436 protein-coding genes, 2 tRNA genes, 2 pseudogenes and 1 riboswitch (2 of these 441 only partly in view) are annotated in these 444448 nt (G+C 65.8%); of the genes and pseudogenes, 232 read left to right on the forward strand and 208 right to left on the reverse strand.

Translation table 11 applies throughout. The features are described 5' to 3' along the window. From C8C99_RS01255 to C8C99_RS01265, 3 genes are all read left to right on the forward strand, one after another. Nucleotides 1-460: the 3' portion of a response regulator transcription factor gene (locus C8C99_RS01255; RefSeq protein ID WP_015015552.1), read on the forward strand. The gene continues 200 nt to the left of window position 1, outside the view; 460 of the gene's 660 nt are visible here — the last part of the coding sequence; its start codon lies beyond the left edge, outside the window; it ends in the stop codon at nt 458-460. Beyond that, nucleotides 460-1809: an ATP-binding protein gene (locus C8C99_RS01260; protein ID WP_108626999.1), complete on the forward strand. Its 1350-nt coding sequence runs from the start codon at nt 460-462 to the stop codon at nt 1807-1809. The genes C8C99_RS01255 and C8C99_RS01260 overlap by 1 nt, the downstream gene beginning before the upstream one ends. A gap of 227 nt (nt 1810-2036) precedes the next feature. Beyond that, nucleotides 2037-3029 (forward strand): 2-dehydropantoate 2-reductase, encoded by a 993-nt coding sequence (locus C8C99_RS01265; RefSeq protein ID WP_108624677.1) that lies wholly within the window; start codon nt 2037-2039, stop codon nt 3027-3029. A 20-nt stretch (nt 3030-3049) separates the two neighbouring features. Here the strand turns inward: C8C99_RS01265 and C8C99_RS01270 are convergent, their stop codons facing one another. Then, nucleotides 3050-3541 carry an Lrp/AsnC family transcriptional regulator gene (locus tag C8C99_RS01270; protein ID WP_108624678.1) on the reverse strand — a complete coding sequence of 164 codons (492 nt, stop codon included), beginning with the start codon at nt 3539-3541 and terminating at the stop codon, nt 3050-3052. Between the two features lie 99 nt (nt 3542-3640). Between C8C99_RS01270 and C8C99_RS01275 the strand changes: the two genes are divergently transcribed. Further along, nucleotides 3641-4543: an EamA family transporter gene (locus C8C99_RS01275; RefSeq protein ID WP_108624679.1), complete on the forward strand. Its 903-nt coding sequence runs from the start codon at nt 3641-3643 to the stop codon at nt 4541-4543. 169 nt (nt 4544-4712) lie between these two features. Then, nucleotides 4713-5069 carry a hypothetical protein gene (locus C8C99_RS01280; protein ID WP_108624680.1) on the forward strand — a complete coding sequence of 119 codons (357 nt, stop codon included), beginning with the start codon at nt 4713-4715 and terminating at the stop codon, nt 5067-5069. Between the two features lie 190 nt (nt 5070-5259). Here C8C99_RS01280 and C8C99_RS01285 read toward each other — a convergent pair whose 3' ends face one another. From C8C99_RS01285 to C8C99_RS01375, 23 genes are all read right to left on the reverse strand, one after another. Further along, the gene (locus tag C8C99_RS01285; RefSeq protein WP_146185999.1) at nt 5260-5469 is read right to left on the reverse strand and encodes a hypothetical protein; all 210 of its coding nucleotides are present in this window, start codon (nt 5467-5469) and stop codon (nt 5260-5262) included. Nucleotides 5470-5512: 43 nt separating this feature from the next. Then, nucleotides 5513-5698, reverse strand: a complete 186-nt coding sequence (locus tag C8C99_RS23790) for a hypothetical protein (protein ID WP_146186000.1) — start codon at nt 5696-5698, stop codon at nt 5513-5515. A gap of 35 nt (nt 5699-5733) precedes the next feature. Next, nucleotides 5734-5880, reverse strand: a complete 147-nt coding sequence (locus C8C99_RS23890) for a hypothetical protein (protein ID WP_158274146.1) — start codon at nt 5878-5880, stop codon at nt 5734-5736. 216 nt (nt 5881-6096) lie between these two features. Next, on the reverse strand, nt 6097-6408 hold the full coding sequence (locus tag C8C99_RS01290) for a hypothetical protein (protein ID WP_108624682.1): 312 nt from the start codon (nt 6406-6408) through the stop codon (nt 6097-6099). Then, nucleotides 6405-6614 (reverse strand): hypothetical protein, encoded by a 210-nt coding sequence (locus C8C99_RS01295; RefSeq protein ID WP_146186001.1) that lies wholly within the window; start codon nt 6612-6614, stop codon nt 6405-6407. Before C8C99_RS01295 ends, C8C99_RS01290 begins: the two co-directional genes overlap by 4 nt. Nucleotides 6615-6756: 142 nt before the next feature. Then, nucleotides 6757-6951: a hypothetical protein gene (locus tag C8C99_RS01300; protein ID WP_108624684.1), complete on the reverse strand. Its 195-nt coding sequence runs from the start codon at nt 6949-6951 to the stop codon at nt 6757-6759. Further along, the gene (locus tag C8C99_RS01305) at nt 6945-7214 is read right to left on the reverse strand and encodes a hypothetical protein (protein WP_108624685.1); all 270 of its coding nucleotides are present in this window, start codon (nt 7212-7214) and stop codon (nt 6945-6947) included. The genes C8C99_RS01300 and C8C99_RS01305 overlap by 7 nt, the downstream gene beginning before the upstream one ends. Before the next feature lie 152 nt (nt 7215-7366). Further along, on the reverse strand, nt 7367-7834 hold the full coding sequence (locus C8C99_RS01310) for a hypothetical protein (protein WP_108624686.1): 468 nt from the start codon (nt 7832-7834) through the stop codon (nt 7367-7369). After that, complete coding sequence (locus C8C99_RS01315) at nt 7831-8790, reverse strand: hypothetical protein (RefSeq protein WP_108624687.1); 960 nt, start codon at nt 8788-8790, stop codon at nt 7831-7833. Before C8C99_RS01315 ends, C8C99_RS01310 begins: the two co-directional genes overlap by 4 nt. Next, the gene (locus tag C8C99_RS01320) at nt 8787-9152 is read right to left on the reverse strand and encodes a hypothetical protein (protein ID WP_108624688.1); all 366 of its coding nucleotides are present in this window, start codon (nt 9150-9152) and stop codon (nt 8787-8789) included. The genes C8C99_RS01315 and C8C99_RS01320 overlap by 4 nt, the downstream gene beginning before the upstream one ends. Next, nucleotides 9145-9723 carry a hypothetical protein gene (locus C8C99_RS23795; protein WP_146186002.1) on the reverse strand — a complete coding sequence of 193 codons (579 nt, stop codon included), beginning with the start codon at nt 9721-9723 and terminating at the stop codon, nt 9145-9147. Before C8C99_RS23795 ends, C8C99_RS01320 begins: the two co-directional genes overlap by 8 nt. 17 nt (nt 9724-9740) lie before the next feature. Next, a complete protein-coding gene (locus tag C8C99_RS01325) occupies nt 9741-9941 on the reverse strand; it encodes a hypothetical protein (RefSeq protein WP_108624689.1) in 201 nt (66 codons plus the stop codon). Beyond that, nucleotides 9938-10429, reverse strand: a complete 492-nt coding sequence (locus tag C8C99_RS01330) for a hypothetical protein (RefSeq protein ID WP_108624690.1) — start codon at nt 10427-10429, stop codon at nt 9938-9940. The genes C8C99_RS01325 and C8C99_RS01330 overlap by 4 nt, the downstream gene beginning before the upstream one ends. Continuing rightward, the gene (locus C8C99_RS01335; RefSeq protein ID WP_108624691.1) at nt 10426-10608 is read right to left on the reverse strand and encodes a hypothetical protein; all 183 of its coding nucleotides are present in this window, start codon (nt 10606-10608) and stop codon (nt 10426-10428) included. The genes C8C99_RS01330 and C8C99_RS01335 overlap by 4 nt, the downstream gene beginning before the upstream one ends. Before the next feature lie 53 nt (nt 10609-10661). After that, nucleotides 10662-12377 (reverse strand): YqaJ viral recombinase family protein, encoded by a 1716-nt coding sequence (locus C8C99_RS01340; RefSeq protein ID WP_108624692.1) that lies wholly within the window; start codon nt 12375-12377, stop codon nt 10662-10664. 10 nt (nt 12378-12387) lie between these two features. Continuing rightward, a complete protein-coding gene (locus tag C8C99_RS01345) occupies nt 12388-13350 on the reverse strand; it encodes a hypothetical protein (protein ID WP_108624693.1) in 963 nt (320 codons plus the stop codon). Then, complete coding sequence (locus C8C99_RS01350; protein WP_108624694.1) at nt 13347-13544, reverse strand: hypothetical protein; 198 nt, start codon at nt 13542-13544, stop codon at nt 13347-13349. The genes C8C99_RS01345 and C8C99_RS01350 overlap by 4 nt, the downstream gene beginning before the upstream one ends. 102 nt (nt 13545-13646) lie before the next feature. Continuing rightward, nucleotides 13647-13871: a hypothetical protein gene (locus C8C99_RS01355; RefSeq protein ID WP_108624695.1), complete on the reverse strand. Its 225-nt coding sequence runs from the start codon at nt 13869-13871 to the stop codon at nt 13647-13649. Continuing rightward, on the reverse strand, nt 13868-14059 hold the full coding sequence (locus C8C99_RS01360) for a hypothetical protein (protein WP_108624696.1): 192 nt from the start codon (nt 14057-14059) through the stop codon (nt 13868-13870). Before C8C99_RS01360 ends, C8C99_RS01355 begins: the two co-directional genes overlap by 4 nt. Next, entirely contained in the window at nt 14056-14289 is a 234-nt protein-coding gene (locus C8C99_RS23800; protein ID WP_146186003.1) for a hypothetical protein, read from the reverse strand. Before C8C99_RS23800 ends, C8C99_RS01360 begins: the two co-directional genes overlap by 4 nt. Continuing rightward, on the reverse strand, nt 14289-14483 hold the full coding sequence (locus tag C8C99_RS01365) for a hypothetical protein (RefSeq protein WP_108624697.1): 195 nt from the start codon (nt 14481-14483) through the stop codon (nt 14289-14291). Before C8C99_RS01365 ends, C8C99_RS23800 begins: the two co-directional genes overlap by 1 nt. A 44-nt stretch (nt 14484-14527) precedes the next feature. After that, nucleotides 14528-15175, reverse strand: a complete 648-nt coding sequence (locus tag C8C99_RS01370; RefSeq protein WP_108624698.1) for a hypothetical protein — start codon at nt 15173-15175, stop codon at nt 14528-14530. Nucleotides 15176-16698: 1523 nt separating this feature from the next. Continuing rightward, nucleotides 16699-16998 (reverse strand): hypothetical protein, encoded by a 300-nt coding sequence (locus C8C99_RS01375; protein WP_108624699.1) that lies wholly within the window; start codon nt 16996-16998, stop codon nt 16699-16701. A 158-nt stretch (nt 16999-17156) separates the two neighbouring features. Here C8C99_RS01375 and C8C99_RS24380 point away from each other — a divergent pair, with 158 nt between their 5' ends. Continuing rightward, nucleotides 17157-17624 (forward strand): HNH endonuclease, encoded by a 468-nt coding sequence (locus tag C8C99_RS24380; protein WP_369866904.1) that lies wholly within the window; start codon nt 17157-17159, stop codon nt 17622-17624. 76 nt (nt 17625-17700) lie between these two features. Here the strand turns inward: C8C99_RS24380 and C8C99_RS01385 are convergent, their stop codons facing one another. The 6 genes from C8C99_RS01385 to C8C99_RS01410 form a co-directional block, all read right to left on the reverse strand. Further along, entirely contained in the window at nt 17701-18438 is a 738-nt protein-coding gene (locus tag C8C99_RS01385) for a hypothetical protein (RefSeq protein ID WP_146186004.1), read from the reverse strand. Nucleotides 18439-18635: 197 nt separating this feature from the next. Further along, nucleotides 18636-19106: a thermonuclease family protein gene (locus C8C99_RS01390; protein WP_108624701.1), complete on the reverse strand. Its 471-nt coding sequence runs from the start codon at nt 19104-19106 to the stop codon at nt 18636-18638. Further along, nucleotides 19103-19507 (reverse strand): hypothetical protein, encoded by a 405-nt coding sequence (locus tag C8C99_RS01395; RefSeq protein ID WP_233247141.1) that lies wholly within the window; start codon nt 19505-19507, stop codon nt 19103-19105. The genes C8C99_RS01390 and C8C99_RS01395 overlap by 4 nt, the downstream gene beginning before the upstream one ends. Continuing rightward, a complete protein-coding gene (locus C8C99_RS01400; protein ID WP_108624703.1) occupies nt 19504-19773 on the reverse strand; it encodes a hypothetical protein in 270 nt (89 codons plus the stop codon). Before C8C99_RS01400 ends, C8C99_RS01395 begins: the two co-directional genes overlap by 4 nt. A gap of 92 nt (nt 19774-19865) precedes the next feature. Beyond that, nucleotides 19866-20675 (reverse strand): hypothetical protein, encoded by an 810-nt coding sequence (locus C8C99_RS01405; protein ID WP_108624704.1) that lies wholly within the window; start codon nt 20673-20675, stop codon nt 19866-19868. A 30-nt stretch (nt 20676-20705) separates the two neighbouring features. Further along, nucleotides 20706-21449, reverse strand: coding sequence for a S24 family peptidase (locus C8C99_RS01410; protein WP_108624705.1), 744 nt, complete (start codon nt 21447-21449; stop codon nt 20706-20708). A 74-nt stretch (nt 21450-21523) separates the two neighbouring features. Between C8C99_RS01410 and C8C99_RS01415 the strand changes: the two genes are divergently transcribed. The 47 genes and pseudogenes from C8C99_RS01415 to C8C99_RS01640 all read left to right on the forward strand — a co-directional run bounded on the left by C8C99_RS01415 (nt 21524) and on the right by C8C99_RS01640 (nt 52957). Further along, nucleotides 21524-21745, forward strand: coding sequence for a hypothetical protein (locus C8C99_RS01415; protein WP_108624706.1), 222 nt, complete (start codon nt 21524-21526; stop codon nt 21743-21745). A 90-nt stretch (nt 21746-21835) separates the two neighbouring features. Beyond that, on the forward strand, nt 21836-22252 hold the full coding sequence (locus C8C99_RS01420) for a transcriptional regulator (protein WP_108624707.1): 417 nt from the start codon (nt 21836-21838) through the stop codon (nt 22250-22252). Then, the gene (locus tag C8C99_RS01425; RefSeq protein WP_108624708.1) at nt 22249-22512 is read left to right on the forward strand and encodes a hypothetical protein; all 264 of its coding nucleotides are present in this window, start codon (nt 22249-22251) and stop codon (nt 22510-22512) included. Before C8C99_RS01420 ends, C8C99_RS01425 begins: the two co-directional genes overlap by 4 nt. Then, a complete protein-coding gene (locus C8C99_RS01430; RefSeq protein ID WP_108624709.1) occupies nt 22512-22793 on the forward strand; it encodes a hypothetical protein in 282 nt (93 codons plus the stop codon). Before C8C99_RS01425 ends, C8C99_RS01430 begins: the two co-directional genes overlap by 1 nt. Then, nucleotides 22790-22990 carry a neutral zinc metalloprotease gene (locus tag C8C99_RS01435; RefSeq protein WP_108624710.1) on the forward strand — a complete coding sequence of 67 codons (201 nt, stop codon included), beginning with the start codon at nt 22790-22792 and terminating at the stop codon, nt 22988-22990. Before C8C99_RS01430 ends, C8C99_RS01435 begins: the two co-directional genes overlap by 4 nt. Nucleotides 22991-23109: 119 nt before the next feature. Further along, nucleotides 23110-23787 carry a hypothetical protein gene (locus C8C99_RS01440; RefSeq protein WP_146186005.1) on the forward strand — a complete coding sequence of 226 codons (678 nt, stop codon included), beginning with the start codon at nt 23110-23112 and terminating at the stop codon, nt 23785-23787. Continuing rightward, nucleotides 23787-24128, forward strand: a complete 342-nt coding sequence (locus C8C99_RS01445) for a hypothetical protein (protein ID WP_108624712.1) — start codon at nt 23787-23789, stop codon at nt 24126-24128. The genes C8C99_RS01440 and C8C99_RS01445 overlap by 1 nt, the downstream gene beginning before the upstream one ends. Next, the gene (locus tag C8C99_RS01450; protein WP_108624713.1) at nt 24112-25083 is read left to right on the forward strand and encodes a DnaB-like helicase C-terminal domain-containing protein; all 972 of its coding nucleotides are present in this window, start codon (nt 24112-24114) and stop codon (nt 25081-25083) included. Before C8C99_RS01445 ends, C8C99_RS01450 begins: the two co-directional genes overlap by 17 nt. 1 nt (nt 25084) lies before the next feature. Next, nucleotides 25085-25276: a hypothetical protein gene (locus tag C8C99_RS01455; protein ID WP_108624714.1), complete on the forward strand. Its 192-nt coding sequence runs from the start codon at nt 25085-25087 to the stop codon at nt 25274-25276. 273 nt (nt 25277-25549) lie between these two features. Continuing rightward, entirely contained in the window at nt 25550-25888 is a 339-nt protein-coding gene (locus C8C99_RS01460; RefSeq protein ID WP_108624715.1) for a hypothetical protein, read from the forward strand. Next, on the forward strand, nt 25885-26157 hold the full coding sequence (locus C8C99_RS01465) for a hypothetical protein (RefSeq protein ID WP_108624716.1): 273 nt from the start codon (nt 25885-25887) through the stop codon (nt 26155-26157). Before C8C99_RS01460 ends, C8C99_RS01465 begins: the two co-directional genes overlap by 4 nt. Continuing rightward, complete coding sequence (locus C8C99_RS01470; protein WP_108624717.1) at nt 26154-26510, forward strand: RusA family crossover junction endodeoxyribonuclease; 357 nt, start codon at nt 26154-26156, stop codon at nt 26508-26510. Before C8C99_RS01465 ends, C8C99_RS01470 begins: the two co-directional genes overlap by 4 nt. Continuing rightward, nucleotides 26503-27024: a hypothetical protein gene (locus C8C99_RS01475; RefSeq protein ID WP_108624718.1), complete on the forward strand. Its 522-nt coding sequence runs from the start codon at nt 26503-26505 to the stop codon at nt 27022-27024. Before C8C99_RS01470 ends, C8C99_RS01475 begins: the two co-directional genes overlap by 8 nt. Next, nucleotides 27021-27155, forward strand: coding sequence for a hypothetical protein (locus C8C99_RS24310; protein WP_255411680.1), 135 nt, complete (start codon nt 27021-27023; stop codon nt 27153-27155). The genes C8C99_RS01475 and C8C99_RS24310 overlap by 4 nt, the downstream gene beginning before the upstream one ends. After that, nucleotides 27152-27688 carry a nuclease domain-containing protein gene (locus C8C99_RS01480; RefSeq protein WP_108624719.1) on the forward strand — a complete coding sequence of 179 codons (537 nt, stop codon included), beginning with the start codon at nt 27152-27154 and terminating at the stop codon, nt 27686-27688. The genes C8C99_RS24310 and C8C99_RS01480 overlap by 4 nt, the downstream gene beginning before the upstream one ends. 10 nt (nt 27689-27698) lie before the next feature. Further along, nucleotides 27699-28364, forward strand: a complete 666-nt coding sequence (locus tag C8C99_RS01485) for a hypothetical protein (RefSeq protein WP_108624720.1) — start codon at nt 27699-27701, stop codon at nt 28362-28364. 188 nt (nt 28365-28552) lie between these two features. Beyond that, nucleotides 28553-28744: a hypothetical protein gene (locus tag C8C99_RS01490; protein WP_108624721.1), complete on the forward strand. Its 192-nt coding sequence runs from the start codon at nt 28553-28555 to the stop codon at nt 28742-28744. Nucleotides 28745-28968: 224 nt separating this feature from the next. Next, entirely contained in the window at nt 28969-29169 is a 201-nt protein-coding gene (locus C8C99_RS01495; RefSeq protein WP_108624722.1) for a hypothetical protein, read from the forward strand. A 7-nt stretch (nt 29170-29176) separates the two neighbouring features. Continuing rightward, nucleotides 29177-29419, forward strand: a complete 243-nt coding sequence (locus tag C8C99_RS01500; protein ID WP_108624723.1) for a hypothetical protein — start codon at nt 29177-29179, stop codon at nt 29417-29419. Between the two features lie 16 nt (nt 29420-29435). Beyond that, nucleotides 29436-30026, forward strand: a complete 591-nt coding sequence (locus tag C8C99_RS01505) for a putative metallopeptidase (RefSeq protein WP_108627000.1) — start codon at nt 29436-29438, stop codon at nt 30024-30026. A 28-nt stretch (nt 30027-30054) separates the two neighbouring features. Beyond that, complete coding sequence (locus C8C99_RS01510; RefSeq protein WP_108624724.1) at nt 30055-30519, forward strand: DUF2280 domain-containing protein; 465 nt, start codon at nt 30055-30057, stop codon at nt 30517-30519. Then, nucleotides 30503-31789 carry a terminase large subunit domain-containing protein gene (locus tag C8C99_RS01515; RefSeq protein ID WP_108624725.1) on the forward strand — a complete coding sequence of 429 codons (1287 nt, stop codon included), beginning with the start codon at nt 30503-30505 and terminating at the stop codon, nt 31787-31789. The genes C8C99_RS01510 and C8C99_RS01515 overlap by 17 nt, the downstream gene beginning before the upstream one ends. 8 nt (nt 31790-31797) lie before the next feature. Continuing rightward, nucleotides 31798-33192, forward strand: coding sequence for a DUF4055 domain-containing protein (locus C8C99_RS01520; RefSeq protein WP_108627001.1), 1395 nt, complete (start codon nt 31798-31800; stop codon nt 33190-33192). Beyond that, nucleotides 33192-34298: a phage minor head protein gene (locus C8C99_RS01525; RefSeq protein ID WP_108624726.1), complete on the forward strand. Its 1107-nt coding sequence runs from the start codon at nt 33192-33194 to the stop codon at nt 34296-34298. Before C8C99_RS01520 ends, C8C99_RS01525 begins: the two co-directional genes overlap by 1 nt. A gap of 321 nt (nt 34299-34619) precedes the next feature. Next, nucleotides 34620-34928: a hypothetical protein gene (locus C8C99_RS01535; protein ID WP_233247142.1), complete on the forward strand. Its 309-nt coding sequence runs from the start codon at nt 34620-34622 to the stop codon at nt 34926-34928. A 406-nt stretch (nt 34929-35334) separates the two neighbouring features. After that, nucleotides 35335-36114, forward strand: coding sequence for a DUF6651 domain-containing protein (locus tag C8C99_RS01540; protein ID WP_108624728.1), 780 nt, complete (start codon nt 35335-35337; stop codon nt 36112-36114). A gap of 64 nt (nt 36115-36178) precedes the next feature. After that, nucleotides 36179-37483 (forward strand): P22 phage major capsid protein family protein, encoded by a 1305-nt coding sequence (locus C8C99_RS01545; protein WP_108627003.1) that lies wholly within the window; start codon nt 36179-36181, stop codon nt 37481-37483. A 54-nt stretch (nt 37484-37537) separates the two neighbouring features. Beyond that, the gene (locus C8C99_RS01550) at nt 37538-37861 is read left to right on the forward strand and encodes a HeH/LEM domain-containing protein (protein ID WP_108624729.1); all 324 of its coding nucleotides are present in this window, start codon (nt 37538-37540) and stop codon (nt 37859-37861) included. Between the two features lie 3 nt (nt 37862-37864). Then, on the forward strand, nt 37865-38350 hold the full coding sequence (locus C8C99_RS01555; RefSeq protein WP_108624730.1) for a DnaT-like ssDNA-binding protein: 486 nt from the start codon (nt 37865-37867) through the stop codon (nt 38348-38350). Continuing rightward, entirely contained in the window at nt 38347-38769 is a 423-nt protein-coding gene (locus tag C8C99_RS01560; RefSeq protein WP_108624731.1) for a hypothetical protein, read from the forward strand. The genes C8C99_RS01555 and C8C99_RS01560 overlap by 4 nt, the downstream gene beginning before the upstream one ends. After that, complete coding sequence (locus C8C99_RS01565) at nt 38766-39125, forward strand: hypothetical protein (protein WP_108624732.1); 360 nt, start codon at nt 38766-38768, stop codon at nt 39123-39125. The genes C8C99_RS01560 and C8C99_RS01565 overlap by 4 nt, the downstream gene beginning before the upstream one ends. A gap of 1 nt (nt 39126) precedes the next feature. After that, entirely contained in the window at nt 39127-39522 is a 396-nt protein-coding gene (locus C8C99_RS01570; RefSeq protein ID WP_108624733.1) for an HK97 gp10 family phage protein, read from the forward strand. After that, on the forward strand, nt 39519-39920 hold the full coding sequence (locus C8C99_RS01575; protein WP_158274147.1) for a phage tail terminator-like protein: 402 nt from the start codon (nt 39519-39521) through the stop codon (nt 39918-39920). The genes C8C99_RS01570 and C8C99_RS01575 overlap by 4 nt, the downstream gene beginning before the upstream one ends. Before the next feature lie 137 nt (nt 39921-40057). After that, entirely contained in the window at nt 40058-40699 is a 642-nt protein-coding gene (locus tag C8C99_RS01580) for a phage tail protein (protein ID WP_108624735.1), read from the forward strand. A 119-nt stretch (nt 40700-40818) separates the two neighbouring features. Continuing rightward, entirely contained in the window at nt 40819-41313 is a 495-nt protein-coding gene (locus C8C99_RS01585; protein WP_108624736.1) for a phage tail assembly chaperone, read from the forward strand. Continuing rightward, a complete protein-coding gene (locus C8C99_RS24115) occupies nt 41232-41633 on the forward strand; it encodes a DUF1799 domain-containing protein (RefSeq protein WP_108624737.1) in 402 nt (133 codons plus the stop codon). The genes C8C99_RS01585 and C8C99_RS24115 overlap by 82 nt, the downstream gene beginning before the upstream one ends. A gap of 34 nt (nt 41634-41667) precedes the next feature. After that, on the forward strand, nt 41668-41958 hold the full coding sequence (locus C8C99_RS01595; RefSeq protein ID WP_108624738.1) for a zinc ribbon domain-containing protein: 291 nt from the start codon (nt 41668-41670) through the stop codon (nt 41956-41958). 734 nt (nt 41959-42692) lie between these two features. After that, a pseudogene (locus C8C99_RS24385) lies at nt 42693-43241 on the forward strand (tape measure protein); the annotation flags it as partial. Nucleotides 43242-43616: 375 nt separating this feature from the next. Continuing rightward, nucleotides 43617-47516 (forward strand): hypothetical protein, encoded by a 3900-nt coding sequence (locus C8C99_RS01600; RefSeq protein WP_233247143.1) that lies wholly within the window; start codon nt 43617-43619, stop codon nt 47514-47516. Then, entirely contained in the window at nt 47513-48448 is a 936-nt protein-coding gene (locus tag C8C99_RS01605; protein WP_108624740.1) for a hypothetical protein, read from the forward strand. The genes C8C99_RS01600 and C8C99_RS01605 overlap by 4 nt, the downstream gene beginning before the upstream one ends. Beyond that, complete coding sequence (locus C8C99_RS01610) at nt 48448-49107, forward strand: hypothetical protein (RefSeq protein ID WP_108624741.1); 660 nt, start codon at nt 48448-48450, stop codon at nt 49105-49107. Before C8C99_RS01605 ends, C8C99_RS01610 begins: the two co-directional genes overlap by 1 nt. 1182 nt (nt 49108-50289) lie before the next feature. Continuing rightward, nucleotides 50290-50577: a hypothetical protein gene (locus C8C99_RS01615; RefSeq protein ID WP_108624742.1), complete on the forward strand. Its 288-nt coding sequence runs from the start codon at nt 50290-50292 to the stop codon at nt 50575-50577. Beyond that, the gene (locus tag C8C99_RS01620) at nt 50577-51044 is read left to right on the forward strand and encodes a hypothetical protein (RefSeq protein WP_108624743.1); all 468 of its coding nucleotides are present in this window, start codon (nt 50577-50579) and stop codon (nt 51042-51044) included. Before C8C99_RS01615 ends, C8C99_RS01620 begins: the two co-directional genes overlap by 1 nt. Then, a complete protein-coding gene (locus tag C8C99_RS01625; RefSeq protein ID WP_108624744.1) occupies nt 51041-51718 on the forward strand; it encodes a hypothetical protein in 678 nt (225 codons plus the stop codon). Before C8C99_RS01620 ends, C8C99_RS01625 begins: the two co-directional genes overlap by 4 nt. Continuing rightward, the gene (locus C8C99_RS01630; protein WP_108624745.1) at nt 51718-52038 is read left to right on the forward strand and encodes a hypothetical protein; all 321 of its coding nucleotides are present in this window, start codon (nt 51718-51720) and stop codon (nt 52036-52038) included. Before C8C99_RS01625 ends, C8C99_RS01630 begins: the two co-directional genes overlap by 1 nt. Then, nucleotides 52035-52502 carry a lysozyme gene (locus C8C99_RS01635; RefSeq protein WP_108624746.1) on the forward strand — a complete coding sequence of 156 codons (468 nt, stop codon included), beginning with the start codon at nt 52035-52037 and terminating at the stop codon, nt 52500-52502. Before C8C99_RS01630 ends, C8C99_RS01635 begins: the two co-directional genes overlap by 4 nt. Beyond that, nucleotides 52499-52957 (forward strand): hypothetical protein, encoded by a 459-nt coding sequence (locus tag C8C99_RS01640; protein ID WP_108624747.1) that lies wholly within the window; start codon nt 52499-52501, stop codon nt 52955-52957. The genes C8C99_RS01635 and C8C99_RS01640 overlap by 4 nt, the downstream gene beginning before the upstream one ends. A 15-nt stretch (nt 52958-52972) precedes the next feature. On the opposite strand, the gene C8C99_RS01645 is transcribed toward C8C99_RS01640, so the two are convergent. The 9 genes from C8C99_RS01645 to C8C99_RS01685 form a co-directional block, all read right to left on the reverse strand. Continuing rightward, nucleotides 52973-53239: a hypothetical protein gene (locus C8C99_RS01645; RefSeq protein ID WP_108624748.1), complete on the reverse strand. Its 267-nt coding sequence runs from the start codon at nt 53237-53239 to the stop codon at nt 52973-52975. Between the two features lie 26 nt (nt 53240-53265). Further along, nucleotides 53266-54189, reverse strand: coding sequence for a tyrosine-type recombinase/integrase (locus C8C99_RS01650; protein ID WP_108624749.1), 924 nt, complete (start codon nt 54187-54189; stop codon nt 53266-53268). Between the two features lie 111 nt (nt 54190-54300). Beyond that, nucleotides 54301-54375: transfer RNA gene (locus tag C8C99_RS01655), tRNA-Arg, on the reverse strand. Between the two features lie 55 nt (nt 54376-54430). After that, on the reverse strand, nt 54431-58852 hold the full coding sequence (locus C8C99_RS01660) for a translocation/assembly module TamB domain-containing protein (RefSeq protein WP_108624750.1): 4422 nt from the start codon (nt 58850-58852) through the stop codon (nt 54431-54433). Then, nucleotides 58852-60789 carry an autotransporter assembly complex family protein gene (locus C8C99_RS01665; RefSeq protein ID WP_233247144.1) on the reverse strand — a complete coding sequence of 646 codons (1938 nt, stop codon included), beginning with the start codon at nt 60787-60789 and terminating at the stop codon, nt 58852-58854. Before C8C99_RS01665 ends, C8C99_RS01660 begins: the two co-directional genes overlap by 1 nt. Nucleotides 60790-60929: 140 nt before the next feature. Further along, complete coding sequence (locus C8C99_RS01670) at nt 60930-62117, reverse strand: VWA domain-containing protein (protein WP_056637203.1); 1188 nt, start codon at nt 62115-62117, stop codon at nt 60930-60932. 24 nt (nt 62118-62141) lie between these two features. Beyond that, nucleotides 62142-62738, reverse strand: a complete 597-nt coding sequence (locus C8C99_RS01675; RefSeq protein WP_056637200.1) for a GNAT family N-acetyltransferase — start codon at nt 62736-62738, stop codon at nt 62142-62144. A gap of 20 nt (nt 62739-62758) precedes the next feature. After that, complete coding sequence (locus C8C99_RS01680; protein ID WP_056637197.1) at nt 62759-63022, reverse strand: hypothetical protein; 264 nt, start codon at nt 63020-63022, stop codon at nt 62759-62761. After that, nucleotides 63023-63877, reverse strand: coding sequence for a MoxR family ATPase (locus C8C99_RS01685; protein WP_055401588.1), 855 nt, complete (start codon nt 63875-63877; stop codon nt 63023-63025). A 106-nt stretch (nt 63878-63983) separates the two neighbouring features. Between C8C99_RS01685 and C8C99_RS01690 the strand changes: the two genes are divergently transcribed. Then, nucleotides 63984-64646 carry a cytochrome c gene (locus C8C99_RS01690; protein ID WP_108624752.1) on the forward strand — a complete coding sequence of 221 codons (663 nt, stop codon included), beginning with the start codon at nt 63984-63986 and terminating at the stop codon, nt 64644-64646. A gap of 68 nt (nt 64647-64714) precedes the next feature. Here C8C99_RS01690 and C8C99_RS01695 read toward each other — a convergent pair whose 3' ends face one another. Further along, nucleotides 64715-65203, reverse strand: coding sequence for a DUF3429 domain-containing protein (locus C8C99_RS01695; protein WP_199226277.1), 489 nt, complete (start codon nt 65201-65203; stop codon nt 64715-64717). Between the two features lie 220 nt (nt 65204-65423). On the opposite strand from C8C99_RS01695, the gene C8C99_RS01700 reads away from it, so the two are divergent. Beyond that, on the forward strand, nt 65424-66686 hold the full coding sequence (locus C8C99_RS01700) for a putative Na+/H+ antiporter (protein WP_233247145.1): 1263 nt from the start codon (nt 65424-65426) through the stop codon (nt 66684-66686). Between the two features lie 11 nt (nt 66687-66697). Here the strand turns inward: C8C99_RS01700 and C8C99_RS01705 are convergent, their stop codons facing one another. Next, complete coding sequence (locus tag C8C99_RS01705) at nt 66698-67531, reverse strand: IclR family transcriptional regulator (protein WP_108624755.1); 834 nt, start codon at nt 67529-67531, stop codon at nt 66698-66700. A gap of 147 nt (nt 67532-67678) precedes the next feature. Here C8C99_RS01705 and C8C99_RS01710 point away from each other — a divergent pair, with 147 nt between their 5' ends. From C8C99_RS01710 to C8C99_RS01745, 8 genes are all read left to right on the forward strand, one after another. Beyond that, complete coding sequence (locus tag C8C99_RS01710; RefSeq protein ID WP_233247146.1) at nt 67679-68947, forward strand: aconitase family protein; 1269 nt, start codon at nt 67679-67681, stop codon at nt 68945-68947. Beyond that, nucleotides 68944-69483 (forward strand): 3-isopropylmalate dehydratase, encoded by a 540-nt coding sequence (locus tag C8C99_RS01715; protein ID WP_108624757.1) that lies wholly within the window; start codon nt 68944-68946, stop codon nt 69481-69483. Before C8C99_RS01710 ends, C8C99_RS01715 begins: the two co-directional genes overlap by 4 nt. A 16-nt stretch (nt 69484-69499) precedes the next feature. Further along, nucleotides 69500-70363, forward strand: coding sequence for a branched-chain amino acid ABC transporter permease (locus C8C99_RS01720; protein WP_043566893.1), 864 nt, complete (start codon nt 69500-69502; stop codon nt 70361-70363). Between the two features lie 9 nt (nt 70364-70372). Further along, nucleotides 70373-71344, forward strand: a complete 972-nt coding sequence (locus C8C99_RS01725; protein WP_108624758.1) for a branched-chain amino acid ABC transporter permease — start codon at nt 70373-70375, stop codon at nt 71342-71344. Nucleotides 71345-71349: 5 nt separating this feature from the next. Further along, nucleotides 71350-72198: an ABC transporter ATP-binding protein gene (locus C8C99_RS01730; RefSeq protein WP_108624759.1), complete on the forward strand. Its 849-nt coding sequence runs from the start codon at nt 71350-71352 to the stop codon at nt 72196-72198. Beyond that, the gene (locus C8C99_RS01735; RefSeq protein ID WP_056637174.1) at nt 72182-72922 is read left to right on the forward strand and encodes an ABC transporter ATP-binding protein; all 741 of its coding nucleotides are present in this window, start codon (nt 72182-72184) and stop codon (nt 72920-72922) included. The genes C8C99_RS01730 and C8C99_RS01735 overlap by 17 nt, the downstream gene beginning before the upstream one ends. A 68-nt stretch (nt 72923-72990) precedes the next feature. Next, a complete protein-coding gene (locus tag C8C99_RS01740) occupies nt 72991-74202 on the forward strand; it encodes an ABC transporter substrate-binding protein (RefSeq protein ID WP_108624760.1) in 1212 nt (403 codons plus the stop codon). Nucleotides 74203-74212: 10 nt separating this feature from the next. Beyond that, a complete protein-coding gene (locus C8C99_RS01745; protein ID WP_056637168.1) occupies nt 74213-75088 on the forward strand; it encodes an oxaloacetate decarboxylase in 876 nt (291 codons plus the stop codon). Between the two features lie 114 nt (nt 75089-75202). Here C8C99_RS01745 and C8C99_RS01750 read toward each other — a convergent pair whose 3' ends face one another. Further along, complete coding sequence (locus tag C8C99_RS01750) at nt 75203-75637, reverse strand: DUF1841 family protein (RefSeq protein ID WP_010459392.1); 435 nt, start codon at nt 75635-75637, stop codon at nt 75203-75205. A gap of 212 nt (nt 75638-75849) precedes the next feature. Here C8C99_RS01750 and C8C99_RS01755 point away from each other — a divergent pair, with 212 nt between their 5' ends. Further along, the gene (locus C8C99_RS01755) at nt 75850-76071 is read left to right on the forward strand and encodes a hypothetical protein (RefSeq protein ID WP_015015527.1); all 222 of its coding nucleotides are present in this window, start codon (nt 75850-75852) and stop codon (nt 76069-76071) included. Between the two features lie 149 nt (nt 76072-76220). Here the strand turns inward: C8C99_RS01755 and C8C99_RS01760 are convergent, their stop codons facing one another. Continuing rightward, the gene (locus tag C8C99_RS01760; RefSeq protein ID WP_056637165.1) at nt 76221-77021 is read right to left on the reverse strand and encodes an IclR family transcriptional regulator C-terminal domain-containing protein; all 801 of its coding nucleotides are present in this window, start codon (nt 77019-77021) and stop codon (nt 76221-76223) included. A 100-nt stretch (nt 77022-77121) separates the two neighbouring features. Here C8C99_RS01760 and C8C99_RS01765 point away from each other — a divergent pair, with 100 nt between their 5' ends. The 5 genes from C8C99_RS01765 to C8C99_RS01785 all read left to right on the forward strand — a co-directional run bounded on the left by C8C99_RS01765 (nt 77122) and on the right by C8C99_RS01785 (nt 81648). Next, the gene (locus tag C8C99_RS01765; RefSeq protein ID WP_108624761.1) at nt 77122-77823 is read left to right on the forward strand and encodes a 3-oxoacid CoA-transferase subunit A; all 702 of its coding nucleotides are present in this window, start codon (nt 77122-77124) and stop codon (nt 77821-77823) included. 29 nt (nt 77824-77852) lie between these two features. Beyond that, nucleotides 77853-78503 carry a 3-oxoacid CoA-transferase subunit B gene (locus C8C99_RS01770; RefSeq protein ID WP_108624762.1) on the forward strand — a complete coding sequence of 217 codons (651 nt, stop codon included), beginning with the start codon at nt 77853-77855 and terminating at the stop codon, nt 78501-78503. Nucleotides 78504-78533: 30 nt separating this feature from the next. Continuing rightward, the gene (gene pcaF / locus C8C99_RS01775) at nt 78534-79748 is read left to right on the forward strand and encodes a 3-oxoadipyl-CoA thiolase (RefSeq protein WP_108624763.1); all 1215 of its coding nucleotides are present in this window, start codon (nt 78534-78536) and stop codon (nt 79746-79748) included. Beyond that, the gene (locus C8C99_RS01780; protein ID WP_108624764.1) at nt 79745-80488 is read left to right on the forward strand and encodes an SDR family NAD(P)-dependent oxidoreductase; all 744 of its coding nucleotides are present in this window, start codon (nt 79745-79747) and stop codon (nt 80486-80488) included. Before pcaF ends, C8C99_RS01780 begins: the two co-directional genes overlap by 4 nt. A 146-nt stretch (nt 80489-80634) precedes the next feature. Further along, nucleotides 80635-81648, forward strand: coding sequence for a tripartite tricarboxylate transporter substrate binding protein (locus C8C99_RS01785; RefSeq protein ID WP_108624765.1), 1014 nt, complete (start codon nt 80635-80637; stop codon nt 81646-81648). 98 nt (nt 81649-81746) lie between these two features. On the opposite strand, the gene C8C99_RS01790 is transcribed toward C8C99_RS01785, so the two are convergent. After that, on the reverse strand, nt 81747-82349 hold the full coding sequence (locus tag C8C99_RS01790; protein ID WP_108624766.1) for a short chain dehydrogenase: 603 nt from the start codon (nt 82347-82349) through the stop codon (nt 81747-81749). Between the two features lie 132 nt (nt 82350-82481). On the opposite strand from C8C99_RS01790, the gene C8C99_RS01795 reads away from it, so the two are divergent. After that, on the forward strand, nt 82482-83369 hold the full coding sequence (locus C8C99_RS01795) for a LysR family transcriptional regulator (RefSeq protein ID WP_108624767.1): 888 nt from the start codon (nt 82482-82484) through the stop codon (nt 83367-83369). Between the two features lie 48 nt (nt 83370-83417). Here C8C99_RS01795 and C8C99_RS01800 read toward each other — a convergent pair whose 3' ends face one another. From C8C99_RS01800 to kefC, 4 genes are all read right to left on the reverse strand, one after another. Next, nucleotides 83418-83879 (reverse strand): PaaI family thioesterase, encoded by a 462-nt coding sequence (locus C8C99_RS01800; protein ID WP_108624768.1) that lies wholly within the window; start codon nt 83877-83879, stop codon nt 83418-83420. Then, nucleotides 83879-84565 (reverse strand): transglutaminase family protein, encoded by a 687-nt coding sequence (locus C8C99_RS01805; protein WP_108624769.1) that lies wholly within the window; start codon nt 84563-84565, stop codon nt 83879-83881. The genes C8C99_RS01800 and C8C99_RS01805 overlap by 1 nt, the downstream gene beginning before the upstream one ends. A 375-nt stretch (nt 84566-84940) precedes the next feature. Continuing rightward, a complete protein-coding gene (locus tag C8C99_RS01815) occupies nt 84941-85585 on the reverse strand; it encodes a trimeric intracellular cation channel family protein (protein WP_108624770.1) in 645 nt (214 codons plus the stop codon). A 99-nt stretch (nt 85586-85684) separates the two neighbouring features. After that, nucleotides 85685-87595, reverse strand: a complete 1911-nt coding sequence (gene kefC, locus C8C99_RS01820; protein ID WP_108624771.1) for a glutathione-regulated potassium-efflux system protein KefC — start codon at nt 87593-87595, stop codon at nt 85685-85687. 262 nt (nt 87596-87857) lie between these two features. Here kefC and C8C99_RS01825 point away from each other — a divergent pair, with 262 nt between their 5' ends. The 4 genes from C8C99_RS01825 to C8C99_RS01840 all read left to right on the forward strand — a co-directional run bounded on the left by C8C99_RS01825 (nt 87858) and on the right by C8C99_RS01840 (nt 90778). Beyond that, complete coding sequence (locus C8C99_RS01825) at nt 87858-88496, forward strand: LysE family translocator (RefSeq protein ID WP_108624772.1); 639 nt, start codon at nt 87858-87860, stop codon at nt 88494-88496. A 129-nt stretch (nt 88497-88625) separates the two neighbouring features. Then, nucleotides 88626-89243 (forward strand): ParA family protein, encoded by a 618-nt coding sequence (locus C8C99_RS01830; RefSeq protein ID WP_015015513.1) that lies wholly within the window; start codon nt 88626-88628, stop codon nt 89241-89243. A 96-nt stretch (nt 89244-89339) separates the two neighbouring features. Next, nucleotides 89340-89804: a MaoC family dehydratase gene (locus C8C99_RS01835; protein ID WP_108624773.1), complete on the forward strand. Its 465-nt coding sequence runs from the start codon at nt 89340-89342 to the stop codon at nt 89802-89804. Between the two features lie 32 nt (nt 89805-89836). Continuing rightward, nucleotides 89837-90778, forward strand: a complete 942-nt coding sequence (locus C8C99_RS01840) for a LysR family transcriptional regulator (RefSeq protein ID WP_056637127.1) — start codon at nt 89837-89839, stop codon at nt 90776-90778. Here C8C99_RS01840 and trmL read toward each other — a convergent pair. Beyond that, entirely contained in the window at nt 90771-91298 is a 528-nt protein-coding gene (gene trmL, locus C8C99_RS01845) for a tRNA (uridine(34)/cytosine(34)/5-carboxymethylaminomethyluridine(34)-2'-O)-methyltransferase TrmL (protein WP_056637124.1), read from the reverse strand. The genes C8C99_RS01840 and trmL overlap by 8 nt on opposite strands. 82 nt (nt 91299-91380) lie before the next feature. Next, nucleotides 91381-92103, reverse strand: coding sequence for a ComF family protein (locus C8C99_RS01850; RefSeq protein ID WP_108624774.1), 723 nt, complete (start codon nt 92101-92103; stop codon nt 91381-91383). A 35-nt stretch (nt 92104-92138) separates the two neighbouring features. On the opposite strand from C8C99_RS01850, the gene C8C99_RS01855 reads away from it, so the two are divergent. The 8 genes from C8C99_RS01855 to C8C99_RS01885 all read left to right on the forward strand — a co-directional run bounded on the left by C8C99_RS01855 (nt 92139) and on the right by C8C99_RS01885 (nt 98509). Further along, nucleotides 92139-93041 (forward strand): biotin synthase, encoded by a 903-nt coding sequence (locus C8C99_RS01855; protein WP_108624775.1) that lies wholly within the window; start codon nt 92139-92141, stop codon nt 93039-93041. 152 nt (nt 93042-93193) lie between these two features. Next, nucleotides 93194-93670 carry a DUF2244 domain-containing protein gene (locus C8C99_RS01860; RefSeq protein ID WP_108624776.1) on the forward strand — a complete coding sequence of 159 codons (477 nt, stop codon included), beginning with the start codon at nt 93194-93196 and terminating at the stop codon, nt 93668-93670. Nucleotides 93671-93729: 59 nt separating this feature from the next. After that, the gene (gene coxB / locus C8C99_RS01865; protein ID WP_108624777.1) at nt 93730-94899 is read left to right on the forward strand and encodes a cytochrome c oxidase subunit II; all 1170 of its coding nucleotides are present in this window, start codon (nt 93730-93732) and stop codon (nt 94897-94899) included. Between the two features lie 30 nt (nt 94900-94929). Then, complete coding sequence (gene ctaD, locus C8C99_RS01870; RefSeq protein WP_056637110.1) at nt 94930-96561, forward strand: cytochrome c oxidase subunit I; 1632 nt, start codon at nt 94930-94932, stop codon at nt 96559-96561. Between the two features lie 11 nt (nt 96562-96572). After that, the gene (locus C8C99_RS24120; protein WP_225581085.1) at nt 96573-96683 is read left to right on the forward strand and encodes a cytochrome oxidase small assembly protein; all 111 of its coding nucleotides are present in this window, start codon (nt 96573-96575) and stop codon (nt 96681-96683) included. A 16-nt stretch (nt 96684-96699) separates the two neighbouring features. Beyond that, nucleotides 96700-97338, forward strand: coding sequence for a cytochrome c oxidase assembly protein (locus C8C99_RS01875; RefSeq protein WP_108624778.1), 639 nt, complete (start codon nt 96700-96702; stop codon nt 97336-97338). Next, on the forward strand, nt 97335-97562 hold the full coding sequence (locus C8C99_RS01880) for a DUF2970 domain-containing protein (protein WP_108624779.1): 228 nt from the start codon (nt 97335-97337) through the stop codon (nt 97560-97562). Before C8C99_RS01875 ends, C8C99_RS01880 begins: the two co-directional genes overlap by 4 nt. Nucleotides 97563-97627: 65 nt before the next feature. After that, nucleotides 97628-98509 carry a cytochrome c oxidase subunit 3 gene (locus C8C99_RS01885; RefSeq protein ID WP_108624780.1) on the forward strand — a complete coding sequence of 294 codons (882 nt, stop codon included), beginning with the start codon at nt 97628-97630 and terminating at the stop codon, nt 98507-98509. A gap of 126 nt (nt 98510-98635) precedes the next feature. Here C8C99_RS01885 and C8C99_RS01890 read toward each other — a convergent pair whose 3' ends face one another. Further along, entirely contained in the window at nt 98636-98857 is a 222-nt protein-coding gene (locus C8C99_RS01890; protein WP_108624781.1) for a twin transmembrane helix small protein, read from the reverse strand. A 15-nt stretch (nt 98858-98872) separates the two neighbouring features. Between C8C99_RS01890 and C8C99_RS01895 the strand changes: the two genes are divergently transcribed. The 7 genes from C8C99_RS01895 (at nt 98873) to C8C99_RS01925 (ending at nt 106704) form a co-directional block, all read left to right on the forward strand. Beyond that, nucleotides 98873-99661 carry an SURF1 family protein gene (locus tag C8C99_RS01895; protein ID WP_108624782.1) on the forward strand — a complete coding sequence of 263 codons (789 nt, stop codon included), beginning with the start codon at nt 98873-98875 and terminating at the stop codon, nt 99659-99661. Continuing rightward, a complete protein-coding gene (locus tag C8C99_RS01900; RefSeq protein WP_108624783.1) occupies nt 99603-100358 on the forward strand; it encodes a hypothetical protein in 756 nt (251 codons plus the stop codon). Before C8C99_RS01895 ends, C8C99_RS01900 begins: the two co-directional genes overlap by 59 nt. Further along, complete coding sequence (locus tag C8C99_RS01905; RefSeq protein ID WP_108624784.1) at nt 100355-101536, forward strand: heme A synthase; 1182 nt, start codon at nt 100355-100357, stop codon at nt 101534-101536. The genes C8C99_RS01900 and C8C99_RS01905 overlap by 4 nt, the downstream gene beginning before the upstream one ends. Beyond that, nucleotides 101533-102435 carry a heme o synthase gene (gene cyoE, locus C8C99_RS01910; protein WP_108624785.1) on the forward strand — a complete coding sequence of 301 codons (903 nt, stop codon included), beginning with the start codon at nt 101533-101535 and terminating at the stop codon, nt 102433-102435. The genes C8C99_RS01905 and cyoE overlap by 4 nt, the downstream gene beginning before the upstream one ends. Nucleotides 102436-102440: 5 nt before the next feature. Next, complete coding sequence (locus tag C8C99_RS01915) at nt 102441-103052, forward strand: SCO family protein (protein WP_199226279.1); 612 nt, start codon at nt 102441-102443, stop codon at nt 103050-103052. Between the two features lie 251 nt (nt 103053-103303). Continuing rightward, nucleotides 103304-104908, forward strand: coding sequence for a PAS domain-containing methyl-accepting chemotaxis protein (locus C8C99_RS01920; RefSeq protein WP_108624786.1), 1605 nt, complete (start codon nt 103304-103306; stop codon nt 104906-104908). Beyond that, nucleotides 104905-106704, forward strand: coding sequence for a bifunctional diguanylate cyclase/phosphodiesterase (locus C8C99_RS01925; protein WP_108624787.1), 1800 nt, complete (start codon nt 104905-104907; stop codon nt 106702-106704). The genes C8C99_RS01920 and C8C99_RS01925 overlap by 4 nt, the downstream gene beginning before the upstream one ends. Before the next feature lie 22 nt (nt 106705-106726). Here the strand turns inward: C8C99_RS01925 and C8C99_RS01930 are convergent, their stop codons facing one another. From C8C99_RS01930 to ftsY, 6 genes are all read right to left on the reverse strand, one after another. Beyond that, nucleotides 106727-107434: a Crp/Fnr family transcriptional regulator gene (locus C8C99_RS01930; RefSeq protein WP_108624788.1), complete on the reverse strand. Its 708-nt coding sequence runs from the start codon at nt 107432-107434 to the stop codon at nt 106727-106729. A gap of 138 nt (nt 107435-107572) precedes the next feature. Next, nucleotides 107573-108610 (reverse strand): tripartite tricarboxylate transporter substrate binding protein, encoded by a 1038-nt coding sequence (locus C8C99_RS01935; protein WP_108624789.1) that lies wholly within the window; start codon nt 108608-108610, stop codon nt 107573-107575. Between the two features lie 114 nt (nt 108611-108724). Beyond that, nucleotides 108725-109666, reverse strand: a complete 942-nt coding sequence (gene rpoH, locus C8C99_RS01940) for an RNA polymerase sigma factor RpoH (RefSeq protein ID WP_056637076.1) — start codon at nt 109664-109666, stop codon at nt 108725-108727. A 187-nt stretch (nt 109667-109853) separates the two neighbouring features. Next, complete coding sequence (locus tag C8C99_RS01945) at nt 109854-110927, reverse strand: hypothetical protein (protein ID WP_108624790.1); 1074 nt, start codon at nt 110925-110927, stop codon at nt 109854-109856. A 115-nt stretch (nt 110928-111042) separates the two neighbouring features. Beyond that, on the reverse strand, nt 111043-113691 hold the full coding sequence (locus C8C99_RS01950) for an EAL domain-containing protein (RefSeq protein WP_108624791.1): 2649 nt from the start codon (nt 113689-113691) through the stop codon (nt 111043-111045). A gap of 115 nt (nt 113692-113806) precedes the next feature. Continuing rightward, nucleotides 113807-115231, reverse strand: a complete 1425-nt coding sequence (gene ftsY, locus C8C99_RS01955; protein ID WP_108624792.1) for a signal recognition particle-docking protein FtsY — start codon at nt 115229-115231, stop codon at nt 113807-113809. Nucleotides 115232-115259: 28 nt separating this feature from the next. Here ftsY and C8C99_RS01960 point away from each other — a divergent pair, with 28 nt between their 5' ends. The 4 genes from C8C99_RS01960 to coaD all read left to right on the forward strand — a co-directional run bounded on the left by C8C99_RS01960 (nt 115260) and on the right by coaD (nt 119417). Then, nucleotides 115260-116693 (forward strand): pitrilysin family protein, encoded by a 1434-nt coding sequence (locus C8C99_RS01960; RefSeq protein WP_108624793.1) that lies wholly within the window; start codon nt 115260-115262, stop codon nt 116691-116693. 22 nt (nt 116694-116715) lie between these two features. Continuing rightward, nucleotides 116716-118074: a pitrilysin family protein gene (locus tag C8C99_RS01965; RefSeq protein WP_108624794.1), complete on the forward strand. Its 1359-nt coding sequence runs from the start codon at nt 116716-116718 to the stop codon at nt 118072-118074. Beyond that, nucleotides 118071-118778, forward strand: coding sequence for a 16S rRNA (guanine(966)-N(2))-methyltransferase RsmD (gene rsmD, locus C8C99_RS01970; protein WP_108624795.1), 708 nt, complete (start codon nt 118071-118073; stop codon nt 118776-118778). The genes C8C99_RS01965 and rsmD overlap by 4 nt, the downstream gene beginning before the upstream one ends. Before the next feature lie 132 nt (nt 118779-118910). Beyond that, nucleotides 118911-119417, forward strand: a complete 507-nt coding sequence (gene coaD / locus C8C99_RS01975) for a pantetheine-phosphate adenylyltransferase (protein ID WP_056637056.1) — start codon at nt 118911-118913, stop codon at nt 119415-119417. Nucleotides 119418-119528: 111 nt separating this feature from the next. On the opposite strand, the gene C8C99_RS01980 is transcribed toward coaD, so the two are convergent. Next, nucleotides 119529-120500 (reverse strand): LysR family transcriptional regulator, encoded by a 972-nt coding sequence (locus C8C99_RS01980; RefSeq protein ID WP_108624796.1) that lies wholly within the window; start codon nt 120498-120500, stop codon nt 119529-119531. A gap of 113 nt (nt 120501-120613) precedes the next feature. On the opposite strand from C8C99_RS01980, the gene lysA reads away from it, so the two are divergent. After that, entirely contained in the window at nt 120614-121858 is a 1245-nt protein-coding gene (lysA, locus tag C8C99_RS01985; RefSeq protein ID WP_056637049.1) for a diaminopimelate decarboxylase, read from the forward strand. 331 nt (nt 121859-122189) lie between these two features. Here lysA and C8C99_RS01990 read toward each other — a convergent pair whose 3' ends face one another. From C8C99_RS01990 to C8C99_RS02005, 4 genes are all read right to left on the reverse strand, one after another. Beyond that, nucleotides 122190-123203: an NAD(P)H-dependent glycerol-3-phosphate dehydrogenase gene (locus C8C99_RS01990; protein WP_108624797.1), complete on the reverse strand. Its 1014-nt coding sequence runs from the start codon at nt 123201-123203 to the stop codon at nt 122190-122192. A gap of 52 nt (nt 123204-123255) precedes the next feature. Further along, nucleotides 123256-123714 (reverse strand): protein-export chaperone SecB, encoded by a 459-nt coding sequence (gene secB / locus C8C99_RS01995; protein ID WP_108624798.1) that lies wholly within the window; start codon nt 123712-123714, stop codon nt 123256-123258. A 108-nt stretch (nt 123715-123822) separates the two neighbouring features. Then, on the reverse strand, nt 123823-124080 hold the full coding sequence (gene grxC, locus C8C99_RS02000) for a glutaredoxin 3 (RefSeq protein WP_015015481.1): 258 nt from the start codon (nt 124078-124080) through the stop codon (nt 123823-123825). Between the two features lie 78 nt (nt 124081-124158). Next, nucleotides 124159-124566, reverse strand: a complete 408-nt coding sequence (locus C8C99_RS02005) for a rhodanese-like domain-containing protein (protein ID WP_056637041.1) — start codon at nt 124564-124566, stop codon at nt 124159-124161. 86 nt (nt 124567-124652) lie between these two features. Here C8C99_RS02005 and gpmA point away from each other — a divergent pair, with 86 nt between their 5' ends. From gpmA to C8C99_RS02025, 4 genes are all read left to right on the forward strand, one after another. Then, nucleotides 124653-125396, forward strand: coding sequence for a 2,3-diphosphoglycerate-dependent phosphoglycerate mutase (gpmA, locus tag C8C99_RS02010; RefSeq protein ID WP_015015479.1), 744 nt, complete (start codon nt 124653-124655; stop codon nt 125394-125396). A gap of 122 nt (nt 125397-125518) precedes the next feature. Then, the gene (locus C8C99_RS02015; RefSeq protein WP_056637038.1) at nt 125519-126955 is read left to right on the forward strand and encodes a S41 family peptidase; all 1437 of its coding nucleotides are present in this window, start codon (nt 125519-125521) and stop codon (nt 126953-126955) included. A gap of 105 nt (nt 126956-127060) precedes the next feature. Then, complete coding sequence (locus tag C8C99_RS02020; RefSeq protein WP_108624799.1) at nt 127061-127810, forward strand: HesA/MoeB/ThiF family protein; 750 nt, start codon at nt 127061-127063, stop codon at nt 127808-127810. A gap of 111 nt (nt 127811-127921) precedes the next feature. Next, the gene (locus C8C99_RS02025) at nt 127922-128359 is read left to right on the forward strand and encodes a response regulator (protein WP_108624800.1); all 438 of its coding nucleotides are present in this window, start codon (nt 127922-127924) and stop codon (nt 128357-128359) included. A 128-nt stretch (nt 128360-128487) separates the two neighbouring features. Here C8C99_RS02025 and C8C99_RS02030 read toward each other — a convergent pair whose 3' ends face one another. Next, the gene (locus tag C8C99_RS02030) at nt 128488-129120 is read right to left on the reverse strand and encodes a response regulator transcription factor (RefSeq protein ID WP_015015475.1); all 633 of its coding nucleotides are present in this window, start codon (nt 129118-129120) and stop codon (nt 128488-128490) included. Between the two features lie 124 nt (nt 129121-129244). Between C8C99_RS02030 and C8C99_RS02035 the strand changes: the two genes are divergently transcribed. From C8C99_RS02035 to C8C99_RS02055, 5 genes are all read left to right on the forward strand, one after another. Further along, the gene (locus C8C99_RS02035) at nt 129245-130651 is read left to right on the forward strand and encodes a CHASE3 domain-containing protein (protein ID WP_056637030.1); all 1407 of its coding nucleotides are present in this window, start codon (nt 129245-129247) and stop codon (nt 130649-130651) included. A 324-nt stretch (nt 130652-130975) separates the two neighbouring features. After that, a complete protein-coding gene (locus C8C99_RS02040; protein WP_010463174.1) occupies nt 130976-131140 on the forward strand; it encodes a DUF1328 domain-containing protein in 165 nt (54 codons plus the stop codon). Nucleotides 131141-131213: 73 nt separating this feature from the next. Beyond that, on the forward strand, nt 131214-131606 hold the full coding sequence (locus tag C8C99_RS02045; RefSeq protein WP_108624801.1) for a hypothetical protein: 393 nt from the start codon (nt 131214-131216) through the stop codon (nt 131604-131606). Nucleotides 131607-131781: 175 nt separating this feature from the next. Beyond that, nucleotides 131782-132099, forward strand: a complete 318-nt coding sequence (locus C8C99_RS02050; RefSeq protein WP_056637624.1) for a BON domain-containing protein — start codon at nt 131782-131784, stop codon at nt 132097-132099. A gap of 189 nt (nt 132100-132288) precedes the next feature. Then, the gene (locus C8C99_RS02055) at nt 132289-133449 is read left to right on the forward strand and encodes a putative zinc-binding metallopeptidase (protein WP_056637024.1); all 1161 of its coding nucleotides are present in this window, start codon (nt 132289-132291) and stop codon (nt 133447-133449) included. A 110-nt stretch (nt 133450-133559) separates the two neighbouring features. Here C8C99_RS02055 and C8C99_RS02060 read toward each other — a convergent pair whose 3' ends face one another. From C8C99_RS02060 to C8C99_RS02070, 3 genes are all read right to left on the reverse strand, one after another. After that, nucleotides 133560-134498 (reverse strand): transglutaminase family protein, encoded by a 939-nt coding sequence (locus C8C99_RS02060; RefSeq protein WP_056637021.1) that lies wholly within the window; start codon nt 134496-134498, stop codon nt 133560-133562. 2 nt (nt 134499-134500) lie between these two features. After that, nucleotides 134501-137155 (reverse strand): circularly permuted type 2 ATP-grasp protein, encoded by a 2655-nt coding sequence (locus tag C8C99_RS02065; RefSeq protein ID WP_108624802.1) that lies wholly within the window; start codon nt 137153-137155, stop codon nt 134501-134503. Nucleotides 137156-137392: 237 nt separating this feature from the next. Continuing rightward, a complete protein-coding gene (locus C8C99_RS02070; protein WP_108624803.1) occupies nt 137393-140890 on the reverse strand; it encodes a DUF2126 domain-containing protein in 3498 nt (1165 codons plus the stop codon). Nucleotides 140891-141054: 164 nt separating this feature from the next. On the opposite strand from C8C99_RS02070, the gene C8C99_RS02075 reads away from it, so the two are divergent. Further along, nucleotides 141055-141777, forward strand: coding sequence for an alpha/beta fold hydrolase (locus C8C99_RS02075; protein WP_108624804.1), 723 nt, complete (start codon nt 141055-141057; stop codon nt 141775-141777). 70 nt (nt 141778-141847) lie between these two features. Here the strand turns inward: C8C99_RS02075 and panC are convergent, their stop codons facing one another. Beyond that, a complete protein-coding gene (panC, locus tag C8C99_RS02080) occupies nt 141848-142687 on the reverse strand; it encodes a pantoate--beta-alanine ligase (RefSeq protein WP_108624805.1) in 840 nt (279 codons plus the stop codon). Nucleotides 142688-142721: 34 nt separating this feature from the next. Beyond that, nucleotides 142722-143603, reverse strand: coding sequence for a 3-methyl-2-oxobutanoate hydroxymethyltransferase (gene panB, locus C8C99_RS02085; protein ID WP_108624806.1), 882 nt, complete (start codon nt 143601-143603; stop codon nt 142722-142724). A gap of 166 nt (nt 143604-143769) precedes the next feature. On the opposite strand from panB, the gene nadC reads away from it, so the two are divergent. The 7 genes from nadC to C8C99_RS02120 all read left to right on the forward strand — a co-directional run bounded on the left by nadC (nt 143770) and on the right by C8C99_RS02120 (nt 150938). After that, nucleotides 143770-144618: a carboxylating nicotinate-nucleotide diphosphorylase gene (nadC, locus tag C8C99_RS02090; RefSeq protein ID WP_199226282.1), complete on the forward strand. Its 849-nt coding sequence runs from the start codon at nt 143770-143772 to the stop codon at nt 144616-144618. Then, complete coding sequence (nadA, locus tag C8C99_RS02095) at nt 144615-145745, forward strand: quinolinate synthase NadA (protein WP_108624808.1); 1131 nt, start codon at nt 144615-144617, stop codon at nt 145743-145745. Before nadC ends, nadA begins: the two co-directional genes overlap by 4 nt. Nucleotides 145746-145820: 75 nt before the next feature. Next, nucleotides 145821-147626, forward strand: a complete 1806-nt coding sequence (gene pabB, locus C8C99_RS02100) for an aminodeoxychorismate synthase component I (protein ID WP_108624809.1) — start codon at nt 145821-145823, stop codon at nt 147624-147626. A 425-nt stretch (nt 147627-148051) separates the two neighbouring features. After that, entirely contained in the window at nt 148052-148252 is a 201-nt protein-coding gene (locus tag C8C99_RS02105; RefSeq protein ID WP_108624810.1) for a hypothetical protein, read from the forward strand. Between the two features lie 136 nt (nt 148253-148388). After that, nucleotides 148389-149144, forward strand: a complete 756-nt coding sequence (locus tag C8C99_RS02110) for a hypothetical protein (RefSeq protein ID WP_108624811.1) — start codon at nt 148389-148391, stop codon at nt 149142-149144. A 168-nt stretch (nt 149145-149312) separates the two neighbouring features. Next, nucleotides 149313-149789 carry a CBS domain-containing protein gene (locus tag C8C99_RS02115; RefSeq protein ID WP_108624812.1) on the forward strand — a complete coding sequence of 159 codons (477 nt, stop codon included), beginning with the start codon at nt 149313-149315 and terminating at the stop codon, nt 149787-149789. 75 nt (nt 149790-149864) lie between these two features. Continuing rightward, nucleotides 149865-150938, forward strand: coding sequence for an SDR family oxidoreductase (locus C8C99_RS02120; RefSeq protein WP_108624813.1), 1074 nt, complete (start codon nt 149865-149867; stop codon nt 150936-150938). Nucleotides 150939-150959: 21 nt separating this feature from the next. Here the strand turns inward: C8C99_RS02120 and C8C99_RS02125 are convergent, their stop codons facing one another. The 10 genes from C8C99_RS02125 to C8C99_RS02170 all read right to left on the reverse strand — a co-directional run bounded on the left by C8C99_RS02125 (nt 150960) and on the right by C8C99_RS02170 (nt 159016). Further along, the gene (locus C8C99_RS02125; RefSeq protein WP_015015454.1) at nt 150960-151319 is read right to left on the reverse strand and encodes a 5-carboxymethyl-2-hydroxymuconate Delta-isomerase; all 360 of its coding nucleotides are present in this window, start codon (nt 151317-151319) and stop codon (nt 150960-150962) included. Between the two features lie 76 nt (nt 151320-151395). After that, nucleotides 151396-152616 (reverse strand): 8-amino-7-oxononanoate synthase, encoded by a 1221-nt coding sequence (gene bioF / locus C8C99_RS02130; RefSeq protein WP_108624814.1) that lies wholly within the window; start codon nt 152614-152616, stop codon nt 151396-151398. Next, nucleotides 152613-153284 carry a dethiobiotin synthase gene (gene bioD / locus C8C99_RS02135; protein ID WP_108624815.1) on the reverse strand — a complete coding sequence of 224 codons (672 nt, stop codon included), beginning with the start codon at nt 153282-153284 and terminating at the stop codon, nt 152613-152615. Before bioD ends, bioF begins: the two co-directional genes overlap by 4 nt. Continuing rightward, nucleotides 153284-154609, reverse strand: a complete 1326-nt coding sequence (gene bioA / locus C8C99_RS02140; RefSeq protein ID WP_108624816.1) for an adenosylmethionine--8-amino-7-oxononanoate transaminase — start codon at nt 154607-154609, stop codon at nt 153284-153286. The genes bioD and bioA overlap by 1 nt, the downstream gene beginning before the upstream one ends. Before the next feature lie 2 nt (nt 154610-154611). After that, complete coding sequence (gene panD / locus C8C99_RS02145; RefSeq protein ID WP_108624817.1) at nt 154612-154992, reverse strand: aspartate 1-decarboxylase; 381 nt, start codon at nt 154990-154992, stop codon at nt 154612-154614. 62 nt (nt 154993-155054) lie between these two features. Then, complete coding sequence (locus C8C99_RS02150) at nt 155055-155429, reverse strand: 6-carboxytetrahydropterin synthase (protein WP_056636973.1); 375 nt, start codon at nt 155427-155429, stop codon at nt 155055-155057. A 25-nt stretch (nt 155430-155454) separates the two neighbouring features. Then, nucleotides 155455-156090, reverse strand: a complete 636-nt coding sequence (gene queE, locus C8C99_RS02155; RefSeq protein WP_056746775.1) for a 7-carboxy-7-deazaguanine synthase — start codon at nt 156088-156090, stop codon at nt 155455-155457. A 142-nt stretch (nt 156091-156232) separates the two neighbouring features. After that, nucleotides 156233-157819 (reverse strand): L-aspartate oxidase, encoded by a 1587-nt coding sequence (gene nadB, locus C8C99_RS02160; protein ID WP_108624818.1) that lies wholly within the window; start codon nt 157817-157819, stop codon nt 156233-156235. A gap of 62 nt (nt 157820-157881) precedes the next feature. Next, nucleotides 157882-158745: a ScpA family protein gene (locus C8C99_RS02165; protein WP_199226284.1), complete on the reverse strand. Its 864-nt coding sequence runs from the start codon at nt 158743-158745 to the stop codon at nt 157882-157884. Between the two features lie 64 nt (nt 158746-158809). Further along, a complete protein-coding gene (locus tag C8C99_RS02170; protein WP_056636960.1) occupies nt 158810-159016 on the reverse strand; it encodes a DUF3460 family protein in 207 nt (68 codons plus the stop codon). 76 nt (nt 159017-159092) lie between these two features. On the opposite strand from C8C99_RS02170, the gene C8C99_RS02175 reads away from it, so the two are divergent. Together C8C99_RS02175 and C8C99_RS02180 are read left to right on the forward strand one after the other, a co-directional pair. Beyond that, a complete protein-coding gene (locus C8C99_RS02175; RefSeq protein ID WP_108624819.1) occupies nt 159093-159605 on the forward strand; it encodes an outer membrane protein assembly factor BamE in 513 nt (170 codons plus the stop codon). A gap of 146 nt (nt 159606-159751) precedes the next feature. Then, nucleotides 159752-160393, forward strand: coding sequence for a YitT family protein (locus C8C99_RS02180; protein WP_056636955.1), 642 nt, complete (start codon nt 159752-159754; stop codon nt 160391-160393). Between the two features lie 84 nt (nt 160394-160477). Here C8C99_RS02180 and metG read toward each other — a convergent pair whose 3' ends face one another. Further along, nucleotides 160478-162568, reverse strand: a complete 2091-nt coding sequence (gene metG, locus C8C99_RS02185; protein ID WP_108624820.1) for a methionine--tRNA ligase — start codon at nt 162566-162568, stop codon at nt 160478-160480. Nucleotides 162569-162742: 174 nt separating this feature from the next. Here metG and C8C99_RS02190 point away from each other — a divergent pair, with 174 nt between their 5' ends. Then, entirely contained in the window at nt 162743-163861 is a 1119-nt protein-coding gene (locus tag C8C99_RS02190) for an SMP-30/gluconolactonase/LRE family protein (RefSeq protein ID WP_199226286.1), read from the forward strand. A gap of 20 nt (nt 163862-163881) precedes the next feature. On the opposite strand, the gene C8C99_RS02195 is transcribed toward C8C99_RS02190, so the two are convergent. After that, the gene (locus tag C8C99_RS02195; protein WP_108624821.1) at nt 163882-165153 is read right to left on the reverse strand and encodes a patatin-like phospholipase family protein; all 1272 of its coding nucleotides are present in this window, start codon (nt 165151-165153) and stop codon (nt 163882-163884) included. Between the two features lie 105 nt (nt 165154-165258). Continuing rightward, nucleotides 165259-165831: a restriction endonuclease gene (locus C8C99_RS02200; RefSeq protein WP_108627007.1), complete on the reverse strand. Its 573-nt coding sequence runs from the start codon at nt 165829-165831 to the stop codon at nt 165259-165261. Nucleotides 165832-165952: 121 nt separating this feature from the next. Here C8C99_RS02200 and apbC point away from each other — a divergent pair, with 121 nt between their 5' ends. The 15 genes from apbC (at nt 165953) to C8C99_RS02275 (ending at nt 184204) form a co-directional block, all read left to right on the forward strand. Next, a complete protein-coding gene (apbC, locus tag C8C99_RS02205; RefSeq protein WP_108624822.1) occupies nt 165953-167044 on the forward strand; it encodes an iron-sulfur cluster carrier protein ApbC in 1092 nt (363 codons plus the stop codon). Nucleotides 167045-167069: 25 nt separating this feature from the next. Beyond that, nucleotides 167070-168026, forward strand: coding sequence for a LysR substrate-binding domain-containing protein (locus C8C99_RS02210; RefSeq protein WP_108624823.1), 957 nt, complete (start codon nt 167070-167072; stop codon nt 168024-168026). Between the two features lie 193 nt (nt 168027-168219). Beyond that, entirely contained in the window at nt 168220-170118 is a 1899-nt protein-coding gene (locus tag C8C99_RS02215) for an NADH-ubiquinone oxidoreductase-F iron-sulfur binding region domain-containing protein (RefSeq protein ID WP_108624824.1), read from the forward strand. Beyond that, entirely contained in the window at nt 170115-173012 is a 2898-nt protein-coding gene (fdhF, locus tag C8C99_RS02220) for a formate dehydrogenase subunit alpha (protein WP_108624825.1), read from the forward strand. Before C8C99_RS02215 ends, fdhF begins: the two co-directional genes overlap by 4 nt. A 227-nt stretch (nt 173013-173239) precedes the next feature. Continuing rightward, entirely contained in the window at nt 173240-173800 is a 561-nt protein-coding gene (locus C8C99_RS02225) for a DUF3305 domain-containing protein (RefSeq protein ID WP_108624826.1), read from the forward strand. Then, nucleotides 173793-174551, forward strand: a complete 759-nt coding sequence (locus C8C99_RS02230; RefSeq protein ID WP_108624827.1) for a DUF3306 domain-containing protein — start codon at nt 173793-173795, stop codon at nt 174549-174551. Before C8C99_RS02225 ends, C8C99_RS02230 begins: the two co-directional genes overlap by 8 nt. After that, the gene (locus tag C8C99_RS02235) at nt 174511-176580 is read left to right on the forward strand and encodes a 4Fe-4S binding protein (RefSeq protein WP_108624828.1); all 2070 of its coding nucleotides are present in this window, start codon (nt 174511-174513) and stop codon (nt 176578-176580) included. Before C8C99_RS02230 ends, C8C99_RS02235 begins: the two co-directional genes overlap by 41 nt. Further along, the gene (locus C8C99_RS02240) at nt 176577-177209 is read left to right on the forward strand and encodes a molecular chaperone (protein ID WP_056636923.1); all 633 of its coding nucleotides are present in this window, start codon (nt 176577-176579) and stop codon (nt 177207-177209) included. The genes C8C99_RS02235 and C8C99_RS02240 overlap by 4 nt, the downstream gene beginning before the upstream one ends. Nucleotides 177210-177357: 148 nt before the next feature. After that, nucleotides 177358-177567, forward strand: coding sequence for a hypothetical protein (locus tag C8C99_RS02245; protein ID WP_056636921.1), 210 nt, complete (start codon nt 177358-177360; stop codon nt 177565-177567). A 14-nt stretch (nt 177568-177581) separates the two neighbouring features. After that, entirely contained in the window at nt 177582-180548 is a 2967-nt protein-coding gene (locus C8C99_RS02250; protein ID WP_108624829.1) for a formate dehydrogenase subunit alpha, read from the forward strand. A 23-nt stretch (nt 180549-180571) separates the two neighbouring features. Then, nucleotides 180572-181189 (forward strand): formate dehydrogenase FDH3 subunit beta, encoded by a 618-nt coding sequence (fdh3B, locus tag C8C99_RS02255; protein ID WP_108624830.1) that lies wholly within the window; start codon nt 180572-180574, stop codon nt 181187-181189. After that, nucleotides 181186-181428, forward strand: coding sequence for a hypothetical protein (locus C8C99_RS02260; RefSeq protein WP_056636915.1), 243 nt, complete (start codon nt 181186-181188; stop codon nt 181426-181428). The genes fdh3B and C8C99_RS02260 overlap by 4 nt, the downstream gene beginning before the upstream one ends. 8 nt (nt 181429-181436) lie before the next feature. After that, on the forward strand, nt 181437-182651 hold the full coding sequence (locus tag C8C99_RS02265) for a formate dehydrogenase subunit gamma (protein ID WP_056636912.1): 1215 nt from the start codon (nt 181437-181439) through the stop codon (nt 182649-182651). 11 nt (nt 182652-182662) lie between these two features. Next, on the forward strand, nt 182663-183052 hold the full coding sequence (locus C8C99_RS02270; protein WP_108624831.1) for a hypothetical protein: 390 nt from the start codon (nt 182663-182665) through the stop codon (nt 183050-183052). Between the two features lie 204 nt (nt 183053-183256). Continuing rightward, nucleotides 183257-184204: a formate dehydrogenase accessory sulfurtransferase FdhD gene (locus C8C99_RS02275; RefSeq protein WP_233247147.1), complete on the forward strand. Its 948-nt coding sequence runs from the start codon at nt 183257-183259 to the stop codon at nt 184202-184204. Nucleotides 184205-184304: 100 nt separating this feature from the next. Here C8C99_RS02275 and C8C99_RS02280 read toward each other — a convergent pair whose 3' ends face one another. Next, nucleotides 184305-184655 carry an RNA-binding protein gene (locus tag C8C99_RS02280; RefSeq protein ID WP_056636902.1) on the reverse strand — a complete coding sequence of 117 codons (351 nt, stop codon included), beginning with the start codon at nt 184653-184655 and terminating at the stop codon, nt 184305-184307. Between the two features lie 136 nt (nt 184656-184791). Next, a complete protein-coding gene (locus C8C99_RS24125; RefSeq protein ID WP_233247148.1) occupies nt 184792-185031 on the reverse strand; it encodes a hypothetical protein in 240 nt (79 codons plus the stop codon). A gap of 419 nt (nt 185032-185450) precedes the next feature. Between C8C99_RS24125 and C8C99_RS02290 the strand changes: the two genes are divergently transcribed. From C8C99_RS02290 to C8C99_RS02300, 3 genes are all read left to right on the forward strand, one after another. Next, entirely contained in the window at nt 185451-187103 is a 1653-nt protein-coding gene (locus C8C99_RS02290; RefSeq protein WP_108624833.1) for a C13 family peptidase, read from the forward strand. Between the two features lie 62 nt (nt 187104-187165). After that, nucleotides 187166-189685, forward strand: coding sequence for an ABC transporter permease (locus C8C99_RS02295; RefSeq protein WP_108624834.1), 2520 nt, complete (start codon nt 187166-187168; stop codon nt 189683-189685). Between the two features lie 345 nt (nt 189686-190030). Next, a complete protein-coding gene (locus C8C99_RS02300) occupies nt 190031-191512 on the forward strand; it encodes a DEAD/DEAH box helicase (protein ID WP_108624835.1) in 1482 nt (493 codons plus the stop codon). Nucleotides 191513-191592: 80 nt separating this feature from the next. On the opposite strand, the gene C8C99_RS02305 is transcribed toward C8C99_RS02300, so the two are convergent. The 8 genes from C8C99_RS02305 to C8C99_RS02340 all read right to left on the reverse strand — a co-directional run bounded on the left by C8C99_RS02305 (nt 191593) and on the right by C8C99_RS02340 (nt 201051). Continuing rightward, nucleotides 191593-192246: a nitrous oxide reductase accessory protein NosL gene (locus C8C99_RS02305; RefSeq protein ID WP_108624836.1), complete on the reverse strand. Its 654-nt coding sequence runs from the start codon at nt 192244-192246 to the stop codon at nt 191593-191595. A 7-nt stretch (nt 192247-192253) separates the two neighbouring features. After that, nucleotides 192254-192826, reverse strand: a complete 573-nt coding sequence (locus C8C99_RS02310) for a nitrous oxide reductase accessory protein NosL (RefSeq protein ID WP_056636890.1) — start codon at nt 192824-192826, stop codon at nt 192254-192256. Continuing rightward, on the reverse strand, nt 192823-193638 hold the full coding sequence (locus C8C99_RS02315; RefSeq protein WP_108624837.1) for an ABC transporter permease: 816 nt from the start codon (nt 193636-193638) through the stop codon (nt 192823-192825). The genes C8C99_RS02310 and C8C99_RS02315 overlap by 4 nt, the downstream gene beginning before the upstream one ends. Before the next feature lie 2 nt (nt 193639-193640). Then, nucleotides 193641-194585 (reverse strand): ABC transporter ATP-binding protein, encoded by a 945-nt coding sequence (locus C8C99_RS02320; RefSeq protein ID WP_108624838.1) that lies wholly within the window; start codon nt 194583-194585, stop codon nt 193641-193643. After that, nucleotides 194560-195837 carry a nitrous oxide reductase family maturation protein NosD gene (locus C8C99_RS02325; RefSeq protein ID WP_108624839.1) on the reverse strand — a complete coding sequence of 426 codons (1278 nt, stop codon included), beginning with the start codon at nt 195835-195837 and terminating at the stop codon, nt 194560-194562. Before C8C99_RS02325 ends, C8C99_RS02320 begins: the two co-directional genes overlap by 26 nt. Further along, nucleotides 195837-198458, reverse strand: a complete 2622-nt coding sequence (locus C8C99_RS02330; protein WP_108624840.1) for a NosR/NirI family protein — start codon at nt 198456-198458, stop codon at nt 195837-195839. Before C8C99_RS02330 ends, C8C99_RS02325 begins: the two co-directional genes overlap by 1 nt. 289 nt (nt 198459-198747) lie before the next feature. Next, entirely contained in the window at nt 198748-200673 is a 1926-nt protein-coding gene (gene nosZ, locus C8C99_RS02335) for a TAT-dependent nitrous-oxide reductase (RefSeq protein ID WP_108624841.1), read from the reverse strand. A gap of 21 nt (nt 200674-200694) precedes the next feature. Next, on the reverse strand, nt 200695-201051 hold the full coding sequence (locus C8C99_RS02340) for a hypothetical protein (RefSeq protein ID WP_056636879.1): 357 nt from the start codon (nt 201049-201051) through the stop codon (nt 200695-200697). A 192-nt stretch (nt 201052-201243) separates the two neighbouring features. On the opposite strand from C8C99_RS02340, the gene C8C99_RS02345 reads away from it, so the two are divergent. Next, on the forward strand, nt 201244-201657 hold the full coding sequence (locus tag C8C99_RS02345; RefSeq protein ID WP_056637610.1) for a cytochrome c5 family protein: 414 nt from the start codon (nt 201244-201246) through the stop codon (nt 201655-201657). 12 nt (nt 201658-201669) lie between these two features. Next, nucleotides 201670-202716 (forward strand): FAD:protein FMN transferase, encoded by a 1047-nt coding sequence (locus C8C99_RS02350; RefSeq protein WP_108624842.1) that lies wholly within the window; start codon nt 201670-201672, stop codon nt 202714-202716. A gap of 54 nt (nt 202717-202770) precedes the next feature. On the opposite strand, the gene C8C99_RS02355 is transcribed toward C8C99_RS02350, so the two are convergent. Further along, nucleotides 202771-203613 (reverse strand): symmetrical bis(5'-nucleosyl)-tetraphosphatase, encoded by an 843-nt coding sequence (locus C8C99_RS02355; protein WP_108624843.1) that lies wholly within the window; start codon nt 203611-203613, stop codon nt 202771-202773. A 459-nt stretch (nt 203614-204072) separates the two neighbouring features. On the opposite strand from C8C99_RS02355, the gene C8C99_RS02360 reads away from it, so the two are divergent. Beyond that, nucleotides 204073-204375 (forward strand): H-NS histone family protein, encoded by a 303-nt coding sequence (locus C8C99_RS02360; RefSeq protein ID WP_056636872.1) that lies wholly within the window; start codon nt 204073-204075, stop codon nt 204373-204375. A 259-nt stretch (nt 204376-204634) separates the two neighbouring features. On the opposite strand, the gene C8C99_RS02365 is transcribed toward C8C99_RS02360, so the two are convergent. Then, nucleotides 204635-205519, reverse strand: coding sequence for a helix-turn-helix domain-containing protein (locus C8C99_RS02365; protein ID WP_108624844.1), 885 nt, complete (start codon nt 205517-205519; stop codon nt 204635-204637). A 111-nt stretch (nt 205520-205630) separates the two neighbouring features. On the opposite strand from C8C99_RS02365, the gene C8C99_RS02370 reads away from it, so the two are divergent. From C8C99_RS02370 to C8C99_RS02405, 8 genes are all read left to right on the forward strand, one after another. Further along, nucleotides 205631-206038: a hypothetical protein gene (locus C8C99_RS02370; RefSeq protein WP_108624845.1), complete on the forward strand. Its 408-nt coding sequence runs from the start codon at nt 205631-205633 to the stop codon at nt 206036-206038. 217 nt (nt 206039-206255) lie between these two features. Beyond that, nucleotides 206256-209171, forward strand: coding sequence for an aconitate hydratase (locus tag C8C99_RS02375; RefSeq protein WP_108624846.1), 2916 nt, complete (start codon nt 206256-206258; stop codon nt 209169-209171). Nucleotides 209172-209380: 209 nt separating this feature from the next. After that, nucleotides 209381-212710, forward strand: coding sequence for an EAL domain-containing protein (locus tag C8C99_RS02380; RefSeq protein WP_108624847.1), 3330 nt, complete (start codon nt 209381-209383; stop codon nt 212708-212710). Continuing rightward, complete coding sequence (locus tag C8C99_RS02385) at nt 212707-215220, forward strand: bifunctional diguanylate cyclase/phosphodiesterase (protein WP_108624848.1); 2514 nt, start codon at nt 212707-212709, stop codon at nt 215218-215220. The genes C8C99_RS02380 and C8C99_RS02385 overlap by 4 nt, the downstream gene beginning before the upstream one ends. Nucleotides 215221-215269: 49 nt before the next feature. After that, complete coding sequence (locus C8C99_RS02390) at nt 215270-216481, forward strand: FAD-dependent monooxygenase (protein ID WP_108624849.1); 1212 nt, start codon at nt 215270-215272, stop codon at nt 216479-216481. Between the two features lie 316 nt (nt 216482-216797). After that, nucleotides 216798-218720, forward strand: a complete 1923-nt coding sequence (locus tag C8C99_RS02395; RefSeq protein ID WP_108624850.1) for a PrkA family serine protein kinase — start codon at nt 216798-216800, stop codon at nt 218718-218720. A 47-nt stretch (nt 218721-218767) separates the two neighbouring features. Beyond that, the gene (locus tag C8C99_RS02400; RefSeq protein WP_108624851.1) at nt 218768-220036 is read left to right on the forward strand and encodes a YeaH/YhbH family protein; all 1269 of its coding nucleotides are present in this window, start codon (nt 218768-218770) and stop codon (nt 220034-220036) included. After that, the gene (locus C8C99_RS02405; RefSeq protein ID WP_108624852.1) at nt 220033-221664 is read left to right on the forward strand and encodes a SpoVR family protein; all 1632 of its coding nucleotides are present in this window, start codon (nt 220033-220035) and stop codon (nt 221662-221664) included. The genes C8C99_RS02400 and C8C99_RS02405 overlap by 4 nt, the downstream gene beginning before the upstream one ends. A gap of 119 nt (nt 221665-221783) precedes the next feature. Here C8C99_RS02405 and C8C99_RS02410 read toward each other — a convergent pair whose 3' ends face one another. Then, a complete protein-coding gene (locus C8C99_RS02410; protein WP_108624853.1) occupies nt 221784-222170 on the reverse strand; it encodes a MerR family transcriptional regulator in 387 nt (128 codons plus the stop codon). Nucleotides 222171-222271: 101 nt separating this feature from the next. On the opposite strand from C8C99_RS02410, the gene C8C99_RS02415 reads away from it, so the two are divergent. Next, nucleotides 222272-222742: a hypothetical protein gene (locus tag C8C99_RS02415; protein ID WP_108624854.1), complete on the forward strand. Its 471-nt coding sequence runs from the start codon at nt 222272-222274 to the stop codon at nt 222740-222742. Here the strand turns inward: C8C99_RS02415 and C8C99_RS02420 are convergent. Next, nucleotides 222714-223892, reverse strand: coding sequence for an MFS transporter (locus tag C8C99_RS02420; RefSeq protein WP_108624855.1), 1179 nt, complete (start codon nt 223890-223892; stop codon nt 222714-222716). The two genes, C8C99_RS02415 and C8C99_RS02420, sit on opposite strands and share 29 nt — an antisense overlap. 679 nt (nt 223893-224571) lie before the next feature. Between C8C99_RS02420 and C8C99_RS02425 the strand changes: the two genes are divergently transcribed. After that, complete coding sequence (locus C8C99_RS02425; protein ID WP_056639650.1) at nt 224572-224934, forward strand: MliC family protein; 363 nt, start codon at nt 224572-224574, stop codon at nt 224932-224934. A 93-nt stretch (nt 224935-225027) separates the two neighbouring features. On the opposite strand, the gene C8C99_RS02430 is transcribed toward C8C99_RS02425, so the two are convergent. Further along, nucleotides 225028-225549, reverse strand: coding sequence for a hypothetical protein (locus C8C99_RS02430; RefSeq protein ID WP_108624856.1), 522 nt, complete (start codon nt 225547-225549; stop codon nt 225028-225030). Next, nucleotides 225533-226360 (reverse strand): DUF6502 family protein, encoded by an 828-nt coding sequence (locus C8C99_RS23900; protein WP_158274150.1) that lies wholly within the window; start codon nt 226358-226360, stop codon nt 225533-225535. Before C8C99_RS23900 ends, C8C99_RS02430 begins: the two co-directional genes overlap by 17 nt. A gap of 165 nt (nt 226361-226525) precedes the next feature. On the opposite strand from C8C99_RS23900, the gene C8C99_RS02440 reads away from it, so the two are divergent. Beyond that, nucleotides 226526-228559 carry a beta-propeller domain-containing protein gene (locus C8C99_RS02440; protein ID WP_158274151.1) on the forward strand — a complete coding sequence of 678 codons (2034 nt, stop codon included), beginning with the start codon at nt 226526-226528 and terminating at the stop codon, nt 228557-228559. 139 nt (nt 228560-228698) lie between these two features. Here the strand turns inward: C8C99_RS02440 and kynA are convergent, their stop codons facing one another. The 5 genes from kynA to C8C99_RS02465 all read right to left on the reverse strand — a co-directional run bounded on the left by kynA (nt 228699) and on the right by C8C99_RS02465 (nt 233953). Further along, nucleotides 228699-229589: a tryptophan 2,3-dioxygenase gene (gene kynA / locus C8C99_RS02445; RefSeq protein ID WP_108624859.1), complete on the reverse strand. Its 891-nt coding sequence runs from the start codon at nt 229587-229589 to the stop codon at nt 228699-228701. Between the two features lie 18 nt (nt 229590-229607). Continuing rightward, nucleotides 229608-230918, reverse strand: a complete 1311-nt coding sequence (kynU, locus tag C8C99_RS02450; RefSeq protein ID WP_108624860.1) for a kynureninase — start codon at nt 230916-230918, stop codon at nt 229608-229610. 97 nt (nt 230919-231015) lie between these two features. Then, nucleotides 231016-231672, reverse strand: a complete 657-nt coding sequence (gene kynB, locus C8C99_RS02455; RefSeq protein ID WP_108624861.1) for an arylformamidase — start codon at nt 231670-231672, stop codon at nt 231016-231018. Nucleotides 231673-231884: 212 nt separating this feature from the next. Continuing rightward, a complete protein-coding gene (locus C8C99_RS02460; protein ID WP_108624862.1) occupies nt 231885-233291 on the reverse strand; it encodes a HAMP domain-containing sensor histidine kinase in 1407 nt (468 codons plus the stop codon). Continuing rightward, complete coding sequence (locus C8C99_RS02465; RefSeq protein ID WP_108624863.1) at nt 233288-233953, reverse strand: response regulator transcription factor; 666 nt, start codon at nt 233951-233953, stop codon at nt 233288-233290. The genes C8C99_RS02460 and C8C99_RS02465 overlap by 4 nt, the downstream gene beginning before the upstream one ends. 122 nt (nt 233954-234075) lie before the next feature. Here C8C99_RS02465 and C8C99_RS02470 point away from each other — a divergent pair, with 122 nt between their 5' ends. From C8C99_RS02470 to C8C99_RS02485, 4 genes are all read left to right on the forward strand, one after another. Next, entirely contained in the window at nt 234076-236061 is a 1986-nt protein-coding gene (locus C8C99_RS02470; RefSeq protein ID WP_158274152.1) for a S9 family peptidase, read from the forward strand. Beyond that, the gene (locus tag C8C99_RS02475) at nt 236049-236480 is read left to right on the forward strand and encodes a copper-binding protein (RefSeq protein WP_233247149.1); all 432 of its coding nucleotides are present in this window, start codon (nt 236049-236051) and stop codon (nt 236478-236480) included. The genes C8C99_RS02470 and C8C99_RS02475 overlap by 13 nt, the downstream gene beginning before the upstream one ends. A gap of 134 nt (nt 236481-236614) precedes the next feature. Next, nucleotides 236615-236944, forward strand: coding sequence for a FeoA family protein (locus C8C99_RS02480; protein WP_056639734.1), 330 nt, complete (start codon nt 236615-236617; stop codon nt 236942-236944). Further along, the gene (locus C8C99_RS02485) at nt 236941-238866 is read left to right on the forward strand and encodes a ferrous iron transporter B (RefSeq protein WP_108624865.1); all 1926 of its coding nucleotides are present in this window, start codon (nt 236941-236943) and stop codon (nt 238864-238866) included. The genes C8C99_RS02480 and C8C99_RS02485 overlap by 4 nt, the downstream gene beginning before the upstream one ends. Before the next feature lie 325 nt (nt 238867-239191). Here the strand turns inward: C8C99_RS02485 and C8C99_RS02495 are convergent, their stop codons facing one another. From C8C99_RS02495 to C8C99_RS02505, 3 genes are read right to left on the reverse strand one after another with little or no spacing between them, the layout of a single operon-like run. After that, nucleotides 239192-239872, reverse strand: coding sequence for a hypothetical protein (locus C8C99_RS02495; RefSeq protein ID WP_108624867.1), 681 nt, complete (start codon nt 239870-239872; stop codon nt 239192-239194). Nucleotides 239873-239880: 8 nt separating this feature from the next. Continuing rightward, nucleotides 239881-240810, reverse strand: coding sequence for an ornithine carbamoyltransferase (argF, locus tag C8C99_RS02500; RefSeq protein WP_108624868.1), 930 nt, complete (start codon nt 240808-240810; stop codon nt 239881-239883). Nucleotides 240811-240827: 17 nt separating this feature from the next. Then, nucleotides 240828-242024 (reverse strand): aspartate aminotransferase family protein, encoded by a 1197-nt coding sequence (locus C8C99_RS02505; RefSeq protein WP_108624869.1) that lies wholly within the window; start codon nt 242022-242024, stop codon nt 240828-240830. Between the two features lie 241 nt (nt 242025-242265). On the opposite strand from C8C99_RS02505, the gene C8C99_RS02510 reads away from it, so the two are divergent. Beyond that, nucleotides 242266-242592: a DUF3579 domain-containing protein gene (locus C8C99_RS02510; protein ID WP_056639606.1), complete on the forward strand. Its 327-nt coding sequence runs from the start codon at nt 242266-242268 to the stop codon at nt 242590-242592. Between the two features lie 51 nt (nt 242593-242643). On the opposite strand, the gene C8C99_RS02515 is transcribed toward C8C99_RS02510, so the two are convergent. Both C8C99_RS02515 and rpsT read right to left on the reverse strand, forming a co-directional pair. After that, entirely contained in the window at nt 242644-243180 is a 537-nt protein-coding gene (locus C8C99_RS02515) for a hypothetical protein (protein WP_108624870.1), read from the reverse strand. A 180-nt stretch (nt 243181-243360) separates the two neighbouring features. Beyond that, on the reverse strand, nt 243361-243663 hold the full coding sequence (rpsT, locus tag C8C99_RS02520) for a 30S ribosomal protein S20 (protein WP_015015385.1): 303 nt from the start codon (nt 243661-243663) through the stop codon (nt 243361-243363). A 244-nt stretch (nt 243664-243907) separates the two neighbouring features. On the opposite strand from rpsT, the gene murJ reads away from it, so the two are divergent. Next, the gene (gene murJ, locus C8C99_RS02525; protein WP_056639601.1) at nt 243908-245473 is read left to right on the forward strand and encodes a murein biosynthesis integral membrane protein MurJ; all 1566 of its coding nucleotides are present in this window, start codon (nt 243908-243910) and stop codon (nt 245471-245473) included. A gap of 91 nt (nt 245474-245564) precedes the next feature. Beyond that, nucleotides 245565-246416, forward strand: coding sequence for a SirB1 family protein (locus tag C8C99_RS02530; protein ID WP_056639731.1), 852 nt, complete (start codon nt 245565-245567; stop codon nt 246414-246416). Between the two features lie 28 nt (nt 246417-246444). On the opposite strand, the gene C8C99_RS02535 is transcribed toward C8C99_RS02530, so the two are convergent. Both C8C99_RS02535 and C8C99_RS02540 read right to left on the reverse strand, forming a co-directional pair. Then, a complete protein-coding gene (locus C8C99_RS02535; RefSeq protein WP_108624871.1) occupies nt 246445-247293 on the reverse strand; it encodes a plasmid replication/partition related protein in 849 nt (282 codons plus the stop codon). Between the two features lie 60 nt (nt 247294-247353). Next, nucleotides 247354-248394: a transporter gene (locus C8C99_RS02540; protein WP_108624872.1), complete on the reverse strand. Its 1041-nt coding sequence runs from the start codon at nt 248392-248394 to the stop codon at nt 247354-247356. Between the two features lie 149 nt (nt 248395-248543). Here C8C99_RS02540 and ppk2 point away from each other — a divergent pair, with 149 nt between their 5' ends. After that, nucleotides 248544-249458, forward strand: a complete 915-nt coding sequence (gene ppk2, locus C8C99_RS02545; RefSeq protein WP_056067080.1) for a polyphosphate kinase 2 — start codon at nt 248544-248546, stop codon at nt 249456-249458. A gap of 21 nt (nt 249459-249479) precedes the next feature. On the opposite strand, the gene C8C99_RS02550 is transcribed toward ppk2, so the two are convergent. From C8C99_RS02550 to C8C99_RS02570, 5 genes are all read right to left on the reverse strand, one after another. After that, complete coding sequence (locus tag C8C99_RS02550; RefSeq protein WP_056639593.1) at nt 249480-249869, reverse strand: histidine kinase; 390 nt, start codon at nt 249867-249869, stop codon at nt 249480-249482. Then, entirely contained in the window at nt 249866-250372 is a 507-nt protein-coding gene (locus tag C8C99_RS02555; protein WP_108627008.1) for a GAF domain-containing protein, read from the reverse strand. Before C8C99_RS02555 ends, C8C99_RS02550 begins: the two co-directional genes overlap by 4 nt. Nucleotides 250373-250479: 107 nt before the next feature. Beyond that, nucleotides 250480-251475: a GlxA family transcriptional regulator gene (locus C8C99_RS02560; RefSeq protein WP_108624873.1), complete on the reverse strand. Its 996-nt coding sequence runs from the start codon at nt 251473-251475 to the stop codon at nt 250480-250482. Nucleotides 251476-251502: 27 nt separating this feature from the next. Then, nucleotides 251503-252117 carry a DJ-1/PfpI family protein gene (locus tag C8C99_RS02565; RefSeq protein WP_108627009.1) on the reverse strand — a complete coding sequence of 205 codons (615 nt, stop codon included), beginning with the start codon at nt 252115-252117 and terminating at the stop codon, nt 251503-251505. Between the two features lie 59 nt (nt 252118-252176). After that, a complete protein-coding gene (locus C8C99_RS02570) occupies nt 252177-252737 on the reverse strand; it encodes a cysteine hydrolase family protein (RefSeq protein WP_108624874.1) in 561 nt (186 codons plus the stop codon). 321 nt (nt 252738-253058) lie between these two features. On the opposite strand from C8C99_RS02570, the gene C8C99_RS02575 reads away from it, so the two are divergent. After that, on the forward strand, nt 253059-254168 hold the full coding sequence (locus C8C99_RS02575; RefSeq protein ID WP_108624875.1) for a PHB depolymerase family esterase: 1110 nt from the start codon (nt 253059-253061) through the stop codon (nt 254166-254168). 105 nt (nt 254169-254273) lie between these two features. On the opposite strand, the gene C8C99_RS02580 is transcribed toward C8C99_RS02575, so the two are convergent. From C8C99_RS02580 to C8C99_RS02595, 3 genes are all read right to left on the reverse strand, one after another. Next, nucleotides 254274-255380, reverse strand: coding sequence for an AI-2E family transporter (locus C8C99_RS02580; protein ID WP_199226295.1), 1107 nt, complete (start codon nt 255378-255380; stop codon nt 254274-254276). A 33-nt stretch (nt 255381-255413) separates the two neighbouring features. After that, the gene (purM, locus tag C8C99_RS02585) at nt 255414-256463 is read right to left on the reverse strand and encodes a phosphoribosylformylglycinamidine cyclo-ligase (protein ID WP_108624876.1); all 1050 of its coding nucleotides are present in this window, start codon (nt 256461-256463) and stop codon (nt 255414-255416) included. A gap of 349 nt (nt 256464-256812) precedes the next feature. Continuing rightward, a complete protein-coding gene (locus tag C8C99_RS02595; protein ID WP_108624877.1) occupies nt 256813-258030 on the reverse strand; it encodes an MFS transporter in 1218 nt (405 codons plus the stop codon). Nucleotides 258031-258289: 259 nt separating this feature from the next. Between C8C99_RS02595 and hda the strand changes: the two genes are divergently transcribed. The 6 genes from hda to C8C99_RS02625 all read left to right on the forward strand — a co-directional run bounded on the left by hda (nt 258290) and on the right by C8C99_RS02625 (nt 264897). Continuing rightward, nucleotides 258290-258988 carry a DnaA regulatory inactivator Hda gene (gene hda, locus C8C99_RS02600; protein WP_108627011.1) on the forward strand — a complete coding sequence of 233 codons (699 nt, stop codon included), beginning with the start codon at nt 258290-258292 and terminating at the stop codon, nt 258986-258988. Nucleotides 258989-259023: 35 nt separating this feature from the next. Beyond that, nucleotides 259024-259734: an HAD family phosphatase gene (locus C8C99_RS02605; RefSeq protein ID WP_108624878.1), complete on the forward strand. Its 711-nt coding sequence runs from the start codon at nt 259024-259026 to the stop codon at nt 259732-259734. Between the two features lie 41 nt (nt 259735-259775). After that, a complete protein-coding gene (gene pcnB / locus C8C99_RS02610) occupies nt 259776-261386 on the forward strand; it encodes a polynucleotide adenylyltransferase PcnB (RefSeq protein WP_108624879.1) in 1611 nt (536 codons plus the stop codon). A gap of 47 nt (nt 261387-261433) precedes the next feature. Further along, nucleotides 261434-261958, forward strand: a complete 525-nt coding sequence (folK, locus tag C8C99_RS02615) for a 2-amino-4-hydroxy-6-hydroxymethyldihydropteridine diphosphokinase (RefSeq protein ID WP_056639571.1) — start codon at nt 261434-261436, stop codon at nt 261956-261958. Between the two features lie 415 nt (nt 261959-262373). After that, complete coding sequence (locus C8C99_RS02620) at nt 262374-263327, forward strand: glycosyltransferase family 2 protein (RefSeq protein WP_108627012.1); 954 nt, start codon at nt 262374-262376, stop codon at nt 263325-263327. Beyond that, on the forward strand, nt 263320-264897 hold the full coding sequence (locus tag C8C99_RS02625; protein WP_108624880.1) for a glycosyltransferase family 39 protein: 1578 nt from the start codon (nt 263320-263322) through the stop codon (nt 264895-264897). Before C8C99_RS02620 ends, C8C99_RS02625 begins: the two co-directional genes overlap by 8 nt. Here C8C99_RS02625 and C8C99_RS02630 read toward each other — a convergent pair. After that, nucleotides 264857-265288 carry a GtrA family protein gene (locus C8C99_RS02630; protein ID WP_108624881.1) on the reverse strand — a complete coding sequence of 144 codons (432 nt, stop codon included), beginning with the start codon at nt 265286-265288 and terminating at the stop codon, nt 264857-264859. The two genes, C8C99_RS02625 and C8C99_RS02630, sit on opposite strands and share 41 nt — an antisense overlap. On the opposite strand from C8C99_RS02630, the gene C8C99_RS02635 reads away from it, so the two are divergent. Continuing rightward, nucleotides 265265-266140, forward strand: a complete 876-nt coding sequence (locus C8C99_RS02635) for a ChbG/HpnK family deacetylase (protein WP_108627013.1) — start codon at nt 265265-265267, stop codon at nt 266138-266140. The genes C8C99_RS02630 and C8C99_RS02635 overlap by 24 nt on opposite strands. 93 nt (nt 266141-266233) lie before the next feature. On the opposite strand, the gene C8C99_RS02640 is transcribed toward C8C99_RS02635, so the two are convergent. The 4 genes from C8C99_RS02640 to C8C99_RS02655 all read right to left on the reverse strand — a co-directional run bounded on the left by C8C99_RS02640 (nt 266234) and on the right by C8C99_RS02655 (nt 271260). Further along, a complete protein-coding gene (locus C8C99_RS02640; protein WP_056639564.1) occupies nt 266234-267214 on the reverse strand; it encodes a tripartite tricarboxylate transporter substrate binding protein in 981 nt (326 codons plus the stop codon). Between the two features lie 72 nt (nt 267215-267286). Next, a complete protein-coding gene (locus tag C8C99_RS02645; protein WP_108624882.1) occupies nt 267287-267973 on the reverse strand; it encodes a response regulator transcription factor in 687 nt (228 codons plus the stop codon). Continuing rightward, entirely contained in the window at nt 267970-270171 is a 2202-nt protein-coding gene (locus C8C99_RS02650; RefSeq protein ID WP_108624883.1) for an ATP-binding protein, read from the reverse strand. The genes C8C99_RS02645 and C8C99_RS02650 overlap by 4 nt, the downstream gene beginning before the upstream one ends. Nucleotides 270172-270207: 36 nt before the next feature. After that, complete coding sequence (locus C8C99_RS02655; RefSeq protein WP_108624884.1) at nt 270208-271260, reverse strand: CDP-6-deoxy-delta-3,4-glucoseen reductase; 1053 nt, start codon at nt 271258-271260, stop codon at nt 270208-270210. 48 nt (nt 271261-271308) lie between these two features. On the opposite strand from C8C99_RS02655, the gene C8C99_RS02660 reads away from it, so the two are divergent. Then, on the forward strand, nt 271309-272253 hold the full coding sequence (locus tag C8C99_RS02660; RefSeq protein ID WP_108624885.1) for an NAD-dependent epimerase/dehydratase family protein: 945 nt from the start codon (nt 271309-271311) through the stop codon (nt 272251-272253). A 54-nt stretch (nt 272254-272307) separates the two neighbouring features. Here C8C99_RS02660 and C8C99_RS02665 read toward each other — a convergent pair whose 3' ends face one another. From C8C99_RS02665 to C8C99_RS02680, 4 genes are all read right to left on the reverse strand, one after another. Further along, the gene (locus tag C8C99_RS02665; RefSeq protein ID WP_056639556.1) at nt 272308-272970 is read right to left on the reverse strand and encodes a DUF4124 domain-containing protein; all 663 of its coding nucleotides are present in this window, start codon (nt 272968-272970) and stop codon (nt 272308-272310) included. A 45-nt stretch (nt 272971-273015) separates the two neighbouring features. Next, nucleotides 273016-273561, reverse strand: coding sequence for a hypothetical protein (locus tag C8C99_RS02670; RefSeq protein ID WP_108624886.1), 546 nt, complete (start codon nt 273559-273561; stop codon nt 273016-273018). Between the two features lie 339 nt (nt 273562-273900). Further along, on the reverse strand, nt 273901-274860 hold the full coding sequence (locus tag C8C99_RS02675; RefSeq protein WP_056639552.1) for a chemotaxis protein: 960 nt from the start codon (nt 274858-274860) through the stop codon (nt 273901-273903). Between the two features lie 212 nt (nt 274861-275072). Further along, complete coding sequence (locus C8C99_RS02680) at nt 275073-275975, reverse strand: LysR family transcriptional regulator (protein ID WP_056639550.1); 903 nt, start codon at nt 275973-275975, stop codon at nt 275073-275075. A 134-nt stretch (nt 275976-276109) separates the two neighbouring features. Here C8C99_RS02680 and C8C99_RS02685 point away from each other — a divergent pair, with 134 nt between their 5' ends. Continuing rightward, entirely contained in the window at nt 276110-276751 is a 642-nt protein-coding gene (locus tag C8C99_RS02685) for an NAD(P)-dependent oxidoreductase (protein ID WP_056639548.1), read from the forward strand. A 92-nt stretch (nt 276752-276843) separates the two neighbouring features. Here C8C99_RS02685 and C8C99_RS02690 read toward each other — a convergent pair whose 3' ends face one another. The 5 genes from C8C99_RS02690 to C8C99_RS02710 all read right to left on the reverse strand — a co-directional run bounded on the left by C8C99_RS02690 (nt 276844) and on the right by C8C99_RS02710 (nt 282909). After that, nucleotides 276844-278124 carry a TRAP transporter large permease subunit gene (locus tag C8C99_RS02690; RefSeq protein WP_056639546.1) on the reverse strand — a complete coding sequence of 427 codons (1281 nt, stop codon included), beginning with the start codon at nt 278122-278124 and terminating at the stop codon, nt 276844-276846. A gap of 33 nt (nt 278125-278157) precedes the next feature. After that, nucleotides 278158-278727 carry a TRAP transporter small permease gene (locus C8C99_RS02695; RefSeq protein ID WP_056639544.1) on the reverse strand — a complete coding sequence of 190 codons (570 nt, stop codon included), beginning with the start codon at nt 278725-278727 and terminating at the stop codon, nt 278158-278160. 27 nt (nt 278728-278754) lie between these two features. Next, nucleotides 278755-279984 carry a fumarylacetoacetate hydrolase family protein gene (locus tag C8C99_RS02700; RefSeq protein WP_199226298.1) on the reverse strand — a complete coding sequence of 410 codons (1230 nt, stop codon included), beginning with the start codon at nt 279982-279984 and terminating at the stop codon, nt 278755-278757. A 53-nt stretch (nt 279985-280037) separates the two neighbouring features. Then, complete coding sequence (locus tag C8C99_RS02705) at nt 280038-281819, reverse strand: IlvD/Edd family dehydratase (RefSeq protein ID WP_108624887.1); 1782 nt, start codon at nt 281817-281819, stop codon at nt 280038-280040. Between the two features lie 70 nt (nt 281820-281889). Then, nucleotides 281890-282909, reverse strand: a complete 1020-nt coding sequence (locus C8C99_RS02710; protein WP_108624888.1) for a TRAP transporter substrate-binding protein — start codon at nt 282907-282909, stop codon at nt 281890-281892. A gap of 155 nt (nt 282910-283064) precedes the next feature. On the opposite strand from C8C99_RS02710, the gene C8C99_RS02715 reads away from it, so the two are divergent. The 3 genes from C8C99_RS02715 to C8C99_RS02725 all read left to right on the forward strand — a co-directional run bounded on the left by C8C99_RS02715 (nt 283065) and on the right by C8C99_RS02725 (nt 285649). Then, a complete protein-coding gene (locus C8C99_RS02715) occupies nt 283065-284039 on the forward strand; it encodes a LysR family transcriptional regulator (protein WP_056639538.1) in 975 nt (324 codons plus the stop codon). Between the two features lie 114 nt (nt 284040-284153). Next, entirely contained in the window at nt 284154-284639 is a 486-nt protein-coding gene (locus C8C99_RS02720) for a hypothetical protein (protein WP_056639535.1), read from the forward strand. Between the two features lie 136 nt (nt 284640-284775). Then, a riboswitch (FMN riboswitch) is annotated at nt 284776-284946 on the forward strand. A gap of 151 nt (nt 284947-285097) precedes the next feature. Continuing rightward, complete coding sequence (locus tag C8C99_RS02725; protein ID WP_043565627.1) at nt 285098-285649, forward strand: 6,7-dimethyl-8-ribityllumazine synthase; 552 nt, start codon at nt 285098-285100, stop codon at nt 285647-285649. An 89-nt stretch (nt 285650-285738) separates the two neighbouring features. Here C8C99_RS02725 and C8C99_RS02730 read toward each other — a convergent pair whose 3' ends face one another. From C8C99_RS02730 to C8C99_RS02740, 3 genes are all read right to left on the reverse strand, one after another. Continuing rightward, nucleotides 285739-287340, reverse strand: a complete 1602-nt coding sequence (locus C8C99_RS02730; RefSeq protein WP_108624889.1) for a methyl-accepting chemotaxis protein — start codon at nt 287338-287340, stop codon at nt 285739-285741. Nucleotides 287341-287620: 280 nt separating this feature from the next. Further along, nucleotides 287621-288895 (reverse strand): CaiB/BaiF CoA-transferase family protein, encoded by a 1275-nt coding sequence (locus C8C99_RS02735; protein WP_108624890.1) that lies wholly within the window; start codon nt 288893-288895, stop codon nt 287621-287623. Nucleotides 288896-289003: 108 nt separating this feature from the next. Beyond that, nucleotides 289004-290200 (reverse strand): acyl-CoA dehydrogenase, encoded by a 1197-nt coding sequence (locus C8C99_RS02740; protein WP_015015345.1) that lies wholly within the window; start codon nt 290198-290200, stop codon nt 289004-289006. 180 nt (nt 290201-290380) lie between these two features. Here C8C99_RS02740 and C8C99_RS02745 point away from each other — a divergent pair, with 180 nt between their 5' ends. The 3 genes from C8C99_RS02745 (at nt 290381) to C8C99_RS02755 (ending at nt 292680) form a co-directional block, all read left to right on the forward strand. Then, nucleotides 290381-291325, forward strand: a complete 945-nt coding sequence (locus C8C99_RS02745; RefSeq protein WP_108627015.1) for a LysR family transcriptional regulator — start codon at nt 290381-290383, stop codon at nt 291323-291325. Nucleotides 291326-291412: 87 nt separating this feature from the next. Beyond that, nucleotides 291413-291628: a hypothetical protein gene (locus C8C99_RS02750; RefSeq protein WP_056639527.1), complete on the forward strand. Its 216-nt coding sequence runs from the start codon at nt 291413-291415 to the stop codon at nt 291626-291628. Nucleotides 291629-291801: 173 nt separating this feature from the next. Continuing rightward, complete coding sequence (locus tag C8C99_RS02755; protein ID WP_108624891.1) at nt 291802-292680, forward strand: DUF6279 family lipoprotein; 879 nt, start codon at nt 291802-291804, stop codon at nt 292678-292680. A 278-nt stretch (nt 292681-292958) separates the two neighbouring features. Here C8C99_RS02755 and C8C99_RS02760 read toward each other — a convergent pair. After that, a tRNA-Leu gene (locus C8C99_RS02760) sits at nt 292959-293043 on the reverse strand. Nucleotides 293044-293082: 39 nt separating this feature from the next. On the opposite strand from C8C99_RS02760, the gene cysM reads away from it, so the two are divergent. From cysM to C8C99_RS02775, 3 genes are all read left to right on the forward strand, one after another. Beyond that, nucleotides 293083-293985, forward strand: coding sequence for a cysteine synthase CysM (gene cysM / locus C8C99_RS02765; protein ID WP_056639524.1), 903 nt, complete (start codon nt 293083-293085; stop codon nt 293983-293985). Between the two features lie 124 nt (nt 293986-294109). Next, nucleotides 294110-294694, forward strand: coding sequence for an NUDIX domain-containing protein (locus C8C99_RS02770; RefSeq protein WP_056639522.1), 585 nt, complete (start codon nt 294110-294112; stop codon nt 294692-294694). 5 nt (nt 294695-294699) lie between these two features. Continuing rightward, nucleotides 294700-294927, forward strand: a complete 228-nt coding sequence (locus tag C8C99_RS02775; protein ID WP_056639714.1) for a sulfurtransferase TusA family protein — start codon at nt 294700-294702, stop codon at nt 294925-294927. Between the two features lie 85 nt (nt 294928-295012). On the opposite strand, the gene galU is transcribed toward C8C99_RS02775, so the two are convergent. Beyond that, nucleotides 295013-295900: a UTP--glucose-1-phosphate uridylyltransferase GalU gene (gene galU, locus C8C99_RS02780; protein ID WP_056639520.1), complete on the reverse strand. Its 888-nt coding sequence runs from the start codon at nt 295898-295900 to the stop codon at nt 295013-295015. A gap of 133 nt (nt 295901-296033) precedes the next feature. Then, entirely contained in the window at nt 296034-298931 is a 2898-nt protein-coding gene (locus C8C99_RS02785; RefSeq protein WP_108624892.1) for a valine--tRNA ligase, read from the reverse strand. Between the two features lie 356 nt (nt 298932-299287). Between C8C99_RS02785 and C8C99_RS02790 the strand changes: the two genes are divergently transcribed. Further along, nucleotides 299288-301147: a M48 family metallopeptidase gene (locus C8C99_RS02790; protein ID WP_108624893.1), complete on the forward strand. Its 1860-nt coding sequence runs from the start codon at nt 299288-299290 to the stop codon at nt 301145-301147. Between the two features lie 222 nt (nt 301148-301369). Here the strand turns inward: C8C99_RS02790 and C8C99_RS02795 are convergent, their stop codons facing one another. From C8C99_RS02795 to hemC, 8 genes are all read right to left on the reverse strand, one after another. Further along, entirely contained in the window at nt 301370-301993 is a 624-nt protein-coding gene (locus C8C99_RS02795; RefSeq protein WP_108624894.1) for a VOC family protein, read from the reverse strand. A 199-nt stretch (nt 301994-302192) separates the two neighbouring features. Further along, nucleotides 302193-302768: a YceI family protein gene (locus C8C99_RS02800; RefSeq protein ID WP_108624895.1), complete on the reverse strand. Its 576-nt coding sequence runs from the start codon at nt 302766-302768 to the stop codon at nt 302193-302195. Nucleotides 302769-302890: 122 nt separating this feature from the next. Then, entirely contained in the window at nt 302891-303466 is a 576-nt protein-coding gene (locus C8C99_RS02805) for a YceI family protein (protein WP_056639512.1), read from the reverse strand. Nucleotides 303467-303547: 81 nt separating this feature from the next. Next, entirely contained in the window at nt 303548-304120 is a 573-nt protein-coding gene (locus C8C99_RS02810) for a cytochrome b (RefSeq protein WP_056639508.1), read from the reverse strand. 360 nt (nt 304121-304480) lie between these two features. Then, nucleotides 304481-305758: a heme biosynthesis protein HemY gene (locus C8C99_RS02815; protein WP_056639506.1), complete on the reverse strand. Its 1278-nt coding sequence runs from the start codon at nt 305756-305758 to the stop codon at nt 304481-304483. A 4-nt stretch (nt 305759-305762) separates the two neighbouring features. Further along, nucleotides 305763-306896 (reverse strand): uroporphyrinogen-III C-methyltransferase, encoded by a 1134-nt coding sequence (locus C8C99_RS02820; protein WP_199226300.1) that lies wholly within the window; start codon nt 306894-306896, stop codon nt 305763-305765. Beyond that, nucleotides 306893-307720, reverse strand: coding sequence for a uroporphyrinogen-III synthase (locus C8C99_RS02825; RefSeq protein ID WP_108624896.1), 828 nt, complete (start codon nt 307718-307720; stop codon nt 306893-306895). The genes C8C99_RS02820 and C8C99_RS02825 overlap by 4 nt, the downstream gene beginning before the upstream one ends. A gap of 1 nt (nt 307721) precedes the next feature. Continuing rightward, nucleotides 307722-308654, reverse strand: coding sequence for a hydroxymethylbilane synthase (gene hemC / locus C8C99_RS02830; protein ID WP_108624897.1), 933 nt, complete (start codon nt 308652-308654; stop codon nt 307722-307724). A gap of 128 nt (nt 308655-308782) precedes the next feature. On the opposite strand from hemC, the gene ppc reads away from it, so the two are divergent. Beyond that, nucleotides 308783-311572, forward strand: coding sequence for a phosphoenolpyruvate carboxylase (gene ppc, locus C8C99_RS02835; protein WP_108624898.1), 2790 nt, complete (start codon nt 308783-308785; stop codon nt 311570-311572). Between the two features lie 193 nt (nt 311573-311765). On the opposite strand, the gene C8C99_RS02840 is transcribed toward ppc, so the two are convergent. Both C8C99_RS02840 and C8C99_RS02845 read right to left on the reverse strand, forming a co-directional pair. Then, nucleotides 311766-312059, reverse strand: coding sequence for a DUF4148 domain-containing protein (locus tag C8C99_RS02840; RefSeq protein WP_108624899.1), 294 nt, complete (start codon nt 312057-312059; stop codon nt 311766-311768). Nucleotides 312060-312376: 317 nt separating this feature from the next. After that, the gene (locus C8C99_RS02845; RefSeq protein ID WP_233247296.1) at nt 312377-313486 is read right to left on the reverse strand and encodes an AI-2E family transporter; all 1110 of its coding nucleotides are present in this window, start codon (nt 313484-313486) and stop codon (nt 312377-312379) included. A gap of 383 nt (nt 313487-313869) precedes the next feature. On the opposite strand from C8C99_RS02845, the gene C8C99_RS02850 reads away from it, so the two are divergent. Together C8C99_RS02850 and C8C99_RS02855 are read left to right on the forward strand one after the other, a co-directional pair. Then, on the forward strand, nt 313870-314604 hold the full coding sequence (locus C8C99_RS02850; RefSeq protein ID WP_199226302.1) for a hypothetical protein: 735 nt from the start codon (nt 313870-313872) through the stop codon (nt 314602-314604). Next, nucleotides 314601-315182: a FlgO family outer membrane protein gene (locus C8C99_RS02855; protein WP_108624901.1), complete on the forward strand. Its 582-nt coding sequence runs from the start codon at nt 314601-314603 to the stop codon at nt 315180-315182. The genes C8C99_RS02850 and C8C99_RS02855 overlap by 4 nt, the downstream gene beginning before the upstream one ends. Nucleotides 315183-315349: 167 nt before the next feature. Here the strand turns inward: C8C99_RS02855 and flhC are convergent, their stop codons facing one another. The 5 genes from flhC to C8C99_RS02880 all read right to left on the reverse strand — a co-directional run bounded on the left by flhC (nt 315350) and on the right by C8C99_RS02880 (nt 319823). Then, nucleotides 315350-315910, reverse strand: coding sequence for a flagellar transcriptional regulator FlhC (flhC, locus tag C8C99_RS02860; RefSeq protein WP_056639495.1), 561 nt, complete (start codon nt 315908-315910; stop codon nt 315350-315352). Nucleotides 315911-315955: 45 nt separating this feature from the next. After that, on the reverse strand, nt 315956-316282 hold the full coding sequence (flhD, locus tag C8C99_RS02865; protein WP_015015270.1) for a flagellar transcriptional regulator FlhD: 327 nt from the start codon (nt 316280-316282) through the stop codon (nt 315956-315958). Between the two features lie 327 nt (nt 316283-316609). Beyond that, nucleotides 316610-317515 carry a sulfurtransferase gene (locus C8C99_RS02870; protein WP_108624902.1) on the reverse strand — a complete coding sequence of 302 codons (906 nt, stop codon included), beginning with the start codon at nt 317513-317515 and terminating at the stop codon, nt 316610-316612. A gap of 101 nt (nt 317516-317616) precedes the next feature. Continuing rightward, a complete protein-coding gene (locus tag C8C99_RS02875) occupies nt 317617-318528 on the reverse strand; it encodes a DMT family transporter (RefSeq protein WP_056639492.1) in 912 nt (303 codons plus the stop codon). A gap of 140 nt (nt 318529-318668) precedes the next feature. After that, nucleotides 318669-319823: an aromatic ring-hydroxylating dioxygenase subunit alpha gene (locus tag C8C99_RS02880; protein ID WP_056639488.1), complete on the reverse strand. Its 1155-nt coding sequence runs from the start codon at nt 319821-319823 to the stop codon at nt 318669-318671. Between the two features lie 275 nt (nt 319824-320098). Between C8C99_RS02880 and xseB the strand changes: the two genes are divergently transcribed. From xseB to C8C99_RS02900, 4 genes are all read left to right on the forward strand, one after another. Next, nucleotides 320099-320341, forward strand: coding sequence for an exodeoxyribonuclease VII small subunit (gene xseB / locus C8C99_RS02885; RefSeq protein WP_056639486.1), 243 nt, complete (start codon nt 320099-320101; stop codon nt 320339-320341). Continuing rightward, nucleotides 320338-321312 carry a polyprenyl synthetase family protein gene (locus tag C8C99_RS02890; RefSeq protein ID WP_108624903.1) on the forward strand — a complete coding sequence of 325 codons (975 nt, stop codon included), beginning with the start codon at nt 320338-320340 and terminating at the stop codon, nt 321310-321312. The genes xseB and C8C99_RS02890 overlap by 4 nt, the downstream gene beginning before the upstream one ends. Nucleotides 321313-321403: 91 nt before the next feature. After that, nucleotides 321404-323299 (forward strand): 1-deoxy-D-xylulose-5-phosphate synthase, encoded by a 1896-nt coding sequence (gene dxs, locus C8C99_RS02895; protein WP_108624904.1) that lies wholly within the window; start codon nt 321404-321406, stop codon nt 323297-323299. 247 nt (nt 323300-323546) lie between these two features. Further along, nucleotides 323547-324629 carry a TRAP transporter substrate-binding protein gene (locus C8C99_RS02900; protein ID WP_108624905.1) on the forward strand — a complete coding sequence of 361 codons (1083 nt, stop codon included), beginning with the start codon at nt 323547-323549 and terminating at the stop codon, nt 324627-324629. Nucleotides 324630-325184: 555 nt separating this feature from the next. On the opposite strand, the gene C8C99_RS02905 is transcribed toward C8C99_RS02900, so the two are convergent. The 3 genes from C8C99_RS02905 to C8C99_RS02915 form a co-directional block, all read right to left on the reverse strand. Then, nucleotides 325185-326975 carry a TRAP transporter large permease subunit gene (locus tag C8C99_RS02905; protein WP_108624906.1) on the reverse strand — a complete coding sequence of 597 codons (1791 nt, stop codon included), beginning with the start codon at nt 326973-326975 and terminating at the stop codon, nt 325185-325187. A gap of 14 nt (nt 326976-326989) precedes the next feature. Beyond that, nucleotides 326990-327610 carry a TRAP transporter small permease subunit gene (locus C8C99_RS02910; protein ID WP_056639475.1) on the reverse strand — a complete coding sequence of 207 codons (621 nt, stop codon included), beginning with the start codon at nt 327608-327610 and terminating at the stop codon, nt 326990-326992. 182 nt (nt 327611-327792) lie between these two features. After that, nucleotides 327793-328920, reverse strand: coding sequence for a substrate-binding domain-containing protein (locus C8C99_RS02915; protein WP_056639473.1), 1128 nt, complete (start codon nt 328918-328920; stop codon nt 327793-327795). 63 nt (nt 328921-328983) lie between these two features. Here C8C99_RS02915 and C8C99_RS02920 point away from each other — a divergent pair, with 63 nt between their 5' ends. From C8C99_RS02920 to C8C99_RS02935, 4 genes are read left to right on the forward strand one after another with little or no spacing between them, the layout of a single operon-like run. After that, nucleotides 328984-329721 (forward strand): ABC transporter permease, encoded by a 738-nt coding sequence (locus C8C99_RS02920; RefSeq protein WP_056639471.1) that lies wholly within the window; start codon nt 328984-328986, stop codon nt 329719-329721. Continuing rightward, on the forward strand, nt 329718-330446 hold the full coding sequence (locus tag C8C99_RS02925; RefSeq protein ID WP_056639469.1) for a phosphate ABC transporter ATP-binding protein: 729 nt from the start codon (nt 329718-329720) through the stop codon (nt 330444-330446). The genes C8C99_RS02920 and C8C99_RS02925 overlap by 4 nt, the downstream gene beginning before the upstream one ends. Next, complete coding sequence (locus tag C8C99_RS02930; protein WP_056639467.1) at nt 330443-331270, forward strand: substrate-binding domain-containing protein; 828 nt, start codon at nt 330443-330445, stop codon at nt 331268-331270. The genes C8C99_RS02925 and C8C99_RS02930 overlap by 4 nt, the downstream gene beginning before the upstream one ends. A 9-nt stretch (nt 331271-331279) precedes the next feature. Then, on the forward strand, nt 331280-332113 hold the full coding sequence (locus C8C99_RS02935; RefSeq protein WP_056639464.1) for a molybdate ABC transporter substrate-binding protein: 834 nt from the start codon (nt 331280-331282) through the stop codon (nt 332111-332113). Between the two features lie 93 nt (nt 332114-332206). Here the strand turns inward: C8C99_RS02935 and C8C99_RS02940 are convergent, their stop codons facing one another. The 6 genes from C8C99_RS02940 to C8C99_RS02965 are packed head-to-tail and all read right to left on the reverse strand — an operon-like array spanning nt 332207 to nt 338162. Continuing rightward, nucleotides 332207-333904, reverse strand: coding sequence for an AarF/ABC1/UbiB kinase family protein (locus C8C99_RS02940; protein WP_056639461.1), 1698 nt, complete (start codon nt 333902-333904; stop codon nt 332207-332209). 15 nt (nt 333905-333919) lie between these two features. After that, nucleotides 333920-334414 (reverse strand): DUF2269 domain-containing protein, encoded by a 495-nt coding sequence (locus tag C8C99_RS02945; RefSeq protein ID WP_056639459.1) that lies wholly within the window; start codon nt 334412-334414, stop codon nt 333920-333922. A gap of 20 nt (nt 334415-334434) precedes the next feature. Then, a complete protein-coding gene (locus C8C99_RS02950) occupies nt 334435-334809 on the reverse strand; it encodes a DoxX-like family protein (RefSeq protein WP_056639456.1) in 375 nt (124 codons plus the stop codon). Further along, complete coding sequence (locus C8C99_RS02955) at nt 334806-335330, reverse strand: SRPBCC family protein (protein WP_108624907.1); 525 nt, start codon at nt 335328-335330, stop codon at nt 334806-334808. Before C8C99_RS02955 ends, C8C99_RS02950 begins: the two co-directional genes overlap by 4 nt. Nucleotides 335331-335334: 4 nt before the next feature. Beyond that, on the reverse strand, nt 335335-336459 hold the full coding sequence (locus C8C99_RS02960; RefSeq protein WP_082576770.1) for a saccharopine dehydrogenase family protein: 1125 nt from the start codon (nt 336457-336459) through the stop codon (nt 335335-335337). Nucleotides 336460-336464: 5 nt separating this feature from the next. Further along, on the reverse strand, nt 336465-338162 hold the full coding sequence (locus C8C99_RS02965; RefSeq protein WP_056639450.1) for an EAL domain-containing protein: 1698 nt from the start codon (nt 338160-338162) through the stop codon (nt 336465-336467). A gap of 190 nt (nt 338163-338352) precedes the next feature. Here C8C99_RS02965 and C8C99_RS02970 point away from each other — a divergent pair, with 190 nt between their 5' ends. From C8C99_RS02970 to arsB, 4 genes are read left to right on the forward strand one after another with little or no spacing between them, the layout of a single operon-like run. Beyond that, on the forward strand, nt 338353-338679 hold the full coding sequence (locus C8C99_RS02970) for a helix-turn-helix transcriptional regulator (RefSeq protein ID WP_015015249.1): 327 nt from the start codon (nt 338353-338355) through the stop codon (nt 338677-338679). A 42-nt stretch (nt 338680-338721) separates the two neighbouring features. Then, the gene (locus C8C99_RS02975) at nt 338722-339222 is read left to right on the forward strand and encodes an ArsI/CadI family heavy metal resistance metalloenzyme (RefSeq protein ID WP_056639448.1); all 501 of its coding nucleotides are present in this window, start codon (nt 338722-338724) and stop codon (nt 339220-339222) included. A gap of 9 nt (nt 339223-339231) precedes the next feature. Beyond that, the gene (locus tag C8C99_RS02980; RefSeq protein ID WP_056639446.1) at nt 339232-339738 is read left to right on the forward strand and encodes an arsenate reductase ArsC; all 507 of its coding nucleotides are present in this window, start codon (nt 339232-339234) and stop codon (nt 339736-339738) included. Beyond that, a complete protein-coding gene (arsB, locus tag C8C99_RS02985; RefSeq protein ID WP_056639444.1) occupies nt 339735-340799 on the forward strand; it encodes an ACR3 family arsenite efflux transporter in 1065 nt (354 codons plus the stop codon). The genes C8C99_RS02980 and arsB overlap by 4 nt, the downstream gene beginning before the upstream one ends. A 27-nt stretch (nt 340800-340826) precedes the next feature. Here the strand turns inward: arsB and C8C99_RS02990 are convergent, their stop codons facing one another. From C8C99_RS02990 to C8C99_RS03000, 3 genes and pseudogenes are all read right to left on the reverse strand, one after another. Then, nucleotides 340827-341054 (reverse strand): DUF2798 domain-containing protein, encoded by a 228-nt coding sequence (locus tag C8C99_RS02990; RefSeq protein WP_056639442.1) that lies wholly within the window; start codon nt 341052-341054, stop codon nt 340827-340829. Beyond that, nucleotides 341051-341659: a flavodoxin family protein gene (locus C8C99_RS02995; RefSeq protein ID WP_108624908.1), complete on the reverse strand. Its 609-nt coding sequence runs from the start codon at nt 341657-341659 to the stop codon at nt 341051-341053. Before C8C99_RS02995 ends, C8C99_RS02990 begins: the two co-directional genes overlap by 4 nt. A gap of 48 nt (nt 341660-341707) precedes the next feature. After that, nucleotides 341708-342205, reverse strand: a pseudogene (locus tag C8C99_RS03000) (DUF2938 domain-containing protein). A gap of 83 nt (nt 342206-342288) precedes the next feature. On the opposite strand from C8C99_RS03000, the gene C8C99_RS03005 reads away from it, so the two are divergent. Beyond that, nucleotides 342289-342735 (forward strand): helix-turn-helix domain-containing protein, encoded by a 447-nt coding sequence (locus C8C99_RS03005; protein ID WP_108624909.1) that lies wholly within the window; start codon nt 342289-342291, stop codon nt 342733-342735. A gap of 150 nt (nt 342736-342885) precedes the next feature. Here C8C99_RS03005 and C8C99_RS03010 read toward each other — a convergent pair whose 3' ends face one another. After that, the gene (locus C8C99_RS03010; RefSeq protein ID WP_108624910.1) at nt 342886-344034 is read right to left on the reverse strand and encodes a helix-turn-helix domain-containing protein; all 1149 of its coding nucleotides are present in this window, start codon (nt 344032-344034) and stop codon (nt 342886-342888) included. Between the two features lie 489 nt (nt 344035-344523). Here C8C99_RS03010 and C8C99_RS03015 point away from each other — a divergent pair, with 489 nt between their 5' ends. The 7 genes from C8C99_RS03015 to C8C99_RS03045 all read left to right on the forward strand — a co-directional run bounded on the left by C8C99_RS03015 (nt 344524) and on the right by C8C99_RS03045 (nt 352311). Continuing rightward, nucleotides 344524-344994, forward strand: a complete 471-nt coding sequence (locus C8C99_RS03015) for a (2Fe-2S)-binding protein (RefSeq protein ID WP_108624911.1) — start codon at nt 344524-344526, stop codon at nt 344992-344994. A gap of 45 nt (nt 344995-345039) precedes the next feature. Beyond that, nucleotides 345040-347427: a xanthine dehydrogenase family protein molybdopterin-binding subunit gene (locus C8C99_RS03020; RefSeq protein WP_108624912.1), complete on the forward strand. Its 2388-nt coding sequence runs from the start codon at nt 345040-345042 to the stop codon at nt 347425-347427. A gap of 11 nt (nt 347428-347438) precedes the next feature. After that, nucleotides 347439-348230, forward strand: a complete 792-nt coding sequence (locus tag C8C99_RS03025) for a xanthine dehydrogenase family protein subunit M (protein WP_108624913.1) — start codon at nt 347439-347441, stop codon at nt 348228-348230. Between the two features lie 109 nt (nt 348231-348339). Then, nucleotides 348340-349266 (forward strand): MoxR family ATPase, encoded by a 927-nt coding sequence (locus C8C99_RS03030; protein ID WP_108624914.1) that lies wholly within the window; start codon nt 348340-348342, stop codon nt 349264-349266. 10 nt (nt 349267-349276) lie between these two features. Next, complete coding sequence (locus C8C99_RS03035) at nt 349277-350491, forward strand: VWA domain-containing protein (protein ID WP_108624915.1); 1215 nt, start codon at nt 349277-349279, stop codon at nt 350489-350491. A gap of 84 nt (nt 350492-350575) precedes the next feature. Further along, on the forward strand, nt 350576-351208 hold the full coding sequence (locus C8C99_RS03040) for a CoxG family protein (protein WP_108624916.1): 633 nt from the start codon (nt 350576-350578) through the stop codon (nt 351206-351208). Nucleotides 351209-351237: 29 nt separating this feature from the next. After that, nucleotides 351238-352311, forward strand: a complete 1074-nt coding sequence (locus tag C8C99_RS03045) for an XdhC family protein (protein WP_056639423.1) — start codon at nt 351238-351240, stop codon at nt 352309-352311. An 18-nt stretch (nt 352312-352329) separates the two neighbouring features. On the opposite strand, the gene C8C99_RS03050 is transcribed toward C8C99_RS03045, so the two are convergent. The 4 genes from C8C99_RS03050 to C8C99_RS03065 all read right to left on the reverse strand — a co-directional run bounded on the left by C8C99_RS03050 (nt 352330) and on the right by C8C99_RS03065 (nt 355089). Beyond that, on the reverse strand, nt 352330-352833 hold the full coding sequence (locus tag C8C99_RS03050; protein ID WP_108624917.1) for a low molecular weight protein-tyrosine-phosphatase: 504 nt from the start codon (nt 352831-352833) through the stop codon (nt 352330-352332). 15 nt (nt 352834-352848) lie between these two features. Further along, complete coding sequence (locus C8C99_RS03055; protein WP_199226304.1) at nt 352849-353538, reverse strand: glutathione S-transferase family protein; 690 nt, start codon at nt 353536-353538, stop codon at nt 352849-352851. Between the two features lie 148 nt (nt 353539-353686). Then, nucleotides 353687-354421 carry a response regulator gene (locus tag C8C99_RS03060; protein ID WP_108624919.1) on the reverse strand — a complete coding sequence of 245 codons (735 nt, stop codon included), beginning with the start codon at nt 354419-354421 and terminating at the stop codon, nt 353687-353689. Next, nucleotides 354418-355089: a response regulator gene (locus C8C99_RS03065; protein ID WP_199226306.1), complete on the reverse strand. Its 672-nt coding sequence runs from the start codon at nt 355087-355089 to the stop codon at nt 354418-354420. The genes C8C99_RS03060 and C8C99_RS03065 overlap by 4 nt, the downstream gene beginning before the upstream one ends. Nucleotides 355090-355237: 148 nt before the next feature. Between C8C99_RS03065 and C8C99_RS03070 the strand changes: the two genes are divergently transcribed. The 4 genes from C8C99_RS03070 (at nt 355238) to C8C99_RS03085 (ending at nt 359800) form a co-directional block, all read left to right on the forward strand. Continuing rightward, complete coding sequence (locus tag C8C99_RS03070; protein WP_056639415.1) at nt 355238-355609, forward strand: response regulator transcription factor; 372 nt, start codon at nt 355238-355240, stop codon at nt 355607-355609. A 77-nt stretch (nt 355610-355686) separates the two neighbouring features. Further along, nucleotides 355687-356382: an HD-GYP domain-containing protein gene (locus tag C8C99_RS03075; RefSeq protein WP_233247298.1), complete on the forward strand. Its 696-nt coding sequence runs from the start codon at nt 355687-355689 to the stop codon at nt 356380-356382. Between the two features lie 81 nt (nt 356383-356463). Then, nucleotides 356464-357261: an ABC transporter substrate-binding protein gene (locus C8C99_RS03080; RefSeq protein ID WP_233247150.1), complete on the forward strand. Its 798-nt coding sequence runs from the start codon at nt 356464-356466 to the stop codon at nt 357259-357261. 1 nt (nt 357262) lies between these two features. Next, entirely contained in the window at nt 357263-359800 is a 2538-nt protein-coding gene (locus tag C8C99_RS03085; protein WP_108624921.1) for a PAS domain S-box protein, read from the forward strand. A gap of 85 nt (nt 359801-359885) precedes the next feature. Here C8C99_RS03085 and C8C99_RS24010 read toward each other — a convergent pair whose 3' ends face one another. From C8C99_RS24010 to C8C99_RS03105, 5 genes are all read right to left on the reverse strand, one after another. Further along, entirely contained in the window at nt 359886-360056 is a 171-nt protein-coding gene (locus tag C8C99_RS24010; protein WP_015015224.1) for a hypothetical protein, read from the reverse strand. A 105-nt stretch (nt 360057-360161) separates the two neighbouring features. Next, nucleotides 360162-360824 carry a histidine phosphatase family protein gene (locus C8C99_RS03090; protein ID WP_108624922.1) on the reverse strand — a complete coding sequence of 221 codons (663 nt, stop codon included), beginning with the start codon at nt 360822-360824 and terminating at the stop codon, nt 360162-360164. Then, on the reverse strand, nt 360802-361770 hold the full coding sequence (locus C8C99_RS03095) for an MBL fold metallo-hydrolase (protein ID WP_108624923.1): 969 nt from the start codon (nt 361768-361770) through the stop codon (nt 360802-360804). Before C8C99_RS03095 ends, C8C99_RS03090 begins: the two co-directional genes overlap by 23 nt. 330 nt (nt 361771-362100) lie before the next feature. Further along, entirely contained in the window at nt 362101-362469 is a 369-nt protein-coding gene (locus tag C8C99_RS03100; RefSeq protein ID WP_108624924.1) for a hypothetical protein, read from the reverse strand. Between the two features lie 45 nt (nt 362470-362514). Then, on the reverse strand, nt 362515-363267 hold the full coding sequence (locus tag C8C99_RS03105; RefSeq protein ID WP_108624925.1) for an IclR family transcriptional regulator: 753 nt from the start codon (nt 363265-363267) through the stop codon (nt 362515-362517). Between the two features lie 89 nt (nt 363268-363356). On the opposite strand from C8C99_RS03105, the gene C8C99_RS03110 reads away from it, so the two are divergent. The 11 genes from C8C99_RS03110 (at nt 363357) to C8C99_RS03165 (ending at nt 380449) form a co-directional block, all read left to right on the forward strand. Then, the gene (locus tag C8C99_RS03110) at nt 363357-364187 is read left to right on the forward strand and encodes an SDR family oxidoreductase (protein WP_108627019.1); all 831 of its coding nucleotides are present in this window, start codon (nt 363357-363359) and stop codon (nt 364185-364187) included. A gap of 35 nt (nt 364188-364222) precedes the next feature. Next, the gene (locus C8C99_RS03115; RefSeq protein ID WP_108624926.1) at nt 364223-365572 is read left to right on the forward strand and encodes an NAD(P)/FAD-dependent oxidoreductase; all 1350 of its coding nucleotides are present in this window, start codon (nt 364223-364225) and stop codon (nt 365570-365572) included. Nucleotides 365573-365576: 4 nt separating this feature from the next. After that, complete coding sequence (locus C8C99_RS03120) at nt 365577-366512, forward strand: bile acid:sodium symporter family protein (protein WP_108624927.1); 936 nt, start codon at nt 365577-365579, stop codon at nt 366510-366512. Beyond that, entirely contained in the window at nt 366509-367519 is a 1011-nt protein-coding gene (locus C8C99_RS03125; RefSeq protein ID WP_108624928.1) for an SDR family oxidoreductase, read from the forward strand. Before C8C99_RS03120 ends, C8C99_RS03125 begins: the two co-directional genes overlap by 4 nt. Beyond that, nucleotides 367516-368433, forward strand: a complete 918-nt coding sequence (locus C8C99_RS03130; RefSeq protein ID WP_108624929.1) for an EamA family transporter — start codon at nt 367516-367518, stop codon at nt 368431-368433. The genes C8C99_RS03125 and C8C99_RS03130 overlap by 4 nt, the downstream gene beginning before the upstream one ends. A gap of 30 nt (nt 368434-368463) precedes the next feature. Then, complete coding sequence (locus C8C99_RS03135) at nt 368464-369093, forward strand: ATP-binding cassette domain-containing protein (protein WP_108624930.1); 630 nt, start codon at nt 368464-368466, stop codon at nt 369091-369093. Nucleotides 369094-369223: 130 nt separating this feature from the next. Beyond that, on the forward strand, nt 369224-369865 hold the full coding sequence (locus tag C8C99_RS03140; protein ID WP_108624931.1) for a LysE family translocator: 642 nt from the start codon (nt 369224-369226) through the stop codon (nt 369863-369865). 150 nt (nt 369866-370015) lie between these two features. Further along, nucleotides 370016-371800, forward strand: coding sequence for an MdtA/MuxA family multidrug efflux RND transporter periplasmic adaptor subunit (locus C8C99_RS03145; RefSeq protein WP_108624932.1), 1785 nt, complete (start codon nt 370016-370018; stop codon nt 371798-371800). 54 nt (nt 371801-371854) lie between these two features. Continuing rightward, nucleotides 371855-374965 (forward strand): MdtB/MuxB family multidrug efflux RND transporter permease subunit, encoded by a 3111-nt coding sequence (locus C8C99_RS03150; protein ID WP_108624933.1) that lies wholly within the window; start codon nt 371855-371857, stop codon nt 374963-374965. Between the two features lie 844 nt (nt 374966-375809). Then, nucleotides 375810-378983, forward strand: coding sequence for an efflux RND transporter permease subunit (locus C8C99_RS03160; protein ID WP_108624934.1), 3174 nt, complete (start codon nt 375810-375812; stop codon nt 378981-378983). After that, nucleotides 378980-380449, forward strand: coding sequence for an efflux transporter outer membrane subunit (locus C8C99_RS03165; RefSeq protein WP_056639391.1), 1470 nt, complete (start codon nt 378980-378982; stop codon nt 380447-380449). Before C8C99_RS03160 ends, C8C99_RS03165 begins: the two co-directional genes overlap by 4 nt. Nucleotides 380450-380793: 344 nt before the next feature. On the opposite strand, the gene C8C99_RS03170 is transcribed toward C8C99_RS03165, so the two are convergent. The 8 genes from C8C99_RS03170 to C8C99_RS03205 form a co-directional block, all read right to left on the reverse strand. Next, nucleotides 380794-381123: a c-type cytochrome gene (locus tag C8C99_RS03170; RefSeq protein ID WP_056639389.1), complete on the reverse strand. Its 330-nt coding sequence runs from the start codon at nt 381121-381123 to the stop codon at nt 380794-380796. Nucleotides 381124-381454: 331 nt separating this feature from the next. Continuing rightward, on the reverse strand, nt 381455-382330 hold the full coding sequence (locus C8C99_RS03175) for a LytTR family DNA-binding domain-containing protein (protein WP_108624935.1): 876 nt from the start codon (nt 382328-382330) through the stop codon (nt 381455-381457). Next, on the reverse strand, nt 382327-383415 hold the full coding sequence (locus C8C99_RS03180) for a sensor histidine kinase (RefSeq protein WP_108624936.1): 1089 nt from the start codon (nt 383413-383415) through the stop codon (nt 382327-382329). The genes C8C99_RS03175 and C8C99_RS03180 overlap by 4 nt, the downstream gene beginning before the upstream one ends. Then, entirely contained in the window at nt 383412-383702 is a 291-nt protein-coding gene (locus C8C99_RS03185; RefSeq protein WP_108627021.1) for a 2TM domain-containing protein, read from the reverse strand. Before C8C99_RS03185 ends, C8C99_RS03180 begins: the two co-directional genes overlap by 4 nt. Nucleotides 383703-383759: 57 nt before the next feature. After that, nucleotides 383760-384836, reverse strand: coding sequence for an alpha/beta hydrolase family protein (locus C8C99_RS03190; RefSeq protein WP_369866997.1), 1077 nt, complete (start codon nt 384834-384836; stop codon nt 383760-383762). A 37-nt stretch (nt 384837-384873) separates the two neighbouring features. Then, the gene (locus C8C99_RS03195; RefSeq protein ID WP_108624938.1) at nt 384874-385167 is read right to left on the reverse strand and encodes a 2TM domain-containing protein; all 294 of its coding nucleotides are present in this window, start codon (nt 385165-385167) and stop codon (nt 384874-384876) included. A 35-nt stretch (nt 385168-385202) separates the two neighbouring features. After that, nucleotides 385203-385772 carry a DUF6622 family protein gene (locus tag C8C99_RS03200; protein WP_108624939.1) on the reverse strand — a complete coding sequence of 190 codons (570 nt, stop codon included), beginning with the start codon at nt 385770-385772 and terminating at the stop codon, nt 385203-385205. A gap of 46 nt (nt 385773-385818) precedes the next feature. Beyond that, nucleotides 385819-386229, reverse strand: coding sequence for a DUF2306 domain-containing protein (locus C8C99_RS03205; RefSeq protein ID WP_108624940.1), 411 nt, complete (start codon nt 386227-386229; stop codon nt 385819-385821). Nucleotides 386230-386445: 216 nt separating this feature from the next. Here C8C99_RS03205 and C8C99_RS03210 point away from each other — a divergent pair, with 216 nt between their 5' ends. From C8C99_RS03210 to C8C99_RS03220, 3 genes are all read left to right on the forward strand, one after another. Next, nucleotides 386446-387270: an undecaprenyl-diphosphate phosphatase gene (locus C8C99_RS03210; protein ID WP_056639687.1), complete on the forward strand. Its 825-nt coding sequence runs from the start codon at nt 386446-386448 to the stop codon at nt 387268-387270. Between the two features lie 10 nt (nt 387271-387280). Next, nucleotides 387281-388174 carry a MipA/OmpV family protein gene (locus tag C8C99_RS03215; RefSeq protein WP_108624941.1) on the forward strand — a complete coding sequence of 298 codons (894 nt, stop codon included), beginning with the start codon at nt 387281-387283 and terminating at the stop codon, nt 388172-388174. A 169-nt stretch (nt 388175-388343) separates the two neighbouring features. Then, entirely contained in the window at nt 388344-389669 is a 1326-nt protein-coding gene (locus C8C99_RS03220) for a diguanylate cyclase domain-containing protein (RefSeq protein WP_108624942.1), read from the forward strand. A gap of 53 nt (nt 389670-389722) precedes the next feature. Here C8C99_RS03220 and C8C99_RS03225 read toward each other — a convergent pair whose 3' ends face one another. The 9 genes from C8C99_RS03225 to mutS all read right to left on the reverse strand — a co-directional run bounded on the left by C8C99_RS03225 (nt 389723) and on the right by mutS (nt 403940). Further along, on the reverse strand, nt 389723-391210 hold the full coding sequence (locus C8C99_RS03225) for an FAD-binding oxidoreductase (protein ID WP_108624943.1): 1488 nt from the start codon (nt 391208-391210) through the stop codon (nt 389723-389725). A gap of 130 nt (nt 391211-391340) precedes the next feature. Further along, nucleotides 391341-393140 (reverse strand): diguanylate cyclase, encoded by a 1800-nt coding sequence (locus C8C99_RS03230; RefSeq protein ID WP_108624944.1) that lies wholly within the window; start codon nt 393138-393140, stop codon nt 391341-391343. Beyond that, nucleotides 393137-394852: a diguanylate cyclase gene (locus tag C8C99_RS03235; RefSeq protein WP_108627022.1), complete on the reverse strand. Its 1716-nt coding sequence runs from the start codon at nt 394850-394852 to the stop codon at nt 393137-393139. The genes C8C99_RS03230 and C8C99_RS03235 overlap by 4 nt, the downstream gene beginning before the upstream one ends. A gap of 185 nt (nt 394853-395037) precedes the next feature. Further along, nucleotides 395038-396822: a diguanylate cyclase gene (locus C8C99_RS24345; RefSeq protein WP_304529392.1), complete on the reverse strand. Its 1785-nt coding sequence runs from the start codon at nt 396820-396822 to the stop codon at nt 395038-395040. Nucleotides 396823-396839: 17 nt separating this feature from the next. Further along, nucleotides 396840-398366 (reverse strand): oxygenase MpaB family protein, encoded by a 1527-nt coding sequence (locus C8C99_RS03245; protein ID WP_108624946.1) that lies wholly within the window; start codon nt 398364-398366, stop codon nt 396840-396842. Next, nucleotides 398363-399184 carry a carotenoid biosynthesis protein gene (locus tag C8C99_RS03250; protein WP_108624947.1) on the reverse strand — a complete coding sequence of 274 codons (822 nt, stop codon included), beginning with the start codon at nt 399182-399184 and terminating at the stop codon, nt 398363-398365. The genes C8C99_RS03245 and C8C99_RS03250 overlap by 4 nt, the downstream gene beginning before the upstream one ends. Before the next feature lie 174 nt (nt 399185-399358). Beyond that, complete coding sequence (locus C8C99_RS03255) at nt 399359-400180, reverse strand: alpha/beta fold hydrolase (protein ID WP_108627023.1); 822 nt, start codon at nt 400178-400180, stop codon at nt 399359-399361. An 81-nt stretch (nt 400181-400261) separates the two neighbouring features. Next, nucleotides 400262-401089 carry a proteasome-type protease gene (locus C8C99_RS03260; RefSeq protein ID WP_056639359.1) on the reverse strand — a complete coding sequence of 276 codons (828 nt, stop codon included), beginning with the start codon at nt 401087-401089 and terminating at the stop codon, nt 400262-400264. A gap of 232 nt (nt 401090-401321) precedes the next feature. Then, nucleotides 401322-403940, reverse strand: coding sequence for a DNA mismatch repair protein MutS (gene mutS / locus C8C99_RS03265; RefSeq protein WP_108624948.1), 2619 nt, complete (start codon nt 403938-403940; stop codon nt 401322-401324). Nucleotides 403941-404139: 199 nt separating this feature from the next. On the opposite strand from mutS, the gene C8C99_RS03270 reads away from it, so the two are divergent. From C8C99_RS03270 to C8C99_RS03280, 3 genes are read left to right on the forward strand one after another with little or no spacing between them, the layout of a single operon-like run. After that, a complete protein-coding gene (locus C8C99_RS03270) occupies nt 404140-406686 on the forward strand; it encodes a bifunctional diguanylate cyclase/phosphodiesterase (RefSeq protein ID WP_233247151.1) in 2547 nt (848 codons plus the stop codon). Between the two features lie 45 nt (nt 406687-406731). Continuing rightward, nucleotides 406732-411603 (forward strand): PAS domain S-box protein, encoded by a 4872-nt coding sequence (locus tag C8C99_RS03275; RefSeq protein WP_108627025.1) that lies wholly within the window; start codon nt 406732-406734, stop codon nt 411601-411603. Nucleotides 411604-411627: 24 nt separating this feature from the next. After that, nucleotides 411628-412758 (forward strand): two-component system response regulator, encoded by a 1131-nt coding sequence (locus C8C99_RS03280; RefSeq protein WP_056640846.1) that lies wholly within the window; start codon nt 411628-411630, stop codon nt 412756-412758. A gap of 206 nt (nt 412759-412964) precedes the next feature. Here C8C99_RS03280 and C8C99_RS03285 read toward each other — a convergent pair whose 3' ends face one another. Further along, nucleotides 412965-413921 (reverse strand): inositol monophosphatase family protein, encoded by a 957-nt coding sequence (locus tag C8C99_RS03285; RefSeq protein WP_108624949.1) that lies wholly within the window; start codon nt 413919-413921, stop codon nt 412965-412967. A gap of 175 nt (nt 413922-414096) precedes the next feature. Here C8C99_RS03285 and C8C99_RS03290 point away from each other — a divergent pair, with 175 nt between their 5' ends. After that, on the forward strand, nt 414097-414909 hold the full coding sequence (locus C8C99_RS03290) for an RNA methyltransferase (protein WP_108624950.1): 813 nt from the start codon (nt 414097-414099) through the stop codon (nt 414907-414909). A 36-nt stretch (nt 414910-414945) separates the two neighbouring features. Next, nucleotides 414946-415728, forward strand: a complete 783-nt coding sequence (gene cysE, locus C8C99_RS03295; protein ID WP_056640837.1) for a serine O-acetyltransferase — start codon at nt 414946-414948, stop codon at nt 415726-415728. A 91-nt stretch (nt 415729-415819) separates the two neighbouring features. Here cysE and mog read toward each other — a convergent pair whose 3' ends face one another. After that, nucleotides 415820-416422 (reverse strand): molybdopterin adenylyltransferase, encoded by a 603-nt coding sequence (gene mog / locus C8C99_RS03300; RefSeq protein WP_108624951.1) that lies wholly within the window; start codon nt 416420-416422, stop codon nt 415820-415822. Further along, entirely contained in the window at nt 416415-417086 is a 672-nt protein-coding gene (gene yjgA / locus C8C99_RS03305; protein ID WP_108624952.1) for a ribosome biogenesis factor YjgA, read from the reverse strand. Before yjgA ends, mog begins: the two co-directional genes overlap by 8 nt. A 66-nt stretch (nt 417087-417152) precedes the next feature. Here yjgA and pmbA point away from each other — a divergent pair, with 66 nt between their 5' ends. The 5 genes from pmbA to C8C99_RS03330 all read left to right on the forward strand — a co-directional run bounded on the left by pmbA (nt 417153) and on the right by C8C99_RS03330 (nt 420701). Further along, the gene (gene pmbA, locus C8C99_RS03310; protein ID WP_108624953.1) at nt 417153-418595 is read left to right on the forward strand and encodes a metalloprotease PmbA; all 1443 of its coding nucleotides are present in this window, start codon (nt 417153-417155) and stop codon (nt 418593-418595) included. Nucleotides 418596-418795: 200 nt separating this feature from the next. Further along, nucleotides 418796-419395 carry an NAD(P)H:quinone oxidoreductase gene (gene wrbA, locus C8C99_RS03315; RefSeq protein WP_108624954.1) on the forward strand — a complete coding sequence of 200 codons (600 nt, stop codon included), beginning with the start codon at nt 418796-418798 and terminating at the stop codon, nt 419393-419395. 198 nt (nt 419396-419593) lie between these two features. Then, nucleotides 419594-420022, forward strand: a complete 429-nt coding sequence (locus C8C99_RS03320; protein ID WP_233247303.1) for a helix-turn-helix transcriptional regulator — start codon at nt 419594-419596, stop codon at nt 420020-420022. 5 nt (nt 420023-420027) lie between these two features. Continuing rightward, complete coding sequence (locus C8C99_RS03325) at nt 420028-420447, forward strand: VOC family protein (RefSeq protein WP_056640856.1); 420 nt, start codon at nt 420028-420030, stop codon at nt 420445-420447. After that, nucleotides 420444-420701 (forward strand): hypothetical protein, encoded by a 258-nt coding sequence (locus C8C99_RS03330; protein ID WP_056640821.1) that lies wholly within the window; start codon nt 420444-420446, stop codon nt 420699-420701. The genes C8C99_RS03325 and C8C99_RS03330 overlap by 4 nt, the downstream gene beginning before the upstream one ends. Before the next feature lie 22 nt (nt 420702-420723). On the opposite strand, the gene C8C99_RS03335 is transcribed toward C8C99_RS03330, so the two are convergent. Next, a complete protein-coding gene (locus C8C99_RS03335) occupies nt 420724-421620 on the reverse strand; it encodes a LysR family transcriptional regulator (RefSeq protein ID WP_056640817.1) in 897 nt (298 codons plus the stop codon). Between the two features lie 71 nt (nt 421621-421691). Here C8C99_RS03335 and C8C99_RS03340 point away from each other — a divergent pair, with 71 nt between their 5' ends. Both C8C99_RS03340 and C8C99_RS03345 read left to right on the forward strand, forming a co-directional pair. Then, nucleotides 421692-421910 (forward strand): hypothetical protein, encoded by a 219-nt coding sequence (locus tag C8C99_RS03340; protein WP_056640813.1) that lies wholly within the window; start codon nt 421692-421694, stop codon nt 421908-421910. Between the two features lie 166 nt (nt 421911-422076). After that, nucleotides 422077-422460 carry a VOC family protein gene (locus C8C99_RS03345; protein ID WP_056640809.1) on the forward strand — a complete coding sequence of 128 codons (384 nt, stop codon included), beginning with the start codon at nt 422077-422079 and terminating at the stop codon, nt 422458-422460. A 90-nt stretch (nt 422461-422550) separates the two neighbouring features. Here the strand turns inward: C8C99_RS03345 and C8C99_RS03350 are convergent, their stop codons facing one another. Continuing rightward, complete coding sequence (locus C8C99_RS03350) at nt 422551-423654, reverse strand: tartrate dehydrogenase (protein WP_056640806.1); 1104 nt, start codon at nt 423652-423654, stop codon at nt 422551-422553. Between the two features lie 123 nt (nt 423655-423777). On the opposite strand from C8C99_RS03350, the gene C8C99_RS03355 reads away from it, so the two are divergent. Next, on the forward strand, nt 423778-424716 hold the full coding sequence (locus tag C8C99_RS03355; protein ID WP_199226308.1) for a LysR substrate-binding domain-containing protein: 939 nt from the start codon (nt 423778-423780) through the stop codon (nt 424714-424716). Between the two features lie 81 nt (nt 424717-424797). Here the strand turns inward: C8C99_RS03355 and C8C99_RS03360 are convergent, their stop codons facing one another. Together C8C99_RS03360 and rpsU are read right to left on the reverse strand one after the other, a co-directional pair. Next, a complete protein-coding gene (locus C8C99_RS03360) occupies nt 424798-425244 on the reverse strand; it encodes a GatB/YqeY domain-containing protein (RefSeq protein ID WP_056640800.1) in 447 nt (148 codons plus the stop codon). 121 nt (nt 425245-425365) lie between these two features. Further along, nucleotides 425366-425578: a 30S ribosomal protein S21 gene (gene rpsU, locus C8C99_RS03365; RefSeq protein ID WP_007833691.1), complete on the reverse strand. Its 213-nt coding sequence runs from the start codon at nt 425576-425578 to the stop codon at nt 425366-425368. A 310-nt stretch (nt 425579-425888) separates the two neighbouring features. Between rpsU and C8C99_RS03370 the strand changes: the two genes are divergently transcribed. Continuing rightward, complete coding sequence (locus C8C99_RS03370) at nt 425889-429149, forward strand: EAL domain-containing protein (RefSeq protein ID WP_108624955.1); 3261 nt, start codon at nt 425889-425891, stop codon at nt 429147-429149. 15 nt (nt 429150-429164) lie between these two features. Here C8C99_RS03370 and C8C99_RS03375 read toward each other — a convergent pair whose 3' ends face one another. Together C8C99_RS03375 and C8C99_RS03380 are read right to left on the reverse strand one after the other, a co-directional pair. After that, nucleotides 429165-430439: an NAD(P)/FAD-dependent oxidoreductase gene (locus tag C8C99_RS03375; protein ID WP_108627026.1), complete on the reverse strand. Its 1275-nt coding sequence runs from the start codon at nt 430437-430439 to the stop codon at nt 429165-429167. Between the two features lie 93 nt (nt 430440-430532). After that, nucleotides 430533-431714: an ABC transporter substrate-binding protein gene (locus C8C99_RS03380; protein WP_108624956.1), complete on the reverse strand. Its 1182-nt coding sequence runs from the start codon at nt 431712-431714 to the stop codon at nt 430533-430535. 253 nt (nt 431715-431967) lie between these two features. On the opposite strand from C8C99_RS03380, the gene C8C99_RS03385 reads away from it, so the two are divergent. After that, a complete protein-coding gene (locus C8C99_RS03385) occupies nt 431968-432447 on the forward strand; it encodes a DUF4124 domain-containing protein (protein WP_056640791.1) in 480 nt (159 codons plus the stop codon). Between the two features lie 37 nt (nt 432448-432484). Here the strand turns inward: C8C99_RS03385 and C8C99_RS03390 are convergent, their stop codons facing one another. Continuing rightward, nucleotides 432485-433618, reverse strand: coding sequence for a sterol desaturase family protein (locus C8C99_RS03390; RefSeq protein WP_108624957.1), 1134 nt, complete (start codon nt 433616-433618; stop codon nt 432485-432487). Between the two features lie 118 nt (nt 433619-433736). Here C8C99_RS03390 and C8C99_RS03395 point away from each other — a divergent pair, with 118 nt between their 5' ends. Continuing rightward, nucleotides 433737-434225, forward strand: coding sequence for an acyl-CoA thioesterase (locus tag C8C99_RS03395; protein ID WP_108624958.1), 489 nt, complete (start codon nt 433737-433739; stop codon nt 434223-434225). A gap of 53 nt (nt 434226-434278) precedes the next feature. Here C8C99_RS03395 and C8C99_RS03400 read toward each other — a convergent pair whose 3' ends face one another. From C8C99_RS03400 to nirB, 7 genes are all read right to left on the reverse strand, one after another. After that, nucleotides 434279-434986 (reverse strand): type IV pili methyl-accepting chemotaxis transducer N-terminal domain-containing protein, encoded by a 708-nt coding sequence (locus C8C99_RS03400; protein ID WP_056640782.1) that lies wholly within the window; start codon nt 434984-434986, stop codon nt 434279-434281. Nucleotides 434987-435138: 152 nt separating this feature from the next. Beyond that, nucleotides 435139-435972 carry a uroporphyrinogen-III C-methyltransferase gene (cobA, locus tag C8C99_RS03405; protein ID WP_108624959.1) on the reverse strand — a complete coding sequence of 278 codons (834 nt, stop codon included), beginning with the start codon at nt 435970-435972 and terminating at the stop codon, nt 435139-435141. Then, entirely contained in the window at nt 435969-436904 is a 936-nt protein-coding gene (gene ybiB / locus C8C99_RS03410) for a DNA-binding protein YbiB (protein ID WP_108624960.1), read from the reverse strand. The genes cobA and ybiB overlap by 4 nt, the downstream gene beginning before the upstream one ends. Before the next feature lie 166 nt (nt 436905-437070). Beyond that, the gene (locus tag C8C99_RS03415; protein ID WP_108624961.1) at nt 437071-439932 is read right to left on the reverse strand and encodes a nitrate reductase; all 2862 of its coding nucleotides are present in this window, start codon (nt 439930-439932) and stop codon (nt 437071-437073) included. A 126-nt stretch (nt 439933-440058) separates the two neighbouring features. Then, a complete protein-coding gene (nirD, locus tag C8C99_RS03420; protein WP_108624962.1) occupies nt 440059-440460 on the reverse strand; it encodes a nitrite reductase small subunit NirD in 402 nt (133 codons plus the stop codon). Between the two features lie 67 nt (nt 440461-440527). Beyond that, nucleotides 440528-441340: a type IV pili methyl-accepting chemotaxis transducer N-terminal domain-containing protein gene (locus C8C99_RS03425; protein WP_108624963.1), complete on the reverse strand. Its 813-nt coding sequence runs from the start codon at nt 441338-441340 to the stop codon at nt 440528-440530. Nucleotides 441341-441360: 20 nt separating this feature from the next. Continuing rightward, a complete protein-coding gene (gene nirB, locus C8C99_RS03430; RefSeq protein ID WP_056640764.1) occupies nt 441361-443808 on the reverse strand; it encodes a nitrite reductase large subunit NirB in 2448 nt (815 codons plus the stop codon). 287 nt (nt 443809-444095) lie between these two features. Here nirB and C8C99_RS03435 point away from each other — a divergent pair, with 287 nt between their 5' ends. Continuing rightward, nucleotides 444096-444448, forward strand: the 5' end (the start) of a protein-coding gene (locus C8C99_RS03435) for a bifunctional protein-serine/threonine kinase/phosphatase (RefSeq protein WP_056640760.1). It continues 1405 nt past the right edge of the window; 353 of the gene's 1758 nt are visible here — the first part of the coding sequence; the start codon lies at nt 444096-444098; its stop codon lies beyond the right edge, outside the window.

Consider the following 444448-nt stretch of genomic DNA (forward strand, 5'->3'; position numbering starts at 1 on the left):
CGCCCGCAAGAACCGCACCCCTGTGCTGGTGGCCACCGCGCGCGATGCCGTGGCGCAACGCATCGAGGGGCTGGATGCCGGGGCCGACGACTATGTGCTCAAGCCCTATGACCTGGATGAGCTGCTGGCCCGTATCCGTGCCCTGCTGCGCCGCGCAGCGGGCCGTGCCGAGCCGGTGTACGAGCACCAGGGCGTCAGCATCAACCCCGCCACGCGCGAGGTGACCGTGCGCGGCACGCCCGTGGTGCTGTCGGGGCGCGAATGGGCGGTGCTGGAGCCACTCATTGCGCGGCCCGGCATGGTGCTGTCGCGCCAGCAGCTGGAGGACAAGCTCTATGGCTGGGGTGATGAGGTGAGCAGCAACGCGGTGGAGGTCTACATCCACGGCCTGCGCAAGAAGCTGGGGCCCGAGCTGGTGCTGAACGTGCGCGGTGTCGGGTATCTGGTACCGAAGATGTGATGGAAAAAATCTCACACACCTTTCAGGCCCTGCTCCCGCGCTCCTTGCGCATGCGGCTGCTCATGTTCCTGCTCGCCGCCATCGTGCTGGCCGGGGCGGTGCAGGGCGCACTGGCCTACCGGGGGGCGCTGGAAGAGGCCGATGCGCTGTTCGACTACCACATGCAGCAAACCGCGCTGGCCCTGCGCTCGGGCCTGCCGGTGGATGCGCAGGGTCTGGGCCCGGGGCTGGACCCCGAGGACGAAAACCACGAATTCATCGTGCAGGTGTGGACCAACGAGGGCCTGCGCATTTTTGAATCCGCCGTGGGCGCCGCCCTGCCGCAGATTGCCGTGCTGGGCTTCACCAACGTGCAGGCGCGCGGCGGCACCTACCGGGTGTTCTCGATGCAGACCCGCTCGCAGGTCATCCAGGTGGCGCAGAACATGGCCGCGCGGCGCGACATGGCCCGTAGCCTGGCACTGCGCACGCTGGCGCCGCTGGCCATCATGGCGCCGCTGCTGGTGCTGGCCGTGTGGTGGGGCGTGAGCCGGTCGCTGGCCCCGGTGGAGCGCGTGCGCCGCCAGCTGGCAAAGCGCCAGGCCGACGACCTCTCCCCCGTGAGCGATGCGCAGCTGCCCGATGAGGTGCAGCCGCTGGTGAGCGAACTCAACCTGCTGTTCGAGCGTGTGCAGCACGCGTTCGAGGCCCAGCAGCATTTTGTGGCCGACGCCGCGCACGAGCTGCGCTCCCCCCTGGCCGCACTGCGCCTGCAACTGCAAGGCCTGCAGCGTGCGGGCGACGATGCCGCGCGGGCGGCCGCCGTCGAACGCCTGTCGGCCGGCATCGAGCGCGCCACGCGGCTGGTCGAGCAGCTGCTCACCCTAGCGCGGCAAGAGGCCAGCACGGCCGTGAATGACCCTGTGGACCTGCGCGCCACGGCGCAGCTGGCGCTGGCCGATGTGGCCCCCGCCGCCCAGGCGCGCAGCATGGATGTGGGCCTGCTGGACTCTGACGCTGCCACCGTCACCGGCAACGCCGAGGCCCTGCGCATGCTGGCCCGCAATCTGCTGGACAACGCCATCAAATACAGCCCTCCCGGCGGCCAGGTGGACCTGCAGGTGCGCCGCGAGGGCGACCACGCCGTGCTCACCGTGGAAGACAGCGGCCCCGGCATCGCCTCCGAGCACCGTGAGCGGGCCATGCAGCGGTTTGTGCGCGTCACCGCCGACGGTGCCCCCGGCAGCGGCCTGGGCCTGGCCATCGTGCAGGCCATTGCACAGGGCCATGGCGCCACCGTGGCGCTGGACAGCTCGCCGCGCCTGGGCGGCTTGCGGGTGACTGTTCGGTTTGCGGCCGCCAAGCCTTGAGCTGTGTGATGACTGATTGCTATTAATTGGATAGCTGGTCAGGCATATTGCACTAGCGCTACCAGCCAAAAATCCCTCAAAAGCACCCGCAGAGTGCTTCAAAACGCCTCGTCACGTGTGCGCCACGCCGCCAGAGGCCTGCCCCGCACAATGCGGGGGTAGCGCGCAGGCTGTGTCAGTTCCCGATCTGCCTGCACCCACTTCCACCTCAGCACACACGCATCGGCATGAACTTCATCGTTTTGGGCGCAGGCGCCATTGGTTGTTATGTGGGTGGGCGCCTGGCCGCGCACGGCCAGCCCGTGTGCCTGGTGGGCCGCCCGCATGCGCTGGAGCCCATCGCGCTGCACGGCCTGAAGGTCACCGACCTGGACGGCTTTGACCGCACCGTGCCCGCGTCCTCATTGCAACTGGCCCCCACGCTGGCCGATGCTGCGCCCAGTGCCGACAGCGTCATCCTGCTGTGCGTCAAAAGCGGCGCCACCGAGTCGGCCGCGCGCGAGCTGGCGGCGGCCTGTGCGCCCGGCACGCCGGTGATCTCGCTGCAAAACGGCGTGGACAATGTGGCCCGCATCGCAGCCCTGGCGCCCGGCCTGAACGTGCTGGCGGGCATGGTGCCCTACAACGTGGTGCTGCGTGGCGCGCACGTACACCGCGCCACCGCAGGCCATTTGAAGCTGCAGCGTGACTCGGTCACCGAGCGCATCGCTCCGCTGTTCAACGCCGCCGGCCTGGCCACCACGCTGCCGCCAGACATCCGCGCCGTGCAGTGGGGCAAGCTGCTGCTCAACCTCAACAACCCGGTCAACGCGCTGTCCGACCTGCCCCTGCGGCAAGAGCTGTTGGACCGCGACTGCCGCCGCGTCTTTGCCGCGCTGCAGACCGAGGCGCTGCGCGTGATGGCGCGGGCGGGCATCACCCCCGCCCAGGTCACTGCCGTGTCGCCCACGCTGCTGCCCCATGTGCTGCGCCTGCCCAACTGGCTGTTCACCCGGCTGGCCAAGCGCATGCTGCAGATCGACGCCACGGCCCGCTCGTCGATGTGGGACGACCTGGAAGCCGGGCGCGTGACGGAGATTGACGCGCTGTGCGGCGCCGTGGTGCGGCTGGCGGCGGCACTGGGCATGGCAGCGCCGCTCAATGCGCGCATGTGCGAGCTGCTGGGCGGGCCGCGCCAGCGCCTCACGGGCAAACAGTTGCGCCAGGTTCTGGGGCTGTGATTGCGGCTGTGGCTTCGTGATCAGGCCACGGTTGCCGCGCTGTCCAGCGGCACGCGCAGCCCCGTCTTCAGGCTGGCCAGCGCCACCGAGGTCCGAAAGCGCTTGATGTTGTCGTCCCCCTCAAACAGCCGCCGCGTCAGCGCCTCGTAGTCCGCCATCGACGCCACGTTCACCACCAGCAGGTAGTCCGCCTCGCCCGTCACGCTGTAGCACTGCTGCACTGCGTCTTCGGCCGCAATGCGCGCGCGCAGCGGGGCGGTGCGGTCGGGGCGCTCGTTGTCCAGGTGCACCTCCAGCACGATGGTCAGCGGCTTGCCCACCTTCACCGGGTCCAGCACGGCCACGTTGGCGCGGATCACGCCGCTGTCCTTGAGCCGCTGGATGCGCCGCTGCACCGCAGGCGCCGACAGATTCACTGCCTGCGCAATCGCGCGCTGGGGCGTGGTGTTGTCGGCCTGCAGGATGTCGAGGATGGCGAGGTCAAAGCGGTCAAGTGCTGCCGGAGTGGTCATGGGGCTCCTCGGAACAGGTTCTCAGGGTGAGCGAAAGTTGCGCGCAAGCCCCGAAATTCGAGCCAAAAACGCGTCGGGGTCGCACTATATTTTCAGCCCATGAGCGCTTCCCCCCTCCGTTCTCTTTTGCACCGTTTCTTCCCCTTCCTGGCCGTGCTGGGCTCCGTCACCGCACTGGGCATCGGCACCTCATGGGCCAAGCACTGGCTGTTCCCGGTGGTGGGAGCGCAGGGCACCACCGCCGTGCGCGTGGGCTTTTCTGCACTGCTGGTGTTGCTGCTGTGGCGGCCCTGGCGCTGGCACCTGTCGCGCGCGGACGCGCGGGCCGTCATGCTCTACGGCGCGGCGCTGGGCGGCATGAACCTCATGTTTTACATGTCGCTGCGTACCTTGCCGTTTGGCCTTGCGGTGGCCATCGAGTTTGCGGGACCACTGGCGGTGGCGATCTGGTCATCGCGCCGCGCGGTGGATTTTGTGTGGGTGGCGCTGGCCATCGCCGGCCTGGGCATGCTACTGCCGCTGGGGCTCAACGGCAGCACGCTGGACCCGGTGGGCGTCTTCTACGCCCTGGGCGCGGCCGTGTTCTGGGGGCTGTACATCGTGTTCGGCAAGCGCGCCGGGCACTTGCACGCGGGGCATTCGGTATCGCTGGGCCTGCTGGTGGCCGCGTTGGTGGTGGTGCCCGTGGGCGTGGTGCATGCGGGCGCGGCGCTGCTGTCGCCCACCGTGCTGCTCATTGGCGTGGCCGTGGCGGCGGTGTCCAGCGCCATCCCGATCTCGCTGGAGATGATGGCCCTGAAGCGCCTGCCCAAGGAGGCCTTCGGCATCATGATCAGCATGGAGCCCGCCGTGGCCGCGCTGGTGGCCATGGCGCTGCTGGGCGAGCACCTGAGCGCGGCGCAGTGGCTCGCCATCGGCTGCATCATGGCCGCGTCGATGGGCAGTGCCATGACGGCTGCGCGCCCCGCTGCTGCCGACCACACGGCGCCGCAAGCGGCCTGAAGGTGCGTGCTGGCGGAGCGGTGCTGCCAAGCGGGTGGTGCCATGGCACGGCGCATTGCCTGACAGGCGTGCGGTCTGCCGGCTGGCTTGATTGGTTGGGTTGCAGGGCTAAAAAAGGACTGTGACGGCACCCCCTTGGCGCCGTCGTCCCCTGTCCAAGGAGCCCATCATGATTCCCTCCACCACCCCTTCCACTACGGTCACCGCACCCGTGGACGAAGACCTGGCCGAGCAAGCACGCCCCGGCTACGGCATCCCGTCGCAAGATCCCCGAACCGGCGCCCAGACCGCGCTGGAGCCCGAAGACGCAGAGCGCGAAGCCCACTCCGCCCTGATGGGCGGCGGCATGATGGCCGGCGCCGCAGCCGGCGCTGCCGTGGGCGTGGCCGTCGCGGGCCCGGTGGGTGTTGTGGTCGGTAGCACCTTGGGCGGCATTGCCGGTGCGCTGGGAGGTGCCGCTGCGGGCACCATGGTCAGCCCGGATGATCCTTCGGCCGAGGCTGTGGAAGGCGATCACCCTGCGTAGTCTGCGTGAGGGCCAGAAGGCAAGACAGACTCGAAGTAAGGCCGCCAAGGCGGCTGCGCGCTGATTGGGGCAGTGCGCGTATTGCGTGCGGATGCTTCAAATTTGATAGCTGCCAGCGCATATTTCACTAGCGCTTGTGGCCATTTTGGCTATGAATCTGGTCCCCTCGACAGGAATCGAAAGCAAGCATTCATGCGGCTTTCAGGCGTATGTGCGTGATTTGCGCGGGTTTTCTGTGAATGAAGGCCCGCACCTCACTGCGCAACCACAGCCGGTTACGCGGGGTTGAAGTGGGCGCCTCACCTGGGAAACCGGGCAGTTTCACCAGCACATCCCGCGCGTGTCGCTCACTGCACTTGTTCATGATGGCGATGTCCGCCAAAGTCATCAGGTCGTTCATCTCTCTCCCCTATGAAAGACGCCCCTTGGGAGGGGCGGATATATCACTGCTTTGCGCAAACATATTCGATTCGCTTGACAGTGCCTCCGGCCATTGCCTTGGCCGCTTTGCCAGCGGCTTCACAGGCTTGCTGGCTTGAAAACTCGGCAGTAGTCAGGGCGTTCGAATTACCGTCACCCATCGGGCCGACATGCGCAAACAAGATCAAAATCCAAGCTGTTGAGTTCATCTCATTTCCCCAATAAAAAAACCGCTCATCGGCGGCTAGTGGTTTGTGTGGATCGGCTCTGGCTCGTAGTCCGGAGCCGGAAACTCAAGGTCGTCTAGTTCTTCATCGCGCTCAAGCTCCCATGGCTTTGGGTTGCGCTTGGCTTCAATGGCCTTCTGGCGTTCGCGGGATTGGCAGCTCATTGAATCCACTCCTTTACGTTGGGCGGGTCAACTGAGGCATATACCACCGCCCACTGCACCAGTCCGTCTGGGTTGCACGCGCAGTTCTGGGCCGGTGCACCGCACATACAGCCCCCAAGGCTGGAGACTTCGGATGGTCTGTCAGGATGCGCCTCGCAGACCCAGCCTGAGTCGGAGCAGATGGGGCAGGCGTCTTGGCGCTCTCGGGCTCGGCGGCTAGCCATCGGTGCCACCTTTTGCGGACGCTATGGCTTTATCTGCTGCAAGGGCAATGGGCATGATGACGTCTCGATAGTCCTGCTCGGTCACGCACCGCATGATGAGCTTTGCCATGTCGCATGGAGACTGAGCGGCTTCACGCACCCAGAAGCGGAAGCAAGCCGCGTCCTGGCTCAATGCATCAACCTCCGCGCGCAACTCCGCGTTCCCTTGCTGCAATGCCTCTATGGCATCGGCTGCCAAGTCGAAAAGCGGCAGATTTGCGCCATCCATGCGAAGCCGCTTGGTCAGTTCTGTGTAGTTGCTCATTGTTCGTCCTTGTACGATGCAAAAAGAGCAGTATCAATCCGGCGCATGTCATCAGCCGTTTTCTTGATCTGCGCTTCATCAGTCATGCCGATCTCGCGCAAGAAGTCTTCGGTAGACAAAGGCCCTTTGCATGGCTTTTCAGCTTCTTGATTGATGGCTGCATATTGAGTTTTGAAATGCTCCCAGTAGCTCATTGGTTTGCTCATTAGGGCTTCTCCTTGTGCCAAGCGGGTAATCCCGGCCTTCCTTTTGGCGGCTTAAATTTGCGCTCAAACTTGTCAATCTGGTAGAGCACGACAAAGATGAAAATCAGAAATGGCGAAGACCATGCCAATATCAAAAAGATGCTCATTGGATAGTCTCCTTGAGGGCGCGGATACGCTCTGCTGCGTGATAGGAGTAGGCTTCTTCACCTTCTCCGTCAAACAGCTTCGCCGCTTCTTCCAGCGCATCCCGCCGTGCTTCGGCCTCGACAAAGCGGCCAAGCATCAAAGGGCTTTGGTATTTATTCCAGTGCGCAACGATCTGTTCGTTTGTCAGCATGGCGCTTTCTCCTGTAGGCGGGCGCGGGCTGCTTTGACAACCGCCACTCGCTCACGCAATAGCGCATGTTCACCACCCGGGCTTACCAGCGCTTCCAGCAATCTCCGTATCAGCGCTTCGTCGTCCTTGCGGACCTCGGCCAGCAGGCTTTCTAACCCCGCCACTGAAAACCCGAAGGCCGGGTTCTGTGTGTCCGCGCGGTTGCGGTAGCTCAGTGCGCCATGGCGCTTGGCCAGCGCTTCCAGTTCGTCACTCAGCGCCATGCTGGCCTCCAATCTTGATGTACACATCGGGCCGCGCTACAGCCACAACCCGATCATTACCTTCCCTACGCATTGGCACACGTTCGCACATCCTCAATGCAAGCCAGCGAACAACAAAGAGTGGCAGCAGTTCAGTCCACTTTGCCAACATGCTAGCCTCCTTTGATGCGACGGCGCGCAGGCCGAAGCACATGGCCGCCGTAAATGTTGCCCGAGAAAATGCCGTTCGGGTCGATGGCCCATGTCGTGGTGTCGTCCGAGAGGAACTCATCGTCATCCTCAATACGGTCCACGCCAGAATGCAAAAGCCTGTACTGCGGCACCGCCCCGGCCTGCGCCTGGGTGGGCTGCGGGGTGGTGTAGAGTGCGTACATGCCTTCTTGAAGCTGAAAGGCCGCTGGCTCGGCTATGTGAGTGAGCGAAACGCCACCTTTTGTTTTCCCAATTTCCAGTCGCGCCACCGGCTCTCCCGCCTGAACTGGCTGACCCCACTTTGCGAGGACTGCGCGGGCGAAGCCATACAGTGCTACGGGACTGTCATCTATATCGAAGCCTGTTTCATCTTCGTAGAGCTTTGCTATCTCCGCATCGCTCGGGCTCGGTGTTTTGATGTCGGTCATTTGTGAGTTCCTTGGTGGGTGGCATGCTGGGCGGCGTCTATGAATTCGTCAAGCTCTCCCCGCAAGCTGCCGACTGGAACCAAGCATTCACGCATGTCGTTGGGGGCAAAGACGCAGCAGGTTTCTTCTGCATCGTCACCCTCATGCTGTTCACGCAGCCACCGATACCGTGCTGCATCCAGTGCATCTGCCGTTGCTGGCTGTGGTGCGGCACGGGCTGCGAGTTGCGATTTAAGGTTGCGAATTTCAATGCCAAAAGCCTGAGCTTCGCAAAATCTCGCGCACGGGGCAGGGTGCTTTCCTTTGGCCTGCAGCGCATGACGGAACCCAATCGCGGATTCAATATGCCGCTGTGCGATGCGTTCGAACGCTAGGCTGTCAAAGTTGCACTTCCTCACCAACTCGGCGCCCATGCGCTCGTGCATTTCATTGAGCATGGCGACCGCGATTTGATGCGCTCCAGACTCCCCCTCCTGCCCCGGCTGGGCTGTCATGTTCAATTCCCGCCCGTTTTTCGACACGTCATCTGCGACATGTTCGATTACCGGCGAGTTTTGAACATGAACCGGCTGGGCTGGCGCAGGGGATGGGCTGGGCTGGGGTTCGGCAAGCAGTCGCGCTGCAAGCTGTTCAGCGTGGGCGTGCAAGCGGTCGAAAGCGGCGGCAGGAACATACCCGGCTGGCACCCCTGCCTGCGCTGCGCTGAGTGCCTCGACCTGGGCCCGCAGTTCAATGATGGTGTTGTTGTCATCTATGATTTGGGCGTGCAGGCGGCGCAGTTCGGCTTCGAGCTTTGCTCGGGTTGCGTGGCGATCTGCCAGAAGTTCGGCTGTGTAGGATTTGCTGGTGCCGTAGAGGTCTTCCATCACGTACATCGCGTGCGCCTTGGCATATGAATCAGCCAGTCGCAGCGCTTCCGGCAGTTCTGCCGATACGGTGGGGGTGGGGGTTGTCATGTTGTTTCCTCGGGATCGTTCATCACGTACTGGTGGCGATAGCCGCGTGCCATGCGCTTGAATGCGCTGGACGCCATGACGCGCACCTTTTCTTTGCCGAACTGGCGGCCATCTGGGTCGATAAATTGGCGCAGGTAGAAAGTGCGCTCTGGGTATTTCCCAGGCTTGAAGGAGCCCAGCACCTCCAGCACCATGAAGCCTTCTCCATCCGCCACCCATTGCTCATCCGAATACTCGTAGTCCCCGTACTCGCAGCGGGTTCCAGGCTTCCAGGTCTTCACGCCATCAACAAACTCACCGTCCATTGGCCCGCTGTATTCATGGCGGACAAATGGAAACTTGATCTTGCGGATGTCACCCATTTCCCTCTCCCTCAGTAGATGGAGCAGGGGGGAGGGCGGCGAGCATCGCCCGATATGCCGCCCACGGCGCGTTGCACGCTCCGAGTGACTGCGCGGCTTGTTGGTAAGCGCGGGTCGCATCTGTGATCATTTCGAGCGTCGGCTCAATCGGCACCATCACCCACCCCGCTGCTACTGCAGGCTGTGGGGCGGCGGCCAGATACAGCATGTGGCCGCCATAAGGTCTCACATCATTGGCAGCGGGTAGCACCTTCGCGTCCGTTTCGAAGCGACTCACCCAGAGTTGCGCCACCGGCTCTTGTCCCGCAGCAGGCAGTGACAGGGATGCGCGGGCTTTCCGGTCTGCATCGACGTAAGCGCGCATATGGGCTGTGCTGAATGCTGCTTCCTCGCTGCACCAGCCCTTGCCGTCGCAATCTGGGCAGCGTTCGCGTTCTGGTGGTTGGAAATAGCCCATGCTGATTGGGTCGCCTACCTCGCCATTCCCATCGCAGGAATCGCATCTGAACCGTGCGGGCCAGCCTTCAGGAAACTCTGGATAGTCGCGCTCAGTATTCGTGTTCTCAGCCATACGGCCTCCTTGTGGTGTCAGGACTGCTGCTGCAGTGCCCAGTCGATGATTTCTCGCGCCTCAGTGAGCGCAACGCGCAGTGCAGCCAACTCGCGGAACTTCCGTAGCTCGTTGTTGCTTTCCATGGCTCGCACTTCCTGCAGGAATTCCACCTGCTGCTCGGCCTGCAGGGCGCGGCGCTTCCACTGTTTGATGGTGGGTTCGCGGGGTTCGGTCATGCCTGCATCCCAAGCGCCCGCCGAACATCGGCAGTACCCATGCCCGCCGTGCTGGCGAGTAGCTGATCGAGTTGCAAGGCCCCAGCAGCCAGGCTGAACGTGTGCAGCTTGGGCATCAGCCTGTCTATGGCCTGCAGGCCTGCGATCACTGTGCCGCGCTGGCGGTCCAACTCTGCAGGTGTCTCTGCAATGTCTGCCAGGGCGTTTGCCGTGCCAGCCAGAATGCGGGCCTCTGGTGTCTCACCCAGGCCATGCAGACCGGCCGCGTGGCAGACGATATACACCAGCCGCCTGGCCATGGTTGCCACCCGCGCCGCGTCGTCACCCATGTACGCCTGCAGTCCGGTGTCGGTGCGCAGGCGCTGAATGTCAGCCTCGATACGGCTGCGAATCACGGCCTCGGTCACCGGGTTGATGACTTCGTGCCGGTTCTTGTCAAAAGCGCACTGGCGGGCGCGCTTCCTGGCGTAGGCGCTGGTCTTTCTCACTGTCGCCCCCTGTACTGCAGCTCCTTGCCCTCATACCGCCCGCGCATCGTGCTGTTGAGGTGGGGGATGGTCTGGTGGTCGGACAAGTCGATCCGTTCCTTTTCGCGCTGGGCCTCCCACTTGGTCTGTGGGACTGGGTTGGCCAGGGCAAAGCCTGCGGGTTTCTTGGGTTTAGTCATGGCGTAAAAAAACCCGCACTTGGCGGGCTTGGGGGTTGGGGTTGCTGGGTGGGTCAGGCTGCGGCCTTGGCTTGGACCAGCTCTATGTGCCGAACCAGCGCGGCCAGGATCAGCGCGAAGTCCGCTTCGTGGTAGAGCTTGCTGGCCCTGTCTGTGGCTGCGGGCTCAAAGCCCAAGCCCTTGAGAAAGTCGGCGGTGAGGGTGAACCCCAGGCGCTCCCCGATCTGGCCCAGCTTGAGCGTCGGCGTGCCGCGCTCGGCGGGTAATGGCGCCGGGTGCATGGGCACCACGTTGGCGGGCGCTGGTGCTGCTACCGGAGCTGGCGCAACTACTACAGGAGCTGGTACGGGAGTATCGGCGGCTTGTTCTGCCCGCGCCTTCGCTTCGGCCCGGGCCTTCGCTTCGGCTTCGCGCTGCAGCTTGGCCGCTTCCTCCTGCCGGATGCGCTCGCGCTCGGCTTCCAGGCGCTGGGCCTCGGCCGCCTGGTGCTCGGCAATCCGCGCCTTCACCAGCATGGTCAAGTCCTCGGGCTGCTTGAGCACGATGGTCGCCGCGTCCGCAAACAGGAAGGCATGTGCACCGGCCAACTCGCGCAGCGTGCCTAGGTTGATCTGGATACGGTCAGCGATGGCGCTGGCCTCGATCTTGGCGCGGGCCAGTTCATCATTCACGGCGCTGCGCAGGCTGTCCACCGTGCGCTTGCCTTTGATGACCCCGGCAAAGTCGGCTGGCACCTGCGGCATGAAGGGCTTGCCCAGGCGGGTATTCAGGCTTGCGATGTGCTCGCGCAGCGCGGCAATGCCACCGGCCACGATCTCACCACGGATTTCCTCCTTGCGCAGTGCAACCAGCTTCTCCCGCTGCAGCCGGGTCGTGCGCGCCAGCGCGCGGTAGTCGGCGACAAAGCGGCGCATGGTGTCCACGTCGGCCAGCTGGGCCAGCGCGTTGCTCTCTGCCGCTTCCAGGGCGTCCTCAGTCTGCTTGAGTGCCTTGCAGGCGGCCTCGGTGTCGGCGAATTCCTGATCGGTGCTGGGCGCCGTGGGGATGCGGTCGATGAAGTTGCGCAGCGCGGCGCCGAAGGCGGGCAGGTTGGAAACGATGGCGAGTTGGCCATCCACGCGCACCGAGACGGCTGGCAGCGTTTCCACTGGCGTGGCCACCACGGGCGCGGGATTGGCCTCGGGCGGCACCCAGGCGGCCAGGTCGGCGGCGAACTGCTTCCACCCGGCGATCAGCTGGGCGCGGCGCTCGGGCTTGGACTCGTACCACAGCGGGTGCGTGCCTTCCTGCGTTCCGTCGCTGGTGGTGAACAGGGCGCGCTGCGCACCGCTGACCAGAAGTTGGTGCTCCAGCTGCAGGTAGTAGTGTGGCTCCAGGTCGCCGGCCTGCACCTGCTGCACCAGCGACTGGTTGAGCAGCTTGTTTTCCCAGATCACCTCGTCCAGCAGGTCGATACCGTCGAAGCTGGCCAGCAGCGCCATGCCTTCCACTTCGCGCGTGGCCACAACGGGATAGAACTCGGTGCCCGCGATTTCCTCGGCGATGGGCCGGGCCAGCGCCTCGGCTTCGTGCCCGGCGTTAAAGATGCGCTGTTTGGCCGGGCTGACTTCTTCTGTCAGGCCCGTGGCCTTCTGGTGCAGCAACTCGTCGCGGGTCGTGTACTTGGACAGGCCCAGTGCTGCGGCTGCTTCCGATGCGCAGAAATGTTTGGCGCGCGCGGCGTGCCACGCAGCTGAACCTTGGGGGGCGTTTTCAAGTGGTTGGTACATGGTGTTCCTTTCAGGCGCTTTCCAGCGCGAACTGGCGTCCTTCAAAGTAGGCGGTCAGGCGCGCCCGCGCCTCGGCGTCTGCCACCTCGCCGATCAAATCCGCCGCCTCATACAGCGCGTCCAGCGTTGCGGCGGCCTGCATCTGGTCGCCCACGGTCTTTTCGAGCATCACCTGCGGCTCGCCCTTGGGCTGCACATCGGTGACGGGTTCGGCTTGCTGCGTGGGCGGGGGTGCTGGCGGCTCGGCTGGCGCGCGAATGGCGGCCTCCTCCTCTGGCGAAATGGTCCCCTTGGTCTTTATCTTCCCGATCACGCTGTCGGCCGTGGCCTTGCCTGCGACGATGGCAGCGCGCCAACTGGGCAGCAGCTGGGCGAACTGCTCGGGGGTGTAAGCGGGCTGGGGGGCTGCAGGCTCCACGCGCTCCACCTGGCCCATGTGCCGCTCGGTGGGCGTATCCATCACTTCCTCAGCCACGGGCAAGCCCTTGAGCACATCGGGGAACACGTCGCGCACAGCGAAGGCGCGTGCGCGCATCTGGCGCATGCGCTTGGGGTACTGCGTCCATGGGCCTTGCTTGCCCAGTAGGCCGGCCGCCTTCGCGTCATCCATGCTGAACGAGCGGGACTGCTCGGGTTCTCCCCGACGTTTAACCCTGCAGGTGGCCGTGCGGCCATCGTCTTCCTCAATGATGGATTCGCAGAGAGGGCTGGACCGCACAAGGGCGATGACGGCATCACCCCACAGCGATGGACGGCCGTTGATCACGGCGATGTTCTGCATGGCCTGCAGTGGTTTGAGGCCGATTTCCATACCCCATTGAATCGCCACAAGACAGTTGCCGGGCTTGCCCTTGAAATCCTTGGGCACCATGTCGCTGTCGGCAAGGTAGTTGCTGAACGTCAGGGCCTGCTCAAAAGTTTGGGGGCTCAGGTCAAATTGCTGGCGTGTTGCGATGGCAGTTGAATCACTCATGAAAACCTCAATTGGTGGTTGTCGTAAATCGTTTTGATGGGCCGCTTGAGCCCGCTGGCCTGGCCCACATGCCACTGGCCGCAGACGGTGCAGCGGTATGGAGCAAGGGCCTTGTCGGTGCGGCGCCGGGCGCGCTTGCTGGCGGCCTTGGCGGTTTTGAGGGTGTGCACCACTTTCCCGGTGGGGCAGTCCATGGCATCAGTCCCGCGCCACCAGCCACGCCATGCGCAGTGCGCGGATCGGCCCGTTGCACTGGCGGTAGATGCGGTACAGCATTGCGAAGTCGCGCAGGCGGTTCATGGCCGCACCTCACGCAGGCAATCAGCCTCTTTGTCAGCAACCCACACGGCTGTCTCGCCAGGGCGGCAGGCACGGCGCTGGAACTGCTGGAGCGCCCAGTCCCGCGAGTGCTGTGCGGCCCGCAGTTCCTCGTTTTCAGGTATCGGGTCGGGCTCATGGGCAGCCACGGCGCCCAGGCCAAGGGCGGCTACTACTGCGATCAGGGCGATGGAGTAGTTCATGGAAGGCTCTCCTGTTCCAAAGATTCCGGGTCCAGCTCCGCGCCAATGGCCGCAGCCTCAGCCCGGAGTGCTGCCGCGCGTGCGGCTTCTTCGTTGCGGCGCTTGGTTTCAGCCTGTGCCGCCATGGATGCGGCAAGGGCATCGCGGTGGGCGGTGGTGAAGTGCGGGGCGTTGATGGGGTCGATCACGCTGCACCGCCCTTCCGGGCCTTGAGCATTGCGTCGGCCATCTCGTAGGCATACCTTCCAAGGCGATCAAGCGCCAAGTCCCGATCTGCGTCATCTGGAATTTCGACCCATACAACCGGCATTGCCTTGGCAGCAAAGTAGTCCCGCAGAGTCATTCCTGTTTCGAGAACCTGCTCATGAGTGCCAACAATTGGGAAAGCTGGTCCGCCGTCATTGATCGTTTTGGCCATCACTGCACCCCCATGTGCGCGCTGTGTTGCACCTGATCCACCAGGGCGCGGTGATAGCGGGGATCGCTGGCCTCCAGAGCCGCCACATCGGCCCAGGCCTGATTACGCTGGCGCTGCAGCTCCTGCTCGGAAATAGGCGGCGGTGCGCCAGGGATGCGCAGCAGCGGCTGCACAGTGGTGTGTACGTTTTGCATTGCGCCTCCTGGGCGTAAAAAAGCCCGCGTGGTGCGGGCTGGGTTCAGTCTTCGTAGTCGGCCGGGTCGGTGCCCTTGACCTTGTGAGCAAACGCTTTCCACTTCGCTCGCATTTCTTCGGTCTGGTTTCGCCATGCGGGCGCAATGTCTGAGGTGATCGCAACGCCGTTTTTCAAGGTGAAGCTGCCGCAGTTGCTGCCGATGTCTTCGTCGGCAAATTCGATGGCGATAGATTCATCGGGGAAGCGCTTCGACAACTCCACGAGAACGCCTTCTGGGCAAGACCACGCTGTGTCGAAAGTGGCCGTTCCCTGGTCCACGTCGTGGGACTGATCGCATGCATTCCACTTTGTGCCCCACACCTTGCGGGCAAAGTCCATGCTGTGCAGGTAGCCGCATTTGCGATGGTTGCGCAGCATGCCCACGAACTGCTCGAAACATTCTTCGGACAGTTTCTTGATATCGAAGTTGCTGCGGTTGCTGGCTTCAAGGCTGGCCAGCAAAGGGTGATCGCTAAGTGGCGCCCCGATGACAATTTGGGCCGCTTCCTCGGCGGCCATTGAAATGCCGTTCCATTTGTCATCGCCAGGGAAGGGCGCCATTGTGTTGAAGTCGATGCGGCCATCGCTGTTCAACATGGCGGTAATGACTGCGGGCGAGGCGCTGATTTTGTTGGTGACCCAGTTCGGCATGATTGCTCCAAAGAAAAAGCCCACGCGGTGGTGGGCTGGTGGGGAATAAAAAAGCCCACGCGAGGTGGGCGAACCCCTGCGCAAGGCAGGAGGGGAGGGTGAGGGTGGGGCGGCGCGGCTTTCTCAGCCCGGCGTGCGGTGGTTCCTGTATGCCGGTATCCCGTACTCGCGGCTCTGTCGGCGTTCCACCTTCACAGCAGCCACAGGGTCAATCCGCTCGGCGTTGCCGCCCCGAAAAAGGTGCAGGGCTTCCACCTGCTGCTACCAATGGCATCTGCTGACGAACACCGGCTATCAGCTCCGGTGGGGCAATTCACGGCTTGGCACCCCGAGGCGCAGCACATGGGCAACGCCGTGAATCACACTGCGCAAGTTGATGGTCGAACACAGGCCCGCAGGGATACAAACCCGAGGTAGCGTCTTGCAAACCTGTTCACTGCCGTACTTCCGGCCCGCGCCACTCCAAGGCAACGGGCGCCTGCGCTGACCATCACATCAGTGCCAGCTCGTGACGCTGATGTGATGGCCCTCGTTTGAAGGCCGTGCCGGTTACTCAATCCGGCTCCACTGCGGGAAGGGTCGGGCCCAAGCTATTACGCTCTGAGGCTGTGTGCAGTAGGGTGGCGTCTCCTGGCTATCACGGGGTGGGCGCTCCCGCAGCCATCGGCCAACTTGAATCCCATGCCGTCTGTCGCGCGGCTTTCGCGTGCTGTTGCTGTGTGGCCGGGTCATCCGGCTCAGGTGGGTTGCATGTGTTCTCCTTCGCAGCGCTGGGCTGCCTGGTGGTTGAGGTGCTATCGCCCGCACCGGTAGGGGCAGCTCGTTGGTCTCACGCGGAGTGCTCTGCCGCGTCGTCGGCACCTCGCGGCGCCTTCGCTTACTCCGTGTACCCACTTCGGGGGCTGGAGACGGTTTCCCGCGCCACGCGCTGTTGATCACTGCGGGCGGCTATTGCTCGGTCTCTATGGGTGAGGGTGATGTGAAGGGCGGGCTGGGCTTGATTCCAGCTTGACAGCCCACTAGCCGCTGCCGCCGGTTGGTTGGGCGTCCCCAGAGCCAACTCCAATTTCCTATCAGCACCTTCGCAGCTATGTCACTCGGTTCCTTGCGTTTGATCGGAGCAACCAGAACGCTTGGAGGGTTTGCACGCATTGACCCATGCCGCCCATAGTTGAATGTTTCTGCACCGTGCCTAGCGTGTCCTTCCACGCCGCCGCCCATCACATCACCCTCAGTTGTTAAAGACCCTGCCGGTGATCGTTCGATGCCGCTTCACCCGACCGCTGCGGTTTGCTGCGATGGGTGAATTATTAGCCTGGGCTAAGTATTTGTCAATAGCCTGAGCTAAGTATTTGAGTGAATTTTTAGCCTGAAGCGGACAAACGAAAAAAAGCTCACCTCAGTGGGTGGGCTTGAACCCCGCTCTTGCAGCGAGGGGAGGGGATGCCGCAAGCGACTAGCGGCATGGAAATAGTAGGACTGCTGCCGGCCGGTGTTTGTCAGACTATGCCGCGTCGTGCGGCTCAGTCTCCGAATCGCAACCGCCAGGCCTGGGCGACCCAACTGCCATCGGTCAGTCGCTCCATGCCATGGATCTCCAGCTCGCCTGCCACCATGTCCACGATGCGTGGCTCGAACAGGCGGTGGGGGTGGAAGCTGGCCAGGTGTAGGGCAGGGACTGTGCCGAATCGGCCCTCAAGGCGCACCACAGTGAGCTCGCCCGTGTCCTGGTGCATCTTGCTGGCGAACGGACGCCTGCTGCCGCCTGCGTACAGGGTCAGGATGGTGGCCTTGACGGGGGATGAGATGGTTATGGGCGACATGATGTCTGTATGAATATACAGTTCATCGCGGCCGCCAGGGGTAACGCCCGAGTTGGGCGAGTGGGCAGGAAAAGGGCCCCACATCGGAGGGGTACGGTAAACTTGCGCTGTCCGGGCACGCGCACCCGGCCGCGATTGGGCGCTCCCATCGCTCAGCCATGTGGCCTTCGCCCTGGCGCCCGCCTTGTCCAGCGTCTGGCAGCGGGAATAGCTTCAAACCTATTCCGTTGACCGTGACCCGCCTGGCAAAACTCCGTACCCGTGCATTCTTCGCGCAGCAGTGCCGCTGCATCTACTGTCACCTTCCGATTTGGGAAGGCCCCTACAAAGACCGCTTGGTATCAGCGCTCGGAATTCCCGAATCGCTGGTTCCGTACCTCCAGAGCACCGCTGAGCATCTGGTCGCCCAGCAGGACGGCGGGCCAGATGCGCCCGTGAACATCGCTACAGCATGCCAGTGGTGCAACTGGAAAAGGCATGCCCATCGGCACAACTGCGCGCCTGACCCAGTGACGTTTCAGGCTGAGGTGCGTAGGCTCATGGCAGCGAAGCGCTGGCATCCTGCAGCCAGGTGGGCGAGTAGGACGCTGCCTGGCCGCGCGGGGCAAAGAAGTGACCGGGCATGAAAAAGCCACCCGGAGGTGGCTTGTGGTGCAAAAATAAACCGCCCAGTGGGGCGGTTTATGGATCGGCTAGGTTGGCCTACTTGCTCCAACCAAAAACGTCAGCTAAAGCAGACTTAAGTTCGACCTTTTGATCTTCGGTCCACTCGGTGTACATGCCGTCGCAAGGGGCTGTAGGTGCAACTTCGCCGCTAGCGATCATCGCCTGAATTTTGGCTACTTCAGCATCATTGGCCGCCAGCTTAGACAGCTGAAACGGCGCTCCAGAGTTCTGTGCAAGATTCATAACCATTCCCCTTTGTAAGACCGCATCGCGCACATCATCAATCCTCCACTGATTGATGGGCCCGGGAGCGCTCAAGTTGTTGCTCATATCATTCAAATTTACGAACTTCACCAAACCGCCTGAGTAGCCGTCCGCCTGAATCGCGGATTCAACTGCTCGTTTCGCATCTCCGTTAACCGACCAGCAAAGGTAGGCGTGCATGGACCCAGAGCCTGCAAAGTAACCGCCGTCCTTTGTGATGTCCTGCGGCTGCTTAAAACGAACTTGCTTGGTAGCAGAGCTAACGATGCATACACAAATCCCATCGTAGTCAGGCATCGATGAGAAGTCTGTAGGCCCAGACCTAATCCAATCTTTCCACTGTTGAATTTTTACCCCGTCACCAGCGAACATGATTGCCCATGCGCCAAAGATCTCAATCTTTGAAAAATGAGCATCGTCTACATAAACGATACGAGATCCAAACTGGTGAGACCAGCGGGAGTCGGTCGCCATAACTCCTGCTTTGCTGTCATATACGTTAGTCGTCATTGCCCATCCTGATATTCTATTTTTTGGGCAAAGCCCTCAATTATATCAGCAACTTTCTTGTTACCAGATATGTCCGTTTCCCTGGTTGAGGGTACAAGCTATTGCCGGTCAGGTCAACAAAATGTTGTAGCAGATGCTGCAATTGCAACACCTTAGAGGCACCGTTCTACAAAGTGTCGCAGCTATCAAAGATATAGCTACGGAGGGGCAGTATGTAAACCTTGTTGTTGGGGGGTGTCTCTGATGGGACGTTTGCGCCACTCCCAAGGCGCCACCGCCACCTGAGCCCAAAGCCCCCGTCGCGCTTCCCGGGCCTCAGTCTCCAGCCCCCGCAGTTGCTCATACCCCTTCCCGTACTTCACATAGAACCAGGCCATCCCTGAGCGCACCTGCTCGGTGGCCACGTCCTGGCCCTGGCACCCCACATCGCCAACGGTGCGGCCGTACCTGTCGTGGGTTCGAGGGGTGATGGTGGCGACTTGCTCGAAGCAGAGCTGGGCCAGGTTCTGGCGCGACACTTGGCCGAAGGCTTGACGCTTCTCGGGCGCATCGATGGCGCTGATGCGGACGGTGACTTGCTCGTAGGCCCCGGGCTCGCCGCAGCGGGCGGTCAGGGTGTCACCGTCTGTGATAGCGATGACGAGGCAGAGGAGGGCGGCAGCCGTCAAGGCTTGGCAGGTGGCGTCTGTTTCCCGTTGCCGAGTTCGTAGCCCTGGGGAACATTGATGATGATGGGTTGCTGCGCGGGCGCAGGTGGTGCCGCGTCCTTTGCGACCTGGGCTGCGCCTTGGAACGATGCGACGGTCATTTGCTGAATAGCAATGCCAGTTCCGAGCACGGCCAACAGGCCAGCCACTATTTGGGCGACAACCCACCACTTGAAGTTGGAGACTTCCTTGTCGATGTGATCCAACTTAGTTTCCACGCGTGCAAGCCGTTCGCGGGTTTCAACCGCGAAGTCTTCCAGCTTGCTAACTCGTGATTCCATAACTTCATTATGGGGCGGCTGACCTGACGAGTCGCCGCCGCCGCGATTGCCCTTGTGTGGAAAGTCGAATACTTGGCTCACTTTGACACCTTCATGAGCGCAATAGTTGCATCTGGAGTCAGATCCACCATCTCCATGTATCCGCATGTGGCGCAGAGGTGCCATTGAAAAGGACCGACATATCTGGGGCGATCGAGTGCTACGTTCTCCAGCCCGTAGCTCATCACGATGAAAAGTTTGTTGCCCTCTACCGATTCAATCTTGGTCAGGGGACCATGGCCGTAGCGGCATGTCCGCTCCTGAGCTACCACGGTCGGCTTGGGGTCAACGCGAATCTCAAATGCCATCCCTCTCTCCTTGTTCTAATTGCGCTTCTTAATACTCATTGGCTGCATATTGCGTAGCCCAATGAGCAATCAGAGCTTTTGGACGTCGCGCTTCAGTTGAGCCGCTTGCACGATCCGTCCACGCATTCGAAGCTCATGGTCTGCCTGTTCGAGCAGTAGACCGAGAAGAGCCGCGATGGTCCAATCACGCCGGTTTGGCTTGCGGCTGGGTCGTTGCTGCAATTGGCCTGCCTTGCTGCGTCTTCCACAGCCACGATATTCGCGTCTTTCGCTGGCTCTGGCTTCGCTGGCGCCCCTGGCTTTGCCCCGTACGCTTTTGCTCCGGCCTCCGCTTTCTCCTTTGCAAAACGCCAGATCTCAGTACGCGCCGGTTGCACAGGTAGCCCGCGCTCCAGGCCCCAAATGTCAGACTTCCCAGTTGCCAAGCTGTACTTTGTGACGAGCCAATCCAGGCCGTTCATGGAAACTGGCAACCCACCGGCATAGGCAATGTCGTTGCCTCGGCGGGCGTAGAACGAGATTGAACGCTCCCAGAGCACACCGGCGTCGCTGTATGCCTCCACGGCCGACTCGAACAGGGGCGCGGAAGCAGCCCCAGCCTCGCCGGAGTCCTGCTTGAACGCAGCTACAGCCTTCGCCAAATCCAGCACAGCGAGTTGGTAGTTGTTGTACGAGATGCCAGCGTTCAGGCTGGCCTCCATCCCGACGAATGCGCGGGTCACTGCGCTCAATGGTTGCGCCGTCGCCGAAGCGCCGCCCACGTTCATGGCCGCCTTCAAGCATTCCAGGCGCTTGTCTGCGTCAGCAATCGAATTGCATGCTTCGATCAAGACTGCAGGGGCCTGCGCCTGCGCGCCGGCCGTCATCAAGGCCAGGCCGACAGAGCAAAAGAGCTTTTTCATGAATTTCTCCTGGTGCTACGCGCTACGAAATCAAAACTGCTCGCTGCGCCAGACGGTCAGAATCTTCCCAAACACCTCAAAATCCATCTTGTTCGTGATGTCGAAGGGGTCGTAGTCAGGGTTGAATGACTTGGCCCGAAGGATCAGGCCATTCTCGGTTGGGATGCGCTGCAGCTGCTTGATGAAGCCGTGGCCGTCCACTCGGAAGAAATACACGCCATCTGAATCAACCTTGTTGAACCCTCTGTCACAGAGCAGTGGATCTCCTGGGTTGTATCGGGGCTTCATCGACGGGCCGAAGCCGGTAACGATGCAGAGGTTTGCCAAGCTGCTGTAAACCGGAACGTTCATTCGCAGCCACTCCGGCGTAACTCTCCAGGCCTTTATGTGTCCCGGAGGGTTTTCTTCCAGCGCGTAGCCGTGGCCCATGGCGCCGCCGGTGTCGTACTCAGTAATCACCAGGTCTGCAGGCGCCCCGGGGCTAGCGGATGGAGCTTCGTGGGGAGCTGGTGCAATTGATGGCAGATGCCCAGCATCTCCATTGGAAAACTTTGGCAATTTCCCCTCTGCGAGCCATGCAGGCGTGACGGCAAGGCCATACCGAGCGATCAGCTTCTCGGCGTTCTCTCTGCTGATAGTGGCTACTTTTTCCGGGTTGCCAAACCAGTTTGAGACGCTAGCTGCCGCAACGCCGCAAAGACGCGCGATCTCAGTGCGCAACCCGCGCTCCTGTGGTTCAGGGAAGACTTCTGCCAGGCGGCTTTGTAATGTCATGGTTAGCCTAGCCTAACTTTTGTTTTGTTAGCCTGGGCTTGCTTTTATTCTTAGCCTTGGCTAATATGTGGGGCATGAACGTAGCCGCCACAGAAATCATTGACCGACTCGGAGGCACTGCAAAGGTGTCACGCATGTTCGGTATTTCCATGCCGAGCGTCAGCGATTGGAAGCATGACGGCATCCCTCATGCCCGAGTGATGTTCCTGCGGGCCGCCCATCGCAAGACCCTCGCTGGCTGCGATCTGGATGCAGCCACCGCACCGCGCAAGGCTGAAGCCACCCAAACAGCCTGAGCCATGAATTTCCATCTGTGTTTCGTTTTGCATGGCCCAGATGGTTGCTTTTTTTTGCCCTGACAGGGTACTCAACCCGGTTCAAACATCATGACCTCGATTGAAGACCAGCACGAACTGGCCCTGGCGCGTGCCCCGCAGCGGGCCTCTGTGCCCCTCGAAATGATCCGCGCCCAGAAGACCGCAGCCGCAGCTTTCACGCTGGCCTGCAGCGTCTCTGGGCTGGAAGACAAGGAGATCTATCTGGCCATCGGTATCGATGCCGGGTACTTCTCCAACATCAAGAAGGGCAAGGCCACCCTGCAGGCCGACTTGGTGGCGCAGTTTTGCGAGGTGGTGGGCAACACCATCTATCCCGAGTGGGCCGCGTTTCAAGTCGGCTGCACTCTGGTGATGATCAAGACCGAGGCGGAGCGCCGCGCCGAGCTGGCCGAGCAGCGCGCCCAGGCTGCAGAGGCTGAAAACCGCCTGATGCGCCAACTGCTCGCCGGGAGGGTTGCGGCATGAACCATGGCCTCCCACTCAACGCTTTCCAGTCGGTGCGCCCACGCGGCCCCGACCTCGATATCCCAGCAGTCCCACCCCGCAAGACCAACCGCAGCGCAGCACCCATTGAGGGCAATGTGCAGCAGGCGCTGGACCGCAACGGCCGGCGCACGGTGAGTCTCGCTCCCAGGACTGCTGGCGCGATCACCATCGAAACCCGCGAGCAGAGCGCCGCCAGCTTGGCAAAGCGCCAGCGCATCAGCAAAGGGGGCGCCAAGTGATGGAAGCCCAGCACCTGGTCCGCGCAAGCGACCCACTCTCCAGCGTTCTCGCAGCCGAGCGCGCAATCAAGTTTGCAGGCAACCACTGCGAGCGCATCCTGAAAGCTCTCAAGGCAGCAGGCCAAGCCACTCCCCACGAACTGGAAGCTACCACCGGATTGACCGTGGTGCAGATCGACCGCCGTTTGCCCGACCTTCAGAAGGCCGGCAAAGCTCAGGTCGTGCAGCGTGGCGGGATGGACCTCATGCGCGGCAAAGCGCGGGTTTGGGAGGCTGTATGAGCGGAGACGCAGAACTCGCCCGCCTGATCGACCAGCGCCGCGAGCTGGCCGCCAAGGTCGCTGGCCTCGATCTTGAGATCGCCATGTCCGTTGGTGACCGCGAAGCGGCGAAGCGCGCCCTCAAGGAAATGACGGCCCAGGTAGAGGCACGCAAGGCTGCACGCTTTGCAATGTGCCGGGCTATGGGGGCGCACTGATGCGGGATTACGGGGTGGTATCGCCCAAATTCTGGATTGGAGAGACAGGCAAGGCACTGCGCGGGAACGCCCCTGCGCAGGTCTTGGCCCTGTACCTGATGACCTGCCCACACGCCAACATGATCGGCGTTTTTCACTGCCCTGTTCTGTACATGGCACACGAAACCGGGCTGGGCATGGAAGGGGCTTCGAAGGCCCTTCAAAGCCTCATTGAAGCCGGGTATTGCACCTACGACGAGGCTTCGGAGACCGTTTTTGTGCACCGTATGGCCGCGTACCAAGTTGCGGAGTCCCTCAAGCCAGGTGACAACCGCGTGAAGGGCGTGGAACGTGAGTGGCAAAACATCGGGCCAGCGCTTTTGAAACAAGCGTTCTTTGCTATGTATTCAGTAGCGTTCCACATGCCTATGGATGGCAATAACACAAGCCCCTCGAAAGCCCCTCCGAAGGCCCTTGCAAGCCAAGAACAGGAACAGGATCAAGAACAGGACCAAGAGAAGAGCGCGGGCAAGCCCGCTGACCCTCCTGGCTTCGCCGAATTCTGGAAAACCTGGCCATCCAACGACCGGAAACAAGCCAAGGGCAAATGCCTGGACGCTTGGAAAAAGGCACACGCCGAGCGTGATGCTGCGTTGGTCCTGGCCCATGTCGAATCTCTGAAAAGCTCTGCGTCGTGGATGAAAAACGGCGGCGAGTTCATCCCCGCTCCGCTGGTCTACCTGAACCAGCGTCGGTGGGAGGGAGCGGAATCTGTGGCGCCAGCAACCGCTGACATCTGGGCAGGAGCGGTGAACTGATGACCGCAGAACTCGCCCGCCTGCGCCGCACCGGCTACTCCCCGGTTTCGGTGTTCGTGTTCGTCGGCACTCCGCCGAAGTCGGTTGAGACCGGCCCAGATGTGATCGTGGTCGAACGCAACCCACGCGCCATCGACTGGCGCCCCCTGATCGGCCTGCATGTCGATGTGGTCGAAGTGGGGGACCAGGGCGATCTGTACCGCGAGACGGTGCAGTGCGCAGAAACCGGAAAGCCTCGCTCCATCGGCCTGCTGTGCCGCGCTGGCATCGCCGGCCTGAACGCAGAGCACGAACAAATCCTGGCCCGCCTTCAAAGGACCATCAATGCAATTCCTCACTGACGACATCGACTTTGCCGCCTACGAGCGGGAAACCGACGCACGCGCGAACGTCAAGCCCGCATCCGTCTGGATGGACGAGCTGATCTTCAAGCTGCAGAACCCTGACCAGACCAAGAAGGTGCGGCTGCCGTGGGAGCAGGCGCGCGATGCTTTCGCATTCCGCCCAGGTGAAGTGACGCTGTGGGCCGGCCAGAACGGCCACGGCAAAACCCAGATCGTCTCGCAGGTGGTGCTGTCCCTGATGGGCCAGGAGGAAAAGGTGGTGGTGGGCTCTTTCGAGATGAAGCCCGGCACCACGCTGGCGATGATGTGCCGCATGTATGCGGGCACCAACCCGTTCAGCCCGGAGTACCAGGGGGAGCAGGGCGTTCAGATCCTGACCGACTTGTACAAGGAGTTCGGCGAGTGGACCGATAACCGCCTTTGGGTGTACGACCGCCAGGGCACGGTGAGCGCAAATCAGGTGCTGGGCATGGCCCGCTACTGCGCCAAGGAGCTGGGCGTCACCCACATCGTGATCGACAGCCTGATGAAGTGCGTGATGGGCGAGGACGACTACAACGGCCAGAAGGCCTTTGTGGACGAGCTGACGGCCCTTGCGCGCGACAACATGGTGCACGTCCACCTGATCCACCACTTGCGCAAGCCCAGCAAGGAAACGGACATCCCGGACAAGCACGACACCAAGGGCTCCGGCGCTATCACCGACCTTGTGGACAACCTGATGCTGGTGTGGCGCAACAAGGGCAAGGAGGATGACGTGAAGGCCAAGGGTCGCGCCTCAACCAAGAAGGACGAGCACGACGCCGCCATTCTGTGCCGTAAGCAGCGCAACGGCGAGGACGAACCCACGATTCGGCTGTGGTTCGACCGGGACTCCAAGCAGTTCAAGGGCGACCCGAATGACCCGCTGATGTTTTTCCGCAACTGGCCGCACCGCGAGACGGGGTACTGACATGCCGCAGAAGCTCCACTGCGCCCGCTGCGGTCGCGTCACCCTGCGCCCCGCCGTGGTCATCGGCGCCCAGCCGTTTGGCCGCGTGTGCGCGCGCAAGGCCGGACTGATCGAGCCCAAGCGCCGGGGCCGGGCGTCTGAGGCATGCCGGGATACACGCACCCTGGATCTGTTCGGGAGTGCCCATGCATGACATGCCACTGCTGCAACGACGCGCGGCCCGACCCGGCCAACTACCGCCTTTTCGCAGACGGCTGCTTGCACTGTGCCGCGAGGCGTATTCAGTACATCCAGCGCCGGTTGCCCCTGGACCAGCAAACCAAGGCAGCGCGCTGTCGTTCAGCTTTGGCCCAGGCATTGGAGCTTGGATTGCCCGAGGCGGAAATCAGATCAATGGCGAAGCGTGCCGAGTGGCAGCTAGCGCCTGTCAAGTAGTCAGCCTCACGGCCAAGGAATGGGGGATGAAATGAACTGCAAGCCCGGTGATTTGGCGCAACTCAAAGGCCTGGTTGTGAATACCGAACTGAATGGGCGGTTCTTGGAGGTGCTGTCTTTTGCTTGCAACGGCAAAGGGATTTCCGCCATTTCTCCTGACGGGAAAACCCGTTGGACATCCGTGAAAGAGGGCGTGCATTGGTTCTGCAAGAGCAATGTGCCAATTTTCCATTCCAAGAAGGGCACCGCGCTGGAGATTGGGCTGGTTGCGGATAGCAATCTCCGTCCCATCCGCGACCCCGGCGACGACGCCCATGATGAAACCCTGTCCTGGCTCCCGGTGCCCAGCCGTGAGGGAGTGGAGGCATGACCGACGTTGAAAAGCGCTTCACATTGCGCCAGCGGAAGGTCATGGACCTGCTTAGCTCCGGCCAGCCGGTCAGCCCCACAGCATTGCGCCGCGAATCTGGCCTAGGCGTCAACGCACTGCACCGCGTGCTGATCCAACTCATGGAAGCCGAGCGGGTGCATGTGGTGCTGGTGAATGGTGAGCAGTGGTACGCCAAATCAGCGGGGCCGGTTCCGACGCTGGCGACAGCGTGGGCCAAGACGCCAGCGCCGCAGGGAGTGCACGCATGACAGTCTTGCACCTCACCCTCCCATGGCCGCCCACGGTCAATACCTACTACCGCAACGTGAACGGCAAGACCCTGATCAGCGAGAAGGGCCGCCAGTACCGCGCAGCGGTTGCCGATCAGGTGCTGATCCAGCGCGGCGCCAAGCTGTTCGCCGGCCGCCTGGCCGTGGCCATCACCGCCCACGTCCCCGACCAGCGCCGCCGCGATCTGGACAACCTGCTCAAGAGCACGCTGGACGCCATGACGCATGCCGGGGTTTGGCTGGATGACCAGCAGATCGACAGCCTGAGCATTGAGCGCGGGCCCATCGGCGGGATGCTGCGCGTGTCGGTGAAGGAGGTGGTCCATGGCTGAAATCACCCTCGTTCGCCAGGAGCCCGTGCATATCACCGAGGCCGACAAGGCCGTGGCCCGCCGCGTCATCTTTGGCATCGTGGACGGCCTGGGCGAGCGCGGCAAGAAGCAGTGGCGCCGCCTCTGGAACAACATCCTGCGCCTGGAGCCGGGCGAGATGGTGGAGCTCAAGACCCACCAGGCCCGGCTGGGCTGGTATCACCGCAAGCACATGGCCATGGAGCAGGCGGTGTTCGAAAGCCAGGAGCGCTTCGACAACTTTGCGGGCTTCCGTGACTGGCTCAAGGTCGGCGCCGGGCACTGCCAGTGGTATCCCGGCCCGAAGGGTGGAGTGTTCCCCGTGCCCGACTCCACCAGCTACGCGAAGCTGGAGCAGGGCGCCATGGAGCAGTTCCACAACGACGCAGTGGAGTTCCTGCGCACCGAGCACGCGGGCAAGACGCTGTGGCGGCATCTGTCGCCGGTGGACCGCATCACGATGATCGAAACCATCCTGCAGGGGTTCAACGAATGAAAGACTGGCAATTCTTCGTCCTGCTGGGGACGATCTATGCCGCCCCGTTTCTCAACAAGCGGTATGCGCAAGTGTGCAGCGTGGTGTTTGTGGCCATTGGGGCGGCCTATTACTACTTGGGAAACGCATGAACCGGGGCGCCCCACTCAAGCGCACCGGCTTCCGCCCCCGCGCACCCCGCCGCGAGCAGCGCGACCCTGACCGAGTGCGCTCCATGCCAGCCGTCACGCCTGGAGCATTCCGCGCGCCTCAGCCGGTGGTGGCCGCGACAGCCGCCGCGCCGAAGTCGACTGCCCAGCGAAATGCCCACCTGCGCGACATGGCCCGGGGCATGCCCTGCCTGCTGCGCGTGCCCGGCGTGTGCACCCAAGACCGCGCCACCGTGGTGTGCTGCCACAGCAACCTGAGCATCCACGGCAAGGCCGGAGCCCGCAAGGCAGACGACCACTACAGCGTCTGGGGCTGCGCTGCGTGCCATCAGTGGCTGGACCAGGGGCCTGCGCCGCGCGCGCAGAAGGCCGCCGCATTCATGGCCGCCCACCTGGCCCAGGTGCTGGAGTGGCGGGCCATCGCATTCGACAGCCGCAGCCAGCCGCGTGACCGGGCCGCCGCTGAGTGGGCGCTGGAGCGCCTGAATGCGACGGCAACGATTTCGATGAACTGAAAGGGAGACCATGTACCAAGACGACCGCCGCACCATTGAGGAAAGCTACGCATCGGCCACGGCCAGCTCCGACCTGCGCTGCGACACCCGCGAGGGCGCGCCGCGCTCCGACACGGACCTGCTGATCGCCGCTGGCTGGTCGCCAAGCCGCATCGGGGCCGCTCTGCTGCGCCTGCACACCGAGTGGGATGGAGCTGAACACCTGCGGCCGGCAGCCGGCGCCGACTTCGCCCAGGCGGCCCGCGCGCGCCAGCCTGTGGCGCTCTCGCAAACGCCGCCCATGGCCCGTGCTGTTGCCGACAAGCTGGCCGCAGAATTCAATCATCAGCAGGCCAAGCTACTGATGTCGCGTCTGAAGACCATGCCCGTGGTCCGCGAGCAGTTGACCCTGCAGCTTCTGAAGTGGAAGGTGGAAGACGCCGAGCAGGTGGCCGGCGCGCTGCTGCGCTGGTGGCTGGCACCCAACTGCCACGCTTGCCATGGCCGCAAGTTCGAGGTGATCCCGGACACCGGGCGCCTCTCCAGCAAGCACTGCAAGCCCTGCGGCGCGACGGGAAAGTTACGGATTCCGCACGGGGAGGCAGGGCGCAAGCTGGCAAATTTTATGGACGATTGTGTCCACCGCGCGCGCCAGTCGATCAAGAAACGCTTGCACCCCGCCGCCGGGCGTGTATGATTGCGGTAGAGGGCCGCAGAGAATGCTGATTCTCTCGCGCCTCGAAGTTCTGCCGGATGCCCGCAGCCACAGCCTGGCCATCGCCTGTAGCGACTGCGGTAGATGCTGATGGCACAACTCGCCCTGAATTTTTGAAGCCCGCACGGTTTGCCCTGCGGGCTTTTTCGTTTCCGAACAGAAAGCGCTCCATGACTCTCAAAGTACGCATCCAAGTTCCAAAGAACTCCGGCCCCTACGAGGCCAAGGTCGAGCAGACCGGCGGCGCCGCGCCTGCGGTGCTGGAGCCCGGTGACGAAATGGAGATGTACGTGCACAGCGGCAACGAAATCAAAGTCACCGAAGTGCCTTTGGGCACCAAGGCCAATGCCTCAGCATCCTGACCGATTGCTGGCAGGGCCCGCCCCGACGCCATAGGTGATCGGTCGCGGCCAAGTGGTTCGCCCAGCCTGGCCTGCATTCGCAACACACAACCACCCCGGAAGCTGGACGGGAGCGCCCTGACCAGGCGCTGAACTCCTGCGGCTGCCCAGCCGTTACCAGCAGAGGTGCAACGGCAAGCCCTGCCCATGTGGGTTGTCCGAAGGGCTCTTAACTGGAGAGACGGATGATCTTCATCGTAGGCATCGTGATCCTGGCCATCACCCAGCTGTGCGGCATGGTGTTCCTGTACCGACGCGGCTGGACGCTGCCCAAGCATGGATCGCCCGAGGCTGTGCCGATGTATTGGCTGGCGCTGGGCTACCTGTCGGGATCTGCCTGTGTCGTCGTGAGCGTTGGCATGCTGATCTGGCGCTACTTGCCTTGAGGCCACCATGGAACTGGAATACACCCGCGTCGAGTCCTTCGAGGTGAAGGGCATCCGCTTCACCTGCGTTTCAAAGTGGAACGGCATGGAGGAGTGGAAGGACGATAAGGGCCGCAAGATGATCGTGGCGCGTGGATACGAAGGCGGCTTCGCTGCGACGTTCCAGCAGCTATTCGGCGATTCGATAGCTCCCGGCACGCTGCGCGTGATCTCCGCCGCTCCTGACTTGGTGGCCCTGTTGAAGGCTTGATGTGTTCCAAAGGCCCATGCCACCCGCCGACCTAGACAGGTTCCGGCCTGCGGATGGGGTAGCCGAGTGGGTGCAGACAACCATCCTGGCCGAAGACGGCCGCATCCACAACCCGGAGCACGCGCACCTGATCGACTCCGACCTGGTGTTCCTGTGGGCGCCGATGGGCTTCACCAAGCAGATGCGCACCGTCATTGGTCAGGCCGAAGAAGTAATGATCCGCGCCGGGGGATGGCAGAAGGCCCGCCAGGAGCAGCAGCTATGTGAGTGGTTCGGGCGGGTGCCGGCCTTCATCATCACCCTGGACGCCAGCTACTGTGCGACCTGCAGCGACGCCGACTGGTGCGCCCTGGTGGAGCATGAGCTGTACCACGTTGCCCACGCGCTGGACGAATTTGGGGCGCCCAAGTTCACCAAGGATGGAGCGCCTAAGCTGACCATCCGGGGCCATGACGTTGAAGAGTTCGTGGGTGTTGTCAGGCGCTACGGGGTAGGCGACCCTGGCGGCGCGATTGGAAAGCTGGCCCGGGCTGCGGGCGCACAACCAGAGGTCAGCAAGGCAAACATCGCAGGAGCATGTGGGACGTGTCTGTTGCGCGCAGCCTGATTGACTGGCGGTTTACAGGTGGTTTCGCATGGCAGCACTCTCCGACGACGTGAAGCGCTTCGTCGTACAGGCGCTGGCGTGCTACGACACCCCTTCGCAGGTAGCTGAGGCGGTAAAAGAGGAATTCGGGATCGTGGTGGTGCGCCAGCAGGTGGCCACCTACGACCCAACAAAGCACACCGGGCGGAACCTGTCCAAGAAATGGCGGGCAGTTTTCGAGGCGACCCGGGCGAAGTTCAAGGACGAGGTCAGCGACATCCCGATTGCGCAGCGTGCCTTTCGACTCCGGGCTCTGCAGCGGATCGCCACCAAGGCCGAGAACATGCGAAACATGGCTCTGACGCTGCAGGTGCTGGAGCAGGCGGCCAAAGAAGTAGGCGACGCCTACGTGAACCGCCAGAAGACGGACGGCAAGGAGGGCGGAGACACCCCCCAACCGACGCAGGTAGTCATCACAGTGAAGGACGCGCGCAAGCATGTCAGCGACGGTTAACCCTTCGCTGAACGTCCCGCAGTCGCAATTTCTCACGCTGCCGCACAAGTTCCGGGCCTTCGTGGCTGGCTTCGGCAGCGGGAAGACGTGGGTTGGCGCCGCCAGCCAGTGCAAGCACTTTTGGGAGCATCCGAAGGCCCATCTGGGCTACTTCGCGCCGACCTACGCGCAGATCCGGGACATCTACTACCCGACCTTTGAAGAGGTCGCCTTCGACTGGGGGCAGCGGGCAGAGATCAACCAGAGCAACCACGAGATCCACGTCTACAGCGGACGGGTGTATCGCGGGACGATCATCTGCCGGTCCTTGGAGAAGCCGGAAACCATCATCGGCTTCAAGATCGCGCGCGGCTTGATGGACGAGCTGGATGTGATGAAGTTGCCCAAGGCCGAATTGGCCTGGCGCAAGGCCATCGCGCGGTTGCGGTTGAGGTTCGACGGGCTCAACGGCCTGGATGTGACGACGACGCCCGAAGGCTTCAAGTTCGTCTACCAGCAGTGGGTCAAGGCGATTCGGGACAAGCCAGAGCTTGCCTCGATGTACGGCATGGTGCAGGCCAGCACGTACGACAACGAAGACAACCTGCCAGAGGATTACATCAGTAGTCTGCTGGCGAGCTACCCGCCGCAGCTGATCAGCGCGTACCTGCGCGGCCAGTTCGTGAACCTTGCCAGCGGCAACGTGTACCCCAACTTCGACCGGAAGTTGAACCACACGCCGGAGAAGATCAAGGACAAAGAGGCGCTGCACATCGGCCTGGACTTCAACGTGCTGAACATGACGGCGGTGGTCAGCGTGATCCGTGCCGACCTGCCGCTGTCACTGGAAGAGCTGACCAAGGTGCGGGACACCCCGACCATGGCGCGCATGCTGAAAGAGCGGTACGTGGACAAGGGCCACCCGGTGGTGGTCTACCCTGACGCCAGCGGCGGCAACACCAGCAGCAAGAACGCCAGCGAGTCGGACCTGACGATCCTCAAGCAGGCGGGGCTGCAGATCAGCGTGAACGCCTCGAATCCTGCTGTGAAGGACCGGGTAAACGCAGTGGACGCGATGACGCTGAACGCCGACGGCGCGCGACGCTGGAAGATCAACACGGATGCCTGCCCCGCGCTCACTGAGGCGCTGGAACAGCAGGCATGGGGCGCGAATGGCGAGCCCGACAAGACAACGGGGCATGACCACCCGAATGATGCGGTCGGCTACTTCCTGGTGAAGCGCTGGCCGATTGTGAAACGGACGGTTTCGGTGGCGCCTCTGCGCGTGTGAAAGAAGACATGGCCCAAAAAGTACAGAACCAATCCAGCGAAGTGCAGGCGCTCTCGGCCAATTGGCCCATCGCCGAAGCCCTGCTGGGCGGAACTGCGGCCATGCGCAAGGCGGGAACCACGTTCCTGCCCAAGTGGCCCGGCGAGGAAAAGGAGAGCTACGAAGCCCGCCTGGCCACGGCCACGCTGTTCCCAGCCTTCGGCCGCACGCTGGGCGTGATGTCCGGCAAGCCTTTCAGCAAGCAGATCACACTGGGCGAAGACACCCCGGACAAGATCAAGGCCTGGTGCGAAGACGTGGACCTGCAGGGCAACAGCCTGCACACCTTCGCCGCGATGATGATGGATGAGGCCCTGGGCTTCGGCCTGGCTGGCATCCTGGTGGACTACCCTCGCGTGTCGGGTGCCCGGACCCTGGCCGACGAGCGAGCCATTGGTGCCCGCCCGTACATGGTGGCCGTCCGGCACAGCCAGATCCTGGGCTGGAAGGCTCAGCGCAGCAACGGCGCCACGGTGCTGACCCAGCTGCGGTTGGCCGAGACCAAAGAAGAGGACGACGGAGAATTCGGCATCAAGCATGAGCCGCGTGTGCGCGTGCTGACGCCGGGCGCGTGGGCGGTCTACATGCCCGGGGCGAAGGCTGAGGATGACTGGGTGCTGGAAGAAGAGGGCACCACAACGCTGCAGGCCATCCCGTTCGCGCCGGTTTACGGCCGCAAGCGCGGGTTCATGGATGGCGTCTCCCCGCTGCTGGATCTGGCCTACCTGAACGTCAAGCACTGGCAGAGCCAGAGCGACCAGGACACCATCCTGCATGTCGCCCGGGTGCCCATCCTGGCGCTGATCGGCGGGGATGATCCAGCACCAGACGGTTCGGGTGGAACCCAGCTCACGGTCGGCGCATCCGCTGCAGTTCGGCTGCCGAAGGACGGCGACCTGAAGTTCGTGGAGCACACGGGCGCAGCCATTGAGGCCGGGGCAAAGTCCCTGGAGGCGCTGGAAGACCAGATGATCCAGACCGGCGCCGAGCTGCTGGTGCAGAAGCCCGGTCAGCGTAGCGCCACTGAAGCGAGCAACGACGCCGAGGCGAACAAGTCAGAGCTGCAGCGCATCACCGAGGGGTTCGAGGACTCGCTCGACCAGGCCCTGCAGTTCATGGCGGCTTGGGTCAAGGAGCAGCAGGGCGGTCATGCCAGCCTGTTCAAGGACTTCGGCGCGGCCACCTTGACCGAGTCGGGCGCCCAGCTGGTGATCTCCATGCAGCAGGCCGGATACATCACGAAGGCCACGGCCATCAAGGAACTGCAGCGGCGCGGCATGCTGGCTGCTGACATCGACGCCCTGGTGGAGCTTGACGCCGTGCAGGAGGAAGGCCCAGCCTTGGGCACTGTCGGGGCGGTCTGATGGATTCGGTCAACGACCTGCTGCAGTCCGAAGCGATCCGCCATCAGGTGGCGCTGCAGGGGCTGAGCAACAACGTGGTGGCGCGGATCATTGCCGTGCTCAACCGCAGCGACAAGCGCATCTTCGCGGAGCTGGCCGACCGGCTGGAGCGCATGGACGCCACCAGCTTCTCCATCGAGCGTCTGGAGTCCATGCTGACCAGCGTGCGCAGCATGAACACCCAGGCATTCGCCGAGGTGGAGCGGGAACTGACGCAGGAGCTGCGGGACTTCGTAGCCTATGAGGCTGCGTACCAGAACCAGGTGCTGGTGGCCCATGTGCCCGTGGTGGTGCAGGTGGCCAGTGTGGCGCCCGAGGCTGTGTATGCGGCGGCCATGGCCCGGCCGTTTCAGGGCGTGATGCTGCGTGAGGTGTGGCAAGAGCTGGACGCCAAGAAGATGCGCCAGGTGCGCCAGGCCATCGCCAGCGGGTTTGTGGAAGGCAAGACCACGGACCAGATCATCCGTGAGCTGCGAGGCACCCGGGCGAAGGGATTCGCTGACGGGCTGATAGAGGTCACGCGGCGCGACGCCGAAGCGGTGACCCGCACGGCGCTGGGCCACATGGCACGGTTCGCCCAGGACATGACGGTGGAGGCGAACACCGACCTGATCAAGGCGCTGGTGTGGTCATCGACCATTGATCTGCGGACCTCGCCACCGTGCCGGGCCCGTGACGGCAAGCAGTACACGACGGCGCACAAGCCCATCGGGCACGCGCTGCCGTGGCTGGGTGGCCCAGGGGCGCTGCATTGGCGCTGCCGCAGCCATGCGACCTACGTGCTGAAGTCGCACCAGGAACTGGGTATTGATGTTCCCGAGGTTGTGGTGGTGGGCAAGACCCGGGCGAGCATGGACGGCCAAGTGCCGGCAGAGACAACCTACGCGGAGTGGCTGAAAAAGCAGTCGTCGGCGCGGCAGATCGAGGTGCTGGGCCCTACGCGGGCGCGGCTGATGAGCGAAGGCAACCTGCCGCTGGAGCGGATGTACTCGCAGAACGGGCGGTATCTGACGCTGGACCAGCTCAGGGAGAAGGACGCGGAGGCTTTCAAGCGGGCGGGGTTGTAGGCAAAATGGCGGGATGTTCACAGTAACAATCAAGAGCTATGACCGAGTAGTCACGGCTGGGCGCATCAACTCTGGAAAAGAGACGATGCACGGATTGAGCCAAGACCAGATTTTTGACATTGAATCTGGCCTGTCGGTACATATCCCAGGGCGACCGCTTACGGCGCTTGTAGAAGCCAGGCTCCCGTTGGAAGTCTGGGAGTTCGAGGGGCCTCGCGCGTCATTGCCGAAGCTAGATGAGATCAAAGGAGACCAGGACAAGCTGGTTGCTTTGCAGAAATGGGCTGAACAGGCGCGGTGTGTACAGGCGAGATCCTGCTAGTGCCAGAACTCCGCATAGTCCCTCCCGCCGAACCCGACGCCAAGCAGGCCGCCATCGAGCGCGTCAAGGCCATGAAGCGCGCGCCGGGCATGCTGCAATGCTCGAAGTGCGGCGGCCGCGACACCATGACGGTGGTCACTGGCTCCTACATCGGCCAGGACGGCAAGATCAAGCGCGGGACGGTAACGGCTGACAAGGTCTGCTACCACTGCGACAAGAAGGGAATCCTCAGCTTCATGGTCCAAGACCCTCCGAAGCTGGTGCAGGAGCCGAAGCCCAGGCGGACGAAACCGAAGGCCGTGAAATGAAGGGTGACATTTTCACGTCATTTAAGCTCTGGCTGACATTCGGATCTGGGAAAGGCCGCGTCTATGAGGTGTATCCCAATTCGGTGAAGGTGATTTACCTACCGGAAACCACGGAAGAATTCGTTGATGTTTTGCAGCGCCTTCAAGTAGGTGACACGTTTGACGGCTGTTGGAGTAGCGCTCCTACTACAAAGACGATGACTGTTCTGTCTGCCCCATGCCGATGGTCCCAGGGTGAGATATATCTACACCTCAAGTTTTAATGCGCATTGCGCACCCCAACAACCCGCCCTGGCGCAAGTCTCGGCGGGTTTTTTCATGCCCAGACGCCGGATGGCTGAGGGCGCATCGGGCCGGATGGCTCACCCGTCCACAGGTGGATGCCTGTGAAGAAAGCACTCAAACCATGCCATTCAAATTCGACGCCAACGGCGCAATCGTTCTCCAAGAAGTCAACGGCCAAAAGCTCCCCGTGTTCGTCCACGCCGACGGCAAGGAAACGGCCTTCGATGGTGACAGCACCATCGCCACCATTTCCCGACTCAACGGCGAGGCCAAGAGCCACCGCGAGCGCGCAGAAGCAGCTGAAGGTGCGCTGAAGCCATTCAAGGACGCAGGGATCGAAGACCCCGTGGCAGCCGCGAAGGCCCTGAGCACCATCAAGAACCTGGACGACAAAAGGCTGGTGGATGCCGGCGAAGTCGAAAAGGTGAAGGCCGAAGCCATCAAGGCCGTAGAGGACAAATACGCTCCAGTGGTGAAGAAGGCGACCGAGCTGGAGCAAGCCCTGTACGGCGAAAAGATCGGCGGTGCGTTCGCGCGCTCCAAGGTCATCGCTGACAAATTCGCCATCCCGGCGGATCTGGTGCAAGCCCGTTTCGGCAACGCCTTCAAGATCGAAGAAGGCAAGACAGTCGCTTACGACGCCCAAGGCAACAAGATTTTCAGCCGCGCTCGCCCCGGTGAGCTGGCCGACTTCGAAGAGGCCCTGGAAACTCTGGTGGACCAGTACCCCTACAAGGACCAGATCCTGAAGGGCACTGGCGCATCTGGTGGCGGCGCCCATGGCGGCAATCAAGGTGCTGGCGGGAAGAAGACCATGACCCGCGCGCAGTTCGATGCTCTGGACCCGACAGCCAAGGCCGCAGCGGTCACCGGCAAGGATGCCGTGCAGATCACCGACTGACCACGTTTCAACCATCCCCAATCGGGCCGCCATGTGCGGCCTTTTTCATTTCCGAAAGGCCATCATGAAAGCCACTCTCTCCAAACTGCGCTTTGTCGCTCTCGCCCTGGTCGCGGTTGTCGCGGCCATCTTGCCCATGGCCACCGTCGCTGCTGCTGCGGCCCGCGTGTTCGAGTTCACGCACTCCTGGGTGACCCAGAAAAAGCAGGACTTCGCCTTGGGCGCCAACACGCTCACCGGTCTGATTCCGACGCTGTACGAGGCGCTGAATGTGGTGTCCCGCGAAATGGTGGGTTTCATCCCTGCCGTTCGTCGTGACAGCAACGCAGAGCGCGCGGCCGTTGGCCAGACGGTTCGCATCCCCCTGGGTGAATCCGGCGCGCTGGAAGACATCACGCCTGGCGCGACCCCTGCCAACAGCGGTGACACCACCGTGGGCTTTGCCGACATCACGATCAGCAAGTCCAAGGCTGCGCCCATCCGCTGGAACGGCGAAGAGCAGAAGGCTGTGGGCTCCACTGGTACTTACAACCAGATCCTGGCCGATCAGTTTGCCGACGGCATGCGCAAGATTGTGAACGCCATGGAAATCGACTTGGCTGCGTCCGCGAAGACCGGCGCATCCCGCGCCTACGGCACCGCTGGCACCACGCCCCTGGGCACTGCTGGCGACCTGTCCGACCTGGCCGGTGTGGCGAAGATCCTGGACGACAACGGCGCCCCGGTGGTCAACCGCCAGCTGGTGCTGAATTCGGCATCCATCGCCAACCTGCGCGGCAAGCAGTCGGTTCTGTTCAAGGTCAACGAAGCTGGCTCCAGCGACATGCTGCGCACCGGCATGACCGACCTGCTGCAGAACATGGCCGTGCGCTACTCGGCCGGCATCCAGCAGCATGTCAAGGGCACTGGCGCCAGCTATGTGACCTCGGGCAGCACGGCCGCTGGCGTGCGCGACATCGCACTGGTGACTGGCACGGGCACGGTGCTGGCTGGTGACGTGGTGACCTTCGCCGCTGACTCTGCCAACAAGTATGTGATCGGCACTGGCGTGGCTGCTCCCGGCACGATCAGCCTGAACCGCCCAGGCGCGCTGATGACCATTCCAACGGCCAACGCGCTGACCGTGGGCAACAGCTACACCGGCAACTTCGCGTTCAGCCGCAACGCCCTGGTGCTGGCCTGCCGCGCTCCTGCCGTGCCTGATGGCGGCGACTCGGCTGACGACTCCATGATGATCACGGACCCTGTGACCGGCCTCACCTTCGAGGTGCGCGTGTACCGCCAGTACCGCCAGGTCAAGTTCGAGATCTGCATGGCCTGGGGCACTGGCGTGACCAAGCCTGAGCACATCGCCACTCTGCTGGGCTGATTAGCTGCTGGGGGCTTCGGCCCCCGGCCTCTTTCCTGCGAACCGGAGAACACCATGACCGACAACGAACTGATCCCTGTGACCAAGCACGGCGAGTACCTCGAAGTGCACCCCGTGGCCCTCTCGCAGCATGAAGCCCTTGGCTGGGTGAAATGTGCTCGTCAGGAGCCTGCCGACAACGAGCCCGACGGCGCCAAGAAGGCCCCCACGGTGCCCGAGATCAAGGCCACCCTGGAAGCCGCTGGCGTTACGGTGCCCGACGGCGCCAAGAAGGCCGACCTAGTTGCTTTGCTGACCGCCTTTGAGCGCTCAGGCCTGACCGGCGCAGAGTGGAACAACTTGGCCGAAGAAGACCGCGCCAACCGCGTCTCCTACTGATCCATGGCCCTGATCGTCGCCCCCACCGCTGGCGCGGAGTCGTACGTGTCTGTTGCAAATGCGGATGCGTGGCACGCCGCAAGAGGCAATGCCGCCTGGGCTCTCCTGTCCACCGAGGCCAAGGAGCAAGCCCTGCGCAAGGCCACCGACTACATGGGCCGGTACTCTGGCCGCTGGAAAGGCGAGCGCTTGAACGCCGGCCAGGTGCTGGACTGGCCCCGCGCTGGCGTGGTGGTGGACGGCTACGAGATCAACTGGGAGACGGTCCCGGCTGCCATCGCAAACGCCTGCGCGCTGCTGGCGCTGAAGGCATCGGCCGGTGACATCGAACCCGACCTGGGCCCGAAGAAGCAGAGCGTGAAGGTGGGGCCGATTGAGACCACCTACGCGGCCGGCACGCGGCAGGCTACGCGGTATCAATCCGCCGAAACCCTGCTGGCTCCGTATCTGCTGGGCAGCGCCGGGCAGGTGAGGGTGGTGCGGGCATGAAGGCATTCCGCGCCTACGCCGACGAATGGCGCGGTGTGCGTCATGCGTACGTTCAGGTGCGGGTGTTCGATACGCGCGCCGAGATGTGCAAAGACATCGATGATTGCCAATTCGGCCCTAGCCTGAACGCTCACGGCCAATGCTCTGGCCTGCGGCACTACAACCGCGCGGGCCGCCTCACCGGGCGGTTTGCCTGCATGTGGCTGAACCGCGATGACCTCCGGGCCCGAGGGGCGGAAATCGTTACCCATGAATGCGTGCATGCGGCCATGCGTCACATGGCAAACCATGGCCTAAACGTCCAAGAGAAGGGTGATGGCGCTTCGGTGCACGCCAATGAAGAGGCGCTCGCCTACACCGTAGGCTGCCTGGCGCAGCAGATCAACGACCGGCTCCACCGAATGGGAGCGTTTGCATGACCTTCTACGCCGAGATGGCCCAGGTTGCCGACGAGATCCTGCGCGAGTTCGGCGCCGCGGGCACGCTCACCTACAAGACCCGCAGCGGTCAATACGACCCAGACCTGGGCGATTACCCAGAAGTCGAGGTGACGCAGGATTGCACCGCCGCGGTGTTCCCAGTTGACCAAAAGCTGGTGGACGGCACCACGGTGCTGGCCACCGACGAGCAGGCGTACCTGTCAGCCGTGGGTCTGGGCATCCCTGAACCGACCCACGTCCTAACGCTGGGCGGCGTTGCCCGCACGGTGGTCAGCGTGAAGAACCTTGCCCCGGCCGGCACTTCGGTGCTGGTCGAGCTGATCGTGAGGCGCTGACATGGGATTCGCTGCCGACCTGAACAAGCTTTGCGAGCGCGCTGTCGATAAGGCTGCCCTGGTGGTGCGCCGCGCCGCGCTGGAGCTGCAGAGCGGGATGATCGAGCGCAGCCCTGTCGATACCGGCAGGTTCAAGGGCAACTGGCAGTGCGGCATCGGCACGATCAACACTGACACCAGCCAGGACGAAGACAAGAGCGGGCAGGGCGCGCTCGGCCGCACGGCCACCACGCTGCAGGGCTGGAAGCCCGGCCAGACCATCGTGCTGTCCAACAGCCTGCCCTATGCCAAGCGCCTGGAAAACGGCTGGTCCGACCAGGCGCCCTCCGGCATGGTCCGCCTCACCGTGCAGGCCTACAGCGACGCCGTGAAGAAGGCCGTGGAGAGCATCAAGTGACCATCGCCCTGATCGAAGCCGCGCTGGAAGAGCGCCTGCTGGCCATAACGCCCGCCATCGCCACCGCGTTCGAGAACAAGACCTACACACCCGTGGCTGGCACGGAATACCAGCGCATCAACCACCTGACCAACACCCCTGTGGATCACGCCGTCACGCTGGACGTGACCGAGGACCGGGGAATCCTGCAGGTGTCGCTGTTCTACCCACTGGACAAGGGCCGGGTGCCAGCCAAGACGCGGGCCCAGTTGATCCGCGACCAGTTCAAGCCTCCGCTGACGCTCACCAAGGGCGCGGTGAAGGTCGAAATCACCAAGACGCCAAGCATCGGCAGCGGCTACCCGGATGGGGACCGCTACATGGTGCCGGTGTCCATTTACTGGCGCGCCTTCGGTTAGGCCGCCCCACCAGCAACAAGGCCCGCCGCGTGCGGGCTTTTTTGTGCCCGCAAGGGCTTCACAGCACCCCGCACGGCGAAGGCCCTGCGGGTTTTTTTATGCCCCTTGCGGGCGACTGAACCCAAGAAAGGCCCACCATGTCGGCATTCCTCCCTGACGGCGCAACCGTCGCCCTCGCAACTGCTTACGGCTCTGCCAAGGCGGTTTCCGCCATCACCAATGCCAATCCTGGCGTGATCACTGCAGCCGCCCACGGCATGGCCAACGGCGCGTTTTACGAACTCACCTCCGGTTGGCAAAAGGTCAATGGCCGCGTGTTCAAGGCTGCCAACGTGGCCACCAACGCGACGGACCTGACCGGCATCGACACCACGGACACGACGCGCTTCCCTGCAGGCTCTGGCACCGGTAGCCTGCGCGAGATCACTGCGTTCACGCAGATCGCGCAAATCCTGGAGTTCACCACCAACGGCGGCGACCAGCAGTTCTCGAACTTCTCCTTCCTGGAAGAAGATTTCGAACGCCAGCTGCCTACCGTGACCAGCGCCCAGTCGATCCAGATTGGCATTGCCGACGACCCGACGCTGGCTGGGTACATCGCCCTGAAGGCCGCTGGTGAAGCCCGCGCCATCCGTGCGCTGAAGGTAACGCTGCCGAATGGCTCCGTGCTGCTCTACAACGGCTACGTGTCGTTCAACGAGACGCCAACCCTGACCAAGGGCAGCGTGATGCAAGTCCGCGCGACGGTCTCGCTCCAAGGTCGCCCCACCCGCTACTAAGCGGCACCCATCCACGGCCATACGGCCAACCCAGCACCGACGCATCCCGGTTCGTTCCTTCGCAGGGACGGCCGGGGTGCGCACGGGCCTGTTCAACCCTGCGAAGAAAGTAATTCACCATGGCTACCAAACTCGTCATCGGCAAGTCTGCCCCCAAGTCTTTCCCCATGAAGGTCGAAGTGCCGACGCCCCACGGACCTTGTGAGATCAACTTCGAAGCCAAGTACATGTCCTCCACGGAGTGGGCGAAGCTGCGCGAAGAACACGCGGAGGCGACCAGCAAGGCAGTCCAGGAGCTGTTCGACGCCGCAAAGCTAGAAGCAACCCGGGACCACACGCTGGCCGCCCAAAACAGTCCAAAGGTGGCGACCACCGAAGAAGAGCGAGAGAAGGAAATCCTGGCGCTGATGAAACCGGTGAAGAGCAGCGAACTGGAGTCGCTGAAGGCCAAGTTCACCGGTGAACTGATCTTCAAGATCGTGATGGGCTGGGATCTGGACGACCCCCTCTCCGTTGCCAGTCTCACCGAAATGTGCGACCAATACGCTGGATCGGCCGAAGCGGTGTTCAGGACTTACAACGAGACGCGCGAGGGAACCCGCACAAAAAACTAAAGGACATCGGGCGGGCCATCTACGAGAAACCGCCCGATGCCAAGAAGCTGGCGGTCTGGGGATTGAAGCCCTCGGACTACCCAGACAAGATCGTAGAAATTTGGCCGGAACATTTTGATGCCTACCGGTCCTTCGTGGCTGTGTCCACGCAATGGCGGGTAGGCGGAATGGGCGGTGCTCCTGGGCTGGACTACCAGGCCGTCTTTGCCACGCTGGCCAGCATGCATCGCGGCAAGTCGGATGCAGAGCGGGACGCCATCTTTGCTGACCTGCAGCTGATTGAGCGCGCGGCACTGGAAGAGATGAACCGGACGGACTGATTCGCTACCATGTGGGCTTCTACATGGAGGGGATATGGAAATCTTCTTGGGTTGGCTGGTCTGCTCAATCGTCATCGGCGTTATCGCTAGCTCGCGCGGTCGCAGTGGATTCGCCTGGTTCTTGATCGCCGCGCTGCTGTCGCCGCTGATTGGGTTGATTCTGGTACTCGTGTTTCCGAAACTGGGCCAAGCTGCTGCTGCAGTGGATGAGACGGGGCAGAAGATCACAGCCGATTCGCATGTCCGGTGCCCGGACTGCCGGGAACTTGTGCGCAAGGACGCACGAAAGGGAAAGCACTGCGGGACCGCCCTGATCCCTCAGTGAGCAAGTAGACACATCACAAACCCGCTTCGGCGGGTTTTTCAATTGAAGGCCTCGCGGCTCATGTCGCGAGGCCTTTTTCTTTGGGCGCTCGCATGACGCAAGAAATCGAATCCATCGGTCTAGGGATGGACACCAGTGGCGTGGAAAGGGGCATCAAGGCCCTCGATGTGCTCGCTGGGAAGGGTGCGCCTGTTGAAAAAGCGATGGCTGGTATCGAAGGCGCCGCTGATCGCACTGGCAAAAGCCTCAAATCTCTGGGCGAGGGGGCTGCCAAGGGCATCGATGATTTGGCGAAGCGCGCGCCGGCGGCGGCATCAGGCCTGAAGAAAGTTGACGAGAGCGCAGACTCCGCCGCCAAAAGTGTGAAGAGCCTAGGCGGCGCAGGCTCCTCCGGTCTGGATGCGCTGAACAAGTCCGCATCTGTGGCCGCTACAGGCATGCGGAGCCTCTCTTCGGCCGCCAATGAAGTGACTGCTGCCATCCGGGCAGAAGCTGCTGCGCTCACAGGGTTGCAATCTGGGGTGGCGGCATTGAACGCTGCCAATGCAGCCGCCGCTAAAAGCGCCCAAGAACTGGCAATTTCGCTCCAGGCCGCATCGGAGCAAGGTGCAAAGGTAAAGAAGGCGACTGGCGCAAGTGCGGAAGCCTTTGTTGGGCTCGGTGGGGCAGCGAAGTACGCGGGTGCAGCGCTGGCAGCAATCGGCATCGGCACGACGGTAAGCGACTTGGTAAAGATGGCCGACGCGAGCACAAACGTCGCCTCACGGCTTTCTCTGGTCACCACGTCAGCATCAGAGCTCGCGCAGGTGCAGCGCCGGTTGTTCGACATCGCGCAATCTTCCCGCGTGTCGTTCGTTGACCTGGCTGGGACTTACGCGCAGATTGCACGGTCTACCAAGGAGTTGGGTGTCTCCCAGTCCTCTCTATTGGGCATCATCAAGACAGTCAGCCAGGCTGTAACCATCAGCGGAGGATCTGCGCAGTCTGCACAGGCGGCGCTGGTGCAGTTGTCTCAAGGCTTCGCCGCAGGGGCTTTGCGTGGCGAAGAGCTGAACTCTGTCATGGAGCAAACGCCAAGGCTGGCTCAGGCTATCGCAGATGGCCTCGGAGTAGGTATTGGGAAGCTCCGTGAAATGGGGCAAGCGGGCGAACTGACGGCCGAAAAGGTACTCGGCGCTCTGGAAAAGTCGGCCGCCAAGGTGGAAGCTGAATTCGGCAAGATGGCTGTCACCGTTGAGCAGGCCTCTACTCAAGCCGCGAACAGCGTGTTGCGGTTGGTAGGAGCGTTCGACAAGCTGTCGGGGGCGACCTCGTTCATTTCTGGGTTCATCACCAAGCTTTCGCAGGGGATCGATTTCCTGTCTAAGGATGTAGAAAAGCTTGGAAGCCAGGGGCCTCTGCGAAGCGCTGCTCGCGAGGTGATCAACTTGGACGCGGCTGCGCAAAGGCTGCGCACGGGCATGCAAAGCGGCGTGCTTGGCCCAAATGCTCAGGCTGAGCTCGACAGGATCAATGTCAGGCTGGAGGAAGCGAAGCGGCGATTCAACGAGTTGAACGCGGCTACGGGCGGCACCAATCCCCGTGACCAGACTGGATTCCCAACGCGCACACAGTCCTATGCCGCTGAAGCAAATCGGCTTGCTGCCGTTCAGGCGGCCATGGGCAAGGTCGTCAACGGCCTCTCTGGCGTCAAGGACGATTTCTACAAGGACTTGAACTCTCTGTACGCGGGGTACAAGAACGGCTTGATCGGGCTGACCGACTACCAGAAGCAGGTTGCCAAGCTGATCAAAGACAGCGGCACTGCCAAGCCGGACGCTGGAGCAAACGCTGCCCTGAACGACTCTTTGGCGGCCCAGCTCCAAGCCTACAAGAACAACGACAAGGCCATCCTTGACAGCCGCAAGGCGTTCTACGACGCGCAGGCCCTACTGGTGAAGCTGGGCGGCAAGTCGGAGCTGGACGCCATCGACGAGAGCATGGCCAAGGAAGAAGAGGTCTGGGCCCAACGCAAGGCCAACTTCGAAGCAGAGCTGGCCCAGGCCGCCAAGAAGAAGACTTCGCAAGCTGAAGTTGCGCGCATCACCGGCCAGATGCAGGACGCCGAACGCGACTACGAGCAGAACATCGCAAAGCTGCGTGCTGAATCTGCGCTTGCTGACGCCAAGTCCCTGGATGCACTGGAAGCCCGCGTGGCGGGCCAAGAGAAGGCTTCGCGCGCCGCCATGGAGCAGGTGCGCATGGCAGAGCTGGAAGGCAAGGCCATCGGTCTCACCGGGGACGCTCTGCGCGTTTTCAACCAGCAGCAGCTGGAAAGCAGCATCCCTCTGGCGCTCAAGATGCAAGCCGCGTGGGCAGATCAAGCCGGCGCGCTGGGCGACCTGGGCCGCGCCGCGCGCGATCAGATCCAGGCCATGCGCGACTTGGCCAAAGCGCAGGGCGAGAACCGTGCCGCCCAAATGGTGTACGAGTACGCCAAAGGCATCGACGATAGCAACAAGCTGCTGCAGGCCGAAATCGGCCTCATGGGCATGTCGGAGCAGGCCCGTACGACCGCACTGGAGCAACTGCGTATCCAGCTCGACCTGGAGCAGAAGATTGCCTTCGTGAAGGCCAACGTGGCCGACACCGACAAGCAGGCGGCCGACATCGCAAAGCTGCAGGCCAGCGCATCCATCGCCAAGGCCAACGCAGCGAACAAAGCTTTCCTGGACGAGTGGAAGACCTCCGTCGGCAAGTACGACGACATCTTCCGCCAAGGCTTCGCCGACATGCTGAACAACGGCAAAGACGGCTGGAAGTCTTTCACCCGTTCGCTGGTGACTACCTTCAAGACCACGGTCGCAGACCAGATTTACAAGATGTTCGCCCAGCCCTTCGTGGTGAACATCGTCGGTAACCTGCTGGGCCTTGTCGGCGGTGGCGCCGCCCAAGCTGTCGCTGGCGCGGCTTCTGGCGGCTCTGCCCTGGGCACCATCGGCAATGCTGCCAGCGGCCTGTCTGCCCTTACCGGCACTTTCGGCATGGGCCTGCGCGCTGGCCTGTCTGGCTTGTTTGGCGAGGCTGGTCTGGCGGGCACGATCAGTGCTGGCACAACCGCTATCGGCGCGGGCAACATCGCTGGCGGCCTGGGTACGCTGGCTGGCCCCCTTGCCCTGGTGGGCGGCGGATTGCTGGTCCTGAACTCCCTGCTCAAAAGCACCAAGGGCGAAACCCGCACCGGCGGCCAATTCGGCGTGTCGTTCGATGGCACCGTGACCAACCAGCGCCGCGACCAGGTTTACACCTACCAGGGCCAGCAGTTCGACCGCGACTTCTCCAACGGCCAGCGCAACGCGCTGATCGCGGGCCAGGCCTACCGCCTGGAAGGCGACCCGGTGCAGAACGAGCAGGCTATCCGCGATGCGGTCTCGGGCACGGCCAGCGGCATCAATGCCTTCCTGAAGGCGCTGGGCAGCAAGGCCACGCTGACCGGTTTCTCTGCGGGCCTGGAAACGTCCAGCAAGGGCCGGGGCGGTGTGTTCGCTGGCGGCATCTTGTCGGATGGCACCACCTTCGGCGAAAGCGGCAAGGGTGACAACTACGCGGGCACGCTGTACGAGAAATTCAGCACCAACAGCCCGGACTTCAAGACCGCGCTGGAGAACTTCACGCTCGACCTGAAGCAGTCCACCATCCAGGCGCTGCAGTCGGTTACCGATATCCCGCAGACCGTGCAGAAGATGCTCAAGGGTGTGGATGCCGAGGCCCTGAGCGAAGAGGCTGCCAACGCGCTGCTGGAGTCCATCAACGCCCAAATCGTTGGGGTGCAGAACCTGACCACCTCGTTTGAGGCCATGGGCCTGGACAAGCTGGCAAAGATGGGATTCGACGCTGCTGCGGGCCTGGCTGCCGCTGCGGGTGGGTTCGACAAGCTGCAGGGCAACCTCAACACGTTCTACGACAACTTCTACAGCGAAGAAGAGCGCAAGGCCAACCTGCAAAAGCAGGTGGACAAGCAGTTCGCCGAGCTGGGCATCGACGTGCCCAAGAACCGCGAAGAGTTCCGCAAGCTGGTCGAAGACACCCTCTCGCAAGTGGAGGTGCAGGACAAGGCCAAGGCCTCTCTGTCCAAGCAGATCAACGATGCCTTGGCCGCCGGTAACGGCAAGCTCAGCCTGTCCGACATGGGCGGGCGCAGCATCATCGCTGGCATCGACCCTGCGCTGCTGGGCAACGGGGCGGCAGACCCTGCCGTGGCAGGCAAGCTCAACGGCTTCCTGTCGGGCATCACCGACCTCTCGAAGCAGGGCCTGGACCCCGACGCGTTCAATAAGGGGGTCGAGGGGCTGATCAACATGAACGCCGAGGTGCTTGGCATCGGAAAAGATGCCTCCAAGACCGCCGCCACGCTGCTGGGCCTGTCGGGTGTATTTGCTGGCCTGAACGAGAGCGCAGAAGAAGCCGCAGCCCGCATCGCCAAGGATCAGGCCGACGCCCGCGACAAGGCCCTGCGCGGCCTGGAGCGCGCCATCGCCAAGGAGAAGGAGGCGCTGCAGTCGCAGATCGACGTGGCGCAGGAAGTGGCCAGCACCATGAGCGGCCTGTTCGACCTGCTCAAGTCCAACGTGCGCGAGCTGTACGGCGAAGTGGATTCCACCCGCTCGATGCTGGCGGCCCAGGGCAACGACTTCATCACCCAGGCGCTGGCAAACGCCCGCACCACCGGCTACCTGCCCGACGAAACCCAGCTGGCCGACGCCATCAGCGCCGCGCGCAACGGGCTGGACGCCAGTGGGTACGCCAGCCAGTTCGAGTTTGATCGTGACCGCTTGGTGCTGGCCGGCAAGCTGTCCGAGCTGGAAGGCCTGACAGGCAAGCAACTCACCAGCGCAGAACGCACGGTGAAGGAGCTGGAGGCCCAAAGCGAGCAGCTGGACAAGACGCTCGACTACTGGAAACAGCAGATCGACATCGCCAACGGCACGTATGAGGCGACGGTGAGCGTGGCTGATGCGGTCAAGCATCTGGAATCGCTGATGTTTCCGGAGGTCGGGAAGCTCAAGCCGGAGCAGGTGGGCGGCCAGGCCAGCTCGGGCGGTGACATTTTCGTAGTCGGCGGCGGTGCTGCTCGCCCTGCGACCACCGGGCCCAGTGCGTATCTGGACTACGAAAAAGGCGTGCGGGTCTATGCGGACGGGTCCAAAGAGACGATCTCGCCAGAAATGCTCGCGTTCTACAAGGAGCAGGACCCGGAGTGGTGGCGAAAGCTGGCGGCAGGCACTGGCAACGTTCCTTCTTATGACGTTGGCACCAACTACGTACCCCGCGACATGCTGGCCCAGATCCATGAGGGCGAGGCCATCGTCCCCAAGGCCTACAACCCGGCCGCCAATCCTGGCATGGGCGGTGGCAACGGACAGATGGAAGCGCTCTTGGCTGCACTGTTGGAGCAAAACGCGCGCCTGGAAACCCGGCTGGCCGCAATTGAGGGGCACACCCAGGACACCAGCCGCGCCACCAATGGAAACCCGGTTTCCCCGGTGCCCATGGCGCTTGTTGAGGACGAAACCGTATGAACATCCTCGTCCCCATCACCATCACCGACGCCATGATCGGCGCGGGCACCACCATCGCAGAGCCTGCGGCTAGTGAAACGGCTTGGGTATCTGCTGGCAACTACGTGCTGGGCGACCGCCGAATTCGCGCTACCACTCACCGCGTGTACGAATGCGTCCAGGCGCACACCGGGCGCACGGCGCTGCCAGAGGTTGACACGGCCTACTGGCTCGACGCAGGGCCAACCCAGCGCTATGCCCCATTCGACACCTACACGAACACGGCGGCCACGACCACCACCAGCATCACCTACGTGCTGAGCCCTGGCTACTTTAACGCCATCAGTCTGTACGGCCTCACCGGCACGCAGATCGTGGTGAGCGTGAAAGACGCGCCCGGCGGAACAGAAATCTACCGCTATCCCACCACAGGTGCTGCCAGCCTTACCGAGCCGCCCACCGGCTGGTACGACTACATGTTCGGCAAGCGCCGACCGATCCAGAAGCTGGTGCTCAGCAATCTCCCTATCCGCCCCACCGCCGAATTGACCATCACAGTCACCGCCGCCACGGGTGCTGCTGTCGGCATCGGAATGATCAACGTGGGCGACCTCACGCCATTACTCGGCGATGCTGAGTGGGGTGGGGTCACGGGTGGCGCATCGGCAGAGCCCACCAGCTACAGCTACATCAAAACCAACGACGACGGCACCACCACCATCAAGCGACGCGGCAAGTCCACCAACCTGCGCGCAACGGTGGTCCTCCCCCGCCAGAAGGCAGACGCAGCCCTGGCGACGGTGCAGCAAGTGCTCGATGTGCCGGTGTCGTGGATCGCCACTACCTCCCAAGGCTTCGACGGCCTCAACGTCTTTGGCATCGGCAGCTGTTCCATGAGTTACGACAGCTTCGGCATCGCCACCCTGCAGGTCAATGTGAAAGGACTCATCTGATGGCAATCGTTGCCCCAACCCCGGTTGATGCGCTGCCTACGGCGCCAGACCCTAATGACCGCGCCACGTTTGACCCGCTGGCTTACCCGTATCAGCAGGCGCTCAGCGGCACCTATCGCACGCAGATGAATGCGCTGGCCGAGAACGTCAACAACAACGCCATCGAGGCAAGCCTTGCAAGCACTGGAGCTGTCAGTGCCGCAGCCTCCGCATCCACTGCCGCAAGCCAAGCTGTTGCCGCCGCCAACTTCAAGGGGTTGTGGCCGACCCTGACAGGGCCATTGAGCACGCCAGCCTGCGTCAAGCACAACGGCCGGTTCTGGATGCTTCTCAACAACCTGGCCGATGTCACCACCAGCCAGCCCGGCGTATCGGCGGACTGGACATCTCTCAACGTGGGGCAGGTGTCGGCACGCATCAACTCCAACACGAATGCAGTAGCGGGTGTCTTTTACATCGCTGCCACCCCAGGAATCACCTTAACGATCCCCGCTGGCTGGGCTGCGGACGATCAAGTGGGTGGACGCAATGCTTCGGGTAGCAATTGCTCGATCAATTGGGGTTCTTACACGCTAGTAGGTGATACGCCCGAGTCCCCCATGGTGTGGCCGAACCAGGGGCGGTTTCAGGCGGTTTTTGATGGGAGCACGTTCGCATGATCACTTTTTCTCAAGCGTTTTCTGCAGCCGCCGGCGGCGGATACATGGTCCGTGCAGTCCGGCCTCTGCCGCTCTCTTCGGTGGTGGTGTCACCCGTAGCTGGACTTATGGTGTACATGATGATCGCTCCCGGCGCGTCCGGGGGATTCATCGATAGCGCAGCCAGCGCGCAGAGATTGGCCACAGGTGGTGGCGCTGGTGAAATCGTCTTTGATGTCGTTTCGGTGGGTGTAAACGACAGCTTCACTTTTACCCATGGCGCTCCCGGCGTTGGTGTCGGCTCGGTGAATGCAACCGTCAACGGCAATGACGCAACGAACAGCAGTGTGACCGGCCCAAATTCCTACTCGTGCACAGCTGTGGGCGGGAAGAAGGGGCTTGCGGCTAGCTCAGTAGCCTCGCTTGCAGGTGGAGCTGGTGGCACTGGTGGTACTGGTGGAAGCGCCAAGGTGCTTCGATTCCCTGGAGCCCGTGGCGGGAACATTTCGGCTGCAGCTGGGGCGGCACGGATAGCCACGGGTGGGGGTGCCGCAAATCCCCAGGGGTTCGCAAACAGCACGACAACCCGTGGTGGGGATTGCTCAAGTGCCACCAGCGCAACAAACAGCGCAACTGGTGGCGGCGGTGTGGGCGGCAATGGCGGAGACGTAACCACGGGTTCCGTGTTGACTGGCGGGGGTGGTTCTGGTGCGGCTGCGCCGAACAATGCAACAACAGGCGGCGGAAATATCAAGGGGACTGCGACAACGGCAAGCCCCGCCGATATTTTGTCTTTGCTCGCCGTTTACGGAATTGACTATTTCGGTGGCGGTAGTGCTTCCGGGTCAAGCCCTCAGGCTTCCGGCCCTGGCGGCGGTGTCGGTGCCGGATCCACGATGGGTAACTCTGTTTTGGCTGGAAATTTTGGTGGCACTGGGGGAACCCTTGGAGGTTCTAGTGGCGCTGCATTGCCAGGCTTTGGTGCAGGTTCTGGCGGTAACTCAGCGCCGGGAACTACAGGGGGGGCTACCGCTTCTGGAGGGCTGCCATACGCCGTGGTGATATTTCTTGAAAAGGTGGCATGACATGCGGATTGAAATCCTTGATGAAACTGGCGCTGTCCTACGCTGCATTTTTGCGGATGGTGAGTTTGCTGAGCAGCAATATCCGGGTTCTTGGCGAATCGCAGGTGAGCAGGCAGATGTGATCTCAATCGAAGACCAGCGCATCACCCGCCTGGCGTTCCTCGACCGCTTCACCGATGCCGAGGCTGTGGCCATCGATCTGGCGAGCCTCGGCGCCACGGTGCAAGCGGCAGGCCTACGGCGCTACCTGCACAAGGTCAACTCCGCCCAGCACATCGACCTGGCCCGCGCCGATCTGCAGGCCGGTGTGCAGGCGCTGGAGGCGGCTGGCCTGCTGGCTGCGGGTCGGGCTGAGCAGATCCTGACCGCGCCGATCACGGACGTGGAACGCTACCGGGGGCAGTGATGCGCGCCGCCTTCTACAAAGGCACGCGCCCCGGCGTGCAGTCCGTGTACAGCCACGCCGTGCGCTGGGTGGACCGTGGCCCCTACAGCCATTGCGAGCTGGTGTTCTCCGATGGGATGAGCGCCAGTGCCAGCTGGATGGATGGTGGTGTGCGCTTCAAGCGCATCGACTACGACCCGGATCACTGGGACTTCATCGAACTGCCCGACCACCTGGAGGCCGCCGCCCGCGCCTGGTTTGAGGCGCACGAGGGCGAGCCCTACGACCTGCCCGGCAACCTGCGCTTTGTGTGCTGGCTGGTGCGCGAGGCGCCCGAGGGCTGGTTTTGCAGCGAGGCCGAGGGCGCAGCGCTCGGCATCTTGGAGCCCTGGCGATTGGGCCCCAACGGGCTGGCGGCGCTGCTGCTCAGCATGTACCCACAGCAACCCGCCTCGGCGGGTTTTCTTTTGCCTGAAGGAACCCCATGAACTACCTCAAGCACCTGCGGGCGGCCGGTGTGCCGGATCACTACCATTCGGCCGCCATTGCCGCCCTGGAGGGCGCCCGCGAGCGCGCGCAGGGCCTCACCTGGGCCAAGTGGCGCGTGCGCCTGTTCAAGGCGGGCAAGATCGCCCAGCTGTTGCCCTGGACGGCCGAGCGCCTGGTGGACGTGCGCCCCGATCTTGCCGACTGGGACATAGCCCCCATGGTCAACATCACCGCGCATGGCGACAACGTGCCATGGGTGATGACACCCGAGGGCGGGCGCCCCGCGCCGGGTCAGTGGCTGGATCCTGCAGACGCGCAGGCCGTGGCGGCTAACTACTGGCTGCCAGGCACACACCCGCGAAGCCCGGAGAGCCGCAAGGCCTGGTACAGGCGCAACGCGGGCGAGTACCGCGCCTGGCGCCTGGGCGTTCCGGTGGATCTGTCCAAAGGCGTGCAGGTCTGGCGCGGTGGTTGCGTCACCGTCTACCGCTGCGGCGATGCGTGGCAGCTGATCGCGCAGGACAAGCTCCTCTTCATCCCCATCGTGGTACGCATCGGCTACGAAATCAGCAACCTCTGGCGCGAGTCGGACGGTGCGCAACTGTGGTTCCCGATTTCAGGCGCAGACCTGCGGGCGCCGGTTACGTGGTCTGTTTTGCCTGGGAGGGCCTGATGAACGATGAAAACCTGCAACAGATTCACGACGAACTGGCAGAAGGAGACAAGCGCATGGACTCCCTCACAGATGAAGTGACAGCGATCAAGCTGGAACAGGCCCAGTTCCGGGTAGAGCTGGCAGAGAACACCAACGCCACAAAACGCATTGAGGCCAACACGGCGGAAATGCTGGATGTGTTCGAGAGCTGGAAGGGCGCAATGAAAGTGCTGACGTGGATTGGCAAAGCGGCGAAACCGCTGGGCTATCTTGTCGGGCTCGGCGCGTCCATGGCTGCGTTCTGGACGGCCATGAAGTCCGGGGTGCATCCGAAATGACGCCGCGCCAAAGGCTGGCCGCCAAGATCGGCGGCGGTGCGCTTGCGCTCGCGCTTCCTCTGGTGGCGCATTTTGAGGGCACGGTGTACCGCACCTACCGCGACCCGATCAACGTAATCACGAGTTGCACCGGCCACACTGGGCCAGAGCTACGCATGGGGCAGACCTTCACCAAGGAGGAATGCGATGCGCAACTGTTGGGCGACCTGCTCAAGCACGCCGAGGCCATCGACTGCATCAAACGCCCGCTGACCGATGGTCAAAAGGCCGCGTTCCTGTCGTTCGCCTTCAACGTGGGCAACGGCGCATTCTGCAGCTCGACTCTGGTGCGCAAGGCAAACGCTGGCGACATGGCCGGAGCCTGTGCGGAGCTGTCCCGCTGGACATTGGCCGGAGGCAAGGAGCTTCCCGGCTTGGTTCGTCGTCGCGCCGCTGAGCGTGCAGTCTGCGAGGGGAAATCATGATTCCTGGCCTGTACACCTATGTCGCTACAGCTTTGGTAGCGGGTGCCGTTGCGGCTACTGGAGCTTGGCAGGTGCAGGGCTGGAGACTGGGCAACGAAATCAACGGCATCAAAGCCCAACAAGCCGCCGACTCCGCCAAGGCCCAAGTCGACACCCGGGCCAAAGAACTCGCCTTCAACCAGAAACTGCAGGACGCCCAAAATGAAGCCACGAAACGCGAAACCAAGCTGCGCGCTGATGCTGCTACTGCCCGCCGTACTGCTGACGGCCTGCGCGGCACCCTCTACGAATTCCGTGCAAGTCTCCCCAGCGCTTCCACAAGTGCCCTCATTGCGCGAGCCGATACCGCAGCAGAGCTACTCGGAGCGTGCGTCGGTGAATATCGAGCAGTGGCAGAAGCGGCTGACCGACACGCTGGGGACGCGCTGATGCTGCAGCAGGCGTGGCCTAAGTAGGCCAGAACACATTGCTCAGGCTTCGTCCTTAAATGGCGCGCCCAAATTAGGCCCAAGAACAGGCGCCTCGCCATCCCTATCCCAAGCTGCAGGAGACTTGCCAATTTCCCACGGCTTAACGCCAGGGAAAATTTGCTCGAATTCCTGCGACGAAATCTTGTCAATCGTCAGGACGAACCCGCGAGTGCCAGCCGGAACGATGCTGAATTTCTCCAGCAGCCAATCATCGTCTGCGGTTTCAAAAATACTGCGTAGGCCGTCTAGCTGCTCGTGGTTGATCATGCTCAATCCTTTGTGATGCGTGGCCCTCAAAGCCGCGCTGAAATCTGTTCTGCTGTCTCGCGGTAGTACACATTCAACAGCATCGACAAGTCCTTGTGCCTGCTAATCCGCGCCAGGGTCATCACATCCACTCTCCGCGCTAACAGCGTCAATGCCGTAGCGCGGGTGTCGTGGAAGGTCAAGTCGTCCAACAGCAGTTGGCGACGTAGCTTGGCGAACAGGACGCTTGCCTCATTGGGGCCAACAGTGAACGTCACCGGGAAGAGCTTCAATGCTCGTCGCGGGATCGGCACCTCGACATAGCCGCCTGTCTTGGTTCTCGCCAGCACGTACACCCGACGCTTAGGGTCGTAGGTTCCTGTAAGCACCTCGGCCAAGCGCATGCCGGTGTGCAAGGCAATGTGAAACGCCTTCACCACCTCGCCCATCTTCTTCTCGCGGCCAGAGCGCAGCACGCGCTTGATCTGCCGCCACCCCCACACCTGCCTGCGTGCCTCGATCTGCTCGGGCATCCGAACGCCTCGGAATGGGTGTGAGTCAATCCAGCGCCATTCGTCCATCGCCACCGTGAACAGGTTGCGCAACAGATTGGCTTCGCGCTGCACCGTCGCACCTGTCACCGTCTGCAAACGGAAATCACGCCACCGGCCTATGTCCGCGCTAGTGATGCTGGAGAGCGGCGCTTTCTCCCCGATGTAGTCGATGAAGGCCTGGAAGCGCTTTTCCTCCCACTCAGGCTTGCTCTTGGTCTGACTGACGGTTTTCACGTAGTCGGCCACAGCATCACCCAGAGTTTTCCCACCAGAGCCTTTCAGCCGGTCTAGCTCGGCCTCCTTGGCAAGCGCCCAGGTCTGCGCCTCGCGCTTGGTGTCGGCTACATGAGAGGCCCGGATGCCGTGACGCTGAACCTCTGCCCGCCACTTGTCGCGGTACTTGCGGATGGATGCCATGTTGTGCGGACCTGTGTGCGGGATGCGTGCGGGGAGGTATTGATTTCTTGCCCGAAACTCTAGCACTCTCCCTCTGTGAGGGCGTCGCTATTTCCCCGCATTTCCGCCAGTTGGTCCCCTCGACAGGAATCGAACCTGTATCTAGCGCTTAGGAGGCACTCGTTCTATCCATTGAACTACGAGGAGGCAAGGCAGCCGCGCATTGTAGTGGCGCGCGGGAGCGTCCCTGGCCGCCTGGCCCTCAGTCGTACTTCACGGTGTAGATGATGTCCACCGCGCTTTTCTCGCCAGTTTGCCCGCGCAGGGTGAGGCGGCGGGAGAGGTCGTAAAAGATGTAGAGAGTGCCCAGCGTGCCCGACAGGCTGCGCTCATAGGTCACGTACAGGTCTTTGGACAGGCGCTTGCCGAAGGTGAGGGCGGCGGCGCTGGCGTCTTCGCCGGTGGTGGCACCGCGAAAGCCGATTTCGTCCAGGCCCAGGCGGCTGGCGGCGTTGGCCGTGGGGCTTTGGCCGCCGTTGCGGCCCAGCAGCGCCAACGCCGCTTGTTGCAGCACGGCCGCTTCGGCGCCTCCGGCGGAGGCATTGCGGCCCAGCACCACCCACGACAGCTTTTCGGCATCGGGCAGTTCAGGGTCCGAGTAAAGCGTGACGCGCGGCGCCTGCGCGCTGCCAGTGACCTGCACGCCCGCGCGCACGCTGATGTTGGGGCGCAGCGCCAGGATATCGAGCGAGGGGTTGTTGTACGGGCCGTTGAAGCGGATGAGACCCGTCTCCACGTCCAGCATCTGGCCCCAGGCGCGGTAGCGGCCCTGGTCGGTGCGGACCTCGCCGGTCACGCGGGGCGGGGCGCCGGGCACGGCGCTGCTGCGGATGTCCACCTCGCCCGTCAGCCGGGTGGTGATGCCCTGGCCTTGCAGCGCAAAGTCGCGCCCCAGGTTGAGGGTGATGGCGATGTCGGGCGGCTTGGCGGTCTCTGCCTGCGCGGCCACCTGGTTGGCCTTGGCGGCGGCCTGGGCCTTGGCCTGGTCTTCGCGGTCCTTGGCGGCAGAGCGCACGACCACGTCCGAGCCCAGTCGCGGTGCGGATTCATCGGGCAGGATGATGGTGGCGCGGTCGGTGGTGAGCTTGCCGCGCAGGCTGATCTGGCCCTGCTGCAGCTGGGCCTGCAACTGGCCCGACACGCTGACCTGGCGGTCGGCCCGTACGAGCACTTGCAGGGCCTTGGCCTCGGCCTGCAGGGACATGGTGATGCCTGACAGGCCGGTGGCTGCCGTGGCGCTGTCGCCCCAGGCCACGCGGCCCGTAGCAGTCAGCGTGCCGCCGTCTTGCGCTGCGGCCGTGCGGTTGCCGCTAAAGCCTGCGATGCGCGCGCTGCTGCCCCGACCACCTTGCAGGCGGAACTCCGTGATGTTGAGCTGGTTGCCCTGTAGCGTGGCGCGCAGGCGGCCACCTTGCAGGTCCACGCCGTCCACCACCGATCTCACTGCCATGTCGTCGGCCCCCAGGGTGCCCGCCCAGCGCGGCGCATCGCGCGTGCCCGACAAGGTCGCACTGGCGTCCAGCGTGCCGCGCACGCGCCAGCCGGGCGGCGCCAGCGCAGACCACACGCCCACGTCGGGCAGGCGGGCGCGCAAGGTGCCGGCCAGTGGTGCGTCGGCAGGCCAGGTGATCGGGGCACCGGCGTTGGCCGCGGACAGGCGTGTGCTGGCGGTGGCGTCGATCTCGCCCGCGCGGTCGCTGGCCCAGAGCAGGCGCGCGCGCAGCGTGTCGCCTTCGGCGGTGACCGTGATTTCTGCCTGGCGCACACCGGCGGGCGTGCCCGGGGCGCTCGATGCGCTTGCTGCACCTGATGCACCTGCAGGCGGTGTGGCTGCAGTGGCCAGCACGGTGGTGGCACCTGCACCGGTGCCCTGGCCGCTGCTTTGCACTGCTGTGACGGCTGTGGCATCGCCCGCCAGGATGCGCAGGTCGCCACTGGCACGGCGCAGGCTGGCGCTGGCGCGCAGGGCGTCGCCCGTGGTGTCCACACTCCATTGCCCGTCAAGCACGATGCTGCTGGCCAGGCCCATGCGCGCAAGCAGCGGCTGCGCGGGCCGGCCTGCGGCGGCGGGCGTCTCGCCCAGGCCCAGCGCATCCACCCAGGCCATGGGCAGGCCCTGCAGCGTGCCCTGCGTTTGCAATCGCGCGAGGGCGTTGGGTGCCATAGCGGCAGACCATTGCGCCGGCGACCAGCGCAGGGTGACGGTGCCTGGCAAGGGACCGGTTATTCGGGCCTGACCGGCCGATGCCTGCAGGCTGAGGGATGTGGTGGTTGATGGTGCCGCACGCCCGCTGGCCAGTGACGGGGGGGGGCTGGGGGTAGGGGCGCCGGTGCGCACAGTCAGGCCCAGGGGCTCTGCCAGTTGCATCGTCCACGGCCCGGGGCGCTGAGCGGCCTGGGCTTGCAGACGCAGTTCGCTGACTTGCAGCTGCCATTGCCCGGCACCCACCATCGTGCTGGCAAGGCGGGTCTGCACCATCGCCTGCGTGGCCTGGGGAGCTGGTGTGCGGACCTCGCCGGCTAGCGCCAGAGAGGCCTGTGCCAGGTTGCCACCCAGTTCGGCTTTGAAGGCGCGCAGTTGCAGGGCTTGCCCGGCGGAGGTGCCGCCGCTGGCGTTGGTGCTGGCCGGGAGTGTCAGGTCCAGCTGGGGGGTGTTCAGCGTGGCCTGCAGATCAAAGCGGTCGGGGTTGCGGGCGGGTGCGCTGTGGGCGGTGGCAGTCTGAAGTTGCTCCGTCAGCGTCTGCCAGCCACCCTTCCAGCGCGCGGTGATCTGTGCCGTGCCCTGGGCGCTGGCCCCTTGCAGCGCCCGCTGCACGGCGGTGCCCACCACCGGCAGCCCAGCCAGCCAGCGCTGCGTGAGCGAGGCGTCTGCCCACTGCACCTGCAGGTCGCCCGCGCCGCTGCGCGGGGCCAGCGTGCCTTGTGCCTGTGCGGTGGCGCCGGGCACTACCAGGGTGACCTTGCCTTGCGCAGACTGCGTGCCCAGTGCGACCTGCAGTCCGGTGGCTTCCACGCGGGCTTGCAGTGCGTCCAGCAGTAGGCGGTCCAGCCGCACCGTGCCGCCGTCGGTGGCCTGCCAGGTGCCTCGTGTGCTGAAGGTATTGATGCGCAGCGGTGCGCCCGCTGCACCCGGGGTCTTTGCGGTTGCCGTTCGCGCGGCAGTGCCGGTGTCTGCCCGCACATCGGCACTGAAGCGCACGGCCTCTCCCTGGGTTTGCGCGGTGACGCGGCCGGAGAGCGGGGCGGCGGCCAGCAGCGTGTGCAGGGCGTCGGGGCGCAGCGCGCGCAGGGTCGCCTGGCCCTCCAGCGCGTGGGTGGCAGGGGTGTAGTGGCCCTGCGCGGTGATGCTGCCCGTGCCCGCCTGCAGGGTGGCGCTGGGCACGGTCCAGCGGGTGCCGTCGTAGCTTGCGCTGGCGTCCAGCGCGGTCAGGGGCAGGCGGTTGGTGTCCCAGGGGCCGGGCAGGTCGTTGCGCAGCGCGGCCTGCAGGCTCCAGCCTGCTGTGCCTGCTGTGCCTGCTGTGCCTGCGCCGCCGGATGTGGGCCCGGCTTGCAGCGTGCCGTGCAACTGCGTGACCGGTGCCTGCGGCCACAGGGCCGCCAGATTGACGGCGCGCAACGTGGCGTTGGCGGACTGCAGGGGTTGCTGCGTCCAGGGTGCCAGCGTGGCGGCCAGATCGGCCTGCATGGGGTCTGCAGCGGGTGCAGGGGTTGTGCGTGGGGTAGGAGGTTTTGATGCGCCCGGTTTGCTGGCGGGCGCGGCTGCGGGTGGTGTGGCGGCTTCGCTGGTCGGCTCGGGCTTCAGGCGTGCCTGCAGTTGCAGCTGGGGGGCTGCGTTGGCCAGCGTGCCCTGCAGCGTGGCGTGGGCGCCCACCTGCAGCGCAGCGCCGCCCCCGGGCACGGCGGTGCGCACAGTGCCGTCCACGGTGGCATCCAGCGCCATGGGGGCTTGTGCGTCCAGCGTGGCGCGGGCGCTGTACTTGCCCTGGGCCAACTCCACTGCGCCTATGTTCAGGCGGTGCTGGTGGCCATCAAACCGGTAGTCGCCCACCAAGCCCTGGGCTTCCACGGCGGGTGACCCGGCCCACACAAGCTGGTCGACCCGGAACGGCACGCCCAGCTGCAGCGGCAGCACCAGGCTGGTAGGGGGCGTGGGTGGTGGCTCGGGTGTGTCAATGGGTTTGGGCTGGGGTGTGATCGCCACGCGGGCGGCATGCACCTCGCCCAGCTCCAGGCGGCGCTGCAGCAAGGGGGCCAGCTGCCAGCCCAGGCGGATGTCGGTCACTTCCACCGCCAGGGTGGGGCTGCTCCAGCGTAGCCAGCCAATGCGCCCGCCGCTGCGCAGCGAGCCGCTGACATCGCGGCTTTCCAATGTCTGGTTGGTAGGCAGGTATTGCGCCGCGCGGGCCAGCGTGGTTGCCAGCGACGTACTACTGCCCGCCCACCACCACAGCAGCGCACTGGTCGCCAGCAGCAAGGCCACCAGGGCCGCCACAAGCCAGCCCAAGGCCCGCAGCCAGCGCGGCGTGCGAGGGGGTTGAGGGCGGGGTGCCGACGAGGACCCGGCGCTGAAGTCCGACGCGCGGGCGCGGGGCTTGGGGGTGTGGGGGGCGTCGCTCATCGCCATCAGAAGCTGAACCCCAGGCGCAGGTGCAGCCGCACCTCTTTGGTCTTGACGCCATAGGCCAGGTCGGCCTGCAGCGGGCCCACGGGGCTGCGCCAGCGCACACCGGCGCCCACGCCCACGCGCGGGCTCAGGTCACCCACCTTGTCGGCCACGGCACCGGCATCCACAAACAGCGTGCTTTCCCAGTCGGTCATGGCCCCCTTGTAGACGATGGGGCGTTGCCACTCCACGCTGCCCACGGCCAGGTAGCGGCCCCCGTACAGCTGGCCGTTGTCGGTGCGCGCGCCGATGCTGCGGTAGCCGTAGCCGCGCACGGTGGTGTCGCCGCCCGTCACAAACAGCTGCGTGACGGGGATCTGCGCGCCCTCGCGCGCCAGCACCGCGCCTGCCTCGGCCCGCAGGGCCACACGGGCATTACGGCCGATGCCTGCGTCGTCCTGCACGCGCCCTGCGGGGATGAAGGACTGCCACCGCACCAGGGCGCGCACAAACGGGTCGCGCTCGGGCCGCAGCGTGGTGCCCAGGCCCAGCTCCACCGCCAGGCCGTGGCCCCGCGTGGGGGCGGTCAGGCTGTTGAAGTAGCGGCCCGTCCAGCCGTAGTTGATGCTCAGGGCGGTGCTGGTGTCGGAGGGCGACCGCGTATTGTCGGTCAGGCCTTGGCTGTTGGCGTAGTCGTACTGCAGAAAGTAATTGCGGTCGATGGATTTGGTGCTTTTGCTGCGGCCCGCGCGCACGCGGCCACTGTTCACGTCGTAGTCGCCCGTGGCCTCGCGCAGCAACTGGCCGCCCGCAAACCAGCGCCAGCCGTTGTCGTTGGGCAGGTCCGTCCATTCGGTGTTGGCGAGCTTGGTTTCGCGGTCGAGCGCGAGTTTGGTCACCGCGCGCCAGCCCAGCACGGGCATCTGGTTGTGGATGTGTTCCAGGGACAGGCGTGCGCCGCTGTCGGTCGAAAAGCCCGGGCCAAAGACCAGCTTTTGCATCGGGGCCTCGCGCACCTGGGCCACGACGGGGGCGGCCTGCGGGTCGGTGCCTTCGGTGTCGAGCGTGAGGAACACGGCGTCGTAGTAGCCGCTGCTGGCCAGGCGCAGCTGGGCGTCCAGCATGTCGGCCTCGTCATACACGGCGCCCGTGGGCAGTCGTGCCAGGCGTCGCGCACCGTCGCTGTCGTAGCGCTGGCTGCCTTGCACGCGCAAGGGGCCGAAGCGGTAGGCGGGGCCGGGGTCATAGCTCACGCCCAGCTGGGCTTCGTGCCGGTCGGCATCGATCTCGGCCCGGCTGTTGGCGATGCGGGCCGTGGGGTAGCGCCGGGCCTGCAGCTGGCGCAGCCCGTCGGTCTTGGCGCTGTCCCAGGCCGACTGGGTAAAGGGCTGCCCGGGGGCGAGGGACCAGTTGCGCTGCAGGCGTTGCTGCCGTCGCGCCAGGGTGTCCTTGTCGGCCTCGTCGGTGCCCGCCACGGTGATGTCGGCACGGGCAATGCGGGTTGGGGGGCCGGGCTCCACGGTGACCGTGACGGTGCGGGGTGCGCCCTTGCGGGTGCCCGCAGTCTCTTGCGCCTCTGTCAGCTCCACGGTGATGGTGGGCGCAAAGTAGCCCAGGGTGCCCAGCAGTTCGCGCGCATTGGCGTCGGTGGCGCCCAGCAGGCGCTGCAGCTCGTTGGCCTGCAGGTCGGGCAGCTGGCGAAAGCGCTGCAGCTCCAGGTGGCGCTCCAGTGTCTCGCGCACCGCGTCGGGGGCACGCACCACCACGTCAAACGATGGTGCGCCATTGCCAGCTTCTGGACTGGCCAGGTCGCTGCGCGTGTCGCCGGTCGTGGGCTCGTCGGCACGCGGCAGCAGGCTGCAGCCGCTCAGGCACAGTGCGCCGGAAAGCAGCAACGCCGACCACAGGGCCGGCGTTGGGGTACTAACAGTGGCGGGGCGCAAAACGCGGAGGGGCACGGTGCGGGAGGATGTGTCAGGGGATCGTGTGGGGGAGGGCAAGCCTGCCAGCCCGCCCGATGCATCCCCGACTATGCCCTGAAACGGGAGCGCCCCCTGTCGGACAGATGCTCACAAGGCACCTGGCCCCGCCGCAGGGGCTACTTGGACAGCAGCCGCATGGTTTCTTCCAGGCCCTTGAGCGACAGCGGGTACATGCGGTTGCCGATGAGCTGCTGGATGATGCTGATGCTTTGGCGGTACTGCCACACGCCCTGTGGCTCAGGGTTGATCCACGCAAACTTGGGGAAGGCGTGGGTCAGGCGCTGGATCCACTCGGCACCCGGCTCTTCGTTGTTGTATTCCACGCTGCCGCCGGGCTGCAGGATCTCGTACGGGCTCATGGTCGCGTCGCCCACAAAGATCAGCTTGTAGTCCTTGTTGTACTTGCGGATGATGTCCCACGTCGGGAACTTCTCGGCAAAGCGGCGGCGGTTGTTCTTCCACATGAAGTCATAGACGCAGTTGTGGAAGTAATAGAACTCCAGGTGCTTGAACTCGCTCTTCACGGCGCTGAACAGTTCTTCCACCCGCTGGATGTGTTCGTCCATGGTGCCGCCCACGTCCATGAGCAGCAGCACCTTCACGTTGTTGTGCCGCTCGGGCACCATCTTGATGTCCAGGTAGCCTGCGTTGGCTGCCGTGCTGCGGATGGTGTCGGGCAGGTCCAGCTCCAGCTCATGCCCTTCGCGCGCAAACTTGCGCAGGCGGCGCAGCGCGACCTTGATGTTGCGCGTGCCCAGCTCCTGTTGGTCGTCGTAGTCTTTGTAGGCGCGCTGCTCCCACACCTTCACCGCGCTCTTGTTCTTGCCTGCACCGCCAATGCGCACGCCCTGCGGGTTGTAGCCGCCGTGGCCGAACGGGCTGGTGCCGCCGGTGCCGATCCACTTGTTGCCACCCTCGTGGCGCTCCTTCTGTTCTTCGAGGCGCTTCTTCAGCGTCTCCATGAGTTCGTCCCAGCCCATCTTCTCGATGGCGGCTTTCTGCTCGGGCGTGAGTTCGTTCTCCAGGATCTTGCGCAGCCAGTCGGCCGGGATCTGCTTGGTGAAGTCGGCCACCATTTCGACGCCCTTGAAGTAGGCGCCGAAGGCCCGGTCGAACTTGTCGTAGTGCTTCTCGTCCTTGACCAGCGTGAGGCGCGAGAGGTTGTAGAAGTCGTCCAGGCTCCAGGCGTCATCCGACTTGGGGCCCACCACACCGGCCTGCAGGGCTTCGAGCAGGGTGAGGTATTCCTTGACCGACACGGGCAGCTTGGCCGAGCGCAGGGTGTAGAAGAAGTCGATGAGCATGATTTGGGCCTCCAGCGCTAGTAGTTATTGCGCGTGACGCTCTAAAAGATATAGCAACTGTGCCTTGGCCTCCGGCCATTCGCCAGCACGCATGCTGTACATCACCGTATCGCGGATGGTGCCGTCGCGGCGCAGCGCGTGGCCGCGCAGCACGCCGTCCTTCTTGGCGCCCAGGCGCTCGATGGCGCGTTGCGACGCAAAGTTGTAGTTGTCGGTGCGCCAGCCCACCACATGGCAGTCCAGCGTGTCGAACGCGTGGCCCATCATCAGCAGCTTGGCCGTGGTGTTGACGTGGGTGCGCTGCACGCTGTGGCGGTACCAGGTCCACCCGATTTCCACACGCTTCACGGCGGGCACTATGTCGTGGTAGCTCGTGGTGCCCAGCACCGTGCCGGTGGCGTCTTCCACCACGGCAAAAGCAAAGCGGTTGCCGTCTTCGCGCATCTTGAGCGCGGCTTCGATGTACGCACGCGTGTCCTGCGGCTCGGGCACCGAGGTGATGCGCAGCTTCCACAGCTCGCCATCGGAGGCAGCGGCGCGCAAGCCTTCTTCGTGGGTCAGAGCCAGGGGCTCCAGGCGGACGCCGCGATCCCGCAGCGTGACAGGTTCTACAAAAGCCATGGGTCTCTACCCTTTGATCATCAATCCTGGGACGGCTGGCTGCGGCGGCTGTTCTGCCAGCGCCGGGCCCCGTGCAGTCCCAGGCCACCACCGAGGCCCACCAGGGCAATGCCCACCAGGCTGCCGGTGCCGTAGCCGGGCGCGAAGATGTCGAGCCCGAGCAGCTGGCCGAGCCAGAAGCCCAGCAGCGCACCCCCCACAAAGCCAACGGCATCTGCGACGCCGTTGACCAGCAGCTGGCGGGTGTCGTCGTTGCCGTTGCTGTTGCTGTTGCCGTGGCTCACTCAGCGGTTCCTCTGGTTCATGAACACCAGCTTTTCAAACAGGCTCACGTCCTGTTCGTTCTTGAGCAGCGCGCCCACCAGCGGGGGTACGGCCACCTTGTTGTCTGCGCTTTGCAGGGCGGTGAGCGGGATGTCTTCGGCCACCAGCAGCTTGAGCCAGTCGATCAGCTCGCTGGTCGAGGGCTTCTTTTTCAGGCCGGGCAGGTTGCGTACGTCATAGAACGTCTTCATCGCCACGCTGAGCAGCTCGCTCTTGAGCGTGGGGAAGTGCACGTTGATGATCTGCCGCATGGTGTCGGCCTCGGGGAACTTGATGAAGTGGAAGAAGCAGCGGCGCAGGAAGGCGTCGGGCAACTCCTTCTCGTTGTTCGAGGTGATGAACACCAGCGGGCGGTGCTTGGCCTTGATGAGTTCGCGCGTTTCGTAGCAGTAGAACTCCATGCGGTCGATTTCGCGCAGCAGGTCGTTCGGGAATTCGATGTCGGCCTTGTCGATCTCGTCGATCAAGAGCGCCACGGGCCGGTCGGCCGTGAAGGCCTGCCACAGCACGCCCTGGATGATGTAGTTGCGGATGTTCTTCACCCGCTCGGCGCTGTCACCGTCGTTGAGCTGGCTGTCCCGCAAGCGACTCACCGCGTCGTATTCATACAGGCCCTGCTGGGCCTTGGTGGTGGATTTGATGTGCCATTGCAACAGTGGCATGTCCAGCGCCTGCGCCACTTCCTCGGCCAGCATCGTCTTGCCCGTGCCGGGCTCACCCTTGATCAGCAGCGGCCGTTGCAGCGTGATGGCGGCATTCACGGCAAGCATCAGGTCTTGGGTGGCGACGTAGTTCTGGGAGCCTTGGAATTTCATGGGGGAAAACACCGGATCGTTGATGAATGGGCTTGACAGGGCGCTGGCTATAATCGACGGCTGATCAGAGCCCAGAGCTGAACTTCCACGAGATTGTGCGCGCAAAATGAACAAAACGTTGACCACGCTATTTGCCCTGGCTGTCGCTTCCGTGACCGCCTTGTCCCACGCCCAGGAAGCCAAGGGCGACGTGGAAGCCGGCAAACAAAAGATTGCCATGTGCATTGGGTGCCACGGCATCGTCGGCTACCAGGCCAGCTTCCCCGAGGTACACAAGGTGCCCATGATCTCGGGCCAAAGCGCCAAGTACATTTCGGCAGCGCTGGTCGCCTACCAGAAGGGTGAGCGCAAGCACCCCACCATGCGCGGTATCGCCGAGTCGCTGTCCGAGAAGGACATCGCTGACGTGTCGGCCTATTACGAACAACACGGCAAGACCGGTGCCGAGCTGCCCGCCAAGCCCTCGCGTGAACCCAGCGTGCAAGTGGCCGAGCTGCTGAAGAAGGGCGCCTGCGTGTCTTGCCACGGCGACAACTTCTCCAAGCCCATCGACCCGTCCTACCCCAAGATTGCAGGCCAGCACGCTGACTACCTGTTTGTGGCCCTGAAGTCCTACAAGGTCGAAAAGAACGCCAACGTGGGCCGTGGCAACGCCATAATGGGTGGTGTGGCCAAGCAGTTCACCAATGCCGAACTGAAGGCGCTGGCCAATTACGTGAGCGGCCTGGACAGCGAGCTGCACACCGTGCGGCAGTCGCCCTTCCGTTGATCAGCAGCCGCGCTGACCACGACAAGAAAAGCCCGCTTCGGCGGGCTTTTTGCTGGGCGGTTGACTCGTCAACGGCTGGCGGCCCACGCGCCCACCGCCAGACACGCGCAAGCCGTGACCGTCAGGCGCCATCGCAGCGGCAAGTACCACGCGGGAAGCGAGGTGCGCGCAGCCAGCCGATGGTCTTGCACCAGGTGCACTGCAAAGCCTGCGATCAGCAGCATGAACCCTGCTGCAGGGGGCAATAGCATGGCGGGCCAGGCCATCAGCGATGGCACCACGCTCCACACAAAGCAGCGTGTGCGCTCTGGGGCGCTCATCCCGCTTTGTGCCATGGCAAAGCCCCAGTGCAGCGCACCCACAAAACTCAAAATCACCGCGCCGTAGGCCAGCAGCGCTGCGCTCCACCACGGTGTGCCCGGCGCCCACAGGCCCACCGCTGCCAGCGCCAGGAACGGCAGCAGGCCACCGTATCCCAGCCAGGCCACAACCGGCGGGGTGGGGGCAGAGGAGGGCGAAGGCAAAGGTTGTGTGGACCGGTGGATGTGAGTCGACATGGAGGCCTCCAGATAGGGTGCTCGCATTGTCTGGAAACCGGGACTCCCGAGTGCCATGCATGGTTGTGTGCCACCCACCCGGCGCTTCGCGAAAGTCTCAAGCCCTGCGCCTACAGAGCTCTCCGGTATCGCCAGTTAAAATAGGAACTGGGTGTCGGCGCCAGGGTGGCCCGGCAGGTTCATGCGCTGGTCGGGCCGCCGCGCGGTTTTTCTGCGACCCATGAACTCCTCCCCCACCTTGATCCAGGTGGTTGGCGCCGTCCTGTTCGGCCTGGCCATTCTTCACACCTTCTCCACCAAGTATTTCGAGCACCTTGCGCACACGCAGCCCCGGCATGCGGGCATCTGGCATCTGCTGGGCGAGGTAGAGGTCGTCTTCGGCTTCTGGGCGATGGTGCTCATGCTGGTCATGTTTGCCATCGGCGGCAAGCAGGAGGCCACGGCCTACCTGGACTCGCGCAATTTCATTGAGCCGCTGTTCGTGTTCGCGATCATGGTGATTGCTGCCACCAGGCCCATCCTGGAACTGTCTGGGGCGCTAGTCCGGGCGCTCGCCGCCTTGTTGCCAGTGCAGCGCGGCATGGCCATGTACTTTGTGGTCCTGGCGTTCGTGCCCTTGCTCGGGTCGTTCATCACCGAGCCAGCAGCGATGACGCTGGCCGCGCTGATGCTTCGGGACACGCTGTTCTCTCACCCCATCTCCAGCCGGCTCAAGTATTCGACCATCGGTGTGCTGTTCGTGAACATTTCGATTGGTGGAACGCTCACTTCCTTTGCAGCGCCTCCCGTGCTGATGGTGGCTGCCAAGTGGAACTGGGACATTGGGTTCATGCTGTCCAACTTCGGCTGGAAGGCGGCAGTGGCCGTGCTCATCAATGCGGCCATTGCGATGCTGATCTTCCGCAACCAGCTGGCTCACATGGGCCGCAAGATTCCCGCCTCCGAGTCCCCCGTGCCGTGGACCGTGACGGGCGTGCACCTTACCTTCCTGGTGTTGGTGGTGGTGTTTGCTCACCATCCGGCCGTGTTCCTGGGCCTGTTCCTGTTCTTCATGGGGTTCACCACCGCTTACCAGCGCTACCAAAGTCCGCTGATCCTGCGCGAGGCGCTGCTGGTGGCGTTCTTCCTGGCTGGCTTGGTGGTGCTGGGCGGCTTGCAGCAATGGTGGCTGCAGCCCGTGCTCATGAAGATGGATGCCAACGCTGTGTTCTTTGGCGCCGCAGCGCTCACCGCGTTCACGGACAACGCTGCGCTGACTTACCTGGGCTCGCTGGTCGAAGGTCTGAGCGACGAGTTCAAGGTGGCCCTGGTGGCGGGCGCCGTCACGGGGGGCGGCCTGACGGTGATTGCCAATGCGCCCAACCCGGCCGGGGCATCCATCCTGAAGGAGAAGTTTTCGGACGGCGTCATCAACCCGCTGGGCCTGCTGCTGGGGGCATTGCCCCCCACGCTGGTGGCGGTGATCGCGTTTCGGGTGTTGTAGTTGCCAGGCGGTCAGCGATCAGCCAGCACCGCCTGGTTGGTCATGGCCTCGCAGATGGCGCGGATCTGCGGGCGCATGAGCCGGGCCACCTCGTCGCGCCGGTGCGATTCGAGCCTTCCTGAAATGGCGGCCACGCTGATGGCGGCGATGGGATTGTCCGGCGGAAACGCAATGCCAATGGCGGCTGTGCCCGGCGTGACCACGCTGTCCAGAAACGCGTAACCCTTCTCGCGCCCTACCTTGATCGCTTCGCGCAGGTAGGGGGCTGTGACGAATCCGTACTTCTCGTACTTGGGTGCATTGGCTTCGATGATGGACTCTGCCTCGTCCGGCGGCAGGGCGCACAAGATGGCCAGCCCGCCCGCACCGACGCCCAGCGGGCGGCGAATGCCCACATCCAGCGCCAATGACTTGATGGGGTAGTCGCCCAGTGCGCGGTGGGTGCATACCGCCTCCAGCCCGCTGCGTTCGCTCAGGTAGATGGTGTCCTGCGTGACTTCGGCCAGTTTCTGCAGCGCACCGTCACACAGTTCCGATAGCCGGTAGCGTGGCCGCGCGAGCAGGCCCAGCTCGTACAGCAAGGGGCCGAGGTAGTACTTGCGCGTGTGCGTATCCCGGTTCAGCAGGCCCTCGGCTTCCAACCGGTGGAGCATGCGAAAGCAGGTCGATTGCGGCAGACCGCTGGTGGTGGCGATCTCGCCGATGCGCATGCCGCCTTTTCCACGAGACGCCACGATACGGAGCATCTGCACCACGCGCTCAATGCTCTGGGTGCCAGTTTTTGAATTTCCACTATGTGGCGGTTCTTTTGTCTCAAAGGGGACTGTTGTAGTGTTTTTATTCATATTGTGTTTGTAGTTTGTATCCACATGGTGGGCAATATAGGGTTTACCCAGGCAGTTGAACTGGCGTTTGATTTTTTAATAAGTGATCAAACGATTTGTTCAACTTCCACATAGTGGATAACTGGGTAAAGCCGCATGTCTTACACGATGACTGAAAAGATCCTCGCCCGGGTTGCAGGGGTGCCTGCCGTCAGGGCGGGCGACGAGATCCTGGCGCGGCCGGATTTCGTGATTGCCTACGACTTTCCGGGCTACACCGATGTGTTCTTCAAGGAGGCCAAGGAGGAGTTCGGTGTGGACAAGGTGCCAAGCCCTGAGCGCTTTGTGCTGTTCATCGACCACATGGTCCCGGCTGCTGCCCCCAAAGAGGAAGAACTCCACAAGATCACCCGTGCCTGGGGCAAGGAGCAAGGCGTGCCCGTGCATGAGCGCGAGGGCATCGGCCACCAGGTGTCGGCCGAGCTGGGTTACGCCACGCCGGGTGCCTTTGCAGTGCACTTTGACGGGCATGTGAGCCAGCTGGGCGCGTTTGGTACCCTGGCGATGGGCGCCCGCAAGAGCGTGCTGGAGACCTTTGTCTCCGAGCGCATGGCGCTCGTGGTGCCCGGCACGGTCAAGATCGAAGTCACCGGTACGGTGCAGCCCGGCGTGATGGCGCGGGACATCTTCCACCACCTGGTGCGGGTGATGGGGCCTTCCTCCTGCCGCTTCAAGGTGGTGGAGCTGTGCGGCCCTGTGATTGACGCCATGAGCATCGAAGGCCGCCAGACGATCTGCGGCCAGGCCATGTTCTTGGGCGCGACGACGATGCTGATCGCCCCCGATGCCAAGACGCTCGAATATGCCAAGGGCCGCGCCAAGATCGCCCTGGACCCGGTTTACCCCGATGCCGACGCGCACTACGACCGCGTGGTGACGGTGGATGTGAGCAACCTGGCCCCCATCGTGGTGGCACCACCCAGCCCCGCCAACACGCGGGACCTGACCGAATACGCGGGCCTGGAAGTGCACATGGGGTATCTGGGCAGCTGTGCCAGCGGCCGGCTGGAGGATCTGCGCGTTGCAGCGCAGGTGCTCAAGGGCCGCAAGATCAAGCCGGGCTTCCAGCTGCATGTGGTGCCCACCTCGCAGGCCATCATGTCGCAGGCCGCCAGCGAAGGCCTGATCTCGACCCTGGTAGATGCCGGTGCGTTCATCAGCTCGTCGAGCTGCGACTACTGCTATGGCCGCATTGCCACCATGACGGATGGTCAGCGCGCTGTCTCCACCGGCACGCTCAACACGCCCGGTCGCATGGGCAGTGCCGATTCTGAAATCTTCATCTGCAACGCCGCCGTGGTGGCTGCATCGGCCCTGGAAGGCTGCATCACCGACCCCCGGCCTTACCTCTCCAACACCGAAGGGAGTGCAGCATGACTCTGCCCACCTTGCACGGCCGCGCGGCCTGGGTCTTTACGGAAGACGACTACGACATCGACCTGATCGTCGGCATCAAGAACATCAAGATCACCGACATCAACGAGCTGGCAGCGGTCACCATGACCAGCTACGACCCTGACTTTGCCCAGTCCGTCAACAAAGGCGATCTGCTGGTAGGCGGGCAGAACTTTGGCTATGGCCACCCGCATTACCCGGCCATGCGCGCCATGCGCCACCTGGGCGTGGCAGGCGTGATTGCCGAGTCGTTCTCTCCCGGTTTCTTCCGGGGCGAGATCAGCATGGGGTTCCCGCTGATCACCTGCCCGGGCATCCGCGCGGCGACGCAGCGGTGGGACACCCTGCAGGTGGATTGGGAGCGCGGCGTGGTGGTTAACCAGCGCACGGGGCAGACACTGCCGTTCGAGCCCTGGTCGTCCACCGAGCGCGCCACCATCGAGGCGGGTGGGTTCACGCCCTATCTCAAGGCCCGGCTGGCACGCGAGCGTGCTGCCGCGGCCGCGGCGGCGGCGTGACGGGCAGGGGCACACCATGTTGCAGATGATTGTCAGCGGCGTCGCCCTGGGCGCCATCTACGGGCTCATCGCCCTGGGCATCGTGATGGTGTTCAAGGCGACGGGCATCCTCAACTTCGCGCATGGCGAGGCAGCCATGCTCTCGGCCTTCGTGGCCTACACGCTGTTCAAGCTGGGCCTGCCGTTGTGGGCTGTGGTGCCGCTCACGCTGCTCTTTGGCGCGGCGCTGGGCATGGCGATCGAGCGGTTCATCATTCGCCGCTTCATTGGCAAGGCGCTGCTGTCGTCTGCGATCTGCACGCTGGGCCTGTTCCTGGTGTTTGGCGATCTGGCCATCTGGGTGTGGGGCAAGGACACGCAGGAGCTGCCCAGCATCTTCCCGGCCGCGCCCATCGACATCGGGGGCGTGATCGTTTCGGGCATTGACCTGGGCATCGTGGCCGTGTGCGCCACGCTGGCCGCCCTGCTGTTTGCGTTCTTCCGCTTCACGCGCCTCGGTATTGCCATGCAGGCGACGATGGAAAACCCCACGGCTGCGCGCCTCATGGGCATTCCGATCAAGCGCATCTATGCGTTGGCCTGGGCGCTGTCGCACGTGATCGCAGCCACGGCGGGCTTGCTGATTGCGCCGCTGACTTTCGTGCACTTTTCGATGATGCAGCACGCACTTCACTTCGCGTTCGCTGCTGCCGTGCTGGGTGGCATTGGCAGCATGCCAGGCGCGCTCTTGGGCGGCGTGATCATTGGTGTGTCGTCGAACCTCACTGGCGCCTATGTGTCCTCGGCCTGGAAGGACGCCGTGCCCTTCATCGTGATGCTGGTCATCCTGATCCTGCGTCCCCACGGTTTGCTGGCCCGCGCCCAGATCAAGAAGGTCTAAGGAGCCGCCATGACCAAAGTCTTTGACACATACTCCTGGCTCGGCCCAGTGCTGTTTGTGCTGGCCTTCGTGCTGGCGCCGCTGGTGCCCGGTGGTTACGTGCTGTACATCTTCACGCTCGTCATCATCTACACGCTGGCTTCGTTCGGCACCAACATCCTCACGGGCTACACCAACCTGATCTCCATGGCGGGTGCCGTGTTCTTCGGCATCGGTGCCTATGGCTCGGCCATCCTCACCACGCACTTTGGCGTGCCGCTGGTGCTGTCGATGTTCATTGCCGCCAGCATCGCCACCGTGGTGGGCTTGCTGCTGGCGCTGCCCGTGCTGCGTCTGGAAGAGGTTTTTCTGGCCATCGCCACGCTGGGGTTTGTGATGATCTCGGTAGAGATCGCCAAGTCCAGCGGCGACATGTCGGGCGGCGAGAACGGCATGGGCGCGCCTGGCCCCACCTTGTTTGGCTGGGCGCTGGACGAGCGCGCGTACCACGTGTTCACTGCCGTCGTGCTGGCGGGCGCGCTATGGGTGGCGCGCAACCTGGCGCGCAGCCGGTTTGGGCGGGGTTTTCTGGCCATCAAAGGCAGTGAGACAGCTGCTCGGGCGCTGGGCCTGAACACCACGGCGCTCAAACTGGTGGCGTTTGGCGTGTGTGCCTTCTACACCGGCTTGTCGGGCGCGTTGTATGCACCACTGGTGCGCTTTATCGACCCCTCGCTGTTCAGCATCATGGTGTCGATCAGCTTCGTCTCGATGGTCATCGTGGGCGGGCTGGGCTCCATCCTGGGCTCGGTGCTGGGTGCAGTGTTCGTCATTGGCGCACCGCAGTTGCTCACCTACCTGGGGTTCGATCAGTTCCAGCGCGCGCTGTATGGCGTGGCCATGATCCTGGCGCTGATGTTCCTGCCCGACGGGTTGGCCAGCCTCTTCAAGCGCAAGCGTCTGCCCGGTGCGGATGCAGCGCAGAGCGGGGGTGTGCGATGAGAGTGATGGACGAAAAGACCTTGCCGTCGCAGGCGCCTGTGGCGGCAGCACCAGGCCAGGCAAAGCCTTTGCTCAGCATCCAGGGCGTGCGCATGGCGTTCGGCGGCATCGTGGCCGTGCAGGACGTGAGCTTTGACGTGATGCCCGGCACAGTGCATGCGCTCATCGGCCCCAACGGCGCTGGCAAGACGACGATGCTCAACTGCATCAGCCGCTTCTACACGCCCCAGCAGGGCGCTATGCGCTACCGCACGGCTTCTGGCGACGTAGAACTGCTGGGCTGCAAAGCCCATCAGGTGGCGCGTCTGGGCATCGCCCGCACGTTCCAGAACCTGGAGCTTTTTGCGGAACTCACGGTATTCGACAACGTGCTGATTGCACGGTCGATGGCGATGCGCGCCACGCTGGTGGAGGCCCTGCTGAGCCTGCCACGCCAGCGCCGAGAGGAGCGAGAAGAACGGGAGCGTGTGGAAGCGGTGCTTGAAAAGCTCAGCCTGCGAGTCCATGCGCATGCGCTGGTGCGCGACCTGCCCTATGGCACGCAAAAGCTGGTGGAGCTGGCCCGCGCCATGGCGCTGGAGCCGCGCCTGATGTTGCTGGACGAGCCCGCTGCCGGCATGAACAACCGCGAGATCGATGCCCTTGGTGAAACGCTCAAGCGGCTGCAGGCCAGCACGCAAGCGACGCTGCTGCTCATCGAACACAGCATGCCGCTGGTGATGTCCATCTCGGACACGATCACCGTGATGCACAACGGCGCGTTTCTGGCACAGGGCACACCCAGAGAAATCGAAAACCATCCCGCCGTGGTCGAGGCGTATCTCGGAGGAGGCAAGAGTGGCAAACGGCGTTGAGACATCCAGTGCACCGGCACTGCTGAGCGTGGACAACCTGAGCGCGGGCTACGGCAAGATCCGCGCGCTGCACGGCGTGAGCCTGCGTGTGCCGCAGGCCCGCATCGTGTGCGTGCTGGGCGCCAATGGGGCTGGCAAGACCACGTTGATGCGTGCGCTCTCGGGCCTGTTGCCGGTCAGCGAGGGTCAGGCCATTTTTGATGGCCAGTCCATCGCCAACGTGCCTGCCGAAGCACTGGTGCGCCGCGGTATTGCCCATGTGCCGCAAGGCCGCATGGTGTTTGCGCAGCTCACCGTACGCGACAACCTGGTGCTGGGCGGCTACACCCGCCCGGCCGCCGAGGTGCGCGACGACATCGACCGTGTGCTGGGCTATTTCCCCCGGCTCAAGGAGCGCATCACCTCGCGCGCCGGCACCTTGTCGGGCGGCGAGCAGCAGATGCTGGCCATTGCCCGGGGCCTGCTGGCCAAGCCGCGCCTGCTGATGCTGGACGAGCCCTCGATGGGCGTGGCCCCCATCCTGAAGGACGCCATCTTCGAAACGCTGCGCGACATCCGCGATCGCGAAAACCTCACGCTGCTCATCGTGGAACAAGACGCCGACATTGCGCTCGACATTTCTGACGAGGGCTACGTCATCGAGACCGGCCGCGTGGTGATGCAAGGCCCGGCCGCCGAGCTGGCGGGCAATGAGGACATCCGCCGCGCCTACCTGGGCGGCTGATCGCCAACCCAGACCCCCAAGTTCCTTTCCCATGTTCCCTTCCCACCGATAAACACAGGAGACAAACCATGAGTCACTTCATTCCACGCCGTACGCTGCTGGCTGCCGCTGCAGCAAGCTGCCTGATGGCGACCACGCTGGGCGTGCAGGCTTTCGAGAACAAGGACGAAGGTGTGCTGACCCAGGAGATCGTTCTGGGCTCCTCGCAACCGCTGTCGGGCACGCTGGCCTACATGGGCAAGGCCGTGGACGAAGGCATGCGCACGTACTTCGACATGGTCAACGAGCAAGGCGGCGTCAACGGCCGCAAGATCAAGCTCATTACCTATGACGACGAGCTCAAGCCCGCCAAGTCGGTGGCCAATGCGAAGCTGCTGGTCGAGCGCGACAAGGTGTTTGCCATGGTGGGCAACATCGGCCACGCCACCAACATCAGTGCCTACAAATACAGCTCCACCAAGAAGGTGCCCACCATTGGCGCGCTGAGCATCTCGGACCTGACCTCCAACCCGCCGCGCGACCTGCTGTACGTGCTGCCATCGCCCCAATCCACCGAGACGGCGGCCTACATCGACCATGCGGTCGAGGTGCTCAAGGCCAAGAAGATCGCGATGCTTTACCAGAACGACGGCTGGGGCAAGCCAGCTTACGACATTGCCGTCCAGCGCATGGAAAAGCACGGCCTGAAGCTGGTGGAGGCGCAGACCTTCGAGCGGTTTGCGACCGACCTCACCTCGCAGGTGTTCAAGCTCAAGCAGGCCGAGCCCGATGTAGTCATCGTCTACGCGCTGGGTCAGGAGGCCGTGCAGTTCTTCCGCGGTGCCGAAAAACTGGGCTGGAAGCCTACGGTGTTCGGTGCGGGCGGGCTCAACGACCCCAAATTCATCGAGCTGCTGGGCAAGACGCAGTCCAAGCTGTACGTGGCTTCGTACTACGACGCCGTGGACGGCAACAACCCGGCCATCCAGTCGTTCTTCCAGCGCTACGCCAAGCTGTACCCCAAGTCGGCGCCCACGTCGATGGCGCTGATGGGCTATTCGTCAGCCGCTGTGACGGTCGAGGCTTTGAAGCGTGCCGGTGCCGAGCCCAGCCGTGCCAAGGTGGTGGCCGAGCTGGATGGCATGAAGGACTTTGACCAGAAGATTGGCCCCAAGATCACCTTCCAGCCTATCAGTGCTGGTGGCTATGCGCGGCGCGGCCAGACAGGCGTGGCGCTGATGGAGCTCAAGGACCAGAAGTTCGTGTCCATGGGCAGCTATATCGACCCTGTGAAGCGCTGAGGACCTGACCATGACCAAGAGCTTGCGACAACAGCTGCGCGCGCGCATCCAGTCAGGCCCGACCTTCTGGATGGCGGGCGCGCAAGACGCCCTGTCGGCCCTGCTGGTGGACCAGTCGGACTTTGACGGCATCTTCACAACGGGCTTCGGCATCTCGGCATCGCTGCTGGGGCAGCCGGACATGGAGGTCTACACACTCAGCGAGAACGTGGGTGTGGTGCACCACATCGTCAACGTGGTGAGGAAGCCCGTGTTTGCTGATGCCGACACCGGCTACGGCAACGTGATCAACGTGGCCCGCACGGTGCGCGAGTTTGAGAAGGCCGGTGTGGCGGCCATCTCGATCGAAGACCAGATCAGCCCCAAGCGCTGCCCGGCGGCCGCGGCCGTGACGCCCGTGGTGTCCATCCCCGACGCCGTGGCGCGCATCAAGGCGGCGGTGGATGCCCGTCGGGACCCGGACCTCCTGATCGTGGCCCGCACCGATGTGGCCGACCCCGAGGAGGCCATTGAGCGTGCCGTGCGCTTTGCCGAGGCTGGTGCGGACCTGATCCAGCCCATCTCGCGCACCTTCAAGGGCTATGAAGACTTGGTGCGCTTGCGCGATGCCTCGGGCCGCCGACTGTCGCTGCAGCTCATGCAGGGGCTCTGGATGTCGCGTCTGACGCGCTCGCAGATCGAAGAGGTGGCAGCCTTTGCCACCTACCCGGTGGTGACGCTGATGAGCACGGTGCATGCCTTGCAAAAGAACCTGGCCACGCTGTCGGCGCGCCGCACGGGCGATGTAGACGGTTTGCCCTGTGGACAGACCAGCATGGCCGACTTCAAGGAAGTGATTGGCTGGAAGGCCATGGAAGAGCGCCAGGCGCACTACGAAGCCGGTTGAATTGCACGCGCCCGAGTGCGGCGCAGTGTTCATGAAAAGTAAGGCCAGCACCCCGGGTGGGTGCTGGCCTTTTTTTGTTGCTGGGGGCTGGTAGTGGGGCGCCGGGCTGTGGTCTCAGTCGCGCGTGGCGCGCCGCTGCACGCAGGCGATGTAGGCGTCGCCGTCGGGCGGGCGGCCTGCACGCTGGCTTTCCCACAGCATCTCGCCCAGGCAGTCCATGGCGGCGTGGTGTGCGTCGTGCAGCGAGTCGAGCCGCGCGGTCAGCAGCTCGACCGCCTGGCGGATGCCGCGGGGCTGGTCGATGCTGCACTGCTCGCTGATCGACAGGTGCATCGACAGGTGCAGAAACGGATTGGTCTGCCCCGGCGTTTCGTCGTAGTTGCGCGCCACGGCCGCGTCGGCGTCGGACAGGTCGGCGTGGTATTCGGGGTGCTCGGCGATCCACAGGCTGGCCAGCGTTTCGATGGCTTCCATGGGGGCGCCGCTCTGGGTCTTGGCGTGCACGCCGCACAGAAAGCGGCGCACATCGGCTTGAGAGGGGCTGAACATGGGACGTGAGGGTAGCACGCAGGCCACAAGCCGGCATGCGCAGGGGAGCGTGGACCGATACGGCCGTGCGGGTCGCGCCCGCCCGCTACGCGGCGCCGGGGCGGCGTCCTACGCGGGCGGCGGGCGCGCGCACCTACATTGGGCTGGCGCAAAGGCAGGGAGCCGGGTCCCCTTTGTCGCAGTCCTCAAAACCCGGCATTGGGAGAACTGTCATGAAGGCAATGCGAATTGTGGGTGTGCTGTTGCTGGTGCTGGGGCTGGCCGGGTTTTTGACCGGTGGCTTCAGTTTTACCAAGGACACCACGCAGGCCAAGCTGGGGCCGCTGGAGCTCACTGTGAAGGAAAAAGAGTCCGTCAACATTCCGCAGTGGATGAGCCTGGGCGCGATGGTGCTGGGCGGCGTGGTGTTGGTGCTGGGTTTTCGCAAGAACTAATTTCACCCGTCGTGGCGAGCGACTGGGGCTGCGACTCCGGCTCTTGCCCTATCCACGTAAGACGAGTGTCTGAGGTTCATCTCTAGGCGCTCGTTGCGATGGGTGATCCCCAAAGTTCGCCGGGCGTCGTCCTGCTTTCTCCAGGACTCCTACCCCCTTGGCGCTCCCATCATGCGCGAAATGGTCCGCGCCGCACTCAGCAGCGCGGGCAACAGGCTCTCCTGCATCATGGCCGCACTCGTACGGTTGGCCTGACCGCTGATGTTGAGCGCCGCCACCGTCTGCCCCGTGCGGTTGGTCAGCGGCGCGGCAATCGAAATCAATCCCTCTTCCAGCTCCTGGTTCACTAGGCACCAGCCTTGCTGCCGCGCCTGGCGGATGTGAGCCAGCAGCGCCTCCATATCCGTGGTGGTGTGCGCGGTAAAGCGCTGCAGGGGGTGGCCCTGCAGCCGGGCCTGCAGTTCGTCGTCTGGCAACCCTGCCAGCAGCATGCGGCCCATGGAGGTCCAGCACGCGGGCAGGCGCGAGCCCACGCCCAGCGTGGTGCGCATGATCTTGTGCGTGGGCACGCGCAGCACGTAAACGATGTCCAGGCCGTCGAGCACGGCGGCCGATGACGACTCGCGCACCTCTTCCACCAGGTCTTCCATCACCGGCTCGGCCAGGTTCCAGATGGGCAGCGAGGACAGGTACGCAAACCCCAGGTCCAGGATGCGCGGGCTCAGGCGAAACAGCTTGCCGTCCGTCTCCACATAGCCCAGCGTCTGCAGCGTGAGCAGGATGCGGCGCGCGCCTGCGCGGGTCAGGCCGGTTTGCGCCGCCACTTCGCTCAAGGTCTGCTGCGGTGTGGCCGCGCTGAACGAGCGGATCACCTCCAGCCCGCGCGCGAATGACTGCACATAGCTGTCGCTCGGTTTGGGGTCTTTGGCTTCAGGGCTTTGGGAATTCATACGTATGCCAACTATAATTCTTTAAGCGAACATTTGTTCTATATACGAACAAATTTCGGAGAGACGAGACAGCAAACAAGCAAACCAAGAAAGCGTTGCAATGATCAACAAACTGGCGGACTCGGTGGCCCAGGCCCTTGCGGGGGTGAAGGATGGTGCCACGGTGTTGATAGGCGGGTTCGGCACGGCCGGCATTCCGGGCGAGCTGATCGACGGCCTCATCGCCCAGGGTGCGCGTGACCTCACTGTGGTCAACAACAACGCTGGCAATGCCGACCAGGGCCTGGCCGCGCTGCTCAAGGCCGGGCAGGTGCGCAAGATCATCTGCAGCTTTCCGCGCCAGGTCGATAGCTATGTGTTCGACGAGCTGTATCGCAGCGGCAAGCTGGAGCTGGAACTCGTGCCCCAGGGCAATCTGGCCGAGCGCCTGCGCGCGGCGGGTGCGGGCATCGGCGCCTTCTTCTGCCCCACGGCGCATGGCACCGAGCTGGCTGCTGGCAAGGAAACGCGCGAGATCAACGGCAAACACTACGTGCTGGAGTACCCCATCCATGGCGACGTGGCCCTGATCAAAGCCGAAAAGGGCGACCGCTGGGGCAACCTCACCTACCGCATGTCGGCGCGCAACTTTGGCCCCGTGATGGCCACCGCCGCCAAGACCACGATTGCCACCGTGCACGAGGTGGTCACGCTCGGCGCGCTGGACCCGGAGGCCATCGTAACCCCCGGCATCTACGTGACCCATGTCGTGAAGATCGACCGCACAGCCACGCAGGCGGGCGGATTCAAGAAATCCGCGTGATATCGGCCGCAAGCGCAGAAAGAATGAGCATGAGCAGCTATCAAAAGCGTAGTAAAGACGAGTTGGCGAAACGCGTGGCACAAGACATCCACGACGGCGCCTACGTCAACCTGGGCATCGGCCAACCCACCCTGGTGGCCAACCACATTCCTGCCGGCCGCGAGGTCATCCTGCAAAGCGAAAACGGCATCCTGGGCATGGGGCCGGCGCCCGCTGCGGGGCTGGAGGATTACGACCTCATCAACGCGGGCAAGCAGCCCGTGACCTTGCTGCCCGGCGGTGCGTACTTCCACCACGCCGACAGCTTCGGGATGATGCGCGGCGGCCACCTGGACATCTGCGTGCTGGGCGCGTTCCAGGTGTCGGCCACGGGCGACCTGGCCAACTGGAGCACGGGCGAGCCCGGCGCCATTCCCGCCGTGGGCGGGGCGATGGACCTGGCCATCGGCGCCAAGCAGACCTGGGTGATGATGGACCTGCTGACCAAGCAGGGCGCGAGCAAGATCGTCACGCAATGCACCTACCCGCTCACCGGTGTCGCGTGCGTGAAGCGCATCTACACCGATCTGTGCACACTGGCCTGCACGTCCACAGGGCTGCAGCTCATCGACACCGTGCCCGACCTGTCACTGGCCGAGCTGGAGCGGCTGGTGGGCCTGCCCATCCGCCCCGCAGCCTGAATCCACCCCCCGAAACGAGGAGACAAAACCATGAGCCAATCACAACGCCAAGCCTTCATCTGCGACGCCATCCGCACCCCCTTTGGCCGCTACGGCGGCGCGCTCTCCAGCGTGCGCACCGACGACCTGGGTGCCATCCCCATCAAGGCGCTGATGGAGCGCAATCCCGGCGTGGACTGGGCGGCGGTGACCGACGTGCTCTACGGCTGCGCCAACCAGGCCGGTGAAGACAACCGCAACGTGGCCCACATGAGCAGCCTGCTCGCAGGCCTGCCGATGGACGTGCCCGGCGCCACCATCAACCGCTTGTGCGGTTCGGGCCTGGATGCCGTGGGCACCGCCGCACGCGCCATCAAGGCGGGCGAGGCCGGCCTGATGATTGCGGGCGGCGTGGAAAGCATGAGCCGCGCGCCCTTCGTCATGCCCAAGGCCGAGTCGGCCTTCAGCCGCAACAACGCGGTGTATGACACGACCATCGGCTGGCGCTTCATCAACAAGCTGATGAAGGAAAAGTACGGTGTGGACTCCATGCCCGAAACCGCCGAAAACGTGGCGACGGACTTCAAGATTGAGCGCGAAGCCCAGGACCAGATGGCCCTGCGCAGCCAGCTCAACGCCGTGGCTGCGATCAAGGCCGGCCACCTGGCGCGCGAGATCGTGCCCGTGCACATCGCGCAGAAGAAGGGCGACGCCATCATCGTCAGCCAGGACGAACACCCGCGGGAGACCAGCCTGGAAGCGCTGGCCAAGCTCAAGGGCGTGGTGCGGCCCGATGGCACGGTGACGGCGGGCAACGCCAGTGGTGTGAACGACGGCGCCTGCGCGCTGCTGCTGGCCGATGAAGCCAACGCCGCCAAGTACGGCCTCAAGCCCCGCGCCCGCGTGGTGGGCATGGCCGTGGCCGGTGTGGCGCCGCGCATCATGGGCTTTGGCCCCACGCCCGCGACGCTGAAGGTGCTGGCGCAGACAGGCCTGACCATCGACCACATGGATGTGATCGAACTCAACGAAGCCTTTGCCGCGCAAGGCCTTGCCGTGCTGCGCGCGCTGGGCGTCAAGGACGACGACGCGCGCGTGAACGCCTGGGGCGGCGCCATTGCACTGGGCCACCCACTGGGCGCCAGCGGCGCGCGCCTGGTCACCACCGCCGTCAACCGCCTGCACGAACACGCCGGAAAGTACGCGCTCTGCACCATGTGCATCGGCGTGGGCCAGGGCATTGCCGTGATTCTGGAGCGCGTGTGACCGAGATCGAGCGCAACCCCACACCAGTCACCGTCATCACGGGTGCCAGCAACGGCATCGGCCGCGCGATTGCCGAAGCCGTGCTGGCCCAGGGTCACGCCGTGGTCAACCTGGACTACGTGCTGCCCAGCTGGAGCCACCCGCAACTCACCTCGTACCAGGGCGACCTGACCGCCGAAGCATCAACCCGTGAACGCGCAGCCGAGATTGCGGCCAAGCACAACGTGACGGCGCTGGTGAACAACGCGGGCGCCACGCGCCCCGGCACCATCGACACTGCCACGACTGCGCAGCTCGACGACGTGGTGGGCCTGCACCTGCGTGCGCCCATGCTGCTGGTGCAAGCATTCTTGCCCACGCTGCGCGCCTGCGGGCAGGGCCGTATCGTCAACATGTCGTCGCGTGCGGCGCTGGGCAAGGGCGAGCGCATCGTCTACTCGGCCACCAAGGCCGGAATGATCGGCATGACGCGCACGCTGGCCATGGAGCTGGGGCGTGACGGCATCACCGTCAACGCGATTGGCCCCGGGCCGATTGCCACTGAATTGTTCCGCCAGAGCAACCCGGACGGTGCACCGCAGACCCAGCGCATCCTGAACAGCATCGCCGTAGGCCGCATGGGCACGCCCGATGACGTGGCGCGCGCGGCGCTGTTTTTCCTCTCGTCCGACAACGGCTTCGTGACCGGGCAGGTGTTGTACGTGTGCGGCGGCACCACGCTGGGAGTGGCGCCTGTTTAGCAATCTGAACTGATCTTCCCCGCCGCCCCGCAAGGGGCGCACCCCTGTTCTCACCCGGAGGCCTCGGCGCCCGGTTGAGGCCACGGCGCGGCCGGATGTCGCGTCCGTGAGACCCATTTCATCCACCTTCTTGAAGGAGACAAACCATGACCCGTTCCATCCACATCACCCGCCGCTTCGCGCTGTCGGCTGCCGCCTGCGCTGGCATCGCCGCCATCGCTGGTGCTGGCTTGCTGGGCAGCAGCGCTGCACTGGCCCAGGCCTACCCGAGCAAGCCTGTCACCATCGTCGTCCCGTTTGCCGCAGGCGGCACCACCGACATCCTGGCCCGCATCATCGGCCAGGCGCTGACCACCGAGCTGGGCCAGTCGGTCATCGTGGACAACCGCGCGGGCGCGGGCGGCAACATCGGCGGCGCCATGGCGTCCAAGGCACCGGCGGATGGCTACACCCTGTTCATGGGCACGGTGGGCACCCACGCCATCAACGCCAGCCTGTACAAGAAGATGCCGTTCGACCCCATCAAGGACTTCGCGCCGCTGACGCGCGTGGCCAATGTGCCCAACCTGCTGGTGGCCAACCCCGCGCAGCCCTATAAGACGGTGAAGGAACTGATCGCCTACGCCAAGGCCAACCCCGGTAAGGTCAACTTCGGCTCGTCGGGCAACGGCAGCTCCATCCACCTGTCGGGCGAGCTGTTCAAGAGCCTCGCCAAGGTGGATATGGTGCACGTGCCCTACAAGGGCAGCGCCCCGGCCGTGACCGACCTGCTGGGCAACCAGATCGGCATCATGTTCGACAACATGCCCTCGGCCATCCAGCATGTGCGCAGCGGCAAGCTGGTGCCCATTGCCGTGACCACCGCCAAGCGCTCGCCCGAGCTGCCCAATGTGCCCACCATCGCCGAAGCCGGCGTGCCTGGCTATGAGGCCACGTCGTGGTTTGGCATGTTTGCGCCTGCGGGCACGCCTGCACCGGTGCTGGCCAAACTCAACAGCGCACTGGTCAAGGTACTGAACCAGGCCGACGTGAAGAAGAAGATCAACGAACAGGGCGCTGAAACCTACAGCGAAACGCCCGAGCAGTTTGCTGCCTTCATCCAGGCCGAGTCGGTGAAGTGGGGCAAGGTCGTCAAGGAGTCGGGAGCGAGTTTGGACTGAGCATCGTCCAGACGTTCTGCAGCTACCAAATTAATAGCTGCTACCGCATGTACATCAGGCGGTAGCAGCTATTTTTATTTCATCTCAGGCCGCTGGGCTTACTGCATCCGGTACACGCGCCCGGTCTGCCCGCCCTCCACGCTGCGTTGGTAGCCACGCGCGGCGCGCTCGGCAGGCACCGTGTCAAACCCCGGGAAGAACGGGCCGTACACACCCACCGATTCGGTGAGGATGGTGGGGCTCACGGCGTTGATGCGCAGGCCGCGCGGCAGCTCGATGGCGGCGGCGGCCACAAAGCCTTCGATGGCCGCGTTCACCGCCGTGGCATTGGCACCGTTGCGGATGGGCTCGATCGACAGGATGCCCGCCGTCAGCGTGATGGAGCCGCCGTCGTTCAAATACTTCTGGCCGATCAGCGCCAGCTGCACCTGGCCCAGCAATTTGTCTTGCAGGCCGATGTTGAACTGCTCGGCCGTCATCTCTGCCAGCGGGCCAAAGTGCAAGTTACCCGCCGTGCTCACGATGGCGTCCACCTTGCCCACCGCCTCGAACAGTTGGGCGACCGCGCCCGGCTGCGAGAAGTCTGCACGGTGTGTGCCGCTGCTGCGGCCCACGGTGATCACGTCGTGGCGCGTGCCCAGGTTGGCCAGCACAGCCTGGCCGATGGTGCCGCTGGCGCCGATGAGAAGAATCTTGGACATGGTGTTTTCCTTGGGTGTCAAAAGGGGTTGATGAGGAACTGACAGCCCGATTCTTTTGCTAATCAATCAATGCATAAAGTGCCTTCAAGTTATGCTTGAACTAACTATTGATTAGTAATTGAGGGGGTTGCCATGGACAAGCTGCGCAACATGGAAGTCATGGTGGCGGTGGTGGAAGCGGGCAGCTTTGCCGCCGCTGCGCGCCAGCTGCAGATCTCCGCCGTGATGGTGGGCAAGCACATCCAGCAGCTCGAAGTCCACCTGGGCGCCCGCCTCTTCCAGCGCAGCACCCGCCAGAACAGCCTGACCGAGGTGGGCGCCGCGTTCTACGAAGACAGCAAACGCGTGCTGGAGCAGGTGCGCTGGGCCGAGTCCGCCGTGGAGCGCAGCCGAGCCGTACCCCAGGGCCTGCTGCGGGTCAGTGCGCCATTCACGCTGGGCAACCACGTGATCGCCCCGCTGGTGGCCGACTTTCTGCAGCGCCACGAGCAGGTGCGTGTGGACCTGCAGCTGACCGACAGCGTGGTGGACCTGGCAGGCGAGGGCTTTGACGTGGCGGTGCGCATTGGCCAGGTGGTGAACGAGGGCCTGGTGGCGCGCCCGCTGCGTCCCTACCGCATGGTGATTGCCGCCGCACCCGCGTACCTGCAGCGCCATGGCACGCCCGAGCGCGCGGCCGACCTGGCACGGCACCAGTGCCTGAGCCACTCGGTGTGGCAACGCAGGGTGGAGTGGACGCTGCGCGACGGCAAGGAGGAGTTCTTCTGGCCTGAGAACGCACGCTTTGTGTGCAACCAGGGCGACGGCCTGCGCCAGGCTGCGCTGCGTGGCCTGGGGCTCATCATGCAGCCCGAAGTGCTATTGGCCGACGACCTGGCCAGCGGTGCGCTGATGCCGGCGATGCAGTCCTGCCTGCCCGTGCCGCGCCCCATGCACTTGGTGTATGCGCCCGACCGGCGGCAACTGCCCAAGCTGGCGCGGTTTGTGGAGTTTGTGGTGGGTGCGCTGGGCGCAGCCTGAGCGGTGCGGTTCAGGTTTGGACTACTGTGGCCTGCGGCCCAGGGCCACTCACTCCACCGCGTTGCTGGGCACCTCAGGCCCGATCTTGAACACCCCGCTCACCCGCGCACACGGCACGCCGTCGGCGGTGACCAGACCTTGCGCAAACACCAGCGAGCGTGTGATGCGTAGCGGCTCGGCCTCACCCTCCACCCAGGCGCCCAGCGGGGCGGGGGCTAGGTAGTCGATCTGCAGGCTGATGGTGGGCAGGAAGCGGTTCGACACCTGGTCGCTTTTGCGGTGCACCGACAGGGGTACCAGCATGTCGCAAAAGGTGGCCATCATGCCGCCGTGCAGGTTGCCCATGGGATTGGTGTGGCGCGGCTCCACGAGAAAGCCGAACTTCACCACGTTGCCCTGGTGCAGCACATACAGCGGGCCGTTGTGCTGGATGTAAGGGCCGCCCGCCACCAGCGGGGCAAAGCCCTCGGGAATGGGGACGTTGGTGGCGTTCTCGGGGGCGGGGGTCATCAGCGGGCTTCCTTTTCAATGTCGTTGGCAAAACTGGCGTCCTGCAGACTGCTGCGCGTGGCGTCGCCCTGCAGCCAGCCGCTGTACACCGTGCGAAAGTCGGCCACGATCTGCGCGAGGGGCATGTCGTCAAACGCGCCGCGCTGGTGCACGTATTCCATGTGGCGTGCGCCCGACTTGTCAAACGGGTGGTAGATCGAGTCGTTCTCGCCGTCAAACTCCAGCGGCAGCAGGCCAAAGCGCTCGCACAGCTCGATGTTGAAGGCCGGTGTGGCCTTGCGCCAGGCGCCATCGAGCCAGATGTCGGTGTAACCGTGCCAGATGAAGAGGTCGGTCTTCATGGTCTCGCGCATGCGCTCGGTGCTGAGGTGGTTGCGCACGTCGGCAAACCCCATGCGGGCCGGGATGCCCGCCGCGCGGCACGCGGCTGTGAGCAGCGCGGCCTTGGGCACGCACCAGCCGTAGCCGTTGGCCAGCACGGTGCTGGCGGTCATGCCCAGGGGCGAGAGGTCGATGCGGTAGGGGTCGTAGCGAAAACCGTCGCGCACAGCCAGGTACAGGGCCACGGCGCGCTCTCGGTCGGTGATGCCGCGCGCGTGTTGGGCGGCAAAGGTCTGGACGGCGAGGGCGTCGCTGTCGATGAGGGCCGTGGCAAGCAGATGGGCGGGCGCGGGGGCGGTGGTCATTGTGGTGTGTCTCCTGCAGTCGGATTAAGAACCTGTTCAAGATCTTTTCGGGGTCGCACAAGTACCTTGCCGGGATGGGATGCAAGGCGCGGTGCGCAGTGGATAGCTTGGCTATCCACAAGCGCCGCAACGCTGCAGACCGCCCGGCAATGCACTTGCCCGAAGGGTTGTAGTGAAATCGGGCGATTGGAAGCCTCTGCTGCTTGCATGGGCACGAGCCCATGCGGCGCATCCGAAGCATCCACTCATCCCGATTGCACTCCAATGCGATCCCCGAAAAGATTTTGAACAGGTTCTTAGGCCAGTGTGCGGGCCTCGGGCCCCTGATGCTGTCACAGGCGCGCCAGCCTTGCTCGGCAGGGCTGTATGCGCCTGTCACACCCGCCAGGCGGGCAGCTCCCAGTTGCGCCACACCGCCAGCCCGCGCAGCCCGGCCGTGAGCACCACGCAAGCCACCAGCGGCGTCCAGTCGGGCGCCTGCAGGTGGCGCAGGGCCACATCGGCCCAGCCGCCCGCAAACGCGCACAGCGCATAGGGGCGGTGGTCGCTGAAGGCCTGTGGCACCTCGTTGCACAGCACGTCACGCAGCACACCGCCAAACACGCCGGTGATCACGCCCATCATCACGCCGATGAGGGGTGGCATGCCGATGGCGGTGGCAATGTCCACACCCACGGCGGCAAACAGGCCCAGGCCGATGGCATCGGGGAGCAGCATGGCGCGTTCGGTGGGCTCAAAGTGCCGCTGGCGCATGAACAGCATGGCGCCAATGCACAGCGCCAGAATGCCCCACACAAATTCGGTGTGGCGAATCCAGAAGAAGGGCCGCTGGTCCAGCAACAGGTCGCGCAGCGTGCCCCCGCCAAACGCGGCCACAAAGGCCACCACGCACACGCCCACGGCATCCAGCTGCTTGCGCGCAGCCGCTATCACGCCCGACAACGCGAACGCCACGGTGGCGGCCACTTCCAGCACAAAGCGCAGGGTGTGAATCCAGGGGGCGTCGAGTGGCAGGGTCATGGGCGCTGGTGGGGCGGTGTAGTGCGAAGGGCGGCGAGTGACAGTTGCTTGATGATTTTGCTATTAAAAATATAGCTATCAATCAATATTTTTCAGGCACTAGGAGCCTTTTTTGTCCAAATCTCGGGCGCTGGCCGCTTGGTCTACCCCTCCGCCATTTGCCACCCCGCCATATCCCGGGTACTGCCCCTCGACGGCACCCAGTGCCGCACTCTCCTGCCGCTCCCGCGCCATCTGCTCCGCAAACTGGTTGCGGCCTTCGCGCGCCACGGCGATGAACTTGGCGCGGTCCTTGTGGTGCGGGTACATACGGTCGGCCAGCGCAATGTTGTGGGTGCGAAAGCGCTGGGTGATGGCGGTGGCTTGCGCGGGGGGCAGGCCCATCAGCTCCAGCACGGTGTGGGCGCTTTGCAGGCTGGACTCGAACAACTCGCGCTGCACCAGCGTCACGCCCAGGTCGCGCAGCTTGTTCCAGTGCGTCACATCCCGTGCGCGGGCCACGATTTGCAGGTGGGGGAAGTGCTCGCGCGCCAGCTTGGCGATCTGCAGGGACTGCTCGGCATCGTCCACGGCCACCACCAGGATGCGCGCGTGTTCGGCCCCGGCGATGCGCAGCAGGTCGAGCCGGGTGGCGTCGCCGTAGAACACGCGGTAGCCAAAGGTGCGTGCCACTTCCAGCATGTCCACGCTGTGGTCCAGCACGGTGGTCGAAATGCCCTGGGCCAGCAGCACGCGCGAGACGATCTGCCCGTAGCGGCCGAAGCCCGCGATGATGATGGGCGCCTCTTGCGGCTCGGAGATTTCTTCTGCCTGGGGCTTGGCGGTCTTGAGCTGGGCGTAGCGGCGCAGCAGCACGCGATCCAGCAGCACCAGCAGCAGCGGGCTGATCAGCATGGACAGCGCCACGGCACCAATCAGCAGCGATGCGGTCTCGGCCGGGAACACGCTGGCGCCCGCAGCGGCCTGGAACACCACAAACGCGAACTCGCCGCCCTGGGCCAGCAGCAGGGTGAAGACGGGGCGCTCCTGGTAGGGAATCTCGACCACCTTGGCCAGGGCGTAGATGACTACCGCCTTGGCCGCGAGGAAGCCGACCAGGATGGCGGCCATGAGCCCGGGCGAGCGCAGGATCACACCGAAGTCGATGCTCATGCCCACGGCGATGAAGAACAGCCCGAGCAGCAGGCCCTTGAAGGGCTCGATGTCGGCCTCCAGCTCTCGCCGGTATTCGCTGTCGGCCAGCAGCACGCCGGCAAGGAAGGCGCCCAGCGCCATCGACAGGCCCACCAGCACCATCAGGTAGGCAATGCCCACCACCAGCAGCAGCGCGGCGGCGGTGAAGATTTCGGGGGTGTTGCTCTTGGCGATCCAGCGCAGCACGGGGCGCAGCAGCAGGCGCCCGCCGAGGATGATGGCTGCGATCACGCCCACGATCTTGAGCGCCTCCAGTGCCACATCGGCGGGCGTGTGGCCCGCGCCTTCACCGGCAGCGGCGCCCAGCACCGGCAGCATGGCAAGGATGGGGATGGCCGCCACGTCCTGGAACAGCAGGATGGAGAAGCCTGCTTGCCCGCTGCTGGTGCGCATGAGGTTACGCTCGGCCAGCACCTGCAGCGCAATGGCGGTGGACGACAGCGCCAGGCCCAAAGCGCCCACCAGGCTCACGCGCCAGGGCAGGCCGGCCAGTGCGCCCAGCGCAAACAGAATGGCTGCGCAGCCCAGCACCTGCGCGGTACCGGTTCCGAAGATGGGCCGGCGAAGCGCCCACAGCCGACTGGGCTGCAGTTCCAGCCCGACCAGAAAGAGCATGAGCACCACGCCGAATTCGGCGAAATGCAGGATGTCCTGCACGTTGCTCACCAGGCCCAGGCCCCAGGGGCCGATGGCGATGCCTGCCGCCAGGTAGCCAATGATGGCGCCCAGGCCCAGCGCCTTGGCAATGGGCACGGCCAGCACGGCGGCGGTGAGGTACAGAAAACCGTAGGTGAGCCAGGTGGGGGCGTGTTCCATGGAGGCGTGTGCGCTGTGGGATCGTCGTGGGGCGGGAGAGGGGCACCGTGCGCCCGGATGGGCGTGGGCCTGCGCTGCAGATTCTGGCACCGCAGCAAGGCCTCGGGGCGGTTGCCGTGTGTTGGATGCGTGGCGCTCTTAATTTGATAGCTCTGCAGGCATGATTATCTAGCGCATGCGGCTGTTTTTGTGCCAATCGTGGTGCATGAGGCCTTGCGTTGCTAAGATGCGGGCCCTTCTTCGCACACAGGCACGGTGACCCATGGATTTGCAGACTTGGCTGGCTTTTTTTGCGGCGTCTTGCCTGATTGCGGTGTCTCCGGGCTCCGGGGCCGTGCTGTCGATGAGCCATGGGTTGTCGTTCGGCGTGCGCAAGACGGGCGCCACCATCCTGGGCCTGCAGCTGGGGCTGCTGCTGATTTTGCTGATCGCTGGGGCGGGCGTGGGCTCGCTGCTGCTGGCGTCCGAGGTGGCGTTCAGCATCGTCAAGGTGCTGGGGGCCTGCTATCTGATCTATGTGGGTTTTGCGCAGTGGCGCGCGGGCGACAAATCGCCGGTGCAAGGCGACGAGGAGACCCCGGCCGGCACCTGGCAAAAACGCTGCCTCACGGGCTTCCTGACCAACGCCACCAACCCCAAGGGCATCATCTTCATGGTGGCCGTGCTGCCCCAGTTCATGACCGACACGCGCCCGCTGTGGACGCAGCTGCTGGTGATGGCCGCCACCACCGTGACGGTGGACGTGGTGGTCATGCACGGCTACGCTGCGGGGGCGAGTGCTCTGCGCCGCCTGATGCGCAGTGCGCGCGCTGTGCGGGCGCAGAACCGCGTGTTCGGCGGGTTGCTGATGGCGGTGGGGGCGGGGCTGTTCTTCGTCAAGCGCGGCGGTCAGCACGCCTGAGGCGGCTGCGGCACCGCCAGGGTGTCAGAGGGTGCTTCTCATTTGATAGCTGCTAGCGCATATGATTATTGCGCTTGAGGCTGATTTGGCTTGTATTTTCATGGACCTGCAGATTCCAAGGAGCTTGTCATGCCAGTAGTTGTTGTCGCCAACCCGAAGGGCGGAGTGGGCAAGTCCACGCTGTCCACCAACATCGCGGGCTACTTTGCCAGCCAGGGGCATCCCGTGATCCTGGGCGACACCGACCGGCAGCAGTCCGCCCGGCTGTGGCTGGGCCTGCGCCCGCCCGCTGCGCGCCCCATTGGTAGTTGGGACACCAGCTCGGACGTCATCAGCCGCCCGCCCAAGGGCACGACGCATGCGGTGCTCGACACGCCCGCCGGCCTGCACGGCTGGCGCCTGAACGATGTGCTCAAGCTGGCCGACAAGGTCATCGTGCCGCTGCAGCCCAGCGTGTTTGACATCTTCGCCACGCGGGCCTTTCTGGACCAGCTGGCCGAGCACCGCCACGCCGCCGGGGTGCCCGTGGGCATCGTTGGCATGCGGGTGGATGCGCGCACCAAGGCGGCCGAGCAACTGCACCACTTTGTGGACAGCCTGGGGTTCCCAGTGCTGGGCTATCTGCGCGACACGCAAAACTACATCCACCTGGCAGCGCACGGCCTCACGCTGTTTGACGTGGCCCCCGGCCGCGTGGCGCGAGACCTGGAGCAGTGGCAAGGGATCTGCACGTGGCTCAATTCTTGAAGGACAGCGTGAAGCACGACGTACATCCATTCCCCCGGGAAAACACCTGTCACCCGGCAGACAAGGCGCTCAGGAGCGCGGGGCTACATTGCAACGATGAAAATCTTCCGCTCTTATTCCGAAGTCAGCGCCTGCGTGGGGCAAGAGGTCGCTGTGACCGACTGGATCACCATCACGCAGGAACAGGTCAACCTGTTTGCCCAGGCCACGGGCGACCACCAGTGGATCCATGTGGACCCCGAGCGTGCCAAGGCCGGGCCGTTTGGCGCGCCCATTGCGCACGGGTTTCTCACGCTGTCGCTGATCCCCAAGTTCTTCGAGCTGGGCCTCACGATCGAGGGGGCGCGCATGGGCGTGAACTACGGGCTCAACAAGGTGCGCTTCACGGCGCCGGTGCCAGTGGGCAGCCGCTTGCGCGCGCGCCTTACGCTGCAGGCTGCCGAGCCCGTGGCGCCCGATGGCATGCAGATGACCTGGCTGGTGACCGTGGAGCGCGAGGGCAGCGACAAGCCGGTGTGCGTGGCCGAATCGCTGGCGCGCAACTTCGGCGCCCCGGCCTGAGCCGGGTCGCCTTCGGGCAGGAGGTCTGAACCATGGACCGCCTGCAAGCCATGAAAATCTTCGAGCGTGTGGTGGAGGAGGGCGGCTTTGCCGCCGCCGCCCGCGCCATGGACATGTCGCCCCCCGTGGTCACCCGCATGGTGGCCGAGCTGGAGCAGCACCTGGGCACGCGCCTGCTGCAGCGCACCACCCGCAAGCTGGCACTGACCGATGCGGGGGAGTCGTACCTGCAGCGGGTGCGCGCCATCCTGCACGAGATCGACGATGCCGAGGCGGCGGCTGCCGCCAGTACGCGCGACCTGCGCGGCACCATCCGCATCGTGGCGGCGCCTGTGCTGGCGACCAACTTCCTGGCGCCCATGGTGGCGCTGTGGCACGCGCACTACCCCAAGCTCATGCTGGACATCAGCATGGACGCCTATGCCGCCAGCCGGGTGGATGAGTTCGATGTGACCATCATGGTCGCGGGCGAAGACTTCGACGCCAACATCGTCGCGCGCTCGCTGGTGCAGGGCGAAGCCATCGTGGTGGCGTCACCCGACTACCTGGAGCGCCGGGGCATTCCGCGCGAACCGCAGGACCTGGTGCACCACGACCACCTGCGCGACTCCAGTGCGCCAGTGCGCCTGCAGTCGGGGCCGGGGCGCAAGCTGCGCTTGCAGTCGCTGCAGCCCGGCGTGCCCGATGAGGAAGTGGATGTACCAGCCGTGCTGCAATCCGTGAGCACCGAACTGCTGATGCGTGCCGCGGTGGATGGGGCCGGCGTGGCTGTTACCTCGCGCCTGCTGGCCGAGGAGCACCTGGCCCGTGGCGAGCTGGTGCACATCCTGCCGGGCTGGATCTTCTCGCGCTACACCATCTACGCGGCACTGCCTTCAGGCCGCATGTTGCCGGCCCGCACGCGGGTGTTTCTGGATTTCCTGACCGAACACGTGCCCCGCGCCGTGGCGCAAAAGTCCGGCCAGTTCAGCTGAGTTGTGCAAAGCCGCTGATGATCGTGCCTTCGGGCTCGACCACCACCTGCCCGTCGGGCATGGCAAAGCTATTCTGGCGCCAGGCCTCGAACACGGTCACGGCCACGGCGTTGGACAGGTTCAGGCTGCGTTGCCCCGGCACCATGGGCAGACGCAGGCGCTGGGCGGGTGGAAAGCTCTCGCGCAGCTCGGCCGGGAGGCCTCGGGTTTCGGCCCCAAACACCAGCCAGTCGCCGGGAAGGAAGCAGGTCGAGTGCACGGGCTGCGAGCCGTGCGTCGTCATTGCAAACATGCGTGTCGGGTCGGGCTGCGCATCCCGCAGAAAGGCTGTCCAGCCACTGTGGCGTTGCACCTGCGCGTATTCGTGGTAGTCCAGTCCCGCGCGCCGCATCTGCCGGTCTTCCATCGAGAAACCCAGGGGCTCGATCAGGTGCAGCGTGCAACCCGTGTTGGCCGCCAGGCGAATCACGTTGCCGGTGTTGGGCGGGATCTCCGGTTCGACGAGGACGATATGGAACATGCCTGCATTGTCATCGTTGCACCTGTGAGTTGAGCAACCGCTCGTAATCAAAAGTATCCCTTTGGTACCTGTTTGGCGCTTTTCAGTCCCGACCCGTGCGCGCCAGCACCGCGGCAGTGACATGGGCTACGCCCGCCTCGCGCAGCGCCAGGGTGGCTGCGTGCAGCGTTGCACCGGTGGTCATCACATCGTCGATCAGCACCACCCGCTGGCCGCGCAGGGCGGCCGCGCGGGCGGGCTCGATGGCGAACGCGCCGCGCAGGTTGCGCAGCCGCTCGGCCCTGGGCAGGCTGCTTTGTGCCTCGGTGGCGTGCAGGCGCAGCAGGCTCTGGTGGTCGGCCTTGGCGGCCGCCAAGTGCCTGGCCAGCAGGGCCGCCTGGTTGAAGCCGCGCTCGCGCAGGCGACCGGTGGACAGGGGTACCGCCAGCACGCGGTCGGCAGCTTCCAGCGCAGGCTCCATCCACGGCGTGCTGCGCATGAGCGTGGCCAAGGCCCTGGCCCACCCCGGATCGCCGCGAAACTTGAATTGCGCCAGTGCGTCGGCCCACGGGTAAGCATAGTCCACGGCGGCAATGCAGGCATCGAAGCCGGGCGGGTTCTGCAGGCAGGCGCCACAGACCGCCACCCCTGCTGGTACTCGCAGTGCACAGCGCTGGCAGCGCGTGGCAGGCTGGGCGAACCGCGCCACGCAGGCGTTGCAGACGCGTTGCGATGGCCAGGCGTGGCAGACCGCGCACTGGCTGGGCACTTTGTCCACCCACCTGTGGAGGCGGCGTGAAATCCCTGGCAAACCCGAAAAAAGCATGAATCAATATACTCGCGCGTCCTTCTGCCCCGCCCATGTCCTCCGAGCGTCCCCCCACCATTGATCCTGTTGCCGCAGCCCGCTGGCACGCTGCGGCTCCCGCCGTGTCTCCCTGGCTTCATGAAGAAGTGGCCCGCCGCATGGAGGACCGCCTGCAGTGGATTCGCCAGGCCCCGGCTTCCTGGTGCCATTGGGACCCGGTGCGTGGCGGCTTGCAGGCGCATGGGTTGGTGAGTGCCCGCTACCCACAGGCGCGTTGCCAGGTGTACGAAACCAGCGCCCATAGCGAACCCGTCGCGCGGCAGGCCTTGGCCAAACCGTGGTGGAGCCCTGCCCGTTGGTCTGCAGGGGCCCTGCAGATGGGCGCGCCGGCCGATGCCAGTGTGCACATGCTGTGGTCCAACATGGCGCTGCACATGGCGGCCGACCCCCAAGACCTGATCGGTCGCTGGCACCGCGCCGTGGCGGTGGATGGCTACCTGATGTTCTCGTGTCTCGGACCGGACACGCTGCGTGAGTTGCATGGCGTGTATGCCGCCATGGGCTGGCCACCGGCGGGCCACGCGTTTACCGACATGCATGACTGGGGCGACATGCTGGTGCACGCGGGTTTTGCCGAGCCGGTGATGGACATGGAGCGCATCACGCTCACGTTTGCCACACCCGAGCGGCTGGTTCAAGAGCTGCGCGAGCTCGGTGTCAATTTGCACCCTGATCGCTTTCCCTCATTGCGCGGACGGCGTTGGCGCGACAAGCTCTACCAAGTGCTGTCTGAGCGCCTGGTTGATCCTGGTCAAGGTGGTCAGCTCGCACTGACTTTTGAAATCATCTATGGCCATGCCTTCAAGCCTGCACCCCGGGTGCGTGTCAGCTCCAGCAGCGCTGTTTCGCTGCAGGACATGCGCGCCATGTTGCGTAAGGGCGGCAAAGAGAACTAACCTGTAACGGCCTGTCAATGACTTGGAACAAGGCACGCTACAATTCTTGGTTATTGAGATTTCGGGCATCTTCCCGCGCAATTTGGCAGGCTGTGCCTGTTGTGCCCAAGGCGCAACGTGTGCTGCAGTCGGCAGTCTTGTGAGCACTCACGGTGACGGGCTTGGTTTTTCGTTTTGCCACGGTGTCGGGTCAACGCATTGACTGGCGTCTGGTTCGCAATTGCTCGGTCACTCCGACGCAATTGGGCTGGATGTATCTGTCGCTGTGTGTGGTGTCCCTGGGGATCGCGACGGGCTTCTGGATGCTTGGCACCCACCTGGTGATGCCCTTCGCGTGGCTCGAAATCTTGGCAGTAGGGATTGCGTTCGCCATGTACGGTCGCCATGCGGCGGATGGCGAGAGGATTTCATTGCAGGGCTCGCGCCTTGTGGTGGAGCTGGAGACAGCAGGCAGGCTGGAGCGCGCGGAGTTTGACCGGAGCCGGGTTCGCGTAGAGCCCAAGACGGGAGACCATTCGCTGATCACGCTGTCTGCACAGGGCCGTTCGGTGGAGGTGGGGCGCTACATGCGTCCCGAGCTTCGACCGGCCCTGGCATCGGAGATCCGCATGGCCTTGCGCGCTGCCTGACCCCACGCAGGCGCGCGAAAGGGATTGGTTAAATTGAGGCTTAGAAGTAAGTGAGAACTATGAAGAGCATTTCCAACAAGCTGGCTTCTCTGCTGCTGATTGCCGGTGCATGGGTGGGCTCCGCAGCCCATGCCGTTCAGGACCTGCCTGGCGGCCCTGCAGTCAACCAGCTGAACCTGGCGCCGCCCGTCACCAAGATCGCAGAAGAGCAGCACTTTCTGCACTGGATGATGCTGATCATCTGCACGGTGATCTTTGTTGCAGTGTTCTCCGTGATGTTCTACTCGATCTGGAAGCATCGCCGCTCCAAGGGCGCGAAGGCTGCCAACTTCCACGAGTCGGTGACGGTCGAAGTGGTCTGGACCATCGTTCCGTTCATCATCGTGATCCTCATGGCCTTGCCCGCCACCAAGGTGCTGGTGGCCCAGAAGGACACCACCAATGCCGACCTCACCATCAAGACCACGGGCTACCAGTGGAAGTGGGGTTATGACTACATCACTGGCGAAGGCGAAGGCCTGGCGTTTATCTCCACGCTGGACAGCAGCCACCGCGTGATGTCCGACAGCGGCAACGTCAAGGACGCGCCCGCCAACTACCTGCTCAAGGTGGACAACCCTATGGTGGTGCCGGTCAACAAGAAGATTCGCATCATCACCACGGCCAACGACGTGATCCACGCCTTCATGGTGCCTGCCTTCGGTATCAAGCAGGACGCGATCCCTGGCTTTGTGCGTGACACCTGGTTCCGCGCAGAGAAGATTGGCGACTACTACGGCCAGTGCGCCGAGCTGTGCGGCAAGGAGCACGCCTACATGCCCATCCACGTGAAGGTCGTGTCTGCCGAGGACTACACCGCCTGGGTGGGCGAGCAGAAGAAGAAGGCCGCCGCCAAGCTGGACGACCCCACCAAGGTGTGGGCGCTGGACGACATCCTCAAGCGTGGCGAAAAGGTGTACGCAGCCAACTGCGCAGCCTGCCACCAGGCCAACGGCAAGGGCGCTGGCCCCATCAAACCTCTGGACGGCGCTGCCGTGGTGCTGGATGCCGACCATGCCAAGCAGATCCAGGTGCTGCTCAAGGGGCAGAACAACGGTGCCATGCCCGCATGGGCACAGCTGAGCGACACCGACATCGCCGCCGTGGTCACCTATACCAAGAACAACTGGTCCAACAAGACCGGCCAGCTGGTACAGCCAGCTGAAGTTGTGGCCCAGCGTGGCAAGTAATCATCGCCCCATCGTATTGAGGAATTCACAATGAGCGCAGTACTCGACAACCACGGGCACGCTGGCGACCACGCACACGACGGCCACGGCCACCATGGCCCCACCGGCTGGCGCCGCTGGGTGTTTGCCACCAACCACAAAGACATCGGTACGCTGTACCTGCTGTTCTCGTTCACCATGCTGATGGTGGGCGGTATCCTGGCCCTGCTGATCCGTGCCGAGCTGTTCCAGCCTGGCCTGCAGCTGGTCAACCCCGAGCTGTTCAACCAGCTGACCACCATGCACGGCCTGATCATGGTGTTCGGCGCGATCATGCCGGCCTTCGTGGGCTTTGCGAACTGGATGATCCCGTTGCAGATCGGCGCATCCGACATGGCCTTCGCACGCATGAACAACTTCAGCTTCTGGCTGATGATTCCTGCCGCAGCCATGCTGGTCAGCTCGTTCTTCATGCCTGGCGGTGCGCCCGCTGCGGGCTGGACGCTGTATGCACCGCTGACCCTGCAGATGGGCCCCTCCATGGATGCCGGCATCTTCGCGATGCACATCCTGGGTGCCTCGTCCATCATGGGTTCGATCAACATCATCGTGACCATCCTGAACATGCGCGCCCCCGGCATGACGCTGATGAAGATGCCCATGTTCGCCTGGACTTGGCTCATCACCGCCTACCTGCTGATCGCCGTGATGCCTGTGCTGGCTGGCGCGATCACCATGACGCTGACGGACCGCCACTTCGGCACCAGCTTCTTCAACCCCGCCGGTGGCGGCGACCCGGTGATGTACCAGCACATCTTCTGGTTCTTCGGTCACCCCGAGGTGTACATCATGATCTTGCCGGCCTTCGGCATCATCAGCCAGATCGTGCCCGCGTTCAGCCGCAAGAAGCTGTTTGGCTACGCCTCCATGGTGTATGCCACCTCGTCCATCGCCATCCTGTCGTTCATCGTGTGGGCTCACCACATGTTCACGACCGGCATGCCCGTGACCGGCCAGCTGTTCTTCATGTACGCCACCATGCTGATCTCCGTGCCCACGGCCGTGAAGATCTTCAACTGGATTGCCACCATGTGGCGCGGCTCCATGACGTTTGAAACCCCCATGCTGTTTGCCGTGGGCTTCATCTTCGTGTTCACCATGGGTGGTTTCACTGGCCTGATCCTGGCCATGGCGCCCATTGACATCCAGCTGCAAGACACCTACTACGTGGTGGCCCACTTCCACTATGTGCTGGTGGCCGGTTCGCTGTTCTCCATGTTCGCTGGCGTGTACTACTGGCTGCCCAAGTGGACGGGCGTGATGTATTCCGAAACACGTGGCCAGATTCACTTCTGGGCGTCGCTGATCTTCTTCAACATCACCTTCTTCCCGATGCACTTCCTGGGCCTGGCCGGTATGCCACGTCGCTACGCAGACTACCCCATGCAGTTTGCCGACTTCAACGCCATCGCCTCGGTGGGTGCGTTCGGCTTTGGCCTGGCGCAGGTGTACTTCTTCGTGGCAGTGGTCATTCCCGCCATGCGTGGCAAGGGTGCCAAGGCCCCCGCCAAGCCATGGGACGGTGCCGAGGGCCTGGAGTGGGAAGTGCCTTCCCCCGCGCCTTTCCACACGTTTGAAAATCCTCCCAAGCTGGATGCCACCGCAACCCGCGTGATTGGCTGAACACCATGCCCATGACCCCCGAACAAAAAAAGAGCAACCTGCGGCTGGCGCTGATCCTGGCGTCTGTGGCGGTGGTGTTCTTTGTCGGGTTCATGGTCAAGGTAGTGCTGCTGTCCCGCTGAAGCCACTGGCCACCCCATGAGCCTGCACCGCGAAAACGCCAAGATGGTCGGAAAGCTGGTCGTGATCGCGGCTGGCATGTTCGCCTTCGGCTATGTGCTGATCCCCATCTACAAGCACATCTGCGAAATGACGGGCATCAACATCTTGTCGCTGGCCGAGCGGCAAGTGCCAGGCAACGGCGTGGCGGGCAAGGATGTGCGCGTGCCTGCCAACACCCAGGTGGACAAGTCGCGCACCGTAACCGTGGAGTTCGATGCGAACTCTCGCGGCCCGTGGGACTTCAAGCCCGCGCAGCGTTCCGTGCAGGTCCACCCCGGTGAACTGACGACGGTGATGTACGAGTTCCAGAACGTACAGAACCGCCGCATGGCCGCCCAGGCGATTCCCAGTTATGCGCCTCGCCAGGCCGCTGCGCATTTCAACAAGCTGGAATGTTTTTGCTTCAACCAATACACCCTGGAGCCCGGTGAAAAGAAAACCTGGCCCGTGGCGTTTGTGATTGATCCTAAATTGTCCAAAGACGTCACCACCATCACGCTGTCGTACACCTTCTTCGAGGTGGGTGGCAAGACCCCGGCAGCGCCCGAATCGACGGCGGCTGTGGTGCTGCCTGGGTCGACGTCTGCAGGTGGCACGCAAGGAGCGGGCTCATGAGTGCGCCGCTCGATCAGCCTTCGGACATCAAGCCAGTGCGCCGCAAGGGCTCGCTGCTGCGCACGGTGCGCGCGGTGGCATGGTCGCTGATTGGCTTGCGCAAAGGCAGCGAGTACCAGCAAGATGTCGAAAAGCTCAACCCGATTCACATCATTGTGGTGGGATTGATCGCTGTCTTTCTGCTGGTGATGGGCCTGATCGGGCTGGTGAACTGGATCGTGTGAATGTGTGTTGACTGGTTCGTGCGAACAAATACTGAAAACAAAGATTTTGAGAGTCAGGAGCTGAAATGAGTGCATCAACCCACGGCGGAACCCCGTACTACTATGTGCCCGCCGAGTCCCGTCACCCGGTCATGGCCGCTGCCGGCCTGTTCTTTGTGATCCTGGGCGCAGCCCAGTGGATCAACGGCCACGATTGGGGCAAATATTCCCTGGCCTTGGGGCTGGTGTGGTGGCTGTTCACGCTGTACCAATGGTTTGGCGATGCAGTGCGCGAGAGCGAAGGTGGCCTGTACGGTCACAAGATCGATCTGTCGTACCGCTGGAGCATGAGCTGGTTCATCTTCTCCGAGGTGATGTTCTTCGGCGCTTTCTTCACGGCTTTGTGGTGGGCGCGCTCGCACTCGGTGCCAGCGCTGGGCAGCCTGGACAATGCGCTGCTGTGGCCCGACTTCAAGGCAGTGTGGCCCAGCATGGCCGCCGGCGTCACCGCTTCGCCTGCAGGCATCATCGAGCCCTTCCAGACCGTGGGCCCCTTCTGGTTGCCCACCATCAACACGGCGCTGCTGCTGACGTCCGGCGTGACGCTGACCATTGCCCACCACGCTCTGCGTGAAAACCACCGTGGCAAGACCATCGGTTTCATGTGGGCCACCGTGCTGCTGGGCTTCGTGTTCCTGCTGGTGCAGGGCTACGAATATTTCCACCTGTACACCGACTTGAACCTCAAGCTGAGCTCGGGTGTGTTCGGTTCCACGTTCTTCATGCTGACGGGGTTTCACGGCTTCCACGTGTTCCTGGGCATGCTGATGCTGCTGGTGATCACGCTACGCCTGCAAAAGGGGCACTTCACGGCCGACAAACACTTTGGCTTTGAAGGTGCCGCCTGGTACTGGCACTTTGTGGACGTCGTGTGGCTGGGCCTGTACGTGCTGGTGTACTGGATGTAAGCCAGGCCCCGGACGCCATGAAAAAAGCGCCTCGCGGCGCTTTTTTTATTCTCTCCTGGCGCAGGCGATCTGGTGTGGCCCGCTGGAGGCTCTGGCGCAGGCAGGGTGCGCGGATCGCCGGACAGATCAACGCGTGGCGGGCAGGCCTGTGGGTTGGATATAACCCAGTTGCCAGGCTACCAGAATGCACAAGAACAGCACGATCGACAGCCCGACGCGCACTGCCAGCGCCTTGGCCATGTGGTTGCCCTTGCTCTTGTCATCGCGCCCATTGCGCATCATGAAGAACAGGGCCGATGCCAGGCTGGCCACAATGGCGATGAACGCCAGCACTACGAGGTATTTCATGGAGCGCATTATCCCGTGACCCCCCTTCGCCGTCCTGTGGGCCTGCGTTTTTGGCTGATTACCCTGGCTGCCGTGGTGGGCATGCTCGTCACCGCCTCGCTGGGGCGTTGGCAGCTGTCGCGCGCCGCACAGAAAGAGTCGCTGCAGGCGATGCTGGATGCCCGTGGCGCTCTGCCTGCCATCGATGGGCGCACGCTGACGGACCCTGCCAGTACGGCGCCTGAGGCACAACAGGCCCTGGTTCACCGCGCCGTGGAGCTGCAGGGGCGCTGGTTGCCAGAGCACACGGTATATCTGGATAACCGCCAGATGCAGGGTCGCCCTGGCTTCTTTGTGCTCACGCCGCTGCAGCTCGCCGGGCCGGGTGCCGGGGTGGTGCTGGTGCAGCGTGGTTGGGTGGCACGCAATTTTCAGGACCGCACGCAGCTGCCACCGGTCAACACGCCCATGGGTGCAGACGTGCGGGTGCAAGGCCGCGTGGCCGCCGCGCCTTCGCGGCTGTACGAGTTCCAGGGGGGCAATAGCGCGCAGGGGTCTTCCCGCATCCGGCAAAATCTCGACCTGGCGGCGTACCGGACCGAAACCGGTCTGGCGCTTGCCCCCCTCACGGTGTTGCAGACGGGCCCAGCGGGCGAAGCGGGCGATGGCCTGCAACGCGACTGGCCCGTGGTCGGCGCAGGCGTCGAAAAGCACTACGGTTACGCATTTCAATGGTTCGGGCTCTGTGGCCTGATAGCACTCCTTTATGTCTGGTTCCAAATCGTCCGACGGTTCATTCGCCCGCGCAGCCAGCCAGCCGCCTGATTTTCAGCCTGGGGCCCGTGCGGAGCACCCCCTGGGGCTGACCGTGCACACCCTGCCCGAGGCGGGTGATGCCGTCGCCACCGTGCAACGTGCACGCTACGGGCGCTGGAAGATGCTGGGGGTGTTGCTGATCTGCGCAGCGCCGGTGGTTGCGTCGTATTTCACCTACTACGTGATCCGCCCCGAGGGGCGGCGCAACTATGGCGAGCTGATCAACCCCCAGCGCACGGTGCCGGCGCTCACGGCGGCCACGCTCAGCGGCGAGACCACGCGGCTGGAGTCGCTCAAGGGCCAGTGGCTGCTGGTCAGCGTGGCCGGGGGTGACTGCGACGCGGCCTGCCAGAAGCACCTGTACCTGCAGCGCCAGCTGCGCGAAAGCCTGGGCAAGGAAAAAGACCGCGTGGACTGGGTCTGGCTCGTCAGCGACAACGCCCAGCCGCCGGCGTCATTGGCCACCGCCCTGCAACAGGCGACCGTGTTGCGGGTGGAGCCCGATGCACTCAAGGCCTGGATCGAGCCCGCACCAGGGCAGCAGCTGGCCGACCATATTTATGTCGTGGACCCCATGGGCAACTGGATGATGCGCTTTCCGGCGGCCATGGACACAGACGGCGCCGCCAAGGCCAAGCGTGACCTGGAGCGCCTGCTGCGCGCTTCGTCTTCGTGGGACGAGCCGGGGCGGCCAATCAAGCCATGACCAACGCCCAACCGCTGTACGACCTCGCTCCCGTGCTCGAGCTGATGCTGCTGGGCCTGGTGATTGCGCTGGGGCCGCTGACCTGGGTGTGGGCGCGCAACCGCCGCAACTCGCCCATGCGGCGCCTGCAGGCACTCACGGTGCTGACGTTGTTCCTCACGTTTGATCTGGTGCTGTTCGGCGCCTTCACGCGCCTGACGGATTCGGGCCTCGGTTGTCCCGACTGGCCGGGCTGCTACGGCAGTTCCAGCCCTGTAGGGGCCCGGGCCGAGATTGCGGCGGCCCAAGAGGCCATGCCCACGGGCCCGGTGACCCATGGCAAGGCCTGGATCGAGATGATCCACCGCTACCTCGCCACGGGAGTGGGGGTGCTGATCATTGTGCTCACGGTGTCGTCCTGGGTGCAGCAGCGCCGCGCCCGGCGTGATGCCGTGCCAGCGCCTCCGCTGAGCCCCTGGTGGCCCACGGTGACCTCGTTGTGGGTGTGCCTACAGGGTGCGTTTGGTGCGCTCACCGTGACCATGAAGCTCTTTCCCGCCATCGTCACCCTGCACCTGATCGGCGGCTTGGTGCTGCTGGCACTGCTGTGTGTACAGGCGGTACGCCATACCCAAAGCGCCCAGGGGCGTGCACCGGTGACCCTGCCGCCCGCTCTGCGCTGGGCGCTGGTGGTGACCGGTCTGTTGCTGGCGTTCCAGGTGGTGCTGGGAGGCTGGGTCAGTACCAACTACGCGGTGCTGGCATGCACCACCTTCCCCACCTGCCAGGGCAGCTGGTGGCCCGCGATGGACTTCGCCCAGGGTTTTCAAATCTGGCGCAAGCTGGGCATGCTGCAAGATGGCAGCCACATCAGTTTTGCCGCGCTCACCGCCATCCACTATGTGCACCGCCTGATGGCCTACGTGGTGCTGCTGGCATTGGGCCTGGTGGCCTGGCGTTTTCACCGCCGGGGCGTGTTGCCCGCGCAGACACGTTGGCTCGCCGGGCTGGCTTTGCTGCAACTGATGACGGGCTTGTCCAACGTGGTGCTGGATTGGCCTCTGGTGGCTGCAGTGCTGCACACCGGAGGTGCTGCAGCCCTGGTGGTGGTGTTGACCTGGGCCCTGGTGTCCAGCCGCGCGGCGACTGCGCCCCGCGAGTTTTCTGCGCCCACGGGCGCATCGAGAGTATCTGCATGAGTGTTGCCCCCCCCGTCGTTGCTGCGCCGCCTTCGCGGTTCCAGCAGTTTTATGCGCTGACCAAGCCCCGTGTGGTGCAGCTCATCGTTTTTTGTGCACTGATCGGCATGGTGCTGGCCGTGCCCGGCCTGCCCAGCGCTGCGCAACTCGGCCACATGGTCCTGGCCAGCGTGGGCGTGTGGCTGGTGGCGGGTGCCGCTGCCGCGTTCAACTGCATCGTCGAGCAAGGCATCGACGCCAAGATGAAGCGCACCGCCTGGCGCCCCACCGCCAAGGGCGAGCTGTCCAACGCGCAGACTCTGCTCTTTTCGGCCGTGCTGTGTGCCGCAGGCTCCGTGCTGCTGTATGTGTGGATCAACCCGCTGACCATGTGGCTGACCTTTGCCACCTTTGTGGGTTACGCGGTGGTCTACACCGTGATCCTCAAGCCCCTCACGCCCCAGAACATCGTGATTGGTGGCGCCTCGGGGGCCATGCCCCCGGTGCTGGGCTGGGCTGCCATGACCAACGACGTGGGGCCTGAGGCACTCATCCTGTTTCTCATCATCTTTTTGTGGACCCCTCCGCACTTCTGGGCCCTGGCCCTGTACCGGGTGGAGGACTACCGCAAGTCCGGGCTGCCCATGCTGCCCGTCACGCATGGCAACGAGTTCACGCGCCTGCAGGTGTTCCTGTACACGCTGATCCTGCTGGCCGGGTGCATGATGCCGTTCATCTATGGCATGAGCTCCTGGATCTACCTGGTTGCGGCCGTGCTGCTGAGCCTGGGCTTTTGCGGCTACGCGTTCGCCTTGTGGCGCAACTATTCGGACGCCCTGGCGCGCAAGACCTTCCGTTTTTCTCTCATCCACCTGAGCGTGCTGTTTGCGGCGCTGTTGGTGGACCACTATGTGCTGTGATCTCCATGCAGAAACGTAATGCTCTTCATTTGATAGCTGCTGGCGCACTATCTATCTGCGCTACAGGCCTCCTGAGCGCATGTTCCGAGAAAAAGCCCGAGTTCCGGGGCGTGGATGTCACCGGCGCCGAGTACGCCCGCGACATTCCCCTGACCGACCACAACGGCCAGCCGCGCCACATCAAGGACTTTGCCGGCAAGGTGGTGGTGGTGTTCTTCGGCTACACCCAGTGCCCCGACGTGTGCCCCACGTCGATGCAGGAGCTGGCCGAGGTCAAGCAGATGCTGGGCAAGGACGGCGACCGGCTGCAGGGCGTTTTTGTGACGGTGGACCCGGAGCGCGATACGCCCGAGGTGCTCAAGGCCTACATGGCCAACTTTGACCCGAGCTTTCTGGCGCTGTACGGCACGCCCGAACAGCTGGCCGCCGTCGCCAAGGACTTCAAGATCTACTACAAGAAGGTCGATGGCAAGACGCCCACGAGCTACACCATGGACCATTCGGCCGGCAGCTACGTGTACGACCCTGCGGGTCGCCTGCGGGTGTACAACCGCTACGGCAGCGGTGCGCAGGCCCTGGCCGCCGATGTCAAAGCCCTGCTGAGCGAAGCGGGCTGAGCCTTTTACAGACCCTTGGGCTGTCGCAGATTTGCCTCACTGGGGTAGGCAAGAATGCGCGGTGCATCACATTGGCACCAAGTTGCCAGCACATGCCGGGGCGTCCTTGATGCCTATCCTGGTCTGATTCCCTAGAGTGGTTACAGCCATCTGCTGCGGTGCGCCGGGCGGTGGCGTTTTCTTTGCGCTGATGCGGCCGCAAGCTGCATCTGCGCCTCGATCACACCACTCTGTGAAGGAACCAGGCCTCCATGCGCTCGAAAGTGTACGTAACCCAGCGCGACTACCCGCTGTCCGAGGGTGACACCCTGCTCTCCACCACCGATCTCAAGGGGCGCATCGTCTATGCCAACGATGCCTTCATCAAGGTCAGCGGCTTTGGGCGCGAGGAGCTGTATGGCAAGGCCCACAACGTGGTGCGCCACCCCGACATGCCTGCCGCTGCATTCGAGGACATGTGGGCCACGATACGCGGAGGGTTGCCGTGGTCATCGCTGGTCAAGAACCGGCGCAAGGACGGCGACCATTACTGGGTGCGTGCCAATGCCAGCCCCATCCGGCAGGACGGCACCGTGGTGGGCTTTCTGTCGGTGCGCACCAAGGCATCGGACGACGAGATTCGCACGCACGAAACGCTGTACCAGCGCATCAATGCAGGGGCCCGACATCTGCGGGTGTACCGCGGCTTTGTGGTGGGCGTGCAGGGGTTGGCTGCCGCGTGGGCGCGCCTGCGGTTTCTGTCGTTGGGGGTGCGATTGCACGGCGCCCTGGGCGCGTTGCTGCTGGGAGGCGCACTGGCTTTGGTGGCTGGTGGCAGCGCAAGCGTGGGTGCCAATGCCAGTGCGGGCGGCCAGGCCGCCGGGGCAGGCTGGTGGCTGGCGGGTTTAGTGGCCTGGTGTGCGGCCGGTGCTGCGGCAGCCTGGTGGCTGCAGGCCGGGGTGGTGACGCCGCTGCGCGAGGTGCTGGCGCAGGCGCGAGCCGTTGCGAGCGGCCAGAAGGCCGAACCCCTGATGCTGCAGCGCGTGGATGAGATTGGTGGGCTCATGCGCAGCGTGCAGCAGGCCGGGCTCAACATGATGTCCCTGGTGAGCGATATCCAGGGCAAAGCCCTGCAGGTGCGCGAGTGCGCCACGGAGCTGCAGGACGGCAACACGCATTTGTCAGAGCGCACCGAAGAAGCAGCCAGCAGCCTGGAAGAGGCGGCCACCGCGCTGGACGAGCTGACAGCCGCCATCCGTGCCAACAGCGACAAGGCCGCACTGGCCGCGCAGCGCGCCGGCCTGGGGGCGCAGGCCGCCGCGCTGGGCGCTGACACCGTGCAGCGTGTGCAGCACACCATGCAAGGCATTGCCAGCGCCAGCCAGCGCGTGGCAGAGATCAGCACGCTGATCGACGGTATTGCGTTCCAGACCAATCTGCTGGCGCTCAACGCAGCCGTAGAGGCTGCGCGCGCCGGTGAGCATGGCAAGGGCTTTGCCGTGGTGGCGACCGAGGTGCGGGCGCTGTCGCAAAAAAGCGCCCGTGCTGCGCGCGACATCAAGGCGTTGATCGATGCCTCACTGGCCGAAGTGCGCAGTGGCACCGACGCTGCGGTGGCTGCAGCGCAGACCATGGACAGCGCGGTGCGGTCCGTGCACGGGCTCAGCGAGCTGGTGCAGGACATCCAGCAGGCGAGCCACGAGCAGGCACTGGGCGTGGGGCAGATCAACAGCGCGGTGGCCCAGTTGGAGCAGATGACGCAACAAAACGCGACGCTGGTGCGCCGCAGCGCTGAACTCAGTGGTTCGCTGGCGCAGCAGGCGCGGCATCTGGACGAAGCCGCCTCTGTGTTCCAGCCACGGGGCACTGTGCGATGAGGTCCGCTGGCCTTGGGCCCGACCTGCCTGCCGCATCGTCTTCGTCGGAGCAGGCGCCGCGCAGCGGGGGCGATGGCTCCCTGATCCTGGCGGCCATGAATGCGGCACCGGACGGTATCTTGCTCGTGGACCGCGCCGGCTGCATCGTGATGGTCAACGCCGCGATGGAGAGCCTGTCCGGCTATTCGGCCGACGAGTTGTGCGGCCGCTCGGTCGGCATCTTCCTGCCCCCCGCCCTGCGCGATGCGCATGCCCAGCACCTGGAGGGCTATTTCCGAGCCCCATCGCGCCGACCCATGGGCATGGGACGGGACCTCTGGATCATGCGCAAGGACGGCAGCTCCGTGCCGGTGGACATTGCGTTGGGGCACACGGACGCACAGGGCGGCACGGCGGTGGCCTTTGTGCGCGACATCTCGGAGGTGCGGCGGCTGGAGGCTCGGATGCATTTCCAGGCCACCCACGACACGTTGACCGGTCTGATCAACCGCTGGCAGTTCGGCCAGCGGCTCGAACAGGCGATTGCCGAGTCGGCGCGCTCCGGCCAGTCTTTTGCATTGCTGCTGCTGGATCTGGATGACTTCAAGGCGGTGAACGACGGCTATGGCCATGCCTCTGGCGACCAGGTACTGCTGGAAGTGGCGCGCAGACTCAAGAGCGCGCTGCGCGCAGGTGACGCGCTGGCCCGGCTGGGCGGTGATGAGTTCACCGTGCTGCTGCCGCACATTGCGCAAGCGCAGGATGCCGAGCAGACCGCTGCCAAGCTGCTGGATGTGCTGTGCCGCCCCTACCAGATGCATGGCTTCGAGCTGGACTTCGGTGCGAGCCTGGGGATCGCCCTGTACCCCAACGACGCGCAGGACGCGGCCACGCTGATGCGCTACGCCGACATGGCCATGTACCACGCCAAGGAATCGGGGCGCGCGCATTACGCCTTTTATGCCCCCCCGCTGGGCATTCGCATGGCGGAGAAGCTGCAGTTGCATGAACGCCTGAAGATGGCACTGGCCTACGGGGGGCTGGCCCTGCATTACCAGCCCCAGGTGGATGTGAGATCCGGCTGCGTGCACGGGGTCGAGGCCCTGCTGCGCTGGACCGACCCGCAGCTCGGTGAGATACCCCCTGACCGCTTTGTGCCCGTGGCCGAGGCCACCGGCCTGATCCTTGCGCTGGGCGCCTGGGTGTTGGACACCGCCTGCCGGCAGATCGCAGCCTGGGCGGGGGCGGGCATGCCGCTGCGGGTGGCAGTGAACCTGTCTGCGCAGCAATTGCGGCAGACGGACCTGGTCGAGCAGATCGAGCGCAGCCTGTCGCTGCACGGAGCACCGGCTGACCTGCTGGAGATCGAGGTGACCGAATCCGAGGCCATGGCAGACCCTGAGCAGGCCCGGCGTGTGTTGTGCGGTCTGCAGGCGCTGGGCGTCTGCATTGCGCTCGATGACTTCGGCACCGGCCATTCTTCGCTCGCCTATCTCAAGCAGTTGCCGGTCTCCCGCATCAAGATCGACCGCGAGTTTGTGCGCCCGCTACTGCTCACCAGCGCCGATGCCACGCTGGTGCAGGCCATCGTCGTGCTGGCGCAAACCCTGGGCCTTCATGTGGTGGCGGAAGGGGTGGAGTCTGCCGAACAACTGCACCTGCTGACTGACTTCGGGTGTGATGCCTACCAGGGCTGGCTATTTTCCAGGGCGGTGCCCCCTGGCCATGTGGCGGCGCTGCTGCAGGCAGCGCAGGCGACGGCCATGCCGGCGGGGGAGGGGGCTTTGCGCGGGCCGGCCACCGTTGTATCCGCCTGATGGGCGGGACGGCGGTCCTGTCCTACGACGACGGCCGGTGTCCCCCGGCCAAGCCGAGCAAGACCTCGCGCTGGATCTCGCAATGCCAGCGGTCATGCCGCACCAGCCCCTGGTGTTGCGCCAACTGGCGCAGGGCACGGGCAATGGTTTCGCGCGTGGTCGATAGCAGGTCCGCCAGAACCACGTGGCTGGGCAGGCGCACCAGGGTGCTGCGCTGTATGCGAGCCAGCTGCAGCAAGGTGGCGGCCAACTGGCCCGCCACGCCCCGGATACGCACGATGCGGGCCCACTCGGCCAGCCAGGCATTGGTTTGTGCGTAGCTTTGCGCGAGCCCCCGCAGAAATGCCTCGTTAAGCAGGCCGCGCTGACTGGCGGCCGCGATCTGTACTTCGCACAGCCGCCCCGCCGTCAGCGCGCGGCAGGATACGGCTGCCGTTTGCTGCACCAGCCCGGTGGTGCCCACGGGCTGTCCGGGGCCAAACAGCCCGACAGGCCGCTCCACACGGTCTTCGCCGCTGCACAACAGCATGACGGCACCTGTTTTGACTATCCTGAAGGTATGGGGCAGTTCACCTTGCCGCAAAAGCAGCTCCCCTTTGCACATGGGTCGCTCCACCACCAAAGGCATCCATTGGCTGCGGCACTCTTCGTTTTGTCGTCCCAGCAGGCATTGCTGTTGCCCTGCGCACAGCGCGCACCCGCCGCTGCGGGCGAGAGGTTCAGATTTCATGGAGCAGTGGCAAGGGGCATTGACCGGGTAAAGGGCATTCAGGGCACCCGGAATGAAAAAACCCGGGAAGGTGTTTGGACCTTACCCGGGTTTTTGGCGCACTGCAACAAAATGTATGTCGCAGACCCCAGCGGTGGCTTACTCCACCTTGATGCCGCGCATCGCAATCACCCCGCCCAGCAGGTTGGTGTCGGCCTTGATGCGGTTGGCCAGGCCCTCGGGTGACGACCCCACCGTTTGCCAGCCTTGCTGGAACAGCTTGCTGCGCACGTCCTCGCTGCGTGCGATCTCGCTGATCAGCGCAGCCAGCTTGGCCTGGATGGGCTTGGGCATGGTGGCGGGTGCTGCAAAGGCGTTCCAGATCTCCAGGTTGAAGTTGGTGATGCCTGCCTCAGCCAGGCTGGGGACCTCGGGCGCCAGGGGGCTGCGCCCCGAGGACGTCACGCCAATCGCGCGCAGCTTGCCCGCACGCATTTGGGCTTGGGCCAGTGCCGGGGGCATCAGCGCCATCTGCAGCTGGCCACCCAGCATGGCATTGGCCACCTGCGGATAACCGGGGTAGGGCACATGCACGGGGTTGATGTTGCTGCGCGCCTTGAGCAGTTCGGTGCCGATATGGCCCACCGTGCCCACGCCGGGCGTGCCGTAGCTCCATTTGTCGCCGCCATTGCGCGCGGCCACGAAGAAGTCGCGGGCGCTGCTGTTGGCGGGCACGCCAGGCTGGCTGATGGGGGCGGTCAGGATCAGCGGCGAGGTGCCAATGAGGCTGAGAGGGGCCAAGTCCTTGATCGGGTCGTACGGCACGGCCGGGTTCAACAGCCTGGCAATCGTCATGTTGCCGTTGATCATCAGCCCGATGGTGTGGTCGTCACGGGCCTTGGCCACCGCATCGGCGCCAATGTTGCCGCCCGCGCCCACCTTGTTCTCCACGATGACGGGCTGGCCCAAAGCCTTGGACAGGGGCTCAGAGAACGTGCGCGCCGTCAGGTCGGGCGACGAGCCTGCCGGAAAGCCCACGATGATCTTCAGGGGCTTGGTCGGCCACGCCAGCGGGGCGGGCGCTGCGGCGGTCTTGCCGGTGTTCTGCGCAAGAGCCCACGGGGATGCGGCAGCCAGCGCAATCAGCAGCGAAGCGCGGCGGGACACACGGCCAGAAAGGGCGGAACGTGACGGCATAGGGTGCAATCTCCTTGAGAATATTCGGGGGGCCAAACGACGCGGGGCCCCAGAACTGGGGCCCCGCGAGGCAACTTCTGCAGCCGGGGATGTTAACCCCGCTGCCTGTCCGACTCAGGCGTATTCGGCCAGCGCCTTCTTCATCTTCTTCATGGCGGCCACTTCGATCTGGCGGATGCGCTCGGCGCTCACGCCGTACACGGCGGCCAAATCGTGCAGCGTCATGCCGCCGGAGCCATCGTCGTTGACCTTGAGCCAGCGCTCTTCCACGATGCGGCGGCTGCGGTCGTCCAGGCTGGCCAGGGCGTTGGCAATGCCGTCGGTGGCCAGGGCGTCGCGCTGGCGCGACTCGATCATGGCGGTGGGCTCGTGCGACGCATCTGCCAGGTAGGCAATGGGGCCAAACGCCTGCTCGCCGTCATCGGCCGGGGCCGGGTCCAGCAGCACATCGCCACCCGCCATGCGGGTTTCCATCTCGATGACTTCTTCGCGCTTCACATTGAGCTGCGCGGCCACGGCGCTGATCTCGTGGTCGGACAGGGTGTCGCGGTGGGTGGCAGCGTCGGCGGCCGAGGCGTCGGCCTTGAAGCCCTGCTTCATGGACCGCAGGTTGAAGAACAGCTTGCGCTGCGCCTTGGTGGTCGCCACCTTGACCATGCGCCAGTTCTTCAGGATGTATTCATGGATCTCGGCCTTGATCCAGTGCATGGCATAGCTCACCAGCCGCACGCCCTGATCGGGGTCGAAGCGCTTGACGGCTTTCATGAGGCCCACGTTGCCTTCCTGGATCAGGTCGCCGTGGGGCAGACCGTAACCCAGGTACTGGCGTGCAATCGAAACCACGAGGCGCAGGTGCGACATCACCAGCCGGCCGGCGGCGTCCAGGTCGTTGTTGTCCTTGAGCTGGCGTGCGTAGGTCTGCTCTTCTTCGTGCGTGAGCAGGGGCAGGCGGTTGACGGCCGAAATATAGGCGTCCAGGTTGCCCAAGGGGGGCACCAGCGCCCACGGATTGGCGGGTGCCAGAGACATCGTCGCGGTTCCAGATTGAATGTTCATTCCGGGAATCCTTTCCTCTAAGCCATGATGTTAGCACTCTCTGTGATTGAGTGCTAAGCCCGGAGTTCCCGTCGGGTTGCTCATCGAAACCCTTTGACATAATTTGAGCGAAATCGCCATCAGGTGCCAGTGAATCATGTCTTTGTAGCTATACAAATAATAGTAAACGACCACCCCGCCACCTCTTTTAGACAGTCAGATCTACCTGCTGCACCGTGCCTGCGCCGCCGTTTTCCCGTAGGTAGGCGCTGGTGGACCGCACCGTGCCCAGACTGGCGTTGTCGGCGGTGCGCAGGGCAAACGGGGTGGCTACGGCACGGGTGGACAGTGCGCCCACGCCTGCGTCGGCCAGGGTACGCAGGTTGCCGGCTCCCTCGGCCTCAGGCGTCCATACCTGCAGCTGCTGGAACACAGGGTCCGCCTCGTCAATCCAGCCGTTGCCGTCGCTGTCGTATACGGCCAGTTCGGCAAAGCCGTTGCCGGTGCCGGGGCCAAACAGCTCCTGACCGTTGTCGATGCGGCCGTTGTGGTTCAGGTCCAGAGCCAGGTAGCCTCGGTTGCCTGCCAGCAGGGGCACGTTTTCGGTCTGGCCGTCGCTGTCGAGGTCGAACGCAAAGCGCAGGTTTTGCAGCTGCGCAGCCGATCCGTCGAAGTTGATGACCAGCGGGTCTACCGCCGCAGCGTCGCCCAGGCGCAGGCTGAACGACGATTCCTGGCGGTAGCTGCGCTGCATGTCCAGCTGCAGGCTGAAGCGGATTTCCTGCCCGTCGGCAGTGCGCACCATGCCCTGGGCGGCGAACTGGGTGTTTTCGGTTTCTACGACCACCTCGCGTTGCTCCACCACCAGGCCCCACCCGGCACGGGGGCGACCTGCATCGGCGGGCGGCGGTGTGGGTGGGCGATTCGCGGGTGTGGCGGATCCTGATGGAGCCGGTTCCGTCTGGCCGGTGTACACCTGCACCTGCACGCCCGTCATGCGAGCGATGAGGTCGCGGATCATGGCCAGTTGGGGCGTCAGGCCGTCGTCCGGGCCGCTATTGGACACGGCATCTGCGGCAGGGGTGGAGGCGGCGGCCTCCTGGGCGGCGCGGGCCAGGCGCGCGCCGCTGGAGATCTGTACCGCCGGGGCCGCTCGGGCGAGGCCAGGGGCGCTGGCGGGGCGGCGATCGCTCACCCAGGCTTCGACGCGGCTGCTTTGGGTGTGCACACGGCTGGCCACATGCTGGGCCTGCATCTGCAGGGCGGACGATTCAATCTTCATGAGATACCTCCACGGCTTCCACAGAGGGATATCGACGCCCTGGGCCCAGAACTTGAATCCTGCTTTTCCTGTTGCCGTGGCCCAATGGACAGAGCAGGGGCGGCGCCAACCCCAGCTACACGCCCTGCCGCACCCGGCTTTCAAAGTCTTCCAGCGTGAGCGGGCGGCCAAACAGGTAGCCCTGAAAGGCCTGACAGCCATGGGCCAGCAGAAACTGGTGGTGGGCGGTGGTCTCCACCCCCTCGGCAATCACGGACAGGCCAAGGCTGCCGGCCAGCGCAATGATGGACCGGGCGATGGCTGCGTCGCTGGCGTCCAGCAGCACGTCGCGCACAAAGCCCTGGTCGATCTTGATCTGGTCGAGCGGCAGGCGCTTGAGGTAGCTGAGCGACGAGTAACCCGTGCCAAAGTCGTCCAGCGAAAACCCCAGGCCATGGGCCTTCAGGGCGCGCATGGTGGCGATCACGCTGTCCACGTTGTCCAGCAGCAGGCTTTCGGTCAGTTCCAGCTTGATCTGCGCAGGGTTGGCACCGGTCTGTCGCACCAGTGCCAACACCTGCGTCACAAAATCGTCCTGCAGAAACTGGCGCGCGCTCACGTTGATGGCCAGGCTCAGGTGTGCAAACAGCGGGTCGTGCTGCCAACGGGCTTGCTGGCGCAGTGCGGTTTCCATGACCCAGTGGCCCAGCGGCAGGATCAGGCCCGACTCTTCGGCCAGCGGTATGAACTCCGAGGGCGGCACCATGCCCTGCACCGGGTGCTGCCAGCGCACCAGGGCCTCGGCGCCGGTCACTTGCCCCTGGCTGTCCACCTGAGGCTGGTACAGCAGCAGGAACTGCGCGTGCCGCAAGCCGTTGTGCAGCTCGGTCTCCAGCAGGGCGCGGCGGTTCACGGCCTGCTGCATATCCGGGTCAAAAAAACGCAGCGTGTTGCGCCCGGCGTCCTTGGCGCGGTACATGGCCATGTCGGCCTGCTTGAGCACTTCGTCCACCGAGTCGCGCTGGTGGGTGAGCAGCGTCACCCCAATGCTGGCCGTGAAGTGGTGTTCGTGCCCCGCCAGCTCATACGGCTGGCGCAGCTGCGCCAGGATCAGCTCGCCCAGCGTGCGCGCCTGCGCGGCGGCCTCGGGGGCGTCGCTGCTCAGGTTCTGCAGCACCACCACAAACTCGTCACCCCCCAGGCGGGCCACGGTGTCCTGCTCGCGCACGCAGCTGCGCAGGCGCTGGGCGACGTCCTTGAGCAGCAGGTCGCCCACCTCGTGCCCCCGGGTGTCGTTCAAGGTCTTGAAGTTGTCCAGGTCCACAAACAGCACGGCCGTGGTCAGACCCGAGCGTGCGCCGTTGGCCAGCACCTGCTGCAGCCGGTCCACCAGCAGGCGGCGGTTGGGCAGTTGCGTGAGTGCGTCGTAGAACGCCAGGTAGCGTGCCTCGTCCTCGGCGGCCTTGCGGCCCGAGATGTCGATGTCGATGCAGAACATCTCCGGGGGGTGGCCGGGCACCTGGATGTAGGCGTGGCTGGAGAACACATGCACCGGCGTGCCGTCCTTGCGCCGCAATTGCAGCTCACCGGCCGGAATCACCTCGCCGGTGGCGAACATGTGCTGCATGTGGGCCCGCACGTCGTCGCGCATGGGCGGGGGGATGATGAGGTCGAGCAGGTTGCCGCCCAGGGCTTCTTCGGCGGTGTAGCCGTACAGTTGTTCGGACGCCTGGTTCCAGTAGCTGGTGGTGCCGTCCTGCAGGTAACCCTGTACCGAGATGGACGGGATATTGCGCAGCAGCGAGCGAAAGCGGAGTTCGGATTCGCGCAGCGCACTCTCTGCCTGCTTGCGGTTGGTGATGTCCCGGGCCAGGAACACCACGGCCGCCTGGCCGCCCACCTGCACGCCCAGGGGCTGGGTGCGCCCTTCAAACTGGCGCAGTCCCGACAGGGTCTGCATCTCGTATTCCACGCTGTGGGTCTGGCCGGACTGCAGTGTGTCGCGGATGAGCGCCATGAACCGTTCGGCCTGCTCGGCGGGTAGCACGTCGTGCAGCCGCTTGCCCACCAGCACCGGTGCGCTGGCGGCCAGCGCGTCGTCGTCGGGAGACAGCACCTCCACATAGCGGCCCTGGGCGTCCAGCACCAGCAGCACATCCGGGATGGCCTGCGTGATGGCGCGCAGGCGCGCGGCCGTGCCGATCAATGCGCGTTCGGTGGCCATGCGCTGCTCCACATCGTGCAGCAGCAGGCCCAGTACCACGGTGGCCGGGGTGAAGGTCAGCAGGTAGGGCAGGGCCAGCGTCTGGTTGATGCGCTGCGCCACTTCGGCAGGCAGTAGCTGAAACAGCGCAATCACCGCCGTGTGCAGCAGCAGCCCAAACAGCGCAAGGGCAACGGGTTCCACCCCCAGCCGCCCCCGGGCGCGGCCTTCGCGGTACACCAGCCCGAGCGCGGTGCACAGGCCGATCACCATCAGGCCTACCTCGGCGCCCGCGCCACCCAGCCAGAGGCGGCCGGTGGCCGCCATCAGCGCGGCAATGCCCGCCACCAGCGGGCCGCCGAACAGGCCCGCCATGCTCAGCACCACCGAGCGCGCATCGAAGATCACACCCGGCATCAGCACCACCGGGATGAGCATGCCCACCACGCAGATGCCGCCGAAGATCAGCCCTGAAAAGACCTGGCCCACCCACGGGTGCTGGCGCCAGACGCGGATGTTGAAACCATGCAGAAAGCACAGCGCCAGCAGCAGCGCAACGCCTTTGACCAGCTCAATGAACATGGGCCTCCGTGCATTTCCAGGGGAAAGCCCATGATGGAGGAAACGTTGCGATCCGTAAATGTGTAAATGGCCCCGGATGGGGCCATTTCTGAGGGGAAGGCTGTGCCGCTGCGGCTCAGCTCAGCAAAGCCTGGGCGAATTCGCGGGCGCTGAAGGTTTCCAGGTCTTCGAGCTTTTCGCCCACACCGATGAAATACACCGGAATGGGGCGCTCCTGCGCAATGGCCGCCAGCACGCCGCCCTTGGCCGTGCCGTCGAGCTTGGTCACGATGAGGCCGGTGAGCTGCAGCGCGTCGTCGAATGCGCGCACCTGGGCCAGTGCGTTCTGGCCGGTGTTGCCGTCGATCACCAGCAGCACCTCGTGGGGGGCTGTGGCGTCGGCCTTGGTCACCACGCGGCGGATCTTCTTCAGCTCTTCCATCAAGTGCAGCTGCGTGGGCAGGCGGCCGGCGGTGTCCACCAGCACGACGTCCTTGCCGCGCGCCTTGCCAGCGGTGACGGCGTCAAAGCTCACGGCAGCGGGGTCGCCGCCTTCCTGGCTCACGATCTCGACCGTGTTGCGGTCGGCCCACACGCCCAGCTGCTCGCGCGCAGCGGCGCGGAAGGTGTCTGCCGCCGCTAACAGCACGGCGGCACCTTCGTCTGCCAGGTGTTTGGTGAGCTTGCCGATCGACGTGGTCTTGCCCGCGCCATTGACGCCCGCCACCATGATCACGGTGGGCGTGTGCTCGCCAATAACCAGGGCTTTTTCGAGCGGGCGCAGCAGATCGGCCAGTGCATCGGCCAGCAGGCCCTTGACGGCCGCAGGGTCGGTGGTCTTGCTGTCCTTGACGCGGCGCTTGAGGTCCGTCAGCAGATGCGTGGTGGCCTTCACGCCGGTGTCGGCCATCAGCAGGGCCTCTTCCAGCTCTTCATAGAGCGCGTCGTCAATCTGGGTGCCGGTGAAGACCGTGGCAATGCTGGTGCCGGTCTTGCGCAGGCCGGCCTTGAGGCGGTCGAGCCAGCCTTTGCGCTCGGGCGCCGGTGCAGGGTGAGCAGCCGAGGCCACGGGTGCCGCCACGGGCGCAGGCGTTGGCGTGACGGGCGCGGGCGTAGCAACCGGCGCGGGTGCGGCAACGGGAACCGGGGGCGCGACGGGGGGCAATGCAGGGCTTGCGGCCACTGGGGCAGCGGCCGGTACGGTGACTGCAGGCGCAGCAGGGGGCGGTGTGACGACCGGCGCCACCGGTGGCATCGCCACGGGCGATGGAGGGGGCTCGATAGCGGGCGCGGGTGCTGTGGGGGGCGGCGCAGCGGGCTCCGGAGCTTTGCTGCCAAACGGGTTGCGCAGCCAGCCAAAGCCTGCCGGGGCAGGTGCTGCAGCGGGAGCCGCTGGGATCGGCGCAGGTGCGATGGGGGTAGCCACGGGCGGCGTGGCGGGCGGGGGGGGCGCCATTGGCGCATCCACAGCGGGCGCCGGTGCGCCTACCGGCTGGGCCGGAGCGGGCGCATCGGTGGGGGCGGGCGAAGGAGCGGGCTTTTTCTTGAAAAAACTGAACATTGGCGGGTTCTTAGAATCTCCCCATTCTATGAAACGCGCTTTCACCCTTCTGGGCCTGCTGGCCTGCCTCTCGTCCGGGGCTGCCTTCGCGGCCACCACCCCGGTGTCTCAACCCTCCAGCGCGCCGTCCGCCACGGCCTCTGGCGCGCAGCAGTTCACCCTCAAGAACGGCATGCAACTCATCGTGCAGCCCGACCGCCGTGCCCCGACGGCGGTGCACATGGTCTGGGTGCGTGTGGGCTCGATGGACGAGGTGGACGGCACCTCGGGTGTGGCCCATGCGCTGGAGCACATGATGTTCAAGGGCACCAAGACCTTGCCGCCGGGCGAGTTCTCGCGCCGCGTGGCGGCGCTGGGTGGGCGGGAGAACGCATTCACCAGCCGCGACTACACCGGCTACTACCAGCAGATCCCGTCCAACCGGCTGGAAGACGTCATGAAGCTCGAATCGGACCGGTTTGCCCACAACCACTGGCCCGACGAGGAGTTCAAGAAAGAGATCGAGGTCGTCAAGGAAGAGCGCCGCCTGCGCACCGAAGACCAGCCCCGCGCCATGCTGGCCGAGCAACTGTTTGCCGCCACCTTCAACGCGTCGCCCTACCGCCGCCCCATCGTGGGATGGATGAGCGACCTGGACGCGATGACGCCCGACGACGTGCGCGCCTTCCACCGCCAGTGGTACACACCCACCAACGCCGCCGTGGTAGTAGCGGGCGATGTGGATGTGGCCCAGGTGCGTGCGCTGGCCGAGAAGTATTACGGCAGCCTGCCCGTGCACGCGCTGCCCGCGCGCAAACCGCGCACCGAGCCCGAGCAGAAGGGCCTGCGCCGCATCGCCGTCAAGGCCCCGGCCGAGCAGTCCTACGTGGCCCTGGCCTTCCGCGCGCCCAGTCTGGACCGCGTGGACAACCTCACCGACGAAGACCGCGATGCCCTCGCGCTGATGGTGCTGTCGGCCGTGTTCAACGGCTACGACGGTGCCCGGCTGGACCGCGCACTGACCCAGGGGCCCAACCGCGTGGCCGACAGCGCCAGCAGCTCCGCCATGGTCACGGGGCGCGGCCCCAGCCTGTTCATGCTCAGCGGCGTGCCCGCTGCAGGCAAGACCGCCCAGCAGGTCGAAGACGCGCTGCGCGCCGAGGTGACCCGGGTGGCAAAGGATGGTGTGAGCGAGGCCGAGCTGAACCGCGTCAAGACGCAATGGATCGCCTCGACCGTGTACGAGCGCGACTCGGTGATGAGCCAGGCGCAAGAGCTGGGCGGCAACTGGGTGCAGGGCTTTCCGCTGGATGCCAACGAGCGCCTGCTGGCCCTGCTGCGCACCGTGACCCCGGCGCAGGTGCAGGCCGTTGCCGCCAAGTATTTTGGTGACGACCAGCTCACCGTGGCCACCCTGCTGCCCCAGCCGCTGGACGCCCCTCGTGCCCGCCCCCAGTTGCCTGCGGGCGCTGCCATCCGCTGAAACCGCCCTGCGGAAACTGCCCATGATTACTATCAAAAACATAGCTGTCCGTGCTTTATGCACTAGCGCTATCGCCCTTTTTTCTTCCAATTCGGCCTGGGCGCTGCTGCCCATCCAGCACTGGACGGAGCCCAATGGGGCCAAGGTCTACCTGGTCGAAAGCCCGGTCATCCCCATGGTGGATGTGCAGATCGACTTTGACGCCGGCACGCGCCGCGACCCGGCAGGCCAGTCCGGCCTGGCCAATGCGGTGGCGGCCATGGCGAGCAAGGGCGTGAAAGCCGGGCGCGACGCCACAGCCGAGCCCGCGCTGGACGAAAACGGCCTGGGCGAGGCCTGGGCCGACCTGGGCGCCAGCTTTGAAGCCAATGCCGACAACGACACACTGCACTACGTGCTGCGCTCGCTGACCGACCCGCCGCTGCTGGAGCGCGCCGCACGCCTGGCGGCCCGCCAGATTGCCGAGCCCGTGACGACCGACGACGTCTGGCAACGCGATCGCGCCCGCTGGAGCGCCAGCCTGAAGGAAGCCAACACGCGCCCCGCCACCGTCGCCAACCATGCGTTTGCCGCTGCGGTGTATGGCAGCCACCCCTATGGCGTACGCACCACCGAAGAGACGCTGGCCCGCATCAGCGTGGCCGACATGCAGGCCTTTCACGCACAGTACGTGGCCGCCTGCCGCGCCAAGGTCAGCATCGTGGGCGCTGTATCGCGCGCCCAGGCGCAGACACTGGTGGCCACGCTGCTGTCGCGCCTGCCCGCCACTGCAGGCTGCGCACCGCTTCCGCCGGTGGGCGAGGTGGCGGCGCTGACGGCACCTGCCGAGAAGGCTATCCCGTTCGCGTCGGCCCAGGCCCATGTGCTGATCGGCCAGCCGGGCTTCCAACGCCGCGACCCGGATTTCCTCGCGCTGCTGGTGGGCAACCACATCCTGGGCGGCGGCGGTTTTGTCTCGCGCCTGACCCACGAGGTGCGCGAAAAGCGCGGCCTCTCCTACAGCGTCTACAGCTACTTTGCCCCTGGTCTGCACGCCGGGGCCTTCAGCGTGGGCCTGCAGACGCGCCCCGACCAGGCCGTCCAGGCCGTGCAGGTCTCGCGCGACGTGATCGCCCGCTTTCTGGCCGAAGGCCCCTCCGAGGCCGAGCTGCGCGCCGCCAAGGACAACCTCATCGGCGGCTTTGCGCTGCGCATCGACAGCAACAAGAAGCTGCTGGGTAACGTGGCCAACATCGCCTGGAACGACCTGCCGTTGGACTACCTGGACCAGTGGGCCAAAAAGGTCGAGGCCCTGACGGTGGCCGACGTGCGCACCGCCATGGCCCAAAAGCTGCAGCCCGACCGCATGGTGACCGTAGTGGTGGGAGGCAAGCAGCCATGAGCCGATCCACCCTGCGCGGCAGCGCCATCACCGCCGAAATCCGCAAGGCCCAAGCCGCCGCCGCTGCGGCCCCCGTGGACCCCAAGGCCGCCAAGAAAAACGCCAAGGACAAAGCTGCGGCGGCGGCCACCCCCCAGGGCGCGGGCGAAATCCGCATCATTGGCGGGCAATGGAAGCGCACCCGCCTGCCCGTGGCCCAGCGCCCCGGTCTGCGCCCCACGCCCGACCGCGTGCGCGAAACCCTGTTCAACTGGCTGGGCCAGGACCTGGCGGGCTGGCGCTGCCTGGACGCGTTTGCTGGCACGGGCGCGCTGGGGCTCGAAGCCGCCTCGCGCGGCGCCGCATCGGTGCTGCTGGTGGAAAACGATGCGGCCCTGGTCGCCCAGTTGCAGGTGCTGCAGGCCAAACTGCAGGCCAGCGCCGTGCGCGTGCAGCGGGGTGATGGCGTGTCTGCACTGAAGCAGGCCGCACCCGCCAGCCTGGACCTGGTGCTGCTGGACCCGCCGTTCGATGGTGACCTGTTTGCGCCCGCGCTGCAGGCGGCGGCCCAGGCTGTGGCCGCTCAAGGCTTCATCTACCTCGAAGCCCCCCGCGCTTGGACGGACGACGAACTGGCGGCGAACGGCCTGGCCGTGTACCGGCATCTGAAGGCGGGCGCTGTGCACGCGCACCTGCTGCGCCCCATGGTGGCCGCCGCAGCCTGAGCCCGCACCGGTTCATGTTGCACTGCACTGCATAATGCGCGCACGCGGCCCGCAGGCCCGGCAGAACGGGTGATTCACCTGCTCCCCGGGCCCGGGCCAACGTCCATACAGCCAGACAGGAGACAACCAGCCATGGCCCAGAACGTGCTCGCCGTGTACCCCGGAACCTTCGACCCCATCACCCTGGGCCATGAAGATGTGGTGCGCAGAGCCACCCAGTTGTTTGAACGTGTGATCGTGGCCGTGGCGGCGGGGCACCACAAGAAGACCCTTTTTTCGCTGGAAGAGCGCATCGACATGGTGCGCGATGCCGTGAAGATGTATCCCCAGGTGCAGGTCGAGCCCTTCTCGGGCCTGCTGCGCGACTTTGTGGTGTCGCGCGGTGGCAAGGCCATGGTGCGCGGCCTGCGCGCCGTGACCGACTTTGACTACGAGTTCCAGCTGGCCGGCATGAACCGCAGCCTGATGCCGCAGGTGGAAACCGTGTTCTTGACCCCCAGCGACAAGTACCAGTTCATCAGCAGCACCTTTGTGCGCGAGATCGCGGTGCTGGGCGGCGAGGTGACCAAGTTCGTGTCACCCTCGGTGGAAGAGCGGCTGGCGGTCAAGGTGCGTAGCCTGGCAGCGCCGGGGGGCTGAGGACACTGCCCGAAACGCGCCAAGAGCCCCGGTTGTGGCTCTTTTGTGCCGATAGCGCCAGTGCAATATGCCCGGGCTGCTATCAAAATAGTAGTTTTAGATCCTGTAGCCTCAGTTCATGGCGAGCGGCAGCCTCGCCGCAATGGCCTGGGCCTGCACGCGCAGGGCCTCCAGCATGGGCGCGACCTCGGGCAGCGGGGGGCGGTACAGCGGCAGCAGCGCTGTCACGCTGAACGGGATGGAAAACGCCAGCCGCCGCAGCACCAGCCGCTCGCTGGCCGCAGCCAAGGCGGTAACGGGGTTGACGATGGCAATGCCCAGGCCCTGCTCGACCATGGCGCACACTGCGGCGGCGCTGTGGGTTTCCACGCGCAGCGTGCGCTCCACACCCGCTTCTCCAAACCGGGCGTCGATCAGCCGTCGATAAGGGTCGTCGGCCGACAGGCTCACAAAAAACTCGCCGGCAAAGTCGGCCAGGTTCAGCACCGGCTGGTGCGCCAGTGCGTGGCCTGCGGGCAGTACGGCCACCTCGTCCAGCGTCAGCAGCACTTCGGCGCGCGTGCCGGGTGGGGCGGTGGTCTGCTCGCACAGGCCCAGGTCAAACCGCTGGGCACTCATCCATTCTTCGAGCAGGGGCGATTCCTGTGGCGTGACGGATAAGCGGGTTGTGGAGTGTGCCTCGGGGTGCGACTGCATCAGCCGCGCTGCCGCACCCGGCAGCAGTGCATGAGCAAGCGCGGGCAGACACAGCACCGACAACTGCACCGCACCTGACCGGCCCAGGGCCACGGCCCGGTCCACCACGCGCTCCAGCCCCTGCCAGGACCGCTGTACCTCGTCCCACAGCGCCAGCGCCCTCGCGTTGGGACGCAGGCGGCCTTGTACGCGCTCGAACAGGTCGTAACCCAGCAGCGATTCGAGCCGCGCGAGTTCGCGGCTCACAGTCGGTTGCGAGCTGTGCAGCAGGTTGGCCGCGCCGGTGGCGCTGCCTGCGGTCATCACCGCACGGAAGACCTCGATGTGGCGGTGGGTGATGCGGTGGGTGGTGCGGTGATTCAGTGGGGGCTCGGTCGTGCCAGTCATGCACAGAGCATATCCATATTGAATGGATGGCGTAAATCAAAGCATTCGACTGAATACGCGGATAGCGGCATCATCCGTGCATCGTTCACGCTTTGTGTCCTTGGAGCCTCCCCATGTCCAACCCTTTTTCCCCCGCCCAGCTCTGGGCACTGGCCGACCAGTTTGGCACCCCGCTGTGGGTGTATGACGCGGCCACCATCCGCCAGCGCATCGCGCAGGTGTCCAACTTCGAGACCATCCGCTTTGCGCAAAAGGCCTGCTCCAACATCCACATCCTGAAGCTCATGCGCGAGCAGGGCGTGAAGGTGGATGCCGTCTCGCGCGGCGAGATCCTGCGCGCGCTGGCGGCGGGCTATGTGGCGGGTGGTGAACCGTCGGAGATCGTCTTTACCGCCGACCTTTTCGACGCCGCCACGCTCGATTGCGTGGTGGAGCATGGCGTGCCCGTCAACGCGGGTTCCATCGACATGCTGCACCAGCTGGGCGCGCGCTCGCCGGGCCATGCGGTGTGGCTGCGCATCAACCCCGGCTTTGGCCACGGCCACAGCAACAAGACCAACACGGGCGGCGAGCACAGCAAGCACGGCATCTGGCACACCGACCTGCCTGCGGCGCTGGCGGCGATTGCGCAGCACGGCCTGAAGCTGGTGGGCCTGCACATGCACATCGGTTCGGGCGTGGACTACAGCCACTTGCAGGAAGTGTGCGGCGCCATGGTCAATCTGGTGCGCACGGCGCATGCGGCGGGGCATGACCTGCACGCCATCTCGGCCGGTGGTGGCCTGTCCATTCCCTATCGCAGCGGTGACCCGGTGGTGGACACGCAGCATTACCACGGCCTGTGGGACGCCGCGCGCCAGCAGGCCGAGGCCATCGTGGGCCACAAGCTCGGTCTGGAGATCGAGCCCGGCCGCTTCCTGGTGGCCGAATCGGGCGTGCTGCTGGGCCAGGTGCGTGCCACCAAGAACGCGGGCAACAACCACTTTGTGCTGGTCGATACCGGCTTCAACGAACTCATGCGCCCGTCCATGTACGGCAGCTACCACGCCATGAGCGTGCTGCGCCGCGACGGCTCCACGGCGGCCGAGCAGCCCACGGTGGTGGCAGGCCCGCTGTGCGAGTCGGGCGACGTGTTCACCCAGGGCGACGGCGGCGTGGTGCTGCCGCGCGACCTGCCCGCCGCCCAGGTGGGTGACCTGCTGGTGATCCACGACACGGGCGCGTACGGCGCCAGCATGTCCTCCAACTACAACACGCGGCCCTTGATTGCCGAGGTGCTGGTGGACGGCGGCCAGGCCCGCCTGATCCGCCGCCGCCAGACGGTGGACGAGCTGCTGGCGCTGGAGCTGGGGCTGTAAACCAGGCCGCAGCGCTGGCCTCCTACGCTGAGGGGTGGATCTGCCACAGGTCCAGGTAGGTGAGGGCCTACGGGTTTGGGGTGCAAAGCCGGACAAGGGCCGGCGGGGGTGAGAAATACAGTGAAACCACCTGACCTTCTCACCCTTTCAAGGAGTTCCCCATGCCTCTCATTGCCTGGCTACTTGGCGTCCCGCTGTCGGTTGTGCTGCTGCTGATGTTGTTTGGGGTGTTCTGACCCCGCATCCCGGCGCGCATGACATCGGCGTTGCCAAACAAAAGGCCTCTGTGGAATTCCGCAGGGGCCTTTTGTTTTGATGGTGCGCGATGTGCTTACATCAGCTCGGATGCGGGCCCGCGCCCCATGAGGGTGACGACCGCGTCGGCTGGGGTGAGCTGGCCATCCAGCAGCGCCACCACCGCGCGGGTGATGGGCATGTCCACCCCGAGCGCAGCCGCCCGCTGCGCCACGGTGCGGGCGCTGTAAACGCCCTCGGCCACATGGCCCAGCGACTCGACGGCCTGCGGCAGGGTTTTGCCCTCGGCCAGCAGCATCCCCACGCGCCGGTTGCGCGACAGGTCGCCCGTGGCGGTCAGCACCAGGTCGCCCAGGCCCGACAGGCCCATGAAGGTATCGGGGCGCGCGCCCAGCGCCAGGCCCAGCCGCGTCATTTCGGCCAGGCCGCGCGTGATGAGTGCGGCGCGGGCGTTCAGCCCCAGCGCCAGCCCATCGCACAGGCCGGTGGCAATGGCCAGCACGTTTTTCACCGCGCCACCCACCTCCACGCCCACGATGTCCTCGTTGGCATACACGCGCACGCTGGGGCTGTGAAAGGCGCTGACCAGTGCATCGCGCACGAGGGCATGTGTACTGGCAGCGACCAAGGCCGTGGGCTGGCCCTGCGCCACTTCTTGCGCAAAGCTGGGGCCGCTGAACACGCCTGCTATCAGTTCAGGAGCTACCAGGGCTTGTACTTCATGCGCCAGCAGTCCAAAAGACAGGGAACTGTCTGACGCTGCCGCCTCGAACCCCTTGCACAGCCATGCCACGGGCGCAGCGCAGCCGTGCAGTGCCTGCAGCATGCCGCGCAGCGCCGCCATGGGCGTGGCCACGATGACGAGGTCGGCCCCGGGCCACAGCGCTGCAAAGTCGCCATCGACCACGGTGAGTGAGGGGGGGAGGGTGATGCCGGGCAGATAACGTGTGTTCTGCCGCTCGTCGCGCATCCGGGCCGCCTGCGCAGCATCGCGCGCCCAGAGCGTGACAGCATGGCCTGCGGGGTGCTGGGCGGCACTCATGGCCACCGCCGTCCCCCAGGCTCCAGCGCCCAATACTATGATTTTCATAGCTGTCTGCGCTTATTCATCCAGCACTACAGGCACAAATGCCTGTGAATGCTTACTGCGTGATGATGGGCGAAGCCTGGCCGGCGGCCTGGGCTTGCTGCTGCTCGTACATGCCCTGGAAGTTGATTTCAGCCAGGTGCACGGGCGGGAAGCCAGCGCGGTTGATCACGTCGGCCACGTTGCCACGCAGGTAGGGGTACACGATCTGGGGGCAGGCGATGCCCATGATGGGGCCCATCTGGTCTTCGGGCACGTTGCGGATTTCGAAGATGCCGGCTTGCTTGGCCTCGACCAGGAACACGGTCTTGTCCTTGATCTTGGTCTGCACGGTGGCCGTGACGGCCACTTCAAAGATGCCTTCGGCCACGGGGGTAGCTTCCACGCCCAGCTGGATGTCCACGCTGGGCTGCTCTTGTTCGAGCAAGATGGCGGGGGAGTTGGGCTGCTCCAGCGACATGTCCTTGAGGTAGACGCGCTGGATCTGGAACACGGGGTTTTCTTGGTCGGCCATGGTGAAGTCTCTTTGCTCTTACGAAATTGCTAGCAAAACAAAACCCGCCGGGGAGCAGCTCCCGCAGCGGGCACATGGGGCTGCATTATGCAGCGCCCGGAGAGGGGGTCAGGCGCCGAGCAGGGGCATCAACTCGCCACGGCTGTCCAGTGCCACCAGGTCGTCGTGGCCGCCCACGTGGGTGTCGCCGATGTAGATCTGTGGCACCGTGCGGCGGCCGGTGATCTCCATCATGTGGCTGCGCGCGGCGGGGTCGGTGTCGATGCGGATCTCCTCGATCTGCTCCACGCCCTTGGACTTCAGGATCTGCTTGGCCCGGATGCAGTAGGGGCAGACGGCGGTGGTGTACATCTTCACGGGTTGCATGGCGAACCTTCCTCTTTCTTCCTGTGGGACTGAAAAACCAGTCGCAAGACTAGCGCTGACCGAATAACTGGGGGCGGATCAGGCTTTTTCCACAGGCAGGCTGGCCTCTCGCCAGGCCTTGAGGCCACCGGCCAGGGATTGGGCGTTTTCATAGCCCAGCTTCTTGGCAATGGCGACGGCGCGGTTGGAGCGGGCACCGCTGGCGCAAACCAGCACCACAGGCAGGGCCTTGTTCTTGACCACGGTGGGCAGGCGCTCTTCGAGCTGGGAGAGGGGCACGTTCTTGGCGCCGTTCACGTGGCCAGCGGCAAATTCCTCGGCCTCGCACACGTCGATGACCACCGCTTTTTCGCGGTTGATGAGCTGAACGGCGAGCGCTGGCGTCAGCGAGCCGCCACTGGCGTTCTTGAGGACCGGCCACAGCAACATGCTGCCCGAAGCCAGTGCAACGAGGAACAGATACCAGTTATCAATAATGAATTTCACGAAGCTTCCTTGGGTTGGCGAACAGCGTAATTCTAGAATGCTGGGTTTTGGCCCGCATTTTTTGACCTGCCTTTCCTGGGGAAACCATGTACAAGCTCGTTCTGATCCGCCACGGCGAATCCACCTGGAACCTTGAAAACCGCTTCACCGGCTGGACCGATGTGGACCTCACGCCCACTGGCGTTTCCCAGGCCATGTCGGCCGGCAAGCTGCTCAAGGCCGAGGGCTACGAGTTCGACCTGGCGTTCACCAGCGTGCTCAAGCGTGCCATCCACACCCTGTGGTACACGCTGGACGAAATGGACTGCACCTGGCTGCCGGTGGTCAAGGACTGGCGCCTGAACGAGCGCCACTATGGTGCCCTGCAGGGCCTGAACAAGGCCGACATGGCCAAGCAGTACGGCGACGAGCAGGTGCTGGTGTGGCGCCGCAGCTATGACACGCCCCCGCCAGCGCTGGAAGCCACCGACCCCCGCAGCGAACGCGGCGACCGCCGCTACGCCGGTGTGGCGGCCGAGAACGTGCCCCTGACCGAGTGCCTGAAAGACACCGTGGCCCGCGTGCTGCCGTTCTGGAACGAGGCCATGGCGCCCGCCATCCGGTCGGGCAAGCGGGTGGTGGTGGCTGCGCACGGCAACTCCATCCGCGCGCTGGTGAAGTACCTGGACAACATCTCCGAGACTGACATCGTGGGCCTGAACATTCCCAACGGGATTCCACTGGTATATGAGCTTGATGCCGACCTCAAGCCCATCCGTCACTACTATTTGGGCGATGCCGAAGCGGCGGCTAAGGCCGCAGCCGCCGTGGCGTCGCAGGGCAAAGCGTAAATTGCAGGTAAAGAGCGGGGAAAACCCCGCTTATCCCTGCCAAAGTGAGCATCCAAGCGGAACTGCGGCGGGTTTGGCCCTTCCAAGGTGTATATTGGTTTTGAAGCGGTAAAAGGTGTTGTATGGGCCAGAAACTCAAGATTGCGGGATGGGTGTCGGTAGGCGTGGTGGCGGGTGCGCTCACCACGGTGTCACTGCAAACGGTGGCGCGCGGTGCCATGACCCCGCTGCCGCTCGAAGAAATCCAGCAGCTGTCTGCCGTGTTCGGTCTGGTCAAGACCGATTACGTCGAGCCGGTGGACGACAAGAAGCTCATCACCGACGCCATCTCCGGCATGGTCTCCAGTCTGGATCCGCATTCCCAGTATTTCGACAAGAAGTCCTTCAAGGAATTTCGTGAAGGCACCTCGGGCCGCTTCGTGGGCGTGGGCATCGAGATCACGCAGGAAGACGGCCTGATCAAGATCGTGTCGCCCATCGAGGGCTCTCCCGCCTTCCGTGCCGGCCTCAAGACCAACGACCTGATCACCAAGATCGACGAAACCGCCGTCAAGGGCCTGGCGCTCAACGACGCCGTCAAGCGCATGCGTGGCGAGCCCAGCACCAAGGTCACGCTCACCATCTTCCGCAAGGACGAGAACCGCACCTTCCCCGTCACCATCACGCGCGAAGAGATCAAGACCCAGTCCGTCAAAGGCAAGGTGATCGAGCCCGGCTACGCGTGGATCCGCCTGTCCCAGTTCCAGGAGCGCACGGTGGACGACTTTGTGCGCAAGGTGGAAGAGGTCTACAAGCAGGAACCCAACCTCAAGGGCCTGGTGCTCGATCTGCGCAACGACCCGGGCGGCTTGCTGGATGCGGCCGTGGCGATCTCTGCGGCCTTCCTGCCCGAGAACGTGACGGTGGTGACCACCAATGGCCAGCTGGCCGACAGCAAGGCCACCTACAAGGCCGCCCCTGACTACTACCAGCGCCGGGGAGGCGGTGATCCGCTCAAACGCCTGCCTGCATCCCTGAAGGCAGTGCCGCTGGTGGTGCTGGTGAACGAAGGCTCTGCCTCTGCCAGCGAGATCGTGGCGGGCGCGCTGCAGGACCACAAGCGTGCTACGGTCATGGGCAGCCAGACCTTCGGCAAGGGCTCGGTGCAGACCGTGCGGCCCTTGGGCCCTGACACCGGCATCAAGCTGACCACGGCCCGCTACTACACCCCCAGCGGCAAGTCGATCCAGGCCAAGGGCATCGTGCCCGACGTGATGATCGATGAGTCGGAAGAGGGCAACATCTTTGCCGCCCTGCGCATGCGCGAGGCCGACTTGGACAAGCACCTGAACAGTGGCCAGGGTGAAGAGAAGAAGGACGAAGCCCGTGAAAAGGCCCGCGAGGAAGCCCGCAAACGCATGGAAGACGAGGCCAAGAAGCCGGCTGCGGATCGCAAAGTGCCCGAGTTCGGTTCGGACAAGGACTTCCAGCTGGTGCAGGCACTCAACCAGCTCAAGGGCCGCCCGGTGCTGGTCAGCAAGACCCTGACAGAACGCAAGGAAGAAAAGAAAGAGAATTGAGCCCTTCGCGCTCCGACCCCAGGCTGGATTTCGCGAGGAATCCAGCCTTTTTCTTTTCGGCTTATTTCACCGCTGATTTTCTGGTTGCTACAGACCAGCCCTCCCATGACCGATGACCAGCTCCTGCGCTATTCCCGCCACATCCTGCTCGACGAGGTGGGCATTGAGGGGCAGGAGCGCGTGCTGGCGGCGCACGCCCTCATCATCGGTGCCGGGGGCCTGGGGTCGCCCGCCGCGCTGTACCTTGCGTCCGCCGGTGTGGGCCATATCACGCTGGTCGATGACGATGTGGTGGACCTGACCAACCTGCAGCGCCAGATCGCGCACACCACCGCAAGGGTGGGCAGCCCCAAGGTCACTTCGGCGGCTGAGGCCATGGCCGCCATCAATCCCGAAGTGCGCGTGACGGCGCTGAAAACCCGGGTGGATCCTGCAGCGCTGGACCAGCTGGTGCAGGACGCCACGGTGGTGCTCGACTGCAGCGACAACTACGCCACCCGCCAGGCTGTCAACGCCGCTTGCGTGCGCCATGCCAGGCCACTGGTGGCGGGCGCGGTGATCCAGTTTGATGGGCAGATCACGGTGGTGGACCCGCGCGATGCGCAGTCCCCGTGCTACGCCTGCATCTTTCCGCCCGATGCGGAGTTTGAAGAGGCACGCTGCTCCACGATGGGTGTGTTCGCCCCGCTGGTGGGGGTGGTGGGCGCCATGCAGGCGGCCGAGGCGCTCAAGCTGATGGCTGGGGTGGGGCAGTCGCTGGCCGGGCGGCTGCTGATGCTCGATGGCCGGGCCATGGAGTGGAGCACCCTGCGCGTGCAGCGCCATACCGACTGCGCGGTGTGTGTGGCGCGGTAGGAATTTTCCTACGTGGCCAGCGTGTGGCGGCTGGCAGAATTCGGCCCATGAAAGCCTTAAATTCAAGGCTAGGACAGCGGCCCCACACTGTCCGCACACTGGACCCCGCCCGTGAAACTGCGCACCTACATTGTTGAAGACAACGCGACCATCCGCGAGAACCTCATCGGAACTCTGGAGGAGCTGGCGTCTGTGGAAGCGGTGGGGGTGGCAGAAACCGAAGACGAGGGCACCCATTGGTTGTCCGCGCATCCCGAGGAATGGGACCTGGCCATCGTTGATCTGTTCTTGCGCCAAGGCAGCGGCTTGGGCGTGCTGGCTGCCTGCCGCACGCGGCGCCCGGGGCAAAAAATGGTGGTGCTGAGCAATTACGCCACACCGGACGTGCGCATGCGCTGTGCGCAGCTGGGTGTGGATGCGGTGTTTGACAAATCCAACGAGATCGACGCGCTGGTGGATTACTGCGTGCAACACAGCAGTCCGTCCCACGGGATGGAGCCCGCCAGCGGTGGCGGTGCATCGGCCGCTTCATCGGGCGCTCCCCAGTGACTCCACCCGCCGCCGCTGCGGGCGCGTGCGGCAGTCGGGGCTCTTTATTTCCTTTTTCCGTTGTAGCGAGCGTTGCGGCCAGGCCTGCCCGGACCCGGCACCGCCGGGCGCAAGCAGGGCTCGCAATGTCAGTCGATCAGGCGGTTCTTGAGCGCGTAGTAGGTCAGGTCGCTGTTGGACGACAGGCTCATCTTTTCCATCAGGCGTGTACGGTAGGTGCTAACCGTCTTCACGCTCAACGACAGCGACTTGGCAATGTCACCCGCAGTCTCTCCCTTGGCCAGCTTGAGAAACACCTGAAACTCGCGCTCCGACAGCTGTTCGTGCGGCGGTGCGTCGTCCTTGCGGTTGAGTTGCTGTGCCAGCAGCTCGGCGACGGCGGGCGTCAGGTAGCGGCGGCCCAGCGCGATGGTACGGATGGCCTCCACGATCTCCGACGGCTCGCACTCCTTGTTCAGGTAGCCGCTCGCGCCCTGGCGGATCAGGTTGATCGCATAGTGTTCTTCGGGGTAGCCGCTCAGGATCAGGATGCCCATGTCAGGAGCTTTGGCGCGCAGCATGGCCAGGGCGTCGAGCCCGCTTTGGCCGGGCATCGACAAGTCCATCAGCAGCACATCGATTTCCTTGTTGCGCACCAGGTCGATGGCCTCGCGGCCGTTGGCGGCCTCACCTTCCACCCGCAGGTCCACATGCTCGGACAGGAACTGCTTGAGTCCGGAACGAACAATCGCATGGTCATCCACAATGCCGATCTTGATCATTGATGCTTCTTTCGAGGCGGCTGCCCAGGGACTGCCGGTGTGTGTTGAAGTCCAGATGCCCCGTCGTGCCACTGCACGGCACGGGGCGTCAAAACAGTAGTCGGTCATTATCCAGAATATGCGTATGAATCTCCAAGAAAACACCCGGCGCTGGTTACCAAAAGTCCGCCAGATGGCTTTGAGCCTGCCCATGGCGCTGCTGGCGGCCATGGTGCTGGTGGGCATCAATGAAACCGGGCATATGCGATCGCAGGACGCGGTGGAGCAATTGGCCCAGGGGCTCACCACCCGCGCGGATGTGAACAAGCTGCTGCAAAGCATGCTGGATGCAGAGACCGGCCAGCGCGGCTATCTGCTCACGGGCAACGAGACTTACCTGGAGCCCTACGACAAGGCTGTGGCGACCGTGCAGACCAACCTTGATCGTCTGCGCACCCAGTTCATGGCCTCGCCTGACGACATGCAGGAGTTTGCCTTGCTGTCGCGGCAGATATCGCGCAAGCTCGCCGAGATGGAACTCAGCCTGCGCCTGCGCCGCCAGGGCAACGAAGACGCCTGGAAGTTCATCCTGAATACGGACGTGGGCAAGGAGCACATGGAGGCGATCCGGCAGCATGCCCAAGCGCTCATCGCCCGCAGCGACCAGCGCCTGCAGCATGGCCGCGAGCAGATCGAGCAGTCACTGATGCTGTCGCGCATCGGCATTGCCACGGTCACCGCCATTGGCCTGCTGGCGTTTTACATGTACCTGCGCCAGACCCAGGCGGTGCAGGCCGTCAACCTGCGCGAGCAGGAGGTGCTCGAGCGCGAGCGCGACCGCCTGGAGGGGCTGGTGCGCGACCGCACGGCCACGCTGTCTGAATTGGCCAACCACTTGCAGCAGGTGCGCGAAGAAGAGCGAGGCCATCTGGCCCGTGAGCTGCACGACGAACTGGGGGCTCTGTTGACGGCCGCCAAGCTCGATGTGGCGCGCCTCAAGTCCAAGATCGACGCCACTGCACCCGATATTTCCGAACGGCTCAAGCACCTCACGGAAACACTCAACAGCGGCATTGCGCTCAAGCGCCGCATCATCGAAGACCTGCGCCCGTCGTCCCTGTCCAACCTGGGGCTCACGGCCGCGCTGGAGATCCTGACGCGTGAATACGCCGAGCGCGCGGGCATCGAGGTCGAGACCAGCCTGGAGCCCGTACAGCTGCCCGATGCAGTGCAGCTCACGGTGTACCGCATGGTGCAGGAGGCTCTGACCAACGTAGGCAAGTACGCCAAGGCCAGCAAGGTACTGGTATCGGTGCACGGCTACCCCACGCACGTGGCGGTGCATGTGCGCGACGATGGCGTAGGGTTTGACCCTGCCACCGTGCGACCCACCTCCCACGGGCTGGCGGGCATGCGCCACCGGGTCGAGGCCGCTGGCGGGCGTCTCACGCTCACCTCGCGACCCGGCAATGGCACGGTCTTGTCTGCCGTCTTGCCGTTGCCGCGTACGCCGTCCGAGCCGCGCCTCAGCGCCGCCGCGCACGACGCGTGAGGCGCACGCCGCCTCTTTTCCGACACTCTTCCCATCCTCTGCATTGCGGGGCGCTCCGCGTGCGGGCTGTTGCGGTGGCCAACGCCTGGTGTTCGTGCACCGTGGGGTGTTGCCTGCGGCGCTGGCCTAGTGCGCGCGACGGCGTTCTGGGCTGTGCATCGGCCCGTGCGTGTCGTCCTACAACGGGCCCACTGCGCCGCCGACACGGGGGCGCGCCAGACACCGGCATTCGGCGGCCTTTGCGGTGCCTACAGTAGCTCCAGGCGTTGAGGTTTTGGCGCCATCCGATCCGCCGGCAAGCCGGCCCCCCATAAGGAGAAGGAAATGTTGCACTACGCAGTTGTTTTTCTGGTGATCGCGCTGATTGCAGCCCTCTTCGGTTTTGGCGGCATTGCTGCTGGTGCCGTGGGCATTGCGAAGATTCTGTTCTTCGTGTTCGTGATCATGGCCGTGGTCACCTTTGTGCTGGGGCTGCTCAAGAAGGGGTGAGGCTGGCCGCACAGCCCGTACCGCCTCTGGCCCCAAGCGCATTCTCTTTACCCGTACCCCAAGGAGTTTCCCCATGAGCCTTCAGACCGCAACCGACAAAGTGACCCACGGCGTCCGTAACCTGACCGATGACGTGCTGCAAAGTGCCCAAGATGCCGTGCAGACCACCCGCGCCGCAGCCGACCAGTCGCTGGACAAAGCCGAAGCGGGCGTGCGCAATTTGCGCCGCCAGGCCGACCCCGCGATTGACGACCTGGCCGCGCGCGCCCAGGACCTTGCTGCCCGAAGCATCGACTACTGTGCAGATACCAGCGCGCGGGCCCGCAAACAGATCCAGCAGGCCGCTGAAGTCACTGGCAAGTACGTGGCCGAGCAACCCGGCAAGTCGCTGGTGATTGCCGCCGCATCCGGCGCCTTGTTGGCGACGGTCGCGATGTGGATGTCCCGCCGGCGCAATGCATACTGAGGGCTCGCGCACCGGTTCGCACGCCGGCGCCTTGTCAGCAGTGCGGCATTTTGATGCCCTGCCAGCGCTGCCCCTTTTCCCACAGTCCGCCGGTCGCGGAGGGTGCAACAGACCGGTAGATTGAATCTGTCCCAGCACCCGCGTTCCCAAACCATTCTTGAACAAGGAAAACACCATGAAATACGCACGTGCCCTCGCCTTCGCCGCAGTTGCCGGCATCACCATCGTCACGGCCACCGGTTGCTCGGTCGCCCGCGAACAACAGACCGTTGGCTCCTACGTCGATGACGCAGGCATCACCACCGCCGTGAAGGCCAAGATGGCCGAAGACAAAACCGTGTCGGCCACGGCCATCAGCGTAGAAACGCTCAATGGCACGGTGCAGCTGTCGGGCTTCGCCAAGTCGCAAGCAGAAAAGAACCAGGCTGAAAACATTGCGCGCAACACCAAGCATGTGCGCGAAGTGCGCAACAGCATTGTTGTGCGTCCCTGACCAGCGCGGGTTGATGCTGCGCTCCTGGGGTTGAGTGCCCCGGCGCAGCGGTCATCCCTCACGAAGCAGGCACCGGGCATGCCCTGGCGCCTGCTTTTTTATGGACCTCCACCCCCGCGTGTTGCGGTGGCAGTGGCCCACGCCATGTTCCAACCATTCTTCTGACCCACGGGGTATAAGCTCCACACCATGCGGGTATTCAATTGCGACCATTGCGGTCATCTGGTGTTTTTCGACAGCGTGCAGTGCCTGCATTGCGGCAGTGCGCTGGCGTTTTTGCCCGATGTGCTGACGATGGCCGCACTGACCCCTGCGCCGCAGGATGGTGCCGACCTGTGGCGCCGCAGGGGCAGGCAGGGCGGCGCCCATTCCAGCGGGCGCCTGTACCGCATGTGCCGAAACCACACGGACCACCAAGCCTGCAACTTTGCGATACCTGTCCACGATTTCACAGAGCTGTGTGTGTCGTGCCGCCAGACCCGTGTGATGCCCGACCTGTCCGAACCCGCGAACATGGGTCGCTGGATGCAGATCGAGGCTGCCAAGCGGCGGCTGTTCTACAGCCTGGCCCGCCTGGGCCTGGAACCCGCGCCCGGCGGTACGAGCCCGGTGTTTGAATTCTTGGCCGAGGTGCCGGGCGGTCCGCCCGTATTGACGGGCCACAACAACGGCACCATCACCCTCAACGTGGCCGAGGCAGACGACGACGAGCGTGCGCGCCGACGCATCGCGCTGGGTGAGCCTTACCGCACGCTGATCGGCCACTTGCGTCATGAGTCTGGCCACTTCTATTGGGATCAGCTCGTGCGCGACGGCGACCGGCTGGACGACTTCCGCCAGATGTTTGGGGATGAACGCCAGGACTACGCAGCGGCGCTGGAAGCGCACTATGCCAAAGGCAACGAGGGCAACGACTGGGCCGACCACCACGTGAGCGCCTACGCAGCCGCCCACCCGTGGGAAGACTGGGCCGAGACCTGGGCCCATTACCTGCACATGATCGACCTGCTGGAAACCTCGGCCAGCTATGCCACCGAGGTCACCATTCCCGGCATCTACGGCGCACAGCGCAGCAGCGCCATCGACCCTTTTGCCAGTCCGGCACCCGACTTTCAGTCCATGGTGCAGCACCTGGTGCCGCTGACGCTGCTGCTCAACAGCCTCACGCGCAGCCTGGGGCAGCCGGACGCCTACCCGTTTGCGCTGGCGGAGCAGGTATTGGCCAAGCTGCGCTTTGTGCACGACCTGGTGCGCGCGGCGGCGCATCGCCCGGTCGCTACGGTGGCTCCGATGCCGACTCCAGTTGCCGCGAAAGCGACTCCAGGCGCCCGTAAAAAGACGGCGAAGTAGCGGATCGGCGGGCTGCGCTGGCCCTGCATCGGGCAGTTTGCCACCGAGGAGTGTGCATGGCTTTTGATGGAGCGGGTCGCTGCCCGCCAGGGGTAGCCACGGCCTGCGATTCAGCCCGGTTGCTCTGATCCCGCCACGGGGTGGGGCTCCCTGTGCAAGGGCTCCACCGTCACCCCCACCTGCAGCACATGGTGGTCGCCGCCGTGGATCACGCCGCGCAGCGGCGATACGTCCGAAAAATCGCGGCCAATGGCCAGCGTCACGTAGTCCTCGCCCGCCGGGCGGTCGTTGGTGGGGTCCAGGTCAAACCACTCCTCGTGGCCCGGTCGGTCTCCCCCATCGGCGGGGGGGGGGGACCACACCGACACCCAGGCATGCGAGGCGTCGGCGCCCACGAGCCGGGGCTGGCCGGGTGGGGGCTCTGTCAGCAGGTAACCGCTGACATACCGGGCTGCCAGGCCCAGGCTGCGCAGGCAGCCGATCATCACGTGGGCAAAGTCCTGGCACACGCCCCGGCGCAGCCGCAGCGATTCGAGCGCGGGCGTCCCCGCATCGGTGGCGTGGGCGGTGTAGGCAAAGTCGGCATGGATGCGCGACATCAGATGGCTGGAGGCCTGCATCAGCGGGCGGCCCGGCGCAAAGCTCGCGGCGGCATAGGCCACAAAGTCGGCGTGCCGGGGGATGTAGGGCGAGGCAAAGCTGAACTCGGTGGCGTCTTGGTAGGGCTGGCCGCGCCGGTAGCCCAGGCGTTCGCGCACGGCCTCCCAGGGCTCGCCGGGCGGAGCGGGCGGCGGCGGCGTGGTGTCCAGCAGGGTCTCGGCGCGCACGCGCAGTTGCTCGTGGGTGAACGGCAGGCTGAAGAATGCGCGGGTATTGCCAAACACGTCCTGCGTGGTCTCGCACTGCGCGGGGGCGGGGTCGATCTGCAGTGCATGGGTCAGCACACGCTGGACGGGGCCGGTGCGTGGGCGCAGATGGGCCATGTGCTGGGCGTTCTGCACCGCCGGGTTGTAGCGGTACAGCGTTTCGTGGACGACACGCAGACGCATGGTCAAACTCCAACGCTGTGCCGCAGCGCGTCGGCAGAGTGGGTGAAATACCGCGTCGCCAGTACATCCGACAGTCCCACCACGCCCTGCACACAGCCACGCAGGTACTGTTCCAGCACGGCATGGCGCCCGTCGGCATCCTGTGCGCACAGGGCTGCCAGCGACAGGTCGGACGCGTCGGGAATGCCCGTGGCGGCGGATTCGCCGGGCGTACCTGCAGCGGCTTCGATCTTGGCAATGCGCCCGCGCAGCGTCTGCGCGACCCAGGCCAGCGAGCGGGGGTTGTCGCGGTCGATCACCAGCAGGTCCAGCAGGGCGGGCATGTCGCGCCGCTGCTGGTACTGCGCGTGGAAGGTGATGGTGCTGTCAAACAGCGCCACCATGGCCTCAAAGCCGCCTTCATCGTGCACGGCGCCGGTCTGCAGGCCGCTTTCCAGTGCCGAGGCCAAAAAGCCCAGGCGCTCCAGATGCCGCCCTATGGACAGCAGGCGCCAGCCGTCGTCGCGGGTCATGCGGTCGGTCTGCTGGCCCGTCATGGCGGCGGTGTGGCCGCTCAGCACTTCCAGCTGGCGCAGCGCATCCAGCGGCGAATAGTCGCCGTCGTCTTCGGCGTCTGTGCGGGGTGCAAAAAACTCCGCCTCGGCCCGCACGATGAGGTTCCAGTGCTCTTGCGACAGGCGGTCGCGCACAGCCGATGCGGCGCCTACTATGCCGCGCAGGTTGAAGCCCACGCTGGTCACCTGCTCGGGCAGCGTCAGCCCGGCGATCAGCGAGCGCTCGAACACGCGCCGTGCCTGCCCCGCGGCGGGCACCGTGGGCAGCACCAGCCCCTGGCTCACGCCCATGGCGCTCAGCCAGGCCAGTAGTGGCTGCGAGGTCTGGTCCTCGCCGTTCAGGCATTGCAGCGTGGTGCGCGCCAGGCGCGTGACGTTCTCGGTGCGTTCGGTGTAGCGACCCAGCCAGAACAGGTTTTCGGCCGCGCGGCTGGTCACTTGGCGGCTGCGGTGCACTACGGCGGGCGCGGCCTGGTTGTGGGCCAGCAGCGTGGTGGTGTCCACGGGGCCATCGGTCTGCACCCACACATCGGCACTGCTGCCGCCGCGCTGCATGGATGTGATGCCGCTGTCGCCCTGGGCCAGGCGTGCCAGCCCGCCCGGCAACACGCGCCACGATCCGGGGCCATCGCACACCGCAAACACGCGCAGCATCACCGAGCGGGGCGCGATGGGGCTGCTATCCGGCGCTGCATCCTCCGTGTCCTTGGTGCGCCAGGTGGGCATTTGCGACAGCGGCAGGTGGGCCTGCACGGTGTATTCATCGCCCTGCGCTTCGATGCGTGCGGACCACTGCGCCAGGTCTGGCGCCGACAGCGCGCCGCCCAGCACGGGCACGCGCTGCGCCATGGGCCAGGTGGGCCGGATCACGCTGTGGGCCAGCTGCGGCAGCACCGCCTGCATGGCTGTGTGCTCGCCGCACCACCAGGTGGGCAGCGACGGCAGGGCCAGCTCCTCACCCAGCAGATGGCGCGACAGCGCGGGCATGAAACCCAGCAGCGCTGACGATTCAAGGAACGCCGAGCCGGGTGCGTTGGCCACCAGCACGTTGCCCGCGCGGAGGGCCTGGAGCAGGCCGGGCACGCCCAGGCGTGAGTCGCTGCGCAGCTCCAGCGGGTCCAGAAACTCGTCGTCCAGGCGCTTGAGGATGCCGTGCACGGGCTGCAGGCCGTGCAGCGTCTTGAGGTACAGGCGGGCATCGCGCACGGTGAGGTCGTTGCCCTCGACCAGCGTGAGGCCCAGGTAGCGCGCCAGGTACGCGTGCTCAAAGTAGGTCTCGTTGTACGGGCCGGGTGTGAGCAGCACGATGCGCGCATCCTGCCCGGCCGGGCTCATCCGCCGCAGCCCGTCGAGCAGTGCACGGTAGGTGGCGGCCAGGCGCTGCACATGCATCTGGCTGAAGGCCTCGGGGAACAGGCGCGAGATGAGCAGCCGGTTCTCCAGCAGGTAGCCCAGGCCCGACGGCGCCTGTGTGCGCTGCGTGACCACCCACCAGTCGCCCTGCGCGTCGCGCGCCATGTCGAACGCCGCGATGTGCAGGTGGGTGCCGCCCACGGGCTGCACGCCGTGCATGGCGCGCAGATAGCCCGGGTGGCCCTGCACCAGGGCACTGGGCAGCAGGCCTTTGCGCAGCAGCTCCTGCGGCCCATACACGTCGGCCATCACGCGGTCGAGCAGGCGGACGCGTTGCAACACGCCGCGTTCAATATGGGCCCAGTCGCCCTGCGGGAGGATGAGGGGGAACAGGTCCACCGACCAGGGCCGCTGCGGGCCATTGCTGTCGGCATAGACGTTGTAGGTGATGCCGTTGTCGCGCACCTGCCGCTGCAGGCTCGCCATGCGCCGGTCCAGGTCCTGGAAGCCCTCGGGCCCCAATTGATCAAAAAATTGGGCCCAGGTGCTAGTGATATTGGGGTTGTTTGCTATTGATTTGTGAGCGATTGGTGCGGTAGCGGTGCCGGGGGCGCTGGGCGTGTCCGCCACGCTGGCACCCCGCAACTCGTCAAAATGCCCGGCCGCCGCAGCAGGCGCCAGTGCAGCCGCCAACTGGGCTGCGCTGTCGGAAGGGTCGGGGGTGGGGGGGCTGTCGTTGAGGTGGTTCACTGCGCTCGATTTTCGGGCATTTGGTCGACAACACTCTGCGGGTAACCCACAGCCTGCAAAACCGGCGCGACCGATGCCAGAGACGCCAAGCAAGCGCCGCCCCGCAGCGAGGGCGTCGTCCCCCTTTGGGGGCTGAGGGCCGCGGCTCCAAGCCTGCCTGCGCAGGCTTGGACGTGCCCGAAGAGCCGCCGCCTCTGGCGGGGGCACCGAGGCGCGTAGCGACTCAGGGGGGCTTCTCTACCTCCGCATCTTGCGCCGCAGATCCAGCGTGAACGGAAACTCCCGGCTGCCCGGCAGCTCGATGGTCGCCGGTGGCACCGCCAGCCGGCCCGGCGTGTGGCCCATGCGCGAGAACCGCGCGAGGCGGCGGCTTTCGGCCTCATAGGCGTTGACCGGGAAGGTGTCGTAGTTGCGCCCGCCGGGGTGCGCCACGTGGTACTGGCAGCCACCCAAAGAGCGGTTCATCCAGGTGTCCACGATGTCGAAGGTGAGTGGTGCGTGCGCGCCAATGGTCGGGTGCAGGGCTGAAGGTGGGTTCCAGGCCTTGTAGCGCACACCGGCCACAAATTCGCCGGTCGTGCCCGTGCTTTGCAGCGGCAGCGGCTGGCCGTTGACGGTGACCACATGGCGGCTTTCGTTCATGCCCGTCACGCGCACCTCGATGCGCTCCAGCGACGAGTCCACGTAGCGCACCGTGCCACCCGCAGAGCCCTCTTCGCCCATCACATGCCAGGGCTCCAGCGCGTTGCGCAGGGTCAGTTCCACGCCCATCGATTGGACCGTGCCGACCATGGGGAAGCGGAACTCGAACTGCGGCGCAAACCAGGCGGGGTCGAACGCATAACCTGCGGCGTTCATCTCAGCCACCACGTCGTGCATGTCCTGCTGGATGAAGGTGGGCAGCATCCAGCGGTCGTGCAGCTCGGTGCCCCAGCGGGCGGCGGGCGCGCGGTAGGGCGCCTTCCAGAAGCGGGCGATCAGGGCGCGCAGCAGCAACTGTTGCACCACGCTCATGTGGGCATGGGGCGGCATCTCGAACGCGCGCAGCTCCAAGAGGCCCAGGCGGCCGGTGCTGCTGTCGGGCGAGAACATCTTGTCGATGCTGAATTCGCTGCGGTGCGTGTTGCCCGTCACGTCCACCAGGATGTTGCGCAGCGTGCGGTCTACCACCCAGGGCGGCATTTCCTGCCCATATACGGCGCGGTTGGCCTCGATCTCGCGCAGGGCAATCTCCAGCTCGTACAGCTGGTCGTTGCGTGCCTCGTCCACACGCGGCGACTGGCTGGTGGGGCCGATGAACAGGCCGCTGAACAAATAGCTCAGGCTGGGGTGGTTGTGCCAGTACAGCAGCAGGCTGGCCAGCAGCTCGGGCTTGCGCAAAAACGGCGAGTCGGCCGGGGTGGCGCCGCCCATCACAAAGTGGTTGCCGCCGCCGGTGCCGGTGTGGCGGCCATCGGTCATGAACTTCTCGGCCGAAAGGCGCGTCTCCCACGCGGCCTGGTACAGAAACTCGGTGTGCTGCACCAGCTCCTTCCAGTGGGTGGCGGGGTGGATGTTCACTTCGATCACGCCGGGGTCGGGCGTCACCGCCAGCACCTTCAGGCGTGCGTCGCGTGGCGGCGGGTAGCCTTCCAGCACGATCTTCATGCCCAGTTCTTCGGCCGTCGCTTCGATGGCGGCCAGCAGGTCCAGGTAGTCATCCAGGCGCGCCAGTGGCGGCATGAAGACGTAGAGCACGCCGTACTTCTCGCCCACCTTTTCGGCCTTGGGGCCGCTCGCGCGGCGCTGGTCGCGCACCTCCACGCACAGGGCGGTGCGCGACAGGCCTGCCGCCGACTGGAACTTGCCTGGGGGCTGCATGCCCGCATGGGGGTCGGGCTGCCCGGCCTGGCGCGCGTGGTCACCACCCGCAGTGCCCTGCGTTACGCGCCGGGCTTCGCCCGGTGCGGTGGCACCTGCCAGGTAGGGCAGGTCGCGGTCGCCGGTGACGGGGCCTGCGGGCACGGAATACCGCGCTCGCAGCGTGGTCGCAGCGGGCAGCGGGCCTTGGGGTGCGGTCGGGTCTTGCGGGATCAGGTGTTCGGTGTCCGATGCCTTCACCCAGGGCAGGGCATCGAGCGGCAGGCGGTAGCCCATGGGCGAATCGCCGGGGATGAGCAGCATGCGGTCGTCGCGGAAGAACCAGGGCCCCGTGCTCCACACACTGCCCGCCAGCGTGCCCGCGCCCACACCTGCTTGCAGCGGCAGCACATAGCCCACCACGCTGTCGAGCTTTTGCTCGAACACGCGGCGCAGGCGGGCGCGCTCCAGCTCATCGTCCAGGCGCGCGTCGAACGGGTCCACGTTGATGGGCAGGCGCCGCTCGCGCCACAGGTAGTAGAAGGTGTCTTCATACCCGGGCTGGATGTAGCGGTCGGTGATGCCCAGCTTGCGCGTGAGGTGGCGCACAAAACGCTCGGCGTCGGCGCTGGTGTAGTGGGATGGGTCACGCTCGTCGGCAAACAGCGCGGGGTTCTGCCACGCGGGCTGGCCGTCGGCGCGCCAGCAGATCGACAGTGCCCAGCGCGGCAGCTGCTCGCCCGGGTACCACTTGCCCTGGCCAAAGTGCAGAAAGCCGCCCTGGCCGTATTCGGCGCGCAGCTTGTGCGTGAGTTCGGTGGCAAAGCCGCGCTTGGTGGGGCCCAGCGCATCGGTGTTCCACTCCGGCGCGTCGCGGTCGCCCACGGCCACAAAGGTGGGCTCACCGCCCATCGTCAGCCGCACGTCGCCCGCCACCAGGTCGGCGTCCACCTGCTCGCCGAGGGCCAGCACGGCTTGCCACTGGTCTTCGGTGTAGGGCTTGGTCACGCGGGGCGATTCAAAGATGCGTGTCACGCGCATCTCGTGGCTGAACTCCACCTCGGCCTTGTCCACGCCGCCTTCAATCGGCGCGGCCCCCGAGGGTTGCGGCGTGCAGGCCAGCGGGATGTGGCCCTCGCCCGCCATCAGGCCACTGGTGGCGTCCAGGCCAATCCAGCCCGCGCCGGGCAGGTAGACCTCGCACCAGGCGTGCAGGTCGGTGAAGTCGTGGTCGGTGCCACTGGGGCCGTCCAGCGCCTTCACATCGGGCGTGAGCTGGATCAGATAGCCCGACACAAAGCGCGCCGCCAGCCCCAGGTGACGCAGCAGCTGCACCAGCAGCCAGCCTGAGTCGCGGCACGAGCCGCTGGCTTTTTGCAGCGTCTCTTCGGGCGTCTGCACGCCGGGCTCCAGGCGGATCAGGTAGCGCACGTCCTGCGCCACCTGCTGGTTGAGCTTGACCAGGAAGTCGATGGAGCGTTGTTTGCTGCGGTCGATTTTGTCCAGGTACGCCTGCACCAGCGGCGTCACCGGGTCGGTGGCCAGGTAGGGCGCCAGCTCCTGCTGCACATCGCTGCTGTACTTGAAGGGGATGTGCTCGGCCTCGGGCTCCAGGAAGAAGTCGAAGGGGTTGTACACCGCCATTTCCACCACCAGGTCCACCGTGACCTTGAACTCGCGCGTCTTCTCTGGGAACACCAGCCGCGCCTGGTAGTTGGCAAACGGGTCCTGCTGCCAGTTGATGAAGTGCTGCGCGGGCTCGACCTTGAGCGAGTACGAAATCACATTGCTGCGGCAATGGGGCGCAGGCCGCAATCGGATCGTCTGCGGCCCGAGGCCGACCAGCCGGTCGTATTGGTAATGCGTGACGTGGTGGAGCGCGGCGTGGATGGGCATATGCAGACCATGCTAGCAAGTCCCGAGCCATCGCGGGCAACTATTCCGGGGGCGGTGACAAGTGGTCATCGGCTGTTCACAATGTGCGGTCCGTGCCCCGCTGCCGGGGCTGTCTGCATGCTTGCGATGGCGCACCAACTTGGTGACGCCCTTTTTTTTTACCCATGTCCCAATCCCCCCAACTTCTGCTCCTGCCCGGTCTGGCCGCCGATGAACGCATGTGGCGCGGCGTGCTGCCGCTGCTGCCCGCCGCGCTGCGCCCCGAGGTCGCCATCGCCCACCAGGATGTGAACCTGCATCGCATCGAGGACTTTGCCGCCCGCCTGCTGGCGCAGCACGCGGGGCCGCTGGTGCTGGCCGGCGCGTCGATGGGCGGCATGGTCGCCATGGAGGCCGCGCGCCAGGCGCCGGAACGGGTCGCAGGGCTGGCGCTGCTGGGCACCACCGCGCGGCCCGAGACACCCGACATGCGCGCCCTGCGCGAAGGCGCCATCGCGCTGTTTGAACAGGGCCGCGTGCGCGAGGTCATCGAGCCCAACGTGGCCTTGGCCTTCCACCCCGTGAACGCTGCCAAGGCTGAGCTGGTGCAGGCCTATCTGGACTTTGTGCTGGATGCGGGCCCCGACCACCTGGTGCGCCAGAACCGCGCCGTGATCCACCGCCCCGATGCGCGCTTGCACCTGCCCCAGCTGGCCTGCCCCGTGCTGGTGGTGTGTGGCGCAGCCGACCAGCTCACGCCGCCCGAATGTTCTGCAGAGATCGCGGCACTGGTGCCCGGCGCCGAGCACCACCTGCTGCCCGACAGCGGCCACATGCTGACCATGGAGCAGCCCGAGGTGGTGACCGGCTTGCTGGTGCAGTGGCTGGCCCGCAGCGGGTGGATGTGAGTGAGTTGAAGCGTTTTTGGCTGGAAGCGCTAGTGGATCATGCCTGAGTAGCTATAAAAATGGTAGCTAATCAGAACTCCAAGTTGTCAATCAGCCGCGTGCTGCCCAGCCGCGCAGCACCCAGCGCTACCAGCGTGCCTGCAACATCGTCGGCCGTGGCGGGCAGCAGGTCCGCCCGGCGGCGCACCGTGAGGTAGTCGGGCGCCCAGCCCCGCGCGCGCAGCGCGTCTTGCGCCTGGGCCTCCAGCGCGCTGCGGTCGCTGGCGTCCAGCCACTGCTGCGCCAGCCGCTTCAGGGCCTGCGACAGGGCCACGGCCTCCTGGCGTTCTTCCAGGCTGAGGTAGCCGTTGCGCGAACTCAGCGCCAGGCCATCGGCCGCGCGGCAGGTTTCGCCCGCCACGATCTCGATGGGCAGCGCAAACTGCCGCACCATGTGGCGGATCACCATGAGCTGCTGGTAGTCCTTCCTGCCAAAAACCGCCGTTCCGCCAGTCTGGCCCAGCACGCAGGCAAACAGCTTCATCACCACCGTACTCACACCCACAAAAAAGCCGGGGCGGAAGTGGCCTTCGAGCATGTCGGCGAGCCGCGGGTCGGGGTGCACCTTGAAGGTCTGGGGCTCGGGGTAGAGGTCGGTCTCGCGCGGGGCAAACAGCACATCGCATCCGGCGGCCTGCAGTTGTGCGCAGTCGGCCTCCCAGGTGCGGGGGTAGCTGTCAAAGTCCTCGTGGGGCAAGAACTGCAGGCGGTTCACAAAGATGCTGGCCACGGTCACGTCGCCCAGGGGTTGGGCCTGGCGCACCAGGGAAATGTGCCCCTCATGCAGGTTGCCCATGGTGGGCACAAAAGCCGGGCGGCGGTAGGGGGCCAGGGCCTGGCGCAGGTCGGCAATCGAGCGGGCAATCAGCATGGGGTGGGAAGGGTCAGAGAAATAGGAAAAAGGCTCACCAGGCGTGCACAGCGTTGTCCGGGAAGCGCCCTTGCTTCACGGCCTGCAGATACGCCTCCATGGCGCCGCGCACGCTGCCCGCGTCCTGCATGAAGTTGTGGACGAACTTCGGCATCTTCCCGAGGTTCATGCCCAGCATGTCGTGCAACACCAGCACCTGCCCGGCCGTGCCGTTGCCCGCGCCGATGCCAATGGTGTGGCAGTGCGGCAGCTCGGCCGTGAGGTCGGCTGCCAGTGTGGCGGGCACCATCTCCAGCACCAGCATGGCGGCGCCTGCGTCCTGCAGTTCATGCGCCTCTTTGCGCAGCGTGCGGGCGGCATCGTCGGTCTTGCCCTGCACGCGGTAGCCGCCCAGCGCGTGCACCGTCTGTGGCGTCAGGCCCAGGTGGGCGCACACCGGCACGCCGCGCTGCACCAGGAATTCCACTGTGGGCGCGGTCCAGCCGCCACCTTCGAGCTTGACCATGTGCGCCCCGGCCTGCATCAGCACACAGGCGCTGCGGAGCGCCTGTTCGCGGCTTTCGGCATAGGTGCCGTAGGGCAGGTCGGCCACCAGCCAGGCCGTGCCCTGCACGCGGTGCAGGCCGCGCGCCACGCTGGCCGTGTGGTAAGCCATGGTGTCCAGCGTCACTCCCACCGTGCTCGGCAGGCCCTGGCACACCATGCCCAGCGAGTCGCCCACCAGAATGCATTCCACCCCCGCCGCATCGGCCACGGCGGCAAAGGTGGCGTCGTAGGCGGTGAGCATGGTGATTTTTTCGCCCGCTGCGCGCATCTGCGCCAGGCGCGGCAGGCTCACGAGGCGGCGCTGGGGCAGGGGCGATGCAGGCGGCAGCGTGCCGTAGGGCGTGGCAGAAACAGGGCTGGTGGCGGTCATGGAGCGCAGTGGGGCCAAAAAATTGCCGCGAGTCTATGCGACCAATACTGGGTGTACTTATTGGTTTCCGGCGCGGGCAGGGCGGGCCTGCGCTGGCACAGTGGCCTTTGCGTTCCCGGTATGCTCGCGGCCCATGAAAGCAGCGTTACCCCCAGAAATAAGCCCCATGAGAGACAACGATGTAGACGCCCTGGCCCAGGCCGACGTGGCCCGCGCCCTGGCTGAAGACGTGGGCACTGGCGACCTTACCGCCGGCCTGATCGACCCCGCCCGCCGCGCCCGTGCGCGCATCCTGGCGCGCGAAACCGCCGTGATCTGCGGCGCCCCTTGGGCCGAAGCGGCCTTGCGCGCACTCGACCCCACGGTGCAGATCACCTGGCACGTAGCAGAAGGCCAGCGCTGCGCCCCCGACCAGGTGGTGCTGGAGATGGAAGGCCAGGCCCGCGCACTGCTGAGCGCCGAGCGCACCGCACTCAACTTTCTGCAGCTGCTCTCGGCCGTGGCCACCAAGACCCGCACCTATGTGGATGTGGTGGCTGGGACCCGCGCTCAGATCGTGGACACGCGCAAGACCATTCCCGGCCTTCGCTTGGCGCAGAAATACGCCGTGCGCGTGGGCGGCGGCACTAATCACCGCATTGGCCTGCACGATGCGGTGTTGATCAAAGAGAACCACATTGCAGCCGCCGGTGGCGTGACGGCGGTGCTGCGCGCCGCACAGGCCGTGGCCGCGCAGGCGACCTTCATCGAGATCGAAGTCGAAACCCTGGAGCAACTGACCGAGGCGCTGAACGCGGGCGCCAAGATGGTGCTGCTGGACAATATGCCGCTGCCCATGCTGCGCGAGGCCGTGCGCATCAATGCAGGCCGGGCCATTCTGGAAATTTCGGGCGGTGTCACGCTCGACGGCCTGCGCGAACTGGCCGAGACCGGCGTGGACCGCATCTCCATCGGCACGCTGACCAAGGACGTGAAGGCCACCGACTTTTCGATGCGCCTGCAGGAGCTGGCATGAGCACCGCGACCCTGAACCGCATCGACGTCGAATACGAGCAGCCCGACGAGGCGGCATCGGGCGCCGTCTGCTCCACCAAACACGCCTGGGCGCGCGTGCCGCCCGAGCCCTCGCAGGCAGAGCGTGCGGCGCTGAAAGACAAGATCCGCCGCCTGCTCAAGGAAAAAAATGCGGTCATGGTGTCGCATTACTACGTGCACCCGGACCTGCAGGACCTGGCCGAGGAAACCGGTGGCCTGGTGAGCGACTCGCTGGAGATGGCCCGCTTTGGCCGCGACCACGCGGCGCAGACGCTGGTGGTGAGCGGCGTGCGCTTCATGGGCGAAACGGCAAAAATTTTGAGCCCGGAAAAGACCGTGCTCATGCCCGACCTGGATGCCACCTGCTCGCTGGACCTGGGCTGCCCCATCGACGAATTCAGCGCGTTTTGCGACCAGCACCCCGACCGCACCGTGGTCGTCTATGCCAACACCAGCGCGGCCGTGAAGGCGCGTGCGGACTGGCTGGTGACCTCCAGCTGCGCGCTCGACATCGTGAGTGCGCTCAAGGCGGCAGGCCAGAAAATTTTGTGGGCGCCCGACCGCCACCTGGGCGCCTACATCCAGCGCGAAACGGGCGCTGACATGGTGTTCTGGAACGGCGCCTGCATCGTGCACGACGAGTTCAAGGCGCTGGAGCTGGAGCTGCTCAAGCAGCAGCACCCCGCCGCCAAGGTGCTGGTCCACCCCGAAAGCCCCGCCGACGTGGTGGCTCTGGCCGACGCCGTGGGCTCCACCAGCGCCATCCTCAAGGCTGCGCGCGAGATGGATGCCACCGAGTTCATCGTGGCCACCGACAACGGCATGATGCACAAGCTGCGCACGCTCAACCCTGCCAAGACGTTCTACGAAGCCCCCACGGCGGGCAACAGCGCCACCTGCAAGAGCTGCGCGCACTGCCCCTGGATGGCGATGAACGGCCTGGCCGATGTGGCGCGGGTGCTGGAAACCAGTGCCAACGCCGTGCATGTGGACCCTGCCCTGATCCCGCGTGCGCGCCAGCCGATTGACCGCATGCTGGCCTTCACGGCGGCGCTCAAGAACGGTCAGCCCACCGGCGCACTGGTGCCCCATTTGGGCGCTGCCTGAGAGCGCACGACGTGTTGATGTTTGCTCATTTTTTGATAGCTATAGGTGCATGATCCACTAGCGCCTCCGCCTGCTTTGACCCATAGTTGCCGCATTGACTTTACCCAGCCGCTGACTGCGGGAGCCGCGCGCCTGCGCCACCGGTTCGAGGCACCGCGCGAGGTGCTGGTGGCCCATGCATTGCACGAGGTACGCAGCGTGCTCGACGCCGTGTTCGCCGCCGCCCAGCAGGGCCGCTGGTGCGTGGGCCATGTGCGTTACGAGGCCGCGCCGGCCTTTGATGCCGCATTGCAGACCCACGCGGCCGATGGCCCGCTGGCCTGGTTTGCGGTGTACGACGCGCCCCAGCCCGGGGCAGACGATGCGGCGGATGCTGCAGCGGCCGCTGCCCCTGCGCAGGTGGTGTGGAACGACAGCCCCGAGCGCGAGGCGTTTGACGCCGCGCTGGCGCAAATCCAGCAGGCCATCGCAGCGGGCGAGCTGTACCAGGTCAACTACACCGCGCCCTTTCGCGGCACGCTGCAGGGTTCGCCTCAGGCCTTGTTTTCTGCGTTGCTGCGCGCCCAGCCCGGGGGCTATGCTGCCTACCTGCAGGCGGGTGACGAGCAGGTGCTGTCAGTGTCGCCCGAGCTGTTTTTTGACTGGCAGGACGCGCCGGAAGGCGGCACCCTGCTGGCCCGCCCCATGAAGGGCACGGCCCCGCGCGGCGCCACCCCCGAGCAGGACGCGCAGCAGGCCGAGCACCTGCGCACGGCGCCCAAGGAGCGTGCCGAGAACGTGATGATCGTGGACCTGCTGCGCAACGACATGTCGCGCATTGCGCTGCCGCACAGCGTGCACGTGCCCGCGCTGTTTGCCACGCAGGCCTTGCCCACGGTGTGGCAGATGACCTCGGACGTGACGGCGCGCACGCGGCCCGGCACCACCCTGACGGATGTGTTTGCGGCGCTGTTCCCTTGTGGCTCCGTCACGGGGGCGCCCAAGGTGCGCGCCATGCAGACGATCCGCGCACTGGAGCCCGCGCCGCGCGGGGTGTATTGCGGCGCCGTGGGTGTGGTGCGTCCGGCCGGGCTGCCCGATGCGCAGGGCCAGCATGCCGTGGCCGCGACCTTCAACGTCCCCATACGCACCGTGGTGCTGCGGGCCGAAGGGGCGCAGACCCGCGCCACGTGCGGCATTGGCAGCGGCATCACCTCGGGCGCATTGGCCGATGCCGAGTGGAATGAGTGGCAGCACAAGCGCGCGTTTGTCGAGCGCGCAAGCCAGCCCTTTGACCTGCTCGAAACCATGGCGCTGCAGGCCGGGACCTTCCGGCACCGGAATGAGCACCTGGCACGCCTGCAGTCGGCGGCGGCGCACTTCGGTGTGCCCTGGGATGCGGCGGCGGTATCGCAATGCCTGCAGGCACTGGCGGCAGGCCACGCCGAAGGCGCATGGCGCGTGCGCCTGCTGCTGGGCGCCACGGGCACACCCCGGGCCGAGGCCTTTGCCCTGCAGCCCACAGCCGAGCCCGTGCGCCTGCAACTGGCCCCGCGCACGCTGGCCGAGGCCCACAGCGAATTTGTGCGGTACAAGACCACGCGCCGCGCGCACTACGCGGCGTTTGCCCCCACCATGCCCGGTGTGTTCGACACCGTGTTGTGGAACGCGGCAGGCGAGATCACCGAGAGCACCTTTGGCAACATCGCTGCGCTCATCGACGGGCGCTGGGTGACGCCGCCACTGTCCTGCGGTCTGCTGCCCGGCGTGGGCCGCGCCGTGGCGCTGCGCGAGGGCCGGGTGACGGAGGCCGTGCTGCGCGTGGCCGATGTGCCCCGCGTGCAAGGCTGGGCGTTCATCAACAGCCTGCGCGGCTGGCTGGCCGCCACGCTGGACGCATAGGACGGCCCTTCGCCCGCCACCGCGCCGCTGGCTTCCAGGGCTTCGGTGATGGTGGCGGAGCGGTTCACCCGAGGGGCTGAATGCGCCCAGGTCGCAGGCGCGGCGCCCCGCCCAAGGGCGCCAGGATGTGGCGGAGGTAGCGCGCCCTCCCCGCGCCCTCCCCAGGTGAGCGAAGCCCGCTGTGGCACTGCAGATTGCTGCACGGACCTCAGCCTTGCCAGGCCCCGCGACGCTGTCTGGCAACCCTTCGCTTGCATCCCGCTACCTCCTGTGTGCCTGCTTACACCGCATCGCACCAGGCCCACAGGCCTATCGGACACGGCCTACAAAAAGCGCTGTAGTGCCCCGCGAACATGAACCTACACACGGCGCCTCTCCAAGGCTTCGTGTGGAACGTTTCATTCAACCCTTCGACAGGAGCCAACATGTCTCAGCAGAACCAGCAGAACCCGCAAAGCAAGCCCTCCACCCAGCGCCAGTCTCCGGCGGAGCAGCGCCAGGCAGAGCAGAGCACGGGCAGCAACTCCCAGCGCCAACAAGGCGCCCAGAACGAAGTCGACTCGCAACAGCGAGGCCATGACCAAAAGCAGCAGGGCGGCCGCGATTCGCAGAAAAGCCAGCCTTGAGGCCGTGATGGAAGGCGGCGCGATGGCTACGTGATTGCGGCCTGCCCAAAGGCACGGCTCCGCGCCACGCGGCCTCCCTCCGCCTTCTCCAGTTTTCTTCTATTTCACTTTTCCCATTGACCGCAAGGAGAACACCATGGGCTACAGAGACAGCGACGACAGCAATTTTTCGCGTCACGGCATGGGCCGCGATGCCGATGACATGCGCTTTAACGAGCGCGGTGACCACCAGGGCTACGGCAGCGACGACCACCGTAGCGGCGGCCCTGGCGGTTACCGCCAAGAGCTCGAGGGCCGCAACGATCATCGCAGCGACCGGTATGACCACGAACGCTACGGCCAGTACGGCCTGACCCGGGGCGGTGGCGGTGCCTACCGCAGTGAATCACAAGGTTACCCCTCGCGCGCCAGCCGCGATGCGGGTGGTTGGTATGGCTCGCAGAGCCGCTCTGGCTATGACCAGGACCTTGACCGCCCACAGCGCGCGTGGGCCGCGCCGTACGAGAGCCAGGCTTTTCGCGACGCAGAAGGTCGTTTTGCTTCGCCCTATAGCGAGGGCGACCGGGGCCAGGGCTCCGATGGCAATGCCTACGGCTTCACCCGCAACGCGCCCCCCGCGCTTCAGAACCGGGGTCATCGCGATCCCGACTACCAGCAGTGGCGCGACGAGCAACTGCGCATGCTGGATGACGACTACGACAGTTGGCGCAAGGAGCGTTACCAGAAGTTCTCCGATGACTTCAGCCAGTGGCGATCCAGCCGCACCCCCGGTACATCGGGCCAGTCGTCGCAAGGCCAGCACAACCAGAAGGGCTCGGGCGCGAACAACGCTTCCGGCGGTACGTCCAGCGGCTCCCAGGGCAACACCGCCAAATCCAAGGACGCGACTTGACCGTGGCGCCTGACCCCGCCCGAACGGGGGCGGATGCCGGCTCTCGGGCCGGGGGATGCGTTTGCGACCCCCGGCCCGATCACCGGCCGGGTTGGCCCTGCCTACCGGTCAACGGCTTTTCTTTGTTTTCCCTTCGTTCTCATCCCACAGCAGCTTCAAGGAGTCCCCATGCAAACCATCGTTGATGTCATGACCCGGGGTATACGCACTGTCGCTCCGAGCGACACCGTGACGCAGGCAGCGCAAGCGATGCGCGAACTGGACGTGGGTGCCCTGCCGGTCTGCGACGGTGTACGGCTGATGGGCATGCTGACCGACCGCGACATCGTGGTACGTGGCGTGGCGCAGGAGCGCGTGCATGCACTGGTGAGTGAACTGATGTCTGAGGGCATGCTGTATTGCCATGAGCACGACGCAGTGTCTGCCGTGCTCGAGTCGATGCGCAGCCAGCAGGTGCGCCGAATCCCGGTGGTGGACAAGGAACAGCGGCTGGTGGGAATGGTGTCGCTGGGCGACCTGGCCACCCGGGGTAACGAGGACGACCAGACAGCGAGCGCACTGCGTGGCATTTCCGAGCCGTCGCAGCCCCATCGCGGCGGACTGTCCGCAGCCAGTGGTGCTGCGGGTGGCGGGCAGACGGACTGATGCTGCCCGCAGCGCCCTGGCTTGTATTGATTCCCTTATCCCAACGCCTTCCTTGCGGCAGAAAGACATGACGCCATGACCACCTCCACCCTCCCGCGTTCCCGCCCACCCAGGGCAACCACTGCCAGCGCCACGGCGAAAGAGACTGCAGACAAACACCGCGCGGTCCAGGCCCGTCAGGACCTGCGCGACCACGACAAGGCTGCGCAGAAAAAGGCCGCTGCTGCCCAGGCAACATCGGCGACCACCACACGTGCCCGCACCCGGCGCGCTGCGCCCGGGCCAGGCCATGACGAGCCCACCCCACCCTTGCCGCGCCAGCATCTGGACAAACCCGGCCTCGAAGCCGACATGCAGCTCAAACCCCGCTACCAGGCCCAGCACTATCGGGGCAGCGGCAAGCTCGATGGCATGGCGGTGCTGATCACGGGAGGAGATTCCGGCGTTGGCAGGGCGGTGGCCGTGCTTTGCGCCCGTGAAGGCGCGGATGTGGCCATTGCCTACCTGGATGAACACGAGGACGCGCGAAAGACCTGTGAACTGATCGAGACTGAAGGCGGGCGCAGTCTGGCGCTGGCGGGCGACGTGAAGGATGTGGACTTCTGCAACCAGGCGATCGGCCAGGTCGTGAAGGCGTTTGGCAAGCTCAATGTGCTGATCAACAACGCGGCGTTCCAGGAGCATGCCGCTTCGCTCGACGAATTGACCGAGGAACGGTTTGACGAGACGTTCCGCACTAACATCTACGGCTACTTCCACATGGCCAAGGCGGCGCTGCCGCATCTGCAACGCGGCGATTCGATCATCAACACGGGCTCGGTCACGGGCCTGCGGGGCAGCAAGGAGTTGCTGGACTATTCGGCCACCAAGGGCGCGATCCGTGCCTTTACCAAGGCGCTGGCGCACAACCTGGCCGACCGGGGCATTCGCGTGAACGCGGTGGCGCCGGGGCCGGTGTGGACACCGCTGAACCCCGCAGACCGCCCCGCCGGGGAGGTGGAAAATTTTGGTGCCAAAACGCACCTGGGCCGCCCGGCGCAACCCGAGGAAATCTCGCCCGCCTACGTGTTCCTGGCGGCGCCGTGTTGCTCCAGCTACGTCACGGGCATCGTGCTGCCGATCACCGGCAGCGCAGGCGACGGGGCCTGAGGCCGGTGAACGCGGGCCGCGTCAGAGCCGCTCTTTGGCGTACGAACCCCGGTCCATATCGACGATCTCCACACTCAGCTGCACCAGCACGCCCTGCGGCCGGGGTGTGCGCTCGCGCAGCACTGCGGCAATGAGGTCAGACAGTTCCTTCTTGGCCTCGGGCGTGCGCCCGGCGAGCAAGCGCAACTGGGCATGCACAAACGCGCGGTTGGCAGGCGCAATACCGATCTCGAAGCTGTCGGCCACGATAAAGCGCGTCTTCAGGTCGGCTTCGTCCTGCACCTGGGGATGGGCGCACAGGGCGGCGTTGAGGGCGGTCAGCGTTTCGGCCTCGGGGTAGTGGGGCAGATTGGCCGAGTATTCGATGGTCAGGTGGGGCATGGAATCGTCTCGTTGGATGGATGGGGAAGGGCCTGCGTAGGCAGGTGGCCTGGGCTGTGCATGGTACTGCGGTGCATCAACGGCTGAGTGACAGCGTTGCCAGCGCATGCAGCGCCTCTATCAACTGCGCCACGTCGTCGGTGGTGTGAGCGGCCGACAGCGCAATGCGCAGCCGCGCCGTGCCTGCTGGCACAGTGGGTGGGCGGATGGCAGGCACCCACAGGCCCCGGGCGCGCAGGCCATCCATCAGCGCCAGCGCGGCTTCGTTGCTGCCAATCACCAGCGCTTGCACCGGCGTATGCGAGGGCAGCAGGTGCCAGCCCAGCGGTGCGGGCAGTGTGGCCAGGCCCTGGCGCAGCTGCGCGATAAGCCCGTGCAGATGTGCGCGCCGGTCGTCGGCCACCTCCATGATCCGCAGGCTTTGGCGCAGCGCACTCGCCAGCAGCGGCGGGGCGGCGGTGGCAAAGATGTAGGTACGCGTTTTTTGGAGCAGCCATTCGATGAGGGCCGCGTCACCCGCCACAAAGGCACCGGCAACGCCCGCTGCCTTGCCCAGCGTGGCCATGTAGAGCACGCGGCGTGAGGCGTTGGGCCCCGTCAGCCCGGCCTGTGCCAGACTGCCTCGACCTTGGGGGCCCAGCACGCCAAAGCCGTGGGCATCGTCCAGCAGCAGCAGGGCGTCATAACGCTCGCACAGCGCCAGCAGGGCCGGGATGTCGATCAGGTCGCCGTCCATGCTGAACACCGCATCGCTGATCACCAGCTTGCGCCGTGCAGGGCTGGCGGCGAGTTGCGCCTCCAGCGCAGCCAGGTCGGCGTGTGGGTAGCGGTGGATGGTGGCGCGTGACAGGCGGGCGCCGTCGATCAGGCAGGCGTGGTTGAGCGCATCGGAGAACAGCGCATCGCCGTCGCCCACCAGCGCAGGGATGATGCCGGTGTTGGTGGCATAGCCCGCATAAAAGTACAGCGCGCGGGGCAGTTGCACGTAGGCGGCCAGCTCGTGCTCCAGCGCGTCGTTGGCGGCGCTGTGGCCGCTGACCAGGGGCGAGCCGCCCGAACCCACGCCAAAGCGCTGGGTGGCCTCGCACGCGGCCTGGGCCAGTGCGGGGTGGCTGGCCAGGCCCAGGTAGTCGTTGCTGCAAAAGGCCAGCATGGGCTGGCCATCCACCAACAGGCGGGCGCCATCTGCAGGTTCGACCACGCGACGGCGGCGCAGCAGGTGGGCGCGTTCAATGTCTGCCAGGCGCGCGGGGATTTCGTCGAGCCATGACGACTGTGGCGCCGTGGGGCTTGTCATTGCCAGTCCTTGGGCAGGTTAAACACCAGGCTGCCGGGTTCAGGCAGTTCCTGGTACGGCACATCGGCCAGCAGCGGTGCATTCAGGCGCGCGCGCAGGTAGTCGACGTTGTCTTCGACCGCCTCCATGTCGGGGTCCATGCGGTTGGCCACCCAGCCCGCCAGCGTGAGGCCGCGTGCGCGGATCGCCTCGGCCGTGAGCAGGGCGTGGTTCAGGCAGCCCAGGCGCAAGCCCACCACCAGCACCACGGGCAGCGCCAGGGCCTGGGCGAGGTCGGCGCCCGTGAGTGCGTCGGTGAGGGGCACATGAAAGCCACCTGCACCCTCCACCACCACGGCGTCGGCCTGCGCGGCGAGCGCCTGGTAGCTGCGCACGATGGCGGCGATGTCGATCTGCACACCCGCCCGCGCCGCCGCGATGTGGGGCGAAAGCGGGTCGGGCAGCAGCACGGGGTTGTCCAGCGCTGGCGGCACGGCCAGGGTGGAGGCCGAGCGCAGGGCGATCGCGTCTTCACTGGCCCAGTCGTCCCCCCAGGGCACCAGGCCAGCCGCCACGGGCTTCATGCCCACCACGCGGCCGTGGTGGCGCGCCAGCGCGTGCAGCAGCCCGGCGGACACCAGCGTCTTGCCGACACCGGTATCGGTGCCGGTCACAAAACATCCCATCATCAACTTTCCTCCTGCAGGGTGGCGTTCAGCGCCTCCAGCGCGCCATGGGCCAGGCATTGCACCGCCTCGTCGTCGAGCACATAGGGCGGCATGGCGTACAGCGTCTTGCCAATGGGCCGCAGTACCAGGCCGCGTGCCATGGCGTGCTGGTGGTAGCGGCGCGCAAAGTCGGGAAGGGGTGTGTCTATATCCCAGGCCCAGATCATTCCGAGGTGGCGCGCATGCCGCACGCGCGGGTGCTGGTTGAGCGATGCGCAGGCGGCGTCGATGCGCTGCGCCAACGCCCTGTTGGCGTTCAGCGCATCCAGCTGCTCAAACAACTCCAGCGTGGCCAGCGCCGCGCGGCAGGCCAGCGGGTTGCCGGTGTACGAGTGCGAATGCAGAAAGCCACGCGCCACGTCGTCATCGTAGAACGCGGCATACACCGCGTCCGTCGTCAGCACGGCCGACAGGGGCAGCGTGCCGCCCGTGAGGCCCTTGGACAGACAGATGAAATCCGGCCGGATGCCCGCCTGCTGGTGCGCGAACATCGTGCCTGTGCGGCCAAAACCCACGGCGATTTCATCGACCACCAAGTGGACCTCGTAGCGGTCGCACAGTGCGCGCGCCAGGCGCAGGTATTCAGGGTCGTGCATGGCCATGCCTGCTGCGCATTGCACCAGGGGTTCAACGATGAAGGCGGCGGTGGTGCTGTGGAGCTCTTGCAGCCACGCTTCCAGCGCCGCAGCGGCGCGTCGGGCTACATCCTGCGCGGTTTCGCCCGGGCCTGCGCCGCGTGCATCGGGGCTGGGCACGGTGTCGGCCAGGCGCACCAGGGGCGCATAGGCCTCGCGGAAGATGGCGATGTCGGTCACGGCCAGCGCGCCCACGGTTTCGCCGTGGTAGCCGCCCGCCAGGCCCACAAAGCGGCTCTTGGCGGGGCGGCCGGTGTTGCGCCAGTAGTGCGCGCTCATCTTGAGCGCAATCTCGGTGGCGGCCGCGCCGTCGCTGCCGTAGAACGCGTGGCCCAGGCCGGTGAGTGCGGCCAGGCGCTCGGACAGTTCCACCACGGGCGCATGCGTGAAGCCCGCCAGCATCACATGGTCCAGCCGGCCCAGCTGGTCCACCAGCGCGGACTGGATGTGCGGGTGGCTGTGGCCAAACAGGTTGACCCACCAGGAGCTGATGCCGTCCAGGTAACGCTGGCCGTCGGTGCCATAGAGCCATGGACCCTGGGCGCCGGTGATGGCCACGGGCGGCTGGGCCTCGTGCCGCTTCATCTGCGTGCAAGGGTGCCAGACGCTGGCCAGGCTGCGGGCCACGAGCCCGTCGTGCGTGGGCTGCATGGTCAGACGGCCTGGGTGGGCACGGCGTGGCGCAGCGCGGTCTGGCGGTTGTGCTCGTCCACGAAGACCAACTGAGGCTGGTGCGTGCCCACCTGGTCTTCATGCACCTGCGCAAAGGCCGCAATGATGATGAGGTCGCCTGCGGATGCGCGGCGTGCGGCCGAGCCGTTCACCGAGATCATGCCGCTGCCGCGCTGGCCCTGGATGGCGTAGGTGACAAAACGCTCGCCGTTGTTGATGTTCCAGATGTGGATCTGCTCGTTCTCGGCGATGTTGGCGGCGTCCAGCAGGTCTTCGTCGATGGCGCAGGAGCCTTCGTAGTGCAGCTCGCACTGGGTTACGGCCACGCGGTGGATCTTGGATTTGAGCAGGGTGCGGAACATCGGCTTCCTTGGGTGAAGTCTGTGAATGGGGGAGGGCCTGCCGGCGGCAGTGCCGTGGCCAGTCAGGGCTGGGAGAAGTCCAGCGCGCAGCTGTCGCCCAGTGCCTCGCGCCACACGCGCACGCGGCTCACGCTGGCGCGCAGGTCGGCGGGCAGGGCCTGGGCGATGAACAGGCAGAGGTTTTCCAGCGTCGGCGTGCCCAGGCCGGGCACTTCGTCCAGCATGTGGTGGTCCAGCTGCTCGCGCACCACGGCCAGGCCCTGGCGCAGCAGGCCCAGGTCCAGCACCATGCCGGTGGCGGGGTCGCGCGGGCCGGTCAGGAACACTTCGGCATGGTAGGTGTGGCCGTGCACGCGGCGGCTGCCTTCGGCCTCGATCTCGCGGCGCAGGGTGTGGGCGGCGTCGAAGAAGAAGCGCTGGGAGATGGTGAACAACATACGGAAACCAGAAAAGAAAACCGCGTCACCTGATGCCGGTGAGCTTGTGGGTTTGCAGGCTGAGGCGCCATGCGGGGTGGGCCAGGCAGGCGTCAATGCAAGCGGCGGTGTTCTGCCGCTGCAGCAGTCCATCCATGGGCTGCAGAAAGCGGTGGGTGAACTGCGTGTCCTGCTCCAGCGCCTGCAGGTCAAAGCCGGGCTGGGGCCAGACGAGTTTCAGCTCCTGCCCGCTGCGCTGCACCCACGGCGCGCCGGCCTTGGGGCTGATGCACAGCCAGTCGATGCCTTCGGGAGCGGCCACGGTGCCGTTGCTTTCGACGGCAATGCGGAACTGCTGGGCGTGCAGCGCGTCGATCAGCGCCGCATCCACCTGTAGAAGCGGCTCGCCGCCCGTCAGCACCACCAGACGGTGGCCCGCGCCCGCAGGCCATTGGGCTGCGATCAATTCGGCCAGTGCAGTGGCCGTCTCGAACTTGCCGCCCAGCGTGCCGTCCGTGCCCACAAAGTCGGTGTCGCAGAACTGGCAGATGGCCTGCGCGCGGTCTTGCTCGCGGCCCGTCCAGAGGTTGCAGCCCGCAAAGCGGCAGAACACGGCGGGCGTGCCCGCCTGGCCGCCTTCGCCTTGCAGGGTGTAGAAAATTTCTTTGACGCTATATGTCATGCATGTCCTTGCGCGTTGTTTGCTGAGGCATCGGCCCATGCAACTGGCGCGGCCAGGGCGAGGGACACCGAGCAAGGGCCGCCCCGCAGTGAGGGTGTCGTCCACCTTGAGGGGGAAGGCGCGAAGCGACTCAGGGGGTGTTTCATTTCACCGGGGGGACGAGGATGGTGGGGGCAGCTGGGGCGGCGACTTCGGGGTAGTCGCGGCTGAAATGCAGGCCCCGGCTTTCGCGGCGCAGCTGGGCGCTTTTCACGATCAGGTCGGCCACCTGCACCAGGTTGCGCAGCTCCAGCAAATCGCGTGTGACGTGAAAGTGCGCGTAGAACTCCTGGATCTCGCCCTGCAGCATGGCGATGCGGTGCGCGGCGCGCTCCAGGCGCTTGTTGGTGCGCACGATGCCCACGTAGTCCCACATGAAGCGGCGCAGCTCGTCCCAGTTGTGCGAGATGACGACGGACTCGTCGGCATCGGTCACGCGGCTGTCGTCCCACGCGGGCACGGTGGGCAGCTCGGTGGCCGGGGCTGCTGCAATCGTCTGCGCGGCGGCGCGCGCGAACACCATGCATTCGAGCAGCGAGTTGCTGGCCAGGCGGTTGGCGCCATGCAGCCCCGTGCAGGCCACCTCGCCCACGGCGTAAAGGCCGGGCAGGTCGGTGCGGCCCGCCAGGTCGGTCAGCACACCGCCGCAGGTGAAGTGGGCCGTGGGTACCACGGGGATGGGTTCCTTCGTGATGTCGATGCCCAGCGACGCACAGTGCGCGAGGATGTTGGGAAAGTGCTCTTGCAGGAACGCGGGGCTCTGGTGCGAGATGTCGAGGTGCACGCAGTCCAGCCCGTGCTTTTTCATCTCGAAGTCGATGGCGCGGGCCACCACGTCGCGCGGGGCCAGCTCGGCGCGTGGGTCGTGGTCGAGCATGAAGCGTGTGCCACCCGCCGAGGGGGGCAGCTTGAGTTGCCCCCCTTCGCCGCGCACCGCCTCGCTGATGAGGAAGGACTTTTCGTGCGGGTGGTACAGGCCCGTGGGGTGGAACTGGATGAACTCCATGTTCGCCACGCGGCAGCCCGCGCGCCAGGCGGCGGCAATGCCGTCGCCGGTGGCGGTGTCGGGGTTGGTGGTGTACAGGTACACCTTGCCCGCGCCGCCCGTGGCCAGAATGGTTTGGGGGGCGCGGAAGGTGACGACCTCATCGGTGTCGCTGTCCAGCGCATACAGGCCCAGGCAGCGGTTGCCGCTCAATCCCAGCTTGCGCGTAGTGATCAGGTCCACCAGCGTGTGCTGCTCAAACAGCGTGATGCCGGGTGTGCTGCGCACCACGTCGATCAGCGTACGCTGCACGGCGGCGCCGGTGGCGTCGGTCACATGGGCGATGCGGCGCGCGCTGTGGCCGCCTTCGCGCGTCAGATGCAGCTGGTCGCCTTCGAGCGTGAAGGGCACGCCCAGACCGCGCAGCCAGGCGATGGACTCGGGCGCGTTCTCCACCACAAAACGCGTGGTGGCCAAGTCGCACAGGCCGGCACCGGCCACCAGCGTGTCTTCGATGTGCGCGGCAAAGCTGTCGTCATCGGCCAGCACGGCGGCGATGCCGCCCTGGGCCCAGCCGCTGGAGCCATCTTGCAGCGTGCGCTTGGTGATCACGGCCACGCGGTGGGTGGGCGCCAGGTGCAGGGCGGCGGAGAGGCCTGCGAGGCCGCTGCCTACGATGAGAACGTCAAAGTCGTGGGATGCCATGGCTTGCGGGTGAGGGGGTAATGCCACGGCCACCGGCCAGGGCGGTGAACAGTGGGGTGGCTCTAGGCCGGCGTGTAGGCCAGGCGCACGTAGATGGGGGCGAAGGCTTCGGCCTGCGTGATCTCGATCAGCGTCTCTTTGGCCAGTTCCAGCAGCGCGATGAAGGTCACCACCAGCACGGTGCTGCCTTTTTCGGGCTCGAAGAGTTCTTCAAACTCCACAAAGCGGCGGCCCTGCAGGGTCTTGAGCACCATGCTCATGTACTCGCGCACGCTCAGCTCTTCACGCGTGATCTTGTGGTGCTGCACGAGCTTTGCGCGCTTCAAAATGTCGCGCCAGGCGTCCTGCAGCTCCACCACGTGCACGTCTGGGAAGCGCGGCTGCAGGCTTTGTTCGATGTAGACCTGGGCCTTCAAAAAGTCGCGGCCGTACTGCGGCATCTGCCCCAGGCGGGCGGCGGCCATCTTCATCTGCTCGTATTCGAGCAGGCGGCGCACCAGCTCGGCGCGCGGGTCTTCGGGCTCCTCGCCGCCTTCCTGCTTCTTGGGCGGCAGCAGCATGCGCGACTTGATCTCGATGAGCATGGCGGCCATCAGCAGATACTCGGCCGCCAGTTCCAGGTTGCGGCTGCGGATCTCGTCCACATACGCCAGGTACTGCTTGGTCACCCCCACCATGGGGATGTCGAGGATGTTGAAGTTCTGCTTGCGGATCAGGTACAGCAGCAAGTCCAGCGGGCCTTCAAAGGCCTCCAGGAAGACTTCGAGCGCGTCGGGCGGGATGTACAGGTCCTGCGGCAGCGCAAAGAGCGGCTCGCCGTACAGGCGCGCCAGGGCCACCTGATCGACCACATCGGGCATGCCCGCCCCGTCCAGCGAGGGCGCGCCGGGCGAGTCTGCCGCTGCGGCTGCGTGCGCGGTGGTCATGGTTTGCTATTGAATCAGTAGCTGCCAGCGCAATGAATACCTGCGCTAGCGGCTCAAATGATGTTCAATCGGCGTTGGTCTGGTACACGTAGGGCTTCTGGGGCACCTGGGCGTCGCGATACTCGCCCCAGATCTTGCGGTCCACCTGCTTGTCCCACAGCAGGGCACGGCCGGTTTGTTGCTGCTGGTCCAGTTCGGGGCGGCTCGCCTTGAGCTGGTTGATGAACTGGGTGGCGTCGGATTGGTAGTCGGGGCGGCGGAAAATAGACATGGACTGTGAACTCTTTCTTGGAACGCGTCAGGCACAGTGATGCACCGAAGGTCCAAGATTTTACCGGGACGAATTTATGCGCTTGATATATCGTGCCGCTGCCCTGGCAGCCGCCACCTGTTCCGTGCTGGCGCTCACCGCCTGCGACCCGCAACGCATCAGCGAACTCAAGGAGGGCGTCTCGACCGAAGCCGACGTGCGCGACCGCTTCGGCGCCCCCGAGAACGTGTGGGACGAGCCCGGCGGCGCCCGCACCTTCGAGTACAACCGCCAGCCTGCCGGCCAGGTCAACTACATGATCACCATCGGCCCCGACGGCCGCATGACCGCGCTGCGCCAGGTGCTCACGCCCGAAACCTTTGCGCGCGTGTCGCCCGGCATGCGCATGGACGAGGTGCGCCGCCTGCTCGGCAAGCCCGCCAAGGTCACGCCCTACGAGCTGAAGAAGGAGACCTGGGCCGACTGGCGCTTCCTGGAGGCACCCAACCAGTCCAAGGTCTTCACGGTGGTCTATGGGCCCGACCAGTTTGTGCTGCGCACGCAAACGGGTGCGGACACGGAGGCGCCGGAGTTCAAGGGCGGCCAGTAGCGGCGCTGGCGCCGCCTGGCGCGTTGTTTGCTTCTTGCCTTGTGTACAGAACGCCGACTGCGCGCCGGGTTGTCACGGGGTGCCAAGCACTCCATCGATGAGAAGACCCCCGCGCTTTTGCCCACGCACCCCATCACTGAACGCCCATGCCCGACACCCCGCCCACCGCCGACGACGCCGCCCCGCAGGTGTCCACCCTGCGCCATGGCGCCTTTGAAGACGCTCAGGCCCTGTTCGCGGGCACCCTGTTCGTGGCCATGGCGCTCATGTTGTTCAACCAGGCGGGGTTGCTGGTGGGCGGCACGGCGGGCGTGGCGTTCTTGCTGCACTACGTCACCGGCATTTCGTTCGGCAAGCTGTTCTTTGTGGTCAACCTGCCGTTCTACTGGTTCGCCTGGACCCGCATGGGGCGCGAGTTCACGATCAAGACCTTTGTCTGCGTGGGCCTCCTGTCGCTGCTGACCGAGCTGTTCCCGCACGTGATGCATGTGGACTATCTGAACCCGCTGTTCGCCTCGTTGCTGGGCGGGTTGCTGCTGGGCACGGGCTGTCTGTTTCTGGCACGCCACCGCTCCAGCCTGGGCGGGGCTACGGTGGTGTCGCTGTACCTGCAAGGCCGCTACGGCATGCGTGCGGGCAAGGTGCAGATGATGATCGACGGCACCGTGGTGCTGCTGGCATTGTTCGTGGTGCCGGTGGAGCGCGTGGCGTATTCGGTGCTGGCAGTGCTGGTGATGAGCGGGTTCCTGTGGATCAGCCACCGGCCGGGGCGGTATGTGGGGCATTGAACAGGCCCCCCGCACTGGGCGCCGCACGGACAAAAAACAAAGGCCCGTTAAGGGCCTTTGTGGTTTAAGCGGCGCCTTGCGCGCTCAGCGCACGCGCATGCCGGGCGTGGCGCCCGGCCAGGGGTTGAGCACGTAGATGCCGGGGTTGGCCTTTTCGTCGCCATGGCTGGCGGCCAGCACCATGCCTTCGCTCACGCCAAACTTCATCTTGCGCGGGGCCAGGTTGGCCACCATCACGGTGTGCTTGCCCACCAGATCTTCGGGCTTGTAGGCACTGGCGATGCCGCTGAACACGTTGCGCGTGCGGCCCTCGCCGACGTCCAGCGTCAGGCGCAGCAGCTTGGTGGAGCCTTCGACCAGCTCGCAGTTCACGATCAGCGCAATGCGCAGGTCGATCTTGGTGAAGTCGTCGATGGTGATGGTGGGGGCGAGTTCCTCGCCACCGGGGGCTGCTACGGTTTCAGTAGCTGTCGGTGCAGATTCTGCCTGCACTGGAGGCTCAAACAATGCCTCGAGTTGCTCTGGCGTCACGCGCTGCATCAGGTGCTGGTAGGGCTGAATGGCCTGCACTTCGCCCGCCAGGGTCCACTGCTGCATGTTCACGCCCACAAAGCCTTGCACCGCCTGGGCCAGGCCCGGTAGCACCGGGGCCAGGTAGCGGGTGAGCGCAGCGAAGGCGTTGACCAGCACCGAGCACACCTGGTGCAGTGCCTCGTTGTTGGCAGCGTCCTTGGCCAGGTCCCAGGGCTTGTTCTGGTCCACGTAGGCGTTGACCTTGTCGGCCAGCAGCATGATCTCGCGCGTGGCCTTGCTGTATTCGCGGGTTTCGTACATCTGCGCAATCGCGTCGCTGGCACCGCGCACCTCGGCCAACAGGGCAGCGCCTGTGGTGCCAAAGTTGTGGGTCAGCTTTCCGTCAAAGCGCTTGGTCAGGAAGCCCGCCGCACGGCTGGCGATGTTCACATACTTGCCGATCAGATCGCTGTTCACCCGGAGCATGAAGTCTTCGGCATTGAAGTCGATGTCTTCGTTGCGCGCGCTAAGCTTGGCCGCCAGGTAGTAGCGCAGCCATTCGGCATTCATGTTCAGGCTCAGGTACTTGAGCGGGTCCAGGCCGGTGCCACGGCTTTTGCTCATCTTTTCGCCGTTGTTCACCGTGAGGAAGCCGTGCACGAACACGTTGTTGGGCGTCTTGCGGCCGCTGAAGTGCAGCATGGCGGGCCAGAACAGGGTGTGGAAGGTGACGATGTCCTTGCCAATGAAGTGGTACTGCTCCATCGCCGGGTCGGCCATGTAGGCGTCGTAGCTTTCGCCGCGCTTTTCCAGCAGGTTCTTCAGCGATGCGAGGTAGCCCACGGGCGCATCCAGCCACACGTAGAAGTATTTGCCCGGCGCATCGGGGATCTCGATGCCGAAGTAGGGCGCGTCGCGGCTGATGTCCCAGTCGCCCAGGCCTTCGCTGGTCGTGCCATCGGGGTTGGTGCGGACGGTGAACCATTCCTTGATTTTGTTGGCTACCTCGGGCTGCAGTTTGCCGTCTTGGGTCCAGTTCTCCAGAAACTCCACGCAGCGCGGGTCCGAGAGCTTGAAGAAGAAATGCTCGGAGTGTTTCAGCTCGGGCTTGGCGCCGCTCAGGGCCGAGAAGGGGTTGATGAGGTCGGTGGGCGCATACACCGAGCCGCACACCTCGCAGTTGTCGCCGTACTGGTCCTTGGCATGGCACTTGGGGCATTCGCCCTTGATGTAGCGGTCGGGCAGGAACATGTTCTTCTCGGGGTCGAAGAACTGCTCGATGGTGCGCACCTCGATCAGGCTGCCGTCTGCGCGGTCGCGCAGGTCGCGGTAGATCTGCCGGGCCAGCTCGTGGTTTTCGGGCGCGTCGGTGCTGTGCCAGTTGTCAAAGCTGATGTGAAAGCCGTCCAGATACTGCTTGCGGCCCGCTGCAATGTCGGCCACGAACTGCTGGGGTGTCTTGCCGGCCTTTTCGGCGGCGATCATGATGGGTGCGCCGTGGGTGTCGTCGGCCCCCACAAAGTTGACCGCGTTGCCCTGCATGCGCTGAAACCGCACCCAGATGTCGGCCTGGATGTATTCCATGATGTGGCCGATGTGGAAGTTGCCGTTGGCGTACGGCAGGGCGGTGGTAACGAAGAGTTTGCGAGCGGATGACGTCATGAAAAGCGGCTTTCTCAGGCGGAACCCGCGATTTTAGGCGGTCGGCAGCATCCCTGGCCATTGCGGGCCCTGCACAGGCCTGCCCAGGTCGCGCAGGCGCCAATCAGGGCGTGCGTGCAGGCCTCCGGTGGCGCCACAATGCCCCGCATTCCAACAATCAACAGGAGACAACACATGGCCAGCACATGGGCAAAACGGGTGGGATGGGGCGCGGGTGGCGCCGTGGTGGCGGTGGCCGCATACCTGGCGGCGTGGCCGGTCCCCATTCAGCCGGTGGCATGGACCGCACCTGTGGCCCCTGGCTACCAGGGCGTGCATGCGCCCAACCAGCGCTTGGCCCGGCTGAACATCATCGACCTGAAGGGCGAGGTGGGCCCGGAGCACATCGCCTTGGGCAAGGACGGCAAGCTCTACACCACGGTGCTCAGCGGCAACATCCTGCGCATGAACCCCGACGGCTCGGGCCAGGAGGTGTTTGCCAACACCGGCGGGCGGGTGCTGGGGTTTGACTTTGACGCGGCGGGCCACTTCATTGCGGCCGATGCAGTCAAGGGCCTGTTGTCCATCGCGCCGGATGGCAAGGTCACCGTGCTGGCCGACAAGGTGGGCGGCAACGACCCCATTCGCTATGCCGACGCGGTGGTGGTGGCCCAGAACGGCAAGATGTACCTGAGCGATGCCTCCACCCGCTTTGCCCCCAAGGACTGGGGCGGTACGTTTGAAGCCAGCGTGCTCGACATCCTGGAGCAGGCCAGCACCGGCCGTGTGATCGAATACGACCCCACCACACGCAGCACGCGGGTAGTGGCGCGCGGCATCAGCTTTGCCAACGGCGTGGCGCTGAGCCAGGACGAAAAGCACCTGTTCGTCAACGAGACCGGCAAATACCGGGTGTGGAAGATTGCGGTGGACGCGAATGATCTGGACATCGCCCAGCCCGGCCCCCAGGCCCGCGTGCTGCTGGACAACCTGCCCGGCTACCCCGACAACCTGATGCGCGGGCAGGGCGGCAAGGTGTGGCTGGGTTTTGCCAAGCCGCGCGGGGCGGCCATTGACAACATGGCGGGCAAGCCCTGGCTGCGCAGCCTGACCCTGCGCCTGCCGCGTGCGCTGTGGCCCATTCCCCAGCCCTACGGCCATGTGATCGCGTTCACCGACGATGGCAAGGTGGTGGCCGACCTGCAAGACCCGAGTGGCGCTTACCCTGAGACCACGGCCGTCACTGAGACGGCCGATCGGCTGTATGTGCAAAGCCTGCACGCGCACGGCCTGGGGTGGCTGCCCAAGCCATAGGGCTCAAGCCACGGGGCGCCTCAGGCGGGCTCCCCGTGGTGCCGGGTCTTGACCTCGACACCGGTGTCCGTCCAGCCAAAAAACTGGCACACCTCGGCCCGCATGGCCAGGGTGTCGGCCCGGCCCAGGGCCATCAGCTCTTGCGTGTAGCCAGATTCGAACAGCAGGTAGCTGGCCAGCGCCGCGCCACGCACATCGGCCATGTTGGACGTGACACCCAATGCGCCCAGCATGGTACGCACGGGGCCAGGCAGGTCGCCCACATGGCGCGCGGCCACGGCGTCCAGCCGCTGCGAGGGGGCGATCACCAGCAGCTCGATGGGGCGCAGCGCACTGTGCAGGCGTTTTTCCTCGGGGATGAGGGACAGGGTCTGGTTGATGCGCTGCACGCGTTCCACGTCCACCGCCAGCGCATCCAGAAAGATGTTGGACAGTGCATGCCCTGCGATCTGTGCCAGCGTGGGGTAGGTGGCCGTGGGGTTGGCGGCGGCATCGCCCTTGGGCTCGTGCATGCGGCCCGCGCCGATCACCAGGATGCGCTCGGCCCCCAGGTGGATGGCGGGGGCGATGGGCGCCGACTGGCGCATGGAGCCGTCGCCAAAGTATTCGACGTGGTCATCCACCTCGATGCCCTTGGCCGGAAAGATGAAGGGAATGGCCGAGGACGCGAGCAGATGTTCGTGCGTGATGCGGTCGCTGGCGGCCTTGCGCTGCGAGCGCACCCAGGGCTTGACGGGCGTGGCCGCTTCAAAAAAGGTGACGTGCTCGCCCGAGCTGTAGCTGGACGCCGTCACGGCCAGCGCGGTGAGATGCCCCTTGCGGATCAGCCGGGGCAGCCGCACCAGCGGCACCATCTTGACCAGCAGCTTCTCCAGCGGGGAGTTGTCCAGCAGCGACTTGGGCCGCATGCGCCGCCAGCGCGCCAGCGCCCAGCCCAGCGACACCAGCGTGAGCCAGCGCGCACCGCTGCGCATCACGCTCAGCGAGTCGGCGCCATACACCTGGCTGGCATGGAACTGGCGCCACACACGCGCGATGCGGCGCACGGCGCGGTCAAAGTGGTCGGCCCCGCAAGCCAGCGCGGCCGCGTTGATGGCTCCGGCCGACGTACCCGTGATGATGGGGAAGGGGTTGGGGCCATTCGCCTCGCCGCAGGCCTGGCGCAGGTCGGCAATGGCTTCGAGCACCCCCACCTGGTAGGCAGCGCGGGCACCGCCGCCCGTCAGCAGCAGGCCTGTGGCGGGCGTTGGGGAGGTTGTGCCAGGGGCTGCGGTGGGGGTTGTGAGGGGCATGGACGGTGGGGCGGTGTAAGGCTCCGAGTGTGGAGGGGCGCCCCGGCGCGGATCATGTGGGAAAACCCGCATGTGCGGGCCGCCCCACAGGGGATGAACAGGCTCTTAACGCTGCTTGAGCAGCAGCTGTGCCACCGCGTCACCCTGCAGCACCACGATGCCGTGCTCGCGGGCAAATGCCTGGGCGTTCTCGCTGACTTGGCCCAGAGCGGCCACATACACGCCCGCCGAAGCATCGGCTGCGGTCATGGCTGTGTGCAGCTCCCGCAGCGGCTCCACCCCGTGGGTGGCTGCCTTCCAGCGCTTGGCGCTGACCAGCGTGGTCTTGCCGCCCTGGCTCAGGCGCATGTCGGCCCCGGTGGCGTTGCTGCCGGTCAGGCGCTCCACGCGGTAGCCCGCGCGCTCCCAGGCGGTGGCCAGGGTGTCGGCAAAGCTGCGCCAGGGCATGCTGCCCACGGCCTCCAGCATCTCCACCACCTTGGCAGGGTTGGGGGCGCGCAGCTGCCGCCAGGCGGCCATGCAGCCCACCACGAAGATGGGGAAACCCGCCAGCGTGCCCACCACAAAGTATTCCTTGGGCAACAGCGCCCCGGCCGCCAGCGTGATGAGGCCCACCACCACAAAGCTGATCCACCACGGCGAGCGCAGCAGCACGGCAAACAGGGAGTTTTCGGACATCTTGAATTTCACGGGAGGCCTTTTGGAGAGAGAGCGACGATGCAATGCGGTGCGCATTGTCCTTCAGCGGCAGGGGGCGGGAGCTTGGGAATAGACTACCGGCCCCACAGGAGTTAATTGAATGGCAGTCACCGAACAGGGCCTTTTGGCCGCACTTTCCAGCGTGCTGGACCCCCACACGGGCAAGGATTTTGTCAGCAGCCGTGCCTTGCGCAACCTGCAGATCACCGGTGGCGACGTGGCGTTTGAGGTGGAACTGGGCTACCCCGCCAAGAGCCTGGTGCCCGAGCTGCGCCGCAGCCTGGTGGCCGCCGCCAAGGGCGTGGCCGGGGTGGACAACGTGTCGGTCAACATCACCACCAAGGTGCTTGCGCACGCCGTGCAGCGCGGTGTGCAGCTTTTGCCCCAGGTCAAGAACATCATCGCCGTGGCGTCGGGCAAGGGTGGCGTGGGCAAGAGCACCACGGCGGCCAACCTGGCCCTGGCCCTGGCCGCCGAGGGCGCCAGTGTGGGCGTGCTCGACGCCGACATCTACGGCCCCAGCCAGCCTATGATGCTGGGCATCAACCGCCGCCCCGAAAGCGACGACGGCAAGACCATGGAGCCGCTGGAGAACTACGGTGTGCAGGTCATGTCCATTGGCTTCCTGGTGGACCAGGACGAAGCCATGATCTGGCGCGGCCCCATGGCCACCCAGGCGCTGGAGCAGCTGCTGCGCCAGACCAACTGGAAAGACCTGGACTACCTCATCATCGACATGCCGCCCGGCACCGGCGACATCCAGCTCACATTGAGCCAGCGCGTGCCCATGACCGGCGCCGTGATCGTTACGACCCCGCAGGACATCGCCCTGCTCGACGCCAAGAAGGGCATCAAGATGTTCGAGAAGGTGGGCGTGCCCATCCTGGGCATCGTCGAGAACATGGCTGCCCACGTGTGCAGCAACTGCGGCCATTTGGAGCACATCTTTGGCGCCGATGGCGGCAAGAAAATGGCCGCCGACTACGGCATGGACTACCTGGGTGCACTGCCGCTGAACATGAGCATCCGTCTGCAGGCCGACAGCGGCAAGCCCACCGTGGTGGCCGACCCCGACGGCGAAGTCGCTCAGATCTACAAGAAGGTGGCGCGTGACGTGGCGGTGAAGATCGCCCAGCAGGCCAAGGACTTCTCCAGCAAGTTCCCCACCATCTCGATCAGCAAGAACACCTGATCTTTTTAAGCCGCCCCACCGTGCCATGAACCTGCTCGCGTCCCTGCGCTACCTGGTGGCGCTGCAAGAGCACCGGCACTTTGGCCGGGCGGCGCAGGCCTGCCACATCACGCAGCCGGCGCTCTCCAACGCGCTGCGCGCGCTGGAAAAAGAGTTTGGCGTGGTGGTGGTGCGCCGGGGCCGCAGCTTTGAAGGCTTCACGCCCGAAGGCGAACGGGTACTGGCCTCGGCCCAGCGCATGCTGCACGAGCACCAGGTGCTGCAGCAGGACCTGAGCAGCGACGCTGCCCACCCGCGCGGCACGCTGCGCCTGGGCGCCGTGCCCACGGCCATGCCCATCCTCGCGCGGTTTGCGGCGCAGCTGCAGGCGCGGCACCCTGGCATCGTGCCGGTGGCGCTGTCGATGAGTTCGCAGGCGCTGGAGGCGGGGCTGGAAAACATTTCGCTGGACCTGGCGCTGGGCTACACCGAACGCATGCCCGCACGCGGCGGTCCGCTGCGGGCCTGGCCGCAGTATGTGGAGCACTACTTTCTGCTGCGCCGCGCGTCGCGCCCGCCCAAAGGCGCAGCGCGCGGACTGCAGATCGGCCCGCCCATGGCCTGGGCCGATGCGGCGGCGCTACCGCTGTGCCTGCTCACCCCCGAGATGCACAACCGCAGCCTGGTGGATGGCGCTTTTCGCAGCGCAGGCGCTACGGTGCTGCCTGCGATGGAAACGGATTCGGTATTGACCCTGGCGCTGAGCGTGGTGGCGGGCAACGTGTGCAGCGTGCTGCCTGGTGCGCTGGTCGATGCCGTGCGCGGACATGACGGGCTGGAGGCGCTGCCGCTGACGGGACCAGTGCTGACCACCCCCATCGGCTTCATGTCCCATCGGCAAGTGCAGCCCACGCGGGCGCTGGACGCGGCGCTGGCACTGGCGCAGGACCCGGACTGGCTGCAGCACGCGGCAGCGCACAGCGGGCTCTTGATCGCCCATTGAGCGCTGACCGCGAGGGTTGCGGTGGTTGATTCATGGGCCGTTGCTAATGCGGCTGTTTCATTTGTTTTTGTGATCGACCCATGTGCATCGGCAATTTGACGCCGCCTGCACCCCTGGCCGACACTGCGGCGGCCCGGGCACCCTATGCAGGTGCCTGCATACAACCCGATCAACGCCTCCACGCCCCCGGTCCATGCACCTTGCCCCCGAAGCCCCCACCGTCGCCGCCGTGTCGGTCAACGACATGCGCGAGCGCATCCGCCGCAAAAGCCGCCTCAAGGGCCGCCAGCCCGAAGACGCTGCCATGGCCGAGGTGGCGCAGCTGCTGGGCCCGCGCCCGGCCACCGGCTTTCGGCGCGACCTGCTCATCGAATACCTGCACCGCCTGAACGACCACCTTGGCGTGCTGCACGACAGGCACCTGGTCGCGCTCGCCAAGCAAATGAACCTGCCGATGGCCGAGGTGTACGAGGTGGCGAGCTTCTATCACCACTTCGAGATCTTGCGCGGCGAAGAGGCGCAGGCGCCGCGCCTGGTGCTGCGGGTGTGCGACAGCCTCAGCTGCAGCATGGCCGGGGCACGCGAACTGCTGGCTGCGCTGCCCGAACGCCTGCGTGCGGCCGGCCAGGGCGACGTGCAGGTGCAGGCCGTGCCCTGCGTGGGCCGCTGCGAACAGGCGCCCGTGGCTGTGGTGCACCAGTGCCCGGTGCCCTACGCCACGGTGGATGGGGTGCTGGAAGCCGCCGATCTGAAGCCCAATCGGTCGGTGGCGCTACATCCTTATGCGCAAGGTGCTATCAATTTTGATATTGCTGGGCTGGCAGAGCACAGCGTGCCTGCGCAGCCGGATGGCATCAGCCCTGCGTACACGGACCTCGCCACCTACCGCGCCCACGGCGGTTACCAGACCGCCGCTGCGCTGGTCAACGGCGAGATGGATGCCGAGGCGGTGCTGTCCGCCATGGAGGACTCGGGGCTGCGCGGCCTGGGCGGCGCGGGTTTCCCGGCCGGGCGCAAGTGGCGCATCGTGCGGGACCAGCCCGCGCCGCGGCTCATGGCTGTCAATATTGATGAAGGCGAACCCGGCACCTTCAAGGACCGTACTTACCTCGAACGTGACCCGCACCGTTTTCTGGAAGGCGTGCTCATCGCCGCCCAGGTGGTGGGCACCGAGGCCGTCTATATCTACCTGCGCGACGAGTACCACGGCTGCCGCGCGCTGCTGCAGGCCGCGCTCGATGACCTGCGCGTGCAGCCGCCATGCCCGCTGCCGCACATCGAACTGCGGCGCGGAGCGGGTGCCTACATCTGCGGCGAAGAGTCGGCCATGATCGAGAGCATCGAGGGCAAACGCGGCGAACCCCGCATGCGTCCGCCCTACATCGCGCAGGTGGGGCTGTTTGGTCGGCCCACACTGGAGCACAACTTTGAAACCCTGTACTGGGTGCGCGACATCGTCGAGCGCGGCCCGCAGTGGTTTGCCAGCTTTGGTCGCCACGGCCGCAAGGGGCTGCGCAGCTTCAGCGTGAGCGGCCGCGTGAAGCACCCCGGCGTCAAGCTGGCGCCTGCGGGCATCACGGTGCAGGAGCTGATCGACGAATACTGCGGCGGTTTGCTGGAAGGCCACGAGTTGTATGCCTACCTGCCCGGCGGAGCGTCGGGCGGCATCCTGCCCGCCAGCCTCAATCAGATACCGCTGGACTTCGACACGCTGCAGCCCTACGGCTGCTTCATCGGCTCGGCTGCCGTCATCGTGCTCAGCCAGCACGACAGCGCGCGCGACGCAGCGCTGAACGTGATGCGATTCTTTGAACACGAAAGCTGCGGCCAGTGCACGCCCTGCCGTGTGGGCACGGCCAAGGCGGCCACGCTGATGGAGGCACCGCAGTGGGATGAGGAGTTGCTGGACGACCTGGCGCAGGTGATGGGTGATGCCTCCATCTGCGGCCTGGGCCAGGCGGCGCCCAACCCGATCCGCTGCATCCACAAATACTTTGCGCACGAAGTGGGCGAGGGGCCGTGGCCGGGTGACCTGCCCAAGCCGCGCAACAGCCCGCTGACCGAGCAACTGCCCGCAGGGGTGAAGCCATGAGCGCCGTGTACACCTCTGCTGCTGGGCAGCCCGGCGTGGCCTTTGAGCTGGACGGCCAGCCCGTCACCGCCCACCCAGGCGAGACCATCCTGAAAGCCGCGCAGCGCCACGGCGTGGAGATTCCGCACCTCTGCTACACCGACGGCCTGCGCCCCGACGGCAACTGCCGCGCCTGCGTGGTCGAGATTGCGGGGGAACGCACTTTGGCCCCCAGCTGCTGTCGCGCACCCACCGACGGCATGAAGGTGCAGGCCGCCAGCCCGCGCGCGCGCAAGAGCCAGCAGATGGTGGTGGAGATGCTGCTGTCGGACATGCCGGATGTGGGTTACCAATGGAATGATGACAAGCCAAATACTCCTGAATTAATAGCTGCTGGCGCTTATCCATCAAGCGCTAGAGGCGCATTTGATTCAAATTCTGCCGAAGCGGTGGGGCAGCACGGCGAGCTGAGCGAATGGGCGGATCGGATGGGAGTGTCGGTGCGCCCCGCATTGAAAGCCCTGCGCCGCGAGCAACCCGCGCCCGACCTGAGCCACCCGGCGATGGCGGTGAATCTGGACGCCTGCATCCAGTGCAACCGCTGCGTGCGCGCCTGCCGCGAGGAGCAGGTCAACGACGTGATCGGCTACGCGCTGCGCGGGGCAGACAGCAAGATCGTCTTCGACCTCGACGACCCCATGGCCGAAAGCACCTGCGTGGCCTGCGGCGAATGTGTGCAGGCCTGCCCCACGGGCGCGCTCAGCCCCAAGACGCACATCGGCTCCCAAAAAGTGGATTGCCAAGTCGATTCCGTCTGTCCGTTCTGCGGCGTGGGCTGTCTCATCACCTACAACGTGCGCGATGAAAAGATCATCAGCGTCGAAGGCCGCGACGGCCCGGCCAACCACGGCCGCCTGTGCGTGAAGGGGCGATTTGGTTTTGACTACGCCCACCACCACGACCGCCTCACGGTGCCGCTGATCCGCAAGAGCGGCGTGCCCAAGGAGGTGCGGCCCTACGGTGCCGACTGGCGCGACACCTTCCGCGAAGCGACCTGGGACGAGGCGCTGGACCTGGCGGCAGGCCAGCTCAAGGGCCTGCGTGACACGCACGGCCACAAGGCGCTGGCGGGCTTTGGCTCGGCCAAGGGCAGCAACGAAGAGGCCTATTTGTTCCAGAAGCTGGTGCGCACCGGCTTTGGCAGCAACAACGTGGACCACTGCACGCGGCTGTGCCATGCGTCCAGCGTGGCCGCGCTGCTCGAAGGCGTGGGCTCGGGCGCGGTGAGCAACCCGGTGAACGACGTCGAGCATGCGGAGCTGATCTTCGTGATCGGCTCCAACCCCACGGCCAACCACCCGGTGGCCGCGACCTGGATGAAGAACGCGGCCAAGCGCGGCGCGAAGATCGTGCTGGCCGACCCGCGCGTGACCGACATCGGCCGCCACGCATGGCGCACCCTGCAGTTCAAGGCCGACACCGACGTGGCCATGCTCAATGCGCTGATCCACACGGTGATCGACGAAGGCCTGGTGGATGAGGCCTTCATCAAGGACCGCGCCAACAACTTCGAGGCCCTCAAGGCCAATGTGATGGGCTGCAGCCCCGAGGCCATGGCCCCGGTGTGCGGCATCCCGGCCGAGACGCTGCGCGAGGTGGCGCGGGCATTTGCCACGGCCAAGGCGTCCATGATCCTGTGGGGCATGGGCGTGAGCCAGCATGTGCACGGCACGGACAACGCGCGTTGCCTGATTGCGCTGTGCGCCGTCACCGGCCAGATCGGCAAGCCCGGTTCGGGCCTGCACCCGCTGCGCGGCCAGAACAACGTGCAGGGCGCGAGCGACGCGGGCCTGATCCCCATGATGTTCCCCAACTACCAGCGCGTGGACAACGCCGGGGCGCATGCGTGGTTTGAAGAATTCTGGGGGACGAAGCTGGACGAGGCGCCGGGCTACACGGTGGTCGAGATCATGCACAAGGCCCTGGCGCCCGACAGCGACCCCCACAAGGTGCGCGGCATGTACATCATGGGCGAGAACCCCGCCATGAGCGACCCTGACCTGAACCATGCGCGCCACGCGCTGGCCAGCCTGCAGCACCTGGTGGTGCAGGACATCTTTTTGACCGAAACCGCGTGGCTGGCCGACGTGGTGTTGCCCGCCAGCGCCTGGCCTGAGAAAACCGGCACGGCCAGCAACACTGACCGCATGGTGCAGATGGGCCGCCGCGCGCTGAACCCGCCGGGCGATGCGCGGCCCGACCTGTGGATCATCCAGCAGATCGCTGCGCGGATGGGGTTGGCGTGGAATTACGAAGGGGACGAGTCAGGCGTAGCCGCCGTGTACGACGAAATGCGTCAGGCGATGCATGCGAGCATCGAGGGCATCACCTGGGACCGGCTGGAGCGCGAGTCCAGCGTGACCTACCCCTGCCTCACGCAGGAGGACCCCGGCCAGCCCATAGTTTTCAAAGACCAGTTCCCCACGCCCACGGGGCGCCTGCAGCTTGTGCCCGCCAGCGTGATCCCGGCGGCCGAAACGCCCAACGCTGACTACCCCCTGGTGCTCATCACCGGTCGCCAACTGGAGCACTGGCACACCGGCAGCATGACGCGGCGCAGCACCGTGCTGGACGCCATCGAGCCCATGGCCACCGCATCGCTGCACGGTGACGAACTGGCGCGGCTGGGCGTGGAGCCCGGTGCGCTGGTGGGCATCCGCTCGCGGCGCGGCATGGTGCAGGTGCGCGTGCGGCGCGACGACGGCACGCCGCGCGGCACGGTATTCATGCCGTTCGCGTATGTGGAGGCGGCGGCCAATCTGCTGACTAACGCGGCACTGGACCCGTTCGGCAAGATTCCGGAGTTCAAGTACTGCGCAGTGGCCGTGGAACGGCTGCAAGTCTCTGCAAGCTAAGAAGGTGTGAACGGGCCCGCCATGCCCGCTCATCCCGCCCAAACACGCCCGCTCGTTGTTACAAATGCTCGCCATGGCCCGAGCTATGGCTGCGCTTGGCGTCCAGATCGGGCGCGTTGTGGCGGCCTGCTCGGGCAAGCCGGATTCATTCACACCTTCTGAGGTGACTCAAGGGGCTTTGCAGGCCGTGCTGACCCTGGCCGCGCGCCGGGGTAAAGTCTGCGCCCATGACTGAGCGCCCCTACACCGACGTTGCCGTGATCATGCGGTGCGAGCACATCGACAACCGCTGGCAGCCCTGGCGGTGGTCGCTGGCCGAGGTGGTAATCAACGAGCCCGCCTTTGGCACCGCGCCGCGCCAGATCGTTCAGGGCGAGCGCGAGCAGCGCTGGCTGTTCCCAGGCTTTCGCGTGGAGCTGTTCCGCGACGACGCCGAGGGCTACCACCTGAATCTCACTTCGCCAGCCCCCTGCTGGTTTGTGATGTGGCGCCGTGATGAAGACACGGGCACCGGCGAAATCCCGCTGGCCCGCCCGGTGGCGGTGAGTCTGAGCTACCACGATGCGGGCCGCTGGCTGGACGCGCAGGAAACCGTGGAGCAGGTGCCTGCAGCCCCTGAAGTGGTGGAAGCCCTGCGTGCCTTCGTGGCCGAGCACTATCAGCCCGAACCCAAGCGCCGCAAGCGCCCGGACAGCTTCCGTCCTTTGCAGGACCGGTTTGGTAACCCGGCCTCCGTGTCCACCGACAAACAGCGCGGCGGCGGTGGAGGAGGGGGCGGCCATGGCTGACGGATTCCTCGGGCGCTGGTCGCGCCGCAAGCAGAATGTGCTGGCGGGCAAGCCCGTGCAGGACCCGCCGCCGCCCGCGCCCGCTCCGCAGGCGGCCACCCCTGCGCCCGTACCTGCTCCGGCGGCTGCCGGGGCAGTGCCCCCCGTATCGGCGGCCCGTGCTCCAGAGGCTCCACCGCCGCCCACACTGGCCGATGCAGAGGCCCTCACGCCCGCATCCGATTTCAAGCCGTTCGTGGCGCGCGCCGTGTCGCCCGAGGTGCGCAACCTGGCCATGAAGAAGCTGTTTACCGACCCGCACTTCAACGTGATGGACGGCCTGGACATCTACATCGGCGACTACACCCAGCCCGACCCGCTGCCCGCGGGCATGCTGCGCGAGATGGCCAGTGCCCACGCACTGGGCTTCTTTGACCATGAGAAGAAGGCCGACTCCGAGGTATCCCCCGACGTGCCGGTGGACGGCGCCGCCACAGAGGCCATCGCAGATACGCAAGCAGACACAATAGCCCCTGCCATTGCTCAGCCTCGGGATGATGCGGAGGCGAGCGGCGTCGCAGACGTGGCACAGTCCGGGGTATGCAACGCTATTCCTAGCGACCCCTCCAGCGAGCTTGCGCTGGTCACCAAATCCGCACAGGATGCGGTGGCCACGCCAGCCAGCCACACCCACAATGACCACGACGCTCATCTGCGACTGCAACCAGACGATGCCCCTCAACGCCAAGGCGTTGGGCGAGGCACTGCATGAAGACCTGACCCTCCACTCCACCCTGTGCCGGCGCGACGCGGGGGCGTTCCAGAAAGCCATCCAGTCCGGGCAGGATGTGGTGGTGGCCTGCACCCAGGAGCAGCGCCTGTTTGGCGACCTGGGCCAGCAGACCGAAGGCGCGGTGTCGCCCATCCGGTTTGTGAACATCCGCGAAACCGGTGGCTGGAGCCGCGACGCCGCCAAGGCCAGCCCCAAGATCGCCGCGCTGCTGGCTGCCGCCCGTCTGCCTGACCCGCCGCCCGTCCCTACGGTGACCTACAAGAGCACGGGCCGTCTGCTCATCATCGGCCCGCTCGACCAGGCCGAGCAGGCCGCCGCCCTGGTGTCGGATGTGCTGGATGTGACCCTGTTCACGCAAGGTCCTGGCAACGCCGGTGGCGCACAGGCACGGCGCTTTCCGGTGCTGGGTGGGCGCATCACAGGGCTGACCGGGTGGCTGGGTGCGTTCGAGCTGCAATGGGCGGCCGACAACCCCATCGACCTCGATCTGTGCACGCGCTGCAACGCCTGTGTGGCCGCCTGCCCCGAGAACGCCATTGGCCTCGACTACCAGATCGACATGGCCGCCTGCCAGTCGCACCGCGCCTGCGTGAAGGTGTGCCAGGTGGCCGGTGCGATCGACTTCACGCGCGATGCGGCTGCGCAGACGGAGCGCTTCGACCTGGTGCTGGACCTGCGGTCGCCCACCGCCACGCCTACCTTCTTGCAGCATGCGCTGCCGCAGGGCTACCTGCGCTGGGACGGGCGGGACCTGGGCACGCTGCTCAAGCTGCGCGAGCTGGTGGGCGAGTTCGAGAAGCCCAAATTCTTTGCCTACAAGCAAAAGCTCTGCGCCCACAGTCGCAACGAAACCGTGGGCTGCAACGCCTGCGTGGACATCTGCTCGGCCGAAGCCATTGCCAGCGACAAGGGCCGTCAGCGGATTGTGGTGAACCCCAGCCTGTGCGTAGGCTGCGGCGCCTGCACCACCGTGTGTCCCACGGGTGCGCTGACCTATGCCTACCCCGGTGCCACGGAGCAGGGCACCAAGCTCAAGACGCTGCTGTCCACCTACGCCGCTGCAGGCGGCAAGGACGCCGTGCTGCTGCTGCACAGCCAGGAGCGTGGCCAGGCGCTGGTGGAAGAACTGGGCCGTGCCGCCCAGCTCAAACTGGCACAGGGCGTACCCGCCCACGTGATCCCGGTGGCGCTGTGGCACACGGCCAGCACCGGGGTGGACCTGTGGCTCAGCGCCATTGCCTACGGTGCTTCGCAGGTGGTGGTGCTGACGACGCAGGAGGAGGCCCCCCAGTACCTTGAAGGCCTGCAGGCACAGATGGAGGTGGCGCAGGCCATTCTGCGTGGTCTGGGCTACACCGGCACGCACCTGCAGCTGCTGCGCGCCAAGCACCCCACCGAGCTGGATGCCGCATTGCAGGCCCTGGGCCAGACACGCCAGAAGACGCCTGCCGTGGCTGCGCGGTTTGCCGTGGCGCAGGAAAAGCGCAGCACGCTGGAGATGGCGCTGGACCACCTCATCGAGCAGGCTCCGACGCCTGCGGCCGAGCGGCCCGAGGCCATTGCGCTGCCGGCCGTGGGATCACTGCTGGGCACCATCGAAGTCAACAAGGACCGCTGCACCCTGTGCCTGAGCTGCGTGAGCGCCTGCCCGGCCAGTGCGCTGCAGGACAACCCGCAGCTGCCGCAGTTGCGCTTCATCGAAAAGAACTGCGTGCAGTGTGGCCTGTGCGCCACCACCTGCCCGGAAGACGCCATCACCCTGCAGCCGCGCCTGCTGCTCACACCCGAACGCGCGCAACTGCGTGTGCTCAACGAGGCCAAGCCCTGGGCCTGTGTGCGCTGCAGCAAACCCTTTGGCACCGTCAAGGCCATCGAGGCCATGCTGGGCAAACTGTCGGGCCACCCCATGTTCCAGGGCGAGGCGCTGGAGCGGCTGAAGATGTGCAGCGACTGCCGCGTGATCGACCTCTATTCCTCCCAAAGCGAAACGAAAGTGACCGACCTGTGAGCGCCCCATCCACATTGACCCCCTTGGGCGGCAGTTCTGCGCTCGACGAGGAGACCGCACGTGCCGAGTTGTATGGTCTGCTGTCACAGCTGTACTACGCAGCGCCTGGCCCTGAGCTGCTGTCTGCCTTGCGGGTGGCGGTGACGGAGGCCCCTGCCGACGGGGGCTTCTTGCAGGAGCCATGGCAGCAGTTGGTGGCGGCTTCGCGTGCGCTCAGCGATGCCGCCATTGCCCAGGAATTTGACCGGCTGTTCGGCGGCGTGGGCAAGCCCGAGGTGTTTCTGTACGGCTCGCACTACCTGAGCGGGTTTCTCAATGAAAAGCCGCTGGCGCGCTTGCGCACCGATCTGCAGCAACTGGGCCTGGCGCGGGATGAGGCCATGCCCGAGACCGAAGACCATGTCGCCTACCTGCTGGAGGTGATGCGCTACCTGATTGCGGGAGACGATGTGGCTGTCTGCAACCTGACATCGCAGCGTGAATTTTTCTCAACCCATTTGCAGCCCTGGGTCCTGCAACTGTGCGATGTGCTGGCGGCGCAGCCGAAGGCACCGTTTTATGCTGCGGTGGCCCATTTCACCCGTGCCTTTGTATCGGTGGAGTCCCAGGGCTTTGACATGTTGGATTAACACCTCGGAATGCTCGTAAACCCTTGATGTGTCGCTACAAAAGATGAGTTTGTTACTGGGAGTTGTATAGCCCCATGGCAGGTTTTTACACACTGACATAGACTGTATGAATTCCGTTTCATAGCTGCCAGCCTTTCTGGAGACAAGCATGCAGAACCGCCAGCCAAATTCCTCACGCCGGAGCTTCTTCTCCGGTGCCGCCACCGTCGGTGCTGCCGCCGCAGCTGTCGTGGCACTTCCCCATGTTGCGCCGACCGATGCCGTGGTGTCGGAGCCCGCCCGCGTGGCTCCCGAAAAGGGCGGTGGCTACCACCTGTCTGCCCGTGTGAAGCAGTACTACAAGACCACCCAACTCTGACAGCGGGGCGCGCCATGTTGCTAACCAAGAAGTCTTCCCATTCCGTGCAGGGCAACGGCTCTGCATCGCCCTTTGTGCACAGCCTGCGCCGTGGCCTGTCGCAGGCCCTGCCCACCATGGACCGCCGCTCTTTCCTGCGCCGCTCCGGCCTGGGTGTGGGCGTCGGCATTGCTGCATCGCAGCTCACACTGGTCAAAAAATCCAACGCCGCCGAAGGTGCCAAGGCTGGCATGGGCGACAGCAAGATCGAAGTGCGCCGCACCGTGTGTACCCACTGTTCGGTGGGCTGCGCGGTGGATGCCGTGGTCGAGAACGGCGTGTGGGTGCGCCAGGAGGCAGTGTTCGACTCACCCATCAACCTGGGTGCACACTGTGCCAAGGGCGCGGCCCTGCGCGAGCACGGCCATGGCGAGTACCGCCTGCGTTACCCCATGAAGCTGGTCAACGGCAAGTACGAGCGCATCAGCTGGGACACGGCCCTGAACGAGATCACGGCCAAGATGCAGGAGCTGCGCAAGGCCAGCGGCCCCGACAGCGTGTACTTCATTGGCTCCTCCAAGCACAACAACGAGCAGGCTTACCTGCTGCGCAAGTTCGTGAGCTTCTGGGGCACCAACAACTGCGACCACCAGGCGCGCATCTGCCACTCAACCACCGTGGCGGGCGTGGCCAACACATGGGGCTACGGCGCCATGACCAATTCGTACAACGACATGCAAAACAGCAAGGTCGCTCTGTACATCGGCTCCAACGCCGCCGAAGCCCACCCGGTGAGCATGATGCACATGCTGCACGCCAAGGAAACCGGCTGCAAGATGATCGTCGTGGACCCGCGTTTCACCCGCACGGCGGCCAAGGCCGATGAATACGTGCGCATCCGCTCGGGCACCGACATCCCCTTCCTGTTTGGCCTGCTGTACCACATCTTCAAGAACGGCTGGGAAGACAAGAAGTACATCAACGACCGTGTCTACGGCATGGACAAGGTGCGCGAGGACGTGCTGGCCAAGTGGTCGCCCGACAAGGTGGAAGAGGCCTGTGGCGTCAAGGAAGACCAGATGTTCAAGGTCGCCAAGATGCTGCACGACAACAACCCCGGCACCATCGTCTGGTGCATGGGCCAGACGCAGCACAGCATCGGCAATGCCATGGTGCGCGCCTCGTGCATTCTGCAGCTGGCGCTGGGCAACGTGGGCAAGAGCGGTGGTGGCACCAACATCTTCCGTGGCCACGACAACGTGCAGGGCGCTACCGATGTGGGCCCCAACCCCGACTCGCTGCCCGGCTATTACGGCCTGGCCGAAGGCTCGTGGAAGCACTTCGCAGCCGTGTGGGGCGTGGATTTTGAATGGATCAAGAAGCAGTACGCCTCGCCCGCGATGATGTCCAAGAACGGCATCACCGTGTCGCGCTGGATCGACGGCGTGCTGGAGAAAAACGAACTGATCGACCAGGACTCCAATCTGCGCGGTGTGTTCTATTGGGGCCATGCCCCCAATTCGCAGACCCGTGGTCTGGAGATGAAGCGGGCCATGGACAAGCTGGATCTGCTGGTGGTGGTGGACCCCTACCCATCGGCCACCGCTGCCATGGCGGCCATGCCCGGCAAGGCCGAAGACCTGAACCCCAACCGCGCGGTGTACCTGCTGCCGGCGGCCACCCAGTTCGAGACCAGCGGCTCGTGCACGGCGTCGAACCGGTCGCTGCAGTGGCGCGAGAAGGTGATCGAGCCGCTGTGGGAAAGCCGCTCGGACCACATGATCATGCACCAATTCGCCGAGAAGCTGGGGTTTGCGGCCGAGCTGTCCAAGAACTACAAGATGCAGAAGGTCAAGGGCATGGACGAGCCTGTGCCGGAAGACATCCTGCGGGAGATCAACCGCAGTGTCTGGACCATCGGCTACACCGGCCAGAGCCCCGAGCGCCTGAAGGCCCACATGAAGAACATGCACGTGTTCGATGTGAAGACCCTCAAGGCCAAGGGCGGCAAGGACAAGGAAACCGGCTACGACTTTACGGGCGACTACTTCGGCTTGCCATGGCCTTGCTACGGCACCCCCGAACTCAAGCACCCGGGCTCGTCCAACCTGTACGACACCTCCAAGCATGTGATGGATGGTGGCGGTAACTTCCGCGCCAACTTCGGCGTGGAGAAGGATGGCGTGAACCTGCTGGCCGAGGATGGTTCACATTCGCTGGGTTCGGAAATCACCACGGGTTACCCCGAGTTCGACCATGTGCTGCTCAAGAAGCTGGGCTGGTGGGACGATCTTTCTGACGCCGAGAAGGCCAAGGCCGAAGGCAAGAACTGGAAGACCGACCCCACGGGCGCGATCATTCGCGTGGCCATGAAGCATGGTTGCCACCCCTTCGGCAACGCCAAGGCCCGTGCCGTGGTGTGGAACTTCCCTGATGCGATCCCGCAGCACCGCGAGCCGATCTATGGCACCAAGCCCGAGCTGGTGGCCAAGTACCCCACGCACGACGACAAGAAGGCTTTCTGGCGTCTGCCCACGCTCTACAAGAGCATCCAGGACAAGAACGTGGCCGACAAGGTGGCCGAGAAGTTCCCGCTCATCCTCAGCTCGGGCCGTCTGGTCGAGTACGAAGGCGGCGGCGAGGAAACCCGTTCCAACCCCTGGCTGGCCGAGCTGCAGCAAGAGGCATTTGTCGAGATCAACCCCAAGACGGCTGCCGACAGAGGCATCCGTAACGGCGAGCGCGTGTGGCTGAGCTCACCCACAGGAGCCCGCCTCAATGTGCAGGCGCTGGTCACCGAGCGCGTGGCACCCGATACGGTGTGGATGCCCTTCCACTTCTCGGGCCGCTGGCAGGGAGCGGACATGCTGGCGCACTATCCCAAGGGCGCGGCGCCTGTGGTGCGCGGTGAGGCTGTGAACACGGCCACCACCTATGGCTACGACAGCGTGACCATGATGCAAGAAACCAAGACCACGATCTGCAACGTGGAACGCGCCTGATCGCGCCACGCAAGGAGACACACATGGCACGAATGAAATTCATCTGTGACGCAGAGCGCTGCATCGAGTGCAACGGCTGCGTGACCGCCTGCAAAAACGAGCACGAGGTGCCCTGGGGCGTGAACCGCCGCCGCGTGGTCACGCTCAACGACGGCGTCCCGGGCGAAAAGTCCATCTCGGTCGCCTGCATGCACTGCAGCGATGCCCCCTGCATGGCGGTTTGCCCCGTCAACTGCTTCTACCGCACCGAAGAAGGTGTGGTGCTGCACGACAAGGATGTGTGCATTGGCTGCGGCTACTGCAGCTATGCCTGCCCGTTCGGTGCGCCCCAGTTCCCCTCGCAAGGTACCTTTGGGGTGCGCGGCAAGATGGACAAGTGCACCTTCTGTGCCGGTGGCCCGGAGACACACGGCAGCCAGGCAGAGTTCGAGAAATATGGCCGCAACCGCTTGGCCGAAGGCAAGCTGCCCGCGTGCGCAGAAATGTGCTCTACCAAGGCTCTGCTGGCTGGCGACGGCGATGTGGTGGCTGACATCTTCCGTAACCGTGTGGTGCAGCGCGGCAAAGGCGCCGAGGTGTGGGGTTGGGGCACGGCCTACGGTTCGCAACAGGCAGGCCAGTCTGCAGGAGGCAAGTCATGATGCAGCGTACCGTTTCCTGGACCCTGGCTGCCGCGGCGGCGGTGCTGTCACTCAGCGCCTGCAGCGAGAAGCCGCAGACGGGTGTAGGCATCCGCACTGATGCCCCTGCATACGCAGGCACGGGCAGCAATTTCATGCAGCCTGGATGGAAAGCAGGCGACAAAACCAGTTGGGAAGCGCAGTTGAAGGCGCGCCAGCAGTACGGCCAGAACGAATACACCCGCACCCAGGCGAAGTGAGGTCCACCATGAAATACATCGTGTGGTCCATGGCCCTGGCGGCCAGCCTGGCCTGGGGGCCGTCGAGCGCCCAGACGCCGCCAGCGGCGCCGGACGCGTCCGCTGCGGCTGCGCCCGCCGCACCGACTGCGGTGGGCGGCGTGCAAAGCCAGAATATCTTTCAGGTCAAACCCGACGCCAGTGCCGACCCCAAATACGCCGAGCAGACCAACGGCGAACGCATGAAGGTGCAGCCCGGCAACAACGCCCCCATGTGGCGCCAGGTGGGGCAGGGCGTGACCGGCTACAGCAGCCTGCCCGTCACGCAGGCGCCCGAGGCTGGCAACCTCATCCAGCGCTTTGTGCAGTACCCGGGTTCACGGGTGACCAACGCGGGCGAAGCCTGGCGGCAGGTGCGCAACCACTGGATCATTCCTTACGGCGCTGCGTTGTTCGCCATTGTGTTGCTGGCATTGGGTATCTTCTACTTTGTGAAAGGCCCGCTGGGGCACGAGCACCCCGACGATGCCAGCGCCCGGCGCATCGAACGCTTCACGCCTTTCGAGCGCGCGGCGCACTGGTCCAACGCCTTTGCGTTCATCACGCTGGCCATTTCCGGTATCGTCATGGCGTTTGGCAAGTTCTTTCTGCTGCCCATCATGGGGGCGACGCTGTTTGGGTGGCTCACCTACGCGCTCAAGAACGTGCACAACTTCATGGGACCGCTGTTTGCTGTCTCGCTGGCCGTGATCATCCTCACGTTCGTCAAGGACAACATCGCCAATCGGGCAGACTTTGTGTGGCTGTCGAAGGGCGGCGGCATGCTGGGCGGTGATCACCAGGTTCCCTCCCATCGCTTCAATGCGGGCGAGAAGGGGCTGTTCTGGTGGGGTATCACCATTCCTGGCATCTTTGTGGTGGGAACGGGGCTGGTGCTCGACAAGCTCATCCCTGGCTTCGGTGATGTGCGTGGCGACATGCAGATCGCCCACATGATCCACGCCACCCTGGCGATCTGGATGATGGCGCTGATCTGTGGCCACATCTACATGGGCACGGTGGGCATGCGCGGCGCCTACAAGGCCATGAAGACAGGGTATGTGAGCGAGGGGTGGGCCCAGGAGCACCACGAGCTTTGGTACGACGATGTCCAGGCGGGCAAGATCCCCCGCCAGCGCAGCGCCAATCCATCGGCCGCCGATACAGCAGCAACACCATCTGCGGGCCAGCCCGCGCAGGTTTGAGGTTTCGCACCATGAAGCAAATTTTCCGACCCTCCCTGCTGGCGCTGTGCGCAGCCAGCGTCTGTACCCTGGCATCCGCCAAACTGCCGGCTCCCTCGCCCGAGGCCGCTGCGAAGGCTGCGGAAGCTGCGGCCAAGGCGGCCTGGGCTGGCAAAGTGGACAACTACAAGCTGTGCCTGTCGCAAGACAAGGTGGCCGCCCACTACCGCAAGACCACGCCTTCTGCCAAGCCAGCCACGGCCACTGCCGCGGCATGCGCCGACCCTGGCCCATTCGCCTACACGCCACCCGCCGACAAGCCCGCCGAGGCTGCCGGTGCGCATTCGCCACCCGGCACTGCCAGCAGCCCACCAAGCACGCAGGTGCCTGCCGCAGTGGCGGCACCCGCCTCCAAGCCCTGACGCCCCGATTGGCGCTCGGCTCCGAGCCGCGTTCCCGGGTGGGGCGCGGCTTTTTTATGGGCGCTGATGCCCAAGCGGAGCACCGACGCCTGGTGCACCACGCTGCAACGCCGGGTTGCGCCACCCCGCGTGCTGACCCGGCCGCGCAATAGTCCATTGCCCCTGCACGGATCGCCGCCGAGCCACACTGCGTATATTTACCCCATGAGTTCCTCTCCATCTCCCTCTGGCTTGCCTATGCCCGCGCCTGTGCTGCCGCGCCTGACGCAGGCCCGTGCCCCGCTGACCCATGCCGTGGAGATCGTCAACGAGCTGGGGGAACGCGAGCAGGTGCAGATTCCCGCCGAGCGCCCGCTCACGATCTATGTGGACAAACGCGAGTTGGTCACGCTGATGACGCTGGGCGCGCAGCCCGAGCTGCTGGTGTTGGGTTACCTGCGCAACCAGCGGCTGGTCGAGTCGGTGCTTGACATCGAATCCATCACCGTCGATTGGGAGGTCCACGCTGCCGCCGTGCGCACGCGCCACGGTATTGCACGCATTGAAGAGCGCACGGCCAGCAAGGTCGTCACCACGGGCTGCGGGCAGGGCAGCGTGTTCGGCGGCCTGATGGACGAAGTGGACCGCATCAAGTTGCCCGAAGCCCGTTTGACCCAAGGCCAGCTGTACGGCATCGTCAATGCGATTCGCCTCAAGGAGACTACCTACAAGTCGTCTGGCTCGGTGCACGGTTGCGCGCTGTTCCAGGGCGAGGAGCTGCTGGTCTTTGTGGAAGACGTCGGCCGCCACAATGCCATCGACACCATTGCTGGCTGGATGTGGATGAATCCTGAAACACCAGCCTCGGACAATGCGGCCTCAGATGCCCTGGCTGTTCCCATGTCGGGGGCGGACAAGGTGTTCTACACCACCGGCCGTCTGACCAGTGAGATGGTCATCAAGTCTGCGCAGATGGGGGTGCCCATCGTGGTGTCCCGCAGTGGCATGACACAGATGGGCCATGCCGTTGCCCAGCAACTGGGCCTGTGCGCCATCGGGCGGGCTACCAACCGACGGTTCGTCTGTTTCAGCGGCACGCACCGCTTGGTGCTGCAGCCAGAGCTGGCCCAGCCGCCTGTGGTGCCGCCAGCGCAAGTGTTGAACCCGCATTGAAGCGAAGGTGGGCGTGGGCGAAGTCCTGTGTGGGTGTCGGAGGCGGACGAAAAAAAGCCGGCTGTGAGAAGCCGGCTTTTGATGGCGCAGAGGGCAGGGTTCAGTAGCGACCGCCGCCAAACCCACCGTTGCCATATCCCACGTCCGAGCGCTTGCTCGTGTTGTAGCCGGTAGCACTGTAGCCGCCGGAGCTGCCAGCCGATTCGCGAGGGCGGGCCAGGTTGACCACGATCGAGCGCCCATCGACGGACATGCCGTGCAGCGCGCTGATGGCGGCCTGGGCCACTTCGGCATTGGCCATCTCCACGAACCCGAAGCCCTTGGAGCGACCGGTTTCGCGGTCCATCATGACCTTGGCGGACGACACGCCCCCGAACTCTGCAAAGTTGCTTTCGAGTATGGAGTCGGTGACGGAGTAGGGCAGGTTGCCCACGTAGATTTTGCTGCTCATGGAGGAGCCTTTCTGAAGAGTGGTGCGCAACGAGTGGCGTACCGTGGGGACACAGCTGCGCGGATCGGGTGCCGTAGCAACTGAAGGGGTGAGCGGGGGACGAGCGCAGGCGATCTGGCGACCGCACATCCGTCCGTCAACACACGGGCGGGTGCCGCATGCACGTTTGCAGCCAACCCTGGGTAACAGCAAAGAGCCGGGCGGCTTCGCGCGAGGCAAAGGCTTTGTCAAAACGGAACACTCGGCAGTAGCTGCCGTTGCCCTGGGAGCGTTGGACCGAGAACGAGGCGCGGAAGCGGCCGCAGTCGGTGGGGTGTGTCGCGGGCGAAACGACGTACTGGCCCATGGAGATGGCGGTATTTGAAATCGGGTGCATTCGGAAACGCGGGCCTGTATCGGCCTGCGTGAGCATCGAGGAACGCGGTGGGCTGCAGCTCTTCAGACCCACGGGGCGACAAGTCGCGAAAGACAGCCTGCGATGGAGCGGCTGACCGCGTCAAGGCAGGTGTTGTGGTGAATGCTCGCGTCAGGGGCAGTCACCGCAACAGCCTTAAGTATATTTGATTTTGCATTTAAGGTAAATTCAATATTATTTTTGGTTTTAAAAACCGGTATGCCGTCTGCATTGCATCCTCATAAAGCGCAGGAATGGACACTGAGGGGTCGATGTATGCCCCAGGCCAACGATCACTCACACCCTGCTTCGGTCCCGCCAGCCGGGGGGCCTCGCGTTCTTGGGTTTGGCACGGCGCCACAGCAGCTGGATACGTCACCCCACGGTGGCATGATGCGCGCATGAAAGACCTGAACGCCAGCAGTAGCACCTGGGCCGACACGTTGCCCAGCCAATGGGGGCCGGAACTGGCCCAGACGGAGATCGAGGTCCCACTGAGCCGGCCGCCAAAAGACCCTCAGCCACCGTCTGCGACCCGGGCGGTGCCTGCTTCGGAGCGGCTTTCTTTGTGGGGCTGGATGCGCGAAGGTCTGCGCGCCGCGCTGTTCCTGTCGCCACGCACGGGGGCGGCAACCCCCACCCCGTGGCAGGTGCTGGTGCTGTCATTGGTGGGCGGCGCATTGTTGGTGGGGGCAGCCCGGTGGCAGGTGGTGGGCCCGGCGCAGTTCAACGTGCGCGGCTGGCTCACTCCGATGTGGAGCAGCCTGGTGCTTCTGTGGCTGGCATGGTGGGCCATGGCGCCTGCCCAGCGTGCACCCGCCCCGGTGCCAGAGCCGGGTGTGCCTGGCCCTTCGGGCGGGCTGGCGGCCTGGTATGTGCTGTCTACGTTGGCACCACTGGCGCCCTTGCTGGTGCTCTATGCCTTGATGGGGGCGGCGGTTCACCAGCCAGAGTGGTGGAATGGGACGGTGGCGAGCATCGTTTTCTGGGTGGCCTACGGCGTGCTCACCGTGTGGGTACTGGCTGCACTGGTGGTGGTGAGTGCACGCTTCATCCGCTCTCGGATGCGCACGGTGGTGTTTGCGGTGGCCATGGCTGCGGTGGTGGGGGTGGGCATGTGGCAGTTCCAGGACCAGCCCTGGGAGGAAGACGCGCAGGCGCTGGCCGATGCCTCCGCCGCGGCGGCCGATGAAGCGCAGTCCCCCGAGCCGGCGCACCTGGCGTTGTCGCAGGGCCTGTTTGAAGACCAGCAGCAGCTGTGGCAGCAACAGGTGGATGCCCTGGCGCCAGAACGCCCCGGCGTGACGGATGTCTATGGACTGGTGTTTGCACCCTACGCCGATGAAGACGTGTTCCGCCGCGAGAGCACCATGGTCAGCGCGCTGCTGCAGGAACGGTTTGATGCCCGGGGCCGGGTGCTGCACCTGCTCAACCATGCAGATACCGCTCAGACCCATCCCTGGGCCACGCCGGAGAATCTGCAGCGTGCCGTTGCCGCCCTGGCCGCGCGCATGGACCGCGAGCACGATGTGCTGGTGATCTACATGACCTCGCACGGCGCGCGCAACCATGAGCTGGCGGCGGCGCACTGGCCGCTGCAGGTGCCCCCCGTGACGCCGGAGATGCTGCGCGCCGCGCTGGACGAAGCGGGTATCCGCAATCGCGTGATCGCGGTGTCTGCCTGCTTCTCGGGCGGCTGGATCGAACCGCTGGCCAACGACAGCACCCTGATCATGACGGCGGCCGATGCCACCCACACTTCGTATGGCTGCGGCAGGCTGTCAGAGCTGACCTTCTTTGGCCGTGCGGTGTTCCATGAGCAACTGCGCCAGACCCATTCGTTCACCGAGGCGTTTGCCAAGGCCGTGCCGCTGATCCAGCAGCGTGAAGTGGAAGCGGGCAAGGCCGATGGTTTTTCGAACCCGCAGATCCGCCTGGGCAAACAGATCGCCCCGGTGCTGCAGGCGCTGGAGCAGCGGCTGCAGACGGCCACCATGGACCCGGAGGCCAGCAGCCCCCGGCTGGCGCAAGCCCCCGTCGGCCGTGCCCCTTAGCGCGGCTCTCCGCAAACACCCCACGGCCCGCCAGCCCGTTCGCTTTGCGCTAAGGTCTGCCCATGAACCTGTCTTTCCTGCGCCTTGGCTGGCGCACCCTGGCCCGGGACCTGCGCGCGGGCGAGTTGCGCCTGCTCATCGTGGCGGTCACGCTGGCGGTGGCCGCGCTCACCTCGGTGGGTTTTTTTGCCGATCGCCTGCAGGGCGGACTGCAGCGTGACGCCCTGCAACTGCTGGGTGGAGATGCGGTGGTGGCCAGCGACAACCCGACGCCGGCAGCTTTTGTAGAGCGCGCCAAGGCGCTGGGATTGCAGTCGGTGACCACGTTGGGCTTTCCGACCATGGGCCGCGCGAGTGATGCACAGGGCGGCGCCAGCAAGCTGGTGGCGCTCAAGAGCGTGCAGCCGGGTTACCCGCTGCGCGGCAGCCTCACGGTGGCGGATGCTCCCAGCGCGCTGGAGCAGACCACGCGTGACATCCCGGCGCCCGGCGATGTATGGGTGGACGCTCCGCTGCTCGAATCGCTCAACCTTGCCATGGGCGACAAGCTGCTGCTGGGCGATGCCCAGCTGCGCATCGCACGCATCATCGCCATTGAGCCGGACCGGGGCGCGGGCTTCATGAGCTTTGCACCGCGCGTGATGGTCAACGAGCGCGATCTGCCCGCCACGGGCCTCGTGCAACCTGCCAGCCGCCTGACCTACCGCTTTGCGGTGGTTGGCCCGGCATCGGCCATCAAGGCGTTCAACGAGTGGGCGGTGGCCGAGGCCAAGAAGCCCGAGGTGCATGGTGTGCGTGTGGAGTCGCTCGAAAGCGGCCGCCCCGAGATGCGCCAGACGCTGGACCGCGCCCAGAAATTCCTGAGCTTGGTGGCGCTGCTGGCCGCGCTGCTGTCGGCCGTTGCTGTGGCGCTGGCCGCGCGCGGCTTTGCGACCGAGCACCTCGACGCCTCGGCCATGCTGCGTGTGCTGGGGCAAAGCCAGCGCACCATTGCCGGTGCCTACACCACCGAGTTCGCGCTCATTGGCCTGTTCGCCAGCTCTTTGGGGGTGGCGTTGGGCTATGTGGTGCATTACGCCTTTGTACTGCTGCTGGCGGGCCTGGTGGAGTCGGCCCTGCCGTCGCCCAGCCTGTGGCCGGTGGTATTTGGCCTGGGCATGGGGCTCACGCTGCTGTTTGCGTTTGGCCTGCCGCCGGTGCTGCAGCTGGCGCAGGTGCCACCGCTGCGGGTGATCCGGCGTGATGTGGGCGGGCTCAAGCCTGCCTCGCTGGCGGTGCTGGGAATCGGCATAGCGGGCTTTGCGGCGCTGTTATTGGCCGTGAGCAGCGACATCGAGCTCGGCCTGATTGCCGTGGGTGGTTTTGCAGGCGCGGTGGCGCTGTTTGCCGGGTTGTCGTGGGTGGCGGTCAAGCTGCTGCGCAAGAGCGTGAATGAGGCCACCGCGCCGCGCTGGCTGGTGCTGGCCACGCGGCAGATCTCCGCGCGCCCGGCCTATGCCGTGGTGCAGGTCAGCAGCCTGGCGGTGGGCCTGCTGGCCCTGGTGCTGCTGGTGCTGCTGCGCACCGACTTGATCAGCAGCTGGCGCAAGGCAACGCCACCTGACGCGCCCAACCGTTTTGTCATCAACGTGATGCCAGACCAGTCTGACGCCTTTCAGCAGACGCTCAAGGACAGCGGCGTGGCGCGCTATGACTGGTATCCCATGATCCGGGGCCGCCTGGTGGCGGTGAACGGCAAGCCGGTGGGCCCCGACAGCTACACCGACGACCGCGCCAAGCGCCTGGTGGACCGCGAGTTCAACCTCTCCAACGCCGTGGAGGCGCCGCCGCACAACCAGGTGGTGGCCGGACGCTGGACGCCGGGTGAGGAGGGCGCCATCAGCGTGGAAGAAGGTATCGCCCAGACGCTGGGCCTGCAGATGGGTGATCGCTTGCTGTTTGATATGGGCGGTGTGCAGGACGAGGCCCGCATCACCAGCCTGCGCAAGGTGGACTGGGGCTCCATGCGCGCCAATTTCTTTGTGATGTACCCGGTGGCAGAGGTCAAGGATGTCCCCGTCACCTACCTGGCCGCCTACCGCGCCCCCGAAACCCACGGTTTCGACAACGCACTGGTGCGCCAGTTTCCCAACATCACCAACGTGGACATGGGCGCCACCATTGCCCAGGTGCAGCGGGTGCTGGAGCAGGTGATTCGGGCGGTGGAGTTTTTGTTTGCCTTCACGCTCGCCGCCGGGCTGGTGGTGCTGTTTGCCGCCGTGACGGCCACCCGCGAGGAGCGCGCACGCGAGTACGCCATCATGCGTGCCGTGGGCGCCCGGGCCAGCCTCTTGCGCCAGGTGCAGCGCGCCGAGCTGGTGGGCGTGGGCCTGCTGGCGGGCTTCCTGGCCAGCGCGGTGGCGGTGGGCGTGGGCTGGGCGCTGGCTCGCTATGTCTTTGACTTCACCTGGACCGCCGCGCCTTGGGTGCCGCTGGCCGGTGCGCTGGCAGGGGCGGTGCTGGCGCTGGCCGCAGGCTGGTGGGGCCTGCGCGAGGTGCTGTTGCGCCCGGTGGTGGATACGCTTCGGCGCGCAGCCGAATGAAGAACTGAGAACGTGTTTACGACCCCAGAGAGATCGTCAACACGCTCCAAGACCCGGGCCGAGGGCGTGGCCGGGGCGCTGTGCAGGGGTTTCAAGGCGCCCATCGCCCAGGCATCGCCTGTCATCAGGGCAACGCCCGCACACGGTACAAGGTGTTGGGGCGCTGTGCCTTTCAGCCGTGGAGTTGAGGCAAAAGCGGGCGGTGGTGCTCGTTTTATATGACGTTATAGCTATTAAATAAATAGCATTTATCCGTTAACGCGCTGACTGCGCATACCGCATTTTTTGTCGTACGGCGCCCTGGAAATCGCTTTTTTGGCGACCGGTGCGACAATAGAGGGCTAAATGACAAGTTCCTTTTCCAATCTATCGCTGGCTGAGCCGCTGGCGCGCGCCGTAGCCGAAATGGGCTACGAGTCCATGACGCCCATCCAGGCGCAGGCCATTCCGGTGGTGCTCACCGGTCAGGACGTGATGGGCGCTGCCCAGACGGGCACCGGCAAGACGGCAGCGTTCTCGCTGCCCTTGCTGCAGCGCCTGCTCAAGCACGAGAGCAGTTCCACATCCCCCGCCCGCCACCCTGTGCGTGCCCTGGTACTGCTGCCTACCCGTGAGCTGGCCGACCAGGTCGCCCAACAGATTGCGCTGTACGCCAAGTACACCAAATTGCGCAGCACCGTGGTGTTTGGCGGCATGGACATGAAGCCCCAGACCATCGAGCTGAAAAAGGGCGTCGAAGTCCTGGTGGCCACGCCGGGCCGCCTGCTCGACCACATCGAGGCCAAGAACGCGGTGCTCAACCAGGTCGAGTACGTGGTGCTTGACGAGGCCGACCGCATGCTGGACATCGGCTTCCTGCCCGACCTGCAGCGCATCCTGAGCTATCTGCCCAAGCAGCGCACCACGCTTTTGTTCAGCGCCACGTTCTCCCCAGAGATCAAGCGTCTGGCCAGCAGCTACCTGCAAAACCCCATCACCATCGAAGTGGCCCGCCCGAACGAGACGGCCTCCACGGTGGAGCAGCGTTTTTACAGCGCCAACGACGACGACAAGCGCCGTGCCATCCACCATGTGCTCAAGAGCCGGGGCCTGAAGCAGGCGTTCATCTTCGTGAACAGCAAGCTCGGTTGCGCCCGCCTGGCGCGCAGCCTGGAGCGCGAAGGCCTCAAGACCGCCGCTTTGCACGGTGACAAGAGCCAGGACGAGCGCCTGAAGGCGCTGGAAGCCTTCAAGAGTGGCGAGGTCGATCTGCTGGTGTGTACCGATGTGGCCGCGCGCGGCCTGGACATCAAGGACGTGCCCGCCGTGTTCAACTTCGACGTGCCGTTCAACGCCGAAGACTACGTGCACCGCATTGGTCGCACGGGCCGTGCCGGGGCTTCGGGCCTGGCCGTCACGCTGGTGTCGGGCAGCGATGCCCGCCTGGTGGCTGACATTGAGAAGTTGATCAAGAAAAAGATCGACCTCGAAGCCATCGAGTACGAAGAAGACCGCCCCCGCGGTCGCATTAATGACGGCCGCCGTGCCTGGCGTGAAGCGGGCGAGACGGGTGACCCGCGTGATGCGATTCCAGGCGCCGTGCGCGAACGCAGCGAGCGCCGCGAACCCCGTGAGCCGCGTGAACACCACCGGGGTTTCCGCCCTGCCGTGGCATCGCGCGACCCCTTCTTTGAAAAGCCTTACGAGCCCAGCAGTGCGGATGCCGCACCCGCCTGGGAGGCCGCCACCAAGTCGCCGGCGCGCAGCAGCATTTCGGCCAACATCAAGCCCAAGCGCAAGGTGGCCGCCCTCTTCAAGGCCGCCCAGCCCGAAACTTCGGTGCAGTGATGAAAATCAGGCCTTTTTGGCCTGTAGCGCTAGAAGAATAAGCGCTAGTAGCTATATTTATTATAGCAATTCAATCCATCTCAGCCTGCATGCAGGCGGTGGTCGGCCCTGAGGTTCGGGGCCAGCCCGCGCAGCAAGGGCGCATCGATGGCGCCGAACAGCACGGCCCGCCCTCCACGCTGCTGCGCAAACCGCTGCGCCGCCCCCGCATCGGCAAAGGCGGGCAGGTTGCCCGCCCGCATCGGCCCCATGGCCGAAGAGCCTGTCACGTACACCGCCTCCTGCGCGTTCAGCCAAGCCCCCGTGTCGGTGTCGGTCACATACCGGGCCACGATGGCGTCGGGCGTGCGGCCCCGCGTGTAGTGGGCCACGTTGCCCAGGTACAGCATCAGGCTGAGCGGCGAGTCGAAGAAATACGCATCCCCTTGCGCAAAGATGACCTGTGCCGCCCACGCGCGTGCGCGGGCCGGGTACATGCCGCACACCGGGCAGCGTGCGTCGGCGGGCACCTCGCGCGCAGCGGCCAAGGGCTGGCCCAAGGCCGGGTCGTAGGGCGTGGGGGGCGCCACCACGCACACATCGTCGCCAATCCCCTCCAGGGCGGCGTTGCCGGATGGGCGGGGCGGGGTGCGCTGGGGCCATTGCCATGCCACCAGGCCTGTCGAGCCCAGCAGCAGGGCTGCGAGCACGGCACGCCGGGTGGTGGGGCTTGGAGGTGGCGTCAGCACCGGCATGGGCTGCTCACATGCGCGTGTCGTGCTGCGCGCCGCCGCTCAGGTCCACCATGGTGGGCGTGATCTCGGCAAAGCGCAGCACTTTGCCGCCATATTCGGCGGCGAACTTCTTGGCGTCGGCCTCTTGTGCAAAGCTGCCAATGGTGGGGCCCATCGAGCCGTGGCGCTTGCCGCCGACCACGTAGATGGCGGTCTTGCCGTCGATCCAGTGGCCCTTGGGCGCGTCCCAGTCGGCCTGGCCCATGTCCTGCACGTACACGGCCTGCACGGCGCGCACCTGCTCGCCGGCGAGCAGGGTGCTGAACAGCTCCACCGTGTCGCAAAAGTACGAAGGCTTGTCCTGCCCCGCAAAGCGCACTTGCGCCTTGGGGCCGGGGTAGTCGGCCAGCAGCATGCCGTCGAGTTCGCAGCTGGTGGTGCGGTCGATCTCCACGGGCTGGAGGGACTGCGCGCTGTTGTCTGCCTGGCTGCAACCGGTCAGCCCCGCGAGGCCCGTGAGCGTGCCCAGCGATGCGAGGGCCGCCCAGCCCAGCAGTTGGCGCCGGGTGGCGCAGGCGCATTGGTATGAAGGGGTTGTCATGGTTTGAATCTCCAGCTCGCCAGGCCGAGGGGCAGCACGATCCAGCCCGCCATCACCGCGCCCATCAGCCATGGCTTGGCCAGGGCGGGGGGCACGATGCTGGTGAGGCCGTACAGGGTGCGCACGTCGTCCAGCGAAAACACGTTGAGGATGCGAAAAACGTCGGCCGGGTTGAGCAGCAGCAGGTAGGCCACGGCCTCGCCGCCCACGCTGCCGCCGGTGGCCACCAAGGCGCCCAGCAGCAGCAGGTCAAACACCAGCACAAAGAAGAACCAGGCGGCAATCGCCAGGCCCGAAGCGCGGGTGCGCTCGTGGGTGAGCACCGACAGCAGCACGGCCATGCTCAGGAAGGCCAGCCCCAGCAGCACCGAGCTGAGCATGAAGCCGCCGTAGTGGAACAGCGCTGCCCCGTTGAACTGCTGGACCAGCAGCACGGCCACCAGCCCGAACCCCGCCAGCGTGGAGAGCGTGAGCGCCGCCGCCAGCCCCAGGTACTTGCCCAGCAGCAGCTCCAGCCGCGTGATGGGCAGGGACAGCAGCAAATCGAGCGAGCCGCGCTCGCGTTCGCCCACGATGGCGTCAAAGCCCAGCAGCAGCGCAATCAGCGGGATCAGGTAGATGACGAGGCTGACCAGGCTGGCAATGGTGAACTCGATGGAGCGAAAGCCCACCGTGCCTTGCTGCGCGCCGCCAAAGTAGGCAATGGCCAGCGAGAACACGGTGAACACCAGCGCCACGGCCAGCACCCAGCGGTTGCGCATGCGGTCGCGGAACTCCTTGCCCGCGATGGTGAAGATTTGGTGGAATTCCATGGCTAGCCCTTGCGCAGGTCGAAGTACACGTCTTCGAGGGACGGTTCGTAAATGTTCACGTCCCGCAGCCGCGTGCCCAGCGGCGCCAGTGCGCCCAGCACGGCCATCTTGGCGTCGCGCGGGCAGATGACCGTGAGGCCGCCAGCGTGGGCTGTGCACGTGAGGCCTTGCAGCGGCGCGAGGGCCAGCACGGCGGCGGGTACGTCCGCGTCGTTCAGTGCGAGCTCGATGGTCAGCGGCATGTGCGCCTGCTCGCGCAGCGCCTGCACGCTGCCCAGGGCCTGCAGCTTGCCGGAGGCCAGGATGGCCAGGCGGTCCACGCGCTCCTGCAGCTCGGCCAGGATGTGCGAGGTGATGACGATGGTGACCCCCACCGCCTGCAGTTCGCGCAGCGTGGCGTAGAAGTCGCGGATGGCCTGCGGGTCGAGGCCGTTGGTGGGCTCATCGAGCAGCAGCACCTGCGGCTCACCCAGCAGGGCCTGTGCAAACCCCAGGCGCTGGCGCATGCCCTTGGAATACTCGCGCACGGCGCGCTTGCCGGCACCGGCCAGGCCCACGCGCTCGAGCAGCGCCGGGCATTGCGCGAGCGGCGACCCCTTGAGGCGCGCGAAGAAGTGCAGCGTCTCCAGGCCGTTCAGGTTGTCGTAGAGCACGACGTTTTCTGGCAGGTAGCCCAGGTGGCGGCGGGCGGCGCGAAAGTCGCGCCCCTGCACCGTGGCGCCGCCCACGCGGATCTCGCCCGAGGTGGCGGGCACCAGGCCCAGGATCATCTTGAACAGCGTGCTCTTGCCCGCGCCGTTGTGGCCGATGAGGCCGAAGATCTCGCCGCGTGCCACGCGCAGGTCGATGCCGTCCACGGCATGCAGTGCGCCGTAGTGCTTGTGCGCGCCCTGCACCTCGATGGCGGGGGGCTCGCTCAGGTCAATGGGGGGAGGGTTGCGTGTCACGCTGAAACTTCCGTTGGGGTTGGTTCGGTTGCATGCGGGGTTGGGGGTCCACCACCGTGGGCACGCGCAGCACCGGAAACTGCTGGCCCACCAGGCGCAGCGCCTGTACGGCAGGGCTGGCCAGCAGCAGCTTGATGGTGGGATGGCGCCAGGTCAAGCGGTCCACCATGTCGTTGGCCTCATAGGGCACGTCGCCCACGCCGTTGCCGTCGCGGTCCCAGCCCAGGTAGTTGCTCCAGTGGTTGCCGCCTTCAGTGCCCCAGCGCTCGTCACGAGCACCCACGTAGCGGACCTGCTCGCGGTTGCCGATGAAGTCGTTGCCGTTGACCTTGTTGTTCTTGGAACCCGCCGACAGGTGCACGCCCACCGTGTTGCGGGCCACCAGGTTGCCACGCAGGGTGATGTATTCCACGTCGTAGATAAAAAAGCCCCGGCCGTTTTCGGCCACCACGTTGTTCTCGATGACCGAGTCCTGCAGGGTGCGCAGCATGATGCCGTGGTCGCTGTTGCCCCACGCGCGGTTGTTGCGCACCACCTGGTCGCGCACCTCCATCAGGGCCAAGCCGCCTCTGTTCAGGTAGGTGTCGTTGTCCTCCCACAGGTTGTAGTAGGAGTTCATGTAGTGTGTGCCGTAGCGGCTGTGGTGCAGCTTGTTGCTTCGGAAGATGGCGTGGTGCGACACGTCCACATACAGCGCATCGCGCACAAAGCTGATGTGGTTGCCTTCGATGCGGGCACCCGTGGTGTTGTACAGCTGTACGCCGTTGCCGCGCTGCGACGAGCCCACGTCGCGCAGGCCGGTGATGGTGTTGTGCAGCACCTGCACGTCGTTGGCCTTCTCGATCCACAAGCCAAACAGGTTGTAGGTGAGGTCGTTGTTGCGCACCACGGTGCGGTGGGCGCCGGGGTAGACATAGATGCCTGCGTTCTGGTCCTTGAGGCTGGTGCCCGAGTCGCGCACGATCAGGCCCTCGATCACCACGTCGGGCGCGGTGACGCGGATGGTGTCGCCCGTCTGGCCGCCGCTGAGCGTGGGGCGGTCGATGCCGCGCAGGGTCATGGCCTTGCCGATGCGCAGGTTCACGCGGTAAAAGCCACGCTGTACCTCCACCGTGTCGCCCGGCGCGGCAGCCTGGATGGCGGCTTGCAGGTCCTGGCCAGGGCGGACCTGCACGGTGGCGGCGCTGGCGGGCAGGGCCAGCAGGCACGTCGCAAGCGCCAGGAACGCGGTGAGGGCAAGGGGGGGCTTCATTACGCCAGCCCCACCAGGGTCTTGATGGCCAGGAACAGTGCCGCGCCAATCAACAGATTCTTGAAGCCCACATAGCTCAGCATGTCCATCACGCCCGCACGGCGGTACTGGTCGCGCCACCACGGGCCGTCCTTCACATAGCGCTTGCCCGACAGGCGGATCAGCACCTCGTACACGCTCCAGCCAAACCACCAGCCAATGATGGCGCCCGACGACAGCGAGCCCATGGCGGTCATCACCCAGGCCACGCTGGCAGCCACGGCGAGCGAGAAGCCTGCGATCTGCAGCGCGCGGCGCGATGCCCAGCCTTCGCGGCTCCAGGGCCACAGGTGGTCTACCAGTTCCAGCCAGATCCAGCGCAGGCCGTTGGCATCAGCCTTGTGCGCGGGCAGCGCTGGCGTGGTGGGCATGCGTGGGTCCGGTCCCTTGGCGGCCTTGGCCGAGATCTGGTCCTGCACCGTGGCGGGGTGGATCGGGATGAAATAGCCGTTCTTGCCGATGGGCGTGATCTCCAGGCCGTCCTTCTCCCGGCGCTTGCGTTCCTTGGCCAGAGGCGGGCAGCCCTTGGTGTCGGTGTACAGCACCATGCAGTCCAGGCAATGCAGGCATTCGCGGTGGTCGATGCGGCCATCGGCATCAATCGCCTGGGCGCCGCAGCCCACGGCGCAGGCCTTGCAGCTGTTGCAGTCCTGCTTGCGCTTCAGGCCAAACCAGCGGAACGTGCTGGGCATGGCGAGCGAAGCGCCCAGGGGGCAGATGTACTTGCAGTAAGGCCGCTCGATGAAGATCGACACGCCCAGGATGGCCGCCACGAACAGGCTGTAAGGCCAGGCGCGGTTCATCACGCCCACCAGGAAGGTGGTCTTGAACGGCTCTACCTCGGCCAGCTTCTCAGCGAGGCCCATGGAGAACATCGACACCACCAGCAGCCCGAAGAACACCGCGTACTTGACCCACTTGAGTCGGTCGTGCCACTTTTGCGGCAGCTGTGTCTGGAACCGCTTGAGGCCCACGACCCGGGCGACTTTGTAGATCGCCTCCTGCAGCGAACCGAACGGGCACATCCAGCCGCAGAACAGACCACGGCCGAACAGGAACACGGTGACGATGATGAAGATCCAGAACAGGAAGATGAACGGGTCGGACAGGAACAGCGACCAGGTCCACTGGAACAGCAGCGAGTGGAACCAGGTCAGCACCTGCGTGATGGAGGGCTGGGCCATGGCGCCAAAGCCGATCCAGCCAATGCTGAGGGCCCAGAAGCTGTACTTGAAGCCGTTGACGGGCCATTTGTTCTTGTGGGTGGACAGGCGGGTGAGCTTTTCGCGCAGCGCGTACACCACACCCACGGCGACCAGCAGCACGGCGAACAGTGCAATCTCTACCGCACGCGACTTCCACACGCGCACCCAGGGGGCGTCGGGCTCTTCGATGGTGGGGCGACCGCCCTGCAGCGTGCTGGCGGGCAGCCAGTAGGGTGTGTCAAAACTGGTGAAGCTGCGGGTGCCGGTGGCGCGGTCTACGCGGTTGCCCAGAAAGCTCAGCTTCCATGGGTAGGCGGCCGAGAACGCGGGTGAGCGGATGATGAAGATGACCGATTCGTTGTAGCTGGGTGCACCTGCGGCCTCGATGCCATAGAGGTTGAGCGCGTCCAGATCGCGGAAGGTGAATGAGTCCGCGCCCTGGCGCACTTGCACGCGGTCGTAAATGCCGCCGCGCACAAAGCCCGAGCCCTTGAAGGATTCTTTGCCGCCGGTGCGGATGATGAAGAAGGCGTGCTCGCCCTCCTTGAGCTGCAGGCGCAGGTTGTTCCAGCCGTTCTCACCCAGCAGGCTTTTGCCCAGGTCGGGGTGGTTCAGGTCACCGAACCACAGTTCGATGAATGGGTCGGGGCCCTTGTCCAGGCCCACCTGTTCGGGCAGCACCCGCAGGCGCTGTACGGTGCCTTGTTGCACCAGTTCGGCCCAGCTCAGGCGTTTGCCGGTTTCGACATAGCGAGCGGGTTCGCGCACGGTGGGCGCGAGGATGCCCACCTGCCGTGCCACGGCCGAGCCTGAGGTCATCATGACCTGGTTCTGTGCGATGACGGTGACGGTGGCGCCTGAGATGGCATCGAGGCCCAGCACGTTCTCATCGGGGCGCGACTGGCCGACCTCGATCTTGTCGGACACCGACTTGCCCAGGTACTGGGCGTTGAATTTGAGCAGTGCCGATTCAGGGATGCCCAGCAGCAGGATGGGCTCGGAATGCTTGAGCACCTTCACGCCCACAAAGCGGCCCTGCGTGTCCATGCCAATCAGCGTCACCACGGGCTTGCCGGAGTAGGCGGGGGTGTCGGTGATGTCGGTGGACAACATGACGTAACCCAGCAGTTTTTTCTGGGCACCGTCGTTGTCGTAAGCCTCTACATAGGGCGGCTGGCCCTTGCGTTCAGAAAAATGACTGGCGCCGGGAAACACGTCCTTGCAGGGCACCAGCGCGCACATGTCGCGCGCAGTGGAGAGTTCCGCAGGCAGCTCCGCCTCGTAGGCGCCTGCCGCAGCATGCGCGCGCGGCGCCAGCCAAAGTGCTGCCAACAAGACCAGAAGAAGCGTGGCGAACTGCCGACGGAGGGACATCATGGGACTATCTTTTTGATAGCTGCCAGCGCATATTCTTCAAGCGCTAGCGGCCAATATGATTCGAAATGGTGCGCAAACACGACAACTGGCGCGCCCCCAGGCCAGGGATGCAGAGCAAGGGCCGCCCCGCAGCGAGTGCATCGTCCCCCTTCCCGGAGCGCGAAGCGCGCAGAGAGAAGGGGCTGAGGGCCGCGGCTCCAAGCCTGCCTGCGCAGGCTTGGACGGTCCTGAAGAGCTGCCGCCTCTGGCGGCTGCACCGAGCGGTCGCGCCTCAGGGGGATGCTCCGAATCACCCCTCCACAATCATCCGCGTGCGCATTTCCAGGTGGAGTGCGTGGCAGAAGTGCGTGCAGTAGCACCAGAACACACCGGGCTTGTCGGCCACAAAGCTCACCGACTTGGTCTCCAGCGGGTTCACGATGAAGTTCACGTTGTAGTTCGGGATCGCAAAGCCGTGGGTCAAGTCTTCGATCTTGTCCAGGTTGGTCAGGATCAGCGTGACTTCGTCACCCTTCTTGAGCTTGAACTCGCGCAGGCTGAAGGCTGGGGCTTGCGAGGTCAGCTTCACGGTGACCTTCTTGCCATTGCGGAACACGCCGGATTCCTTGGGGTCCTTGACGGCCAGCGGGAACTCGTCGAGCGTGTAGACCTGCTTGGGGCGCACCAGGTCGCGCTTGAAGATGATGAAGTCATGGGGCTCGCCGCGCACGGGGTGGTCGGCCAGCAGCACCATCTTCTCGCCAGAGATGTCGATGAGCTGTTCGTTCTCGGGGTGCAGCGGGCCCACGGGCAGGAAGCGGTCCTTCGAGAACTTGCAACCCACGGCCAGGATCTTGCCGTCGGCGGCCTTGGTTTCGGACTGCGAGGCGTTCAAGTGGCCGGGCTGGTATTGCACGTCCAGGCGGTCCACCACGTACTTGGCGGTCTTGTCGCCCGCGTGGAACTTGATGGCGGCCTCCACGTTCCACTTCACGACCTGGCTGTCCAGGAAGAGGGTGGTGTAGGCGTTGCCACGGCCGTCAAATGCAGTGTGCAGTGGGCCCAGGCCCAGTTCCACTTCGGCCACGATGGCGGAGTCCAGCTTTTCGAGCTTGCCTTCAAAGTAGTCGAGCACCTTGGCCAGTTCGATCACGGTGCCGGTGGGCGAGAGCTTGCCGGCGCAGATGAAGTACTTGCCATCGGGGCTGGCGTTCACGCCGTGGGGGTTCTTGGGCACCGACACGTAGGCCGTCAGGGCCGTCTTGGGGTCCTTGTTGGCTTCGTGCGTGCCGTCCACCACGGGCACCTTGCTGGTGCCGATGGTCTTGAACTTGCCAGCCTTCACGGCGGCTTCGATGCGGGCCACGTTGAAGAACAGGCAGGCGTCGCGCTCGGCGGACATCATGTCCTCGTACTTCGCGCCCATCTCGGTGTTGTACTGGTTGGTGGCGGCCAGCTTGCCGTCGTACGACGTGGCGACCAGGTCGCAGTTGCCGTCGATCAGCACCTGCCAGCGCACTTCCATCGTTTCTGCGTCGACGCAGCTGAACATGGAGCGGTATTTGCTGGCGTCTTCGATGCCCGTGTTGGGCATCGGGATGGCGAACTCACCGCCGCAGAACACGCGGGTGGTGTAGTTGATGGCGGGGTCCACCGGGTCGGCCTTGTCCGGGAAGATGCCGTGAAAGCCCTGCACGTTGGGCAGCTTGGTGATCTTGTCGCAGATGAAATAGTCGAGGCGGATGCGGGCGACGCGGCTGTTGATCTTGTCGTTGATCCAGGCGTAGCGGCCGTCGTAGTTGCCGTCCTTGTACGAGGCGTGGGTGTGGTGGGTATCCGCCACCGTGTATTCGAGGTGACCGTCGGCCTTGGTGCCCATCACGGCCTTGGATTCGTTGGTGATGCCCCAGCCCACCAGCGCGTCGGGTACGAAGCAGGGGATGCGGGTGATTTCGCGGCCCGAGGGCAGGCCCAGCACGCGCATGTCGCCCGTGTGGCCACCGCTCCACAGACCGTAATAGGTGTCCAGCTCACCGGGCTTGAGGTGCGGGTTGGCACCCGTGGCGGCATGGCTGGCCGCGGGGGCTGCCGGTGCCGGAGCCGCTGGTGTGGCGGCGCTGGGCTTTTCATTGCAGGCGGCGACGCCTGCGGTCAGGCCCACCAGGGCTGCCGTGTTGATGAAACTGCGTCGGCCCAGGCCAGCTGCGGGAAGGGGACTGTCTTTTCTCTCGGTCATGGTTTTCCTCTTTGGGATCGCTCAGTTGAAAAGGGGTGGTGCTCGCGCAGGGGGGCTGAGCGCCATCCCTGTGCGAGCGGAAAGTGAGGTGTGAAAGCGGGGCTGAAAGGTGGGGGCCGCGGTGGTGGTAGTGGCTGCAGGCGGGGTGGCAGGTGGCGCGTCGGCCGCCAGGCACAAGGGGCAATCGAGGCCTGTGGCATCTGCAGCCACCAGGCCCTCGGCGGCCTTCATCACCAGCCGGGTGCCGCCCGTGCCGGAGCAGACCAGCTCCAGACCTCGGGGCGCTATCAGCGGCGAAGCCGCCGCCGCACCGAGCGCCATGACAAACCACGCCAGCACCCAAAGGCGCAGGTTTCGGAGGGTTTGATGGCTTTGCATGGGGTGGATAATAGATTCATGTAATATGAATCAATTTGATCTGGATCATGTTTCGGCGAGGCCTGCACCTGCCCAAAAGTGCCTCTTGCATCTACAGTCCATGCACCGGTCTGAAGTGGTGCTGGATGCATTTCGCGCGCAGTCACAGGCCCTCTCAGATACTTTTCAACCACCAAGAACAGGATGTATGCGATGCAAAAGAAAACCGTGATGGTCGCCGTAGCGATCTTGGCCGCACTGCTGGCCGGCTGTGGCGACAAGAAGTCGGAGCCCGCACCGGCAGCGGCTGCCCCCGCTGCGGTGACGGCCCCGGCGCCCGCAGCGGCCCCCGCCGCCCCGGCTGTTGCAGAAAATGAAGTGGGCAAGGGCGTGTTTGGCAAGACCTGCGCCATGTGCCATGCCGCGGGCGTGGCCGGTGCTCCCAAGCCGGGCGACAAGGCCGACTGGGGCCCGCGCATTGCCCAGGGCAAGGACACGCTGTACAAGCACGCGATCGAGGGCTTTACCGGCGCCAAGGGCATGATGCCTGCCAAGGGCGGCGCAGCCAATCTGACCGATGCCGAGGTCAAGGCCGCCGTGGACTTCATGGCCGACAAGTCGCTCTGAGCGGAGGGCGCCATGCAGCAAGCTTCTCTGCGCCCCGCCGGCCTGTCGCGCCGTCGCGTGGTGATGGCGCTGCCCTTGCTGGGTGGCGCTGCCTGGGCTGTTGGCGCGTCCGCGGGCGCGCGGGTGGTGTCTGAACGCAGCTCGCGGTCACTGATGGGCACGCAGGTGGATATGGCGGTGGAGGGCATTGACGCCCTGGTGCTGCGCCACGCCATGGACCGGGCCTATGCAGAGATGCAGAGGCTGGAAGCGCTCATGAGCCGCTACCAGTCGCTCAGCGTGGTCAGTCGCATCAACCTGGCGGCGGGCGTGACCCCGGTGAAAGTCCCGGCCGAGGTCATGGCGGTTCTGCAGAGCGCTCAGCGCGTGTCGGCAGTGAGCCGTGGGGCCTTTGACGTGACCGTGGGGGCTTTCAAGTCCTGGAACTTTGGCCCCGGCGAAAAGGTGGTGCCCGGCGCCAGCGAGATCGCGCGGCAACTGCCGCTGGTGGATGCGCGCAGCCTGGTGCTGGACGTTGCCGCTGGCTCTGCCTACCTGGCCCGCCAGGGCATGGCGCTGGACCTGGGCGGTATCGCCAAACTCCCTATTCTCGAAGCGGGCATGAACGTGCTGCGCTCCGAGGGGGTGGAGAACGCCATGATCAACGGCGGCGGCGACGTGCTGACCCAGGGGTTGTGGCAAGGCCGGCCCTGGCGCGTGGGCCTGCGCGACCCGCGGTCTCCCGAGCGCCTGCTGGGTGTCGTGGCCGTGGCGGGTACTGGTGTGGTGGCTTCGTCAGGCGACTACGAGCGCTTCTTTTTCCACGAAGGCCAGCGCCAGCACCATGTGCTCAACCCGCGCACGGGGCGTCCGGCATCGGGCGTGCATGGCGTGAGTCTGGTGGCGCGGGATGTGGCAGCTGTCAACGGACTGGGCGCCGCGCTGATGGTGCGGGGCCCACAGGCGGGCAGGGCGCTGGCGCAGCGCATGCCGGGGCTGGCCGTGTTGATCGCCGGGCAGGATGGCGAAGTCTGGCAGTCCGCTGCCATGTCGGCCTTGCTGGAGCCCATGCCGTCTTGAGCCCGCGGCGCTCGCGGCATGCTTGCGGGCGCTTGCGAGGTCGTCCACAGGGTCTCAGCCCGGGGCCTGGGCCTGCTCGCAGTGCACCTGCAGCAGTTCGCGCTCCGCCAGCGTCGCGCCAAAGCGCACGGCGCTCAGGCAGCCACCCCACACACAGCCCGTGTCCAGCCCGAGCAGGTCGCTGCGGTTGAGCCAGCCCAGTGTGGACCAGTGGCCAAAGGCCGTCAGCGTGCCGGCCGTGCGCCGTCCTGGCGCCTCAAACCAGGGCATCAGGCCCGCAGGGGCGGCGCTGGCACTCTCGGTGCTTTCAAAATCCATCACGCCCTCGGGCGAGCAAAAGCGCATGCGCGTCAGCACGTTCACGATCACCCTCAGCCGGTCCGTGCCGGTGAGGGTGTCGCTCCAGCGGTCTGGTGTGTTGCCGTACATCGTGTGCAAGAAGGCGGGCAGGTCCGGGCTGCGCAGCACGGCGTTGACCTCCTGTGCGCGCGCCAGGGTGTCGGCGGTGGTCCAGTCGGGTACCACGCCCGCATGCACCATCAACAGAGGCTGACCGGCATGCGCGTGCGTGCGTGCCAGGGGTTGCTGTTGCAGCCAGTCGAGCAGTGCTTTGCGGTCCGGGGCGTCCAGCACCGACGCCAAGGTGTCGCGTCGGGAGGGCTTGCGCGCGCCGTGCGCTGCGGCCAGCAGGTGCAGGTCGTGGTTGCCCAGCAAGCAGCGGATGGCGTCGCCGTGGCGCATGCACCGGCGCAGCACGGCGGCGGAATCGGGGCCCCGGTTGACGAGGTCCCCCAGCAGGTACACCGTGTCGCGGCTGGCAGAAAAGCCGATGGTGTCCAGCAGGCGTTCCAGCGCGCTGTCGCAGCCCTGGATATCGCCGATACAGTAAAGAGCCATGATGGTTTTTGGTGGTGAGCGTGATGCAGCAAAGCGTCGATTTTCTGCTGATCGCACTGAGGGCGTCGTGATGGCGTGGATCAGAACCGCCTGTGGCGAACTGTGGCACCCCAACGCTGGTCTGCTTGGCCCCGTGGCTGTGGGAGCGCCATAACACTCTGCCGAAATTTTGATGGCAGAAACAGGACCTTTGCGCGCAGTAGGCGTGCAAACTGGGTAGGCCCGCTGGATATTCGAGGTGCTTGCCCAGGGGCAATCGCTTTGGTCGGGGTATTCGTCCTTCCCGAGGTGCCCGTTAAAGCAGGGAAGCGCTGAGGCCAAGGGGGAGATAGCCAAGGATGAATATGCCTTGCCAAAAAACTGTGGCTTCTTAATACAAAAAATGCTACCTCGCGTGTGTGACAGGCGGTTATCCATATAATCGCGCTGTCTCCAACCCCATTTCCTTAATCAGACACCATGACCAGCTACAAAGAACTTTTGAAGCAGCGTGAAGCGCTTGAGCAACAAATCAGCGAAGCCCGTCGCCGAGAATTGTCGGATGCTGTCGCCCAAGTGCGCGCTCTGGTGGCCGAATATGGTCTGACCGCCCAGGACGTGTTCCCTGCGGGCAAGGCTGCAGGCAAGGTTGGCCGCAGTTCTACTGCAGGCACCAAAGTGGCGCCCAAATACCGTGACCCTGCCACCGGCCAGACTTGGACCGGCCGCGGCAAGGCCCCCAAGTGGATTCAAAACGAAAACCGCGAAAAATTCGCCATCTGAAAAGCAGATGTGCTGCGTTAGAAAAATAGCCCGCCTTTGCGGGCTATTTTTTTGAATCCGGCATTCGATGCAGAGCTTGCCGCGCCAGCTCTGATTTGTGACGCCTCTGCACTTGGCAATCGGCACCGGGTGCCTGCGGCAAAGCATCTGCCATCTGCATTCGCGGGGTGTTTATCGCAAACCCTAGTTGCCCAAGCTGGGTTTTACCAGGGTGTCAAAAACCTTCTCGGCGCGGTGCCGGTAAGCCTGTGCTGGTTGCTCAACCGGCACCATATTGCTGCGCCATCTTTCGCAGTACCTCTGCAGTAAATGCATCGGCCGGGAAAAACGACTCCACCGCCAACTCCTGCAAGGTCACATCCACCGGGGTGCCGAATATCGTGGTGGTACTGATGAGCGACAGCATGCCGTGCACGCTCTTGAAACAAAAAGGCATCACCACCCCCAGCATTTCACCCTCCATGACGAGCGGAGCAGATTCATCGGGCGTGGGGTATTCGAGCAGTTCGGCCTGCAGTGCCAGCAACGCCGGGTCGGCGGTGGCCTGAATCTGCTGGCGCAGGCGCTCGAACAGGTGGTGGCGCCATTGCGCCAGATTGGCAATGCGTGAAGCCAGGCCCTGCGGGTGCAGGCTCAGGCGAAACACATTGACGGGCGGCGCAAGCAGTTCGGGGCTGACGTGCGCAGCCAGCAGGGCTTGCGCAGCGCGGTTGGCGGCCACCACGTTCCAGCAGCGGTCGAGCGCGATGGCGGGGCAGGGCTCGTGGCCCTTGAGAACCAGCTCCACCGCCTGGCGCGCGGCAGCCAGGGCGGGGTCGTCCAGCGCGCGTTCGCGGTACATCGGGGCATAGCCCGCTGCTACCAGCAGGGCATTGCGCTCGCGCAGCGGGATGGCCAGGCGCTCGCACAGGCGCAGCACCATGTCGCGACTGGGGTTGGTGCGGCCAGTCTCCATGAAGCTCACATGGCGTGTGGAGATGTCCGCTTCGTCGGCCAGCTCCAGCTGGCTCAGGTGCCGCTGCTGGCGCCACGTGCGCAGGTGGTCACCAAAACTGGCAAGCCCCGCCGCCGCAGCCCGGTGCGGCAGCGGATGGCGCGGGGTTCGACGGGAAGGGGTGACAGGTGTGGCCGGTGTGGATGTCATGCCTTGCATCCTAGACCCAACCGGCGCGCAGGCCATTACCTGGCACGTCATCGACGCCATGCGCTGCAGCGGCAACGATGCAGCCTTCTTCAACCCCCCAAGGAGCTTGTCATGTTCAACCTGCTGTCTTCTCCCTCGTTCTTGCGTGTTGTGGTCTGGTTCGATGCGTCCACCGGGCTGCTGCTGGGCGCCTTGCATCTGCTGCTGACGGCGTCATTGACCGAATGGCTGGGATTGCCGCCCGGTCTGCTGGTGGCGTCGGGCGTGATGCTGCTGGGCTACGCGGCGCTGGCCATCGGCATTGCACGCGCGCCCGCCATGCCACGCGGCGGATTGTGGTTACTGATCGTTGCCAACTTTGCCTGGGCGCTGGCCAGCCTGGCCTTGCTGCTCGGCAGCGCTGTAGCCCCCACGTTGCTTGGCCAGGCCTATCTGTTGGTGCATGTGGTGTCAGTGGCGGTGCTTGCCGAACTGCAGTGGATGGGGGTGCGCCGCCTGCCCGCCTGGGTTGCTGCGTAGTTGGCATTGGAATCGCTGATGCTGCACATTTAATAGCATTGCAGGCATGTAGATGTAGCGCATACGCCGCTTTTGATCTCAAAAGGGGTGTGGTACAGGGTGCTGGCGGTGGCGCGGGGCGGGCGCGGCGGGCGGAGTGCAGCGGCATATCCCCGGTGATTGCGCCGTCATGGGGGACTGCCAGAATAGACGCTGTTGCCTTTTCAAGGAGTTCGCCATGGCCTCATCGTCGAAGCTGCAAGCCACCCCATCGTCCAAGCCCGTCCGCCACGTCTTTGCCAACACCCTCAAGGGCTTCAAGACCGCATCGGGCAAGGAGGGCAAGCTCTACTCCCTGCCCGCGCTGGCCAAGCAGTTCCCGCAGATCCAGCGCCTGCCCGTGTCGATCCGCATCGTGCTCGAATCGGTACTGCGCAACTGCGATGGCCGCAAGGTGACGGCCGAGCATGTGCAGCAACTGGCCCACTGGGCGCCGAACGCCGAGCGCAAGGACGAGATCCCCTTTGTGGTCTCGCGCGTAGTGCTGCAGGACTTCACCGGCGTGCCACTGCTGGCCGACCTGGCCGCCATGCGCAGCGTGGCCGCCAAACTGGGCAAGAACCCCAAGAAGATCGAACCCCTGGTGCCCGTAGATCTGGTGGTAGACCACTCCATCATGGTGGACCACTACGGCAAGAAGAACTCGCTCGACCTGAACATGAAGCTCGAATTCCAGCGCAATCGCGAGCGCTACGAGTTCATGAAATGGGGCATGCAGGCCTTTGACACCTTTGGCGTAGTGCCCCCGGGCTTCGGCATCGTGCACCAGGTCAACCTCGAATACCTGGCGCGCGGCGTGCACAAGCGCAAAGATGGCGTCTACTACCCCGACACCCTGGTGGGCACCGACAGCCACACCACCATGATCAACGGTATTGGCGTGGTGGGCTGGGGCGTGGGCGGCATCGAGGCCGAGGCTGCCATGCTGGGGCAGCCCGTGTACTTCCTCACCCCCGATGTGGTGGGCTTCGAGATGACGGGCCAGCTGCGCGAGGGCGTGACCGCCACCGACCTGGTGCTGACGGTGACCGAGCTGCTGCGCCAGCACAAGGTGGTGGGCAAGTTCGTCGAATTTTTCGGCGAAGGCACGCGCACCCTGGCGTTGCCCGACCGCGCCACCATCGGCAACATGGCGCCCGAATACGGCGCCACCATGGGCTTCTTTCCGGTGGACGAAAAGACCATCGACTACTTCAAGGGCACGGGCCGTACCAAGGGCGAGATCGAGGCCTTCGAGGCCTACTTCAAGGCGCAGGGACTGTTTGGCGTGCCCCTGGCGGGCGAGGTAGACTACTCGCAGGTGGTGAGGCTTGACCTGGGTAGCGTGACGCCCAGCCTCGCCGGCCCCAAGCGCCCGCAAGACCGCATCGAGCTGGGCAAGGTCAGTAGCCAGTTTGCTGATCTGTTCAGCAAGCCCAATGCACAAAACGGCTTCAACCGCCCGGCGGAGCTGCTGCACACGCGCCATCACATCCACCGCGCCGCCGAGGTGGTCGCCGACGTGGCGCCAGACGGCAAGCCCACCCCGGCGGGTGCTCCGCGCTCGATGGTGGAGATGGAGGCCAACAAACCCGCCCTGGCCACCGCACACGATCAGGCCCGCACGGCCACATTGCCCGCCAAGGGGGCTGACCCTACCGTGGGCAATGGTGATGTGCTGATTGCCGCCATCACCAGCTGCACCAACACCAGCAACCCCAGCGTGCTGCTGGCCGCAGGCCTCTTGGCCAAGAAGGCGGTGGAGGCGGGGCTCAAGGTGCAGCCGCACATCAAGACCTCGCTGGCGCCGGGCTCGCGCATCGTCACCGAATACCTTACGCAGACCGGGTTGCTGCCCTACCTGGAAAAGCTGGGCTTCGCGTTGGCAGGCTATGGCTGCACCACCTGCATTGGCAACGCGGGCGACCTCACGCCCGAGCTGAACGAGGTCATCACTAGCAACGACCTGGTATGCGCGGCCGTGCTCTCGGGCAACCGCAACTTCGAGGCGCGCATCCATCCCAACCTCAAGGCCAACTTCCTGGCCAGTCCGCCGCTGGTGGTGGCTTACGCCATTGCGGGCACGGTGCTCAAGGACCTGATGACCGAGCCCGTGGGCAAAGGCAAGGGCGGGTGTGATGTGTACCTGGGTGACATCTGGCCCACCAGCGACGAAGTGCATGCGCTGCTGAAGTTCGCCATGAACGGCAAGGCCTTCCGCGAGAACTACGCCAAGGTGGCCACCGACCCCGGTGCGCTGTGGGAGAAGATCAAGGGCGTGGGCGGCACCGCCTACACATGGCCCGCCAGCACCTACATTGCCGAGCCGCCGTTTTTTGCCCAGTTTGCGCTCGACCAGGGCGCGGCGGCCGCGTCTGCCGTGCACGGCGCGCGCATCATGGCGCTGTTTGGCGACTCCATCACCACCGACCACATCTCGCCCGCGGGCTCGATCAAGGAGAGTTCGCCAGCCGGCCAGTGGTTGCTGCAGCACGGCGTGAAGAAGGCCGATTTCAACAGCTATGGTGCCCGCCGGGGCAACCACGATGTGATGGTACGGGGCACCTTTGCCAACGTGCGCATCAAGAACCTCATGATCCCGCCGCAGTCCGACGGCTCGCGCGAGGAAGGTGGCGTCACGGTGTTCCAGAACGAGGGGCCGCTGCAGGGCGAGAAGATGTTCATCTTTGACGCGGCCATGCAATACATGGCGCAGAAGACGCCCACCGTGGTGTTCGCAGGCGAAGAGTACGGCACGGGCTCCAGCCGCGACTGGGCCGCCAAGGGCACGCAGCTGCTGGGCATCAAGGCCGTGGTGGCGCGCAGCTTTGAGCGCATCCACCGCTCCAACCTGGTGGGCATGGGCGTGCTGCCGCTGCAGTTCAAGGCAGGCGATTCGTGGGAGACACTGGGCCTGACGGGCAATGAGGTGATTGACGTGGTGCCTGACGCTGCACTCACCCCGCAAAGCGATGCACGCCTGGTTATCCACCATGCCGATGGCACACGCCGGGAGGTGACGGTGACCCTGCGCATCGACACCCCCATCGAGGTGGACTATTACCAGGCCGGGGGCATCCTGCCCTTTGTGTTGCGCCAGCTGCTGGAGGGTTGAGGGCCCGCAGCACCCTCCTTAGCTGCCGCATCGCGCTCTGCGCTGATGCGTGCGCGCAACGCTGGGGCGCAGCGCCGCCCCGGGATGTCGTGGACGGGGCTTCGGCCCCGTTTTTCATGGGGCGAGCGCTCTGGTCATTTCCTTACGCGTAGATACACTTGTGACGTTGTGCGGCCATTTCGCTGGCACTGCCTTTCATCCCGTTGTCCATGCCCCCTCCCAACAGACCTCCGACAGTGCGCGTGCCCTGGTCGGACGCGCCCGCCATCACCGTGGTGCTGGTCGTGGCGGTGCTTGCGCTGGTGGTGCTGCCACTGGCTCAAATGCTGGGAGATGGGGTTGGCACACAGCATGGGCTGGAGCCGTTTTTGGAGCTCGTGGCGGTGCTGCTGGGGCTGCTGGTGGTGTCGGTCTCCTTGCACGCCCTGGAGGCGCCGGAGCAGGCGCGTGCCAATGTACTGGTGGTGGGTTTCGGCATAGCGGCGGCCTGTAATTTTCTGCACGGGGTCCTGGCGCATTCCGGTGATGCACAGATGCCGTCGGGCAATGCCGACATATCTCTGTGGCTGAGCACCTGGGCGCGCGTGGCCGAGGTCTTGACGCTGGGCCTGACCGCGACGCGCCTGTCGGCTCCGGGCCCTAGCCGCGCCTGGCTGGCAGTGGCTGGGGGCGTCACGCTGGTGCTGGCGGGCTCGTCGCTCGGCCCCCTGCCGCAGTGGTTTGCGCATGCCGCGGAGGGAGCCCTGCGCCAGGCCGTGGCCGCAGGTCTTGCCCTGGCACTGGGTGCCTGCGCGGTATTGCTGCACCGGCGCAGCCGCCGCGAGGAGTTTCCGCGCGAGCGCCTGTTCGCCTGGGCGGCCACCGCGTTCGTGGGTGGCGAGGTCACCGTGGGTGTTTTCGGCGGACATTCAACGCTGGGCGGGGTACTGGCCCATGGTTTTCGGGTGGTGGCCTACGCGTTGCTGTACCAGGCGGTGTTTGAAGCGGGCATCCGCCGCCCGTTTGCGCGCATCCAGGAGGCTGAGAGCCGGTTGCGCGAGAGCGAGGGCCGTCTGTCGTTGCTGGGGCGCAACCTGCCGCACAGCGTGTTGTTCCAGATCGTGCGCGAGTTGGATGGCCGCGTGCATTGTGTGCACATGGGCGAAGCCATCGAGCGGCTCAATGGGGTGAGTGCCGAAGACGTGCTGCGGGACGCGGGTGTGCTGTACCGGCAGATCCTCCCGGAAGACCTTGACCGGCTCCGCCAGGCCGAGCGCCAGTCCTACCTGTCCATGACCAGTCTGGAGGCGGTTTTTCGGTTGCGGCGCACCGATGGCCAGGTGCGCTGGATGCACCTGAGTTCGTCGCCGCGCCGACTGCAGGACGGCCGGGTGCTGTGGGACGGCGTGCAAACGGACATCACCGCCCACCACCAGGCCGAAGAGGCCGCGCACGCCCAGCAGGCACTGATGGCCAATACGCTGCGCCATGTGCCCGGCGGTGTGTCGCGGATTGACCGTGACCTGCGCGTCCTGTACGTCAACGAACAGCAGGCACGCTGGCTGTACACCACGCCGCAGGCCCTGGAAGGCCAGCGGCTGCAGGACGTGATTGCGCCCGAAGTGTTTGCACGCATCCATCCGCACCTGGAAAAAGCCTTTGCGGGCGAGACGGCGGTGTTTGAAAACCGCATCGACGGCCCCGACGGCATGCAGTTTCGCCACACCACCATCGCGCCCGAAAGCGTGACTGCCCTGGGGGTGGCGGCCGTGGTGCTGTTTGCCTACGACTTGACGGCGCTCAAGCGCATCGAGCAGGAGCTGGCCCAGCAAAAGGCGCACCTGGCCAGCGTGGTCAATGCCATGCCGGACATGGTGTTCATGAAAGATACCAACGGGGTGTACCTGTCGGTCAACCCGGTGTTCGAGCGTTTTGCGGGCCACCCGGAGAGCCAGATTGTGGGCTTTAGCGATTTCGACCTGGTGGCACCCGCCGACGCCGAGCGCTTTCGCAAGTACGACCAGCGTGCCATGCAGGCCTGGCAACCGCTGGTGTACGAAGAAACGCTCACTTTTGCGGAGGACGGCTACCAGGGGCAGTTCGAGACCATCAAGACGCCCATCCGCGACCTGCATGGCCGCGTGACGGGTCTGCTGGGCGTGTGCCGTGACATCACAGACCGCAAGCGAGCAGAGCAAGAGATCGAACGCCTGGCGTTCTACGACGCCCTCACCGGTCTGCCCAACCGCCGCCTGCTGCTAGATCGCCTGCAACGCTCCCTGGCCGCCTGCCAGCGCACCAAGAACCTCGGCGCTCTGCTGTTCATCGACCTCGATAACTTCAAGGACCTCAACGACACCCTGGGCCACGACATGGGCGACCAGCTCCTGTCCCAGGTCGCCACCCGCCTGGTGGGCAGCGTGCGCGAAGCCGACACCGTCGCCCGCTTTGGCGGCGACGAATTCGTCGTCATGCTCGAAGCCCTGGCCCCCGACCTGCAAAACGCCGCCACCCAGGCAGAAACCGTGGCCGAGAAACTCCTGGCCAGCCTGAACCAGCCCTTTGACTTGGACGGCGCCCAGCACTACAGCACCCCCAGCATCGGCATCACCCTCTTTGGCGACGAACGCCTCACGGTGGACGAACTGCTCAAACGCGCCGACCTGGCCATGTACCAGGCCAAAGCCGCAGGGCGCAACACCCAGCGCTTCTTCGACCCCGACATGCAGGCGGCGGTGAACGCCCGCTCCAACCTCGAAGCCGACCTGCGCCAGGGCCTGGCCCGGGGCGAGTTGCTCGTGCACTACCAGCCCGTCGTGGACCACCACGCCCGCCTCCTGGGCGCAGAAGCCCTCGTGCGCTGGCGCCACCCCCAGCGCGGCATGATCAGCCCCGGCGACTTCATCCCCCTGGCAGAACAGACCGGCCTCATCCTCCCCCTGGGCCAATACGTGCTCCAGACCGCCTGCGAACAACTGCAGCGCTGGAGCCAACACCCAGACACCGCCCACCTGTCTATCTCCGTGAACGTCAGCGCCCGCCAATTCCGCCAACCCGGCTTCGTGGCCGAAGTGCTGCAAACCCTCAAGAACCACAACGCAGACCCCCGGCAACTCAAGCTCGAACTCACCGAAAGCCTGCTGCTGGGAGACATCGAAGACACCATTGCACGCATGGTGCAACTCAAAAGCGAAGGCGTGGGCTTTGCGCTCGACGACTTCGGCACCGGCTACTCGTCCCTGTCCTACCTCAAGCGCCTGCCACTGGACCAGGTGAAGATCGACCAGAGCTTCGTGCGGGACGTGCTGACAGACCCGAACGACGCGGCGATTGTTCGGACCATCCTGGCGCTGGCCAAGAGCCTGGACCTGGAGGTGGTGGCGGAGGGGGTGGAGACGACAGGGCAGCTGAGCTTTCTGAGGCTGCATGGGTGTGAGGGGTTCCAGGGGTATCTGTTTGGGAGACCCGGGCCTGCGGAGTTGTTTGAGCGTGAACATCTGCCCGGACACTCGGCACGGCCGCCGGCGGCACTCCTTGCACAACAGGGGCCGCATCCATGAACGGCGTGGGCATCCTGTGGGTGGACATCGATACTCAGCATGCGGCGGCTGCACGGCGGCTCATGGCGGCGCGCTACCCCGACTGGCGCGTGGTCAACAGCCCCACGCCCGAAACTGCCAAAGCGCCTCTGGCCAGCCAGGCCTGGGGCGCCGTGGTGCTGTGCCTCAAGCCCACCGACCAGGAGCTACCGGGCTTGCTGGAGCTGTGTGCGGGCCGTCCGGTGCTGATGTGCATCGACGCAGCGCAAGAGGCCCTGGCTGCGCGCGCGTTTCGTTGCGGGCTGGGCGACTACGTGCTGCGCGAGGCCGATGGCGCGGCGCACCTGAGCGAGCTGCTGAACCGCCTGGTGGCGCTGGTGCAGGGCGCCAAAGGGCAGGGCCAGCCCGTGCGCATGGTGGACGCCCGCATCTGGCAGGAGGCGCTGACCATGCTGCAGGAGCAGCGCTCGGCACTGCAGGCCACGCTGGGCAGCATGAGCCAGGGCATCTTCAAGACCGGGCCCGACGGCCGCATCACCGTCTACAACGAGCGGGTGCTGGAGCTGCTGAACCTGCCCGAGTCGCTGATGGCCACGCGCCCCACGCTGGCCGACCTGACGCGCGTGCAGGCCGAGCGCGGGGACTTCGGCGAGGGGTACCGCCTGGTGGACCGGCGCGGGCACGACTACGTGGCCCAGGGCGCTGTGGCCCCCGCCCCGGCCTTGTACTGGCGCACCACGCGCGATGGCCGTACCTTCGAGGTGCGCACCACCTCGCTGGCTGACGGCAGCCTGGTGCGCACGTTTGCCGATGTGAGCGACTACGTGCGTGTGGAAAACGAGCTGCGCGAGAGCGAGTCACGCTTCCGGTCGCTGAGCGACCTGTCGTCCGATTGGTACTGGGAGCACGACGCCGAGGGCCGCTTCGTGCAGCTGGCAGGGGACCTGAGCGTGAACGGCATCCCGCTGTCGGATGTGATGGGGCGCACGCGCTGGGAGATCGGCGCCCTGAACATGACCGACGTCGACTGGGCTGCGCACCGCGCCGTGCTGGCGGCACACCAGCCGTTCCGCGACCTGGAGCTGCAACGCCGACGCGCCGACGGCAGCATGCATTGGATCTCAGTCAGCGGTGTACCCGTGTTTGGTGCCAATGGCGCCCTGCGTGGCTACCGGGGCGTGGGCCGCGACATCACCGAGCGCAAGCAGGTCGAGAGCCAGATCGAACGCCTGGCATTTTATGACTCACTGACTGGCCTGCCCAACCGCCGCCTGCTGGTGGACCGGCTGCAACACGCCACGCTGGCGGTGGCGCGTTCTGACACCCAGGGCGCGCTGCTTTTCATCGACCTCGACAATTTCAAGGACCTCAACGACACCTTGGGCCATGACACCGGCGACCAGCTGCTGCTGCAGGTGGCGCAGCGCCTGAAAGGCTGCGTGCGGGAGTCCGACACCGTGGCCCGTTTTGGGGGCGACGAGTTCGTGGTGCTGGTGGAGGGTCTCAGCCCCGACCCCGCCCACGCCAGCGCCGAGGCCGCTCTGGTGGCCAGCCACATCGCCACTACGCTCGGCAAGCCGTATGCGCTGGGCGATGCCAGCCACCACAGTACGCCCAGCATCGGCATTGCGCTGTTTGGCCAGCAGACCGTGAGCGTGGACGAGCTGCTCAAACATGCGGACCTGGCCATGTACCAGGCCAAGGCGGCGGGGCGCAACACCCAGCGCTTCTTCGACCCCGACATGCAGGCGGCCGTGAGCAACCGCTCGGCCCTGGAGGCCGACCTGCGCCGGGGCTTGCAGGAGAAGGAGCTGGTGCTGTACTACCAGCCCGTGGTGGACGGCAAAGGCCGCTTGCAGGGCGCCGAGGCCCTGGTGCGCTGGCGCCACCCGCGCCGGGGCATGGTGTCCCCCGCCGAATTCATTCCGCTGGCAGAGCAGACCGGGCTCATCCTGCCACTGGGCCAGTGGGTGCTGGAGACTGCCTGCGCACAGCTGGTGGCCTGGTCGCGCAGCTCGCTCACCCGGCAGTTCTTCCTGTCGGTGAACGTGAGCGTGCGGCAGTTCCGTCAGCCCGACTTTGTGGAGCAGGTGCTGGGCGTGCTGGATGCCACGGGCGCCAACCCGGAGCGCCTGAAGCTCGAACTCACCGAGAGCCTGTTGATGGCCGATGTCGAGGACGTGATTGCCCGCATGGAGCACCTGCGCCGCTACGGCGTGGGCTTCTCGCTCGACGACTTTGGCACGGGCTATTCCAGCCTGAGCTACCTCAAGCGGCTGCCGCTCGACCAGCTCAAGATCGACCAGGGCTTTGTGCGCGATCTGCAGACCGACCCCAATGATGCTGCCATTGTGCGCACCATCCTGGCCCTGGCCGACAGCCTGGACCTGGCGGTGGTGGCCGAGGGCGTGGAGACCACGGGCCAGCTGGAGTTTCTGCAGCGCTACGGCTGCAAGGCCTTTCAGGGCTACCTGTTTGGCCGGCCCATGCCTGCCGAAGTGCTGGAGCGGGCACTGCGGCCTGCGCTATGACCTGCGTTAAGGCAAAGGCCCGCCAGCGCGCGCAGTTCACAATCGCACCATGAAAAAACAGGTGTTGGTCGCCGGTGGCGGCATTGGCGGCTTGGCCGCTGCGTTGGGCGCATCGCGGGCGGGATGGGATGTGCGGCTGTACGAGCGCGCTGCTGCATTCAGCGAAGTGGGTGCGGGCGTGCAGATCGGGCCCAACGTAGTGCGCCGCTTGCAGGCATGGGGCCTGCAGCAGCCGCTGCAAGCGGTGGCGGCCTTCCCCAGCCGCTTGCAGGTGCGCAACGCCGTCAGCGGCAAAGAACTGGCCGTGTTGCCCCTGGGGCCCACGGCGGTGGAACGCTATGGCGCGGCCTACGCCACCATTCACCGTGCGGACCTGCATGGCCTGCTGCTGTCTGCCGTGACCAAATACACCGACACGCAACTGCACCTGGACCATGCGATCGACAGCTTTGCCGATGCCGACGGCGTGGTGACTGTGCGCACCAGCCGCGGCAAGCAGGTCGAGGGCGATGCCCTGATCGGTGCCGATGGCCTGTGGAGCCGCACCCGCACCCAGCTTCTGGGTGCTGTGCCGCTGCGCGTGACGGGGCACCTGGCCTACCGCGCGCTGGTGCCGCAGCATGCGCTGCCCGACGCCTTGCGCACGGCACAGGTCACCGCGTGGCTGGGCCCGCGCCTGCATGCGGTGCAGTACCCCGTGCGCCGGGGCGAGTTGCAGAACCTGGTGGTCATCGTGCAAGGGCCCGCACCGCAAGACTTGGAGAACTGGGACCACGCCGCCAATGCCGCAGGCCTGGAGCACGCGCTGCAAGGCACCTGCACAGCGCTGCAAGACGTGGTGCGCAGCGTGACTGCCGTGGGTGGTGCAGGCTGGCGCCTGTGGCCCTTGTGCGACCGCCCGCCGGTGCGCAGCGCCGACGAGATGGCGCAGGGCCTGGTGGGCCTGTTGGGCGATGCCGCGCACCCCATGCGGCCGTACCTGGCGCAGGGTGCGGGCATGGCGATCGAAGACGCGGCCGAGTTGCAGCGTGCACTGGCCATGCACGACCTCGATGTACCGCTGCGCCTGCGCCGCTACGCGCTCAACCGCTGGCAGCGCAACGCGCGGGTGCAGGCCCGGTCCACGCGCAATGGTCGCATCTTCCACGCCACGGGGCCCGTGCGCTGGGGGCGCGACCTGTCGTTGCGTTTGCTGGGTGAGCGCGTGCTGGATGTGCCCTGGCTGTACCGGGGCGATGGCTCCAGCGCCAGCTCGTTGTGAGGTACCGGGTGGTGACAACCGCCCGTCAGAAACCGTCCGTTTCCTGACCCAGCAGGGTGGGTGAACGGCATCGCACGGTTGTCAGGACATTCCCTATCCGGGGCAACCCCTGCGAGCGTTTTGCAGGGTGAACTTCGTGCAGTGTGCCACGCTCTACCACTGTGTGTGCAACGCCACAAAAAGGCCAGTCACATGCCCGCGAATTCGCTGTTCAAGCGCAGTTCGTGGTGCTACAACGTACCAAGCCGGTAGTGATTGCCAATGCAACACCGTGGTACCACCTGAGCCCGCCAGGGGTGCCGCCACAGGAGGTCGTATGGATGCCATCAGCAACTTCGCCGCGCGCTATGCCCGTAGCCGCGAAGAGGAAATGTCGATCGACGAGTACCTCGCCGAGTGCAAACGTGATCCCATGGCCTACGCCACATCGGCCCAGCGCATGCTGGCCGCCATTGGCGAGCCCGAGATGGTGGACACGCGCAACGACCCCCGCCTGTCGCGGCTCTTTGCCAACAAGGTCATCAAACGCTACCCCGCCTTCACCGAGTTCTACGGCATGGAGGAGTCCATCGAGCAGGTGGTGAGCTTCTTCCGCCATGCCGCGCAAGGGCTGGAGGAGCGCAAGCAGATCCTTTACCTGCTGGGCCCCGTGGGTGGCGGCAAGAGCTCCATTGCAGAGCGCCTCAAGGCCCTGATGCAGAAGGTGCCGTTCTATGCGCTCAAGGGCTCTCCGGTCAACGAGTCGCCGCTGGGCCTGTTCGACGCCGCAGAAGACGGCCCGGTGCTGGAGGAACAGTTTGGCATTCCGCGCCGCTACCTGCAGCGCGTGCTGTCGCCCTGGGCAGTGAAGCGGCTGGAAGAGTATGGCGGCGACATCCGCCAGTTCCGTGTGGTCAAGCGCTACCCCAGCGTGCTCAAGCAGGTGGGCATCGCCAAGACCGAGCCGGGCGACGAGAACAACCAGGACATCTCCAGCCTGGTGGGCAAGGTGGACATCCGCAAGCTCGAAACTTTTGCGCAGGACGACACCGATGCCTACAGCTACAGCGGCGGCCTGTGCCTGGCCAACCAGGGCCTGCTGGAGTTTGTGGAAATGTTCAAGGCACCCATCAAGGTGTTGCACCCGCTGCTCACCGCCACGCAGGAGGGCAACTACAAGGGCACCGAAGGCTTTGGCGCCATCCCGTTTGACGGCGTGGTGCTGGCCCATAGCAACGAAAGCGAGTGGAAGGCGTTTCGCAACAACAAGAACAACGAGGCGTTTCTCGACCGCATCTACATCGTCAAGGTGCCGTACTGCCTGCGCGTGAGCGAGGAAACGCGCATCTACGAAAAGCTCATCCGCGAGTCATCGCTGGGCAACGCTGTGTGCGCGCCGGGCACGCTCAAGATGATGGCGCAGTTCGCCATCCTCACGCGGCTGAGGGAGCCCGAGAACTCCAGCATCTTCAGCAAGATGCAGGTGTACGACGGCGAGAGCCTGAAGGACACCGACCCGCGCGCCAAGAGCTATCAGGAGTACCGCGACTACGCGGGCGTGGACGAGGGCATGACGGGCATCTCCACGCGTTTTGCGTTCAAGATTTTGTCCAAGGTGTTCAACTTCGACAGCGCCGAGGTGGCGGCCAACCCGGTGCACCTGATGTATGTGCTGGAGCAGCAGATCGAGCGCGAACAGTTCCCGGCCGAGCTGGAGACCAAGTACACCGGCTACATCAAGGAGTTCCTGTCGCCACGCTATGCCGAGTTCATCGGCAAGGAGATCCAGACCGCCTATCTGGAAAGCTACAGCGAGTACGGCCAGAACATCTTTGACCGCTACGTCACCTACGCCGACTACTGGATCCAGGACAACGAATACCGCGATACCGACACCGGCGAGGTGTTCGACCGCGGCGCGCTCAATGCCGAGCTGGAGAAGATCGAGAAGCCCGCAGGCATCGCCAACCCCAAGGACTTCCGCAACGAGATCGTCAACTTCGTGCTGCGGGCACGTGCCAACAACCAGGGCAAGAACCCGAGCTGGACCAGCTACGAAAAGCTGCGCCTGGTGATCGAGAAGAAGATGTTCTCCAACACCGAAGAGCTGCTGCCGGTGATCAGCTTCAACGCCAAGGCCAGCGCCGAAGAGGCCCGCAAGCACGAGGACTTTGTCACCCGCATGGTCAACAAGGGCTACACGCCCAAGCAGGTGCGGCTGCTGTGCGAGTGGTACCTGCGCGTGCGTAAGAGTAGCTAAGGTCGGTGCCAGGGCCACAGGCCCTGCATGGGGAACTGGAGCAACGGATGGCATTGCAAATCATCGACCGCAGGCTCGCTGGCAAGAACAAGTCGGTGGGCAACCGTGAGCGATTTGTTCGCCGCTACAAGGAGCAGATCGCGGATGCGGTGCGCCGTGCCGTTTCGCAGCGCGGCATCCGCGACATGGAGCAAGCCGAGAACATCACCATCCCGCGCAAGGACATCAGCGAGCCCGTGTTCCACCACGGCCAGGGCGGTATCCGCGACATGGTGCACCCCGGCAATGCGGACCATGTGCGTGGCGACCGCATCGAGCGGCCGCAGGGTGGGGCGGGCGGGCGCGGTTCGCAGGCCAGTGACAGCGGCGAGGGTGAGGACGACTTCACCTTCACGCTGACCAAGGAAGAGTTCATGCAGCTCTTTTTTGAAGACCTGGCGCTGCCGCACCTGCTGCGCACCCACATTGGCGAGAACCCGCAGTGGAAGTCGCGCCGCGCAGGCTTCAGCCAGGACGGCATCCCCAACAATCTGGCCGTGCTACGTACCATGCGCGGTGCTTTAGGTCGGCGCATTGCGCTGGGCAAGTCGGCGCACCGCGAGCTGTTGGCGCTGCAAGCCGAGCTGGATGCGCTGCTGGCGCAGGACGACGGCACCAGCGAGGCGGTAGCTGAGTTGCAGCGCCGCATCGATGCGCTCATGGCGCGCATCGGCAAGATTCCCTACCTCGACCCCATCGACCTGCGCTTTCGCGCCCGCACGCCGGTGCCTGTGCCCAGCAGCCAAGCGGTGATGTTCTGCGTGATGGATGTGTCGGGCTCCATGGATGAGACGCGCAAGGACCTGGCCAAGCGGTTTTTCATCCTGCTGTACCTGTTTCTCACGCGGCACTACGAGACCATCGACATCGTGTTCATTCGCCACCATACCCAGGCAGCCGAGGTGAGCGAGGAGCAGTTCTTTCACTCCACCGAAAGCGGCGGCACGGTGGTGAGCAGCGCGCTCGTGCTGCTGGACCAGATCATCCGTGCGCGCTACCCGCAGGGCGACTGGAACATCTATGTGGCCCAGGCCAGCGATGGCGACAACTTCACCAACGACAGCGGCATCTGCCGCAACCTGCTGGTGGACAAGATCCTGCCGCTGGTGCGCTACTTTGCCTATGTGCAGGTGGCCGAGGAAGAACAGAACCTGTGGGAAGAGTACAGCCAGCTGGCGCCGCTGTCCGCCCACTTTGCGATGCGCAAGGTCGCCGCACCCGGAGACATCTACCCCGTGTTCCGCGACCTCTTCAAGAAAGAAGGGGTGGCCGCATGAACAACGTTGTGCAGTACCCCGTGCTGGAGCGGCGCCTCAGCGACAACCCCTGGAAGACCGCTGCCGTGGGCGAGCGCCGCCACCGCGCGGTGCCCGGTCAGCCCCTGCCCGCCGGGGCACGGCCCACAGAGCCGCTGCCCGACCCGAGCGACTGGACGTTCGAGCTGATCGAGCGCTACCACGCCGCCATTGCGGCTACTGCGGAGCGCTTCGGCCTCGACACCTACCCCAACCAGCTGGAGGTCATCACCGCCGAGCAGATGATGGACGCCTACTCCAGCGTGGGCATGCCGGTGAACTATCGGCACTGGAGCTACGGCAAGGAGTTTCTGGCCACCGAGCGGCGCTACCGGCGCGGCCACATGGGGCTGGCCTATGAGATCGTCATCAACTCAAACCCCTGCATCAGCTACCTGATGGAGGAGAACACCACCGCCATGCAGGCGCTGGTGATTGCCCACGCCGCCTACGGGCACAACAGCTTCTTCAAGGGCAACTACCTGTTTCGCATGTGGACCGATGCGTCCAGCATCATCGACTACCTGGTGTATGCCAAGGACTATGTGGCGCAGTGTGAAGAACGCTATGGCACGGGCGACGTGGAGCGGCTGCTGGACTCGTGCCATGCCCTGGCCAACTTTGGTGTGGACCGCTACCGCCGCCCCTCCAAAAAGAACCTGGCGCGCGAGCGCCTGGAGCGTGAGCAGCGCGAGGCCTATGCCCAGCAGCAGGTGAACGAGCTGTGGCGCACCTTGCCCACGCGCCCTGGCAAGGAGGATGCGGCGCAGGAGCACAACCGCTTTCCGCAGGAGCCGCAGGAGAACATCCTGTACTTCATCGAAAAACACGCACCCTTGCTGGAGCCGTGGCAGCGCGAGATTGTGCGCATCGTGCGCAAAATCGCGCAGTATTTCTACCCGCAGCGCCAGACCCAGGTGATGAACGAAGGCTGGGCCACCTTCTGGCACTACACGTTGCTCAACACGCTGTACGACGAAGGCTACCTCAGCGATGGGGTGATGATCGAATGGCTGGGCTCGCACACCAACGTCATCTACCAGCCGCCCGTGGGGCACCGCGCCTACAGCGGCATCAACCCCTACGCGCTGGGCTTTGCCATGTACCGCGACATCCAGCGCATCTGCCAGCACCCCACGGCGGAGGACCGGCACTGGTTCCCCGACATCGCAGGCACGCCCTGGCTGCCTGCGCTGGACCATGCCATGCGCAACTTCAAGGACGAGAGCTTCGTCGGCCAGTACCTCAGTCCCCATCTGATGCGCGAAATGCGCCTTTTTGCGCTGCACGACGATGCCAATGAGCGCGAGCTGTTGGTCAGCGAGATCCACGATGAAAACGGCTACCGCAGCCTGCGCCAGCTGCTGTCGCAGCAGTACGACCTGGGCACGCGCGAGCCCAACATCCAGGTGTGGAACGTGAACCTGCGCGGCGACCGCAGCCTGACCCTGCGCCACACCCAGTACCAGGGCCGCCCGCTGGCCGACGACACGCACGAGGTGCTCAAGCACGTGGCCCGGCTGTGGGGCTTTGGGGTGCAGATCGAGAGCGCGGACGCCGATGGCAACCACGCGGTGGTGCTGCACCAGGTGCCCGCAGCAGCGGCATGAGCGGTGTGCCCTGGTGCCGCCGCGTCTTCGGGATGCTGCAGCTGGCGGTGGGCGATGTGTTTGCTCTTGTTTTGATAGCTGAAAGCGAATGTTGCACTAACGCTATCGCCCAATTTGACTCAAAAAAAGGGTGAGAGTGCCTGGGTGCGGGGCGCCCGGGCCTGCAGCGGGCAGTCGGTGGCCACGCGCTCGGCCAGCGTCTGGCGCAGGGCCTGCAGCGCCGCGATGCGTTCGTCAATCTCCTGCAGCTTGGCAGCCAGCACCTGCGCCAGCGCGGGGCCGGGCTCGGCGGCGTCCCAGATGGCGGGCAGCCTGTCGCCAATCTCGGCCAGGGTAAATCCCAGCTGCTGCGCAGTGCGGATGTACTGCACCAGCGTCACCACCTCGGGCGGATAGTCGCGGTAGCCGTTGCCGAGCCGTCGTGCGCGGATGAGACCCTGCTGTTCATAAAAACGCAGCGCCTCGCGACTCAAACCTGAGGCCGTAGCCAGTTCTCCGATCAGCATTCCACGCTCCCTCCAACAACAAAGAACAAAGTGCTTGACCCTGAAGCGTACTTCAAGGTGGAAGCTAGGGGCCTCATTGATTCATTCAGAGGCTTCCTGTCATGCACATCCCCGCTTTTGCTTCCGACCGTTACCTGCGCATCGTGCGCGCCAGCGGCTGGTACGACCTGTTGGTCACCTGGCCTTTTGCCCTGCCCTGGACCTTTGCCTGGCTCTACGCCCAGCTGAACCTGCTGGCCCAGACGCTTGCGCTGCCAGGCATCTTGCACCCGCTCGACGCCACGCACATGCTGCTGGCCAACCTGCTGGGCTCGGTGGTGGTGGTGTGGTCGGTGGCGCGCATCGTGGCGCCCACGGTGTTGCTGGGGCGGCTGGATGGCGTGGCGCGGTTTCTGTTTGCCGCCTGGCTGATCTATGCCGTGGCGCACGGGGCCAATGCCATCGTGCTGGGTTTTGCCGCATTCGAGCTGGTGTTTGGCGTGCTGCAGTGGTGGCGCGTGGTGGGCACCGGCGCAGCGCTGTGCCCGCCAGGCCCCGCACGGATCAATGCGCGGGCGCGGGCAGCAGCCTGAAGGCCAGCGCGCCGACACCCAGCATGGTGGCAATGGTCAGCATCACCGCCACATAGGGGTCGGCGCCCCGCGCCGTGGCAATGGATGCGGCCACGCCCGTCACCCACTGCATCAACGCCACGCCCAGAAACATCGCCATGGTGAACACCGCCATGGCGCGCCCCGTGACGGCGGGGGCGTAGGCCGAGCGAACGTCCGAATACTGCAGCACCATGTAGCCGGACAGCAGCCCCACGGCAATGGAGCCCCCCACGTCCAGCCACTCGGCGTGCAGAAAGCCCATGGCCGCAAACACGGCCCCCAGCAGGGCGGTAAAGCCCAGCAGCCAGCGCCTGCGCCGTGTGGGGCCGGGGTCCAGCCGACCAAAAAAGGCCGGACTGAACAGCGACACCAGCGACGACAGCATGGCCACGTTGCCGCTGGCCACCAGCGAATAGCCGTGCCGCTCGATCAACAGTGGGCCCAGCCACAGCCCGCGCAGCGTGAGGAAAGAGGCATACGTCATCAGCGCCAGCAGCATGATGCCGGCGGTGTGCGGTAGCAGAAACAGGGCGCCAAAGCCGCGCACCGCCTGCAGCACCGACTCGCGCGGGGCGTCTTCATGGGCGGCCTGCGCGGGCTCATGCACCTTCCAGAAGATCAGCAGCCAGGCCAGCGCCGCCAGGCCCGCCAGCACGCCAAACCCCATGCGCCAGGACGACTGTTGCACCAGCCACGCCAGGGGCGTGCCGGTAAATAGCATGCCCAGTCCGCCCACCCCCATGGCCACGCCCGACACCATGGCAAACCGCGACGCGGGAAAGTAGCGTGCGATGAACACGGTGCACACCAAAAACGCGGGCGCGCAGCCCACACCAATCAGCACCTGTCCCAGCAGCACCGTGCCATAGCCAGGCGCCAGTGCTGACAGCACCGCGCCCGCAATGGTGAGCGGAAAAGCCAACAGCAGCGTGCGCCGCACACCGTACAGATCGATGCCAATGCCCATGAACAGCTGCATGGTGCCAAAGGCAAACGCAAAGGCTCCGGCAAACACCCCCAGCGCCTGCGCCGACAGGCCGAACTCGGCCCGCAAGCCCGTCGCCATGATGGCCGTGATGGTGCGAAAGGCCTGGCTCAGCGCAAAGCCTGACACCAGCGCCAGCAGCATGGTCCATGCGGCGCCGGGGGCAAGAAGCGGTGCAGAGGGCTGCGATGTGGGCACGGGGGGAGGTCTCCAGGGCAGATGCCGGCGGCTGTCGGGAGGGGCTCTCCCTCGGCCATCAGGCCCGGCGAGGTTACCCGCAGAGCACAGGCGCCGCTGTCGCCGACGGACGGAGCGGTGCCACCGGGGCGGCGCCTGCAGGTGGGCTGGTTCGGGGGCTCTTAGGGTATGTCCCAGTCCGCCCGCTACATACCCCACCAAACGCATCGGATGTTGCCCGTTTTGGGGCGCTTGTGCCAGCAATCGGCGGTTTGAACCGTGGATTGGGCTTTTGAATGCACCCAATTGGGCCTTGTCAGCAGGTCGCAGGCGCCGTCATGAGGGCGCCACAGGGCGTAGGCAGACTTTAGAGGAGGCTCTCGATGTGGGGATGACCCCAATGACGGTGCCGGGGGCGTGGGGCAATCTTGTGTCCATGCGCTGCACCGGGTGTTGGCCACGGTTCTGGAATCGCAGATTTCGGTCTCTCGCAATCAGGATGGTGCAGGTGGTGGTGAATGGCAAGGTTTGTGCTTAGGTGGCAGGCAGGGGCGCTGAAAAGGCCCTGTGGGCCGGTGGCCACAAGCCGTTGGATGGAAGTTGTCGGGCGGGCTGCGAGGCTGCGCCGCGATGTCAGGAGTGACCGATGAAGACGATGGTTTTGCTGGGTTCGGGTGCGTTGGCTACCTTGTTGTTGTCGGGCTGCGCAAGCCAGCCCCCGGTGATGCAGGCGTTCAACGCCCCCGCCGATGGCAGCAGCATGCAATACGCCTGCGGCAATGGTGAAAAGGTCGAGATGCAGTTCTACCCCGAGCAGGGACGCAGCGTGATGCGCCGCAGCGGCTGGACGGTGGAACTGCCCAAACAGGCCGCTGACAGCGGCTATGCCTACAGCAACGGCCCCACCACGGTGCTGGGCAAGGGCAATGAGCTGACGATCCAGATTGGACACCTGGCACCGATCTGGTGCCGCAGCAACCGCGGCATGATGGTGGCTGGCGTCCAGTAACCTGCCCCCTTTGACCCCAGCCTGTGATGGGCTGGTGTGGTTTTCGCTTTTTTCAGGGCCTGTGCAGCCTGTCTGCACAGGCCCTGTGTCGTTTCAGCGCGCCTCGGGCGTGCAGGCGCCAGGGGCGGCTGCTGCAGACGCAGGGCGCTGCTCCAGCATGCGGGGGGCGACCAGCAGGTTGCCCTGTGCGTCCCGCACGGTGACGACCACCTCGCGGCTGCTGTCGGCGCGGGTGTCGCTGAAGTGCAATTGCATCTCGGCGGCCACGGTGCGGGTTTGGGGCTCGCCCCCGTTGGCAAATTCCGTGGTTTCCAGCGTGCCCTGCAGCAGCGCCACGCCCTGCGCATCGATCTGCCACGGGCCGGTGAACACAAAGCGCTGGCAGCTGATGCTGAGTTCCACCCGCTCGTTTTCCAGCAGCAGCTCTGCGCCACCGCAATGCAGCGCGCAGGGGGCACCCACCGTGAAACCCGCGCCCGAGAAATAGACCGTGCCGTTGATCGGGCCAGTGCCCGTGCCGCCGGTGCCGGGACCGCAGGCGGCCAGCACCAGCAGGGCAGCGGCGGTGGCCAGCAGCCGGGCCGCCCGGGCCCAGAGTTCAGGAAGGACGTTCATCTTGGTCTGCGGCATAGAAGTAGCTGCCAAAGCGGGCGCGCCGGTTGCGCTCGCCAGGTGGGGTGTTTTTCTGGTCGTGGTCGTAGCGGGCCTGGGCCTCGGTCATCACCGTCTTGAAGGCCTGGCGCCATGCCTTGGCGGCCACGGCGTGCAGGCGGCGGGCTGATTCTTCGCTGAGCTGGTCCACAAACACGGCCTGCTCCAAGTAGTTGTGCTCGCCCTCCAGGTTGAGGCTGGCGGCGGCCAAATGGTCGTGCAGGTTGTCCTGCATCAGCTGCGCCATCTCGGCAAAGCCCTGGCGCGGCACAAAACCGGCGGCCAGCAGGCGGATCTGGCCGTCCTCGCCTTCCTCGGCCATGCCCAGGCGCACCAGTTCGTCAAGCACCGCTCGGGGCCGCACATCGCTGCTGATGCTGGCCACCAGGCCGTCGAAGTGCGGGGGCTCGCCGCTGCGGGGCAGGGGGCGGGGCTGGCCCTCGTCGTCCAAGCAATCCGTCTGGCTCAGCCAGCGCGCGGCCACCTGGCTGGCCATGTTCAACGGGGTTTCGCCAGCTTCTTCTTCAGCGGTGGGCTCGGCCAAGCGGCCCAGGTTGCGCACATCGCGCCGGTGCACGCCCGACATGAGGCTCACTGCACTGTCGGTGGTTTTTTTGCCCGTGCGCTGCAGCTCGTCGTGCGCAGCGTCCAGAAACACCTTCTTCATCGCCGCCGCAAACGCGGGGTAGGCCACGCCATTGCGCAGCAGCAGGCGCGCCAGAGGGCGCAGCACGTGCAGGGCAGAGGCCAGAACGATGGCGGAGCGGGAGGGCATGAAAAAAAAGGGCCGAGACGCGGCGGGTGTCAGGTGCAGGCTGTGATTGTCATCTGGTTGACGGCTGGAAATTGTGTGGGATATTATCCCACTCATCTACGATGCGGTGTGGGCGCAAGCCGACGCCTCGCCGTGGGTATCCGCATTCACAGGGAGAACAAGCACATGAAGAACCGAGGGTTGATGAACACATTGGCGGGCATGTCCCATGCGTCGCCCGCATGGCTGGCCGTGGCCACCGCCGCATTCGTGGCGGGCTGCGGTGGCGGGGAGGGCGGCAACCCGCAGACCCCCAACGAGGCGCGGCTGCAGGTGGCGCGTTCTGGCGATCTGGTGGCCTACTTCAAGGCCAAGATTGCGCAGCGGGTGGCGCTGGGCTACCCGGGCACGGCCATCACCGTGCCCACCGTGGGTGGCTTGAGCAGCGCGGGCAGCGTGGTCACCCACACCGGTGTGCCGCTGGCAGGCACGGCGGTGGAGGAAGACGGCCTCATCAAGGCCGAGGGCAACATGCTGTATGGCTTGCACCGCGCCTACGCCACCGACACCGGCCGCGAGCCGCCGCGCCTGGCCGCCCTGGCCCGCGCGGCCGACGGCAGCCTGACCGGCGTGGGCAGCGCGGTGCTGGACGCCAAGTTCATCCCCCAGGGCTTTTATGTGGCGGGCGGCGGCACGCGCGCTGCCGTGCTGTCGCAGCGAGACCCGTATGCCGACCGCCAGCCCGTGGTGGCTGCGGCCGACGCTGGTATCACCGTGTTGCCGGAGTACAGCCGCACGCTGTCGCTGGACCTGTTTGCCATCCACAAGGACATGGCGCCCGCGCAGATCAAGCAGATGCGTATCGATGGTCTGCTGGTGGGCAGCCGCCTGATTGGCAACACGCTGTACCTGGTCACCACCTGGTCGCCCGACCTCACACGTTTTACCGTACCGGCAGGGGCCACGGCATCGGCGGTGGAAGCAGCACTCAAGGACCTGAACACCGCCGCGCTGGTCCCCACCCTGCGCGTGGATGGTGGCCAGCCGCAGCCGCTGGTCAACGAGGCCGACTGCCTGGTGCAGACGGGCAACGCGTCGCTGTCGCTGCAGCTCACGTCCATCACGGCCATCGACCTCACCTCGTCCAGCCTGGCGCGCACCAGCCGTTGCTTTGCGGGCGGCAGCGAGGCGGTGCATCTGGGCGCGCGCAGCGTGTATGTGGCCAGCTCGCGGCAGTACCGCTATGGCGGCGATGTGGCCAACGCCGTGTTCCCGGCCGACAGCCGCACCGACATCCACAAGTTCACCTTCCGTGGCGCGCAGGTGGACTACGACGCATCGGGCAGCGTGGACGGCCACCTGGGCTGGGACCTGCGCCGCCTGCCATCGCGCCTGAACGAATACCAGAACGATCTGCGCGTGCTGACCTTCACCGGCAAGACGGGCCAGAGCGGCATGCCGCCGGTGACCATTCAGGCCCAGCAGGCCTCCCCCGCGCTGCTGACCGTGCTGCGCGACAGCGGCCGCGACAGCTATCTGGGCCCGCAGGCCAAGCTTCCCATCCGGCTGCGCACGGCGCGGGGCGACCAGCAGATTGACAACCTGTTCTTTGCAGGCCCTCGGGCCTATGCCACCCCCTTTGCCACCACCGAACCCGTGTGGGTGCTGGACCTGGCCAACCCCGCCAGCCCCACCGTGGCGGGCGAGCTGGCGGCGGGCGGCCATGCCGACCACCTGGTGCCGCTGCCGAACGGCCTGTTGCTGGGCGTGGGCAAGGACAGCGCCCAGGGCGGTGTGGCCGACGGCCTTCAGCTTGCGGTGTTTGACGTGCGCAATGCCGCGCAGGGCAAGCGCCTGGCCACGCAGGCGGCGGGCGGCCGGGGCAGCATCACCACGCTCGACAGCACCCGACCAGTGCTCAACCTGCAAGCCGTGGATGGCAAGGTGCGCATCGCCTTTCCCGCCCGCGTCTACCAGGCACCCACGGGCGTAGGCACGCCACCACCCGTGCGGGGCTACCAGGGCGCCTTGCAGCTGGAGGTGAACACCACCACCGGCGCGCTGGCCCAGCGCTCCATGGTGGTGTCCACCGCCCTCCTGAACGGCGACACGCCCGGGCTGTACAGCCGCTTTGACATCGCCAACGAGCGCAGCCTGCAGGTGGACAACGTGGCTTACCAGCTCTCGGGAGGCCAGGTGTTCACCAGGGCCGGAGACTGAAGCGCTGCCGGTTGCGACTCAGGGAGAGAACTATAAAAACGATAGCTGCTTGCGCTTTTCTGTAGGGCGCAGGCGGCAGTTCAAAGGCCTGTTCACCGGGGTGGTGAACAGGCCTATTTTTTTCGGCGCGGCGTTGTGCTTACAGGTCGGTGCGCAGCTTCCAGATCTCGGGGAACAGCACCACATCCAGCATCTTGCGCAGGTAGCTCACCCCGCCCGTGCCGCCCGTGCCGCGCTTGAAGCCGATCACGCGCTCCACGGTGGTCACGTGGCGGAAGCGCCAGAGGCGGAAGGCGTCCTCCAGATCGGTCAGCTCCTCGCCCAGCTGGTACAGGTCCCAGTGCTTGTCGGGGTTGCGGTACACGGTGAGCCAGGCCTGCTCCACCGCGTCGTTCTCCACGTAGGGCTGTGTCCAGTCGCGTTCGGTGTGGCTGGCGGGCACGTCCAAGCCGCGCCGCGCCAGCAGGCGCAGGGCCTCGTCGTACAGCGAAGGTGCCTCGTAAGCCGCCTGCACCAGCGCCAGCAGGTCGGCGCGGTGCTCGTGGGGCTTGAGCATGGCGCGGTTCTTGTTGCCCATCGAAAACTCGATGCAGCGGTATTGGTAGCTCTGGAAGCCGCTGGACTGGCCCAGGTACGGGCGCATGGCGCTGTACTCGGGCGGCGTCATGGTGGCCAGCACGTCCCAGGCGTGCACCAGCTGCTCCATGATCTTGCTGACACGCGCGAGCATCTTGAAAGCGGGCGGCAGCTCGTCGCGCGCAATGTGGCCGATGGCCGCGCGCAGCTCGTGCAGCATGAGCTTCATCCACAGCTCGCTGGTCTGGTGCTGCACGATGAACAGCATCTCGTCGTGCGCTGGCGACAGCGGCTTTTGTGCGGTGAGGATGGCATCGAGCTGCAGGTAGTCGCCGTAGCTCATGCTTTGGCTGAAGTCGAGCTGGGCGCGCTCTGCGTGCACGATGGATTCGGGCAGGGCGGCAGATGCCGCGTTGTTGTTGTCACCCGCAGGGGTTTGCGAAAAAGGGCACATGGTGGTTTGCCTTTCCGATCAGGTGACGGCGTGCGTCTGGTTGAACTCGGCCTTTTGCCACTCGCCGCCCTCCAGCACCTGGCGCAGGTGTTCCACGGCGTTCCAAACGTCTTCAAAGCCCAGGTACAGGGGTGTGAAACCAAAGCGCAGGATGTCCTTGTGGCGGCCCGTGCCGCCGTCGCCCTTGCGGAAGTCGCCGATCACCCCGCGCGCAATCAGCGCCTGCACGATGGCGTAGGCACCGCTGCCCTGGCCGTTCACGCCAGCGCCTTCATCGCGCGTCAGGCACACCTGCGAGCCGCGCTGTGCGTGCTCACGCGGCGTGGCCAGGCCCAGGCCGTGGCCTGCACAGCGTTCTTCCACCAGCTGGATGAACAGGTCGGTGAGCGCCAGCGACTTGGCGCGCAGAGCGGCCATGCCGCCCAGGCTTTGTGCAGCGGTGAACACATCCAGCCCGCATTGCAGGGCCGACAGGCTGATGATGGGCTGCGTGCCGCACAGGTAGCGCGTGATGCCCGGGGCGGGTTGGTAGTCGGGCGTGAAAGCAAACGGTGCAGCGTGACCCCACCAGCCGGACAGCGGCTGCCAGAAGCGGTCAGCATGGCGTGGGTGCACCCACACAAAGGCCGGTGCGCCAGGGCCGCCGTTCAAATATTTGTAGCCGCAGCCGATGGAGAAGTCGGCGCCCGCGCCGTTCAGGTCCACAGGCACTGCGCCCGCGCTGTGTGCCAGGTCCCACACGCACAGGATGCCCTGGGCGTGCGCCGCAGCGGTGATGGCGGCCATGTCGTGCATGGCGCCGGTGCGGTAGTTCACGTGGGTGAGCATCAGCACGGCCACGTCGCTCGTCAGCGACGCGGCAATTTCTTCGGGCTCCACCAGCACCAGCTCCAGGCCGCGCTCCTTGCACAAGCCTTCGGCAATGTAGAGGTCGGTGGGGAAGTTGCTGCGCTCGCTCACGATGCGCTTGCGGGCGGGGCTGTCTGCGCGGGCGATGTTGAGCGCCGCGCTCAGCACCTTGTAGAGGTTGATGGAGGTGCTGTCGGTGCACACCACTTCATCCTGGCCCGCGCCGATCAGCGGGGCGAGCTGGTTGCCCAGGCGCTGGGGCAGGTCAAACCAGCTGGCGGTGTTCCACGATTTGATGAGGTCGGTGCCCCATTCGCGGGTGACCACATCGGCCACACGCGCAGCGGCGGCCTTGGGGGCCACGCCCAGCGAATTGCCGTCGAGATAGATCACGCCGGGCGGCAGGGCGAAGTGGTCGCGCAGGGCGCGCAGCGGGTCTTGGGCGTCGCGGGTGCGGCAGTCTTGAAGGGTGATGGACATGGGCGTTGGGGGAGGTGATTGCTATGTTATTGATAGCTGTTGGCGCATGTTTTACTGGCGCTTCCAGCCAAAAATGCTTGAAATTCTGTGTATCGCGCTAGTCCAGCGCCCGCAGCACGGCCCGCACGGGGGATGCATCGGCTGTGGTCAGCTTCAGCGGCAGGGCGATGAGTTCGTAGTCGCCCGCGGGCACGGCGTCGAGCACCAGGTTTTCGAGCACACGCAGGCCCCGGCGGCGGATGACCTGGTGGCTGTCCAGCGTCTTGCTGTCGGCCGGGTCGATGCTGGCAGTGTCGATGCCCACCAGCAGCACGCCCCGGTCGGCCAGGCGCTCGATGGTGCCGGGCGCGTAGGCGGCCAGCTGGGCGTCCCAGCGGTCCACGGGCATGTGTTCGTAGGTGCGCACCAGCACGCGCTGCGGCAGGGTGCCGTTCACGGCGTGGGCGATGTGTTCCCAGGTGATGAGCGGGCCGCAGCCGATGGCGTGGATCACGCGGCAGGGGCCCAGAAAGGCGTCGAGCGATACGTCGCCAATGGTGGCGCCCTGTGCGTCGTAGTGCAGCGGCGCATCGGCATGCGCGCCCACATGGGGCGACATCGTGATCGCGCTCACATTGACCGGGCAGCCTGGGCCGATGGTGGCGCACCACTGCTGGCTGTAGGCCGTGTCGCCGGGGAACACAGGGCTGCCCGCGTGCACGGGCGGCGAGATGTCCCAAAGCTGGCGGGCGGTGGGGGAGGAAGGCGTTGACATGGGACAAAGTTTGCATGTCCCGAAAAACCCGTGGTGTCGGTTATTTCCAACAGCTGGCGGATTTTTTGTTGAAGCCTAAACTATTTGAATGAGGCAGTAGCCCGGCTGCTACCCAGAAAAAAAACCAGGCCTCCCGCCAGCCGCGCCGTGAGCATCGGGGGTCTCGCTCGGTCTGCAGCGCACCTTTGTTGCTCGATGCGTGCAGAGGGTTCCTAGCTGCCGTGGGGGAGAGGAATGCGAACAAAAAATCCCACGCCCCGGCCGTTCAGGCCCGCACCCACCTGCACCTGCCCGCCCATGCGCAGCACTGCCTGCCGCACGATGGCCAGGCCCAGGCCCGAGCCGGTGGCGACATGTCCCAGGCCCCGGTAGAAGCGCTCAAACACCCGCTGGTGCTCGGTGGCCGGAATACCGGGCCCGTCGTCCTGCACTGACAGGTGCAGCACCGAGTCCTCGCGCCGCAGTGCCACCGCCACGTTGCCGCCATTGGGCGTGTAGCGCACCGCGTTGTCGATGAGGTTGTGCGCAATCGACTCCAGTGCGGGCAGGTCCAGCCGGGCGTCCAGGGTGTCGGGGGCGTCCAGCGACAGCTCGATCTGCCGCGCCATGGCCTGCGGTGCCGCCTGGGCCAGCGCGGCGCGCAGCCAATGCGCCACGTCCAGGTTGCGCGGGGCGGGGCGCTGGGCGTCGTCCAGCGCTGCCAAGTCCAGCAGCTGTTGCGCCAGGTGCGAGGTGCGGGCGATGGCCTGCTCCAGGTGGGCCTGCGCCTGGGTGCGCTCCTGCGCGATCTGCGACCGGGCCATCACATGGGCCTGGGCCGTGATCACGGCCAGCGGTGTGCGGATCTCGTGGGCCGCGTCCTGCACAAAGGCGCGCTCGCGTTCGACCTTCTGGCGCAGCTGCGCAAAGAGGTGGTCCAGCGACTGCTCCAGGGGCTTGAGTTCGCGGTGGCGGGCGTTGAAGCCCACGGGCTGCAGGTCGTCGGTGTTGCGCTGGGCGATGCGGTAGGCCAGTTGCTGCAGGGGGCGCAGACCATTGCGCACTGACAGCCAGACGGGCAGCAGCACAAACGGTGCGGCCAGCAGCAGGTAGGGCAACAGCGACTGCGCATTGCGTGACAAAAACGCAGCGTCGGAGCGCTTGGGGTCGGCGATGGTGAGTGCCCAGCGTGCATTGCGGCCCGCGTAGATGCGGTGCACCTGACCGTTGACGAGCGTCTCGGTGATGGAGCCATCGGGCGCGCGGGCAGGCAAGGGCTCCCAACCGGGCGACGCATACGCGCGTTGGCCCTGAGCGTCCCGCAGTTCGTAGAGCGATGTGCCCGGCAGCGTGGCCAACTGTCGTCGGCGGATGTTGGTCCAGATATCGGTCGAGGCGAGCGCCGCCGCCGCGAGGGCTGGGTCCGTCACCTCTTGCAGCGATACCAGCACGGCATCGCCATACTTCTGCAGCCCCGGCTCGTTGGTGATGGTCTGCTTGTAGGTTGCAAAGATATAGCCCAGCAGCACGGCCCACACCAGCACAAAGGCCAGCAGCACCGACACGACGCTGCGGCGCACCAGCGTGGGCTCAGCCAGCCAGTCCCAGGCAGCGCGCAGAGAAGGCTTGGAGGTGTTCATGCTTGCAGCAAGTAGCCCACGCCCCGCACGGTGCGGATCAGCTCGGCACCGATCTTGCGGCGCAGGTTGGACACATGCACCTCGATGGCCGCAAAGTCCACGGGCTCGCCCAGCGGGTCCAGCCGCTGCGACAGCACGCTTTTGGACACCACCACGCCGGGCTCGCGCGCCAGCTCCAGCAGCAGCTGGAACTCGCGCGGCGACACATCCAGCACCATGCCATTGCGCTGCACCGCGTGGCGGCGCGGCTCGATCACCAGCTCGCCCAGCACCCAGCGCTCGCTGGCCTGGCGCGCGCTGCGGCGCAGCACGGCGCGGATGCGCGAGAGCAGTTCGGCCGTGGCAAAGGGCTTGATCACAAAGTCATCGGCCCCGCCGTCCAGGCCCGCCAGCCGGTCCTCCACCGCTGAGCGCGCGGTGATCACGATGATGGGCACCTGCCCGCTGTGCCCGGTCTGGTTGCGCCAGCGCGCCAGCAGGTCAAAGCCACTGCCATCGGGCAGCGTCAGGTCCAGCAGCACGCAGTCCACCGTGGTGGCATCGACCGTGGCGGGCGCATCCACGGCGCGGCGCAGCCATTCGCTGGTCAGGCCCTCCACCTTCAGCGCGGACTGCAGCGCGCGGCCCAGGTCCAGGTCGTCTTCGATGAGCAGGATGTGCATGGGGCGATTGTGGCGGGAGCAGCCCCGGTTGCGTGGTGCCGCAGCGGCACCTTTGGCTGGCCTTAAGGCGGGGCTTTGCACAATGGGCGTATCCAATGGCTCAACACATGGGGGAGAAAGCAATGGCATCGACGACAAGGCAGGAGGGAATGCGGCGATGGTGGGGTGGCGCGGCGCTGGCTGCGGCATTGGCTTTGGGGGGCTGTGCATCGGGGCCCACGCACCCATCGCTGGCCGGGGCGCAACTGCCCGACCTGGTGCCGGTGCGCGACTTCGTGGCCAGCCGCCAGTCCAGCGGCGGCTACCGCGTGTCGCCCGATGGAAAGCGCATTGCCTGGTTTGGCACCGACGGCGTGGTGCCTGCGATCTGGGTGCAGTCCATCGATGGGGGCGACGCCAAGGCGTTTCGCATCCGTGCGCGCGCCATCCGCTTCAGTGCCAACAGCCGCTGGCTCGGCATCACGGCCGACCCCACGGGCGATGAAAACACCCGCATCTATGCGGGCGCGGTCGAGGGCCCCGGTACCGACTTGCGCGAGCTGATGCCTGCACCGCGTTCAGTGGCGCATTTTGCGGAGGCGGTGGATGCCTCGTCCGACTTCATCGTCACCTCCAACCAGCGCGACAAGAAAGTGTTTGACCTGTACCGCGTGAACCCGGCGGGTGGCGCGCCGGTGCTCATGGCCACGAACCCCGGCAATGTGGGCTGGTGGGGCGTGGACACCACGGGCCAACTGCGCGCCCGGGCGCGGATCCAGGGCGAACAGGTGTTGCTGGAGCGACCTGGCGCCGAGCCGGGCAGTTGGGTGACGGTGGCAGAGCGCAGCCGGTGGGACACGCTGAACATCTTTGGCCTGCACGATGAGGGGCGCAAGGCCTGGGCCCTGTCGAACCGGGGGCGCGACAAGCTGGCGCTGGTGCGGCTGGACCTGACCACGGGCACCGAGGAAGAGTGGTTTGCCTCGCCCGATGTGGACCTGGACAACGTGACGCTGAGCCGCCGCACCCGCGAGCCGCTGCTGGCGTACTTCATGCCGGGCTACCCGGCACGCAAGGTGTTTGACTCCGCGCTTGATGCCCGGCTGTCTGCGCTGGCCGGTGACAAGCCTGCAGAGGTGCTGGTGACCAGCCTGGACCAGACCGACAAGGTGCTCACGGTGGCGGTGGCCACCGACCGGGGCACGCGCAACTACCTGCTGCGTGATGGGCAGGAGCCCCGCTTCTTGGGCGAGAACCGGCTGAGCCTGATTGCCAAGGACCTGGCCCCTACCGCGCCCATCACCTACACCGCGCGCGATGGTCTCACCCTCCACGGCTACCTCACGCTGCCCGTGGGGGCTGCGCCGCAGCGGCTGCCCACCGTGCTGCTGGTGCATGGCGGCCCGTGGGCGCGTGACCGCTGGGGCGATGGCGCCACCAGCCGCGCCATGCAGCAGTTTCTGGCCAACCGGGGCTATGCGGTGCTGCAGGTCAACTACCGGGGCTCCAGCGGCTACGGCCGCAACCATATGGAAAAGGCCCGGGGCGAGTTCGCGGGCCGCATGCACGACGACCTGGTGGACGGCGTGCGCTGGGCGGTGGAGCGCGGCGTGGCCGACGCGCAGCGCGTGGCGATCTACGGTGCCAGCTACGGCGGCTATTCGGCCCTGGTGGGCGCCACCTTCACGCCCGAGGTGTTTGCCTGCGCCGTGGATGTGGTGGGCGTGACGGACATCGCGCGCTTGCTGGAGGCCGCACCGCCCTACTGGGAGCTGGGCCTGCCCTGGTGGCACCGCTATGTGGGCAACCTGGCCATGCCGGAAGACCGCGCCCGTATGGACGCGAAGTCGCCCCTGTACCGGGCGGAACATGCGCAAAAGCCCATCCTGATCATGCACGGCGTGAACGACCCGCGCGTGAAGCTGGAGCAGTCCGAATGGATGGTGGCGGCCCTGCGCAAGGCGGGCAAGCCGGTGGACTACGTCACCTTCACCGGGGATGGCCATGGCAACCAGCGCTGGCCCAACAACCTCACCATGTACCGCAAGACCGAGGACTTCCTCGCCCAATGCCTGGGTGGGCGGACCAGCGGTTTTGACTACTACCAGCTGGGCGCGTGGGCGTTCTGATGGGGCAGGCCGTCACTTGGTTGCTTGCCCGCTGGGGGCAGCGCGGCTGCGGGTTTGCCACCGCACTGGCCTTGGCCGCCGTGTGTGGTGCGGCAGGTGCCCAGCCCGTCGCACCAGCGGGCGCCGCCTCGGCTGTTGCTGAGGATGCCGCCCCTGCGGCTCCGGTCTACACCCGGGCGCGGGTGGTGTCTGTGGAAGCGGATGCGGGCGGCAACGCCACGCATGTGCGGCTCAAGCTGCTGCCCCGCGCCAAGTTGCCGTTCACCACACAGACCTTCCGGGTCGTCAACCCTGCCTTGCTGCACGGCATTCCGCAGGGGGCCTGGGTCCAGTTCACTGCCCGGCACATCGACGGCGAAAACACGCTCACGTCCATCCGCGTCACGGCGGAGTGCAAGCGGTTTGAGCGATGTGACTGACTGCCCTGGCGGGGCGGGGCGCATTGCAGCTTGCGCTGCATCAAGGAGAGATTGAGGCGGCGACCACTGCGATACAGATATTGATAGAATGAGAATCACTATTATTTGTATCGAGGCCAGTCACCATGAAAACCATGGACGATGGCGCTGCGGCGCGGTTGCATCTTCCTACGCAGCAGAACCTGTCTTCGCGGCTGGACCAATTGCCGCGCCGCGCCTTGGGCCGGGTCACGGGCTTGTTGCCCGCGCAGGACGCGCAAGAGCACAGCACGCTGCTGCGCTTGCTGGAGATCGGCTTTCTGCCCGGTGAGACCGTGCAGGTGGTTGCACGCGGCGGCTGGGGCGGCGACCCCATCGCGGTGCGCGTCGGGCAGGCCACGTTTGCGCTGCGCCGCCAGGAGGCCTCCATGGTGCAGGTGCAGCCGTTGGATGATGCCACCCTGCCTGCCAAGGAGCTGGCATGAGCGCTCAGGCCACTGTGCAGCCCAACGCCGCCGATGCGCCCCTGCGCGTGGCGCTGCTGGGCAACCCCAACTGCGGCAAGACCGCGCTGTTCAACCTGCTCACCGGGGCGCGCCAGAAGGTGGCCAACTATGCGGGTGTGACGGTGGAGCGCAAGGAAGGCCTGCTGCAGACCACCGCTGGCCGCCGCGTGCGCGTGCTGGACCTGCCGGGCGCCTACAGCCTGCATGCACACAGCGTGGACGAGGCCATCACCCGCGACATCGTGCGCGGGCGCCGCGCGGGCGAGCCCGTGCCCGATGTGCTGGTGTGCGTGACGGATGCCACCCACCTGCGCCTGAACCTGCGCCTGGTGCTGGAGGCGCGCGCCCTGGGCCTGCCCATGGTGCTGGTGCTCAACATGATGGACGTGGCCGAGCGCCAGGGCATCGCCATTGACCGCGAGGTGCTGTCGCGCGAGCTGGGCATGCCCGTGCTGGCCACCGTGGGCGTGCGCGGCAACGGCGCGCAGGAGCTGGTGCAGTGGCTGGATGGTGCCAACCTGCAGCAGCTGCAGCGCCCCGTGGTGGCGCCCGATGCGGCGGCGCGGCTGGACGCGAGCGACCTGGAGGCGCAGAACGATGTCATTCGCACCCACCAGGAGGTGCGGCGCATTCTGGACCAGGCCGTGCGCGTGCCGGTGGTCAGCCTGCGCACGGACGACCGCATCGATGCGGTGGTGCTGCACCCGGTGTGGGGCCTGTTGATCCTGGCGGCCACGCTGTTCCTGATGTTCCAGGCGGTGTTCAGCTGGGCCGAGCTGCCCAAGTCGTGGATCGAAGATGGCGTGGGCTGGCTGGCAGCCTTGGTCAACGCCCACATGGCCGACGGCCCCTTGCGCAGTCTGCTGACCGACGGGGTGCTGGCGGGCGCGGGCGGGGTGCTGGTGTTTTTGCCGCAAATCCTGTTCCTATTCCTGTTCATCCTGGCGCTGGAGGACTCGGGCTACCTGCCGCGTGCGGCGTTCTTGCTGGACCGCGTGATGGGCACAGTGGGCCTGTCGGGCCGCTCGTTCATTCCGCTGCTGTCGAGTTTTGCCTGCGCCGTGCCCGGCGTGATGGCCACGCGCTCCATCACGCACTGGCGTGACCGGCTGGTGACCATCATGATCGCCCCGCTCATGACCTGCTCGGCGCGCCTGCCGGTGTACGCGTTACTGATTGCTGCCTTCATCCCCGAGAGCACCGTGGCGGGGGTGTTCAACCTGCAGGGCGTGGTGCTTTTTGCGCTGTATGTGGCGGGCATCGCCAGCGCCATGGCCGTGGCGGCGGTGGCCAAGCTGGCCCGCAGCGACACGCGCGCCACGCCGCTGATGATGGAGCTGCCCGCGTACCGCTGGCCCAGCGTGCGGGGCCTGGCCTATGGCCTGTACGAGCGGGCGGTGATTTTCATCAAGCGGGTGGGCGGCATCATCCTGGCCGTCACCGTGTTGTTGTGGTTCCTGTCCACCTACCCCGGCGCGCCAGAAGGCGCCACGCAGCCCGCCATCACCTACAGCCTGGCCGGCCAGCTGGGTCGCCTGCTGGAGGTCATCGTCGCGCCGATTGGCTTCAACTGGCAGATTGCCATTGCGCTGGTGCCCGGCATGGCGGCGCGCGAGGTGGCGGTGAGCGCATTGGGCACGGTGTACGCGCTGTCTGCCACGGGCGACGAGGTGGCCAGCCAGCTGGGGTCGCTGATTGCGGGGTCGTGGTCGCTGGCCACCGCGCTGTCGCTGATGGCCTGGTATGTGTTTGCGCCTCAGTGCATCTCCACCATTGCCGCCGTGCGCCGTGAGACCAATGGCTGGCGCTACCCGCTGCTCATGGTGGGGTACCTGTTTGCCATGGCGTATGCCGCCAGCTTTGTGACCTACCGCGTGGCGCTGGCGCTGGGCGGGGGCTGAGGAGGAACGTTGTGATGGCCCAGCAATTCATCGTTGGTCTGATTGTGCTCGCGGCGGCACTCTATGTGCTCTGGCGTTACCTGCCCGGGCGCTGGCGCCAGGGGTTGGGCAAGGTCCACCCGGGGTTGGTCCAGTCGCCGGGCTGTGGCGCGAGCGATGGTGGGTGCAGCAGCTGCGGCAGTTGCGCGGCGCCATCCGATGCAGCAACTGCAAAGCCCGTAGCAATGCCCGTTCGTCGTGGATCTGCTTCTCAGTGAATGCTATCTTTTAGATAGCTAATAGCGAATGATTCACTAGCGCTACAGGCCGTTTTGGCTCCAATCGCCTACTGGTACAGCTGGCCTTGGCCCAGCGCGCTCAGCGCCTGTTGCAGGTTGACGCGCGCCTGGGCCTCGTAGCGCTGCGCAAAGTAGTCCGTGCCGTAGATGTGCGGGCGGTCCAGAAACCCCTGCAGCACGGCGCTGCGCCCCGCCACATAACGCGGCCAGCGCACAAAGAAGTATTCACGCCGCACGTTGCGTTCGAACTGCCGGTACACCGTGTCGTTTTGGCCCAGGATGGCGAGGTCGATGTCCACCACCCACAACGCATCGCCGGTGAGCGGGCCCGGGGTGTGGCGGGTGTCCATCACATGCTGGTGCACGGTATCGGCCAGCGCGGTGGGCAGCCCTTGACCCAGCAGGAACTGACGCGCCCAGTCGGCGCTGTGTGCCTCGTTGTGCCCGCTCCACGGCCAGTAGATGGCGTCGTGGTACCACAGGGCGAGGGCCACAGCATGGGAGTTGTGGAGCGCGCAGGGCTGCTGGTTCTGCACCGTCTGCAGGTGCCGCAGGCAGGCCCGCAGGTGGCTGGTGTCGTGGTAGGCGCGGGGCCAGCGGGCCCAGCTGCGCAGCAGGCGCCGGCCTTCAGCACGCCAAGCGGGCGTGTCGCGCCCCAGCGCTTGGCCCAGGGCCTGCCAGTGCGCCAGCAATTCGGCGCTGTGGGCGGGCTGGCGGCGCCAGGGCATGGGGGCTTTTAGGCCAGTTTGCCCAGCAGCAGGTACTCCATCAGGGCCTTCTGCACGTGCATCCTGTTTTCCGCTTCATCCCACACCACCGACTGCGGCCCGTCGATCACGTCGGCCTCGACCTCTTCGCCCCGGTGTGCGGGCAGGCAGTGCATGAAGAGGGCGTCGGGCTGGGCGGCGGCCATCATTTCGGTGTCCACACACCAGTCGGCAAAGGCCTTCTTGCGCGCTTCGTTCTCGGCTTCGTAACCCATGCTGGTCCACACATCGGTGGTGACCAGGTCGGCGCCTCGGCAGGCTTCCATGGGGTTGCTAAAGAATTGATAGCTGTCAGCGCTGATTCCATGGGCGCCAGCGGCCAATTTCTCGTCCACTTCGTAGCCGCGCGGGGTGCTCACATGCACCTTGAAACCCAGCAGCGACGCCGCCTGCAGCCAGGTGTTGGCCATGTTGTTGCCATCGCCTACCCAGGCCACCGTCTTGCCCTGGATGGAGCCACGGTGCTCGATGTAGGTGAAGATGTCCGCCAGGATCTGGCAGGGGTGGTACTCGTTGGTCAGGCCGTTGATCACGGGCACGCGCGAGTTGGCGGCAAAGCGCTCGATCTTGGCCTGCTCGTAGGTGCGGATCATCACCAGGTCGGTCATGCGGCTGATGACCTTGGCGCTGTCCTCGATGGGCTCGGCGCGGCCCAACTGGCTGTCGCCCGTGGTCAGGTGCACCACACTGCCGCCGAGCTGGTACATACCCGCCTCAAAGCTCACACGCGTGCGGGTGCTGGCCTTCTCGAAGATCATGGCCAGCGTGCGGTCCACCAGCGGGTGGTGCTTTTCGTAGGCCTTGAACTTCTTCTTGATGAGCGCGGCGCGCTCGAACAGGTAGGCGTACTCGTCGGCGGAGAGGTCGGTGAACTGCAGGTAATGTTTCAGCGTCGTCATGGCAGTGGGACTATTCTTCATTCAGCCAGGATGGCTTTGACCAGCGGGGTCAGCTTGGCGACGATCTCGTCGGCTTCGGCGGTGGTGAGGATCAGCGGGGGCACCAGGCGGATCACGGTGTCGGCCGTGACCGACAGCAGCAGGCCTGCCTCGGCCGCGCGGCCAATCAGGGCGCCGCAGGGCTTGTTCAGCTCAATGCCCAGCATCATGCCCTGGCCCCGGATCTCCTTCACACCGGGCAGGCTGCCCAGCTCGCGCTGCAGTGCCGCCTTGAGGTGCTCGCCCACCGTGGTGGCATTTTGCAGCAGGCCGTCTTCTTCCATGATGCGGATGGTTTCGACCCCGGCGCGCATGGCCAGCGGGTTGCCGCCAAAGGTGGTGCCGTGGTTGCCGGGCTGCAGCACGTTGGCGGCCTTGGGGCCCGCCACCACCGCGCCAATCGGCACACCCGAGCCCAGGCCCTTGGCCAGCGGCATCACGTCGGGCACGATGCCGGCCCACTGGTGGGCAAACCACTTGCCGGTGCGGCCCATGCCGCACTGCACTTCGTCGATCATCATCAGCCAGCCGCGCTCGTCGCACAGCTTGCGCAGCTGCTGCAGGTATTCCACGCGCATGGGGTTGATGCCGCCTTCGCCCTGGATGGTCTCGAAGAACACGGCCACCACGTTAGGGTTGCCTTCGGTGGCCTTCTTGATGGCTTCGATGTCGTTGAGCGGCACGCGGATGAAGCCCTCGACCAGCGGGCCGAAGCCGCTGTAGATCTTGGGGTTGCCGGTGGCCGACATGGTGGCAATCGAGCGGCCGTGGAAGGCCTTTTCGTACACCACGATCTCGGGCTTGGCGATGCCCTTGTCCACGCCGAACTTGCGTGCGATCTTCAGGGCTGCCTCATTGGCCTCCAGGCCCGAGTTGCAGAAGAAGACGTTCTGCATGCCCGACAGCTCCACCAGCTTGGTGGCCAGCTGCTCCTGCAAGGGCGAGTGGTAGTAGTTGGAGGTGTGGATCAGCTTGGTGATCTGGTCCTGCAGCGCGGGCACCAGCTTGGCGTGGTTGTGGCCCAGCGTGTTCACGGCAATGCCGCCCAGGCCGTCCAGGTATTCCTTGCCGTTCACGTCCCACACGCGGCTGCCTTGTCCACGGGCCAGCGCGATGGGTACGCGGCCATAGGTGTTCATCACGTGGGGCGAAGCGGCCTCAATGAAAGCGGTCATGCGGAAATCTCCAGACGGTGCAGTGGCGAAAAAACGAGTCACGATTCTAGGGGGAGCAGGGCGACGGTCTGTTGACGATTGCGCATCAGTGCAATGCAGCCCACTACCTGAGTTTGGGGTGCTATGTGTAGCGCGGCAGAGGGATTAGGGAGCCAGCTCTTATATAAGAGTTAGAATGTCGCGTTGCGGTGCAACATGCAGTGATCCTGCGTCTGTGCCCTCACTACCACTCCAATCCCCGATGGTTTCCCCCTCCTCCAAAGAAGTCTTCATCCAGGGCATCACCCACGAAGGGAAAACCTTTCGTCCCAGCGACTGGGCCGAGCGGCTGGCCGGGGTGATGAGCAGCTTTCGACCCGGTGGAGCCCGGCCGGGCAGCCATTTGAGCTATTCGCCCTGGTGCATTCCCACCACGCTCAATGGCGTGAAATGTGTGGTGGTGCACCGCGACCTGCAGGGGCACGAACCCATGGCCTGGGACTTCGTGATCAATTTCGCCCGTGACAACAACCTGCAGGTGGCCGAGGCTTGCCTGCTGCCCGACGTTCCCCCGCTTCCAAAGCCCTGAGGGTGCGCCTGCCGGGGCGCAGACGGTGGCCTGCGCGCGCCGTGGAGCCCCTCAATAGCGCACGATGAGCGCAACGATGCCAAGGAACGCGGCCACCGCTGGTTCCATGCCAGGCAAGTCGATCACAAGCTCCCGTTTGAAGGTGATGGCCGACCTCTCCCGGATGCACCCCAGCGGTTGTCCGGTGGAGAGGTGGGTGACGGGGAAGTTCTTTGTGAGCCAGCCGGAAGACGTCCCGACCTCGATGTCAGCCGGCTGCGTCATCACGATGCGCGGCAGGCGCCGACCGGTGTTTTGGCTCAGAACGTCTGCCTGGGCGTGTATGGATTCGTCGGCGGTTTCGAGCGTGTAGCGGATATCGCTGACGTACCCCCGGCTCAGGTAGCAATGCCGCACCCTCCAGGCCTGGCCGTGCAAAGTCATCTGAATGTCGCCCTTGGCGGCATCTTCGGCGCTGAAGACGCGCAACCGGGCATTTTTGGCCTGCGCAAACCACGCGTAGTGGAATCCACCCACCACCAGGCTTTCGGTGCCATCCAGAAACTCGTAGGCAAAACCATCCAACGCTGACTTCTGCCGCAGGATCATGGGGCCTCATGGAGTGGGGGTATTGCGGGGCAATGTAGCCGGTTGCCGTGAGGAAGCCCTCAACGAAAAAACCGCCCGAAGGCGGCTTGTTCGTTTTTTTGCTGGCAGCGCACCCGTTACAAACGGCGAACGGCAGGTGCCGTTCGGGCTGTTTGCCTGCCGGGGCAGGCGGTCAATTGATTAAGCGGCTGCGGGTGCCAGGGCTTTCACCTTGGCAGACAGACGGCTCTTGTCGCGAGCAGCCTTGTTCTTGTGGAAGATGCCCTTGTCAGCCACGGTGTCCACCACGGCTTGCATCTTGGCGAACAGTTCGGTCGCCTTGGTCTTGTCGCCAGCCAGAACAGCCTTTTCGACGTTCTTGACAGCGGTACGGTATTTGGAACGCAGCGAGGTGTTTGCAGCGTTGATCTTGACGTCCTGACGGACGCGCTTGCGGCCCGACGCCAGGCGCGGGTTCTTCTTCTTGGGTTTTGCGGATGCCATTGTTTAGTTCCTTGGGTCTGTGGATGATGCCAGCAAAGCCAGCGATTATAGCCCAGAGCCTTTCGTTGCGCCACTGCGACAACGGTTCACGCCCACCTCCCCCACTTCCTGCCCGCCTCACAGGCACTGTTCACAGTGGGTGATCCACACCCTCATGAAGGATCATCGCTTGAAGCGTCTGTCGCCTCATTGGTCTGCACTGCCTCCTGAAAGTGCGCGCCTGCAAGCGCATACACTCCCGCCGGTGTCACTGTTCAAAGCCGCCTCCACCGTTTCCCTGTTGACCCTCGTCTCCCGCATCACGGGGCTGGTGCGCGAGTTGCTCATGGCCTCCGTCTTTGGGGTCAGCGCCATGACGGACGCCTTCAATGTGGCGTTCCGCATTCCCAACCTGTTCCGCCGGGTGCTGGGCGAGGGCGCCTTCAGCCAGGCCTTTGTGCCGGTGCTGGCCGCCACCCGGGCCGAAGATGGCGACGACGGCGCCAAGGCGCTGATCGACCATGTGGGCACCTTGCTGGCCTGGACGCTGGTGCTGCTCTGCATCGCCGGTGTGCTGGGCGCGCCCTGGATGGTGTGGGCCATGGCCAGCGGCATGAAGCAGTCCCCCCAAGGCTTTGACGCCGCCGTCACGATGACGCGCTGGATGTTCCCCTACATCGGCTTCATGTCTCTGGTGGCGCTGGCCGGGGGCATTCTCAATACTTGGAAGAAGTTTGCGGTGCCCGCCGCGTCGCCGGTGCTGCTCAACATCGCCCTCATCCTGTCCATCACGTTGGGCGCGCCCTTGTTTGCACGCCACGGCATCGAGCCCATCTATGCCCAGGCAGCGGGCGTGATGCTGGGCGGCCTGCTGCAACTGGCCATCCAGGTGCCTGCGCTACTGCGCCTGGGGCTGCTGCCCCGCATTGGCGTGCGCTGGGCTGCCATCCGTGCGGCCTGGGCCGACCCCACCACCCGCAAGGTGGCGCGCCTGATGCTGCCCGCCTTGCTGGGGGTGAGCGTGGCGCAGGTGTCCCTGCTCATCAATACACAGATTGCCTCGCACCTGGCCACCGGCAGCGTGAGCTGGATCACCTATGCCGACCGCCTGATGGAGCTGCCCACCGCCTTGCTGGGCGTGGCGCTGGGCGTGGTGCTGATGCCGCAACTGGCCAGCGCCCGCGCCAAGCAAGACGACGAACGCTATTCGGCCATGCTCGACTGGGGGTTGCGGCTGGTGGTGGTGCTGTCGGTGCCCTGCATGGTGGCGCTGCTGGTGTTTGCCAAACCGCTGGTGGCCGTGCTGTACCACTACGGCGCTTTTGCCGACCGGGATGTGCAGCAGACCACCCTGGCCCTCGCGGGCTATGGGGTGGGCATTGTGGGTATCGTGGCCATCAAGGTGCTGGCGCCTGGCTACTTTGCCAAGCACGACATGCGCACCCCCATGCTGATTGCGGTGGCGGTGCTGGCGCTCACGCAGATGATGAACTTTGTGCTGGTGCCTTACTTGCAGCACGCGGCGCTGACGCTGTCCATCGGGGTAGGGGCGATCATCAACGCCACCTGGCTGTTGGTGGGCCTGCTGCGGCGTGGCAGCTACCGGCCCCTGCCGGGTTGGGGGCGGTTTGCCCTGCAGGTGGTGGCGGCCAGTGCCTTGCTGGCCGTGCTGCTGGCGTGGGGTGCCCAGCATTTTGATTGGGTGGAAATGAAGGCACAGCGCCTGCAGCGCATTGGCCTGCTGGCCGCCATGATGGTGGCCGCAGCGGTGCTGTACTTCGGCGCCCTGTGGGCGGCTGGCCTGAAGCTGCGCCAGTTGCTGCGCCGCTGAGCGGCAGTGGCAGATCTGGCCCCCGAAATACCCTGCAAAGCCCGTCCTTCTGTGGCTTGACGCCATGGCGACGGCCCCGTACAAAGCTGCCATGTCCCTGAGCCTTTCCGTGCCCACCTCGCTGGAGTACTTTGCATCGTTGGTGCAAAGCGACGACCACTTTCCGCTGCTTGAGGCCGCCGCCAGCCTTGCGCAGGATGAGTACCCCGAGTTCGACGTGCAGCAACTGCTGGGCGACGTGGATCAGCTGCAGGCCCGCATCAAGCGCCGCCTGCCTGCCGACGCGCCCGCGCTGCAGCGGCTGCGCACGCTCAACCAGTTCTTTTTTGCCGACCTGGGTTTTGGCGGCAACATCAACAACTACTACGACCCCGAAAACAGCTACCTCAACGCCGTGCTGCGCACGCGCCGGGGCATTCCCATCAGCCTGGCCGTGCTGTGGATGGAGCTGGCACAGGGGCTGGGCCTGCACGCGCGGGGCATTGCGTTCCCGGGGCACTTCATGGTCAAGGTGCTGCTGCCCAAGGGCCAGGTGGTGCTGGACCCGATCTCGGGCCAGTCACTCAGCCGCGAGGAGCTGGCCGAGCGGCTGGAACCCTACAAGCGCCGCAACGGTCTGGTGGACGACTACGACGTGCCACTCGGCCTGTATCTGCAGGCGGCCACGCCGCGCGACATCATTGCGCGCATGCTGCGCAACCTCAAGGAGGTGCACCGTACGCAGCAGGACTGGCAGCGGCTGATTGCCGTGCTGGACCGGCTGATCGTCCTGTTGCCCCAGGCCTGGGGCGAGCGGCGCGACCGGGGCCTCGCGCATGCCGAGCGCGGCAACACAGCCGAGGCCGTGGCCGACCTGGAGGCCTATCTGGCCCACAGCGAAGACGGGCTCGACATCGACCTCATCGCCGACCGGCTGAGCGCCCTGCGCAACGCCAACGGGTGATTCCCGGCGGCGGGCGTCAAAAACAGTTTCAGAACGGGGTGCTGTCTGCGGGCAGGGCCGCCTGCAATTGCGCCACCTGCCGGCGCAGTTCGGTGTTCTCAGCCGTCAGCTCGGCCACGCGGATGCGCAGCGTGTGCAACTCGTCAGTATTGGCCTCGGCACCGGCGGCCGGTTCCGCTGTAGCTTTGTCTTCTGACGGAGCCTCCTCGCGCGGCTTGCGCTTGTTGAGTTCGCGCACCCGCTTCGCTGCCTGCTTGAGTTCGTCCTTGCCGGCCACAGCGGCCGCCACCTGTTCCTCGGCGGGCAGGGTGGCCACAGCGGCCGCAGCGTTGATGGAGATGGTGCCGGACTTGACGGCGGCTACCAGCTCGGGCGCGGCCTGCTTCTGGATTTTTTCGATCATCACCACTTGGCTGCTGCTTAGGCGTGCAGCCTTGGCAATGGCCTCGCGGCTGTTCAGCGGGTCGGGGGCGGGCAGGGCGGCTGCGGCCTCGGAAGCGTCAGCGGTGGGAGCGGCTTCGGCGGTCTCTGTGGAGGTGGCTGCGCGCGCCTTGCGCTCGGCCATGATCTCGCGCTTGCGCAGCGCGAGCACGCCGCGCTGGAAGTCCGACACGCTGCGGCGGCCCAGGTGCTGGTCGATCATCCAGAGGTGCACGTCCTCCATCGACTGAAAGCGCGGGTTCTGCACGGTCTGGAACGGCAGGCCATGCTTTTGGCAGATGCCATAGCGGTTGTGGCCGTCTACCAGCACATCGCCCCACAGCACCAGCGCGTCGCGGCAGCCCTCGGCCAGGATGCTGCGTTCCAGCGCGTCATGTTCGTCGGGGGTCAGGGGTTCGATGTAGGCTTTGAGTTCTTCGTTGACGACGATGTTCATGGTGCAGGCGGTCCGGGGATCTGGGCAAGGGGCGCGATTGTAGAGGCCCTGCGTTGGCGGCTACGCGTCGCCCGTGCCTCGCAGGGCCAGCCAGCCCGCCACGGCCGTGAAGGCCGCCACCACGGCCACGATGATCCAGAAGCCGTGGCCGTTGTCCGCCAGCGGCACGCCGCCCACATTCATGCCGAACAGGCCAGCCAGAATGTTGATGGGCAGAGCCAGCACCGTCACCACCGTCAACACAAACAGGCTGCGGCTGTTGGCCTCCTGCACGCTGGCGGCAATTTCTTCCTGCAGCAGCTTGATGCGCTCCTGCAGGCCTTGCATGTCGCGCAGCACCACCGAAAACTCCTCGGTCGAATCGCGCAGCTCCTGCGCGTCGTCGGCGCCCATCCAGGCAGGCGGGTGTTGCAGCAGGCGAAACAGCGCCGCCGGCTCGGGCGCCAGCAGCCGCTGAAGGCGCACCAACAGGCGCCGCAACACACCCAGCCGAGCGCGCTTGTGGTCCAGGCGGCCAGCCAGCAGCGCGTCTTCCACATCGTCGATGCGTTGTGTCACGCCCCGCACGATGTCCACCAGGCCCGAGGCCTGGGTGCGCATCAGCTCGGCCAGCAGCGCTACGCTGGAGCAGGGCGCGTTGCCGCTGCGCACAGCGGTGCGCAATGCGTCCACCGACCGCAGTGGGCGCGTGCGGCCCGTCACCATCAGATGGGGCGCCACGCTGGTCCACAGGGTGGCAATGTCTGAGGGCTCGAACGCAAAGTCAAAGTGGGCGTCGTTGAGCACGGCAATCAGCGTGTCATCGTCGCGCTCGATGCGGGTGGAGACCGAGCGGTCCTTGAGGGCGTCAAAAAAAGCCGCAGGCAGGGCTGCGTGACGCTCCATCCATCGCACGGCCTGCGCGTGGCTCAGGTTGAAGTGCAACCACAGGAACTGGCCTGGCGGCGCTGCGCCCGCCTGCAGGCTGGCCAGCCATTGCGCGGCCTGGGCCGAATCCACCTCGTGCGGCGGGGTGTCGGTGCCCAGCAGGTAGCCGCAGATCAGCCCGGCGGCATCTCCGCCGTAGTTCTGGCTGGCGCTGGCGGTGAGGGGGGCGGACAAAAGGGGGGTGTGGTCTGCGGGCGGCACGGCCTCGCATGCTGGCCTCTGGGCATGACAGTGTCGTGACAGATCACGCCAGTGTCACGGCGTTGTCACCGCAGCCGACCACCATTGCGCATCTGTTTTGCACTACCGCCGGATGCTTGCCCATGTTCTATAATAACGCCCTCGACACGCAGGAGCTGATGCAACGCATCGCCAACGACCTGATTGACAGCTATGACGAAGAGCTGGAACTGGAGATCGAAGACCGCGAGGTCGATGACATCGGCGCCCCCAGCCCCGGCGACAAGCTGGCGCGCCAGCAGTACTTCAAGGACTTGTTTCGCCTGCAGGGCGAGCTGGTCAAGCTGCAGGACTGGGTGCAGCACAGCCGCCAGAAGGTGGTGATCCTGTTCGAGGGGCGCGATGCCGCAGGCAAGGGTGGCGTCATCAAGCGCATCACCCAGCGGCTGAACCCGCGCGTGGCCCGCGTGGCCGCACTACCAGCGCCCAATGACCGTGAGCGCACGCAGTGGTACTTTCAGCGCTATGTAGCGCACCTGCCTGCGGCGGGCGAGATGGTGCTGTTTGACCGCAGCTGGTACAACCGCGCGGGCGTTGAGCGGGTGATGGGCTTTTGCACTGACGACGAATACGAAGAGTTCTTCCGCACCGTGCCCGAGTTTGAAAAGATGCTGGTGCGCTCGGGCATCACGCTCGTCAAATACTGGTTCTCCATCACCGACGAAGAGCAGCACCTGCGCTTTCTGGGTCGCATCCACGACCCGCTCAAGCAATGGAAGCTCAGTCCTATGGACCTGGAAAGCCGCGTGCGCTGGGAGGCTTACACCAAGGCCAAGGAGACCATGCTGGAGCGCACCCACATCCCCGAGGCGCCCTGGTGGGTGGTGCAGGCGGTGGACAAGAAAAAGGCGCGCCTGAACTGCATTGCCCACCTGCTGTCGCAGCTGCCTTACCAGGAGGTGCCGCACCCGCCCGTGGTGCTGCCCGATCGCGTGCGCAACCCCGAATACCTGCGCCAGCCCGTGCCTGCCAGCATGTACGTGCCAGAGATCTACTGAGGTACCCGGCGCGCTGCGCGGTTATCTGTCCTTCAGCAGGGCAATGGTGGCGATCACGTCCCGCACCTTGAAGGGCTTGATCAGCACACGCCGCACCTGCAGCGCCTTCATTTTCACGGCGGTGGACGCATCCACCTGTGTGGTGGTCACGGCCACTGGCACATCGGCACTGACGGCCAGCGCATCGTTGCGCACCTGCTCCAGCAGGGCGACGGCCTCCTGCTCTTGCTCGTCCAGCGAGACGATCACGCCCGCATAGCTCTCATGGCTCAGCCGCTGCTGGGCCATGCGCACGCTGTTCACCTGCCGCACCACGGGCAGGTTCAGCTGGCGGGCCGTGGCCACGATGATGCTGCCGGTCAGCGAACTGGGTTCTACCAACAGGATGTCCTGGGGGCTGCGGTCGCTCATGGGGCGGGCGCTCCCTGTTCGCGCCGCACCAGCTCTTCCACCGCCAGATCGCGCAGGGAGCCGAGGATGGCCAGATCGATGTCGTCCAGGGTGCGCGGTTTGTTGTCGATCAGGCACAGCGTGCCCACGTTGTGCCCATTGGGCAGCTTGAGCGGAGCGCCTGCATAGAACTGGATGTGAGGTTCACCCGTCACCAGCGGGTTGCCGATGAAGCGCTCGTCCTGGTTCACATCGGGCACCACCATGATGTCGTCCTGCAGGATGGCGTGGCCGCAGAACGAGATGCCGCGTGCTGTCTCGCACTGGTCCATGCCCACCCGCGACTTGAACCACTGGCGGTCGTCGTCGATCAGTGAGAGCAGCGCCGTGGGCACATCAAACTCTTGTGCGGCAAACGCGGTCAGGCGGTCGAACCGCTCCTCGGGCGGTGTGTCCAGAATCAGCAACTGGCGCAGGGCCTGCAGGCGGTCGGGCTCGTCGGCGGGGCGGGGTGGTTCTTGCATGGTGGCGGCCCGGGTGGGTGGTGCGGCAAAGCGCACCGATTATCGGCCGGTGCCGTTTGATTTGCACGGCGACGGGTCATCGATGTCCGTCTCGTGTGCGTGACCGATCAATGGCTGCGCGCGCTGCCCAGCGACGGCGTGCCGCCGCGCCCGAACTGGTGCCAGGCCCGGCGCAGCTGCGTGTCAGAGCTGAAGCCCGCCATCAGCGCGGCCTGCGTCACGTTCTGGCCCGAGCGCAGCGCGGCCTCGGCCGTGGCCAGGCGAATGCGGCGCAGGTACTGCAGCGGGGCGATGCCCGCATGTTCCAGAAACAGCCGCGTCAGGTGCCGTGGCGAGGTGTGTGCCACCTCGGCCATCTGCGGCACGCTCCAGTCGGCCTGGGGCTGCTGGCCCACGGCGTCCTGCACGCGGTGCAGGGCCGGGTGCAGGTGGTTGCGGTGGTGCAAGAACGGCGAAAACTCGGGGTCGTTGGGCCCGCGGCGCAGCGCCACCACCATGGCCTGCGCTACCTGCGCTGCCAGCGCAGGGCCGCAGGTGTCCGAGATGCGGTGCAGCAGCAGGTCGATGCCGGTGGTCACACCCGCGCTGCTGTACACCGCGCCATCGGCCACAAACACACGGTTGGCCACCACGTCGCAGCGCGGGTCCACGGCGGCCAGCTCGTCCAGGTGCTGGTGGTGCGTGGTGGCGCGGCGCCCTGTCAGCAGGCCGGCGTGGGCGGCCAGCACCGAGCCCGCGCACACGGTGACCAGATCCAGCTGCCCGGCCACGGGCCGCAGGCCGCGCAGCCAGTGCAGCAGCGCGCGGGCCGCATCGCTCTCCACGTCAATGTGTTGGCCGGCCAGTCCCACCAGCACTACCCAGGCGGGCGTGGGCAGGGTGGTAGGCAGCGGCTCCAGCCCTGTCAGCACGGCGCCCACCGAAGTCATGGATTGCGGGGTGGGGCTCACGAAATGCTGCACAAACCGCTCGGGCTGGCCCCGGCCTACCAAGGCCTGGTTGGCGATGCGCAGTGCTTCGGCCGGGCCGGCCCAGTCCAGCACCAGGCTACCCGGCAGCAGGGCGAAATAGACGTGGATGGAGGAGGAGGTCGGGTTCTGCATCGATGGCGTTGATTGGCTAAAAGCGTGTCATGGCTGAGGGTTCCAGGGCGTGTCCATCTGGCGGGCCGTGCGCTCGGACAGCGCCGCGCCCAGCAGCCGGGTGACCATATGCAGGCTCATGTCGATGCCCGCGCTGATGCCGGCCGATGTGACCAGCGCACCCCGGTCCACCCAGCGCACATTCTCCCGCACGTTGAGCGCGGGGTACTGCGTGCGCAGGTCCGCAATATCCTCCCAGTGCGTGGTGGCCGGGCCTTCGGTCAGCACACCGGCTGCGGCCAGGATGAAGGCCCCCGTGCACACCGAGGCCGTGATCTGCGCGGCCCCAGCAGCCTGGACCACCCAGGCGCGGGTGGCGGGGCAGGCGGCAGCGGCATCGACCACGCCGCCGGGCACGATGAGCACGTCGGGCACGGTGGCGCAGGCAAAGTCCGCATCGGGCAACACGCGCAGGCCCGCGCGGGCGCGCACCGGGGCCATGCTGCGGGCTACGCACTGCACCACAAACGGTGCGGCAGCCTCCGGGTGCTGCCGCTGGTGCATGCGGCTGGCGGTGGTGAAGACCTCGTAGGGCCCGCCCAGGTCCAGGGCCTCCACGTCGTCGAACACCAGGATCGCGACCTGCAACGGCTGCGTGCTCACTGGTGCACCTTCGGCTTCGCCTGCGGTGCGAGCTTGCTTGGGGCGGCCCGGCGCGGCGCTCATGCGGCTGCCCGGTCCAGAGCCTGCTGCACGGTGCACAGCGTTGCAAAGCGGCCCTGCAGCACGGTGGCGGTGCGGGTCTTGATGTCGGCTGCGGCCAGCACCTGGCCGTCGGGCTGCACCATGTCCCAGGTCAGGGTGGCATCGGTCACGTAGTCCACATTCCAGCCCAGGTCCGAGGCGTGGCGCGTGGTGGTTTCGCAGCACTGTTCAGTGCGAATGCCGCTGATGATGAGGCGCTGGATGCCATGGCGCGTGAGCCACACATCGAGGCCCGTGCCCACCAGTGCGCTGTGGCGCGACTTGGTGAAGGTGGCCGCCGCCTCAAAAGGCGCCAGACCGTCAAGCGCGCGCACCTGGCCCGAGGCCTGCGAGAACGGGTTCTCGGTGACCTCCGGGCCTTCGCTATGGAACACGCGCAGCACCGGGATGCCCCGCGCCACACTCCCGTCGATCAGCGCGTTCTGCGCCTGCAGGTAGGCGGGCAGGTCGTGTTCGGTGAAAAAAGGGCGGTGGCGGAACGATTCCTGGACATCGATCACTATCAGACAGGTTTTCATGATGCGCTTTCAAAGGAAGTGGTTGGGATGTGCCTATGTTCGTTGTTCAAAGGCGCGAGGTCCGAACCGACGGAGACAGGATTCGATCAATTTAAGCCATCATCATTTTGCGGGTGGACAGACCTGGCTGTGCGTGCAGGCGCCTTTCATGCGCTGGGGATGCCATACCAGGAGGTTTTGAGGCCAAATCGTTGGTAGGCGCCCGTGAATCATGCTTCTATAGCTATTAAAAAAGTAGCGACATCTATTCCAGGCAGGAAGCTGTTAAGGTGACTAGGGTTTTCCCTGTGTTTTCGACATCGCCTGCAAGACCACCTGCCTATGCCCCGCCGCTCCCGCCTGTTCTCGCTGTCGTCCCTGGCGCGGGCCTACCAGCGCAATCTCAAGGCTTTCGCGCGGGTTGCGCGGGCCACCACCCAGCCGGTGCGGGCCAAGGCGGCGTCCAAGCTGCGGGCGGCGCCGCGCAAGGTGGCGGTGGCCAAAGGGCCCTCCACGGCCCGTGCGCCGCGCTCGGCCGGCAAGCCGGTGCCGGTGCGGGGCGAGTGGATCTCCGGCGTTGCGCCCGGCCCGGCGGGGGCGCGGCGGTTTCATGCGTATGTGTCCACCGGGCTGGCCCTGCGTCCGGGCGAAAAGCTGCCGCTGCTGGTCATGCTGCACGGCTGCGGCCAGACGGGGCGGGACATTGCCGCCGTGTCGCGCATGAACCGGCTGGCGGCGCGCCATCGGTTCGTGGTGCTGTATCCCGAGCAGGAGCGCGTGGCCAACGCCCAGGGCTGCTGGAACTGGTTTGAACGCCGCAATGGCCGCGCCGAGGCCGAAGCCGCCACGCTGCTGGCCGCCGTGGACAAGGTGGCGCGCCGCCTGCCGGTGGACCCTGCGCGGGTGGCGGTGGCCGGGCTGTCGGCAGGCGCCAGCATGGCAGTGCTGATGGCGGCGCTGTTCCCTAACCGGTTCTGCGCCGTGGCCATGCATTCCGGCGTGGCGCCCGGCACGGCCGAATCGGCTGCCACCGCCCTGGCCGCCATGCATGGCCGCCGCGAAGCCCATCTGCCCGACCTCCCTGCGGCTACCGCTGCAGCCACCCCGGTGCTACCCGTTGGCGCCCCTGCGGCCTTGCCCCCTCTGTTGATCCTGCATGGCGATGCCGATGGTGTGGTGTCGGTGCGCAATGCTGCAGCCACCGCTCAGTTGTGGGCCGATGCGCTGGGCGCGCGGGCGGGTGCCATCCGCACCTTGCAGCGGGGCCAGCGCTACCCCATGCGGGTGACCGAATTCAAGGCCCGCGGGCGCACCATGGTCGCCCTGCGCGAAGTGGTCGGGCTGGCCCATGCCTGGAGCGGCGGCACCGCCCAGTTGCCCTACAGCGACCCGGCCGGTCCGGATGCGTCGGCGCTCATCTGGGCCTTTGTGGCCCGGCAATTCGGAAAATAGCCAAGAAAATGGCCGCAAGCGCTCGTGCATATTGCGCTAGCTGCTATCAAAAGATGACTGAAAAAGCCATGGGGTGCCTCCTGGGCAGGGGGCGCAACCTCGGGGTCACACCAGCCGAGCGGCCACCAGTTCCTTCTTGAGGTAGGCGTAGAACAGCGGCGCCGCCACCAGCCCCGCAGGGCCAAACACGGCCTCGGCTACGAACATGACGGACAGCAGCTCCCACACACCCATCTGGGTGCGGCGGCCCACCACCTTGGCGTTGATCACATATTCGGCCTTGTGGATCAGGATCAGGAAGCCCAGGCAGGCGGCGGCCGCGAGCGGCGACACCGACAGCCCCACGATGGTGATCACCACGTTGCACACCAGGTTGCCCACGATGGGCACCAGCCCGGCCACGAAGGTGAAGGTGATCAGCACCGGCGTGTAGGGCAGCTGCAGCCCCCAGATCGGCAGCACAAACAGCAGAAACAGGGCGGTGAGCAGGGTGTTGAAGGCCGCGATCCAGAACTGCGCCGCCACGATCTGGCGGAACGCCTCGCCGAACAGCGTGATGCGCAGCTTGAGCTGCTGGGCCAGCGGGCCGCGCGCCAGCACCGGCGGACGCACCGCAGCCAGCGCGCCAATGAGCAGGCCCACGTAGGCAAACAGCACACCGGCCAGCCACGCCCGCCCTGCCATGGCCAGCGCACCGGCCTTGGCGCCCAGGTAGCTGGCAATGATGCGCTGGATGTCCGCCACGCCCTCGGGCAGGTGGGCGGCCATGTCGGCGGGCAGCTTCAGGCGCAGCTCCAGCACCGTGCGGGCCATGTAGGTGAGCAGTTCCTGGTACTGCTGCGGTGCGCTAACGAGATAGCCGCGCGAATGCGTGAAGCCCACCGCCAGCAGTGCCAGCGGCAGCAGCATCACCAGGCCAGCCGCCGTGACCTGCGCCACGCGCAGGTGGGTGGCGGACGGCGTGACCTGGCGCTGAACGCGGCCCAGCCCTGCGGCAAACCAGCCCGTGAGCGCGCGGGTCAGCAAAAAGCCCAGGCACACGCACAGCAGCCCGGGCAGCAGGCCGCGCCACATCACCAGCAGCAGCGCAGCGGCCACCAGCAAGTAGCTGGCCACCACGATGCTCTGGCTCAGGGCGCGCGGCGGCAGGGTGGTGGGCGTGGGCTCAGTCTGCGCTGAGTGGGCGGGTGCCGGAGCGGGGCGCTGCGCCATGCGCGGTAAGGGGGCAGTGTTCCAGGTCGGGTATCAGGCCACCACCACGGAGGCGCCTTCGCCACGCGCGGCGATCGTGCCAATCGCATACACCTGCTCGCCCGCAGCGCGCAGCGTGGCGGCCGTGGCTTCGGCGTTGGCCGCATCCACCACCACCACCATGCCGATGCCGTTGTTGAAGGTGCGGTTCATCTCGATGTCGTCGATGCCGGCGGTCTTTTGCAGCCAGGCGAACAGCTCTGTCTGGGGCCAGCTGCCCTTCTTGAGGTGGGCGGCGGTGCCCTCGGGCAACACGCGGGGGATGTTCTCCAGCAGGCCGCCGCCAGTGATGTGGGCCAGGGCCTTGATGGGGTGAGCAGCCAGCGCGGCCAGCACGTTTTTCACGTACAGACGGGTGGGTTCCATGATGGCCTGCTTGAAGGGCTTGCCGTCCAGCGTGGCGGGCACGGCGCCCTGGCTTTCAGCGCGGTCAATGCACTTGCGCACCAGCGAGAAGCCGTTGGAGTGCACGCCGTGGCTGGCCAGGCCCAGCACTACGTCGCCAGGGGCCACGTCCTTGCCGGTCAGGATCTTGGATTTTTCGACCGCGCCCACGGCAAAGCCGGCCAGGTCGTATTCACCCGCCGGGTACATGCCGGGCATTTCGGCGGTTTCGCCACCGATCAGGGCGCAGCCCGAGAGCTCGCAGCCCTTGGCAATGCCGCCGACCACGGCGGCGGCCGTGTCCACGTCGAGCTTGCCGCAGGCGAAGTAGTCCAGGAAGAACAGGGGCTCGGCGCCCTGCACCAGCACATCGTTCACGCTCATGGCCACCAGGTCGATGCCCACGGTGTCGTGCATGTTCCATTCAAACGCCAGCTTGAGCTTGGTGCCCACGCCATCGGTGCCGGAGACCAGCACGGGCTCCTGGTAGCGCTTGGGCACCTCAAACAGCGCGCCAAAGCCGCCGATGCCCGCCAGCACACCTTCGCGCATGGTCTTCTTGGCCAGCGGCTTGATGCGCTCGACCAGGGCGTCGCCCGCGTCGATGTCAACGCCGGCGTCTTTGTAGGAGATGGGGGTGGAGGGGGCAGAAGAGCTCATGGATGGTGTGGTGCTGGTAGGCCCGCCGGGCGGGCTGGAATCCGGGGATTTTAAGGGGCACGCCTCGGCGCCCCGGCACAGAGCCTGTTCAAGGTCTTTTTGGAGATCGCATTGGAGTGCAATCGGGATGAGTGGATGCTTCGGATGCGCCGCATGGGCTCATGCCCATGCAAGCAGCCGGGGCGTCCAATCGCCCGATTTCACTCCAACCCTTCGGGCAAGTGCCTTGCCGGGCGGTTTGCGGCGTTGCGGCACTTGCCAATAGCACAGGCTATTGGCTGCGCCCCGCGCCTTGCACCCCATCCCGGCAAGGTACTTGTGCGACTCCAAAAAGACCTTGAACAGGCTCTTACCCCTGTGTGGCAGGGGGCTTTGGGGTGCGACCGTGCCAGGTAGATTGCACCAGCACGCCGGCCAGCGCCAGCGTGGCAAACAGCATTCCGGCGCCAAACGCGGCGCTGGCGCCCAGCCGGTCCCACAGCAGGCCCGCCAGGCCGCTGGCCACCAGCAGCGCCACACCGCTGACCAGGTTGAACATGCCAAACGCCGTGCCCCGTAGGTCGGCCGGTGCGGTGTCGGCCACCATCGTGGCCAGCAGCCCCTGCGTCATGGCCATGTGCAGGCCCCACAGCGCAATGCCCAGCCAGGCAACGGCGCCCCGGTCGCTGAAGGCCAGCAGCGCATCGGCCGCAATCAGCACCACTAGCCCCCAGGCCAGCAGCGTGGTGTGGCGGGTGCTGTCTGCCAGTTTGCCCAGCGGATAGGCACCCAGCGCAAACACCACGTTCATCAGCACCAGCACCAGGGGCGTCCAGGCCAGGGACAGGCCGCCCTGCTGCACGCGCAGCACCAGAAACGCCTCGCTAAAGCGGGCCAGCGTGAACACGGCGCCCAAGGCCACCACCCCCCAGTAGGCGCCACCCAGGCGTCGCAGGTTCTCGCGGCGGATGGGGTTGGTGCGCACGGCGCAGGCGGTGCGTTCGGGCTCTTGCACGCCCACCAGCAGCAGGGCCACACACAGGGCGGCCGGAATCACCGCCACCCAGAACACGGCGCGGAAGTCATTGGCCCACAGCAGCATCAGCCCCATGGCGAGCAAGGGGCCCAGAAACGCGCCCACGGTGTCCAGCGACTGCCGCAGCCCGAACGCCGCGCCCCGCATGCCGGGCGGCGCCAGGTCGGCCACCAGCGCATCGCGCGGCGCGCCGCGGATGCCCTTGCCCACGCGGTCGATGAGGCGCGCCGTGACCACCAGGCCCACGGTGGGCGCGATGGCAAACAGCGGCTTGGACAGCGCCCCGAGCCCGTAGCCCAGCACCGCCAGCGGCTTGCGCCGCCCCCACCAGTCGCTCAGTACGCCCGAGAAAACTTTCAGAACCAGCGCCGTGGCCTCGGCTGCGCCCTCGATGAGGCCCACGGCCAGCATGCTGACCCCCAGCGAGGTGACCAGGAACACGGGCAGCAGGCTGTGGATCATCTCGGACGACACGTCCATCAGCAGACTGACGAAGCCCAGCGCCCAGATGCTCGCGGGCAGACGCTTGGCGGGGGAGGCAGGAGCTGTCATGGTGCAAGGCAGGCGAGGGTGAGGCCGAGCGGCGGCTGGCAGCAGACTAAAATCGCGGCCATTGTCGCCCAGCCCCTGCCAGGGAGCCGGTCGGTGACCACGCGCCGTACGCCACTTTGTCGCCGCGCCTGGCCGGAGTCATCGACGGCCCGGTGCCTTCCCACCCACTTGTGATGCCGCTGCTGACCCTCTTCCTGACCGCCGCTTCCGCACCTTCCGCCACGGTTCAGCCTGCGCTGTGCGGGTGCCGCGCATGACGATGAAGCAACTGGCGCTGGACATCGGCCTGGCCACCGGGCCGACTCTGGAGCGTTTTTTCCCCGGACCCAATGAGGCCGCGCTGCAGCACCTGCGCCTGGCCGCCGGGGCAGGCAGCAGCGAAGCCACCCGTTCCCCGGTCCCCACCTACCTGTGGGGCGAACCGGGCAGCGGCAAGACCCATTTGCTGCAGGCCGTGCGCCAGGCCCTGCGCGAGCAGGGCTCCAGCGTGGGCTGGCTCGACCCCTCGGTGGCCGAGCCGCCGGATTTTGATGAAAGCTGGGCCGCCGTCGTCATGGACGACGTGCACCTGTACAGCACCGCCCAGCAGGCCACCGCCTTCAACTGGTTCGTCAACGCCATCAGCCCCGCCAGCGGCAGCCAGCGCTGGGTGCTGGCTGCGGGCGATCTGCCCCCCGCCGACCTGCCGCTGCGCGACGACCTGCGCAGCCGCCTGGGCTGGGGCCATGTGTTCCAGCTGCAGCTGCTGGGCGAGGCCGAGCGCCGCGCTGTGCTGCGCCAGGAGGCCGACGCCCGCGGCGTGTTTCTGGGCGATGAAGTCATGGATTACATGCTCAACCGCTTTTCGCGCGACCTGGGCAGCCTCATGCAGCTGCTGGACCAGCTCGACGCGTTTGCCTTGCGCACCCAGCGCGCCATCACGATTCCGTTGCTCAAGACGATGCTCGAATCGGAGTGACGCCGTGCCCTACTTTTGCCTTTTTGTGACTTTGAATGACTTCTGAACCTCGCCGCCTGCGGCTTGCGCTGTTTGACCTGGACCACACGCTACTGCCGCTCGACTCCGACTACGAGTGGGGCGAGTTCACCATCCGCATCGGCTGGAACGACCCGGTGGAGTTCGCGCGCCGCAACGACGAGTTCTATGCCCATTACCAGGCCGGCACGCTCGACGTCCACGACTACGTGCGCTTTGCCACCGAGGCCGTGCGCCTGCGTGGGCCCGAGGCCGCAGCGGTGGCGCACCAGCAATTCATGCGCGAGGTCATCAGCCCGGCCATCAAACCCCAGGCGCTCGAACTGATCCGCCAGCACCAGGCGGCGGGCGACGAGGTGCTGATCGTCACCGCCACCAACGAGTTCGTGACCACGCCCATCGCCCAGGCACTGGGTGTGCCGCAGCTGCTGGCCGTGCAGCTGGTGCGCGATGCCAGTGGCTGGTACACCGGCGAGATCGACGGTATCCCCACCATGCGCGAAGGCAAGGTGCGCCGCATGGAACAATGGCTGGCCGAGCGGCAGCTCAGCTGGGCCGATGTGGAGAGCACGTTCTACAGCGACTCCATGAACGACGTGCCCCTGCTGGAAAAGGTGAACCACCCGGTCGCCACCAATCCCGACCCACGCCTGCGCGCCCTCGCCCAGGAGCGCGGCTGGCGCATACTGGACCTGTTCGCGGCCCCCACAGGCCAGGATGCCTCCTGACACCTGCGCCCAGCGCCCGACCCCCTGATACCTCCCTACCCATGATCAAGAAGTTCATCGACAAACTGCTGGGCAAATCGACGCCTGGAGCCTCGGGCGGCAAGCCCCACTTCGGCAAGCGCGAAGAGGTGCCGGCCTCGGTGCACGGCATCAACCCCGATCTGGTGGACCGCCGTGCCGCCGAGGTGGTGCAGACGCTCAAGGACGCGGGCTTCGAGGCCTACATCGTGGGCGGCGCCGTGCGCGACCTGCTGCTGGGCCTGCGCCCCAAGGACTTCGACGTGGCCACCAACGCCACGCCCGAGCAGGTCAAGGGCCTGTTCCGCCGCGCCTTCATCATCGGCAAGCGCTTTCGCATCGTGCACGTGGTGCACGGCCGGGGGCGTGAGCACGAGGTGATCGAGGTCTCGACCTTCCGTGCCTACCTCGACAACGCCGCCGCGGGCCAGGTGGCGGGCAACGAAAAGACCAGCAAGGCGCAGCTGTCCAGCATGCAGCATGCCGTGGACGCCAGCGGCCGCGTGCTGCGTGACAACGTCTGGGGCCCGCAGGACGAAGATGCGACGCGCCGCGACTTCACCGTGAACGCCATGTACTACGACCCGGTGAGCCAGGTCGTGGTGGACTACCACAAGGGTTTGCAGGACGCCAAGAAGAAGACGCTGCGCATGATTGGTGACCCCGCCACACGCTACCGCGAAGACCCGGTGCGCATCATCCGCGCGGTGCGCTTTGCCGCCAAGCTCAGCCCGCTGGGGTTCAGCATCGACGCCAAGTCGGCAGCGCCCCTGGTGCAGTCGCAGGCACTGCTGGCCGAGGTGCCCCAGAGCCGCATGTTTGACGAAATGCTCAAGCTGCTGCAGACGGGCCACGCCATTGCCACCATCGAGCAACTGCGCAAGCTGGGCATGGCCAAGGGCATTTACCCGTTGCTCGATGTGGCGGTGGAGCGTGCCGACACCCCGTTCGTCAAAGCCGCTCTGGTGGACACCGACCGCCGCGTGAACGAAGGCAAGCCCGTGGCCCCCAGCTTCTTGCTGGCCTGCGTGCTGTGGGAAGACGTGCGCAATGGCTGGCAGGAGCGCCTGAACCAGCGCCAGCACCCGCTGCCCGCGCTGCAGGAGGCCATCGACGAGGTGTTCGACAAGCGCATCGGCGACGTGTCGGGCCGGGGCAAGCTCGCAGCCGACATGCGCGAGATCTGGGTCATGCAGCCGCGCTTTGAAAAGCGCGTGGGCAATACGCCGTTCGGCATGGTGATGCAGCCGCGCTTCAGGGCCGGGTTCGACTTCATGCGTCTGCGTGCCGATGTGGGCGAGGTGGAAGAAGCGCTGGCCGAGTGGTGGCAGGACTTCCAGGCCGCCGACGACGAGCGCCGTGATGACCTGATGGACCAGGCCAAGGAAGAGCAGAAGGCGCGCCAGAAAGTGCAGCCTGTGGTCAAGCGCGTACCCCGCGCCGCACCCGCGGCCGATCCGCGCCGTGTGCCCCGTGCCGATGGCTCGGCGCCGGTCGCTGCTGGGTCGGATGCTGGGCCCGCGGACGGCGACACCGAATTCCCCTCAGACGGTGCTGCCCCCAAGAAGCGCCGCCGCCGCCGTCGCAAGCCGGGTGGTGGCGAAGGCGCCGCCCCCGCCACTGCGGGCGAGTGACGTTACCGAGAGCTGCCTTGACCGTGGCTGAGCCGGCGCATCCGGTGATGAGCGATGCCGAGGGTGGCGCCCCGCGGGCAACCCCTGCGGTTTCCGTATTTATCGGCCTGGGCGCCAACCTGGGGGACCGGGAAGCCACCCTGCGCGCGGCCTTGGCCGCCATCGGCCGGTTGCCCGGGACGCAGCTTCTGCGTGTATCGCCCCTCTACGGCAGCGCGCCGGTCGATGCCGGTGGCCCGGACTACCTGAATGCTGTGGCCGAAGCAACCACCACCCTCGCGCCCGAGGCCCTGCTGCAGGCATTGCAATCCATCGAACAAGCCGCGGGCCGCGAGCGCCCCTACCGCAACGCCCCGCGCACGCTGGATCTGGACATCCTGTGGTTTGGCGACTGTGTGATGGACACCCCCGCACTCACCGTGCCCCACCCCCGCATGGCCGAGCGTGCGTTTGTGTTGCGCCCCCTGGCCGACCTGGTGCCGGATCGGGTGGCGGCGTCCGCCTTGTCCGGGGTGGCAGACCAGTCCATTCGCTGCATTGCAAAGGCCGATTGGGTAGATTCTCCTGATTGATCAAGGTACGCGGGACAATTTCGCCAGGTGCCCTAAGCAAGCTCATTCGTTGCGCATCCAGAGTGGCCGTTTAGAGCTTTCCCTGTCCTGTTCATGTCGGAACTGAGCGCAAGGGGCTTTTCCGCTCACGCTGCTGGACAAATGCTCGGGGCGCAGTTTTCGGGCCTCAGAGTCCTTATTCAAGTCGACTGCAACGTGCGCTTGACCAGGAACAGCGGAAGCCGTTCACTGAGTTTTGACGCCGCTCTTAATGCGCAGTTAAGTGGCGGCAGACACATTCATTGCTTGCCCTTTTTCTACGGGCGGAGAATGTTGCGTGAATCACCCGTTGATTGCAAAGGAAGTCGTCGCGCTCGTTGACCGAGCGGCCGAACAACCCGTTGCCTACAGCGCCGTCGCTGACCGTTCCGGTGAACTGCGCACCCTGCAGTCCATCAGCTGCGTGATCCCATGCTACAACGAAGCCGAAAATCTGGAGCGCCTGCTGCCGTTGGTGTGCGAAGCGCTGGCCAGGTTGGCCCCGCGGTGGGAGATCGTGCTGGTCGATGACGGTAGCTCGGACGGCACCGCCGAGCGCCTGCGGGAATGGACGCTCCAGCCTGGCGTGCGGGGGGTGCGGCTGTCGCGCAACTTTGGCAAAGAAGCTGCGCTCACGGCCGGTCTGCAGGTCGCTGCGGGCGACGTGGTGGCGACGATGGATGCGGACCTTCAGCATCCCCCTGCCTTGCTGGATAGCTTCGTGCGCCACTGGCGCGCCGGGGCCGACGTGGTGTACGCAGTGCGCAAGCACCGCGAGACCGAGAGTGCCTTCAAGCGCTTGGGGGTACGCTGGTTTTACCGCCTGATCAATGGAGCAGACCGGTTTGAGGTGCCGCCCGGCGCAGGGGATTTCCGCTTGATGGATCGCAAGGTGGTGGATGCACTGCTGGCGCTACCGGAGCGCAATCGGTTCATGAAGGGTTTGTACGCCTGGGTGGGATTTGAGGCAGTGGCAATACCCTATGTGCCTGATGCCAGGGTTCACGGACACAGTCATTTCAGTCCGATCCGCATGATCCGGTTGGCGTTGGATGGTTTGACGGCTTTCACCGTGTGGCCACTGCGTGCGGTGATTGCGCTGGGTTTTGTGTTGGCGCTGCTGGCGTTTGGCTATGGTGCGTACCTCACGGTCACCTACTTCCTGTACGGCCACGACGTGAGTGGCTGGACCACCATTGTTGTGAGTCTGATGCTGTTTGCCGGTATCCAGTTGGTTTCCCTGGGTGTGGTCGGTGAGTATGTGGGGCGCATCTACGAGGAAGTGAAGCGACGGCCGTTGTATGTCGTGGAGTCCGATTTGGGTCGTGGTTTGGGGGCGTTCCATGAATGATTGGAAGCGTTCGGGCGGACTGCGTGATGGAGTGCTTGTCGCCGCGTTGATTCTTTTTTGGCTGGCTGCCACTGCATGGGCGCGTCCCTTGATGCTGCCCGACGAGGGGCGGTATGTCTCGGTGGCCTGGGAGATGCTGCGTTCTGGTGATTGGCTGACACCGACGCTCAACGGCTTGCCCTTCTTCCACAAGCCACCCCTGTTTTATTGGATCACTGGCGCAGCGTTGTCGGTGGGAGGATTGACAGAGATTGCCGCCCGTGCGGCATCCATTGCTGGAGCGACCTTGGGCGCATTGTCTTTGTACCTCTTCACAAGGCACTGGTGTGGTTTGGCATCGGCACGGCGTGCCTTGTGGGTGCTCTTGGCTCAGCCTCTGTTTTTTGTGGGCGGGCAGTTCGCCAACCTTGACATGCTGGTAGCCGGCTGTATCACCGCCACGATCCTGGCGTTGGCCCATGCAGCCTTGTGTTTTGAGCAAGGGCTTGCTTACCGCAGGGCCTTGCTGCTGGCCTATGGCCTGTCCGCCTTGGGCGTTTTGGCCAAGGGGCTGATCGGCTTTGTGATACCTGCCATGGTGGTGGGCTTCTGGCTGGTGTTGCGCAGACGCTGGCGCACGGTCTGGGCGCTCATGTCCCCAACGGGGGCGATGCTGTTTTTGCTGGGGGCAGCCCCCTGGTTTCTTGCCATGCAGCAGCGTTTCGATGGCTTCCTGCACTATTTTTTTGTGGTGCAGCATTTCCAGCGCTTTGCAGCCGGCGGGTTCAACAACGTACAACCTGCATGGTTTTACCCCGTGGTTTTGGCGCTGATGAGTTTGCCTTGTCTGCTGTGGAGCCGCAGCTTGCTGACGCAGAGGTACTTTGTGGGGATAGCTGCGGTATCGCCTCAGCATGCCGCAGTGCGCCAGTTGATGGGGCTGGCGGTGTTTTGCGTGGTGTTGTTCTTTTCAATGCCGCAATCCAAGTTGCTAGGCTATATCTTCCCTGCCGTTGCTCCCTTGGCGTGGCTGATGGCCGACGCCAGCGGGGCATCAGCCACGGGAGCTTCACGCCAGCGCTGGTGGTGGGCCACTCTCGCGTTCAGTGCAGTGTTGGGGCTGGGTGTGGTGGCAGGGTTGGTGTGGGATCAACGCCATTCCACCCGCAACCTTGGGCTTGCTCTGCGCGAGTACCGGGCTGACGGCGAGCCCGTGTATTTCATTCGGAGCTATCACTACGACGTACCGTTCTATGCGCGTCTGCAAGACCCTGTGGTGGTGGTTGATGATTGGGATGATCCAGAAATTGCATTGCGCGATAACTGGCGCAAGGAGATGTCGGATGCAGGCGGATTCTCTCGCCAGCGCGCAGAACAGTTGCTGATGACGCCAGTAGCGCTGCCTGCGGCGCTTTGCCGCCAGCCGGTCAGCTGGGTGGTAGCGTCTGAGGCATTGCGCAAGCGCTACGATTTTCTGGCGCAAGCAGAAGCGGTGCTCACCTTGCGTGGGGAAACCCTGTGGCGCGTCGATGTGCGCCAGCCCGCACAGCTCAGCGCTCTGCGCTGCGCAGGAACGCCCAATGGCGGCTGAGCAAGTAGGTCGCTCCGGCCACCGAGACCAACACGCAGGCCAGCAGCAGGTCGTAGCGCGCCGAGGTCCACCGCAACAGCAATGCATAGGCGAGTTCGTTGACGAGAAAGCCTCCACCCGAAATACACAGGAAGCGCAACCCAGCGCTGCCCACGGAGGCACCATGACCGCGAAAGCTGAGCTGGTGGTGACCGGTGAACGACACCGTCAGTGCGACGATCCAGCCCACGACGTTTGCCTGCAGTGGCGCCCAATGCGCGAACGCCACCATGCCGGTGGCGACGCCCCAATGCACAGCAGCGGCGACGCATCCGACCACCACAAACCAGCCGATGCGGCCGCGCTGCTTGTTGGCAAATCGCAGGAGATGGGGTGGCCGGTTTTGGATCATGGTGGGGCACACCAGCTTAGCAGTTGGCGCAGCATCAGCATTTGCGTGGACGACTTTGGTTTACACCAAGGTATCAATGAGGCTGTATTCGCCCTGGCGCGACAGGGGCGTGTGCAGGCTGTGTCTGCCATGGTGGGCGGCGCGGCGTGGATAGAAGGCGCGCGGGGCTTGTTTGAGGTAGCACGCACAGGTAGCGTAGAAATAGGGTTGCACCTGGACCTCACAGAGTGTCCGATCAACCCCGCAAGCCGCCGGCCCTTGGGTCACCTGATTGCGCAGGCTTACCTGCACCAACTGGGCCCAGCAGCTCTGCGTGCAGAGGTAGCGAGTCAACTGGACGCTTTTGAAGCGGCTCTGGGCTGCGCTCCCGCCTATGTGGATGGGCATCAACACGTGCATCAGTTGCCGCAGGTACGCAATGTGCTGCTGCAAGAACTTGCCGACAGATATCCCTCGGGTGGGCTGTGGTTGCGCGCGACGCATGCACCGCAAGGAGCGGCACATCTTGATGCGCGCACTCGGTTCAAGAGCCACGTCATTGCGTGGTTGGGTGCACGGGCGCTATCGGCACTTGCGCAGCATCAGGGGCTGCGGCAAAACGCGCGGTTGCTGGGTGTCTATGACTTCCGTGGAGATGCTGCTCAGTACCGCGCCCGGCTCGATGCATGGCTGCATGCGGCTCGCCATGGCGATCTGCTGATGTGCCATGCCGGGCTGCTTTCACCAGGCGAGCATGATTTGCTGACAGCGGCTCGGCAGGCAGAGCTTGAGGTTCTTGGCGCAGAAGCTTTTGAGGACACTCTCCATGCTGCGCGCGTGCGTCTTGCGCCGATGGGGCAAATTTTGGCGTGACTGTCAGCGCAATGAAGGGCAGCGTCCATGCCGCCCCGCGAGGCGAGGGCGATACCGCGACACGGTACCACGGTACATCCATCGCCCCGCTTCTTAATCCACCTTGGCCCCGGACGCCTTCACCACCTGCTGGTACTTGGCACGTTCGCTGGCCATGAAGCTGTCGAACTGCTGCGGCGTGGTGGCCACGGGTTCGGCCAGCAGGGCGGCAAAGCGGGTCTTGGTCTCGGGCGCATTCAGCGCCGCCACAAAGGCCTTGTTCAGCTTGTCGATGATGGGCTTGGGCGTGGCGGCAGGCGCCACCAGGCCCCACCAGGTGTCGATGGAGAAGCCCTTGAACGTGGCAGACAGGGGCGGCACGCCCGGCAGCGAGGCCGAGGCGTCGAGCGAGGTCACGGCCAGCGCCTTGAGCTTGCCCGCGCGGATATTGGGCGCAGCGGCGGCCAAGTTGTCGATGTTGAAGTCCACCTCGCCCGCCAGTAGCGCCAGCTGGGCCGGGTTGGCGCCCCGGTAGGGGATGTGCAGGGCATAAATGCCAGCGCGCTGCTTGAACATTTCACCGGCCAGGTGGCCCGCGCTGCCGTTGCCGCCGCTGCCGTAGTTCAGCTTGGCGGGGTTGGCCTTGGCGTAGGCAATCAGGTCGGCCACGGTGTGGATCTTGAGCTGCTCGGCCTTGGCGGCGTTCATGACCAGCACGTTGGGCACGCGCACCATCTGCGTGATGCCGGCGAAGTCCTTGCCTGCGTCGTAGGGCATGCGGGCATACAGCCAGGGGTTGACCGCATGGGTGGCGGTGGCTGCGATACCAATCGTCAGACCGTCGGGTGCTGCCTTGGCAATGGCGTCGGCGCCAATGTTGCCGCCTGCGCCGCCCTTGTTGTCGATGATGACCGTGCCCAGCGAATCGCGCACGCGCTCGGCCAGCGCGCGGGCCGTCACATCGATGGGGCCGCCAGGTGCATACGGCACGATCAGGCGGATGGGCTGGCCGGCATCCTGCGCCGAAGCGATGGAGGGAGAAAACACCGTTGCGGCGGCAACGGCACTGGCGAGGAGGATGTTTCTGCGGTTCATGGGTGCCATTGTGCAAAAAATTCGTAAGAAAGCTTATGAAGCCCTGAGGCGGTGATGGTCAGGCGGCGACGTTCATGCGGAACGGGGTGCGCCGAGCGTCACACCCAGGTCTTCTACCAGCATGCCCAGTTCGTGCGACGAGCGGATGTCGAGCTTCAGGAAGATGGCGGACCGGTGCGTGTCCACGGTGCGCGGGTCGATGGGGCGCTCCGGGTCTCGCTGGGCCAATGCGCGGGCCACTTCTTTGCTGCTGAGGCCCGTGCCCAGCAGTTGGGCCACCTCTTGCTGGCGTGGGCTCAGGGCGCTCCAGCGCTCCCGCAGCAAGTGCTGCCGCTGCGCCTGCTGTGCCTGCGCCTTCGACAGCGTCGAGGCTTTCTCGACAGCGGCCAGCAAGGTGGCTTCGTTGCACGGCTTTTCGAGCCAGTCCACCGCGCCCTGCTTGACTGCCGCGACGGCGGAGGACAGTTCGCCATGGGCCGACAGGAAAACGGTCTTGAGCGCGCTGTGGCGCTGGCCGAGTTCGTGGAACACCTGCAGCCCGCTCAGGCCCTCCATGCGCAGGTCCAGCAGCACGCAACCGGACTGGTCCAGGGCGGCTTGAGCCAGAAAGGCCTCACCGCCCTTAAAGGAGCGCACCGTGTATCCGCGTGCCAGCAGCAGGGTCGCCAGCGATTGGCGCACGCCTTCGTCGTCGTCCACGATGTAGACCACGGTGTCATCGGGCGACTCGGCGGCGGTGGGGAGGGTGTCGTAGGTCATGGTGCGGCGGCATTCTCAGGGGCGTTGGCGAGCGGCAGGCGGATCTCGAAGACTGCGCCGCCGCCCTCGCGGTTGTGGGCCTGCAGCTGGCCACCCATGCTCTCAATGATGGATCGGCAGATGTTGAGGCCCAGGCCCAGTCCGTCGGAGCGTGTGGTGAAGAATGGTTCGAACAGGCGCTCTGCGATGCCGGGCGGCAGGCCCGGGCCCCGGTCGAGCACCTGCACCAGCGCGTGGCCGTGGTCTGCTGCCAGGCGCAGCCGCAGTTCGTGCCCTTCGGGCGGGGGCTGGTGCGTCTGCATAGCCTGCAGGGCGTTCAGGCCCAGGTTGATCACCACCTGTTCGAGCAGCACGCGGTCGGCGCTCACCTTCAATGGGGTATCGGCCTGATCGACGCGCACAGGAATCCCCTGCCGGCGCGCTTCGGCGCGCAGCAGCAGCTCCAATGACTGCTCCACGATGGCCGACAGGTCGCAGGGCTCGCGGCTCTCGGGGTGCTGGCGCACCCAGCGGCGGATGCGGCCCACGATGTCGGCGGCACGCAGCGCCTGGGCCGACAAGGCCTCCAGGCTGTCGTTCAGAGGTCCCGTCTTGCCCTGCGCGGCCAGCGCACGTGCAGCCGCTGCGTAGTTGACCAGGGCGGCGAGCGGCTGGTTCAGTTCGTGCGCCAGCGTGGAGGCCATCTCGCCCACCGTGATGACGCGCTGCACCCGCTGCAGCTGGGTCTCGCGCTGCTGCTGCTGTTCCTCGGCCCGCTTTTGCGCGGTGATGTTGACCACCGAACTCATCCAGCCGATGTGCTGCCCGCTGCCGTCGATAAGGCGCGTGGTGTAGAACATGGTGTACACGTCCGAACCATCGCGGTGCCTCAGGCGGTTTTCCCGCCCCTGGGGAAACGCGTTGCCAGCCAGCACGGTGTCGCTGTCGTTCCAGTGGCGGTCCAGCTCGTCAGGGTGCCAGTAGGGATAGGGCGGCCGTTGGCCGATGAGTTCATCGGCCCGGTAGCCCACCATGTCGCACATGGCGGCGTTGACGTAGACGATGCGGCCTTCCAAGTCGCGGGCACGCATGCCCACCAGCAGCGAGTCTTCCATCGACTGGCGAAACGCCTGGGCTTGCTGTAGCGCGTGGGTGCGCTCCTGCACGCGCTGCTCCAGTTCGATGCGGGCCAGGCGTGTCTCTGCCAGCCGCCGCTCGCGCAGTTGCCAGTAGAGCGCGCCCAGCACCAGCAGACCCGAGGCCAGTGTGGCCAGCGCCCAGGCCTGCTGCCGTGCCAATGCCACCACGCGGCTGTCGGCGGTAACGGTGAGGGTCCAGCCCAGATCGGGCAGCTTCTCCTCAAAGGCCAGATACCGCTTGCCGCCCGGGCCGTCCAGGCGCAGTTCGGCCCCGGGCGAGTCGTCCTGGGGGCGCAGGGTCCAGGGCACGGCGCGCGGGGTCCAGCCCGTGCCGTACTGTTCGTTGTGCTGCAGCTGCTGTACCAGCGGTGTGGGCAAGGGGCGGCTGGTGCGGTAGAGCCAGTCGGGCACGGAGCCCAGAAACACAATGCCCTGCTCGTCCTTCACGAACACCGGGTCACGCAGCTGGGCCCAGGGGTCTGAGATGGGCTCCATGCGCACCTTGACCGCCACCACGCCGATCACACGGCCCGCCTCGACCACCGGGGCGGAGACAAACAGGCCGGGCTCGCCCGTGGTTTTGCCCACGCCATAAAAGCGGCCCGTCTGGCCCGCGAGGGCGTCGCGAAAGTACGGGCGGTTGCCGTAGTTCTGGTGGACAAAGCTGTTGGGGGTGTCCCAGTTGCTGGACGCGAGCGTGAGGCCCTGCGGGTCCATCACGTACAGCATGTCAGAGCCCGCATGCTGGTTCACCGCCTGCAGGTAGGCGTTGGCAGCGTCGCGCACAGCCTGCGATGCAGGTTGGCGCAGCAGTTGCCGCACCAGCGGGTGCTGCGCGGCCGTGAAGGGCAGATAGTTGTAGCGCGTGGCCACGCCGCGCAGCGCCAGGGCTTGCACCTCGCCAAGGCGGCGCAGGTTGTCCCACTGGGCATCGCGTTCGCTCTGTTCAGCCCATTCACCCGCACCCCACACCAGCAGCGCCGCCAGGCACAGCAGCGTGGCAATGAAGCCCGCGCGCCGCGCCTGGGGCCAGCGCTGCGGCGCGCCCTGCGGGGTGGGCTGGGCGGGCGCTGGGCGCACGGTCAGTGGGGTGGCTCGTGTCGTGGATGTGCCGGGTCAGCCGCCGTGCTTGTCGGCTTCTGACGTGAACGCGTCGGCAAAGAATTCCTCGGGCGGCAGGCCGCGTTGAGCGCTGTAGGCAGCGCGGGCGGATTCGACCACGATGGGCGCACCGCAGGCATAGACTTGGTGGCCCGAAAGATCCGCAAAGTCGTCCAGCACCGCCTGGTGCACGAAGCCGGTACGGCCGGTCCAGCCGTCTTCGGGCAGGGCGTTGGAAATGACCGGCACATAACGCAGCCATGGCAGCTCCGCCACGCGGGCCTTGGCCCAGTCGTCCAGGTACAGGTCGTCGGGGCGGCGGCCTCCCCAGTACAGCACGGTGGGGCGGGTCATGCCCTTGAACTGCAGGTGCTCAATCAGCGCCTTGATGGGGGCAAAGCCGGTGCCGGATGCCAGCAGCACGATGGGCTTGTCCGAATCTTCGCGCAGGAAAAAGCTGCCGAACGGGCCTTCGACGCGCAGGATTTCCTTTTCTTTCATCGCGCCGAACACGTGGTCTGTGAACTTGCCGCCCGCCATGTGCCGGATGTGCAGCTCCACGCCCGGCGTCTCGGCCTGGGTGTGCGGTGCGTTGGCCATCGAGTAGGCACGGCGGGCACCGTCGCGCAGGATGAATTCAATGTACTGGCCCGCGTGGTAGCGGAAGCTGTCTGCTGCAGGCAACTGCAAGCGCACCTGCATCACGTCGTGCGACTTCTTTTCGAGCGACGCCACGCGCACCGGCATCTTCTTGACGGGGTAGGCGCTTTCGTCGGTGACCTGGCGGGATTCAAGCACCACATCGGACAGCGGCTGGGCGCAGCAGGTGAGCACCAGGCCTGCCGCTTCTTCATCGGCCGTGAGGGCCTTGGACTGGTGGGCGCCGTGCTGGACGGTCCCGCTGATTTTTTTGCATTTGCACGAGCCACAGGCGCCGTCCTTGCAGCCATAGGGCAGGCCCACGCCGCTGCGGATGGCTGCGGCCAGGATGGCTTCGCCCGCATTGGCACTGAAAGCGCGGCCGCTGGGCTGCACGGTGATCTGGAAAACGGACTCAGCGCTGGTCATGGAGTGGGTATCCTCGGGGGCTCTAGTAGTCAACGGACGGCCCCGATTTTGCCTTCAAACCAAAACCCCCTTGGCGCCCTGCCGGCCCGCTTTCGCCGCGAACGTCTGCTCATCGTCGGCTGTGGTGATGTAGGTCAACGGGTGCTGCGCAATGTGCAGACCGGCCCCGGGGCCGGGCGCATGCAGGTGCTGGCACTGACCTCCAGTGCCGGGCGGGTGGCGGAGCTTCGGGCACAAGGGGCCCGGCCTCTGGTGGGCAATCTGGACGATGCGGCCACGCTGCGCAGGCTGTCTGGTCTGGCCACGCGGGTGCTGCATCTGGCGCCCCCGCCCGGGGAAGGCGCGGGAGGGGATGCCTGGTGGCGCGACCCGCGCACCGTGGCGTTGACCCGCGCACTGCGGCTGCGCAGCCTGCCAGCGTCATTGGCCTATGCGTCCACCAGTGGAGTGTATGGCGACTGCCAGGGTGCCCTGGTGGCTGAGACGCGCTCCGTGGCCCCCGGTACGCCGCGTGCCCAGCGCCGTGTGAATGCCGAGCGGGCTGTGCGCCACCTGGGCCGTGCCGGCGTGCGGGCCTCCGTGCTGCGCATTCCGGGCATCTACGCGCCCGACCGAGAGGGGGGCACCCCGGAGGCGCGCTTGCGCCGGGGCACTCCGGTACTGGTGACCGAAGACGATGTGTTCACCAACCACATCCATGCCGACGACCTGGCGCGGGCGTGCATGGCCGCGGTATGGAAAGGGCGCCCGCAGCGCGCCTACAACGTGAGTGACTCCACGCAGATGAAGATGGGGGACTACTTCGACCTGGCGGCCGACCTGTACGGCCTGCCGCGCCCGCCGCGTGTGCCGCGCAGCACGGCGCAGGAGCAGCTGTCGCTGATGCTGCTGAGCTTCATGAGCGAATCACGCCGGCTGGACAATCAGCGCATGCTGCGCGAGCTGGGGCTGCGGTTGCGTTATCCCAGTGTGGCCGAAGGTTTGCGGGCCTGAGAAGCCGCGCAAGAACTTCGAACTTTTCTCATGCTGCCGGCAACGGGCGCCAGATCAGCGGGGGTAGCTGTTGCCTTGGGCGTCGTAGCAGCGAAACACGTTGCACTGCGTGAATTTTTTGGGGGCAGGGGTAGGCGCCGGTGGCTGCACCGGCGTGGGCCGCACGGGGTAGTACGGAGGGGGCACGACCACCACGGGCGCCGTGGTGTTTGACCGGGGACGGGATTTCTCCACCTCCGCATAGCCCTGGGGGCCCAGACAGTCCAGATCGACCTGGCGCTGTGCTGCCTCCACCCGCAGGTTTTGCTCGTAGCCTCCGCCCGTAGCGCTGCTCAGCACCACGTCCAGGTTCCGCCGTGAGCGGGCGCATTCTGGAGAGCGCGCATAGTCGGTGGCTTTGGCCGGGGCCGTGTGGTCCCGCGGTGCGTTGCGCCGTGATTCGGTCTCTGCGGCAGTTGCCTCGGCCTGCAGGCGCTGCTGTTTGCGGGCCAGTGCTTCGGCGGCTTCTTCGCGTTCCTGCTGGATCTCCTGCGGGGTTTTACGGGCCTCCACCTCGCGCTCAGCGGCGCCGCTGGCGCACTTGCCGTCGGTATAGGTGACCTTGCCTGTGGCGGCGTCGGTGCAGCGTATCACTTGCGCCTGGGCTCCCCAGGGAGCCAGGGCACCCAGGAAGACCACGCACAGACCAGCGATGAGGGAGTGTTTACGTGGCTTCATGGTGACGAGGAGGTGGTGGGGGGCAGCGGGTTCAACGCCAGGCCATCAAGGTTTTTCCTGGCTGTTGGACTGTTGGCGCGAGCGCCAATCGTATGGGCTCGGGGTGTAGCTGTCGGGCGCCAGCCGGCCGGGGCGGTTCTCGCGGTTGCGGCGGTCTTCGGCAGCGCGGCGGTCACGTTCGGCCTGTTCGCGGCGGGCTTGGTCTTGCTCGCGGGCGCGGCGGTCGGCTTCGCGGGCTTGCTGATCGCGGCGGTCGCGTTCGCGGGCGGCCCGGTCACGCTCTGCGCGGTCGCGTTCACGCTCTCTTTCGCGCCAGTCATTGCGGTTGCGGTCGTTGTCCCAGCGGTTGTCGTCGCGGTCACGTCCACCGTAATAGACGGCGGGCGGCGGGGCCGAATAGATCACGCCGGGCGCACGGTACACGGGCGGTGCCTGGTACGCCGGCTGTGGGGCTCCGTAGATGTAGCCTGGCTGCTCGTACACAGGGTAACGAGGAGTGTCGTAGTACGGGTCGCCCGGCACGGTGGCACACCCTGTCACCAGGGCTCCCAGGACGGTGGCGGAAAGGATGCGGGTGATGGTGTAGGTCATGGTGATCAGACTCCGGCCGACTGGGCGCGTTCCGCCTTGTCCGTAAAGCCCTTGAAAAGCGCTCCGGTGGAGCGTTACAAATTTCGGAGGGCTGGCACAGGGGTACCAACCACTTTAGCGCGCGGGCGTGCCATTTGGTTGACTTTGCGCCGGTGCAGGTGCCGCTTGCCGCCGTAACAACCCGTGTCAGCCGGAGTGGATGTGACGTGAATACATCAAAAACGATAGCAGTCAAGCCATGTGCTGATGGCGCTATCTGCTGTTTGGGTCCGAAAATTCTGCCAGGCCCGTGCACCGCGTCGGGGCGCGCAGGGCCCCTCGGGTTGGCCGCGCGCAGGTTTACTTGGGCAGGACGTTGCGGATCGTTTCGGCCAGGTCTTCCGCCACAAACTTGGCCACATAGCCGTCTGCCCCCACGCTGCGCACATGGTCTTCGTTGGCCGAGCCCGACAGCGACGAGTGGATGACCACAGGCAACCCATGAAAGCGGGCGTCCTGCTTGATGTTGCGTGTCAGCGTGAATCCGTCCATCTCGGGCATTTCCAGGTCGGTCAGCACCATGGCCACGCGGTCGAGCACGGTCTTGCCTTCGGCCGCCGCACTCCTGGCGATTGCGTTGAGCCGGTCCCAGGCCTCCTTGCCGGACTTCACCATTTCATACGGGGCATTGAGCACCTTGAGCTCTTGTTCGATCAGCGAGCGGGCCACGAACGAATCGTCGGCCGCCAGGATGATGCAGCCGGGCTTGAGCTTGAGTTTCGCGCCCACCTTCTCCTCGGTGACCTCCTGGCCGTCCGAGGGCGAGATCATCTGCAGGATGGCTTCCACGTCCAGCACCTGGGCAAGGCGGGACTCATCGGTATTACCGTCCAGGCGGGCAATGCTGGTCACCAGCTTGCCCGCGGCGCCGCTGGTCTCGGCCGACAGCACCTGCTTCCAGTCCAGTCGCACGATGTCTTCCACCGACTCGACCGCAAACGCCTGGGTGGTGCGCGCGTACTCGGTCACCAGCATGATGTTGAGGCCCGTCTGGGGCTTGCAGCCCACGATGGAGGGCAGGTCCAGCACCGGGATCACCTGCCCGCGCAGGTTGACCACGCCCAGCGAATGGGCTGTGGTGCCCGCGATCGGCGTGATGCTCGGCATGGCCACGATCTCGCGGATCTTGAACACATTGATGCCAAACAGCTCCGATTTGCCCAGCGCGCTATCGGTGCCCAAGCGAAATAGCAGCAGTTCGAACTTGTTGGTGCTGGTGAGGTTGGTCCGCTCGTCGATGTCCTGCTGGATGGCTGTCATGTTGGGTCCTTCGCGCGGTAGGTAATGGAGATACGCGCCTTTACAAATTCTAGGACCCAAACGCCGTGTGCAGTGGGCTAAATCTTCAGGCAATACCCGAATATTGCACTGCAGCAAGTTGGCGTGGCTGCGCCGTTGCGGTGCGCCGTGCCAGGCTCCCTCCCGTGCGGGCGTCAAAAAGACTGCACACGGGTGCTGGCAGGCCTCGGTTATCAATCCGAAATGCCCGGTACCTGCCGCAGATACGCATGCAGCGCCGCGATGGCCTGGCGCACCTTGGCGGGCTGTGCATCGCGTTGGGGCGTGACGGCCCAGACGTCCAGCGTGCCAAACGACCACTCCGGCAGCAGCCGAGCCAGTCGCCCGGCCTGCAGCGCATCGTGAGAATCCATGCTGCCCACCAGGGCCAGCCCCAGTCCTGCCTCGCACATCTGCTGGATCGACAGCTGGTTGTTGCTGGCAATGCGCGGCTCCACCCGCAGCGCGCGGGGTTCGCCGGTGGGGCTGCGCACGTCGATGAGCAGCCCACCCCCCTCTCGCGCAAAGCCCAGCCAGCTGTGGGACAGCAGCGCGTCCGGGTGCTGGGGCATGCCATGTGCGGCCACCCAGTCGGGCGATGCGCACAGGTACCAACTCATGCCCCCCAGGCGCCGAGCCGCCCAGGTCGAATCCGCCAGGCGCCCGTAGCGCACGGCCAGATCGATGCGGGCGTTGATGAGATCAATGGTGGAGTCGTCCACCAGCAGCCGCAGGCGCAGCGTCGGGTGCGCGGCCAGCAGGTCGCCCAGGGCGGGCGCAATGTGCCGCGCAAAACCTACGGTGGCCGACATTCGCAACTCGCCGCTGGGCGCATCGCGCGAGGCCGCCAGTTCGGCGCGCGCTTGCTCCGCCGCAGCCCACATGGCAGCGCAGCGCGCGTGGTACCGCTGGCCTGCCTCGGTCAGCGCCAGCTTGCGCGTGGAGCGGTGCAGCAGCGTCACGCCGCCATCGCTTTCGAGCTTGCGCACCTGCTGACTCACCGCCGAGGTGCTCATGCCCAGGGCGCGGGCGGCGCCGCTCATCGAGCCGTGCTGCACCACGGCGGCAAACACGGCCATGCGTTTGAGGTCTTCCATCAGGAGGCAACGGGAGTGGTAAGGAGTTGATTGTGAAGTGAGGCTTCAAAGAAAAGGCTGTTTTAGCCCTCTACCGCCTGATTTGACAAGCTCCTATTCTCACTGCATCGCAACTTTGACCCCAAGGACACCGTATGAACATCGCCCTGATTGGTGCCACCGGTTTTGTCGGCTCGGCCGTGCTGAATGAACTGCTGCAACGTGGTCACCGCGTGACCGTGCTGGCCCGCAACCCTGGCAAGCTCACCCCCCGCGAAGGCCTCACGGTGGTCGCCGCCGACGCGCAGGACGCCACCCAGGTGGCCAAGGCGGTCGCTGACCACGACGCGGTGGTCAGCGCTTACAACCCTGGCTGGACGGTGCCAGACATTCACGACCAGTTCCTCAAGGGCACGCGCGCCATCATCGACGGCACCAAGGCCGCCGGTGTGCGCCGACTGCTGGTGGTAGGCGGCGCAGGCAGCCTGTTTGTGGCGCCCGGCGTGCAGCTGGTGGACACCCCTCAGTTCCCCGCCGAATGGAAGCAGGGCGCTCTGGCCGCGCGCGAGGCGCTGAACTGGATTCGCACCGAAAACACGCTGGACTGGACCTTCCTCTCGCCCCCCATCCTGCTGCAGCCCGGCGAGCGCACCGGCCAGTACCGACTGGGCGACGAAGCCCCGCTGATGAACGGCGACCAGCCTGGCAGCATCAGCGTGGCCGACCTGGCCGTGGCAATGGCGGACGAACTGGAGACACCACGCCACGTGCAAAAGCGGTTCACGGTGGCTAACTGAACAGTGCCCGGTAGTGATTAACTCCTGATTTGATAGCTGCAAGCGCAATATCCACTAGCGCTTGCGGCATTTTTTGCTTCAAACCCTCAGATTCACCCCGTAAACCACCGCATCGGCACCAGCACCAGCGATGGAAACAGCACCATCAAGAACATCACCGCGAACTGCGCCACCATGAACGGGATGACGCCCCGCGTGACGTCGTCCATGCGCATCTTGCCCACGCCGGCCACCACATTCAGCACCGTGCCGACCGGTGGGGTGATGAGCCCGATGGCGTTGTTGATGATGAACAGCACGCCAAAGTAGACCGGGTCGATGCCCGCAGCCTTCACCACCGGCATCAGCACGGGCGTGAGGATGAGGATGGTGGGCGTCATGTCCATGGCGGTGCCCACGGCCATCACCAGCACCATGATGGCAATGAGCAGCAGCGTGGGGTGTTCCATCAGCGGCTTGAGCAGGCCCACCAATTGGCGCGGGATGTCGGCCACGGTGATGAGCCAGGCGCTGACCATGGCGGCCGCCACCAGGAACATGATCACCGCCGTAGTTTTGGCGGCGCTGGTGAACACCTCGGCCAGTTGGCGCCAGTGCAGCTCGCGGTAGACCACCGTTGCCACGAACAGGGCGTAAACCGCGGCCACCGCGGCCGCCTCGGTGGGGGTGAACACGCCCATCTTCAAGCCCACGATCACGATGACCGGCAGGAACAGCGCCCAGGTGGATTCCTTGAGCGCCTGCAGCTTCTCGGCGGTGGATGCCTTGGGCGGTGGCGTGACGTTTTCGCGCTGCGAGACCCAGTACCAGGTGACTGCAATCGCCAGCCCCATCAGCAGCCCCGGCACGATACCCGCCAGAAACAGCTTGCTGATCGACACATTGGCCGCCACGCCAAACACCACAAAGCCAATGGACGGCGGGATGACCGGCGCGATGATGCCGGCCGACGCAATCAGCCCGCCTGCGCGCGCCTTATCGTGCCCGGCTTTGACCATCATGGGCAGCAGCAGGGCTGCCAGTGCCGCTGTGTCGGCCACGGCCGAGCCCGACAGCGCCGCCAGCATGCAGGCGGCCAGGATGGCCACAAAGCCCAGCCCCCCGCGCTTGTGCCCCACGAGCGTGAGCGCGAGCTTGACGATGCGCTGCGACAGCCCGCCCACGTTCATGATCTCGCCCGCCAGCATGAAGAAGGGCACGGCCAGCAGCGGAAAGCTGTCCGCGCCGTTGATCACGTTCTGCGCGAGGATCTGCGCATCGAAAAGGTCCAGATGCCACATGAGGGCTGCGCCGGACACCAGCAGCGCGTAGGCAATCGGCACGCCGATGGCCATGGCGGCCAGCAGGGAGCCGAGGAAGATAAAAACGGTCATGGAAGTGCGCTCCAGGTCATTGCGGTGTGGGGCTCACTGGCGTGAGGCCGTGGGCGCGGGGGCTGTGTGCGGCAGCTGGCTGCCCACGGCGGCCAGTTCTTCGGATTCGGCGATCTGCACCAGCTCGCTGTCTGGCATTTGCCCCGACACGATGCGCCACAGGTCCAGCGCCAGCAGCAGGCCAGCCGCCACGGCAAACACCACGCCGGACGCATAAAAGATGGCCATGGATGCGCCGGTGACCGGTGCATCCACATCCCAGTTGATGCGCGCCTGCGCCAGTGCGCCGCTGAACAGCAGCCAGGTGCACCAGATCATCAGCGCGTAGCTCAGGGCCAGGCAAATGCGCTGGCCTAGCGGCGGCAGGCGCGCCAGCAGAAAGTCCGTGCCCAGGTGGCCCCGCTCGCGCACCGCCACGATGGCGCCCAGAAAGGTGATCCACACAAACAGCCAGCGCGAGACCTCCTCGCTGATGGCAATGCCGGAGTTGAACGCATAGCGCAGCACCACGTTGCCGAACACCATGGCCACCATCACGGCCAGCGCGAGCGCGATGAGCAGGTTGATCCAGCGGCAGCAACGGTCGATGAAGGCATTGAGCATCGTTGTCTCCTGTTTTCTTTTTGCGCCTCAGAGCACCGCGCCCTGCAGCAGCCCGCGCTGCGCCAGGTTGGCCATGAAGGCGCGCAGCCCAAATCGCCAGGGCGGCGCGGCCTCGCTGTGCGCCACGCGGTTGTGCAGGCCGCCCAGCCAGGCGCTCTGGATGGACACCAGGTCGCCCAGGTGGTGGGTGAAGCCGCCGCCGGGCTGGTCGCGGTCTTCAATGGGCGCGAACAGCGTGCCCATGAACAGCATGAACCCATCCGGGTACTGGTGCGCGGCCAGCGTCTGCGCCACCAGGTCGGTGGGGTCGCGGCTGATGCTGGCCATGGTGTTGATGCCGCGCAGCTCGAAGCCGTCTACGCCCGCCACGCGCAGGTGTACCGTCTCATTGCGCACCTGTTCCAGCCCGAAGCTCGCGTCGAACAGGCGGATGAACGGGCCCAGTGCGCACGAGGCGTTGTTATCCTTGGCCTTGCCCAGCAGCAGGGCGCTGCGGCCTTCGATGTCGCGCAGGTTCACGTCGTTGCCCAGCGTGGCGCCCACGATCTGGCCCCGGCTGTTCACGGCCAGCACCACCTCGGGCTCGGGGTTGTTCCAAGCCGAATCGGAGCGGATGCCGATGTCATCACCACAGCCCACAGAGGCCAGCACCGGCGCCTTGGTGAACACCTCGGCGTCGGGGCCGATGCCCACCTCCAGGTATTGCGACCACAGGCCTTTTTCCTGCAGCAGCGCCTTCAGGCGCATCGCCTCGGGCGAGCCGGGGCGGATGTCCGCTAAGTTTTGACCGATGAGGCCGATCACCTGACTGCGCAGGCCCTGCGCCCGGGTGGCGTCGCCGCGCGCCTGCTCCTCGATCACGCGCTCGATCAGGCTGGCAGCAAAGGTCACGCCCGCCGCCTTGACCACCTGCAGGTCGCACGGTGCCAGCAGCCAGGGGCGTGCGGCGTCGCGCGCGCCGGGTTGGCTGTTGGCCAGCAGGTCGTCCACGCTGCACAGGTACTGGCCCGTGGCGGTGCGCGCAGCCTCGGCCGGTGCCAGGGTGTCCAGCAGCGTGCTCATGGTGGGGAAGTGCGCGCTCAGGTCGAACACGCCTTCGGGCCGCAGTGCGACCACCGCAGGGCCAGGAACGGCGCCACTGGGTGCCCACACGCGGCCGACCAGCGTGCCTTGCAGGTCGTCGTCGGGAAGCACTTGCAATGTGGCGTTGGGCGCACGGGCCCGTTCGGCAACTGCTGCTGCCGTCATGTTGTTCATGGAAAGTCCTTCGAAAAAATCCGGGCGGGCGCCGGTGGCCCACCTGGTCGTTGTCAGTGGTTGTGGCGTGGCGTCTTTTCAGAAATGCGCTGAAATTCCAGCGCAAAGTCCAGCGTGGCGCCGTCGGCCAGCTGCCCGGTTTTCTCGCGGTACAGCGCTTCCCACGGCGACTGGCTCGCGGGCACGGGTGGGGCGGGCAGGTCGCGCTTGCGGCGTGCGATCTCTTCGGGGGCGACCAGCGCATCGCAGCGCCCGGTGTTCAGGTCGATGCGGATCGTGTCGCCGCTTTGCAGCCAACTCAGCCCTCCGCCCACGGCGCTTTCGGGCGATGCGTTGAGGATGGACGGGCTGTCTGCCGTGCCCGACTGGCGCCCGTCGCCCAGTGTGGGCAGCGTGTTGATGCCGCGCCGGATCAGCGCGTCCGGCGGCTGCATGTTCACCACCTCGGCCGAGCCCGGCCAGCCGATGGGGCCGGCGCCGCGCATCACCAGGATGCAGCCTTCGTCGATATCGAGCGCCGGGTCGTTGATGCGCGCGTGGTAGTCGTCTGCGCCCTCGAACACCACGGCGCGGGCTTCGAAGATGCCCTCCTGCCCCGGGCGGCTGAGATAGCGCTGGCGGAAGGCTTCGGAGATCACCGAGGTCTTCATGATCCCGAAGTCGAACAGGTTGCCGCTGAGCACCATGAAGCCGGCCTTGTGCATCAGCGGATTGCTGAACGGGCGGATCACCTCGCGGTCATGGGTCTCGCGGCCTTGCAGGTTTTCGCCCACCGTCTTGCCGGTCACGCTGGCGCAGTCGGCATGCAGTTTGCCTGCCTGCTGCAGCTCCCACATTAGCGCGGGCACGCCACCAGCGCGGAAGAAGCGCTCGCCCAGAAACTGTCCAGCAGGCTGCATGTTCAGCAGCAGCGGCAGGTCGTAGGCGTGGTCGGTCCAGTCCTGTGCATCGAGCTGTACGCCCGCGTGGCGCGCCATGGCCATGATGTGCACCTGCGCATTGCTGCTGCCGCCGGCCACGCTGACGACCGACAACGCGTTCAAGAAGCTCTCTCGCGTCAGGATGCGCGAGGGGCGCAGGTCTTCGTACGCCATCTCCACGATGCGCCGCCCGGTCTCGTACGCCATCTGCCCGCGCTCGCGGTAGGGCGCGGGAATGGCCGCGCAGCCGGGCAGTGACAGGCCCAGCGCCTCCGCCACCGCGTTCATGGTGGAGGCCGTGCCCATGGTGTTGCAGTGCCCGGCGGAGGGCGCGCTGTTGCAAGCGCGCTGCAAAAACTCTTCCTCGTCGATCTCGCCCGCCGCGAGCTGGCGGCGGCTGCGCCAGATGACGGTGCCCGAGCCCACCAGCTGCCCTTCGTGCCAGCCGTCGAGCATCGGCCCGCCAGAGAGCACGATGGCCGGAATGTCAACGGTGGATGCCGCCATGACGCCCGCGGGCGTGGTCTTGTCGCAGCCCGTGGTCAGCACCACCGCGTCGATGGGGTAGCCGTACAAGATCTCTACCAAGCCCAGGTAAGCCAGGTTGCGGTCCAGCGCGGCCGTGGGGCGGCGGCAGTTTTCAAAGATGGGGTGGACGGGGAACTCCATCGGAATGCCGCCCGCATCGCGGATGCCGTCGCGCACGCGGCGCGCCAGGTCCAGGTGGATGCGGTTGCAGGGCGACAGGTCGCTGCCCGTCTGCGCAATGCCAATGATGGGCCGGCCCGAGCGCAGCTCTTCGGGCGTCAGCCCGTAGTTCATGAACCGCTCCAGGTACAGCGCGGTCATGTCCGAGCGCTCGGGCGCGGCAAACCATTCGCGGGAGCGGAAGGGGCGGCGGGGTGTTTTTGTCATGGGGTCGGGGCATCGCAAAAGAGGGGCCGGGCGCAGCCAGGAGCTGCGCCCCGGGGAACGAACCAGTGGCTTACTTGCCGCCCCGCGCCTTGGCCAGCTCGCCCATCAGCTCGCTGGTGGTTTCTTCGCCAAACTCCTTGCCGTACTTGGCCAACACGGGCTGCAGCTTGGTGCGCAGCTTGGCCTGCTCGGCGGCGGGCAGCTCGGTGATCTGCATGCCAGCCTTCTTCAGTTCGCCCAGGGCGGTTTCGCTGAAGGCGCGGATGGTCTTGCGCTCGAACACCGTGGCCTCGCGCGCGGCCTCCTGCACGATCTTCTTCTCGTCGGCCGAGAGGCCGTCCCAGGTTTTCTTGGAGATGAGCAGCACCCAGGCGCTGTACATGTGGCGCGACAGCACTAGGTGCTTTTGCACCTCATAGAACTTGCTGGCCAGGATGGTGGCGGGCGGGTTTTCCTGGCCGTCCACGGCCTTTTGTTCCATGGCGGTGTACAGCTCGGTGAACGGCATGGGCGTGGCGTTGGTGCCCAGGGCATTGAAGGTATCGAGGAACAAGGGGCTCTGGATCACGCGCAGCTTGAGGCCCGCCAGATCGTCGGCCGTGTTGATGGGGCGGCGCGAGTTGGTCACGTGGCGAAAGCCGTTTTCCCAGAAGCCCAGGCCGATCAGGCCCTTGTCGGGCAGCATGGACAACAGCTTCTGGCCGAAGGGGCCGTCCAGCACCCCGTCGGCTTCTGCCTCGGTGTTGAAGGTGAGCGGCAGGTTCAGCACGCCAAAGGGCTTGATCAGCGACATCAGCGTGGACGAGTCCGGAATCGTCATCTCCAGCGTGCCGCCGCGCAGGGCCGAGGTCATGCTCACGTCATTGCCCAGGGCACCGCTGGCAAATAGCTTGGCGCTCATCTTGCCGCCGCTCTTGGCCTGCAGGCGCTCGGCAAAGTGGCGCACGGCCTGGGCCTGCGGGTGGTCGTCGCTCAGGCCGATGCCGACCTTGAAGGTGTGTTCCTTGACTTGCGCGGCGACGGGGGTGGCGAGGGCGGCCAGCAGCGTGGCGCCGAATGCCAAGGATTTGGCGAGGGAAGTGAATTGCATGGTGTCTTGTCTCCGTTGGAATGGCTGACCCCGTTGGCGAGGCCTTCGGCGCCTGCGGCTTTTTGGGGCCAGCCGTTATCGACGCAGAGACAAGGTTAGGTTTCACGCCCCGGCGGGTCCACTGAATGTTTTGCGACAATCCATTCCAAACGCTTATGAGTCCAGACGAATTTCCGGGTAAACCCTTGTCTTTGGCGCAGGCCTGCGCGCGGCTGCGCTTTCGGCATTTGCAGTTTCTCGACATCCTGGGCCGCACGCGCAACCTGCGGCTCACGGCCGAGCAGATGCACGTCACGCAGCCTGCGGCCACCAAGATCCTCATGGACATCGAGGAGATCCTCGAGGCGCGCCTGTTCGACCGCCTCTCGCGCGGCATGCGTCCCAACGAGCTGGGGCTTTTTACGCTGCGCTACGCCAGCGCCGCGCTGGATGGGCAGCGCAAGTTTGTCGATGAATTCAACGCGCTAAAGCAGGGCGGTCACGGCCATGTGACGGTGGGCGCCATCACCGGGTCGGCCGCGCATGTGCTGGTGGCGTCGGTGGTCGAGATCCAGCGCCTGCGGCCCCTCTTGGTCATCAAGATCCTGGAACAGAGCAGTGACCAGCTCATTGCCTGGCTGGCCGAACGCAAGATCGACCTGATGATTGGCCGCTTCACCACAGAAGGCCAGCGCAGCCAGTTCCACTACGAGCACCTGTCGGCCGAGCCGCTGCATGTGGTGGGCGGGCAGCACCACCCGCTGCGCGGCGCCACCGACCTGTCGCTGACCGAGTTGGCGCACTGGCCGTGGATTCTGTACCCCGCCTCCACGGCCGTGCGCAAGGTGTCGGACGACCTGTTTGGTGGCGCGGGTCTGGCGCTCACGGCGGGGGTGGTGGAGACGCCGTCCTTCTTGTTTGCGCTGGAGCTGATGAACACCACCCACATGATGTCGCTGCAGCCCGCTGCGCTGATCCAGAAATACGTGGACCGGGGGCTGCTCTCGCGCATCCCTGTCGAGCTGCCCGACCGCATGCCCAGCTATGGCCTCATCACCCGCCTGGGCGAGCCGCCCACGCCCTCGGCACAGGCCTTTATCGACGTGCTGCGTGAGACGGCGGGGGTGGCGCCGGACGTTTTGGGGGAGTAACCAGGCCTGCGCCATGCGTGGCCTTTTCGATAACCAACGGTTATTGAAAATTGGGATCGACGGGCCCTGCCGTTATGCTCTGCGCCCTTTCCCGCAATCCAGGCCTTTTTCTCCATGACCGACGCACCCGACACGCCCGACACCATCCAGGAACCCCGCTGCTGGAGCGACGGGCGCTGGACGGCGCAGGTCATTAAGAACGAGGACGACGATGGCTGGGCCGTGGCCATGACCTTGAAGGGCGAGGCTGAGCCCGCGCTGGTGGGCCCCTGGACCATGGGCCGCGACAAAAAGAACCCCAAGCCGCTCGATGTGTCGGCTTTCCACACGCTGGTCAAGACCGCCAGCGAGGTGGTGCGCCGCCATGAGCAGCAACTGCACGCGCAGCTGAACAAAAGCGTGCACATCACCAGCACCGACGGCCAGCGCCTGCGCGTGGCGCTGGCCATCGTGCCCGATGAAGAAGGCGCCACGGCCACGCTGAGCGCGCAGGACGAGCTGGGTGAAGAGGTTGCCCGTGCGTCTGCGCCGCCCACTTTCAAGCTCACGCCCGCCAGCGCGGCGACCTGGGCCGAAGGCGGGTTTCAGCGCGTGCGCTGAGCAGACATCGGCGTTCTGCACACCCCGGAGCCCCAGAAGCCGCCACTGCCAGTGCAGGCAATCGCCTGCGCGACGGCGTGCTGCTTGCCCGCCGCCTAAAATCCCGCGGTCGGCTCCGAATGTCCTTCAGGGCCGACAGCGTTCTCAGGGCGGGGCGGAATTCCCCACCGGCGGTATTTGTTGGCTGGAAAGCCCGCAACAGCCCGCGAGCGCCTGCGGTGCCGTTTTTCGGAACAGGCCTGCAGGGTCAGCAGATCTGGTGCGATGCCAGAGCCGACGGTCACAGTCCGGATGAAAGAGATCGCGATACCCACAGCACCCGCCATGGGTGGCTGGGCCTTTGGCGTTTGCTTGCGTGCTTTTTGCCCGCTGGTCAGCGCCGTGAGGCCTGCGCCGCCCTGTGCAGGCGCCGTGCTCGCGCGCGCCCTGATTCTGGTACGACCTGTTTTGAGGAACCCATGAATCAGTCTTCTGCTACTTCTTCCGTCTCTCCCCTGGCCCCTGTCGCCGCCCACCGTGGCGCCCGCGTGGCCATCATCAGTGCCAGCTGGCACCAGGACATCGTGCACCAGGCGCGCGACGCGGCCCTGGCCGAGTTCGACCGCCACGGCCTGCCGCCCGCGCAGGTGGCGCTGTTCGATGTGCCCGGTGCGTTCGAGATTCCGCTCTTGGCCCGCAAGCTCGCGCGCAGCGGACGCTACGACGCCATCGTGGCCTGTGCGCTGGTGGTCAACGGCGGCATCTACCGCCACGAGTTCGTCACCACCGCTGTCATCGACGGCCTGATGCGCGTGCAGCTCGACACCGAGGTGCCCGTGATGTCGGCCGTGCTCACGCCGCGCGACTTCCACGACCACGAGGACCATGTGCGCTTCTTCCGCGAGCACTTCGTGAAGAAGGGCACCGAGGTCGCCCAGGCCTGCCTGCAGACCATGGCCTACCTGCGCAAGCTGGCATCGCCCACGCTGGCCACCGTGCAGCAGGCAACGCCTGCGCTGGCCGAAGCCTGAGAAGGCGCCGGTTGCTACTATTTATGTAGCTATTGCCGCATGATGCACTAGCGCTTCAGGTCGATTCGGCTTGAAATGGCCGCGCCACGTCAGCTTGCGGCCAACCGGGGCTGGCGGTGGCCTGCAGCGGGCATGCGGGAGGCTGCGGATGGGCTCGTCTGCGCATCCGCCAGCCGGAACACCGCCACTGCCTGCACCAGTTGTTGCGCCTGCACCTTCAGGCTGTCGGCAGCCGCCGCGCTTTGCTCGACCAGGGCTGCGTTCTGCTGCGTGGCCTGGTCCATTTCGGTGATGGCGTCCCCCACCTGCGCCACGCCCGCGCTTTGCTCGCTGCTGGCGGCGCTGATCTCGCCCACGATGTCGGTCACGCGGCGGATGGCGCTCACCACCTCGTTCATCGTCGCACCTGCCTTGTCCACCAGCGTGGTACCCAGCTCTACACGCTCCACGCTGGCGTGGATCAGGGTCTTGATCTCCTTGGCGGCGTCGGCGCTGCGCTGGGCGAGGCTGCGCACTTCGCTGGCCACCACGGCAAAGCCCCGGCCTTGCTCACCCGCACGCGCGGCCTCCACCGCAGCGTTCAGCGCGAGGATGTTGGTTTGAAAGGCGATGCCATCGATGACCGAGATGATGTCGGCGATCTTCTTGCTGCTGTCGTTGATGCCCTTCATGGTGGTCACCACCTCGGCCACCACGTCGCCGCCTTGCACGGCCACAGTGCTGGCGCTCACGGCCAGCTGGTTGGCGGTGCGGGCGTTTTCGGCGTTGGCCTGTACGGTGGAACTCAGCTCTTCCATCGATGCCGACGTTTCTTCCAGCGCGCTGGCCTGCTGTTCGGTGCGGGCGCTCAGGTCGTTGTTGCCCAGCGCGATCTCGGTGCTGGCGGCGGCCACGCTGTCGGCGTTATTGCGCACGTTGCTCACCACCCGCGACAGGCTGTTCTGCATGTCGTGCAAGGCATTGAGCAGCAGGGCGATTTCATCTTTGCCCTGCACATGGCGCGCCACGGTCAGGTCGCCGCTGGCCACGGCCTGCGATACGCGCACCGCGTTGTCCAGCGGGTTCACCACCGTGCGGCTGAAGGCAATGGCGCCAGCAATGCCGAGCGCGCACACCACCAGCATCACCACCAGGCTGATGGTGGTGGCGCGCTGTGCGGTGGCGGCGGCACGCTCGGCCACGGTGCTGCTGGCCTTGGCGATCAGCTCGCCCGCCTGGTCCAGCAACTGCGAGGGTTCGCGGTCCATGCCCGCCACGGCCTTGTCGCCCGCCTGCGGGTCGTGGTCGGCCGCCTTGAAGGCTTCTAACCCCTTGCGGTAGGCAGTGCCCATGCGTTCGTGGGCCTGGGCAAACTGCTGCACGCGTTCGCGGCCTTCGCCAGCCGGCAGGGCGGCCACCAGCTTTTGCGCCTCGTCCTTGATGGCCTGTTCCTGCTTTTCAAACGCGGCCCAGTAGCGCGTGAGCTGGGCAGGGTCCTTGCCGCGCAGCAGCACGTTTTTCCACTCCTGCACCTGCACCTTGAAGTTGTTGAGCATGCCCGCTGCCATGCGCTCGTGCTCGAAGCTCTGGGCCACGGTGGTCTGGTAGGTGTCGAGCGCCTGGTTCAGGCGGCTGATGCCAAACAGTGCCGCTGCAAACAAGAGCAGCAGCGACACGGTAAAGGCCAGGGGGAGCTTGAGGCTGAGCTTCATGAGGAACTCCTTGAGGGTCCAGAAACATCGCAGTGGGGCCGGTGGCCCTCCATCCCGGTTCAGCGGCGCGCAGGGGGCAGGGCCGCAGGCAGGGTGTCTTCGGGATTATGGAGACGGATGTAAATATTTGTACATGCCTTTTTTGCCGTGGGGCAGGCGTGCGCGGAATAGGACAAGTGACTTATCGAATGCAGCCAGCCCAAACAAAACGGCCTTGCCGGTGAGGGCAAGGCCGTGCAGTGGTCAGGGCATCGCGCAGACCGATGCGGTGAGGGATTGACTACACAACCCCGCTGGCCCGCAGCGCTGCAATGCGCGCCGCATCCAGCCCCATCTCGGCGAGCACCTCGTCGGTGTGCTGGCCCAGGGCCGGTGGCGCATTGCGCAGCACGGGTGGGGTGGCCGACAGGCGCAGCGGGCTGGCCACACCGGTGATCTGCTGCACGTTGTCGGTGGCGGCCTCGCCGTCCTTCCAGCGCGGCAGCGTCACGGCCAGGCCACGGGCCTGCACCTGGGCGTCGTCAAATGCCTGGGCAATCGTGTTGATGGGGCCGCAGGGCACGGCCTTGTCTTCCAGCAGCGTGATCCAGTCAGCCGTGGTGCGCGTGCGGGTCACGGCCTCCATGGCAGGGATCAGCACGGCACGGTTTTGCACGCGCAGCGTGTTGGTGGCAAAGCGCGGGTCGCTGGCCCACTGGGGCTGTTCGGCCGCTGCACAAAAGCGCTGGAACTGCCCGTCGTTGCCAATGGCCAGCAGCATGTTGCCATCGGCGGTGGGGAAATCTTGGTAGGGCGCCAGGCTGGGGTGGCTGTTGCCCATGCGACCGGGCGCCTTGCCCGTGGCAAGAAAGCCGGAGGCCTGGTTGGCCAGCACGGCCATGCCCACATCGAGCAGCGCCATGTCGATGTGCTGGCCCTGGCCGGTGCCGTTGGTGGCGTTGTCGCGCACATGCAGCGCGGCCAGGATGGCGTTGCTGGCGTAGAGGCCGGTGAACAGGTCGATGACGGCCACGCCCACGCGCATCGGGCCGCCGCCGGGCTGGTTGTCGGCCTGGCCGGTGATGCTCATCAGGCCCGTCATGGCCTGCACCATCAGGTCGTAGCCCGCGCGCTCGGCGTAGGGGCCGTCCTGTCCGAAGCCGGTGACGGAGCAATAGATGAGGCGCGGGTTGAGTGCGCGCAAGCTCTCATGGTCCAGTCCGTATTGCTTCAGGCCGCCGACCTTGAAGTTCTCCACCACGATGTCAGCCTCCAGCGCCATCTGCTTGATGAGCGCCTGGCCGTCGGGCGAGGCCATGTCGATGGTGACCGAGCGCTTGTTGCGGTTGCACGCGGTGTAGTAGCTGGCCTGGTTGGTGTCGTTGCCCTCGGCGTCCTTCAAGAAGGGTGGGCCCCACTGGCGCGTGTCGTCGCCCACGCCGGGGCGCTCTACCTTGACCACGTCCGCGCCCAGGTCGGCCAGGATCTGCGTGCACCACGGCCCGGCCAGCACGCGGGAGAGGTCGAGCACCTTGATGCCTGCGAGGGCGCCTGGGGCGGTAGAAGAGGTGGTCATGGTGTGTTTACTATGAAATTAATAGCTGTCAGCGCATGATGGACTAGCGCTACAAGGCAAAAACACCGCAAAGGCGGTGTTTTTGCTGTTTCTCGGGGCGCAGGCCGATCAGTTGGCGAACGCGGCGATGCCCGTCTGGGCGCGGCCCAGAATCAGCGCGTGCACATCGTGCGTGCCTTCGTAGGTGTTCACCACTTCCAGGTTCACCAGGTGGCGGGCCACGCCGAACTCGTCGCTGATGCCGTTGCCGCCCATCATGTCGCGCGCCAGGCGGGCAATGTCCAGGGCCTTGCCGCAGCTGTTGCGCTTGATGATGGAGGTGCCCTCCACGCTGGCCGTGCCTGCGTCCTTCATGCGGCCGAACTGCAGGCAGGCCTGCAGGCCAATCGCGATCTCGGTCTGCATGTCGGCCAGCTTCTTCTGGATGAGCTGGTTGGCAGCCAGGGGGCGGCCAAACTGCTTGCGGTCCAGCGTGTACTGGCGGGCGGTGTGCCAGCAGAACTCGGCCGCGCCCAGGGCGCCCCAGGCGATGCCGTAGCGGGCGCTGTTCAGGCAGGTGAAGGGGCCCTTGAGACCCTGCACTTCAGGGAAGGCATTTTCTTCGGGCACGAACACATCGTCCATCACGATCTCGCCGGTAATCGACGCGCGCAGGCCCACCTTGCCGTGGATGGCAGGGGCTGTCAGGCCTTTCATGCCCTTTTCCAGCACAAAGCCGCGGATAGGGCCCACGGCGCCGCCTTCGGACACTTCCTTGGCCCAGACCACGAACACGTCGGCCACGGGGCTGTTGGTGATCCACATCTTGCTGCCCTTGAGCTTGTAGCCGCCGTCTACCTTGTAGGCGCGCGTTGCCATGCTGCCGGGGTCGGAGCCGTGGTCGGGTTCGGTCAGGCCAAAGCAGCCAATCCACTCGCCGCTGGCCAGCTTAGGCAGGTACTTCTGGCGCTGGGCTTCGCTGCCGAATTCATAAATGGGCACCATCACCAGCGACGACTGCACGCTGGCCATCGAGCGGTAGCCCGAGTCCACGCGCTCCACCTCGCGGGCGATCAGGCCGTAGGCCACATACGACAGGCCGGGGCCGCCGTACTGCTCGGGGATGGTGGGGCCCAGCAGGCCCACTTCGCCCATCTCGCGGAAGATGCTCACGTCCATCTTTTCGTGGCGGAAGGCGTCCAGCACGCGGGGCGCCAGCTTGTCCTGGCAGTAGGCGGCGGCGGCGTCGCGGATGGCGCGCTCGTCGTCCGTCAGTTGCTGGCTCAGAAGGAACGGGTCATCCCATTGAAAAGCGGCGTGGGCCATGTGTGTCTCCAGGTCGGAAAGGGGGTGAGGAAAAAAACGAATCTGGAACGCATCGTAGGCTTTGGGATGCTGGCCCGCAAGCGAGTTCTTTTCATCCAGACATGCGTTTTTGGAATGTATGGAATACTTGTCGCAGCCAGCGTCAAGGGCTGGTGGCTTATTCACAAGTTCCTCTTCATCATGCGCCGCAACATTCCATCGACCCAGGCCCTGGCCTGTTTTGAAGTCGCCGCCCGCCACGAGAGCTACACCCGCGCCGCGCAGGAGCTGTCGCTCACACAAAGCGCCGTGTCGCGCCAGATCCAGGCGCTGGAAGAATTTTTGGGCGTGGCACTGTTCCGCCGCACGCGCCACGGCGTGGTGCTGACGCCTGCAGGCGCACACTACGGCCGCCAAGTGGCACGCTGGCTGCAGGGGCTGGAGCGCGACACGCTGGACGTGATGGCCCACCAGGGCGAGGGCGGCACCCTCACGCTGGCGGCGGTGCCCACCTTTGCCACGCGCTGGCTCATCCCCCGCCTGCCGCAACTGGCGCAGGCGCATCCCGACATCGTGGTGCACATCGACACGCAGACCCGGCCTTTCTTGTTTGCCGACACCACCTTCGATGCCGCGCTGTACGCGGGCACGCCCGAGCAGGTGAGCAACTGGCCCGGCGTGCAGGCGCAACTGCTGATGCACGAAGACGTGGTGCCCGTGTGCAGCCCGCGCCTGCTCGAATCCGCCGCGCCCCGGGGCCGGGGCCGCGCCCACCAGCCCGTGGCCGCCGAGGCGCTGGCCGAGCTGCCGCTGCTGCAGCAAAGCACGCGCCCGTATGGCTGGCGCCAGTGGTTCGATGCCATGGCGGTGGATGCGCCGCACGCGCTGGATGGCCCGCGCTACGAGCTGTTCTCCATGCTGGCCGTGGCCGCCACGCATGGCATGGGCGTGGCGCTGATCCCGCCGCTGCTCATCGAGGCCGAGCTTGCCAGTGGCGAACTGGTGGTGGCCTGCAACCGACCGTTGCGCGGCGAGCGGGCGTACTACCTCATCAGCCCCGCGCAGGCCCAGCCCCCGGTGCTGGCCACCTTTTCGCGTTGGCTGCAGCAGATGGCCGAGGCGGCGGGTGCCCCGGTGGCGGGTTGACGCGCTTGCGTCCGTCCGGGCGGTGAACTAATCTGGCTGCGCGGAAGTCTGTCTTTCATTCACCAACCTTGTTGGAGAGCGACCACCATGACCACTTACCACGCTCCGCATTTCGATCCCACCGTGGACGAGATCGAGACCCTCAAGCAACTGGAGATGGGCGAAGTCATCACGCTGCCCCATGCGCTCAAAGACCATGTCTCCGGGCGGCTGCTTGAATGGGGGTTCATCACCAAGGGGATGGGCGGTGAACTGGCCATCACCGCCAGCGGCCGCCAGTTGATCCGGCGACAGGACAACTGATTTCCCGCTCACCCGGCCTCTGGCGCGCAGCCTTCACGGGGCTAGGCTGACTGGGTTCGGGCAGGGTCGTATCTGGGCGCAATCCTGGTCTGCGGACCGGGGTATCCGCGCCCTGCGGCCAGCGTGGCGGGCATTGGGCCTATCCTGCGCGGTCCCGCTTTTCTGGAGCTGCCGTGGCTGTTTTGTCCCGCCTGCGCACCACCCTGTGCATTGCCGCCCTGGCCGTGGCCGGTGCGTTGCTGGCGGGCTGCAGCACGGTGCGTCTGGCGTACAACCAAGTGCCCCACCTGGCGTACTGGCAGCTCAACCGCTACCTTGACCTGTCGGACGCGCAGACAGAGCGTGTGCGTGGCGACCTGGGCGAACTGCACCGCTGGCACCGCGACACCATGCTGCCCCAGCATGCCGAGCTGCTGCAAAGGGTGCAGCAGCAGTTGCCCGCCACCATCACCCCCGAGCAGGCCTGCCGCATTTACGAGGAAGCCCGCGCCCAGCTAGACAAGGTACTGGCCCAGGCCGAGCCCAAGGTGGTGTGGCTGGCCTCGCAGCTGACCGAGGCCCAGATCCGCAACCTGGAGCGCAAACAGGCCGACAGCAATGCCGACTGGAAATCCGAGTGGCTGGACCCGCCGCCTGACAAGCTGCGCGAGCGCCGCTTCAAAGACCTCTCGTCCCGGCTCGAGACCTTTTATGGCCCGCTGGACGAGCCGCAGAAGGCCGTGCTGCGCGCCTTCGTCGCCCAGTCGGCCTTCGACCCGCAGCGCACCTATGCCGAGCGCGTGCGCCGGCAAAAGGACCTGGTGCAGGTGCTGCGCAGCATCCAGGCCGACCGTGGCAACACCGCCCAGGCCCGCACGCTGATGTTGGGCTTTCTGGACCGCGTGGTGACGTCGCCGGATGGCGCCTACCAGCGCTACGCGCAAGCGCTGGTGACCGAGGGCTGCGAGGGGTTTGCGCGCCTGCACAACGCCATGACGCCAGCCCACCGGCTGCGCGCTGCGCAATCGCTCAAGGGCTATGAGCAGGACTTTTTGTTGCTGGCTGCGCGCTGAGGTGCCGTGCCATCGGCCATGCGCAAGCGTTGCTGCAGCAGGGGCGTGAAGGTCAACAGAACATCATCGCCAGCAGCGCCGCATCCTCGGCCATGTTCTGCAGGGCATAACCCGCCAGCCGGTAGGCCAGCACCGTGGCGTGCGCGATCAGGTCTTGGGCGGTCATGGAGGGTGGTGCGGTACGGCGCAAGGGCGTGCAGGGCCCCAGTGCAGGTGTCAGATCGTCCAGCCCAGCAAAAAGGCCGATAGCTCGTGGAAGCTACCGGCCTTGTTGACTGTGGTGCCCGGGGCCGGAATCGAACCGGCACGCCTTGCGGCGGGGGATTTTGAGTCCCCTGCGTCTACCAATTTCACCACCCGGGCGGAATATGTGAAGCCCTGAATTATGGCACAGTAGGGCGTATGAAATATCCGACGATTGAAGACGCGGTAGGCAACACGCCGCTGGTGGCGCTGCAGCGCATTGGGGCCCAAGACAACGCGGCGCGCGGCAATGTGGTGCTGGGCAAGCTCGAAGGCAACAACCCCGCAGGGTCCGTCAAGGACCGGCCTGCACTGTCGATGATTCGCCGCGCTGAAGAGCGGGGCGACATCCGCCCCGGCGACACGCTGATCGAGGCCACCTCGGGCAATACCGGCATTGCGCTGGCCATGGCGGCCGCCATCAAGGGCTACCGCATGGTGCTGGTGATGCCGGAAGACCTGTCCATCGAGCGCGCGCAGACCATGAAGGCCTTTGGCGCCGAGTTGGTACTCACCCCCAAGAGCGGCGGCATGGAGCATGCGCGTGACTTGGCAGAGGCCATGCAAAAGCGCGGCGAAGGCACGGTACTGGACCAGTTTGGCAACCCCGACAACCCGCGCATCCACTACGAAACCACGGGCCCCGAGATCTGGGAGCAGACGGGCGGGCGGATCACGCACTTTGTGAGCGCCATGGGCACCACGGGCACCATCACCGGCGTGTCTCGGTTCCTCAAGGAGAAAAATCCCGCCATTCGGATCATCGGCGCGCAGCCTGAAGAAGGCTCGCGCATCCCGGGCATCCGCAAGTGGCCGCAGGAGTATCTGCCCAAGATCTACGACGCCAGCACGGTGGACGAGCTGGTGTCGGTGAGCCAGGACAATGCCGAAGACATGTGCCGCCGCCTGGCGCGCGAGGAGGGCATTTTTGCGGGCATCTCGGCCGCCGGCGCATGCTGGGTGGCGCAGCAGATCGCCGCGCGCGACAGCAATGCCACCATCGTCTTCATCGTATGCGACCGGGGCGACCGGTATTTGTCGACCGGGGTGTTTCCTGCATGACCGGTGGTGCGGGGTGCAGGATGGGCTCCTCGGGCGTCGCCAGGTGCCTTTGCACAGGTTTTTGAATCAAAATGGCTGCTAGCGCTATTTGAATATGCCTCAGTAGCTACATAAAAGATAGCATATGCACTACGAAGTCCGTTTTTGCCCCCACTGCGCGACCGAGCTGCAGCCCATCACACTGGCCGAAGATGGCGGCGATAAGGAGCGCCTGCGCTGTCCCGCCTGTGGCTGGACACACTGGAACAACCCCACGCCCGTGCTGGCCGCCATCGTGGAGATCGACGGCAAGGTGCTGCTGGCGCGCAATGCGGCCTGGCCGGGCAAGATGTTTGCACTGATCACAGGCTTCATGGAGGCAGGCGAGTCGCCCCAGGAAGGCATTGCGCGCGAGGTCAAGGAGGAGACCAACCTCGATGTGCAGTCCACCACCCTGGTGGGGGCCTACGAGTTCTTGCGCATGAACCAGATCATCATTGCCTACCATGTGGTGGCCACGGGGCAGGTGCAACTATCGCCCGAGCTGGTGGACTACCGGCTGTACGATCTGCCTGACCTCAAATGCTGGCCCGCGGGCACGGGCTACGCGCTGGCCGACTGGCTGCGTACACGGGGCCACGAGCCCGTGTTTTTCACGGCCGAAGAAAATGCAGAGCGCCGTCGGGGTCTGGACGAACAAGCCCCGGCTGCTACGCCGCCTAAGGATTGATGACCATGGACATTCACAAAGAAATCGACACCCGGGGCCTGAACTGCCCCTTGCCCATCCTCAAGGCCAAGAAGGCGTTGTCGGACATGGCCAGCGGCCAGCTGCTCAAGGTGGTGGCCACCGACAACGGATCGCTGCGCGATTTTCAGGCGTTTGCCAAGCAGACCGGCAACGAGCTGGTGGAGCAGCGGACAGTGGGCGAAGAGTACATCCACGTTCTGCGTCGCCGTTGAAAGTAAAAAAGCTGCCAGTGCCTGTCAAACAAGCGCTGGGAGCTATTGATTTTGTAGTTTGGCAGGGGCTTGGGCGGGCTGTGGATTACAGCGCCAGGCCCTTCAGGTAGTCCCGGAACTGCGCCCCCACCTGCGGGTGTTGCAAAGCCAGTTCCACCGTCGCTTCCAGGAAACCCTCCTTGCTGCCGCAGTCGTAGCGCTTGCCTTCGTACTGAAACGCATACACCGCCTCGCTGTGCATCAGGCGGGCGATGCCGTCGGTGAGCTGGATCTCACCGCCCACGCCGCGCGGCTGGTTGCGGATCTCGTCAAACACGCCGGGCGTGAGGATGTAGCGGCCTGCCACGCCCATGCGCGAGGGGGCATCGGCGGCCTTGGGCTTCTCCACAATGCGCTGGATGCGAATCAGCGGGCCACCGGCGGGCTCGCCGGCCACGATGCCGTATCTGTGCACCTGGTCCTCGGGCACCTCTTGCACGGCGATCACCGAGCGGCCCTGCTGGCGGAAGGCGGAGGCCATCTGTGCCAGCACGGGCTCGCCGCCCTGGGGGCCCACCATCAAATCGTCGGCCAGCAGCACGGCGAAAGGCTCCTTGCCCACCAGCGGCTCGGCGCACAGCACGGCGTGGCCCAGGCCCAGGGAGCGGGGCTGCCGCACAAAGGCGCAGTCCATGTCGTCAGGCTGGATGGAGCGCACCAGCTCCAGCAGTTCCTTCTTGCCGGCTGCTTCCAGCTCGGCTTCCAGTTCGTAGGCGGTGTCGAAGTGGTCTTCAATCGCGCGCTTGCTGCGGCCGGTCACAAAAATCATGTGGCGGATGCCGGCCGCGTAGGCCTCTTCGACCGCGTACTGGATCAGTGGCTTGTCCACCACGGGCAGCATCTCTTTGGGGCTGGCTTTGGTGGCGGGCAGAAAACGTGTGCCCAGTCCGGCAACGGGGAAAACGGCTTTGCGAACGGTGGTGGCAACAGTCATGGGGCTCCTCTGTACGGATGGGTGCCGGTGCGCCCAGGCCGCACCGCAGCCCGCAACCCACACCGGCAGAACATGAAAACGAGGCAGGCGGTCCGTGCGAAACGGGCCGCCATGGCGCAGTATGGCCCGGGTTTTAGCCCAGCCGTGTCAGCTGATCGCGCAATCTGCCCAGCGTGGTGCCGAAGTCGGCAATGCGCTTTTTCTCCTGCTCGATCACCGCCGCAGGCGCCTTGGCCACAAAGGCTTCGTTGGACAGCTTGTTGTTGGCCTTGGTGATCTCGCCGTCGATGCGGGCGATTTCCTTGGACAGGCGGGCTTTCTCGGCCGCCACGTCGATCTCCATGTACAGACACATGCGGGCGTCGCCCACCACGGCCACGGGCGCAGCCTGGGCGGCGGCGGCCCAAGCGGCCTCGTCGTCAAACACCTTGACCTCGCTGAGCTTGGCCAGCGCCTGCAGCACCGGGCCCACGCCACGCATGAACTCGGTGTCGCCCACCACGTACAGGGGCAGGCGGGTGGAGGGAGACACGTTCATCTCGCCGCGCAGCGCGCGGCAGGCGTCCACCAGGCCCTTCACGCGGCCCATGTGGGCAATCGCGCCTTCGTCGATCTTGGCCGGTTGGGCTTCGGGATAGCGCGCGATGCTGACCGACTCGCCAGTAATGCCGGCCACGGGAGCCACCACCTGCCACAGGGCTTCGGTGATGAACGGAATGATGGGGTGGGCCAGGCGCAGGATGGCTTCGAGCGTGCGGATCAGCGTGCGGCGCGTGGCGCGTTGCTGGGCCTCGCTGCCGTTCTGGATCTGCACCTTGGCGATCTCCAGGTACCAGTCGCAGTACTCGTTCCAGACAAAGTCGTAGATCGTGTTGGCCACGTTGTCCAGGCGGTACTCTTCAAAGCCCTTGGCGACCTCGGCCTCGGTCTTTTGCAAGAGCGAGCTGATCCAGCGGTCGGCCTGGCTGAACTGCATGTAGCCGTGGGCGCTGCCGCCGGGCTGGCATTCTTCCTTGGTGTGCTCCTTCAGGCCGCAGTCCTGGCCCTCGCAGTTCATCAGCACGAAGCGGCTGGCGTTCCAGAGCTTGTTGCAGAAGTTGCGGTAGCCCTCGCAGCGCTTGCTGTCAAAGTTGATGCTGCGGCCCAGGCTGGCCAGTGCCGCGAAGGTGAAGCGCAGCGCATCGGCGCCATAGGCCGGGATGCCTTCGGGGAATTCCTTTTGCGTGTTCTTGCGCACGGTGGGCGCAGTCTCGGGCTTGCGCAGGCCGGTGGTGCGCTTGTCGAGCAGCGGCTCCAGCGCAATGCCGTCGATCAGGTCCACCGGGTCGAGCACATTGCCCTCGGACTTGGACATCTTCTTGCCCTGCGCGTCGCGCACCAGGCCGTGGATGTACACGTGCTTGAACGGCACGCGGCCCGTGAAGTGCGTGGTCATCATGATCATCCGGGCGACCCAGAAGAAGATGATGTCGTAGCCCGTGACCAGCACGGTGCTGGGCAGGTACAGGTTGAAGTCGTCGGTCTCGGCGGTGCCTTGTTCAGGCCAGCCCATGGTGCTGAAGGGCACGAGCGCGGACGAGTACCAGGTGTCGAGCACGTCCTCGTCGCGGCGCAGCTGCTTGCCCGGGGCCTTGGCCTGCGCCTCGGCTTCGCTCCGGGCCACGATCACGTTGCCGTCTTCGTCGTACCAGGCCGGGATCTGGTGGCCCCACCACAGCTGGCGGCTGATGCACCAGTCCTGGATGTTGTTCATCCACTGGTTGTAGGTGTTCACCCAGTTCTCGGGCACAAAGGTCACATCGCCGCTGGCCACGGCGTCGATCGCCTTTTGCGCAATGCTCTTGCCGGTGGGGTCCTGGTCGCTGACCTTGCTCATGGCCACGAACCACTGGTCGGTCAGCATGGGCTCGATCACCTGGCCGGTGCGGGTGCAGATCGGCACCATGAGCTTGTGCTTCTTCACCTCGACCAGCGCGCCGATGGCTTCGAGATCAGCCACCACGGCCTTGCGGGCCACGAAGCGGTCCAGGCCCTGGTACTTGGCGGGCGCGTTCTCGTTGATGGTGGCTTGCAGCGTCAGCACCACGATCATCGGCAGCTTGTGGCGCTGGCCCACGGCGTAGTCGTTCTGATCGTGCGCAGGCGTGACCTTGACCACGCCCGTGCCGAATTCCTTGTCCACGTACTCGTCGGCGATCACCGGGATCTGGCGGTCGCACAGCGGCAGGTTGACCATCTTGCCGATGAGGTGCGTGTAGCGCGCGTCCTCGGGGTGCACCATCAGCGCCACGTCGCCCAGCATGGTCTCAGGCCGGGTCGTGGCCACCGTGAGGCTGCCCGAGCCATCGGCCAGCGGGTAGGCGATGTGCCAGAGAGATCCATCTTTCTCTTCGCTCTCGACTTCCAGGTCGGACACGGCGGACTGCAGCTTCGGGTCCCAGTTCACCAGGCGCTTGCCGCGGTAGATCAGGCCCTGCTCGTACAGCTTCACGAAGGTGTCGGTCACCACGGCGCTGAGCTTGTCGTCCATGGTGAAGTATTCGCGGCTCCAGTCCACGCTGTCGCCCATGCGGCGCATCTGCGTGGTGATGGTGTTGCCGGACTTTTCCTTCCACTCCCACACTTTGCTCACGAAGTTCTTGCGCGCCTCGGGCGGGGTGGGGCCCATGTCGTAGCGGCTGGTGCCTTGCTCTTGCAACTGGCGCTCCACCACGATCTGCGTGGCGATGCCCGCGTGGTCGGTGCCCGGCACCCAAACGGTGTTGAAGCCACGCATGCGGTGGTAGCGCGTGAGGCTGTCCATGATCGTCTGGTTAAACGCATGGCCCATGTGCAGCGTGCCCGTCACGTTGGGAGGCGGCAGCTGGATGGAAAAGGCGGGCTCGCCCGCCTGGGGCTGGCCCGTGCCACGGTGGCCTGCGGTGCCATACCCGCGCTTTTCCCATTCGGGGCCCCAGTGGGCTTCCATTGCAGCAGGTTCAAACGACTTGGACAGGCTTTCGAGGCCGGGTTGTGGTTGGGGCGTGCTCATGGGGTGTCGCAGTGGGGGCAGTGGGGCGGAGCGGCCGCAGGGAGCGCTCCGACGAACAAGAGGGTGAACCGCATATTTTAAGGGACCGCCACCCCGGCGCAGGCCCCGCAGGGCCTTCGCCCGTTCGGGGGCTGCGCGCCGTCTGTCGGCCGATTCTTTCCAATGGTTACCTTGAGCCTGGGTGCGCAGGTGAATGCATCCTGATAATCCCGGCCGGCGGAGTGGGAAGGGCGCGGCAACGTGAACCAGGCTCCGCGCACGGATCACGATCTACAACAAGGACTGGTGCAGTGGCTTGCGGGGGATGTTCAGCCCTCCGACGCCACGAAGCCGGGCCGTCACAACCATCCGAACCTATGACGTTTCAATCTGCCTGGCGCCTGGGCCTGGTCAAGGTCTTTGCCTATGCGCTGCTGGCGCTGTTTCTGGTGCCTGCGGTGACCTACGTGTTCACCCGCCATGCCCAGACCGAACAGGACGCCCGTTTTGTGGCCGGCATCAGCCAGCGCATCGATGCCGAAAAGAGCCTGCCCGCCGACGAGAAACAGGCGCGCAAGGATTATTACCGCAGCAACCCGCCGTCCACCATTTGCAGCAATGCAGACCCCGACGCCCGCGAATACCGCGAGGCGCTCTGCGATACCTTCTCGGATGTCTGGCAGTTCCACATGGCGCGCAAGCTGTCGCTGTGGACGCTGGTGGCCAGCGCGGCGCTGCTGTTGGCGGTGCTGGGGCTGGGGGCGCTGGCGTTTGCCGACCGCACGCTGCAGTACGCGAGCTTTGTGGCGGGCTGGCGCCTGACGTCCTGGGCCAGCGCCACGGCGCTGGTGGTGCAAGGGACGATGGCGGTGTGGCTGTCGTTCTGGGTGACGGCGTTTTTCTTCCACAAGTACTCGCCCAAGCTGGTGCTGTTTGTGGGGTTTGCCGTGGGGGCGGGGGTGCTGGTGGCGGTGGCGGGCATCTTCAAGCGGGTGCAGTCCAGCAACCAGGTGGTGGGCGAGCTGGTGGCCGAGGCCGATGCGCCGCTGCTGTGGCAGCGCATTCGCCACCTGGCACAGCGCCTGAAGACCGAGCCGCCCCGGCACATCGTGGCCGGGATCGATGCCAACTTCTTTGTGACTGAGGCCCCGATCACCGTGGGCCAGCAGACCCTCACTGGCCGCACGCTGTTTGTGAGCCTGCCGCTGCTGCGCATTCTGGACCAGACCGAGGCCGATGCCGTGCTGGGCCATGAACTGGCCCACCTGCGCGGGGGCGACACGCGGCGCAGCGCGCAGCTGGGGCCCAAGCTGGTGCAGTTTGACCACTACCGCCACGCCATCCGCACCGGCGGGCTGTCGGCCATGGCGTCGCCGCTGCTGGACCTGTACCGCACCATCTTCGAAATCGCCCTGGCCAGCGACAGCCGCGAGCGCGAGTTCAAGGCCGACCGCCTGGCGGCCAAGCTGGTGAGCCCAGCGGCAATCGCACAGTCGCTGGTCAAGATTGCCGCCTACGCTCAGTACCGCTACCGCATCGAGGACGAACTGTTCGGCCGCAACGAGCGGCACGACAACAGCACGCTGGGCATTGCCAGTTTTGTGGCCCAGGGCCTGGCGCCGTACGCAGCATCGCCCGACTTTGTGGATGCGATGAAGACGGCCAATGTGCCGCACCCCTTCGACTCACACCCCGCCATGCCCGAGCGCCTGCGCAACGTGGGCATGGCCCTCAAAGAGCGTGACTACGGCGCGATTGCCGTGCGTGCGCCTGCCACCACCTGGGTGCAGGAGATATTGACCGCCGACGCGATTGAGCAGCGGCTGTGGAGCGCCTACGAACAGCAGTTTGCGCAAGACCACGAGCGCAGCCTCGCCTATCGCTACGAGCCCGCCAACGACCAGGAGCGGGCCCTGGTGCTGCAGTATTTCCCGCCCGTGGTGTTTGCCCTCAAGGGCGATGCGACGGTGGAGGTGAGCATTGAAGGCATCCGCACTTCGGCGGATGAGACCACGGTGTTCTGGGACGCCGTCAAGGCGCTGCAGTTCAAGGAAAGCAGCTTTGGCAACGCGCTGATCGTGACCCACCCCGAGAAGAACGCCCTGGGCCTGGGCGCCAAGACCAGCAAGATCAAGCTGCCCGGCCTCAAGAAGGACAAGGACCAGTTCAATGCCGTGGTCAGCCACTACTGGCAGCGCCACCAGATCATGCGGGCGCAGCAACAGGCAGCGGGATAGTTGCTATCTTTTGTATAGCTGCTGGGGCAAGGGGATGTGGCGCTTCAGCGCTGTAGGGCCAAAAATCCCATGCAAGGCGGTCGGATGGCCGTGTGACGGGGCCGCGCGCCCCATCCAGCGCAGCCAACCCCGTGGACCGTGGGGTGCTGCACCGCCAGAGGCTTGGCAAGCACCCCAGGCCCCCCCAACCCCTGGCCAGTTGGGCGTCTGGGTCAGATCGGCTTACTTGCGCACAAACTCCGGCCGGTCGTTCTGCTGGGGCTTGAGCGGCGCTGCCACCTTGCCTTCGGCGCGCTCCTTGCGCCATTGCTCCTTGCGCGCCGTCCACTCGCGCAGGCGGGCGTGGGCCACGGTGCTGTCTTTTTCCATTTGCTCGTCGTTGGCCAGCTGGGCCGACAGCTCCAGGCGGATGCCGTTGGGGTCGAAGAAATAGATGCTCTTGAAGATGTGGTGGTCCGTCACGCCCAGCACTTCCACGCCGTGCGCTTCCAGGCGGCGCTTGGTGTTCTCCAGCTCCTGCACGGTGTTCACGCGGAACGCGATGTGGTTGACCCACAGGGGGGTGTTGGGCGAGGGCTCGGCCTTCACGTCGTCGCCCAGGTCGAAAAAGGCGATGAAAGAGCCGTCCTGCAGGCGAAAGAAGAAGTGGGTGTAGGGGCAGTACTCGCCGGTGCTGGGCACGTAGTCGCTCTGGATGATGTGGTACAGCGGCAGGCCCAGGACGTCTTCATAGAACTGGCGCGTTTCCTCGGCATCGCGGGCCTTGTAGGCGTAGTGGTGCAACTGCTGGATGGCGGCGGGTGCGGGCAGGCTGGCCAGGTCGGTCGGGTTCAGAACGGCGTTCATGCAGAGTCTCCTCAAATCGGTGATTGCAATTCTACTATTCGTAATTGATTTACGTTAAGTTAATTTTAATTGCCCGGTAAAGTGACGGAAACACGCAGGGCCAAAGAAAAAGCCACCCGGCGCATGGCGCACGGGTGGCTGGTCGCAAAGAGCGGGTGGCAGGGCGGCGCAAGGCGGCGCCGCTGCCCCGTGGCCTGCTTTACTGCTTCACGGCTTCGATCTGCACCACCAGGCGCACGTTCTTGGGGAAGCCCCATTCCACGCCATAGTTCATGCCCCATTGGGTGCGGTCGATGGTGGCTTCAAAGTCGCCGCCGCACACTTCGCGCTTGAGCATGGGGCTTTCGTAGCAGTTGAACTGGTTGGCCTTCAGGGTCAGGGGGCCGGTCTTGCCCAGCAGCGTGAGCTGGCCTTCCACGCTGGCCACCTTGTCGCCGTTGAACACGAACTTGCTGGACACGAACTTCATCGTGGGGTGCTTGGCTGCGTCGAACAGGTCGGCGCTTTGCAGGTGCTTGTCAAACGCGGGGGTGCCCGTGTTCACCGAGGTCACGTCGAACGTGATCTCGGCCTTGCCCGACTTGCCGGCCTTGTCGAGCTGAATGGTACCTTCCTTCTTGTCGAAGCGGCCACGGTTCACGGCTGCCCCAAAGTGGCTGATCTCGAACGCAGCAAAGGTGTGCGTCGGATCGATGGCGTAGTTGGCCGATTGGGCCTGGGCGGCGCCAGCGAACAGGGTGGCGGCGGCAGCCAGGGCGAAGAGGGACTTGCGCATGGGAACTCCTGAAGGATCAAAAAGGAAAGGACAAGGGAAAAGGGGGGCGCGGCACCGGGAGTCACGCCCGCGTGCCGCGAAAGCTGGTCGAGGGCTCCGGGTGGGATGCGGTCCAGCGGGGCTCAGAGCTTGCCGACGCCGGTCAGCGCGAGCTTGAACTTGACCTGCACGTCGTCGGCCACCATCGAGGTGTCAGCCCACTCGTTTTCGCCGATCTTGAAGGCCAGCCGCTTGATGGGCAGTGCACCCGTGGCCGTGGTGGTGGGGCCGGCCTGGGTGAGCGTCACGGGCACCACGACGTTCTGGCTGTTGCCCTTGATGGTGAGCGCGCCCGCCACTTCAAACTTGCCGCCGCCCAGCGCCTTGATGCTGGACGACACGAACTGGGCCTGCGGGAACTTGGGCACGTTGAACCATGCGGGCTTGGGCAGCTCGGCATCCGTCTCGCGCGAGCCCAGCGTGGCACTGCCGGTGTCCACCGTGAAAGCGATCTTGCTGGTGGCCAGCTTGGCCGGGTCAAACGCCACCTGGGCGCTGAACTTCTTGAAGTGGCCTTCCAGCGGCACGCCCATCTGGCGGGCGGTGAACTGCACCTCGCTCTGGGCGGGCACCAACTGCTGCTGGGCCAGTGCGGCCTGCGCGCCCATCGCAAGGGCGGCGCCCAGCACGATGTGGGAGAAGGTAGAAGACACGTTCATGCAGAAACTCCGTTCAAACTCAGAAGGTAAAGGCTGTAGCAGCGGTTCGGATGAACGCGTCGCAGGCGACAAGGACGCGTTTTATTTCCAGGGCAGCATGCGCGAGAGCAGGCCGTCGCGGTCTATCCACTGGTGCTTGAGTGCTGCTGCGATGTGCAGCACCGCCAGCGCTGCCAGCGCAAATGCCGTGTACTGGTGCCAGGGCTTGATGGCTTCGGCCAGGTCCTTGCTGACGGGCACGAAGTCGGGCAGTTGCCACAGGCCCAGGAACACGATGGGGAACCCCGCCGCCGAGCTGTAGGCCCAGCCAATCAGTGGCACGGCAAAGAACAACCCATACAGCAGATGGTGGGTGCCGTGGTGCGCCAGCTTTTGCCAGGCAGGCATGGACTTCTCGACCGCGCCCGGCAGCGCCGGGGGGCGGTGTGTAGCGCGCCACAACAGGCGCAGCGCCGAGAGCACCAGGATCGTCACGCCGGCCCATTTGTGCCAGTTGTAGAGCTTCAGGCGTTGGGGCGAAAAGGGCAAGTCGGCCATGTACACGCCGACGCCAAACAGAGCGATCAGCGCCAGGCCCAGCACCCAGTGCAACAGCATGGCGGTGCGCGTGTAGCGGCGTGGGGCGGCGAGGGTCGTGGTGGCAGTGGCTGTCATCAGCGAATCTGGAGGTCAGTGCAAAAAAGGAAGGTGATCAAAGGCTGCAACGGCCGCCGGACTCGGCGGCACAACGGCGGGGTCATGGGGCAGTGTAGAAAGCGCTGCCCACGGTCTGCTTCAGGCAGATTGATGCCTCAATTCAAATTTATTGAATCGATAGGTCTTGAGCGCTCAAAGTTCCCCAATGCTGTGCAATTTCTGCCGCGCCGGTAGGTCCGGGCACTGGCAAGGCACGGCTGGGTGCATCGATGCCCCTCCGTGGCAAAAAGGGATATGACTGCATGACATGCCGTGATCGCCATGCAGCATGGGCGGTGCCGTGGGCACCGGCGCCACCGCGCCCTCGCCCAGCCCGGGTTAGCGGGCCTGTGCGGCCTGTTTCCAGGCACTGGCGGCGGCGCTGTCGTCGCCCCGCTGCTCGGCCAGTTCAGCCAGATGGCGCCAGGCGCTGGCGCGCAGCTGGGGATCGGTCAGCTGCTGGGCGGCCTGGGTCAGCAACTGCTGGGCCTTGCCCCACAGCTGGCGTTTGAGGCAGGCCATGCCGGCCAGGTACTGCAGGCGGGCGTCGCGCGGATTGGCTTGCTGGGCCGACTCGATGCGGGCCAGCCAGGGGCCGTCGAGCGCGTCCAGCCCCGCCTCCAGCGCACGCACCAGCTTGAGGGCGTGTTGCTCGGCCAGGGCGTCGGGCAGGTCCACCATGCGTTCCCACACGGGCAGCAGCCACGCACGCACCTGGGTGGCATCGCCGCCCAGCCTGGCCAGCCGCTCGGCGGCGTGGATGGCCAGCTCGGGCATGTTGCGCTCGCTGGCTTCCAGCAACAGCCAGGTCTGCTGCAACTGGGCGGTGTCGTGGGCGCTGTTGATGAGTTCGGTGGCCAGGCCGCGCACGATGCTCTGCGCCGCATTGGGCGAGAACGCGCGGTGCTTGCCCAGCAGGCGCGCGGTGTCCAGCGCCTCTTGCGTCTGGCGGGCCAGCCGGGTGGCCTTGAGCTTGATGCGCAGCGCCAACGTACGGCGCGCCGCGCCCTGGGGCAGCGCCGCCAACCGGTCGAGGGCGGCGCTGGCGTCACGGTCGTCCAGCGACCAGCGGGCAGCGCGCATCTGGGCGCCTTCGTGCATTTCCTGCTCGTTGATGGAGCCGCGCATGGGGGCTTCCTGCAGCGCGTCCTGCAGGTGGCTTTCGCGCGTGGCGCGGTCCTGCAGGGCGTGCGAGGCCTCCGCGGCAATCATGTGGGCCAGGGCCCGCAGCTGCTTGCCGTGGGGCACTGCTTCGCCGCTGGCCTCCAGGGCGTGTTCTTGTGACAGGGCTGCCACGGCGGACTTGCGCGAGCGGATGAACCGGCCGCCCAGCATATGGGTCAACGCATCGAGCAGCGCGCCGTGCATGGCACGCTCTTTTTGCTGCACACGCCAGCGGCGGGCCTGGTGCGGCAGCTCCAGCAAAGCGGCCAGCGCGCGCAGCGCCGCATAAACGGTGACAAAGCCACCCACCAGCAGCAGCACCACCATGTTGAGCGACAGGTCGATGCGGTACGGCGGCCAGTACAGGGTGACGGTGCCCTGATTGTTGCCCGCAAACAGTGCGGCAGCCACAGCCACACCAAACAGCGCCAAAAGCCAAAGTGCAGCACGCATATCGTCAACGCCCGGCGGCTGCAGTGGCCAGTGCAGCCAGGGTTTCGTCCAGGCGCGGCAGCTCGGCCGCCTTCATGCTGGCCTGTGCCTGCTGCAGGATGGAGGCCACGTTCTGCGTGCGGCGCGAAGCGGGGTCGAAATACTTGTTGAGCGCGGCGGTGGCTGCTGCCAAATCGGCGCGGGCCGACTCGAACTGGCGGGCCAGGATGCCCAGGCGCGCATTGAGTAGCTTGAACTTGAGGTTCTCACGCAGGAAGAAGGTCTGCTCGGGGGCCAGCAAGATGGCCTCGGGCTGGTCGATGCGGCTCACGCGCACCAGGCTGCGGGCTTCGTCGCGCACCACCTCCCAACTGCGCTGCAGGGCCGCCTGCCACCAGGCCAGGCCGTCGGTGGGGGCGGGGGCACTGCCAGGCGCTGCGGGGCCGGTGGACAAGCGCTTGGTCGAGGCGGCCTGGGCCACGGCATTGAGCACGGGCAGGTCGTCCACCTGGCGCACCAGGTCGTCCAGGCGGGCCAGCAGGCCAGCGGTGTCCGTCACGGTGGCACGGGTCAGGCGGTCCAGGTCGCGGCCGATGGCACGCTGCACCGGGGCCAAGCGGGGTTGGGCGGAGCGCTCGATGCGCTGGTTGGCGCTCTTGAGCGCGGCCACCAGGGGCTCCAGGCTGCCTGTGAGCTGGGCCTGCTGTTGCGCCAGCCGGATGGCCGATTCAATGTCCACCACCAGGTTTTCGTCGCGCGAGCGCGACAGGCTTTGCATGAGTTCTTCGAGCTGGCTGCGCTGCAAGGCCACCTCGCTCACGCGAGCTTCGGCCACCGACAGGCGAGCGGCCGTGTCGCGCACCTGCTCTTCGGCCTGGCGGGCCATGGTGCGGGCCTCGATGGCCAAGGCCCCTGAGTCGGCCGATTGCCGGGCCAGCTGCTCCTGGATGGCGCTGAGCTTTTGCCACAGCAGGCCGCTGCTGACCAGCGCGGCCACCGCCACGGCACCCACCAGCAAGGTCGTGGCGCCACCTCTGCCAGTGGCGGCAGCGGGCGCGGCAGGAGAGGGGGCGGGGCTCACGGCTGGCGCGCTCACGGCGGCGGCCACAGGGGCTGCTGGGGGTGTGGGCGGTAGATCGTGAGGGGACGCAGAACTCATGCGCCCGATTCTATCGAGGCCACCACGTCTTCTAGCGCTGGACGGCATTCCCTCACCGTCCCAAAGCCCGCTGCACGGGCCGCTTCGGCGATGCGCGGGTGGGTGGCCAGAGCCTGCGCAGCGCCCCAGTGCTGGCCCGGCAGGGTCTGGGCCAGGTGGGCTACCGCCTCGGAGCTGCTCAGCAGCCAGATGGAGCCGTCTTGCGTCGCCTGTTGCGCCAACGCCACCTCGTGCGCCGCAAAGTGGGGCGCGCCACGTTGGTAGGCCACCACAAACTCCACCTGGCCACCCCGTGCCTCGATCTGTTGGGCCAGCCAGTCACGGCCATTGCCTTGGGGGGATTCGTGCGCACCTTGCGGCGTGGCCGAGCGCCCCCGCACGATCAGCACGCGGTCGCCGGGCCGCACCTGGGGGGCCACCTGTTGCCACAGGGCTTCGGAGTCGAACTGCGGGGCATCTGGCGCGGGCCCATCGATGGCGCTGCGCGGAACGCCCACCTGCTCCAGCGCGCGGGCCGTGCCGGGGCCGGGTGCCCATGCTCTTGTTTTTGTAGCTACAAAGGCATAAAAATCCGGCGCATCAGGGCGATTTTGATCAAAAAAGTGCACCACGGCGTTGCCACTGACAAACATCAGGGCGCGGTAAGCACTGGGATTGGCGCGGGCGGCGTCCAGGGCCCGCAACGCGGCAGCGTCGGTGCAGGGGCCTATCGCAATCAGGGGCAGCGCCACGGCCTGAATGCCGTGGGCGCCCAGCTGCTCCACCCAGTGGGCGGCTTCGCGGTTGGGCCGCGTGACGATCACCCGGGGGGCTGCTGCGGCCATGTCAGGCCGGTGCCACGCCCCGGGCACCGCCTGCGCGCAGGCGCTGGGCAATTGCGTCGCCCAGTGCTTCGGCTTGCGCCAGCGTGGTGACAGGCGCGCTGGCCTGTGCGCGGACCAAGGGGGTCTTGTCTTCGGGCTCGCCCCAGGCGGCGTCCAGCTGCAGCACGTCCTGGGTGAACGTGCCGTGTGCGGCCAGCGGCATCGAGCAGCTGCCGCCCATGGCGCGGCTCACGGCCCGTTCGGCGGCCACGGTGAGCCAGGTGGCTTGGTGGGCCAACGGCGCCAGCGCGTCGATCAGATCCTGCCGGTCACTGCGCACCTCGATGCCCAATGCGCCCTGGCCTGCGGCGGGCAGCATGGCGCTGGGGGCAAACGTGGCGCGGATGCGGGCCTCAAGCCCCAGGCGCTTGAGGCCTGCGGCGGCCAGCACGATGGCGTCGTACTGGCCTTCGTCCAGCTTGCGCAGGCGGGTGTCGAGGTTGCCCCGCAAGGGTTCAATCTTCAGGTCGGGCCGCAGCGCTTGCAACAGCACCTGGCGGCGCAGGCTCGATGTGCCCACCACGGCGCCCTGCGGCAGGGCGTCCAGGTTCTCGTAGTGGGGCGAGACAAAAGCGTCGCGCGGGTCTTCGCGCTCCATGACGCAGGCCAGGGCAAAGCCCTCGGGCAGCTCCATGGGAACGTCCTTGAGCGAATGTACGGCGATGTGGGCACGGCCTTCTTCGAGTGCCACTTCCAGCTCTTTCACAAACAGGCCCTTGCCGCCGACCTTGCTGAGGGACTTGTCCAGGATCTGGTCGCCCTTGGTGGTCATGCCCAGCAGTTGCACGCTGTGGCCACGGGCTTCGAGCAGTGCTTTTACGTGTTCGGCCTGCCACAGCGCCAAGCGGCTTTCGCGGGTGGCGATGACGATAGTGGGCGTTTGGGAGGGGCTCAAGTTCGTAACCTGTTTGTAATTATTCAGGGGCCCAGGATGCTAGCATGCGCCCGCACTGGGGCTGGTGCGGCCTGCGGCCCTGCGGGCTTTCGGCGCCAGGCCATCCCACCCATCCCGGAGACTCCTGCATGAAACGATCCGACAAGGACCAGCCCCTGATTGACGATATCCGCCTGCTGGGCCGCATTCTGGGCGATGTGATCCGTGAACAGGAGGGCGTGGAGGCCTACGAGCTGGTGGAGCAGGTGCGCAAGCTCTCGGTGGCCTTCCGCCGCGACGCCGACCAGGAGGCCGACCGCGCGCTCAAGAAGCTGCTCAAGTCCCTGTCGGGCGACCAGACGGTGAGTGTGATCCGCGCCTTCACCTATTTCAGCCACCTGGCCAACCTGGCCGAAGACCGCCACCACATCCGCCGCCGCGCCGTGCACGAGCGTGCGGGCGACACGCAAGAGGGCAGCATCGAAGTCGCCCTGTCGCGCCTGCGCTGGGCCGGCATCGCGCCCAAGACGATTTCGCAGACCCTCGCGGGCAGCTACGTGGCGCCGGTACTCACCGCCCACCCCACCGAAGTGCAGCGCAAGAGCATCCTGGACGCGGAGCGCGACATCGCCCAGCTGCTGGCCACGCGCGACGACATACAGGTGCGCGCCCAGCTTTACAACAGCGCCAAGGACGCGCTGACCCCGCGCGAACTGGCCGCCAACGAAGCCCTGCTGCGTGCCCGCGTGGCCCAGCTGTGGCAAACGCGCCTGCTGCGCTACAGCAAGCTCACCGTGGCCGATGAGATCGAGAACGCGCTCTCTTATTACGAAGCCACCTTCCTGCGCGAGATTCCCAAGATCTATGCCGACCTGGAGAACGAACTGGGCCAGTACCCCGTGCACAGCTTCTTGCGCATGGGCCAATGGATTGGCGGCGACCGCGACGGCAACCCCAACGTCACCGCGCAGACCTTGCAATACGCGCTCGGCCGGCAGGCCGAGGTAGCCCTGCGTCACTACCTGACCGAGGTGCACTACCTGGGGGGCGAGTTGTCGCTGTCGGCGCGCCTGGTGCAGGTGTCGGCCGAGATGGAAGCCCTGGCCCTGCGCTCGCCCGACACCAATGAACACCGGGTGGACGAACCCTACCGCCGCGCGCTCACGGGTATCTATGCGCGCTTGGCTGCCTCGCTGAAGGATCTGACCGGAGGTGAGGCCGCGCGCCACGCCGTGGTGCCCCAAAACGCCTACGCCAGTGCCGAAGAGTTCCTGGCCGACCTGCGCGTGATCGAGGCTTCGCTCCAGTCGCACCATGGTCAGGCCCTGGCCGCCGAGCGCCTGCACCCGCTGATCCGCGCCGTGCAGGTGTTTGGCTTTCACCTGGCCACGGTGGACCTGCGCCAAAGCTCCGACAAACATGAAGAAGTGGTGGCCGAACTGCTGGCCAAGGCGCGCATCGAGCCCCATTACGCGGGCCTGCAAGAAGCCGCCAAACGCGCACTGCTGATCAAGTTGCTGAACGACGCGCGTCCGCTGCGGGTGGTGGGTGCCGAGTATTCCGCCCACGCCCTGGGCGAGCTGGCCATCTTTGAAACCGCCCGCGTGATGCGCGAGCGCTTCGGTCACGAGGCGATTCGCCACTACATCATCAGCCACACCGAAACGGTGAGTGACCTGCTGGAAGTGTTGCTGTTGCAGAAGGAAGTGGGCCTGATGAACGGCACGCTCGATGCCGAATCGAAGAACCATCTCATCGTGGTGCCGCTGTTCGAGACCATCGAAGACCTGCGCAACGCCGCGCCCATCATGCGCGAGTTCTACAGCCTGCCCGGCGTGGCCGCGCTGGTGCAGCGCAGCGGGGGCGAGCAGGACATCATGCTCGGCTATAGCGACAGCAACAAGGACGGAGGCATCTTCACCAGCAACTGGGAGCTGTACCGCGCCGAGATCGCTCTCGTCGAACTCTTCGACGAACTCGCCACCAGCCACGGCATCCAGCTGCGCATGTTCCACGGCCGAGGCGGCACCGTGGGCCGGGGCGGTGGTCCTAGCTACCAGGCCATCCTGGCGCAGCCGCCCGGCACCGTGCGCGGCCAGATCCGCCTGACCGAGCAGGGCGAAGTCATCGCATCGAAGTACGCCAACCCAGAGATCGGCCGGCGCAACCTGGAGACCCTAGTGGCTGCCACGCTGGAGGCCACGCTGCTGCAGCCCACCAAGCCGGCGACCAAGGCCTTTCTGGATGCGGCCGCGCAGCTCTCGCTGGCCAGCATGGGCAGCTACCGTGCGCTGGTGTACGAGACCCCGGGTTTTACCGATTACTTCTTCAACTCCACGCCGATCCGCGAGATCGCGGAGCTGAACATCGGCTCGCGCCCCGCCAGCCGCAAGGCCAGCCAGAAGATCGAAGACCTGCGCGCCATCCCCTGGGGCTTCAGCTGGGGCCAGTGCCGCCTCACGCTGCCCGGCTGGTTCGGCTTCGGCTCGGCGGTGGATGCGTTTGTGAACGCCGAGGGCAAGGACCCCAAGGCGCAGCTGGCGCTGCTGCAGAAGATGTACCGCCAGTGGCCGTTCTTCCGCACCCTGCTGTCCAACATGGACATGGTGCTGGCCAAGAGCGACCTGGCCCTGGCCTCGCGCTACAGCGAACTCGTCACCGACGCCCGCTTGCGCAAAAAGGTGTTCACCAGCATCGAGGCCGAGTGGCACCGCACGGCCGATGCGCTGACCCGCATCACGGGCGACAAGCAGCGCCTGACGCACAACACGGCGCTGGCGCGGTCCATCAAGCACCGCTTCCCTTACATCGACCCGCTGCACCACTTGCAGGTCGAGCTGGTACGTCGCTGGCGCGCAGGGCAGGGCGACGAGCGGGTGCAGACCGGGATTCACATCTCCATCAACGGGATTGCGGCAGGGTTGCGCAACACGGGCTGATGGACCCGCGGAGCGCTTCGAGCCTTCGATCCCAGACCTGCTGCGTTCGCGGCGGGCACCCATAACCAAAAAGGGCTCCCAGTGGGAGCCCTTTTTGCCTGCCCGCCCCTGCGGTTCAGTTAACACTCCCCATGGCAGCAGCACCCGCAAATGCAAAGTGCCACCACCATGGGAAGTCCCGCAACTGCGTCAATTACATGGCGCTGAATTCGCCCGAAGGGATCTGGCCGGTGCGCACAGCTTCGGCGGCCTGGGCACGCACGGCAGCGCGGTCGGCGGTGGACTTGTAGGTCACCACGCGCGAGCCTGCGGGTTCCATGTTGTGGGTGCGGGCTTCGGTGACGGCTTCGGCAGCCACTTCAGCGCGGGTGCGGTTCGTATCGAACTTCAGGGCAAATTGCGAGCCATCGGCTTCGTCAGCATGGGCGCCAAAGGCGGCGAAAGCGGCAACAGCGGCGACGGAGAGGAAACGGGCGGTCTTGTTCATGATGAAAATCCTTAAAGGCTAAAAAAGCGTCTCAAAAAAGCCGGGTCAAAAACCATTCCTGAACCGGGTTCGGTGAGTCGCCTTGCGGGTTCGGCTCATCGATGGGATGAACTGTACGCCGATGGTGTTCAGGGAAAAACCACCCAGTCGCAAACTAACTGTTCCAGTATTGAGAACAATAGATGAGTCGACCTGGGTCACGACAGAGCGCCTTGATGTGGGACTGACGCGGTACTGGGCGGGGACGAGAACTGATCGCCCGGCGGCGTGGCGACGGCGTTCCTCAGGCCGCGTTGGCGGCCTTGCTGCGTCGTCCCTCAATCCCCCAGCAACTCGCCCACCGCCTTGAGATCCTCCACCCGGTCGCACACGGCCTTCACGGCCATCATCACCGGGATGCCCAGCAGCAGCCCCCACAGGCCCCACAGCCAGCCCCACGCCAGCACGCTGACGAACACGGCCACGGGGCTCATGCTGCTGGTACGGCTGGTGAGCCATGGCGTGAGCAGGTTGCCGACCAGGGTGTGGATGACCAGCGAAGCACCACCAATGGCCATGGCCATGTCCAGCGTGCCGAACTGCAGGAACGCCACCAGGACCGATGCGCCCGTGACCAGTGCCGAGCCGATGTAGGGTGCGAGGTTGAGCACGGCGGCCACTACGCCCCACACGGCTGCGTTCTCCAGGCCCAGGGCCCAATAGGCCAGGCATGTGGCCACGCCCACCAGCACGCTGGTGGCTACCTGCACCAGGAGATAGCGCTGGATCTGGTTGGTGATGTCTTCCAGTACATGGATGGTGACCTTGCGCCGCTCCAGGCTGGTGCCCGCAATGCGCAGCAGCTTGTTGCGAAACAGGTTGCCGGATGCCAGCGCGAAATAGGTGAGGAACACCACCACCGTGAGCTGCCCCAACGCCGACATCACGCCCATGGTGCCGCTCCACAGGTAGTCGCGGATGTTGAATGGCGGGCGTTCCACCACCACGCGTTGCACCCCACGCCGGGGGGGGCTCGCGGCGGTATTCTCTGTGGCGGCCTGCTCGATTTGCGTCGCGGCCTTTTGCATGGTGTCCAGCGGGCTGCTGTTGCCCGAGCGGGTTTTCAGGCTGTCGCGCACCTTCTTGGCGGCGACAGGGAGTGAGTCCACCAACTGCGCCGCTCCGTCGCTGAGTGACCAGGCCGTGCTGGCCAGTCCACCCACGATGGCGATGAGCAGCACCCCGGCGCCCAGCCAGCGCGGCACATGCCAGCGTCGCATGAATTCAACCAGGGGCCGCAACGCCGTGGTGAGCAGCAGGCTGAGCATGATGGGAATGAACACCGCACTGGCCCAGTGCAGCAATGCCACGCTGGCAAACAGCGCCAACAGCGCGAGCGACAGGTTGCGCACGTCCACGGGCATGTGGAGCATGAGGGGGGCCGCCATGGCCGGTTGCTGCGGCGCTGCGATGGGGGCGGCCGCCGTATCCGCGTTGATCAATGGGGGCATCGCAGCGGCTCCGTCGGCGCATGGCGCGCCCGTCGCTTCTTGCGCAGCCGTGCTGCTCAACGATGCATCGGAGGCTTGGGGTGCGTCGCCAGCCGTTGCCGATGGAGGCTGGGGTGTGTGGATGTCGGCAGAGGGCGCGGTCATGGGCGGATTGTGCGGCAGCCCAGTGGCTGGCTTTGTAGGTGGCCATCCCATCGCCGGCGGCGTTGGCAAAGTGCGACGGAAAACAGGCTTTGTTCCCGCGATGGTGCTTTGCCGAGGCCATTAGGATGATGCGATGCAATTGGACGGCATCACAACATGACAAGGGGCGTGTGCGCATGAATCCTCAACACTCCCTCCGTGGGCGCGTGTTCGCGACGGCAGCACTGGCGGTGTTGCTGGGCGGATGCTCGTCGCTGGATGTTCCGCGTGCCGACAACTATCCGGCCACCGACCAGAAGAAAGCGCGCGCCGTGCACCACTGGGATGTGCTGGCCGACGACGTAGCGGGCCGCATTACCGGCAAGATCAGTGCCTGGCCAGCCGGCGAGTACCCCATCTATCTCGCTCCGAGCCCCGGCGACACCAGCTTCAACAACGGCTTTCGCAAGCTGCTGATCACGCGCCTGCTGGATCGCGGCGTAGTGCTGTCCACGCAACCGACGGCAGTCACGCTCACATTCGAAACCCAGGTGGTCCAGCACAACGCGCGCGTGCAAACCTGGGGGCCCATGCCGTGGACACGCTTAGCGCTGGGCGTGGGCGTGGCGCGAGACTGGTATCTGTTCCGCCAGGGCGCTGGCTCCATGCTGGCGGGGGTTGCCACTCTGGGCGCTGTGACGGACCTCACGCAATACGCCATCGACGGATCTGCCGCAGGCGGGCCGACGCGCACAGAGGTGCTCATCACAACCTCCCTCGAAAGCGGCGACCGCTATCTGGCGAGCACGGCAGACGTTTACTACGTCGAACCCGATGATTCGCCGTTGTACAAGACGCAGCTGCCACCACCTCCGTCACCACCGCCTCCTCCACCCACCCCGGTCAAAACCTGGCGGGTGGTTGCACCATGATGCGCCGTTTCCAACCCGGCAAGCTCAGGTCTGTGTGGTGCCTGGGCATGATCGCGGTGTCGGCCCTGGCATTGCAGGGCTGCTCAACCAATCCAGTCCACAGCTACTACTACGGTGATCGTGCGGGCGGCATGTCGCGCACCGACCTGATCGAGGTGAACGAACGGGCGACGGATGCCCTGCTGCTCAGCGCGCCGTTGGATGCGAGCCAGCCGTTGCTGGTGGCCACCTTGGTGAATGTGGACCGGCTCAACGAGTCGTCGCGGCTGGGGCGCATCTTTTCGGAACAGATCGCGGGGCGCATGGTGCAGCGCGGGTTGCGCGTGACGGAGGTGAAGCTGCGTGACAACCTGGTGTTGCATCGCGAACAGGGCGAGTTGCTGCTCTCGCGTGAGGTGCGGGAGGTCAGCCAGGCCCAGAACGCGCAGGCCGTGGTGGTGGGCACGTACGCGGTGTCGGCCTCGGTGGTGTACATCAGCCTCAAGCTGGTGAACCCGGTGGGCAACCAGGTGATTGCGGCACACAACTACGCGGTGCCTGCGGACGAGAACGTGCGGACCTTGCTGGCCGGGCGTTGATGGGAAACGGTGCGGTGTTCTGCCTTGCGCCACATTCCATCGGCAGACAGCAGAAAGCAAAAAGGCCCCGAGTAGGGCCTTTTTTGTTCGCTATCTAATTGATAGCTATCTCGGCAATATGCACTAGCGCATTGGGCGCTTTGGGCTCAAAAGATCACGCCAAGGCATCAATGCAGCATCAGCGCGCCGGCGGTCTTGCTCTTGCCTGCGCGGGCGGGTGGGTTGCACAGGCCGCAGGTGAAATGGCGGTTTTCGTACAGCTCGGTCACGAACTGGCCGCTGCACTGGCTGCACTTGGTGCGGGTCAGCATGCCGGCGTCCACAAATTTCACCAGGCGCCAGGCGCGGGTGAAGGACAGAAGAGGCTCGATCTCGGCCGTGGCGACTTGTTCGTTGTACAGGCGGTAGGCCTTGGTCAGCAGTTCCACCGAGTCTAGGTCCACACCTTTGGACAGGTATTCGTAGATGTTCAAAAACAGCGAGCTGTGGATGTTCTCTTGCCAGGTCAGAAACCAGTCGGTCGAAAACGGCAACTGGCCTTTGGAGGGCGACTTGCCAGCGATCTCCTTGTAGAGGCGGATCAGGCGTTCATACGACAGCGTGGTCTCGGACTCCAGCACCTGCATGCGGGCGCCCATCTGGATCAGCATGGCTGCGCGTTCGATCTGCTTGGATTCGTTCAGAACGCTTTTGACGGGGGCTTTGGCGGCAGTGGTCGTGGAGGACATGGCTGGCTTTCGGTGAAAACTGGAACGAGGCGGCAGACGAATGCTTCAGAGCACTTCAGACACGCGGCTGGCCATCAGGATGTTGGCGTGCAGGGTGTTGGTGGCGTCGTTGCCCACCTTCTTGGCCGAGTGGTTGGTGAGCAAGCTCCACACCAGGTTGTCGTCCACGCGGAAGCTGCAAAGTAGCGTGTTGCGGGAGGCCAGTTTCATCACTTGCGCTGCCGACAGCGAAGCGAGAATATCGGCAGACTCTTCGTTCATGCCCAGACGGAAAACCGCTTCGGCCTTGTCCTGACGGATCAGGGTTTGGGCCAGCATCAGGTAGGTGAGGTTGGCTTCGCGGATTTCAGCGAGGATTTGTTCGTTGGTCATGGCGGCTTCCTTTTTTCCAGTACCGGGTCTTGCGTTGCCTGCTGACTGCAGGTTTTGCGTGATCCGTTGAAATGGATTGTGAAACCGCCCCAATCAGAAATTAAGTCGGGGTTTGGCTGTGCCGCGCGTCTGGTTTCGTGGTGGGCTGTGTAGGAATTTGCCCTACATACAGATCAGGCGTTGGCTGGCTTTTCAGGGGGCGGCGTCTGCTGCACTGGCAGGCATCGGCCCCTGAATTCTGCTCATGGTTTTGATAGCGCCTGCAAAACCATCTTTTTTGCGCTTTTGCAACCCGCGGCGTCCGTTACGCCCCGCGGTCAGCGCTGTTCAACCCTTTTCGACCGGGCGCGCGGGGTCTGAACACCACTCGCTCCAGCTGCCTGCAAACAGGGCGGTGTGCCCCAGCCCTGCAATCTCCATGGCCAGCAGATTGGGCACGGCACTCACGCCGCTGCCGCACTGGTGGACCACGGTCGCTGGGTCGCGGCCGGCCAGCAGGGCATCGAACTCTGTGCGCAGCGTGGCTGCAGGTTTGAAGCGGCCGTCGGCGCCGATGTTTTCGGCAAAGGGGCGGTTGAGCGCGCCGGGAATGTGGCCGGCCACCGGGTCCAGCGGCTCTACCTCCCCCCGGTAGCGGGCACCTGCGCGGGCGTCGATCACGGTCTGGTCTGCGGGGCGCTGCAGGCGGGCCAACACATCACCGGCCGTGGCCAGCTGGCGCAAGGGCTCGTTCAGTGCAAAGTGGGACTGGAAGTGCGAGGGCTCTTCGCCGCTGTGGACCGCACCGCCGGCGGCCTGCCAGGCCTGCAGCCCACCGTCGAGCACGGCCACCGCGTCGTGGCCCGCCCACTTGAGCATCCACCACAGGCGGCCGCAGTAGTTGGCGCCTTGGCGGTCGTACACCACGGCCTGCATGTTGTTGGCAAAACCCACGCTGGACAGCCACATGGCAAAACGCTCGCGGCTGGGCAGCGGGTGGCGGCCGCCCGATGCGGGTTGATCGGCCTCTTGGGCCGTCAAGGTGCCGGCGGCTCCGGGCGCGCCATGTTTGGCGCTCAGGTCGTTGTCGAGGTTGGCGTACACCGCACCGGGGATGTGGGCCTGCGCGTATTGCTGCGCGCCGGCCGTCGGTTGCATGAGTTCGAAGCTGCAGTCGAACACCATCAGCGGTGCACCGCTGGCGATGAGGGCTTGCAGGTCGGGGGCGGAGATGAGCGTGGTGTAGGTGGTCATCGGCAGATCAGGTGCAAAGCAACTGGCAGGACGGAGAGGCCCCCATTGTGGCTATCCCGATGGCGTATGTCCTGGCCAGTGCGCATGGGTTTTTGTATCGGTCAGTGTTCTTCGGCGGGGGCCCCCGGCGCAGCCCGCGCGCGCAGGATGGTGGCCACAATGCCGCTGCCCACGATGAGGGCCATGCCGATCCAGCCGATGGGTGGAATCTTGTCGCCAAACAGGGCCACGCTGTAGATGCCGGCAAACACGATGCCTGAATACTGCAGGTTGGCCACCACCAGCGTGCCGCGCTGGGTCTTGGCGCTGGCGTAGGCGCGCGTCATGCACAGCTGGCCGCCAGCCGCCAGCACTCCAATGGGCAACAGCCATAGCGCTTGCCAGCCCGGCCAGTCTGACATGCCGGTGAACAGCATGGCCACGCCACCCGCCACTGCGGAGCCCACTGCAAAGTAGAAGACGGTGCGCGACTCGGGCTCACCCAGGCGCGACAGCGCTACCACCTGCATGTAGGCAAAGGCGGCCGACAGGCCGGACATGAGTCCGATCATCCCGGCGAAGGCCTGGTTTTGGTCCAGGCTGGGGCGCAGCATCAGCACTACGCCCACAAACCCGGCGAGCACGGTGAGCACCAGCGGCCCCTGCAGGGCCGGCCGGGGCGTGGCCGCGGAGGGCCGCCAGGCCAGCAGCGTGCCGCCCACCAGAAAGGCGGCAATCCACACACTGCTCATGTAGTTGAGGGTCATGGCGGTGGCCAGCGGCAGGTGTGCAATGGCATAAAACCAGGCGCCCAGCGACGCCACCCCCACCAGGCTGCGCCATGCGTGCATGCCTGGGTATTGCGTAGCCAGCGTCACCTTCTGCGAGCGTGCCAGCAGCCACAGGATGAACATGCCGATCAGTCCCCGGTAGCACACCAACTCGGCCGAATTGAAAAAGTCCGAGGCGATCTTGACGCACACCCCCATGCTGGCAAACAGGAACGCGGCCAACACCATCCAAAGGGCTTGCATCGGGTTGTGATCTTTATGGTTTGCACCAGCGGTGCAGAAATGAAAATAGCTGCCAGCGCTTATTTTTTAAGCACTGGCAGCTATTGTAATGAGAGCAGGCCATGGTGGGCCTGCAGATTGGCGGGGTTTTGCCGCCGTATTCAGCGTTTTGCTGCGGCAGGGTCGAGGGTGCCGCTGCCCATGGTCTGCCGGTACCACTCGTGGAAGTGCTGCATGCCGTCTTCCATGGGGCTCTGGTAGGGCCCCACCTCGTTGTCGCCGCGTGCCAGCAGGGCCTTGCGGCCGGCGTCCATGCGCTCGCCGATTTCATCGTCCTCGATGCAGGTCTCCATGTAGGCGGCCTTCTGTGCTTCGACGAACTCGCGCTCGAACGCGGCGATTTCTTCGGGGTAGAAGAACTCCACCATGTTCAGCGTCTTGGTCGGGCTGATGGGGTGCAGCGTGGACACCGTGAGCACATGCGGGTACCACTCGATCATGATGTGCGGGTACAGCGTGAGCCAGATGGCGCCATGCTTGGGCGGCTTGCCCTCGCGGTAGGCCAGCAGGGCTTCGTGCCAGCGCTCGTACACGGGGCTGCCCGCCTTGCCCAGGCGGTTGGCCACGCCCACGGTCTGCACGGAGTAGTTCGTTCCGAACTCCCAGCGCAGGTCGTCGCAGGTGACGAAGCTGCCCAGGCCTGGGTGGAAGGGGCCGACGTGGTAGTCCTCCAGATAGACCTCGATGAAGGTCTTCCAGTTGTAGTTGCACTCGTGCAGCTCCACGTGGTCGAGCACGTAGCCGTCAAAGTCCAGGTCGGCGCGCGGGCCCATCTGGGCCAGGTCGGCGGCCACGTCGTAGCCGTTGTCTTCAAACAGCAGGCCGTTCCACTCGCGCAGCTTGTAGTTGTTCAGGTTCAGGCACGGGTCGTGCGCGAAATGGGGGGCACCCAGCAGTTCACCCTTGGGGCTGTATGTCCAGCGGTGCAGCGGGCACACGATGTTGCCGCCCGCGCTGCCCTTTTGCTGGGTGTTCAGCGAACCTTTGCCCTTGAGCATGACCGCCTGCCGGTGGCGGCACACGTTGGACACCAGCTCGATGGCTCCCTCGGCGTTGCGCACCAAGGCGCGGCCCTCGCCCTCCTGGGGCAGTGCGTAAAAGTCGCCCGCGTTGGGCACAGCCAATTGATGCCCCACATAACGGGGCCCGCGCTGGAAGATGGTCTCCAGCTCGCGCTGGAACAGCGCATCGTCAAAGTAGCTCGAAACTGGTAGTTGGCTTGCGGCCTGCTGCAGTTGAAGACTTAAATCAGACATGGGTGACCTGACCTAAAGACTCCCCACAGAGAGAGTGCGGGAGGTGCGCCCGGGAAGACGCATCGGGAAAAAGAAAACCGGCTAGGGTGGTAGCCGGCTCGACGGGAATGGGATTATAGGCGGTGGGGTTATTCCCGCACCCCCGCTACGTGAATACAAAACACTGGTTCCATCAAAAATAGAGGCCCCCCACGGATCGGCCCCTGTCTGACACGGGGGCCACAGCGCTGCGCCTAAAATCATCGGTTTTTCATCCGCGCACTGCCGCCCCCTCCATGCCCAAGGCCCCTGCAACACCCGCTCTTCCCGCCGAACCTGCCAGCTACGAGGCAGCCCTGGAGGAGCTGGAGCAACTTGTGGCCCGCATCGAATCGGGCCAGCTGCCGCTGGACCAGATGCTGGCAGGCTACCAGCGCGGCGCCACCTTGTTGGCGTTTTGCCGCCACCGGCTCGATGCCGTGCAGGACCAGATCAAGGTGCTGGACGACGGCCAGCTGCAACCATGGAACCAGGAATGAGCGCGTTGCCAATGACCCCATCGACGGTGGCGAGTCAGCCCCTGGATACGAATCTCTGGAGTCAGAACCACCTGGCCCGCGTGGAGCAGGCCCTGTCCCGGTGGGTGGGCGATGGCGCCCCGGCGGGGCTGGGCGACGCCATGCGCTATGCCGTGCTGGATGGCGGCAAGCGCCTGCGGCCCCTGCTGGTGTTGGCTGCGTACGAGGCGGCACGCAGCGGCCCCTCGGATTCCGCTGTACCTGAGGGCGCGGCGGTGCATGCAGCCCTGGACGAAGCTGCCCTGCGGGCCGCGTGCGCGGTCGAGCTGATCCACGCCTATTCGCTGGTCCACGACGACATGCCCTGCATGGACAACGACGTGCTGCGCCGTGGCAAGCCCACCGTGCATGTGCAGTTTGGCGAAGCCCAGGCCCTGCTGGCGGGTGATGCCCTGCAGGCCTTCGCATTTGAATTGCTGACCCCCGACAACACCCTGATCCCCGCCGCCACGCAGGCGGCCCTGTGCCGACTGCTGGCGCGGGCTGCGGGCTCGGCCGGCATGGCGGGCGGGCAGGCCATTGACCTCGCCAGTGTGGGCGTGGCGCTGACCGAGGCGCAGCTGCGCCAGATGCACCGCCTCAAGACCGGTGCGCTGCTCCAGGGCAGCGTGCTTATGGGGGCCCTGTGTGGCCACGCAGCGCCCACGGCCTACCAGGCACTGTCCGACTACGGCGCCGCCATGGGGCTGGCGTTCCAGGTGGTGGACGACATCCTGGATGTGGTGGCCGACTCTGCCACCCTGGGGAAAACGGCGGGCAAGGATGCTGCTGCAGACAAACCCACCTACGTGTCGTTGCTCGGTCTGGAGCGTGCGCAGGCTTACGCGCAGGAGCTGCTGGCCGAGGCGCATGCGGCCCTGGGTCGCAGTGGTTTGCCGGACACCCGTGCGCTGGCAGCCCTGGCGGACATGGTCGTGCGCCGCTCGCACTGAGCACCGTCCTGGTTCCTGGCGACTCAATCAATGTCCAAATGCCTGCTAGTGCTTGAATCTATTGCGCTGGTAGCTATCAAAAGAATAGTCAATGTCCACGACACCCTTTCCCCTGCTGCAGACCATCAATGACCCGGCGGACCTGCGCCGGCTCTCGCGCGCGGACCTCAAGGTGCTGGCGACCGAGCTGCGTGAGTTCGTGCTGCAGAGCGTCTCCCAGACCGGCGGCCACCTCAGCTCCAACCTGGGCACGGTAGAGCTGACCGTGGCTCTGCACCATGTCTTCAACACCCCGGAAGACCGCCTGGTGTGGGACGTGGGTCACCAGACCTACCCGCACAAGATCCTGACCGGTCGCCGCGACCGCATGCACACCTTGCGCCAATTGGGCGGCATCTCGGGCTTTCCGCAGCGCGCCGAGAGCATCTACGACACCTTTGGCACGGCGCATTCCAGCACCAGCATCTCGGCCGCGCTGGGCATGGCGCTGGCTGCCAAGCGCAAGGGCGACAACCGCCACGCGGTGGCCATCATCGGCGACGGCGCGATGAGTGCTGGCATGGCTTTCGAGGCGCTCAACAACGCGGGTGTGGCCGACTGCAACCTGCTGGTGGTGCTTAACGACAACGACATGAGCATCAGCCCGCCCGTGGGCGCCCTCAACCGCTATCTGGCGCAGCTGATGAGCGGGCAGTTCTATGCGGCCGCCAAGAACGTGGGCAAGACCGTGCTGCGCCCCGTACCGCCTCTGCTCGAATTGGCCAAGCGCTTCGAACAGCAGGCCAAGGGCATGGTGGTGCCCGCCACGCTGTTCGAAAAGTTCGGCTTCAACTACATCGGCCCCATCGACGGGCATGACCTCGACTCGCTGATCCCCACGCTGGAGAACATCAAGAGCCTCAAGGGGCCGCAGTTCCTGCACGTGGTCACCAAGAAGGGCCAGGGCTACAAGCTGGCCGAGGCCGACCCTGTGGCCTACCACGGCCCCGGCAAGTTCGACCCCAGCGTGGGCCTGACCAAGCCGGTCACGCCCCCCAAGCAGACCTTCACCCAGGTGTTCGGCCAGTGGCTGTGCGACATGGCGGCGCAGGACACGCGCCTGGTGGGCATCACCCCGGCCATGCGCGAGGGCTCGGGCATGGTGGAGTTTGAAAAACGCTTTCCCGACCGCTACTACGACGTGGGCATCGCCGAACAGCACGCTGTCACGTTCGCTGCGGGCATGGCCTGCGAGGGTGTGAAGCCCGTGGTGGCCATCTACTCCACGTTTTTGCAGCGCGGCTACGACCAGTTGATCCACGACGTGGCTTTGCAAAACCTGCCCGTGGTGTTTGCCCTGGACCGCGCTGGCCTGGTGGGCGCTGACGGTGCCACGCACGCAGGTGCCTACGACATCCCGTTCGTGCGTTGCATCCCCAACATGAGCATGGCTTGCCCCGCTGACGAGCGCGAATGCCGCCAGCTGCTCAGCAGCGCGTTTGAACAGGACCACCCCGTGGCCGTGCGCTACCCGCGCGGCAGCGGCGCGGGCGTGGCGCCGCTCGCAGCGCTCGATGGCCTGCCCTTCGGCAAAGGCGAGATTCGCCGTGAGCGCAAGGGCGAGCCGGACGGCAAGGCGCCCCGCATTGCCATCCTGGCCTTTGGCACCTTGCTGTATCCCGCGCTGGAAGTGGGCGAGGCGATCGATGCCACCGTGGTCAACATGCGCTGGGCCAAGCCCATCGACGAGGCCTTGCTGCGCGAGGTGGCCGAGCGCCACGACGCCCTCGTCACGGTGGAAGAGGGCGCCATCATGGGCGGGGCGGGCAGTGCAGTGACCGAGGCGCTCAACGCCATGGGCCTCGTGCGCCCCGTGCTGCAGCTCGGCCTGACCGATGTGTTTATCGAGCACGGTGACCCGGCCAAGTTGCTGGCGCAGCAAGGGCTCGATGCGACCGGTATCCGCGCATCGATTGCCGCGCGGTTTTTGTCCAGCAGCGCGGACTGAGTCCACAGGGCAGCAGGCGCAGCATCTCGCCTGTCTGGTGCGCTCCGCCGGGGCGGCTCCGCACCACTGTCGCGCAGATGCTTGCAGAACCCTGAAGGTCGGCAATGGCAGGGGATTTTCGCGGGAAAACCCGCAAAAGTCCGCCGGGTCATGTTCCTACAATGGTCGCGGCTGAAACATGTCCTTGGCCGGCCGTGCACAACGCGTGCGGGCCAAGTTTTGCAATCAATATATCGGAGAGAACCTCATGGATCGTCGTTCAATCATCAAGCACGCCGGCATTGCCGGTGTGCTGGCTGCAGGCGCTGCGCCCGCCGTCCACGCCCAGGCTGCCATTCGTTGGCGTCTGGCCTCCAGCTTCCCCAAGTCGCTGGACACCATCTATGGCGGCGCTGATGTGTTCTCCAAGGCCGTCAAGGCCATGTCGGGCGGTAAGTTTGAAATCTCCGTGCACGCTGGTGGCGAGCTGATGCCTCCCTTCGGCGTGGTCGATGGCGTGCAGCAAGGCACCGTGGAAATGGCACACACGGTGCCTTACTATTTCTACGGCAAGAATCCCGCTTTTGCGCTGGGCTCGGCAGTGCCCTTTGGCTTCAATGCCCGCCAGATGAATGCCTGGATGCTGCATGGCAACGGCCGCAAGCTCATGAACGAGTTCTACGGTGGCTACAACATGATCAGCTTCGCAGGTGGTAACACCGGCACGCAGATGGGTGGCTGGTATCGCAAGGAAATCAAGTCGCCTGCCGACTTCAAGGGCATGAAGATGCGCCTGGGTGGCGGCCTGATCGGTGAAGTGATGCAGAAGCTGGGCGCTGTGCCCCAGAGCATCCCTGGCGGCGAAATCTACCAATCCCTCGAAAAGGGCACGCTGGACGCCGCCGAGTGGGTGGGGCCGTACGACGACCAGAAGCTGGGCTTCAACAAAGTCGCTCCGTTCTACTACTACCCCGGCTGGTGGGAAGGCGGTCCTGAAGTGGACTTCTTCGTCAACCAGAAGGCGTTTGACGGCCTGTCGGCTGAGAACAAGGCCATCATCGAAGCCGCTACCAACGTGGCCCACGTGGACATGCTGGCCAAGTACGACGCACTGAACCCCACGGCCTTGAAGCAACTCGTGGCTGCCAAGACCAAGGTGCTGCCTTTCTCGCAAGCCGTGATGGACGCTTCGTTCAAGGCTTCGATGGAAGTGTTCGCCGAGAACGACGCCAAGAGCCCCGAGTGGAAGAAGATCTACGCCGACATGCGTGCGTTCCAGCGCGACCAAATTCTGTGGTTCCGCTTTGCTGAAGCCCGCTACGACACCTTCATGTCCGCCCAGAAGATCTGATTGCCTGGCTGCGGCGCAAGCCGCAGGGCATACCGATCAGAAAACCCGCCTGGTTCGCCTGGCGGGTTTTTTTGCGTCTGGTGGTATGGGGCTGGGTGCTCGGTCCCGAGGTGCTTCGGGGCAGAAGACGCTGCCGGGCCACGCGGCGATGTTCGGTCGGCTGGGGCTCAAGGTGTCGCCTCTGTTGCTGTGATCGGCGCGTCCGCACGACCATCCCTCGGGGCAAGGTCCGACGTGGCGCATGAGTGGTTGAGGCCATCGTTTCCGGCTGTCTGCCGTGATGTTTGGCGCCGTTGGTGGACTCTTGCCAGCGGGTTAAGCGGTGCGCAGAGCGCCCCACCTCAGCGCGCGGCGGCCTGCGTACTGTGGGATCAGGTCGATCATGATGGTTGGGTTCCTCAGGTTTGTAGGGCGGCGCAGAGCCGCCTGTTAGCAGCTCTGCACTCGGGCACGCGCTGCGCGAGACAAGCCCATGAAAAAAGCCCCGGCAGACGGATATCTGCCGGGGCTTTTTTTGCGTCACGGGCTGGTCAACAGCCCTGTGGGTTTATCCGATCACTTCTTCTCGTTGGCCATCGAGTCCTGCAGGGCCTTGAGCGGGTCGTCTGCGGCGGGAGCCGCAGCGTCGGCCCCAGGTGTCGAGCCCGTGCCCTCCATGCCGGCCGTGGGGTCGGTGGCCTCCGGGGCTCCGGCTGCGTCGGGCATGGTGGCTTCCATCTCCATGCGGACCTTGTCCAGGTCATAGACCTCTTCCTTGTCCAGACCGCTGGAGACGATGCCGGGGAAGACGATGATCAGGCCCACCATCATCAGCTGGATGATCAGGAAGGGGATGGCCCCCCAGTAGATCTGGGGCGTGGTCACGGGCGCGATCATCTTCTTGGTGATCTTGTCCATGTACTCCTTCGCGGGGGCCACGCTGCGCAGGTAGAACAGCGCAAAGCCGAACGGAGGGTGCATGAACGAGGTCTGCATGTTCACGGCCAGCAGCACGCCGAACCAGATCAGGTCAATGCCCAGCTTATTGGCCACGGGGGCCAGCAGAGGCACGACGATGAAAGACAGTTCGAAGAAGTCCAGGAAGAACGCCAGGAAGAACACCATGATGTTCACGACGATCAGGAAGCCCAGCTGGCCACCCGGCAGACCGGTCAGCAGATGCTCCACCCACAGCGGGCCGTCCACGCCCTGGAAGGTCAGGCCGAACATGGTGGCGCCCACCAGGATGAACACCACAAAACACGACAGCTTGGTGGTGGTGGTCACGGCCTGCTTGAGCAGCGACATGCTCAACCGGCCACGGAAGATGGCCATGATGCCCGCGCCCAAAGCGCCCATGGCGCCGCCTTCGGTGGGGGTTGCGACGCCCAGGAAGATGGTGCCCAGCACCAGGAAGATCAGCAGCAGCGGGGGAATCAGCACGAACGTCACGCGTTCCGCCGCCTTGGACAGCAGGCCCAGGCGGGTGATCTTGTTGATGCTGGCGACCACGAAGGCCAGGGCCACGCCAAAGCACATGGCCACCACAATGGTTTCGTCGAGGGCCACGCGCTCCACCGTTTCGCCCGAAACCCAGGTGTGCAGGGCCGCCATGTTCTTGGCCACATACATCGAGGCGGCCACGCAAATGCCCGTCAGCACCAGCAAGGAGGTCACACCGCTCTTGCCGTTCTCGTCGCGCAGCGTGCGGGCTTCGGGCGGGATGGCGGGCACCCATTGGGGCTTGAAGATCGCCAGCAGGATGACGTACAGCGCGTAGAAGCCGGTGAGCATCAGGCCGGGCACGAAGGCGCCCTTGTACATGTCGCCCACGCTGCGGCCCATCTGGTCGGCAATGATGATCAGCACCAGCGAAGGGGGAATGATCTGCGCCAGCGTGCCGGAGGCCGCAATCACGCCCGCTGCCAGTCGGCGGTCATAGCCATAGCGCAGCATGATGGGCAGCGAGATCAGGCCCATCGAGATCACCGATGCGGCGACCACGCCGGTGGTGGCTGCCAGCAGCGCGCCCACAAAGATCACGGCCAGCGCCAGGCCGCCACGGATGGGGCCGAACAGCTGACCAATGGTGTCCAGCAGGTCTTCCGCCATCCCGCTTCGCTCCAATATGAGCCCCATGAGCGTGAAGAACGGAATGGCCAGCAGGGTGTCGTTCTGCATGATGCCGAAGATGCGCAGCGGCACGGCTTGCAGCAGGGCCTCGGGCAATACGCCCAGTTCGATGCCGATGAAGGCGAAGAAAAGTCCGCAGGCGCCCAGGCTGAAGGCGACCGGGAAGCCCACCAGCAAGAAGCAGATGAGCCCCGCGAACATGATGGGGGCGAGATTGTGGGTGAGAAATTCCATGGTGTGTGCTCCGCTCAGACGGCCTCGGTCTTGTTCTTGCCGTTGCCCTTGGCGGCTTCGGCCAGGTTGCGGATGGATTCAGCCAGTTCTTCCTCGGCCGTCTTTTCGACTTTCTTGACCGTGGGGTCTTCGATCAGGCCTTGCAGGAAGCCCAGACGCTTGATGAGTTCGGAGATGCCTTGCAGCCACAGCAGCGCGAAGCCCAGCGGCATCATCAGGTACACAGGCCAGCGGATCAGGCCGCCGGCGTTGTTGGACATTTCACCCGAGGCCAGGGCACGCGTGAAGAAGGGAAGGCCGTACCAGAGCACCGCCAGGCACATCGGCGTCAGGAAGACGATGTAGCCAAACACGTCGATCCAGATCTGCGTGCGCTTGGAAAAGCGGCTGGAGATCACATCGACCTTGACGTGCTCGCCCTGCAGCAGCGTGTAGCCAGCGGCCAGCAGAAACGATGCGGCAAACAGGTACCACTGCACTTCCAGGAACGCGTTGGAGCTGATGTTCAACGCCTTGCGCACCACGGCGTTCACGCCGCTGATGACGGTGGAGGCCAGGATCAGCCAGACCACGTACTTGCCGACCTGGGTGTTAAGCCAGTCGATCCCTCTTGATAGCTTCAATAGAGCCTGCATGGTGTCTCCAATAAAAAGGCTGTGTGTGCGAGATGCCTCGCCCCCGCGCGGGTAGGCGCTTGGGCTGGGCACACTTTGACGACGGCGCGATTCTACGGAGCACTGTAGGCGGAGTCTGACAGCTGCGTGACGGTGTTATCCCTCAGCAAATGCTCATTCTTCAGCTATCAAAATTGGAGCAATTAGGGTTTCTTCCTAGGCGTAGAAGTGCGTTTTTTCCGCGCGAATTGCCACCAGGGCAGCACGGTGCTCATGGCCAGCACCTCGCCGCAGTGCCAGGCCGTGTAGCCTGGCAGTGTGGCCATGTGGGCCAGCCACTCGGGCGTCTGCAGCAGGGTGCGCAGTGCCAATGTGGCAGGCTGGTCCAGGCTGTCTTTCAGGCACGCCAGGTGGTAGCGCTCGTGCACCAGGGGCACAAAGTCCAGCCCGCGCGCGCGCGCCGCCAGCTCGATGCCCATGCCCACGTCGGCCGCCCCTGCGGCCACGGCCTGGGCGATGGCGGTGTGGGAGGGTTCATTGAGGGCGTAGCCCACGATGCTCTCTGGGTCCATGCCGGCCTGGGCCAGCAGGTCGTCCAGCAGCACCCGTGTGCCCGAGCCCAGCGGGCGGTTGATGAAGCGGGCGCCCGTGCGGGCGACATCGGCCAGGCTGTGCAGGCCCAGTGGGTTGCCGGGCGCCACCATGAGCCCCTGCGTGCGCTGTGCAAAGCCGATGATCTTGTGCAGCCCGGGCTGCAGCAGCGGTTGGTAGGTGCGCGCCGTGAGTGACTGCGCGGCCGCGTCGGCCACGGTGTGAAAGCCCGCCAGGGTGCAACGTCCCTCGTTCAGCGCACGGATCGCGTCCACGCTGCCCGTAAAGCGGATGTCGAGGTGCAGCGCGCCCGCATCCGTCTGCGTGGCGGCATGGGCACGCAGTGCCGCCAGCGCATCGTCATGGCTGGCGTAGAGGGTGAGCACGTGGGCGTTGGGGTCGAAGGCCACGGCGAACGCGCGCTCCAGGTCGGCGTGCAACGCGGCAATCTGCGGCGCCAGGCGCGCCTGGGCCTGGCGCTCGGCCCACAGCAGCTTGCTGCCGAACTCGCTCAGTTGTGCCGACTGGCCTTTGCCCCAGATGATCAATTCGCCGCCCAGCTGATCTTCCCAGCGCTTGAGGGCACCCCAGACATGGCGGTAGGACAGGTCCAGCGCGCGCGCGGCGCCCGAGATGGAGCCGCGTTCTGCCACGGCCTGCAGCAGCTCGGGCAGCGGGTTGCGGATGAGTGCATTGCCCGCGTCGCGGCTGAGTGTGTAGTGAAGTTGGACCCTATGCACGGGAGTTCATATCGCTGGATATTGGATGGGTGCCTACGATAGCCCAAACCGATCCCCTGGCGCATGTCTACCCTTACTGAAAGCGCGAGCACAGCGCTTGAACTCACCCTCTCGTCCGACCCCGTCCTCTGGACCATCGTGGGCCGCTCCTTGTCTGTCAGCGCCACCGCCTGTGTGATGGCTTGTGGGGTGGGTCTGGTGCTGGGCGCGTGGCTGGGCGTCGCCCGCTTCGCAGGCCGTGGCGCCGTGCTGGCCGTGCTCAACACCTTGCTGGCCGTGCCTTCGGTGGTGGTGGGGCTGGTGGTGTACCTGGTGCTGTCGCGCAGCGGGCCGCTGGGCTATCTGGGCTGGCTGTTCAGCTTCAAGGCCATGGTGCTGGCGCAGGCTATCTTGGTGCTGCCGGTGGTCACCGCGCTCACGCGCCAGACGGTGGAAGACGCCGAGCGCGCGCATGGCGAGCAGTTGCGCTCCATGGGCGCGGGCCCGCTGCTGCGCAGCCTGCTGCTGGCCTGGGACGAGCGCTATGCGCTGCTCACCGTGCTGCTGGCATCGTTTGGCCGCGCAATCTCCGAGGTGGGCGCGGTGATGATCGTGGGCGGCAACATCGATGGCTTCACGCGGGTGATGACCACCGCCATCGCGCTGGAGACCAGCAAGGGCGACCTGCCGCTGGCGCTGGCGCTGGGCATGATCCTGCTGGCCGTGGTGCTGGCGCTCAATGTGCTGATTGCGTTGCTGAGGCGCTGGCGCGAGCGGGTGGATGGCTCGGCCTCCAGCACGCCGGTGGGAGTGGCCGCATGAGCGGGCCTGTGCCAACCCCCTGGGTGGATCTGCGCCAGGTGACCGTGCGCTACGGCCGCGTGCAGGCGCTGGACCAGGTCACGCTGCGCATCGCGCCCGGCGAGCGCGTGGCGCTGGTGGGCGCCAACGGCAGTGGCAAGAGCACCCTGCTGCGTGTTCTGCATGGCCTGGCCGATACGCATGGGGGCGGCCTGCAATGCGATGCATCGCTGCGCCAGGCCATGCTGTTCCAGCGCCCGCACATGCTGCGCACCAGCGCCCAGAACAACGTGGCGCTGGCCCTGTGGCTGCGTGGCACCCGCTGGCGCGATGCGCGCCCCCTGGCCCTGACGGCCTTGCAGCGGGTGGGCCTGCAGGGCATCGCTGCGCAGAACGCGCGCACCCTGTCGGGCGGCCAGCAGCAGCGGGTGGCGCTGGCCCGCGCGTGGGCCCTGCGGCCCGACGTGCTGCTGCTGGATGAGCCCACCGCCAGCCTCGACCCCCACGCCAAGCGCGAGGTCGAGGCCCTGATGGCCGACTTTGCGGCCAGCCATGGTGCTGCCGGTCCGGCGCACCCCGTGACCATGGTGTTCAGCAGCCACAACCTCGGCCAGGTCAAGCGCCTGGCCAGCCGCGTGATCTACATGGAGCACGGCCGCCTGGTGGCGGACTTGCCAGTGCACGATTTTTTCAACGGCCCCTTGCCGGAGGCCGCCCGTTTGTTTGTCAAAGGAGAGCTGGTATGACGAGTTTTAGGTCTTTTCGCGCAGTAGCGCTAGTGTCCAAAGCGGTGGCAGCTATCGTTTTGGTAGCGTCTGGTTCTGCATTCGCGCAGAGCATCACCATGGCTTCCACCACCTCCACCGAGCAGTCGGGCCTGTTTGGCTACCTGCTGCCCGAGTTCAAGAAGTCCAGCGGCCTCGACATCAAGGTGGTGGCGCTGGGCACCGGCCAGGCGCTCGACATGGCACGCCGGGGTGACGCCGACGTGCTGTTTGTGCACGACCAGGTGGCCGAAGAAAAGTTTGTGGCCGATGGCTGGGGCGTGAAGCGCTACCCCGTGATGTACAACGACTTCATCCTCATCGGCCCCAAGAACGACCCGGCCGGCACCAAAGGCAAGGACATCGTGCAGGCGCTGCAGAAGCTGGCCGCCACCAACGGCAACTTCATCTCGCGCGGCGACAAGAGCGGCACCCACGCGGCCGAGCTGCGCTACTGGAAGCTGGCCGGTGCCGAGGCCGCCAAGGGCAGCGGCTACAAGGAATGCGGCTGCGGCATGGGGCCCGCGCTGAACATCGCAGCTTCGAGCGGCGCCTACGTGCTGGCCGACCGTGGCACCTGGCTCAATTTCAAGAACCGCGCGGACCTGGCCATTCTGGTCGAGGGCGACACCAAGCTCTTCAACCAGTACGGCGTGATGGTCGTGAACCCCGCCAAGCACCCGCATGTGAAGGTGCAGGACGCGCAGAAGTTTGTGGACTGGGTGGTGTCGCCCGTTGGCCAGCAAGCCATTGCGGGCTACAAGATCGGCGGCGAGCAGCTGTTCTTCCCCAACGCCACGCAGTGAGCGGTCTCCATGGCAACACGTTCACAGGCGGCACTCGCCGCTGCAGCCGCTGGTCTGACCTGGGCCCTGGCCGGTTGTTCCGCCGGCCCTGCCAAGGTGCCCATGGTTGATGCGGCCCCTGTGCAGGTGTATGCCGCTGGCAGCCTGCGCGAGGCGTTCATCGAGATCGCGCGCGACCACGAGGCCCGCACGGGCCAGAAGGTAGCGCTGACCTTCGGCGCCTCGGGCCTGCTGCGCGAGCGCATCGAAAAGGGCGAGCCTGCACAGGTCTTTGCCTCCGCCGATACGGACCACCCGCAGCGCCTGGCCGCCCGGGGTGGCTGGCAGGCGCCCGTGGTGTTCACGCGCAATGCGCTGTGTGCGCTGACCAGCGAGCAGATCAGTGCCACCCCAGACACCCTGCTGGCCACGTTGCTGCGCAGCGATGTGCGCGTGGGCACGTCCACGCCCAAGGCCGACCCGTCGGGCGACTACGCCTGGGCGCTGTTCCGCCAGGCCGACAAGGTTCAGCCCGGTGCCTACGCCCAGCTGGACGCCAAGGCCCTGAAGCTCACGGGCGGTGCGGATTCGCCCAAGCCGCCTGCGGGCCGGGGCACCTACGCCTGGGTGATGGACCAGCGCCAGGCCGATGTGTTTCTGACCTACTGTACCAACGCCGTGGCCGCCCAGGCCGAGGTACCGCGCTTGCGCGTGGTGCAACTGCCTGCCGCATTGCAGGTGGGCGCTGCCTATGGGCTGACCGTGCGTGCCGACGCGCCTGCTGCGGCGGAGGCGTTTGCCAGTGCGCTGCGCCAACCGGCCGCCCAGGTGGTGTTGCGACGGTTGGGGTTTGGGCAGCCCTGAACACGGACTGCCATCTGGCTGTGAGTGTGTGCACACGCCGCGTCTGTCTGCCTGGTGGGGCGGCGCGGCGTGTGTCGTTTAGACCTGCTGCGCTCAGTCGTCATCACGGTGATGGCTGCTGCGCCAGATGGCGCGCACCAGCCACAGGCCACACACCACCGCGCCGAAGAACCCCAGGAAGCCAAACGCGGGCAGACCGAACAGCGTAGGCCCGCCCTTCACGGTCATCACGATGGACGAGCCGATGATCAGCGCCGCTATCACCAGCGCCATCGCCAACCGGTTGGCTGACCGGTCGATCTGGTCGCCCACACGCTTAAGGTGCGCCAGCTCGATGCCCACCTGCAGGTGCCCGCGCCGCGCGTTGCGCAGCAGCCGCCCGATGTCGTCCGGCAACTGCTCCACCGTGGCCAACGCGCGCCGCAAGGTGCTCCAGGCGCGCCCGGCCAGCACCTTGGGCTCGTAGCGCGCGCGCACCACCTGCTTGAGCAGCGGCAGGGCTTCGGTCGCCATGTGAAAGTCTGGGTCGAGGTTGCGGCCCATGCCTTCAAGCGAAATGAAGGCCTTGATCAGCAGCGCGAGGTCGGATGGCAGGCCTAGGTGGTGTTCACGCAGGATGGCCGTCACATCCGCCAGCATCTGCCCCAGGCTCAGCTGCGCCAAGGGCACGCCGTGGTACTGGTCCACAAAGGCCTCGATCTCGGTCTCCAGCTGGCCCAGGTTCAACCCCTGCGCGTCGCCCGTCCAGTCCAGCAGCACGTCGGCAACGGCCTGGGGCTGGTGCTCGACCAGGCCCAACAGCAGCTGCAGCAGCTCGTCGCGCCGGCGCTGCGACAGGCGGCCCACCATGCCAAAGTCAATGAAGGCAATGCGGTTGCCGGGCAGGTAAAACACATTGCCCGGGTGCGGGTCGGCGTGGAAGACGCCGTCTTTGACGATCATCTGCAGCACCGCCTGCGCGCCGCGCTGCGCCAGCACCGTGCGGTCAAAGCCTGCCTCAGGCGTCAGCGCGGCCAGGGCGCCGCCGGGCGTGCCGTCGATGAAGTCCTGCACGTTGATGCGCTCGCGGGTGTAGGCCCAGTGCACGCGCGGGATCACGATGTGGGGCAGCACGGCCATGTTGGTGGCAATGCGCTCGGCCTGGCGGCATTCGCCCGCCAGATCCAGCTCGCGGCGCAGCGAGCGGGCGAACTCGCGCACCAGTTGCTGGGGCCGGTAGGGCTTGAGCGCAGGCAGCTCGGCCTCGGCCAGCGCGGCCAGGCGCTGCAGCAGGCGCAGGTCGGCCTGGATGGTGTCGGCAATGCCGGGGCGGCGGATCTTGACGATGACCTCGCTGCCGTCCTGCAGCCGGGCGCGGTGCACTTGCGCAATCGATGCGGCGGCCAGCGGCGTGGTGTCGAACCAGGCAAACACGGCTTCGGGCTCGGCGCCCAGGTCTTCGCGCAGTTGCGGGCGCAAGGCGTCGATGGGCAGAGCGGGCACGTTGCTGTGCAGCTTCTCGAACTCGGCAATCCATTCCGGGCCGAACAGGTCAGCCCGGCCCGCGAGGATCTGGCCAAACTTGACGAACGCGGGGCCCAATTCTTCAAGCGCCAGGCGCACCTGCACGGGCGGCTCCACACGGGCCAGATCGGCGGCGTGGGTCCAGTTCAGTGCCTGGCCCGCACGCTCCAGGCGGTCGGTCAGGCCCAGGCGGCGCACGGTGTCGCCAAACCCGTGGCGCACCATCACGCCCAGGATTTCCTTCAGGCGCCCCAGGTCGCGGGCGGTGTCCAGGGTCTCGATCAGCATGGGGCGATCATAGGTTCAGAAGGTCAGGGCGGGTTTGTTCACCATCAGGTAGAACACCACGGCCATGGCCACAAAGGCCGGGTAGCCCAGCGCCTCCCACCAGCGGGCGTAGCGCCAGTACAGGGGCGGCAGCACGCCATCACCGTGCGCGGTCTGCGCTGCCTCTGCAGTCTCTGTCGCCATATCGCGCATGCGCAGCTGCAGCCACACCACAGGCAGCCAGCAGGCACCGGCCACCAGGTACAGCGCCATCGACACCGCGAGCCACGGCGTGCTCCAGGGCAGGCCCGCCATGGCTGCCATGGCCAGCCCCGTGGCCGGCTGGATGAACACCGTGGGCGTGGTGAACCACCAGTCCGCCCGCACCACCAGGCGTGTGACCACTGCCTGCGCCTGCACATTGCCGCTGCGGTTGGTAAAGAACATGTAGAACGCCGAGCCCAGCCCGGTGCCCACCAGCAGCACGCTGGAGATGATGTGCAGCCATTTGAGGGTGAGGTACAGGCTCATGGCTTTTGCGGAGAAGTGGCCTAGTCTTGCAGCAGCACCCACAGGATGGCGGCAATCGGCAGGTTTTTGGTCAGCGGCCCGAAGGGGTGCAGCCACCAAGCGGGTTGTATGGCTGTGGCCAGCAGTGTCATGGCCAGCATCATCAGCAGAGCAGCGCCATACGCCTTGCGGCCGGGGCGGAGTGCCAGCCACAGCCCCAGCACCGCATCGGCAGCCGCACCGGCCAGGATGATGGCAGTGGGCAGCCACGGGGCATGGCCCCCGGCCCACGCGGTGGGCAGCCCTGCCAGCAACTCGCGGCTTTGGCCGTGCAGCTCCCACACGCTGACCACGGCCGTGGCCAGCCAGACGACCACGAGGCTGGCGCGCAACAACTGGGCCGACCCGCGGTTCATGGGCGTGCCTTCTGCGCTGCGGATTTCGCGACGCCCTGCGCTTGTTGCCAATCTGCAATATCGGCAGCACGGACCGCCAGGAACTGCGCCAGGCGCTGGAACCGCTGGCGCGTCTTGCGGACAAAGACCCAGTCCACCAAAGGTTCCATGACCGCCCGTAAGGATGCCGGGCCGACTTGAAAGGTGTAGGTGTAGATCAGCAGGGACTGGTGGGGGCCCTGCTCCTGGTGGCGCATGGAGGCGGCCCACTGGGTGAAGGGAAACGACCGGCCAACCATGGCCGCAGCCGCGACCACAGGGCGGTCATAGCTGACGAACTGCGTGCGCATGGACAGCGCCCGCAATGCACCGGCGCCCAGGTTCTCGGTGGTGGCGCCCACACTGGGGCAGGGCGCACTGCTTTCCACGCTGGTGCGACGCACCAGCGAATCCCACTGGCACCGCCACTCGTGGTAGTGGAAGGCATCGAACACAACATCGGCCCGCGCTGGCATGGGGAAGGTCAATTTCCGGTGGGCCATGGGCTCATTCCTCCACCACATCGGTCACCATGCCCCACTTCGCAAACTCGGGGGCAAAGGCCTCCAGGGGCAGCAGGCTGGTGCTGGTGTGCGCCCCGGTGGGCAGCGGCCGACCGGCTGCGAGCTGGCGGGCCAGCAGGATGGCGGCCATGCAGGGGATCTCGGGGCCATGGTCGTTATCGGCCGCAATGTGCCAGGCGCGGCGCCGGGGCTGGCCTTGTGCATCGGCGCCCGCCACACGCACCACCATGCCGCCCAGCGGCGTGCCCAGAAAGTCCAGCGCGCCGCCCGCGTGGTGCATCAGCCAGGCCAGCTTTTCGGGGTGGGGCAGCACGCCCCAACGGCGCAGCGCGGCCAGGGTGGCGAAGGCTCTCTGCGCCAGCCCGACCTCCAGGGCCGCGCGGAAGGTGACGCGGTCGCGGGCCTGGTAGTGGGCGGGAAAGATCTCGAGGTCCGGGATGTCGCAGACCGCCCCCAGGCGAGGGTGCAGCCGCTGGAACTGAACGGGTCTGGGCCGCGCCCAGCCGCTGTGCGGCCGCCACCGGCCACCGTCCCACACGTCGATGGGCAGGCCGCAGTAGCTCAGCACCGCCGCCAGCGTGGCCTGGCCCCGGGGCGCCCGTTGCGCAGGGGCAATGCAGATGTCGATGCTGTCGATGTGCTGCCAGCCCGCGCACAGGTGGTCGATAACTGCCGAGGACAGCGCTGGCACCGTGCTGGCGCCAGCAACGGCCGTGCGCCCGGCGGCAGTGAATGCAGCCTGCATGGCGGTGGGAAAGTCGCACACAAACCGGCGGCCGTCGGCCAGGTCGATGTAGTGCGCGCCAGCCTCGGCCGCCGCCTGGGCCACGTTGTAGGCCTGTGCCTGAAAAGGGCCTGCCGTATGGATGACCAGACCCACACCCCACTCGCGCAAGGTGGCAGCCAGGCCGGGCGCCTGGTGGTCCAGCGCCACGCCCTGGGCACCGTGGCCCAACGTCGTGGCCAGGGCCTTCGCTTGCGAGGCATCCCGGCCCGCCACCAGCAGGGCGATGTGGTGGCGTGTGGCCTCGTCGCTCACCAGGGCGCGGCAGATGCGCGCCCCAAAGTTGCCGTAGCCGCCCAGGACCAGGGTTTTGAATGCAGCCATGGCGGTCATGCGCCCGAGGCCCAGTGCATGCTGGGCTGCGTGGGCACAAAGGAGGTATCGCTGCCCCTGCCACTGCCCGGCGTGTGCAGCAGGGCCTGAAGGGCGGCACGCTGCGACTGCAGTTGCGTGCGGTGCCAGGTGGGTACGTCAGGCGCTGCAATGGGGCGGCTGAACAGGTAGCCCTGGATGTGGTGCAGTCCGGCGGCGGCCAGGGCCCGCAGCTCCTCCGGCGTCTCTACCCCCTCGACCACCACCGACAGGCCCAGGTCACGGGCCAGGGCGCTGATGTGCCGCAGCAGCTTCTGGCGTCGGCGGTCTTGCGGCAGTTGGCGCACGAACAGGCGGTCGCACTTGATGCCCGCAATGGGGAGCTCCGCCAGCATGCCCAGCGACGAATAACCGGCGCCAAAGTCGTCCATTAGTACGGCCACGCCCAGGGCGCTCAGCGCGCTGATGGCCGCCACCATCTGGGGGCCCAGCGCAATCACGGCATGCTCGGTCATCTCGAGCTTGAGGGTGCGCGGGGGCAGGGCGCGCTGGGCCAGCTGCAGGCCCAGCCACGGCGCAAAGCTCTCGTGCATCAGCGTGACCGGTGCCACATTGACGCTGATGGTCACGGCATCCAGCCCCTGCGCCCGCCAGTCGCACAGATGGTCGAGCGCGTTGCACACAATCATGCGGTCCACCTCCGCCGTCTTGCCCTGCAACTCGCACACCAGCAAGAAGGTTTCGGGGTTGATGCGGCCCAGGGTGGTGTCGGTCAGGCGCAGCAGCGCCTCCAGCTGCACCCCGCTGCGCTGGGTATGGATGATGGGCTGGAAATGCAGGGCCAGGTTCTCGGGGTGCAGCAGGCGGTCCAGGTGGTCGGCAATCAGCGACTGCTGAATGTCGCTGTGGGCGTTGTGGGCCAGCGCCGAGGTGCGCATCATCGACAACCCGCGCCGCAGCAGCTGCTGGCGTCCTGCGTCCGAGCGCAGGTTGCTCAGATGCTCCATGGCCACCGCCGTCGCAAACACCAGCATGACGAAGAGCAGTGCCGCGCCATCGGACGCAGCCTCGGGGTCGCTCAGGCGCATGGCAAAAGTGTTGACCAACAGCCAGTGCAGCACCAGGATCGCACCGCCACACAGCAACTTGTCAGTCCAGGTCTGAGAGCGGTAGCGGGGTGTGAGCACGCTGAGCTTGGCGGCGCGATGGCGGATCGCGCAGTAGCAAGAAATACCGATGGCGATGCCCAGCGACAGCAGGGTGGCCAGCATGTTCAGTTGCCCAAAACTCTGCACATGGCTGCTCGTGATGGTGAAGTGCCCCGCCAGCGTGCCCAGCGCCAGCCAAGCGCTGGCCAGTGCGATGCGGCGTTTGCTGGCGCTGGTACTGAGGGCCGGAATGGTGAGCCGCGCACTCACCACCATGATGACCAGCCCGCTGAGCGCGGGCACCAGCTCCAGCACACGGTGCGACAGCTCGTTGTACATGAACAGGCCCACCACATCCAGCGCCCACACGATGGAGCCAATGCACAGGGCTGCGTGCGATGCGCTGATGCGGCGGCTGGACGGGTCCACCGAATACGCGGTGTGCTCCACCAGCTGCTGGCACACGTGCACGACCAGTGCCGCAAACACCCAGAACAGCAGGCTTTGCAGCAGTGGCGGAAACCCCACCACAAACACCTGCATGGCGCCCTGCCAGATTGAAACCATATCGTCCACGTGCTCCCGCCCTTTTTTGTACGCGGGTCATCATACGACTGTGGGGTGGGGCCAAAGCGTAACGGCCTGTGGCGGGAATGCTTTCCGGGGTGGTTGACCGCCATCTCGGGCGGGCGTGGATTTTGGGCACATCTTTTCGATGTTGTTTTCAATAATTCAATAATCGTTGTATTATAGATTCATGCAAGAAACCGATGTTGTCCGAGCCCTCGCCGCCTTGGCCCAGGAAGTCCGCCTGAGGGTCTTCCGTGCGCTGGTGGTGGCGGGCCCTGCAGGGTTGACCCCCGGCGATCTGGCCGCTCAGCTGGAGGTGGCGCCCAACACCTTGTCTTTTCACCTCAAGGAGCTGTCACATGCCGGGCTCATCAGCCAGGAGCGACAGGGCCGCAACCTGATCTACCGCGCCGCGTTCGACACCATGAATGCGCTGCTGGCCTACCTTACCGAGAACTGCTGCGAAGGCCAGGGCTGCGCGCCTGCCGACGCGGCCGCGTCCTGCCATTGCTAACCGTTGCTGACCGTCTCTGTCCACCCCCCCGAGGAGAACCCCATGAAACGCTTCCACGCCCATGTGCATGTCGATGACCTGGCCCAGAGCATCGCGTTCTATTCCAAGCTGTTTGCTGCGGCGCCCACGCGGGTGGAGGCTGACTACGCCAAGTGGATGCTGGAGGACCCGCGCGTCAACTTCGCCATCTCCACGCGGGGCGCCACGCCAGGCCTGGACCACTTTGGCATGCAGACCGACGACGCTGCGGAGCTGGCCGAACTCAAGGCGCGTGCCGAGGCCGCCGACATGGCCTTGCTCGACGAGGGCAACACCACCTGCTGCTACGCCCGCAGCGAAAAGCACTGGGTGACCGACCCGCAGGGCATTGCGTGGGAGCACTTTCACACCCTGGGGGACATCCCTGTTTTCAACGAGGCGGCTCTGTCCTCGGCAGCGGGTGCCTGCTGCACGCCTTCGGCGGCAGCCCCTGCGCCTGCGGCGCCTCGGGCGGCGTGCTGCGGCCCGGCCACGGCCACAAACTCCAAAACCAGCTGCTGCTGAGAGCGCCGCATGACCGCCTTGAACGTTCTCTTCCTCTGCACCCACAACTCGGCCCGCAGCATCCTGGCTGAGGCCTTGCTCAACGACATGGCACCGGGCCGGTTCCACGCGTATTCGGCGGGCAGCAGTCCGCGCGACAACCAGCAACCCCACCCTCTGGGCCTGGAGGTGCTGCGCGCCGCCGGTATCTCGACCGAAGGCCTGCGCAGCAAAAGCTGGGACGAGTTTGCCGTCCCGGGCGCGCCGGTGATGGATCTCATCATCACCGTCTGCGACAACGCGGCGGGCGAGGTCTGCCCCATCTGGCCCGGCCACCCGGCCACTGCGCACTGGGGCTACGCCGACCCGTCTGAGGGGAATGGCTCGGACGATGAAAAGCGCGAGGCTTTCCGCAAGACCTTGCATGCCATCCACCAGCGGCTGGAGCTGCTCATCAACCTGCCCGCCGACAAGCTCGAAAAGACCCTGTTGCAGCACACCGCGCGCGAGCTGTCGCGTGCCGCTGCCACGCCATGACGGCGCGGTGCGAACCGGCCGGCGCGCCCGCCCCGGCCCCCATGAGCGTGTTCGAGCGCTACCTCACGGTGTGGGTGTTGCTGTGCATCGTGGTGGGCATTGCGCTGGGACAGTTCTTGCCGTCGATGTTCCAGGCCGTGGGCCGCATGGAGATCGCCAAGGTCAACCTGCCCGTGGGCCTGCTGATCTGGGTGATGGTCATCCCCATGCTGGTGAAGGTGGACTTCAGCGCATTGGGCGAAGTGCGCAAGCACGCCCGGGGCATCGGTGTGACGCTGGTGGTGAACTGGCTGGTCAAGCCGTTTTCGATGGCGCTGCTGGGCTGGCTGTTCATCCGCCACTGGTTTGCGCCCTACCTGCCTGCCGACCAGCTGGACAGCTACATCGCAGGCCTCATCCTGCTGGCGGCCGCGCCCTGCACGGCCATGGTGTTCGTTTGGAGCCGACTCACTGGCGGCGACCCGCTGTTCACGCTGTCGCAGGTGGCACTGAACGACAGCATCATGGTGGTCGCGTTTGCGCCGCTGGTGGCGTTCTTGCTGGGCATCTCGGCCATCACCGTGCCGTGGGACACTTTGCTGACCTCGGTGGTGCTCTACATCGTGATCCCGGTGGTGCTGGCCCAGTGGCTACGCCGGTCGCTGCTGGCCCAGGGGCAGGCGGTGTTCGATGCCGTCATGGCGCGCATGGGGCCCTGGTCCATTGCGGCGCTGCTGGCCACGCTGGTGCTGCTGTTTGCGTTCCAGGGCCAGGCCATCCTGCAGCAGCCGCTGGTGATTGCGCTGCTGGCGGTGCCCATCCTGATCCAGGTGTTCTTCAACGCGGGGCTGGCCTACTGGCTCAATCGCGCGGTGGGGGAGAAGCACAGCGTGGCCTGCCCATCGGCACTGATCGGCGCCTCCAACTTCTTCGAGCTGGCGGTGGCAGCTGCCATCAGCCTGTTCGGCTTTCATTCGGGCGCCGCGCTGGCCACCGTGGTGGGCGTGCTGATCGAGGTGCCGGTGATGCTGCTGGTGGTGCACATCGTCAACCGCAGCAAGGGCTGGTACGAGCGGGCGTGAGTGGCGCGGCGCACCACGCCCGTGTGCTCAGCCCCTGGTCGTGAGCAACGCCACCGCCTTGCGGGCCAGCGGCGCTGCCAGCATTACCGCCGGAAAGGCGAACAGCCACCCGGTCAGCCACGCGCCCGCCCAGAGGCTCACAAAGTCCTGCTGCGGCTGCAGTGCGCGAAAGGTGGAGATGCCCGACACCAGCAGCGACATCACGCCCGACAACATCAGGCTGAACAGCACCGGGCCATAGCGGGCGGGGATCATGCCGCCACCTCTTCGCCAGGCTGGCGTGCAGCCACACCGCCCACATCGCCCAGGCGCTGCAGTGTCTCGGCAAAGTGCTGGCCGAACATGCGGGCGGTCTTGGTGTCGCCGGGCACAAACGCATCGGCGGCCGCCCCATGGCCTGCCTGCGCCATCAGGCCCGACCAGGAGCCGAGGCGGTTGGCCGCCTCGTCGTACGGCACCCCGGCGTGCTGCTCGGGCAGGATGGGGTTGCCCACCCACACCATGCCGTGTTGCATGGCAAACACCCACATCGACATCAGCGTGGACTGCTTGTCGCCCGCGGGCAGTGACGACACGGTAAAGCCCGCCGCCAGCTTGTTCTTGAGCTGATGCGTCTTCCACAGGCGGCCCGTGGAATCCATGAAGGTCTTGAACGGCCCGGAGACCCCGCCCAGGTAGGTGGGCGAGCCCAGGATGACGCCGTCGTAGCGCAGCAGGCGGTCGGGCGCCTGCGCCAGGTCTTCGGCGCGGACCAGTTCGGCGAGCACGCCCGGCACGGCGCGGGCGCCGTCCAGCACGTGGTGGGCGATGTGCGCGGTGTGGCCGTGGGCGCTGTGATAAACGATGGCAATGTGTTGCATGGTGTGGTTTCCTTGGGAGTGATTTCGGGGAAGAAGGCGCGGGACAGGTCAGCGTGAAATCAATGCGATGACCAGCGCGGAGAGATACAGGCCCAGGCCAAACACGGTGTGGTTGGCAAGGCTGCGCAGGCAGTTCTTGAGCGGGGTGGGCGTGCGCGATGCCGCAAAGCCCGAGCCCATGGCGGGCTGCATCACCAGCAGCGGTGCCACCACGGTGCCCATGCCCACGGCCAGCGCGGGCAGCAGGGTGGGGCTGTGGACCCAGGCGGCGCCCTGCAGGGACAGCAGCACCCCGGCAAAGGCAACGCCCACGGCGTAGTGCGTGAGCTAGCCCCAGGCCAGCTCGCCGCGCACCGGAGCCGCCTTGGCGATGGCGGCGTGGGCGACCTGCCCGCGCAGCAGGTGGCCCACCCAGCGGCCGATGAAAGCGAAGTTGAGCGTGGGCACGCCCAGCCTTTTGAGCAGCAACAGCCACGCATCCATGACGGCGGTGGCACCGATGCCCAGGAGCACGGCGAGGGGAATGTCTTGCAGTGAGAGCGTCATGAAAACACCTCGAAAAGTTGACGGAAGAAGGTTTTGAACGGAATATAGAAGTTCAAGTCAACTTGAGGTCAAGAGGTTTTTTCATGGACATTGCCGAAGTCGCCAAGCGCTCCGGTCTGCGGGCGTCCACGCTGCGGTATTACGAGGAGAAGGGGCTGATCCAGTCGGTAGGGCAACCCGGCGAGCGCCGCCGGTTTGTGCCCGGCGTGATGGACCAGCTGGCGCTGATTGCGCTGGGGCAATCGGCCGGGTTCTCGCTGGATGACATTCGGTCGATGTTTTTGCCCGGTGGCGAGCCCAACATTGACCGGCAGCTGCTATCGGCCAAGGCCGACGAGCTCGACACCATGATCAAGCGCCTCAAGGCCATGAGCAACGGCCTGCGGCACGCGGCCGCCTGCCCGGCCGAGAGCCATGCCCAGTGCCCGTCCTTCCAGCGGCTGCTGAAAGCCGCCGCCGACGGAGCGCTGGAGCGTCAGCAGCGGCGCAGCGCGCAGCCCGTGGTGGGCCTGCGCCGGCCGCGTGTCTGAGCGGCCCGAGGCGCCTCGGTTGATGGGGTGATTGATTTGCTACTTATTTGATAGCTGCTCAGGCATATTGCACTAGCGCTATCGGCTTAAAAGGCTTGAAGTGACGTTGCCGGACGCTTGCACGGCGGTGTAGGCCGCGTCGCGGGCCCGTCACCCGCCTTTGGGGGCGCCCAGCTTGCGGTACACCGTGGCGCGGCTGATGCCCAGCGCGCGCGCGGCCTCGGCCACGTTGCCGCGCGCCTCCTGCACCGCGCGGCGGATCATTGCCACCTCGGCCTCGCGCAGCGGGGCGGGCGCGGATGCAATGCCTGGCACGGCCGCCGCCTGGGTGTCGCCCACGGTGCGGGCGTGCGCAGGCAGCTGCGACAGTGCGTGCAGCCGCAGGCCCGACCACAGCGGCAGATCCAGCGGCTCTCTGCGCTGTTGCCGGGCCGCGTCGAACAGCATGGTCCAGGGCATGGCCAGCAGGTCGCTGCAGTGGGTGCGGGCGCCGGGCAGGCCAGGGGCGCGCAGGGGTTGGGGCACGAGCTGACGGGCCATGCTGTTGGCCCCCACCACGCAGCCGTCGGCGTCCAGCGTCAGCAGGCCGTCGCCTTCGCCGCCCAGCGGGCAGCCCGGCCAGTTCAGGCGCAGCAGCAGGGCGTGGGGCAGCTGCAGCAGCAGTGCGTCTTCCATGGCGCGGGCCGACCGGGCCACCAGGTGGCGCAGCTCGGGCCGTTCGGGCACATCCACACCCGTCAGGTCCAGCATGCCCATGCAGCGGCCCTGGGGGTCGAACAGCGGGGCTCCGGCGCAGCTGTAGCTGGCGTTGTCGTCAAAAAAATGCTCGCCCCGGTGCAGCCACACGGGCTGCAGCTCTTCCAGCGCGGCGCCAATGGCGGTGGTGCCCACGGCGGCTTCCGACAGGTCTATGCCCACGCGGCCAATGGCGCTGGCGCGCGGGTCGCTCCGGTCGCAATGGCCCTGCACATCGACCACGATGCCGCGTGCGTCGGTGAGCATGGCGAAGTAGCGCATGCCCGCAATGGCCCGGGTCAGCTGCTCCAGCACCGGCCGGGCCGCGCGCAGCAGGTGGTGGTTCTGCTCCTGGCTGTGGCGCAGCGCCGTGGCGCTGACGGCGTCAAACGCCACGCGCCGCGTGGGCTCCAGGCCCCGCGCCAGGCAGCGTTGCCAGGAGCGTGCAATCCACGGCTCCACCTCGGCGCGCACGGGCGCTGCACCGTCGGACAGCAGGCTCTGGCGCGCCTGCGCAATCAGCGCGTGGCGGTCAGCAGCGGGGTGGGGCGCGGAGATCAGCATGTGAATGGGCTCCAGAACGTTCGCATGATGCGGTAGTCCACTGAATCCGGGAAATCGGGGGTGCGTGAGGGTCTGGCAAGGCCGCAATCTAGGCGCCGGGCGCAGCCGTGTTGTACACCCGGCGAGCACGGCAACAACGAGTGCGGCCTTGCCAGACCCTCACCCTGCGGGCCAGGGCTGCGGCGGGCACCCGGCGGCGTTGCCTGACTTGCCAAGGCAGCCAGCCTTGGCTGCGCCAGGCGCCTTGCCGTGCATCCCGCCGCAGCCCTGGCGCACCCCCGATTTCCCGGATTCAGTGGACTAGTGTGCATTGCAGCATGTTTCATTTTGAGAATATCCGGCGAGACGTCCCGGAAATCTAGGGTTGTCCCTAGGGATGCACGTTGGGGCGCGGCAGAAGATGCGCGAGCGATGAGCGTGATCCTGATCCCCTCCCCGAGGTCGTGAGCGCGCTCCTATCCAGCCAGAACCACTCCAGGAGACAGCCAGATGCAAGTCCAGTTCACGGTCAACGGGCGCGCTGCCAGTGTTGACGTCCCTCCCAATACCCTGCTTGTCCATGCGCTGCGAGAGCACCTGATGCTCACCGGCACCCATGTGGGTTGCGACACCAGCCAGTGCGGGGCGTGTACGGTGCATGTGAACGGCCGGGCCGTCAAATCCTGCGCCATGCTGGCGGTGCAGGCGCAGGGGGCCGAGGTGACCACCATCGAAGGCATGGCGTCGGCAGACGGCACCATGCACCCCATGCAGGCGGCGTTCAAGGAGTGCCACGGCCTGCAGTGCGGCTTCTGCACACCCGGCATGGTGATGAGTGCGGTGGACCTGTGCAAGAACCACCCCAACGCCAGCGAAAGCGAGATCCGCGAGCTGCTCGAAGGCAACATCTGCCGCTGCACCGGCTACCAGAACATCGTGCGTGCAGTGCAGGTCGGCCAGAAGGCCATGGCCGGCGCCTGAGCGCGCCCGCCGTCCCCACGCAGAACAATCCAAGGAGACAAGACCATGGGTGCATCCGACTTTTCCAAGCTGCCGCACATCGGCGAATCGCTCAAGCGCAAGGAAGACTACCGCTTCCTGACTGGCGCGGGCCAGTACACCGACGACGTGGTGCTGGCTGCGCAGAGCCATGCGGTGTTCGTGCGTTCACCGCACGCCCACGCCAAGATCAACAGCATCCACATCGACGCCGCCAAGGCCGCGCCGGGTGTGCTGGGCGTGTTCACCGGCGCCGATGTGGCCGCCGACAACATCAACGGCCTGCCCTGCGGCTGGCTCATCACCAGCACCAACGGCGAACCCATGAAGGAGCCGCCGCACCCCATCCTGGCCCAGGGCAAGGTGCGCTACGTGGGCGACCACGTGGCCATGGTGGTGGCGTTGACCCAGCAGCAGGCGCGCGACGCGGCCGAGCTGGTGGAGGTGGATTACGACGTGCTGCCTGCCGTGGTGAACGTGGCCGACGCCGCATCGGGCGCTGTGGCAGGTGCTGCGCTGCACGACATTGCGCCCGACAACCATTGCTTCAAGTGGGCCATCGGCGACAAGGGCGCCGTGGACGCCGCATTTGCCAACGCTGCGCACGTCACCAAGCTCGACCTGATCAACAACCGCCTGATCCCCAACGCCATGGAGCCGCGTGCGGCCATCGGCAGCTATAACCGCGCGAGCGACGAATACACGCTGTACGTCAGCAACCAGAACCCGCACGTCGAGCGCCTGCTGATGACGGCGTTTGTGATGGGCCTGCCCGAGCACAAGGTGCGCGTGATTGCGCCCGATGTGGGCGGTGGCTTCGGCTCCAAGATCTATCTGTACGCCGAAGATGTGTGCCTGACCTGGGCGGCCAAGAAGCTCAACCGCAACATTAAGTGGGTGGCCGACCGCAGCGAGGCGTTCCTCTCCGACGCGCATGGCCGCGACCACGTGAGCCATGCCGAAATGGCGATGGACAAGGACGGCAAGTTCTTGGCCATGCGGGTGCACACCCACGCCAACCTGGGCGCGTATCTGAGCACCTTTGCCAGCGCCGTGCCGACCATCCTGTACGCCACGCTGCTGGCGGGCCAGTACACCACGCCGCAGGTGTATGTGGAGGTGGATTCGTGGTTCACCAACACCGCGCCTGTGGACGCTTACCGGGGCGCGGGCCGGCCCGAGGCCACCTACCTGCTGGAGCGCCTGGTCACGCGTTGCGGATGGGAGATGGGCCTGGGCCAGGACGAGATCCGCAAGCGCAACTTCATCACCAGCTGGCCCTACCAGACACCCGTGGCGCTGCAGTACGACGTGGGTGACTACCACGCGTGCATGACGCAGGCGCAGCAACTGGCAGACGTAGCGGGCTTTGCCGCGCGCAAGGCCGCCAGCGAGGCCAAGGGTCTCAAGCGCGGCATTGGCTACAGCAGCTACATCGAAGCCTGCGGCATTGCGCCGTCCAACATCGCAGGTGCTTTGGGCGCACGCGCAGGCCTTTTTGAATGCGGCGAGGTCCGCGTGCACCCCACCGGCAGCGTGACGGTGTTCACCGGCTCGCACAGCCACGGCCAGGGGCATGAGACCACCTTTGCGCAGGTAGTGGCCGCGCGCCTGGGCATCCCGGTGGAGAACGTGGACATCGTGCACGGCGACACGGGCCGCGTGCCGTTCGGCATGGGCACGTATGGTTCGCGCTCGATCAGCGTGGGCGGGGCGGCCATCATGAAGGCACTGGACAAGATCGAGGCCAAGGCCAAGAAGATTGCCGCGCACCTGATGGAAGCGAGCGATGCCGACATCGACTTTGCCAACGGCGAATTCACCGTGCGGGGCACCGACAAGAAGATTCCGTTCGGCCAGGTATCGCTGGCGGCCTACGTGCCGCACAACTACCCGTTGGATGTGCTGGAGCCGGGCCTGAACGAAACCGCGTTCTACGACCCCACCAACTTCACCTTCCCGGCAGGCACCTACATCTGCGAGGTGGAGGTGGACCCGGCCACCGGCAGCACGCGCGTGGACAAGTTCACGGCGGTGGACGACTTCGGCACCATCATCAACCCCATGATCGTGGAAGGCCAGGTGCATGGCGGCCTGGTGCAGGGCATTGGCCAGGCGCTGCTGGAGAACTGCGTGTACGACCGCGAAACCGGCCAGTTGCTCACCGGCAGCTTCATGGACTACGCCATGCCACGCGCTGACGACTTCCCCGAGTTCAAGCTGGGCCATGTGTGTACACCCTGCACCCACAACCCGCTGGGCACCAAGGGCTGCGGCGAGGCCGGGGCGATCGGCTCGCCACCGGCGGTGATCAATGCTGTGCTGGACGCGCTGCGGCCCCTGGGCGTGAAGGACTTCGACATGCCCGCGTCGCCGCATCGCGTGTGGGAAGCCATTCAGTCCGCCAAGGCATAAGGAGATCAACCATGTACGCATTCACCTTTGAGGCTCCTTCCTCCACCGCTGCGGCCGCGCAGCTCATCGCCCAGGGCGGCAAGCTGCTTGCGGGTGGGCAAAGCCTGCTGCCGTCCATGCGGCTGCGCTTGGCCAACCCCGAAAAAATCGTGGACCTGAACGGCATTGCCGAGCTGGCGGGTATCCGCCGCGAAGGCAACGCGCTGGTCATCGGCGCCATGACACGCCATGCCGACGTGGCGGCCAGTGCGGATGTGAAATCCACCATTCCTGGCCTCGCCGACCTGGCCGCTCACATCGGCGACCGCCAGGTGCGCGCACGCGGCACGCTGGGGGGCTCGGTGGCCAACAACGACCCTGCCGCCTGCTACCCCAGCGCGGTGCTGGGCCTGGGCGCCACGGTCATCACCAACCGCCGCGAGATCCAAGCCGACGACTTCTTCGTGGGCATGTACACCACGGCGCTGGAGGAGGGCGAGATCATCACCGCCATCCGCTTCCCCATCCCCAAGCGCGATGCGTACATGAAGTTCAAGCAGGCGGCATCGCGCTTCTCGCTGGTGGGGGTGTTTGTGGCGCAGACCGACAGCGGCGTACGCGTGGCCGTCACCGGTGCGGCCAGCAGCGTGTTCCGCCATGCGGGGCTGGAGGCGGCGCTCAACCAGAGCTTCACGCCGCAGTCGGCTGCCAGCGTGAAGATCGACGCGAGCGACCTGAACGCCGACATCCACGCCAGCGCTGCCTACCGCGCCAACCTCATCAGTGTGCAAACCCAGCGCGCTGTGCAGCAGATGCTGGGATGACATGAGGGCAACCCCGCCACTGCGGTGCGGCACCCGGTGGTGGGTTTTTGAGTGAAATTGGCTGCTAGCGCTAGAACCATATGCGCTGGCAGCTATGAATTGGATAGCAATGAACTCGTTGAACGCCGCGCCGGTTCCGGCTTCCATCGACGCCCTGGTGCAGGCCCTGCAGAGCGTGGGCTATTTTGCCGACCGTCGTCTGGCCACGGCGGTGTTTCTGGCGCTCAAGCTGCAGCGGCCTTTGCTGCTGGAGGGTGAGCCCGGCGTGGGCAAGACGGCGCTGGCCAAGGCCCTCTCGGAAGTGCTCTCGCGCAGCCTGATCCGTCTGCAGTGCTACGACGGCCTGGAGCAGCGCGAGGCGCTGTACGAGTGGAATTACGCCGCCCAGCTGCTGCACATGCGTGCGGCCGAGGGGCAGGACGGTGCCAACATGGCGCAGGTGGAGCGCGAGGTGTACCAAGACCGCTACCTCATCCGCCGCCCGTTGCTGCAGGCGCTGCAGGCGTCAGCACCGGGCGCCGTGCTGCTGATCGACGAGGTGGACCGCGCCGACGAACCGTTCGAGGCCTTTTTGCTCGAGTACCTGGGCGAGTACCAGGTGAGCATTCCCGAGATTGGTACCGTGCGCGCCACGGCCACGCCCGTCACCATCCTCACCAGTAACCGCACACGCGACCTGCACGACGCCGTCAAGCGCCGCTGCCTGTACCACTGGCTGGACTACCCCGAGCGCGAGCGTGAGCTGGCCATCGTGCGCGCCCAGGTGCCGGGTGCGAGCGAGGCGCTGGCCGTGCAGGTTGCAGAGTTTGTGGGCCGGCTGCGCAGCCAGCCATTTGCCAACGCCTTCGAGCGCGCACCGGGCATTGCCGAGAGCGTGGAATGGGCCAAGGCGCTGGTCGCGCTGGACACCCTCGTGGTGGACCCCGAGGTGGTGTCCGACACGGCAGGCATCCTGTTCAAGCAGCGCGAGGATGTCGCGGCGCTCACCCGCGACATGGCGGTGCAGTTGCTGCAACCCGCTGATGCCGATGCATGAGAGCCGTCCGATGGCCGAGGGCGCGATGTTCTCTCAACTCGGCGACGCCCGCACCGGCAAGCTGGCCGACAACCTGAGCGGATTTGGCCGCACGCTGCGCCGCGCTGGCGTGCGGGTGGACGCTGCCCGCATGGCGCTGGCCCAGCAGGCGGTGATGCTGGTGGGCCTGCAGCGCGAGGACTTCAGCGCCGCACTGGAGGCCGTGCTGGTCAGCCGCGAGCAAGACCGCCTGGTGTTCCGCGAGCTGTTTGACGCCTACTTTCGCAATCCCAACGTCGCACAGAAGCTGCTGGCACAGATGCTGCCCAGCGCCGAGTCCAAGGCCGAGCCCGTCAAACGCCGCCCGCGTGTGAGCGAGGCACTGGCGCCCGTGCGCGCTGCACGCAATGCGCCGCCTGCACGCGAAGAAGACAAGATCGAGTTCGACGCCGCCATGACGGCCAGCGACCTGCAGCGCCTGCGGCAGGCTGACTTCAACCAGCTCTCGGCCAGCGAATACATCCTGGTGGAGCGCCTGGCGCGTGACGTGCCCTTGCCCTTGCCGCACTACGTCGCCCGCCGCACCCGGCCGGGCGCACGCGGCAGCCGCCCGCACTGGCCCGGCGCCATGCACCATGCGGCGCGCAGTGGGGGCGAGGTGCTGCATATCCCCTTGCTGCAGCGGCGCCAGCAACCGCTGCCACTGCTGGTGCTGGTGGATGTGTCGGGATCGATGGAGCGCTACGCGCGTTTGCTGCTGGCCTTTTTGCACGCGGCCACCGCACCGCGCCACACCGGCGCCGCCGTGCGCCGTGACGTGTTTGCGTTTGGCACCGGCTTGACCGACCTCACGCCCGCCTTCCGCCTGGCCGATACGGATGCGATGCTGGAGACAGCCAGCCAGGCCATCACCGACTTTGCGGGCGGCACCCGCATGGGCGACAGCCTAGGCCAGCTGCGCCTGCAGCACGCGCGGCGCCTGGTGGGGCGGCGCACGCTGGTGCTGCTGATCAGCGACGGACTGGACACGGGCACGCCCGAGGTGCTGGAGCACGAGCTGGCCTGGCTGCGCCGCCACTGTGGCCGCCTGCTGTGGCTCAACCCCCTGCTGCGCTACGAGGGGTATGCCCCCACGGCGCGGGGTGCGTCGGCCCTGCACCGCCAAGCCCACGGCATGGTGGCCGTGCACAACCTGAGCCACCTGAAGGACCTGGCCGCCAGCCTGGCGAGCGTGCTATGGCAATGACGGCGCCGCATCGAGCCCAGCCATGCAGCGGACCGATTGAATTCCCACAACATCCACACCAATTGAAGACCGAGAGGACCCACCATGGAAATGCAAGCCAGCCGAACCCTTGCCGTCAGCCAGCAACAGGCCTGGGAGGCACTCAACGACCCCGAGGTGCTCAAGCTGTGCATTCCCGGCTGCGACAAGGTCGAGCCCACGGGAGAGAACCAGTATTCGGTGGCCATGGCGCTCAAGATCGGGCCCGTGTCCGCCAAGTTCGCGGGCAAGATCACGCTGTCTGACATCGTGCCGCCCGAGAGCTACAACATCGCCTTCGATGGCTCCGGCGGCGTGGCGGGCTTTGGCAAGGGCAACGCCCAAGTCAAGCTGGTGCCCTTGCCCGCCGATGCGGCCGGGCTGGCCAGCTGCGAGCTGCACTACACCGTGCACGCTTCGGTGGGCGGCAAGATCGCGCAGCTGGGCCAGCGCCTCATCGACGGCGCCGCCAAAAGCATGGCCGAGGACTTCTTCAAGCGGTTTGACGACGAGATGCAGCGCCGCTTTCCGCGCGCTGAAGCTGCCCCAGCAGATGCAGCGGCCAGTGCCGATGCCATCACCGAGCCAGGCACCGTGGAAGAGGGCAGCGCCACCCAGGGCGGCGGTATCCCTGCGTGGGTGTGGGGTGTTGGCGTGGCGGCCCTCGTATTGCTGGCCTGGTGGTTCAATCGGGGCTGATTGTTCGGGGCAGCGGAAGGAAGTGAGTCATGGAAAATTTGGACGTCGTCGTGCTGCGCACGCTGCAGGGCTGGCGGGCCGCAGGGCGCCGTGCGCTGCTGGCCACGGTGGTGCGCACGTGGGGCTCGTCGCCCCGGCCCGTGGGCTCGATCATGGCGCTGTGCGAAGACGGCGCGGTGGTGGGGTCGGTGTCGGGCGGGTGCATTGAAGACGATTTGATCGACCGCCACACCCGCGCCTATGCACAGGCGGGCGCGGCGGCAGACGGTTCAGACCACCGCATCCCCAGCGGCCCGCCATCGTTCGTCAAATACGGCGTCAGCGCCGACGAGGCCCACCGCTTTGGCCTGCCCTGCGGGGGCACGCTGGAGCTGCTGCTGGAGTACGACCCCGATCCCGCACTGCTGGCGGACCTCATTGCCCAGCTGGCCGCCGGGCGCCTGGTGCAGCGCACCGTGCGCTTGTCTGACGGGGCCGTGACCCTGGCGCCCACTCAGGCGCCCGAGGATCTCAAGGTGGATGCACAGCAGCTCACCAACACCTTCGGCCCTGAGTACCGCATGCTGCTCATCGGCGCAGGGCAGCTCACCGAGTACCTGGCCACCATGGCCTTGTTCAACGGCTTTGCCGTGACTGTGTGCGACCCGCGCGAGGAGTACCGGGGCAGCTGGAGCGTGCCCGGCGCTACGGTGGTGAGCGACATGCCCGACGATGTGGTGCTGGCCTTCAAGCCCGACCGCCGCACCTGCGTGGTGGCCCTCACGCACGACCCCAAGCTGGACGACCTGGCGCTGCTGGAGGCGCTGAACACCGAGGCGTTCTACGTGGGCGGCATCGGCTCGCGCCGCAACAACGAGGCGCGGCGGGACCGCATGATCGAGCACTTTGACCAGACCGAAGCCAGCCTGCAGCGCCTGCGCGGGCCCATTGGCATCTACATCGGCAGCAAGACACCACCCGAAATTGCGGTGAGTGTGATGGCCGAGATTTTGGCCGTGAAGAACGGCGTAACCTTGCCGCGCGACATGGAAGTGGCCCAGGCCAAGAACGACCGGGAGCTGGCCCACAACGACCCCAGCGCCCTGGTGTGCGGCGTGCGGTAGCTCGGTTCGTCCCGGAGGTCAGTGCTGCACCGGCGGCACCTCCGCCTGCAGCTGCCGCCGTACATGCCTGAGCAGCCCTTCGCAGGCGTCTTCCACCAGGTCCAGCACCTCTTCAAAACCCTGGCTGCCGCCGTAGTAAGGGTCGGGCACCACCGGGCTGTCGAACTGCAGGCAGAACTCCGTCATGCGCCGCAGCTTGTGCGCGTGTGCGGGGGGGCACAGGTCCTGCGCCAGGGCCAGGTTGTCCCAGTCCATGGCCAGGATCAGGTCGTAACGCGCAAAGTCCGCGTCCGCGATCTGTCGGGCCCGCAAGTCCGACAGGTCATAGCCGCGCTGCGCCGCGTGGCGCTGGGTGCGGGTGTCGGGCGGCTCGCCGGGGTGGTAGTTGTGTGTGCCGGCCGAGTCCACCACCACGCTGTGGGCCAGGCCGCTGTGGGTGATCTTGTGGCGGAACACGCCGTGGGCTGTGGGGCTGCGGCAGATGTTGCCCATGCACACGAAAAGAATCGCGTAACGAGACATAGTGGTCGCCTGCGTTCAGGCCCCGATCACCACCGGGCCGCCCTTGGCAATGCCGCGCTGGTAGGCCGGGCGGGCATGCATGCGCTCCAGGTAGGCCTGCAGGCGCGGGCAGCGGCTTGCGTCGTTGGCGCGGGACATCAGTGCCTCAACCGCAAAGCTCATCTGAAAGTCCGCCATGGTCAGGTGCTCCCCGGCAAACCAGCGGTGGGTGCCCAGGTGCTCTTCAATGAACGCCAGCGCTGTGTCCACGTTGGGGTCGATGAGCTTTTGCTGCACCGTGCCGCACAGCGCGCGCGCAATGGGCTTCACGAAGAACGGCATGGGCTGGGTGGGGATGGTCTTGAACACCAGCTTCATCACCAGCCAGTTCATCAGCGAGCCCTCGGCATAGTGCATCCAGAATCGGCACTGGCGGTATTCGGCAGTGCGTGGCGCGGGCTGCAGGTGGGCCAGGTCGCCCCGGGCCTGCTCGCCGTAGGTTTCAACCAGGTACTCGATGATGGCGCCCGACTCGGCAATCACCTCATCGCCATCCGTGATGACTGGCGACTTGCCCAGGGGGTGAATGGCCTTGAGCGCAGGCGGGGCCAGCTTGGTGGCTTTGTCGCGCGCGTAGACCTTGAGCTCGTAGGGCACGCCGAGCTCTTCCAGCAGCCAGAGTATGCGCTGTGAGCGCGAGGTTTCGAGGTGGTGCAGGGTGATCATGGGCGCCATCTTATGCCGGCCCCAGGGACCCTGTCCTTCATGGTAGGTGCCGGGGCAGGGCGCCCGTCCGCAGGCAGGCTTCGCTTAGGCCTTGGGCCGGTATACCAACGGGGGCTATATCCCGTGCGCCTTCACTCAGTGCTGGGGCTTAGAGCTGCAGCAGGAATGTCCGCAGCAGGCGCCAGTGCTCAAGGGACGGCTCGGCGGCCGACTGGGCCGTCGTGTTTTCCAGCTGGCGTGCGCGCACGCTCTGGGCCGGATGGCCCAAGGTGAGCAGCACCGTGGCCAGGCTGTGTGCCAGGCGCCGCAGCGCGGGCCAGTCTTGTGCGGTACAGGCGGCGTCGCCTTGGCGCACGTCAGCCGCAAACTGCTGCAGGCAACTGGCACGGTAGGCCTTGAACAGAAATTCGTCGCCGGCAAAGTGTGTGGCAATGGCCTGCGCCTCGTCGTCAGACGCCGTATCGGGGGCCGTGGCCGCCGCAGCCGGTACGCAGGCTGGGGTCGCTGATGTCAGAGCCAGCGCATCGGTCACGCAGGCCTCCAGCGCTGCCACCGATGCGGGCTTGGACACCATGCGCCACACCTTCATGGCTTGCAGTTGCTCGCGCACGGGCGGCGTCAGGCCCGCGCTGAACACCGCCACCGGGATGCTGCGTCCCTGCACAGGCTCCTGCAGCAGTCGTTGAACCAAGTCAATGCCTGACTCGCCCGGCAGCATGAGGTCCGTGATGATGAGTTCCACACGCCCGGCATGCAGCGCACGCATGGCGTCAGGCACGTTGGTGCAGGTCACCAGCTCGATGGGCAGCTCTTCCAGCGCCATCTGCACAAAGCGCGCGATGGAGCTGTCGTCCTCCACCAGCAGGACCTTGGGCGTGCTCATGCGGGCACCTGGGCCTGAGGTATGCACGCGGCCAGCGCGCCGGGAAGCTCTGCCACCAGCCGGGGCTTGTGAATGACCTTCACGCCCTGCAAGGCAAAGGCGTAAGGCTCGCGCTGCTGCTCGTCGAGCGAGGTGACCACGATGAGGTGGCTGCGCGCAAACTGGGGGTGCGAGCGCAGCGTGGTGATCAAGGTGGCGCCATCGATGCCTGGCAGCAGGATGTCAACGATCAGCACCTCGGGCTGCGTCTGCCCGTACAGCGCCAGGCCGGTAATGCCATCGTTGGCCACATGCAGCTGCGCCCCTGGAAAGTGCTGCTGCACGATGAGACCAACCAGGTTCTGGAAATGGACCGAGTCTTCGATCAGCAGGATTTGCGGCGCACGCCCTTTGGCGGGACCGGCCGGCGCCTTGGGAGGGCGGCTGGCCCCCGGCGAGCCAGCCGTTGGTAACTGCGTGGCGCCGCCAGCGCCATGGGCGGCCATCCAGTGCTCTACCGACGCGCGCGAGATGCGGCGGTGTCCCCCCGGGGTCTTCCAGGCCTCCAGCTCGTTGCGGTCCACCATCAGCTGCACAGACCGCACGGCCATGCCGAGCATCTTGGCGACTTCGAGCGTGGTGTAGTGGTCTGCCATGGTGCGTTCCGCGAGAGGGTTGTCAGATTGCATAGATCCCGCATTTTCCTCTAATTTTCATTTGGCGATAATTTGCATTTGATAAAAATGATTGATATGATTCGCTCAATCGCAAAAAATCGCCCCACTGTGGTTTTTTGTGTCCTCCTGCTGTTTCTCATGCCCCACGAGGGCTACCGCCATGAAAAAAATCCTCATCGTCGAAGACCATATCGATATCCGAAAACTGCTCAAGATGACGCTGGAATTTGATGATTTTGAGATCCACGAAGCGGCAACGGGCGATGCGGGTTGGGTGCTGGCCAGCGAGCTCCACCCCGATATCGTGCTGCTCGACGTCATGATGCCGGGCACGCTGACCGGCCTGGACGTGTGCCGACGCATCAAGTCCGATCCCGGTATGCGTCACACCAAGGTGATCATGTTGACGGCCCGGGTCCAGTCCGGCGACAAGGAGGCGGGCCTCGCAGCGGGCGCTGACGACTACCTGATGAAGCCTTTCAGCACGCTGCAGGTGCTGGAGACCATCTACCGCATGGAGGCGGCGCAGTGACCTCCGTGTTGTCATCGGAGCCGGCGCTCCTGCCACCCATCGACGCGCGCTGCTTTGACGAGGCTGCCGCGGCGCAGATGGAGCGGTTTGTGCGCGACTTCGGACGCATGTACCGCGAGCGCAACGAAGCCCTGCGCGAGGTCACCCGAGCGCACCATGCGGCGCTGCTGCACCTGTCGGCAGCGGCCGACCTCAAGGACGACGACACCGGCGTGCACATCGTGCGCATTGGCTACCTGGCCGAAGCGCTGGCCCTTGCCCTGGGGCAGACCGCAGGCTATGCGCGAATGCTGCGCAAGGCCGCACCCATGCACGACATCGGCAAGATCGGCACCCCGGACAGCGTGCTCAAGAAGCCCGGCAAGCTCACGCCCGAAGAACGCCAGACCATGAACTGCCACGCAGCCATGGGTGCAGAGATTCTGGGGCGCTCGCACATTCCCGTGTTTCGCATGGCGGCCGACGTGGCGCTCACGCACCACGAGCGCTATGACGGCCAGGGCTACCCTGCCGGCCTGTCGGGAGAGGCGATTCCGCTGTCGGGCCGCATCACCGCCGTGGTGGATTTTTTTGACGCACTGACCATGGACCGGGTGTACCGCCCCGCGTTTTCGGTGCATGTGGCGCTGGAGATGCTGGCAGCCGAGCGCGGCCGTGCTTTTGATCCGGTGATCGTGGACACGTTTTTGGCGCATGCCGAGACCATCGATGCGCTGCGGTGCAAGATCACGCAGGAATGCCCGTCGTTCGATGCATTGATCGACGCCCCCTGACCCCTTTTGCTGCCCCTGACCGGGAGGCTGACGCAGAAGCCCCAGCCTTTGTTGACCTTAGGATTCTCAATGATGATGACCATGAAGTGGCTGAAACAGTGGGCGCTGACCGCAACGGGCCTGACCCTGGCCGCGAGTGCCGCCACTGCCCTCGGAGGGCCGGTGGCCGACCGTGTGCAGAGCCAGTCGGTGCTGCGTGTGTGCGTCTGGCCGGACTACTATGGTGTGACCTACCGCCACCCGCGCACGCAGCAGCTCGGGGGCATCGATATTGATCTGTCCGTCGAGCTGGCGCGCGATCTCAAGGCCAGGGTGGAGTACGTGGACTCATCCTTTCCCACCCTCATTGACGACCTGAATCAGGACCGGTGCGATGTGGCCATGTTCGCCATTGGCATGTTGCCCCAGCGCATGGACAAACTCGCCTTCAGCCAGCCCTACATGCGCAGCGACATTTACGGCATCACCACCAAAACCAATACGGTCATCAGGCAGTGGGCCGACATCGACAAGCTGGGGGTACTGGTGGGTGTGCAGGCGGGCACGTTTATGGAGCCCATCATGGCCCAGCGGCTCAAGCAGGCCACGTTGGTGCGCATCCAGCTGCCTGCCACGCGCGAGCGCGAACTGACGGCGGGGCGCATCGATGTGTTCATGACCGACTACCCCTACAGTCGGCGCTTGATGGACAACGCCGACTGGGCCCGGCTCATCGAGTCGCCCGAGAAATTTTCAGAGCTGCCGTATGGCTATGCGGTCAAGCGCGGGGATGTTGCCTGGCTGGCCGCGGTGGATGCTTTTGTGACGCGGATCAAAGCCGACGGACGCCTGCAGCGCGCCGCCGCCCAGAATGGCCTGAGTGCCATCGTGGTGCGCTGATATGGCGGGTGCACCGGCGCTTCCACCGGTCTGGACCCGGCTGCGCGCGTGGGTGTTGCAGACCAGCCACCTGGTCCTGATTGCCGGAGGGCTGTCGGCGTTGGTGGCGCTGGTGGCGGTCAGTGCGTTGGCCGTGAACGACTTTCGTACGGTGCGCATCAGCCACCAGAACCATGCCGCCATGCTGGCCCGGGTGCTGGAAGACCAAGCCACGCGCACCATGCAGACGGCCGAGCTGGCGCTGGAGTCGTTGGCCACGTCGCCAGCCCTCACGGCAGTGGTCTCAGAACCCCGGCGCATGCAGGATGCCCTGGGCCAGGCGTTGGCAGCGCTGCCATTTCTGCGCGGCCTGGCGGTGGTGGATACCGGTGGTCGGGTGGTCGCCAGTACCCTGCCCGGCGACGTAGAGAGTTTTGTGGACCTGGCAAGGCTTGGCCCTCCGGTGGCGGTGGGGCGGGCGGTGCTGGGTGGCCTTACGCCGGGTCGCAGCCTGCAAAGTGTGCGCCTTGGGGGGGCAACGATGGCGGCCCCTGCGGGCGTGGCTTTCATTCCGGTGATGCATGGCTATAAGAATGAAGCCGGGCAGGTGATAGTGCTGGTGGCGCTGGTCAACCCCGATTCGCTGTCCAATTTTCAGCACCTGACGCTGGAGTCAGACATATTCGATTCGGTGGTCACTTCCTATGACGGGCAGGTGCTCGCCACTTCGGGTGCGGCCGCTTCGCTGGCGGGTAAGCAGGTGACCGGCATCCCGGTGTTCAGCAAGTTCCTGCCCCGGCAGGAGCACGCGACTTATCTGGGCGTGGGTCTGCTGGGCGAGCGGCAGATTGTCAGCTTTCGCGCCTCTGCGGCCACGCCGCTGGTGGTGGTGGTCGAGAGCTCGTACCAGGCGGCCGTGCAGCGCTGGCTGACGGATGCCCGTGCGCTGATTGGCATCGGGTTGGCAATGGTGGCCTTGGTGCTGGGCCTGACCTTTGCGGTATGGCGGGGCATGCGCACCCGCGAGCGGGCGCGACGGGCTATTGATGCAGCGCAGGCTCGTATTGCCCGCAATGAGCGGGATCTGTCGGTGCTGATGCGCAGCGTGCAAGAGCTGATTTTTCGCACGGATGTCCAGGGCGTGATCACCTATGTGAACGCCCATTGGACGGTCATGACCGGCACCTCGCCCGACCGTGCCATCGGCAAACGCCTGTATGACCTGGTGGAGCCACAAAGCCGCAGTGACGTGGCCCGGGCCATTGACTCCCGATCTCCCGATGGGGTGCGGGTGTGCCAGGTACTGTCCCGCTCGGCAGAGGGTAAGGAGATGATGTTCAAGGTGGCGGTGGTACCTCTGGTGGCTGCCGGGGGTGTGATCGGCTTTGCAGGCAGTGCGGTGGATGAAACCGAGCGCTGGATGGCCCAGCAGCAACTGCAGGCGCAGATTGCGTTTCAGGACCTGCTGCTGGAGACCAACCCGCTGCCCATCTCGGTCACCGACGCGCAGGACCGCTTTGTTCGCGTGAACAAGGCTTGGGAGGAATACAAAGGCCGTACACGCTCCGCCGTGCTGGGTAAGACCGTGGGTGAGTGTCTGCCGCCCGATGAAGTCAAGGTGCATGAGTCGGCCAACAAGCAGTTGTTGCGCTGGGGTGGGCGTGCCCTGGTTGAAACACCGGTACGCCATGGCGATGGGTCGCGCCGCGACACGCGCCTGGCTAAGGCCGCCATTGCCGATGAGCATGGCCAGGTCACCGGCGTGCTCACCATCCTGATGGATGTGAGCGAGTTCCGTGAGGCCGAGCGTGCCACCCAGGAGGCCCGCGACGCGGCCGAAGAGGCGTCCCGCGCCAAGTCGGAGTTTGTGGCCAACATGAGCCACGAGCTGCGTACGCCGCTGCAGTCCATTCTGGGCTTTGCCGAACTGGGCATGCTGCGCGGTCGCGCCCAGCCCAAGCTGGCGGGCATGTTTGAAGATGTCCATTCCGCAGGCCAGCGCATGCTCACGTTGGTGAACGACCTGCTGGAAGTCTCCAAGCTGGAGAGCACGGTGGGCACGTTCCATATGGAGCGCATTGACCTGCGCGGCGTGGTGCGCCCTGTGATCCGCGAGCTGGAGCCTTTGCTGGAGCGCAGCCACCTGATGATGGATTTGCGCATGCCCGATGCCCCGTTGGTGGCCAGGGCAGACCCGCTGCGCTTTCAGCAGGTGATCCGTAACGTGGTGGCCAACGCCATCAAGTTTTCGCCCCCCGGCAGCACCATCACTCTGGAGGGCTACGCGGATCCTCAGGGCCAGACCCACCTGGTGGTGCGCGATGAAGGCCCCGGCATTCCCCCATCAGAGCTGCACAGCATTTTTGAGGCCTTTGTGCAGTCGAGCAAGACCAAGGATGGCTCGGGCGGCACGGGCCTGGGCCTGGCCATTTGCCGCAAGATCGTCGAGGCCATGGGCGGGCGGATCTTCGCTGAGAACATTCCTGCCAGCGGCGCCGCGTTTCACATCATTCTGCCCGCCAGAGGGCAGGTCGAAACCATGCCCGCCCCGCTGCAATGAATCGGCACATCACCCACAAAAAAGCCCTCGGATGAGGGCTTTTTTGTAGATGCTGGCGGGACGCCGCAGCGCCCCGAGGGGCCGATCAGCCGCCCTTGCGCGAACGCTTGCCAGGGTTCTTCTTGCTGCGCGTGGCGACACCACGCTCCAGGCTCACGCGCTGGCCGCGGCCGGGGGTGTTCAGCGTCACGCCGGGCAGTGGCTTGGGTTGGGGGGTACGCTTGCGGTCTGCTTCGGTGACGATCTTGTTGCCCATGATTGGTCTCTGAGAAAGTGGAGAAAAGGGCCATATTAGGCCACAGGTGCATTGCGGGCCCCAAAACGGGTGGCACCACGCCCTGCAAGGAAAGGGGCTGAAGGTTCAGCCGGGCAGTGCCCATCGCGCCAGAACCTGCGGGGCAGCGCCGCCCTGATGGCGCAGGATGAGTGCCTCGCCCGAGCTGGTGCTGTCATGCGCCAGATCGGCCTGCACAAACATGTGGCTCACCCACACTTCAAACCGGCCGCCACGCGCAGAGGCTGCGGCCAGCGCCTCGCGCAGAGCGCGCAGATGGGCCGCTCCGGTCGTCTCCGGATAGCCTCGTGGCGAGCCCAGCGGCGCCCAGACCTGGGGTGTGCCAAAGGCCAGCGTGGCTGTGTCGATGCACCGGCACCACGGGCTGGACAACACCTTGGTCGGCTGTAATCGCCGCGCCTGAAACCATTCGCCAATGCGCTGTGCCTGGGCCCGGCCTTCGTCGTTCAGGTTGCGCTGGGTGCCGCAGTCGCCCAGGCGAAACCCCGGCGGGTCGAACGTGCCAGGGGCCAGTGCATGGCGGTACAACGCCACCACGCCACCCTGGCGCAGCAAGGCTTCTGCTCCCTCCTCCTGGGCGGCCCAGCTCTGCAAGGCCGCGACACCCAGGACGCCACCCACTGCGCCCGCCGCGCCCCTGCCTAGCAGAGTGCGCCGCGTGAGGCGTGCGCCGTCCGTGCTCGCAGGACCCTCGGCAGCGTCGATATCAGGCCGCAGGCTGGAAGGCATAGCCATTGCCCGATGCCCCCATGCGGCCAAACGCGGGGAACGGGAAGTGGAAGCCACCCAGCATGGCGTTGTTGGCGGTGATGCGTGCAAACACTTCGCGCCGTACCTTGCGGGCTGCCTCGGCATCCATGTCAAAGGTCACGGCCCAGTCGGGGTTGCGCGCGAACAGCGCGGGCACGTTGGTCAGGTCTGCCACATAGAAGAAGTTCTGGCCTGCCGACTTCAGCTCAAACAGCGTGTGGCCTGGCGTATGGCCATAGGCAGCCACCGACTGGATGCCCGGGGCAACCTCGTTGCCTGCTTCAAACCGCACCAGCGTGTCGGCCGGCATGGTCGCAAAGGTGCGGCGCGCGTTCTCGAAAGCTCCCTTCATTCCAGCGGGGGCTGCCGCCATGCGCACATCGTCCATCCAGAAGGCGTGTTCCGCCGCAGGCACCATCACCTTGGCCTTGGGGAAGGTCCATTCGCCCGCCTTGTTGCGCAGCCCGTTGATGTGGTCGCCGTGGAAGTGGCTGATGAGCACGGTGTCGATGTCCGAGGCCTGCATGCCAGCGGCACGCAGGCTTTCGAGTAGCTTGCCGGTGGTGGGGCCGCCAAACTCGCCCAGCCCGGTGTCGATAAGGATCTTGCGCGCCCCCGCCACCACCAGGAACGGGGTGTAGGGCACGTCGATGTAGTCGGTGGGCAGGTTCTGCGATGCGAGCAGCGCACGCACTTCGGCCAGCGGCGCGTTCTTCACAAACTCTTCGCCCAGGGGGCGGCGTGTGATGCCGTCGTTCAGTGCAATCACTTCCACATCGCCCACCTTCATCCGCCTGAAGCCCGGGCTGGGCAGGGTGGGCGTACCAAAGTTGGGGGCGTTCTGAGCCCAGACGGGCACGAATGAGCCCGCAGCGTAAACAGTGGTGGCCAGGCTCGCGCCCAAGAAGTGACGGCGTGACAGCATGAAACTCTCAAGTCTCAGGTTGAACTAATGAGTCGCAACTGTAACGTCAAGCCTCAGGAAAGCGTGTGTCGGCGCACTAACCTGTTTGCAACGTGGGGCTTTTTGTCGTTAATTGGGGATAAGGATGTCCTGCATCACTCCCTGCGGTCTGTGATAGCGCGGCCTCGGGCCATCCGCTGCGTTGCTTTTTTTGCCAATAGCTCGGCTATTGGCTGCAAAAAGACGCCTTGCGGCCTGTCCCGATCCGCACTATCACCGACTCGCGAGGGTGATGCAGGACATCCTTAACCCTTTGGTCTGGCTTGGGGAGACGGGTCGTGAAGAGGAAGCTCATTCCATCTCAGAGGCTTCGCGCAACGCGGTGCAGAAGTCGCTGCTGCCGCTGAGGGTCAGGGTCAGCGTGGTGCGTGGTGGCGCGGCACTGCCTGTGGTCGTGTGCAGGTGCCCGGTCGCTTCGTCAAAGGAGAAAGTCAGCGGGCTCTGTACTTCTTGCACGCCATGCAGGTCGTAGTGCCAGGCGCCGCCGTCTTCCAGCGGTGCGCAGGCACCAGGCCAATGTGCATGCGCCCAGGCCAGCACGGCGGCGATCTCACTCTGCAAAGCAGGCAGTTGTGCGGGCAGGACGCTGGCCATGGCATCCAGGGTGCCGTTGCCATCAGCGTCTTCGCTGTAGTCAAAGTCGAGGTAGTTCAGTTGCATGGTGAGAGCAGGTGGTGAATGCGTGGGGGGTTGCTGCGTGATGGCTCAAGCCCAGGTCCTGCCCAGCGCCTGTGCGGCTTCTCCCAGCCGGGGTACCAGTTGCAGCGCCCGCGTCAGTGGCATGCGGGCCGCAGGTGCCTGCAGTGCCACGGCGCTGCGCACTTGCCGCCGTCCGCCCGTCATCACGGGCACGGCCACACAGACGAGGCCGTCCACAAACTCCTCGGCATCGGTGGCATAGCCTTGTCGCAGGATCTGCTCCAGCTCGGACTCCAATGCGGCGCGGTCGGTCAGGGTGGTGGCGGTGTGGCGGGTGAGGGGCAGGCCGTGGAGGATGGCGGCCCGGCGTGCGGGCGACAGGTGGGCCAGAAACAGCTTGCCGCTGGCCGAGCAGTGGATGGGCACGCGGGTGCCTGGCCGCAGTTCCATGCGCAGCGGAAAGGCTGACTCCACCCGGTCCAGGTAGATCACTTCTGCGCCGCTCAACGCCGTGAGGTTGCAGCTTTCTCCAATGTCCGCCACCAGTTGCCGCAGCACAGCGTGGCGCACTCCATGCTGGGTGCCCGCGCTTAGCGTGCTTTCGGCCAGGCGCAGCAGGCGCGGCGCGGGGGTGTAGCGCCGCCCGTCGGGCTCGCGTGCCAGCAGGCCGCCTGATTCCAGCTGGCCCAGCATGCGGTGCACGCTGGGCTTGGGCCAGCCGGTGGCCTCGATGGCATCGCCCAGGCTGAAGGGCTGGCCGTGCGCGCACATCGTTTCCAGCAGTTCAAACAGGCGCAGGCTGGGCGGTGTGTTGGTCATAAATCTCGGAATTCGAGACGAATTCATAAAACATTTCGGGATTGTTCAGCATTGTGGCTAAGCTGCAAACCCAATTCACCGGGAGCTTCATGACCGCCTTTTTCCAGAACGTAGTGCTCACCGGCGCCTGTGGCGGGCTGGGCCAGGCGCTGGCGCGCGAGCTGATTGGCCAGGGCGCTGCCGTGGCACTGGTGGGCCTGAACCGGCCCGTGCTGGAGACCCTGGCCGCGCTGGCGCCAGAGCGCTGCGCCGTCTATGGGCCCGATGTGGCCGATACCACCGCCATGCAGGCCATGGCCGCCGACTGGATGGGCCGGCGGGGGACGCCGGACCTCGTCATCGCCAATGCGGGGGTGGCCGGTGGTTTTGACACTGCCCAGGCCGCCGACCTGGCGGTGATGCGGCGCATGCTGGAGATCAACCTGCTGGGCGCTGCCACCACCTTCCAGCCCTTTGTGGCAGCCCTGCGCGCGCAGCGGCGCGGCGCGCTGGTGGGTGTGGCCAGCATTGCGGGCTGGCGGGGCATGCCGGGCAACGGTGCGTACTGCGCCAGCAAGGGCGGGCTGATCCGTTACCTGGAGAGTCTGCGTGCCGAGCTGCGCAGCGATTCCATCGTGGTGAGCACGGTCAGCCCCGGCTATCTGCGCACCGCGCTCACCGCAGGCAACCGTTTTGCCATGCCTGGCCTGTTGGAGCCCGAGGACGCGGCGCGTGCCTTGCTGGACGCTGTGGCCCGGGGGCGCACCCACATCGTGCTACCCGCGCGCATCGGCTGGCTGGCGCGTCTGTTGAACCTGTTGCCTGACGCCCTGCACGACCGGCTGTTGCTGGGCCAGCCACGCAAGCCGCGCGTGGGCGAGGCGGGGGCCACCGCTATTCCGGGGTTGCCCGTGCGCGCCGACAAGAACATCGACACCTGAGAGAGAAAAAGCGAATGACGACAACAACAACAACGATGCCGGAGACAAGCCCTGCAACGCCCGCCGCACAGGACCTGCGCGGTCACATCGCCCTCATCGGCGCCGGCCCCAGCGGGCTGGCTGCCGCGCGCAACCTGCAGAAGCTGGGCGTGCTTTTTCAGGGCTTTGAAGCGCACACCGATGTGGGCGGGCTGTGGAACATCGACAACCCGCGCAGCACCGTCTATGAGTCGGCACACCTGATCTCCAGCAAGCACACCACGGAGTTCACCGAGTTCCCCATGCGCCCCGAGGTGGCTGACTACCCAAGCCACCGGGACATGCGCCAGTATTTCTTCGATTTTGCAGAGCACTTTGGCCTGCGCCAGCACTTCTGGTTTGGCACGCGCGTGCTCCGGGTCGAACCGGTGGGCGAGGGCGCCGCGCCGCTGTGGCGCGTGACGTGGACGCAGCACGGTGGCCCCGCGCAAACCGCAGAGTTCAAGGGCGTGGTCATTGCCAACGGCACGCTGGCCGAACCCAGCATGCCGCGCTTTGACGGGCACTTTGACGGGGAGCTGCTGCACACCAGCGCCTACAAGAGTGCCGAGCTGTTCAAGGGCAAGCGCGTGCTGGTGGTGGGCGCTGGCAACTCGGGCTGCGACATTGCGGTGGACGCGGTGCACTACGCGCGCAGCGTGGATATCTCGGTGCGGCGCGGCTACTACTTCGTGCCCAAGTATGTGTTCGGCAAGCCTGCAGACACGCTGGGCGGCAAGTTCAAGATGCCGCCCTGGCTCAAGCAGAAAGTGGACAGCGTGGTGCTGCAATGGTTCACCGGTGACCCTGCGCGCTTTGGCCTGCCCAAGCCCGACTACAAGATGTACGAGTCGCACCCGGTGGTCAACTCGCTGGTGCTGCACCACCTGGGCCATGGCGACATCCACGTCAAACCCGACATCGCGCGTTTTGAAGGCCACACGGTGCACTTCAAGGACGGCAGCGCGCAGGACTACGATCTGGTGCTCTGCGCCACCGGGTACAAGCTGCACTACCCCTTCATCGACCACAGCCTGCTCAACTGGCAGGGCATGGCACCGCAGCTCTACCTCAACATCCTGTCACCCCGGTTCGACAACCTGGCCGTGATGGGCATGATCGAAGCCAGCGGCATCGGCTGGCAGGGCCGCCATGAGCAGGCCGAGCTGGTGGCGCGCTTCTTCAAGGCGCAGGCCGAGGGCTCGCCGCGCGCCGAGGCCCTGCGCCAGGCCAAGGCCGGGCCGCCGCCCGATCTGTCGGGTGGCTTCAAGTACCTCCAGCTCGAACGCATGGCGTACTACGTGCACAAGGACACCTACCGCAACGCGGTGCGCGCTGCTGCTGCAGCCCTCGCCGCAAAGGACTGACGCCATGCTGCCTGTGGACGAAATACGCCTCAACTTCAACCCCGCGTCGCTGGTGGTGCTCAATGTGGTGCTGGGTTTTCTCATGTTCGGCATTGCGCTGGATACGCGCGTGGCCGACTTCAAGCGCGTGCTGCGCATGCCGGGTGCCATGGCGGTGGGCATTGCCGCGCAGTTCATCGTGCTGCCTGCGGTGACCTTTGCGCTCACGCTGCTGCTCAAGCCCGGGCCCAGCATTGCGCTGGGCATGATCCTGGTGGCTTGCTGCCCTCCCGGCAATGTGAGCAACATCCTCACGCACCGGGCGGGAGGCAATGTGGCGCTATCGGTGTCGATGACGGCCATCTCCAATGCGCTGGCCATCGTGCTCATGCCGCTCAACTTTGCCTTCTGGGGCGGCATGCACCCCACGGCGGCGCCGCTGCTGCGCAGCATTGCGCTCGACCCGCTGGAGATGGCGGGGCACATCGTGGTGATCATCGGGCTGCCCTTTGTGCTGGGCATCCTGTGTGCCGAAAAGCTGCCGCGCCTCACACAGCGCGTGAACAAGCCGGTGCGCATCCTCAGCTTTCTGTGCCTCATCGGCTTCATCGTGGGCGCGGTGGCGGGCAACTGGCGCTACTTCCTCGACTACGTGGGCCTGGTGCTGCTGGCCGTGGCGCTGCACGATGCGCTGGCCTTCGGCACCGGCTACGCCTGCGCGCGGCTCAGCGGCTTGCCCGACTACGACCGGCGCGCCGTGAGCATCGAGGTCGGCATCCGCAATGCGGGCCTGGGCCTGGTGTTGATCTTCAGCTTCTTTGGCGGGCTGGGCGGTATGGCCGTGGTGGCGGGCGTGTGGGGCTTCTGGGACATCATCGCGGGGCTGACTCTGGCGAGCTGGTGGGGGCGCAGGCCTGCGCAGATACCGCCGGCCGGCACCCTCCCGGAGCAGCGGACATGACCAGCATGGAGTGGGGAAATCGCCGGATTCTGGTCACCGGCGCAGACGGCTTTCTGGGCCGTAGCGTGATGGCCGCGCTGGCAAGTGAAGGGGCCGGGACCATTGTGGCGACCGATGTGCGCGATGTGCCCGCCGAGCGCCGCCTGCCCGGTGTGACCTACTGGGTGCAGGACGTGCGCGACCCCGGTCTGGCGCAGACGCTGGCGGACCACGCCATCGACAGCGTGGTGCACCTGGCGTCCATCGTCACGCCCGGCAAGGGCTCCAGCCGCGAGTTTGAATATTCGGTGGACGTGCTGGGCAGCCAGAACGTGCTGGATGCCTGTGTAGCCACCGGCGTGAAGCAACTGGTCGTCAGCTCCAGCGGCGCGGCGTACGGCTACCACGCCGACAACCCCGCGTGGCTGCGCGAGACCGACGCGCTGCGGGGCAACGAGGTGTTTGCCTATTCACACCACAAGCGGCTGGTGGAAGAGATGCTGGCGCAATACCGCACGCAGCATCCGGCGCTGGCGCAGACGGTACTGCGCATCGGCACCATCCTGGGTGAGCGGGTGGACAACCAGATCACGGCCTTGTTTGAAAAGCCGCGCCTGCTGGCCATCCGGGGCAGCGAGAGCCCGTTTGTTTTCATCTGGGACGAAGACGTGACCGGTGCCATCCTGCATGCGCTGCGCACGCAGCGGGCGGGCTGCTTCAACCTGGCGGGCGATGGTGCCTTGCCCTTGCGCGAGATCGCCCGGCGCCTGGGCAAGCCCGTGCTGCAGCTGCCTGCCGGGCTGCTGCGCACGGCGCTGGCCGTGGGCTCCGCGCTCGGTGTGAGCCGCTACGGCCCTGAGCAGCTCGACTTTTTGCGCTACCGACCGGTGCTGTTGAACACGGCCCTCAAGGAGGTGCTGGGCTATTTGCCAGGCAAGACCAGCGTCCAGGCGTTCGAGGCCTTTGTCGCTGCCCGGGCGCGGCAGGGCCGTCCGGTGGCCGCGGGCGCTGCGGTGGCGGCCGCATGAATGCGCCAGTGGCCTTGAGCCGTGGCGACCTGTTGCGTGCCCTGGCGGTGGTGGTCATCTGGGGGCTGAATTTTGTGGTGATGAAGCTCGGCCTACAGGGCCTGAGCCCCATGCTGCTGGGCGCGCTGCGCTTTACGGCGGCATCGCTGCCCTTTTTGCTCGTCGTGCCGCGCCCGGCCTTGCCGTGGCGCTTTGTGGTGGGCTATGGGCTGGCGCAGGGACTGGGGCAGTTCGGCTTTCTGTTTCTGGGGCTGCAACTGGGCATGACGGCGGGCATGGCGTCGGTGGTGATGCAGACCCAGGCGTTCTTCACCTTGCTGCTGGCTGCGCCGTTGCTGGGGGAGCGCGCCAAGCCCTGGCAGTGGGGGGGGCTGTTGCTGGCGTTCGGCGGCTTGATGACCATCGGCCTCGCGCATGGCGAGGGGCCGGGCCAGATGACGCTGGCGGGGTTTGTGCTCACCCTGGGGGCAGCGTTCATGTGGGCGGTGTCCAACCTGGTGGCACGCCGCGCGGCGCAGGCCGGGGCGTATGCGCCGTTTCCGTTCATCGTGTGGAGCTGTGTGGTGCCCATTGGGCCGTTTTTTGCGCTTGCGTTGTGGAGCGATGGCTCCGCCGCCGTGTGGGCACAGCTGCAGTCTTTGAATGGCACGGGTTTGCTGGCCGTGGCCTACCTGGCCTTTCTGGCCACACTGCTGGCCTACACGCTGTGGACGCAGCTGCTGCAACGCCATGCGGCGGGCCGGGTCACGCCGTTTTCGCTGCTGGTGCCGGTGGTGGGGCTGTGGGCGGCCTATGCCTTTCTGGGTGAAACGCCTGCGCCCCTGCAGTGGGCGGGTGCGGCCGCAGTGCTCTGCGGGCTGGTGGTGAACCAGGTGGGAGGCTTGTGGTGGGCCCGCCGTGCCACAGCTTCCTAGAATGGCCGCTTTCCGCATCGAGGAGGCAGGGTGGCTGAGAGCGCGTTTTTGTGGGTGAAAGGGCTGCGGTTTGCGTACCCAGAGTGTGCGGTGCTGGACAACCTGTCGCTGTCATGGCCCCCGGGTCTGGCTTTGGTGCGAGGTGATGAAAGCACCGGCAAAACCACGCTGCTGCGTGTGCTGGCTGGCGAGCTGACAGCGCAGGCTGGCAGCATCACGCTGCAGGGGGTGGAACTGAAAGAAGCCGCCAAGATCTCGGCATCACTGGTCTTCTGGGCGGACCCGCGATCCAGCGAGTGGGACCCGCTCACGGCCCGGGGTTGGCTCGACAGCCTGCCCGCGCGCTACCCCCAGTGGGATGCGGCAGGCTTGGTGGAACACATCGACGGGTTCAGCCTGCACGAGCATCTGGACAAGCCCTTCTACGCCCTGTCTACCGGTAGCAAGCGCAAGGTGCTCATGGCTGGGGCCTTGGCGTCGAGTGCACCGCTGACCTTGATCGACGAGCCGGTGGGCGGGCTGGACAAGCCCTCTGCCCGCTACCTCGCGCAGGCCCTGGCGTCCCAGGCGGCCCGATCAGACCGCCTGACCGTGGTGGCGCACTACGAAGCACTGCCCGATGTGCCCTGGGGTTCGGTGCTGGACCTGGAGCGATTGTGAGGTTTTGTCAGGTGGTCGAGGGCGCCTTGGGGGCATGTGTCCCGGTGGCGATTCTGTAGGCAAGGTCTGCCGTAGACTGCAGAGCTGACCGTTTCCTCTCACTCACGCCTCACCCTGCAAGGACCGCCCCATGGATGCGCTGCTATTTGTTCCAGTTGCCATCGCCATCTCGCTCACCCCCGGGCCCAACAATTTTTGTGGCCTCAACAACGGCATCCGTGCGGGTGTGGGCCCCGCGCTGATCGCCACGGTGGGCCGCGCAGCGGCCTTTGCCATTTTTCTGACCGTGTCTGCGGTGGGGCTGGGCGCGATGCTGCTGGCGTCCGAGGCAGCATTCACGGCGGTGAAGTGGGTGGGCGCCGCCTACCTGTTCTGGCTGGGCTGGAAGGCCTGGCACAGCCGCGAGTTCAGCGGCCTGGCACTGGATGATGCGCCCGGCGGTGCCCCGGCATCGGGCCAACCGGCGCAGTTCTCTCTGCGTGCGCTCATCACCCAGGAGTTTCTGCTGGGCATCACCAACCCCAAAGCCATCATCCTGTTTGCGGCGATCTTTCCGCAGTTCATCGACCCCGCGCAGCCTGCAGCGCGCCAGTTTCTGGTGCTCGGCTCCATCTATCTGGGCAGCGAATTCGTGTCGACCGCTGTGTACGCCAGCTTCGGGCGCCAGATCCGCCGATTCATCCGCACCTCGCGCGGTGTGGCTCGGCTGAACAAGGCCACGGGCGGTTTCTTCATGGGGGCTGGCGGCCTTCTGCTGGCCACCAACCGCTGATTTCGACCCCCTGGCGGGGCTGAGCCGATACATCGGTAAACCCCGCCCAAAGCGCGCGTAAATCCCCGGTAAAGGGGGTCTGCCGGACGGCAGCCCCGGGGGATGCGCTGGCTACCATACCCCTTCGCTCATTCCTGGTTGCGCCCCACCATGCCCCTGAACCGTTCGTTTGCCCGTCCACAGAGGCCCGCAAGATTGCAGTCTGGCAAGCTGCGTTGGACCTCCGCGTTGTTGATGGCCGCCATTGCGCTGGCGGCGGTGGGAGGTGGTGCCTGGTGGTGGAAGCAGCGCCAGGATGCAGCAGCCGCTGCCACCACTGGCGGTTCCGCCACGGGCCCGAACGCGGCGCGCAGGCCGGGCGGCGGCCCCGGGCGCTTTGGCGGCGGCAACATGCAGCCCGTGTCGGTAGGTACCGTGCAGCGGGGCGATGTGCGGGTGGTGGTGAGTGCCATCGGCACCATGAGCGCCCGCGCCACGGCCGTGGTGCGCGCCAAGGTCAGCGGCGAGCTGACGTCGGTGCGCTTCAAGGAAGGCGACGAGGTGCGTGCTGGCCAGTTGCTGGCCGAGATCGATGCACGCAGCTACCAGGCTGCGCTGTCGCAGGCCCAGGGCACGCTGCAGCGCGACCAGGCGCTGCTCAAGAATGCGCAGCTCGACCTCAAGCGTTATCAGGACCTGCTGGCGCGCGACTCCATCGCCAGCCAGCAGGTGGACACCCAGGCCGCACTGGTGCGCCAGCTGGAGGGTACCGTGGCATCCGACCAGGCACAGGTCGATGCCGCGCGCCTGCAACTGAGCTACACCCAGGTCACCGCGCCCTTTGCGGGCCGGCTGGGCCTGCGCCAGGCCGACAAGGGCAATGTGGTGGGGCCCAGCGATGCGAACGGCATCGTCACCATCAATCAGGTGCGGCCCATCGATGCAGCGTTCTCCGTGCCCGAGGCGCACCTGCCCCAGATGCGCCGCCGCATGGCCGCTGGCGAGGAACTGCCCGTGGAGCTGTGGGACCGCGATAGCCGCCGCCAGTTGGCCAAGGGCCGCGTAGTGGCGCTGGACAACGCCATAGACAGCGCCACCGGCACCATCAAGGTGAAGGCCGCTTTTGCCAATGAAGACGGCGCCCTGTACCCCAACCAGTTCGTCAACGTGCGCCTGCAGGTCAACCTGCTCCAGGGCGCGCTGACCGTGCCGGCCACGGCCGTGCAGAACAATTACGTCTACTTGGTGCAGGAAGACAGCACCGTGACCCAGCGCCGCATCCGCGTGGGTGTGACCGACGGCGACCGCGTGAGCGTCGAAGGCGAGCTGCGCGAGGGCGAGCAAGTGGTCACGGACGGCATCGACCGCCTGCGCGAAGGCGCCAAGGTCGCCGTCATCGATGCTGGTGCCGTCACCCGTGCCGACCAGGCGGCGCAGGACCAAGCCGCACAGCGCCGTGCCTTCATCGCATCGCTGCCGCCTGATGTGCGTGAAAAGCTGCAGAAGATGAGCCCCGAAGAGCGCCGCGCTTTTCTGCGCGAGCGGCGGGCACAGATGGGTGCAGGCGGCACAGCGGCTTCAGCGTCGGCGGCCTCTGCTGCTGCATCTTCCGCGTCAGGTGTGGGTGTTCCCGCTGCTGCCCCGGCGTCTGCTCCGCAGGCCTCTGCAGCGCCACGACAGCAGCGCAGTGAAGCACCAGCCCGCGCTGCTGCACCGCAAGCCTCCCCAGGTGCGGCGCCGCCTGCACCGTCTGCATCCCCCGCAGCGCCTGCAGACCGCGCCGTGGAACCCCCAAGGGGCATCCCTCCGCAGGTGAAGGCACTGCTAGACCAGATGCCCGCCGACGAGCGCGCCCGCGTGATGGCAATGCCGCAGGAGGAGCGCCGTGCCTATATCCGCGAGCGGCTGCAGCAGCAACCGCCGTCCCCCGGTGGCGCGGCCAGCCCGGCGCGCTGAGCGCAGCGGCACCCCGGTTTCTCCCCTGCCTGTTTTGCCAGCGCACCCGTCGCCATGAACCTGTCGCGCCTTTTCATCCTGCGCCCCATCGCCACCGCGCTGCTGATGGTGGCGATCCTGATCGCGGGGCTGATGGCCTACCGGCTGCTGCCCACCTCGGCCCTGCCCGAGGTGGACTACCCCACCATCCAGGTCACCACGCTGTACCCGGGCGCGAGCCCGGACGTGATGACCTCCAACGTCACCGCGCCGCTGGAGCGGCAGTTCGGCCAGATGCCGGGGCTGTCGCAAATGTCGTCCACCAGCTCGGGCGGGGCCTCGGTGATCACGCTGCGTTTTGCGCTCGACATGGCGCTGGATGTGGCCGAGCAGCAGGTGCAGGCGGCCATCAACGCGGGCAGCAACCTGCTGCCCAGCGACCTGCCCATGCCGCCGCTGTACAGCAAGGTCAACCCGGCCGATGCGCCCATCCTCACGCTGGCCATCACCTCGCCCTCGCTGCCCGTGATCCGCGTGAACGACTTGGTAGAAAACCGCCTGGCACCCAAGCTGTCGCAGGTGCAGGGCGTGGGCCTGGTTGCGATTGCGGGCGGGCGCCGCCCGGCCGTGCGCATCCAGGCCAACCCCACGGCGCTGGCGCAGCTGGGCCTCACGCTGGAGGACGTGCGCACTTCCATCGCCGCCGCCAACGTCAAGCAGGCCAAGGGCGGCTTTGACGGCCCGGCCCGTGCATCCACCATCGATGCCAACGACCAGCTGCAGTCGGCGGCTGAATACCGCGACCTCATCATCGCCTTCAAGAATGGCGCCCCCGTGCGCCTGAAGGACGTGGCCGAAACGGTGGACGATGCGGAGAACACCCGCCTCGCCGCCTGGGCGGGCACGGCTGACACGGGCGCCAAGCCCGGCGTGATCCTCAACATCCGCCGCCAGCCCGGCGCCAACGTGATCGACACGGTGGACCGCATCAAGGCCCTGCTGCCGCAGCTGCAAAGCACCTTGCCCGCGTCGCTGGATGTGCAGGTGCTGACCGACCGCACGGTGACGGTGCGCGCCTCGGTGCGCGACATGCAGGTGGAGCTGGGCCTTGCCGTGCTGCTGGTGGTGGCAGTGATCTTTGTGTTCCTGCGCAGCCCCTCGGCCACGCTGATCCCGAGCGTGGCCGTGCCGCTGTCGCTCATCGGCACCTGCGGCGTGATGTACCTCGCGGGCTTCTCCATCAACAACCTCACGCTGATGGCGCTGACCATCTCCACCGGTTTTGTGGTGGACGATGCCATCGTGATGATCGAAAACATTGCCCGCTATGTGGAAGAGGGCGAGGCACCGCTCGCGGCTGCGCTCAAGGGCTCGCAGCAGATCGGCTTCACCATCATCTCGCTCACCATATCGCTGATTGCCGTGCTGATCCCGCTGCTGTTCATGGGCGATGTGGTGGGGCGGCTGTTCCACGAGTTCGCCATCACGCTGGCCGTGTCCATCCTGATCTCGGCCGTGGTGTCGCTCACGCTCACCCCCATGCTGTGCGCGCGCCTGCTGCGCCACACGCCCGAAGAGAGCCACGGCCGCCTGTACCGCGTCACGGGTCATTTCTTCGACCGCACCATTGCGGGCTATGGCCGCATGCTGGGCTGGGTGCTGAACCACCGGGGCACCACTTGGCTGGTGTTTGCGGCCACGCTGGCGCTCACCGTGGTGCTGTACCTGTTCATTCCCAAGGGCTTCTTTCCGGTGCAGGACACCGGCACGCTGCAGGCCACCACCGAGGCCGACCAGTCGATCTCGTTTGCCGGCATGGCCGAGCGCCAGCAGGCCGTGGCTGAGCGGCTGCTGCAAGACCCGGCCGTGCGCAGTGTGTCGTCGTTCATTGGTGTTGATGGCGCGAACACCACGCTCAACACCGGCCGTCTGTTGATCGACCTGCAACCCCATGCAGACCGCGACAAGGCCGATGTGGTGCAGCAGCGTCTGGCCGAGCGTGTGCAGAACCTGCCGGGCATCCGCCTGTTCATCCAGCCGGTGCAGGACCTGACCATTGAAGACCGTGTGGCACGCACCCAATACCAGTGGCTGCTGTCGTCGCCCGACATGCAGCAGCTGACCACCAGCACCACCGAGCTGCTGCGCCGTCTGCGCGCCTTGCCCGAGCTGACCGATGTGGCCAGCGACCTGCAGGACCAGGGACGCCAGGCCTATGTGCAGATCGACCGCGCCCAGGCCAGCCGGCTGGGCGTGACGGTGGCGGGCATTGATGCAGCGCTGTACAACGCCTTTGGCCAGCGGCTGATCTCGACCATCTTCACCCAGTCCAACCAGTACCGCGTGGTGCTGGAGGTGGCGCCGCAGTTCAAGGTGGGGCCCGAGGCGCTGCAGAGCATTTATGTGCCCTCCAGCGTGGGGGCGCCGGTACCGCTGTCGTCGGTGGCGCGCATCGAGGAGCGCAACATGCCGCTGGTGGTCAACCATGTGGGCCAGTTGCCTGCTGCGACGATTTCGTTCAACACCGCGCCTGGCGTGTCGCTGGGCAACGCCGTGGCCGCCATCGAGCGCGAGAAGGCGGCCGTGCAGGCTGAGGGGCAGTTGCCGCTGTCGGTGGAGACGAGCTTCCAGGGCGCGGCGCTGGCGTTCCAGGCGTCGTTGTCGAACACGCTGCTGCTGATTCTGGCGGCGGTGGTCACCATGTACATCGTGCTGGGCGTGTTGTACGAGAGCACGGTGCATCCGGTCACGATCTTGTCCACGCTGCCATCGGCCGGGGTGGGCGCACTACTGGCTTTGATGGCGGCGCGGCTGGACCTGGACATCATTGCCATCATCGGCATCGTGCTGCTGATCGGCATCGTGAAGAAGAACGCGATCATGATGATCGACTTTGCGCTGGAGGCGCAGCGGGACGAAGGCCTGAGTGCGCGTGATGCGATTTATCAGGCGTGTCTGCTGCGGTTCCGGCCCATCTTGATGACGACGTTGGCGGCTTTGCTGGGGGCGTTGCCGATGATGCTTGGGACAGGGGTGGGCAGTGAGCTGCGGCATCCGCTGGGGGTGACGATGGTGGGAGGGCTGATCCTGAGTCAGTTGCTCACGCTGTTTACGACGCCGGTGATTTACCTCACGTTTGAGGGGTGGGCGCAGCGGTGGCGTGGGCGGCACGGTGAGGTGGCGTGATGGCTTCTATGAACCTCGCTTGGTCGCTGGCCGTTCGGGCTGAGCCTGTTGAAGCTTTGGCGTGCTGGTTTGACACGCGTGCTTGGGTTCAGGGCGGAGGCCGGGAGTCGCCCCGGCGGGCGAGGTACTTTTCTTTGCTTCGCCAAAGAAAAGTACCCAAAAGAAAGGCGACCCCCAGTCTGCGACCCCTTCGCGGTGCGAAGGGGCAAACCTGCGGCGGGGCGGTTGCGGGGCGCGCCGTGGAACTCGCTTTGCGCTGCGCGCGCCGCTCAGACAGCCACGGCGAGTCAGCTCACGAAGCATGGGCGCTCCGACGCCCATGCTCACCCCGCAACCGCCCCGCCGCAGGCGCAGCCAGCAGGGGTGGGACCGCCGAACAGCCAACATCCATTCGGGCCATTGCTGCGCTCGGCCTCGTCTCGCGGGCGCAAGCGCCACGCGCTGCGCAAGCTGGGCCGAGCGAAGCAAAGGCCCGTGTGGATGTTTGGTTCCCCTTGCCCCTCTGGATGCGCCGAGGAGCGCAGGGTTTGGCGGATCAGGGCTCGCGATTGTCTGAGCGAAGCGAGTTCGAGCGAGACCCCGCCAAACCCGAGCACCGCAGGTTGCCCCGAAGCGAAGCGCAGGGGACGCAGACAGTGGGGTCGCCTTTCTTTTGGGTACTTTTCTTTGGCGAAGCAAAGAAAAGTGCCTCGCCTGCCGGGCGACTCCCGGCCTCCGCCCTCGACCAAGGCATGCTGCCCAATCAGCGCACGCGGCCAGAAACTACAAAAACAATAGCAGCGAGCGCATATCCCACTAGCGCATCCAGCCAAAAACACCCCAAAACCACCCGGAGAGCCCACCCATGAGCCTCTCCACCCCCTTCATCCACCGCCCCATCGGCACCATGCTCCTCACCCTGGGCCTGGCCCTGGCGGGTGCCGTGTCGTTCTTCCTGCTGCCCGTGGCCCCGCTGCCGCAGGTGGACTACCCCACCATCTCGGTCAGCGCCAGCCTGCCCGGGGCCAGCCCCGACACCATGGCCGCCACCGTCGCCACGCCGCTGGAACGGTCGCTGGGCGCGATTGCGGGCGTCACCGAGATCACCTCGCGCTCCATCTTGGGCAGCACCTCCATCACGCTGCAGTTCGACCTGGACCGCAACGTAGACAGCGCCGCGCGCGATGTGCAGGCTGCCATCAACGCCGCACGCACGCTGCTGCCCACGGGCATGCCCAGCAACCCGACCTACCGCAAGGTCAACCCGGCCGACTCGCCCATCATGATCCTGGCACTCACGTCGGACCTGCTCACCCGCGGACAGATGTACGACGCGGCCTCCACCGTGCTCGCGCAAAAGCTCTCGCAGGTCGAGGGCGTCGGCCAGGCCACGGTGAGCGGCGGCGCGCTGCCCGCCGTGCGGGTGGAGCTGGACCCGGTGCGGCTCGCGTCCAACGGCATCTCGCTGGAACAGGTGCGCAGCGCCATCGTCAGCACCAACGCCAACCGGCCCCTGGGTGCGGTGGAGCGGGAGGACCACTACTGGCAGGTGGCCACCAACGACCAGGCCCGTGTGGCGGCCGACTATGCCCCGCTGGTGCTGCGCTGGAAGAACGGGCAGGCCGTGCGCCTGCAGGACGTGGCCGACGTGGTGGACTCGGTGCAGGACGTGCGCAACTTCGGCGTGGCCAACGGCAAGCCGGCCGTGCTGCTGCAGGTGTACAAGCAGCCCGGCGCCAACATTCTGGAGGCCGTGGAGCGCGTGCGCTCGCTGCTGCCCGCGCTGCAGGCGTCCATCCCGGCGGCCATCGACATCGAGGTGGTGTCCGACCGCACGCCCACGCTGCGCGCGTCGGTCAAGGAGGTGGAGCGTGCGCTGCTGATTGCGGTGGCGCTGGTGGTGCTGGTGGTGTTTCTCTTCTTGCGCAACGGGCGCGCCACGCTCATCCCCAGCGTGGCGGTGCCGGTGTCGCTGGCCGGCACGTTTGGCGTGATGTACCTGGCGGGCTACACGCTCGACAACCTCTCGCTGATGGCGCTCACCGTGGCCACGGGTTTTGTGGTGGACGACGCCATCGTGGTGCTGGAGAACATCATGCGCCACATGGAACGGGGCAAGACCGCGCTGAGGGCGTCTCTCGACGGAGCGCGCGAGATCGGCTTCACCGTGGTGTCGATGAGCATCTCGCTGATTGCGGTGTTCGTGCCCATCTTGTTCATGGGCGGCATCGTGGGGCGGTTTTTCCGCGAGTTCGCCATCGTCATGTCCTCGGCCATCCTGGTGTCGATGGTGGTGTCGCTCACCACCACGCCCATGATGTGCGCGGCACTGCTCAAGCCCCACAGCCCGGCACCGGCGCAGCGCCGGGGCTGGGTGGGGGCCTTCAGCCATCGGCTTGGTCGCTGGGTGGAGCGTATCCAGGTGCGAGGCATGCGCCTGTACCGCCGCAGCCTGGCCTGGTGCCTGCGCCACCAGCCCGTGGCCTTGCTGGCGCTGGCGTGTGTGGTGGGGCTCAACGTGTACCTCTACACCGCCATCGACAAGGGATTCATGCCCGAGCAGGACACCGGGCGCATCTCGGGCTTCATCCGAGCCGACCAGGCCACGTCCTACCAGGCCATGGAGCAGCGGCTGCAGCGTTTCCTGTCCATCGTGCAGGCCGATCCGGCCGTGGAACACGTAACCGGCTTCACAGGGGGCTGGCAGCGCAATGCGGCGCAGATGTTCATGACCCTCAAGCGCGGGCCGGGGCAGGAGAGTTCCGAGGCCGTGATAACGCGGCTGCGCGAGCAACTCAAGAACGAGCCGGGCGCGCGCCTGTTCCTGGTGCCGCAGCGCGACATCCGCATTGGTGGGCGGCAGAGCGGTGCATTCTTCGACTACACCCTGCAGGCCGACGACATTGGCGACCTGCGCACCTGGGAGCCGCGCATCCGCCAGGTGCTGAGCCAGCTGCCCGAGCTGGAGGACGTGAACAGCGACGTGCAGGACTTTGGACTGCAGACCTCGCTGGTCATCGACCGCGATGCCGTCACGCGCCTGGGCTTGACCATGGCGCAGATCGACGCCACGCTCAACAACGCCTTTGGCCAGCGCCAGGTGGGCGTGATCTACAACCCGCTCAACCAGTACCGCGTGGTGATGGAGGCTGCGCCGCGCTACCTGCAGAACCCCGAGACGCTGCGCGGCTTCTTCTTCGTCAACAGCCAGGGGCAGCAGATTCCGCTCACGGCGTTTGCGCGCATCACCACCACCAACACGCCGCTGTCGGTCAACCACGACCGGGGCACGCCCGCCAGCAGCATCAGCTTCAGCCTGGCGCCGGGGGTGTCGCTGTCGCAGGCCACCGAGGCGGTGAACAACGCGGTGGCTGAGTTGGGCGTGCCGGTGTCGGTGCGCGGCTCGTTCAGCGGCACGGCGGGGGCGTTTCAGGACGCACTGGCGGGCCAGCCGCTGCTGATCCTGGCAGCCATCATCACCATCTACCTGGTGCTGGGCATGTTGTACGAGAGCCTGGTGCACCCCATCACCATCCTGTCCACGCTGCCGTCTGCGGGCGTGGGCGCTTTGCTGGCGCTCATGCTGTTCAAGACCGAGTTCTCGCTCATCGCACTCATTGGCGTGATTCTGCTGATCGGCATCGTGAAGAAGAACGCGATCATGATGATCGACTTTGCCCTCACGCGGCAACGACAGCAGGGCGAGCCGGGCAGGGCGCCCGTCACCGCAGCGCAGGCCATCTACCGCGCATGCAACCTGCGGCTGCGCCCCATTCTGATGACCACCGTGGCCGCTATCTTTGGGGCCTTGCCACTGGCCCTCGGGCGGGGCGATGGGGCCGAGCTGCGGCAGCCGCTGGGTATTGCGATTGTGGGTGGCCTGCTGGTGAGCCAGTGGCTCACGCTCTACACCACGCCGGTGGTCTATGTGGCGCTCGACCGGCTGCGTGCGCGCGTGCTGCGTGCCGTGCAGCGGCGCCGCAAGCCAGCGGGCGCCATGCCCGCGGCCCCGGTGGTATTGCAAGGAAACGACGGATGACCTCTTTCACTTTTTCTCGCCTGGCTAGCCGGACGGCCGGGCCTGCGTTGCTGGCCAGCGGCCTGTGGCTGGCGGGCTGCGCGCAGACGCCGCCGTATGAGCGGCCCACCATGGACATTCCGGCCGCCTACAAAGAGCAGGCTGCCGCCCAGGCCCAGGGCATCTGGAAGCCCGCGCAGCCGCAGGCCTCCACCGCTTTGCCCGAGACCTGGTGGACCGTGTACGGCGACGCTGTGCTGGACCGCCTGCAGCAACAGGCCGAGGCCAACAGCCCCACCCTGGCGCAAAGCGCCGCCCGCCTGCGCGCGGCCCAGGCGGCCGTGACCAGCAGTAGCGCGGCCGCCTTGCCCACCGTGGGGGCCAATGCCAGCAGCAGCCGTGCGCGCAGCGGCACGCAGCTGAGTAATCAGGGCGATGGCAGCAGCACCGCGCGCATCAGTACCAGCCATTCGCTGGGCCTCACCGCCAGCTGGGAGCTGGACCTGTGGGGGCGCATCTCCGCCGGGGTGAGTGCCGCGCAGGCCAGTGCTCAGGCCAGTGCCGACGACCTGGCCGCTGCGCGGCTGTCGCTGCAGGCGGCCGTGGCGCAGACGTATTTTTCACTGCGCGCGGCCGAGGCCCAGGCGGCGCTGCTGGGCGAGACGCTCAAGGCCTACGACCGCAGCTGGGAGCTGACGCGCAACCGCCAGGCGGCCGGTGTGGCCTCCAGCGCCGATGTGGCGCAGGCCGAGGCGCAGTACAAGTCCACCCAGGTGCAGCTGCTGGAGGCCCAAACCACGCGCAGCCAGCTGGAGCACGCGCTGGCAGCGTTGCTGGGGCAGGCGCCTGCTGCCTTTGCGCTGGAGCCCACCGCCGCGCTGCCCGCACCGGCCGATGTGCCCCAGGCCCTGCCGTCCGACCTGCTGCAGCGCCGCCCCGATATCGCCGCTGCCGAACGCCGCGTGGCGGCGGCCAACGCGCAGATCGGCGTGGCGCGCGCGGCGTATTTCCCCACGCTCACGCTGTCGGCAGCGGGCGGATACCGGGGGGCGCCGCTGGCGGAGCTGTTCAGCGCGCCCAACCTGTTCTGGTCGCTGGGGCCGGCGCTCGCGGCGTCGATTTTTGACGGCGGTGCGCGCAGTGCTGCGGTAGAGACCGCCCGTGCCAACCACGCGCAGGTCACGGCCGCCTACCGCCAGACGGTGCTGACCGCGCTGCAGGAGGTGGAGGACAACCTCACGGCCGCCGCCGCGCTGGCGCAGGAGGAACAACTGCAGCGCGAGGCCACCGCCGCCGCCCAGCGTGCGCTGGACGTGGTGGAGAACCAGTACCGTGCGGGCACCGTGGGCTACCTGAATGTGCTGGCCGCCCAGACCACCGTGCTGTCATCGCAGCGCAGCCTGATCGACGTGAAGAGCCGCCGCCTGACGGCGGTGAACGCGCTGCTGAAGAACGTGGCGGGCCGCTGGGAGGTGGAGGAAGGGTAGGCCACAGCCGTCGCAAATCGACCCAAGGGCGATGGTGCACGTTGAACCCCAACAAGCAGCGGTCGCGAAATGGGCCCCAGCGCTCTGCGGATCGCGTCGTGGCGCCTGCAAACCAAAGGCGCTGCCACCGTCCACTTTGATCGGCGTGGTCAGCTCACTGTGCATGCCTGGCCCATGCATCCAGCGCCATCACAAGGAGTCGTGGCATCTGGGCCAAGCCGGCGCAGCCCATCCACTGGCTGGCGAACCTATTCCCGGGCGCCCACGGGGCAGCGGGCAAGTGCCCCCGATCTACGAGGCCCGGGGGCGTGGTGGCGACTGTCTCCTGGTGCTCGCAGAGCTAGTCACTGGCGCATGATCCACTTGTAGATCTGCTTGGCTTCGGCATCGCTGATCGGGGGGCGTTCCGAGCCATCGGGCATCTTGGCCTTCATTTCCCAGTGCTGCCCGCCGCCGTCTGTCGTGCCTTTCTGAATGGTCGCGGTCAGCGATTTTTCAGCGTCGTGGTTGCCCTTCCAGAGTTTGGCGATGTGCTTGAAAGATGGGCCTATCGTGTCTTTGCTGACCGCGTGGCACTGCAGACACTGCTTTTCCTTGACGAGCTTGGAGTTGGCGAAGGCCGGCGCACTCACCATGAGCACGCCAATCAGAATGGAACCAGATAACTTGTTCATCTTTATCCCCTCGATGGCGAAATGCCGTTCAGAACCTGTTCACGATCTCGCAGGGGTTGCGCTCCAACCCTTCGGGGAGTGGCTTTGGCAGGCGGCCTGCGCCGCGCATTCCATCCCCGCAGAGACTGCTGCGCGAATTCTGGGAGATCGTTAACAGGTACTTGCACGCTAACATGCAAGTGGCGGGCAGGTTTGATTTCGATCAATGGACCCGGATTTGTGAGTGCCAAATGGTGGGTGACAGCCGTCAGTTCCGCCGCGCCGAAGATCAGCGGGCTCCGGCGGCGCCCCCACCCAGGGCCAATCCACACTCCGGTCGATCGCGGTATCCCTACATGGCCCTGAACAGGTGTGCGTACATGCGGCTCACCGGCAGCCGCTCGGGCCGCCCGCGCAGGCTCAGGTGCTGCTTGCCCGCCTCGTCGCGCGTGACGGTGGCAATGGCCGTGGCGCGCACCAGGGTGCTGCGGTGCACCTGCCAGAACTCCTGGGGGTCGAGCTGTTCGATCAGCTCCTTGAGCGCGGTGCGGATCAGGTATTCACGCTCGGCGGTGAGCACGCGCACGTACTTGTCGGCCGCCTCGAAATACACCACTTCACCCACCGGCACCATGTGGATCTGCGTGCCGTGGCTGGCCTGGATCACGCTCAGCCGCGTGGCGGCAGCAGCAGGCGCGGCGGCGGGCGCAGTGCCCACGCCGGGCGCGCCCAGCAGCGCGCGCAACTGGGCCATGGTGGCTTCGAGTTCGGGCGAGGGCAACGCCGCCGACGGTGCGGCGGGCGCTGCGCCAGTAGCTGCAACGGCTGAAGCGCGCTGCGCCAGCAGGCCCTGCACCTTGGCCACGGTGCGGGCCAGCCGGTCGGCCTGGATGGGCTTGAGCAGGTAGTCCACCGCCTGGGCTTCGAACGCCTGCACGGCGTACTGGTCGTAGGCGGTGGCAAACACCAGCGCCGGAAAGGGCAGGTCATCTGGCCATGCATCGGCCAGCTCGGCGGCCGCCTCGATGCCGCTCTGGCCGGGCATGCGGATGTCGAAAAACAGCACGTCCGGCCGTAAGGCCAGCGCCTGCCGCACCGCCGAGCGGCCGTCGCCCACCACGGCCACCATTTGCAGCTCTGGCCACACGCGGGCCAGGTCCTGCTGCAGGGCGGCGGCCAGCAGCGGTTCATCTTCGGCAATCAGGGCGCGTGGCACGGGCTCTGTCATGGTGTGTCGGCAGATTTCAAGGGAAAAGTGACGGTAGCGCTAGTGCCGCTTGGCTGAACAGCTATCAATTCAAGAGCGCCTGCGGGACCGTGCAGCGTGGCCAGGCGTTCGCGCACCTGGGCCAGGCCAAAGCTCTGGCCGGGGCCTGGGGTGGGCAGGGTGGCGGGTAGGCCCGCCCCGGTGTCTTGGACCTCGATGACCAGCAATGGGCCGTGGGGGCTCTCCTGGGTGCTTGCACGCACGGTGATGTGGCCGCCTTCTACCTGGGGCTCCAGCCCGTGGCGGATGGCGTTCTCCACCAGCGGCTGCAGCAGCAGGGGCGGCACCGGCACATCGCGCAGGGCATCGGGCAGGTCCAGGGTGTAGGCCAGGCGCGGCCCCATGCGCACGGCCATCAGCTCCAGGTAGTCGCGCAGGCGCTCAAACTCCAGGGCCAGCGGGTGCTGGGTGCTGCGCGATGCGCTGAGCGTGGCGCGCAGGTAGGCAATCATGCGGTCCAGCATGTGCTGCGCCCGGGTCGGGTCGGTGCCGATGAGCACGCGCAGGTTGGCCAGGGTGTTGAACAGCATGTGGGGTTCCAGCTGTGTCTCCAGCAGCTTCAGGCGCGATTCACTGGCGTGCATGCGCGCCTCGGCCATCTTGCCTTCCAGGTACGCCGACTTGTTGACCGCGTAGAAGTAGAACGTGCCCACCAGCCCCGCAATGGCCGTGATGAGGATGGACGTGCGCTGGTCGGCGCCGGAGATCAACGAGCCCGCCGGGTAGAAGTGAAAGTAGTGCACGCACAGCGTGTCGGCCAGCAAGGTGCCTGCGAGGTAGCCCACGACGATGCCCACCATCACCAGCGCAATGCCCTGCCAGCCCTGCGGCCAGCCCGTTTCGGCGGCGGACGGTATCAGCTCCCGCCCCAGGTCGATGATGGCCCAGGTGAAGGTGCCGATCAACACCGAATACACCACCGGCGGCCCGTAGGGCTTGTCGGGCATGAACGTGCATTGGATGGTGGCCACGACCAGTGTGAAGGCCACCACCTGCAGGTAGTGCCGCAGCTTGCTGACCCCGTTGAACTCGCGGCGCAGCTTCATGGCCAGTCTTGGCGGCGCTGCAAGGCTTCGCGCTCGCGCTGCACCATGCGCTCGCGCAGGCCGCTGCCGGAGCCGAGCAAAAACACCGACACCCCGTGCAACACCAGCCCCAGCCCCCAGCCCAGCAGCGGGTACACCGACCATGGGCGTGTGCCAAACGCATAGCGTGACATGGCAAAGATGAGGGCGTTGACCAGCACGAAGGCCAGTGCATGAACGTACCAGCCCAGCTTGGCGTTGGCGCGGCGGCGGGCGAGTCGGTCGAGGTCTTCGGGGGGCATGGGCATGGCGCTTTGCATTCTAGGCGGCTCAATGGGCACGAAAGCGCGCCCGCTGGGGCACTGTCAGGGGCGGGGCGAAGGGGACAGCGGCTGCAGTGGCTGCAGGTGCTTGGCAAAGAACGCCACAGTGCTCGCGTCCACCTGCGGCAGCACGCTGCGGTCAAAGCCGGGCGGGTCGCCCAGCAGCTCACGGGTCAGGTCGTTCATGCGGTCCAGCGGCGGCATGGGCGACAGCATGATGCCGTGGCTGCCGTCGGGCAGGTCGGCAATGTGCGTGCAGCGGTCCTGGCACGCGGCCAGCACGGCACTGCTGTGAAAGCGTGGGATCTGGTTCACGTCCTTGCCCGCGGTGATGAGCCCCAGCGCGGTGCGCGGGGTGGCCAGGCTGCCCATGTCGAAGTCGGCTGCAAACGGCACCACGGCCACCGTGGCCGCCACGCGCGGGTCGGTGTGTGCATACAGCGTCTCGTCGCCAAAGCGGTGGCGGATGATGGTGATGGCCACGGCCTTCTTGATGCCGTCCAGCCAGTTGCCGTGCAGGCGGGTGGTGAAGCCGACGCAGGACGAGAAATCCTCCGCCAGATGGGCCTCGCAGTGTTGCTTGAAGCGGGCGGGCGACCATTGCCCCCCGGCAAACACCAGGGCGGTATGGCCCCCGGCCGAGCCGCCAAACACGCCCACTTTGTCCAGCGCCAGCAGGGGCGCCAGGCGCGCATCGTGCGCCACGGCGTCCACTGCCCTGGAGACTTCGGCGGGGCGGCGCTTCCAGCTCTCCGGGCCCGGGGTGGAGGTGTCTTTGTAGTTGTCGCCGGCATGCTCGGGCAAGGCCACCACGAACCCGGCCTGCACCAGCGCACGGGCCAGGTCGGTGTGCACCCAGGGGCTCCCGCCCGAGCCGTGCGACACCACCACCAGCCGGCCGTTGCCCGGCACGGGTGTGCCCTGCCAGGCCAGCTGCAGCGCAAAGGGGCCGCGCTGCACGGGCTGGTCGGCTTCTTGTGCGGGGTAGAACACCGTGACGGGGCCGTCGCCCTGCTGCCCGGGCAACTCTGCGAGGCCCACGCCCGCATGGGCAGGGCTCGCCGTGATGACCGCAGCGGCCAGCAAGGCCAGGCACCAGGCCATCCAGGTTTTTGTCATGGCCGTATTTTTGTAGTTAGGAGTCATCGTCAGCCGATCAGCGGGGGTTTTGCGCAGCCGCCAGGCGATCACGCTCTGCCTGCACCATGCGCTCGTGCAGGTTGCTGCCGCCCGCAAGAAAGAACACCACCACGCCATGGATGGCCAGGCCAATGCCCCAGCCCATGGCGGGGAATACCGCCCAGTGCCGCCCGCTGCCCACCGACAGGGCAACCAGCAGCAGGTTGACGAGGAGGTACACGCTGGCATGGATGTACCAGCCCATTTTGGCCCCGGCACGGCGGCGGGCAAGGCGTTCGATGGGGTCGGTTGTGAGTGTGTGGTTGCGCATGGGATGCTCCTGTGCAGAGGGATGGTTATGGGGGCTCAGGCGGTGGCGGGCGTTGTGGCCAGGGGGGCGCTGCGTTGCACCAGCTTCCACAGCCGCAGCGAGCGCGCTGCAAACAGACCGTTGAACACGCCATACAGCGCTGCGATCTGCAATGCAAAGCCGCTGTCGCGGGCCAGTGCGGGTTGCAGGGCCAGCTCCACGCCCACAAGGTATTTGGTGAGGAAGATGCCCAGGATCAGTGCCAGGGGCATGGCGCTGCCGGGAATGTAGAAGCAGCGCGACGTGCCCTCGTACAGCGTGCCCTGGGGCGCGGCGGGTTGCAGCCACAGCGCCACGCTGGCAATGAACACGGCGGCCACCAGCCAGGCAGCCACCGGCAGCAGGGCCTGCCCCGTGCTCCCAAAGGCCGAGGCAATGCCATACACCGACAGACCGATCATCGCCGCCGGCATGACCATGGCCCGCACGAGGCCCACGTTGCGGGCCACCAGCTGGCTGCCGCCCAGCCAGAGGAGCCCGGCCAGCAGGGCCCAGACCCAGTAGGGCGTGTTTTCGATGATGCGACCCAGCATCTGGGGTTGTTGGACAAGGAGGTTGAGCAGCATGGTGATTCGTCCTGTGAACAAGGGGTGAGAACGGGTGGTGAAGGGGTCAGATCAGTCCCAGTGCGGACCAGACCGTATGGCCCAGGAAGCGTTCGGGCAGCAGCGTGAAGCCCCCGGCGACCACGCAGGCGCCGAGGTAAGTCCGTTGCATCAACTTGCGGTGGCCCACGACATTGCGGCGGGCCAGGTAGACGAAGGCCATCACCAACATGCCCAGCGTGACCGGGATCAGCAAGTGGATGAGCCCAAAGGTGCCCCAGCGCGGGCCGCCGCCACCCGTGATGAAGAGGGCCGACACGGCGGTGGCCACCATCAGCGTGACCCAGGCGTACCCGGCGGCACGGTGCAGGCGGGGGCGCTGCGTGGCGCCCTGGCGGGCCCACAGGGCGATGGGGCCGATGGCGACGGCGGCCAGCGCGGCGGCCATGTGGATGGCGATGACGGGGGTGATCTGCATGGCGGGGCTCCTGGCGGGTTCGATGGAACGAACTGTGCCGATGCCCTTCCCAGGGCGCCACAGCCCTGCGACGAAATGCAGCCAACCGGGCGTGAGATGCAGCCACGCGGAGTGAGTGGTGGGCGAATTTGGCCGCCGAATGCAGCTTGGGGGCGGTTTTGCGAGGGGCCTGGAGCCCTCGGCGGATAATCCCGCACCTATTTGCAAGGAGTGCGCGTGGACGTTGTATTGCTGGTCAAGGCCGCCATCATGGGGGTCGTCGAGGGGTTGACGGAGTTTTTGCCCATCTCTTCCACCGGGCACCTGATCCTGGCCGGGTCGTTGCTGGGGTTTGACGATGCCAAGGCCAAGGTGTTCGACATTGCCATCCAGACGGGCGCGATCTTTGCGGTGATCCTGGTGTACTGGGCCAAGATCCGGTCCACCCTGGTGGCCTTGCCCACCGAGCGCCAGGCGCAGCGTTTTGCGCTCAACGTGTTCATCGCCTTCGTACCGGCCGTGGTGCTGGGCCTGCTGTTTGGCAAGGCCATCAAGGCGCACCTGTTCACGCCCGTGGTGGTGGCCAGCACCTTCATCATTGGCGGCTTCATCATCCTGTGGGCCGAGCGGCGCCCGCCGTCGGCCACCCGCATCCACAGCGTGGACGCGATGACACCGCTGGATGCCCTCAAGGTCGGCCTGGTGCAGTGCCTGGCCATGATTCCGGGCACCAGCCGCAGCGGTGCGACCATCATCGGCGGCATGCTGCTGGGCCTGTCGCGCCAGGCGGCCACTGATTTTTCGTTCTTCCTGGCCATCCCCACGCTGATCGGCGCCGGGGTGTACAGCCTGTACAAGGAGCGCGCGCTGCTGTCGGCTGCCGATATTCCACTGTTCGCCACCGGGCTGGTGTTCTCCTTTCTCAGCGCCTGGCTGTGCGTGCGCTGGTTGTTGCGCTACATCAGTACCCACAGCTTTGTGCCGTTTGCCTACTACCGCATCGTGTTCGGCATCATCGTTTTGGCCACGGCATGGACTGGCTGGGTGCAGTGGGCCGACTGATAATCAGGCCATGCGCTGCACTACCGCCTGGATCTCATCTCCCTTGTTCCCCTTGCGGGCCCTGGTGATCGCCTGCGGGTGCGTCAGCCCCTGGGCAGGCGCCCAGGTATTGCCGGAGACCGCCGGCACGGAAACCGCTGTGTCCGACAAGGCAGAGGCTCAGCAGGCAGCAGCACCCAAGTTCAACTACGCAATCGGCGCCATCGTGGGCAGCAGCCCCGACTATGCGGGGGGCGATGGCCGCAAGAACAGCCTGCGTCCCGCCTGGGCCATCGAGTACGGTCGGTTTCGCCTGAGCACCTCGCGCGGCAGCGCCTTCATGGGCCATGGCCTGGGGCCCCGCGAGTCCGGCGCCAGCGCCACGCTGGCGCAGAGCGACCGCTTCAGCCTGAGCGCGGCCTTGCGCATTGACAAGGGGCGTGATGGGTCGGACGCACCCATTCTGGTGGGGCTGCCGTCGGTGCGCTCCACGCTGCGGGCGCGGCTCAGTGCAGGCTATGCCATCACCGACCGCTGGGCGGTAGGCGCCGGGGTCTCGCAAGACATCCTGGGCCGCGACGGCGGCGCGCAGTGGTCCACGAGCATTGGCTACACCTGGCCGGTGACGGAGCAGACCAAGGTCAGCTTCGGGGCGGGCGCCAGCTTTGGCGACCGCACCTACCTGCGCGGGCATTTTGGCGTGCCAGCCGGCGGCAGCAGCCCCTTGCCCGCGTTCGAGCCGCGTGGTGGCTTGTACAGCGTGGATGCCGGGGTGGAGGTGATGACGGCGCTCAACCGGCACTGGGTGGTGCTGGGCGCGGCCCGGGTGTCCCAGTTGCAGGGCGATGCGCGCCGCAGTCCGCTGACCGTGCAGCCGGTGGGCTATTCGGTATCGGTGGGGCTGGCCTACCGCTGCTGCCGCTAGGCCCGTCCCCCGCGGCATCGGTGGACCGGTGGCGGGCATGTCTGGCGAAAGTGCTAAGCTGCCGCTCACAGACAGTTACGCCCAGGCGGTCGCACCTTGTGCTGTCACCCTTTTTCGGTGCGTGACGCCGCCTTTCCGCTGATCCTCTCCCCCATTGGGGCATTGCCGCATGACGCCAGAAGCGCCTGAGTTGTCCACGCACCCGGAGACCGCCCGCAAGGAGGTGTGGTCCAAGGCGGACCTGCTGGATGTGATCACCCGCAGCGCGGGCGCCACCATGGCCGTCATCGATCGCAGTCTGTCGATGATCTACGTGAACGACGAATACGCGCGCTGGTTTGACACCGTCCCCGAGGAACTGGTCGGAAAGACACTCGTGGAGGTTTATGGTGAGCAGGATTGCGCCCGCTTCATGCCGTTTGTGAACCGGGTGCTCAGTGGCGAGCGGGTGCAGTACCAGCGCATGCTGCGCACGCCCTACGGCTTTGATGAGTGGCGCACCATCTGCCTCACGCCCTGGCACAACCCGCAAGGCGCCATTGACGGCTTCATCACCACCGCGCTGGACGTGCATGAGCTGCAGGTCACGATGAATGCGCTGCGTGCCGCCAACCAGCGCCTGTCGTCCCACATGGAAAACAGCCCCCTGGCCGTGCTGGAGATGGACCACCAGCTGCAGCTGCTGCATTGCTCGCAGCGCGCGGTGCAGTTGCTGGGCTGGCTGCACGTGGCGGGGCTGGAGGGGCGGTTGCTGACCGAACTGTTGGCACCTGCCTCGATGGACGACAGCCTGCAGCAGGCGCTGCAGCGCCTGCAGGCGGGCCAGGAGTCCCAGAACCGTGCCGAGACCTGTTTTGTGCGCAGCGATGGCACGGAGGTGCACTGCGAGTGGTTCAACTCGGCGCTGACCGATGCGAACGGCCAGGTCACGTCCATCATGGCGCTGGTGCAGGACGTGTCGGCCAAGATCCAGATCGCGCGGCAGCAGCACTACCTGGCCAACCACGACTCGCTCACGGGGCTGCTCAACCGGGCCGCTTTCCAGGGGCGGCTGGAGCAGTCGCTGCTGCATGCACGGCACACCCAGGGGGCGGTGGCGCTGCTGTTCATTGACCTTGACGGGTTCAAGCACGTGAACGACGCCGAAGGCCACCGCGCGGGCGACGAGGTGCTGCGCATCGTGGCCCAGCGCATTGCCAGCACGGTACGTGCGGGCGACACCATGGCGCGGCTGGGGGGTGATGAGTTTCTGGTGATGCTGGACCGCGAGGTGACCCGCGAGGTGACGGACACCATCGGCCTGCGCATCATCGACGCCCTGCATCAGGGCATGACGGTGGGCGGGCGAGAGCTGCGCGTAGGCGCCAGCATCGGTGTGGCGGTGTACCCCCCACTGGAAGGAGACATCGACGCGCTGATGAACCGCGCCGACCAGGCCATGTACGCTGCCAAGCGCGCGGGCAAGGGCCGCCTGCATTACGCACAGACGGCCTGACCCCCTGGCCCTTCCTCTGCGCCCCCGCAGGGCAGGGACACAGCATCAAGGAATCACGGCAGTCGAATGCTCTGCTGGAAGTGGAAGAAGTTGCCAGGGTCGTAGGCCGCTTTGACCCGCTGCAGCTGCGGGTAGGCGGGCCCCCAGTAGGCCGAGGCAAAGTCCGCCAGCCGCGCATCCGGGTAGTTCTGGTACACATGGCCGTTCAGGAACGGGCGAACGAGCTGCGTGAAGCCGTCGAGCCAGGCCTCCATCTGGGCGCGCTCCTCAGGGTTGCGCCAGAACACATCCACCACCAGGTCTGCGTCCACATTGCGATGGACGAAGGCGCTGTCGTCCACCGGGTAGCGGTTGATGGCGCCGCCATAGGGCTCCAGATAGGCCAGCGACCAGGGGTTGGGCGAGGTCTTGAAGTAGTCGATGATGCGCTGCCAGTCGGCGGGCGACAGCCGGGTGTTGATGTAGCCGCTGGACTTGGTTTCGGCGATGCCGTCCGGCAGGTTGTCGGGCAGGGTGTAGGGGTGGTCTTCCAGCCACACGTTCATGTCGGGGTAGGTGCCGGTCTTGTCCACCAGCAGTTGCGCGCTGGGGATGGCCATCAGCGGTGCAATGGCCGCCAGCCCATCCTCGCGGCTCCCACAGAACATGCCCTGCACCATGTACACCGGCACACCGTTCTGGAAGCCCAGATTCATCATGTAGCCCAAGGCGTTGGGCGCACCGGTCTTCATGTAGCCCGCCTGCATCAGCGTGAGCACCTGGGCTGCGTGGACGGCATCCCAGCTGATGGCCCAGGCCCAGACCTGGTCCAGCCGCTGCATGCGGTAGGTCACCTGCAGCACCACGCCAAAGTTGCCGCCCGTGCCTCCGCGTAGGGCCCAGTAGAGGTCGGGATGCTCCTGCGCGCTGACGGAGATGACGGTGCCGTTGGCCAGTGCCACACGGAAGGAATCGACCAGGTCGCTCTGGATGCCGAACGCGCGCGAGGTGTAGCCGTAACCACCGCCTTGTACAAAGCCCCCCACGCACACGCTGCCACAGGCGCCCGTGGGTACGTGCCAGCCTGTGTGGTTCATGGCGCCATTGAAGTGGTCGAAGTCGGTGCCAGGCAGCACATGCACGCGCTCTCGCGCAGGGTCCAGCACCACGCCTTGCAGGTCGCTCAGGTCCACCACCATGCCGCTGTTGACCGAGTAGCCGGCCGTGCTGTGGCCGCCGCAGCGCACGGCCACCCACACGCCGTAGGTGCGGGCCACGGCCAGGCACTCCAGGACATCGTTTTCGCAGGCGCAAAAGACGATGATCTCCGGATACGACTGGAACGCCGGGTTCGACTCCTGCCGCGCTGCGTTGTAGTCGGGGCTGGTGGGCAGCACGATGCGCCCTACGATCCGCGCCTCCAGCGCAGCCACCGCCTCCCACGTGAGCACCGGTGCACTGGCCTGCGCGGCGTTCAACGCCGGCTGTTTTGCTGCCAAAGATAAAAAGTGTGCGACGCGTGCGTCTTTGGCGAGGCGGGCCGAACTTTTGCGATGGGCCATGGCGAGCGATCCTTCAGGAAGTTGCGAAGCCCCGGGTGTACCGGAGCTGGATCGCTTTGACCAGAGGGAAATGGCAGGCGTGTCTTTCAGGCCGCCGCTGCGCCGCTACCTCAGAATCGTGGAAACGATCTCAGGACGAGGACAGCGCGAGGTCGCCGGTGTTGCGCCGCAAGCAGAACTTGCCGCCCTGCTTGCCGCTGTACATGGCGGCGTCGGCCAGCTTGAGCAGGCCGATGGCGTCGGTGCTGTCGTGCGGGGCGATGGCATAGCCAATGGTCAGCCCGATCTCTACCTGCACGTTGTTCAGCGAAAACGGCGAGCGGAACGCATCCAGCAGTTTGTGCCCCAGCTCTTGCGCCTGTTGCATGCTCTGCAGCTGCCCGGCCATCACCACGAACTCGTCGCCGCCCAGGCGCGCCACCAGGTCGCTCTGGCGCACATGGCCTTGCAGGCGCCGGGTCACGGCCACCAGCAGCTCATCACCCACGTCGTGACCGTGCCGGTCGTTGACGGGCTTGAATCCGTCCAGGTCCATCACATACACCGCCAGCATTTTTTCTGTGCTGCAGCGCGACAGCGCAGAAGCCAGCGAGATGTTGAGCCCACGCCGGTTGGGCAGGCCGGTGAGTGGATCGGTGTGGGCCAGCGAGCGCATCACGTCACGCTCGCGGTTGGCGTCCAGCGCCTCCAGGCGCAGGGCCTTGGTGCGCAAGCCGAGCACGCGCATGAAGAGCAGCATGTCGAGCGTGGCGCCAAACTGGAAGGAGTGCAGGGTCCAGAAGTTCACCGGCACCCAGCCCCGGATCACACCGATGACCGTGGCAGTCGCCAGAAAGTACAGCAGCCAGGCGAGCAGCAAGGTGGAGCCGACCGGGTCCCCCAGCCTTGCGCGGCGTACTGCCCCCGGAATCCCCAGGAGCGCTGGCACCAGCCCCAGGATGCTGACGATGCCTGCCACTGCGCGGGTGCTGAGCAGGTCCAGTGCATACAGCGCGGCCAGCACCACGCACAGCACTGCGCCCCCACGCATGCTGCGCAGCAGCCAGTTGCGGGGGCGGTCTCCGGCCAGGGCCTGGCTGATGAAGAGAAAGGAGCCGCAGGTGGCCGTGAGCGCGGCCAGGCTGGCGGCATGCAGCTCCACCCAGGGCATGTCGCGCCACAGGTACTGCGTGCCCAGGCCAAACAGGTGCAGTGAAAACAGCAGGCTGCCCGCAATGAGCAGTGCGTACTGGATGAACAGCACGTCGCGCAGGTTGATCCATTGCGCCAGGCTGTAGATCAGCAGGCACAACGCCAGCCCGGTGAGGATGCCTTGCAGCATCTGCTCGTTCAGCGACTTGCTGTGCCAGGCGGTGGGCTTGTTCAGGGTGATGGGCAGCACCATTGCGCCCCGGGTCTCCACGCGCAGCAGCAGGTCGTAGGCGTGTCCGGGCAACATGGCCAGCGGCAGGGCGTGGGTGCGGCTGCGCAGCGGGCGCTGGGTGTAAGGCTGCAGGCTGCCCAGCGTGGTTTGCAAGGTCACATGGCCGTCCGAGATGAGGTACACCTCGATGCGTTGCAGCACGGGGTAGTCGATGTCCAGCACCCAGAGACCGTTGGACGTGGCGTGCACCGCGAGCGGAATGCGCACCCAGACTGGCTCGGCCCGCACGCCCAGGGTGCCGCTGGTGCCGGGAGGCGCCTCAAAGCGTGCCGCCGCGGCCAGCGCGTCGTCCACCAGCAGGGTGCCTGATGGATCCGGCAGCACGGTGACTGCGGGCCAGGCCTCGATCGAGGGCCGGTCATCCCGCAGGTCCAGCGGCGCTGCGCTGGCAAGGGAGGCCAGGGCGCTCACCAGCCAGAGCACCGCCAGCAGCAGGCCAGCGGTGTACCCCCGGCGGTTGGCAACGACCGGGGAGTGCATGGAGCCGCGGGGGCGCGCGTGGATCATGATGTCAGCGCCAGTTCGCCTGGGTTGCGGCGGAGGCAGTGTTTGCCGCCTTCCTTGCCGGCGTACATGGCAGCGTCTGCGAGCCGGACCAGGTGCTGCGCGTCGCCACTGTCCAGCGGAGCCAGCGCGTAGCCAATGGTCAGCCCGACCTGGATCGACCGCTGGCTCAGCCGGAAAGGTTTTTCAAACGCGTGCAGCAGGGCCCGCCCCAGCTCCTGGGCTTGTTCGGGGGTGGTCAGATCACGCGCCATGACGATGAACTCATCCCCTCCCAGTCGTGCCACCAGGTCGGTGTGCTGCCGCACATTGGCCTGCAGCCTTTGGCCCACGGCCACCAGCAGGTCGTCCCCTACATCGTGGCCATAGGTGTCGTTGACCGGCTTGAACCCGTCGAGGTCCATGAGGTAGAGGGCCACCAGGTGTTGGGGGTTGGCCTGCGCCAGCGCCGTTTGCAGGGCCATCTGCATGCCACGCCGGTTGCACAGTCCGGTGAGCGAGTCGGTGTAGGCCAGCGAGCGCATGGTGTCGCGCTCGCGCAGCGCTTCGGAGGCCGCATGGCGCAAGGCCGCGGAGCGTTGCCCGAGCACCCGCAGGAACAGCAGCATGTCTGCCGCAGCGCCGAGCTGGAAGGAGTGCAGCGTCCAGAAGTTGACCGGCAGCAGGCCTTGCACCAGGCACACCATGGCCACAGCCGCCGTGAAGTACGCCACCCAGGCCGCCAGCAGCGTGGTGCTGACCGAGTCCCCCTGGCGTGCCCGTGCTACGGCAATGGGCAGGCTGATGAGCGAGGGCAGGGGGCCCAGGATGCTGATGATGGCGGTGGTCGTCCGGGTGTTGATGAGGCCCAGCAGGAACGCTGCCAGCAGTACCAGACTCAGCACTGCGCCCGCCTGCATCACTCGCTGGAAGCGGCTGTGCGGCAGGTGACCCATCAACGCGTGGCCCATGAAGAGGAACGAGCCTGCAATGGCCAGCAGCCCGGCCGCTCCCGCTGCGTGGACTTCGATCCAGAGCCGGTCGCTCCAGAGAAACTGGGTGCCGACGCCAAAGAACTGCAGAGAGAACCCCGCACTGCCCACCACCAGCATGCAGTAGTAGAGGAACAGCTTTTCGCGCTGGCTCACCCATTGGGTGAAGCTGTAGACCACCAGGCACAGGGCCAGCCCGGCCAGCACCCCCTGGAACATCTGCTCGCGCAGCGAGCGGTGCACCAGGTAAGGCGCCTTGCTCAGGGTGATGGGCAGGATCATCGCGCCCGAGGTCTGCACCCGGATCAGCAATTCATAGGGCGTATCCGCCGCCAGATCCAGTGTCATCGCTGGTGTGCGGCCCCGCAATGGGCGCTCGGAGTAGGGCCGCAGGTTGCCCAGTGCGGCGTGCTGCACCACCCGGCCGCCGGTGGCCAGGTAAACATCCACCTCGTTGAGCACCGCAAAGTCGATGTTGACGATCCACTCGTTGCCTGATGGCACCCGGGACATCAGGGGCAGGCGCAGCCAGACGGCCTCCTTGCGCACGCCCAGGCTCCCGCCGCGGCTGGGGGGCTCGGCAAAATCCTGCAAGTGCCCCAGTACGTCCTGCACGCCCCATTGCAAAGAGGGGTCGGTCAGCAGCATGGCTGCCGACCAGACGTTCACCGGGCGGGCGTCGTCCGGCAGCATCAAGGGCTGCGGGTCCGCCGCCCGCGCCGTGGGCATGGCCAGCACCAGCATCAGCCCCAGGGCCAGTAACCAGAGCGCCCAGCGCCCCACCGTGCGCAGGGGGAAGGCCTGCACGCGCGGCGTAAAAGCCTGCTGGCGAGGGCGATGGAGCCTGGCTTGGGCCGCGCGGACGACGCGGGCCCACGGCTGCACGCACACGGGGTGTACAGGGCGTGGGGAGCGGCGGTGCATCGTTGTCACGCGAGCGCCGGCGTGGTGGTGGTGATGCGACGCACCGAGTGCTTGCCGCCTTGTTTGCCCGCGTACATCGCGGCGTCTGCGTGCCGCAGCAGACCCTGCGGATCGTCACTGTCGATGGGGGCCAGTGCGTACCCGATGGTCAGGCCCACCTGGATGCGCAGATGGCTCAGTGTGAAGGGATGCTCGAACGCCCGAAGGAGCGAGCGGCCCAGGTCCTCGGCCTGCTCGGGCGTGGCCAGGTCGCGGGCCATGATGATGAATTCATCGCCGCCGAGCCGGGCGACCAGGTCGGTCTGGTGTCGCACATTGGCCTGCAGGCGGTGGCCCACCGCCACCAGCAGGTCATCGCCCACATCGTGGCCGTGCGCGTCATTGACAGGCTTGAATCCGTCCAGATCCATGAGGTACACGGCCACCAGCCGCTGCGGCGAACAGTGGGCCAGCGCCGCATGCAGCGCATGCTGCAGGCCACGCCGGTTGCTCAGGCCCGTGAGCGGATCGGTATGGGCCAGCGAGTGCATCAGGTCGCGCTCGCGCATGGCCTCCTGGGCTTGCGCCTTCACGGCCCGGGCGCGCAGGCCCATCACACGAAAGAACAGCAGCATGTCTGCCGTGGCGCCAAGCTGGAACGAGTGCAGCGTCCAGAAGTTGGCCGGCACCCAGCCCTGCACCAGGCACACCATCACGCCCGCGGCCACACCGTAGGCAATCCAGGCCACCAGCAGGGTCGCGCCAATGGGGTCCTTTTGCCGCACCCGGGTGAGGGCCGCTGGCAGGCTGAAGAGGGATGGCAGCGGGGCCGCCAGGCTCAGGAAGGCGATGGCGATGGGCACGCTCAACCAGCCGATCACGACGGCGACGCAGACCACTGCCGTGATTGCGGCGCCCACGCGCATGGTGCGTGCATACCGGCTGCCCGGCGCGTTGCCCGCCAGGGTGTTGCCCAGGAAGAGGAACGAGCCGGCGAGCGCTATCAACCCTGCCGCCGGGCCCGAATACCGGTCCATCCACGGATTGCCAGGCCACAGGTACTGCGGGCCGATGCCGAAAAATTGCAGCGAGAAGCCTGCACTGCCGAGCACGACCAGCGCATAAAAGCCGAACATGGGGTCGCGCTGCGTCACCCACTGGATCAGGCTGTACGCCAGCAGGCAGAATGCCAGCCCGTTGAGCAAGCCCTGCAGCATCTGCTCGCCCAGGGCCTGGCGCATGTGATGCGGCATTTCGCTGACCGTGATGGGCAGGATCAGCGGCCCGGTGGCCTGCACCCGTATCAACAGGTCGTAAGGCTGCCCGGCCCGCAGGTCGAACACCATTGCGGGCGTGCGGCTGGATTGCTGCGTCTGCTCGGACGGGCTGGTGCGGATTTGCTGCAGCACCTTGCCGCCGCTGGCCAGGTACATCTCGGCCCTCAGCGAGCTGTAGCCGATATTGACCACCCACGGAGTGCGCGGCGTCTCGGGTGCGATAAGGGGAATGTGCAGCCAGATCGCTGCCTTGTGCAGCCCCAGCGAATTGCCGCGCCGGGTGGGCGCCTCGAACTCGTCCAGGCGGCCCAGCATGTCCTGCACCGTGAGCTCGGAGGTGGGGTCCGCCTTGAGCGTGATGGCCCCCCAGGCGTCCACTTGCGGCGTGTCTTGCGTGAGCACCAGGGGCTCGGCCGCGTGCACACCCCAAGGCAGGGCCAGGAGCGCCAGAAGACACAGCACAAAGCCTGCCACGCCGCAACGCGCGCGCCTGAGGCGGGCCAGCATCGGGAGGTTGCGCAGCGGTGGGTGCATCGGCGTGCGGGCAACGGCTAGGTGGCTTGCTGCGCTGTGCCCGACGGGGCAACCTGGCCAGGCTGTGTGGGCTGCGCCTTTGCGGCCAGGCCCAGGCTCCAGCTGCCAGAAGTGGTCAGCCGGTCCTCGATGCGGTTGAGCCAGCGGGGGGCATGGGGGTCGTCGCTCCAGCTGTGCACCACGGTGTCCACCTGGTTGAGCAGCTCGGTGGGCAGTTGCAGCGGGCGTGTCTGGCTCATCAATACCCGGCTCATGAAGTGGTAGCCCAGCGCCCGCGTGAGCATGCGCACAATCGAAAAACGCGGCAGCAGCAGCCCTACCACGGTGTCGATGGCACGCGCCAGCAGCAGCACGCCCCAGAACAGCAGGGCCGACAGCCAGGGCACTGGCTGGTTCAGCCCCAGGTCCTCCGCAGTCGCGCGGCCGCACAGGTAGCGGGTCATGAGCTGCGGGAAGGGCTTGACGATGCGCCACGGCAATGCCTTCGCCATGGTCTGCATCAGCGCCTGGCCCAGTGCAGGGCGCGGATCGGGTGTCACCGGCTCGGCGCGGCCGCGGGCCTGCATCAGCGCCATCAGTGCATCGCCCTGCGGCATGGTCTCCACCATCAGGGCGCGGTCAATGCCCAGGATGTGGCCCACCACGTTCCAGGCATGCAGGTAGGCCTCTTCGTCGCCGGGAGGCAGCCCGAGGCCCAGGCGGCGCAGGCTGCGCAGGAACACGTAGCCGAAGGTCAGCAGCGTGTAGGCCAGCTCCTCCTGGTTGCAAGGCAGGCCTTTGGCGGCGAGGTTCCAGCCGCGTGCGTACAGTGTCTGGTACATCACCGACCGGCCGCCACCCATGGGGGCCGCGCGCGGTGCCACTAGGCCGTCTCCGCCCGCCTGCCATTGCGCCATCGCATGTTCTGGGCTGCCATGCAGGATGAGGTTGCGCACGGTGGCGTGGATCAGCCGTACCTTGAGCACCTGCGCTACGCCCGCGCCCCGTGAACTGAGACCTCCGTGCAGCATCACCGGGAAGATCATGGCCGCCGTGGAGCGGATGCGGTACTCGGTGTTCTGCTCCAGCTGGCCGGTGGTGTGCAGCACGCTCGACAGGTCCGGCACCACATAGCACTCGGGCAGGCTGGCACAGAACAGCAGAATGCACGACAGCGCTCCGTGGTCCATGAAGAGCTTTTCGGCACGCTCTATCTTGCGGGCATCGGCCCAGGGCGGCAGCACCTGGGCGGTTTGCACATAGTGGTTCAGTGCCTCGGCCATCTCAGCGGTGACATACCCCTTGGCGGCCTGGTCGCCTTCGCCCACTTGTACCGGGCCTTCGGTCGCGTGCCAGCTGGCCAGCGTGGCGTTGTCCGTCCACTGGCTGAACAGCAGGTTCACCGTGTTGATGTGCGCCCATTGCGGGGCGTCGGCGGCCACGTCGGTGGCGGGCCAGGGCCCGAGGATCTTGGCAATCGTCTCGTCGGCCAGGAGGTCGGCGTGGTGTTGCATGGGGGCGAGGTCGGCGGTGGGCATGCGGGTGCTGAGGGGTTTGCTGCTCATGCCGCGACCTTACCCGGTGCGCGCCAGCGTTGGAAGCCCGCCAGCGCGCAGAGCAGCGGGATACCCATGGCGAAGGGTGCGATGGATCGGATTTCCACCGGGTTGCCCAGAATCATCTGGAACACCATGCCAGAGGCATAGATGGCCAGCGGCACCATCGCGTGCCGCCGCAGGAAGGGGCTGGCGGGTTGCGGTGCCAGCTGGCGGACTGACATGCGAAAGCTGAAGAGGATCACAAAGGCCACGAACACCCAGCCAAAAAAGCCCTGTACCGTTTCGCCAAACCAAGCGCCATCGGTCTTGGCCATGATCCAGGCCTTGAGGGTGTACACAAAGTAGGGGTCTGCGCCCAGATCGAACGCGGTCACGATCATGGCGGCCAGAAATGACAGCATGGCGGCATTGCCGAGGCCCGGCGCACCGTCCACCGCGGATTGCCAGACGATGAGGTTGCTGATCACGTAGCCCGCATACGTCAGCGCAAACCACATCATGGGGATGACCAGCGGCACGTCCAGCAGGCGCGGGCCCAGCACGTCGGTGTAGGTGTAGTGCCCAAAGAACCAGCCCCGGCTGGAGCCCATCTGCTCGGCAAACCAGCCCAGGCTGACCGCAATCGCCACAAACTGCAGCGCAGCGCGGGTGCCCAGCAAGTGCGCGGCACTGGCCCAGCAGCAGGCAAACATCAGCACCGAGGCGATGACGATGGCGATGGTCGTGTCGTTGTGGGTGCGTACCGCCGTTGCGATCACAAAGGCGGCCAGCAGGGCAAAGCTGAGCGCGGGTAGGCGCCCGGCCGTCGGGGGCGGTGCAGGCATGTCGGGTGTATCACGCTGTAACAATTTCGCGAGTGTAGGGGATTGGCGCGCGGGATGTGTCCCCTGTTTGCCCTGACACGGGGGCTCCGAACAACGTTTTTTTTGCGTGCTGCCGCCGGGTTTTGGTGGTAAGACGGTATGGGGCGAGCCGCGCGGGGCTGCGCCGTACCCCTTTCAGCGCCGGTCGGGCGTGAGCGTGGCGAGGTTGAGCAGCGCCGCCTCGATGGCGGCCGCAGTGGCCACCGGCTGCTCCATGGGAAACAGGTGGCTGCCGTCCAGCATCATGGTGCGGCCCTCGGTGATGCGCAGGGTCATGGCCATGCCGACCTGCTTCATCTCTTCGGAGTCGCGCCCGCCGATGAAGGCGGCGGGGCACTGCAGCGGGTGCTTGCTCAGCAGCCGGCCCAGGTTGTGGGGCAGGGTGTTGTAGATGGCGGTTTCCACCGCCCGGTCAAAGCCCAGCACCCGCTTGCCATCCTGATCCTGGAGCCCGTGGGTGATGTAATCCTGCAACACCTCGGGGTGCCAGCGTGCAAAGGCCTTCTTCTTGCGAAAGTGCTCCAGCGCTTCTTCGCTGCTGGCCCAGCTGAAGCGACGCTGGCGGCTGACGCGGCCCGGCGAGATCGAGCCCACCACCTGGGTGCGCTTGGCCACGCTGACCACGTTGGCCTTCCAGCCGCCAATGAGCGGCGAGTCGATCAGCAGCACGCCGCGCACCAGTTCAGGGTGGCGGGCGGCGGCCATCACGCTCAAAAACCCGCCCAGCGAATGCCCCACCAGGAATACCGGCTGGCCCAGGCGCTGCACCTGTACCGTCGCAAAGTCGGCCAGGTGCTGCACCAGGTGCGGCCAGTTGTTGGTGACGGGGTATTGCGGTTCGTGGCCATAGCGTTCGACCGCGCTGACCTCAAAACCCCGGCTCTTGAGGTGCTTGAACAGCACGCGGTAGGTGCTGGCCGGAAAGCTGTTGGCGTGCGAGAAAACGATGGGGAGCATGGAGGGCATGGCGGAGCGGCGGGGCCGGGGTGCAGGCGCGCACGCGGCCGGGTGCCGTCAGGTGCGCTGACCGAGGGGGCTTCAGATCAGCCGGTCGGTGTGGTTGGTGATCTTCTTGAGCGGCTTGCTGCGCGATGGGGTGACCATGATCGGCACCTCGGTGGCGCCGCCGCTCCAGGCGGGGTCTTCGATGCTGTCGAACACCTGGCGCAGCTTCTGGCCCCAGCTGTCGTGCAGCATGCGGAAATACGGGTTGTTCTCGTCGATGCAGATCACCTTGTCGGTGGCAAAGCGGTCTGCTTCGTACACCACCAGGTCCAGCGGCAGGCCCACCGACAGGTTGGACTTGAGCGTGCTGTCCATCGACACCAGCGCGCACTTGGCGGCCTCGTCCAGCGGGGTCTCGGGGGTCAGCACGCGGTCGAGCACGGGCTTGCCGTATTTGGATTCGCCCACCTGGAAGTATGGCGTCTCCGACGTCGCTTCGATGAAATTGCCCGCCGAGTACACCTGGAACAGGCGCATGCCTTCGCCCTTGATCTGGCCGCCAAACACCATGGACACATTGAAGTCCACGCCTGAGCGCTTGAGGGCAGCGCCGTCGCGCTCGTGCACGTGGCGCACGGCAGCACCCAGCACGCGGGCGGCGTCAAACATGCTCTTGGCGTTCCAGATGGTGATGGCCTCGCCCGACTCGCCGTCCTTGATCTGCTCGGTCTGCAAGATCTCGCGCACCGACTGCGAGATGGACAGGTTGCCCGCCGACAGCAGCACCATGAAGCGGTCGCCCGCCTTCTCATAGACCATCATCTTGCGAAACGAGCTGATCTGGTCCAGGCCGGCGTTGGTGCGGGAATCGGACAGGAAGACGAGTCCGGCGTTGAGTTTGATGGCGACGCAGTACGTCATGGAGCAATAGGGTGTATTGGAGGGAGGAAAGCGGCGAGTTTAGTCGCCTGCAGCCCTGGCGGCCTGTGCCCCATCTGGCAGCCAGGGGCCGCCGTGGGGTGTGGTGATATAAAAATGATAGCAATCAGTGCATGTGGCACTAGCGCTTGCTGCCCGTGGGGCTCAAAAATGGCCCGGCGGTATGCCCAGGGCCTGTTCCGCGATCAGCAGCGCGGCCCTACGCCGCGTCGCTTCAGCCCACCATCTTCTTGAGCTGGTACAGCGCATCCAGCGCCTCGCGCGGGCTCAGGGCATCGGGGTTGATGCCGGCCAGGGCGGCTTCGACCGGGCTGGCGCCTGCGCTTTCGGGCACCTCGGGGGCGGCGAACAGGTCCACCTGCAATTCGTCCTCGCCCGCGCGCTCCTCCAGCGCTGCCAGCGCGTGTCGCGCGTGGTGCAGCACGGGCGAAGGCATGCCCGCCAGCTTGGCCACTTGGATGCCGTAGCTGCGGCTGGCCGGGCCGGGCTGGATCTCGTGCAAAAAGACGATGTCGGCGCCGCTCTCGGTGGCGCTCACATGCATGTTGATCGCGTGGCGCGCCTTGGCGGGCAGCTCGGTCAGTTCGAAGTAGTGCGTGGCAAACAGCGTGAAGGCGCGGGTCTTGTCGTGCAGATGCGTGGCAATACCGCTGGCCAGTGCCAGGCCGTCGAACGTGCTGGTGCCTCGGCCGATCTCGTCCATCAGCACCAGGCTGTGGGGCGTGGCGGCGTGCAATATCTGCGCGGCCTCGGTCATCTCCAGCATGAAGGTGGACTGCGCGTTGGCCAGGTCGTCGGCCGCGCCGATGCGGGTGTGGATCGCGTCGATGGGCCCCAGGCGGCAGCTCGCGGCGGGCACATGGCTGCCCATGCTGGCCAGCAGCACGATCAGAGCCACCTGCCGCATGTAGGTCGATTTACCGCCCATGTTGGGGCCGGTGATGACCTGCATGCGCGTGTTGGCGTTCATTCGCGTGTGGTTGGCGATGAAGCTGCCGCTCGATGTTTCGGCCAAGCGGGCTTCTACCACTGGGTGGCGGCCGTTCTCGATCTCGATGCAGGGCTCGGGCACGAACTGCGGGGCGCACCAGTGGAGGGTGAGCGAGCGCTCGGCCAGCGTGCATAGCACATCGAGCGTGGCCAGCGCCTGGGCCAGGCGGGTCAGCTGCGGGACGTGGGGCTGCAGCTGGTCGAGGATCTGCTCGTACAGCCACTTCTCGCGCGCCAGCGCACGCTCGTTGGCCGACAGGGCCTTGTCCTCGAACGCCTTGAGTTCGGGCGTGATGAAGCGCTCGGCATTTTTGAGCGTCTGGCGGCGGCGGTAGTCGTCGGGCACCCGGTCCAGGTGGCTGCCGGTCACTTCAATATAGAAACCGTGCACCTTGTTGAACTGCACACGCAGGTTGGGGATGCCGGTGCGCGCCTTTTCGCGCGTCTCCAGGTCGAGCAAAAAGGCGTCGCAGTTGGTCTGGATGGCGCGCAGCTCGTCCAGCTCGGTGTCAAAGCCGTTGGCAATCACGCCGCCGTCGCGCACCAGGGCGGCAGGCTCTTCGGCAATCGCGGCCTGCAGCAGGGCCATGCAACCCTCGGGCGGCTGCAGGTGGCTGAAGATCTGAATCAAATAGGCTTCTGGTGCTTTTCCATTCAGCGCGAGCAGCTCTGATTTTTGTAGCGTCTTGCCCAGGGCAACCAGCTCGCGCGGGCGCACCTGGCGCAGCGCGATGCGCGCGGTAATGCGCTCCACGTCGCTCACGCCCTTGAGTTCACCCCTTAGCGTGGACCAGGGGCCCGCGCCGCCGCCAGCGCCCCCGGCACCTCTCAGGGCGGTAGTGGCCGAGAGGCGCTGGCGCGCCTCGGCGCGGTCGCGCTGGGGCTCCAGCAGCCAGGTCTTGAGCAGGCGGCTGCCCATGCCGGTCATGCAGGTGTCCAGCAGTGAGAACAGCGTGGGCGCATCGTCGCCGCGCAGGGTCTTCACCAGCTCCAGGTTGCGGCGCGTGGTGGCGGGCAGGTCGATGAGGTCGTCGCCCCGCTGCACCTGCACGCTGTGCACGTGTGTGAGCGTGCGGCCTTGCGTGTGCTCGGCATACTGCAGCAGCCCGGCGGCGGCGGCATGGGCCTCGCCCAGGTCTTGCGCGCCCCAGGCCTGCAGGCTGGCAGCGCCCAGGTTTTCGAGCAGCTTGCGCTCGCCCAGGGCGCTGTCAAACTGCCAGTCGGGCCGCAGGCTCATGGGGCAGGTGAAGGCGCCGCCCTGGCGCAGCACCTGCAGTTGTTGCTCAAAGCGCTCGGTCACGCCCGCGCTGTAGATCAGCTCGCTGGGCGCCACGCGCGCCAGCCAGGCGCCCAGTTCGTCCAGCGCGCACTCGGCCAGGTACACGCGGCCCTGCGTCACGCTCAGCCAGGCCAGCCCGCAGCGCGCGCGCGGCGCCTGGTGCACGGCCATCAGCAGCGATTCGGATTTGTCGGACAGCAGCTCGGTATCGGTCAGCGTGCCGGGCGTGACCACGCGCACCACCTTGCGCTCCACCGGGCCTTTGCTGGCGCCCACCTCGCCCACCTGCTCGGCAATGGCCACCGACTCGCCCATCTTGATGAGGCGCGCCAGGTAGTTCTCCAGCGCGTGGAAGGGCACGCCCGCCATCATCACCGGCTGCCCACCCGACTGCCCGCGCTGCGTGAGCGTGATGTCCAGCAGGCGCGCCGCCTTCTCGGCGTCTTGCCAGAAGACCTCGTAGAAATCGCCCATGCGGTAGAACAACAGCGTCTCTGGGTACCCGGCCTTGAGGGCGAGGTACTGCTGCATCATGGGGGTGTGGTGTTCGAGCGTGTCCGACATGCAGGGGGTGGCAGGAATGAGGCGTGGACTGTAGCAGTTCGATCATCGGGTTTCCCCCTGGGCAATTCCACTGCGTTCTGCCAAGATGTTACGTTTTGACATACTCTTGGCTGTATGCTGGCAGCTTGACCCGGAACGGAGTCTCCCTCCGTTGAGCGTTGGTGTTTCAACCCCAGGATTCAGAGGCTTCAGAGCGACCGTGATTTCGTCCGAACTGCTGACCGACCTCCTCGCCCCGTCCGGGGAAGGCCTCATCGAGCCCATGGCGCAGGCGCGCCTGCAGGCGCTGGTGGATGCGGTGCCAGTGGCGCTCATGGAGTTTCGCCTGCAGGACGGCCGCCTGCTGCTGCTGGCGGCCAACGCGGCGGCCCGGCGCATGCCCGGGCTGGGTGCGGTGCGGCACCCGGGCGTGGACGCCTGCGAGGTGTTTGACCTGCTGGCCGACACACCGTTGATGGACCAGTTGCACGGCGTGGTGCGCGTGGGTGCACCGCTGGAGTGCCGCCAGGTGGTGCGCGAGCCCGGCCGCCTGCTGCTGGCGTGGGACCTGTCGGCCCGCCGTGTGACCAGCGACTGCATCGTGGTCACGGTGCGCGATGCCTCCGAGGCCGAGAACCTGCGTGCCGCACTGGCCGCGTCCGAGCGCACGCTGGAAGACGTGCGGCGCGAGTTTCGCGAGCAAACCGACGTGTTCAACACCATGGAAAGCCTGGCGCGCACCGGCCACTGGCGCCGCATCGAAGACCCAGGTGAGACCGTGCTGCTGTGGTCGCCTGGTCTGTGCAACATCGCAGGCTTCGAGCAGCAGGAATGGGTGGACCCTGAGCGTGCCGTGAGCGGCATCCTGCCCGAGGACCGCCATGTGTTCGACAAAGTCCGCGAGCAGGGCTCTGGGCTGGACGTGGAGTACCGGTGGCGCCGGCCCGACGGCGAAGTGCGCTGGATGCGCTCGCGTGTGCAGCGCACCTTGCCGCGCGATGGCGTGCAGGTGGTCATGGGCGTGGTGCAGGATGTGACCGACGAGCACCGCGCGGCCGAGCAGCTGCGGGAACAATTGCTGTTCATCCAGCGCATCGCCAGCCGCATTCCCGGCTTCATCTACGAATACCGACTGCACTCCGATGGCGTCACCAGCGTGCAGTACATCAGTGATGCCGTCCGTGAGTTCATGGGGGTGGAACCCCATGAGGTGACGGCCGACCATGGCGTGCTCTCGCTCCGCGTGATTGCCGAAGACCTGCCGCTGGTGCAGCGCTCGGCCATGATGTCGGTGCGCAAGCTGGTGCCATGGCAGTGTGAGTACCGCGTGCGGATGGACGACGGCAGCGTGCGCTGGCACATGACCAATGCCATTCCCCATCGCGAGGCCGATGGCTCGGTGGTTTCTCATGGTTTCACCATGGACATCACAGACCGCAAGCGAGCAGAGCAAGAGATCGAACGCCTGGCGTTCTACGACGCCCTCACCGGTCTGCCCAACCGCCGCCTGCTGCTCGATCGCCTGCAACGCTCCCTGGCCGCCTGCCAGCGCACCAAGAACCTCGGCGCTCTGCTGTTCATCGACCTCGATAACTTCAAGGACCTCAACGACACCCTGGGCCACGACATGGGCGACCAGCTTCTGTCCCAGGTCGCCACCCGCCTGGTGGGCAGCGTGCGCGAAGCCGACACCGTCGCCCGCTTTGGCGGCGACGAATTCGTCGTCATGCTCGAAGCCCTGGCCCCCGACCTGCAAAACGCCGCCACCCAGGCAGAAACCGTGGCCGAGAAACTCCTGGCCAGCCTGAACCAACCCTTTGACCTGGACGGCGCCCAGCACTACAGCACCCCCAGCATCGGCATCACCCTCTTTGGCGACGAACGCCTCACGGTGGACGAACTGCTCAAACGCGCCGACCTGGCCATGTACCAGGCCAAAGCCGCAGGGCGCAATACCCAGCGCTTCTTCGACCCCGACATGCAAGCGGCGGTGAACGCCCGCTCCAACCTCGAAGCCGACCTGCGCCAGGGCCTGGCCCGGGGCGAGTTGCTCGTGCACTACCAGCCCGTCGTGGACCACCACGCCCGCCTCCTGGGCGCAGAAGCCCTCGTGCGCTGGCGCCACCCCCAGCGCGGCATGATCAGCCCGGCCGACTTCATCCCCCTGGCCGAACAGACCGGCCTCATCCTCCCCCTGGGCCAATACGTGCTCCAGACCGCCTGCGAACAACTGCAGCGCTGGAGCCAACACCCAGACACCGCCCACCTGTCTATCTCCGTGAACGTCAGCGCCCGCCAATTCCGCCAACCCGGCTTCGTGGCCGAAGTGCTGCAAACCCTCAAGAACCACAACGCAGACCCCCGGCAACTCAAGCTCGAACTCACCGAAAGCCTGCTGCTGGGAGACATCGAAGACACCATTGCACGCATGGTGCAACTCAAAAGCGAAGGCGTGGGCTTTGCGCTCGACGACTTCGGCACCGGCTACTCGTCCCTGTCCTACCTCAAGCGCCTGCCACTGGACCAGGTGAAGATCGACCAGAGCTTCGTGCGGGACGTGCTGACAGACCCGAACGACGCGGCGATTGTTCGGACCATCCTGGCGCTGGCCAAGAGCCTGGACCTGGAGGTGGTGGCGGAGGGGGTGGAGACGACAGGGCAGCTGAGCTTTCTGAGGCTGCATGGGTGTGAGGGGTTCCAGGGGTATCTGTTTGGGAGACCCGGGCCTGCGGAGGGGATCGATGCATTGCTCTATCCCGCCAGCTGACGTTGTGCCCATGGGGTGTGGGGCCTGCGGGGCAAGGGCCTAGGCATGCGGTTTGACAAGCTTCTGGACCGCAACGCCCCCGGCATCCGTGGCCTGCTGGCAGTCGTAGCCCTGGCACTGCTCGGCGCCGTGCTGGTGGTGCAGGGCGCGCAGCACTGGCGCGCTGGAGAGCGCGCGACCGAGCGCTCACGTTTGTTGCACCAGACGGCAGACACGCTGCAAGCCCAGACCACGGGCGGCTCCATGCTGGGTGCGGTGTCACTGATGGGCCTGAGCGAGCCGTTGCTCAAAGACATGGCGCTGGGCCTTCTGCCCCCGGATCACCCCGAGGCCCTGTCCCGCCTGGCCGTAGCGCGCGGGCGCTTTCTGGTGCAAGGCGTGTATGTGATGTCGGCCGATGGCACCGTGGTGGCCCACGAGACGCCCGGCGAGCGGTCCACGGGCTTGAACCTCGCATTCCGCCCCTATTTCCAGCAGGCCATCCAGGGTGCGACCAGCGTGTATGCGGCCATCGGCAGCAACACCCAGGAGCGCGGGTTGTACTACGCGGCCCCGCTGTACGAGAGCGACACGCCGTCGAGCAACATCATTGGTGTGGTGATGTTCAAGGTGGGGTTCGAGCCGGTGGACCTGCTGCTCAAGCGTGCGGGCCTGCCCATGGTGCTGCTGTCTCCGCAGGGCGTGGCATTCGCCGCCACCCGGCCCGAGTGGCAGTTTGCGGTGGCGCCACCGCTCACCCAGGCGCGCATCGACGCCATTCGCGCCACGCGCCAGTTCGGCCGCCACTTTGACAATGGCGTGGCTTCGGCGCTGCCCTTTGCGGCCGAGGCTGGTGAGGTGCAGATCAATGGCGTACCCCATGCGGTCGAACGCCGGGCCATTGACTGGCACGACCCCGGCGGCCAGTGGCAGCTGGTGGTGCTGGACGATATCAGCGCCTTGATGACGTCGTCGCAGCGCGCGCGCATCGGGGCCGTGGCGTTTGTGCTGCTGTGCCTGCTGGGCCTGCTGTTGCTGGATCTGCTGCGCAGCCGGGCACAGGTGGCCAGTGCATTGGAGAGGTTCAGGGTGCTGGGCACGGCGCTGGAGAGCAGTCCCGTGTCGGTGGTCATCACCGACGGCGATGGCCGTATCGACTGGGTCAACCCCCAGTACGAGCGCAATACGGGCTATTCGCTGGAGGAGGTGCGGGGCAAGAAGCCCTCGGTGGTGGCCAGCGGGCAAACGCCCGCGCAAACCTACCAGCTCATGTGGTCGGCACTGCTATCGGGCAAGTCCTGGCAGGGTCAGTTCATCAACCGGCGCAAGGACGGCAGCACCTACCATGACGAAGCCACGCTGTCGCCCGTGTTCGACGCGCGCGGCAAGCGCATCGGTATCGTGGGCCTGCACGAGGACGTGTCTGAACGCATTCAGGCGCAAAAGGAGCTGGAGCGCCGCGAGCGCCTGCTCAACGAACTGCTGGAGCAGCAGACTGCCATCTTTGACAATGCGCCGCCCATCGTGCTGGTGTGCGACGGACAGTTCCGCCAGTTCAACCCGGCGTTCGTGGACCTCATGGGCGGCACGGCCTCGCAGCTGCTGGGACTGGGAGTGTCGGTGCTGTTCGGCGGGGCGGGCCATGCGGACCTGTTCACGGCCCGTGTGGCACCCTCGCTGGCCTCGGGCCAGGCCGTGCGCGAAACCGCCACCCTGTACCGGCTGGACGGCAGCCAGTTCGAGGCGCGCCTGGCGGGCCGCAGCGTCAATATGGACGACTTTGGCACGGCCTCGATCTGGGTCATCGAAGATGCCAGCGAGCAACGGCGCGCCGAGCGTGTGATCCAGCAGGCCCAAGAGCGTCTGGAGCTGGCGCAGGAGGCGGGGAAGATCGGGGTGTTCGACCTGAACCTGGTCACCGGCGAGATTCTGTGGTCGGACAAGCTGGCACAGATGATGGGCCTGCCCCCAGGCACGCAGCCACAGACCCGCGACTATTGGCTCAGCTGCCTGCATCCGGATGACCGCGACCAGGCGGGCACCTATTTCGACAGCTGCCTGGCGGGTACAGCGGATTACTTGCGCGACTCCTGGCGCATCGTGCGCCCCGACGGGGAGGTGCGCTGGTTCCTGGAGGCGGCACGTATCTTCCGCGACCCCCAGGGGCGGCCGGTGCGGGTGGTCGGTGTCAACGTGGACATCCACGACCAGAAGCTGCTGGAAGAACAGGTGGCGGGGCAGCTGGATTTCCAGCAGGCCCTGATCGATGCCATCCCCGTGCCCCTGTTCTACAAAGGGGCCGACGGACGCTATGTGGGCGTCAACCGCGCGTACGAGCAGGCCTTTGGTGTCACCCGCGAGTCCCTGGTGGGCAAGACGGTGATGGACCTGGAGTTCCTGCCCCGCACCTCCCGCGTTCTTTTCGAGCGCGACAACGCGCTGGTACTGGCGGGCGAGCAATCGGTGCACCGCGAGGTGGACCTGCCGTATGCCGATGGCCAGATCCACCACACGCTGTTCTGGCTGCACGGTTTCCGGCGCGCCGATGGCACGCCCGGCGGCACCATCGGCACCTTTGTAGACATCACCGACCGCCAGCGCGCCGAGCAGGAACTGCGCCGCGCCAAGGAGCTGGCCGAAGAGTCCACCGCGCTCAAGTCCAACTTCCTGGCCAACATGAGCCACGAGATCCGCACGCCCATGAACGCGATCATCGGCATGTCGCATCTGGCACTCAAGTCGGGCCTGAGCCCGCGCCAGCATGACTACGTGAGCAAGATCCAGCAGGCGGGCCAGCACCTGCTGGGGGTCATCAACGACATCCTGGACTTCTCCAAGATCGAGGCAGGCAAGCTGGTGGTGGAACGCCAGCCCTTCTTGCTGGACCGCATGCTGGAGAGCGTGTCTGACGTGGTGGGCTACAAGGCCGGCGCCAAGGGGCTGGAGCTGGTCTGCGATGTGGCCAGCGACGTACCCCCCAACCTCGTGGGCGATGCGCTGCGCTTGGGCCAGATCCTCATCAACTACGCCAACAACGCCATCAAGTTCACCGAGTCTGGCGAGATCAGCATCGCGGTGCGTTTGCTGGAGGAGTCGGGCAATCAGGTCCGGCTGCGTTTTGAGGTGCGCGACACCGGCATCGGGCTGACCGAAGAGCAGATGGGCCGCCTGTTCCAAAGCTTCCAGCAGGCGGACACCTCCACCACGCGCCGCTATGGCGGCACGGGCCTGGGGCTGGCGATCTGCAAGAGCCTGGCGGAGCTGATGGGCGGAGAGGTGGGCGTGGAGAGCCGTTTTGGCAAAGGCTCCACTTTCTGGGTAGCGGTGCCGCTGGAGCGTGGCGCGCCCGCGCGGATGCTGCTGCCGCCGCCCGACCTGCGGGGCACGCGGGTGCTGGTGGTGGACGACAACCACACGGCGGCCACGGTGCTGTCCGACATGCTGCAGGCGATGGGCTTTGTGGTGGAGCAGGCCCATTCGGGTCTGGAGGCGCTGGACCGGCTGCGCGAGTCCATGGCCCAGCATCTGCCGTTTGGCCTGTTGCTGCTGGACTGGCACATGCCGGGCATGGACGGTGTGGAGCTGGCAGGCCACATCCGCAGCCTGGGCATGCCCAAGGTGCCGCAGATGCTCATGGTCACGGCCTACGGTCGCGAGGACGTGATGCGGGCCGCGCGCGCGCAGGGCATCGAAACCGTGCTCATCAAGCCTGTCAATGCCTCGCTGCTATTCGATACGTTGATGCAGCCGCTGGAGGCCTCTGGCACGGCCGGGCGTCGCACGGTCACCCCGGCGCCTGCGGCCGACGAGCTGCCCCTGGGCATCCGGGGGGCCAGCGTGCTGCTGGTGGAGGACAACGAACTCAACCAGATGGTGGCCATGGAACTGCTGCTGGATGCGGGCTTTGCCGTGGATGTGGCAGAGAACGGGCAGATCGCCATCGACCGCATCGAGCGCAAGCACTATGACGCCGTGCTCATGGACATGCAGATGCCCGTCATGGATGGCGAGACCGCTACGCGCCTGCTGCGCGAGGACCCGCGCCATGCGCAGCTGCCCATCATTGCGATGACGGCCAACGCCATGGAGGCCGACCGCCAGCGCTGCTTTGCAGCCGGCATGAACGACCACGTTGCCAAGCCCATCGAGCCTGCGGCGCTGTGGGCGGCGTTGTCCCGCTGGGTCCGCCCGCGCCAGGGGCTGGGCGCGGCCGCCTTGCCCGCTCGCAGCAGTGCAGCCCCCGTGGCGGCATCGGTGGCGGCTGCCAGTGCCACTGCGGCAGGGTGGCTGCCGGTCGAAGTCCCTGACCTGCCGGGGCTGGACACTCCCCTGGGCTTGCAGCGTGCGCTGGGCAAGCCGGGTCTGTACGCGGAGATGCTGCGCCGCTTCGCGCAGGGGCAGGCCCCTGTGCTGGCAGAGCTGCAGCGTGCGCTGGCGGTGCACGATGTGGCGCTGGCCGAGCGCCTGGCCCACACGCTGCGGTCGGTGGCCGCCAACATTGGCGCGCAAACCGTGTCGGAGCGCGCCCAGGCGCTGGAGCATGCACTGCGCTTTAAGCATGGCAACCAGGCCATCGTCCCGTTGCTGGCTGAGTTGAGGGCGGCACTGCAGCCCCTGTTGCAGGGTCTGCAGGACTGGACGCTGCAGGCCGCGCAGGCGCGCGCGACCTCTGCGCCAGGGCTTTCGGCGGCTGCGGCGGCGGCACCAGGGGCCGACGTGACACCGGCCCACGCGGAGCTGCATTTGCGGCACCTGCTGGAGCAGGATGATCCTGCAGCCGCAGAGTTTTTCCAACACAATGGGGTGGTGCTCAAGGCGGCGCTGGGCAGCGCCTTTCAGACCGTCGAGAAGCACACCCTGAATTTCGATTTTGAGCAGGCGCTGGAGGCCCTGGCTACAGTGCCTGGCTCCGAATCTCCGGCCCTCGAAACCCCCTGAACGGCACCTACGCAGGACATTTGCATGGACAACGCGCCTTTTGCCTCCAGCCCGGCGACCTTGGTTGACAAGCCGATTGCCACCGTGCTCGTGGTGGACGACACGCCCGAGAACCTCACCCTCATGGGCAGCCTGCTGCGCGAGCACTACCTGGTCAAGGTGGCCAACCACGGCGAGAAGGCGCTCAAGATTGCGCAGTCGGGCACGCCACCCGACCTGATCCTGCTGGACATCATGATGCCCGAGGTGGACGGCTACGAGGTGTGCCGCCGCCTCAAGGCCTCGCCCGCCACGCGTGACATTCCGGTGATCTTTCTCACGGCGCGTTCCGACACCGACGACGAGCGCATGGGCCTGGCCCTGGGGGCCGTGGACTACATTACCAAGCCCATCAGCCCGCCCATCCTGCTGGCGCGCGTCAACACGCATCTGGCGCTCAAGGCCACGGCTGACTTCCTGCGCGACAAAAGCGCCTATCTGGAGCGCGAGGTTGCCATGCGCACGCTGGAGGTGCAGGCCATCCAGGACGTGACCATCATGGCCATGACCTCGCTGGCTGAAACGCGCGACAACGAAACCGGCAACCACATCCGCCGTACTCAGCTGTACGTGAAGACGCTGGCCGAGCGCCTGCGCCACCACCCCCGTTTCGAGCATGTGCTCAACGACCGCATGATCGAGCTGCTCTACAAGTCGGCGCCGCTGCACGACATCGGCAAGATCGGCATCCCTGACAGCATCCTGCTCAAGCCCGGCAAGCTCACGGTGGAAGAGTTCGAGGTCATGAAGACCCATACCACGCTGGGCCGCAACGCCATTGACGAGGCCGAGCGGCGCCTGGGCATGCGCGTGGCATTCTTGAGCGTGTCCAAGGAGATTGCCTACAGCCACCAGGAAAAGTGGGACGGCTCAGGCTACCCGCAGGGCCTGGCGGGCGATGCCATCCCGGTGTCGGCCCGGCTGATGGCCGTGGCCGACGTGTACGACGCGCTCATCAGCAAGCGCGTGTACAAACCCGCGTTTTCGCACGACCAGGCCTGCAGCACCATCGTGCGGGGCAAGGGTACGCACTTCGACCCCGACATGGTGGATGCGTTTGTCGACATTGCGGAAGACTTCCGCAGCATTGCGCAGAAGTACCCCGACCCGGCGTAGCGGACAACCCCCTGAGCGACTTCGTCGCGTCCCCCTTCTCTCGAATGGCTGCGCCATTCGAGAGAAGGGGGACGCAGCCAGCGCGGCGGGGCGGCCCTTGCACGGCGGCACTGGTGTGCGTCTCGCCCGCTGCACGGTCCAGCTACTAGATCTCACCAGCGGTCATCGTGTGCTGGCTTGACGGCGAGGCGCGGTCGTTGTGATGATCAGAACGGCGCGTCTTCGCCCTTGGCGGTGTTGTCGGCTTGCGGTGCAGTGGGTTCCGCTGCATCAGCGCCTTCATCGGCGTCCGGGGTGTCGGTGGCAGGCGCATCAGCCGCACCCGCCTGCCGCACCGCCGCCTTGTCGCCAGCACTCGCAAATTTGCTGTACTTGCCCAGGACGGGAACCAGCTGGCCGTATACGCGGGGGTTGCCCGCCAGGCACTCGCGCTGCTCCAGGAAGTCGGCCTCGCCCGTGAAATTGCCCACCAGACCGCCGGCCTCGGTCACCAGCAGCGAGCCCGCAGCCACGTCCCAGATCGACAGGCCGGTTTCAAAGAAACCATCGGTGAAGCCCGCAGCCACGTAGGCCAGGTCCAGCGCGGCGGCACCGGGGCGGCGCAGGCCGGCGGTGCGCTGCATCACGTCGGCCATCATGTTCAGGTAGCTCTTGAAGTTGTCGCCCGGGCGGAAGGGGAAGCCGGTGGAGATCAGGCAGTCCTTGAGCTGGGTACGCTTGCTCACGCGGATGCGGCGCTCGTTCAGGTAGGCGCCACGGCCCTTGGTGGCGGTGAACAGGTCGTTGCGGGTGGGGTCGTACACGACGGCCTGCTCCACCTTGCCCTTCACGGCCAGCGCGATGCTGATGCAGTACACGGGGAAGCCGTGGATGAAGTTGGTGGTGCCGTCCAGCGGGTCGATGATCCAGACGAATTCCGAATCCTTGGCGCCGTATTCCTTGCCCGACTCTTCGGCCAGGATGCCGTGGCCGGGGTATGCCGTCAGCAGCGTCTCGATGATGATCTTTTCGGAGGCGTGGTCCACCTCGGTCACAAAGTCATTGATCTGCTTTTGCGAGATCCGCACCGATTCCACGTCCAGGGCCGCGCGGTTGATGATGGCGCCGGCGGCGCGTGCAGCCTTGATGGCCACGTTGAGCATGGGGTGCAGAGTAGACGACATAAATTGTGGTGGTTGGCAGCGCACGGCCAGGGTGGCGCGGGCGTTTGCGTACAGGATGAGCGGGGAGGTCAGGCCCGACCCGGCGATGCGGGCGGCGACAATAGAGGGCGGGATTTTACCCGCAGAGCCCTTTTTTGCCTAACCGGCCGCCTTCCCCCTCTCGCCCCGCCCGTCCATGAAGACCCGTTTTGTCCTGATCAATACCAGCCATGCCGGCAATGTGGGCGCCGCCGCCCGCGCCATGAAAACCATGGGGTTTGACGACCTGGTGCTGGTCGCCCCACGCTGGGCCAACGTGCTGCGGCGCGAGGAGACCATCCAGCGCGCCAGCGGCGCCCTCGATGTGCTGAACAACGCGCGCATCGTCGCCACGCTGGACGAAGCCTTGGACGGCATGAGCCACCTGTGCGCCACGGCCATGACGCCGCGTGACTTCGGCCCGCCCACGGCAGCACCGCGCGCGCACTTTGAAATGCTATTGAAAAGTGAGCTGCTCAGGTATGAAACACCGGCGCTAGAGCCTGAAAACCCTCAAAACCCAGGTGAGGAATCTCCTGCAGACCCTGGCGCGGCGCCGCAAGCCGGTGTGGCCTTTCTCTTCGGCTCCGAGCGGTTTGGCATGACCAACGAAGACGTGTACCGCTGCCACGTGGCCCTCTCCATCCCCACGAACCCGAGCTTTGGCTCGCTCAACCTGGGCGCGGCCATCCAGGTGATCGCCTACGAATGGCGCCAGGCGCTGGGCGGTTTTGCGGTGCAGGATGCGACGCCGCCGCGCGCGCTGGCCGATGCGGCGCAGGTGGCGGGCATGCTGGGCCACTGGGAGCAGGCGCTCACATCCATCGGTTTTCTGGACCCGGCCGCGCCCAAGAAGCTCATGCCCCGCCTTAACCAGCTTTTCAACCGCGCGCAGCTGAGCCCTGAGGAAATCCACATCTTGAGAGGTGTCGCCAAAGCCATGATCGAGACGGCGCAGGCGAAACGATAGACTGTGCAGCCCATTTACAAATAACCATAACAACCAATGCTCGCCCGCCTGCGCTCCGATATCCAGTGCATCCTCGACCGCGATCCTGCCGCGCGCAGCACGTGGGAGGTGATCACCTGTTATCCGGGCCTGCATGCGATCTGGTTGCACCGCCCGGCCCACTGGTGCTGGCACCATGGGCTCAAGTGGCTGGGTCGCTTCATCTCGCACTTTGCACGCTGGTTCACGGGCATCGAGATCCACCCCGGCGCCAAGATCGGAGAGCGCGTGTTCTTCGACCATGCCATGGGCGTGGTGGTGGGCGAGACCGCAGAGATCGGCGACGGCTGCACCATCTACCAGGGCGTGACGCTGGGTGGCACCTCGCTGTACAAAGGCGCCAAACGCCATCCCACCCTGGGCCGCGACGTGGTGGTGAGCGCGGGTGCCAAGGTGCTGGGTGGCTTCGAAGTGGGCGACGGTGCCAAGATCGGCAGCAATGCCGTGGTCATCAAGCCCGTGCCTGCAGGTGCTACGGCGGTGGGCATCCCGGCGCGCATCATCCCCTCCAAGGAAGGCCAGAGCGCCGACGTGACCGAGCCCCAGCCGTCGCGCAAATTCACTGCCTATGGCATCACGCAGGAGGACGACCCGCTCTCGCAGGCCATGCGGGGGTTGATCGACAACGCCTCATCGCAAGAGCACCAGATCGCGCTGTTGTGGCAGGCCATTGAAAAGCTCTCGGCCGCCAATCACCAGGCCAAGGACTGTGTGCCGTGCGATGCGGCCATCAAGGAGCAGTTCGAGGCAGGCAAGCTTAACGAGCTGGTGGGCAAATAGGCCGCGTTTTCAATTCGCTATCAAAAAAATAGCTGCCAGCGCATGGGTATCCGGCGCTGGCAGCTATTTTGACTTGACGGTATCGTGGGGGTCAGGCCGCGCGTGGTGCGCGGATGGCCGTCTTGGGCCGGAACGCCTTGCAGACCTCGTCGCGTGTTTCCATGTACGGCCCGCCGATCAGGTCCACGCAGTACGGCACGGCGGCAAAGATGCCCGGCACGATCTGTTTGCCTTCGGCATCTTTCAGCCCTTCCAACGTCTCGGCAATCGCCTTGGGCTGGCCGGGCAGGTTGATGATGAGGCTCCGGTCGCGCACCACGGCCACCTGGCGCGAGAGGATGGCGGTGGGTACAAACTTGAGGCTGATCTGGCGCATTTGCTCGCCAAAGCCCGGCATCTCCTTGTGCGCCACGGCCAGTGTGGCCTCGGGCGTCACGTCGCGCAGGGCAGGGCCGGTGCCGCCGGTCGTCAGCACCAGGCTGCAGCCCGCGTTGACCAGTTCGATCAGTGTGGCGCTGATGCCCGCTTGCTCGTCGGGGATCAGGCGCGACTCGAAGCTGATGGGGTTGCGCAGCGCACGGGTGAGCCAGTCCTGCAGCGCGGGCAGGCCCTTGTCTTCATAGACGCCGGTGCTGGCGCGGTCGCTGACGGAAACGATGCCAATCTTGACGGCATCGTGGATGGCTTCACTCATCGTCGTTGTCCTCGTCGGTGTCGCTGGCGTCTGCCGTGCCGGTGCCGCCCAGGTGCTCGCGCACCAGCTGGAACAGCTCGCGGTACGCACGGCCCTTGCGGGGCGCCAGGCCTTGCGAGACCTGGACATTGGCCTCTTTGCCTGCGGGCTGTGCGTCCCTGCGCGCCTGGCGGATCAGCGCGCGCAGCTGCTGTGTGTCGGTGGTGGGGTGCTCGGCCATCCAGGCGGCCAGCGTGTCGTCATCGGCGATCAGGCGGTCGCGCCATTGTTCGGCCAGGTGCAGCTGCAGCTTTTCGGTGGCAGAGCCCTTGTGCTGCTCTTCCAGGGCCTGGCGGGCGGCTTGCACCAGCTCGGGTTCGAGCTTGCGCATGAGCTTGCCCACGTACTGCATCTGGCGGCGCTTGCCTTCAAAGTTGGTGATGCGCTTGGCCTCGGCCAGCGCCTCCACCAGCTTGTCGGGCAGGCCCAAGGCGTCGAACAGGTCGGCGCGCAGGTTCAAAAGCTCTTTGCCCAGGTCCTGCAGTTCGTCGCTCTCGCGCTTGAGATCGGTGCGGCTGGCATCGGGCGTGCCTTTGAGTTCGGCCTTGAGCTGAATGTCCAGTTCGCTGCCTTCGGCAACGAACTGGCCTCGCACAAAGTAGCCTTTTTTGGGTTTGCGTGACATGGGTGGTGGGGGCAAAAAACAAGTGGCGCAGAGCGCGCCACAGCGGCAAGTATCATAGCTGCCGCTATGAACAAACCCTCCCACCGCGCCCCGCGCACCCCCGGCGCGCTGGCCGCCGCGCCCGCAGCTGCCACCTCTCGCACCCCTGACAGCGGCTTCAGCTACAGCCGCCCGTTCTTTGAAGGCCTGGTGGACCGCGCCCTGGCCCACGCCAAAAAGCTCGGCGCCACCGACGCGGGCGCCGAGGCCTCCGAGGGGTGCGGCCTGTCTGTCAGCGTGCGCAAGGGCGAGCTGGAGAACGTGGAGCGCAACCGCGACAAGTCGCTGGGCGTGACGGTGTACATCGGCCACCGCCGGGGCAATGCCAGCACATCCGACTTCTCGGACAAGGCCATCGAGCAGACCGTGCAAGCAGCCTACGACATTGCCCGCTTCACGGCCGAAGACCCCGTGGCCGGCCTGCCGGACGCCGACGACATCGCCCCCCAGGAAACGCACCGCGACCTGCAACTCTTCCACCCCTGGGCCATCACCAGCGAAGAAGCCGCGGAGATGGCCAAGGCCTGCGAGGCCGCGGCTTTCAAGACCCACCGCCGCATCACCAACAGTGAAGGCGCGGGCGTGTCGGCCCAGCAAAGTCATTTCTTCAGCGCCCACACGCGCGGCTTTCGCGGTGGCTATGCCAGCTCGCGCCACAGCTTCTCGGTGGCCCCCATCGCCTCGCTGCCTGGCAAGAATGCCGAGATGCAGCGTGACGCCTGGTACAGCTCCATGCGCAACGCCGCCGAGTTGGCCTCGCCTGAGGCCGTGGGCCGCTACGCTGCGCAGCGCGCGCTGAGCCGTCTGGGCAGTCGCAAGATCCCCACCACCCAATGCCCGGTGCTGTTCGAATCCACCCTGGCCGCTGGCCTGCTGGGCGGTTTTGTGCAGGCCATCAGTGGTGGCTCGCTGTACCGCAAGAGCAGCTTCTTGCTCGACTCGCTGGGCAAGATGGTGTTCCCCAAGCACATCGACATCCTCGAAGACCCGTTCATCTTGGGCGGTAAGGGCAGCTCGCCGTTTGACGAGGAAGGCGTGCGCGTGGCGCCGCGCAAGGTGGTGCAGGGCGGCCGCGTGCAGGGCTATTTCCTCTCCAGCTACTCGGCCCGCAAGCTGGGCATGAAGACCACGGGCAACGCCGGGGGCTCGCACAACCTCACCCTGACCTCGCGCCTGACACAAGCCAGCGACGACCTGGATGCCATGCTGCAAAAGTTGGGCACGGGCCTGTTTGTGGTGGAGCTGATGGGCCAGGGCGTGAACTACGTGACCGGCGACTACTCGCGCGGCGCGAGCGGCTTCTGGGTCGAGAACGGCAAGATCGCCTACCCCGTGCACGAGATCACCATCGCGGGCAATCTCAAGGACATGCTCAAGGGCATCGAGGCCGTGGGCTCGGATGCCTACAACTACGGCGCCAAGACCGTGGGATCGATTCTGGTGAACCGCATGAAGGTGGCGGGGAGCTGAGAAGGCGGGAGCGAACCCGCGCTCACGCCCGCTGGGCCAGGCCGGATTCCTTCGCCCCTTCTGACGGCGGCCCTGGTCCAGAGGCTGGCCAGGGTGGGCCTGTACCGACTCCTGCGTTTTGCATTGCTGTCATCAACGAAACGCAATATGGTGTGGGTGCCGCTTAGCCAGTGGGCACTTCAACCCTCCAAGGAGTCACCATGTCGAAAGTTCTGGTTCTTTACTATTCCACCTACGGCCACATTGAAACCATGGCCCAGGCCGTGGCCGATGGGGCGCGCTCTGCGGGTGCTACCGTCGATGTCAAGCGGGTGCCAGAGACTGTGCCTGAAGACATTGCCAAGGGCGCGCATTTCAAGCTGAACCAGTCTGCTGGTGTGGCCACCGTGGCGGAGCTGGAGGGCTATGACGCCATCATCGTCGGTGCGCCCACCCGTTTTGGCCGCATGCCTTCGCAGATGGCTGCATTTCTCGATCAGGCGGGTGGTCTGTGGGCACGCGGTGCGCTCAACGGCAAGGTGGGAGGCGCGTTTACCTCCACAGCCACCCAGCACGGTGGGCAGGAGGTCACGCTGTTCTCCATCATCACCAATCTGATGCACTTCGGGATGACGATTGTGGGCTTGCCCTACAGCTACCAGGGGCAGATGACTCTGGATGAGGTCGTTGGCGGAAGCCCCTATGGCGCCACCACGATTGCGGGCGGCCAGGGCCAGCGCCAGCCCAGCACCCTGGAGCTGGACGGTGCACGTTTTCAGGGCAAGTTGATCGCTGAAACCGCGAACAAGCTGTTTCCCTGATCTGATCGTCCCGCCCGCATCCATCGTTCTGGTGGCAGGTGGTTTGCCGCGAGCCATCAGCCATTTGCCATAGGCCTGCGCCCATGCAAGGGTGCACGACTCCGGGCTTTTTGAGCGTTTGGTTCCCGTGCCTCGAGCGACTTCGTGACACTCCAAGACCCCGCACTCTTGCGCCGACTGCTGCGCGCCAAGGACCGCATGGACGCCGCGTCGCACGAGGCCTGGCCGGTGCAGCGGCTGGCCGAGGTCAGCGGCGTCTCCGAGGCGCATTTCGCCCGATCCTTCCGGCAGGCCTTTGGCATTCCGCCACACCGTTACCTGCTGACTCGCCGTATCGAGCAGGCCACCACGCTGCTGCGTGATACGGACTTGCCCATCATCGAGATCGCGTTTGCCACCGGCTGGGAAAGCCTGGGCACCTTTGGGCGCACCTTCCGTGATATCACCGGGCAGAGCCCCAGTGCGGTGCGCCTGCAGGCCCAGGCCACGGTTGCCCCCCTGAACAAGGTGCCCGCCTGCGTGTTGAAGGCCACGCAGCGTCCCGACCTCACCACCGCAGTTTCGGAGAAGCGCCGCCGCCAGGCCGCAGGTACAAAGCCGACATCAGCAACAAACCAGGAGATCTGATGACGATGAACCAAGGCATTGGTGTGGTGGGCGTGTATGTGGACGACCAGGACGAGGCGCTCGCGTTTTACGTAGGTAAGCTCGGGTTTCGCGTGCACACGGACGTGCGCAACGGCCCCTACCGCTGGCTGACGGTGCAGCACCCCGACCAGCCGGGCTTTCAGCTGGGCCTGTTCTGGCCCGGCCCGCCGATCCATGATGAAGCCACAGCGCTAACTTTGCGCGCCATGGTGGCCAAAGGAGCCATGCCCGCTCTGGTGCTTCATGTTGCGGACTGCCGCGCGGACTATGCCCGACTGCGGAACTTGGGTGTGGAGTTCACACAGGAGCCCGTGGACCGGTACGGCAACGTGGACGCAGGCTTTCGCGACCCGGCGGGCAACGGCTGGAAGATGATCCAGCTTGCCGCTGGAGGTGCGCAATGAGCGCCGGTGCGGGCATCCGGCGGTTTCATCGCTGGGTGTCGATGGCGTTCACTCTTGCTGTCATCGCCAACTTTGTGGTCCGTGCGCAAGGTGCAGGCAACCCGCCGGACTGGGTGACGTATGCACCCCTGCCGCCGCTGGCGCTGCTGTTGTTGACGGGGCTGTACCTGTTCGTGCAGCCCTACCTGCAGCGGCTTGCTGCCCGGTCTTCCGTTCGGCCTGCCCCGGGTGCCCAGGGCTGGCCGCCCGCGTGACGTCGGGTGGTGTGCCCCGCCATCACTCTGCGAGGCCCGCAAATTCCGCCAGCAACTCCAGCACGCCCTCCACTGCCGGGGAGGGCGGCGGCTGGTGCCGGTGGGCCACGGCCATGGGGCGCATCAGCGGCGGCTGCAGGGGGCAGATCTGCACACCGGGCGTGCCCTGCAGGTCTTCCACCTCTTCCATCGGCAGCAAGGCGGCGCACTGGCTGGCCACGGCCAGGCTTTTGAGGGCGCCGGGGTAGCTCAGCGCCAGAAACGGGCGCGGGTGGTGCCCCGCCTGGCCAAACCAGTTGGCGATCAGCCCGTGCATTTGCGTGGCGGGCGCAAACGAGGCCCAGCGACGGCTGGCCAGCCAGTCGGGGCCGATGTGCTCGGGTGCCTCCCACGCGGCGGGCAGCAGGGCCACCATGGGGTCGTTGCGCCACGGGGTCTGCCGCACCTCGGCCAGCGGCGGCTGGGGGCTGGCGACGATGGCGATGTCCAGCGTGCCCGCTTTGAGCCGCTGCATCGACTCGGCCGAGCCCACGGCCTCCAGGCGGATTTCCACACCCGGGCTGCGCGCCGCCAGCGCCTCCAGCATGCGCGGCAGCAGCCGGGTGCTGACCCCCGCCGACACGCCCACCCGCACCATGCCTTCGCGGCCAGAGGCACGGCGCCGCACGCGTTCCACGAGGTCATCACTGGCCAGTAGCAGCTGGCGGCCTTCGCGCACCAGCACTTCGCCTGCGGGGGTGAGGTCGGCCTGGCGCCGCCCGCGCACCACCAGCTCGGCGCCCAGGCGCGATTCCAGTTCCTTGATGTGCATGCTGACTGTGGGCGGCGCCAAGTGCAGCGCCTGGGCCGCAGCAGCAAAGGTGCCCAGGTCGGCGATGGCGATCAGGGTCTGCAGCTGGTCGAGGTTGAGGTTACGCATCAGGTTTCCTGACTTCAGGATTCAATGAATTCAACTTTACAGATGTTAGCCCCGCCGCGAGCATCGGGGCCATGTTGCATCCCACCCGTCTGGACCCCGAAGACACCGCTCGCCACGCCCTTGCCCGCCAGCCCCCGGGTGCACTGCCACAGCGCCCGGCCCGTGCCGCCCGCTGGCCGCGCCGGGTGCAGCGCCTGGGCTGGCGTTGGCTGCGGAGGCTGGGTGCTGCCTTGGCCCGGGCCGAGCAGCGCATCACCGACAACTTCAGGGTACCGCCCCATGGGGGCTGAGGCAGTTTGGGAGCGTGGAGGAGGCAGTGCGCAGTGGCGTGGCGCCGGGGATCGGCCTACACTGCCAGACCGGTCGGACGGCCTGGACCGGGCCCTGGCGCACCGCCAGGAAGGCTGCATGTCACCCCTGCTGCATGTCGGGCCGGATTGAGCGAAAGGACCTGGTATGTTGTCCGATTCCTCCGTAACCACCATGCTGCCCGTGATGGACATGGACCGCGCCCGCGCCTTCTACGAGGGCTGCCTGGGCCTGAGGCCCGGCGGCTTCCGGCCCGATGGCAAGTTTGTCTATGCCGTAGGGGGCAGCACGCTGGCGCTGTTCCCCAAACCGGAAGGCACCAAGGCCGACCACACGGCCATCAGCTTTCTGGTGGCCGACATCGCCGCCGCCATCGAGGCGCTGAAACGCGCCCAGGTGGTCTTTGAGGACTACGACTTCCCCGGCCTCAAGACCGTGAACCATGTGTGCGTGCTGGGCGCCGAGAAGGCCGCGTGGTTCAAGGACACCGAGGGCAACTACCTCTGCCTGCACGAGGACATTGCCACCTAGCCCGTGGTTTCAATAAAAAAAGGCCGGTACCGCGCGATAGGTATGCCTTTTAAGCTATGGAAATAGGAGCGTTGGGTCGAGGGCTGTGGCTCAGTTCCCCGCCACCCGTGCCGCAATCGCCTCGCCCACCTGCGTGGTGCTGGCCGTGCCGCCCAGGTCTGGCGTGCGCGGGCCGCTTTTGATGACCTCTTCGATGGCCGTGACGATGGCGTCATGCGCCTGCCGCCCCGCGCCCTGGCCCTGCGTGAGGAAGTCCAGCATCAGCGCACCCGACCAGATCATGGCAATCGGATTGGCGATGTTTTTGCCGTAGATGTCGGGTGCCGAGCCATGCACGGGCTCGAACAGGCTGGGGAAGGAGCGCTCGGGGTTCAGGTTGGCCGAAGGGGCGAGGCCAATGGTGCCGGTGGTGGCGGGGCCCAGGTCGCTCAGGATGTCGCCAAACAGGTTGGTCGCAGCCACCACGTCGAATCGGCCCGGCTGCAGCACAAAGCGGGCGGTGAGGATGTCGATGTGCTGCTTGTCCAGCGTGACCTCGGGGTAGCCCTTGGCCACGTCGTCCGCGCGCTGGTCCCACCAGGGCATGCTGATGGCGATGCCGTTGCTCTTGGTGGCCAGGGTCACGTGTTTCTTGGCGCGGGCCTGGGCCAGGTCGAACGCGAACTTCAAGAGGCGGTTGGCACCGTGGCGGGAGTAAACGGATTCCTGGATCACGATCTCGCGGTCGGTGCCTTCGTACATCACGCCACCCAGCGAGGTGTATTCACCCTCGGTGTTCTCGCGCACCACGTAGTAGTCGATGTCGCCGGGCTTGCGACCGGCCAGGGGGCAGGGCACGCCCTCGAACAAGCGCACAGGGCGCAGATTGATGTACTGGTCGAATTCGCGGCGGAACTTGAGCAGCGAACCCCACAGCGAGATGTGGTCGGGCACGGTGGCGGGCCAGCCGACGGCGCCGAAGAAGATGGCGTCCATGCCTGACAGCTGGGCCTTCCAGTCGTCGGGCATCATTTTTCCGTGGGTGGCGTAGTAGTCGGAGCTGGCCCAGTCGATGGCAGTGGTTTCGAGCGCAATGCCAAAACGCGCTGCGGCGGCCTGCACCACGCGCAGGCCTTCGGGCATCACCTCCTTGCCAATGCCGTCTCCGGCGATGAGGGCGATGCGGTAGGTTTTGGCGGGGGCGGAAGAGGTCATCAAGCGGTCCTTGCAATGGCGTCGGGGATGCGGCTGCAGGCGCAGCCAGCGGCATGGCGTGCATTGTTCCCAGCGCTGCCGATAACTACAATCCGCCAACTGTGGCTTCATCCTTCACACTTTGTGCATAAAAATCCTGCAGCGGAAGACCTGCGCGTGTTCACGGCCGTGGTGCGCAAGGCGAGCTTTGGCGGCGCTGCCACCGAGCTGGGGACCTCACCCGCCTATGTCAGCAAGCGCATTCGCCTGCTGGAGCAGGACCTGCAGGTCAAGCTGCTGCACCGCACCACCCGCCGCGTGGCGGTGACGGAAGAGGGTGAGCGCGTCTTCCACTGGGCGCAGTGCATCCTGGACGACATGGAGCAGCTGATGCAGGAGGTGGCGGTGACGCGCAGCGAGCCGCGTGGCCTGCTGCGGGTGAGCAGCAGCTTTGGCTTTGGCCGCCAGATTGTGGCGCCCGCGCTGTCGCGGCTGGTGGAGCAGCACCCAGGGCTGCAGGTGCGGCTCGAAGTGTTCGACCGGCTGGTGGATGTAGCGGGTGAAGGGTTTGATCTGGATGTGCGCGTGGGCGACGAGATTGCGCCGCACCTCATTGCCCGCCGCCTGGCGGACAACCACCGCGTGCTGTGCGCAGCGCCCGCCTACCTGCAGCGCAAGGGCACGCCGCGCACCGTGGCCGACCTGGCTGCGCACGACTGCCTGGTGATCAAGGAGCGCGACCACCCGTTTGGCGTGTGGCGCTTGCGCAGTGGTGCGCAGGAGGAGTCGGTGAAGGTGCGCGGCCCGCTGTCGGCCAACAACGGCGAGATGGCCGTGCAGTGGGCCGTGGACGGGCGCGGTGTAGTGTTGCGCTCGCTGTGGGATGTGGGCGCGCACCTGCAGGCGGGGCGCCTGGTGCAGGTGCTGCCGCAGTGGCAGCAGGAGGCGAATGTGTGGGCCGTGTACCCCACGCGGCTGGAGCGCTCGGCCAAGGTGCGGGTGTGCGTGGAGTTTCTGCAGGCGCATTTCCGCGCCGGGTGGATGGCGCGGGGCATTGAGATGGGGGGAAACGCCTCGGTCTGAAGCAAAAATAGCCGCTACCGCCCGTCTGGCAAGCGGTAGCAGCTATCAAAAAGATACTGACTGGGTGGAAGCGGGGGGCGATCAGCCCGCCAGCGCGGCCTTCACCGCAGCCGACACCTGGCCCATATCGGCCTTGCCCGCCAGGCGGGTCTTGACCACACCCATGACCTTGCCCATGTCGCCAGGGCCCGAGGCACCCACTTCGGCCACGATGGCCTTCACGGCAGCCAGCGTTTCTTCGGCCGACATGCGCTCGGGCAGGTAGGCCTGCAGCACGGCCATCTCGGCCTTTTCCTTGTCGGCCAAGTCCTGACGGCCCGCGCCTTCAAACGCGGTGATCGAGTCCTTGCGCTGCTTGATCAGTTTGTCCACGATGGCGACCACGGCTGCGTCGTCCAGCACGACGCGCTCGTCCACTTCCTTTTGCTTCATCGCGGCCTGCAGCAGGCGGATGGTGCCCAGGCGCTCGCTGTCCTTGGCGCGCATGGCGGTTTTCATATCTTCGGTGATCTGGTCCTTGAGGCTCATGGCGGCTTCCTTGGTTGGTTTTTAGACAAGAACAGGGGTTTGCCAAAAACAAAAACCCGCGCTTGGCGTCCCTAGCGCGGGTTTGTCGGCACTCCGTATCAGGACGGTGCCAAAGCGGTACTTAGTACAGCTTCTTGGGCAGTTGCATGCTGCGAACGCGCTTGTAGTGACGCTTCACGGCAGCAGCCTTCTTGCGCTTGCGCTCGGCGGTGGGTTTTTCGTAGAACTCACGGGCGCGCAGGTCGGTCAGCAGGCCGAGCTTTTCAATGGTGCGCTTGAAGCGGCGCAGTGCAACGTCAAAGGGTTCGTTTTCTTTTACGCGGATCGTAGTCATTAGCTAATGTTTTCCAAATGGTGCCTGCAGAGGGGCTTGGGGAGATCGGGCCTCAAGTCCGTACAAAGCGGTTTCCCCGTCTGTAACTAGTATTTGGCCGACGGAGCATTGCCAGCAAAGCCGGAGATTATAGCCTTTATCTGCACCCGCAGCGCAAGGGCCGCCCATCTGCCCCCAGATAGGGCGTCGGTGGGCTTCTCGCTGGCGCGGTCGCACTGCAATGGCGCGGAAGTTGCTTCATGTTGTAACACTCCTATTCACCGGTGGGGAGCCCTGGCCATCCGCCCGGGCGCGCTCCGCCGCAGACACCATGGCATTCATGCACCGCGTATCGGGTTGGCTGGGCCGGCTCAGTGTGGGCCGCAAGCTCATGCTCATCTATCTGCTGGACCTGACGGCGGTGATCTACGTCTCCAGCATCCTGATCCACGAAAAGTACCTGGCGATCGATTTCACGCGCAAGGAAGTGGTGGGCACGACCTATGCGGCCGTGGTGCGCGACGGGTTGATGGGGCAGTTTCTGGACGCATCGCAGCAGCCACCGCTGGTGGCCGATGTGCTCACCCGGCTGGACGCCGTGCGGGCAGCCCACGACGAGCAGCTGCGCACTGCCGAGATAGGCCAGCGGTTTGGCGTGGCGTTGCAGCAGCTGGCGGGGCCGCCCCAGGGGGGCTCGTCCACCGTCGATCCACAGACGCTCACCCGCCAGCGCAGCCAGTTGCTGCGCGAGGGGCGCGAGCTGCTCACCACGGTGGGCAACCAGTCCAACCTGATCCTGGACCCGGACCTGGACAGCTACTACGTGATGTCGCTGGTGGTGCTGCGGTTTCCAGAGCTGCTGCAGGCGGTGCACGACACGGTAAGTTTTCTTAGTGCGGCTTCCTCGGCGCGGGGGCCGCAGTGGACCTCGGAGCTGCTCACGCTGGTGGGGCGGCTGGACGCGGTGATGCTGGGCATCGAATCGGACTACAACCAGGCATTCATTGCGGGATCTCCCGAGATGCGGGCTGCACTGGTGCACCAGCGTGAAGCGCTCAAGACGGCGCAGGAGGGCTTTCAGGCCCTGCTGCAAGGCATTGCATCGGGCGAGTCGCGCTTGACGGTGGCGCAAGTCGGTGTGCAGGAGGCCCTGGTGCTGGGCGCGCTGCGCGATGCGTGGTCGGTGGGCATTGTGGACCTGGAGCGTTTGCTGAACCAGCGCGCCGACAGCCTGTTTGCCCGCATGTGGCTGCACCTGGGCACGGCGCTGGTGCTGTTGGGCTGCATTCTTTCGCTCGTCACCCTGGTCGCACGCCAGATTGCCAAGCCGCTGCAGCAACTGGCCCGCGTGGCCGACGAGGTGCGCAAGAGCGGCGACCACACACTGCGCGCCCAGTGGAACAGCCGCGACGAAATCGGCCGCCTGGTCACCGCGTTCAACGAGATGCTGTCGCAGCTCGACCGCGACCGCGTGCTGCAGCAGGAGCTGGCCGCCAGCGCCCGCGCGGCCGAGGCGCAGCGCGAGCTGGTGGAGGCCTTTCCCATCCCCATGGTGGTCACGTCCATCCCCGAGCACGAGGTGCTGCATTCCAACGCGCCCGCCGCCCACTGGCTGGGGGGCCGCAAGACCGACCCCTGGGCCGTGGGGCTGGAGCCCGGCGTGCGCGCGCGGTTCTTCCAGCGCCTGGCAGACCAGGGATCGGTCGATGAGTTTGAAGTGCGCTGGAAGGGCAGCCCTGAGCCCTCGTGGGCCGTGCTGTCGGCACGGCGCCTGCAGTTCCAGGGGCGCGACTCGGTGCTCACGGCCTTCACGCCCATCAACGTGCTCAAGGTGATGGAGCAGCGCCTGGAGCTGTGGGCCAAGGTGTTCGAGGCCTCGTCTGAGGGCATCATCATCATGAACGCCGAGCAGCAGATCATCAGCGTGAACAAGGCGTTCTGCCGCAGCACGCACTACGACTTCTACGAGGTCATCGGCGAGAACCTGGGCTTTTTGCTGGAAGAGGCGGGTGGCGAGCCGCTGCCCGCGCAGATCCAGCGCACCATGCTCGACAAGGAGTCGTGGCAGGGCGAGGTGCGGTTTCGCCGCCGCTCGGGCGAGACCTACCCGGCCTGGCTCATGGTGTCGGCCGTGCGCGAGGGCAAGGGCGGTGCGGTGGCCAACCACATCGGCATCGCCATCGACATCACCGACCGCAAGCTCAACGAGGAGCGCATCCAGTTCCTGGCGCACCACGACGTGCTCACCGAGTTGCCCAACCGCTCACTGTGCGTGCAGCGCCTGCAGATGGCACTGGCGCAGGCCCCCATCACGGGCGAAAAGGTCGCGGTGCTGTTCATCGACCTGGACCGTTTCAAGGCCATCAACGACACGCTGGGCCACCACATTGGCGACGGCTTGCTGCGCTCGGTGGCCGCGCGGCTCACGCAGGCCGTGCGCAGCCGCGACACCGTGAGCCGCCTGGGCGGCGACGAGTTTGTGGTGGTGATGCGTGATGTGGCCGGGCGCGAGGACGTGCAGCAGCTGGTAGAGCGGCGGCTGATCCCGCTCATCCGCCAGAGCCATCCGGTGGAAGGGCACGAGCTGAATGTGTCATGCAGCGTGGGCATTGCCGTGTACCCCGAGGACGGTAGCGACATTGACGAACTCATGCGCCGCGCCGACGCCGCCATGTATGAGGCCAAGACCACTGGCCGCGACATGGCGCTGTTCTATTCGATGGAGACCGACCAGCGCGCCGTGGCCCGCCAGACCATGGAGCAGCAACTGCGCCGCGCGCTGGAGCGCAACGAGCTGAGCCTGAACTACCAGCCGCGCCTGAGCGCCCAGGGTGCCCAGCTGCTGGGCGTGGAGGCACTGCTGCGCTGGACCAGCCCGGTGCTGGGCTCCATACCGCCCAGCGAGTTCATTCCCATCGCCGAAGAGACCGGAATGATCCGCGCCATTGGCAGCTGGGTGCTGCAACAGGCCTGCGAGCAGTGGGTGCGCTGGCAACCGCTGGTGCTCGATGCGGGCCCGGGCGACGCAACGCTGACGCACCCACTGGCCCAGGTGTCGATCTCGGTCAACCTGTCGGCAGCGCAGATGTCCGACCCGTCGCTGGTGACCGACATCGAGGCGCTGTTGGCCCGCACCGGCATGCCCGCAGACCGGCTGGAGCTGGAGATCACCGAATCCCAGCTCATGGACAACGCCCATGCGGCCGAGCAGCAACTGGCGGCGCTCAAGGCGCTGGGTGTGCAGCTGTCCATCGACGATTTCGGCACCGGGTATTCGAGTCTGGCCTACCTCAAGCGCTTTGACATCGACCGTCTCAAGGTGGACAAGTCCTTTGTGCGCGACATGCTGGTCAACCCTGCCGACATGGCCATCACGCGCGCCATCATTGCGCTGGGCCATACGCTGGGGCTGCGCATCGTGGCCGAGGGTGTGGAAGACCTGGCCACGGCCCAGGTGCTGGGGGCGCTCGACTGCGAGGAGCTGCAGGGTTACCACTTCAGCCGTCCGCTGCCTGTGCCAGAGCTGGAGGCCTGGGCCTGCCAGCACCTGCCGCCGGGAGTGCCTGTGCGGGAGGCTCTGGCGACTGCGTGACGGAGCGTTGGCGTGTCAGTGCGGGGTGCCCGCCGGCTCTGCCAGCGGCAATGCCTGTGCACAGGCGTGGGCACTGGCCCACGCCCACTGAAAGTTGTAGCCGCCCAGCCAGCCCGTCACGTCCACCACTTCGCCAATGAAGTACAGGCCCGGCTGGGCCTTGCACTCCATGGTCTGCTGCGACAGCGCGCGCGTGTCCACGCCGCCCAGCGTCACCTCGGCCTTCTTGTAGCCCTCGGTGCCCGTGGGTGTCAGCTCCCAGCGCGCCAGCTGCTCGGCCAGGCGCGTCAGGGCCTTGTCGCTGGCCTCGTTGATGGGGCGTTGCCAATCAGCCTCGCGGCTGGCCCAGGCGTCGGCCAGGCGGCTGGGCACCAGGGTGGCCAGCTCGTTGGCAACCAGCTTGCGCGAGCGGACCTTGCCCTGCGCCAGCGCAGCGGGCAGGTCCACCGCGGGCGCCAAGTTGATGGCCAGCGGCGTGCCCTCCTGCCAGTAGCTGGAGATCTGCAGCACCGCCGGGCCCGACAGGCCCCGGTGGGTGAACAGCAGGTCTTCGTCAAACGCCATGCGGTTCTTTTTGGCGCCCGTGCTGATCTGCACCGGCAGCGCCAGCCCCGCCAACTGTGCATACGGTGCCCAGCCCGCGCCGTCAAAGGTCAGCGGCACCAGGCCCGGCTTGCGCTCGACGAGGGGAATGTCGAACTGCTGCGCGAGCCGGTAGCCAAAATCGGTGGCGCCGATCTTCGGGATGGACAGGCCGCCGGTGGCAATGACCAGTGCACCCGCCGACACCGGTCCGCGATCGGTATCAATTTGATAGCTACCCCGGCATGATTCACTGGCGCTTGCGGCCAAAAAGGCTATTTTTTTGACCCCGCAGGGCTGCCAGCGGGTCACGCCGCTCGCCGCGCACTCGGCCAGCAGCATGGCAATGATGTCCTCGGCCGAGCGGTCGGCAAACAGCTGGCCCTTGTGCTTTTCGTGAAAGGGAATGCCGTGCCTTTGCACCAGCGCGATGAAGTCGGCGGGTGTGTAGCGCGACAGCGCCGAGCGGCAGAACTGCGGGTTTTGCCCCACAAAGTGCTTGTGCGGCGCGGCCGGATCCAGGTCGCGGTTGGTGAAGTTGCAGCGCCCGCCGCCCGAGATGCGGATCTTCTCGGCCACCTTGTCCGCATGGTCGATGAGCAAGACCTTCAGGCCCCGCTGGCCGGCCTGGCCCGCGCAGAACAGGCCGGCGGCGCCGGCGCCGATGATGACAACGTCGAAGGAGTGAGGAGCAGTGGGGGACGACACGGTGGAGCGGGAGGGGGCTGGCGGTGGCAGGGCCGCCATTGTCGCCGCTGCGTAGGGGAGAAGGCCTATGCGCCGTGCGCGTCCATGGCACGGCTACTGCCGGTACACCCCGCCCGAGCCGACCACCGCAATATCCACGAAGTTGGAACCATGGTGGTTCTGCGCGCTGAACTGGTAGCCGAAGCCGCCCAGGTCCAGGTTGCCCAGTCCTTCCATGGCCTGGACCAGGCTGGCGCGCGTGACGCCGGGCCCCGCTGCGCGCAGGCCTTCGATGAGCACGCGCGCGTCCATGTAGCCGGTGTACCGGTCATAGTCCACCGGCTTGTCGTAGCGCTTCATGGACGCCTGGAAGTCCCGTGTGAGCGCAATGGTGGGCTTGGTGGGGGACGGGCCGGTGCGTGCCACGGCCAGGCCACGTGCGTCGTCGCCCAGCGCCTTGAGCACGGCGGTGCCTGCGCCCAGCGACAGGGTGTAGATGGGCACGCCCAGGTGCGCGCGGTTGGCGCGCACATAGGCCACCACGGACGGGCCCGCTGCCACCAGCAGCACGGCCTGCGGCTTTTGCGCGGCGAGGGCCTTGGCGGCTTTATTGGCGTCTTCACCCGAAGAGGCCAGTGCGTGCGAGCCGGCTGGCGTGGCACCCTCGGCGGCTATCGTCTTTTCCACCAGGGGCAGCAGCAGCTTGCCGAAGTCGTTGTTCTCGTAGGCCACGGCGATGCGCGAGGTCTGCACCGCCACCAGGTTGCGCACGATCTTCACCAGCTCATCGGCATAGCTGGCGCGGGTGGTGAACAGGTAGGGGTGCTGCTGCGCGCGCACGGCGGGGCTGCCGGTGTACACGGAGATCAGCGGCAGTTTGGCCTGCGCCAGGTAGGGCAGCAGCGTCATGACCTGCGAGGTACCGGCCACACCGAACAGTGCCAGCACGCCGTCCTTTTCGCTCAGCTGCTTGGCGTTGTCCAGCGCACGGCGGGCATCGAAACCGTCGTCCAGCGACACCAGCCGGATCTTGCGGCCACCGATGCCGCCCTTGGCATTGGCGTCCTCCACGGCGGCCTCCTGCCCCTCATGGATGGGCGAGAGGAACGGCGCCATGCCGCCTGACAGCGCCGTCGAGCGGCCGATCAGGATGTCTGCCTTGCCGCCTGCGGCGGGCTGTGCACGGGCGGGCAGGCCGGCCAAAGCCACTCCACCGGCCAGTGCCATCACCAGGCTGCGGCGTGCCAGGGGCGGCCGCTGGTCGGCGGGCCATGCATTCGCATTCGGGGTCTTCATCAAACAGCGTCTCCAGCAAAGAACCGATTCAAAGGGCTGCCAGGCCCCAAGGAGCGGCGATGGTAGGAGGCATGTGGGCTGCGCGCGCACCGGGTTTGTACCGGGGGCGCGTCATGTTAGGGACACGCGTCTATCGCCAGGGGCACGGCCGCCCACGCCTGCGCAAAGCGGCGGGGGTCAGCCCGTCCCATGCGGCGCGGTAGCATGCGGTATGCACCTGTGAAGGTCGTAAACACGTTCTAAGGACCACATCATGACTTTGATCCGCTACGCCTTCTGTGCCCTGGCGCTGGGCTGCCTGGCCCCGGCCTGGGCCATCAACAAATGCACGGACGCCAATGGCAAGGTGTCGTTCCAGGACGCGCCTTGCGTGGGGGAGGGCGAGAAGATCGACGTGCGGCCCACCACGCGCGGTGCCACCCCCGTGCAATCCCCCGCGGCACCGGTGGCGGAGGGCGCGTTCGGCCCCGCGTGGCAGCGCAAGAACTACTTGCAGACCCAGGGCATCCCCCAGGCGCGTGCGGCCATCGAGCGCAACCAGCGCGAATGCACGGCCCAGAACAACGCTGTGGCCACGGCGGGCCCGCTGCGGCGCGGCAACCTGCCATCGGGCAACCAGTTTGTGCAGGAGGGCGCGGAAAAGGCCGCCGACGACAAGGCCGCGTGCGAAGCGCGGACGGAAGCGCTGCGCGAGCAGCTGCGGGTGCTAGAGAGAGAGCTGGCCGCCCCGTAGCCCGTCACGCTGCGGCAGGCCCTTGTCTGCCGTTCGATCACCCCTTCCAGGTGAACGGAAACTTGAACTGCTTCACAAACCCGTTGGGCACGTAGTCGCCCAGCACGCCGTAGTGCTCGGGCCAGAGCTTGGTGCTTTTCACGGCGGTGCCAAACAGGTAGTCCAGAAACGCGAAGTGCGCCGCGTAGTTCTTGTCCAGCGCCTCCTGGTCCTGGCTGTGGTGCCAGTGGTGGAAGTTGGGCGTGACCAGCACGTAGCGCAGCGGCCCCAGGCGCACGCTCACGTTGGCATGGTTGAACACGGCCTGGAAGCCCACCACCACGATGTATGCATCGATCACTTCCTTGCTGAAGCCGAAGACATAGATGGGGGCCAGCACCAGTGTGCGGGTGATCAGCAGCTCCAGGATGTGCTGGCGCGAGCCGGCCATCCAGTCCATGCTTTTGACGCTGTGGTGCACCGCGTGCAAGCGCCACAGCAGCGGCACCTCGTGGTAGGCCCGGTGTGTCCAGTACTGCACCAGATCGGCCACCAGAATGATGAGGAACAACGCCACCCAGAAGTTCAGGCCCTGCACCCAGCCGCGAATGCCGTCGCTCGCCGCCCAGCCAAAGAACTTGTGCACGATGAGGTTGGTGGCCAGCAGCACAAAGCCCACCACCATGTGGTTGACGATGAAGTGGTGAAAGTCCGTCTGCCACTCGGCGCGGAAGATGGGCTGGTCCTTGCGCAGCGCAAACAGCTTCTCGATGAAGATGAAGATCAGCGAGCTGCCCAGCAGGTCGAGGATGAACCAGTCCAGGCCAATGTAGGGCGTGTTGTCGGGGAAGTTGGGGTCCACTTCCACCTTGTGTCCGCCCAGCAGCGCGGCAATCACCACGATGGCAAACGCAAAGGTAGCCAGCCAGCGTGCGCGGTTGAACAGAATGTTGACCAGCGAGATGCCCCCCGCAATCGCCATGGCCACCAGCATGATGTTGCGGATGACCGTCACGTCGTAGCTCTTGCGCAGCTGGGGCGTGGTCAGGTACTCGGGGAAGTGGAAGGCCAGCACGCCCAGCAGGCACAGGATGGCCAGCGTGAGCGCAATCACGCCCGACACCAGTCCCTTGCCGGTGCGCAATGCGCCGTGGCTTTCGGTGAATTCGTTGAGTTTTTCTAGTTCGATCATCGGTTCCTCCTCGCACCCGGTCAGTAGGCGCTGCGCGAGTGTAGCGAAGCTGCCACCCGCAGTGCCAGGGGCTCAACTTGCACGCGACGCAGCGCACATGGCTTTCTAAAATCGCTGCATGAACATCCCTTCACACCAACTGAGCATGACCGTGCTCATGTCGCCCGACATGGCCAACTTTTCGGGCAACGTGCACGGCGGCGCCATCCTCAAGCTGCTGGACCAAGTGGCGTACTCGTGCGCCAGCCGCTATTCGGGCTGCTACACCGTGACGCTCAGCGTGGACCAGGTGATGTTTTTGCAGCCCATCCATGTGGGCGAGCTGGTGACCTTTCTGGCCAGCGTGAACTACGCGGGCAGTTCGTCGATGGAAGTCGGCATCAAGGTGGTGGCTGAGGAGATCCGTTCGCAGGTGGTGCGGCATGTCAACAGCTGCTTCTTCACGATGGTGGCAGTGGACGAGGCACGCAAGCCCGTGCAGGTCCCTCCGTTGACACCCTCTACCCCCGACGAGCGCCGCCGCTGGGACGCTGCGCTGATCCGCAAGACGCTGCGCAAGGAGCTGGCGCAGCGGTTTCAGCAGGTGCGCGAAACCGCCGGGCAATAGCCCGCCTGGCAACCCGAGGCCCAGGGCATCTCGCCTGGGGTTTGCCTGATCCTTCAGGCCGCGCTCCGGCTGCGCCCGGCCAGTGACACGGCCTGGAGCGACAGGCCATCGATCTCGTTGGTGATGCCTGAGAGCACATTCGCCACCACCGCAAATTCGCGCCCGTGTTGGCCCGCACGCGCGGCCATCACCTGGGCATTGAAGCTGACCACCTTGGCCTCGCGTGCCACGGTCTGGATGGACTCCACAATGCCTGCGAGTTCTTTCATCAGCGTTTCGGACTTGGTTTTGCTGACCTGATCGAACGCGGTGGTGGCGGTGTTGAGGGCCTCCAGCACGCCGTCGGTGGATTCCACCAGCCGGGCCAGGGCGTCTTCAACGCGGGGGCTCTGGCGCTCGGTCAGGTCAAGGGCCGTCTCCACCTGGTGCGCAAAGTGATCGATGGTGGCGCGCACGCCCGAGGGGCCCTGGTACACCTTGCGGATGACTTCGGCACTGGCCGTGTCCAGATGCTGCGGTGTTTCGACCAGGCGGGCCTGGCTGTCGGCGAACAGCGCCAGGGTGCCGCGCGCGGCCTTCAAATGCAGATCGCTGCCGCGTGCGGCCAGCACGGTCTGCAGCACCATGCGTTGCGACAGCATGCGCTGGCGCGCAGCGAGGTTGACCAGAGACATGCCGCTGTCGCGGGAGGCGACCGGTGCAGACGAAGGGGGCAGCGTGGGCATGCTGGAGGTGCGTGCGGAGAGGGGGAAGGCTGCCATGGTGTTCCTTGTGCGGTTGCATTCAGATGCCAGTCTTCAAGCAATACCTGGGCCAATGTGGGTGCTGAAAACGACGGGCGCGATGGGGTTTGGAGCAAGGCGCGGCCCCACACCGCGCGTCACGCGGTGCGCCGTTGCGGCGTGCGGAAGGTTCAGCCGGCGCGGCGCGCCAACAAGGGCTGTGCTGCGGTGTCTTGTGAGGCCAGGGCCACACCCCGCACCACATCGCCCACCACAATCACCGAGGGGCTGGCCAGCCCTTCTCGCTCGATGGTGGCGTGCAGTTCGCCCAGTGTGGTGACGGCATGCCGCTGGTGGGGCAGGCTGGCGTGCTGGATGATGGCCACGGGCGTGCTGGCGGGCAGGCCGGTGAGCAGCTCCTGTTCGATGGTGGCGGCGCCGCTCACGCCCATGTAGATCACCAGCGTGAGCTTGGCCTCGCGCGCGGTGTTGGCCAGCTGGCGCCAGTCGGTGCCCGCGTCGCCGGGCTTGGCGTGGCCGGTGACAAACACCACGCCGTGGGCATGCTCGCGGTGCGTGAGCGGTGCGCCCAGCGAGGTCAGGCCTGCAAGGCCCGCAGTGATGCCGTTGATGACGGTGACCTGCACGCCGGCGGCACGCAGGTGCTCCACCTCTTCGCCGCCCCGGCCAAAGATGAACGGGTCGCCACCTTTGAGGCGCACCACGTTCTCACCCTCGTTCACGGCCATCAGCATCAGCTTTTCGATGAAGGCCTGGGGTGTGCTCTTGCAGCCACCGCGCTTACCGACATAGACGATGCGCGCCGTGGGCGATGCGTGCGCCACGATGGCGTCGCTCACCAGGTCATCCACCAGCAGCACTGTGGCGGCCTGGATGGCCTTGAGTGCCTTGAGGGTGAGCAGCTCCGGGTCGCCCGGACCCGCGCCCACCAATGTGCAACTGCCGCTGTTCCCCCGGTGGGGTTCGGTGGCGGACAGGGTGGTGGACGGCGTGGGGCGGCTCATGGGGATGTCTCCGAAACGGTGTGATCTGCAGTGCGATCAGCGATGTGCAAGATATGTTCCACCTGGCGCGCAATCGCGGCGGGAGTCGGCAATTCGCCGGCCAATACCTGGCGCGTGTAGGCGGCCGTGGTGGCCACATCGATCTCGGCGGGCAGGCCGGGCACCTCGCTGGCGGTGCCTGGCTGTTGCGCCTCCAGCACCGCGTGCACGCCGCGCACAAAGCCGTCGTAGCGCGGCGTGCGGCGCGGGTCGGTGGCGACCTCGCCCTCCAGCCCGCGGGAGAGCAATGCGTTCATGCCCAGGGTGTGGAAGGTGGTCTGCAGCATTTCGAAATACTCGGGGTGCGTGTACGCCGTGACCACCACGGACGACCCGGCACACGGGTTCATCAGCTTGACCACGCTGTGCCCCGGGTTGCGCAGGCCCACCACCTCGCGCACGGCCAGCAGGCGCGCCAGCCCCGCGTGCAGGTGCTGGGTGTGGATGTTGCGCACCGTGCCATTTGCTATCTTTTCAGTAGCTGTTAGGGCAGGTACTTCTAGCGCATCAAGCACATCCGATGCCAAAACGCGCCGTGCCTCGGTGCGCATGCCGTGCAGCAGCACCGGCAGGCCCTCGCGCGCCAGCAGCAGCGCCAGCAGCGGGGTCAGCACCGGCAGCTTGCGCGCGCCGTTGTAGCTGGGCAGCACGATGAGCGGGCGGTCGGTGGCGGGCAGCAGCGCCAGGCGCTGGTGCGTGGCATCCAGAAAGCCGCACATCTCCTCCGGGGTCTCGCCCTTGATGCGCATGGCCAGGCAGAAGGCGCCAATCTCCAGATCGGTCACGGCGCCGTCCAGCACCTGGCCGAACAGGTCTGCAGCCTGCTCGCGCGACAGCGGCTTGGCGCCGCGCGCGCCGCGGCCAATTTCTTTGATGTACTGGCTAATGCCCATGGTCTTTGTTGGCGGGATGGGTGAAACAGGGCTCCAGCGTCGTTATCTCGGCTTGCCGTACGCAAGTACTGTCTGCGCCGAGATGCCTAGCTGGAGCCCTGTTGCACCCATCCTGATGCGTTTTTGGATATTCCCGCCATTTTCCTTTAGCTCAGAGAACTTTTGGTTATATGGCGGCCTGGGCCAGCGGCTTGGATGCCAGCGGCCCTGTGCTGCGCACCATGCGCTTGAGTTCGGGCACACACGAGCCGCAGTTGGTGCCGCAGCGCAGTTGGCCTTGCAGCTGTGCCAGGCGGTCGTCATCGGTGCCGTGGCACTTCGCCAGCTCGGCCGTGATGGCGGCGTCCGTCACGTTGAAGCAGGTGCACACCGGCTTGCCGCGCGACTGCACGGCCACGGGGGCCTTGGCACCGGGCACCAGCAGCAGGCGGCCGTAGGTCTGTGCGGGCAGCTCTTCCTGCAGCAGGGTCTTGAGCCAGCCTTCGGCGCTGGTGTCGCCCGCCAGCACGATGCCTTCGAGCGTGGTGTTGTCGCCCTTGCGCGCCAGCCGCGCGGCGCGGCGCTGGCCGCGCTTTTTGTCGGCATACCGCAGCGTGTCGGCACCCACCATGCCCAGCAGGGCTTCGATCTGCGTGATCAGCGCGTCGGGCGGCGCTTCGTGGGCGGCGGCACGCAGCAGCACGCCGGTGCGTTCGCGCCCTGGCTCGTCCAGCGGTGTGTTGTTGCTGAAGGGCACGCAGCTGGCAAACGGAAACTGCGACATCAGTGCAGACAAGGCTTCGCGCGCCGCCAGCGCACCCTCGGCAGGCATCCAGGCCATGGCCAGCAGCGTCCAGGGCAGCTCGGCCTTGAGCACCTTGACGGCCGCGTGTTTCAGCTCGGGCTGTTTGGAGCTGGGGCAGAAGGCCGAAGTAGTGAGCGCATTCACGCCCGCCAGCCGCTCGCCCGTGGACGAAAGCCCGCTGAGGAATTCGCTGCCCCAGTGCATGGCCATGAACACCTGCGACAGGCCCAGCGTGGTGTCGGCCTGCACGGGCACCACGATGGAGCCGCGCTTGCTGGTCACGTGCACGAGGTCGCCGCTGGCCAGCTTGCGCCGCTCCATGTCCTGCGGGTGCATCTGCAGGCTGGGCTCGGCCACATGGCCGAACAGGCGGCCCAGCATGCCGGTGCGCGTCATGCCATGCCATTGGTCGCGCAGGCGGCCGGTGGTCAGGCTGAAGGGGTAGCGCGATTCGCGGGGCTCGGCGGTGGGCTGCCACGCATGCGCAGCAAAACGCGCGCGGCCATCGGCGGTGGGGAAGATGCCATCTTCGTACAGGCGCGCCTTGCCGGTGGTGGCGCCCTCTGGCAGCGGCCACTGTTGGGGGCCTGCGGATTCGAGCGTTTCCCACGACAGTCCGGTGATGTCGAGGTCGCGTCCGCGCGTGCTTTCGCGGTGCTCGTTCCACACGGCCTCTGCGCCTGCATCGGCAGCGTCGGTGGCGTAAGGGAACAGCGTCGGCATGCCGGGCCGCAGGCGTGCCTCCAGTTGGTGCGCAAACTGCACCGCAATGGCCCAGTCGTGCCGCGCCAGGCCGGGTGCGGGCACAGCCGTGCGCACGCGCGAAATGCGGCGCTCGCTGTTGGTCACGGTGCCGGTCTTCTCGCCCCAGGTGGTGGCGGGCAGCAGCAGGTCGGCATAGGCGCAGGTGGCGGCGGTGGAAAACGCCTCCTGCACCACCACAAACTCGGCGCGTTGCAGCGCGCGGCGCACCGTGGCTTGGTCGGGCATGCTCTGCGCGGGGTTGGTGCAGGCGATCCACAGGGCCTTGATCTCGCCGTCGGCGGCGGCCTGGAACATCTCCACCGCCGTCTTGCCGGGTCGGCTGGGCACATCGGCCACGCCCCACAGCGCGGCGACTTCGGCGCGGTGCTGCGGGTTGGCCAGGTCGCGGTGGGCGCTGAGCAAATTGGCCAGGCCGCCCACTTCGCGCCCGCCCATGGCGTTGGGCTGGCCCGTCAGGCTGAAGGGGCCCGCGCCGGGCTTGCCCATCTGGCCTGTGGCCAGATGCAGGTTGATGAGCGCGGCATTCTTGGCCGTGCCGCTGCTGCTCTGGTTCAGGCCCTGGCAATACAGGCTCAGGGTGGGTTTGCGGGTGGCGAACCCCTGGCCGTCAAGGCCAGCAAACCACCTTGCGGCAGTGGTCAGGTCGGCCACGCTGATGCCGCAGGTCTGCGCCACGCGCTCGGGCGTGCAGTCGCGCACCAGGGCCTTGAGCTCGTCAAAGCCCGTGGTGTGGGCGCCGATGTAGTTGGCGTCGATCCAGCCTTCCCACAGCATGATGTGCAGCATGCCGTTGAACAGCATTACGTCGCTGCCCGGCTGGATGGGCAAGAACAGATCGGCCATGCCGGCCGTGTCGGTGCGGCGCGGGTCGGCCACGATGACCTTCATGCCGGGGTTGGCGGCGCGTGCGTCTTCGATGCGGCGGAACAGGATGGGGTGCGCCCAGGCCGCATTGCTGCCCACGATGAACAGGCACTGCGCGTGTTTCACGTCGTCGTAGCAGGCGGGTGGCGCGTCAGCGCCCAGGGTCTGCTTGTAGCCCGCCACGGCGCTGCTCATGCACAGGCGCGAGTTGGTGTCGATGTTGTTGGTGCCGATCAGGCCCTTGGCGAGTTTGTTGAAGACGTAATAGTCCTCGGTGAGCAACTGGCCGCTGACGTAAAAGCCCACGGCGTCGGGGCCGTGCTGGGCGATGGTGTGGGCGAACTTGTCTGCGGCCAGCGTCAGTGCGGCGTCCCAGGTCACGGGCAGGGCGGCTTCGTTGCGCTGTGCGCGTTGCAGCGGGTGTAGCAGCCGCGTTTGCAGGGTGACGGGGCTGGTGGCGGTGAGGTGCAGGGTCGAGCCCTTGGTGCACAGGCGGCCAAAGTTGGCGGGGTGGGTGGGGTCGCCGCGCACGCCGGTGATTTGGGCGCCTGTGCTTTCGATGATCACGCCGCAGCCTACGCCGCAGTAGGGGCAGGTGGATTTTGTTTCTTGCATGGCGTGGTTGGGGTTGTTCTGGCTTCAGGCGCTAGTACAGATTGCGCTGTCAGCTATTGTTTTGATAGTGTTGTCGTGTCCTCGCCAGCTAGACATGCGGCGCCAGGGCGCAACACTCTCTACCGTTCACACACCCACCGCCCTGCGCGCAGGTCCTGCGATGGGTCGCGTCAAATCGGTGGCCACCGTCGCCAGCTCGCCCGCGTCCAGGTACACCGCGCCGTCTTCCACCTTCACGGCGAACTTCGGTGTGCAGCCTTCGTCGGGCGCCGAGGCCTGGCCGTCGCACAGGCCGATCGTCCAGTTGTGCAAAGGGCACGCCACATGCGTGCCAAACACGATGCCCTGGCTCAGCGGGCCACCCTTGTGCGGGCAGCGGTCCAGCAGCGCAAACACGCCACCAGCGTCGTTGCGGAAGATGGCCACGTCCAGGCCCTGGGCACGCGCCACGCGGCGTGAGCCCAGCACGGGGATGTCGTCCACCCGGCAGATGAGCTTCCATTCAGGGGTGCGGGGGGTGGTGGTCATGGGGATGGTCCTTGGTTTTGTGGAGTGGGGTATTGGTGTGCGGGCAGGGCCGTCGCAAGGCAGGCGCTCAGCTGCTGCCCGGGGCGGCATACAGGCCTGTCACGCGGTCCATGCTGGCCAGCAGGTTTTCGCTGCTCACAAACACTTCAGACACCTGCCGAAAGGTGTTGCTGCCGGTGCCCAGGCGCTGCAGGGCGGCGTCGAAGAACACCCACTGGCCGTCTGCCAGCAGCAGCTCCTGGCGGATGCGGTCGTTGGCCTGCGGGGCGTTGCGCAGCAGCTCGGTGGCGCTGATGAACTCGTCGCGTGCCTTGGCGATTTCGGTGGTGGCGGTGGAGGTGTCCACCCCCAGCATGGCCGACAGGCAGAACTTGGCCATGCGCTGGCTCAGCATGCGCTGGCGGCCCGCCACGTTGACCAGCTTGCCCACGGGCTTGCCCGAGGCGGCTTCGTACTGCACCGTGCCCTGGTGGGCCAGGGCCAGCACCTTGGCGTCGGCCTGCAGCAAGGCGGCAGCACCGTCGCGCGACGGGGTGGTGCCCAGCAGTGTGGCCTTGTGGTCGGCCCACGCCGATTCCAGCTTGGTGTAGGTGTCGCGGATGGTGGGCGAGGGCGCGTAGGCCTTGAGTTCGCCCAGCTGGCGCTCGAACAGCGCCAGCGACTGGTCCAGCACGGCGCGCGCTGCGGGCGTGTCGGACTTGTGGGCCAGCGCCAGCCAGGCCTTGCCCATGCGCTGGCTCAGCATGCGCTGGCGGCCTGCCTTGTTGATGGCATCGTTCAGGTCCGTGACCTGGGCTTGGGCGGTGCCCAGCGACATGATGCCCAGGGTGCTCCAGGCCGTGGTGTAGCCGGCGGCGGTCAGCAAGGTGCGGCGTTGCATGGTGTGCGGCTCCGGGCGCTTCAGGCGGCAGTCAGCGGGGCAAACTGGCGCGTGTCCACGGCGGCCTTGTCGAACTCGAACCAGGGGTCGGGCTCGCCGTCCAGCGCAAACTGCAGCTGCTCCCACAGCGCCTTGCGGCCTTCGTGGTCTTCGAGGATGCGCTTCTTCACATAGTCCAGGCCCACGCGGCTCACGTAGTGCACGGTGCGCTCCAGGTACCAGCCCTCCTGGCGGTACAGCTCGCAGAACGCACCGGTGTACTCCAGCACTTCTTCGGCGGTCTTGAGCTTGGTGAAGAAGTGCGCCACCTCGGTCTTGATGCCGCCGTTGCCGGCCACGTACATCTCCCAGCCGCTGTCCACGCCGATGATGCCCACGTCCTTGATGCCAGCCTCGGCGCAGTTGCGTGGGCAGCCGCTGACGGCAAACTTGACCTTGTGCGGGGCGTACATGCGCCACATGGCGCGCTCCAGGTCCTTGCCCATCTGCGTGCTGTCCTGCGTACCCATGCGGCACCACTCGCTGCCCACGCAGGTCTTCACGGTGCGCAGCGCCTTGGCGTAGGCATGGCCGCTGGGCATGCCGATGTCCTTCCACACGGCCTGCAGGTCTTCCTTTTTCACGCCCAAGAGGTCAATGCGCTGGCCGCCTGTGACCTTCACGGTGGGGATGTTGTACTTGTCCACCGCATCGGCAATGCGGCGCAGCTCGTCGGCCGTGGTCTCGCCGCCCCACATGCGGGGGATCACGCTGTAGGTGCCATCCTTCTGGATGTTGGCGTGGCTGCGCTCGTTGATGGCACGGCTTTGCGGGTCGTCCTTGGCGTCCTTGGGCCAGGTGCTGATGAGGTAGTAGTTGACGGCGGGGCGGCAGGTGGCGCAGCCGTTGGGTGTCTTCCACTCCATGAAGTGAAAGACATCGGCAATGGACAGCAGCTTGTTGGCGCGGATGGCTTCGCGCACGGCCTGGTGGCCGTGGTCGGTACAGCCGCAGATCGCCTTGGTCTTGGGCGTGGCGCTGTAGTCGCCGCCCGCGGTGAACATGATGATCTGCTCCACCAGGCCCGTGCACGAGCCGCACGATGCGCTGGCCTTGGTGTGCTTGCGCACTTCGTCCAGCGTGAACAGGCCCTTGTCCTTGATGGCCTTGCAGATGGCGCCCTTGGTCACGCCGTTACAGCCACAGACCTCGTCGGTATCGGCCATGGCCGATGCCTTGCTCTGGCCCTGGTGGCCCACGTCGCCGATGTTGCTCTCGCCAAACATCAGCTTGTCGCGGATGTCGGTCACGCTGCGGCCGTCGCGCAGCAGCTTGAAGTACCAGCTGCCGTCCACCGTGTCGCCATACAGGCACGCGCCCACCAGCTTGTCGTCCTTGAGCACCAGTTTCTTGTACACGCCGCCAAAGGGGTCGCTCATCACGATCTCTTCGGTGTTCTCGCCGCCCTGGAAGTCGCCCGCCGAGAACAGGTCGATGCCCGTGACCTTGAGCTTGGTGGACGTGAGCGAACCCTGGTAGCGGCCGATGCCGAACTCGGCCAAGTGGTTGGCCAGTACCTTGCCCTGCTCGAACAGCGGGGCCACCAGACCATAGGCAATGCCCCGGTGTGCGGCGCACTCGCCCACCGCGTAGATGCGGGCGTCGGTGGTGGTTTGCAGCGTGTCGCTCACCACGATGCCGCGGTTCACGTGCAGGCGCATCTTTTCTGCCAGCGCGGTGTTGGGGCGGATGCCCACGGCCATCACCACCAGGTCGGCGGGCACCTCGGTGCCGTCCTTGAACTTGACGCTGGCTACGCGGCCCTCGGCGTTGCCCACCAGCTCCTGGGTCTGTGCGCCCATCAGAAAGCGCATGCCACGGTCTTCCAGCGACTTTTGCAGCATCTTGCCCGCCACGTCATCGAGCTGGCGCTCCATCAGCGAGGGCATCACGTGCACCACGCTCACGGTCATGCCGCGTTTCATCAGGCCGTTGGCAGCCTCCAGGCCCAGCAGGCCGCCGCCGATGACGACGGCGTGCTTGTAGGTGGCGGCGGCGTCGATCATGGCCTGGGTGTCGGCAATGTCGCGATAGGCCAGCACGCCTTGGAGGTCCTTGCCGGGCACGGGCAGGATGAACGGGTTGGAGCCCGTGGCCATGATGAGGCGGTCGTACTCGGCGGTGATCACGTCGCCGTCCTTGCTGGTGGCGGTGACCACGCGGCGCACGCGGTCCACGTCGGTCACGGTGAAGCCGGTGTGCAGCGTGATGTGGTTGTCGGCGTACCACTGCCAGTCGTTGAGGATGATCTCGTCGATGGTCTGCTCGCCAGCCAGCACGGGCGACAGCAGAATGCGGTTGTAGTTGGGGTGCGGCTCGGCCCCGAAGACCGTGATGTCATACAGATCGGGGGCAATCTTGAGCAGCTCTTCCAGCGTGCGCACACCGGCCATGCCGTTCCCCACCATCACCAGTTTGAGCTTTTTCATCGTGACTCCGTCGGTTCCATCGCCTGGGCGATGCAGAAAACAAAAAAGGCGTCCACACGATGCAGCTCCGACGTTCCATCGAAACCGCATGTGGGGACGCCTTCGTCCATACAACCCCTTGGTGCGCCGTTGCACCGCTGAATTGCGTGGCCCTGCTGGGCCGTTGCTCTGGTTAAGCAATGCCCGTGCCAGGGTTTGTGCACTGATCTGGGGTGACATCACGTGCTCTGCGTGCGGCGGCGCCTGCATGCACCACCTTGGGCACAGAATCTGCATGGGGCTGGTGCATGAGTTTTGAACTGGACATCGGCCACACCTCGCAGGCCGGGCGCAACGAAGTCAACGAGGACTTTGCAGCCCTGGTGCTGGGGCAGGGGCGCGACCGAGAGCGTGGCGCCATTGCCGCCATTGCCGATGGCGTGAGCAGCGGCGGCAAGGGGCGCGAAGCCGCCCAGACCACGGTGAACACGCTGGTGAACGACTACTTCGCCACGCCCGACACCTGGGACACCACGGTGGCTCTGGATCGCATCCTGAGCGCGCACAACGGCTGGCTCGCGTCGATGAACCGGCGCCGCCAGCCTGCCGTGGGCCTGACCACGCTCACCGCTATCGTGCTGCGCGGCCAGTCGTACACGCT

Origin of the sequence: Acidovorax sp. 107, assembly GCF_003058055.1 — a bacterium.
Lineage (GTDB): Bacteria > Pseudomonadota > Gammaproteobacteria > Burkholderiales > Burkholderiaceae_C > Acidovorax.

Excerpts from the sequence above, each read along its gene's own strand:
- C8C99_RS01260 (WP_108626999.1), top strand. The coding sequence starts at position 460 with ATGGAAAAAATCTCACACACCTTTCAGGCCCTGCTCCCGCGCTCCTTG.
- C8C99_RS01265 (WP_108624677.1), top strand. The coding sequence starts at position 2,037 with ATGAACTTCATCGTTTTGGGCGCAGGCGCCATTGGTTGTTATGTGGGT.
- C8C99_RS01270 (WP_108624678.1), bottom strand. The coding sequence starts at position 3,541 with ATGACCACTCCGGCAGCACTTGACCGCTTTGACCTCGCCATCCTCGAC.
- C8C99_RS01275 (WP_108624679.1), top strand. The coding sequence starts at position 3,641 with ATGAGCGCTTCCCCCCTCCGTTCTCTTTTGCACCGTTTCTTCCCCTTC.
- C8C99_RS01280 (WP_108624680.1), top strand. The coding sequence starts at position 4,713 with ATGATTCCCTCCACCACCCCTTCCACTACGGTCACCGCACCCGTGGAC.
- C8C99_RS01285 (WP_146185999.1), bottom strand. The coding sequence starts at position 5,469 with ATGAACGACCTGATGACTTTGGCGGACATCGCCATCATGAACAAGTGC.
- C8C99_RS23790 (WP_146186000.1), bottom strand. The coding sequence starts at position 5,698 with ATGAACTCAACAGCTTGGATTTTGATCTTGTTTGCGCATGTCGGCCCG.
- C8C99_RS23890 (WP_158274146.1), bottom strand. The coding sequence starts at position 5,880 with ATGAGCTGCCAATCCCGCGAACGCCAGAAGGCCATTGAAGCCAAGCGC.
- C8C99_RS01290 (WP_108624682.1), bottom strand. The coding sequence starts at position 6,408 with ATGAGCAACTACACAGAACTGACCAAGCGGCTTCGCATGGATGGCGCA.
- C8C99_RS01295 (WP_146186001.1), bottom strand. The coding sequence starts at position 6,614 with ATGAGCAAACCAATGAGCTACTGGGAGCATTTCAAAACTCAATATGCA.
- C8C99_RS01300 (WP_108624684.1), bottom strand. The coding sequence starts at position 6,951 with ATGCTGACAAACGAACAGATCGTTGCGCACTGGAATAAATACCAAAGC.
- C8C99_RS01305 (WP_108624685.1), bottom strand. The coding sequence starts at position 7,214 with ATGGCGCTGAGTGACGAACTGGAAGCGCTGGCCAAGCGCCATGGCGCA.
- C8C99_RS01310 (WP_108624686.1), bottom strand. The coding sequence starts at position 7,834 with ATGACCGACATCAAAACACCGAGCCCGAGCGATGCGGAGATAGCAAAG.
- C8C99_RS01315 (WP_108624687.1), bottom strand. The coding sequence starts at position 8,790 with ATGACAACCCCCACCCCCACCGTATCGGCAGAACTGCCGGAAGCGCTG.
- C8C99_RS01320 (WP_108624688.1), bottom strand. The coding sequence starts at position 9,152 with ATGGGTGACATCCGCAAGATCAAGTTTCCATTTGTCCGCCATGAATAC.
- C8C99_RS23795 (WP_146186002.1), bottom strand. The coding sequence starts at position 9,723 with ATGGCTGAGAACACGAATACTGAGCGCGACTATCCAGAGTTTCCTGAA.
- C8C99_RS01325 (WP_108624689.1), bottom strand. The coding sequence starts at position 9,941 with ATGACCGAACCCCGCGAACCCACCATCAAACAGTGGAAGCGCCGCGCC.
- C8C99_RS01335 (WP_108624691.1), bottom strand. The coding sequence starts at position 10,608 with ATGACTAAACCCAAGAAACCCGCAGGCTTTGCCCTGGCCAACCCAGTC.
- C8C99_RS01340 (WP_108624692.1), bottom strand. The coding sequence starts at position 12,377 with ATGTACCAACCACTTGAAAACGCCCCCCAAGGTTCAGCTGCGTGGCAC.
- C8C99_RS01345 (WP_108624693.1), bottom strand. The coding sequence starts at position 13,350 with ATGAGTGATTCAACTGCCATCGCAACACGCCAGCAATTTGACCTGAGC.
- C8C99_RS01350 (WP_108624694.1), bottom strand. The coding sequence starts at position 13,544 with ATGGACTGCCCCACCGGGAAAGTGGTGCACACCCTCAAAACCGCCAAG.
- C8C99_RS01355 (WP_108624695.1), bottom strand. The coding sequence starts at position 13,871 with ATGAACTACTCCATCGCCCTGATCGCAGTAGTAGCCGCCCTTGGCCTG.
- C8C99_RS23800 (WP_146186003.1), bottom strand. The coding sequence starts at position 14,289 with ATGGCCAAAACGATCAATGACGGCGGACCAGCTTTCCCAATTGTTGGC.
- C8C99_RS01365 (WP_108624697.1), bottom strand. The coding sequence starts at position 14,483 with ATGCAAAACGTACACACCACTGTGCAGCCGCTGCTGCGCATCCCTGGC.
- C8C99_RS01370 (WP_108624698.1), bottom strand. The coding sequence starts at position 15,175 with ATGCCGAACTGGGTCACCAACAAAATCAGCGCCTCGCCCGCAGTCATT.
- C8C99_RS01375 (WP_108624699.1), bottom strand. The coding sequence starts at position 16,998 with ATGTCGCCCATAACCATCTCATCCCCCGTCAAGGCCACCATCCTGACC.
- C8C99_RS24380 (WP_369866904.1), top strand. The coding sequence starts at position 17,157 with ATGTGGCCTTCGCCCTGGCGCCCGCCTTGTCCAGCGTCTGGCAGCGGG.
- C8C99_RS01385 (WP_146186004.1), bottom strand. The coding sequence starts at position 18,438 with ATGACGACTAACGTATATGACAGCAAAGCAGGAGTTATGGCGACCGAC.
- C8C99_RS01400 (WP_108624703.1), bottom strand. The coding sequence starts at position 19,773 with ATGGCATTTGAGATTCGCGTTGACCCCAAGCCGACCGTGGTAGCTCAG.
- C8C99_RS01405 (WP_108624704.1), bottom strand. The coding sequence starts at position 20,675 with ATGAAAAAGCTCTTTTGCTCTGTCGGCCTGGCCTTGATGACGGCCGGC.
- C8C99_RS01410 (WP_108624705.1), bottom strand. The coding sequence starts at position 21,449 with ATGACATTACAAAGCCGCCTGGCAGAAGTCTTCCCTGAACCACAGGAG.
- C8C99_RS01415 (WP_108624706.1), top strand. The coding sequence starts at position 21,524 with ATGAACGTAGCCGCCACAGAAATCATTGACCGACTCGGAGGCACTGCA.
- C8C99_RS01420 (WP_108624707.1), top strand. The coding sequence starts at position 21,836 with ATGACCTCGATTGAAGACCAGCACGAACTGGCCCTGGCGCGTGCCCCG.
- C8C99_RS01425 (WP_108624708.1), top strand. The coding sequence starts at position 22,249 with ATGAACCATGGCCTCCCACTCAACGCTTTCCAGTCGGTGCGCCCACGC.
- C8C99_RS01430 (WP_108624709.1), top strand. The coding sequence starts at position 22,512 with ATGGAAGCCCAGCACCTGGTCCGCGCAAGCGACCCACTCTCCAGCGTT.
- C8C99_RS01435 (WP_108624710.1), top strand. The coding sequence starts at position 22,790 with ATGAGCGGAGACGCAGAACTCGCCCGCCTGATCGACCAGCGCCGCGAG.
- C8C99_RS01440 (WP_146186005.1), top strand. The coding sequence starts at position 23,110 with ATGATCGGCGTTTTTCACTGCCCTGTTCTGTACATGGCACACGAAACC.
- C8C99_RS01445 (WP_108624712.1), top strand. The coding sequence starts at position 23,787 with ATGACCGCAGAACTCGCCCGCCTGCGCCGCACCGGCTACTCCCCGGTT.
- C8C99_RS01450 (WP_108624713.1), top strand. The coding sequence starts at position 24,112 with ATGCAATTCCTCACTGACGACATCGACTTTGCCGCCTACGAGCGGGAA.
- C8C99_RS01455 (WP_108624714.1), top strand. The coding sequence starts at position 25,085 with ATGCCGCAGAAGCTCCACTGCGCCCGCTGCGGTCGCGTCACCCTGCGC.
- C8C99_RS01460 (WP_108624715.1), top strand. The coding sequence starts at position 25,550 with ATGAACTGCAAGCCCGGTGATTTGGCGCAACTCAAAGGCCTGGTTGTG.
- C8C99_RS01465 (WP_108624716.1), top strand. The coding sequence starts at position 25,885 with ATGACCGACGTTGAAAAGCGCTTCACATTGCGCCAGCGGAAGGTCATG.
- C8C99_RS01470 (WP_108624717.1), top strand. The coding sequence starts at position 26,154 with ATGACAGTCTTGCACCTCACCCTCCCATGGCCGCCCACGGTCAATACC.
- C8C99_RS01475 (WP_108624718.1), top strand. The coding sequence starts at position 26,503 with ATGGCTGAAATCACCCTCGTTCGCCAGGAGCCCGTGCATATCACCGAG.
- C8C99_RS24310 (WP_255411680.1), top strand. The coding sequence starts at position 27,021 with ATGAAAGACTGGCAATTCTTCGTCCTGCTGGGGACGATCTATGCCGCC.
- C8C99_RS01480 (WP_108624719.1), top strand. The coding sequence starts at position 27,152 with ATGAACCGGGGCGCCCCACTCAAGCGCACCGGCTTCCGCCCCCGCGCA.
- C8C99_RS01485 (WP_108624720.1), top strand. The coding sequence starts at position 27,699 with ATGTACCAAGACGACCGCCGCACCATTGAGGAAAGCTACGCATCGGCC.
- C8C99_RS01490 (WP_108624721.1), top strand. The coding sequence starts at position 28,553 with ATGACTCTCAAAGTACGCATCCAAGTTCCAAAGAACTCCGGCCCCTAC.
- C8C99_RS01495 (WP_108624722.1), top strand. The coding sequence starts at position 28,969 with ATGATCTTCATCGTAGGCATCGTGATCCTGGCCATCACCCAGCTGTGC.
- C8C99_RS01500 (WP_108624723.1), top strand. The coding sequence starts at position 29,177 with ATGGAACTGGAATACACCCGCGTCGAGTCCTTCGAGGTGAAGGGCATC.
- C8C99_RS01505 (WP_108627000.1), top strand. The coding sequence starts at position 29,436 with ATGCCACCCGCCGACCTAGACAGGTTCCGGCCTGCGGATGGGGTAGCC.
- C8C99_RS01510 (WP_108624724.1), top strand. The coding sequence starts at position 30,055 with ATGGCAGCACTCTCCGACGACGTGAAGCGCTTCGTCGTACAGGCGCTG.
- C8C99_RS01515 (WP_108624725.1), top strand. The coding sequence starts at position 30,503 with ATGTCAGCGACGGTTAACCCTTCGCTGAACGTCCCGCAGTCGCAATTT.
- C8C99_RS01520 (WP_108627001.1), top strand. The coding sequence starts at position 31,798 with ATGGCCCAAAAAGTACAGAACCAATCCAGCGAAGTGCAGGCGCTCTCG.
- C8C99_RS01525 (WP_108624726.1), top strand. The coding sequence starts at position 33,192 with ATGGATTCGGTCAACGACCTGCTGCAGTCCGAAGCGATCCGCCATCAG.
- C8C99_RS01540 (WP_108624728.1), top strand. The coding sequence starts at position 35,335 with ATGCCATTCAAATTCGACGCCAACGGCGCAATCGTTCTCCAAGAAGTC.
- C8C99_RS01545 (WP_108627003.1), top strand. The coding sequence starts at position 36,179 with ATGAAAGCCACTCTCTCCAAACTGCGCTTTGTCGCTCTCGCCCTGGTC.
- C8C99_RS01550 (WP_108624729.1), top strand. The coding sequence starts at position 37,538 with ATGACCGACAACGAACTGATCCCTGTGACCAAGCACGGCGAGTACCTC.
- C8C99_RS01555 (WP_108624730.1), top strand. The coding sequence starts at position 37,865 with ATGGCCCTGATCGTCGCCCCCACCGCTGGCGCGGAGTCGTACGTGTCT.
- C8C99_RS01560 (WP_108624731.1), top strand. The coding sequence starts at position 38,347 with ATGAAGGCATTCCGCGCCTACGCCGACGAATGGCGCGGTGTGCGTCAT.
- C8C99_RS01565 (WP_108624732.1), top strand. The coding sequence starts at position 38,766 with ATGACCTTCTACGCCGAGATGGCCCAGGTTGCCGACGAGATCCTGCGC.
- C8C99_RS01570 (WP_108624733.1), top strand. The coding sequence starts at position 39,127 with ATGGGATTCGCTGCCGACCTGAACAAGCTTTGCGAGCGCGCTGTCGAT.
- C8C99_RS01580 (WP_108624735.1), top strand. The coding sequence starts at position 40,058 with ATGTCGGCATTCCTCCCTGACGGCGCAACCGTCGCCCTCGCAACTGCT.
- C8C99_RS01585 (WP_108624736.1), top strand. The coding sequence starts at position 40,819 with ATGGCTACCAAACTCGTCATCGGCAAGTCTGCCCCCAAGTCTTTCCCC.
- C8C99_RS01595 (WP_108624738.1), top strand. The coding sequence starts at position 41,668 with ATGGAAATCTTCTTGGGTTGGCTGGTCTGCTCAATCGTCATCGGCGTT.
- C8C99_RS01600 (WP_233247143.1), top strand. The coding sequence starts at position 43,617 with ATGGGCAAGGTCGTCAACGGCCTCTCTGGCGTCAAGGACGATTTCTAC.
- C8C99_RS01605 (WP_108624740.1), top strand. The coding sequence starts at position 47,513 with ATGAACATCCTCGTCCCCATCACCATCACCGACGCCATGATCGGCGCG.
- C8C99_RS01610 (WP_108624741.1), top strand. The coding sequence starts at position 48,448 with ATGGCAATCGTTGCCCCAACCCCGGTTGATGCGCTGCCTACGGCGCCA.
- C8C99_RS01620 (WP_108624743.1), top strand. The coding sequence starts at position 50,577 with ATGCGCGCCGCCTTCTACAAAGGCACGCGCCCCGGCGTGCAGTCCGTG.
- C8C99_RS01625 (WP_108624744.1), top strand. The coding sequence starts at position 51,041 with ATGAACTACCTCAAGCACCTGCGGGCGGCCGGTGTGCCGGATCACTAC.
- C8C99_RS01630 (WP_108624745.1), top strand. The coding sequence starts at position 51,718 with ATGAACGATGAAAACCTGCAACAGATTCACGACGAACTGGCAGAAGGA.
- C8C99_RS01635 (WP_108624746.1), top strand. The coding sequence starts at position 52,035 with ATGACGCCGCGCCAAAGGCTGGCCGCCAAGATCGGCGGCGGTGCGCTT.
- C8C99_RS01640 (WP_108624747.1), top strand. The coding sequence starts at position 52,499 with ATGATTCCTGGCCTGTACACCTATGTCGCTACAGCTTTGGTAGCGGGT.
- C8C99_RS01645 (WP_108624748.1), bottom strand. The coding sequence starts at position 53,239 with ATGATCAACCACGAGCAGCTAGACGGCCTACGCAGTATTTTTGAAACC.
- C8C99_RS01650 (WP_108624749.1), bottom strand. The coding sequence starts at position 54,189 with ATGGCATCCATCCGCAAGTACCGCGACAAGTGGCGGGCAGAGGTTCAG.
- C8C99_RS01660 (WP_108624750.1), bottom strand. The coding sequence starts at position 58,852 with ATGGCGATGAGCGACGCCCCCCACACCCCCAAGCCCCGCGCCCGCGCG.
- C8C99_RS01670 (WP_056637203.1), bottom strand. The coding sequence starts at position 62,117 with ATGCTCATCGACTTCTTCTACACCCTGCGCTCGGCCAAGCTGCCCGTG.
- C8C99_RS01675 (WP_056637200.1), bottom strand. The coding sequence starts at position 62,738 with ATGGCTTTTGTAGAACCTGTCACGCTGCGGGATCGCGGCGTCCGCCTG.
- C8C99_RS01685 (WP_055401588.1), bottom strand. The coding sequence starts at position 63,877 with ATGAAATTCCAAGGCTCCCAGAACTACGTCGCCACCCAAGACCTGATG.
- C8C99_RS01690 (WP_108624752.1), top strand. The coding sequence starts at position 63,984 with ATGAACAAAACGTTGACCACGCTATTTGCCCTGGCTGTCGCTTCCGTG.
- C8C99_RS01695 (WP_199226277.1), bottom strand. The coding sequence starts at position 65,203 with ATGTCGACTCACATCCACCGGTCCACACAACCTTTGCCTTCGCCCTCC.
- C8C99_RS01700 (WP_233247145.1), top strand. The coding sequence starts at position 65,424 with ATGAACTCCTCCCCCACCTTGATCCAGGTGGTTGGCGCCGTCCTGTTC.
- C8C99_RS01705 (WP_108624755.1), bottom strand. The coding sequence starts at position 67,531 with ATGAATAAAAACACTACAACAGTCCCCTTTGAGACAAAAGAACCGCCA.
- C8C99_RS01710 (WP_233247146.1), top strand. The coding sequence starts at position 67,679 with ATGACTGAAAAGATCCTCGCCCGGGTTGCAGGGGTGCCTGCCGTCAGG.
- C8C99_RS01715 (WP_108624757.1), top strand. The coding sequence starts at position 68,944 with ATGACTCTGCCCACCTTGCACGGCCGCGCGGCCTGGGTCTTTACGGAA.
- C8C99_RS01720 (WP_043566893.1), top strand. The coding sequence starts at position 69,500 with ATGTTGCAGATGATTGTCAGCGGCGTCGCCCTGGGCGCCATCTACGGG.
- C8C99_RS01725 (WP_108624758.1), top strand. The coding sequence starts at position 70,373 with ATGACCAAAGTCTTTGACACATACTCCTGGCTCGGCCCAGTGCTGTTT.
- C8C99_RS01730 (WP_108624759.1), top strand. The coding sequence starts at position 71,350 with ATGGACGAAAAGACCTTGCCGTCGCAGGCGCCTGTGGCGGCAGCACCA.
- C8C99_RS01740 (WP_108624760.1), top strand. The coding sequence starts at position 72,991 with ATGAGTCACTTCATTCCACGCCGTACGCTGCTGGCTGCCGCTGCAGCA.
- C8C99_RS01745 (WP_056637168.1), top strand. The coding sequence starts at position 74,213 with ATGACCAAGAGCTTGCGACAACAGCTGCGCGCGCGCATCCAGTCAGGC.
- C8C99_RS01750 (WP_010459392.1), bottom strand. The coding sequence starts at position 75,637 with ATGTTCAGCCCCTCTCAAGCCGATGTGCGCCGCTTTCTGTGCGGCGTG.
- C8C99_RS01755 (WP_015015527.1), top strand. The coding sequence starts at position 75,850 with ATGAAGGCAATGCGAATTGTGGGTGTGCTGTTGCTGGTGCTGGGGCTG.
- C8C99_RS01760 (WP_056637165.1), bottom strand. The coding sequence starts at position 77,021 with ATGAATTCCCAAAGCCCTGAAGCCAAAGACCCCAAACCGAGCGACAGC.
- C8C99_RS01765 (WP_108624761.1), top strand. The coding sequence starts at position 77,122 with ATGATCAACAAACTGGCGGACTCGGTGGCCCAGGCCCTTGCGGGGGTG.
- C8C99_RS01770 (WP_108624762.1), top strand. The coding sequence starts at position 77,853 with ATGAGCAGCTATCAAAAGCGTAGTAAAGACGAGTTGGCGAAACGCGTG.
- pcaF (WP_108624763.1), top strand. The coding sequence starts at position 78,534 with ATGAGCCAATCACAACGCCAAGCCTTCATCTGCGACGCCATCCGCACC.
- C8C99_RS01785 (WP_108624765.1), top strand. The coding sequence starts at position 80,635 with ATGACCCGTTCCATCCACATCACCCGCCGCTTCGCGCTGTCGGCTGCC.
- C8C99_RS01790 (WP_108624766.1), bottom strand. The coding sequence starts at position 82,349 with ATGTCCAAGATTCTTCTCATCGGCGCCAGCGGCACCATCGGCCAGGCT.
- C8C99_RS01795 (WP_108624767.1), top strand. The coding sequence starts at position 82,482 with ATGGACAAGCTGCGCAACATGGAAGTCATGGTGGCGGTGGTGGAAGCG.
- C8C99_RS01800 (WP_108624768.1), bottom strand. The coding sequence starts at position 83,879 with ATGACCCCCGCCCCCGAGAACGCCACCAACGTCCCCATTCCCGAGGGC.
- C8C99_RS01805 (WP_108624769.1), bottom strand. The coding sequence starts at position 84,565 with ATGACCACCGCCCCCGCGCCCGCCCATCTGCTTGCCACGGCCCTCATC.
- C8C99_RS01815 (WP_108624770.1), bottom strand. The coding sequence starts at position 85,585 with ATGACCCTGCCACTCGACGCCCCCTGGATTCACACCCTGCGCTTTGTG.
- kefC (WP_108624771.1), bottom strand. The coding sequence starts at position 87,595 with ATGGAACACGCCCCCACCTGGCTCACCTACGGTTTTCTGTACCTCACC.
- C8C99_RS01825 (WP_108624772.1), top strand. The coding sequence starts at position 87,858 with ATGGATTTGCAGACTTGGCTGGCTTTTTTTGCGGCGTCTTGCCTGATT.
- C8C99_RS01830 (WP_015015513.1), top strand. The coding sequence starts at position 88,626 with ATGCCAGTAGTTGTTGTCGCCAACCCGAAGGGCGGAGTGGGCAAGTCC.
- C8C99_RS01835 (WP_108624773.1), top strand. The coding sequence starts at position 89,340 with ATGAAAATCTTCCGCTCTTATTCCGAAGTCAGCGCCTGCGTGGGGCAA.
- C8C99_RS01840 (WP_056637127.1), top strand. The coding sequence starts at position 89,837 with ATGGACCGCCTGCAAGCCATGAAAATCTTCGAGCGTGTGGTGGAGGAG.
- trmL (WP_056637124.1), bottom strand. The coding sequence starts at position 91,298 with ATGTTCCATATCGTCCTCGTCGAACCGGAGATCCCGCCCAACACCGGC.
- C8C99_RS01850 (WP_108624774.1), bottom strand. The coding sequence starts at position 92,103 with ATGCTTTTTTCGGGTTTGCCAGGGATTTCACGCCGCCTCCACAGGTGG.
- C8C99_RS01855 (WP_108624775.1), top strand. The coding sequence starts at position 92,139 with ATGTCCTCCGAGCGTCCCCCCACCATTGATCCTGTTGCCGCAGCCCGC.
- coxB (WP_108624777.1), top strand. The coding sequence starts at position 93,730 with ATGAAGAGCATTTCCAACAAGCTGGCTTCTCTGCTGCTGATTGCCGGT.
- ctaD (WP_056637110.1), top strand. The coding sequence starts at position 94,930 with ATGAGCGCAGTACTCGACAACCACGGGCACGCTGGCGACCACGCACAC.
- C8C99_RS24120 (WP_225581085.1), top strand. The coding sequence starts at position 96,573 with ATGACCCCCGAACAAAAAAAGAGCAACCTGCGGCTGGCGCTGATCCTG.
- C8C99_RS01875 (WP_108624778.1), top strand. The coding sequence starts at position 96,700 with ATGAGCCTGCACCGCGAAAACGCCAAGATGGTCGGAAAGCTGGTCGTG.
- C8C99_RS01880 (WP_108624779.1), top strand. The coding sequence starts at position 97,335 with ATGAGTGCGCCGCTCGATCAGCCTTCGGACATCAAGCCAGTGCGCCGC.
- C8C99_RS01885 (WP_108624780.1), top strand. The coding sequence starts at position 97,628 with ATGAGTGCATCAACCCACGGCGGAACCCCGTACTACTATGTGCCCGCC.
- C8C99_RS01890 (WP_108624781.1), bottom strand. The coding sequence starts at position 98,857 with ATGAAATACCTCGTAGTGCTGGCGTTCATCGCCATTGTGGCCAGCCTG.
- C8C99_RS01900 (WP_108624783.1), top strand. The coding sequence starts at position 99,603 with ATGTCTGGTTCCAAATCGTCCGACGGTTCATTCGCCCGCGCAGCCAGC.
- C8C99_RS01905 (WP_108624784.1), top strand. The coding sequence starts at position 100,355 with ATGACCAACGCCCAACCGCTGTACGACCTCGCTCCCGTGCTCGAGCTG.
- cyoE (WP_108624785.1), top strand. The coding sequence starts at position 101,533 with ATGAGTGTTGCCCCCCCCGTCGTTGCTGCGCCGCCTTCGCGGTTCCAG.
- C8C99_RS01915 (WP_199226279.1), top strand. The coding sequence starts at position 102,441 with ATGCAGAAACGTAATGCTCTTCATTTGATAGCTGCTGGCGCACTATCT.
- C8C99_RS01920 (WP_108624786.1), top strand. The coding sequence starts at position 103,304 with ATGCGCTCGAAAGTGTACGTAACCCAGCGCGACTACCCGCTGTCCGAG.
- C8C99_RS01925 (WP_108624787.1), top strand. The coding sequence starts at position 104,905 with ATGAGGTCCGCTGGCCTTGGGCCCGACCTGCCTGCCGCATCGTCTTCG.
- C8C99_RS01930 (WP_108624788.1), bottom strand. The coding sequence starts at position 107,434 with ATGAAATCTGAACCTCTCGCCCGCAGCGGCGGGTGCGCGCTGTGCGCA.
- C8C99_RS01935 (WP_108624789.1), bottom strand. The coding sequence starts at position 108,610 with ATGCCGTCACGTTCCGCCCTTTCTGGCCGTGTGTCCCGCCGCGCTTCG.
- rpoH (WP_056637076.1), bottom strand. The coding sequence starts at position 109,666 with ATGAACATTCAATCTGGAACCGCGACGATGTCTCTGGCACCCGCCAAT.
- C8C99_RS01945 (WP_108624790.1), bottom strand. The coding sequence starts at position 110,927 with ATGAAGATTGAATCGTCCGCCCTGCAGATGCAGGCCCAGCATGTGGCC.
- C8C99_RS01950 (WP_108624791.1), bottom strand. The coding sequence starts at position 113,691 with ATGTTCATTGAGCTGGTCAAAGGCGTTGCGCTGCTGCTGGCGCTGTGC.
- ftsY (WP_108624792.1), bottom strand. The coding sequence starts at position 115,231 with ATGTTCAGTTTTTTCAAGAAAAAGCCCGCTCCTTCGCCCGCCCCCACC.
- C8C99_RS01960 (WP_108624793.1), top strand. The coding sequence starts at position 115,260 with ATGAAACGCGCTTTCACCCTTCTGGGCCTGCTGGCCTGCCTCTCGTCC.
- C8C99_RS01965 (WP_108624794.1), top strand. The coding sequence starts at position 116,716 with ATGATTACTATCAAAAACATAGCTGTCCGTGCTTTATGCACTAGCGCT.
- rsmD (WP_108624795.1), top strand. The coding sequence starts at position 118,071 with ATGAGCCGATCCACCCTGCGCGGCAGCGCCATCACCGCCGAAATCCGC.
- coaD (WP_056637056.1), top strand. The coding sequence starts at position 118,911 with ATGGCCCAGAACGTGCTCGCCGTGTACCCCGGAACCTTCGACCCCATC.
- C8C99_RS01980 (WP_108624796.1), bottom strand. The coding sequence starts at position 120,500 with ATGACTGGCACGACCGAGCCCCCACTGAATCACCGCACCACCCACCGC.
- lysA (WP_056637049.1), top strand. The coding sequence starts at position 120,614 with ATGTCCAACCCTTTTTCCCCCGCCCAGCTCTGGGCACTGGCCGACCAG.
- C8C99_RS01990 (WP_108624797.1), bottom strand. The coding sequence starts at position 123,203 with ATGAAAATCATAGTATTGGGCGCTGGAGCCTGGGGGACGGCGGTGGCC.
- secB (WP_108624798.1), bottom strand. The coding sequence starts at position 123,714 with ATGGCCGACCAAGAAAACCCCGTGTTCCAGATCCAGCGCGTCTACCTC.
- grxC (WP_015015481.1), bottom strand. The coding sequence starts at position 124,080 with ATGCAACCCGTGAAGATGTACACCACCGCCGTCTGCCCCTACTGCATC.
- gpmA (WP_015015479.1), top strand. The coding sequence starts at position 124,653 with ATGTACAAGCTCGTTCTGATCCGCCACGGCGAATCCACCTGGAACCTT.
- C8C99_RS02015 (WP_056637038.1), top strand. The coding sequence starts at position 125,519 with ATGGGCCAGAAACTCAAGATTGCGGGATGGGTGTCGGTAGGCGTGGTG.
- C8C99_RS02020 (WP_108624799.1), top strand. The coding sequence starts at position 127,061 with ATGACCGATGACCAGCTCCTGCGCTATTCCCGCCACATCCTGCTCGAC.
- C8C99_RS02030 (WP_015015475.1), bottom strand. The coding sequence starts at position 129,120 with ATGATCAAGATCGGCATTGTGGATGACCATGCGATTGTTCGTTCCGGA.
- C8C99_RS02035 (WP_056637030.1), top strand. The coding sequence starts at position 129,245 with ATGAATCTCCAAGAAAACACCCGGCGCTGGTTACCAAAAGTCCGCCAG.
- C8C99_RS02040 (WP_010463174.1), top strand. The coding sequence starts at position 130,976 with ATGTTGCACTACGCAGTTGTTTTTCTGGTGATCGCGCTGATTGCAGCC.
- C8C99_RS02045 (WP_108624801.1), top strand. The coding sequence starts at position 131,214 with ATGAGCCTTCAGACCGCAACCGACAAAGTGACCCACGGCGTCCGTAAC.
- C8C99_RS02050 (WP_056637624.1), top strand. The coding sequence starts at position 131,782 with ATGAAATACGCACGTGCCCTCGCCTTCGCCGCAGTTGCCGGCATCACC.
- C8C99_RS02055 (WP_056637024.1), top strand. The coding sequence starts at position 132,289 with ATGCGGGTATTCAATTGCGACCATTGCGGTCATCTGGTGTTTTTCGAC.
- C8C99_RS02060 (WP_056637021.1), bottom strand. The coding sequence starts at position 134,498 with ATGCGTCTGCGTGTCGTCCACGAAACGCTGTACCGCTACAACCCGGCG.
- C8C99_RS02070 (WP_108624803.1), bottom strand. The coding sequence starts at position 140,890 with ATGCCCATCCACGCCGCGCTCCACCACGTCACGCATTACCAATACGAC.
- C8C99_RS02075 (WP_108624804.1), top strand. The coding sequence starts at position 141,055 with ATGTCCCAATCCCCCCAACTTCTGCTCCTGCCCGGTCTGGCCGCCGAT.
- panC (WP_108624805.1), bottom strand. The coding sequence starts at position 142,687 with ATGCTGATTGCCCGCTCGATTGCCGACCTGCGCCAGGCCCTGGCCCCC.
- panB (WP_108624806.1), bottom strand. The coding sequence starts at position 143,603 with ATGACCGCCACCAGCCCTGTTTCTGCCACGCCCTACGGCACGCTGCCG.
- nadC (WP_199226282.1), top strand. The coding sequence starts at position 143,770 with ATGAGAGACAACGATGTAGACGCCCTGGCCCAGGCCGACGTGGCCCGC.
- nadA (WP_108624808.1), top strand. The coding sequence starts at position 144,615 with ATGAGCACCGCGACCCTGAACCGCATCGACGTCGAATACGAGCAGCCC.
- C8C99_RS02105 (WP_108624810.1), top strand. The coding sequence starts at position 148,052 with ATGTCTCAGCAGAACCAGCAGAACCCGCAAAGCAAGCCCTCCACCCAG.
- C8C99_RS02110 (WP_108624811.1), top strand. The coding sequence starts at position 148,389 with ATGGGCTACAGAGACAGCGACGACAGCAATTTTTCGCGTCACGGCATG.
- C8C99_RS02115 (WP_108624812.1), top strand. The coding sequence starts at position 149,313 with ATGCAAACCATCGTTGATGTCATGACCCGGGGTATACGCACTGTCGCT.
- C8C99_RS02120 (WP_108624813.1), top strand. The coding sequence starts at position 149,865 with ATGACCACCTCCACCCTCCCGCGTTCCCGCCCACCCAGGGCAACCACT.
- C8C99_RS02125 (WP_015015454.1), bottom strand. The coding sequence starts at position 151,319 with ATGCCCCACCTGACCATCGAATACTCGGCCAATCTGCCCCACTACCCC.
- bioF (WP_108624814.1), bottom strand. The coding sequence starts at position 152,616 with ATGACAAGCCCCACGGCGCCACAGTCGTCATGGCTCGACGAAATCCCC.
- bioD (WP_108624815.1), bottom strand. The coding sequence starts at position 153,284 with ATGATGGGATGTTTTGTGACCGGCACCGATACCGGTGTCGGCAAGACG.
- bioA (WP_108624816.1), bottom strand. The coding sequence starts at position 154,609 with ATGCAGCCCACGCACGACGGGCTCGTGGCCCGCAGCCTGGCCAGCGTC.
- panD (WP_108624817.1), bottom strand. The coding sequence starts at position 154,992 with ATGTTCCGCACCCTGCTCAAATCCAAGATCCACCGCGTGGCCGTAACC.
- C8C99_RS02150 (WP_056636973.1), bottom strand. The coding sequence starts at position 155,429 with ATGTTGTTCACCATCTCCCAGCGCTTCTTCTTCGACGCCGCCCACACC.
- queE (WP_056746775.1), bottom strand. The coding sequence starts at position 156,090 with ATGACATATAGCGTCAAAGAAATTTTCTACACCCTGCAAGGCGAAGGC.
- nadB (WP_108624818.1), bottom strand. The coding sequence starts at position 157,819 with ATGGCATCCCACGACTTTGACGTTCTCATCGTAGGCAGCGGCCTCGCA.
- C8C99_RS02165 (WP_199226284.1), bottom strand. The coding sequence starts at position 158,745 with ATGACCACCGCGCACGCAGCCGCAGCGGCAGACTCGCCCGGCGCGCCC.
- C8C99_RS02170 (WP_056636960.1), bottom strand. The coding sequence starts at position 159,016 with ATGTCTATTTTCCGCCGCCCCGACTACCAATCCGACGCCACCCAGTTC.
- C8C99_RS02175 (WP_108624819.1), top strand. The coding sequence starts at position 159,093 with ATGCGCTTGATATATCGTGCCGCTGCCCTGGCAGCCGCCACCTGTTCC.
- C8C99_RS02180 (WP_056636955.1), top strand. The coding sequence starts at position 159,752 with ATGCCCGACACCCCGCCCACCGCCGACGACGCCGCCCCGCAGGTGTCC.
- metG (WP_108624820.1), bottom strand. The coding sequence starts at position 162,568 with ATGACGTCATCCGCTCGCAAACTCTTCGTTACCACCGCCCTGCCGTAC.
- C8C99_RS02190 (WP_199226286.1), top strand. The coding sequence starts at position 162,743 with ATGGCCAGCACATGGGCAAAACGGGTGGGATGGGGCGCGGGTGGCGCC.
- C8C99_RS02195 (WP_108624821.1), bottom strand. The coding sequence starts at position 165,153 with ATGCCCCTCACAACCCCCACCGCAGCCCCTGGCACAACCTCCCCAACG.
- C8C99_RS02200 (WP_108627007.1), bottom strand. The coding sequence starts at position 165,831 with ATGTCCGAAAACTCCCTGTTTGCCGTGCTGCTGCGCTCGCCGTGGTGG.
- apbC (WP_108624822.1), top strand. The coding sequence starts at position 165,953 with ATGGCAGTCACCGAACAGGGCCTTTTGGCCGCACTTTCCAGCGTGCTG.
- C8C99_RS02210 (WP_108624823.1), top strand. The coding sequence starts at position 167,070 with ATGAACCTGCTCGCGTCCCTGCGCTACCTGGTGGCGCTGCAAGAGCAC.
- C8C99_RS02215 (WP_108624824.1), top strand. The coding sequence starts at position 168,220 with ATGCACCTTGCCCCCGAAGCCCCCACCGTCGCCGCCGTGTCGGTCAAC.
- fdhF (WP_108624825.1), top strand. The coding sequence starts at position 170,115 with ATGAGCGCCGTGTACACCTCTGCTGCTGGGCAGCCCGGCGTGGCCTTT.
- C8C99_RS02225 (WP_108624826.1), top strand. The coding sequence starts at position 173,240 with ATGACTGAGCGCCCCTACACCGACGTTGCCGTGATCATGCGGTGCGAG.
- C8C99_RS02230 (WP_108624827.1), top strand. The coding sequence starts at position 173,793 with ATGGCTGACGGATTCCTCGGGCGCTGGTCGCGCCGCAAGCAGAATGTG.
- C8C99_RS02235 (WP_108624828.1), top strand. The coding sequence starts at position 174,511 with ATGCCCCTCAACGCCAAGGCGTTGGGCGAGGCACTGCATGAAGACCTG.
- C8C99_RS02245 (WP_056636921.1), top strand. The coding sequence starts at position 177,358 with ATGCAGAACCGCCAGCCAAATTCCTCACGCCGGAGCTTCTTCTCCGGT.
- C8C99_RS02250 (WP_108624829.1), top strand. The coding sequence starts at position 177,582 with ATGTTGCTAACCAAGAAGTCTTCCCATTCCGTGCAGGGCAACGGCTCT.
- fdh3B (WP_108624830.1), top strand. The coding sequence starts at position 180,572 with ATGGCACGAATGAAATTCATCTGTGACGCAGAGCGCTGCATCGAGTGC.
- C8C99_RS02260 (WP_056636915.1), top strand. The coding sequence starts at position 181,186 with ATGATGCAGCGTACCGTTTCCTGGACCCTGGCTGCCGCGGCGGCGGTG.
- C8C99_RS02265 (WP_056636912.1), top strand. The coding sequence starts at position 181,437 with ATGAAATACATCGTGTGGTCCATGGCCCTGGCGGCCAGCCTGGCCTGG.
- C8C99_RS02270 (WP_108624831.1), top strand. The coding sequence starts at position 182,663 with ATGAAGCAAATTTTCCGACCCTCCCTGCTGGCGCTGTGCGCAGCCAGC.
- C8C99_RS02275 (WP_233247147.1), top strand. The coding sequence starts at position 183,257 with ATGAGTTCCTCTCCATCTCCCTCTGGCTTGCCTATGCCCGCGCCTGTG.
- C8C99_RS02280 (WP_056636902.1), bottom strand. The coding sequence starts at position 184,655 with ATGAGCAGCAAAATCTACGTGGGCAACCTGCCCTACTCCGTCACCGAC.
- C8C99_RS24125 (WP_233247148.1), bottom strand. The coding sequence starts at position 185,031 with ATGCACCCGATTTCAAATACCGCCATCTCCATGGGCCAGTACGTCGTT.
- C8C99_RS02290 (WP_108624833.1), top strand. The coding sequence starts at position 185,451 with ATGAAAGACCTGAACGCCAGCAGTAGCACCTGGGCCGACACGTTGCCC.
- C8C99_RS02295 (WP_108624834.1), top strand. The coding sequence starts at position 187,166 with ATGAACCTGTCTTTCCTGCGCCTTGGCTGGCGCACCCTGGCCCGGGAC.
- C8C99_RS02300 (WP_108624835.1), top strand. The coding sequence starts at position 190,031 with ATGACAAGTTCCTTTTCCAATCTATCGCTGGCTGAGCCGCTGGCGCGC.
- C8C99_RS02305 (WP_108624836.1), bottom strand. The coding sequence starts at position 192,246 with ATGCCGGTGCTGACGCCACCTCCAAGCCCCACCACCCGGCGTGCCGTG.
- C8C99_RS02310 (WP_056636890.1), bottom strand. The coding sequence starts at position 192,826 with ATGACAACCCCTTCATACCAATGCGCCTGCGCCACCCGGCGCCAACTG.
- C8C99_RS02315 (WP_108624837.1), bottom strand. The coding sequence starts at position 193,638 with ATGGAATTCCACCAAATCTTCACCATCGCGGGCAAGGAGTTCCGCGAC.
- C8C99_RS02325 (WP_108624839.1), bottom strand. The coding sequence starts at position 195,837 with ATGAAGCCCCCCCTTGCCCTCACCGCGTTCCTGGCGCTTGCGACGTGC.
- C8C99_RS02330 (WP_108624840.1), bottom strand. The coding sequence starts at position 198,458 with ATGATGTCCCTCCGTCGGCAGTTCGCCACGCTTCTTCTGGTCTTGTTG.
- nosZ (WP_108624841.1), bottom strand. The coding sequence starts at position 200,673 with ATGACCGAGAGAAAAGACAGTCCCCTTCCCGCAGCTGGCCTGGGCCGA.
- C8C99_RS02340 (WP_056636879.1), bottom strand. The coding sequence starts at position 201,051 with ATGCAAAGCCATCAAACCCTCCGAAACCTGCGCCTTTGGGTGCTGGCG.
- C8C99_RS02345 (WP_056637610.1), top strand. The coding sequence starts at position 201,244 with ATGCAAAAGAAAACCGTGATGGTCGCCGTAGCGATCTTGGCCGCACTG.
- C8C99_RS02350 (WP_108624842.1), top strand. The coding sequence starts at position 201,670 with ATGCAGCAAGCTTCTCTGCGCCCCGCCGGCCTGTCGCGCCGTCGCGTG.
- C8C99_RS02355 (WP_108624843.1), bottom strand. The coding sequence starts at position 203,613 with ATGGCTCTTTACTGTATCGGCGATATCCAGGGCTGCGACAGCGCGCTG.
- C8C99_RS02360 (WP_056636872.1), top strand. The coding sequence starts at position 204,073 with ATGACCAGCTACAAAGAACTTTTGAAGCAGCGTGAAGCGCTTGAGCAA.
- C8C99_RS02365 (WP_108624844.1), bottom strand. The coding sequence starts at position 205,519 with ATGACATCCACACCGGCCACACCTGTCACCCCTTCCCGTCGAACCCCG.
- C8C99_RS02370 (WP_108624845.1), top strand. The coding sequence starts at position 205,631 with ATGTTCAACCTGCTGTCTTCTCCCTCGTTCTTGCGTGTTGTGGTCTGG.
- C8C99_RS02375 (WP_108624846.1), top strand. The coding sequence starts at position 206,256 with ATGGCCTCATCGTCGAAGCTGCAAGCCACCCCATCGTCCAAGCCCGTC.
- C8C99_RS02380 (WP_108624847.1), top strand. The coding sequence starts at position 209,381 with ATGCCCCCTCCCAACAGACCTCCGACAGTGCGCGTGCCCTGGTCGGAC.
- C8C99_RS02385 (WP_108624848.1), top strand. The coding sequence starts at position 212,707 with ATGAACGGCGTGGGCATCCTGTGGGTGGACATCGATACTCAGCATGCG.
- C8C99_RS02390 (WP_108624849.1), top strand. The coding sequence starts at position 215,270 with ATGAAAAAACAGGTGTTGGTCGCCGGTGGCGGCATTGGCGGCTTGGCC.
- C8C99_RS02395 (WP_108624850.1), top strand. The coding sequence starts at position 216,798 with ATGGATGCCATCAGCAACTTCGCCGCGCGCTATGCCCGTAGCCGCGAA.
- C8C99_RS02400 (WP_108624851.1), top strand. The coding sequence starts at position 218,768 with ATGGCATTGCAAATCATCGACCGCAGGCTCGCTGGCAAGAACAAGTCG.
- C8C99_RS02405 (WP_108624852.1), top strand. The coding sequence starts at position 220,033 with ATGAACAACGTTGTGCAGTACCCCGTGCTGGAGCGGCGCCTCAGCGAC.
- C8C99_RS02410 (WP_108624853.1), bottom strand. The coding sequence starts at position 222,170 with ATGCTGATCGGAGAACTGGCTACGGCCTCAGGTTTGAGTCGCGAGGCG.
- C8C99_RS02415 (WP_108624854.1), top strand. The coding sequence starts at position 222,272 with ATGCACATCCCCGCTTTTGCTTCCGACCGTTACCTGCGCATCGTGCGC.
- C8C99_RS02420 (WP_108624855.1), bottom strand. The coding sequence starts at position 223,892 with ATGCTGCTGGCGCTGGTGTCAGGCTTTGCGCTGAGCCAGGCCTTTCGC.
- C8C99_RS02425 (WP_056639650.1), top strand. The coding sequence starts at position 224,572 with ATGAAGACGATGGTTTTGCTGGGTTCGGGTGCGTTGGCTACCTTGTTG.
- C8C99_RS02430 (WP_108624856.1), bottom strand. The coding sequence starts at position 225,549 with ATGAACGTCCTTCCTGAACTCTGGGCCCGGGCGGCCCGGCTGCTGGCC.
- C8C99_RS23900 (WP_158274150.1), bottom strand. The coding sequence starts at position 226,360 with ATGCCCTCCCGCTCCGCCATCGTTCTGGCCTCTGCCCTGCACGTGCTG.
- C8C99_RS02440 (WP_158274151.1), top strand. The coding sequence starts at position 226,526 with ATGAAGAACCGAGGGTTGATGAACACATTGGCGGGCATGTCCCATGCG.
- kynA (WP_108624859.1), bottom strand. The coding sequence starts at position 229,589 with ATGTGCCCTTTTTCGCAAACCCCTGCGGGTGACAACAACAACGCGGCA.
- kynU (WP_108624860.1), bottom strand. The coding sequence starts at position 230,918 with ATGTCCATCACCCTTCAAGACTGCCGCACCCGCGACGCCCAAGACCCG.
- kynB (WP_108624861.1), bottom strand. The coding sequence starts at position 231,672 with ATGTCAACGCCTTCCTCCCCCACCGCCCGCCAGCTTTGGGACATCTCG.
- C8C99_RS02460 (WP_108624862.1), bottom strand. The coding sequence starts at position 233,291 with ATGAACACCTCCAAGCCTTCTCTGCGCGCTGCCTGGGACTGGCTGGCT.
- C8C99_RS02465 (WP_108624863.1), bottom strand. The coding sequence starts at position 233,953 with ATGCACATCCTGCTCATCGAAGACGACCTGGACCTGGGCCGCGCGCTG.
- C8C99_RS02470 (WP_158274152.1), top strand. The coding sequence starts at position 234,076 with ATGGCATCGACGACAAGGCAGGAGGGAATGCGGCGATGGTGGGGTGGC.
- C8C99_RS02480 (WP_056639734.1), top strand. The coding sequence starts at position 236,615 with ATGGACGATGGCGCTGCGGCGCGGTTGCATCTTCCTACGCAGCAGAAC.
- C8C99_RS02485 (WP_108624865.1), top strand. The coding sequence starts at position 236,941 with ATGAGCGCTCAGGCCACTGTGCAGCCCAACGCCGCCGATGCGCCCCTG.
- C8C99_RS02495 (WP_108624867.1), bottom strand. The coding sequence starts at position 239,872 with ATGCCCTGGCGCCGCCAGCCCGCCCACAGCGCCGAATTGCTGGCGCAC.
- argF (WP_108624868.1), bottom strand. The coding sequence starts at position 240,810 with ATGACGACGCTGAAACATTACCTGCAGTTCACCGACCTCTCCGCCGAC.
- C8C99_RS02505 (WP_108624869.1), bottom strand. The coding sequence starts at position 242,024 with ATGACCGCTTTCATTGAGGCCGCTTCGCCCCACGTGATGAACACCTAT.
- C8C99_RS02510 (WP_056639606.1), top strand. The coding sequence starts at position 242,266 with ATGGTTTCCCCCTCCTCCAAAGAAGTCTTCATCCAGGGCATCACCCAC.
- C8C99_RS02515 (WP_108624870.1), bottom strand. The coding sequence starts at position 243,180 with ATGATCCTGCGGCAGAAGTCAGCGTTGGATGGTTTTGCCTACGAGTTT.
- rpsT (WP_015015385.1), bottom strand. The coding sequence starts at position 243,663 with ATGGCATCCGCAAAACCCAAGAAGAAGAACCCGCGCCTGGCGTCGGGC.
- C8C99_RS02530 (WP_056639731.1), top strand. The coding sequence starts at position 245,565 with ATGTCCCTGAGCCTTTCCGTGCCCACCTCGCTGGAGTACTTTGCATCG.
- C8C99_RS02535 (WP_108624871.1), bottom strand. The coding sequence starts at position 247,293 with ATGAACATCGTCGTCAACGAAGAACTCAAAGCCTACATCGAACCCCTG.
- ppk2 (WP_056067080.1), top strand. The coding sequence starts at position 248,544 with ATGTTCTATAATAACGCCCTCGACACGCAGGAGCTGATGCAACGCATC.
- C8C99_RS02550 (WP_056639593.1), bottom strand. The coding sequence starts at position 249,869 with ATGAGCGACCGCAGCCCCCAGGACATCCTGTTGGTAGAACCCAGTTCG.
- C8C99_RS02555 (WP_108627008.1), bottom strand. The coding sequence starts at position 250,372 with ATGCAAGAACCACCCCGCCCCGCCGACGAGCCCGACCGCCTGCAGGCC.
- C8C99_RS02560 (WP_108624873.1), bottom strand. The coding sequence starts at position 251,475 with ATGCAGAACCCGACCTCCTCCTCCATCCACGTCTATTTCGCCCTGCTG.
- C8C99_RS02570 (WP_108624874.1), bottom strand. The coding sequence starts at position 252,737 with ATGAAAACCTGTCTGATAGTGATCGATGTCCAGGAATCGTTCCGCCAC.
- C8C99_RS02575 (WP_108624875.1), top strand. The coding sequence starts at position 253,059 with ATGCCCCGCCGCTCCCGCCTGTTCTCGCTGTCGTCCCTGGCGCGGGCC.
- C8C99_RS02580 (WP_199226295.1), bottom strand. The coding sequence starts at position 255,380 with ATGGCGCAGCGCCCCGCTCCGGCACCCGCCCACTCAGCGCAGACTGAG.
- purM (WP_108624876.1), bottom strand. The coding sequence starts at position 256,463 with ATGAGCTCTTCTGCCCCCTCCACCCCCATCTCCTACAAAGACGCCGGC.
- C8C99_RS02595 (WP_108624877.1), bottom strand. The coding sequence starts at position 258,030 with ATGACAGCTCCTGCCTCCCCCGCCAAGCGTCTGCCCGCGAGCATCTGG.
- hda (WP_108627011.1), top strand. The coding sequence starts at position 258,290 with ATGAAGCAACTGGCGCTGGACATCGGCCTGGCCACCGGGCCGACTCTG.
- C8C99_RS02605 (WP_108624878.1), top strand. The coding sequence starts at position 259,024 with ATGACTTCTGAACCTCGCCGCCTGCGGCTTGCGCTGTTTGACCTGGAC.
- pcnB (WP_108624879.1), top strand. The coding sequence starts at position 259,776 with ATGATCAAGAAGTTCATCGACAAACTGCTGGGCAAATCGACGCCTGGA.
- folK (WP_056639571.1), top strand. The coding sequence starts at position 261,434 with ATGAGCGATGCCGAGGGTGGCGCCCCGCGGGCAACCCCTGCGGTTTCC.
- C8C99_RS02625 (WP_108624880.1), top strand. The coding sequence starts at position 263,320 with ATGAATGATTGGAAGCGTTCGGGCGGACTGCGTGATGGAGTGCTTGTC.
- C8C99_RS02635 (WP_108627013.1), top strand. The coding sequence starts at position 265,265 with ATGGGGTGGCCGGTTTTGGATCATGGTGGGGCACACCAGCTTAGCAGT.
- C8C99_RS02630 (WP_108624881.1), bottom strand. The coding sequence starts at position 265,288 with ATGATCCAAAACCGGCCACCCCATCTCCTGCGATTTGCCAACAAGCAG.
- C8C99_RS02640 (WP_056639564.1), bottom strand. The coding sequence starts at position 267,214 with ATGAACCGCAGAAACATCCTCCTCGCCAGTGCCGTTGCCGCCGCAACG.
- C8C99_RS02645 (WP_108624882.1), bottom strand. The coding sequence starts at position 267,973 with ATGACCTACGACACCCTCCCCACCGCCGCCGAGTCGCCCGATGACACC.
- C8C99_RS02655 (WP_108624884.1), bottom strand. The coding sequence starts at position 271,260 with ATGACCAGCGCTGAGTCCGTTTTCCAGATCACCGTGCAGCCCAGCGGC.
- C8C99_RS02665 (WP_056639556.1), bottom strand. The coding sequence starts at position 272,970 with ATGAAGCCACGTAAACACTCCCTCATCGCTGGTCTGTGCGTGGTCTTC.
- C8C99_RS02670 (WP_108624886.1), bottom strand. The coding sequence starts at position 273,561 with ATGACCTACACCATCACCCGCATCCTTTCCGCCACCGTCCTGGGAGCC.
- C8C99_RS02675 (WP_056639552.1), bottom strand. The coding sequence starts at position 274,860 with ATGACAGCCATCCAGCAGGACATCGACGAGCGGACCAACCTCACCAGC.
- C8C99_RS02680 (WP_056639550.1), bottom strand. The coding sequence starts at position 275,975 with ATGGAAGACCTCAAACGCATGGCCGTGTTTGCCGCCGTGGTGCAGCAC.
- C8C99_RS02685 (WP_056639548.1), top strand. The coding sequence starts at position 276,110 with ATGAACATCGCCCTGATTGGTGCCACCGGTTTTGTCGGCTCGGCCGTG.
- C8C99_RS02690 (WP_056639546.1), bottom strand. The coding sequence starts at position 278,124 with ATGACCGTTTTTATCTTCCTCGGCTCCCTGCTGGCCGCCATGGCCATC.
- C8C99_RS02695 (WP_056639544.1), bottom strand. The coding sequence starts at position 278,727 with ATGCTCAATGCCTTCATCGACCGTTGCTGCCGCTGGATCAACCTGCTC.
- C8C99_RS02700 (WP_199226298.1), bottom strand. The coding sequence starts at position 279,984 with ATGAACAACATGACGGCAGCAGCAGTTGCCGAACGGGCCCGTGCGCCC.
- C8C99_RS02705 (WP_108624887.1), bottom strand. The coding sequence starts at position 281,819 with ATGACAAAAACACCCCGCCGCCCCTTCCGCTCCCGCGAATGGTTTGCC.
- C8C99_RS02710 (WP_108624888.1), bottom strand. The coding sequence starts at position 282,909 with ATGCAATTCACTTCCCTCGCCAAATCCTTGGCATTCGGCGCCACGCTG.
- C8C99_RS02715 (WP_056639538.1), top strand. The coding sequence starts at position 283,065 with ATGAGTCCAGACGAATTTCCGGGTAAACCCTTGTCTTTGGCGCAGGCC.
- C8C99_RS02720 (WP_056639535.1), top strand. The coding sequence starts at position 284,154 with ATGACCGACGCACCCGACACGCCCGACACCATCCAGGAACCCCGCTGC.
- C8C99_RS02725 (WP_043565627.1), top strand. The coding sequence starts at position 285,098 with ATGAATCAGTCTTCTGCTACTTCTTCCGTCTCTCCCCTGGCCCCTGTC.
- C8C99_RS02730 (WP_108624889.1), bottom strand. The coding sequence starts at position 287,340 with ATGAAGCTCAGCCTCAAGCTCCCCCTGGCCTTTACCGTGTCGCTGCTG.
- C8C99_RS02735 (WP_108624890.1), bottom strand. The coding sequence starts at position 288,895 with ATGACCACCTCTTCTACCGCCCCAGGCGCCCTCGCAGGCATCAAGGTG.
- C8C99_RS02740 (WP_015015345.1), bottom strand. The coding sequence starts at position 290,200 with ATGGCCCACGCCGCTTTTCAATGGGATGACCCGTTCCTTCTGAGCCAG.
- C8C99_RS02745 (WP_108627015.1), top strand. The coding sequence starts at position 290,381 with ATGCGCCGCAACATTCCATCGACCCAGGCCCTGGCCTGTTTTGAAGTC.
- C8C99_RS02750 (WP_056639527.1), top strand. The coding sequence starts at position 291,413 with ATGACCACTTACCACGCTCCGCATTTCGATCCCACCGTGGACGAGATC.
- cysM (WP_056639524.1), top strand. The coding sequence starts at position 293,083 with ATGAAATATCCGACGATTGAAGACGCGGTAGGCAACACGCCGCTGGTG.
- C8C99_RS02770 (WP_056639522.1), top strand. The coding sequence starts at position 294,110 with ATGCACTACGAAGTCCGTTTTTGCCCCCACTGCGCGACCGAGCTGCAG.
- C8C99_RS02775 (WP_056639714.1), top strand. The coding sequence starts at position 294,700 with ATGGACATTCACAAAGAAATCGACACCCGGGGCCTGAACTGCCCCTTG.
- galU (WP_056639520.1), bottom strand. The coding sequence starts at position 295,900 with ATGACTGTTGCCACCACCGTTCGCAAAGCCGTTTTCCCCGTTGCCGGA.
- C8C99_RS02785 (WP_108624892.1), bottom strand. The coding sequence starts at position 298,931 with ATGAGCACGCCCCAACCACAACCCGGCCTCGAAAGCCTGTCCAAGTCG.
- C8C99_RS02790 (WP_108624893.1), top strand. The coding sequence starts at position 299,288 with ATGACGTTTCAATCTGCCTGGCGCCTGGGCCTGGTCAAGGTCTTTGCC.
- C8C99_RS02795 (WP_108624894.1), bottom strand. The coding sequence starts at position 301,993 with ATGAACGCCGTTCTGAACCCGACCGACCTGGCCAGCCTGCCCGCACCC.
- C8C99_RS02800 (WP_108624895.1), bottom strand. The coding sequence starts at position 302,768 with ATGCGCAAGTCCCTCTTCGCCCTGGCTGCCGCCGCCACCCTGTTCGCT.
- C8C99_RS02805 (WP_056639512.1), bottom strand. The coding sequence starts at position 303,466 with ATGAACGTGTCTTCTACCTTCTCCCACATCGTGCTGGGCGCCGCCCTT.
- C8C99_RS02810 (WP_056639508.1), bottom strand. The coding sequence starts at position 304,120 with ATGACAGCCACTGCCACCACGACCCTCGCCGCCCCACGCCGCTACACG.
- C8C99_RS02815 (WP_056639506.1), bottom strand. The coding sequence starts at position 305,758 with ATGCGTGCTGCACTTTGGCTTTTGGCGCTGTTTGGTGTGGCTGTGGCT.
- C8C99_RS02820 (WP_199226300.1), bottom strand. The coding sequence starts at position 306,896 with ATGAGTTCTGCGTCCCCTCACGATCTACCGCCCACACCCCCAGCAGCC.
- C8C99_RS02825 (WP_108624896.1), bottom strand. The coding sequence starts at position 307,720 with ATGGCCGCAGCAGCCCCCCGGGTGATCGTCACGCGGCCCAACCGCGAA.
- ppc (WP_108624898.1), top strand. The coding sequence starts at position 308,783 with ATGAAACGATCCGACAAGGACCAGCCCCTGATTGACGATATCCGCCTG.
- C8C99_RS02840 (WP_108624899.1), bottom strand. The coding sequence starts at position 312,059 with ATGAACAAGACCGCCCGTTTCCTCTCCGTCGCCGCTGTTGCCGCTTTC.
- C8C99_RS02845 (WP_233247296.1), bottom strand. The coding sequence starts at position 313,486 with ATGGCGGCCCCCCTCATGCTCCACATGCCCGTGGACGTGCGCAACCTG.
- C8C99_RS02850 (WP_199226302.1), top strand. The coding sequence starts at position 313,870 with ATGAATCCTCAACACTCCCTCCGTGGGCGCGTGTTCGCGACGGCAGCA.
- C8C99_RS02855 (WP_108624901.1), top strand. The coding sequence starts at position 314,601 with ATGATGCGCCGTTTCCAACCCGGCAAGCTCAGGTCTGTGTGGTGCCTG.
- flhC (WP_056639495.1), bottom strand. The coding sequence starts at position 315,910 with ATGTCCTCCACGACCACTGCCGCCAAAGCCCCCGTCAAAAGCGTTCTG.
- flhD (WP_015015270.1), bottom strand. The coding sequence starts at position 316,282 with ATGACCAACGAACAAATCCTCGCTGAAATCCGCGAAGCCAACCTCACC.
- C8C99_RS02870 (WP_108624902.1), bottom strand. The coding sequence starts at position 317,515 with ATGACCACCTACACCACGCTCATCTCCGCCCCCGACCTGCAAGCCCTC.
- C8C99_RS02875 (WP_056639492.1), bottom strand. The coding sequence starts at position 318,528 with ATGCAAGCCCTTTGGATGGTGTTGGCCGCGTTCCTGTTTGCCAGCATG.
- C8C99_RS02880 (WP_056639488.1), bottom strand. The coding sequence starts at position 319,823 with ATGTCTGATTTAAGTCTTCAACTGCAGCAGGCCGCAAGCCAACTACCA.
- xseB (WP_056639486.1), top strand. The coding sequence starts at position 320,099 with ATGCCCAAGGCCCCTGCAACACCCGCTCTTCCCGCCGAACCTGCCAGC.
- C8C99_RS02890 (WP_108624903.1), top strand. The coding sequence starts at position 320,338 with ATGAGCGCGTTGCCAATGACCCCATCGACGGTGGCGAGTCAGCCCCTG.
- dxs (WP_108624904.1), top strand. The coding sequence starts at position 321,404 with ATGTCCACGACACCCTTTCCCCTGCTGCAGACCATCAATGACCCGGCG.
- C8C99_RS02900 (WP_108624905.1), top strand. The coding sequence starts at position 323,547 with ATGGATCGTCGTTCAATCATCAAGCACGCCGGCATTGCCGGTGTGCTG.
- C8C99_RS02905 (WP_108624906.1), bottom strand. The coding sequence starts at position 326,975 with ATGGAATTTCTCACCCACAATCTCGCCCCCATCATGTTCGCGGGGCTC.
- C8C99_RS02910 (WP_056639475.1), bottom strand. The coding sequence starts at position 327,610 with ATGCAGGCTCTATTGAAGCTATCAAGAGGGATCGACTGGCTTAACACC.
- C8C99_RS02920 (WP_056639471.1), top strand. The coding sequence starts at position 328,984 with ATGTCTACCCTTACTGAAAGCGCGAGCACAGCGCTTGAACTCACCCTC.
- C8C99_RS02925 (WP_056639469.1), top strand. The coding sequence starts at position 329,718 with ATGAGCGGGCCTGTGCCAACCCCCTGGGTGGATCTGCGCCAGGTGACC.
- C8C99_RS02930 (WP_056639467.1), top strand. The coding sequence starts at position 330,443 with ATGACGAGTTTTAGGTCTTTTCGCGCAGTAGCGCTAGTGTCCAAAGCG.
- C8C99_RS02935 (WP_056639464.1), top strand. The coding sequence starts at position 331,280 with ATGGCAACACGTTCACAGGCGGCACTCGCCGCTGCAGCCGCTGGTCTG.
- C8C99_RS02940 (WP_056639461.1), bottom strand. The coding sequence starts at position 333,904 with ATGCTGATCGAGACCCTGGACACCGCCCGCGACCTGGGGCGCCTGAAG.
- C8C99_RS02945 (WP_056639459.1), bottom strand. The coding sequence starts at position 334,414 with ATGAGCCTGTACCTCACCCTCAAATGGCTGCACATCATCTCCAGCGTG.
- C8C99_RS02950 (WP_056639456.1), bottom strand. The coding sequence starts at position 334,809 with ATGAACCGCGGGTCGGCCCAGTTGTTGCGCGCCAGCCTCGTGGTCGTC.
- C8C99_RS02955 (WP_108624907.1), bottom strand. The coding sequence starts at position 335,330 with ATGGCCCACCGGAAATTGACCTTCCCCATGCCAGCGCGGGCCGATGTT.
- C8C99_RS02960 (WP_082576770.1), bottom strand. The coding sequence starts at position 336,459 with ATGGCTGCATTCAAAACCCTGGTCCTGGGCGGCTACGGCAACTTTGGG.
- C8C99_RS02965 (WP_056639450.1), bottom strand. The coding sequence starts at position 338,162 with ATGGTTTCAATCTGGCAGGGCGCCATGCAGGTGTTTGTGGTGGGGTTT.
- C8C99_RS02970 (WP_015015249.1), top strand. The coding sequence starts at position 338,353 with ATGCAAGAAACCGATGTTGTCCGAGCCCTCGCCGCCTTGGCCCAGGAA.
- C8C99_RS02975 (WP_056639448.1), top strand. The coding sequence starts at position 338,722 with ATGAAACGCTTCCACGCCCATGTGCATGTCGATGACCTGGCCCAGAGC.
- C8C99_RS02980 (WP_056639446.1), top strand. The coding sequence starts at position 339,232 with ATGACCGCCTTGAACGTTCTCTTCCTCTGCACCCACAACTCGGCCCGC.
- arsB (WP_056639444.1), top strand. The coding sequence starts at position 339,735 with ATGACGGCGCGGTGCGAACCGGCCGGCGCGCCCGCCCCGGCCCCCATG.
- C8C99_RS02990 (WP_056639442.1), bottom strand. The coding sequence starts at position 341,054 with ATGATCCCCGCCCGCTATGGCCCGGTGCTGTTCAGCCTGATGTTGTCG.
- C8C99_RS02995 (WP_108624908.1), bottom strand. The coding sequence starts at position 341,659 with ATGCAACACATTGCCATCGTTTATCACAGCGCCCACGGCCACACCGCG.
- C8C99_RS03005 (WP_108624909.1), top strand. The coding sequence starts at position 342,289 with ATGGACATTGCCGAAGTCGCCAAGCGCTCCGGTCTGCGGGCGTCCACG.
- C8C99_RS03010 (WP_108624910.1), bottom strand. The coding sequence starts at position 344,034 with ATGCTGATCTCCGCGCCCCACCCCGCTGCTGACCGCCACGCGCTGATT.
- C8C99_RS03015 (WP_108624911.1), top strand. The coding sequence starts at position 344,524 with ATGCAAGTCCAGTTCACGGTCAACGGGCGCGCTGCCAGTGTTGACGTC.
- C8C99_RS03020 (WP_108624912.1), top strand. The coding sequence starts at position 345,040 with ATGGGTGCATCCGACTTTTCCAAGCTGCCGCACATCGGCGAATCGCTC.
- C8C99_RS03025 (WP_108624913.1), top strand. The coding sequence starts at position 347,439 with ATGTACGCATTCACCTTTGAGGCTCCTTCCTCCACCGCTGCGGCCGCG.
- C8C99_RS03030 (WP_108624914.1), top strand. The coding sequence starts at position 348,340 with ATGAACTCGTTGAACGCCGCGCCGGTTCCGGCTTCCATCGACGCCCTG.
- C8C99_RS03035 (WP_108624915.1), top strand. The coding sequence starts at position 349,277 with ATGGCCGAGGGCGCGATGTTCTCTCAACTCGGCGACGCCCGCACCGGC.
- C8C99_RS03040 (WP_108624916.1), top strand. The coding sequence starts at position 350,576 with ATGGAAATGCAAGCCAGCCGAACCCTTGCCGTCAGCCAGCAACAGGCC.
- C8C99_RS03045 (WP_056639423.1), top strand. The coding sequence starts at position 351,238 with ATGGAAAATTTGGACGTCGTCGTGCTGCGCACGCTGCAGGGCTGGCGG.
- C8C99_RS03050 (WP_108624917.1), bottom strand. The coding sequence starts at position 352,833 with ATGTCTCGTTACGCGATTCTTTTCGTGTGCATGGGCAACATCTGCCGC.
- C8C99_RS03055 (WP_199226304.1), bottom strand. The coding sequence starts at position 353,538 with ATGATCACCCTGCACCACCTCGAAACCTCGCGCTCACAGCGCATACTC.
- C8C99_RS03060 (WP_108624919.1), bottom strand. The coding sequence starts at position 354,421 with ATGAGCACGCCCAAGGTCCTGCTGGTGGAGGACGACAGCTCCATCGCG.
- C8C99_RS03065 (WP_199226306.1), bottom strand. The coding sequence starts at position 355,089 with ATGCAATCTGACAACCCTCTCGCGGAACGCACCATGGCAGACCACTAC.
- C8C99_RS03070 (WP_056639415.1), top strand. The coding sequence starts at position 355,238 with ATGAAAAAAATCCTCATCGTCGAAGACCATATCGATATCCGAAAACTG.
- C8C99_RS03075 (WP_233247298.1), top strand. The coding sequence starts at position 355,687 with ATGGAGCGGTTTGTGCGCGACTTCGGACGCATGTACCGCGAGCGCAAC.
- C8C99_RS03080 (WP_233247150.1), top strand. The coding sequence starts at position 356,464 with ATGAAGTGGCTGAAACAGTGGGCGCTGACCGCAACGGGCCTGACCCTG.
- C8C99_RS03085 (WP_108624921.1), top strand. The coding sequence starts at position 357,263 with ATGGCGGGTGCACCGGCGCTTCCACCGGTCTGGACCCGGCTGCGCGCG.
- C8C99_RS24010 (WP_015015224.1), bottom strand. The coding sequence starts at position 360,056 with ATGGGCAACAAGATCGTCACCGAAGCAGACCGCAAGCGTACCCCCCAA.
- C8C99_RS03090 (WP_108624922.1), bottom strand. The coding sequence starts at position 360,824 with ATGCCTTCCAGCCTGCGGCCTGATATCGACGCTGCCGAGGGTCCTGCG.
- C8C99_RS03095 (WP_108624923.1), bottom strand. The coding sequence starts at position 361,770 with ATGCTGTCACGCCGTCACTTCTTGGGCGCGAGCCTGGCCACCACTGTT.
- C8C99_RS03100 (WP_108624924.1), bottom strand. The coding sequence starts at position 362,469 with ATGCAACTGAACTACCTCGACTTTGACTACAGCGAAGACGCTGATGGC.
- C8C99_RS03105 (WP_108624925.1), bottom strand. The coding sequence starts at position 363,267 with ATGACCAACACACCGCCCAGCCTGCGCCTGTTTGAACTGCTGGAAACG.
- C8C99_RS03110 (WP_108627019.1), top strand. The coding sequence starts at position 363,357 with ATGACCGCCTTTTTCCAGAACGTAGTGCTCACCGGCGCCTGTGGCGGG.
- C8C99_RS03115 (WP_108624926.1), top strand. The coding sequence starts at position 364,223 with ATGCCGGAGACAAGCCCTGCAACGCCCGCCGCACAGGACCTGCGCGGT.
- C8C99_RS03120 (WP_108624927.1), top strand. The coding sequence starts at position 365,577 with ATGCTGCCTGTGGACGAAATACGCCTCAACTTCAACCCCGCGTCGCTG.
- C8C99_RS03125 (WP_108624928.1), top strand. The coding sequence starts at position 366,509 with ATGACCAGCATGGAGTGGGGAAATCGCCGGATTCTGGTCACCGGCGCA.
- C8C99_RS03130 (WP_108624929.1), top strand. The coding sequence starts at position 367,516 with ATGAATGCGCCAGTGGCCTTGAGCCGTGGCGACCTGTTGCGTGCCCTG.
- C8C99_RS03140 (WP_108624931.1), top strand. The coding sequence starts at position 369,224 with ATGGATGCGCTGCTATTTGTTCCAGTTGCCATCGCCATCTCGCTCACC.
- C8C99_RS03145 (WP_108624932.1), top strand. The coding sequence starts at position 370,016 with ATGCCCCTGAACCGTTCGTTTGCCCGTCCACAGAGGCCCGCAAGATTG.
- C8C99_RS03150 (WP_108624933.1), top strand. The coding sequence starts at position 371,855 with ATGAACCTGTCGCGCCTTTTCATCCTGCGCCCCATCGCCACCGCGCTG.
- C8C99_RS03160 (WP_108624934.1), top strand. The coding sequence starts at position 375,810 with ATGAGCCTCTCCACCCCCTTCATCCACCGCCCCATCGGCACCATGCTC.
- C8C99_RS03165 (WP_056639391.1), top strand. The coding sequence starts at position 378,980 with ATGACCTCTTTCACTTTTTCTCGCCTGGCTAGCCGGACGGCCGGGCCT.
- C8C99_RS03170 (WP_056639389.1), bottom strand. The coding sequence starts at position 381,123 with ATGAACAAGTTATCTGGTTCCATTCTGATTGGCGTGCTCATGGTGAGT.
- C8C99_RS03175 (WP_108624935.1), bottom strand. The coding sequence starts at position 382,330 with ATGACAGAGCCCGTGCCACGCGCCCTGATTGCCGAAGATGAACCGCTG.
- C8C99_RS03180 (WP_108624936.1), bottom strand. The coding sequence starts at position 383,415 with ATGAAGCTGCGCCGCGAGTTCAACGGGGTCAGCAAGCTGCGGCACTAC.
- C8C99_RS03185 (WP_108627021.1), bottom strand. The coding sequence starts at position 383,702 with ATGCCCATGCCCCCCGAAGACCTCGACCGACTCGCCCGCCGCCGCGCC.
- C8C99_RS03190 (WP_369866997.1), bottom strand. The coding sequence starts at position 384,836 with ATGACAAAAACCTGGATGGCCTGGTGCCTGGCCTTGCTGGCCGCTGCG.
- C8C99_RS03195 (WP_108624938.1), bottom strand. The coding sequence starts at position 385,167 with ATGCGCAACCACACACTCACAACCGACCCCATCGAACGCCTTGCCCGC.
- C8C99_RS03200 (WP_108624939.1), bottom strand. The coding sequence starts at position 385,772 with ATGCTGCTCAACCTCCTTGTCCAACAACCCCAGATGCTGGGTCGCATC.
- C8C99_RS03205 (WP_108624940.1), bottom strand. The coding sequence starts at position 386,229 with ATGCAGATCACCCCCGTCATCGCCATCCACATGGCCGCCGCGCTGGCC.
- C8C99_RS03215 (WP_108624941.1), top strand. The coding sequence starts at position 387,281 with ATGCGCTGCACTACCGCCTGGATCTCATCTCCCTTGTTCCCCTTGCGG.
- C8C99_RS03220 (WP_108624942.1), top strand. The coding sequence starts at position 388,344 with ATGACGCCAGAAGCGCCTGAGTTGTCCACGCACCCGGAGACCGCCCGC.
- C8C99_RS03225 (WP_108624943.1), bottom strand. The coding sequence starts at position 391,210 with ATGGCCCATCGCAAAAGTTCGGCCCGCCTCGCCAAAGACGCACGCGTC.
- C8C99_RS03230 (WP_108624944.1), bottom strand. The coding sequence starts at position 393,140 with ATGATCCACGCGCGCCCCCGCGGCTCCATGCACTCCCCGGTCGTTGCC.
- C8C99_RS03235 (WP_108627022.1), bottom strand. The coding sequence starts at position 394,852 with ATGCTGGTGCTGGCCATGCCCACGGCGCGGGCGGCGGACCCGCAGCCC.
- C8C99_RS24345 (WP_304529392.1), bottom strand. The coding sequence starts at position 396,822 with ATGCACCCACCGCTGCGCAACCTCCCGATGCTGGCCCGCCTCAGGCGC.
- C8C99_RS03245 (WP_108624946.1), bottom strand. The coding sequence starts at position 398,366 with ATGAGCAGCAAACCCCTCAGCACCCGCATGCCCACCGCCGACCTCGCC.
- C8C99_RS03250 (WP_108624947.1), bottom strand. The coding sequence starts at position 399,184 with ATGCCTGCACCGCCCCCGACGGCCGGGCGCCTACCCGCGCTCAGCTTT.
- C8C99_RS03255 (WP_108627023.1), bottom strand. The coding sequence starts at position 400,180 with ATGCTCCCCATCGTTTTCTCGCACGCCAACAGCTTTCCGGCCAGCACC.
- C8C99_RS03260 (WP_056639359.1), bottom strand. The coding sequence starts at position 401,089 with ATGACGTACTGCGTCGCCATCAAACTCAACGCCGGACTCGTCTTCCTG.
- mutS (WP_108624948.1), bottom strand. The coding sequence starts at position 403,940 with ATGTCGGACACGCTCGAACACCACACCCCCATGATGCAGCAGTACCTC.
- C8C99_RS03275 (WP_108627025.1), top strand. The coding sequence starts at position 406,732 with ATGCGGTTTGACAAGCTTCTGGACCGCAACGCCCCCGGCATCCGTGGC.
- C8C99_RS03280 (WP_056640846.1), top strand. The coding sequence starts at position 411,628 with ATGGACAACGCGCCTTTTGCCTCCAGCCCGGCGACCTTGGTTGACAAG.
- C8C99_RS03285 (WP_108624949.1), bottom strand. The coding sequence starts at position 413,921 with ATGTCGTCTACTCTGCACCCCATGCTCAACGTGGCCATCAAGGCTGCA.
- C8C99_RS03290 (WP_108624950.1), top strand. The coding sequence starts at position 414,097 with ATGAAGACCCGTTTTGTCCTGATCAATACCAGCCATGCCGGCAATGTG.
- cysE (WP_056640837.1), top strand. The coding sequence starts at position 414,946 with ATGCTCGCCCGCCTGCGCTCCGATATCCAGTGCATCCTCGACCGCGAT.
- mog (WP_108624951.1), bottom strand. The coding sequence starts at position 416,422 with ATGAGTGAAGCCATCCACGATGCCGTCAAGATTGGCATCGTTTCCGTC.
- yjgA (WP_108624952.1), bottom strand. The coding sequence starts at position 417,086 with ATGTCACGCAAACCCAAAAAAGGCTACTTTGTGCGAGGCCAGTTCGTT.
- pmbA (WP_108624953.1), top strand. The coding sequence starts at position 417,153 with ATGAACAAACCCTCCCACCGCGCCCCGCGCACCCCCGGCGCGCTGGCC.
- wrbA (WP_108624954.1), top strand. The coding sequence starts at position 418,796 with ATGTCGAAAGTTCTGGTTCTTTACTATTCCACCTACGGCCACATTGAA.
- C8C99_RS03320 (WP_233247303.1), top strand. The coding sequence starts at position 419,594 with ATGGACGCCGCGTCGCACGAGGCCTGGCCGGTGCAGCGGCTGGCCGAG.
- C8C99_RS03325 (WP_056640856.1), top strand. The coding sequence starts at position 420,028 with ATGAACCAAGGCATTGGTGTGGTGGGCGTGTATGTGGACGACCAGGAC.
- C8C99_RS03330 (WP_056640821.1), top strand. The coding sequence starts at position 420,444 with ATGAGCGCCGGTGCGGGCATCCGGCGGTTTCATCGCTGGGTGTCGATG.
- C8C99_RS03335 (WP_056640817.1), bottom strand. The coding sequence starts at position 421,620 with ATGCGTAACCTCAACCTCGACCAGCTGCAGACCCTGATCGCCATCGCC.
- C8C99_RS03340 (WP_056640813.1), top strand. The coding sequence starts at position 421,692 with ATGTTGCATCCCACCCGTCTGGACCCCGAAGACACCGCTCGCCACGCC.
- C8C99_RS03345 (WP_056640809.1), top strand. The coding sequence starts at position 422,077 with ATGTTGTCCGATTCCTCCGTAACCACCATGCTGCCCGTGATGGACATG.
- C8C99_RS03350 (WP_056640806.1), bottom strand. The coding sequence starts at position 423,654 with ATGACCTCTTCCGCCCCCGCCAAAACCTACCGCATCGCCCTCATCGCC.
- C8C99_RS03360 (WP_056640800.1), bottom strand. The coding sequence starts at position 425,244 with ATGAGCCTCAAGGACCAGATCACCGAAGATATGAAAACCGCCATGCGC.
- rpsU (WP_007833691.1), bottom strand. The coding sequence starts at position 425,578 with ATGACTACGATCCGCGTAAAAGAAAACGAACCCTTTGACGTTGCACTG.
- C8C99_RS03370 (WP_108624955.1), top strand. The coding sequence starts at position 425,889 with ATGGCATTCATGCACCGCGTATCGGGTTGGCTGGGCCGGCTCAGTGTG.
- C8C99_RS03380 (WP_108624956.1), bottom strand. The coding sequence starts at position 431,714 with ATGAAGACCCCGAATGCGAATGCATGGCCCGCCGACCAGCGGCCGCCC.
- C8C99_RS03385 (WP_056640791.1), top strand. The coding sequence starts at position 431,968 with ATGACTTTGATCCGCTACGCCTTCTGTGCCCTGGCGCTGGGCTGCCTG.
- C8C99_RS03390 (WP_108624957.1), bottom strand. The coding sequence starts at position 433,618 with ATGATCGAACTAGAAAAACTCAACGAATTCACCGAAAGCCACGGCGCA.
- C8C99_RS03395 (WP_108624958.1), top strand. The coding sequence starts at position 433,737 with ATGAACATCCCTTCACACCAACTGAGCATGACCGTGCTCATGTCGCCC.
- C8C99_RS03400 (WP_056640782.1), bottom strand. The coding sequence starts at position 434,986 with ATGGCAGCCTTCCCCCTCTCCGCACGCACCTCCAGCATGCCCACGCTG.
- cobA (WP_108624959.1), bottom strand. The coding sequence starts at position 435,972 with ATGAGCCGCCCCACGCCGTCCACCACCCTGTCCGCCACCGAACCCCAC.
- ybiB (WP_108624960.1), bottom strand. The coding sequence starts at position 436,904 with ATGGGCATTAGCCAGTACATCAAAGAAATTGGCCGCGGCGCGCGCGGC.
- C8C99_RS03415 (WP_108624961.1), bottom strand. The coding sequence starts at position 439,932 with ATGCAAGAAACAAAATCCACCTGCCCCTACTGCGGCGTAGGCTGCGGC.
- nirD (WP_108624962.1), bottom strand. The coding sequence starts at position 440,460 with ATGACCACCACCCCCCGCACCCCTGAATGGAAGCTCATCTGCCGGGTG.
- C8C99_RS03425 (WP_108624963.1), bottom strand. The coding sequence starts at position 441,340 with ATGCAACGCCGCACCTTGCTGACCGCCGCCGGCTACACCACGGCCTGG.
- nirB (WP_056640764.1), bottom strand. The coding sequence starts at position 443,808 with ATGAAAAAGCTCAAACTGGTGATGGTGGGGAACGGCATGGCCGGTGTG.